Source organism: Velazquezella soli, assembly GCF_977018685.1.
Genome location: NZ_CDRNXF010000004.1, coordinates 1,738,004 through 2,195,030, shown reverse-complemented (window position 1 = coordinate 2,195,030; position 457,027 = coordinate 1,738,004). Strand labels below are relative to the sequence as shown.

General features: G+C 60.6%; 408 protein-coding genes, 4 tRNA genes, 2 other RNA genes and 1 pseudogene (2 of these 415 cut by a window edge). 177 read left to right on the top strand and 238 right to left on the bottom strand.

All coding sequences use genetic code 11. The annotated features are described in order from the left end of the window. From trpC to AC0JZ8_RS14040, 4 genes are all read right to left on the bottom strand, one after another. A protein-coding gene (gene trpC / locus AC0JZ8_RS14055) for an indole-3-glycerol phosphate synthase TrpC (RefSeq protein WP_092662348.1) crosses the window boundary here: on the bottom strand, window positions 1-698 show its 5' portion. The gene continues 118 nt to the left of window position 1, outside the view; only the first 698 of its 816 coding nucleotides appear in the window; it begins with the start codon at window positions 696-698; its stop codon lies off the left edge, out of view. Between the two features lie 4 nt (window positions 699-702). Further along, the gene (trpD, locus tag AC0JZ8_RS14050; protein ID WP_062456914.1) at window positions 703-1,719 is read right to left on the bottom strand and encodes an anthranilate phosphoribosyltransferase; all 1,017 of its coding nucleotides are present in this window, start codon (window positions 1,717-1,719) and stop codon (window positions 703-705) included. A 19-nt stretch (window positions 1,720-1,738) separates the two neighbouring features. Continuing rightward, a complete protein-coding gene (locus AC0JZ8_RS14045; protein ID WP_062456911.1) occupies window positions 1,739-3,631 on the bottom strand; it encodes a peptidylprolyl isomerase in 1,893 nt (630 codons plus the stop codon). A 325-nt stretch (window positions 3,632-3,956) separates the two neighbouring features. Beyond that, a complete protein-coding gene (locus AC0JZ8_RS14040) occupies window positions 3,957-4,118 on the bottom strand; it encodes a hypothetical protein (RefSeq protein WP_092662350.1) in 162 nt (53 codons plus the stop codon). Window positions 4,119-4,469: 351 nt separating this feature from the next. Here AC0JZ8_RS14040 and AC0JZ8_RS14035 point away from each other — a divergent pair, with 351 nt between their 5' ends. The 3 genes from AC0JZ8_RS14035 to AC0JZ8_RS14025 are packed head-to-tail and all read left to right on the top strand — an operon-like array spanning window position 4,470 to window position 8,128. Continuing rightward, window positions 4,470-6,665 (top strand): ATP-binding protein, encoded by a 2,196-nt coding sequence (locus AC0JZ8_RS14035; RefSeq protein WP_471892762.1) that lies wholly within the window; start codon window positions 4,470-4,472, stop codon window positions 6,663-6,665. Further along, window positions 6,658-7,116, top strand: coding sequence for a response regulator (locus tag AC0JZ8_RS14030; protein WP_471892761.1), 459 nt, complete (start codon window positions 6,658-6,660; stop codon window positions 7,114-7,116). The genes AC0JZ8_RS14035 and AC0JZ8_RS14030 overlap by 8 nt, the downstream gene beginning before the upstream one ends. 4 nt (window positions 7,117-7,120) lie before the next feature. Beyond that, a complete protein-coding gene (locus AC0JZ8_RS14025; protein ID WP_471892760.1) occupies window positions 7,121-8,128 on the top strand; it encodes a sensor histidine kinase in 1,008 nt (335 codons plus the stop codon). Window positions 8,129-8,210: 82 nt separating this feature from the next. Here AC0JZ8_RS14025 and AC0JZ8_RS14020 read toward each other — a convergent pair whose 3' ends face one another. Together AC0JZ8_RS14020 and AC0JZ8_RS14015 are read right to left on the bottom strand one after the other, a co-directional pair. Next, window positions 8,211-8,630, bottom strand: coding sequence for a response regulator (locus tag AC0JZ8_RS14020; RefSeq protein ID WP_082476293.1), 420 nt, complete (start codon window positions 8,628-8,630; stop codon window positions 8,211-8,213). A 133-nt stretch (window positions 8,631-8,763) separates the two neighbouring features. Next, a tRNA-Ser gene (locus AC0JZ8_RS14015) sits at window positions 8,764-8,853 on the bottom strand. 324 nt (window positions 8,854-9,177) lie between these two features. Here AC0JZ8_RS14015 and AC0JZ8_RS14010 point away from each other — a divergent pair. From AC0JZ8_RS14010 to AC0JZ8_RS13980, 7 genes are all read left to right on the top strand, one after another. Next, on the top strand, window positions 9,178-10,314 hold the full coding sequence (locus AC0JZ8_RS14010; protein ID WP_471892759.1) for a septal ring lytic transglycosylase RlpA family protein: 1,137 nt from the start codon (window positions 9,178-9,180) through the stop codon (window positions 10,312-10,314). A 155-nt stretch (window positions 10,315-10,469) separates the two neighbouring features. Further along, the gene (locus AC0JZ8_RS14005; RefSeq protein ID WP_471892758.1) at window positions 10,470-11,639 is read left to right on the top strand and encodes a D-alanyl-D-alanine carboxypeptidase family protein; all 1,170 of its coding nucleotides are present in this window, start codon (window positions 10,470-10,472) and stop codon (window positions 11,637-11,639) included. Window positions 11,640-11,702: 63 nt separating this feature from the next. Beyond that, window positions 11,703-12,383 carry a dTMP kinase gene (tmk, locus tag AC0JZ8_RS14000; protein ID WP_430243486.1) on the top strand — a complete coding sequence of 227 codons (681 nt, stop codon included), beginning with the start codon at window positions 11,703-11,705 and terminating at the stop codon, window positions 12,381-12,383. Then, on the top strand, window positions 12,380-13,411 hold the full coding sequence (locus AC0JZ8_RS13995) for a DNA polymerase III subunit delta' (protein WP_471892757.1): 1,032 nt from the start codon (window positions 12,380-12,382) through the stop codon (window positions 13,409-13,411). Before tmk ends, AC0JZ8_RS13995 begins: the two co-directional genes overlap by 4 nt. Before the next feature lie 94 nt (window positions 13,412-13,505). After that, on the top strand, window positions 13,506-15,062 hold the full coding sequence (metG, locus tag AC0JZ8_RS13990; RefSeq protein WP_471892756.1) for a methionine--tRNA ligase: 1,557 nt from the start codon (window positions 13,506-13,508) through the stop codon (window positions 15,060-15,062). 8 nt (window positions 15,063-15,070) lie between these two features. Further along, window positions 15,071-15,853, top strand: a complete 783-nt coding sequence (locus AC0JZ8_RS13985; protein WP_471892755.1) for a TatD family hydrolase — start codon at window positions 15,071-15,073, stop codon at window positions 15,851-15,853. A gap of 4 nt (window positions 15,854-15,857) precedes the next feature. Then, entirely contained in the window at window positions 15,858-16,715 is an 858-nt protein-coding gene (locus AC0JZ8_RS13980) for an MBL fold metallo-hydrolase (protein WP_471892754.1), read from the top strand. 301 nt (window positions 16,716-17,016) lie between these two features. Here the strand turns inward: AC0JZ8_RS13980 and AC0JZ8_RS13975 are convergent, their stop codons facing one another. Beyond that, window positions 17,017-17,397, bottom strand: a complete 381-nt coding sequence (locus AC0JZ8_RS13975; protein ID WP_471892753.1) for a VOC family protein — start codon at window positions 17,395-17,397, stop codon at window positions 17,017-17,019. A gap of 69 nt (window positions 17,398-17,466) precedes the next feature. Then, window positions 17,467-18,240: a DeoR/GlpR family DNA-binding transcription regulator gene (locus AC0JZ8_RS13970; RefSeq protein ID WP_113110515.1), complete on the bottom strand. Its 774-nt coding sequence runs from the start codon at window positions 18,238-18,240 to the stop codon at window positions 17,467-17,469. A gap of 127 nt (window positions 18,241-18,367) precedes the next feature. Between AC0JZ8_RS13970 and AC0JZ8_RS13965 the strand changes: the two genes are divergently transcribed. Further along, window positions 18,368-19,531 carry an MFS transporter gene (locus tag AC0JZ8_RS13965; RefSeq protein ID WP_209900900.1) on the top strand — a complete coding sequence of 388 codons (1,164 nt, stop codon included), beginning with the start codon at window positions 18,368-18,370 and terminating at the stop codon, window positions 19,529-19,531. A gap of 14 nt (window positions 19,532-19,545) precedes the next feature. Here AC0JZ8_RS13965 and AC0JZ8_RS13960 read toward each other — a convergent pair whose 3' ends face one another. The 3 genes from AC0JZ8_RS13960 to AC0JZ8_RS13950 form a co-directional block, all read right to left on the bottom strand. Further along, window positions 19,546-20,025 (bottom strand): GNAT family N-acetyltransferase, encoded by a 480-nt coding sequence (locus AC0JZ8_RS13960; RefSeq protein WP_471892752.1) that lies wholly within the window; start codon window positions 20,023-20,025, stop codon window positions 19,546-19,548. A gap of 67 nt (window positions 20,026-20,092) precedes the next feature. After that, on the bottom strand, window positions 20,093-20,677 hold the full coding sequence (locus AC0JZ8_RS13955) for a DnaJ domain-containing protein (RefSeq protein WP_113165235.1): 585 nt from the start codon (window positions 20,675-20,677) through the stop codon (window positions 20,093-20,095). Between the two features lie 165 nt (window positions 20,678-20,842). Next, window positions 20,843-21,988 carry an MFS transporter gene (locus AC0JZ8_RS13950; RefSeq protein WP_471892751.1) on the bottom strand — a complete coding sequence of 382 codons (1,146 nt, stop codon included), beginning with the start codon at window positions 21,986-21,988 and terminating at the stop codon, window positions 20,843-20,845. A gap of 206 nt (window positions 21,989-22,194) precedes the next feature. Here AC0JZ8_RS13950 and AC0JZ8_RS13945 point away from each other — a divergent pair, with 206 nt between their 5' ends. Beyond that, window positions 22,195-22,620, top strand: a complete 426-nt coding sequence (locus AC0JZ8_RS13945; protein ID WP_113165233.1) for a DUF4864 domain-containing protein — start codon at window positions 22,195-22,197, stop codon at window positions 22,618-22,620. 47 nt (window positions 22,621-22,667) lie between these two features. On the opposite strand, the gene tgt is transcribed toward AC0JZ8_RS13945, so the two are convergent. From tgt to coaD, 5 genes are all read right to left on the bottom strand, one after another. After that, the gene (gene tgt, locus AC0JZ8_RS13940) at window positions 22,668-23,801 is read right to left on the bottom strand and encodes a tRNA guanosine(34) transglycosylase Tgt (RefSeq protein WP_471892750.1); all 1,134 of its coding nucleotides are present in this window, start codon (window positions 23,799-23,801) and stop codon (window positions 22,668-22,670) included. Next, window positions 23,798-24,865, bottom strand: coding sequence for a tRNA preQ1(34) S-adenosylmethionine ribosyltransferase-isomerase QueA (gene queA / locus AC0JZ8_RS13935; RefSeq protein ID WP_471892749.1), 1,068 nt, complete (start codon window positions 24,863-24,865; stop codon window positions 23,798-23,800). The genes tgt and queA overlap by 4 nt, the downstream gene beginning before the upstream one ends. 70 nt (window positions 24,866-24,935) lie before the next feature. After that, complete coding sequence (locus tag AC0JZ8_RS13930) at window positions 24,936-25,445, bottom strand: peptidylprolyl isomerase (protein WP_062456851.1); 510 nt, start codon at window positions 25,443-25,445, stop codon at window positions 24,936-24,938. A 77-nt stretch (window positions 25,446-25,522) separates the two neighbouring features. Beyond that, entirely contained in the window at window positions 25,523-26,095 is a 573-nt protein-coding gene (locus AC0JZ8_RS13925; RefSeq protein ID WP_062456848.1) for a peptidylprolyl isomerase, read from the bottom strand. Between the two features lie 31 nt (window positions 26,096-26,126). After that, window positions 26,127-26,621: a pantetheine-phosphate adenylyltransferase gene (gene coaD, locus AC0JZ8_RS13920; protein ID WP_471892748.1), complete on the bottom strand. Its 495-nt coding sequence runs from the start codon at window positions 26,619-26,621 to the stop codon at window positions 26,127-26,129. Window positions 26,622-27,041: 420 nt separating this feature from the next. Between coaD and AC0JZ8_RS13915 the strand changes: the two genes are divergently transcribed. After that, complete coding sequence (locus tag AC0JZ8_RS13915) at window positions 27,042-27,224, top strand: hypothetical protein (protein ID WP_062456843.1); 183 nt, start codon at window positions 27,042-27,044, stop codon at window positions 27,222-27,224. Window positions 27,225-27,498: 274 nt separating this feature from the next. Here the strand turns inward: AC0JZ8_RS13915 and gyrA are convergent, their stop codons facing one another. Next, the gene (gene gyrA, locus AC0JZ8_RS13910; protein ID WP_471892747.1) at window positions 27,499-30,354 is read right to left on the bottom strand and encodes a DNA gyrase subunit A; all 2,856 of its coding nucleotides are present in this window, start codon (window positions 30,352-30,354) and stop codon (window positions 27,499-27,501) included. A gap of 228 nt (window positions 30,355-30,582) precedes the next feature. On the opposite strand from gyrA, the gene AC0JZ8_RS13905 reads away from it, so the two are divergent. Continuing rightward, window positions 30,583-31,215: a MarC family protein gene (locus AC0JZ8_RS13905; protein ID WP_062456837.1), complete on the top strand. Its 633-nt coding sequence runs from the start codon at window positions 30,583-30,585 to the stop codon at window positions 31,213-31,215. 34 nt (window positions 31,216-31,249) lie between these two features. Beyond that, window positions 31,250-32,425 (top strand): HPP family protein, encoded by a 1,176-nt coding sequence (locus AC0JZ8_RS13900; RefSeq protein WP_471892746.1) that lies wholly within the window; start codon window positions 31,250-31,252, stop codon window positions 32,423-32,425. Between the two features lie 16 nt (window positions 32,426-32,441). Here AC0JZ8_RS13900 and AC0JZ8_RS13895 read toward each other — a convergent pair whose 3' ends face one another. Further along, window positions 32,442-33,026: a single-stranded DNA-binding protein gene (locus tag AC0JZ8_RS13895; RefSeq protein WP_062456831.1), complete on the bottom strand. Its 585-nt coding sequence runs from the start codon at window positions 33,024-33,026 to the stop codon at window positions 32,442-32,444. Between the two features lie 245 nt (window positions 33,027-33,271). On the opposite strand from AC0JZ8_RS13895, the gene uvrA reads away from it, so the two are divergent. Then, window positions 33,272-36,193 carry an excinuclease ABC subunit UvrA gene (gene uvrA, locus AC0JZ8_RS13890; RefSeq protein WP_062580741.1) on the top strand — a complete coding sequence of 974 codons (2,922 nt, stop codon included), beginning with the start codon at window positions 33,272-33,274 and terminating at the stop codon, window positions 36,191-36,193. A 39-nt stretch (window positions 36,194-36,232) separates the two neighbouring features. Next, on the top strand, window positions 36,233-37,042 hold the full coding sequence (locus AC0JZ8_RS13885; RefSeq protein ID WP_471892745.1) for a DUF72 domain-containing protein: 810 nt from the start codon (window positions 36,233-36,235) through the stop codon (window positions 37,040-37,042). On the opposite strand, the gene AC0JZ8_RS13880 is transcribed toward AC0JZ8_RS13885, so the two are convergent. Continuing rightward, window positions 37,039-38,526: an NAD(P)H-hydrate dehydratase gene (locus tag AC0JZ8_RS13880; protein ID WP_471892744.1), complete on the bottom strand. Its 1,488-nt coding sequence runs from the start codon at window positions 38,524-38,526 to the stop codon at window positions 37,039-37,041. The two genes, AC0JZ8_RS13885 and AC0JZ8_RS13880, sit on opposite strands and share 4 nt — an antisense overlap. 331 nt (window positions 38,527-38,857) lie before the next feature. On the opposite strand from AC0JZ8_RS13880, the gene AC0JZ8_RS13875 reads away from it, so the two are divergent. From AC0JZ8_RS13875 to hspQ, 4 genes are all read left to right on the top strand, one after another. Then, window positions 38,858-39,196 (top strand): P-II family nitrogen regulator, encoded by a 339-nt coding sequence (locus AC0JZ8_RS13875; protein ID WP_007753933.1) that lies wholly within the window; start codon window positions 38,858-38,860, stop codon window positions 39,194-39,196. 71 nt (window positions 39,197-39,267) lie between these two features. Next, window positions 39,268-40,677: a type I glutamate--ammonia ligase gene (gene glnA / locus AC0JZ8_RS13870; RefSeq protein WP_062456819.1), complete on the top strand. Its 1,410-nt coding sequence runs from the start codon at window positions 39,268-39,270 to the stop codon at window positions 40,675-40,677. A 132-nt stretch (window positions 40,678-40,809) separates the two neighbouring features. Further along, entirely contained in the window at window positions 40,810-41,733 is a 924-nt protein-coding gene (locus tag AC0JZ8_RS13865) for a DMT family transporter (RefSeq protein ID WP_471892743.1), read from the top strand. 92 nt (window positions 41,734-41,825) lie between these two features. Then, window positions 41,826-42,155, top strand: coding sequence for a heat shock protein HspQ (gene hspQ, locus AC0JZ8_RS13860; protein ID WP_062456814.1), 330 nt, complete (start codon window positions 41,826-41,828; stop codon window positions 42,153-42,155). 87 nt (window positions 42,156-42,242) lie between these two features. Here the strand turns inward: hspQ and AC0JZ8_RS13855 are convergent, their stop codons facing one another. Then, window positions 42,243-42,899 carry an invasion associated locus B family protein gene (locus AC0JZ8_RS13855; protein WP_062456811.1) on the bottom strand — a complete coding sequence of 219 codons (657 nt, stop codon included), beginning with the start codon at window positions 42,897-42,899 and terminating at the stop codon, window positions 42,243-42,245. A gap of 333 nt (window positions 42,900-43,232) precedes the next feature. Here AC0JZ8_RS13855 and AC0JZ8_RS13850 point away from each other — a divergent pair, with 333 nt between their 5' ends. Genes AC0JZ8_RS13850 through AC0JZ8_RS13840 form a run of 3 tightly spaced genes read left to right on the top strand, consistent with a single transcriptional unit; the run spans window position 43,233 to window position 46,688 of the window. Beyond that, window positions 43,233-45,002, top strand: a complete 1,770-nt coding sequence (locus AC0JZ8_RS13850; protein WP_471893376.1) for an extracellular solute-binding protein — start codon at window positions 43,233-43,235, stop codon at window positions 45,000-45,002. 53 nt (window positions 45,003-45,055) lie between these two features. Beyond that, a complete protein-coding gene (locus tag AC0JZ8_RS13845) occupies window positions 45,056-45,727 on the top strand; it encodes a DsbA family oxidoreductase (protein ID WP_471892742.1) in 672 nt (223 codons plus the stop codon). Window positions 45,728-45,746: 19 nt separating this feature from the next. After that, window positions 45,747-46,688: a DMT family transporter gene (locus tag AC0JZ8_RS13840; RefSeq protein ID WP_471892741.1), complete on the top strand. Its 942-nt coding sequence runs from the start codon at window positions 45,747-45,749 to the stop codon at window positions 46,686-46,688. 82 nt (window positions 46,689-46,770) lie between these two features. Here AC0JZ8_RS13840 and mfd read toward each other — a convergent pair whose 3' ends face one another. After that, window positions 46,771-50,301: a transcription-repair coupling factor gene (gene mfd / locus AC0JZ8_RS13835; RefSeq protein WP_471892740.1), complete on the bottom strand. Its 3,531-nt coding sequence runs from the start codon at window positions 50,299-50,301 to the stop codon at window positions 46,771-46,773. After that, window positions 50,298-50,621: an FAD assembly factor SdhE gene (locus AC0JZ8_RS13830; protein WP_471893375.1), complete on the bottom strand. Its 324-nt coding sequence runs from the start codon at window positions 50,619-50,621 to the stop codon at window positions 50,298-50,300. The genes mfd and AC0JZ8_RS13830 overlap by 4 nt, the downstream gene beginning before the upstream one ends. Before the next feature lie 91 nt (window positions 50,622-50,712). Here AC0JZ8_RS13830 and recG point away from each other — a divergent pair, with 91 nt between their 5' ends. After that, a complete protein-coding gene (gene recG, locus AC0JZ8_RS13825) occupies window positions 50,713-52,818 on the top strand; it encodes an ATP-dependent DNA helicase RecG (protein ID WP_471892739.1) in 2,106 nt (701 codons plus the stop codon). Here the strand turns inward: recG and AC0JZ8_RS13820 are convergent. The 8 genes from AC0JZ8_RS13820 to pcsA form a co-directional block, all read right to left on the bottom strand. Then, window positions 52,815-53,534, bottom strand: coding sequence for a DUF502 domain-containing protein (locus AC0JZ8_RS13820; protein ID WP_062580765.1), 720 nt, complete (start codon window positions 53,532-53,534; stop codon window positions 52,815-52,817). The genes recG and AC0JZ8_RS13820 overlap by 4 nt on opposite strands. Window positions 53,535-53,630: 96 nt before the next feature. Further along, window positions 53,631-55,457: a glutamine--fructose-6-phosphate transaminase (isomerizing) gene (gene glmS, locus AC0JZ8_RS13815; RefSeq protein ID WP_471892738.1), complete on the bottom strand. Its 1,827-nt coding sequence runs from the start codon at window positions 55,455-55,457 to the stop codon at window positions 53,631-53,633. Between the two features lie 203 nt (window positions 55,458-55,660). Beyond that, a complete protein-coding gene (gene glmU / locus AC0JZ8_RS13810) occupies window positions 55,661-57,016 on the bottom strand; it encodes a bifunctional UDP-N-acetylglucosamine diphosphorylase/glucosamine-1-phosphate N-acetyltransferase GlmU (protein ID WP_471892737.1) in 1,356 nt (451 codons plus the stop codon). Between the two features lie 132 nt (window positions 57,017-57,148). Next, window positions 57,149-58,222: a BMP family ABC transporter substrate-binding protein gene (locus AC0JZ8_RS13805; RefSeq protein ID WP_092660893.1), complete on the bottom strand. Its 1,074-nt coding sequence runs from the start codon at window positions 58,220-58,222 to the stop codon at window positions 57,149-57,151. A gap of 45 nt (window positions 58,223-58,267) precedes the next feature. Continuing rightward, complete coding sequence (locus tag AC0JZ8_RS13800) at window positions 58,268-59,182, bottom strand: ABC transporter permease (RefSeq protein ID WP_062580772.1); 915 nt, start codon at window positions 59,180-59,182, stop codon at window positions 58,268-58,270. After that, window positions 59,182-60,267 (bottom strand): ABC transporter permease, encoded by a 1,086-nt coding sequence (locus tag AC0JZ8_RS13795; RefSeq protein ID WP_471892736.1) that lies wholly within the window; start codon window positions 60,265-60,267, stop codon window positions 59,182-59,184. Before AC0JZ8_RS13795 ends, AC0JZ8_RS13800 begins: the two co-directional genes overlap by 1 nt. Beyond that, window positions 60,257-61,852 carry an ABC transporter ATP-binding protein gene (locus AC0JZ8_RS13790; RefSeq protein ID WP_471892735.1) on the bottom strand — a complete coding sequence of 532 codons (1,596 nt, stop codon included), beginning with the start codon at window positions 61,850-61,852 and terminating at the stop codon, window positions 60,257-60,259. The genes AC0JZ8_RS13795 and AC0JZ8_RS13790 overlap by 11 nt, the downstream gene beginning before the upstream one ends. A 166-nt stretch (window positions 61,853-62,018) precedes the next feature. After that, a complete protein-coding gene (gene pcsA, locus AC0JZ8_RS13785; RefSeq protein ID WP_062456769.1) occupies window positions 62,019-62,747 on the bottom strand; it encodes a phosphatidylcholine synthase in 729 nt (242 codons plus the stop codon). A gap of 215 nt (window positions 62,748-62,962) precedes the next feature. Here pcsA and AC0JZ8_RS13780 point away from each other — a divergent pair, with 215 nt between their 5' ends. After that, window positions 62,963-64,165 (top strand): UbiH/UbiF family hydroxylase, encoded by a 1,203-nt coding sequence (locus tag AC0JZ8_RS13780; RefSeq protein ID WP_471892734.1) that lies wholly within the window; start codon window positions 62,963-62,965, stop codon window positions 64,163-64,165. On the opposite strand, the gene AC0JZ8_RS13775 is transcribed toward AC0JZ8_RS13780, so the two are convergent. Together AC0JZ8_RS13775 and AC0JZ8_RS13770 are read right to left on the bottom strand one after the other, a co-directional pair. Next, window positions 64,142-65,104, bottom strand: coding sequence for an AEC family transporter (locus AC0JZ8_RS13775; protein ID WP_062456763.1), 963 nt, complete (start codon window positions 65,102-65,104; stop codon window positions 64,142-64,144). The genes AC0JZ8_RS13780 and AC0JZ8_RS13775 overlap by 24 nt on opposite strands. Window positions 65,105-65,147: 43 nt before the next feature. Further along, window positions 65,148-65,900 (bottom strand): cytochrome c biogenesis CcdA family protein, encoded by a 753-nt coding sequence (locus AC0JZ8_RS13770; protein WP_062456760.1) that lies wholly within the window; start codon window positions 65,898-65,900, stop codon window positions 65,148-65,150. Between the two features lie 217 nt (window positions 65,901-66,117). On the opposite strand from AC0JZ8_RS13770, the gene AC0JZ8_RS13765 reads away from it, so the two are divergent. The 3 genes from AC0JZ8_RS13765 (at window position 66,118) to AC0JZ8_RS13755 (ending at window position 69,980) form a co-directional block, all read left to right on the top strand. Continuing rightward, window positions 66,118-66,193: transfer RNA gene (locus AC0JZ8_RS13765), tRNA-Lys, on the top strand. Between the two features lie 512 nt (window positions 66,194-66,705). After that, window positions 66,706-68,148, top strand: a complete 1,443-nt coding sequence (locus AC0JZ8_RS13760; RefSeq protein ID WP_471892733.1) for an efflux transporter outer membrane subunit — start codon at window positions 66,706-66,708, stop codon at window positions 68,146-68,148. Window positions 68,149-68,582: 434 nt separating this feature from the next. After that, window positions 68,583-69,980 carry a hypothetical protein gene (locus tag AC0JZ8_RS13755; protein WP_471892732.1) on the top strand — a complete coding sequence of 466 codons (1,398 nt, stop codon included), beginning with the start codon at window positions 68,583-68,585 and terminating at the stop codon, window positions 69,978-69,980. Window positions 69,981-70,017: 37 nt separating this feature from the next. Here AC0JZ8_RS13755 and AC0JZ8_RS13750 read toward each other — a convergent pair whose 3' ends face one another. Both AC0JZ8_RS13750 and AC0JZ8_RS13745 read right to left on the bottom strand, forming a co-directional pair. Next, complete coding sequence (locus AC0JZ8_RS13750; protein WP_430251614.1) at window positions 70,018-70,938, bottom strand: glycoside hydrolase family 16 protein; 921 nt, start codon at window positions 70,936-70,938, stop codon at window positions 70,018-70,020. A gap of 11 nt (window positions 70,939-70,949) precedes the next feature. Beyond that, a complete protein-coding gene (locus AC0JZ8_RS13745) occupies window positions 70,950-72,101 on the bottom strand; it encodes a glycosyltransferase (protein WP_471892731.1) in 1,152 nt (383 codons plus the stop codon). A 282-nt stretch (window positions 72,102-72,383) separates the two neighbouring features. Between AC0JZ8_RS13745 and AC0JZ8_RS13740 the strand changes: the two genes are divergently transcribed. After that, the gene (locus AC0JZ8_RS13740; RefSeq protein ID WP_471892730.1) at window positions 72,384-73,919 is read left to right on the top strand and encodes a GMC oxidoreductase; all 1,536 of its coding nucleotides are present in this window, start codon (window positions 72,384-72,386) and stop codon (window positions 73,917-73,919) included. 7 nt (window positions 73,920-73,926) lie between these two features. Beyond that, entirely contained in the window at window positions 73,927-74,952 is a 1,026-nt protein-coding gene (locus AC0JZ8_RS13735) for an NAD-dependent epimerase/dehydratase family protein (RefSeq protein WP_430251608.1), read from the top strand. A gap of 26 nt (window positions 74,953-74,978) precedes the next feature. On the opposite strand, the gene AC0JZ8_RS13730 is transcribed toward AC0JZ8_RS13735, so the two are convergent. The 3 genes from AC0JZ8_RS13730 to AC0JZ8_RS13720 all read right to left on the bottom strand — a co-directional run bounded on the left by AC0JZ8_RS13730 (window position 74,979) and on the right by AC0JZ8_RS13720 (window position 78,024). Further along, on the bottom strand, window positions 74,979-75,272 hold the full coding sequence (locus AC0JZ8_RS13730; protein WP_430251606.1) for a hypothetical protein: 294 nt from the start codon (window positions 75,270-75,272) through the stop codon (window positions 74,979-74,981). A 138-nt stretch (window positions 75,273-75,410) separates the two neighbouring features. Then, on the bottom strand, window positions 75,411-76,757 hold the full coding sequence (locus AC0JZ8_RS13725) for a polysaccharide biosynthesis/export family protein (protein ID WP_471892729.1): 1,347 nt from the start codon (window positions 76,755-76,757) through the stop codon (window positions 75,411-75,413). A gap of 112 nt (window positions 76,758-76,869) precedes the next feature. Then, window positions 76,870-78,024, bottom strand: coding sequence for a glycosyltransferase (locus AC0JZ8_RS13720; RefSeq protein ID WP_471892728.1), 1,155 nt, complete (start codon window positions 78,022-78,024; stop codon window positions 76,870-76,872). Between the two features lie 243 nt (window positions 78,025-78,267). Between AC0JZ8_RS13720 and AC0JZ8_RS13715 the strand changes: the two genes are divergently transcribed. The 3 genes from AC0JZ8_RS13715 to AC0JZ8_RS13705 all read left to right on the top strand — a co-directional run bounded on the left by AC0JZ8_RS13715 (window position 78,268) and on the right by AC0JZ8_RS13705 (window position 79,836). After that, complete coding sequence (locus AC0JZ8_RS13715; protein WP_471892727.1) at window positions 78,268-78,663, top strand: sugar transferase; 396 nt, start codon at window positions 78,268-78,270, stop codon at window positions 78,661-78,663. Beyond that, complete coding sequence (locus tag AC0JZ8_RS13710) at window positions 78,569-79,279, top strand: acyltransferase family protein (protein WP_471892726.1); 711 nt, start codon at window positions 78,569-78,571, stop codon at window positions 79,277-79,279. The genes AC0JZ8_RS13715 and AC0JZ8_RS13710 overlap by 95 nt, the downstream gene beginning before the upstream one ends. A gap of 311 nt (window positions 79,280-79,590) precedes the next feature. Beyond that, window positions 79,591-79,836 carry a DUF982 domain-containing protein gene (locus AC0JZ8_RS13705; RefSeq protein ID WP_471893374.1) on the top strand — a complete coding sequence of 82 codons (246 nt, stop codon included), beginning with the start codon at window positions 79,591-79,593 and terminating at the stop codon, window positions 79,834-79,836. A gap of 31 nt (window positions 79,837-79,867) precedes the next feature. Here the strand turns inward: AC0JZ8_RS13705 and AC0JZ8_RS13700 are convergent, their stop codons facing one another. Next, entirely contained in the window at window positions 79,868-81,163 is a 1,296-nt protein-coding gene (locus AC0JZ8_RS13700; RefSeq protein WP_062580782.1) for an HlyD family type I secretion periplasmic adaptor subunit, read from the bottom strand. An 8-nt stretch (window positions 81,164-81,171) separates the two neighbouring features. After that, window positions 81,172-82,899 (bottom strand): type I secretion system permease/ATPase, encoded by a 1,728-nt coding sequence (locus AC0JZ8_RS13695; protein ID WP_244508774.1) that lies wholly within the window; start codon window positions 82,897-82,899, stop codon window positions 81,172-81,174. Between the two features lie 285 nt (window positions 82,900-83,184). Here AC0JZ8_RS13695 and AC0JZ8_RS13690 point away from each other — a divergent pair, with 285 nt between their 5' ends. Both AC0JZ8_RS13690 and AC0JZ8_RS13685 read left to right on the top strand, forming a co-directional pair. Beyond that, entirely contained in the window at window positions 83,185-83,310 is a 126-nt protein-coding gene (locus AC0JZ8_RS13690; protein ID WP_256413796.1) for a hypothetical protein, read from the top strand. A gap of 77 nt (window positions 83,311-83,387) precedes the next feature. After that, window positions 83,388-83,567, top strand: a complete 180-nt coding sequence (locus AC0JZ8_RS13685; protein ID WP_174196627.1) for a hypothetical protein — start codon at window positions 83,388-83,390, stop codon at window positions 83,565-83,567. Between the two features lie 67 nt (window positions 83,568-83,634). Here AC0JZ8_RS13685 and AC0JZ8_RS13680 read toward each other — a convergent pair whose 3' ends face one another. Next, window positions 83,635-83,895: a DUF2171 domain-containing protein gene (locus AC0JZ8_RS13680; protein ID WP_062456750.1), complete on the bottom strand. Its 261-nt coding sequence runs from the start codon at window positions 83,893-83,895 to the stop codon at window positions 83,635-83,637. A gap of 203 nt (window positions 83,896-84,098) precedes the next feature. Here AC0JZ8_RS13680 and AC0JZ8_RS13675 point away from each other — a divergent pair, with 203 nt between their 5' ends. From AC0JZ8_RS13675 to AC0JZ8_RS13665, 3 genes are read left to right on the top strand one after another with little or no spacing between them, the layout of a single operon-like run. Then, a complete protein-coding gene (locus AC0JZ8_RS13675) occupies window positions 84,099-85,385 on the top strand; it encodes an efflux RND transporter periplasmic adaptor subunit (RefSeq protein ID WP_471892725.1) in 1,287 nt (428 codons plus the stop codon). Further along, window positions 85,385-86,122 (top strand): ABC transporter ATP-binding protein, encoded by a 738-nt coding sequence (locus AC0JZ8_RS13670; protein WP_471892724.1) that lies wholly within the window; start codon window positions 85,385-85,387, stop codon window positions 86,120-86,122. The genes AC0JZ8_RS13675 and AC0JZ8_RS13670 overlap by 1 nt, the downstream gene beginning before the upstream one ends. Then, on the top strand, window positions 86,103-87,308 hold the full coding sequence (locus AC0JZ8_RS13665) for an ABC transporter permease (RefSeq protein WP_430251581.1): 1,206 nt from the start codon (window positions 86,103-86,105) through the stop codon (window positions 87,306-87,308). The genes AC0JZ8_RS13670 and AC0JZ8_RS13665 overlap by 20 nt, the downstream gene beginning before the upstream one ends. Before the next feature lie 57 nt (window positions 87,309-87,365). Here the strand turns inward: AC0JZ8_RS13665 and sufA are convergent, their stop codons facing one another. The 7 genes from sufA to AC0JZ8_RS13630 form a co-directional block, all read right to left on the bottom strand. Further along, window positions 87,366-87,758: a Fe-S cluster assembly scaffold SufA gene (sufA, locus tag AC0JZ8_RS13660; RefSeq protein WP_113165610.1), complete on the bottom strand. Its 393-nt coding sequence runs from the start codon at window positions 87,756-87,758 to the stop codon at window positions 87,366-87,368. 104 nt (window positions 87,759-87,862) lie between these two features. Next, complete coding sequence (locus tag AC0JZ8_RS13655; protein ID WP_062456735.1) at window positions 87,863-88,237, bottom strand: SUF system Fe-S cluster assembly protein; 375 nt, start codon at window positions 88,235-88,237, stop codon at window positions 87,863-87,865. Between the two features lie 16 nt (window positions 88,238-88,253). After that, window positions 88,254-89,498: a cysteine desulfurase gene (locus AC0JZ8_RS13650; protein WP_471892723.1), complete on the bottom strand. Its 1,245-nt coding sequence runs from the start codon at window positions 89,496-89,498 to the stop codon at window positions 88,254-88,256. 33 nt (window positions 89,499-89,531) lie between these two features. Continuing rightward, window positions 89,532-90,815 (bottom strand): Fe-S cluster assembly protein SufD, encoded by a 1,284-nt coding sequence (gene sufD, locus AC0JZ8_RS13645; RefSeq protein WP_471892722.1) that lies wholly within the window; start codon window positions 90,813-90,815, stop codon window positions 89,532-89,534. A gap of 20 nt (window positions 90,816-90,835) precedes the next feature. Next, window positions 90,836-91,591, bottom strand: a complete 756-nt coding sequence (gene sufC / locus AC0JZ8_RS13640) for a Fe-S cluster assembly ATPase SufC (protein WP_113110547.1) — start codon at window positions 91,589-91,591, stop codon at window positions 90,836-90,838. A 63-nt stretch (window positions 91,592-91,654) separates the two neighbouring features. Continuing rightward, window positions 91,655-93,124 carry a Fe-S cluster assembly protein SufB gene (sufB, locus tag AC0JZ8_RS13635; RefSeq protein ID WP_113110548.1) on the bottom strand — a complete coding sequence of 490 codons (1,470 nt, stop codon included), beginning with the start codon at window positions 93,122-93,124 and terminating at the stop codon, window positions 91,655-91,657. Window positions 93,125-93,271: 147 nt separating this feature from the next. After that, complete coding sequence (locus AC0JZ8_RS13630) at window positions 93,272-94,438, bottom strand: cysteine desulfurase family protein (protein ID WP_471892721.1); 1,167 nt, start codon at window positions 94,436-94,438, stop codon at window positions 93,272-93,274. Window positions 94,439-94,693: 255 nt separating this feature from the next. Here AC0JZ8_RS13630 and AC0JZ8_RS13625 point away from each other — a divergent pair, with 255 nt between their 5' ends. Next, on the top strand, window positions 94,694-95,371 hold the full coding sequence (locus AC0JZ8_RS13625; RefSeq protein ID WP_062456717.1) for an alpha/beta hydrolase: 678 nt from the start codon (window positions 94,694-94,696) through the stop codon (window positions 95,369-95,371). Window positions 95,372-95,427: 56 nt separating this feature from the next. On the opposite strand, the gene AC0JZ8_RS13620 is transcribed toward AC0JZ8_RS13625, so the two are convergent. Then, entirely contained in the window at window positions 95,428-96,630 is a 1,203-nt protein-coding gene (locus AC0JZ8_RS13620; protein ID WP_062456714.1) for a GGDEF domain-containing protein, read from the bottom strand. A 207-nt stretch (window positions 96,631-96,837) separates the two neighbouring features. On the opposite strand from AC0JZ8_RS13620, the gene tyrS reads away from it, so the two are divergent. Continuing rightward, complete coding sequence (gene tyrS, locus AC0JZ8_RS13615) at window positions 96,838-98,091, top strand: tyrosine--tRNA ligase (RefSeq protein ID WP_062456711.1); 1,254 nt, start codon at window positions 96,838-96,840, stop codon at window positions 98,089-98,091. 52 nt (window positions 98,092-98,143) lie between these two features. On the opposite strand, the gene AC0JZ8_RS13610 is transcribed toward tyrS, so the two are convergent. Then, on the bottom strand, window positions 98,144-101,551 hold the full coding sequence (locus AC0JZ8_RS13610) for a YhdP family protein (protein WP_471892720.1): 3,408 nt from the start codon (window positions 101,549-101,551) through the stop codon (window positions 98,144-98,146). Between the two features lie 114 nt (window positions 101,552-101,665). On the opposite strand from AC0JZ8_RS13610, the gene bcp reads away from it, so the two are divergent. The 4 genes from bcp to AC0JZ8_RS13590 all read left to right on the top strand — a co-directional run bounded on the left by bcp (window position 101,666) and on the right by AC0JZ8_RS13590 (window position 105,803). Beyond that, entirely contained in the window at window positions 101,666-102,133 is a 468-nt protein-coding gene (gene bcp, locus AC0JZ8_RS13605; protein ID WP_471892719.1) for a thioredoxin-dependent thiol peroxidase, read from the top strand. A gap of 158 nt (window positions 102,134-102,291) precedes the next feature. Further along, complete coding sequence (locus tag AC0JZ8_RS13600; protein WP_192086438.1) at window positions 102,292-103,599, top strand: M23 family metallopeptidase; 1,308 nt, start codon at window positions 102,292-102,294, stop codon at window positions 103,597-103,599. A gap of 228 nt (window positions 103,600-103,827) precedes the next feature. After that, window positions 103,828-105,381: a DEAD/DEAH box helicase gene (locus AC0JZ8_RS13595; RefSeq protein WP_062456700.1), complete on the top strand. Its 1,554-nt coding sequence runs from the start codon at window positions 103,828-103,830 to the stop codon at window positions 105,379-105,381. Further along, on the top strand, window positions 105,378-105,803 hold the full coding sequence (locus tag AC0JZ8_RS13590) for an NUDIX domain-containing protein (protein ID WP_113110556.1): 426 nt from the start codon (window positions 105,378-105,380) through the stop codon (window positions 105,801-105,803). The genes AC0JZ8_RS13595 and AC0JZ8_RS13590 overlap by 4 nt, the downstream gene beginning before the upstream one ends. Before the next feature lie 223 nt (window positions 105,804-106,026). Here AC0JZ8_RS13590 and AC0JZ8_RS13585 read toward each other — a convergent pair whose 3' ends face one another. Genes AC0JZ8_RS13585 through AC0JZ8_RS13570 form a run of 4 tightly spaced genes read right to left on the bottom strand, consistent with a single transcriptional unit; the run spans window position 106,027 to window position 109,024 of the window. Next, window positions 106,027-106,353 (bottom strand): TfoX/Sxy family protein, encoded by a 327-nt coding sequence (locus tag AC0JZ8_RS13585; RefSeq protein ID WP_174196616.1) that lies wholly within the window; start codon window positions 106,351-106,353, stop codon window positions 106,027-106,029. Window positions 106,354-106,355: 2 nt separating this feature from the next. Then, the gene (locus tag AC0JZ8_RS13580) at window positions 106,356-107,999 is read right to left on the bottom strand and encodes an NTP transferase domain-containing protein (protein WP_192076940.1); all 1,644 of its coding nucleotides are present in this window, start codon (window positions 107,997-107,999) and stop codon (window positions 106,356-106,358) included. A gap of 3 nt (window positions 108,000-108,002) precedes the next feature. Continuing rightward, complete coding sequence (locus AC0JZ8_RS13575; protein WP_471892718.1) at window positions 108,003-108,698, bottom strand: XdhC family protein; 696 nt, start codon at window positions 108,696-108,698, stop codon at window positions 108,003-108,005. Next, entirely contained in the window at window positions 108,695-109,024 is a 330-nt protein-coding gene (locus AC0JZ8_RS13570) for an XdhC family protein (protein WP_062456684.1), read from the bottom strand. Before AC0JZ8_RS13570 ends, AC0JZ8_RS13575 begins: the two co-directional genes overlap by 4 nt. Window positions 109,025-109,221: 197 nt before the next feature. Here AC0JZ8_RS13570 and AC0JZ8_RS13565 point away from each other — a divergent pair, with 197 nt between their 5' ends. The 14 genes from AC0JZ8_RS13565 (at window position 109,222) to AC0JZ8_RS13500 (ending at window position 121,145) form a co-directional block, all read left to right on the top strand. Further along, a complete protein-coding gene (locus AC0JZ8_RS13565; protein ID WP_471893373.1) occupies window positions 109,222-110,283 on the top strand; it encodes a branched-chain amino acid ABC transporter substrate-binding protein in 1,062 nt (353 codons plus the stop codon). A gap of 69 nt (window positions 110,284-110,352) precedes the next feature. Beyond that, window positions 110,353-111,027 carry a ribulose-phosphate 3-epimerase gene (gene rpe, locus AC0JZ8_RS13560; RefSeq protein ID WP_062580820.1) on the top strand — a complete coding sequence of 225 codons (675 nt, stop codon included), beginning with the start codon at window positions 110,353-110,355 and terminating at the stop codon, window positions 111,025-111,027. A 102-nt stretch (window positions 111,028-111,129) separates the two neighbouring features. Then, on the top strand, window positions 111,130-112,437 hold the full coding sequence (gene purB / locus AC0JZ8_RS13555) for an adenylosuccinate lyase (protein ID WP_062456678.1): 1,308 nt from the start codon (window positions 111,130-111,132) through the stop codon (window positions 112,435-112,437). Window positions 112,438-112,482: 45 nt separating this feature from the next. Next, window positions 112,483-113,037, top strand: a complete 555-nt coding sequence (locus tag AC0JZ8_RS13550; RefSeq protein WP_471892717.1) for an RBBP9/YdeN family alpha/beta hydrolase — start codon at window positions 112,483-112,485, stop codon at window positions 113,035-113,037. A gap of 236 nt (window positions 113,038-113,273) precedes the next feature. Further along, window positions 113,274-114,038: a phosphoribosylaminoimidazolesuccinocarboxamide synthase gene (purC, locus tag AC0JZ8_RS13545; protein WP_062456672.1), complete on the top strand. Its 765-nt coding sequence runs from the start codon at window positions 113,274-113,276 to the stop codon at window positions 114,036-114,038. A gap of 15 nt (window positions 114,039-114,053) precedes the next feature. After that, on the top strand, window positions 114,054-114,296 hold the full coding sequence (gene purS / locus AC0JZ8_RS13540; protein WP_062456669.1) for a phosphoribosylformylglycinamidine synthase subunit PurS: 243 nt from the start codon (window positions 114,054-114,056) through the stop codon (window positions 114,294-114,296). A 17-nt stretch (window positions 114,297-114,313) separates the two neighbouring features. Then, the gene (locus tag AC0JZ8_RS13535) at window positions 114,314-114,571 is read left to right on the top strand and encodes a hypothetical protein (RefSeq protein ID WP_062456667.1); all 258 of its coding nucleotides are present in this window, start codon (window positions 114,314-114,316) and stop codon (window positions 114,569-114,571) included. Further along, window positions 114,568-115,242 carry a phosphoribosylformylglycinamidine synthase subunit PurQ gene (purQ, locus tag AC0JZ8_RS13530; protein WP_192076944.1) on the top strand — a complete coding sequence of 225 codons (675 nt, stop codon included), beginning with the start codon at window positions 114,568-114,570 and terminating at the stop codon, window positions 115,240-115,242. Before AC0JZ8_RS13535 ends, purQ begins: the two co-directional genes overlap by 4 nt. Before the next feature lie 71 nt (window positions 115,243-115,313). Next, on the top strand, window positions 115,314-115,691 hold the full coding sequence (locus AC0JZ8_RS13525; RefSeq protein WP_062456663.1) for a hypothetical protein: 378 nt from the start codon (window positions 115,314-115,316) through the stop codon (window positions 115,689-115,691). A 170-nt stretch (window positions 115,692-115,861) separates the two neighbouring features. Next, complete coding sequence (locus AC0JZ8_RS13520) at window positions 115,862-116,359, top strand: acyloxyacyl hydrolase (protein WP_092661132.1); 498 nt, start codon at window positions 115,862-115,864, stop codon at window positions 116,357-116,359. Window positions 116,360-116,461: 102 nt separating this feature from the next. Next, a complete protein-coding gene (purL, locus tag AC0JZ8_RS13515) occupies window positions 116,462-118,669 on the top strand; it encodes a phosphoribosylformylglycinamidine synthase subunit PurL (RefSeq protein ID WP_113165595.1) in 2,208 nt (735 codons plus the stop codon). A gap of 150 nt (window positions 118,670-118,819) precedes the next feature. Next, the gene (locus tag AC0JZ8_RS13510; RefSeq protein WP_062581431.1) at window positions 118,820-119,056 is read left to right on the top strand and encodes a BolA family protein; all 237 of its coding nucleotides are present in this window, start codon (window positions 118,820-118,822) and stop codon (window positions 119,054-119,056) included. A gap of 432 nt (window positions 119,057-119,488) precedes the next feature. Then, on the top strand, window positions 119,489-119,821 hold the full coding sequence (gene grxD / locus AC0JZ8_RS13505; protein WP_062456655.1) for a Grx4 family monothiol glutaredoxin: 333 nt from the start codon (window positions 119,489-119,491) through the stop codon (window positions 119,819-119,821). 118 nt (window positions 119,822-119,939) lie between these two features. Then, window positions 119,940-121,145: a multidrug effflux MFS transporter gene (locus AC0JZ8_RS13500; protein WP_062456653.1), complete on the top strand. Its 1,206-nt coding sequence runs from the start codon at window positions 119,940-119,942 to the stop codon at window positions 121,143-121,145. 733 nt (window positions 121,146-121,878) lie between these two features. Here the strand turns inward: AC0JZ8_RS13500 and AC0JZ8_RS13495 are convergent. From AC0JZ8_RS13495 to cckA, 9 genes and pseudogenes are all read right to left on the bottom strand, one after another. Continuing rightward, window positions 121,879-122,163 (bottom strand): hypothetical protein, encoded by a 285-nt coding sequence (locus AC0JZ8_RS13495; RefSeq protein ID WP_192076947.1) that lies wholly within the window; start codon window positions 122,161-122,163, stop codon window positions 121,879-121,881. A gap of 220 nt (window positions 122,164-122,383) precedes the next feature. Then, entirely contained in the window at window positions 122,384-122,767 is a 384-nt protein-coding gene (locus AC0JZ8_RS13490) for an ADP-ribosylation/crystallin J1 (protein WP_192076948.1), read from the bottom strand. A gap of 221 nt (window positions 122,768-122,988) precedes the next feature. Beyond that, window positions 122,989-123,474: an SRPBCC family protein gene (locus tag AC0JZ8_RS13485; protein ID WP_471892716.1), complete on the bottom strand. Its 486-nt coding sequence runs from the start codon at window positions 123,472-123,474 to the stop codon at window positions 122,989-122,991. Then, window positions 123,458-123,673, bottom strand: a pseudogene (locus AC0JZ8_RS13480) (ArsR family transcriptional regulator); the annotation flags it as partial. The pseudogene AC0JZ8_RS13480 and the gene AC0JZ8_RS13485, both read right to left, overlap by 17 nt. Window positions 123,674-123,769: 96 nt before the next feature. After that, window positions 123,770-124,594, bottom strand: coding sequence for an inositol monophosphatase family protein (locus AC0JZ8_RS13475; RefSeq protein ID WP_471892715.1), 825 nt, complete (start codon window positions 124,592-124,594; stop codon window positions 123,770-123,772). 40 nt (window positions 124,595-124,634) lie between these two features. Next, entirely contained in the window at window positions 124,635-125,501 is an 867-nt protein-coding gene (gene ttcA / locus AC0JZ8_RS13470) for a tRNA 2-thiocytidine(32) synthetase TtcA (protein WP_471892714.1), read from the bottom strand. Window positions 125,502-125,554: 53 nt separating this feature from the next. Continuing rightward, the gene (gene alaS, locus AC0JZ8_RS13465) at window positions 125,555-128,212 is read right to left on the bottom strand and encodes an alanine--tRNA ligase (protein ID WP_471892713.1); all 2,658 of its coding nucleotides are present in this window, start codon (window positions 128,210-128,212) and stop codon (window positions 125,555-125,557) included. A gap of 230 nt (window positions 128,213-128,442) precedes the next feature. Further along, the gene (recA, locus tag AC0JZ8_RS13460; protein WP_062456635.1) at window positions 128,443-129,531 is read right to left on the bottom strand and encodes a recombinase RecA; all 1,089 of its coding nucleotides are present in this window, start codon (window positions 129,529-129,531) and stop codon (window positions 128,443-128,445) included. A gap of 246 nt (window positions 129,532-129,777) precedes the next feature. Beyond that, the gene (cckA, locus tag AC0JZ8_RS13455; RefSeq protein ID WP_471892712.1) at window positions 129,778-132,399 is read right to left on the bottom strand and encodes a cell cycle histidine kinase CckA; all 2,622 of its coding nucleotides are present in this window, start codon (window positions 132,397-132,399) and stop codon (window positions 129,778-129,780) included. 275 nt (window positions 132,400-132,674) lie between these two features. On the opposite strand from cckA, the gene AC0JZ8_RS13450 reads away from it, so the two are divergent. After that, a complete protein-coding gene (locus AC0JZ8_RS13450; RefSeq protein ID WP_471892711.1) occupies window positions 132,675-133,763 on the top strand; it encodes a flagellar biosynthetic protein FliO in 1,089 nt (362 codons plus the stop codon). Window positions 133,764-133,869: 106 nt separating this feature from the next. Here AC0JZ8_RS13450 and dksA read toward each other — a convergent pair whose 3' ends face one another. Further along, window positions 133,870-134,289: an RNA polymerase-binding protein DksA gene (dksA, locus tag AC0JZ8_RS13445; RefSeq protein ID WP_062456626.1), complete on the bottom strand. Its 420-nt coding sequence runs from the start codon at window positions 134,287-134,289 to the stop codon at window positions 133,870-133,872. 265 nt (window positions 134,290-134,554) lie between these two features. On the opposite strand from dksA, the gene AC0JZ8_RS13440 reads away from it, so the two are divergent. The 4 genes from AC0JZ8_RS13440 (at window position 134,555) to AC0JZ8_RS13425 (ending at window position 138,340) form a co-directional block, all read left to right on the top strand. Continuing rightward, window positions 134,555-135,064, top strand: coding sequence for a SixA phosphatase family protein (locus tag AC0JZ8_RS13440; RefSeq protein WP_062458026.1), 510 nt, complete (start codon window positions 134,555-134,557; stop codon window positions 135,062-135,064). A gap of 81 nt (window positions 135,065-135,145) precedes the next feature. Further along, complete coding sequence (locus tag AC0JZ8_RS13435; protein WP_430243351.1) at window positions 135,146-136,612, top strand: YcjX family GTP-binding protein; 1,467 nt, start codon at window positions 135,146-135,148, stop codon at window positions 136,610-136,612. Then, window positions 136,609-137,682, top strand: a complete 1,074-nt coding sequence (locus AC0JZ8_RS13430; RefSeq protein WP_192086423.1) for a YcjF family protein — start codon at window positions 136,609-136,611, stop codon at window positions 137,680-137,682. Before AC0JZ8_RS13435 ends, AC0JZ8_RS13430 begins: the two co-directional genes overlap by 4 nt. Before the next feature lie 103 nt (window positions 137,683-137,785). Beyond that, window positions 137,786-138,340 carry a hypothetical protein gene (locus tag AC0JZ8_RS13425; protein ID WP_062456618.1) on the top strand — a complete coding sequence of 185 codons (555 nt, stop codon included), beginning with the start codon at window positions 137,786-137,788 and terminating at the stop codon, window positions 138,338-138,340. On the opposite strand, the gene folK is transcribed toward AC0JZ8_RS13425, so the two are convergent. The 3 genes from folK to folP are packed head-to-tail and all read right to left on the bottom strand — an operon-like array spanning window position 138,330 to window position 140,072. Further along, complete coding sequence (gene folK, locus AC0JZ8_RS13420; RefSeq protein ID WP_062456615.1) at window positions 138,330-138,851, bottom strand: 2-amino-4-hydroxy-6-hydroxymethyldihydropteridine diphosphokinase; 522 nt, start codon at window positions 138,849-138,851, stop codon at window positions 138,330-138,332. The genes AC0JZ8_RS13425 and folK overlap by 11 nt on opposite strands. Then, window positions 138,841-139,206 (bottom strand): dihydroneopterin aldolase, encoded by a 366-nt coding sequence (gene folB, locus AC0JZ8_RS13415; protein ID WP_062456612.1) that lies wholly within the window; start codon window positions 139,204-139,206, stop codon window positions 138,841-138,843. The genes folK and folB overlap by 11 nt, the downstream gene beginning before the upstream one ends. Further along, window positions 139,206-140,072: a dihydropteroate synthase gene (gene folP, locus AC0JZ8_RS13410; RefSeq protein ID WP_062456609.1), complete on the bottom strand. Its 867-nt coding sequence runs from the start codon at window positions 140,070-140,072 to the stop codon at window positions 139,206-139,208. Before folP ends, folB begins: the two co-directional genes overlap by 1 nt. 106 nt (window positions 140,073-140,178) lie before the next feature. Between folP and AC0JZ8_RS13405 the strand changes: the two genes are divergently transcribed. After that, complete coding sequence (locus AC0JZ8_RS13405; protein WP_082471927.1) at window positions 140,179-140,793, top strand: DUF922 domain-containing Zn-dependent protease; 615 nt, start codon at window positions 140,179-140,181, stop codon at window positions 140,791-140,793. A gap of 448 nt (window positions 140,794-141,241) precedes the next feature. Here the strand turns inward: AC0JZ8_RS13405 and AC0JZ8_RS13400 are convergent, their stop codons facing one another. Then, window positions 141,242-141,562 carry a 2Fe-2S iron-sulfur cluster-binding protein gene (locus AC0JZ8_RS13400; RefSeq protein WP_062456606.1) on the bottom strand — a complete coding sequence of 107 codons (321 nt, stop codon included), beginning with the start codon at window positions 141,560-141,562 and terminating at the stop codon, window positions 141,242-141,244. A gap of 119 nt (window positions 141,563-141,681) precedes the next feature. Further along, window positions 141,682-142,050, bottom strand: coding sequence for an Hpt domain-containing protein (locus AC0JZ8_RS13395; protein WP_325265104.1), 369 nt, complete (start codon window positions 142,048-142,050; stop codon window positions 141,682-141,684). A gap of 466 nt (window positions 142,051-142,516) precedes the next feature. On the opposite strand from AC0JZ8_RS13395, the gene AC0JZ8_RS13390 reads away from it, so the two are divergent. Next, the gene (locus AC0JZ8_RS13390; RefSeq protein ID WP_471892710.1) at window positions 142,517-149,872 is read left to right on the top strand and encodes an apolipoprotein A-IV repeat region-like domain-containing protein; all 7,356 of its coding nucleotides are present in this window, start codon (window positions 142,517-142,519) and stop codon (window positions 149,870-149,872) included. Between the two features lie 371 nt (window positions 149,873-150,243). Here AC0JZ8_RS13390 and AC0JZ8_RS13385 read toward each other — a convergent pair whose 3' ends face one another. From AC0JZ8_RS13385 to AC0JZ8_RS13365, 5 genes are all read right to left on the bottom strand, one after another. Further along, the gene (locus AC0JZ8_RS13385; RefSeq protein ID WP_471892709.1) at window positions 150,244-150,582 is read right to left on the bottom strand and encodes a hypothetical protein; all 339 of its coding nucleotides are present in this window, start codon (window positions 150,580-150,582) and stop codon (window positions 150,244-150,246) included. 366 nt (window positions 150,583-150,948) lie between these two features. Beyond that, window positions 150,949-151,542, bottom strand: a complete 594-nt coding sequence (locus tag AC0JZ8_RS13380) for an ABC-type transport auxiliary lipoprotein family protein (protein WP_113110840.1) — start codon at window positions 151,540-151,542, stop codon at window positions 150,949-150,951. A gap of 37 nt (window positions 151,543-151,579) precedes the next feature. After that, complete coding sequence (locus AC0JZ8_RS13375; protein ID WP_062456594.1) at window positions 151,580-152,950, bottom strand: MlaD family protein; 1,371 nt, start codon at window positions 152,948-152,950, stop codon at window positions 151,580-151,582. A gap of 8 nt (window positions 152,951-152,958) precedes the next feature. After that, window positions 152,959-153,816: an ABC transporter ATP-binding protein gene (locus tag AC0JZ8_RS13370; protein ID WP_062456591.1), complete on the bottom strand. Its 858-nt coding sequence runs from the start codon at window positions 153,814-153,816 to the stop codon at window positions 152,959-152,961. Further along, complete coding sequence (locus tag AC0JZ8_RS13365) at window positions 153,816-155,021, bottom strand: ABC transporter permease (RefSeq protein ID WP_371816186.1); 1,206 nt, start codon at window positions 155,019-155,021, stop codon at window positions 153,816-153,818. The genes AC0JZ8_RS13370 and AC0JZ8_RS13365 overlap by 1 nt, the downstream gene beginning before the upstream one ends. Before the next feature lie 58 nt (window positions 155,022-155,079). Between AC0JZ8_RS13365 and dgcA the strand changes: the two genes are divergently transcribed. Next, entirely contained in the window at window positions 155,080-156,060 is a 981-nt protein-coding gene (gene dgcA, locus AC0JZ8_RS13360; protein WP_471892708.1) for an N-acetyl-D-Glu racemase DgcA, read from the top strand. Between the two features lie 24 nt (window positions 156,061-156,084). On the opposite strand, the gene AC0JZ8_RS13355 is transcribed toward dgcA, so the two are convergent. Then, window positions 156,085-156,900: a UDP-2,3-diacylglucosamine diphosphatase gene (locus AC0JZ8_RS13355; RefSeq protein ID WP_062580869.1), complete on the bottom strand. Its 816-nt coding sequence runs from the start codon at window positions 156,898-156,900 to the stop codon at window positions 156,085-156,087. A gap of 218 nt (window positions 156,901-157,118) precedes the next feature. Here AC0JZ8_RS13355 and AC0JZ8_RS13350 point away from each other — a divergent pair, with 218 nt between their 5' ends. Further along, on the top strand, window positions 157,119-159,437 hold the full coding sequence (locus AC0JZ8_RS13350) for an NADP-dependent malic enzyme (RefSeq protein WP_062456577.1): 2,319 nt from the start codon (window positions 157,119-157,121) through the stop codon (window positions 159,435-159,437). 85 nt (window positions 159,438-159,522) lie between these two features. After that, entirely contained in the window at window positions 159,523-160,212 is a 690-nt protein-coding gene (locus AC0JZ8_RS13345; RefSeq protein ID WP_092660813.1) for a hypothetical protein, read from the top strand. On the opposite strand, the gene bluB is transcribed toward AC0JZ8_RS13345, so the two are convergent. Further along, window positions 160,213-160,914, bottom strand: a complete 702-nt coding sequence (gene bluB, locus AC0JZ8_RS13340; RefSeq protein WP_471892707.1) for a 5,6-dimethylbenzimidazole synthase — start codon at window positions 160,912-160,914, stop codon at window positions 160,213-160,215. It lies immediately after the preceding gene. Window positions 160,915-160,995: 81 nt separating this feature from the next. Continuing rightward, complete coding sequence (locus AC0JZ8_RS13335) at window positions 160,996-161,826, bottom strand: TolB family protein (RefSeq protein ID WP_113110583.1); 831 nt, start codon at window positions 161,824-161,826, stop codon at window positions 160,996-160,998. 187 nt (window positions 161,827-162,013) lie between these two features. Between AC0JZ8_RS13335 and AC0JZ8_RS13330 the strand changes: the two genes are divergently transcribed. Both AC0JZ8_RS13330 and AC0JZ8_RS13325 read left to right on the top strand, forming a co-directional pair. Beyond that, window positions 162,014-162,433 (top strand): TadE/TadG family type IV pilus assembly protein, encoded by a 420-nt coding sequence (locus AC0JZ8_RS13330; RefSeq protein WP_062456567.1) that lies wholly within the window; start codon window positions 162,014-162,016, stop codon window positions 162,431-162,433. A 1-nt stretch (window position 162,434) separates the two neighbouring features. Continuing rightward, window positions 162,435-164,171: a pilus assembly protein TadG-related protein gene (locus AC0JZ8_RS13325; protein ID WP_471892706.1), complete on the top strand. Its 1,737-nt coding sequence runs from the start codon at window positions 162,435-162,437 to the stop codon at window positions 164,169-164,171. 66 nt (window positions 164,172-164,237) lie between these two features. On the opposite strand, the gene AC0JZ8_RS13320 is transcribed toward AC0JZ8_RS13325, so the two are convergent. The 4 genes from AC0JZ8_RS13320 to rpiA all read right to left on the bottom strand — a co-directional run bounded on the left by AC0JZ8_RS13320 (window position 164,238) and on the right by rpiA (window position 168,625). Further along, the gene (locus AC0JZ8_RS13320; RefSeq protein ID WP_471892705.1) at window positions 164,238-165,611 is read right to left on the bottom strand and encodes a class II 3-deoxy-7-phosphoheptulonate synthase; all 1,374 of its coding nucleotides are present in this window, start codon (window positions 165,609-165,611) and stop codon (window positions 164,238-164,240) included. A gap of 187 nt (window positions 165,612-165,798) precedes the next feature. After that, window positions 165,799-167,187 (bottom strand): glutathione-disulfide reductase, encoded by a 1,389-nt coding sequence (gor, locus tag AC0JZ8_RS13315; protein ID WP_471892704.1) that lies wholly within the window; start codon window positions 167,185-167,187, stop codon window positions 165,799-165,801. 135 nt (window positions 167,188-167,322) lie between these two features. After that, window positions 167,323-167,910 carry a DUF2059 domain-containing protein gene (locus tag AC0JZ8_RS13310; protein WP_062580883.1) on the bottom strand — a complete coding sequence of 196 codons (588 nt, stop codon included), beginning with the start codon at window positions 167,908-167,910 and terminating at the stop codon, window positions 167,323-167,325. Between the two features lie 19 nt (window positions 167,911-167,929). Beyond that, on the bottom strand, window positions 167,930-168,625 hold the full coding sequence (rpiA, locus tag AC0JZ8_RS13305; protein ID WP_062456553.1) for a ribose-5-phosphate isomerase RpiA: 696 nt from the start codon (window positions 168,623-168,625) through the stop codon (window positions 167,930-167,932). Window positions 168,626-168,812: 187 nt separating this feature from the next. Here rpiA and AC0JZ8_RS13300 point away from each other — a divergent pair, with 187 nt between their 5' ends. Continuing rightward, a complete protein-coding gene (locus tag AC0JZ8_RS13300; protein WP_471892703.1) occupies window positions 168,813-169,481 on the top strand; it encodes an HAD family hydrolase in 669 nt (222 codons plus the stop codon). 67 nt (window positions 169,482-169,548) lie between these two features. Here AC0JZ8_RS13300 and AC0JZ8_RS13295 read toward each other — a convergent pair whose 3' ends face one another. Next, the gene (locus AC0JZ8_RS13295) at window positions 169,549-171,552 is read right to left on the bottom strand and encodes a L,D-transpeptidase family protein (RefSeq protein WP_471892702.1); all 2,004 of its coding nucleotides are present in this window, start codon (window positions 171,550-171,552) and stop codon (window positions 169,549-169,551) included. 390 nt (window positions 171,553-171,942) lie between these two features. Between AC0JZ8_RS13295 and fumC the strand changes: the two genes are divergently transcribed. Further along, window positions 171,943-173,334, top strand: a complete 1,392-nt coding sequence (fumC, locus tag AC0JZ8_RS13290) for a class II fumarate hydratase (protein ID WP_062456547.1) — start codon at window positions 171,943-171,945, stop codon at window positions 173,332-173,334. Between the two features lie 264 nt (window positions 173,335-173,598). Beyond that, window positions 173,599-174,669 carry a GGDEF domain-containing protein gene (locus AC0JZ8_RS13285; RefSeq protein WP_062456544.1) on the top strand — a complete coding sequence of 357 codons (1,071 nt, stop codon included), beginning with the start codon at window positions 173,599-173,601 and terminating at the stop codon, window positions 174,667-174,669. A 10-nt stretch (window positions 174,670-174,679) separates the two neighbouring features. Here AC0JZ8_RS13285 and AC0JZ8_RS13280 read toward each other — a convergent pair whose 3' ends face one another. Genes AC0JZ8_RS13280 through AC0JZ8_RS13270 form a run of 3 tightly spaced genes read right to left on the bottom strand, consistent with a single transcriptional unit; the run spans window position 174,680 to window position 177,526 of the window. Continuing rightward, window positions 174,680-175,288 (bottom strand): pyridoxamine 5'-phosphate oxidase family protein, encoded by a 609-nt coding sequence (locus tag AC0JZ8_RS13280; protein ID WP_092660801.1) that lies wholly within the window; start codon window positions 175,286-175,288, stop codon window positions 174,680-174,682. Then, window positions 175,285-177,108: a monovalent cation:proton antiporter-2 (CPA2) family protein gene (locus tag AC0JZ8_RS13275; RefSeq protein ID WP_062456538.1), complete on the bottom strand. Its 1,824-nt coding sequence runs from the start codon at window positions 177,106-177,108 to the stop codon at window positions 175,285-175,287. Before AC0JZ8_RS13275 ends, AC0JZ8_RS13280 begins: the two co-directional genes overlap by 4 nt. 31 nt (window positions 177,109-177,139) lie before the next feature. Further along, window positions 177,140-177,526 carry a gamma-butyrobetaine hydroxylase family protein gene (locus AC0JZ8_RS13270; RefSeq protein WP_113110589.1) on the bottom strand — a complete coding sequence of 129 codons (387 nt, stop codon included), beginning with the start codon at window positions 177,524-177,526 and terminating at the stop codon, window positions 177,140-177,142. A 210-nt stretch (window positions 177,527-177,736) separates the two neighbouring features. Between AC0JZ8_RS13270 and moaA the strand changes: the two genes are divergently transcribed. Continuing rightward, a complete protein-coding gene (gene moaA, locus AC0JZ8_RS13265) occupies window positions 177,737-178,723 on the top strand; it encodes a GTP 3',8-cyclase MoaA (protein ID WP_113110841.1) in 987 nt (328 codons plus the stop codon). 77 nt (window positions 178,724-178,800) lie between these two features. On the opposite strand, the gene AC0JZ8_RS13260 is transcribed toward moaA, so the two are convergent. Continuing rightward, entirely contained in the window at window positions 178,801-181,362 is a 2,562-nt protein-coding gene (locus AC0JZ8_RS13260) for a methyl-accepting chemotaxis protein (RefSeq protein WP_174196586.1), read from the bottom strand. Between the two features lie 228 nt (window positions 181,363-181,590). Here AC0JZ8_RS13260 and AC0JZ8_RS13255 point away from each other — a divergent pair, with 228 nt between their 5' ends. From AC0JZ8_RS13255 to mobB, 3 genes are read left to right on the top strand one after another with little or no spacing between them, the layout of a single operon-like run. Then, a complete protein-coding gene (locus tag AC0JZ8_RS13255) occupies window positions 181,591-182,523 on the top strand; it encodes a DMT family transporter (protein ID WP_113110591.1) in 933 nt (310 codons plus the stop codon). Next, window positions 182,520-183,146 carry a molybdenum cofactor guanylyltransferase MobA gene (mobA, locus tag AC0JZ8_RS13250; protein WP_197978030.1) on the top strand — a complete coding sequence of 209 codons (627 nt, stop codon included), beginning with the start codon at window positions 182,520-182,522 and terminating at the stop codon, window positions 183,144-183,146. The genes AC0JZ8_RS13255 and mobA overlap by 4 nt, the downstream gene beginning before the upstream one ends. Next, complete coding sequence (gene mobB, locus AC0JZ8_RS13245; protein ID WP_113110593.1) at window positions 183,143-183,661, top strand: molybdopterin-guanine dinucleotide biosynthesis protein B; 519 nt, start codon at window positions 183,143-183,145, stop codon at window positions 183,659-183,661. The genes mobA and mobB overlap by 4 nt, the downstream gene beginning before the upstream one ends. A gap of 49 nt (window positions 183,662-183,710) precedes the next feature. Here the strand turns inward: mobB and AC0JZ8_RS13240 are convergent, their stop codons facing one another. Continuing rightward, window positions 183,711-186,035 (bottom strand): OmpA family protein, encoded by a 2,325-nt coding sequence (locus AC0JZ8_RS13240; RefSeq protein WP_471892701.1) that lies wholly within the window; start codon window positions 186,033-186,035, stop codon window positions 183,711-183,713. A 327-nt stretch (window positions 186,036-186,362) separates the two neighbouring features. Between AC0JZ8_RS13240 and AC0JZ8_RS13235 the strand changes: the two genes are divergently transcribed. The 9 genes from AC0JZ8_RS13235 to AC0JZ8_RS13195 all read left to right on the top strand — a co-directional run bounded on the left by AC0JZ8_RS13235 (window position 186,363) and on the right by AC0JZ8_RS13195 (window position 194,910). Continuing rightward, window positions 186,363-187,136, top strand: coding sequence for an ABC transporter substrate-binding protein (locus AC0JZ8_RS13235; RefSeq protein WP_425503175.1), 774 nt, complete (start codon window positions 186,363-186,365; stop codon window positions 187,134-187,136). 122 nt (window positions 187,137-187,258) lie between these two features. After that, window positions 187,259-188,041 carry an ABC transporter permease gene (locus AC0JZ8_RS13230; protein ID WP_062580910.1) on the top strand — a complete coding sequence of 261 codons (783 nt, stop codon included), beginning with the start codon at window positions 187,259-187,261 and terminating at the stop codon, window positions 188,039-188,041. Next, window positions 188,038-188,868: an ABC transporter permease gene (locus AC0JZ8_RS13225; RefSeq protein ID WP_062456514.1), complete on the top strand. Its 831-nt coding sequence runs from the start codon at window positions 188,038-188,040 to the stop codon at window positions 188,866-188,868. The genes AC0JZ8_RS13230 and AC0JZ8_RS13225 overlap by 4 nt, the downstream gene beginning before the upstream one ends. A gap of 52 nt (window positions 188,869-188,920) precedes the next feature. Beyond that, window positions 188,921-189,739 carry a class I SAM-dependent DNA methyltransferase gene (locus AC0JZ8_RS13220; RefSeq protein WP_062580912.1) on the top strand — a complete coding sequence of 273 codons (819 nt, stop codon included), beginning with the start codon at window positions 188,921-188,923 and terminating at the stop codon, window positions 189,737-189,739. A gap of 173 nt (window positions 189,740-189,912) precedes the next feature. Next, a complete protein-coding gene (locus AC0JZ8_RS13215) occupies window positions 189,913-191,373 on the top strand; it encodes a hypothetical protein (protein ID WP_471892700.1) in 1,461 nt (486 codons plus the stop codon). Window positions 191,374-191,485: 112 nt separating this feature from the next. Continuing rightward, window positions 191,486-192,049, top strand: a complete 564-nt coding sequence (locus AC0JZ8_RS13210; protein WP_471893372.1) for a DinB family protein — start codon at window positions 191,486-191,488, stop codon at window positions 192,047-192,049. 3 nt (window positions 192,050-192,052) lie between these two features. Next, on the top strand, window positions 192,053-192,463 hold the full coding sequence (locus AC0JZ8_RS13205) for a CopD family protein (RefSeq protein WP_471892699.1): 411 nt from the start codon (window positions 192,053-192,055) through the stop codon (window positions 192,461-192,463). Between the two features lie 176 nt (window positions 192,464-192,639). Further along, window positions 192,640-193,512 (top strand): NAD(P)-dependent oxidoreductase, encoded by an 873-nt coding sequence (locus AC0JZ8_RS13200; RefSeq protein WP_471892698.1) that lies wholly within the window; start codon window positions 192,640-192,642, stop codon window positions 193,510-193,512. Between the two features lie 210 nt (window positions 193,513-193,722). Next, the gene (locus AC0JZ8_RS13195; RefSeq protein ID WP_113167581.1) at window positions 193,723-194,910 is read left to right on the top strand and encodes a GAF domain-containing sensor histidine kinase; all 1,188 of its coding nucleotides are present in this window, start codon (window positions 193,723-193,725) and stop codon (window positions 194,908-194,910) included. Between the two features lie 13 nt (window positions 194,911-194,923). Here AC0JZ8_RS13195 and AC0JZ8_RS13190 read toward each other — a convergent pair whose 3' ends face one another. The 4 genes from AC0JZ8_RS13190 to AC0JZ8_RS13175 all read right to left on the bottom strand — a co-directional run bounded on the left by AC0JZ8_RS13190 (window position 194,924) and on the right by AC0JZ8_RS13175 (window position 197,869). Further along, a complete protein-coding gene (locus AC0JZ8_RS13190) occupies window positions 194,924-195,979 on the bottom strand; it encodes an alpha/beta fold hydrolase (RefSeq protein ID WP_471892697.1) in 1,056 nt (351 codons plus the stop codon). Between the two features lie 116 nt (window positions 195,980-196,095). After that, window positions 196,096-196,587 carry an Lrp/AsnC family transcriptional regulator gene (locus tag AC0JZ8_RS13185; protein ID WP_062456489.1) on the bottom strand — a complete coding sequence of 164 codons (492 nt, stop codon included), beginning with the start codon at window positions 196,585-196,587 and terminating at the stop codon, window positions 196,096-196,098. A 50-nt stretch (window positions 196,588-196,637) separates the two neighbouring features. Beyond that, the gene (locus AC0JZ8_RS13180) at window positions 196,638-197,288 is read right to left on the bottom strand and encodes a uracil-DNA glycosylase family protein (RefSeq protein WP_430251922.1); all 651 of its coding nucleotides are present in this window, start codon (window positions 197,286-197,288) and stop codon (window positions 196,638-196,640) included. Further along, the gene (locus AC0JZ8_RS13175) at window positions 197,285-197,869 is read right to left on the bottom strand and encodes a thermonuclease family protein (RefSeq protein WP_471892696.1); all 585 of its coding nucleotides are present in this window, start codon (window positions 197,867-197,869) and stop codon (window positions 197,285-197,287) included. Before AC0JZ8_RS13175 ends, AC0JZ8_RS13180 begins: the two co-directional genes overlap by 4 nt. 136 nt (window positions 197,870-198,005) lie before the next feature. On the opposite strand from AC0JZ8_RS13175, the gene AC0JZ8_RS13170 reads away from it, so the two are divergent. Continuing rightward, window positions 198,006-199,541 (top strand): sensor histidine kinase, encoded by a 1,536-nt coding sequence (locus AC0JZ8_RS13170; RefSeq protein WP_430257183.1) that lies wholly within the window; start codon window positions 198,006-198,008, stop codon window positions 199,539-199,541. Between the two features lie 38 nt (window positions 199,542-199,579). Beyond that, window positions 199,580-201,100, top strand: coding sequence for an endo alpha-1,4 polygalactosaminidase (locus AC0JZ8_RS13165; protein ID WP_471892695.1), 1,521 nt, complete (start codon window positions 199,580-199,582; stop codon window positions 201,098-201,100). A 13-nt stretch (window positions 201,101-201,113) separates the two neighbouring features. Here the strand turns inward: AC0JZ8_RS13165 and AC0JZ8_RS13160 are convergent, their stop codons facing one another. Both AC0JZ8_RS13160 and cobT read right to left on the bottom strand, forming a co-directional pair. Then, a complete protein-coding gene (locus tag AC0JZ8_RS13160) occupies window positions 201,114-201,512 on the bottom strand; it encodes a diacylglycerol kinase (protein WP_471892694.1) in 399 nt (132 codons plus the stop codon). Window positions 201,513-201,519: 7 nt separating this feature from the next. Then, a complete protein-coding gene (cobT, locus tag AC0JZ8_RS13155) occupies window positions 201,520-202,536 on the bottom strand; it encodes a nicotinate-nucleotide--dimethylbenzimidazole phosphoribosyltransferase (protein ID WP_062456473.1) in 1,017 nt (338 codons plus the stop codon). Between the two features lie 209 nt (window positions 202,537-202,745). Between cobT and cobS the strand changes: the two genes are divergently transcribed. From cobS to AC0JZ8_RS13140, 3 genes are read left to right on the top strand one after another with little or no spacing between them, the layout of a single operon-like run. After that, window positions 202,746-203,537, top strand: coding sequence for an adenosylcobinamide-GDP ribazoletransferase (gene cobS / locus AC0JZ8_RS13150; protein WP_471893371.1), 792 nt, complete (start codon window positions 202,746-202,748; stop codon window positions 203,535-203,537). A 9-nt stretch (window positions 203,538-203,546) separates the two neighbouring features. Continuing rightward, window positions 203,547-203,792: a DUF1289 domain-containing protein gene (locus tag AC0JZ8_RS13145; protein ID WP_471892693.1), complete on the top strand. Its 246-nt coding sequence runs from the start codon at window positions 203,547-203,549 to the stop codon at window positions 203,790-203,792. Beyond that, window positions 203,789-204,493, top strand: a complete 705-nt coding sequence (locus AC0JZ8_RS13140; protein WP_471892692.1) for a TIGR02281 family clan AA aspartic protease — start codon at window positions 203,789-203,791, stop codon at window positions 204,491-204,493. The genes AC0JZ8_RS13145 and AC0JZ8_RS13140 overlap by 4 nt, the downstream gene beginning before the upstream one ends. On the opposite strand, the gene AC0JZ8_RS13135 is transcribed toward AC0JZ8_RS13140, so the two are convergent. The 3 genes from AC0JZ8_RS13135 to AC0JZ8_RS13125 all read right to left on the bottom strand — a co-directional run bounded on the left by AC0JZ8_RS13135 (window position 204,490) and on the right by AC0JZ8_RS13125 (window position 206,448). Then, a complete protein-coding gene (locus AC0JZ8_RS13135) occupies window positions 204,490-205,119 on the bottom strand; it encodes a hypothetical protein (RefSeq protein ID WP_471892691.1) in 630 nt (209 codons plus the stop codon). The two genes, AC0JZ8_RS13140 and AC0JZ8_RS13135, sit on opposite strands and share 4 nt — an antisense overlap. Window positions 205,120-205,200: 81 nt before the next feature. Further along, a complete protein-coding gene (locus AC0JZ8_RS13130; protein ID WP_192076979.1) occupies window positions 205,201-205,377 on the bottom strand; it encodes a hypothetical protein in 177 nt (58 codons plus the stop codon). A gap of 69 nt (window positions 205,378-205,446) precedes the next feature. Next, window positions 205,447-206,448: an AraC family transcriptional regulator gene (locus tag AC0JZ8_RS13125; protein ID WP_471892690.1), complete on the bottom strand. Its 1,002-nt coding sequence runs from the start codon at window positions 206,446-206,448 to the stop codon at window positions 205,447-205,449. Between the two features lie 76 nt (window positions 206,449-206,524). Between AC0JZ8_RS13125 and AC0JZ8_RS13120 the strand changes: the two genes are divergently transcribed. After that, window positions 206,525-207,727, top strand: a complete 1,203-nt coding sequence (locus AC0JZ8_RS13120) for an MFS transporter (protein ID WP_471892689.1) — start codon at window positions 206,525-206,527, stop codon at window positions 207,725-207,727. Between the two features lie 108 nt (window positions 207,728-207,835). Here the strand turns inward: AC0JZ8_RS13120 and AC0JZ8_RS13115 are convergent, their stop codons facing one another. The 5 genes from AC0JZ8_RS13115 to AC0JZ8_RS13095 form a co-directional block, all read right to left on the bottom strand. After that, on the bottom strand, window positions 207,836-208,597 hold the full coding sequence (locus tag AC0JZ8_RS13115; protein ID WP_062456458.1) for an ABC transporter permease: 762 nt from the start codon (window positions 208,595-208,597) through the stop codon (window positions 207,836-207,838). After that, window positions 208,594-209,532 carry an ABC transporter ATP-binding protein gene (locus AC0JZ8_RS13110; RefSeq protein WP_471892688.1) on the bottom strand — a complete coding sequence of 313 codons (939 nt, stop codon included), beginning with the start codon at window positions 209,530-209,532 and terminating at the stop codon, window positions 208,594-208,596. Before AC0JZ8_RS13110 ends, AC0JZ8_RS13115 begins: the two co-directional genes overlap by 4 nt. 126 nt (window positions 209,533-209,658) lie before the next feature. Continuing rightward, a complete protein-coding gene (locus AC0JZ8_RS13105; protein WP_471893370.1) occupies window positions 209,659-210,486 on the bottom strand; it encodes a sulfite exporter TauE/SafE family protein in 828 nt (275 codons plus the stop codon). Between the two features lie 350 nt (window positions 210,487-210,836). Further along, window positions 210,837-212,186, bottom strand: a complete 1,350-nt coding sequence (locus tag AC0JZ8_RS13100; protein ID WP_471892687.1) for an extensin-like domain-containing protein — start codon at window positions 212,184-212,186, stop codon at window positions 210,837-210,839. Window positions 212,187-212,442: 256 nt separating this feature from the next. Further along, window positions 212,443-214,272, bottom strand: coding sequence for a methyl-accepting chemotaxis protein (locus tag AC0JZ8_RS13095; protein ID WP_471892686.1), 1,830 nt, complete (start codon window positions 214,270-214,272; stop codon window positions 212,443-212,445). Between the two features lie 231 nt (window positions 214,273-214,503). Between AC0JZ8_RS13095 and AC0JZ8_RS13090 the strand changes: the two genes are divergently transcribed. Further along, window positions 214,504-214,899: an acyl-CoA thioesterase gene (locus AC0JZ8_RS13090; protein ID WP_062456448.1), complete on the top strand. Its 396-nt coding sequence runs from the start codon at window positions 214,504-214,506 to the stop codon at window positions 214,897-214,899. A gap of 65 nt (window positions 214,900-214,964) precedes the next feature. Here AC0JZ8_RS13090 and AC0JZ8_RS13085 read toward each other — a convergent pair whose 3' ends face one another. Both AC0JZ8_RS13085 and AC0JZ8_RS13080 read right to left on the bottom strand, forming a co-directional pair. Beyond that, on the bottom strand, window positions 214,965-216,137 hold the full coding sequence (locus tag AC0JZ8_RS13085; protein WP_471892685.1) for a DUF1501 domain-containing protein: 1,173 nt from the start codon (window positions 216,135-216,137) through the stop codon (window positions 214,965-214,967). Between the two features lie 2 nt (window positions 216,138-216,139). After that, window positions 216,140-217,618 (bottom strand): DUF1800 domain-containing protein, encoded by a 1,479-nt coding sequence (locus AC0JZ8_RS13080; RefSeq protein WP_471892684.1) that lies wholly within the window; start codon window positions 217,616-217,618, stop codon window positions 216,140-216,142. A gap of 430 nt (window positions 217,619-218,048) precedes the next feature. Between AC0JZ8_RS13080 and uvrB the strand changes: the two genes are divergently transcribed. Then, window positions 218,049-221,027 (top strand): excinuclease ABC subunit UvrB, encoded by a 2,979-nt coding sequence (uvrB, locus tag AC0JZ8_RS13075; RefSeq protein WP_471892683.1) that lies wholly within the window; start codon window positions 218,049-218,051, stop codon window positions 221,025-221,027. A gap of 470 nt (window positions 221,028-221,497) precedes the next feature. Here uvrB and AC0JZ8_RS13070 read toward each other — a convergent pair whose 3' ends face one another. From AC0JZ8_RS13070 to AC0JZ8_RS13060, 3 genes are read right to left on the bottom strand one after another with little or no spacing between them, the layout of a single operon-like run. Beyond that, the gene (locus AC0JZ8_RS13070) at window positions 221,498-222,376 is read right to left on the bottom strand and encodes an SIR2 family protein (RefSeq protein WP_471892682.1); all 879 of its coding nucleotides are present in this window, start codon (window positions 222,374-222,376) and stop codon (window positions 221,498-221,500) included. A 4-nt stretch (window positions 222,377-222,380) separates the two neighbouring features. Continuing rightward, the gene (locus tag AC0JZ8_RS13065; RefSeq protein ID WP_471892681.1) at window positions 222,381-222,881 is read right to left on the bottom strand and encodes a hypothetical protein; all 501 of its coding nucleotides are present in this window, start codon (window positions 222,879-222,881) and stop codon (window positions 222,381-222,383) included. Beyond that, window positions 222,844-223,563, bottom strand: a complete 720-nt coding sequence (locus tag AC0JZ8_RS13060; RefSeq protein WP_471892680.1) for a ParA family protein — start codon at window positions 223,561-223,563, stop codon at window positions 222,844-222,846. Before AC0JZ8_RS13060 ends, AC0JZ8_RS13065 begins: the two co-directional genes overlap by 38 nt. Before the next feature lie 49 nt (window positions 223,564-223,612). On the opposite strand from AC0JZ8_RS13060, the gene AC0JZ8_RS13055 reads away from it, so the two are divergent. The 3 genes from AC0JZ8_RS13055 to AC0JZ8_RS13045 all read left to right on the top strand — a co-directional run bounded on the left by AC0JZ8_RS13055 (window position 223,613) and on the right by AC0JZ8_RS13045 (window position 225,449). After that, on the top strand, window positions 223,613-224,071 hold the full coding sequence (locus AC0JZ8_RS13055; protein WP_471892679.1) for a DUF3828 domain-containing protein: 459 nt from the start codon (window positions 223,613-223,615) through the stop codon (window positions 224,069-224,071). 142 nt (window positions 224,072-224,213) lie between these two features. Then, window positions 224,214-224,411, top strand: a complete 198-nt coding sequence (locus AC0JZ8_RS13050; RefSeq protein ID WP_062456430.1) for a hypothetical protein — start codon at window positions 224,214-224,216, stop codon at window positions 224,409-224,411. A 651-nt stretch (window positions 224,412-225,062) separates the two neighbouring features. Further along, on the top strand, window positions 225,063-225,449 hold the full coding sequence (locus AC0JZ8_RS13045; RefSeq protein WP_471892678.1) for a hypothetical protein: 387 nt from the start codon (window positions 225,063-225,065) through the stop codon (window positions 225,447-225,449). A 61-nt stretch (window positions 225,450-225,510) separates the two neighbouring features. Here the strand turns inward: AC0JZ8_RS13045 and mazG are convergent, their stop codons facing one another. Beyond that, window positions 225,511-226,341 carry a nucleoside triphosphate pyrophosphohydrolase gene (gene mazG, locus AC0JZ8_RS13040; protein ID WP_471892677.1) on the bottom strand — a complete coding sequence of 277 codons (831 nt, stop codon included), beginning with the start codon at window positions 226,339-226,341 and terminating at the stop codon, window positions 225,511-225,513. A 17-nt stretch (window positions 226,342-226,358) separates the two neighbouring features. Beyond that, window positions 226,359-226,940 (bottom strand): nucleoside deaminase, encoded by a 582-nt coding sequence (locus AC0JZ8_RS13035; protein ID WP_471892676.1) that lies wholly within the window; start codon window positions 226,938-226,940, stop codon window positions 226,359-226,361. Between the two features lie 225 nt (window positions 226,941-227,165). Between AC0JZ8_RS13035 and cysG the strand changes: the two genes are divergently transcribed. From cysG to AC0JZ8_RS13010, 5 genes are all read left to right on the top strand, one after another. Then, window positions 227,166-228,608 (top strand): siroheme synthase CysG, encoded by a 1,443-nt coding sequence (gene cysG, locus AC0JZ8_RS13030; protein ID WP_471892675.1) that lies wholly within the window; start codon window positions 227,166-227,168, stop codon window positions 228,606-228,608. After that, window positions 228,608-228,922 carry a DUF2849 domain-containing protein gene (locus AC0JZ8_RS13025; RefSeq protein WP_471892674.1) on the top strand — a complete coding sequence of 105 codons (315 nt, stop codon included), beginning with the start codon at window positions 228,608-228,610 and terminating at the stop codon, window positions 228,920-228,922. Before cysG ends, AC0JZ8_RS13025 begins: the two co-directional genes overlap by 1 nt. 21 nt (window positions 228,923-228,943) lie before the next feature. Beyond that, on the top strand, window positions 228,944-230,617 hold the full coding sequence (locus AC0JZ8_RS13020) for a nitrite/sulfite reductase (RefSeq protein ID WP_062580966.1): 1,674 nt from the start codon (window positions 228,944-228,946) through the stop codon (window positions 230,615-230,617). Then, a complete protein-coding gene (locus AC0JZ8_RS13015) occupies window positions 230,617-231,126 on the top strand; it encodes a DUF934 domain-containing protein (RefSeq protein ID WP_471892673.1) in 510 nt (169 codons plus the stop codon). Before AC0JZ8_RS13020 ends, AC0JZ8_RS13015 begins: the two co-directional genes overlap by 1 nt. A 128-nt stretch (window positions 231,127-231,254) precedes the next feature. Then, window positions 231,255-232,070: a ferredoxin--NADP reductase gene (locus AC0JZ8_RS13010; protein ID WP_471892672.1), complete on the top strand. Its 816-nt coding sequence runs from the start codon at window positions 231,255-231,257 to the stop codon at window positions 232,068-232,070. A gap of 93 nt (window positions 232,071-232,163) precedes the next feature. Here AC0JZ8_RS13010 and AC0JZ8_RS13005 read toward each other — a convergent pair whose 3' ends face one another. The 9 genes from AC0JZ8_RS13005 to dusB all read right to left on the bottom strand — a co-directional run bounded on the left by AC0JZ8_RS13005 (window position 232,164) and on the right by dusB (window position 243,824). Further along, window positions 232,164-233,435: an MFS transporter gene (locus tag AC0JZ8_RS13005; RefSeq protein ID WP_062580972.1), complete on the bottom strand. Its 1,272-nt coding sequence runs from the start codon at window positions 233,433-233,435 to the stop codon at window positions 232,164-232,166. Between the two features lie 272 nt (window positions 233,436-233,707). Beyond that, entirely contained in the window at window positions 233,708-235,138 is a 1,431-nt protein-coding gene (gene hflX / locus AC0JZ8_RS13000; protein ID WP_092660719.1) for a GTPase HflX, read from the bottom strand. A gap of 2 nt (window positions 235,139-235,140) precedes the next feature. Then, a complete protein-coding gene (gene hfq, locus AC0JZ8_RS12995; protein WP_007757453.1) occupies window positions 235,141-235,383 on the bottom strand; it encodes an RNA chaperone Hfq in 243 nt (80 codons plus the stop codon). A 106-nt stretch (window positions 235,384-235,489) separates the two neighbouring features. Continuing rightward, window positions 235,490-236,350 carry a D-amino-acid transaminase gene (locus tag AC0JZ8_RS12990; protein WP_471892671.1) on the bottom strand — a complete coding sequence of 287 codons (861 nt, stop codon included), beginning with the start codon at window positions 236,348-236,350 and terminating at the stop codon, window positions 235,490-235,492. 9 nt (window positions 236,351-236,359) lie between these two features. Next, window positions 236,360-237,724 carry a nitrogen assimilation response regulator NtrX gene (gene ntrX / locus AC0JZ8_RS12985; RefSeq protein WP_113110622.1) on the bottom strand — a complete coding sequence of 455 codons (1,365 nt, stop codon included), beginning with the start codon at window positions 237,722-237,724 and terminating at the stop codon, window positions 236,360-236,362. Beyond that, complete coding sequence (locus AC0JZ8_RS12980; RefSeq protein ID WP_471892670.1) at window positions 237,714-239,990, bottom strand: sensor histidine kinase NtrY-like; 2,277 nt, start codon at window positions 239,988-239,990, stop codon at window positions 237,714-237,716. The genes ntrX and AC0JZ8_RS12980 overlap by 11 nt, the downstream gene beginning before the upstream one ends. A gap of 218 nt (window positions 239,991-240,208) precedes the next feature. After that, window positions 240,209-241,660 carry a nitrogen regulation protein NR(I) gene (gene ntrC / locus AC0JZ8_RS12975; protein ID WP_062456396.1) on the bottom strand — a complete coding sequence of 484 codons (1,452 nt, stop codon included), beginning with the start codon at window positions 241,658-241,660 and terminating at the stop codon, window positions 240,209-240,211. Beyond that, window positions 241,660-242,805, bottom strand: coding sequence for a two-component system sensor histidine kinase NtrB (locus AC0JZ8_RS12970; RefSeq protein ID WP_471892669.1), 1,146 nt, complete (start codon window positions 242,803-242,805; stop codon window positions 241,660-241,662). The genes ntrC and AC0JZ8_RS12970 overlap by 1 nt, the downstream gene beginning before the upstream one ends. After that, window positions 242,802-243,824 carry a tRNA dihydrouridine synthase DusB gene (gene dusB / locus AC0JZ8_RS12965; RefSeq protein ID WP_471893369.1) on the bottom strand — a complete coding sequence of 341 codons (1,023 nt, stop codon included), beginning with the start codon at window positions 243,822-243,824 and terminating at the stop codon, window positions 242,802-242,804. Before dusB ends, AC0JZ8_RS12970 begins: the two co-directional genes overlap by 4 nt. Before the next feature lie 147 nt (window positions 243,825-243,971). Between dusB and AC0JZ8_RS12960 the strand changes: the two genes are divergently transcribed. Beyond that, window positions 243,972-245,195 carry a bifunctional 2-C-methyl-D-erythritol 4-phosphate cytidylyltransferase/2-C-methyl-D-erythritol 2,4-cyclodiphosphate synthase gene (locus tag AC0JZ8_RS12960; RefSeq protein WP_471892668.1) on the top strand — a complete coding sequence of 408 codons (1,224 nt, stop codon included), beginning with the start codon at window positions 243,972-243,974 and terminating at the stop codon, window positions 245,193-245,195. Next, complete coding sequence (locus AC0JZ8_RS12955; protein WP_184653352.1) at window positions 245,192-245,689, top strand: CinA family protein; 498 nt, start codon at window positions 245,192-245,194, stop codon at window positions 245,687-245,689. The genes AC0JZ8_RS12960 and AC0JZ8_RS12955 overlap by 4 nt, the downstream gene beginning before the upstream one ends. 12 nt (window positions 245,690-245,701) lie before the next feature. Here AC0JZ8_RS12955 and AC0JZ8_RS12950 read toward each other — a convergent pair whose 3' ends face one another. Further along, window positions 245,702-246,154 carry a type II toxin-antitoxin system RatA family toxin gene (locus tag AC0JZ8_RS12950; RefSeq protein WP_062456381.1) on the bottom strand — a complete coding sequence of 151 codons (453 nt, stop codon included), beginning with the start codon at window positions 246,152-246,154 and terminating at the stop codon, window positions 245,702-245,704. Window positions 246,155-246,458: 304 nt separating this feature from the next. Here AC0JZ8_RS12950 and AC0JZ8_RS12945 point away from each other — a divergent pair, with 304 nt between their 5' ends. After that, window positions 246,459-246,656 carry a hypothetical protein gene (locus AC0JZ8_RS12945; RefSeq protein ID WP_062456378.1) on the top strand — a complete coding sequence of 66 codons (198 nt, stop codon included), beginning with the start codon at window positions 246,459-246,461 and terminating at the stop codon, window positions 246,654-246,656. A 27-nt stretch (window positions 246,657-246,683) separates the two neighbouring features. On the opposite strand, the gene lipA is transcribed toward AC0JZ8_RS12945, so the two are convergent. The 13 genes from lipA to AC0JZ8_RS12880 all read right to left on the bottom strand — a co-directional run bounded on the left by lipA (window position 246,684) and on the right by AC0JZ8_RS12880 (window position 258,329). Continuing rightward, on the bottom strand, window positions 246,684-247,673 hold the full coding sequence (lipA, locus tag AC0JZ8_RS12940) for a lipoyl synthase (protein ID WP_062580989.1): 990 nt from the start codon (window positions 247,671-247,673) through the stop codon (window positions 246,684-246,686). Window positions 247,674-247,710: 37 nt separating this feature from the next. Beyond that, window positions 247,711-247,956, bottom strand: a complete 246-nt coding sequence (locus tag AC0JZ8_RS12935) for a GlsB/YeaQ/YmgE family stress response membrane protein (protein WP_093000441.1) — start codon at window positions 247,954-247,956, stop codon at window positions 247,711-247,713. Window positions 247,957-248,026: 70 nt separating this feature from the next. After that, window positions 248,027-249,490, bottom strand: a complete 1,464-nt coding sequence (gene lpdA, locus AC0JZ8_RS12930) for a dihydrolipoyl dehydrogenase (protein ID WP_430254070.1) — start codon at window positions 249,488-249,490, stop codon at window positions 248,027-248,029. 77 nt (window positions 249,491-249,567) lie between these two features. After that, the gene (locus AC0JZ8_RS12925) at window positions 249,568-250,206 is read right to left on the bottom strand and encodes an SGNH/GDSL hydrolase family protein (protein ID WP_471893368.1); all 639 of its coding nucleotides are present in this window, start codon (window positions 250,204-250,206) and stop codon (window positions 249,568-249,570) included. Window positions 250,207-250,253: 47 nt separating this feature from the next. Continuing rightward, entirely contained in the window at window positions 250,254-250,496 is a 243-nt protein-coding gene (locus AC0JZ8_RS12920; RefSeq protein WP_062456364.1) for a hypothetical protein, read from the bottom strand. Between the two features lie 124 nt (window positions 250,497-250,620). Beyond that, window positions 250,621-252,018 carry a pyruvate dehydrogenase complex dihydrolipoamide acetyltransferase gene (locus AC0JZ8_RS12915; RefSeq protein ID WP_471892667.1) on the bottom strand — a complete coding sequence of 466 codons (1,398 nt, stop codon included), beginning with the start codon at window positions 252,016-252,018 and terminating at the stop codon, window positions 250,621-250,623. A gap of 1 nt (window position 252,019) precedes the next feature. Continuing rightward, a complete protein-coding gene (locus AC0JZ8_RS12910; RefSeq protein ID WP_162728313.1) occupies window positions 252,020-252,298 on the bottom strand; it encodes a hypothetical protein in 279 nt (92 codons plus the stop codon). 25 nt (window positions 252,299-252,323) lie between these two features. After that, window positions 252,324-253,763, bottom strand: a complete 1,440-nt coding sequence (locus AC0JZ8_RS12905) for a pyruvate dehydrogenase complex E1 component subunit beta (protein WP_471892666.1) — start codon at window positions 253,761-253,763, stop codon at window positions 252,324-252,326. 19 nt (window positions 253,764-253,782) lie between these two features. After that, complete coding sequence (gene pdhA, locus AC0JZ8_RS12900; RefSeq protein ID WP_062456352.1) at window positions 253,783-254,841, bottom strand: pyruvate dehydrogenase (acetyl-transferring) E1 component subunit alpha; 1,059 nt, start codon at window positions 254,839-254,841, stop codon at window positions 253,783-253,785. A 183-nt stretch (window positions 254,842-255,024) separates the two neighbouring features. Further along, window positions 255,025-255,342, bottom strand: coding sequence for an FtsB family cell division protein (locus AC0JZ8_RS12895; protein ID WP_062581006.1), 318 nt, complete (start codon window positions 255,340-255,342; stop codon window positions 255,025-255,027). Between the two features lie 196 nt (window positions 255,343-255,538). Beyond that, entirely contained in the window at window positions 255,539-256,558 is a 1,020-nt protein-coding gene (gene ilvC, locus AC0JZ8_RS12890; protein WP_062456348.1) for a ketol-acid reductoisomerase, read from the bottom strand. 39 nt (window positions 256,559-256,597) lie between these two features. Next, entirely contained in the window at window positions 256,598-257,248 is a 651-nt protein-coding gene (locus AC0JZ8_RS12885; protein ID WP_062581008.1) for a TetR/AcrR family transcriptional regulator, read from the bottom strand. Window positions 257,249-257,423: 175 nt separating this feature from the next. Then, window positions 257,424-258,329 carry an AraC family transcriptional regulator gene (locus AC0JZ8_RS12880; protein WP_471892665.1) on the bottom strand — a complete coding sequence of 302 codons (906 nt, stop codon included), beginning with the start codon at window positions 258,327-258,329 and terminating at the stop codon, window positions 257,424-257,426. Between the two features lie 189 nt (window positions 258,330-258,518). Between AC0JZ8_RS12880 and AC0JZ8_RS12875 the strand changes: the two genes are divergently transcribed. Further along, a complete protein-coding gene (locus AC0JZ8_RS12875; RefSeq protein ID WP_062457989.1) occupies window positions 258,519-259,568 on the top strand; it encodes an NAD(P)-dependent alcohol dehydrogenase in 1,050 nt (349 codons plus the stop codon). A 51-nt stretch (window positions 259,569-259,619) separates the two neighbouring features. Here the strand turns inward: AC0JZ8_RS12875 and AC0JZ8_RS12870 are convergent, their stop codons facing one another. After that, window positions 259,620-260,027 (bottom strand): winged helix-turn-helix transcriptional regulator, encoded by a 408-nt coding sequence (locus tag AC0JZ8_RS12870; protein ID WP_430254081.1) that lies wholly within the window; start codon window positions 260,025-260,027, stop codon window positions 259,620-259,622. Window positions 260,028-260,144: 117 nt separating this feature from the next. Here AC0JZ8_RS12870 and AC0JZ8_RS12865 point away from each other — a divergent pair, with 117 nt between their 5' ends. Then, window positions 260,145-261,029: an SDR family oxidoreductase gene (locus AC0JZ8_RS12865; protein ID WP_471892664.1), complete on the top strand. Its 885-nt coding sequence runs from the start codon at window positions 260,145-260,147 to the stop codon at window positions 261,027-261,029. 85 nt (window positions 261,030-261,114) lie between these two features. Beyond that, window positions 261,115-262,059 (top strand): bifunctional helix-turn-helix transcriptional regulator/GNAT family N-acetyltransferase, encoded by a 945-nt coding sequence (locus tag AC0JZ8_RS12860; protein WP_092660683.1) that lies wholly within the window; start codon window positions 261,115-261,117, stop codon window positions 262,057-262,059. A 53-nt stretch (window positions 262,060-262,112) separates the two neighbouring features. Here AC0JZ8_RS12860 and AC0JZ8_RS12855 read toward each other — a convergent pair whose 3' ends face one another. Both AC0JZ8_RS12855 and AC0JZ8_RS12850 read right to left on the bottom strand, forming a co-directional pair. Next, window positions 262,113-263,378 (bottom strand): NAD(P)/FAD-dependent oxidoreductase, encoded by a 1,266-nt coding sequence (locus tag AC0JZ8_RS12855; protein ID WP_471892663.1) that lies wholly within the window; start codon window positions 263,376-263,378, stop codon window positions 262,113-262,115. A 277-nt stretch (window positions 263,379-263,655) separates the two neighbouring features. Continuing rightward, window positions 263,656-264,408 (bottom strand): pyridoxine 5'-phosphate synthase, encoded by a 753-nt coding sequence (locus AC0JZ8_RS12850; protein WP_174196551.1) that lies wholly within the window; start codon window positions 264,406-264,408, stop codon window positions 263,656-263,658. Window positions 264,409-264,748: 340 nt separating this feature from the next. Between AC0JZ8_RS12850 and AC0JZ8_RS12845 the strand changes: the two genes are divergently transcribed. Then, complete coding sequence (locus tag AC0JZ8_RS12845; protein ID WP_325262627.1) at window positions 264,749-265,465, top strand: MerR family transcriptional regulator; 717 nt, start codon at window positions 264,749-264,751, stop codon at window positions 265,463-265,465. 6 nt (window positions 265,466-265,471) lie between these two features. Here the strand turns inward: AC0JZ8_RS12845 and AC0JZ8_RS12840 are convergent, their stop codons facing one another. The 6 genes from AC0JZ8_RS12840 to nthA all read right to left on the bottom strand — a co-directional run bounded on the left by AC0JZ8_RS12840 (window position 265,472) and on the right by nthA (window position 269,041). Beyond that, the gene (locus AC0JZ8_RS12840; RefSeq protein WP_471892662.1) at window positions 265,472-266,596 is read right to left on the bottom strand and encodes an ATP-dependent DNA helicase; all 1,125 of its coding nucleotides are present in this window, start codon (window positions 266,594-266,596) and stop codon (window positions 265,472-265,474) included. A gap of 84 nt (window positions 266,597-266,680) precedes the next feature. Then, window positions 266,681-267,112 (bottom strand): type II toxin-antitoxin system HicB family antitoxin, encoded by a 432-nt coding sequence (locus AC0JZ8_RS12835; protein WP_092660675.1) that lies wholly within the window; start codon window positions 267,110-267,112, stop codon window positions 266,681-266,683. Between the two features lie 3 nt (window positions 267,113-267,115). Continuing rightward, window positions 267,116-267,304, bottom strand: coding sequence for a type II toxin-antitoxin system HicA family toxin (locus tag AC0JZ8_RS12830; RefSeq protein ID WP_184653366.1), 189 nt, complete (start codon window positions 267,302-267,304; stop codon window positions 267,116-267,118). Between the two features lie 45 nt (window positions 267,305-267,349). Then, window positions 267,350-267,682, bottom strand: a complete 333-nt coding sequence (locus AC0JZ8_RS12825) for a nitrile hydratase accessory protein (RefSeq protein WP_471892661.1) — start codon at window positions 267,680-267,682, stop codon at window positions 267,350-267,352. A gap of 43 nt (window positions 267,683-267,725) precedes the next feature. After that, window positions 267,726-268,385, bottom strand: a complete 660-nt coding sequence (gene nthB / locus AC0JZ8_RS12820; RefSeq protein WP_471892660.1) for a nitrile hydratase subunit beta — start codon at window positions 268,383-268,385, stop codon at window positions 267,726-267,728. Then, the gene (gene nthA / locus AC0JZ8_RS12815; RefSeq protein WP_471892659.1) at window positions 268,382-269,041 is read right to left on the bottom strand and encodes a nitrile hydratase subunit alpha; all 660 of its coding nucleotides are present in this window, start codon (window positions 269,039-269,041) and stop codon (window positions 268,382-268,384) included. The genes nthB and nthA overlap by 4 nt, the downstream gene beginning before the upstream one ends. A 196-nt stretch (window positions 269,042-269,237) precedes the next feature. On the opposite strand from nthA, the gene AC0JZ8_RS12810 reads away from it, so the two are divergent. Further along, the gene (locus tag AC0JZ8_RS12810) at window positions 269,238-270,080 is read left to right on the top strand and encodes an aldo/keto reductase (RefSeq protein WP_471892658.1); all 843 of its coding nucleotides are present in this window, start codon (window positions 269,238-269,240) and stop codon (window positions 270,078-270,080) included. Here AC0JZ8_RS12810 and AC0JZ8_RS12805 read toward each other — a convergent pair. The 3 genes from AC0JZ8_RS12805 to AC0JZ8_RS12795 form a co-directional block, all read right to left on the bottom strand. Then, entirely contained in the window at window positions 270,077-271,087 is a 1,011-nt protein-coding gene (locus AC0JZ8_RS12805; protein ID WP_471892657.1) for a capsular polysaccharide export protein, LipB/KpsS family, read from the bottom strand. The genes AC0JZ8_RS12810 and AC0JZ8_RS12805 overlap by 4 nt on opposite strands. Window positions 271,088-271,117: 30 nt before the next feature. Further along, entirely contained in the window at window positions 271,118-271,690 is a 573-nt protein-coding gene (ilvN, locus tag AC0JZ8_RS12800) for an acetolactate synthase small subunit (RefSeq protein ID WP_062456299.1), read from the bottom strand. 70 nt (window positions 271,691-271,760) lie between these two features. After that, entirely contained in the window at window positions 271,761-273,539 is a 1,779-nt protein-coding gene (locus AC0JZ8_RS12795; RefSeq protein WP_082471955.1) for an acetolactate synthase 3 large subunit, read from the bottom strand. A 382-nt stretch (window positions 273,540-273,921) separates the two neighbouring features. Between AC0JZ8_RS12795 and AC0JZ8_RS12790 the strand changes: the two genes are divergently transcribed. After that, window positions 273,922-276,111, top strand: coding sequence for a helicase HerA domain-containing protein (locus tag AC0JZ8_RS12790; protein ID WP_471892656.1), 2,190 nt, complete (start codon window positions 273,922-273,924; stop codon window positions 276,109-276,111). Between the two features lie 16 nt (window positions 276,112-276,127). Here the strand turns inward: AC0JZ8_RS12790 and miaA are convergent, their stop codons facing one another. Continuing rightward, window positions 276,128-277,021 carry a tRNA (adenosine(37)-N6)-dimethylallyltransferase MiaA gene (gene miaA / locus AC0JZ8_RS12785; protein WP_471892655.1) on the bottom strand — a complete coding sequence of 298 codons (894 nt, stop codon included), beginning with the start codon at window positions 277,019-277,021 and terminating at the stop codon, window positions 276,128-276,130. Here miaA and serB point away from each other — a divergent pair, their 5' ends adjacent. Together serB and AC0JZ8_RS12775 are read left to right on the top strand one after the other, a co-directional pair. After that, complete coding sequence (gene serB, locus AC0JZ8_RS12780; RefSeq protein ID WP_471892654.1) at window positions 277,022-277,915, top strand: phosphoserine phosphatase SerB; 894 nt, start codon at window positions 277,022-277,024, stop codon at window positions 277,913-277,915. Between the two features lie 26 nt (window positions 277,916-277,941). Continuing rightward, window positions 277,942-278,544, top strand: a complete 603-nt coding sequence (locus AC0JZ8_RS12775; RefSeq protein WP_062457977.1) for a GNAT family N-acetyltransferase — start codon at window positions 277,942-277,944, stop codon at window positions 278,542-278,544. A 9-nt stretch (window positions 278,545-278,553) separates the two neighbouring features. On the opposite strand, the gene AC0JZ8_RS12770 is transcribed toward AC0JZ8_RS12775, so the two are convergent. The 5 genes from AC0JZ8_RS12770 to AC0JZ8_RS12750 form a co-directional block, all read right to left on the bottom strand. Further along, window positions 278,554-280,329, bottom strand: coding sequence for a Do family serine endopeptidase (locus tag AC0JZ8_RS12770; RefSeq protein WP_471892653.1), 1,776 nt, complete (start codon window positions 280,327-280,329; stop codon window positions 278,554-278,556). A gap of 236 nt (window positions 280,330-280,565) precedes the next feature. Beyond that, window positions 280,566-281,528: a protease modulator HflC gene (gene hflC / locus AC0JZ8_RS12765; protein ID WP_062581041.1), complete on the bottom strand. Its 963-nt coding sequence runs from the start codon at window positions 281,526-281,528 to the stop codon at window positions 280,566-280,568. Next, window positions 281,528-282,637 carry an FtsH protease activity modulator HflK gene (hflK, locus tag AC0JZ8_RS12760; protein ID WP_062456280.1) on the bottom strand — a complete coding sequence of 370 codons (1,110 nt, stop codon included), beginning with the start codon at window positions 282,635-282,637 and terminating at the stop codon, window positions 281,528-281,530. Before hflK ends, hflC begins: the two co-directional genes overlap by 1 nt. A 162-nt stretch (window positions 282,638-282,799) precedes the next feature. Beyond that, window positions 282,800-283,327, bottom strand: a complete 528-nt coding sequence (locus AC0JZ8_RS12755) for a dihydrofolate reductase (protein ID WP_430251440.1) — start codon at window positions 283,325-283,327, stop codon at window positions 282,800-282,802. Further along, on the bottom strand, window positions 283,327-284,121 hold the full coding sequence (locus tag AC0JZ8_RS12750) for a thymidylate synthase (protein WP_471892652.1): 795 nt from the start codon (window positions 284,119-284,121) through the stop codon (window positions 283,327-283,329). The genes AC0JZ8_RS12755 and AC0JZ8_RS12750 overlap by 1 nt, the downstream gene beginning before the upstream one ends. Window positions 284,122-284,245: 124 nt before the next feature. On the opposite strand from AC0JZ8_RS12750, the gene ssrA reads away from it, so the two are divergent. The 4 genes from ssrA (at window position 284,246) to AC0JZ8_RS12730 (ending at window position 285,789) form a co-directional block, all read left to right on the top strand. After that, window positions 284,246-284,614, top strand: a transfer-messenger RNA (tmRNA) gene (ssrA, locus tag AC0JZ8_RS12745). 111 nt (window positions 284,615-284,725) lie between these two features. Beyond that, a complete protein-coding gene (locus AC0JZ8_RS12740; protein WP_062456270.1) occupies window positions 284,726-285,229 on the top strand; it encodes an SspB family protein in 504 nt (167 codons plus the stop codon). Window positions 285,230-285,238: 9 nt separating this feature from the next. Then, window positions 285,239-285,445: a DUF4169 family protein gene (locus AC0JZ8_RS12735; RefSeq protein WP_113167506.1), complete on the top strand. Its 207-nt coding sequence runs from the start codon at window positions 285,239-285,241 to the stop codon at window positions 285,443-285,445. 98 nt (window positions 285,446-285,543) lie between these two features. After that, on the top strand, window positions 285,544-285,789 hold the full coding sequence (locus AC0JZ8_RS12730; RefSeq protein ID WP_062456265.1) for a ribbon-helix-helix domain-containing protein: 246 nt from the start codon (window positions 285,544-285,546) through the stop codon (window positions 285,787-285,789). 53 nt (window positions 285,790-285,842) lie between these two features. On the opposite strand, the gene AC0JZ8_RS12725 is transcribed toward AC0JZ8_RS12730, so the two are convergent. The 3 genes from AC0JZ8_RS12725 to AC0JZ8_RS12715 form a co-directional block, all read right to left on the bottom strand. Continuing rightward, window positions 285,843-289,565: an AsmA family protein gene (locus AC0JZ8_RS12725; protein WP_471892651.1), complete on the bottom strand. Its 3,723-nt coding sequence runs from the start codon at window positions 289,563-289,565 to the stop codon at window positions 285,843-285,845. Between the two features lie 87 nt (window positions 289,566-289,652). After that, a complete protein-coding gene (locus tag AC0JZ8_RS12720; protein ID WP_471892650.1) occupies window positions 289,653-291,068 on the bottom strand; it encodes an FAD-binding oxidoreductase in 1,416 nt (471 codons plus the stop codon). 86 nt (window positions 291,069-291,154) lie between these two features. After that, complete coding sequence (locus tag AC0JZ8_RS12715; RefSeq protein WP_471892649.1) at window positions 291,155-292,018, bottom strand: DMT family transporter; 864 nt, start codon at window positions 292,016-292,018, stop codon at window positions 291,155-291,157. Between the two features lie 95 nt (window positions 292,019-292,113). Here AC0JZ8_RS12715 and AC0JZ8_RS12710 point away from each other — a divergent pair, with 95 nt between their 5' ends. Beyond that, complete coding sequence (locus AC0JZ8_RS12710) at window positions 292,114-293,550, top strand: aminotransferase-like domain-containing protein (protein WP_471892648.1); 1,437 nt, start codon at window positions 292,114-292,116, stop codon at window positions 293,548-293,550. A gap of 10 nt (window positions 293,551-293,560) precedes the next feature. On the opposite strand, the gene AC0JZ8_RS12705 is transcribed toward AC0JZ8_RS12710, so the two are convergent. Both AC0JZ8_RS12705 and AC0JZ8_RS12700 read right to left on the bottom strand, forming a co-directional pair. Then, complete coding sequence (locus AC0JZ8_RS12705) at window positions 293,561-296,746, bottom strand: efflux RND transporter permease subunit (protein ID WP_471892647.1); 3,186 nt, start codon at window positions 296,744-296,746, stop codon at window positions 293,561-293,563. Further along, window positions 296,743-297,921 (bottom strand): efflux RND transporter periplasmic adaptor subunit, encoded by a 1,179-nt coding sequence (locus AC0JZ8_RS12700; RefSeq protein WP_471892646.1) that lies wholly within the window; start codon window positions 297,919-297,921, stop codon window positions 296,743-296,745. The genes AC0JZ8_RS12705 and AC0JZ8_RS12700 overlap by 4 nt, the downstream gene beginning before the upstream one ends. A gap of 218 nt (window positions 297,922-298,139) precedes the next feature. On the opposite strand from AC0JZ8_RS12700, the gene AC0JZ8_RS12695 reads away from it, so the two are divergent. Beyond that, window positions 298,140-300,716, top strand: a complete 2,577-nt coding sequence (locus AC0JZ8_RS12695; RefSeq protein ID WP_471892645.1) for an ATP-dependent helicase — start codon at window positions 298,140-298,142, stop codon at window positions 300,714-300,716. A 68-nt stretch (window positions 300,717-300,784) separates the two neighbouring features. Continuing rightward, a complete protein-coding gene (locus tag AC0JZ8_RS12690; protein WP_471893367.1) occupies window positions 300,785-301,930 on the top strand; it encodes an amidohydrolase in 1,146 nt (381 codons plus the stop codon). A 45-nt stretch (window positions 301,931-301,975) separates the two neighbouring features. Here AC0JZ8_RS12690 and AC0JZ8_RS12685 read toward each other — a convergent pair whose 3' ends face one another. Continuing rightward, on the bottom strand, window positions 301,976-303,424 hold the full coding sequence (locus AC0JZ8_RS12685) for a DUF2778 domain-containing protein (protein ID WP_471892644.1): 1,449 nt from the start codon (window positions 303,422-303,424) through the stop codon (window positions 301,976-301,978). 507 nt (window positions 303,425-303,931) lie between these two features. Further along, the gene (locus AC0JZ8_RS12680) at window positions 303,932-305,155 is read right to left on the bottom strand and encodes a YeeE/YedE family protein (protein WP_062581070.1); all 1,224 of its coding nucleotides are present in this window, start codon (window positions 305,153-305,155) and stop codon (window positions 303,932-303,934) included. Window positions 305,156-305,458: 303 nt separating this feature from the next. Between AC0JZ8_RS12680 and pncA the strand changes: the two genes are divergently transcribed. From pncA to AC0JZ8_RS12665, 3 genes are all read left to right on the top strand, one after another. After that, on the top strand, window positions 305,459-306,085 hold the full coding sequence (gene pncA / locus AC0JZ8_RS12675; protein ID WP_209901240.1) for a bifunctional nicotinamidase/pyrazinamidase: 627 nt from the start codon (window positions 305,459-305,461) through the stop codon (window positions 306,083-306,085). A gap of 117 nt (window positions 306,086-306,202) precedes the next feature. Next, window positions 306,203-306,949: an AzlC family ABC transporter permease gene (locus tag AC0JZ8_RS12670; protein WP_174196527.1), complete on the top strand. Its 747-nt coding sequence runs from the start codon at window positions 306,203-306,205 to the stop codon at window positions 306,947-306,949. An 11-nt stretch (window positions 306,950-306,960) separates the two neighbouring features. Continuing rightward, a complete protein-coding gene (locus AC0JZ8_RS12665) occupies window positions 306,961-307,284 on the top strand; it encodes an AzlD family protein (RefSeq protein WP_062457971.1) in 324 nt (107 codons plus the stop codon). 6 nt (window positions 307,285-307,290) lie between these two features. Here the strand turns inward: AC0JZ8_RS12665 and AC0JZ8_RS12660 are convergent, their stop codons facing one another. Next, window positions 307,291-309,126 carry an aminopeptidase P family protein gene (locus AC0JZ8_RS12660; protein WP_471892643.1) on the bottom strand — a complete coding sequence of 612 codons (1,836 nt, stop codon included), beginning with the start codon at window positions 309,124-309,126 and terminating at the stop codon, window positions 307,291-307,293. Window positions 309,127-309,364: 238 nt separating this feature from the next. On the opposite strand from AC0JZ8_RS12660, the gene AC0JZ8_RS12655 reads away from it, so the two are divergent. Next, window positions 309,365-309,538, top strand: coding sequence for a hypothetical protein (locus tag AC0JZ8_RS12655; protein WP_062456227.1), 174 nt, complete (start codon window positions 309,365-309,367; stop codon window positions 309,536-309,538). 80 nt (window positions 309,539-309,618) lie between these two features. On the opposite strand, the gene AC0JZ8_RS12650 is transcribed toward AC0JZ8_RS12655, so the two are convergent. The 3 genes from AC0JZ8_RS12650 to AC0JZ8_RS12640 all read right to left on the bottom strand — a co-directional run bounded on the left by AC0JZ8_RS12650 (window position 309,619) and on the right by AC0JZ8_RS12640 (window position 311,421). Further along, window positions 309,619-310,500 (bottom strand): 50S ribosomal protein L11 methyltransferase, encoded by an 882-nt coding sequence (locus tag AC0JZ8_RS12650; protein WP_471892642.1) that lies wholly within the window; start codon window positions 310,498-310,500, stop codon window positions 309,619-309,621. A gap of 66 nt (window positions 310,501-310,566) precedes the next feature. Next, complete coding sequence (locus AC0JZ8_RS12645; protein WP_471892641.1) at window positions 310,567-311,166, bottom strand: SCO family protein; 600 nt, start codon at window positions 311,164-311,166, stop codon at window positions 310,567-310,569. Window positions 311,167-311,265: 99 nt separating this feature from the next. Continuing rightward, complete coding sequence (locus AC0JZ8_RS12640; protein WP_165699872.1) at window positions 311,266-311,421, bottom strand: hypothetical protein; 156 nt, start codon at window positions 311,419-311,421, stop codon at window positions 311,266-311,268. Window positions 311,422-311,544: 123 nt separating this feature from the next. Between AC0JZ8_RS12640 and AC0JZ8_RS12635 the strand changes: the two genes are divergently transcribed. Next, window positions 311,545-312,012, top strand: coding sequence for a chemotaxis protein CheW (locus tag AC0JZ8_RS12635; protein ID WP_062457968.1), 468 nt, complete (start codon window positions 311,545-311,547; stop codon window positions 312,010-312,012). A gap of 79 nt (window positions 312,013-312,091) precedes the next feature. Here the strand turns inward: AC0JZ8_RS12635 and AC0JZ8_RS12630 are convergent, their stop codons facing one another. Continuing rightward, window positions 312,092-312,589, bottom strand: coding sequence for a CreA family protein (locus tag AC0JZ8_RS12630; protein WP_062581078.1), 498 nt, complete (start codon window positions 312,587-312,589; stop codon window positions 312,092-312,094). Between the two features lie 66 nt (window positions 312,590-312,655). Next, on the bottom strand, window positions 312,656-313,252 hold the full coding sequence (locus AC0JZ8_RS12625) for a 3'-5' exonuclease (protein WP_162734954.1): 597 nt from the start codon (window positions 313,250-313,252) through the stop codon (window positions 312,656-312,658). Between the two features lie 268 nt (window positions 313,253-313,520). Between AC0JZ8_RS12625 and AC0JZ8_RS12620 the strand changes: the two genes are divergently transcribed. After that, window positions 313,521-314,060, top strand: a complete 540-nt coding sequence (locus tag AC0JZ8_RS12620; protein ID WP_471892640.1) for a GNAT family N-acetyltransferase — start codon at window positions 313,521-313,523, stop codon at window positions 314,058-314,060. A 3-nt stretch (window positions 314,061-314,063) separates the two neighbouring features. Here the strand turns inward: AC0JZ8_RS12620 and ligA are convergent, their stop codons facing one another. From ligA to AC0JZ8_RS12580, 8 genes are all read right to left on the bottom strand, one after another. Beyond that, window positions 314,064-316,241, bottom strand: coding sequence for an NAD-dependent DNA ligase LigA (ligA, locus tag AC0JZ8_RS12615; protein ID WP_471892639.1), 2,178 nt, complete (start codon window positions 316,239-316,241; stop codon window positions 314,064-314,066). 179 nt (window positions 316,242-316,420) lie between these two features. Beyond that, window positions 316,421-318,094 carry a DNA repair protein RecN gene (recN, locus tag AC0JZ8_RS12610; protein ID WP_471892638.1) on the bottom strand — a complete coding sequence of 558 codons (1,674 nt, stop codon included), beginning with the start codon at window positions 318,092-318,094 and terminating at the stop codon, window positions 316,421-316,423. A 40-nt stretch (window positions 318,095-318,134) separates the two neighbouring features. Further along, on the bottom strand, window positions 318,135-319,001 hold the full coding sequence (locus AC0JZ8_RS12605) for an outer membrane protein assembly factor BamD (protein WP_062456202.1): 867 nt from the start codon (window positions 318,999-319,001) through the stop codon (window positions 318,135-318,137). Window positions 319,002-319,193: 192 nt separating this feature from the next. Then, window positions 319,194-320,150, bottom strand: a complete 957-nt coding sequence (lpxC, locus tag AC0JZ8_RS12600) for a UDP-3-O-acyl-N-acetylglucosamine deacetylase (protein WP_092660624.1) — start codon at window positions 320,148-320,150, stop codon at window positions 319,194-319,196. 366 nt (window positions 320,151-320,516) lie between these two features. Further along, window positions 320,517-322,277 carry a cell division protein FtsZ gene (gene ftsZ, locus AC0JZ8_RS12595; RefSeq protein ID WP_471892637.1) on the bottom strand — a complete coding sequence of 587 codons (1,761 nt, stop codon included), beginning with the start codon at window positions 322,275-322,277 and terminating at the stop codon, window positions 320,517-320,519. An 82-nt stretch (window positions 322,278-322,359) separates the two neighbouring features. After that, complete coding sequence (gene ftsA, locus AC0JZ8_RS12590; protein WP_062581091.1) at window positions 322,360-323,691, bottom strand: cell division protein FtsA; 1,332 nt, start codon at window positions 323,689-323,691, stop codon at window positions 322,360-322,362. Beyond that, window positions 323,688-324,608: a cell division protein FtsQ/DivIB gene (locus AC0JZ8_RS12585; RefSeq protein ID WP_062456190.1), complete on the bottom strand. Its 921-nt coding sequence runs from the start codon at window positions 324,606-324,608 to the stop codon at window positions 323,688-323,690. The genes ftsA and AC0JZ8_RS12585 overlap by 4 nt, the downstream gene beginning before the upstream one ends. After that, on the bottom strand, window positions 324,596-325,522 hold the full coding sequence (locus tag AC0JZ8_RS12580; RefSeq protein ID WP_471892636.1) for a D-alanine--D-alanine ligase: 927 nt from the start codon (window positions 325,520-325,522) through the stop codon (window positions 324,596-324,598). Before AC0JZ8_RS12580 ends, AC0JZ8_RS12585 begins: the two co-directional genes overlap by 13 nt. Window positions 325,523-325,916: 394 nt before the next feature. Between AC0JZ8_RS12580 and AC0JZ8_RS12575 the strand changes: the two genes are divergently transcribed. Continuing rightward, window positions 325,917-327,221, top strand: a complete 1,305-nt coding sequence (locus AC0JZ8_RS12575) for an MFS transporter (protein ID WP_062456185.1) — start codon at window positions 325,917-325,919, stop codon at window positions 327,219-327,221. A 454-nt stretch (window positions 327,222-327,675) separates the two neighbouring features. On the opposite strand, the gene murB is transcribed toward AC0JZ8_RS12575, so the two are convergent. The 17 genes from murB to AC0JZ8_RS12490 form a co-directional block, all read right to left on the bottom strand. Then, window positions 327,676-328,650, bottom strand: coding sequence for a UDP-N-acetylmuramate dehydrogenase (murB, locus tag AC0JZ8_RS12570; RefSeq protein ID WP_471892635.1), 975 nt, complete (start codon window positions 328,648-328,650; stop codon window positions 327,676-327,678). Between the two features lies 1 nt (window position 328,651). After that, window positions 328,652-330,061 (bottom strand): UDP-N-acetylmuramate--L-alanine ligase, encoded by a 1,410-nt coding sequence (murC, locus tag AC0JZ8_RS12565; protein ID WP_062581099.1) that lies wholly within the window; start codon window positions 330,059-330,061, stop codon window positions 328,652-328,654. Next, the gene (murG, locus tag AC0JZ8_RS12560) at window positions 330,058-331,182 is read right to left on the bottom strand and encodes an undecaprenyldiphospho-muramoylpentapeptide beta-N-acetylglucosaminyltransferase (RefSeq protein WP_062456176.1); all 1,125 of its coding nucleotides are present in this window, start codon (window positions 331,180-331,182) and stop codon (window positions 330,058-330,060) included. The genes murC and murG overlap by 4 nt, the downstream gene beginning before the upstream one ends. Window positions 331,183-331,186: 4 nt before the next feature. After that, window positions 331,187-332,341 (bottom strand): putative lipid II flippase FtsW, encoded by a 1,155-nt coding sequence (gene ftsW / locus AC0JZ8_RS12555; protein ID WP_062456173.1) that lies wholly within the window; start codon window positions 332,339-332,341, stop codon window positions 331,187-331,189. Between the two features lie 2 nt (window positions 332,342-332,343). Then, entirely contained in the window at window positions 332,344-333,750 is a 1,407-nt protein-coding gene (murD, locus tag AC0JZ8_RS12550; protein ID WP_471892634.1) for a UDP-N-acetylmuramoyl-L-alanine--D-glutamate ligase, read from the bottom strand. Between the two features lie 4 nt (window positions 333,751-333,754). Next, the gene (mraY, locus tag AC0JZ8_RS12545) at window positions 333,755-334,858 is read right to left on the bottom strand and encodes a phospho-N-acetylmuramoyl-pentapeptide-transferase (protein WP_062456167.1); all 1,104 of its coding nucleotides are present in this window, start codon (window positions 334,856-334,858) and stop codon (window positions 333,755-333,757) included. A 30-nt stretch (window positions 334,859-334,888) separates the two neighbouring features. Beyond that, a complete protein-coding gene (locus AC0JZ8_RS12540; RefSeq protein WP_113110665.1) occupies window positions 334,889-336,322 on the bottom strand; it encodes a UDP-N-acetylmuramoylalanyl-D-glutamyl-2,6-diaminopimelate--D-alanyl-D-alanine ligase in 1,434 nt (477 codons plus the stop codon). After that, a complete protein-coding gene (locus AC0JZ8_RS12535) occupies window positions 336,319-337,791 on the bottom strand; it encodes a UDP-N-acetylmuramoyl-L-alanyl-D-glutamate--2,6-diaminopimelate ligase (protein WP_062456161.1) in 1,473 nt (490 codons plus the stop codon). The genes AC0JZ8_RS12540 and AC0JZ8_RS12535 overlap by 4 nt, the downstream gene beginning before the upstream one ends. 59 nt (window positions 337,792-337,850) lie before the next feature. Beyond that, a complete protein-coding gene (locus AC0JZ8_RS12530) occupies window positions 337,851-339,599 on the bottom strand; it encodes a peptidoglycan D,D-transpeptidase FtsI family protein (RefSeq protein WP_062456158.1) in 1,749 nt (582 codons plus the stop codon). Next, on the bottom strand, window positions 339,599-340,066 hold the full coding sequence (ftsL, locus tag AC0JZ8_RS12525) for a cell division protein FtsL (protein ID WP_062581108.1): 468 nt from the start codon (window positions 340,064-340,066) through the stop codon (window positions 339,599-339,601). The genes AC0JZ8_RS12530 and ftsL overlap by 1 nt, the downstream gene beginning before the upstream one ends. A gap of 3 nt (window positions 340,067-340,069) precedes the next feature. After that, window positions 340,070-341,095, bottom strand: coding sequence for a 16S rRNA (cytosine(1402)-N(4))-methyltransferase RsmH (gene rsmH / locus AC0JZ8_RS12520; protein WP_062456153.1), 1,026 nt, complete (start codon window positions 341,093-341,095; stop codon window positions 340,070-340,072). Window positions 341,096-341,109: 14 nt separating this feature from the next. Beyond that, window positions 341,110-341,544: a division/cell wall cluster transcriptional repressor MraZ gene (mraZ, locus tag AC0JZ8_RS12515; protein ID WP_062457964.1), complete on the bottom strand. Its 435-nt coding sequence runs from the start codon at window positions 341,542-341,544 to the stop codon at window positions 341,110-341,112. 443 nt (window positions 341,545-341,987) lie between these two features. Beyond that, window positions 341,988-342,434, bottom strand: an RNA gene (gene rnpB, locus AC0JZ8_RS12510) — RNase P RNA component class A. A gap of 42 nt (window positions 342,435-342,476) precedes the next feature. After that, on the bottom strand, window positions 342,477-343,697 hold the full coding sequence (locus AC0JZ8_RS12505) for an NAD(P)/FAD-dependent oxidoreductase (protein ID WP_471892633.1): 1,221 nt from the start codon (window positions 343,695-343,697) through the stop codon (window positions 342,477-342,479). Window positions 343,698-343,764: 67 nt separating this feature from the next. Next, entirely contained in the window at window positions 343,765-344,391 is a 627-nt protein-coding gene (locus tag AC0JZ8_RS12500; protein WP_471893366.1) for a lytic transglycosylase domain-containing protein, read from the bottom strand. Window positions 344,392-344,633: 242 nt separating this feature from the next. Further along, the gene (locus AC0JZ8_RS12495) at window positions 344,634-345,404 is read right to left on the bottom strand and encodes an N-acetylmuramoyl-L-alanine amidase (protein WP_092660608.1); all 771 of its coding nucleotides are present in this window, start codon (window positions 345,402-345,404) and stop codon (window positions 344,634-344,636) included. Next, a complete protein-coding gene (locus tag AC0JZ8_RS12490; protein ID WP_471892632.1) occupies window positions 345,401-346,144 on the bottom strand; it encodes a TerB family tellurite resistance protein in 744 nt (247 codons plus the stop codon). The genes AC0JZ8_RS12495 and AC0JZ8_RS12490 overlap by 4 nt, the downstream gene beginning before the upstream one ends. Window positions 346,145-346,498: 354 nt before the next feature. Between AC0JZ8_RS12490 and AC0JZ8_RS12485 the strand changes: the two genes are divergently transcribed. The 3 genes from AC0JZ8_RS12485 (at window position 346,499) to AC0JZ8_RS12475 (ending at window position 349,650) form a co-directional block, all read left to right on the top strand. Beyond that, window positions 346,499-347,710, top strand: a complete 1,212-nt coding sequence (locus tag AC0JZ8_RS12485) for a pyrophosphate--fructose-6-phosphate 1-phosphotransferase (protein WP_471892631.1) — start codon at window positions 346,499-346,501, stop codon at window positions 347,708-347,710. 49 nt (window positions 347,711-347,759) lie between these two features. After that, window positions 347,760-348,395 carry a hypothetical protein gene (locus AC0JZ8_RS12480; protein WP_062456138.1) on the top strand — a complete coding sequence of 212 codons (636 nt, stop codon included), beginning with the start codon at window positions 347,760-347,762 and terminating at the stop codon, window positions 348,393-348,395. A 112-nt stretch (window positions 348,396-348,507) separates the two neighbouring features. After that, window positions 348,508-349,650 carry a transglycosylase SLT domain-containing protein gene (locus AC0JZ8_RS12475; protein WP_430254150.1) on the top strand — a complete coding sequence of 381 codons (1,143 nt, stop codon included), beginning with the start codon at window positions 348,508-348,510 and terminating at the stop codon, window positions 349,648-349,650. Here AC0JZ8_RS12475 and AC0JZ8_RS12470 read toward each other — a convergent pair. Beyond that, complete coding sequence (locus AC0JZ8_RS12470; RefSeq protein ID WP_471892630.1) at window positions 349,590-350,948, bottom strand: serine hydrolase domain-containing protein; 1,359 nt, start codon at window positions 350,946-350,948, stop codon at window positions 349,590-349,592. The two genes, AC0JZ8_RS12475 and AC0JZ8_RS12470, sit on opposite strands and share 61 nt — an antisense overlap. A gap of 108 nt (window positions 350,949-351,056) precedes the next feature. Between AC0JZ8_RS12470 and AC0JZ8_RS12465 the strand changes: the two genes are divergently transcribed. From AC0JZ8_RS12465 to AC0JZ8_RS12445, 5 genes are all read left to right on the top strand, one after another. Beyond that, window positions 351,057-352,316 (top strand): BtaA family protein, encoded by a 1,260-nt coding sequence (locus AC0JZ8_RS12465; RefSeq protein WP_471892629.1) that lies wholly within the window; start codon window positions 351,057-351,059, stop codon window positions 352,314-352,316. Continuing rightward, complete coding sequence (locus AC0JZ8_RS12460) at window positions 352,316-352,999, top strand: class I SAM-dependent methyltransferase (protein ID WP_113110672.1); 684 nt, start codon at window positions 352,316-352,318, stop codon at window positions 352,997-352,999. Before AC0JZ8_RS12465 ends, AC0JZ8_RS12460 begins: the two co-directional genes overlap by 1 nt. Window positions 353,000-353,132: 133 nt before the next feature. Continuing rightward, a complete protein-coding gene (locus AC0JZ8_RS12455; RefSeq protein WP_062456127.1) occupies window positions 353,133-353,927 on the top strand; it encodes a glycoside hydrolase family 25 protein in 795 nt (264 codons plus the stop codon). A 130-nt stretch (window positions 353,928-354,057) separates the two neighbouring features. Continuing rightward, window positions 354,058-355,287, top strand: a complete 1,230-nt coding sequence (locus AC0JZ8_RS12450) for a lytic murein transglycosylase (RefSeq protein WP_192086331.1) — start codon at window positions 354,058-354,060, stop codon at window positions 355,285-355,287. A gap of 89 nt (window positions 355,288-355,376) precedes the next feature. Beyond that, window positions 355,377-356,291: a DMT family transporter gene (locus tag AC0JZ8_RS12445; RefSeq protein ID WP_471892628.1), complete on the top strand. Its 915-nt coding sequence runs from the start codon at window positions 355,377-355,379 to the stop codon at window positions 356,289-356,291. Window positions 356,292-356,703: 412 nt separating this feature from the next. Here the strand turns inward: AC0JZ8_RS12445 and metF are convergent, their stop codons facing one another. The 4 genes from metF to AC0JZ8_RS12425 all read right to left on the bottom strand — a co-directional run bounded on the left by metF (window position 356,704) and on the right by AC0JZ8_RS12425 (window position 362,332). Then, window positions 356,704-357,600: a methylenetetrahydrofolate reductase [NAD(P)H] gene (gene metF / locus AC0JZ8_RS12440; protein WP_113167056.1), complete on the bottom strand. Its 897-nt coding sequence runs from the start codon at window positions 357,598-357,600 to the stop codon at window positions 356,704-356,706. Between the two features lie 10 nt (window positions 357,601-357,610). Then, window positions 357,611-358,609, bottom strand: coding sequence for an ArsR/SmtB family transcription factor (locus AC0JZ8_RS12435; RefSeq protein WP_471892627.1), 999 nt, complete (start codon window positions 358,607-358,609; stop codon window positions 357,611-357,613). Window positions 358,610-358,759: 150 nt separating this feature from the next. Continuing rightward, window positions 358,760-360,409 carry an energy-dependent translational throttle protein EttA gene (gene ettA, locus AC0JZ8_RS12430; RefSeq protein WP_062456108.1) on the bottom strand — a complete coding sequence of 550 codons (1,650 nt, stop codon included), beginning with the start codon at window positions 360,407-360,409 and terminating at the stop codon, window positions 358,760-358,762. A 120-nt stretch (window positions 360,410-360,529) separates the two neighbouring features. Further along, window positions 360,530-362,332 carry a hypothetical protein gene (locus AC0JZ8_RS12425; RefSeq protein ID WP_471892626.1) on the bottom strand — a complete coding sequence of 601 codons (1,803 nt, stop codon included), beginning with the start codon at window positions 362,330-362,332 and terminating at the stop codon, window positions 360,530-360,532. Between the two features lie 149 nt (window positions 362,333-362,481). Here AC0JZ8_RS12425 and AC0JZ8_RS12420 point away from each other — a divergent pair, with 149 nt between their 5' ends. The 5 genes from AC0JZ8_RS12420 to AC0JZ8_RS12400 all read left to right on the top strand — a co-directional run bounded on the left by AC0JZ8_RS12420 (window position 362,482) and on the right by AC0JZ8_RS12400 (window position 367,495). Then, window positions 362,482-363,444 (top strand): alpha/beta hydrolase, encoded by a 963-nt coding sequence (locus AC0JZ8_RS12420; protein ID WP_471892625.1) that lies wholly within the window; start codon window positions 362,482-362,484, stop codon window positions 363,442-363,444. 54 nt (window positions 363,445-363,498) lie between these two features. Beyond that, window positions 363,499-364,464, top strand: a complete 966-nt coding sequence (locus tag AC0JZ8_RS12415) for a DMT family transporter (RefSeq protein WP_471892624.1) — start codon at window positions 363,499-363,501, stop codon at window positions 364,462-364,464. 1 nt (window position 364,465) lies between these two features. Further along, the gene (gene caiB / locus AC0JZ8_RS12410) at window positions 364,466-365,665 is read left to right on the top strand and encodes a succinate--glutarate CoA-transferase (RefSeq protein WP_471892623.1); all 1,200 of its coding nucleotides are present in this window, start codon (window positions 364,466-364,468) and stop codon (window positions 365,663-365,665) included. Then, window positions 365,662-367,311: a thiamine pyrophosphate-binding protein gene (locus AC0JZ8_RS12405; protein ID WP_471892622.1), complete on the top strand. Its 1,650-nt coding sequence runs from the start codon at window positions 365,662-365,664 to the stop codon at window positions 367,309-367,311. Before caiB ends, AC0JZ8_RS12405 begins: the two co-directional genes overlap by 4 nt. 61 nt (window positions 367,312-367,372) lie before the next feature. Further along, window positions 367,373-367,495, top strand: a complete 123-nt coding sequence (locus tag AC0JZ8_RS12400) for a hypothetical protein (RefSeq protein ID WP_256413794.1) — start codon at window positions 367,373-367,375, stop codon at window positions 367,493-367,495. A 76-nt stretch (window positions 367,496-367,571) separates the two neighbouring features. Here AC0JZ8_RS12400 and AC0JZ8_RS12395 read toward each other — a convergent pair whose 3' ends face one another. The 3 genes from AC0JZ8_RS12395 to AC0JZ8_RS12385 all read right to left on the bottom strand — a co-directional run bounded on the left by AC0JZ8_RS12395 (window position 367,572) and on the right by AC0JZ8_RS12385 (window position 369,239). After that, the gene (locus AC0JZ8_RS12395) at window positions 367,572-367,913 is read right to left on the bottom strand and encodes a RidA family protein (RefSeq protein ID WP_062456089.1); all 342 of its coding nucleotides are present in this window, start codon (window positions 367,911-367,913) and stop codon (window positions 367,572-367,574) included. Between the two features lie 79 nt (window positions 367,914-367,992). Next, window positions 367,993-368,331 (bottom strand): protein tyrosine phosphatase family protein, encoded by a 339-nt coding sequence (locus tag AC0JZ8_RS12390; RefSeq protein WP_062456086.1) that lies wholly within the window; start codon window positions 368,329-368,331, stop codon window positions 367,993-367,995. Between the two features lie 74 nt (window positions 368,332-368,405). Next, entirely contained in the window at window positions 368,406-369,239 is an 834-nt protein-coding gene (locus tag AC0JZ8_RS12385) for a DUF4432 family protein (protein ID WP_471892621.1), read from the bottom strand. Window positions 369,240-369,421: 182 nt separating this feature from the next. On the opposite strand from AC0JZ8_RS12385, the gene AC0JZ8_RS12380 reads away from it, so the two are divergent. Next, complete coding sequence (locus AC0JZ8_RS12380; RefSeq protein WP_471892620.1) at window positions 369,422-370,840, top strand: L,D-transpeptidase; 1,419 nt, start codon at window positions 369,422-369,424, stop codon at window positions 370,838-370,840. Window positions 370,841-370,917: 77 nt separating this feature from the next. Here AC0JZ8_RS12380 and AC0JZ8_RS12375 read toward each other — a convergent pair whose 3' ends face one another. Together AC0JZ8_RS12375 and AC0JZ8_RS12370 are read right to left on the bottom strand one after the other, a co-directional pair. After that, window positions 370,918-371,634, bottom strand: coding sequence for a ParA family protein (locus AC0JZ8_RS12375; protein ID WP_062456077.1), 717 nt, complete (start codon window positions 371,632-371,634; stop codon window positions 370,918-370,920). Between the two features lie 213 nt (window positions 371,635-371,847). Beyond that, window positions 371,848-373,347, bottom strand: a complete 1,500-nt coding sequence (locus AC0JZ8_RS12370) for an amino acid permease (RefSeq protein ID WP_471892619.1) — start codon at window positions 373,345-373,347, stop codon at window positions 371,848-371,850. Window positions 373,348-374,014: 667 nt separating this feature from the next. On the opposite strand from AC0JZ8_RS12370, the gene AC0JZ8_RS12365 reads away from it, so the two are divergent. From AC0JZ8_RS12365 to AC0JZ8_RS12350, 4 genes are all read left to right on the top strand, one after another. Then, window positions 374,015-375,118, top strand: a complete 1,104-nt coding sequence (locus AC0JZ8_RS12365; RefSeq protein ID WP_062581155.1) for an ABC transporter substrate-binding protein — start codon at window positions 374,015-374,017, stop codon at window positions 375,116-375,118. An 80-nt stretch (window positions 375,119-375,198) separates the two neighbouring features. Next, the gene (locus tag AC0JZ8_RS12360) at window positions 375,199-376,074 is read left to right on the top strand and encodes an ABC transporter permease (protein ID WP_062456068.1); all 876 of its coding nucleotides are present in this window, start codon (window positions 375,199-375,201) and stop codon (window positions 376,072-376,074) included. Window positions 376,075-376,085: 11 nt separating this feature from the next. Next, entirely contained in the window at window positions 376,086-376,874 is a 789-nt protein-coding gene (locus tag AC0JZ8_RS12355; protein WP_062581461.1) for an ABC transporter permease, read from the top strand. A 27-nt stretch (window positions 376,875-376,901) separates the two neighbouring features. Beyond that, on the top strand, window positions 376,902-377,963 hold the full coding sequence (locus AC0JZ8_RS12350) for an ABC transporter ATP-binding protein (protein WP_471892618.1): 1,062 nt from the start codon (window positions 376,902-376,904) through the stop codon (window positions 377,961-377,963). Window positions 377,964-378,089: 126 nt separating this feature from the next. Here the strand turns inward: AC0JZ8_RS12350 and metH are convergent, their stop codons facing one another. Further along, window positions 378,090-381,860, bottom strand: coding sequence for a methionine synthase (gene metH / locus AC0JZ8_RS12345; protein ID WP_471892617.1), 3,771 nt, complete (start codon window positions 381,858-381,860; stop codon window positions 378,090-378,092). Between the two features lie 160 nt (window positions 381,861-382,020). On the opposite strand from metH, the gene AC0JZ8_RS12340 reads away from it, so the two are divergent. Then, window positions 382,021-383,277 carry an AGE family epimerase/isomerase gene (locus AC0JZ8_RS12340; RefSeq protein ID WP_471892616.1) on the top strand — a complete coding sequence of 419 codons (1,257 nt, stop codon included), beginning with the start codon at window positions 382,021-382,023 and terminating at the stop codon, window positions 383,275-383,277. Window positions 383,278-383,293: 16 nt separating this feature from the next. Here AC0JZ8_RS12340 and AC0JZ8_RS12335 read toward each other — a convergent pair whose 3' ends face one another. Continuing rightward, complete coding sequence (locus AC0JZ8_RS12335; protein WP_209901297.1) at window positions 383,294-383,689, bottom strand: response regulator; 396 nt, start codon at window positions 383,687-383,689, stop codon at window positions 383,294-383,296. Window positions 383,690-383,995: 306 nt separating this feature from the next. Here AC0JZ8_RS12335 and AC0JZ8_RS12330 point away from each other — a divergent pair, with 306 nt between their 5' ends. From AC0JZ8_RS12330 to AC0JZ8_RS12315, 4 genes are all read left to right on the top strand, one after another. Then, on the top strand, window positions 383,996-385,513 hold the full coding sequence (locus AC0JZ8_RS12330; RefSeq protein WP_274598251.1) for a PAS domain-containing sensor histidine kinase: 1,518 nt from the start codon (window positions 383,996-383,998) through the stop codon (window positions 385,511-385,513). Then, complete coding sequence (gene fixJ / locus AC0JZ8_RS12325; protein ID WP_471892615.1) at window positions 385,500-386,120, top strand: response regulator FixJ; 621 nt, start codon at window positions 385,500-385,502, stop codon at window positions 386,118-386,120. Before AC0JZ8_RS12330 ends, fixJ begins: the two co-directional genes overlap by 14 nt. A gap of 140 nt (window positions 386,121-386,260) precedes the next feature. Then, window positions 386,261-386,632, top strand: a complete 372-nt coding sequence (locus AC0JZ8_RS12320; RefSeq protein ID WP_139283807.1) for a response regulator transcription factor — start codon at window positions 386,261-386,263, stop codon at window positions 386,630-386,632. A gap of 78 nt (window positions 386,633-386,710) precedes the next feature. Continuing rightward, on the top strand, window positions 386,711-387,352 hold the full coding sequence (locus AC0JZ8_RS12315; protein ID WP_471892614.1) for a helix-turn-helix domain-containing protein: 642 nt from the start codon (window positions 386,711-386,713) through the stop codon (window positions 387,350-387,352). A gap of 14 nt (window positions 387,353-387,366) precedes the next feature. On the opposite strand, the gene AC0JZ8_RS12310 is transcribed toward AC0JZ8_RS12315, so the two are convergent. The 5 genes from AC0JZ8_RS12310 to AC0JZ8_RS12290 all read right to left on the bottom strand — a co-directional run bounded on the left by AC0JZ8_RS12310 (window position 387,367) and on the right by AC0JZ8_RS12290 (window position 392,485). Next, entirely contained in the window at window positions 387,367-388,095 is a 729-nt protein-coding gene (locus AC0JZ8_RS12310) for a copper homeostasis protein CutC (protein WP_113110857.1), read from the bottom strand. A 5-nt stretch (window positions 388,096-388,100) separates the two neighbouring features. Then, the gene (locus AC0JZ8_RS12305) at window positions 388,101-389,063 is read right to left on the bottom strand and encodes an ROK family protein (RefSeq protein ID WP_471892613.1); all 963 of its coding nucleotides are present in this window, start codon (window positions 389,061-389,063) and stop codon (window positions 388,101-388,103) included. Further along, on the bottom strand, window positions 389,060-390,616 hold the full coding sequence (locus tag AC0JZ8_RS12300; RefSeq protein ID WP_471892612.1) for a VOC family protein: 1,557 nt from the start codon (window positions 390,614-390,616) through the stop codon (window positions 389,060-389,062). The genes AC0JZ8_RS12305 and AC0JZ8_RS12300 overlap by 4 nt, the downstream gene beginning before the upstream one ends. 113 nt (window positions 390,617-390,729) lie before the next feature. Then, window positions 390,730-391,881, bottom strand: coding sequence for a M20 family metallopeptidase (locus tag AC0JZ8_RS12295; protein WP_471892611.1), 1,152 nt, complete (start codon window positions 391,879-391,881; stop codon window positions 390,730-390,732). Between the two features lie 31 nt (window positions 391,882-391,912). Then, window positions 391,913-392,485, bottom strand: a complete 573-nt coding sequence (locus tag AC0JZ8_RS12290; RefSeq protein WP_197978024.1) for a DUF922 domain-containing Zn-dependent protease — start codon at window positions 392,483-392,485, stop codon at window positions 391,913-391,915. A gap of 185 nt (window positions 392,486-392,670) precedes the next feature. Here AC0JZ8_RS12290 and AC0JZ8_RS12285 point away from each other — a divergent pair, with 185 nt between their 5' ends. From AC0JZ8_RS12285 to AC0JZ8_RS12245, 9 genes are all read left to right on the top strand, one after another. Next, the gene (locus AC0JZ8_RS12285; protein WP_471892610.1) at window positions 392,671-393,423 is read left to right on the top strand and encodes a FadR/GntR family transcriptional regulator; all 753 of its coding nucleotides are present in this window, start codon (window positions 392,671-392,673) and stop codon (window positions 393,421-393,423) included. A 71-nt stretch (window positions 393,424-393,494) separates the two neighbouring features. Then, window positions 393,495-394,400: a 5-dehydro-4-deoxyglucarate dehydratase gene (kdgD, locus tag AC0JZ8_RS12280; protein WP_062581182.1), complete on the top strand. Its 906-nt coding sequence runs from the start codon at window positions 393,495-393,497 to the stop codon at window positions 394,398-394,400. A 4-nt stretch (window positions 394,401-394,404) separates the two neighbouring features. Continuing rightward, the gene (locus AC0JZ8_RS12275; RefSeq protein ID WP_430251396.1) at window positions 394,405-395,556 is read left to right on the top strand and encodes a mandelate racemase/muconate lactonizing enzyme family protein; all 1,152 of its coding nucleotides are present in this window, start codon (window positions 394,405-394,407) and stop codon (window positions 395,554-395,556) included. Further along, a complete protein-coding gene (locus AC0JZ8_RS12270) occupies window positions 395,556-396,437 on the top strand; it encodes an amidohydrolase family protein (protein ID WP_471892609.1) in 882 nt (293 codons plus the stop codon). The genes AC0JZ8_RS12275 and AC0JZ8_RS12270 overlap by 1 nt, the downstream gene beginning before the upstream one ends. Window positions 396,438-396,488: 51 nt before the next feature. Then, a complete protein-coding gene (locus AC0JZ8_RS12265) occupies window positions 396,489-397,475 on the top strand; it encodes a TRAP transporter substrate-binding protein (RefSeq protein WP_062456018.1) in 987 nt (328 codons plus the stop codon). Between the two features lie 87 nt (window positions 397,476-397,562). Next, a complete protein-coding gene (locus AC0JZ8_RS12260) occupies window positions 397,563-398,084 on the top strand; it encodes a TRAP transporter small permease (protein WP_062456015.1) in 522 nt (173 codons plus the stop codon). Then, complete coding sequence (locus tag AC0JZ8_RS12255; protein ID WP_062456012.1) at window positions 398,084-399,364, top strand: TRAP transporter large permease; 1,281 nt, start codon at window positions 398,084-398,086, stop codon at window positions 399,362-399,364. Before AC0JZ8_RS12260 ends, AC0JZ8_RS12255 begins: the two co-directional genes overlap by 1 nt. Window positions 399,365-399,489: 125 nt before the next feature. Further along, entirely contained in the window at window positions 399,490-400,725 is a 1,236-nt protein-coding gene (pepT, locus tag AC0JZ8_RS12250) for a peptidase T (protein WP_471892608.1), read from the top strand. A gap of 99 nt (window positions 400,726-400,824) precedes the next feature. Continuing rightward, a complete protein-coding gene (locus AC0JZ8_RS12245) occupies window positions 400,825-401,055 on the top strand; it encodes a DUF6894 family protein (RefSeq protein ID WP_062456007.1) in 231 nt (76 codons plus the stop codon). 9 nt (window positions 401,056-401,064) lie between these two features. Here AC0JZ8_RS12245 and AC0JZ8_RS12240 read toward each other — a convergent pair whose 3' ends face one another. After that, the gene (locus AC0JZ8_RS12240) at window positions 401,065-401,778 is read right to left on the bottom strand and encodes a Crp/Fnr family transcriptional regulator (RefSeq protein WP_471892607.1); all 714 of its coding nucleotides are present in this window, start codon (window positions 401,776-401,778) and stop codon (window positions 401,065-401,067) included. A 203-nt stretch (window positions 401,779-401,981) separates the two neighbouring features. Here AC0JZ8_RS12240 and AC0JZ8_RS12235 point away from each other — a divergent pair, with 203 nt between their 5' ends. Continuing rightward, window positions 401,982-402,356 (top strand): response regulator, encoded by a 375-nt coding sequence (locus tag AC0JZ8_RS12235; protein WP_471892606.1) that lies wholly within the window; start codon window positions 401,982-401,984, stop codon window positions 402,354-402,356. On the opposite strand, the gene AC0JZ8_RS12230 is transcribed toward AC0JZ8_RS12235, so the two are convergent. From AC0JZ8_RS12230 to AC0JZ8_RS12220, 3 genes are all read right to left on the bottom strand, one after another. Continuing rightward, a complete protein-coding gene (locus AC0JZ8_RS12230) occupies window positions 402,353-403,057 on the bottom strand; it encodes a Crp/Fnr family transcriptional regulator (protein WP_062581192.1) in 705 nt (234 codons plus the stop codon). The genes AC0JZ8_RS12235 and AC0JZ8_RS12230 overlap by 4 nt on opposite strands. A gap of 80 nt (window positions 403,058-403,137) precedes the next feature. After that, window positions 403,138-403,785, bottom strand: coding sequence for a nucleoside triphosphate hydrolase (locus tag AC0JZ8_RS12225; RefSeq protein WP_471892605.1), 648 nt, complete (start codon window positions 403,783-403,785; stop codon window positions 403,138-403,140). A gap of 49 nt (window positions 403,786-403,834) precedes the next feature. Beyond that, entirely contained in the window at window positions 403,835-404,497 is a 663-nt protein-coding gene (locus AC0JZ8_RS12220) for a phosphatase PAP2 family protein (RefSeq protein ID WP_062457946.1), read from the bottom strand. Window positions 404,498-404,768: 271 nt separating this feature from the next. Here AC0JZ8_RS12220 and AC0JZ8_RS12215 point away from each other — a divergent pair, with 271 nt between their 5' ends. Beyond that, window positions 404,769-406,151, top strand: coding sequence for a sensor histidine kinase (locus tag AC0JZ8_RS12215; protein ID WP_246453680.1), 1,383 nt, complete (start codon window positions 404,769-404,771; stop codon window positions 406,149-406,151). Next, the gene (locus AC0JZ8_RS12210) at window positions 406,148-406,813 is read left to right on the top strand and encodes a response regulator (protein ID WP_062455995.1); all 666 of its coding nucleotides are present in this window, start codon (window positions 406,148-406,150) and stop codon (window positions 406,811-406,813) included. Before AC0JZ8_RS12215 ends, AC0JZ8_RS12210 begins: the two co-directional genes overlap by 4 nt. 11 nt (window positions 406,814-406,824) lie before the next feature. Here the strand turns inward: AC0JZ8_RS12210 and AC0JZ8_RS12205 are convergent, their stop codons facing one another. Then, entirely contained in the window at window positions 406,825-407,511 is a 687-nt protein-coding gene (locus AC0JZ8_RS12205; protein ID WP_471892604.1) for a hypothetical protein, read from the bottom strand. A 391-nt stretch (window positions 407,512-407,902) separates the two neighbouring features. On the opposite strand from AC0JZ8_RS12205, the gene AC0JZ8_RS12200 reads away from it, so the two are divergent. Both AC0JZ8_RS12200 and AC0JZ8_RS12195 read left to right on the top strand, forming a co-directional pair. After that, window positions 407,903-408,301: a DUF1236 domain-containing protein gene (locus AC0JZ8_RS12200; RefSeq protein WP_062455989.1), complete on the top strand. Its 399-nt coding sequence runs from the start codon at window positions 407,903-407,905 to the stop codon at window positions 408,299-408,301. Between the two features lie 281 nt (window positions 408,302-408,582). After that, entirely contained in the window at window positions 408,583-409,242 is a 660-nt protein-coding gene (locus tag AC0JZ8_RS12195) for a peroxiredoxin (protein ID WP_092660551.1), read from the top strand. 65 nt (window positions 409,243-409,307) lie between these two features. Here the strand turns inward: AC0JZ8_RS12195 and AC0JZ8_RS12190 are convergent, their stop codons facing one another. The 13 genes from AC0JZ8_RS12190 to AC0JZ8_RS12130 all read right to left on the bottom strand — a co-directional run bounded on the left by AC0JZ8_RS12190 (window position 409,308) and on the right by AC0JZ8_RS12130 (window position 422,506). Further along, window positions 409,308-409,586, bottom strand: a complete 279-nt coding sequence (locus tag AC0JZ8_RS12190) for a hypothetical protein (protein WP_062581198.1) — start codon at window positions 409,584-409,586, stop codon at window positions 409,308-409,310. Window positions 409,587-409,712: 126 nt separating this feature from the next. Next, a tRNA-Ser gene (locus AC0JZ8_RS12185) sits at window positions 409,713-409,802 on the bottom strand. A 112-nt stretch (window positions 409,803-409,914) separates the two neighbouring features. Then, window positions 409,915-410,970 (bottom strand): DUF2218 domain-containing protein, encoded by a 1,056-nt coding sequence (locus tag AC0JZ8_RS12180; RefSeq protein ID WP_471892603.1) that lies wholly within the window; start codon window positions 410,968-410,970, stop codon window positions 409,915-409,917. 113 nt (window positions 410,971-411,083) lie between these two features. Beyond that, entirely contained in the window at window positions 411,084-413,258 is a 2,175-nt protein-coding gene (locus AC0JZ8_RS12175) for a TonB-dependent siderophore receptor (protein ID WP_471892602.1), read from the bottom strand. Window positions 413,259-413,398: 140 nt separating this feature from the next. Then, window positions 413,399-414,286, bottom strand: coding sequence for a helix-turn-helix domain-containing protein (locus AC0JZ8_RS12170; protein WP_471892601.1), 888 nt, complete (start codon window positions 414,284-414,286; stop codon window positions 413,399-413,401). Between the two features lie 145 nt (window positions 414,287-414,431). Then, complete coding sequence (locus AC0JZ8_RS12165; RefSeq protein ID WP_471892600.1) at window positions 414,432-415,865, bottom strand: aldehyde dehydrogenase family protein; 1,434 nt, start codon at window positions 415,863-415,865, stop codon at window positions 414,432-414,434. A 15-nt stretch (window positions 415,866-415,880) separates the two neighbouring features. Further along, window positions 415,881-416,678 carry an NAD-dependent epimerase/dehydratase family protein gene (locus AC0JZ8_RS12160; RefSeq protein WP_471892599.1) on the bottom strand — a complete coding sequence of 266 codons (798 nt, stop codon included), beginning with the start codon at window positions 416,676-416,678 and terminating at the stop codon, window positions 415,881-415,883. Window positions 416,679-416,759: 81 nt separating this feature from the next. Then, window positions 416,760-418,250, bottom strand: coding sequence for an HAL/PAL/TAL family ammonia-lyase (locus tag AC0JZ8_RS12155; RefSeq protein ID WP_471892598.1), 1,491 nt, complete (start codon window positions 418,248-418,250; stop codon window positions 416,760-416,762). Window positions 418,251-418,342: 92 nt separating this feature from the next. Next, window positions 418,343-419,131: a phosphate/phosphite/phosphonate ABC transporter substrate-binding protein gene (locus AC0JZ8_RS12150; protein ID WP_471893365.1), complete on the bottom strand. Its 789-nt coding sequence runs from the start codon at window positions 419,129-419,131 to the stop codon at window positions 418,343-418,345. A 32-nt stretch (window positions 419,132-419,163) separates the two neighbouring features. Further along, a complete protein-coding gene (locus AC0JZ8_RS12145; protein ID WP_471892597.1) occupies window positions 419,164-419,880 on the bottom strand; it encodes an ABC transporter ATP-binding protein in 717 nt (238 codons plus the stop codon). Continuing rightward, window positions 419,861-420,640, bottom strand: a complete 780-nt coding sequence (locus AC0JZ8_RS12140) for an ABC transporter ATP-binding protein (protein ID WP_471892596.1) — start codon at window positions 420,638-420,640, stop codon at window positions 419,861-419,863. Before AC0JZ8_RS12140 ends, AC0JZ8_RS12145 begins: the two co-directional genes overlap by 20 nt. After that, window positions 420,637-421,641 (bottom strand): branched-chain amino acid ABC transporter permease, encoded by a 1,005-nt coding sequence (locus AC0JZ8_RS12135; protein WP_471892595.1) that lies wholly within the window; start codon window positions 421,639-421,641, stop codon window positions 420,637-420,639. The genes AC0JZ8_RS12140 and AC0JZ8_RS12135 overlap by 4 nt, the downstream gene beginning before the upstream one ends. Window position 421,642: 1 nt before the next feature. Continuing rightward, window positions 421,643-422,506, bottom strand: a complete 864-nt coding sequence (locus tag AC0JZ8_RS12130) for a branched-chain amino acid ABC transporter permease (RefSeq protein ID WP_274598248.1) — start codon at window positions 422,504-422,506, stop codon at window positions 421,643-421,645. A gap of 372 nt (window positions 422,507-422,878) precedes the next feature. On the opposite strand from AC0JZ8_RS12130, the gene AC0JZ8_RS12125 reads away from it, so the two are divergent. Continuing rightward, window positions 422,879-423,196, top strand: a complete 318-nt coding sequence (locus AC0JZ8_RS12125; protein WP_062455952.1) for a hypothetical protein — start codon at window positions 422,879-422,881, stop codon at window positions 423,194-423,196. 128 nt (window positions 423,197-423,324) lie between these two features. Here the strand turns inward: AC0JZ8_RS12125 and AC0JZ8_RS12120 are convergent, their stop codons facing one another. Further along, window positions 423,325-423,813 (bottom strand): hypothetical protein, encoded by a 489-nt coding sequence (locus AC0JZ8_RS12120; protein ID WP_471892594.1) that lies wholly within the window; start codon window positions 423,811-423,813, stop codon window positions 423,325-423,327. Window positions 423,814-424,018: 205 nt separating this feature from the next. Between AC0JZ8_RS12120 and AC0JZ8_RS12115 the strand changes: the two genes are divergently transcribed. Continuing rightward, window positions 424,019-424,426 carry a DUF6508 domain-containing protein gene (locus AC0JZ8_RS12115; protein WP_430243083.1) on the top strand — a complete coding sequence of 136 codons (408 nt, stop codon included), beginning with the start codon at window positions 424,019-424,021 and terminating at the stop codon, window positions 424,424-424,426. 741 nt (window positions 424,427-425,167) lie between these two features. Further along, a complete protein-coding gene (locus AC0JZ8_RS12110) occupies window positions 425,168-426,451 on the top strand; it encodes a GSCFA domain-containing protein (protein ID WP_471892593.1) in 1,284 nt (427 codons plus the stop codon). Between the two features lie 785 nt (window positions 426,452-427,236). Here the strand turns inward: AC0JZ8_RS12110 and AC0JZ8_RS12105 are convergent. After that, window positions 427,237-427,312: transfer RNA gene (locus AC0JZ8_RS12105), tRNA-Ile, on the bottom strand. Between the two features lie 194 nt (window positions 427,313-427,506). Here AC0JZ8_RS12105 and AC0JZ8_RS12100 point away from each other — a divergent pair. Then, window positions 427,507-428,274, top strand: a complete 768-nt coding sequence (locus AC0JZ8_RS12100; RefSeq protein WP_471892592.1) for an SIMPL domain-containing protein — start codon at window positions 427,507-427,509, stop codon at window positions 428,272-428,274. A 78-nt stretch (window positions 428,275-428,352) separates the two neighbouring features. Here the strand turns inward: AC0JZ8_RS12100 and AC0JZ8_RS12095 are convergent, their stop codons facing one another. The 6 genes from AC0JZ8_RS12095 to AC0JZ8_RS12070 form a co-directional block, all read right to left on the bottom strand. Further along, the gene (locus AC0JZ8_RS12095) at window positions 428,353-428,694 is read right to left on the bottom strand and encodes a hypothetical protein (RefSeq protein WP_092661070.1); all 342 of its coding nucleotides are present in this window, start codon (window positions 428,692-428,694) and stop codon (window positions 428,353-428,355) included. A 155-nt stretch (window positions 428,695-428,849) separates the two neighbouring features. Next, window positions 428,850-429,272, bottom strand: coding sequence for a secondary thiamine-phosphate synthase enzyme YjbQ (locus AC0JZ8_RS12090; protein WP_471892591.1), 423 nt, complete (start codon window positions 429,270-429,272; stop codon window positions 428,850-428,852). 25 nt (window positions 429,273-429,297) lie between these two features. After that, window positions 429,298-430,623, bottom strand: coding sequence for a DUF930 domain-containing protein (locus AC0JZ8_RS12085; protein ID WP_471892590.1), 1,326 nt, complete (start codon window positions 430,621-430,623; stop codon window positions 429,298-429,300). A gap of 114 nt (window positions 430,624-430,737) precedes the next feature. Next, window positions 430,738-432,789, bottom strand: a complete 2,052-nt coding sequence (rpoD, locus tag AC0JZ8_RS12080; protein ID WP_062455900.1) for an RNA polymerase sigma factor RpoD — start codon at window positions 432,787-432,789, stop codon at window positions 430,738-430,740. Window positions 432,790-433,346: 557 nt separating this feature from the next. Then, a complete protein-coding gene (dnaG, locus tag AC0JZ8_RS12075; RefSeq protein ID WP_471892589.1) occupies window positions 433,347-435,362 on the bottom strand; it encodes a DNA primase in 2,016 nt (671 codons plus the stop codon). A gap of 384 nt (window positions 435,363-435,746) precedes the next feature. Continuing rightward, window positions 435,747-436,199, bottom strand: coding sequence for a GatB/YqeY domain-containing protein (locus tag AC0JZ8_RS12070; protein WP_062455897.1), 453 nt, complete (start codon window positions 436,197-436,199; stop codon window positions 435,747-435,749). 307 nt (window positions 436,200-436,506) lie between these two features. Here AC0JZ8_RS12070 and carA point away from each other — a divergent pair, with 307 nt between their 5' ends. Continuing rightward, window positions 436,507-437,712, top strand: coding sequence for a glutamine-hydrolyzing carbamoyl-phosphate synthase small subunit (carA, locus tag AC0JZ8_RS12065; protein ID WP_092661069.1), 1,206 nt, complete (start codon window positions 436,507-436,509; stop codon window positions 437,710-437,712). Window positions 437,713-437,754: 42 nt separating this feature from the next. Here carA and AC0JZ8_RS12060 read toward each other — a convergent pair whose 3' ends face one another. The 3 genes from AC0JZ8_RS12060 to AC0JZ8_RS12050 form a co-directional block, all read right to left on the bottom strand. Next, window positions 437,755-439,170, bottom strand: coding sequence for an MATE family efflux transporter (locus AC0JZ8_RS12060; protein WP_471892588.1), 1,416 nt, complete (start codon window positions 439,168-439,170; stop codon window positions 437,755-437,757). A gap of 381 nt (window positions 439,171-439,551) precedes the next feature. Continuing rightward, a complete protein-coding gene (gene ypfJ / locus AC0JZ8_RS12055) occupies window positions 439,552-440,448 on the bottom strand; it encodes a KPN_02809 family neutral zinc metallopeptidase (protein WP_062576881.1) in 897 nt (298 codons plus the stop codon). A 100-nt stretch (window positions 440,449-440,548) separates the two neighbouring features. Beyond that, a complete protein-coding gene (locus AC0JZ8_RS12050) occupies window positions 440,549-441,772 on the bottom strand; it encodes an MFS transporter (protein ID WP_471892587.1) in 1,224 nt (407 codons plus the stop codon). Window positions 441,773-442,080: 308 nt separating this feature from the next. Between AC0JZ8_RS12050 and carB the strand changes: the two genes are divergently transcribed. Next, on the top strand, window positions 442,081-445,569 hold the full coding sequence (gene carB / locus AC0JZ8_RS12045) for a carbamoyl-phosphate synthase large subunit (RefSeq protein WP_062576875.1): 3,489 nt from the start codon (window positions 442,081-442,083) through the stop codon (window positions 445,567-445,569). A 107-nt stretch (window positions 445,570-445,676) separates the two neighbouring features. Then, window positions 445,677-447,245 carry an MFS transporter gene (locus AC0JZ8_RS12040; protein ID WP_471892586.1) on the top strand — a complete coding sequence of 523 codons (1,569 nt, stop codon included), beginning with the start codon at window positions 445,677-445,679 and terminating at the stop codon, window positions 447,243-447,245. Between the two features lie 6 nt (window positions 447,246-447,251). Here the strand turns inward: AC0JZ8_RS12040 and AC0JZ8_RS12035 are convergent, their stop codons facing one another. From AC0JZ8_RS12035 to AC0JZ8_RS12025, 3 genes are all read right to left on the bottom strand, one after another. Then, window positions 447,252-447,629, bottom strand: coding sequence for a DUF6693 family protein (locus AC0JZ8_RS12035; protein ID WP_471892585.1), 378 nt, complete (start codon window positions 447,627-447,629; stop codon window positions 447,252-447,254). Between the two features lie 100 nt (window positions 447,630-447,729). Continuing rightward, window positions 447,730-449,181: a UdgX family uracil-DNA binding protein gene (locus AC0JZ8_RS12030; protein ID WP_471893364.1), complete on the bottom strand. Its 1,452-nt coding sequence runs from the start codon at window positions 449,179-449,181 to the stop codon at window positions 447,730-447,732. Beyond that, window positions 449,181-450,413 (bottom strand): putative DNA modification/repair radical SAM protein, encoded by a 1,233-nt coding sequence (locus tag AC0JZ8_RS12025; protein WP_062455876.1) that lies wholly within the window; start codon window positions 450,411-450,413, stop codon window positions 449,181-449,183. The genes AC0JZ8_RS12030 and AC0JZ8_RS12025 overlap by 1 nt, the downstream gene beginning before the upstream one ends. Before the next feature lie 242 nt (window positions 450,414-450,655). On the opposite strand from AC0JZ8_RS12025, the gene greA reads away from it, so the two are divergent. The 3 genes from greA to AC0JZ8_RS12010 all read left to right on the top strand — a co-directional run bounded on the left by greA (window position 450,656) and on the right by AC0JZ8_RS12010 (window position 453,209). After that, window positions 450,656-451,132, top strand: a complete 477-nt coding sequence (gene greA, locus AC0JZ8_RS12020) for a transcription elongation factor GreA (RefSeq protein WP_062457929.1) — start codon at window positions 450,656-450,658, stop codon at window positions 451,130-451,132. Between the two features lie 63 nt (window positions 451,133-451,195). After that, window positions 451,196-452,248: a glycosyltransferase family 4 protein gene (locus AC0JZ8_RS12015; RefSeq protein ID WP_209903472.1), complete on the top strand. Its 1,053-nt coding sequence runs from the start codon at window positions 451,196-451,198 to the stop codon at window positions 452,246-452,248. A gap of 70 nt (window positions 452,249-452,318) precedes the next feature. Then, complete coding sequence (locus AC0JZ8_RS12010; protein ID WP_184653523.1) at window positions 452,319-453,209, top strand: 3-deoxy-manno-octulosonate cytidylyltransferase; 891 nt, start codon at window positions 452,319-452,321, stop codon at window positions 453,207-453,209. Between the two features lie 22 nt (window positions 453,210-453,231). Here the strand turns inward: AC0JZ8_RS12010 and AC0JZ8_RS12005 are convergent, their stop codons facing one another. The 3 genes from AC0JZ8_RS12005 to AC0JZ8_RS11995 are packed head-to-tail and all read right to left on the bottom strand — an operon-like array spanning window position 453,232 to window position 455,557. Beyond that, window positions 453,232-453,963 carry a hypothetical protein gene (locus AC0JZ8_RS12005; RefSeq protein WP_471892584.1) on the bottom strand — a complete coding sequence of 244 codons (732 nt, stop codon included), beginning with the start codon at window positions 453,961-453,963 and terminating at the stop codon, window positions 453,232-453,234. 60 nt (window positions 453,964-454,023) lie between these two features. Then, on the bottom strand, window positions 454,024-455,037 hold the full coding sequence (locus AC0JZ8_RS12000) for a Stealth CR1 domain-containing protein (RefSeq protein ID WP_471892583.1): 1,014 nt from the start codon (window positions 455,035-455,037) through the stop codon (window positions 454,024-454,026). A gap of 49 nt (window positions 455,038-455,086) precedes the next feature. After that, complete coding sequence (locus tag AC0JZ8_RS11995; RefSeq protein WP_062455864.1) at window positions 455,087-455,557, bottom strand: Lrp/AsnC family transcriptional regulator; 471 nt, start codon at window positions 455,555-455,557, stop codon at window positions 455,087-455,089. 341 nt (window positions 455,558-455,898) lie between these two features. Here AC0JZ8_RS11995 and trxB point away from each other — a divergent pair, with 341 nt between their 5' ends. Then, a complete protein-coding gene (trxB, locus tag AC0JZ8_RS11990) occupies window positions 455,899-456,873 on the top strand; it encodes a thioredoxin-disulfide reductase (protein ID WP_062455861.1) in 975 nt (324 codons plus the stop codon). 2 nt (window positions 456,874-456,875) lie between these two features. Beyond that, window positions 456,876-457,027, top strand: partial view of a LysR family transcriptional regulator VtlR gene (locus AC0JZ8_RS11985; protein WP_062455858.1) — the 5' portion only. It continues 751 nt past the right edge of the window; the window shows 152 of its 903 coding nt (coding positions 1-152); it begins with the start codon at window positions 456,876-456,878; its stop codon lies beyond the right edge, outside the window.

The following is a 457,027-nucleotide window of genomic DNA, read 5'->3' as shown; positions in this document are numbered from 1 at the left end:
AGCCGCTGGCAGTCGGCGTAGGTGAAGATGCCGCTTTCGCCGACGAGGAGTCGATCGGCTGGCACCATCGGTGCAAGTGTCTCACTGATGGCGAGATCGAGCTCGAACGTGCGCAGATTGCGGTTGTTGATCCCCACCAGCGGTGCCTCGAGCTTCAGCGCCCGCTCCATTTCAGGGGCGTCGTGCACTTCGATCAGCGCATCCATGCCAAGCTCGCCGGCGACCTCGTAGATCGCAAGCGCGTCGTCATCCGACAGCGCCGCCATGATGATCAGGATGCAGTCGGCTCCCCAGGCGCGCGCTTCGTGCACCTGGTAGGTCTCGAACATGAAATCCTTGCGCAGAACGGGCAGGGCGCAGGCAGCCTTTGCTGCGACCATGAATTCCGGCGCACCTTGAAAGCTCGGCGTATCTGTTAGAACAGACAGGCAGGCTGCACCGCCGGCCTCATAGGCTGCGGCGAGCGACGGCGGATCGAAATCTGGACGGATCAACCCTTTCGAAGGGCTCGCCTTCTTGATTTCGGCAATGAGACCAAAAATGCCGGCATCCTTCTTGGCCTGCAACGCACGCAGAAAACCGCGCGGAGCAGGCTGGTCGGCGGAACGAGCCTTTAGCTCAGTGAGCGGTACACTCGCCTTGGCCGCTGCGATTTCCTCGCGCTTATAGGCTTCGATCTTCTTGAGAATATCCGCCATTCGCTCAATCCTTCTCGTTCGATACGGCCACAAGCCGGTCAAGCGCTGCAGCGGCATTGCCGCTTTCGAGCGCGTTCGTGGCGATCGTCATGCCATCCTTCAGCGTTTCGGCCTTTCCGGCGACGACAAGCGCTGCCGCCGCGTTGCAGAGTGAAATGTCACGGTATGCATTCTTCGCCCCGCCGAGAACCGCACGCAACGCCTTCGCATTGTGGATGCCGTCACCACCCTTGAGGTCGGCAAGCGTTGCCTGCGGCACGCCAAAATCGGCTGGGGTCAGTTCAAAGGAGCGGATACTGCCGCCCTCCAGAGCGCAGACCTGCGTCACGCCTGTCGTGGTGATCTCGTCCAGACCCTGGCCATGTACGACCCAGACAGTCTCGGAGCCGAGACCGCGCAGCACCTCTGCGATCGGCTGCAGCCATTTCGGATCGAAAACGCCGAGCAACTGACGCTTGGCGCCTGCAGGGTTCGAGAGAGGACCCAGAATGTTGAAGATCGTCCGCGTGCCCAGTTCGACGCGGCTAGGCCCCACATGGCGCATCGCGGCGTGGTGCATCGAGGCGAACATGAAACCGATCCCGGCCTCGCGGATACAACGGGCAATGCGGTCCGGACCGATTTCCAGGTTGACGCCGAGAGCCGACAGAGCGTCCGCCGTCCCCGATTTGGAACTCAACGCCCGGTTGCCATGCTTGGCGACGGGAACGCCCGTACCAGCCACGATGATCGATGCCAGTGTCGAGATGTTGTAGGTGCCGGCACCATCGCCACCGGTACCGACGATATCAACGGCATCGGCTGGTGCGTCGACCCGCAGCATTTTCTCGCGCATGGTCGTTACGGCGCCGGAAATTTCCGCCACCGTTTCTCCTCGTACGCGCAGCGCAATCAGAAACCCGCCGATCTGCGAGGGCGTCGCCTCGCCGGACATCAGAATGTCGAACGCCTGACGCGCCTCATCCAGCGTGAGGCTCTCCCCGGCAGCAACTTTGGCAATGAAGGGTTTCAGCTCAGGCATTCTTTGGCTCTCAAGTCGCTTAGTATTGCGCGGGCGCAGCCGACTGATTGACGGCGGCCTGGTTGATCGAAACACCGTAGGTGTTCTTGAGGCTGTTGACCATCTGATCGAGCATGTCATCGCCGGCAGAATCGGCCATGCGCTGCAGCTGCTCGTCGCCGGCAAGCGCATCGCTCGTGGCCTGATCGACCGCCGTCACCTTCAGAAGAAGGCGGCTCTCGCCGTCGGATCCGAGCGCTGTTCCAGTCACGCCGACCGGACCGGCAAAGGCTGCCGCAATCGCCTCGTTGCCGAAGATGGCGTCCTCGCCGTTGCGGCGCAGGCCGGACTTCGTTTCGATGGCGACGCCGAGATCCTCAGCGATCACTGCCAGCGTCTCGCCCTTGTCGAGGCGACCCTTGAGGTCGGCCGTGCGTGCCGAGAGCGCCTGACGCTGCTGATCAGCCGTCCAGTCGGCAACGGCCCGGTCGCGGACTTCGCTAAGCGGACGTTCCCGTTCCGGCGTGACATTGCGGACCTCGAACCAGACGAAGCCGTCCGTGCCAACCGTCAGCGGCAGCGTATCGGCGCCGGGATCGGTGCGGAAGACGTCGGTCAAAAGCGTGGTGCCACTCGGGAGATCCGCAATGCGCTTGTCCTGCGGATCAAGACCGGATGCATTGGCCGTGACCGTGACGAGCTTGAGGTTCAGATCCTTTGCCGCGTCTTCAAGCGTCGTCCCGTTGCTGCGCAACTCCTCGAAGCGGTCATGTGCCGTGTTGAGTTCCTGCGAGGCAGCCGCGACCGCCATCTGCTGGCGCAACTCGCCCTTCACCTCGTCGAAGGCGCGGGTGGTTTCCGGGCGAACGTTGGAGACCCGTAAAATGACGGGACCGAATGTACCTTGAACGGCTGGCGTGATGCCGCCATTCGCGCCAAGCTTGAAGGCCGCTTCTGCAATTGCCTCGTCCGGAACAGCGTCGCGGGTAAAGTCGCCGAGGCGAACGTCGGCTGCGGTTTTGCCCTGGTCCGCCATGACCTGGTCGAACGTCGTCGTTCCGGCGCGCAACTGCGTCGCCGCAGCTTCTGCCATTTCCATGTTGGGGAAGGGCAGCTGCTCGATGGTGCGGGTCTCGCTCGTCTTGAAGCTGGCGATCCGCTTGTCGTATTCGGCCCGCGCCTGCTCGTCGGTGATCGAAGACGCATCCGCGATGTCGGATGGCTGCAGCTTCACATAGGCAAACGTGCGGTATTCCGGGGCACGATAGCGGCTCTTCGCACCTTCGAACCATTGCGCCAGAATATCATCCGTCGGTGCTTTTACGGGATCGATATTGGCGTTCGACAAAAGCAGATATTCGACCGTGCGGCTTTCGTCCCGATACTGCTTCAATGCATCGATCAGAACCTGCGGCGGTTTGAACCCGTCGGACACCGATTCGACGATCTGGCTGCGGACGGCAACCTTGCTGCGCTCCTTGATGTAATCGTCCTCGCGAAGGCCGGCATTGCGCAGGCGGGATGTGAACAAGGCACGGTCGAACTGACCGTTGACGCCCTGGAATGCAGGGTCTTCGCTGATCAGGATACCGAGCTTGTCTTCTGAAAGACCGAGATTCATGTCGTCGGAAAGCTGATCGAGTGCAGCGCCTGCGGCGAGCTGTGCGAACACCTCGTTCTCGACGCCGAATGCACGTGCCTGTTCCGCGGTCAGCGGTGCGCCGAACTGACGACCGATATTGGCGACCTGCCGCTGATAGGCCAGCCTGAACTCTTCAGACGAGATCTGCTGATCGCCCACCGTCAGGACGGTATTGCTGTTCGATCCGATCAGGGAGTGCGAAATGCCCCAGATGCCGAAGGATGCGGCAAGAACCAGGAGCAGGAGTTTTGCGACCCAGGAGCGGGCTGCGTTTCTGAGCGAATTGAGCATCGGCGATATTACCTATCAGTCGTAGTGCCGCCTTTCCGGCGGTTTGAGCGAATGTCTCTAGAACAATCTGCAACGGAAATGAAGGCGTTGACGCGCAAAAGCGCGCAGGCACCACCATTGTCCGCCCCACTGACCATTTCGTGAAGGTAATGGCAGGGATTATATGACGACGACAGTCACGACAGCCGGGCCCGGTGGGCACTCTATCCCCGCTATTGATCGAAACGACCCGTTTCGCCGAACGCTGCTCAGCATCTCCACGGGCGAGCCGTCTCAGGCCCGGCGTCGCGTCCGCTCATTCGCCGCCAGTGTACGTTTTAGCGCGTTAGTGGTAGGTTTCGGTGGAGACGTCGTCGTCCATGATGCGAAATGCTTCGTAAAGCGCTTCGACGAGCACGTCGGTAAGGCTGTCGCCATCGCCGTCCTGCAGGAAAAGGCCAATGGCCTGTTCGGATGGCTGGCTCGTGTGTTCGGTTTCTTTAGACATTCATTGTCCCCTAACTGTCGCGATTGATTCCGACAAGGGCAGGCTAGATAATCGCGCTTGCGTGGAACTGGAGTTCTTCTGGCGCGAAGAGACGCGGCGCCGACAATCGTAAAGGTGAGCAATCACTGTTTGAGGACCATTGGCATTCATCCGAATCTTGCTCGTGTTTGTCAGCGAATAATGAAGTTGGGACGGCGAAGTTCCCTCGATTCCGAGCCGATGGGTAGCGGCTCGGTTTACATGAATCGTCCAGTTTGTATTTTGGCTTGTGAAACGACAGGACTAATTTAGAAGCCTGTTTGGCTCTGAACCGCGGTGGAATGCGGGCGGAGATGAGGGAGAAAAAGCATTTTGGATCGATCGGAAATCAACCTGGAATCCTGCGCGCAGGAGCCGATCCATATACCGGGTGCGATCCAGCCGCATGGTGCGCTGATCGTTCTGCGGCCGGCTGATCTCACTGTCCTGCAGGCAAGCCGCAATGCCGGCGCGTTTTTTGGTGCCGATCTGCGCCTCGGCGGTCCGGCGCCGGCGATCCTTGATTCACTGAATGACGACATTAGAAATTGGCATGAGTCGAGCGAAGCCGTTTTCCAGACAGATATCTCCGATGCAACACTGACGGCGCATCGATCTGGTGGACTTGTCATCCTGGAAGTCGAACGTTCGGGAACGCAGACACTCGGCAGCCTGTTTGCGCGCTTGCGCGGTTTTGCGCAGGTTCTGTCGACGCAGGCGGATGTGGCGGGTTCGCTTGCGGCGGCCGCTCGCTTTGTTCACGACCTGACAGGGTTCGATCGCGTCCTCGTCTACAAGTTCGACGACGACTGGAACGGACACGTTGTCGCGGAAGCAGGCAATGGCAGGTTGCCATCGTATCTCGACCTGCGTTTCCCGGCGGGCGACATACCGGCACAGGCGCGTGCGCTCTACGCCGCCAATCGCTTGCGGGTCATTCCCGACGCATCCTATGAACCTGTGCCGATAGACGCTGGTCGCGAATCCGGGACCGCAGGCAGTCCGCTTGATCTGAGCTTCTCGCAGCTGCGCAGCGTTTCGCCGGTGCATCTCGAATACATGCACAACATGGGCACGGCCGCATCCATGTCCATGTCTATCATAATCGACGGACGCCTTTGGGGGCTTGTCGCTTGCCATAGCGCCCAGCCTCACATGGTTCCGGTCAGGGTGCGCGATGCCTGCGACTTTATCGTCCAGTCGCTCGCCATGCGGATCGCAGCGCAAGTTCACTCCCAGGACGCCACCCGCCGCGTCGAGCTGGCGCGCATCTCCGGTGATCTTCTGCGGGCAATGACATCTGCCTCATCCTGGAGCGAGGGATTGGAGACCTTGCCGAAGGATCTGGTCGCGCAGGTCGGTGCCTCGGGAGCCGCCATTATTGCACAGGGAGAGTGCCACAAGGTGGGGATCACCCCGACGGACGACGAAGTTCGCTCCATCGTCGGCTGGCTTTCCGGCAGAGCGGACGACGACATCTTCGCCACCACATCGCTTGCTGCGGACTTTCCATCGGCTGAAGCGTTTGCCGGCGAGGCAAGCGGCATCATCGCCATTCGTTTGTCCGAGCTTTACGAAAACTGGCTGATCTGGTTCCGGCCCGAGGTGATCCGCACGGTCCAGTGGGCTGGAGACCCGCATAAGATTGTCCAGGAAAAAGGACGTATCCATCCGCGGAAATCCTTTCAGTCCTGGAGCGAAAATGTCCGGCTCCATTCTCAGGCCTGGAGCGAAGCAGAACTTTCTGCTGCACGCGATCTTCGCAACGCGATCGTCGGGATCGTCTTGCGAAAGGCTGAAGAGCTGGGTGAACTCACCAGCGAACTGCAGCGCTCCAACAAGGAGCTTGAAGCTTTCTCCTATTCGGTGTCGCACGATCTGAGGGCGCCGTTCCGGCACATCGTCGGCTTCGCTCAGTTGCTGACAGACCGGGAAAACAGTCTCGACGAAAAATCGCGCCACTACCTTCGGACCATCTCCGATTCGGCGCTGGCAGCGGGCAGGCTCGTGGATGGCCTGCTCAATTTTTCGCAGCTGGGGCGTGCCTCGATCACCCATAAGCATGTCGACATGAACAAGCTTGTCGCCGAGGTTGTGAAGGGCGTGATTCTGAACCAGGACGACCGAGCCATCTCGTGGTCGATCGAGCCGTTGCCGACCGCCTGGGGCGATGCCACGCTGTTGCGGCAGGTCTGGTTCAACATTATCGAAAACGCGGTAAAGTACAGCAGGCACCGCAACCCCGCAGAAATCCGCGTCCGGGGCTCCGTCAAAGGCGATGTGACCACCTACAGCGTCAGCGACAACGGCGTCGGGTTCGACATGGCTTATGTCGGCAAACTGTTCGGGGTCTTCCAGCGGCTCCAGCGCGCCGAAGACTTCGAGGGGACCGGTATCGGCCTTGCTCTTGTGCGCAGGATCGTCGAACGCCATAACGGAAGCATTACCGCCCATGGGGAAGTGGACAAGGGCGCAACCTTTGTCTTTGCCCTGCCAGGCCATGAGAAGAAAGGCCGCGCCCATGCCTGAACTACGCCCGATACTGCTCGTCGAAGACAGCCCACGCGACCTGGAACTCACGCTCGCGGCGTTGGAAAAGTGCCAGCTTGCCAACGAGATTGTCGTTGCTCGCGATGGCGCCGAGGCGATCGATTATCTCTTCGGAACCGGGATTCATGAAGGTCGCCCGTCCGGCGATCCGACCGTCGTGCTGCTTGATCTGAAACTGCCCAAGATCGATGGTCTCGAAGTCCTCGAGCGTGTCAAGAAAGACGAGAGACTGCACCACATTCCGATCGTCATGCTGACGTCGTCGAGGGAAGAGCAGGATCTGGTGCGAAGCTACGACCTCGGCGTCAACGCCTTCGTCGTGAAGCCTGTCGAGTTCAAGCAGTTCTTCAAGGCCATTCAGGATCTCGGGGTATTTTGGGCTCTCTTGAATGAACCACCTCCTGGATACCGCGCCAAAGACGGAGGCTAACAGAGTGCAGCACAATCCACGCCTACTCATGCTGGAGGACAGCCCGCTCGATGCCGAATTGATCCGCGAGCAGCTTGAACTGTTGACGAAAAAGCCGGAGATCCGTCTCGTCAGCAACCGCGGTGAATTTGTGAAAGCGCTGGAAGCGCGCGATTTCGACCTCATCCTTTCGGATTTTTCGCTGCCCGATTTCGACGGTATGGCGGCGCTGGACATGGCAAGCCGCGAGGTGCCGGAGATACCATTCATCTTTGTCTCCGGTATCCTCGGGGAGGAGGCCGCAATCGAATCGTTTCGGCGTGGCGCGACGGACTACGTTCTGAAGCAACGGTTGATACGCTTGCCCGCTGCCGTCGAGCGGGCACTGGCGGAGGCTCACGAGAAAGCCGAGCACCGGCGTGCGCAGAACCAGAAGGAACTGCTCGTCCGCGAACTCAGCCATCGGGTGAAAAATACCATGGCCATGGTCATGTCGCTCGTACGCCGGACGGCAAAGAGCAGTCACACGGTCGACGACTACGCGTCGAACCTGCTTGGCAGGCTTCGGGCGATGGCTGACGCACATGCGCTCCTGTTCGAAACGAACTGGAGCAAGGCGGAGCTTGCCGACGTCGTACGTCGAACCCTGGCACCGTATATGGAGGGCCGCGGCAACCGGTTCGTGATCGATCCCGGTCCGACCGTTCATCTCGACCCGAAGTCCGCACTGGCGCTCAGCCTGGTCTTCAACGAACTGACGACCAATGCGGTGAAATACGGCGGACTGTCACAGGATGGCGGTCATATCGCGATCAGCTGGGTGCGCGACGTCGTGAAGGAGGGAAAGGCAACCATGACCCTCACCTGGCAGGAGATTGGCGGCCCGACCGTCACACCACCCGAGCAACAGGGTTTTGGTACGACGCTGGTGGAGCGGAGCATCCAGTATGAACTCCGAGGGAACGTCGAAATAGACTATGCCGCGACAGGCCTCGTCTGCCGGATCACGTTCCCGATACCGTCATTCGACTGAAGTTCGGAACTCCGGCGCAGCTGCCCCTTTAGGCGCCGCGTCGAAACTGTGTCAGAACGAACTTTGATGAGAGCCGTAGCGCCTAGTTCCGGATCTTCGACGAAGGCGCGTCACGTGGTTCCTGAGTGGCCCCGAATGTCTCTTCCATCAGCGAGGAAAGCTTGTGGGCCGTCCAGGGCTTGGGAAGCAGCGGCAATCCCTTCAGCCTCGTCTTGACTTCCGGCAGCTCGGCGTAACCGGTGCAGACGATGATGGGGACAGAACGTGCCTGCAGTTCCTCGATCACCGGAAAGGACAACTCGCCGTGCAGGTTGAGATCGACCACCGCGCCGGCAAGCTCGTTGCGAGGGATGGCATCGAGCGCATCGACCAGACGTCCAAACGGTCCGACGACTTCGTGTCCACGGTCGAGGAGGTAATCCTCCATGTCCATGGCAAGAAGGAGGTCATCCTCCAACAGGAGAATTTTCGCGGATTCGGTATAGGCTGTGCTATCGGACATCATTTCACGCATGGTTAAAACAGGAAGTTGCGAAATGGCGAGCGGTACGCTTTTTTCAAGGGCAAAAAGCCCGCAGGCATTACAGACATGACGTGTATGGAACGCTGCCACTCTTTTCGATGCGATCGGCTGATGGCGGAAGAGGTGGGATTCGAACCCACGGTACGGTCTCCCGCACGCCGGTTTTCAAGACCGGTTCCTTAAACCACTCGGACACTCTTCCTCGCTGTCAGGCTTTATAATCGCAGAACTGCCGTCGTCAACTGGAGATGCGCTTCGATTGCTGCACTGGTACCCTAGTCTTTGCGGGGGAAGGCGGCAATCAAAGTATTAATAGAATATTACTTTAAGTATCCGTTAACCATACTGGATACAATTTTAATTACTCAACAGTTTTCGTTCGCATTTTAGCCACGAAAAAAGCAAATCTAGGCATCCATCAAAGACGGGGCCGAACGGGTCTCGCTTGGTTCATTGATCGGAACGACGAATCGATCTTCGAGGCTCAAGCGCTCGTTGTGGCAAGAAATTATGGGGCGGACAGGTTTTGCGTTTGAGTGGCGGTATTGTTTCGCTAAGTGCGAAGTGGCTTGGCATGACGGTGGTTTTCGCGGCGATGGCATCCTGTGCCACGACAAAGCCGACGCCTGAACCTGCGCAGAAGCAGGTGCGCAGCAAGGAATACTTCTCCGAGAAGGAGTATGGCGTCAAAGCCAGTCCGCGCGTCGTCAAGGACGGACAGCCGGTGCCGAAGGGCGGCGGTCGCTTTATGGTCGGCCAGCCTTACCAGGTGAGGGGCAAGACCTACGTTCCCAAGGAAGATCCGCAGTATAACAAGAGTGGTCTCGCATCCTGGTATGGTTCGGCCTTCCACGGCCGTTATACCGCCAATGGCGAGGTCTATGATTCGGCCAGCCTCACGGCAGCCCATCCGACGTTTCCGCTGCCGAGCTATGCCCGCGTCACCAATGTCGAAAACGGCTCGTCGGTCATCGTGCGCGTCAACGACCGCGGCCCGTATCACGCCGGCCGCATCCTCGACGTGTCCAGCAAGACGGCCGAGCTTCTCGATATGAAGCGTTCGGGGACTGCCAAGGTCAATGTCCAGTATGTCGGCCGCGCTCGTATGGATGGTGAGGATACACCATTCCTGATGGCGTCCTACATCCGCAAGGGCGATCGACTGCCGTCCTTCAATCCGGGTGGCGGTCAGAGTTCAAGCGGCGTGATGGTCGCGTCGAACCAGCCATTGCGTGACCAGATGCAGAGCTTCGGTTCGTCCGTACCGACGCCTGCCGCCTATCCGAGCCGTGCGCAGAGCAACGCATCCTCGAAGAGGGGCTTCCAACAGGCCGAGCAGTATGCGGCGTCGCCGCGCCCGGTCGAGCGTTCGACGGCTGAGACTGTTCGTGCCCAAGCACCGCAGCGACAGGTCGCGGCAGTTGCGCCAAAGCCGGCACCAGTTCAGGCTTCGACCCAGAAGGCGATCGCAGCCCCGGCTCAGCAGCAGGTTGCAAGCCAGCAGCGTTACGTTCAGCCAGTCGCTCCGGCGCGGGCAGAACAGCAGATCCGCCCGGTCGCAAACCGGGCAAAGCAGGCCTGGACCTCCGAAACTGCCTATGTCGAGCCGCCTAAGGGTCACAAGCAGCAGGTCATGTTCGGCAACGTCCTGCTGCAGGACTAAGCGGCCCGGCACGGCCCGACCCTGAGGCGCCGCGTCTGACGTCCCGATCGGCAGCGCGTTTTTCGCGCTGTCTTCCACAAAGCATCCTATCTCCGAAAATTGATTCCGGTTCGCGGATCGATGCTGTAGGCATAGGTCGAAACGTTTCTGGGGGCATGATGCGACGCTTTCTGTTTTCGGCCTGCCTGTGCGTCACGGCAGCCTTTTCCGCGACACAGACCGTGTCTGCGCAGGACGCCGCACCAGCCTTCGCGACCAAGGCCAGACAGGTCTATATGGTCGAGGAAAAGACCGGCACGGTTCTGCTTTCGGCAAACGAAAACCAGTCTCTTCCGGCAGCCTCACTCGCCAAGCTGATGACCATGGAAGTGGTGTTCAGCGCGCTCCAGCGCGGCGAGATCACACCCGAGACAAGCTATCCCGTAACCGAGTTCGCCTGGCGCACCGGTGGCGCGCCATCGGGCACCACGACGATGTTTGCGGCGCTGAAATCGCAGATGAAGGTCGACGACCTGATCCGGGGCGTGATCATCCAGAATGCCAACGACGCCTGCATCATTCTGGCAGAAGGACTGTCTCGCTCGGAGGCCGAATTCGCGACGCGCATGAACGCGCGCGCCAAGGATCTGGGGCTTACGCGCTCTGCATTCGGCAATTCCACGGGCCTTCCGTCTGCCGAAAGCCGGACCACCACCCGCGACATGGTGGAACTCGCGCGGCACCTTCAAAGGACATATCCGCAATACTACCCGCTCTATGCCCAGCCGGACTTCACCTGGAACAAGATCTTTCAGCGCAACAAGAACCCGCTGCTCGCGCTCAATCTCGGCATAGACGGGCTTGGAGCCGGCTATGCGGAAGGAGCAGGTTTCTCGTTCGTCGCTTCCGCACAGCGCGAAGGAACGCGGCTTTTCCTTGCCATGGGGGGACTTGCCAGTGACAAGGAACGGGTAGAAGAGGCGCGCCGGGCGATGGAGTGGGGGCTCTCCTCGTTTCAAACAAAGGTGATCTTCGCGCAAGGCGAAGTGATCGGCCAGGCAAGCGTCTATGGCGGCACCAGCCGCCACGTCGATCTCGTCGCGCAGGAGCCGGTCGATCTCTACCTTCCGACCAACAGCCCCGATCGCCTTTCGGGTCGGATCGTCTACCGCTGGCCGCTCCGTGCACCCGTCACGAAAGGGCAGGAAATCGGCGTTCTGCAGATCTCATCCGGAGACCGTCTGGTCCGGGAAGTGCCACTGATGACGGCGGATGCCATCGAAGGTGGTACACTCTTCAACAAGGCGACCGATGCGGCTCTGGAACTGATGTTCTTCTGGCTTTGACATGTTCCGTGACGCGTGGATATCGGCTATGAACCGTCCGACAGGCGCAATACGGAACTAGGTGTGACACAACAATCCGGGCTATTCGTGACATTCGAAGGCGGGGAAGGGGCGGGGAAATCCACCCAGATCCGCAGGCTTGCCGATCTCCTGCGCAGGCGGGGATACGACGTTCTGATGACGCGGGAGCCGGGCGGTTCGCCGGGCGCCGAAGCGGTCCGCCACGTCCTGCTTTCGGGTGCAGCGCAGGAGTTCGGGACTAGGCTCGAAGCGATCCTGTTTGCGGCGGCCCGCAACGACCACGTCGAGGAGGTCATCCGGCCGGCGCTCGCAAGCGGCGCAATCGTTCTCTGCGACCGCTTCATCGATTCCTCCCGCGTCTACCAGGGCGCCACCGGCAATCTGGAGTCCGATCTCATCGAGGCATTGCAGCGTGTCGCGATCGACGGCGTCAAACCGGATTGTACCGTGATCCTCGATCTGCCCGCCGAAATCGGCCTTGGCCGTGCCCGCAAACGCGCGCCGGACGAAGCCCCCGACCGTTTCGAGCGGGAAGAGATCGAGACCCACGAAACGCGCCGCCAGGCTTATCTCGCGATTGCCACCGCCGATCACGGCCGCTGTCACGTTATCGATGCCGACCGCGATGAGGACGTGATTGCCAAGGAGATTGCAGCGCTGATCGAGCCCATGGCTTTAAGCCTCGGCGCTGATCAGGCCGGCGTCACGGGTTCATCGGAATGAGCGACCAGGATCCGCATATTCTGGACGGCGCCATTTCGCCCGCCAGAAATCCGCACCTGTTCGGCCATCGTGCCGCGGAGGATTTTCTCAGTGCCAGCTACAAGACCGGGAAGGGCCATCACGCCATCCTGGTCGAAGGTCCGGAAGGGATCGGCAAGGCGACACTCGCATTTCGTTTTGCCAATCATGTTCTCTCCCATCCGGAGCCCGAAAACGCGCCTGATCACATCGCCGATCCGGATCCAGACAGCGCCGTCAGCCGCCAGATCGCCTCGGGCGCCTCGCACAATCTTCTGCATCTGTCTCGCCCGGTGGACGAGAAGACGGGAAAGATGAAGACTGCCATCACCGTCGATGAAGTTCGGAAAGCCGGTCACTTCTTTTCCCAGACATCCGGAACCGGCAACTGGCGCATCGTCATCATCGATGCGGCAGACGACCTCAACCGCAACGCAGCCAACGCGATCCTGAAGATCCTCGAAGAACCGCCGCGGCGTGCGCTTTTCCTTGTACTGTCGCATGCCCCCGGACGGCTCTTGCCGACCATCCGGTCCAGATGCCAGCCGCTCAGGCTGTCACCGCTCAGTGATGCCGATCTTGCAAGCGCGCTCGCAGCCCTCGGCAGCCCACTCGATGGCGGCAAGACCGAGGAAATGGTGCTGACGCAATCCAAGGGAAGCGTCGCGCAGGCACTGAAACTTTTGAACTACGGCGGCGCCGATATCATCTCGGCATTCGACGATGCCGTCTCGGCGGATGGACCGGCCGCACGCAAGGCCATGCACCGCTTGGCCGACGTTCTCTCCGGCAAGGACAGCGACGTCATCTTCGGCTTCTTTCTGGAGCATCTGTCGGACCATCTCGTCAAACGGGCGAGGGAGGCCGCATTGTCAGGCGATCTCGCGACGGCGGACCGCAGGGCGAAGCTGGTTTCCGATATGACCGAGAAGTTGAAGATCGCCCAGGCCTATAACCTCGATCGAAAGCAGACGCTGATGTCCATTCTCGAGACCGCCAGGCTCGCCTGATCGCCGATCCGGACCATGGCGGGAAGTTTGGGTTTCGCTTGTCTGCAACATGCGCTAAGAGCGGCGTGACTTAACATCTGTCCGAGTACAGCCCATGCCGAACAAGACACCTTTCTATATCACCACAGCGATCTCCTATCCGAACGGCAAGCCGCATATCGGCCATGCCTACGAACTGATCGCGACGGATGCGATGGCGCGCTTCCAGCGCCTCGATGGCAAGGATGTCTTCTTCCTGACGGGCACGGACGAGCACGGCCAGAAGATGCAGCAGACGGCCCGCAACGAAGGCATTTCGCCGGAAGAGCTGGCCGAGCGCAATACCGAACAGTTCCGCGAGATGGGCAAGCTGCTCAATGCCTCGAACGATGATTTCATCCGCACGACAGAACCGCGCCACCATCAGGCGAGCAAGGACATCTGGAACCGGATGTCGGCTGCCGGCGATATCTACAAGGACACCTATGCCGGCTGGTATTCGGTGCGCGACGAGGCCTACTACGCCGAGGACGAAACGCAGCTGCGTGACGGCACCCGTTATGGTCCGCAGGGCACGCCGGTCGAGTGGGTCGAAGAGTCGAGCTACTTCTTCAAGCTGTCCGAATACGGCGACAAGCTGCTGAAGCATTACGAGGATCATCCGGACTTCATCGGCCCGGCCGAGCGCCGCAACGAAGTGATCTCCTTCGTGAAATCCGGCCTGCGCGATCTCTCCGTATCCCGCACCACGTTCGACTGGGGCATCAAGGTTCCCGATGATCCGGCGCACGTCATGTATGTCTGGGTCGACGCGCTCACGAACTACCTGACAGCGACCGGCTACCTTCACGACCCAAATGGGCCGCGCGCCAAATACTGGCCGGCGGATGCGCATATCATCGGCAAGGACATTATCCGCTTCCACGCCGTCTACTGGCCAGCCTTCCTGATGTCGGCAGGCCTGCCGCTGCCCAAGCGCGTCTATGCCCACGGCTTCGTTCTGGCGAAGGGCGGCGAGAAGATGTCGAAGTCGCTCGGCAACGTGCTCGATCCGTTCGAACTGATCGGCCATTTCGGCCTCGACGCGATCCGCTATTACCTGCTGCGGGAGATCTCCTTCGGCCAGGACGGCACCTGCAGCGAGGATGCGATCGGCACGCGTATCAATGCCGATCTCGCAAACGGCATCGGCAATCTTGCCAGCCGCTCGCTGTCGATGATCGTCAAGAACTGCGATGCCAAGATCCCCGCACCCGGCGAACTCACCGACGCAGACCGGCAAATGCTGGCATCCGTCGATGCGCTCCTGCCGATCTGCCGCGACGACATGGAAAAGCAGCTGGTTAACCGTGCACTAGCGGCAATCATAGCCGTCGTGTCCGAAACCGACCGCTATTTCGCAGCCCAGGCGCCGTGGGTTCTGAAGAAAACTGATCCCGCCCGGATGGAGACGGTCCTTTACGTGGCCGCCGAAGTGGTTCGCCAGATCGCCATCCTGCTGCAGCCGTTCATGCCGGACTCGTCGTCAAAGCTTCTCGATCTGGTGGCTGCACCTGCCGGATCGCGTGATTTCGCAGCACTCGGCAAAGTTGGCCGCCTGACACCCGGCACGGTGCTGGAAGCGCCAAGCCCGGTCTTTCCGCGCTACGTTGCACCGCAGCCGGCGGCATAGGGCAAGTCATGCTGATAGATACCCACTGCCACCTGGATTTTGCAGATTTCGACTCCGAACGCGACGAACTGATCGAGCGCGCCCACGAAGCCGGTGTCCGGCAGATGGTGACGATTTCGACACGCGTCAGGAAACTCGACAGCCTGCTGGCGATCACGGACAAATATCCGTCGGTGTTCTGCTCGGTCGGCACGCATCCCAACAATGCCAGCGAAGAGCTGGATATCCAGGCGGAAGACCTCATTCGTCTCGCCAATTCGCATGACAAGATCGTCGCGATCGGCGAAGCGGGTCTCGATTATTTCTACGACACGCAGACGCCGGCCGACCAGAAGACCGGTCTGATCAGACATATCGAAGCTGCGCGCGAAACCGGGCTGCCGCTGGTGATCCATAGTCGCAGTGCCGACGAAGACATGATCGAGATCCTGACGGCAGAAAGCGGGAAGGGGGCTTTCCCCTTCATTCTGCATTGCTTTTCGGCCGGACCCGACCTCGCCCGTGCCGGTATCGAGCTTGGTGGCTACGTCTCCTTCTCGGGCATCCTGACATTCCCGAAATCCGAGGACATCCGGGCCATCGCGAAAACGCTGCCGACGGACCGACTGCTGGTCGAGACCGACGCACCTTATCTGGCGCCGAAGCGCTGGCGTGGAAAGCGCAACGAACCGTCCTACGTGGTCAACACTGCGGAGGTGCTGGCAGACGTTCACGGCCTGACTTACGCGGACATGGCTGCGATCACGACGGATAACGCGGTCCGCTGCTTTTCCAAGATGCCGAGGCTTTGAGGTGATGGGGGCCCGGGTCGGAACGAGCACCGGATATCGGCGGCGCTTTACCGTTCTCGGCTGCGCGTCTTCGCCGGGCGTTCCGCGGCTGAATGGCGACTGGGGCGATTGCGACCCACAAAACCCGAAGAACCGGCGCACGCGCGCCTCGTTCATGGTGGAGCAGATCGCGCCGGATGGCGGCAAGACCACCGTCGTGATCGATACCGGCCCGGACTTTCGCGAGCAGATGATTGCCGCAAGCGTCCAGCGCGTCGATGCCGTCCTGTACACACATCCACACGCCGATCATCTGCACGGGATCGACGATCTGCGCGGCTATTTCATTCTGCAGAAGCACCGCATTCCGATCCATGCCGATCCGCCGACGATGGACCGCATCCGCCATGGCTTCGGCTATTGCCTGGAAACACCGGCCGGCGGCAGCTATCCGCCGATCGTCAAGCCGGTGCTGATCGAGACGATGGACGCGCCGATCGTCATAGACGGTCCGGGCGGTGCCATCCGGTTCCAGCCGCTCAGGCAGATCCACGGCGATATCAATTCACTAGGCTTCCGGATCGGCAACGTCGCTTACTGCAGCGATGTCAGCGACTTTCCGCCGGAAACCGTGCCGAAGCTCACAGGACTGGATACGCTCATCATCGACGCGCTCCAGTACCGCACGCATCCGAGCCATCTTTCACTTCAGCAGGCACTCGACTGGATCAGCCATCTGGCGCCAAAGCGCGCGTTGCTGACCCACATGCATATTCCACTGGACTACGATCGCGTCATGGCTGAAACGCCGGGCCATGTCGAACCGGCCTATGACGGTTTGGCGTTCGAAGTCGATGTGACGGCGGATGATCTGCATCTCTAAGGGAGAAGGCCAAGGTATTGCGCTTCCAGCCCCATCCTTTAGTTCCATAATCTATCTTATCTGATCGTTGGATGTTGCTGCAAAGCTGGACTGTCACACTCCCCGCATGTGAGTAGCGAGCGCGATCTGCGGCGGATCGAAGTTTCGTCCAAGGCCGGATCTTGCTTGATGATAATAGTGTCACTGGCGCATGGTCTTGACCTGAGCGAGCGCCGGATCCGCCGGATCACATCCCATACGTTTCAGTACCCAGAACATTGATCATCGAACGCAACAACTTTGCGCGCCGTCGGCATCGCGTTCAAACGGTGATCTCGACGGCGCTACCATCCGGCATCACGATGACGGCCTCGTAGAACCCGTCACCGGTCCATCTGGGTCCTGATCGCAGGCAGCCGGCAAGCCGGCAGCGTTCCGCCAAAGCATCGACTGCACTCTCGCTCCCCAGGGCAATGGCGATATGGTCCCAGCCAACGCTTTCTCCTCTGGCGTCCGTCACCCATGGCACGGACATGAGCTCGATCTGGTCCTCTGCACCGGGCAGGTTGGCGAACCTCGATGTGAACCCTACCCTGTTCTTGCTGTGGTAAGGTTCTCCCACCATTGCGCCGAAATAGGTCTCGAAAAATCCGGCAGCGGCGTCGAGGTCGCGGGTCCAAAGTGCTGTGTGGGCGATGCGCATGGGTCGTTGAATTCCTCGTTTGACGAACGTGCGAAGCTACGAAAGATGCGGACGTTGCCGCCACATGCTTCACGTCGACGGAGAACCGCCATCTAGTGCGACATGCACCTGGACATCGCACCGCGCGAAGTCTCCGCGGTCGAATTCGCCATCCTCCACGATGAGATGATCGATCATCGACGTGTCCGCGACCTTGAACGGCGCGACTGTGCCGAGCTTCTCGGCCGTCGCGGCGACAACGAGAATGCTGCTCTGGTTCACCATGGTCCGCTTGAGTTCGGCTTCGCTCGGATCGAGCGCAGTGACGCCGGCGATGCTGTCCACGCCGCATACGCCGATGATGAACATGTCCGCATAGACCTGCATGGCTTCACGTATCGCCTGCGGCCCGAGGCACGCGCCTTTCGCCTGATCGTACAGACCGCCGAGTACAATGACCGTGAAGTTCGGTCGGTCTGATAGCGCCGTCGCAATCACCGGCGCGTTCGTGATGATCGTCAGCGTCTGGCTCGGATCGAGCGCGTTCGCGACCGCAAGATTGGTGGATCCGGCGTCGATGAACACGGTCTGGCCGTCCTCGACAAGCCGCGCCGCTGCCCGTGCAAGGCTCGACTTTCGATCCTTATCCAATGCAGTTCTGGTGGCCAGCGTGCCGAAATCCGGCGTCGGCAGCAGCGCGCCGCCATAGACACGACGGCAGAAGCCCAGCTTGGCGAGTTCGCGCAGGTCTCTGCGAACCGTGTCTTCGGAAACGTCGAACTGCGTCGCCAGCTCGCTCGCCACGACCTTGCCGCGGATGGTCAACTGCTCGCGGATGCGGTCGAGCCTCTCTTCTGTCAGCACGTGCCGGGTCCCTCATCAAAGTTTCTGCACGATCTTGCACATTCTTACGCATTCTGTAAACAGGGCACCATCAAGGACGGCGACGATCTCTGCCGAGGTCCAACGCTGTAATCCAGGAGCTACCGAGATGCCGAACGCCCAGATCCTCACAGGACGCCCCCGCACCGGAGGCCGACACCAATGGGCCACGCGATCCAGCTTTCTCATTGCCGGCTCGGCCATGGCGGCCTGGGCGCCGCTGGTTCCTGTCGCCAAGGCTCGAATCGGCGTAGATGACGGCACGCTTGGCCTGTTGCTCCTGTGCCTTGGCCTGGGCTCTATCGTGACCATGCCAATGGTCGGCATTCTCGCGAGCCGATTCGGATGCCGGGCCGTCATCGTGGCAAGCACCCTGGCGCTGGCCCTCGTGCTCCCGATGTTGGCGGTCGCCGATTCGCTTCCCGGCATGGCGATCTCGCTGGCGCTGTTCGGGGCAAGTGTTGGCGCGGTTGACGTCGCGATCAATATTCAGGCCGTCATGGTCGAGAAGGATAGTGACCGCAACATGATGTCCGGCTTCCATGGGCTGTTCAGCGTTGGCGGCATTGTCGGCGCGGGCGGCATGAGCCTTTTGCTCGGCGCCGGCGTTTCACCCCTGACCGCGACCTTGATGTTCAGTGCGCTGCTGCTTGGCCTGCTGGCGCAATCCTTTCGGGGCCTCCTGCCCTACGGAAACCAGGAGACCGGGGATGCGCCGTTGTTCACCATTCCGCGCGGCATCGTGGCCTTCATCGGCTTGCTGTGCTTTCTGGTTTTTCTTGGCGAGGGCGCGGTGCTCGACTGGAGCGCTCTGTTCCTCATCGGCGCACACCTGGTCGATCCGACTCAGGCAGGCTTTGGCTACACGATGTTCGCCATCGCGATGACCGTCGGTCGGCTGACGGGCGACTGGATCGTCAAAACGCTCGGCGGCATGAAAGTCGTGGTCGGTGGCGGCACGCTCGCAGCACTGGGTTTCCTGCTGACAGTCCTGGCTCCCAACCAGCCCCTGGCGTTTGCGGGCTTCCTTCTGGTAGGGCTCGGCGCTTCCAATATCGTGCCGGTTCTGTTCACAGCCGCCGGCAAGCAGACCCAAATGCCACCCAGCCATGCGATCGCTGCCATCACGACGATGGGCTACGCCGGAATTCTCATGGGTCCGGCAGCCATCGGTTTCGTCGCCCATCACTATAGTCTGGGTGTGGCCTTCGTTCTGGTTGCTGGCGGCATGGCGTTCGTCGCGCTCACCTGGCCTTTGACCGCGCGACGGTAACGCGCTGACCCGGCCTAGCCGTCAGCAAAGTCCCTGAGCTTGTCACCCGCCATCCGGTAGCGGATCCACTCCTTCTGCGGTTCGGCACCGATCGCATCGTAGACACCGATCGCCGGTTCGTTCCAGTCGAGCACGCTCCACTCGAACCGTCCGCACCCGCTCTCGACAGCGATCTTCGCGAGATGCCGCAACAGCGCCTTCCCGGCCCCGAGCCCGCGAGCGTTCGGCGTCACGTAGAGATCCTCGAGATAAAGTCCGTTCCGTGCCTGCCATGTCGAATAATTGAAGAACCAGATGGCCATGCCGACCGGTTTGCCATCGCTTTCGCAGATCAGGCCGCGCGTGACAGATGTCTGGCCGAACATCGATGTCTCAATCGTCTCGACGGTCGCCGCAACCTCATGCTCGGCCTTTTCGAAGATCGCGAGTTCGCGGATGAAAGACAGGAGCGTTCCGGCATCGGCACGGGTGGCGTCTCGGATGGCAAGTGTCATGAAATGATCCGTGAAGTTTCGGCAACGCCAAATGTGATCGCCCGATGGCCGAGTGAGGGTCCGCGGCCTATTCGGCCGCGTCCTTTACCTCGGCGATTTCGATCTCGTAACTGTATCCGTCCAGCATGCCATAGGCCTGCTCGATGGTCTGGATCTCGGAATCGGCCTTGCTGATCGCATCGGCAATCGTTTCGCAGCGGGATTTCAGCATGCGACCCAGAACATCCGTTTCCGGCTTGCGGCCGATCCGGTTGATGTGATTGCGGATCCGGGCGCGGTGGCGCTCCATCTCGAGAATATGGAAGCGCGCATTGACGATCCGGTCCGTGAGCTTGCGCCGCATCGAGGAAACCGGATCAAAGCTGCCAGGCTCTCGCTCATCGAGGATCATCTCGTTGACGAGCATCTCCAAAATGACGAGACCCTGCAGGTCCTTCTTGTCGGCAAGCTCGGGATCGTAACCGGTGTCGTCATAGACTTTTCGGCGGATCGGGTCGTTCAGGAGCTCGAAGGATGCCTTCAGCTGTCCGAACGTTTCCGCATCGCCGCCGGTATCGGGATGGGCGGATTTCACCCGTTTGCGGTAGGCAAGCTTGATCGCCGTCACATCCGCCTCGCGCGAAACACCAAGAATTTCATAGGGATCGATCACAGTGCCACCTGTTTTCGGAAAGTCATATCAGAAAACGCCAATCCAGTCGTAGCGACGAAGTCCAGTCGGCTCAAGCCATTATCCATTCATGTGGCCAATTAGGGGCCATCAGCCGGCAAGTCTTGCCCCTGCCCCAAAACCGACCGGTTTTCCACATGCAAGCGATCAACGCCTGAGTCGAAACGGCCGGCGCCCATCGGCCACCGGCGCCATCAGGAAGCTGATGAGAACGGTCGGAAGCAAAACGACGAAGGTGGCAACCAGGCTCACATGCTCTGCAATGAAGCCCAGAAGCGGCGGCACCCCGATCGTGGAAAGCATCAGGGTCAGCGCGAGGGCTGCAAGATTGTCGGAGGGCTGTCCCTTGCCACGGGCAATCGTGGTCGAGACTGCCAGGGGAAAGGCCAGCGCGATCCCGCAGCCGATCAGAAACAGCGCCACGCCGGCAACGACGAGGTTTGCGGCGGTCACCAGCAGCACGATACCGAACGCGACGGCGATAGCGGATCCCCGGATCAGCGAGATCGGTCCTGCGACTTCCCGCAGCTTGTCGCCCGACAGCCGCGTCAGTCCCATGCCGACGGTGAAGACGGCGTAGAGGACGCCGGCCATCGCCGGATCCGCCCCCATTTCCTCGCGCAGAAAGAAGATCGCCCAGTCGTAGACCGCGCCTTCCACGATGCAGAGCCCGAACACCATGATGCAGATGAGGATGATGGTCTTGTCCGGCATGACGTATGCGGATTTTCTTTTCGTCGTCGGCGCAGCTGGCGCCAGGTCGGCGGCCGTCACCCGGAAGACGGCAAAGCAGGCTACGAGGACAAGTAGCGCCGCCACGCTCTGCTGCACAAAGGGCGATACGCCCTGCGCTGCGAGGAAACCGGACGCAAGCGATCCGAACAGAAGCCCGACCGACCAGAACCCGTGGCTTCTCGCCAGAACCTTTGTGCCGGTCCGCTGCTCGATACCGGCGGAGATCATGTTGGCGGACACATCGAAGATCGTGCGAAAAAAGCCGAACAGGAAGAAACCGAGGACAAATAAAGGGAGCGGCGCGGCCGCCAGGATCGGGCTCAGAAGCGCGACAATGGGCAGCGTGATGACCGCGGTCAGCCGTGGCGTAAGCCTATCGGTGATCCGTCCGGCCAGAGGTAGCGCCAGAAACGTGCCAACCGGGGCGCTCAAGAGCGCCATCCCGAGCACCGCCTTGTCGATGCCCATCGATTCCTGAATGGCCGGAAGCCGCGTGAACAGGGAAACGAACAGAAGAGCATTGCTGAAATAGAGCAGAGCCGGCGCAAGTAGGGTCATTACGGAATTCCGAAGCAATCACATCAGACACACTGGTGCACCGCGACTTTGACGACGACAAGACATGAACGTGGGACCCTGCCCTGCGTTAAGGTTTGCCGTCCGACTGGGCAGATCGCGGTGATGCTGAAAATATCCGCAACGCCACCTTTCCCTTTGGTGAGTATGCGCTAAACTTTAAGGAAGCCGATGCTGGAGAATGTCAGATGCGCTTTCGAATAGCCTCTCTTGCCGCATTCCTCTTCCTGTCACCTGCAGGTGTCGTCCACGCCGAAGACCCGGTCGCCGATGCCCGCGCCGTCATCTCCGCCCAGATCTCCGCCTTGATCAACGACGATGCGGACAAGGCTTACTCTCTGGCCTCTCCGGGGATCCGCAGTCTCTATCCCGACAAGACAGTTTTCTTCGCCATGGTCCGCGACAACTATGAGGCTGTCTATCAGGCCGGAACCTATGCCTTCGGCCGCTCCAAACTGGTGGGCGGCGGCGAAGTCGTGCTGCAGGAGGTGATGATCAGTGCCAAGCAGGGCAAGGACTGGACCGCCATCTACGACATGCGGCTGATGGACGACGGATCCTACAAGGTCAACGGCGTCCGGATGATCCGCAACACGGCCAGCCAGGGCATCTAGCCAAAATATGGTCGGCAGGGGCACCGCCCCTGCCCGCTCGAATATTGTCAGACCGGGTCGATATCGCCCTTGGCCCATTCCGCCTGGGTCTCAGCACAGAAATCCTCGAAACGACCGTTGGCAATCGCCTCGCGAATGCCCTTCATCAGATCCTGATAGTAATTGAGGTTGTTCCACGAGAGCAGCATCCCGCCCAGCGATTCGTCTGCGCGAATGAGATGGTGCAGATAGGCGCGGGAGTAGTCGCGTGTGGCCGGGCAGCTGGACTCGTCGTCGAGCGGTCGCATATCCTCGGCATGGCGTGCATTGCGAAGGTTCACCTTGCCTCGACGGGTGAAGGCGAGACCGTGACGGCCGGCTCGTGTCGGCATCACGCAGTCGAACATGTCGATACCGCGCGCCACCGATTTCAGGATATCGTCAGGCGTGCCGACGCCCATCAGATAGCGCGGCTTTTCGGACGGCAGAACCGGAAGCGTCTCCTCCAGCATGCGCAGCATCACGTCCTGCGGCTCACCGACCGCAAGCCCGCCCACCGCATATCCCTTGAGGTCGAGCTGTTTCAGCCCTTCCGCGGACCGGACGCGGAGAGCCGGAATGTCGCCACCCTGCACGATGCCGAACATGGCCTTGCCCGGCTGTTCCCCGAAGGCTACGCGGCAGCGCTCCGCCCAGCGCAGCGACAATTCCATCGCGCGCTCGATTTCCTTGGGCTCGGCCGGAAGCGCCACGCATTCGTCGAGCTGCATCTGGATATCGGAGCCAAGCAGACCCTGGATCTCGATCGAACGCTCCGGCGACATATGGTGCTTGGAGCCGTCGATATGGCTCTTGAAGGTCACGCCCTTCTCGTCGAGCTTTCTGAGCGCCGAAAGCGACATTACCTGAAAGCCACCCGAATCGGTGAGGATCGGATGATCCCAGCGGATCAGCTTGTGCAGCCCGCCGAGCCGCGCGACCCGTTCGGCGCCCGGCCGCAGCATCAGGTGATAGGTATTGCCGAGAATGATATCGGCGCCCGTTTCGCGCACCTGATCCAGATACATCGCCTTGACGGTCCCGACGGTGCCGACCGGCATGAACGCCGGCGTGCGGATCGTTCCGCGCGGCATGGAGACTTCGCCGAGACGGGCACCGCCGTCCGTTGCCTTCAGGGTAAACTGGAAATTTTCGGTGGTCATTGGTCGTTCCTGAAAAGCAGGCTTGAGTCGCCATAGGAATAGAAGCGGTAGCCGGAAGAGATGGCATGGTCGTAGGCTGAGCGCATCGTCTCCAGCCCGCAAAAAGCCGAGACCAGCATGAACAGCGTCGATTTCGGCAGGTGAAAATTCGTCATCAGCATATCGACTGCCTTGAACCGATAGCCAGGCGTGATGAAGATGCCGGTCGCACCGCTCCAGGGCAGTATCGTGCCATCTTCAGCCGCTGCACTTTCGATCAGTCGCAGCGAGGTCGTGCCGACACAGACGATTCGCCCGCCCCTCGCCCTGATGGCGTTGAGATGCTGCGCGGTCTCGGCACTCACGTAACCGATTTCCTGATGCATCTTGTGGTCTTCCGTATCGTCCACCTTCATCGGCAGAAACGTTCCGGCGCCCACATGCAGCGTCACGAAATGCCGCTCGACGCCTGCCGCGTCCAGTCTGGCGAACAGGTCGGGCGTGAAATGCAGACCCGCTGTGGGTGCTGCAACGGCACCCTGCTCGCGGGCGTAGATCGTCTGGTAATCCTTGGCATCCTGCGCGTCCTCAGGCCTCTTGGCGGCGATATAGGGAGGCAGCGGAATATGGCCGACCGACAGGATCGCTTCGTCCAGTGCCGGACCGGAAAGATCGAACCGCAGCGTTACCTCTCCGCCCTCGCCTTTTTCCTCGACTGTCGCGGTCAGCGATCCCGAATGGCCGAACTCGATCCTGTCGCCGACCTTGATCCGCTTGCCGGGCCTGGCAAACGCCTTCCAGACATCCGGCTCGGTGCGCATATGCAGCGTCGCCGAAACCTGCTGACCGCCTGCGCCTTCACGATGACGGATGCCTTCGAGCTGGGCGGGAATGACTTTCGTGTCGTTGAAGACCAGCGCGTCGCCCGGCTTCAGGAATGCCACCAGATCGCTGACCCGCTGGTCGGAGAGGACAGGATCGGCGCCTGCGTCAACGACAAGCAGCCGGGCGCTGTCGCGCGGGTTTGCCGGCCGCAGCGCAATGTTTTCCTCGGGCAGATCGAAATCGAAAAGATCGACACGCATGATGAGCTTCCAGAATAGGCAAGGCCCGCCCCGTCGAGAAGACGGAGCGGGCCAGAAATTGCGGATCAGATCACACGTCTGCGGCGACGCGGACGGAGACGATCGAGTCCGGATCCTTAACGGGCTCGCCCTTCTTGATCAGGTCGATAATGTCCATGCCTTCGATGACCTGGCCCCAGACCGTGTACTGCTTGTTCAGCCACGGTGCATCGGTAAAGCAGATGAAGAACTGCGAGTTTGCGGAGTTCGGGCTCTGCGAACGGGCCATCGAGCATGTGCCGCGGATATGCGATACAGCTGAGAATTCAGCCTTCAGGTCAGGCTTGTCGGAGCCGCCCATGCCGGCGCGCGAAGGGTTGAAGTCCGCTCCGCCCTGCTTGCCGAACTTGACGTCGCCGGTCTGCGCCATGAAATCCGGAATGACGCGGTGGAAAACCACGCCGTCATAGGCCGTCTCGCGGGCAAGTTCCTTGATGCGCGCAACGTGCTCAGGTGCCAGATCCGGCAGGAGCGAGATGACGACCTTGCCCTTGGTGGTTTCCATGATGAGGGTGTTTTCGGGATCCTTGATCTCGGCCATGGTATTTCTCCTTGATTATCTCTGTCTCAGGACATCAGCCCGGTGGGCCGTTGCCGTTTCAATCGACTGTAAGTCGATCATTTCTTGCCGACGGTCACCTTGACCATCTTGTCGGGATTGGTGACTTCGCCATTGCTGCCATCGCCGCGCTTGATCTTGTCCACGGCTTCCATGCCGGACACGACCTTGCCGATTACGGTGTACTGACCGTTCAGGAACGGGCCTTCATCGAACATGATGAAGAACTGCGAGTTGGCAGAATTCGGGCTCTGCGAACGGGCCATGCCGACAGTGCCGCGCTCGAACGGCGTCTTGGAAAACTCTGCGGGAAGATCGGCAAGATCCGAGCCGCCGGTGCCGGCGCGCGAAGCATTGAAGCTCGGGCCGCCCTGCTTGCCGAACTTGACGTCGCCGGTCTGGGCCATGAAGCCATCGATGACGCGGTGGAATATGACGTTGTCATAGGCACCCTTGGCAGCCAGCGCCTTCACCTGCGCAACGTGCTTCGGTGCCGACTCCGGCATCAGCTGGATCACGACCGGGCCATCCTTCAACTGGATGGTCAGAAAATCGTCTGCCGCCGCAACGGCTGTTCCGACCGTGGCAGCGAGCGCGAGGGCGCCGGCTATGGCGAGGCGAAGCAGTTTCATCAGAAAACTCCTGTTATCTTTTGTCGCAGAATCAGCGTTTGTGCTTTTCGTTCAGGGCGCGCAGTACCACAGCCGGCACGAATTCACCGACATTGCCGCCCATGGCAGCGATCTGGCGGACCAATGTGGCCGTTATGGGCCGGGAGGCGGCCGCAGAGGGCAGGAATACCGTCTGAAGGTCTGGCGCCATTGTCCGGTTCATGCTGGCCATCTGAACCTCATAGTCGAAATCGGTCCCGTCGCGCAGGCCCCGCACCAGGATTGTCGCCCCCTGCTCCCGGGCCGCGTCGATCACCAATCCTTGGAAGGAAACCACCGAAAGACTGTCCTCGCGCTCGGGCAGAGCCTCCGAAAGTGCTGCTGCGATCAATGCCGCGCGCTCCTCGAAGCTGAATACCGGCACCTTGCCCGGATGAACGCCGATTGCCACGACGACCCGTTCGGCAATGTTCAGCGCCTGCACGAGAATATCGAGATGGCCATTTGTCATCGGGTCGAATGAGCCGGGATAAAGAGCGATCGTCATACTGAAGTCGGAGCCTGTTCCAGCTGAATTTCAACGGCCTTTTGTCACGGAAGGCCGCCCGCTGCAAGGCTTTCCCAAAAACTGAACGAAAGATGAATGCGTCGTTCAAGGCCGTTTCAGCCGGCTCATGTTTAACTGACAAACATGACGGGGCGAGATCATCGTCCCGCTGAGTTGAGAGATACGGAAATGCTGGCTTTGATGATTTTCGCTGCAATCGCTGCAGCGCTTTTATTGGACGCCGCGATTTACGTATTCGGATCGCCAGACCTCTGAGAAGTGGAAACGCGATCCGGAACCTGAACGCCAGATGAACGCGCCATTCAAGCATGCTTCAGAGCCGTTCAGATAGGTCACTCTCATAATGTGGTGTCGCTGCGCGCAGTTCACGCGCTCAGGCAATTAAAAGGATAATCGGATATGATGATCGCAAACAAAAAGATGGCTATGCCCGACAAGATCACCATGATTAACCTCGTATGGAGCGCCATGATTGCTGTCATGTTGACGGCGACGGTCACTCTCTACCAGGACCGCTCGGATGTCGACGGCTCCAACTACCCGCAGGTTACCGGTCGTTACAGCGACATCTCCTACTATTGATCGCCTGCCGCGAGGAGCTGGACTGGGACCTCATCCCTTTGGCCGCTCCTCTGAAACATCCGCGATCACAGAAACCGCAATCGTGCCCCCTGCTCTTTGGGCACGTTGTCGGGAAGATCTAGAGCGACAAGCCACACCATTATTTTCGTGAACGGTAGCGAACAGGGCGCGATGCCCTTTCCGCGCCAAGCGGCTCAAACAAAGCCGGAGGATGGTTTCCCATCCTCCGGCTTTTTTCGTTTTTCTCGTCTTTTGCCGTCCGGGTGGACGCGACCTATTCGGTCGCATCCCCGTCAGCATCAGGCGTATCGGCTTCGGGCGCGTCGGTATCGGGAGCAATCCCGAGGTCACCGGTTTCGGCCGAGATCTCACCCGGCAACTCGCCGTTCTCGTCTTCGTTCTCAGGCTCGCTGATGCGCTCGACGGAGACCACCTTCTCATCCTTGTGGGTCGAGAAGATCGTGACGCCCTTCGTCGCACGGCTGGCAATGCGAATGCCGCCAACCGGAACACGGATCAGAACGCCGCCATTCGAAACGAGCATGATCTGGTCACCCTCGTCGATCGGGAAGGCGGCAACGAGTTCGCCGATTTCCGCAGTCTTCGAGGTATCGGTGGCACGGATACCCTTGCCGCCACGGCCCGAGGTGCGGAAGTCATAGGAAGACGAGCGCTTGCCGTAGCCTTTTTCCGAAACCGTCAGCACGAACTGTTCGTGTTGCTTCAGGTATTCGTAGCGCTCATCGGAGAGCTGTCCCTCTTCGGTGACTTCCTCACCAACCAGAGCGATATCCTCTTCGTCCACTCCGGCAGCACGGCGCTCGATCGCCGAGCGCTTGAGGTAAGCTGCACGTTCCCACGGCTCGGCATCGACATGCCCGACAATCGTCATCGAGATGATGCGGTCGCCTTCGGCCAGATTGATACCGCGGACACCGATGGAATTACGGCCGGCAAAGACGCGGACCTCTTCGACCGGGAAGCGGATCGCCTGTCCAAGCGCGGTTGTTAGCAACACGTCATCGCCGGGCTCGTTGAGGTCGAGGTTCGGACCGCTGCAGGTCTCGACGGAGAGGATTTCGTCACCCTCTTCCTCGAGCTTCATGGCGATCTTGCCGTTGCGGTTGACCTGCACGAAGTCCGACAGCTTGTTGCGGCGAACCGTGCCGCGTGTCGTCGAGAACATCACGTCGAGGTTATCCCAGGACGTTTCGTCTTCGGGCAACGGCATGATTGTGGTGATGCGCTCGCCAGCTTCCAGCGGCAGCATGTTGATCAGGGCCTTGCCGCGCGATTGCGGCGTGCCGATCGGCAGGCGCCAGACCTTTTCCTTGTAGACGATGCCACGCGAGGAGAAGAACAGCACCGGCGTATGAGTATTGACCACGAATAGCCGGGTAACGAAGTCCTCGTCACGTGTGGCCATGCCGGAGCGACCCTTGCCGCCACGACGCTGCGCGCGGTAGGTCGCCAGCGGAACACGCTTGATATAGCCGAGATGCGAAACGGTAACGACCATGTCCTCGCGGGCAATCAGGTCCTCGTCGTCCATCTCGAGACCGCCTTCGAGGATCTCGGTGCGGCGTGGTGTACCGAATTCGTCGCGAACGGCGATGAGTTCGTCCTTGACGATCTGCTGGATGCGAACCCGTGACGACAGGATGTCGAGATAGTCGGAGATCTCGGCGCCGATCTTGTTCAGCTCGTCGCCAATTTCATCGCGGCCGAGCGCCGTCAGGCGGGCAAGACGCAGTTCGAGGATCGCGCGGGCCTGTTCCTCGGAGAGGTTGTAGGTCAGATCCTCGTTGATCTTGTGACGCGGATCGTCGATGAGCCGGATAAGAGCCTCGACGTCATGGGCAGGCCAGCGGCGCGTCATCAACTGCTCGCGCGCCGTCGCAGGATCCGGTGCACGGCGAATGAGCGCAATGACTTCATCGATATTGGCAACGGCGATCGCCAGACCCACCAACACGTGAGCGCGCTCGCGCGCCTTGCGCAACAGGTACTTCGTGCGGCGGCTGACGACTTCCTCGCGGAAGGACACAAAGGCCTTCAGCATGTCGATCAGCGCCAGCTGCTCCGGCTTGCCGCCATTGAGCGCCACCATGTTGCAGCCGAACGACGTCTGTAGCGGCGTGTAGCGGTAGAGCTGGTTCAAAATGACGTCGGCATTCGCATCGCGCTTCAGCTCGACGACGACGCGGTAACCCTGTCTGTCGGACTCGTCGCGCAGATCGGAAATCCCTTCGATCCGCTTTTCGCGGACGAGTTCGCCAATCTTTTCGACCATCGAGGCCTTGTTCACCTGGTAGGGAACTTCGGTGATGATGATCTGCTCACGGTCGCCGCGCAGAGGTTCGATCGTCGCACGACCGCGCATCATGACGGAGCCGCGGCCCGTCTCGTAAGCCAGCCGAATGCCGGCACGGCCAAGGATCATTGCACCTGTCGGAAAGTCCGGACCGGGAATGATCTGCATCAGCTCGGGCAGTTCGATCGCCGGATTGTCCATCATCGCGATGCAGCCGTCGATCACTTCCGACAGATTGTGCGGCGGGATGTTGGTCGCCATGCCGACGGCGATGCCGCCTGCGCCATTGACGAGCAGGTTCGGGAATTTCGCCGGCAGAACCACCGGTTCCGACAGCGTGCCGTCATAGTTGTCGCGGAAGTCGACGGTTTCCTTGTCGAGATCATCGAGCAGCGCATGGGCCGACTTTTCAAGCCTGCACTCTGTATAGCGCTCGGCCGCCGGCGGATCCCCGTCGATCGATCCGAAATTGCCCTGTCCGTCGATCAGCGGCAATCGCAGCGACCAATCCTGCGCCATACGTGCCAGCGCATCATAGATCGCGGAGTTGCCGTGCGGATGGAATTTACCCATCACGTCACCGGTTACGCGGGCGCACTTGACGTATTTCTTGTTCCAGTCGATCCCGAGCTCGGACATGCCGAACATGATGCGCCGGTGAACCGGCTTCAGTCCGTCACGAACGTCGGGAAGTGCGCGGCTGACGATCACGCTCATCGCATAATCGAGATAGGACCGCTGCATCTCTTCCATAATGGAAATGGGTTCAATGCCTGGAGGCAGCTTTCCGCCGCCGGGTGTGCTTTGCTCAGTCAAATCGGATCACGATCTCTGTTCGGAATCATTTGAATTTTTATAGCGGAAAGCGGCTCCGGGCGCCAATTTCCACTGAATTTGCTTTGTAGTTGTGAACAGGTTTTGCGGCATTTGGAAGGTGTTTGCCACGATCGTTGGATACATTCGTTGCAAGACTTCCCTAAAGCGCCCGGCTGTCCTAACAATCTTATCATTGAACGGCAAGCCGAGCGTCCTCTAGGAGTATCCATGGCCTCACCCGATGCTCTCATCAACGCGTTGACCACTTTGTTGGTCACGCTCGACCCGCCGGGTCTGGCGCCGGTCTTTCTGGGCCTGACGGTCGGCATGACGACGGCGCAACGGCGCTTTGTCGCCTTCCGCGGTGCGCTGATCGCCTTCGGTATCCTCGCGGTGTTTGCGCTGTTCGGATCGAGCGTCCTTGGCCTGCTCGGTATCTCGATCGGCGCCTTCCGCATCGCGGGCGGCCTGCTGCTGTTCTGGATCTCATTCGAGATGGTTTTCGAGAAGCGCCAGGAGCGAAAGGAAAAGACGTCGCAAAAGGCGATCACGATCGACCATATCCACGATATCGCCGTGTTTCCGCTCGCCCTGCCGCTGATCGCCGGCCCCGGAGCGATTTCCGCGACCGTCCTTTTGTCCGGAACATTCACCAGCGCTCTCGACCGCGCCCTTCTTATCGGGGTCCTCGCGCTGATCATGGTGGTGCTCTACGCAACGCTTCTGATCGCGGAAAAGCTCGACCGTTTCTTGGGTGTGACAGGGCGCGCGATCCTCACCCGGCTTCTCGGGGTCATCCTCGCTGCCTTGTCCGTTCAGTTCGTGGTCGATGGCATCCGGTCGGCATTCGCGATACCCTGATCCTTCCTGGGACGGACGGCCGAAAGCTCAATCCATGCACATTCTAAACCGTCTCATCGGACAGGCACCGAACCCGATCAGCATGAGGGAACGGCTTCGCTCTGCGGGCGGCGCCTTGCTCGGCATTTCCCTGACGGGACTGGGCGGCAGTCTCGTCGTCGGCTTCGAACCGTCATTGCCGGCACTGATCGCCCCGATGGGTGCCTCGGCCGTGCTGCTCTTTGCCGTCCCGTCGAGCCCGCTCGCACAACCCTGGTCCATCTTGGGCGGCAATATTCTCTCGGCCACTGTCGGCGTCACAGTCGCTGCACTCGTGCCAGACCCTGCCCTCGCCTCAGGCCTCGCCATTGGCATAGCGATCGCGGCGATGATGGCGCTGCGCTGCCTGCACCCGCCAAGCGGTGCGATTGCCCTGACCGCAGTGCTTGGCGGCCCGTCCATTCACGCGATGGGATACGGATTCATCCTCTGGCCGGTTCTGGGCAACTCGCTGGCTTTGCTGCTGCTTGCGATCATTCTCAACAATCTCGCAGGCCGGCGCTATCCGCATGCGCCCGCTACGCCTGCCCCTTCGCACGGCACCAAGGATCCGCCGCCGAGCGGCCGTATCGGGTTCCGCCGGGAGGATCTCGACGCCGTCCTCAGGGACTATGATCAGGTCCTCGATATCGATCGCAGCGACCTCGAAACAATTATTCGCCTGACCGAACTGCGCTCCTACCGCCAGCGCGCCAGCCACCTCACCTGCGCCGACGTCATGTCCCGCGACGTGATCGCGGTGTCACCGGATGATCCCCTGGGAAAGGCGCATCAGTCCATGCGCAACCACCGTCTGAAGGCCCTGCCCGTCACCAACGAAAAGGCTGAGGTGGTTGGCATCGTTACGCAGACGGATTTTCTGGACAAGCCAATCTGGACCGGCGGTCGCCCGACGATCGGCCCGCGCCAGCGTTTGCGCCTGATGATGCAAGGCGCAACAGCGCCAAACCATATCGTAAGGGATATCATGACTGCGCCGGTCCGGACGATCGAGCCGTCGGCACCGCTCAACGACGCGGTCGTCATGTTTGCGGAGGAAGGCCTGCACTACCTGCCGATCGTCGGCGAGAACGGCAAACTCGCCGGGATACTCTCGCAGTCCGACGTGCTTGTAGCGATGCTTTCGGACCGTGCCACTCATGCTCCAACCGAACATGAAAAAGGCGCCTGAGCGGCGCCTTTTTTGATCAGAATGGGATGTCGTCGTCGAGGTCGCGGGAGAAGTTCCCGCCGCCACCACCGGAGGACTGGCCACCCTGGCTGCCCTGAGCACCGCGCCCTGCCGGTGCTCCACCCCCGGAACGCGGACGATCATAGTCATCGCCGCCGCCACCGTAGTTGCCGCCGAAATCACCGCCGCCACCGCCGCCGAAGTCGCTTGCGCCACCACGTGCGCCGCCGCGCTCACCGCCGCCTTCGCCACGACCGTCGAGCATTGTCAGGGTCGAGTTGAAGCCCTGCAGCACGATTTCGGTTGAATAACGATCGTTGCCGGTCTGGTCCTGCCATTTGCGGGTCTGCAGTGCGCCTTCGATATAAAGCTTGGCGCCCTTTTTGACATACTGCTCGACGACCTTGCAGAGGCCTTCGTTGAACACGACGACCGTATGCCATTCTGTCTTTTCGCGACGCTCGCCCGACGTACGATCGCGCCAGCTTTCCGACGTGGCGATGCGCAGGTTTGCGATCGGGCGGCCATCCTGCGTCCGGCGGATTTCCGGGTCGGCGCCGACATTGCCCACCAGAATGACTTTGTTCACGCTGCCCGCCATCGTATTCACCTCGTTTGCCGCCAAGCGCGGCTTTGAAAACCAATTACCCCACCTTAAACCATCGATCGTCCGGATTGGGCAATGCCGAGGTTTAATCCACAGTGAATTTTGTTCTTTCTTTGTTCTATTTTCTCCGTATAGTTCTGTCAAGCATTCGGAACCGGGTTGCGTTGCAACAGTTTCGTCTCGACAGGCGGCTTTCGATAACTACATAAGGACCTTCGATCCTCCCCGAAGGCATAACGATGAGCGAACTCAAAACCATTTCCATCCGTGGTGCGCGCGAGCACAATCTGAAGGGTATCGATCTCGATCTGCCCCGCAACTCGCTGATCGTGATGACCGGCCTGTCCGGCTCCGGCAAGTCGTCGCTTGCGTTCGACACGATCTATGCCGAGGGACAGCGACGCTATGTCGAAAGTCTTTCGGCCTATGCTCGCCAGTTTCTTGAGATGATGCAGAAGCCTGACGTCGACCAGATTGAAGGCTTGTCTCCGGCGATCTCGATCGAGCAGAAGACGACCTCGCGAAATCCCCGCTCGACGGTCGGCACAGTCACGGAAATCTACGACTACATGCGCCTTTTGTTCGCGCGCGTTGGCGTTCCATATTCGCCAGCGACCGGGCTTCCGATCGAAAGCCAGACCGTCAGCCAAATGGTCGACAGGGTCCTTGCTTTCGAAGAAGGCACCCGTCTTTATATTCTCGCACCAATGATCCGCGGGCGCAAAGGCGAGTACAAGAAGGAACTCGCCGAGCTGATGAAAAAGGGTTTTCAGCGCGTCAAGGTGGATGGCCAGTTCTATGAGATCGCCGACGTTCCAGCGCTAGACAAGAAGTACAAGCACGACATCGACGTGGTCGTGGACCGCCTTGTGGTGCGTTCCGACATTGCCGCGCGCCTGGCCGACAGCCTTGAGACGTCGCTGAAACTGGCGGATGGCCTGGCCGTTGCGGAGTTCGCCGACAAGCCTCTGCCGGAGAAGGAAACCTCCGCAGGCGGATCTGCCAACAAGTCGCTCAACGAAACCCATGAACGGGTTCTGTTTTCGGAAAAATTCGCCTGCCCTGTGTCCGGATTCACCATTCCGGAGATCGAGCCGCGGCTGTTCTCCTTCAACAATCCCTTCGGTGCCTGCCCCACCTGCGATGGTCTTGGATCACAGCAGAAGGTGGACCGGAACATGATTGTGCCGGAACCCGGCCGGACACTGAAGGATGGCGCGATCGCGCCCTGGGCGAAGTCCACCTCGCCCTATTACAACCAGACGCTCGAGGGTCTCGGCAAGGTCTTTGGTTTCAAGCTGACGGACCGCTGGGACAAGCTGTCGGATAGCGCCCGCTCGGCGATCCTCGAGGGCACCGAGGAAAAGATCGAGTTCAACTACGCCGATGGCGCCAGGTCCTACAAGACGACCAAGACGTTCGAAGGCATCGTTCCCAATCTCGAACGGCGCTGGAAGGAAACCGACAGTGCCTGGGCGCGCGAGGAGATCGAGCGCTACATGTCGGCCGCTCCATGCCCGTCCTGTGCAGGCTACCGCCTGAAGCCGGAAGCGCTGGCGGTCAAGATCAATAAGCTGCATATCGGCCAGACGACAGAAATGTCGATCCGGCTGGCACGCGACTGGTTTGCGGCGCTCCCCGAGCACCTGAACGCGAAGCAGAACGAGATCGCTGTCCGTATCCTCAAGGAGATCCGCGAGCGCCTTCAGTTCCTGAACGACGTCGGGCTCGACTATCTCAGCCTGTCGCGAAACTCCGGCACGCTCTCCGGTGGCGAGAGCCAGCGCATCCGTCTGGCATCGCAAATCGGTTCCGGCCTCACGGGCGTGCTCTACGTGCTGGACGAGCCATCTATCGGCCTCCACCAGCGCGACAATGCCCGCCTGCTCGAAACGCTGAAGCATCTGCGTGACATCGGCAATACTGTCATCGTCGTGGAACATGACGAAGACGCCATTATGACCGCCGATTACGTCGTCGATATCGGCCCTGCCGCCGGCATCCACGGCGGCACGGTCGTCGCCGAAGGCACGCCGCAGCAGGTCATGGCAAACCCCAAGTCACTGACCGGTAAATACCTGTCGGGCGAACTCGGGGTCGCAGTTCCCACTGAGCGGCGCAAGGTCAAAAAAGGCAAGGAACTCAAGGTTTTCGGAGCCCGCGGCAACAACCTCAAGAACGTTACCGCGGCGGTACCGCTCGGCGTTTTTACCGCCGTGACCGGCGTATCGGGTGGCGGCAAGTCGACCTTCCTGATCGAAACGCTCTACAAGTCGGCCGCACGCCGCGTCATGGGCGCGAGAGAAATCCCGGCCGAGCACGATCGGATCGACGGGTTCGAGCATATCGACAAGGTGATCGATATCGACCAGTCGCCGATCGGTCGCACACCGCGCTCCAACCCGGCCACCTATACCGGTGCCTTCACCCCCATCCGCGACTGGTTTGCCGGCCTGCCGGAAGCCAAGGCCCGCGGTTACGCACCCGGCCGCTTCTCCTTCAACGTCAAGGGCGGCCGTTGCGAGGCCTGCCAGGGCGATGGCGTCATCAAGATCGAGATGCACTTCCTGCCGGATGTCTATGTCACCTGCGACGTCTGCCACGGCAAGCGCTACAACCGCGAGACGCTCGACGTACACTTCAAGGGCAAGTCGATCGCCGATGTCCTGGACATGACCGTCGAGGAAGGCGTCGAGTTCTTTGCCGCGGTTCCGGCCGTGCGCGACAAGCTGCAATCGCTGTTCGATGTCGGTCTGGGCTATATCAAGGTCGGCCAGCAGGCAAACACGCTCTCAGGCGGCGAGGCGCAGCGCGTCAAGCTTGCCAAGGAGCTGTCGAAGCGTGCCACCGGCCGCACCCTCTATATTCTCGACGAGCCAACCACCGGCCTGCATTTCCACGACGTCGCGAAACTTCTGGAAATGCTGCACGAGTTGGTCAACCAAGGCAATTCGGTCGTGGTCATCGAGCACAATCTCGAAGTCATCAAGACCGCGGATTGGGTTATCGACATTGGCCCCGAAGGCGGCACGGGGGGTGGGGAGATTGTTGCCTGCGGCACGCCGGAACAGGTCGTCAAGGAGAAGCGCTCCTATACCGGCCAGTTCCTTAAGGAGCTTCTGGAACGGCGTCCCGTCAAGAAAGTCCAAGCGGCAGAATAGTTTTTACCGCCGCCAATACCTGTTTCGGGGAGAAGAGTGATGACACCAGGCATAGTTCGAACAGGTATCGGCGGCTGGACCTTCGCGCCTTGGGAGGGCACGTTCTATCCGGACAAGCTGGCGAAGAAACGCCAGCTTGAATATGCGGCGTCCAAGCTCAAGGTCATCGAGGTCAACGGCACCTATTACGGGTCGCAAAAGCCCGAGACTTTTGCGAAATGGGCCTCCGAAGTGCCTGACGGATTCATCTTCTCGCTCAAAGCCAGCCGCTACACCACCAACCGTAAGGTCCTGGCCGAGGCGGGCGAATCGATCGAACGTTTTCTGCAGCAGGGGCTCGTCGAACTCGGCGACCATCTTGGGCCGTTGCTGTGGCAGTTCGCGCCCACCAAGAAATTCGAGCCTGACGATTTCGAAGCGTTTCTGAAACTGCTACCGGACGTGCTGGAAGGGCTGCCTTTGCGCCACGTCGTCGAGGTCAGGCACGACAGCTTCAAGGTTCCGGAATTCGTCGAGCTTCTCGCGAAATACAATGTCGCGCCCGTCTGCGCCGATCATTTCGACTATCCGATGATCGCCGACGTTACCGCTGATTTCGTCTATGCGCGGCTGCAAGAAGGGTCGGACGAGATCGAAACCTGTTACACGAAGCCGGATATGAAAGATTGGGCGAAAAGGTTGAAAACCTGGTCTGCCGGCAGCGTCCCCGACGATCTGCCTTTGATCGACGAAACGCGTAAGCCCGCCAAGACGGCGCGCGACGTCTACGCCTTCTTCATTCACGAGGGAAAGGTCAACGCCCCCGGCGGCGCAATGGCCATGCAGGAGATGCTAGACGCCAAGAGCTAGGGCTCTCTGTTCGGCATGATCCCTGCCCTTTTGGCCAGCTCTTCCGCGGTCATGTCTGGGGTCAGGCTATTGGCCGCTTCGCCGTGTAGGTAGACGCCTGCCGCCGCGGCCTCGAAGGCGGGCATGTCCTGAGCGAGCAGCGCTCCGATCATTCCGGCGAGCACATCTCCGGAGCCTGCGGTGGCAAGCCAGGGCGGCGCATTCATGTTGATCAGGGCGCGGCCATCGGGTGAAGCGATCACCGTGTCTGCGCCCTTGTAGACGATGACGGCGTTGGCCAGGGCCGAGGCTTTCAGCGCCTTCTCGGGCTTGCTGAGTTCTTTGTCCTTAGCCAAATCCGGAAACAGCCGGGCAAACTCCCCCTCATGTGGGGTCAGTACCAAGCGCGTCTCGCCCTCCGAGAAGGCTGAAAACAGCGTATCAGGATCGTCCTTGAACGAGGAAATGCCGTCCGCGTCCAGCACTAGCCGCTTGCCCTTCAGTGCCAGCACGAACGCGCGGGCTTTCTCCCCGACGCCGAACCCCGGGCCGAGCACGAAGGCGGATAGTTTTGCCGAACCCAGCCAGTCGGCAAGGTCTGCGACATCGTCGATTGCATGAAGCATGATTGCTGTCAGCGAGGCGGCATTGACGGGAAGTGCGTCCGTCGGGCTTGCAACGGTAACGAGTCCTGCCCCGCGCTTTAGACCCGCCGTCGCCGAAAGCCGGGTTGCGCCCGTCTTGTCCGCGGGACCGCTGAACACGACCAGATGGCCGCGCGTATACTTGTGGCTGTCACTCAACGGTGACGGCACAGCTGAGCTCCAGATCGACGGCGCGTTCTCGGCAAGACTGCCGGCCTTGCTCAAAACGATTCGCTTGGGGATGCCGATATCGAAAACCTCAAGTTCACCGCAGAGCTCGCGTCCCGGCATGAGGACGTGGCCGGGCTTGCGCGCAACGAATGTCACCGTCCGGTCTGCACGCAACGCCGCGCCAAGCGCCACGCCGCGCCGGCCGCATAGTCCAGACGGCAGATCGACGGCAAGCACGGGTGTATTGGTGGCTACCAGACGATCAGCGAGTGCCGCCACGCTATCGGGTACGTTTCTGGAGAGCCCTGCCCCGAAGAGCGCATCGATGACGACATCACCTGGCGATGGCACATAACTGTCCAACGGCTGGGTATCGAGGGGGCAGCTTGAACGGGCCTCAAGGGCATCGCCGCGCAATTGTGCGGGATCCCCCAGACTGTAGACCACGCAGCGTGTGCCGGCCTCGTTCAAGGCCGCCGCCGCGACATAGCCGTCACCGCCATTGTTGCCGGGTCCACACAGGACGACAAAGCGCAACGCGCCGGGAAAGTGTCGAAGAGCCGACGCCGCGATAGCCCGGCCCGCGCGGTCCATCAGCCCTATCGAGGACATGCCTGATGCTGCCGCGGCCGTGTCGATGGCTGCCATATCGTTGGGCGTCAGGAGCAAATGAGCGAATGAATTGGTCATTTGTCTATTCAAAGGCAAAACAGGGGAAATACAAGCGCGATCTTAGTGATCAAAACATCATCAAATGCACAAAAAAAATGCTTATTTAGTAGGTGGACAGGCATGCGCTCGGTGCGGCGGGCGGAAGCGATTTCGGCAAGGATACGGCGTCAGGCGCACAAACCCGGACGTGGCCGACCGCGTTCAGCAGGCAATCCACCGAAAAATGGAAAGTTTTGACGCAAACCCGTGTTATTTTCTGAAAAACGTGAAAGAGTTTGGCACGAATAGTGCATCGGCCTGTTTGGCGGGCATGGGCCTGCGACTGGGAGAAGCGGAGAGTTGGTTTCTCATGAAGAAGATCGAAGCGATCATTAAACCGTTCAAGCTGGATGAAGTGAAGGAAGCCCTTCAGGAAGTCGGCTTGCAAGGGATTACGGTGACCGAGGCCAAGGGCTTTGGACGCCAAAAAGGACATACCGAGCTTTATCGTGGCGCGGAATACGTCGTCGACTTTCTCCCGAAGGTGAAGGTTGAAGTTGTGCTGGCTGACGAGAATGCAGACGCGGTCATTGAGGCCATCCGCAACGCGGCACAGACTGGACGAATTGGAGACGGCAAGATATTCGTTTCCAACGTGGAGGAAGTCATTCGTATTCGCACCGGCGAAACGGGTGTGGACGCTATCTGACCGCACTTTGAAGGCTGATAAGAAGCCGCGCGGACAGTTCATAACAATCATACAGGCGAGGAAAAGGTCATATGACGAGCGCAAGCGAAATCATGAAACAGATCAAGGAAAACGACGTCAAGTTCGTGGACCTGCGCTTTACGGACCCGCGCGGCAAGCTGCAGCACGTGACGATGGACGTCTCGGCCGTCGATGAGGATATGTTCGCCGATGGCGTCATGTTCGACGGCTCCTCGATCGGCGGATGGAAGGCCATCAACGAGTCGGACATGGTGCTGATGCCCGATCCGCAGACCGTGCACATGGACCCGTTTTTCGCGCAATCCACCATGGTCATCGTTTGCGATATTCTCGATCCGATTTCCGGTGAAGCCTACAACCGCGATCCGCGCGGCACGGCCAAGAAGGCCGAGGCCTATCTCAAGGCATCGGGCATCGGCGATACGATTTTCGTCGGCCCCGAGCCTGAATTCTTCGTCTTCGACGACGTCAAGTACAAGGCCGATCCCTACAATACGGGCTTCAAGCTGGACAGTTCGGAACTGCCGTCCAACGACGACACCGATTACGAGACCGGCAACCTTGGCCACCGTCCGCGCGTCAAGGGCGGCTACTTCCCGGTTCCGCCGGTCGATAGCCTTCAGGACATGCGCTCGGAAATGCTCACCGTCCTCACCGAGATGGGCGTGGTCGTCGAAAAGCATCACCATGAAGTGGCCGCTGCCCAGCACGAACTCGGTGTGAAGTTCGATACGCTGGTGCGCAACGCCGACAAGATGCAGATCTACAAATACGTCGTGCATCAGGTCGCCAATGCCTATGGCAAGACGGCCACCTTCATGCCGAAGCCGATCTTCGGCGACAACGGCTCGGGCATGCACGTTCACCAGTCGATCTGGAAGGACGGCAAGCCGACCTTTGCTGGTGACGAGTATGCAGGCCTGTCGGAAAGCTGCCTTTACTACATCGGCGGCATAATCAAGCACGCCAAGGCGATCAACGCCTTCACGAACCCGACGACGAATTCCTACAAGCGTCTCGTCCCGGGTTACGAAGCACCGGTTCTGCTTGCCTACTCGGCCCGCAACCGTTCCGCCTCCTGCCGCATTCCGTTCGGGTCGAACCCGAAGGCAAAGCGCGTCGAAGTCCGCTTCCCCGATCCGGCCCAGAACCCCTATCTCGGTTTTGCCGCCATGCTGATGGCCGGCCTCGACGGCATCAAGAACAAGATTCATCCCGGCAAGGCCATGGACAAGGATCTCTACGACCTGCCGCCGAAGGAACTGCGCAAGATCCCGACGGTCTGCGGTAGCTTGCGCGAAGCGCTCGACAGCCTCGACAAGGATCGCAAGTTCCTCACCGCCGGCGGCGTTTTCGACGACGATCAGATCGACGCCTATATCGAACTGAAGATGGTGGAAGTCATGCGCTTCGAGATGACGCCGCATCCAGTCGAATTCGACATGTACTATTCCGCCTGATCCGCGTACCAACCTGAAAACCAGAAACGGCGGGGCTTACCCGCCGTTTTTCATTCGTGCTTCATCGGAGCAGCAGGCTCCTAACCTGCGGTCACAGGCCCGTGCCTGCTTCACCGCCCCCTGGATTGCCTCATGCGCACCGATACCGGCAGCACGCCCCGTCCCCTCGACTGGCTGGTCTTCCTTCTTGTCCCGGTCTTCTTTTCCAGCAATCTCGTTTTCGGCCGCGGCATTGTCGGCGAAATCGGTCCCTATATGACCGCGTTTATCCGCTGGGCAGGCTCGACGCTTATTATGCTGCCGCTGCTCTATATGGATCGTCGCGCTGCTGCGGCCTTTGTGCGGGCCCATACGTGGTTGTGGCTCTGGCTCGGCTTCCTCGGCATGGGCATTTGCGGCGGCTTCGTCTACTGGGCGCTCACCATGACGACGGCCTCGAATGCCACGCTGATCTACAGCACGTCGTCGCTCTTCATCATTCTGCTGGAATGGCTGTTCGCCAGCCGACGCATCAGCATCAAGGAGATCTGCGGCATGGCGCTCGCCTTCGCGGGCGTCGCGGTCATCGTGTTGCGCGGAGATCTGGCTGCCGTTCTTCACATGCGGTTCAATCTCGGCGATCTCGGCATTCTGATCGCTGCGATCGCGTTTGCCTTTTATTCAATTCTGTTACGGCGCCCGGCAGCTCAAGCCGTTCGTCCGCTCACGCTGTTCGGACTGATTGCCTTCTCCGGCTCGCTCATCCTGATCGTGCCGGCGATCTGGGAACTGTTTCATGGCGGTCTTCTTCCCACCAGCCAGTCCGCCTGGATGAAGCTTGCCGGCATCATTCTCTTCGCCTCGCTCGCCGCCTTCTTCTGCTTCCAGCAGGTGGTGCGGATCTTCGGTTCGGTCACGGCCGGGACCACGCTCTACCTCATGCCCCCGGTTTCGATCGTCATGGCCGTGGCGTTTCTCGGCGAAACCTTCGAGGCCTACCATGCTGTCGGCATCGTGTGCGTCCTCGGAGGCGTCATTCTTGCAACGTTGAAGGGAAGACGAGCAGGAACGGGATGAGAACAAAGTGGAACTATCCTTACCACACCGCATTTGCCACTTGAGCAACAACGGATTTACACCCACATTATGTTGCGAAAGGATGTCGCACCATGAAACAGCGAAATGCCAAGTTTACGATCGGGGAAGTCGTTCGCCACAAGGTGTTCCCGTTCCGCGGCGTCGTGTTCGATGTGGACCCCGAATATGACAATACCGAGGAATGGTGGAACGCGATTCCGGCCGAGATCCGCCCAAGCAAGGATCAGCCCTTCTACCACCTTCTGGCCGAGAACGACGAAACCGAATACGTCGCTTATGTCTCGGAACAGAACCTGGTCCATGACGAGAGCGACCAACCCCTGCGCAACCCGCAGGTCTACCAGATCTTCGACGCCGGCCCCTCCGGCAATCTAAAGCCGAAGGTCATCCTCGCCCATTGATGGGGGCCAGCCTTGTCGAGATAAATCGTCAAAACGAAAAAAGCCCAGTCTTTCGACCGGGCTTTTTTGTTGCTTTGAGATTTGAACTTACTGGCCCTGCTTGGCAGCGTTCTGAGCTTCTTCAAGCTTCTTGCGCGCTTCCTCAGCCTTCTTCTGCATGCCTTCTTCCAGGCTACGCTGGCTTTCCGCAAGCTGCGACTGGGTGATAGCGGCACCGTCATAAGCGCCGGTGAAGCCGGTCAGCGAAACCTTGATCGGGTTTGGCGCGCGACGGAAGTTCATCGACGTGAACACGACGTCGGTGCCCTTCTTGAGGCTGGCGATCATCGCATCCGTCAGGGGCACTTCAGCTGTGCACTTGTCGGGAAGGCAGACGGCGTAGTCGAGCTTCTGACCCTTGGCACCGTCGATCTGCATGATGATGCCAGGCTGCACCATACGTGCGGTCGGAACCGAAACCTGAAGGATCTTGCGGTTGACCTTGCCTTCGACGCTGATGAGGCCGATTGCCGTGATCAGCTGGCCGTTCTGAGCCAGAATGATGTTCTGCACAACGCAGAGATCAGCATCGTCCTGCTTGGTGCAGGTCTTGAACCAGCCAAGCGGCGGACCGCCGGCACCGGCGCCGCCCTGTGCGGGAGCTGCCTGCTGGGCGAAGGCTGCAACCGGCAGCGCAGCTACGCCGACCGAAACAGCAAGAGCAGACATGGCCGTCCGCATAACTTTGGTTGCCTTGAGCATCATAACGAAATCCGTCTCCTGAAATCCGCGGGCGCAGCATGCGCCGTCCACCCCGTCGAGATGTCCTACTGCCTGTCACCTGTCGCTCAAATGAGGCAATTGAATGACTCGGCGGGTGTTGCCAATCTGTTACATCGACGCGACGGCGATATCCAGCCTTTCTTTTGCTATTTTGACAAACCTCACCGTTGCAACGCAAGTTTGAAGAGCCTGTGCTTGGTGCATTGTCACCTATCCGCTATTTTCCGCCCGAATCAGCAGTATTGAGAGAAACGGAATGCTTTCATGAAGCGCAGTATATCCTTCTTGATCGCAGCGACGCTGTTTGTGCCTGTCATGGCATCCGGGGCGCGGGCGCAGCCTGTGCACGCGATCTCCATGCATGGCGAACCTGCCCTGCCCGCCGATTACCAGCATCTGAGCTACGTCAATCCGCAAGTGAAGAAGGGGGGCAGCGTCCGCTACGGCGTCGTCGGCACGTTCGACAGCCTCAACCCGTTCAACCTCAAGAGCATCCGCACCACCGCCCGCGGCGTCTGGGATCCGGCCTTCGGCAACCTGATATATGAAACGCTGATGACCCGCTCCGCCGACGAGCCCTTCACGCTCTATGGTCTTCTGGCCGAAAGCGTCGAGTGGAATGATGAGCGCACGTTCATCCAGTTCAACATCAATCCCAAGGCAAAATGGTCCGACGGCCAGCCGGTGACACCTGAGGACGTGATCTTTTCCTTCGAGGTGCTGCGCGACAAGGGTCGGGTGCCGTTCTCCAGGCGTCTCGCCCCTGTGGAGAAGATGGAAAAGGTCGGCGAGCGCAGTGTCCGCTTTACCTTCAACGACACGGTCGACCGGGAATTCCCGCTGATCATCGCCGCCTCCACCCCGATCCTGCCGAAACACGCGATCGATGCCGAGACATTCGATCAGTCGACCCTGAAGGTGCCGCTGGGCTCGGGACCCTATCTTATCAAATCCGTCTCGCCCGGCCAGCGCATCGTCTACGAGCGCGATGAGAAGTACTGGGGCAAGGATATTCCGGCCAAAGTCGGTTTCGACAATTACGACCGAATCAGCGTCGAATACTTTTTGGAAGACAACACCCTGTTCGAAGCCTTCAAGAAGGGCGAGATCGACATCTATCCCGATGGCAGCCCGACCCACTGGGCGCGCGCGTATAATTTCCCGGCCATCCGGACTGGAGACGCGGTCAAGGAAGCCTTCACGCCGCAACTGCCGACAGGCATGCTGGGCTTCGTGTTCAACACGCGCCGGTCGATCTTTGCAGACGTCAATGTGCGCGCCGGCCTTTCGCTGGCCTTCGATTTCGAGTGGGCCAACCGGAACCTGTTCGAGAACGCCTATACCCGCACAGAAAGCTTCTGGCAGGGCTCGCCGCTGACTTCTCTCGGCAAACCGGCGGACCAGCGCGAGCTAGAAATCCTCGGTGACACCAAGAACCGAATCGAGCCCGACGTACTCGATGGTACCTACCGTATCGAAAAGACCAACGCGTCCGGTGCCGACCGCAGAGTGTTGCGAAAGGCCGTCGACCTTCTGAACAAGGGCGGCTACACGATCAAGAACGGCCGCATGACAAATGCCAGCGGGCGCCAGTTGTCGTTCGAGGTCATGACCCAGACCGTCGATCAGGAAAAGCTCGCCATCGCCTACCAGCGAGCCCTTCGGATGATCGGCGTCGACATGGCGATCCGCACAGTCGACGATTCGCAGTACCAGGCGCGGTCGGGCAGCTTCGACTACGACATGATCGTCAAATCCTACCCGTCGTCGCTGTCTCCCGGGATCGAACAGATGGGACGCTGGGGCTCCACCTCCCGCGACACGCCCGGCAGCTTCAATTTTGCAGGAACAGCGGATCCCGATATCGACCGGTTGATCGGGACCATGACAGCCGTCCGTAGCAAGGAAGATTTCGAAGCAACGGTTCGCGCCTATGACCGCCTGCTGATTTCAGGCCATTACATGGTGCCGCTCTACCATATTGCCGACCAGTGGGTGGCGCGGCGCAAGCAGATACGCTATCCGGAAACCTTGCCGCTATACGGCTATCAGCTCAACACCTGGTGGGATGAGCGGGCGCAGTAGACAGCTCGCCACCTGCCGATCGCAAGCCAAACCTGATTGGAAAGAGAACGCCGATGGAGCGCATCACCGTAGATATTGTCTCCGACGTCGTGTGCCCCTGGTGCTACCTGGGCAAGGCGCGGCTCGAGCTCGCCATTGCCGAGGTCCAGGACGAGATCGGTGTCGACCTGAACTGGCGTCCCTATCGCCTCAACCCGGACATTCCGCCTGAAGGTGTGGACCACAAAGCGTTTCTTGAAGCAAAGCTCGGCGGCAGCGAAACGGTCGCCCGCGCGCATGGCGCGTTGACCCAGCTCGGCCAGGAAGTCGGCATCGCGTTCAATTTCGACGCGATCACGGTCGGCTCGAACACACTCGATGCCCACCGTCTGCTGCAGTGGGCTATGGTGGAAGGACGCGAGGTTCAGGATCGCGTTGCGACCGCGCTGTTCAAGGCGAATTTTGAGCAGGGGCGCGTTGTTGGGGACCACGCGGTTCTCGCAGACATCGCCGTCGAAGCCGGCATGGATCGAACTGTCGTCGAGAACCTGCTGGCAGGTGACGCCGATAAGGACACGGTCCTGGCCGAGATCGATGCTGCGCAGAAGATGGGCGTCAACGGCGTGCCGTTCTTCATCATCGACGGACAGTATGCGGTGAGCGGTGCCCAGATGCCGGATGTTCTCGCCAACGCTTTCCGCGAAATCGCCCAGCTCAAAGCCGAAGCTCGCAAGGGCATGATCTAGCTCTCTGAAAGTCATCTTTGTGCAGAAAGACCAGACCCTCAAGGGTGTCCTCATCGCCTTTGCGGCCTTCGCCGCCTATGCGTGGAGCGATGCCAGCGTCAAATTGATCGAGGGCCAGTTGAGCCCGTATCAATCGTCGTTCCTTGGCGCGGTCTTCTGCCTCGTCGGTCTGCCCTTCCTGATGAAGAAGGGCGACCGCTGGACGGATATCTTCAACACCACCAACCGACCTCTCTGGATCCTGCGGTTCGTGGCGCAGGCCGGCGGCACGATCGGCAGCGTCACTGCCTTTACCCATTTGTCGATGGCCGAAGCATTCGCCCTGATCTTCCTTCTTCCGTCCTTCGTCACCATCATGTCCGTCCTCTTCCTGAAGGAGCAGGTCGGATACAAGCGCTGGGCAGCCGTCGTCATCGGCTTTGTCGGCGTCATGATCGTGCTCCGCCCCGGATTTCGCGAACTCTCGATCGGCCATCTCGGCGCCGTCTTCGGTGGCTTGAGCGGCGCGATCTCGATTGTCGTGTTCCGGGCCATGGGACCGTCGGAAAAGAACATATCGCTCTACGGCGCCGGCGTGCTCGGAACGCTCGTCGTGTGCGGCGCGCTTGCCCTGCCCGGCTTCCAGGCGCCAACGGCAATCCAGTGGCTCTGGCTGGCCGGCTACGGGCTTCTGGCAGCGCTCGGCGCGATCCTGGTCATGTACGCTGCCGCCTATGCACCCGCGACCCTGATCGGCCCGACGCAATATAGCCAAATGATCTGGGCGGTGCTGTTCGGCTACTTGGTCTTCGGCGACCATATCGACCTGCCGATGGTGATCGGCATCATCCTGATCATCGGCTCGGGCATGCTGACCCTCATTCGCGAACGCGTTCGCGGCACGCCGCTTCCGCCGGCCCTTGGCTCGGATACGCAGGCCGCCGCGGTGATGGCGCCGGAAGCGCCAGACACGAAGCCCTGAAAGCCACAGTATCGATTGAACGAAAAAGGCCGGCGAGCTCTGCTCACCGGCCTTTTGTTTGTTGTCGAAGCGACGAGACGCTTCAGGTCTTCGCCAGTTCCGCAAACTGCGTCATCACCTGGGCTGCAGCCGTCAGCCGCTTTGTCGGCGTCGGCAGGTCGCGGTTGAGGAAGATGCTCTGGTCCGGCCTGATCTTCGCAAGCGAACCCTGCTTGGCGATATAGCCGACCAGCGCCGCCGGGTTGGGGAACTGCTTGTCACGGAAGACGATGACCACGCCCTTCGGACCGGCATCGACCTTCTCGACATTCGCCTTGCGGCAGAGCGTCTTGATATAGACGACCTTGAGCAGGTTCTGCACCTCGGGCGGCATCGGCCCGAAGCGATCGATCATTTCCGCACCGAAGCCATCGATCTCCGACAGTTCCTGCACTTCGCCAAGGCGGCGATAGAGACCCATGCGCAGATGCAGATCCGGCACGTAGTTCTCCGGGATCATCGTGGTGATGCCGACGGAGATCTGTGGCGACCAGCCCGTATCGACGACGTCGTCCTCACCCTTCACCTCCGCAACCGCCTCTTCCAGCATCTGCTGGTAAAGCTCGAAACCGACTTCCTTGATGTGACCAGACTGCTCCTCGCCGAGAAGATTGCCGGCGCCGCGGATGTCGAGGTCGTGGCTTGCCAGCTGGAAACCGGCGCCCAACGTATCGAGCGACTGCAGCACCTTGAGGCGACGGTCCGCCATCTGGGTGAGCGTCTTGTTGACTGGCAGCGTGAACAGCGCAAATGCCCGAACCTTCGAGCGACCAACGCGGCCACGCAGCTGATAGAGCTGCGCCAACCCGAACATGTCGGCCCGGTGCACGATCAGCGTGTTGGCGGTCGGCACGTCGAGACCGGATTCGACGATCGTGGTCGAGAGAAGCACGTCATACTTGCCGTCGTAGAAGGCATTCATGATGTCTTCCAGCTCTCCCGCAGCCATCTGTCCATGCGCAACGGCTACCTTGAGTTCCGGCACGTCCGACTGCAGAAACGCCTGGATATCGGCAAGATCGGCCAGCCGCGGGCAGACGTAGAAGCTCTGACCGCCGCGGTAGTGCTCGCGCATCAGCGTCTCGCGAATGACCAGCGGATCAAACGGCGAGATAAAGGTCCGCACAGCCATCCGGTCGACCGGCGGCGTGGTGATCAGCGACAGTTCGCGAACGCCCGTCATGGCCAACTGCAGCGTCCGCGGGATCGGCGTCGCAGACAGCGTCAGCACATGCACGTCGGTCTTCATGTCCTTAAGCCGTTCCTTGTGCTTGACCCCGAAATGCTGCTCCTCGTCGATGATCAGCAGGCTCAAGTTCGCGAACTGGATGCTGTTGCCCAGCAGCGCATGGGTGCCGACGACGATATCGACCTTGCCCTCGGACAGTTCCTTCTTCGTCAGCGCCAGTTCCTTAGCCGGCACGAGACGCGAGGCCTGGGCGATCCGGATCGGTAGCCCGCGAAAACGGTTGGTAAACGTCTTGAAATGTTGGCGTGCGAGCAGGGTCGTCGGAACGACAACCGCAACCTGGGCGCCGTTCATCGCGGCAAAGAAGGCTGCGCGCAACGCGACTTCGGTTTTGCCGAAACCAACGTCGCCGCAGACGAGGCGGTCCATCGGCCGTCCCGCGGCCAGATCGTCACGCACGGCCTCGATCGCAGTTGCCTGGTCTTCCGTCTCGTCATAGGGGAAACGCGCCGCGAACTCGTCGTAGAGCCCTTCCGGCGTTGCCAGAACCGGTGCACGGCGCACCATACGTGTCGCAGCGATGCGGATGAGATCGCCGGCCATATCGAGCAGGCGCTTCTTGAGCTTGGCCTTGCGGGCCTGCCAGGCGCCGCCACCAAGCTTGTCGAGATTGGCTTCCGCTGCATCCGACCCATAGCGGGAGAGAAGGTCGATGTTTTCGACGGGCAGGAAGAGCTTCGCCTGATCCGCATAATGCAGTTCCAAACAGGCCCGCGGCGCGCCGGCGGCCTCGATCGTGATCAGGCCGACGAACTTGCCGATACCATGTTCGGCGTGGACGACGAGCGACCCTTCGTCGAGACCCGCAACTTCGGTCAGGAAATCGGCACCGCGCTTGCGACGCTTGCCGCGCCGAACCATGCGGTCGCCGAGAATATCCTGCTCGCCGATCACAGCGATATCGCCCGTCTCGAAACCCGCCTCCAGGCTCATCACGGCGGACGCCGCCTCGCCTTTTTCAAGCTTCTGCAGGTCCGACAGCTTCTCGATCGGCTTGATACGCTTCAGGCCGCGTTCGTCCAGCACCTGCAGCAGGCGGTCGAGCGAGCCGGCGGACCAGCCGGTGATCAGAACCTTCGTGCCTTCGGCTCGCTTGTCGGCGATGTGCTTGACGACAAGATCGAAAATATTGACGCGAACGTCGCTATCGGAATCGTGCTCCTGGGTCTCCGACCCGGTCTCCGCCTGACTTTTCGCCCAACGCGGCCCCGTATGGGCATCCAGCGTCAAGACCGGACGACCGGCCGAATCCATCTCGTTGAAGGGCGTGAGCCTGATGGCCGCGACCTCATCGAGCGTTTCCGCAAACGACTTGCCGTCGAGATAGAGCTGGCCCGGCGATACCGGCTTGTAGGGCGTCGCCTGCGCCGCCGCTCCCTTGCCCAGGCTCGCTTGATCGCGGCGTGCCTCGAAATAGTCGGTGACCAGCTTCGAGCGCTCTAGTGCCGCTTCGCGCGCATTGTGATCCGTGACGATCCGGAAACCGCTCAGATAGTCGAACGCGGTCTCGAGCTTTTCGTAAAACAGCGGCAGCCAGTGTTCCATGCCCGCATAGCGACGCCCTTCGGACACGGCCTGATAAAGCGCGTCGTCACGGTTGGCAGCCCCGAACAGCGACAGATAGTTCGTGCGGAAGCGGCTGATCGTATCGGGCGTCAGCGTCACTTCGCTCATCGGGTTGAGGTCGAGCGAGCGGGCCTGACCTGTCGTGCGCTGGCTTGCCGGATCGAAGGACCGGATCGTTTCCAGCGTATCGCCGAAGAAATCGAGCCGCACCGGCTCTTCCGTTCCGGGCACAAACACGTCGAGAATACCGCCGCGCACCGCGAATTCGCCGACTTCACGAACCGTCGAGACGCGGTCGAAGCCGTTGCGCTCAAGCCGCGCGGCAATATCGTCCATCCGGATCACGTTGCCGGGCTTGGCCGAAAACGCGAGGCTTTCGATGACCGAGGCGGGCGCGATCTTCTGCAACATCGCATTGACCGTGACGAGCACGATTGCCGGATGCGGCTTCTTGGCATGCGCGATCAGCCCCGACAGGGCGGCCAGTCTCCTCGCGGAGACATCGGCACTCGGCGACACACGGTCATAGGGCAGACAGTCCCAGGCCGGCAGCGACAGAACCGGGATTTCCGGCGCGACGAAGGACAGCATCTGCTCGAGATCCGGCATCCTCTGGCCGTCGGAGAGAACGTAGGCAACCGACTGTCCGGCCCGCGCCAGTTCCGCCAAAACAAGCGCTTCGGTGCCGGGCGGCACGCTGCCGATGGTCAGCGGCGTCGAGGAGGCCGCGATCTTCTTCGCGTTGAATCCGGAAATCATTGGCCGAGTTTCTCTTGCAACGACTCTTTCGTTACCGGATCGAAATCCGGCTTGTAGGCGGCGATACGCGCAAACAGCGGCGTCTTGCGCTCCTCGGGCAGCGCCATAGCGCCGGTGATCCAGGCGTGCAAGTCGTGGTCCTGCTCATCCATGATCACTTCAAACTCGTCCAGTTCCGTATCGGAGAGGTTGGAAATCTCCGCCTCGGCGAAGCTGCCGAACACGAGATCCATCTCGCGAATACCGCGATGCCAGCAGCGATAGAGAATACGTCGGCGACGGGGGTCGAGATCCGCGCTGGTGCGTGCCAATCCAGTCATAAGCCAAGTCCCTGTTTTGCGGTTCATATAGGATTGTTTTCGGCTCGCGTCACCTTGCCAAATGGGCAAAACTTGCGCCATTTAGCCAACCATGCGCCCTGCCATACTCGATCCGCTGTTTGCCTCCGTCTCATCGCTGCCCGGCGTCGGCCCGAAGATCGCCGACCTGATCGCGCGTGTCACCAGTCGTGAGGATGCGGAAGACTGCCGGGTCGTCGATCTCCTGTTCCATGCGCCCTATTCGCTGATCGATCGCCGCAACCGTCCGGGCATTGCGCTCGCGCCGCAAGGAGCGATCGTCACCATCGAGGGACGCGTCGACCGGCATCAACCTCCACCGGCCAGAACCAACCAGCCCTACCGGGTTTTTCTGCACGACGAGACCGGCGAACTCGCCCTCACCTTCTTCCGCGCAAAGGGAGACTGGCTGCACAAGACGCTTCCGGTCGACGAACAGGTGATGGTCAGCGGCAAGGTCGACTGGTTCAACGGCCGCGCCTCGATGATCCATCCGGATTTCATGGTAAAGGTATCGGAAGCCGAAAACCTGCCGCTTGTGGAACCCGTCTATCCCATGACTGCGGGCCTCTCTTCGAAGACATTCCGCCGGACGATTGAAGCTGCAATCGCGCGCCTGCCCCAGTTCCCGGAATGGGCGGATTTGAGCCTCACGCAGCGTGAGGGCTTTCCTACCGTAACGGAAGCCTTTCAGGAACTGCACGATCCGCGGGACGAAACGGATATCGATCCCCAGTCCAAGGCACGCCGCCGCTTGGCCTATGACGAATTTCTCGCAGGCCAGGTGTCGCTGGCACTGGTGCGCCAGAAGATCCGCAAAGTGCCGGGACAGCCGATCCGGGTAAAGGGCGAGCTTGCCGCCCGGCTCGTCGCCGCACTGCCCTTTTCGCTGACGCCGAGCCAGAAATCCTCCATCGAGGATATCACCAAGGACATGGCAGGCGAAGACCGCATGCTGCGGCTGCTGCAGGGCGATGTCGGCGCCGGCAAGACGCTGGTGGCCCTTCTGGCGATGGCCGCCGCTGTCGAAGCGGGTGGCCAGGCCGTTCTGATGGCACCGACTGAAATCCTCGCCCGCCAGCATTTCTCGACCATCTCGAAACTGGCCGGTGCCGCAGGTGTCACGGTCGAATTGCTGACCGGCCGCACCAAGGGCCGTGAACGCGAAGCCATCGTCGAACGGATCGCCTCGGGCGAGGCCCAGATCGTCATCGGCACCCACGCGCTGTTCCAAGACACCGTCAGCTATCACAGCCTGATGCTGGCAGTCGTCGACGAGCAGCACCGCTTCGGCGTGCATCAGCGTCTGCGTCTGACCGCCAAGGGCATATCCCCGCATATGCTGGTCATGACCGCGACGCCGATCCCGCGCACGCTGGTGTTGGCAGCCTTCGGCGACATGGACGTGTCCAAGCTGACCGAGAAACCGGCCGGCAGAAAGCCGATCCAGACCGTAACGATCCCGACCGAACGGATCGGCGACGTCGTCGGGCGCCTGCGCAGCGCCGTCGCTGAGGGCAAGAAGGCTTACTGGATCTGCCCGCTGGTCGAGGAATCGGACGTCTCCGAACTGATGTCGGCCGAGGAGCGCTACGCGGTACTGGCCCGCGAACTCGGTGCCGACAATGTCGGCCTCGTGCATGGCCGAATGGCCGGACCGGAAAAAGACGCCGTCATGAGCGCTTTCAAGAACGGCGAGATCCGCCTGCTTGTCGCAACCACCGTCGTCGAGGTCGGCGTCGATGTGCCCGATGCAACGATCATGGTGATCGAACATGCAGAGCGGTTTGGTCTGGCACAGCTCCACCAGCTGCGTGGGCGCGTGGGTCGCGGAGACGAAGCCTCTACCTGCATTCTTCTCTACAAAGGACCGCTCAGCGAGACCGGCCACGCGCGCCTGTCGATTCTCCGCGAAAGCGAGGACGGATTTCTAATCGCCGAGGAAGACCTGAAACTGCGTGGCGAAGGAGAGCTCCTCGGTACACGCCAGTCAGGCACGCCCGGGTTCAAGATCGCGAGCCTCGAGGCGCACGCGGATCTTCTCGAGATCGCCCGCAAGGACGCGACCTATCTCCTCGATCGAGATCCGGACCTCACAAGCGAACGCGGCGAGGCCGTGCGCGCCCTGCTCTATCTGCATCGACGCGACGAAGCGATACGCTTCCTGCGCGCAGGCTAAAGGGCAGTCGGCGGAGTGGTAGTGGCCGGCATGTCCTGCGGTGCCGGCAGGATCGGGACCTCGCCCGGCTTCGGCGTATAGGTCGGAGAAATGAGGCCACCCGAGATCAACAGCTTGGCGCCTTCTTCCGGCGTCATGTCGAGCATGATGATCTGGCTTTTGCGCACGAACATCAGGAAACCTGCCGTCGGAACAGGCGTCGGTGGCATGAAGACTGCCACCATTTCCTCGCCATCTGCGTTGAGCTTCTCCGCAATTTCGCCCTGTGCGTCGCCGGCAATAAACACCAGCACCCAGGTGCCGGGTGTCGGAAACTCCACCATGCCGCACTTCTTGAAGGACGTGGACTGTTCCTTCAGGACCGTCTCGAGGATCTGCTTGACGCTCTTGTAGATCGTCCGGATAAGCGGCATCTGGTTGAGGATCGACTCACCGAAACTGACGATCGAGCGACCGATCAGGTTCCTGCCGAGAAAGCCGATGATGGTGATCATCACCATGGCCAGCAGCAGACCCGTGCCGGGAATCGTTACGTCGAAGTAGTACTGGGGGTCGTAACGCTGCGGAATGTAGGGCGTTACCCAGCTATCGGCCCAGTCGATGAAGGTAAAGGTCAGCCATATCGTGATCGCCAAAGGCGCGCATATGATGAGGCCTGTCAGGAAGTTGTTTCTGAGCCGACCGGCCAGCGATAAGCGCTCTGGGCTGTCGCTCATGAAAATTCCTTACCTGTGACTTGCATTGTCGCACTCATCGAATGCGACAATGCAAGATGCAATGCTGCGATGCAAGGGAAAGCAACCCTTTCCCGATCACTCCACGGTGACGGATTTCGCAAGGTTGCGCGGCTGATCGACATCGGTGCCCATAAACACGGCCGTGTGGTAGGCGAGCAGCTGGATCGGCAGCGAAAAGATCATCGGTGAAATGATCTCGTCCACATTCGGCAGCACGATTGTCGCCATCGTCGGAAGTTTCGAGGCAGCGGCCCCCTTCTCGTCGGTGATGAAGATGATCTTGCCGCCGCGCGCCGCCACTTCCTGCATGTTCGAGACCGTCTTTTCGAAGAACCTGTCATGCGGCGCAATGACGATGACCGGCATGTGCTCGTCAATCAGGGCAATCGGTCCGTGCTTCAGTTCACCGGCTGCGTAGCCTTCCGCGTGGATGTAGGAGATTTCCTTGAGTTTCAACGCACCTTCCAGTGCTAGCGGATAGCTCGTGCCGCGACCAAGATAGAGCACATCCTTGAAGCGGGAAAGCTCACGCGAGAGCGCCTCGATCTGGGGCTGGATGTCGTTCAATACCCGGCTCATGATTCGCGGCATCTCGGCTAAGTGCTTTACCATCGCCTTCTCGTCGCTCTCCGTCACTGTCCCGCGGACGCGACCGGCGCCGATCGAAAGAGCCGCCAGAACCGCGAGCTGGCAGGTGAACGCCTTGGTCGAGGCGACACCGATCTCCGGTCCTGCGAGAATTGGAAACACTGCATCCGATTCGCGCGCGATCGTCGATTCGCGGACGTTGACGATGGCGCCGATCTTCAGGCCCTGTTCCTTGCAATAGCGCAGGGATGCGAGCGTATCGGCTGTCTCGCCGGACTGCGAGATGAACAGCGCCGCCTGGCTGGGCGACAGCGGCAGTTCGCGGTAGCGGAATTCCGAGGCGACGTCGATCTCGACGGGCAGGCGAGCGTACCGCTCGAACCAGTATTTGCCGATCAGACCGGACAGATAGGCCGTACCGCAGGCGGAGATCGCGAGACCGGACACCGTCGAGAAATCAATCGCCGTATCCGTCGGCTTCACCGTGTTGGTGGCAAAGTCGATGTAATGGGCAAGCGCGTGAGAAATGATCTCCGGCTGCTCGTAGATCTCCTTTTCCATGAAGTGGCGGTGGTTGCCCTTGTCGACCATGAAGGTCGCGGCCTGCGAAATCTGGCTCCTGCGGGTAACCGGCCTGCCTTCGTAGTCGATGACCTCGAGACGATCATGGGTGATGATGGCGCAGTCGCCATCGACCAGATAGGTGATCTCGTTGGTGAAGGGCGACAGCGCAATCGCATCCGATCCTAAGAACATCTCTCCCCGACCATGACCGACGGCAAGCGGCGGTCCGAATCGCGCCGAAAAGATCGTGCCGGGCTCGTCCTCGAACATCACGACCAGCGCATAGGCGCCGGAAACGCGGTTGAGCATGGCAAGCATCGCTTCGCGGTGCCCCAGGCCTTCGCGCGTGTAATGCGCCAGAAGATGCGCCACGACTTCCGTATCCGTCTGGCTGGTGAACACAGCCCCGTCGGCGATCAGGGCGTCCTTAAGTTCGGAGAAATTCTCGATGATGCCGTTATGAACAACCGCGACTCCGTCGACGAAATGCGGATGCGCGTTCGTCTCGTTCGGAACGCCATGCGTCGCCCAGCGGGTATGGGCAATGCCGATCATGCCCGGCAGGGGCTCTCCATCGAGCTTCTTCTCGAGGTTGAACAGCTTGCCCTCGGCGCGGCGGCGATCGAGCTTGCCCTCGTGGATCGTCGCGACGCCGGCGGAATCATAGCCGCGGTATTCCAGCCGCCGCAACGCCTCGACCAGACGCGTCGCTACCGGCTCCTGGCCCACGATCCCGACAATCCCGCACATATAGGCCTCTCCAATTCTTCTCGTTCGATCGCGAAGTCCTAGCCGATTGCCCTCGCCGTGCAATCACCGGCGCGGTCACTTTCGATGTCGAACAGTAACGCGAAATCCTTAATGGGTCGGACCTGCCGCTGCGGCCTGTTCGAAGCAGTTCTTGCCCCTCCCGCAGCGACGGATCCTTCCGTCTTCAATGTAGCCCCGGACGGCTACTTCGCCTTGGATGCCTTGATCGCCAGCGCGCGCTCGCGGATCACCTTTGCGCGGTCCGGCTTCACGTCCTGCCGGGCGCGACCAAGGGCCAGCGCATCGTCAGGCACATCCTCGGTAATCACACTGCCTGACGCGACATAAGCCCCGTCGCCGATCGACACCGGCGCAACCAATGACGAATTCGACCCGATGAAGCTGTTCGCGCCGATCCGGGTCTCATGCTTGTTGACGCCGTCATAGTTGCAGGTGATCGTGCCGGCGCCGATATTGGCATGCGCGCCGATGACCGCATCGCCGATATAGGTGAGGTGGTTCACCTTGGCGCCCTCGCCGACCTTGCCGTTCTTCACCTCGCAGAAATTGCCGACCTTCGAGCCCTCGGCGAGATCAGCACCCGGGCGAAGACGCGCGAATGGCCCGACTGTCGCACCCGAACTGACATGCGCACCTTCGATATGGGAAAACGCGTGGATGACCGCACCGCTATCGATCGTCACGCCCGGCCCGAACACCACATTCGGCTCGATCAGCGCGTCCTGTCCGATCTGCGTATCATAGGCCAGGAAAACGGTTTCCGGCGCAATCATGGTGACACCGGACACCATCAGTTCATGTCGGCGACGCTCCTGCCACAGGCGCTCGATGTAAGCCAGTTCCGCCCGGTTGTTGCAGCCGGTCAGTTCCGTTTCGGGCGCATCCACGGCAACGACCTTGCCGCCGTTCGCCCGGGCGATCTCCACGAGATCCGTCAGGTAGTACTCGCCCTTGGTATTGGCATTGCCGATCTGTTCGAGCAGGGCCAAAGCCTTGGCACCGTTGATTGCCATCAGGCCGCTATTGCACCAGGTGACCTTGCGCTCCTCCTCAGTCGCATCCTTCTCCTCGCGGATGGCAACAAGTTCGCCATTATCCACGAGAAGACGGCCATAGCCGGTCGGCTTGTCCGTATGAAACCCGATGACCACAACATCGGCGCCCTTCTCAAGCTCGGCCCGGGCGGCCATGAAGGGAGCGGCAGTGATCAGCGGCACGTCGCCATAGGCCACCAGAACGTCGTCGAAGCCTTCGGCGATGGCGTCACGGGCCGCGAGAACTGCATGTCCGGTACCGAGCCGCTCCGTCTGCAGAAAAGCTTTGACCGATATCCCGTCGATAGCACCTGCCTTGGCGACCTTGTCCGAATCGCGGCCGACCACAAGTGCTGCGTCCGTCATCCCAGCCGAAGCGACCGCTGCCATCACATGCGCAATCATCGGCCGACCAGCGACCGGATGCAGCACTTTCGACATGGACGATTTCATCCTCGTGCTGTCGCCAGCAGCAAGAATGACGGCAAGGCAGGAACGGCTCATGACAGAATCTCCTTCGGCAATCGCCGCCTGTGTAGCAGCAAGTGTCTTGAAGGGCGATAAACGGCATATGTCCATCGGAAACAAAAAGGGCGCCGATGAGGGCGCCCTTTCAAACTCAGACTGGAGACGAGCTCACTTCGGAAGCTTGTCGTCCACGCCCTGGATGTAGAAGTTCATGCCGAGCAGAACGCCGTCCTCGGCCTTTTCGCCAGCCTTCAGCCACTCGGAACCGTCCTGCTTGTTGATAGGACCGGTGAACGGATGCAGTTCGCCGGACTTGATCTTGGCTTCGGTTTCTTCGGCCATCGCCTTCACGTCGTCAGGCATGTTGGTGTAGGGCGCCATCGTGAGAATGCCGTCCTTCAGGCCGTCCCAGATCTGCTCCGACTTCCAGGAACCGTCGAGAAGCGCCTTGGTGCGCTTGATGTAATAGGCGCCCCAGGTATCGACGATCGCGGTCAGCTGCGTCTTCGGGCCGGCGGCGATCATGTCGGAGGCCTGACCGAATGCGAAAATGCCGCGCTCGGCTGCAACCTGCATCGGTGCCGTCGTGTCGGTGTGCTGGGTCAGGATATCGACGCCCTGGTCAACCAGTGCCTTAGCAGCATCGGCTTCCTTGCCCGGGTCGAACCAGGTGTTGGCCCACACGACCTTGAGCTTGAAGTCAGGATTGACCGACTTCGCGCCGAGTTCGAAGGCGTTGATGCCCATCACCACTTCCGGGATCGGGAAGGATGCGATGTAGCCGGCAACGCCCTTCTTCGACATTTTCGCAGCAATCTGGCCCTGGATGTAGCGGCCTTCGTAGAAGCGCGAATTGTAGGTCGCGAGGTTAGGACCAGCCTTGAAGCCAGTTGCGTGTTCGAACTTCACGTTCGGGAATTTCGCGGCAACCTTCACGGTCGCATCCATGAAGCCGAACGATGTCGTGTAGACGATCGCGCAACCGGAGCGGGCCATGCGCTCGATCGCACGTTCGGCATCCGGACCTTCCGGCACGCTTTCGAGGAACGGCGTCTCGATCTTGTCGCCAAGTGCCTTTTCCAGCTCGATACGGCCGCGATCATGCGCCTGGGTCCAGCCGCCGTCGGTCTTGGAACCGACATAGATGAAGCAGACCTTCTTCTTTTCCTGGGCCTGCGCGCCGGTCGAGAAACCACCCAGAAGGGCGGCCGACGCGGCTAGGGCGATAATCAGTTTCTTCATTTCCTAAACCTCTATTGGCTTGAAGACGGGGTGTGCTTACCGCGGTCACCGATCGGGGACGAATGCCTTTCCGAGCGAAGCCGGCGTATTGATGAGCGTCGTGCGACGATTATGCGAGATGATGATGAGGACGACAATAGTCGCCACGTAAGGAAGTGCGGACAGAACCTGCGAGGGAATGCCGATGCCGAACGCCTGCGCATGCAGCTGCCCGATCGTCACGGCACCGAAAAGATAGCCGCCGGCGAGAACCCGCCACGGCCGCCACGAGGCAAAGACGACGAGCGCCAGCGCAATCCAGCCGCGTCCGGCCGACATGTTTTCCACCCATTGCGGCGTATAGACAAGCGACAGCTGCGCACCGGCAAGACCCGCACAGGCGCCACCGAACAGCACTGCCAAATAGCGCGTGCGGATGACGTTGATGCCGAGCGCATGCGCCGATCCGTGGTTGTCGCCGATCGCGCGAAGCTTCAGGCCGCGACGGCTCTTGAACAGGAACCAGTTGATGCCGATGACAAGCGCGATCGACAGATAGAAGGTCAGATCCTGGGCGAAGAGAACCCGGCCGACGAAGGGAATGTCGGACAGAAGCGGAATGACGATCGGCTGCAGCTTGATGCCCGGCTGACCGACAAAGCTCTCGCCGAGCTGGCCGGAAATGCCGAGACCGAGGATGGTGAGTGCCAGTCCCGTCGCCACCTGGTTTGCCACCAGCGTCAGCGTCAGGAACCCGAACAGCAGCGAAAACAGACCGCCGCCGACAATGCCGGCGACGATGCCGATATAGGGCGAACCGGTCATCTGCGTCGCCGCAAAGGCGCAGACGGCGCCCATGATCATCATGCCTTCGACGCCGAGGTTAAGCACACCGGCACGTTCAGTGACGAGTTCGCCGAGCGCTGCGATGACGAGCGGCGTTGCGGCAGTGATGACGGTCAGAAGGATCGCCTCGAACATCAGCCCTTCGCCTCCGCCTGGCTTCCGGCAAAGATCAGCCGGATGCGGTAATGGATCAGCGTATCGCAGGACAGAACGAAGAACAGCAGCAGGCCCTGGAAGACGCGGCTGACTTTATCGGAAATCCCGATCGAAAGCTGGGCTGCCTCACCGCCGAGATAGGTGAGCGCCAGAACGAGGCCCGACGCGATGATTCCGAGCGGATTGAGACGCCCCAGAAACGCAACGATGATCGCGGTGAAACCGTATCCGGGCGAAATCGACGGCTGTACGTGGCCGATCGAACCCGACACTTCCGAGATCCCCGCAAGCCCGGAAAGACCGCCGGAGACGAGCATCGAGAACCACACCATCCGACGCGCCGAAAAGCCGGCGAAACGCCCCGCCCGTTCCGACTGGCCGAGCACCTGAACCTCGAAACCCTTCAGCATGAAGCGCATCATAAACCAGAGCGCGACAGCGGCAATGATAGCGAACGCAAAGCCCCAATGGGCCCGGCCGGAGGCCAGCATTTCCGGCAGCACCGCTTCTATCTGGAAGCTCTTGGTCTGTGGAAAATTGTAACCCTGCGGGTCACGCCAAGGGCCGCGGACCAGCCAGTCGAGAAACAGCTGCGCGATATAGACCAGCATCAGGCTGGTCAGGATTTCGTTGGTGTTGAAACGCGTCTTCAAAAGTGCGGGAATGCCCGCGTAGAGCGCGCCGCCGGCAATGCCCATCAGAAGCATCAGCGGCAGGATCATCGGCGAATGCCACTCGGGATAGAGAACCGGCAGGATCGAGCCCGTGATCGCCCCGATCGTGAACTGACCCTCGGCGCCGATATTCCAGTTGTTGGAGCGGTAACAGATCGAAAGCCCGACCGCGATCAGGATCAGCGGCGCAGCCTTGACGGCCAGTTCATGCAGCGACCAGACCTCCAGCAGCGGCTCGATAAAGAAACTGTAGAGCGCCGAGCCCGGGTTCTTGCCGAGCGCCCAGAACAGGATCGCCCCGCCGATCAGTGTCAGCACCAGCGCCAGAAGCGGCGAAAGAACCGAAAACAGCGTCGAGACGCGGGCACGCTTTTGCAGTTCAATGCGCATGCGTTGCCTCCGGCGAGGACGGCATGGCGTCAGGGATGGAATGGCTCTCATGGATGCCACCCATCATCAGCCCGATCCGCTCCAGCGACAGGCTGCCGACCTGATGCGGCTCCGACAATTTGCCCTCCGAGATAACAGCGATATTGGTTGCCACCTCGAAAATCTCATCAAGGTCCTGGCTGATCACGACGACGGCGGAGCCGGATTTCGCCAGATCGATCAGCGCCTGCCGGATGCGGCTCGCAGCCCCGGCATCGACGCCCCAGGTCGGCTGGTTGACGATCATGATCGAAGGCTGCCGATCGAGTTCGCGCCCGACAACGAATTTCTGCAGGTTGCCACCCGAAAGCGATCCCGCCAGCGGATCCTCGCCACTCTTGCGCACATCCATCTGCTGGCAGATGCGCTTGGTGGCCGAGCGGATCGCACCGGAACGCACGATCGACGCCAGACCACCCGACAGAAATGCCTTCCGGTCCGGCTGGCTGCGCGCCAGCAGCAGATTGTCGGTCAGCGACATGCCGGGCACGGCAGCATGACCATGCCGCTCCTCGGGCACGAAACTCGCACCGAGCAACCGCCGGCCATTGATGCCGGTGCGACCCACCGCCTTGCCGCGGATCTTGATCCGGTCGTCATCGGCAACCGGATACTCGCCAGACAGCGCATCGAAAAGCTCGCTCTGACCATTGCCAGCAATGCCCGCAATCGCGAGGATTTCGCCCGCCCTAACGCGCATAGAAATGTTCTTGAGACTGACCGCGAATGGCGAGCGCGCCCTCACTGTCAAATCGGTGACATCGAGCTGAATGTCGCCAAGCGCCACCGTCTCGTCCCGATGCACCGCGGCAACTTCCGTCCCCACCATCACCCGGGCAAGTGACGCTGGCGTCTCCTGCCTCGGATCGCAGGCGCCGGTCACCTTGCCGTGGCGAAGCACGGTGGCGCGGTCGCAGATGCGACGCACTTCTTCCAGCCGGTGGCTGATATAAAGCACCGAGCGGCCCTCGGCCTTCAGCTTGAAGAGCGTCTCGAACAACCGGTCCGCTTCCTGCGGCGTGAGCACGGAGGTCGGCTCGTCGAGAATGATCAGCTTCGGGTTCTGGAGGAGAGCCCGCACGATCTCGATCCGCTGGCGTTCACCGACCGAAAGGTCGGCCACATGCGCATAAGGATCAAGCGGTAGTCCGTACGCCTTGGAAAGCGAGGCAGCCTCTTCGGCGATCTTGGCAAGTGGTGTCTTCGGATCGAGCGAGAGCGCAATGTTTTCGGCAACCGTCAGCGCTTCGAACAGCGAGAAGTGCTGAAACACCATGCCGATTCCAAGCTGTCGCGCCTCGCCCGGCGAACCAATCGTCACCGGGTTCCCCTGCCAGACAATCTGCCCGCCCGATGGCTGAAGCACGCCGAACAGCATCTTTACGAGAGTGGATTTGCCGGCACCGTTTTCGCCGAGCAGCGCATGGATTTCACCCGGCGCGATATCGAGATCGATACCACTGCACGCAGCAAAATCGCCGAACAGCTTCGTCAGTCCACGGACCGACAAAAGCGAAGCAGCCTGCTCGCTCTCGGAAAAAGTCACGACGTCCCCTCGTTCACCCGCGCGCCCGGTCTTGAGTGCCGGTATTTCCGCGTCGCAGTTATTTCAAATGCTGAACCCGTCCGGTCTGACCGGATACTGGGTTGATATTGATACCGTTTTTGTTGCCTTGCACAACAGCAAAGAGACGCGTTGCGAAAAAACGCAGCTATTTTCCAAGTCCTGGAAAAAGCTGCATGATGCCGCCGATGCAATAGAGATAAAGACTGCTGATCACGACGCCCCAGACGAGCCAGTCCGGTGACTGGAAATGCAGGAGCAGCGAGTAGCCGGCGAGCGCGCACCAGAGCAGGCAGATCCCGAGATTGAGCGGCCGAAGGCGCTTGACGCGCACGGGATGGAGGAAATTGATCGGCAGGAAAGTGGCAACCACGGATACGGAGACCACGATCATGGCCGTCGTCGCACTGGCATCGATGACGAACAGCGTCAGTACCACCATGTTCCAGACGACCGGGAAACCGGAGAAGAAATACTCGTCGGTCTTCATGCCCATGTCGGCATAGTAGATCGCACTCGAAACGACGATGGCGCCGGCCGCAACGAATGACCAGGGTTCGCCGATCATTCCACTTTGATAAAGCGCAAAGGCCGGCAGGAGAACGTAAGTCACGTAATCAATGATATTGTCGAGCGTATCGCCCGACCAGTTCGGCAGGACTTCCTTCACATGCACCTTGCGCGCGATCGGCCCGTCGATCCCGTCAACCAGAAGTGCCAGCCCGAGCCACCAGAACATGTCGACAAATCGATGTTCTGCCGCAGCGACGACACCGAGGAATGCCAGGAAGGAGCCTGACGCCGTCAGGAGATGCACGGAGAAAGCCCGGATTTCCGCGTAAGGGACGTTCCGATAATTGAATAGTCGCCTGAACACGCGTCCCCCGCCTTTCCGTGAAGCCTGCGAGATATGCGGCCAATTGTCCCCGTTTGCAACTGCGCATGCCGGCGCACACCTGATTATGACCGGGAAAACCAGGATTTCTCTCGATCCCTCGTGGGCAGCGCGTGCCGAATCTGACGCTGCTACGGCTGGAATTACGGCCAGCGCTCTATAAATACGGTGAGAGCGAATGGCTCCGGAGGTGACAGATGCACGAGTTCGAAATTGCCGTCGTTGGCGGCGGCCTGACAGGATCGGTAGCGGCGCTGGCTTTTGGTCGAGCCGGCCGCAAAGTCGCGCTCATTTCGCCGGCATCCGAGCGAGACGATGGGCGCACGACCGCGCTGATGGATCAATCCATCCGCCTGCTGGATCGACTGGGCCTATGGGATATCATCGCACCCTCGGCAGCACCGCTGTCGATCATGCAGATCGTCGACGGCACGACGCGGCTGCTGCGCGCGCCCACCACCCAGTTTCGCGCACAGGATGTCGGCCTTTACGCATTCGGCTACAACATTCCCAACAACGCTCTGTCTCCGGCGCTGGAAAAGGCGATCGACCTTGAGCCGAACGTGACCCGGTTCACCCATCAGGTCGACGCGTTTGATTTCTACGGTGATCGCGCCAGCCTCACCTTGTCGGACGGCTCGTCGATGTCCGTTGATCTGGTCATCGGCTCGGATGGGCGAAAGTCGAGCACGCGCGAGGCCGCCGGAATAGACGTCCGCCGCTGGTCCTACCCGCAGTCCGCCCTGGTGATGAACTTTGCCCATACGGTGCCGCATCACAACGTTTCGACGGAGTTCCATACAGAAACCGGACCGTTCACCCAGGTTCCCCTGCCCGGTTCCCGCTCCAGCCTCGTCTGGGTGGTTCGGCCTGACGAAGCCGAGCGATTGATGGCGACCGATCTCGACCAGCTGTCGCAGCTCGTCGAAGACCGCATGCAGTCGATGCTTGGAAAGGTGACCGTCGAAGCCGCCCCGCAGGCCTGGCCGCTTTCGAGCCTGATGGCAGACCGGTTCGGCAAGGGTCGTGTCGCACTTGTCGGCGAAGCCGCGCATGCCTTCCCCCCGATCGGCGCTCAGGGCCTCAACCTCTCGCTGCGTGATATCATCACGCTGAGCGATCTGGTGACGGACGAACCGGACAGACCGATTGGCGCGGATATCGGCGATCGTTTTAACCGGAGCCGCCGCCCCGATATCATGACCCGCACCTTCGGTGTCGATCTGCTCAACCGCTCACTTCTGTCGGACTTCCTGCCCGTCCAGATGCTGCGGGCGGGCGGTCTGCAGGTCTTGAAAAACGCCCCGCCGTTACGCAATCTGATGATGCGGGAGGGGATCGAACCGGGCCGCGGACTGCGCGAAATTTTTTCGGGCCTAAGGAAGCAAGCCCGCAGATAGAAAACCGGAATGGATGAGATAGAGGATCGCTGGCAGGGTGAAGACAGACGCCAGCGTTATAATCAGGATGCTCGCCGACGCGCGCTCCTGCCAGACGCCATATTGCTGGCTGATGACGAAGACATTGGTGGCCGTCGGCAGGGCTGACAGCAACGTCGCCGAGTAGATCCAGACCGGTTCGAACCCGCCGATCAGCGACAGAACCGAAAACGTCGTCAGTGGCAGTACGATCAGCTTGAAGACGGCAATATAGCCGATCTCGGCCGGAACACGCCGCACCGGCCGCAGCGCCAGTGTCACACCCATTGCAAAGAGCGCGCAGGGCGCCGCCGCTTGCGCCAGATAATCGACAAGCCGCTGCACCGGCTCGGCCGGCTGCCACGCCATCGCGGCGAATGCAAAGCCGACAGCTGTCGAGATGATGAACGGGTGCAGCAGAACCTTGCGGGCGATATCGCCCGCCACCGCCAGCGGTGATCGACCGTCGCCGCCGGCTGCCGCCATCATGGCGGGTGCCACGATGAAATGGGCGGCGTTCTCGAAGCAGACGATCAGCGCCACCGGAACGGCAGCCGCTTCGCCGAAAGCGAGCAGTGCAAGCCCCGGCCCCATATATCCGATGTTGCCGTAAGCGCCGGCAAACGCCTGGATCGTGCAGTCCTCGAATGACGTCTTGCGGATCAGGAACCCGATCAGGAACACCACCGTGAAGATCAAATAGGTCGCGAAGATCTCGCCAAGAATGAAGTCGACCCGCGCCAGTTGCTCCATTGGCGTGCGCGAGACGAGCTTGAAGAACAGCGCCGGAAGTGCCGCATAGATGATGAACGTGTTCATCCATCCAAGCGCCTCGGCCGGTTGTTTGGTGACCTTTGCGGCCACGTAGCCGATCAGGATCAATCCGAAAAACGGTAGCAGCAAGCCGATAATGTCGCCCATGCCGCCTTTAATCCTTACCGCGGTTGACCTTATGGCCGTTCCGTTAGCCGATTTGCATCAGGATTGGAAAGGTCTGCTGGAACCAGATCGCGGCTGACGTCACGAAACCGAAGATGAAAGCAAGACCCGTCAGGATCAGCAACACGCCCATCGCCTTCTCGACGTGACCGAGATGCCGTCGAAAGCGGGTGAGGAACCGCATGAAGGCACCGGAGAACCCGGCAGCGATCCAGAACGGCACGGCGAGACCGAGCGAATAGATCGCCAGAAGCATGGCGCCCTCGCCCACCGTATCGCGCGACGCGGCAACACCGAGGATCGCGCCGAGAACTGGACCGATGCACGGCGTCCAGCCGAACGCGAAAGCCAGCCCCATCACGTAGGCGCCAGACAGCGTCGCCGGCTGTCCACCGCCATGAAACCGCGCCTCGCGCGCAAGCAGGCCAATGCGGAACACGCCGAGGAAATTCAGGCCCATGATGATGATGATCACGCCGCCGATCTTGGAGAGCAGGTCGAGATGCTGCCGGAGAAGAACACCGATCGTCGACGCACCGGCGCCAAGCGCAACGAACACGGTCGCAAAGCCGAGGGTGAAGAAGAACGCGGCCAAAAGAACCGCGCGGCGCGTATCCTTTGACCGCGACACGGCCGCATGCCCGTCGCGAAACTGGTCGACGGAAATCCCGGCCATGTAGCACAGGTAGGGCGGCACCAGCGGCAGGACGCACGGGGAAAGAAACGATAGAGCGCCGGCAATCAAGGCACTCAGAAGAGAGATATCAGCAATCGACACGTTTTGGTCCGCAGGTTTTGATCGGCATTGTCCGACCGTGGGATCGATTTCACCTAAGCATGCCGCGCGCGGAAAGCCAGTCACCTTTTTGCGCGCAGGCGAAGCGGCCGGGGAAAAGCGTTAGGAACGCAATTTTGCACAGCTAGCGGGGTTGACCGCAAAGAGTGACCTGCATATGTTCCGCGCACTTTCAAAGGATGCCTCGGCAGTCTTTAGGGAGAGCGTAGCTCAGCTGGTAGAGCAACTGACTTTTAATCAGTAGGTCCAGGGTTCGAACCCCTGCGCTCTCACCATTCAAAAACGCCATGAACCCCTGCGCTACAGGGGTTTTGGACGACCCCGAGAAGACCAGCCTTCTCAACTGAATAATCCCATGAAGATCATTGTGGTGTCAGTTCGCTGACGGCTTCGTAGGCGTCACCGTACTGTTGCGAAGTTCTGACAAGCGTGAGGTTTATTGCGAACCCCGGTGACAACGCGCGATTATTGGCGTCATCGAAGTCGAACCATTGGACGACGGCGAGCGGAACGAATTTGCCATATCCGCATACAGCTCAAGGGCAGTATCCCGCAACCTCTGCAAGAGCAATTTCCCGTAGTGATGCACGGACCAGCGATCCGATTTCAATGAATTTAGAGAAATCTGCTTTTTCGCAAATACGCGTACAGTTGACACGCTACTTGAATAATAAGATTGGCCTATATTTACTGTTATTTAACTATCTTTTACTATCGTCTTAATTAATGTAATTAGCGGCAATTTAGTCGTTGCCAAGCGGGTTGAATAATGGATTTCGGATCGCATATGACATCCATCCGCGTAGCGGCCCCTCTCGTCATACTCCTCCTTTCCGGCTGCGTGGTCGGACCGAACCATCAGGCACCGGAAGTGTCCCTTCCTTCGAAGTTTGCCGAGGGTGCGCAGACGAGCAATGGCGACGTTTCCATGAAGGCTTGGTGGACGGCGTTTTCCGACACGCGCCTGAACGGCTACATGCAGACGGGCCTGTCGCAGAACCTCAGCGTTCTTCAGGCCCTGGAACGCATCAATCAGGCCCAGGCGTCCGTCGTCAGTGCCGGCGCCGGCGGTCTTCCGTCGCTCGATATTGATGCGCAGGGCGAGCGCAGCGGCACGAAGGACATCGGCGGGCGGCTCGGTCCAACATCGACCGCACCGCAATCATCCGCCGTCGGTGGAGCCAGCGCGTCCTGGTTCCTGGATCTCTTCGGCCTTTACCGCCGCAGCAAGGAATCGGCTCTTGCCAGTCTCGACGCCGCCTATGCAAGCGTCGACGTTGCGCGCCTGAGCCTGCTTTCGCAGGTTGCCGCAGCCTATATCGATGTTCGCTACTATCAGGAGCGTATCGCGATCACCAAAAAGAACCTCGGTTCTCGCCGTGAAACGCTTGATCTCACCAAGCTTCAGCTGGAAGCCGGTGCTGCCTCCAGACTGGATGTTGTTCAGGCTGAAGGTCTTGTGAACTCGACACTGTCAGAGCTGCCAGGTCTCGAGACCCAGTATCGCACCGCGGCGCATCGCATCGCGACGCTTCTCGGCATGCCGGCGTCCACACTGCTTCCTGAACTGCAGCGAGGTGCCCGCCAGCCGGTCGCCCGCTACAGCACCAAGACCGGCATTCCCGCCGACCTGATCCGCAATCGACCTGACATCCGTGCGTCCGAACGGCAGCTCGCCGCAGCCGTTGCGCAGATCGGCGTTGCCGAAGCACAGCTCTATCCGGCGATTACGCTCGGTGGCTCCATTTCGCCATCCTACACCCGCGTTGCAGGAAGCGGCGAAAGTGGCATCCTGTCCTGGTCCTTCGGTCCGGCCTTGTCTCTTCCGATCTTCGACGGCGGCGCCCTGCGTGCCAACGTCAAGTCGTCCGAATCGTCAGCCCGCGAAGCCTATCTGTCGTGGAAGCAGACGGTTCTCGATGCCGTCGAGGAAGTCGAGAACGCGCTTGCCGCCGTTGCCCGCGATGGCCGCACCGTGGCAGCGCTCCGTGCGACCGTGAAATCCTATGAGGAAGCGCTGCAGCTCGCGACCGCCAGCTATCGTGATGGCGCCTCCTCGCTGCTCGACGTTCTCGACGCACAGCGCGAAGTCTCCACCGCCCAGGCAAGCCTGGCCCAGGCCGTACAGCAGATGGCGCAGGACTATGTCTCGCTCAACGTCGCACTCGGCGGCGGTTATGCGGTTTCGAACGAGAACCCAAGCAACGAAGCCGTTCAGTCCGATAAGTAAGCGTGCTGACGCAGGCCGGGACACGGCACGTAAAAGGCCCCCGACTGAATCTCGAACGAATGCAAATGAGCCGTAACCGAGCGGGCACACCGGAGTTCACGACTGCGGCGCGCACAGATGATCTGCCTCGCGTTCCACCCAAAATACATTTCAAATAAGATATGTACAAATTTTGGAGATTATGTATCCAATCAAAAGATATAGAATTATAAGGCGGAATTGAAGTCTAATTAAATGACGATGTAATATATTTTCGGATATTACAATCCGCCCCGCTGAAACTGGCAAGACACGTTCGTTGGTATGAAGGGACAGAGTTCTATGAAACGTGGAGCTAGCGTAGTGGGCGATATGCGGCTCGCCGTCGTATTGGATTTTGGACACTCTGCACACGTTGTCTCGCAACCGAGAACGGCTAAGGGAGGAGTTCGCCAATGGGCATAGAGCCGCTCGGCATTTTCGTTGCTGCGATCGGAATTGTCAGCGTTTTTCTGGGATATCGCTCCGCCGCAATCATCTTCATGACGCTGGCAGTACTCGGTGCCGCAGCAACGTTAATCGTCGGCTCCTCGAGTATTCCACCCGCTCATCTTTTCATTCTATTCCTGGCTGCAGCGACTTTGTCGCACCGGCGTGAAGCTGGCTTGGCATTGCGCGCCATGGCATTTCCCCGTCCAGCCTTCTGGCTGGCTGGATTGCTTTTATACGGGGCTGCCACAGGTCTGTTCGCGCCTCGGCTGCTGGCAGGGGTCACACAGATAGTCCCGCTGGGTATCTCCGAGTATAACGCCGACGGCGGGACAGTTCCTCTGGGTCCCGTATCGAGCAACCTGACGCAGGCAGTCTACCTGACGGCGGACCTCATCTCATTTTGTCTGTTGGTCGCGATCGGCTCCACCCCCAAGGGCTTCGTTGCACTCGTCATCGGGCTGATTTCCTATGCGGCTGCCAATATCGTTTTCGGATTAATGGATCTGCTGGGCGGCCCTGTTGGGCAGGACCTGCTCGGCCTCATTCGAAACGCCCAGTATACGATGCGTGAGAACGACACCGTGGCTGGCGTCAAACGTGTCGTCGGATCTTGGCCGGAGGCATCAGCGTTTGCCGGAACGACGCTCGGCTCTCTTGGCTTCTGTGGCACGATGTGGCTGTGCGGAAGGTTCAGCCGCTGGACCGGCATCGCTTTCGTCATTTCCCTCTTCCTGATCATCAGATCGACCTCGTCGACAGGCCTGTTTGCAGCGCCGCTGTGCCTTGCTCTGCTCTATATGACTGCCGTTGTGCGCAGCGGCGCGAATTGGGGGAGTTTCAACAGTTCGGCAACCTTACTGCTTGCCCCTCCCATTGCCGCTATTTGCCTGATGATGATTGCGCTGGATGAGACACTGACCCGCCAGATCACCGACTACGTCGATCTCTTGATCTTCAGCAAGGCGAACTCGTCATCCGGTTCCGAACGCGGTGCATGGAATGCCTATGCCCTCGCGAACTTCGTGGACTCATCCGGACTTGGCGTCGGACTGGGGACCGCGCGAACCTCGAGCTTCGTTATGGCGCTGCTATCCAATGTTGGATGGCCTGGGACTTTCCTCTTCGTCTGCTTCATGATCGCGGCGTTCGGACCTGCAAAGCATACACCACGATCGTTTTTCTCCGACAGCCGGATGGCCGCACGAAACGGCTGCTTTTGTCTCCTGATCGGGTCCTTGGTAGCAGGCCCGACCGTCGATCTGGGTTTGCCCTTCTTCATTCTGGCTGCCTTGGCCAGTTGCCGACCTGAAACCGCTGTCGACGAGGCATCCGCAAGAGTGCCAAGCGCGCAAGGGGCATAGATGATGGGGCATGAATGCTGGGCGCCTGCCGGCAGCCCTATTGATAGACGTGGAAGTAGTCGATCCGCATATGGGTCAGCAGTTCCTCAGGGCGCAACTGCGCGGGATAGGGAACATCGGATCGTAGCGCCAGGGTAAGCAATGGCCAGAAGGTGTCGCCCTGCATATCGAGCTCTCGCGCGCGCGTGATCTTCCATTTCGCTGGCAGTTTCGTCGCCATGTCGATGACCGGCACGCGTTCGAAATAGGGCGTGCAGAACTCGTCGGTCACCAAAATCCCGTAGCGGCAATACTGCCGGGTCATGTCAACCGGCGTTGGAACACCGGTAGAATCGTGGTTCTGTCCAGGCTCGCCCCATTCATGCAGATACGCGCCATAGAGATTAGGCTCCCAGCCCTTGTGCTCCACGACGTCGAGTTCGATGCTCGTTTTCGGAAAGAGGATACTGCGACCGTTCATCATCCAGAATGCCGGCCAGGTCAGAGGATGCCTGGGAAACAACATCCGGGCCTCGAAATAGCCTTTCCGCCAGGACTTCGAAATCTCGCCGCTGCGCTTGGCGGTTTTCAGATTTCCGGAGATCCATTGGAATTCGCGGAAAGAGTTTCCATAATAGTGCGGAACGCTCATGGTCCGACCAATATACTTTGCCGAAATCTGCAGCGCTTTGCCATCCGTCGCTGCCGCGTCGTCAACGATTGCATAGGGATTGAACCCCTCCTCGCCGTCGCGCCTTGCGAAAGCCGAGCGCCCGTAAAAACCGGGATCTGACTTTGTCGGTTTCGGCCCCGCATCCCAGACAGTCCAGTCGATATGGCCAAAGTTGTCGGCGAAGGTCAGCGTCCGCCCCGATACCGGATCAGCCTCGGTCGCCATCGCCCTGGAGGACGCTGCAAGTCCTAGCCCAAACTGAGCGCTGGAAAGCAGGAACGAACGGCGAGATATGTCCAAAGCCATGCAAACCTCTCTCAGGTCGGGAGCGCGCGATCGAACCCGGAGGCATACCGGATTGCGTTGGCATGTTGACTGACGACCCGCTCGGGACTGAACTGATCGACATAGTCCCTGCGGTACTGCGCGTGGGAACGCTCCTGCACCAGATTATCGCAGTAGTAATTCATGGCTTCCAGGAGACCATCGATACCGTCCATCGGCACCAGGCGGCCGAGCCGGTTGTCGACGAGGATATCGCTTGGACCGAACTCGCAGTTGGTCGATACCACCGGCAACCCGAAGCGCAAGGCCTCGCAGATCGCCAGGGACCACCCCTCCCAGCGTGACGATGAGACATAAATGTCGCTTGAGGCGAGTGCCGGGCTTGGATCCTCCGGATGGTGTTCGATGCTCACCAGATCAGCGAGTCCCAGCTCCTGAATGCTCTTGCGGAGCGCGGCTTCGCCACTGCCGTAGCCAACGATTTTCAGTCGCACGTTGCCACGTGACATGCGCAGCTTGTCGAACGCCGCCAGAAGGACATCCTGTCCTTTCTGGAAACTGAACCGTCCGACATTGACGAATGTGATCACATCGGGCGCGTCGCGGTCAGCCTGCATCGCGCTCGCAGCAAAGTGTCGAACGGGATTGGGCACCCAGTAGTGAGGCAGGCTGCTTTTGAACATGGCGCGAAAGGACTCAAGCTGCCTGGGAGAGGTGCCGAAGACGGAACTCAACCTCTTCAGGAAGAGGGCTTTCATCAGGAAGAAAAGAAGCTTTGCCTTGGTGTGGCTGCGCTCAAGTTCCGGGTTTCCATGCAGATGAACGGCAAACTTTCGCTTCAGGCCCAAGCAGGATGCCATGCAGATGACAGCCGGCTCGACCTGCGGCACGACGATCAGGTCATACTCCTTGCTGGCAATAACACGGCGAAACTGCCGCATCAGATCGAAACGGTTGCGCGCTATGGCATCGATCACCCGATAGGGCCTCGGATCCGTGGGACGATTATGATGGATGGTGGTATAGAGAACGTCGATGCTGAGATCGTCTCCATGCAGTTCGGATAGCTTCGAGCAAATCGTGTCGATGACGCGTTCCATACCAGCAAACGCGCACGTCCCGGGCTGGATATACAAAATTTGAAGCTTCCGCTCCCTGCCCATCAGCACAGGCTTGTCAGCCATCGTAAGCCTCCTCAATGAATAAAAATGCTTAAGCCAAAACTACATTATTATTTCTAGATACCAATATTTTTGTTGTTGCAAAACGCATTTTATTCACTGAATGTATTTCAGTAAAGACAATCATTAGTTTCTTCATAAAACTTATTATTATAACGCGAGAGGATCATAGAGATGTCACTGGCGGAAATCAGGTCATCTGTGGGGGACAGCACGCTGCCGCCTCTCCGTTGCGATATCTGTATCGTCGGATCAGGTCCCGCCGGCGTAACGCTTGCGGAGTCATTGTCAGGTACCAAGCTCCGCGTGATCCTGCTGGAAAGCGGAACGGGTGAGAGAAGCAATTTCGCCGACAGCCTGAACCAGATCGAGAATGTCGGTCGCCCCCGAGCCGAGCAATGGGCGGTACGCAACCGGATACTCGGGGGCAGTTCCCACACCTGGGGTGGGCGCTGCGGCGATTTCGACGACATTGACTTCGAAATGCGTGATTGGGTGCCGCATTCCGGTTGGCCATTCGATCGAGCCCATATGGAACCCTATCTCGATCGAAGCGCACGCTATCTGGGCCTGGCCCAAGGCAGCGGTTACAGCGACGAACGTTTCTGGCAGTTTGCCGGACGGCACCCACCCGATAACGACCTCGACAAGGAGGTGCTGATCCCCTTCTTCTGGCAGTTCAGCCGCGATCCCGAGGAAAGCTATCCCTACGAATATAGAAGATTTGGTCGGAACCTCGACAGGAAGTTAGGGTCGAACATCACCCTCGTGACAGGCGCGACCGTTTTGAAAGTCCATATCGAGGACACATCAAACTCGGTGAAATCCGTTGAATTCGCAACCCAGGACGGGCACAGCAAGCTGATCGCAGCGCCGGTTGTGATCCTGTGCTGCGGCGGAGTGGAAAACGCCCGCATACTGCTGAATTCCGACAGCCAAAACCCTCGGGGCCTCGGTAACGACTACGACCAGGTCGGCCGATATCTGATGGATCACCTACGCGGTCCAATCGGTTCTTTCGATGTCTCCACCACTGCGGCATTGCAGAAACGCTACGGCCGCTACAATGTCGACGGCAGGTTCTTCAGGGCCGGATTCCGTCTCAGCCCCACTGTTCAAAGACGAGAGCGCTTGCTGAACTGCGCAAGCTGGCTTGGCGAAATCCGAGCTCCAGACGATCCCTGGGATGCCTTGCGGAGGATCGTCGGCGGTGCTGGTCGACTTCCGAGCGACGTGTTCAGCGTGGTCTCGAACAGCAATCTTCTCGTTCGCGGGATCAAGGATCACTTTGCCGAAAAGAATGGGGTCCCACGGAAACTGTCTGCTCTGACACTGGAATGCATGATTGAACAGGTGCCCAACCCGGACAGCCGCGTCACGCTGTCGGAGAAGAGAGACCATCTTGGAATGCGCTTGCCCAAGGTCGACTGGAGAAGCAGTGTCAACGAGGCACGGAGCATGCATGCGATGGCGCACCTGACCGCAGGTGAGTTTGCGCGACTTGGACTTCCGATCCCCCAACTGGAACAGTGGGTGCTTGACAAGGCAGACTTGCCGGACAGTTTCGTCGATGTCGCTCACCCGACCGGAACCACGAGGATGTCGGCAGAGCCATCGTCTGGTGTCGTTGACGAAAACTGCCAAGTCCATGGCGTCCCGGGCCTCTATGTGTCTGGAAGTTCCGTGTTTCCGACCGCCGGACACTGCAACCCGACGCAGATGATCGTGGCCATGGCGGTACGCTTGTCGGATCATCTCGTTTCCAACGCGAGCGCCGGTTCCGACGAGCTGAGCGCAAGGGTGTTGGTCGATGCCGTCTGAAATGGGGATGAAGACGATACTTGTAACCGGTGCCACCGGGCGAATAGGCAAGGTCGTTGTCGACGACCTGCTCGAGCGAGGATATTCGATCAGGGCGGTGACTTCGAACCCCCGGACACTAGCCGAAATCCACGGCAGCGAACGGGTCCAGTGGCGACATTTCGACCTTTTGCGGGACACCGATTTCGACAGTCTCGTCGCCGGGTGCGTTGGCGTGATCCATCTGGCCGCCGTACTTGGCGACATGACTAAAATGAAAGCGGTCAATGTCGATGCCACGCGCATGCTTGCTGAAGCGAGCGAGAGACACAACGTTTCTGCCTTTTGCTATACCAGCTCCGTCTCGGTCTACGGGAGCGGGCGTCGACGGCATGTGGATGAAAAATCTCCGACCCTGACTGTTCAGCGCGACGACGGCTCCGAATATTTGGCGCTCGACTATGTCCGAATGTATGGACGGACGAAGCTTGAGGGAGAGATGGTCCTGAAAGATACCGCCAGGGCCGTTCGATATGTCATATTGCGACCGACAGTCGTTGTGAGCGTTGACGATCTGATTTCCATAAGGGCCTGGCCGCTCTCAAAGCGCCTTTTCGGCGCTCACCGACATGCCCATCATCTCTACGTCAAGGACCTTTCGGATGCACTCGTGTGGTTTCTGGAGCGAGGTCTCTCAGGCAAGCTAAAGCAGGGCTTGGTAGACACATTCAATATCGCGGAGGACGATTATGCACGACCTCGACATATTGATTTCATGCGCCGCGCATATGCTGCCAGTCATGATCGGCGGTTCCGCAGCATAGCGTTGCCCGGCGTGTTCGACTGGGCGCGCGATATCATGCGCCTGCGCCGCTTGTCTTTGCGCAACCCGCTCTGGCGGATGCGTTTCTCGACGGCCAAACTCGCCGCAACCGGCTACAGGTTCAGGTTCGGAATGGCATATGTAGAGCAGCAGGCAATTGATCAGTTGTCGGTAGAAAGCAGGGCCAGCAATACGCCGTCCGCATCACTTAAGAACCCGACTGCCGCGTAAGTACGATCGGCCCTTGCAAGGCTGTGTTAATCCTGCACGTGGTTGGAGCCCGTATCAAGCTTTCTGGCTTCATTCGCACGACGTGCGCATCGTATCCGGATACCATGCAGCACACCGTAGACGGAGACATAGCCGGCTTCCAGCGCGATGGCATACATTGCAGCCCATACAAACGATCCGACTAGCCCGTATCCCGCAACGACGCTCGCACAAACCGACCCCGCAATGAGAACGAACAGAACGACGCTGAATACGGCGACATGCAAACGTACCGCACAAACCGCACCGATGATCACTGCAAGGATCAGGGCGATGTACATATTTTAGTCAACCCTCGATTGCCGCAATAGAAAAGACGCGGAATCGAATATCACGGAAGGCGATCGGTACGCAAGGCAAAAGAAAACAGTGAATATACTTACTTAGTATACCCCTCTACAGTGCCGTTGTTTAAACCACTATTGGATGGCCTTCTCGGCCAGTTGGCTTGATAGGGGCGCATCTGCCCGCTCGACACGCAATATGTCGCCGGGAGCGATGGCGTCGTTGTCAGTAACCTTGAGGTTGCGCAGGACACCGCCAACATGCCTGTCTATCGAGATTGCGAATGTCGGGGAGCCATCGTTGTCGATGGCGGCAAGCGCGGCAGGCGAACGGTTTGCTATGTTTCTGAGGACCGCTCGCGTCGTCTGTGCCTTCTCGGTATTCAGTGCCAGCCGACCGCGGAGTTCCGACGCCTCCGTCAAGGCGTCGACGCGATACTTGTCCCGGACCTCGGAGGCGTCATGATCGAACTTCGCGAGATCCTGCTTGGTTTTCACGAGCGCGAGCGAAGTATCGAGGCTCCGGGCCTCGAGGTCTGCAAGGTTCTGGCTGGCGCCGATCTGCCTTGCCGACACCGTCAGCCCCTGCGAGACCAGCTTGTTGACGGAGTTCAGATCTTTCGTTGCCATATCGATCTGCTTCTCAAGCGAGATACTCTTCGCGGTCAGAACCTTGATCTGGTTAGCAGCCAGGATTTTCGACTGGCTGAGCGACTCGAGTTCGCTATCCATCGAACGGCGGCGGGTCTCGAACAAGGAGTTCTCTTCCTCCATCATTTTCGCAACCAGGGGATTTTCCGAGCGAGCGAGGAGATCAGTCGGGAAGGTAATCGTCTCGCTATCGCTCAGGATGGCATCGACCCTAGCCTTCCTTGCCGCAAGAGCCATCCTTTCGGCGTCCAGGCTGCGCAGATCGCCCTGGCTCAGCAATGCGTCCCGCTGGATACCCAGCGTATTGGGATCGGAAGGCCCCAGCCCCCCGGCCATGCTCAGCGCCTGGAGCACCGTCAACCCCGGGCTATAGCTATATTTCCCGGGGGTGGCGACGAGTCCGCTGATGAAGAAAGGTCGATAAGCCGCAACTTCGAGCGAGGCATTCGGCTTTTTCTGAAGGCCGACCTGCTTCTGCAGCCGCTCCCCGATTGCATCCGCGACCGCTTCAACGGTCCGACCAGCCGCTGGGATCGTTCCGACGATCGGAAGCGAGAGGTTTCCGCCAGCGGAGACCACGAATTCGCCCGACAGAGGCGTCCATTCGTAGGTCGTCCCCGTGCTCGGACGCCACTCGAAAACTCGAACCTTCAGCGTATCGAGAGGGCCGAGGACATACTCGTCCGCACGGGAACTGGTTACGAACCCGGCCACGATCATACTCGCGATGGCGATGACTGCCCCGACCTTCGCCGAGACATGCCTCGGTGCAACAATATGAGCGGAGGCGATTTTGCGGTTTCGGGAGGCTTTCGATATCCAGAATTTCATTGTCAGTTCAGCTCCAGCTCATTGACTTGCATTTCCGTCGAGCGGACCAATCGGGGACCGGAGTGTTCGCGATCTGGCCACTTTTTCGGAACCGTAAACGCCGTTTTCGCTCTCAGGCCCCTTCGAGAGTACGAACCAGCACCGGCGCCGGTCGGGGGCGCTCGGCAGGGCCTGAAATGCTTCTGGCAAGCGAACAAGCGGCAAAATCCGAGAACTTGTCGATGAACGCCTGGGTCTTGAATTCCCCTGCCCGCGCGACAGCATGAGCCGGATCGAAATCCATCGCCTCAAAACGCTCGATTGCATTGGTGACGGCATCGATCGACTGCTCGTCGAAGAACGTGCCAGTTCGGCCTTCGATCACTGTCTCGGTCGCACCTCCCTGCCCGAAGGCAATGACGGGTCGGCCGCTTGCCATCGCCTCGAGGGGAACGATCCCAAAATCCTCCTCCCCGGGGAATAGGAGGGCCCTGCAGCGGGCGTAATGGTATTTGAGGACATCGAAGGGCTGAGGGCCGAGAATTTTGACGGTAGGACCAGCGATTTTGCGCAGGTGTCCAAGCATCTCCCCTCCGCCGATAACGACGAGTTCGGCCTGCATCCGATTGCAGGCTTCGACTGCCAGATCGGGTCGTTTGTAGGCGACGAGTTCGCCGACCATCAAGTACTTGCTGCCAACCTCATCGGCTCCCACCGGCTGGAAGGCATCTGTGTCAACCGGCGGATGGATGATCTGGGCGTCCCTGCGGTAATAACGCTCGATCCGTTGCGCAACGGTGGCGGAATTCGCAACAAAACTATCAACCCGGCTGGATGTACCGACGTCCCATGCTCTCAGATAATGCGCAAAGGGCGGCATCAGCATTCGGGATAAGTATCCAGATCCGGAATAGTACTGGTTATACATGTTCCAGATGTATCGCATAGGCGAGTGGCAATAGCAGATGTGATGGGCCGATGAATTCGGAACAATCCCCTTGGATGGCCCGGATTCGCTGCTGATGACCAAGTCGTACTTGCTCAGATCCAGCTGCTCCAAAGCCATTGGCATGAGCGGGAGGTACTTTTTGTACAATCTCTTCGCATAGGGAAGATCATTGATAAAAGTCGTTTTAATTGTGCGAGCATTGAGAGCGACGGAGACAGCAGAGCTATCATACACGTGCGTGTAGATGTCCGCCTCGGGATAGATCTTGCAAAGGGCCTCAAGGACCTTTTCTCCCCCACGCATCCCAACAAGCCAATAGTGAATGATCGCAACGCGCATACTATGAAACCTTCCATTCTATTGAGCACTTCAAATACGATTACGAATCTCACTAGCAGTGATATATTTTATAATACTTATAGATACATATTATTACGCGAAATAGAATACAGATTTGCTATTTACATTTTTTATATTGGCTCATAACAAAAGTGTTGTCAAACAGTATACTAATTGTTAACTTTAATATGTATTCCGCAGTTGGGTTAGGTCACTATTAGTAGAGTCGATAAGGAGATACATATGGATGACGCCCAGATCGGCGCGGGGATGAGCCGGGGTCTTTCTTCTCCCTCGCGCCTCGGCAACATGGCTGCAACTTCGGAAGACGAAGCAACGCATCCAATGTCCTCGGGTTTGAAATACGCCCTCGACGTCCTGATCGCATCGATCGCCTTGATAGGCTTTGCCCCGCTTCTCGTGATGGTGGCGATCATCCTCCTCGTTCTGCAGGGGCGACCGATTTTCATCGCGCATCGACGAATTGGCCAAAACGGAGTCATGTTTCCGTGCCTGAAGTTTCGTTCCATGGTGAACAACGGCGATGAGGTTCTGGCGCGCCATCTGGCCGAAAACGCTCAGGCCCGGCTCGCTCGGATCGGTTGCGATCATAGCGATCTATGCTTTCGTTTCCGGTAAAGCGAGAATTACGCTGCTCATTCTGCTCGCGGTAGCGGCCTGCGCCTTGGGTCGGCCCGAGTATTCAGCTTTCATGGCTGGCGCTCTCCTGCGTGAGTGTCACGCAGCCGGACGGCTCACCGGATCGGGCTCTCTTGCAATCTTCCTATTCGCTATTGTCGTCGGAAGCTGGACAAAGGGGTTCGGAGATCGGATTGGGCTCAGCTTGCCCATGACATTCGCTTTGGGCGAGCCGCACAAATTCTGGCATACGCTCGCAGCTGTCGGGATGGTTTATTGCGCCATCGCCAGCGTCCCGATAAGCCGCTTTCTTTCAATCCGCCCGCTTATGTTTCTCGGGAGGATCTCGTTTGGCCTCTACCTGGTTCACGTTCCTCTCCTATACAGCCTCGGGGCGATTGGTTATCTCCAGTTCGGTCACGAAGGCCCCCTGGAATTGATGACGCTTGCAGTCTTGGCAATCTCAGTCTCGATCATTGCAGGTTACCTATTCACTGTAATCGTCGATGAACCCACAATTTCCGGACTGGCTAAACTCGATCGCCTCCTGCACGGGCTTGGTCCCGATGGACGCCACACACGAGGTCGAACCGGCAATCTGAAAACTCCCGGTTAAGCTTCCTTGACGTGAATATGACTGCCGCGGATGGTTGGCAGCGGCACGGAAAGTAGAGCGTCTGTCTCCTAAGGATGAACCAAATCAATTATTTAACAGACATCCTTCCCGGATTGACGGGGGTGGCGTCGTCGACTAAGTTCAGGAAAATGGTAAGGCGACCGACCTTTAATCAGTAGGTCGAGGGTTCGAACACCCTGCACTCTCACCATTTATCCAGATATTTTGGTGAAACTTGACGCTGGCGAAGATGGACGTTTGATGTTCCCCGGTCTTCCACCCGCATCCAATAATGTGAAATTCCTGCGATGATGAACAACCCCTGGGCAAAACCTGTCGTAGTCCTGATTGGCGAGCCGCCGGTCGAAACGACAGTCGAAACGACCCAAGCTGCGGCCTGGGCGATGATCGAGGACTGGCCTGTCGAAGACGGTCCGCTGATCGACCGTGCGCTGATCGTGTGCGCCGAAGTGGATGGTGGAAAACGCAAGCCGGAAGACGCCCGTGCGGCCTTCGTCGCTGCTGCCGAGGAAGCGGGCATCCTCGTCAGCGCCTGAGACCAATAGCTGCCTATTGGTCGCTTTCCGCTTACTCGTCACGGAACGTGTGGTTGATCTGATCCATCATCGGCTTGGTCAGATAGGAGATGACCGACCGGTCGGCGACCTTGATAAACACCTCCGCAGGCATTCCTGGATAGAGCGACAGGCCCTGTAACCGCGCGATATCGCCTGCATCAGGCGCAATCCGCACGATATAGGAGGCAGCGCCGCTACGCTGATCGACAACTGAATCGGGCGAGATCGACGAAATCTTGCCCTGGACTTCAGGCGTGGTCTTCTGGTCGAAAGCGCTGAAGCGGATGTCGACGCTTTGTCCCACGCTCAATTGGTCGATGCTGCGCAAAGCGACCTTCGCCTCGACCGTCAGGCTGCGCGTCTCCGGCGACAGAAGCATCAGCGCCTCGCCCGGATTGGCAACGCCGCCCACCGTGTGCAGCGCCAGCTGATAAATGTAACCGTCAAGCGGTGCGCGAACGTCGAGACGGTCGAGCTGGTCCTGTATGGCGATACGGCGTTCTTCTGATTCGGCGATCTTTGCCTCGACATCGGTCAGGTCACGCGCGTTTTCCGTCTGTCTGTCTTCGTCGAGCTGCAGGATCTGCAGGTTGATCTCGTTGATGCGGCCATGCGCCTGCGCCCGCGTCGCGATCATCCGTCCGCGATTGCCGTCAAGCTCGGCGCGCTGGCGCTTCAGCGTGTTGACACGCTGCATCGTCACGAGCTGCTTTTCGTAGAGCGAGCTGATTGCCGTGTGTTCCTCATCGATCAGCACGATCGAATCGTCGATCGACTTGATCTGCAGCGTGGCACCCTCAATTTCTTCGGCCAGTTGGCTCTTCCGCTCGGCGAGCTGCTTCTTCATACCCTCGAGCGAGGCGCGACGGCTGAGGAAGAACTGCTGTTCGCCTTCGATCAGGATGCGGTTCGTCTGGGAATTGATACCCGCGGCCTCGGCTTCCTTGACCGTGAAGTTCTCCTCACCTCGGCGTTCCGCCTGCAACCGCGCGCGCCGCGCGTAAAGCTGTGCCAGCGTGCTGTTGGTAATGCCGAGATTGGACTTGAGCGACGTACCATCCAGCCGCAGCAGGACGTCCCCCGCTTTGACATGCGCGCCTTCCTTCACGAGCAGCTCGGAGACAATACCGCCGGTCAGGTGCTGCACCTTCTTGGCATTGTCCTCGATCACGACACTGCCTTCGGCCACCACCGCATTCGACAATGTCGTGCTGAGTGCCCAGCCGCCGATGCCGCCGACAAGCAACACGCTTAACGTCGATACGAGCAGGATATGGCGCTTCAGCGAACGCTCGGCTGTTGTCATCTTGAGACCTATTGCCTTATCTGTTCCGGGCTTTCCCCGACGACCTTGAGCGGCGAACTTCTCTCGTTCGGCTGGTTCTCGCGCCGAAGCACCTTCGAGAGCACCTCGTCCTTCGGTCCGAAGGCCGCAAGACCACCGTCCTTCATCATCAGCACGAAATCCACGGCCGCGAGTGCACTCGGGCGGTGCGCGACCACAATCACGATGCCCCCGCGTTTGCGGATGCCGATGATCGCGTCCGTCAGCGCGACCTCGCCTTCCGAATCGAGATTGGAATTGGGCTCGTCCAGAACAACCAGAAACGGCTTGCCGAACAACGCACGCGCAAGCCCGATGCGTTGGCGCTGACCGGCCGAAAGCATGGAACCACTCAAGCCAATATCGGTATCATAGCCGTTCGGCAGGCGCAGGATGAGGTCGTGGACGCCCGCAGCCTTTGCCGCCTCAATGACATCGGCCGCATCAGGGTTTTCACGAAACCGCGCAATGTTGTCCGAAACGCTGCCCGCAAAAAGTTCGATCTCCTGCGGAAGATATCCGAGATGGCGACCACGGTCCTCGTCGCTCCACTGGTCGAGCGCTGCGCCATCCAGCCTGACACTGCCGCGATAGATCGGCCAGACGGCCGTCAGAGCCCGCACGAGCGATGATTTGCCGGATGCACTCGGTCCGATCACGCCGAGAGCGCTGCCGGCCTGAAGCGTAAACGATACATTGGAAATCACCAGTTTCTGCAGCCCAGCCGGGCCGCTCGAAAGGCTCTCCACCGCCAGACTTTGCTTCGGTGCGGGCAGCGACAGAGGCATATCGGCCTCCGGCAGCGCGTTCAGCATATGCCGCAACCGTTTCCAGGCCTGCTGGGCCGAAACGAAGCCGCGCCAGTTTGCAATCGCCTGCTCGACCGGGGCAAGCGCGCGGGAGGTAAGGATGGACGACGCGATGATGATGCCGCCGGATGCCTGGTTTTCGATGACGAGCACCGCGCCGACGGCAAGGACTGCCGATTGCAGCGCTATGCGAAAAATCTTGGTAACGGACAGGTATCCGTTCGAGGTATCGGAATTGGTCTGATAGCTGCTGCGATAGTTGGCGTTTGTCGCAGTCCATTGCCGTGAGAAGTCGTTTGCCATGCCCATGGCCTCAATGACTTCGGCATTGCGTTGTGCCGCCGAAAGAAAGGCGCTGCGCTGGCCGGTCAGTTCGTGCACTTTCTTGGCGGAAACCTGCGTGCTGCGGTTGGTGAGGTAGGTGAGCACCATCAGGATGAGCGCCCCACCGACTGCCATATAGCCGATGACCGGATGAAACAGAAAACAGATGGCGACATAGAACGGCAGCCACGGCAGGTCGAAAAAGGCCGGCGGCCCCGCGCTCGAGACAAACGAACGGACCTGGTCGAAATCCTTCATGATCGAAAGACCGTCGATCGACGCCTTCGTCTTGACCGGCGCCTTGAGCATCATCTTGAAAACCCGCGACCCCATCGTATCATCGATGATGCCGGCAATCCTTGTCAGCATGCGGCTGCGGGTAAGCTCGAATGCGCCTTGAAATAGATACAGCATCAATGCCAGCAAGCTGAGCGCGATCAGCGACGGGATGCTGCGGCTTGGGATGACGCGATCATAGACCTGCAGCATGAAGAATGAGCTGGTGAGATAGAGCACGTTGACCAGTCCGCTCGCGACCGCGACCGCAACGAGACCGGTTCTGCTCCGCGCAATGGCTTCGCTCATCGGATCTTTGGAGGCTTGCCGTGGGGATCCCGAAGCGGTTTCGGCCATAATGCGCAATCCTGATGCAGGGATCACACCTATTACCCGTAACGGGTTTAAAGTTCAATAAAGCCGCGCGGCAGACAGATCGCTCCGGCACAAGTGCCCCGCTCTCGTCCAAGGACGTGCCGGGCCAAACCATTTGTCAATCAACAATCCGCAAAGTTCTCAAATCGGCGGCTATCACGAATTGGTTTACGGAACCTTACTTCAGGACCGCCGTTCTGAGGGCAAAGGAGTCTCAGCATGAGAATAGTCTTCGTCGCTCTTATCGGTTCGGTCCTCAGTATTCTGGTGTTCAAGTATTCTGATCACTCGCTTGGCGATACGGAAATACTCGCGTCTCCGACACAGCTGTCGGCTGCCAACTAGGATCATCCCAAGGAGGACAAGGACCGGCTTACTTCATCGCGATCTCAAGCGATCGCATCACGAGAGGAAGTGCAAGCATGACCATGCGTAATATTTTGCTGGTGTGTTGTTCAGCTGCTGTTGGTGCCGTCTTTGTAATTCTTGTTGGCATTCCAAGCACGCCTGTTGCGCACGAGAAATCCGCTCGCTTGAGTGGCGCCGCGACTGAAACGGCTTTTCTTCCCGAGCGCTTCGGGGTCCCCCATCCAACCCGTTAAAATTTTTGATGCGTAAACAAAAAAGGCCGGCGTCAGAAACGCCGGCCTTTTTGCATGCTGAATTGCTTCAGTGGATCGGCTTGCCGCCGTCTTCTTCTTCGAACGTCACTGCGACGTCACCATCTGCAGAGAGACGAACCTTGTCGCCTTCGACATCGGCAACGAGTTCAAGCGAAATGAAATGGTGATGGCCTTTATGGCTCCCCTCACCGCTATCCTTCTTGGTCAGCTTGATACGGTTTCCTTCAACGCGGTCGACCGTTCCGATGTGGACGCCGTCCGCACCGATCACTTCCGCATGTTCCTTGATAAGGGCGACATCGATCATCTGAGTTCTCCTTTGTGTGTTCAGCCATAACGCACAACCGAGAAGTTCGATGCAGTGCCCCCGATACATTACCGACATTTAAGTTGGCCACCGGCTGCTTTCATGCGAATGCCTCGTTCCAGAGTTGCAAAGCCGCGGTTTCGACGCGATCCCTCGCTAGACCGGAACGGCTCGCGCTATTTCCACCGCATCGAGGATAGCCATTGAACGTCCAGTCCACTCCCCCAGCCAGCCGTAAACAGGATGCGCCTGATCTCGCCGCGATCCTTGCGTCTTCGGGCAAGCGGAAAAAGCGTGGACGTTGGTTTGTCTGGCCTCTCCTCATCCTCATCGCCGCCGCAGCCCTGCTGGCTTATTCTTATTTCGGCAGCAGCGGCCCACGATACGATTACACGACGCAGGCCGCAAAGCGCGGAGACCTTGCGGTAGTTGTCACGGCAACCGGTTCCGTCCAGCCGACCGATCAGGTGGACATATCGAGCGAGCTTTCCGGCACGGTCCGAAAAGTCAACGTGACCTATAACAGCGCGGTCAAGGCTGGCGATGTGCTGCTTGAACTGGATACCAGCAAGCAGGAGGCGGACGTGCAAAGCGCGCGCGCGCAACTTGCGTCCGCGAAGGCCAATGTCCTGAAGGCAGAGGCAGAAGCGGCTTCCGCGAAGATTTCATTCGACCGCCTGACGGCACTCGTCGCCAATCGCATTTCCAGCCAGCAGGATCTGGATGCGGCGCGCTATGCCTACGAATCGGCGGTTGCGACGAAGGACATCAATCAGGCCGCGATTCTGTCTGCCGAAGCAAGCCTGAGGCTCGCCGAGGTTAACCTCGGCAAACTGACGATCGTATCTCCGATCGACGGGATCGTGCTGACCCGCGAAGTCGATCCCGGTGCAACGGTCGCCTCGTCGCTCAATGCACCGGTCCTCTTCACAATCGCCGGCGACCTCAAGCGCATGGAACTCCAGGTCTCCGTCGACGAGGCGGATGTCGGCCAGGTCAAGGACGGGCAGCCTGCGCGCTTCTCGGTAGACGCCTATCCGGAGCGGAGCTTTCCGGCCACAATCGAAACCGTCCGGTTCGCCTCCGAAACCGTGTCCAACGTCGTGACCTATAAGGCGATCCTGACCGTCGACAATGCCGATCTGCTGCTGCGGCCGGGCATGACCGCCACGTCAGACATCACGGTCCAGTCGGTCAAGGATGCGCTGCTTGTCCCGAACGCAGCGCTTCGCTACTCGCCGGCCGCCACCGCACGGCAGCACGGCAATGTCCTCTCCCGGCTGTTCTCGCCGCCGCGCCCGCCCCGCAACCGCAATCGTGGCGAACAGGCAGCGAATAACACCCGCGCCGTTTGGGTGCTGCGCAACGGCGAAGCCCAGCGGGTGCCCGTTGAAACCGGACCGACCGATGGCCAGTTCACGGTTCTGAAATCCGGCGAAATCCGCGACGGCGATGAACTGGTGACGGATGCCGTCGCAAGGGCGCAGTGATGGACCTCGCCGTCACGCCTGCCCCCCTCATCGCATTCGACAAGGTCTCGAAGTTCTACGGGCGCGGCGAAGCGACGATCCGGGCGCTGGACCAGATCGACCTTGCCATATCGGCCGGGGAATTCGTGTCGATCATGGGACCCTCCGGTTCGGGCAAGTCGACAGCGATGAACATTATCGGCGGGCTCGATATCCCCTCATCCGGCGAGTTTCTATTTCAAGGCGTTCCGACATCAGATTTCAGCCGCGAGCAGCGGACACTTCTGAGACGCCACATGCTGGGCTTCGTGTTCCAGGGGTTCAATCTTCTGGCTCGCACATCGGCCGTCGAAAACGTCGAGCTCCCGCTCGTCTATCGCGGCATGGCGCACAAGGAGCGGCGTGAGCGCGCAACTGCGGCGCTGGCGCAGGTCGGCCTCGACGGACGCGAAGGCCATACCACCCAGGAACTGTCAGGTGGTCAGCAGCAGCGCGTCGCGATCGCCAGAGCCATTGTCACCGATCCGGCCGTCCTTCTCGCCGACGAGCCGACCGGCAATCTCGACACCAAGACCAGCATGGAGATCATGGATCTGATCACCCGGCTCAACCGCGACAACGGCATTACCGTCATCATGGTCACCCATGAGGAAGACATCGCAGCCTACGGGTCGCGTCTCTTGCGCTTTACCGATGGTCACCTCGTCTCCGACGAACCCAATCTCGAAAGGGCAAGCCATGCTGCTGGAAGCCGCTAAGCTCGCCTGGCGGGCAATCAGCCGCAATCTGCTGCGCTCCTTTCTCACCGTCCTTGGCGTCGTGATCGGCGTCGCAGCCGTGATCGCCATGGTGACGATCGGCAACGGGACCACGGCCAAGGTGCGCGATGAACTCTCCCGTCTCGGCACAAACACGCTGTTCATTCGCCCCGGTCAGTGGGGACCGGGCCGCGCGAGCACGGAAGCCAAGCGCTTCTCCGACAAGGATGTGCTGGCGATCAAGGAACAGATCTCCGGCCTTCGGGGCGTCGCACCGATCAATCGCGGGACAGCCACGGTCATTGCCGGCGGCGCCAACCATTCGTCGAGCGCTGTCGGCACCACCAACGACTATTTCATCGTGCAGGATTGGGATATGGCGCTCGGCCGCAATTTCAATCCGAACGAAGATCGGGGCAGCCATGCCGCCTGCATCATCGGAGAGACCGTCCGCAAGCAATTGTTCGGCGCCGCTAACCCGGTGGGACAGCTGATCCGTGTCAGCAACATCGCCTGCCCCGTCGTCGGCGTGCTCGCGGTCAAAGGTCAGTCCGGCATGGGCGACGACCAGGACGATACCGTCATCATGCCGCTGAAACTGCACCAGCGGCGGATCGGTGGAACGACGACGATCTCCAGCATCGTTATCTCTGCCCAGGACGGCGTCTCGACCGCCAAGGTCCAGTCGGACGTCGAAGGCCTCTTGCGCGAGCGGCGGCGCATCGCGATCGGACGCGATGACGACTTCTCCGTCAACGACATGTCGCAGATCGCGGCGGCGATGACGGGCACGACGGTCCTGCTGACGGGCCTTCTCGGCGCCGTTGCTGCCGTCAGCCTCTTGGTCGGCGGTATCGGCATCATGAATATCATGCTGGTCTCGGTCACCGAGCGCACCCGTGAGATCGGCATCCGGCTGGCGATCGGCGCGCTCGAAAGCCAGGTTCTCCGGCAGTTCCTCGTGGAGGCCGTGATGCTGTCGATCTTCGGCGGCGTGACGGGCATCATAACAGGCCTTGCACTCGCCTACGGCGTCGTCAGCTTTCTTCAGGTGCCGTTCGTTGCCAGCCCGACGATCATCCTGATGGCCTTCGCCTTTTCGGCCGCGATCGGCATGATCTTCGGCTACTTCCCGGCCCGACGGGCAGCCCAGCTCAACCCCATCGAGGCGCTACGCCACGAATAGACAGCGCAATAAAAAAGGGCCTCGCGGCCCTTCTTCTTGAAGTCTAAAAAGTTGACGTCAGGCAGCCGGAGATTGCGCGGTGCGCTGCTGCGCAAGCGCCGCCAGATCGGCAGGCTTCAGTTCGACCGATTCGCCGCAACCGCAGGCCGAAGTCTGGTTCGGGTTCACGAAGGTGAAGCCGGACCGCATCTTGGTCGTCTCGAAATCCATCTGGGTGCCGAGCAGGTAAAGAACGGCCGAAGGCTCGATCCACACCTTGGCGCCGTCCCGCTCGATCAGGTCGTCCTTGGCATTCGGCACAGTCACGAGATCGATCGTGTACTCCATGCCGGCGCAACCGCCCTTCTTGATACCGACGCGCAAGCCGAGCGCATCAGGACCGGAGTTCGAGGTGATCTGGTTGACGCGCTGTGCAGCAGCGTCGGTGATCGTCATGACAGCAAAGCCCATGGCATTCTTTCCTTCCACGACCGGGTTCAAGGCCCGGTGTTTCTAGACCTGGTGTTTCGAGAGTAAGTCTCGTGAGTCCAACTTAGTACCGGTGCCTTAACCGATCAATACCACCCGACAGCAACCTGCGCCTCTTCGGACATCCGCTCCGGCGTCCACGGCGGATCGAAGGTCATCTCGACCTCGACGCCGGACACGCCTTCGACGGCGCCGACGGCATTTTCCACCCAGCCTGGCATTTCTCCGGCAACCGGGCAACCGGGCGCTGTCAGCGTCATCATGATCTTCACCATCCGGTCGTCTTCAATATCGACCTTGTAGATCAATCCGAGTTCGAAGATATCGGCCGGAATTTCCGGATCATAGACGGTTTTCAAAGCCGCGACGATGTCGTCGGAAAGCCGCGCTACCTCGTCTTCGGGAATGGCGGACTGGATGATCCCCTCGCGGGCATCCCATTTCGGTATCTGGTCGTCCATAGCCTTCAAAAGTCCTTCAGGAAAAGAAATCGCGGGCGTAGTCGAGTGCATCTGCCAACGCATCCACTTCGGCCCGGGTATTGTACATGCCGAAGGATGCACGGCATGTGGAGGTAACGCCGAAGCGTTTCAAGAGCGGCATGGCGCAATGGGTTCCGGCTCTCACCGCCACACCGCGCCGGTCGATGACCATCGAGATGTCATGCGCATGAATGCCGGCAAGCTCGAACGAGAAGATGGCCCCCTTGCCGGGCGCGTTGCCGATGATCCTCAGCGAATTGATCGCACTCAGACGCTGGGTGGCATAGGCGGTCAGATCCGACTCGTGCTTTGCAATCGCATCACGGCCCACCCTGTCCATATAGTCGAGCGCATGACCGAGACCGATCGCCTGAACGATCGGCGGAGTGCCGGCCTCAAACCGGTGCGGCGGCTCGTTGTAGGTGACGAAATCTTCGGCCACGTCGATGATCATCTCGCCACCGCCCATGAACGGCCGCATCTCTTTCAGACGGTCCGCCTTGCCGTAGAGAACGCCGATACCCGAGGGACCGTAGAGCTTGTGGCCGGTCATCACGAACCAGTCGCAGTCGATATCGCGAACATCGATCGGCATATGGACGGCGCTCTGGCTGCCGTCGACGAGAACGGGAATGCCGCGCTCGTGCGCGATACGGCAGACTTCCTTCACAGGAACCACCGTACCAAGCGCATTCGACATATGGGTGATGGCGACCAGCTTGGTCTTGTCCGTCAGCGCCTTTTCGAAGTCGTCGAGATGAAAGGCACCGTCGTCATCGACCGGGATCCAGACGATCTTCGCACCCTGGCGTTCGCGAATGAAGTGCCACGGCACGATGTTGGAATGGTGCTCCATGATGGTGATGACGATCTCGTCGCCTTCACCGATATGCGGCATTCCATAACCGTAGGCGACGGTGTTGATTGCCGCCGTGGAATTGCTGGTGAAAATGATTTCGTCGACGGAACCGGCGTTGAGGAAACGGCGCACCTTTTCGCGCGCCGCCTCGTAGGCATCCGTTGCAGCATTGGAGAGGTAGTGAAGGCCGCGATGCACATTCGCATACTCGTTCGAGTAGGAATGCGCGATCGCGTCGATCACGGCCTGCGGCTTCTGGGCAGACGCCCCGTTGTCCAGATACACCAGCGGCTTGTTGCCATGCACCATGGTCGAAAGGATCGGGAAATCCGTTCGGATCGCTTCGACGTCGTAAGCTGTCGCAGGTGTGATCTGGTCCATGTCATGCCTCATTTGCGGACGCGCGCCTGATAATCAGGCGTGCTTTTCGAGCCAGTCGGAGATGACGCCTTCCAGCGCTTCGACGAGCTTTTCTTCTTCCAGTTCCTCGACAATCTCCGCCACGAAGGCGTTGACCAGCATGGCCCGTGCCCTGTTTTCCGGAACGCCGCGCGCCATCAGATAGAAGAGATGGTTGCGGTCGATATCGGAGACCGTGGCGCCATGGCCGCAGATCACGTCGTCGGCGAAGATTTCCAGCTCCGGCTTCACCGAGAAATCGGCGTCGTCGGACATCAGAAGCGTATTGCACGCCATCTTCGCATCGGTCTTCTGCGCGTCCGGGGCAACCTTGATCATGCCCTGGAACACACCGCTCGCCTTGTCGAACAGGACGTTGCGGATGATTTCCGTGGAGCTCGTATGCGGAACGTTATGGCCGAGAACCATGGTCACGTCCGTATGGGTATCGCCACCGAGCAGGTTGACGGCACGCAGCGTGAACTCCGATCCCTCGCCCTGAACCTCGACGCGAAGCTCCTGGCGCACCAGCTTGCCGCCGGCGTTGACGATGAACAGTCGCAGCTTGGTATCGGTACCGAGCGATATGCGGATCTGACCGAGATGAGTGTCGTCAGCCCCTTGCGTCTGGAGGATGATCCAGGTGATCTCAGCGCCGTCCTGCAGCGTCAGGTCACTGATCGAGGACACGAGTGCCGCATCATCAGTCACCGCGCAGTGACGCTCGATGATCGTTGCCTTGGACCGCGCTCCGAACACCGCCGGAAACCGCGTATGGACCTGACCGGCACCGTGAACCGCCTGCAGCTCGATCGGCTGCTCGACCGAGACGTCTGCCGGTACGGAGAGCGCGAAGCCGTCCCGCACGAAGCTGCCGTTGATGCGAGCGATCGCGTCGTCCTTGTCGAACGCCGCAAGCCCAGCCACGGCCGAACCATCGGCAAGCTGGTCCCTAAAGACCGAAAGCTCGACGCCATCGATCGTCGCGCGGTTGTCCGCTACGCCCTGAACGATCGACAGGACTTTCGCCCCTTCGACCAACGGCGCGACCGGTTGAACCGATACGCCGCCGACGACACGCTCTGGAACAGAGCGCAGCAGGTTCTTCAGATCCGTGTAGTGCCAGGACTCGATGCGTCGCGTCGGCAGGCCCGATCGCTTCAGATCATCGAGAAGACGATCGCGGGTTCCCGTGACGGCACCGTTACCCGGCAGTTCGCCAACCTGGGCCGCAAAAGCCTCGACGAGCGCCGTTTCGGCGGCCGTCAGCCGGACGGGCTGATTGATTTGCATGTTCATGCCAAATTCCTTCCCGCGTCTCAGGCTGCTCTGCCGATGATGTCCGCGTAGCCATTGGCCTCGAGTTCGAGCGCCAGCGCCTTGTCACCGGTGCGGATGATCTGGCCCTTGTAGAGAACGTGGACCGTATCAGGCACGATGTAGTCGAGCAGGCGCTGGTAGTGGGTGATGACGATCGTCGCACGATCCGGCGACTTCAGCGCGTTCACACCGTCAGCCACGATCTTGAGCGCATCGATATCGAGGCCGGAATCGGTCTCATCGAGCACGCAGAGCAAAGGCTCAAGCAGCGCCATCTGCAGGATTTCTGCACGCTTCTTCTCGCCGCCGGAAAAACCGACATTGAGCGGACGCTTCAGCATGTCCATGTCGATCTTCAGCTCGGCAGCTGCTTCCTTGACGCGTCGGATAAAGTCCGGCGTCGTCAGTTCGGCTTCGCCGCGCGCCTTGCGCTGCTCGTTCATGGCCACCTTGAGAAACTGCATGGTAGCGACGCCCGGGATTTCGACCGGATACTGGAAGGCGAGGAAAATGCCCTTGGAGGCACGCTCCGCCGGATCGAGCTCCAGAATGCTTTCACCGTTCAGAAGAACTTCTCCCTCGGTGACTTCATAATCCGGACGGCCCGACAGGATGTAGGACAGCGTCGACTTGCCGGAACCGTTCGGCCCCATGATGGCAGCAACTTCGCCAGCCTTCACGGTCAGGTTCAGGCCACGGATGATTTCGGTGCCGTCTTCGGCAATGCGGGCATGCAGGTTTTTGATCTCAAGCATAGGTCTATCTTTCCGGATACTCTTTAGTGACGCGCCAGGCGCGCTATTCAAATGACAGGCCGATCAGCCGACGGAGCCTTCGAGCGAAATCCCGATCAGCTTCTGCGCTTCGACCGCAAATTCCATCGGCAGCTGCTGGATGACATCCTTGACGAAGCCGTTGACGATCAGGGCGATCGCTTCTTCTTCGGGAATGCCGCGCTGCATGACGTAGAACTTCTGGTCGTCGGAAATCTTCGAGGTCGTCGCTTCGTGCTCGATCTGGCCCGACGAGTTCTTCACGTCGATATAAGGCACGGTATGCGCACCGCACTTGTCGCCGATCAGAAGCGAATCGCAGTTGGTAAAGTTGCGGGCGTTCTCAGCCTTGCGATGGATCGAAACCTGACCGCGATAGGTGTTCTGCGAAACGCCGGCAGAAATACCCTTCGAGATGATGCGGCTCGACGTGTTCTTGCCGAGGTGGATCATCTTGGTGCCACTGTCGATCTGCTGGTGACCGTTCGAAACGGCGATCGAGTAGAACTCGCCGCGGCTGTCGTCGCCACGCAGGATGCAGGACGGATATTTCCAGGTGATCGCCGAACCGGTCTCGACCTGGGTCCAGGAAATCTTCGAACGGTGGCCGCGGCAATCGCCACGCTTGGTGACGAAGTTGTAAATGCCGCCCTTGCCCTGGGCATCGCCCGGGTACCAGTTCTGAACCGTCGAATACTTGATCTCGGCATCGTCGAGAGCAACGAGCTCAACCACTGCGGCATGCAGCTGGTTCTCGTCGCGCTGCGGCGCCGTGCAGCCTTCGAGATAGGACACGTAAGCGCCTTCCTCGGCAATGATCAGCGTGCGTTCGAACTGGCCGGTGTTCTTCTCGTTGATACGGAAGTAGGTCGACAGCTCCATCGGGCAGCGAACGCCCTTCGGTACGAACACGAACGAACCATCGGTAAACACCGCGGCATTCAGCGTGGCGTAATAGTTGTCGGTGGCCGAAACGACGGTGCCCAGATACTGCTTGATCAGGTCCGGATGCTCGCGGATGGCTTCCGAGATCGACATGAAGATCACGCCGGCCTTCTGAAGTTCCTTCTTGAAGGTCGTGACAACAGACACGGAATCGAACACCGCATCGACGGCAACCCGCGGCTTGTCGACGCCCGCAAGGATTTCCTGCTCGCGCAGCGGAATGCCAAGCTTTTCATAGACGCGCAGCAGCTCGGGATCGACTTCCTCAAGCGACTTCGGACCGGACGTGGTCTTCGGCGCGGCGTAGTAATAGAGATCGTTGAAGTCGATCTTGGGATAATCGACGCGCGCCCAGGTCGGCTCTTCCATCGTCAGCCAGCGCTTGTAGGCGTCGAGACGCCATTCAAGCATCCATTCGGGCTCCTGCTTCTTGGCGGAAATGAAGCGGATGATGTCTTCCGAAAGGCCCTTGGGCGCCTTGTCCACTTCGATGATGGTTTCGAAGCCGTATTTGTACTGATCGATATCGATCCCACGGACCTGATCGATTGTTTCCTGGACAGCTGGCATGTTCATTCTCCAAATCTTGCCGGCTCAAATTCCGGCAATTCTGTCATGTCTCCGGAAGGCTTTGTTCCCCCCGTATGTAGGCGCCAAAAGGCGGTTTTCACACCTTTAGGCAAGTAGAAAGTTCCGCTCTCTCAAATTAGAGCGCTGTTACGCCGCAACGCCTTGGGCCTTGCGACGGGATGCGATTTTGGCAAATGCCGCAACCGCACGCGTAATGTCTTCGTCTGTCGTGTCGGGGCCGAGCGAGATGCGCAGGGCACCCAGCTGTGGATCCCGGCCCATCGCCGTCAGCACATGACTCTCGCCGACCTTGCCCGAAGAGCAGGCCGAACCGGCCGAAAGCGCGATGCCCTCGATATCGAAGGCGATCTGACCCGTTTCCGCCTTCAGCCCAGGCAGGGTGAAGAAGCAGGTATTGCCGACGCGGGAAACATCCGCCCCGTGGATCATCACATCGGCAGCAGCCTTGCGCATCTCGCCTTCGAGCCGATCCCGCAACGCGCCGATACCGGTATTGCGCGCATCGAGGTCTTCGCTCATCGCCGCAGCCGCCGCGCCGAAGCCGACGATCGCGTGAAAATTCTCGGTCCCCGAACGGTGACCCTTCTCCTGCCCGCCGCCGCGTATCAGCGGCTTCGGCATCAACACTTCGCCGCGCGAAATCAGGGCGCCGACACCTTTCGGTCCGCCGATCTTGTGCGACGAGATCACGATGAAGTCGGCATCAAGCCTGACGATGTCGACCGGGATGCGACCGACGGCTTGCACCGCATCCACAACCAGAAGCCCGCGATGCCTGTGGACGATCTCTGCAGCCTCCGCCACCGGCTGGATCACGCCCGTCTCGTTATTGACCAGCATCAGCCCGACCATCGGAAGACCGAGTGAATGGTCATGCGCCGCCAACAGAGTTTCCAGCGCCGAAAGATCCGCGATGCCTGTGGGCGTCACCGGTATATCGATCACCTGGGCAGGATCAAACCTGCCACCTTCCCGGATCGCCGGATGCTCGATCGCCGAAATATAGAGAGCGCCGATCGCGACCGGCGAACGGCCCATCCTGTAGTCAGGCGTCAGAACGTGGTTCGATGCCTCCGTCGCACCGCTGGTAAAGGTAACATGCGCGGGATCTGCGCCGACCAAGGCCGCAACCTGGCGCCGCGCCTTGTCGACGGCCGCGCGCGACAACCGGCCCTCACCATGCACCGACGATGCGTTGCCGGGAAGCTGAAGTGCCTCCAGCATCGCAGCACGCGCCGGCGCACTCAAAGGTGCCGTCGCGTTCCAGTCAAGATAGGTGCGGTTCAACGCCATTGCCTGATCAGATTCCGTCCCTAATTACCGTTGGGTCTCATCTAGGGTTGCCGCAGGCCGCATTTTTCTTGAAATTCCGGCCACGCTTGCCTTAAGAGACATCGCATCGGGCGCTGCCAAGGCGGCCCCAATTTCGAATGGTTCTAAACTGGGTTTTAGAAAAGCTGAGCGGCTTCGTCAAGTCAAACTCGACGGAAGAACCGTGGATAGCAACCCAGTCTGGCATCAGATCACGTTTGACCGACCGGAGTACCGATGCCCGAAGTGATTTTCAACGGCCCTGCAGGCCGCCTGGAGGGCCGTTATCAGCCTTCCAAGGAAAAGAGCGCGCCGATCGCCATCATCCTGCATCCGCATCCGCAGTTCGGCGGCACGATGAACAACCAGATCGTATACCAGCTCTTCTACATGTTCCAGAAGCGCGGTTTCACGACGCTCCGCTTCAACTTCCGTTCGATCGGACGCAGCCAGGGCGAATTCGACCACGGCGCCGGCGAACTGTCCGACGCAGCCTCGGCACTAGACTGGGTGCAGAGCCTGCATCCGGATTCGAAAAGCTGCTGGGTCGGCGGTTATTCCTTCGGCGCCTGGATCGGCATGCAGCTTCTGATGCGCCGCCCGGAAATCGAAGGCTTCATCTCCGTTGCGCCGCAGCCGAACATCTACGACTTCTCGTTCCTGGCGCCCTGCCCCTCCTCCGGCCTGATCATCAACGGCGATGCCGATAGAGTTGCGCCTGAAAAGGACGTCAACGGCCTGGTCGAGAAGCTGAAGACCCAGAAGGGCATCCTCATCACGCACAAGATCATCGAGGGCGCGAACCACTTCTTCAACGGCCAGACCGAGACGCTGATGGGCGAATGCGAGGATTACCTCGATCGCCGCCTCAATGGCGAACTCGTCCCCGAGCCGGCTGCCAAGCGCATCCGATAAGACGACTGTGCATCGAAGAAACAAAAATGGCCGCGTTTGCGGCCATTTTCGTATCTTCAGTTGACCGGTCGCACATGTGCCGCACGCGGACGCCCATCGTCTGACGTCGCTTCATGAACCCGGTTACGGCCGGCCCGCTTCGCGGCATAGAGCGCCACATCCGCCTGCCGGAACATTTCGTCGAGCGCGTCGGGGCTGGTGAGATTGGCGACGCCGAAACTCGCCGTGATCCTTGAGGTGGGTGGCAGACCCGCCACCGACATCGCCATCGTGCCGCCCCTCAGAGCCTGAGCCACCATCAGCGCCACGTCCATCGGCGTGTTGGGAAGGAACACGGAGAACTCTTCGCCGCCCATCCGGCCGACGATTGCTTCTTTTGGCGCGCAGGAGGAAAGCAAGGTCCCAAAACTCTGGATCACCATATCTCCGGCATGATGCCCATAGGTGTCATTGATGGTCTTGAACCTGTCGAGATCGCATAAAACCACCGCATGCGGTCCGTTTGGAAACGTCGCGATTGCGGATCTCACCCGGCGCTCGAAGCCGCGCCGGTTTGCAAGGCCCGACAGAGCGTCGCTTTCCGACACGCTGCGTTCATCCGCCATGATTTCGAGCACCAGCACCGACAGCAGTGTCAGGCCGACCGCGACCATCAGAACAGCCGTCAGGCTCTGGGAGATCAGCGCATAGTCGGTGCGGATATAGTCTGTCGCGACGGACCCGGCACCAACGGCGATCGCAAGTACGGCCTTCGCGATGAAGTGTACCCCTGTGACCGCAAGGAGCGCGCACACGACCTTGTCGATCAGCAGTTGCCGGTTCGAGCGCAACAAAGCCTGCAGAACCACGCCGGCGCTTGCGAGGATAACCAGGGCAAACGGAGTCTGGTAGGAAAATGCGTGAAGCGGCGTGCCGGGCCGCAGATCATAGACGAAGACGTTTCCGAAGGAGCTGACGGCGAACATCAATCCGGCAAGTCGACGGTTGATGCGAACGTCATAGAGACTGCCAATGCCGAAAAGCAGGAAAATCATGCCACCGAGAACGGTTGCAAAAGCTCCGATCGCCCAGGGACGCGGAAAGGGCAGATAGGCGACGGCAATCTCGCAAACAGCGGCCAGTGAAGCGACGCCGAAACCGGCCCCGAACCAAAGCGCGGCAACGCGCGACCGACTGCGGGTGGAAACAACCGCAAACACGATACAGAAACATATCGCGACGACGAAATTCACCCCCAGGAAAAAAACTGCCCCGTTCATCAACCCAACAATGCATTTAGAAAATAAGGAATGCCGCAGTCCTGCCTTCACCTTAGTGGCTTGGCAGAAAACAAAAGATTAATGAACCATGACGGCGAGTCACAGATAAGTGCAAGCGCATTTCGCTGCATTTTTGGAGTGATAAACCACCAAAACAGTGCTAGACGCCGGCTCTCAAGACAAAAAACGCATCCACAGAGAAGTAAGATGTCCAGGTTCAAGTCCGATTTCCTCCACACGCTCGATGAGCGTGGCTTCATTCACCAGATTTCCGACGAATCGGGTCTCGACGAACTGTTCGCCAAGGAAACCGTGACGGCCTATATTGGCTTTGACCCGACGGCACCAAGCCTTCACGCAGGCGGCCTCATCCAGATCATGATGCTGCACTGGATGCAGCAGACCGGCCACCGGCCGATCTCCCTGATGGGCGGCGGCACCGGCATGGTCGGCGATCCATCCTTCAAGGATGACGCGCGCCAGTTGATGACGATCGACACGATCGAAAGCAATATAGCTTCCATCAAGCGCGTCTTTTCCAACTACCTGAGCTACGGCGAAGGTCAGAAGGATGCGCTGATGATCAATAACGGCGACTGGCTGCGCGATCTCAACTACCTCGAATTTCTGCGCGATGTGGGCCGTCACTTCTCGGTCAACCGCATGCTGTCCTTCGACAGCGTCAAGACGCGCCTCGACCGCGAGCAGTCGCTGTCCTTCCTCGAATTCAACTACATGATCCTTCAGGCCTATGATTTCGTGGAGCTCAACCAGCGCTACGGTTGCCGCCTGCAGATGGGCGGCTCGGACCAGTGGGGCAATATTGTCAACGGGATCGACCTTGGTCACCGCATGGGGACACCGCAGCTCTACGCCCTCACCTCGCCGCTTCTGACGACATCGTCGGGTGCGAAGATGGGCAAGTCCATGAACGGCGCGGTCTGGCTCAACCCGGACATGCTGTCGGCCTATGACTTCTGGCAGTACTGGCGCAACACCGAGGACGCAGACGTCTCGCGCTTCCTGAAGCTCTACACCACTCTGCCCATGGACGAGATTGCCCGCCTCTCAGCACTTGCCGGTTCGGAAATCAACGAGGTCAAGAAGATCCTCGCGACGGAAGTCACCGCCATGCTGCACGGCCGCGACAATGCCGAGCAAGCGGCTGAAACCGCCCGCAAGACGTTCGAGGAAGGTGCGCTTGCCGACAACCTGCCGTCGATCGACGTCGCATCGTCGGAACTGGAGGCTGGTCTTGGCCTCTTGGCACTGATCGTCAAGGCAGGCCTTGCAGCCTCCAACGGCGAAGCTCGCCGGCATATCCAGGGTGGTGCCGTGCGCATCAACGATACGGCGGTCTCGGACGAACGCGCCGTCATCGGCACCGGCGACGTCACGGCCGACGGCGTGATCAAGCTGTCTCTCGGCAAGAAGAAGCATATCCTCGTCCGCCCGGCCTGAGTGCCAGCGGTCTGCAGAACAATGAAAAGGCCTCGTTCGCGGGGCCTTTTTTTTATTGGAACTCGAAGATCTGTCGGAACACGCCGGGTGCGATGATCGACAGCGGATTGATCGTCAGTTTCGGCTTGTCGAAGACGCCTTCGAGCTTGAAGGTGATGCCGATCAGTCCACGGTCTCGTCCGTTGCCGAGGATGGCACCGATCAGCGGAAGCTCGCCGAAAAGCCGGTTGATTCCATAGGCCGGCATGAAGGTGCCGGTCATGTCCATGCTGCCGCGGGCGTCGCGCAGCATGCCCTGGAATGTCGCGCCAATCTGCTCGCCACGTACGATGCCGTTGGCAACAGAGAGCGCTCCGTTCCGGTAGACGAGCGAGGCAAAACCGCGCTGGAAGCGCGCGGCGTTGAGATCGATTTCCTTCTTGACCGCCTTGCTGAGGCTTTCCCCATCCCGGCCCACAGGGGTCGACACCAGCGATTGCAAACGCTGCTCGTCTACCAAAGCGAAGCTTCGGATGTCGACATTGCCGGCCCAGTCGGACCCTTGCGATCGCAGCCGCAAATTGAGAAGACCGCCCCGCATGTTGTTGTAGATATTGGCAAACCGCACGACGGCGCCGGCGTCGCCGCTGGTCATCGAGATCGTGTTGCCCTTCGTTATGTCGCTGACAACGGCCTGCCCGCTTTCCGTTACGGCGGAAAGGTCGGCCGAGGCAATGTCGCCATCGCGTATCGCAAACAACAGAGTGACGTTCGACAAGGCCTCGTCGTTGAAGCCGACCATACGATCGAGCTTGGCACGGATCGTCGCGCCACCGCTGCTTTTGGCAGAGGAACCCGACCCACTTGCACTAGGCGTAGCCGAGCGAAGTTTGGTGATGATAGGCCTTATATCGGCAGAGGATCCGCCGATCGACACATCGAAGACACCCTTCGACTGCTTCACCGCAACGCTGAAATTATCGGACGGCGACAGGCGGGCGCTCGAAAACTCCGCCGACGAGAGGCTACCATTGGTGAGGACGATATTGCCCTGCGCGCCAAACCCGTCGCCCACCAGTTCGAAGTTCTTGAGCTCTGTCCGCTGGAGTCCCTCCCCGGCAATCTCGAACTGCGCCTTGGCACCGACGCCGTTGCCCTTCGTCCAGCCGATGCCCGGGATCGAGAGCGCAGAGCGCGTCAGATCGAGGCTGACGCCTTGCCTGGTATCATCGAGCCTGGTCAGTTCCACGCTGATCGTACCCTGGACGATCTCCGAGAGACCGGGCACCAGTTTGTCCCGCTGGCTGTCGCTGAGGACTGCCTTGATGACCTGTTCACGCTTGACAGTCGACGCGCTGTCGATCGGCTGCACGAGGGTGACGTCTGCCGGCACCTCGTCGATCGCAGCCTTCGCACTCAGTCTGGCGGCCTGCGGATCGATATCAAGCGTGCCGTCGATATTGGAAATCTTGCGCCCGGACACCGGCGTCGCCAGCGCCACGTCGCGCAGGTCCGCATGCGCATTCCAGACCGGCTTCGGCGGATTCTGGTCATTGACCAGACCAAACTGCGCCTTCACATCCACCTTGGCAGTGCCGGAAAAATCCGATGGCTTGAACTCTGTGTTTTTTAGACCGTTGATGGGCTTGAAACTCGTGAGTTCCGCGATGGCATCCGCCGGCCCGCTCAGTTTCAGCGCGATATCGGCCATCAGCGGCTTCGCGTAGGTCGATGGGATCGAGAAACGCCCTCCCTCAACCTTGACCGCGCGCCCCGACGGAAAAAACGAACCCGCTTGCGTGATGTCGACCTGCATCGCTTCACCCTTCAGGTCGAAACGGCCGTAGATGTCGCGAAGCGGCGGGATGTCGGCGGGCAGGTTGACGCGCCCGTCGGCAAGGTCGAAACTGATCTGCAGTTCGTTGCGGTTGAGATCGAGCGGAACGCCCGGTCCCTTCATCCGTCCTGCCGGAATGAAGACGGCGATGGAGCCGTTGCTCAGCGTTCCCCCGAACATGTTTCCCATCACCCAGTCGCGTGCCTTGCGGGCCATCCAGAACGGCCAGAGCTGCTTGATTGCAGTCACCTGCATCTGTGGCAACTGACCGCCGAAGCTGATTTCCGGAGACTGCGTGCCGAAGCGCACTTTCAGTGCAGCGGCCATCCGCCCAAGCGGACTGGACATCGCCATCTCGTCGAACTGCAACTCGCGATCGGCCGAGAGATAGCGTCCGACGGCTTTCAGATCGAACTGTGCCGGTTCTTCGGCGTTCGACGCGCCGGCTGCTGTTCCGCCGCTGACGAGGAGATCGAGGCCGAACCCCGGCCGGTGGTCTGCCGGATCGACCCTGTTGAGATCGACGACCGCGCCGGTGAACGGAAGGACAGTCGGGCCAAAACGCGCTTCCGATCTCTGGATTTCGATCGCGTCCTTGGTGAAATCATAGGCAACGTCGATATCCGCGCCGCTGAAGGGCTGCTCGATACTGTCGAAATAGAACCGTCCTGGCGACTGTTTGAGCTTTGCGGTGATGACCGGAACAGTGGTCTCGCGCGAACGGGTTGCAGCAAGTTCAAGATCGACGGCACTGTCCAGCCCTTCGCGCGGCATCCCGGCTGCATCCCGATGCAACAGGAAGGACGTCACGTCCAGCCCCATGAGCTTTGCGGAAAGTCCGGTCGTCACGCCTTCGATAGTCTGGGATCCTGCCACCAGCGTTGCCTGGCGGTCGTTAAGGCTGACGATCCCCCTGATATCGATCTCGCCCTCGATGTTGCGCTGCATATTGAGCTCGTTGACGACGAACATCAGCGGCTTCTGGCCAGGGGCAGACGGCAGCACGATTTCGATGCCGGCAATCCGGACGAAAGCGGTGCCGGTACGCTCGATCAGGCCGCGCACTTCATCAAGGCGCTGGAACGCCTGCTCGAGCAGCTTCGGCATCGCATCGACGCGAACCTGCGACAGCGCCATAGGATCGCCTGCCGGCAACTGCGCCGTCTCCAGCCGAATGCCTTGCGCGGAAATGTTGTTGATGGAAACGCGACCACCGAGAAGCTTCATCGGATCGATCGCCATCCGCAGCGCTTCGGCACGGCTCAGCCGCTGACCGCTCGCTTGCTCGACGATATCCACGTCGCGCGCCTCGATCGCGATCCGCATCACCGAATCAAACCGGATCGCCGTCGAACCGACCGAAGCGACATAACGGGGCCCGATCGCGTTGTTGAGGGCCGACTGGGCCCGCGCCGTCAGCGCGCCGTCGACGACGCCGCTCTCGATGGCGACAATCGCAGTTCCGGCAGCAGCCAGAATCAGCATTGTAAACAGCAAAAAGGTCTTGCCCACGCGGCGCATGCGCGATCGGCGCGGTGGGCAGTGTACGATAATGGGATCTTCCGCCTGTGCAGAGGGAAGTTCGTGCAGCGGAACCATATCCTTGCGGTTGAAGCTGACCTTTTCGCCGCGAATTTCCGCCATCAGGCTGACATTACCTTCTCAAGACCCGCTGCAGCCTGACTAGACGCAACGGGCACCAATAGACTACCGATGGGCCGACAATTGCTCAAGATCCCGGCGAAAGAAAGGAAATTCATGTCTGAATTGGCCATTGGCGACATCGCCCCACAGTTCGATATTCCCCGCGACGGCGGTGGTACCGTCTCGCTGCAGACGTTCGCCGGCAAGCCGGTCGTTCTCTACTTCTATCCAAAGGACGATACCAGCGGCTGCACAACCGAAGCGCTGGCGTTCACCGCCCTCCTCCCCGAGTTCGAAAAAGCCGGCGCCGCCGTCATCGGCGTGTCCCCGGACACGGTGAAGAAGCACGACAAGTTCGTCGAGAAACATGCGCTCGCAGTGATCCTCGGATCGGACGAGGATACCGCCGTCGCAAACCTCTACGGCGTCTGGAAGGAAAAGAGCATGTACGGGCGCAAGTACATGGGAATCGACCGCACGACGTTCCTGATCGATGCCCATGGCCGGATCGCAAATGTCTGGCCGAAGGTAAAGGTTGCCGGTCACGCCGGAGAGGTGCTGAAAGCCGTACAGGCCCTGTAAGACAGCCACCTCTCTGTCGCATGTTGATGCGAAATTACGGTGTCACGCCTCCTGCCCTGCGGCACGAAAAACAACGGTTTGTTAACTATAAAGCGGTCTAGTGCGGAGGAAGGATCACCGCGCACGACTCGTCTCATGCGCATCTTCAGGAGCAGAAGGTGGCAAACGGAACTCAAAGCCGCGTTTTTGGAAATCGTGCTCCCGAGCACGTTCTCATTCTCGCAAGCGGCGAAAAGATCCGCCACATGACGATCCGCCCCTGGATGGCGGCAGTGTCCGTCTGCGTCGTCGGCGCGTTGGCGATCGGATATCTCGGCGCCACCAGCTATCTCGTAATCCGCGACGATCTGATCGGCGCAACGATGGCGCGCCAGGCGCGCATGCAGCATGATTACGAAGACCGGATCTCTGCCCTGCGCGCCCAGCTCGACCGCATCACATCCCGTCAGTTGCTCGATCAGCAGGTCGTGGAGCAAAAGGTCGAGAAACTGCTTGAACAGCAAAACGCCCTCTTTTCGCGGCACGGCAAACTTGGTTCGCTTCTAGACCGCGCGGAAGAATCGGGCATCGTCCCGTCCGCCGGCACCTCGTCGTCACCAGCTTCAGCCTATCAGGCAGAAGGCAAGGACAAGCAGGCATCCGTCAGTCATGGACTGGACGCGATCGAAGGCCTGTTGTCGAACCATTCCGCTCCGGCGGATCTCGGCGTCGCCAATCCATTGGCCTACACCCCGCTTCGCGAAAATCTCGCGGATCGAGCCGACCGCATCTTTTCCAAGGTGACTCTGTCCTTGAAGGACATCGAGAAGCGCCAGATCGTCAAGATCGCCGATCTCACCACTGGCGCATCGCAGACGGCAGACGCCATCACGTCCATCCTCCGGCGTACGGGCGTGCAGGTCGCGGCCGCTCCTCCGACCGAACCGGACCCGGGTATCGGTGGCCCCTACGTCCAGCCTCAGCTGTTCTCGGACACGTTCGACACATCGCTCGATGATCTCGATTCCGCGCTTAACCGGCTCGAAAGCGTCCGCGACGTGGCGCGCGAGCTGCCATTCGGAAACCCGGCTCCAGGCCGTTCCGTCACCAGCCGGTTTGGTAACCGGATGGACCCGTTTGTCGGACGCCTCGCGCTGCATGCAGGCATCGATTTTCAAGCCGAGACCGGTGACGACGTGAAAAGTACGGGCGCCGGCAAAGTCGTTGTCGCCGGTCCCTCAGCAGGCTATGGCAATCTGGTCGAGATCGATCATGGCCAAGGCATAACCACGCGCTATGGCCACATGTCGCGCATCCTTGTCAGAGCCGGAGAAACCGTGGCTCCCGGCGAGGTGATCGGACGTGCAGGCTCCACCGGACGGTCCACGGGACCGCATGTTCATTACGAAGTGCGACGCGACGGTTCGCCGGTCGACCCCGTGCATTTCCTGAACGCCGGTATGAAGCTCGATAATTATCTCAATTAGGCCGCAAAGATGCGCGAGAGGTCCGGAATGGGTCATGCGTTGCGAAACTGAGCGCGTTCGACAACACATTGGAAGCCTTGCCGCCTCTATTCACCACATCCGGCAGCAATATTCCGGGATTTCTTGACTTTCCGGCATTTTGGTCCTATGTCGCGGGCCAGTTGTCGTACGCCAGTTACCGTCGGCACCGGATCACTTCCCCGAATTGCAACGGAAACAGATTTCCCTTTGACCACATTCGCTGATCTTGGCCTGAGCCAGAAAGTCCTCTCTGCAGTCACCGACTCGGGCTACACCATCCCGACACCGATCCAGGCTGGTGCCATCCCCTTTGCCCTGCAGCGCCGCGATATCTGCGGCATCGCGCAGACGGGAACAGGCAAGACGGCATCCTTCGTGCTGCCGATGCTGACACTTCTGGAAAAAGGCCGTGCCCGCGCCCGGATGCCACGGACGCTGATCCTCGAGCCGACCCGCGAACTCGCGGCACAGGTCGCCGAGAACTTCGAGAAATACGGCAAGAATCACAAGCTGAACGTCGCTCTTCTGATCGGCGGCGTGTCGTTCGACGAACAGGATCGCAAGCTTGAGCGCGGCGCCGATGTGCTGATCTGCACGCCAGGCCGCCTGCTCGACCATTGCGAGCGCGGCAAGTTGCTGATGACCGGCGTAGAGATCCTGGTGATCGACGAAGCCGACCGCATGCTGGACATGGGCTTCATCCCGGATATCGAAAAGATCGCCAAGATGATCCCGTTCACGCGTCAGACGCTGTTTTTCTCGGCAACCATGCCGCCGGAAATCCAGAAGCTGGCCGACCGCTTCCTGCAGAACCCGGAACGCATCGAGGTGGCAAAGCCTTCTTCGACAGCAACGACGGTGACGCAGCGCCTGGTCGCCGCTCACAACAAGGATTACGAGAAGCGGGCAACCCTTCGCGACCTGATCCGCGCGCAGGACGACCTGAAGAACGCGATCATCTTCTGCAACCGCAAGAAGGATGTCGCCGACCTGTTCCGCTCGCTCGAGCGCCACGGCTTCTCGGTCGGCGCGCTCCATGGCGACATGGATCAGCGCTCGCGTACCAACATGCTGGCAGGCTTCAAGGACAACCAGATCACGCTACTGGTCGCCTCCGACGTCGCAGCGCGCGGTCTCGATATTCCCGACGTCAGCCACGTCTTCAACTTCGACGTTCCAATCCATGCGGAAGACTATGTCCACCGCATCGGCCGTACCGGCCGTGCAGGACGGTCCGGTCGTGCATTCACGCTTGTGACAAAATCCGATGCTAAGTATCTCGATGCGATCGAAAAGCTGATCACTCAAAAGATCGAATGGCTGAACGGTGACATCGCTGCCCTGCCGGCACCGATGGAAAGCAGCGACAAGGGTCAGGAACGCGGCCAGGGTCGCGATCGTGGCGGCAAGCGTGGCGAGCGCGACAAGGATCGCGGTCGCGGCAAGCGCGCCGAGCAGACCAGGAGCGTAGAAGCTCCGGTCAAGATTGCAGAACCGACGAGCCAGGATGATCGGAGCCAGACGGAAAATATGATTGAAGCCAGGGTAGAAGACGTAAAGCGCGAACGTAGCGCCGACAGGAAGCCGCAGAACAATGGCGCACAACGCGCTCCTCGCCCGGCCCCTGCTCCGAATCCTGCCAATGACGACAACCGCGAGCGTCGCCGTCACTACCGCGACCACGATGACGGCCCGACACCAGTCGGTTTCGGCGACGACATTCCGGCATTCATGCTGATCGTCGCCAACGCCAAGGTCTGAATTTGTCCTTGAGACCCGGCATAGACTTTCCCGGCGTCGGCGCCGGGTTGGTCATTTTGCGCGACGATGGGAGGGTTCTCCTCTGCCGTCGCCTGAAGGCGCCGGAAGCCGGTTACTGGAACATCGTCGGCGGCAAGGTCGATAAGATGGAGCCGTCCGCGGATGCGGCACGTCGTGAGGCCGAGGAAGAAACCGGCCTGTCGATCGGCAAAGTTGAGTTTCTCTGCACGACTGAACAGATCCTCCCGGAAGACGCACAACACTGGATCTCCATGATCTACGTCACACGCGATTTCTCCGGCGAGCCACGCTTGACCGAACCGGACAAGCTTTCGGATCTGGGATGGTTTGACCCTGCAGATCCGCCAATGCCACTCTCGGTCTTCTCGATCCGCGCATTTGAACATCTCTCCAAAATTTGAACACACAACTTCCAGCCCGCGGCGGACGTCGATAAAACAGCAACGCAAAAAGCCGTCCCGGTTTCCCGGAACGGCTGCCCGTGATGAAATAGCGTTGTATTTTACGTCAGATGGAAACGCACCGATTGCTCGGTAAGCCTGCATCCCCCATTAAGATGCCTATTTTAGCGCGAAACCTATTGCCTATTCAATACGCGAAATCTTGCCGTGCCAAAAATATAGGTTACTTGTCGATTTCACTCCGGATTGCGGCCTCGTAGGCCAGTCTTGTCCACTTTGACATGAGGTCGGGGTCCTCGAACGCATCTTCCGGTACCGTCCAGTAAGGCATCATCACGGACTTGCCCTTCTTGCCTTCGTAGCTCCACTGCCGCGCGCCGGCAGAAGCGAACTCAGGCGCGCTCACGGCATCGGCTTTCAGCATCAGTTCGTCGCGCAGCTCGATCGCGACGATGAGGCCCTGATGGTAGATGCCCTTGCCGCCGAACATCCGACGGATGCTGACGGGCCCGAGACCTTCGAACATCTCTTCGATCGCAATATTATCCATCGTTACGTCCTCAGAACGCCACCTGCAGCCATGACCGCTTCGGGCGTATCCACATCAAGATGGGCTGCCGGACCGATATCGACATCGATCACCGGAAGACCGGAAGTTTCGATAATCGCCCTTGCGCCGACATCGCCCTGCAGGTTCCGTACAGCATCATAGGTGGCGCGCGGCAGAATAACCGGATTGCCGCGCTTGCCGTTGGAGACTGCGCGCACGATCGCCTCGCCACCGGCGTCCCCAAAGGCACCGAGCAAGGCATCGATATGGCTGACGGTCACGCCCGGCATATCTGCCAGCATGACGAGGACCCCATCCGCTGCCGCGACATCCGGCCGCGTGAATCCGGCAATCAACGAACTTGCCATCCCGGCTTCATGGGAGGGGTTGTCTTGGAGACGGACGTCGAGCGAAGATAGCTCGGCAGCAATATCCTGCTGTCGGTGACCGGTGACAACGACCACGGGTGTGGCCTTCGAGGCCAACAGCATCTCGGCGGAGCGGCGCACGAGCGGCACACCGTCAAACTCAGCAAGCAGCTTGTGAAGGCCACTTTCTCCCATGCGCCTGGCCTGACCGGCGGCCAACAGGACAGCCGCAACCGAAAGCGAGACATCGTCCTTGCTCTCGCTGCGGTCCCGCGGCGCAGGCCTTGTCGGGATCTCCATCAAAAGTCCTCCCACACCCAGTGCGGCAATATCGTCCGATGTCGGTCTTTCACCGGCAAGCAGCCGGTGGAGCATCCAGTCAAAACCGTTTTCCTTCGGAGACCGTGCACAACCGGGTGCTCCCAGCACCGTGACACCACCAATATCGCCGTAAACAAGAAGATTGCCGGGATCGACCGGCATGCCGACGCGGATCACCTCACCGCCAGCGGCTCGGATCGCAGCCGGAATGACGTCCTCTTCATCGGCAACGGCGGACGCACCAAACACGATCACCAGCGAAGGCTCGCGACAGTTCCCGAGATCAAGCGCCTGCAGTGCGGCGGTCAGGGCGTCGTGCGTATGCGGAATACGGATCTCGCGCACCAGTGTGCTGCCCGAAAGTGCAAGCCGCTGCTCGATGAGCTTCGCCGTTCGATCCATCACCGACGTCTTCAGCGTCGGAAGCTCCGTTGCAATCAACGTGACAGCATGAGCCTCGAACGGTTTGACCTCAAACGGTGTAGAAGCCCCAAGCAGCGCCACAGCCTTCCCGAGACAATCGCCATCGACAGCGAGCGGAATGATCTTGAACGTTGCGACCATGTCGCCTGCCTTGACCGATACGCGATCCTTGAGACAGGCAAGCGTGATCGACGGGTCCACGCCGTTGAGCGCGTTGACGACGTGCGTGTTGGCGACGAACAGACCGGCCGTTGCCGCATAAACGTTGACACGTCCCGTTGCTGGCTCCGAAAACGTGAGGTGATCAGGTGCGATTGCGGCGGCCAGCATTCCCGCCGCTTTGTCTTCAAGAACGTCTCCTGCATCTAGCCGCACGCCTATGACGGAAGCGATACCCTCTTCGCGAAGACGCTCGATGTCATCAGGCGCTAGCCGGTGACCCTTGTGCAGTCGTCCGCGCTGACCTTCAAACCGGATTGAATGGGCAAGCACTATGTTTTCGGCCTCACGCAACGGGAAGCTGGCGTATTTCATTCCCTAACCCTGCGTAAGGAGGTCGCGCCGGCGCAACGACCTGACGATGTCGGCAAGTGTGGCAAGCGCAATCTCGGCCGGGTTCGCAGCACCGATGTCGAGACCGATCGGCGCTGAAATCCGGGCAATCTCCTCCTCGGAATGTCCCATATCCTTCAGTCGATCAGCGCGCTTCGCATGAGTTTTGCGGCTACCGAGCGCCCCGACGTAAAAACAGCCCGCCTTCAGCGCCTGCGACAAGGGAAAATCATCGATCTTCGGATCATGCGTCAGGGCCGCGACAGCCGTATAGCTATCGAACGGTCGCTCTCTCAGCACGTCTTCGGGCCACTCCGCGATGACATCGACATCACCAAACCGTTCTTCGGTGGCAAAGGCTGTCCGAGGATCGATGATCGTGAGGTCGTAGCCCGCCACCGGCGCCAGACGGGCGAGCGCCTGGCTGATATGAACAGCGCCAATCACAACGATCCTTGGCGGCGGCAGATAGACATTGATAAACAGAATGCGGTTGTCGATTTCGACGCTCGTGGCCTTGCCGCTGCGCATCGCGTCCGCGATGCCGGCACCAAGCGGACCCTCCGGAACCGTTTCCTCGGAAACAAGAGAAATTTCGCCCGACGCAAGGTCGGTTATTGTCGCCGAGGCGCGTCTTTCCTGACGGGCGCCGTTGAGACGCGCCAGATCATCGAACTTCATCGGCCGAGCCTTTCCACATAGACGCGGATCTTGCCGCCGCAGGAAAGCCCGACTTGCCATGCCGTCTCATCGGCAACGCCGAATTCCAGCATCTTCGGAGTGCCTGACGAAATCACCTCTATCGCCTCCGTAATCACGGCGCCCTCGACGCAGCCACCCGAAACGGAGCCGACGAAATTTCCCTCGCCATCGATCGCGAGATGGCTTCCGATCGGACGTGGTGCAGATCCCCAGGTCTCGACGACGGTTGCGATCGCCACGTCGCGGCCGCTTTCGGCCCAATTCTGGGCGGTGACGAGTGGATCAAGACTGGATGTGACGGTCATCGGTGCCTTTCAGACGGCAATTTTCGAAACACGCATCGGCGCGTTGTGACGATATGGAAGCCTCACCCGCGCTTTTCCACGTCTGCGCGCAGTTTTTATCGTCGTGACGCGATTCTCTTTGACCGGTCGGATGGGAAAGCTAAATGTGCTGGAACGCAAGCCGCAATGAGTTAAGGGAAGGCATGGACATTCGCACTTTGATATCAGCCGGCCTGTTTGCCTCATTCCTCGCTGCTCCGTCTGCATCGGCTGCGATCATCGGCGTGGTCGCACCGAAATCGGGTCCATACGCCCTCCTCGGAGCCCAGATCTACCAAGGCGCCCGTGCGGCCGCCGAGGCCAATGGCGATACGCTGGTGGAGCTGGACGAGAGCTGTGACGAGAATGGCGGGCTCGCGGTATCGAAGTCTCTGACGGATGCAAAGGCCAGCGCGGCCATCGGCTTCCTCTGCGTGGAAACGCTGACGACGGCGATGCCCGCTCTGAAGGCCGCCGCTATTCCAGCCGTTTCGGTCTCGGTGCGGTCGAAGATCCTGATGGAGGATGCACTTCGCAACGACTGGCCGTTTTTCCGTCTGGCACCGACCGAAACCGCCGAAGCGGATGCTGTTGCAGCTGCGATCCTATCCCGCTGGAAAGCCGAGCCGATCGCATTCATCGACGACGGCACGATCTATGGCCGCGAGCTCTCAAGCGCCGTGCGCCAGAAGCTGGAACCGTCAGGCATCCGCCCCGCGTTCACCGACGTGTTCAGGCCAGGCCAGGAGCAACAGATCGCTCTCGTCCGCCGCCTGGCAAAGGCCGGCGCGACCCATGTCTTTATCGGTGGCGACCGAAACGATACCGCCATCATCGTTCGTGATGCTGCGGCAGAACGCGTTTCCCTGACAGTCATGGGCGGAGATGCGCTGCGTGCCGCAAACCGTCCTGTTGGCCTTGCCAACGGCGTGCTCGCGGCAGCCCTTCCGGATTACGCAGTTGCGCCTGAAGCTTCCACCGCCGTCACGCAACTACGCGCAGGCAATGTCGAGCCGGAAGGCTACGTTCTGCCCGCTTATGCGGCAACAGAACTTGTTCACCGGGCGGTGACCGAGACGTCCAATGGTCGTTCCCTGACCGACACTCTTGCGGCAGGCTCCTTCACGACTGCGATCGGTCCCGTCGCCTTCGGCCCGGACCACGAGTTGAAGCAGAACCCGTTCCGTCTGGTGGAGTGGCAAGGTAAGGACTTTGTGGAGATCGGGCCGGCCACCGACTGATGGTCTGGCCAGCGATTGTTCCCGTCGCAACGGGATGTTAAAGCCTTCCGAAAACCGGAGACCAATCCCATGACCCTGCCGATCCGAATCGCACCGTCCATTCTTGCCGCCGATTTCTCCAAGCTTGGCCAGGAAGTCATCGACGTCGTGCAGGCCGGTGCCGACTGGGTGCATCTCGACGTCATGGATGGTCATTTCGTACCCAACATCTCATTCGGACCTGACGTCATCAAGTCGCTGCGACCGCATACGGATGCGTTCTTCGACTGCCATCTGATGATTGCACCGGCCGACCCCTTTCTTGAGGCCTTCGCCAAGGCCGGCTGCGACAGCATTACCGTCCACGCTGAATCGGGCCCTCACCTGCATCGCTCCCTGCAGACGATCCGCAGCCTCGGCAAGAAGGTCGGTGTGACGCTCAACCCGGCAACGTCGCTGTCCTCGCTCGAAAACGTGCTCGATGACGTCGATCTGATCCTGATCATGAGCGTCAACCCAGGCTTCGGCGGCCAGAAATTCATCCCCGCCATGCTCGACAAGATTCGCGCGACGAAGTCCCTGATCGGTGACCGCGAGATCGAGATCGAAGTCGACGGCGGCATTACAGCAGACACGATCGGCGCTGCGAGCGCTGCCGGCGCCAACGTCTTCGTTGCTGGCTCCGCCATCTACAAGGGTGACGGCATCGACGCCTATCGCACCAATATCGAAGCACTGAGAACAGCGGCAAGCGGCGCGCGCTAACCATCCGGCGCCCTCTTTCCTGCAAACAAACCCGAAGTTATTGAGCTTTGGCCCGCTTGTTGCTACAGGCTGGGCAACACTTGACAGGAAAGCCGCACGCTCATGATCCCTCGCTATTCCCGGCCCGAGATGGTCGCCATCTGGTCGCCAGAGACGAAGTTCCGCATCTGGTTCGAAATCGAGGCGCATGCCTGCGACGCGCTTGCCGCGATCGGCGTGATCCCGAAGTCGGCGGCCGAGACGATCTGGGAAAAAGGCGGCAGCGCAACATTCGATGTCGCGCGCATCGACGAGATCGAAGCCGTCACCAAGCATGACGTCATCGCCTTCCTCACCCACCTCGCGGAATTCGTCGGCCCCGACAGCCGGTTCATCCACCAGGGCATGACATCCTCGGACGTCCTCGACACCTGCTTCAACATCCAGCTCGTGCGGGCGACCGACATCCTGATCGCCGGCATTGATCGTGTTCTTGAAGCCCTCAAGACCCGTGCCTTCGAGCACAAGGATACGGTCCGTATCGGCCGCAGCCACGGCATCCATGCCGAGCCGACCACGATGGGCCTCACCTTTGCGCGCTTTTATGCGGAAATGTATCGCAACAAGACCCGTCTGCTCGAAGCCCGCGAAGAAGTTGCCACCTGCGCGATCTCAGGCGCCGTCGGCACGTTTGCCAACATCGATCCCCGCGTCGAAGAACATGTCGCAGCAGCGCTTGGCCTGAAGGCCGAACCGGTTTCCACGCAGGTCATCCCGCGTGACCGTCATGCGATGTATTTCGCCGTCCTCGGCGTTATCGCCTCGTCGATCGAAAACGTCGCGATCGAAATTCGCCACATGCAGCGCACGGAAGTTCTGGAAGCGGAAGAATTCTTCTCGCCCGGCCAGAAGGGCTCGTCGGCCATGCCGCACAAGCGCAATCCTGTTCTGACCGAGAACCTGACCGGTCTTGCTCGCCTCGTGCGCATGTCGGTGGTTCCGGCGATGGAAAACGTTGCTCTATGGCACGAGCGTGACATCAGTCACTCGAGCGTCGAACGCGCCATCGGCCCGGATACGACCGTCACCCTCGACTTCGCCCTCAACCGTCTCGCCGGCGTCATCGAAAAGCTGGTGATCTACCCAGAGAACATGTTGAAGAACATGAACAAGTTCAAGGGTCTGGTCATGAGCCAGCGCGTTCTTCTGGCGCTCACGCAGGCTGGCACCTCGCGCGAGGATGCCTACCGTCTGGTGCAGCGCAATGCCATGAAGGTCTGGGAAGAAGGCAAGGACTTCCTCGAAGAGCTGCTGGCCGATCAGGAAGTCCGGGCCGCCCTTTCCGAGGAAGAGATCCGCGAGAAGTTCGACCTCGGCTACCACACCAAGCATGTCGACACGATCTTCACCCGCGTCTTTGGCGAAGCGTGATACAGGCAGCTTGATATTGAAATCACGCAAACACAGATTAGCGGCATGAAAGCATCCGAAGCCGATATCCTGATCATTCCGGGTTACACCAATTCCGGCCCTACACATTGGCAGACGCGGTGGGAGAATAAACTCGCCACCGCGCGCCGGGTCGAGCAAGCGGAATGGGCAAAACCGGTCAAGGACGACTGGGTCCAAAGGCTCGTGGAAGAGGTGAACGCCTCGACGCGACCGGTGGTGCTCGTCGCCCACTCGCTGGGCGTGGCAACCGCCATCCATGCGATCCCTCTTTTCAAGAAGAAGATCGCCGGTGCGTTTCTCGTTGCGCCGCCCGAGGTCGAGAACCCGAAGATCAGGCCAAAACACCTGATGACCTTCGGCCCCTACCCGCGCGATCCGCTACCGTTCCCGACGCTTACCGTGGCCAGCCGAAACGATCCGTTCGGATCCTACGAGCACGCCGACGATATCGCCGCGTCCTGGGGATCGGTCTTGGTCGATGCGGGGGAGTCCGGGCATATCAACGAAGAATCGGGGCATGGTCCATGGCCGGAGGGTACGATGGTGTTTGCCCAGTTCCTCGGCAAACTGAAGCCCTGAACTCGGCGGTCACGCCGGAATCATGACGCATTTTTCCTGCTAGGCTGGAGCTCTGCCGCATAGCGCGACTGAGTCGCCTGCGGCCTATCCGGTAGAGGGAGCCGGCATAGCTTTTTTCATCGGGATGAAAACCTGACGGATGGCCCCCGCATTGTGAAATGCGATCTTTTCCGATATGGACCCCTCAAACACGATCCATTGCGCCTGCCCCGGGTGCCAACAACGAGAAAACAATCATGAACCGTCGCCGCCGTATTTACGAAGGCAAGGCAAAGATCCTTTACGAAGGCCCGGAGCCAGGCACGCTGATCCAGTTCTTCAAGGATGATGCCACCGCTTTCAACAAGAAGAAGCACGGTGTGATCGACGGCAAGGGCGTTTTGAACAACCGCATTTCCGAATATCTCTTCACGCACCTGAACAAGATCGGCATTCCCACGCACTTCATCCGCCGGCTGAACATGCGCGAGCAGCTGATCAAGGAAGTGGAGATGATCCCGCTCGAGATCGTCGTGCGCAACGTCGCCGCCGGCTCGCTTTCGGAACGTCTGGGCATCGAGGAAGGCACCGTTCTTCCCCGCTCGATCATCGAATTCTACTACAAGTCCGATCAGCTTGCCGATCCGATGGTGTCCGAGGAGCACATCACCGCCTTCGGTTGGGCGAACCCGGCAGAGCTCGATGATGTCATGGCGCTCGCCATCCGCGTCAACGACTTCCTGTCCGGCCTTTTTCTCGGTGTCGGCATCCAGCTCGTCGATTTCAAGATCGAATGCGGCCGCCTTTTCGAAGGCGACATGATGCGCATCATCCTGGCTGACGAGATCTCGCCCGACAGCTGCCGTCTCTGGGATATTGAGACGAAGGAAAAGATGGACAAGGATCGGTTCCGCCGCGATCTCGGCGGTCTGGTCGAAGCCTATTCCGAGGTGGCGCGCCGTCTCGGCATCATCAACGAAAACGAGCCGCTCCGCGGGACCGGCCCGGTTCTTGTCAAGTAATTCGGGGGATATTCAGTGATCAAGGCACGCGTGACCGTTACGCTCAAGAACGGCGTTCTAGACCCGCAGGGCAAGGCCATCGAAGGCGCGCTCGGAAGCTTGGGCTTCGAAGGCGTCGGCCATGTTCGTCAGGGCAAGGTGTTCGACCTTTCCCTTGAGGGCACCGATAAGGTAAAAGCCGAAGCAGACCTGAAGTCGATGTGCGAAAAGCTTCTGGCTAACACGGTAATCGAGAACTATACTATCGCAATCGACTAACGGTTGCGGGGTGTGTCATGGCCGACGTCACGAATGAACTCATGTACGAACTGATGAAGCGCGTGCAAGCAGACATATCTGACATCAAAATCGGCCAACGGGATCTGAAGGCAGAAGTGAATGCCATGCGTGGTGCGATGATATCGCTCCATCAGGACATGCATAATATCCACACGGCACTGGCGCGCCACGACCTGCGTCTCGACCGTATCGAAACCCGCCTCGAGCTGCGCGAGCTGTCTGAGGCACAGGCAAGGTTTGAACCGCACCCATGAAGTCCGCCGTCGTCCAGCTTCCCGGCCTCAATCGCGACCGCGACATGATCGCCGCCCTCACCAAGATCTCCGGCCAGGCGCCCGTCACCATCTGGCAGACGGAAACCGAGATCCCTGATGATATCGACCTGATCGTCATTCCGGGCGGGTTCTCCTACGGCGACTATCTGCGCTGTGGCGCAATTGCTGCCCGCATGCCGGTCATGCAGGCCATCAAGCAGAAGGCCGAACAGGGCGTGAAGGTCATGGGCGTCTGCAATGGCTTCCAGATCCTGGTCGAAGCGGGCATGCTGCCGGGTGCACTGATGCGCAATACGTCGCTGAAGTTCGTGTGCAAGGACGTGAAGCTCGAAGTGGTGAATGCCGAAACGGACTTTACCCGCGCCTATGGCAAGGGCCAGATCATCCGCTGCCCGGTCGCCCACCATGACGGCAACTACTTCGTTGACGCAGAAACGCTCGCGTCCATGGAAGACAAGGGCCAGGTCGTGTTCCGCTATGCGGAAGGCACCAACCCTAACGGTTCGTTGAGCGATATCGCTGGCGTCATCAACGCGCGCGGCAACGTTCTCGGCATGATGCCGCACCCGGAAAACCTGATCGAAGCCGCGCATGGCGGCAGTGACGGTCGCGGCCTTTTTGCCTCGGCGCTCGACGTGATCGCTGCCTGACCGGTCTCAGGTCTCCGTAGAAGACAATACCATAACCCTCCGGGAACGACATGCAGATCTCTTACCGTACTATGACTGCCATTTCTCTTGTCGCTCTCGGGACCGCGCTCGCGTCCTGCCAGTCGAAACCACCCGTCAAAGCGGTCAGCAACGCATCGGCGCTCGACGTGATGGAAAAGGTTGCCGTTGGCGCCAATCGCTGCTGGTTCCGGTCGGGCGACCCGGCCTTCAAGTCCTACGCGTTCGCGCCGGAACTGACGTCCTTCTCCGGTCGTCCACGCTTTCTTCTGACACGCAAGGGCTCGTCCGATATCCGTCCGCTTCTCGTGGTGCAGGCGGAGGGCAGACCTGCCAAGCTTTCCACCTTCGGCCCGCTGATGAGCGAGCCTGTGTCGGGCCGCGTCAACGCCGATGTGCAACGCTGGGCCGCTGGCAACACCAACTGCTGATCTCGACCGTCAGAAGCCTTCTGTCGATAGCGTAAGCTCCGTACGAGTTTCGCAGACCACTCTCTCCTCAAACGGCAACATAATGCCGATTCGAGGAGAGTAGTTTGCCGCCGATTTCCCTGACACTGCCGGCGCGGATCGCCCTCGCTGCACCCTTGGCATTCCTGTCCATGGTCGCGACACCGATCGTTGCTGCCGAACAACTGTTCGACGACGCGCGTTTTGGAGTCCTCACCTCCCTGGACAGCGGTCGCAAGGAAAACGGCGTCTTCCTGACGGGAATGCTCCTCACCGATCCGTTCGGTCGTGAACAGGCGACGGGCGTTGAGAAGGTCCTGCGGCCCCGTCTTCACGTCGGCGGCGAACTCAGCACCACGGGCGAAACGAGCCAGGTCTATGCAGGCTTCTCGTGGACAATGCCGGTCACGCGCAATGTCTTCGTGGAAGCAGGCTTCGGCGGCGCGCTGCATGACGGCAACCTGGACAGCGGCGACGACCCTCAGCTTGGCTGCCGCGCACTCTTCCACGAATATGTGGCCGCAGGCGTCAAACTTCTCGGAAACTGGCAGCTCCTGGCGCAGGCGGGCCATTCGTCTCACGCCAATCTCTGCGACGGACCAAACGATGGTCTGACCCGCGCGGGTCTGACGGTAGGTTACCGGTTCTGATCTCGGCTTTTGCCTGTGGCGCGCCGGCATTTTCTTGTCGCGCCTCGTCAAGACATAGGCTAAAGAGCGGCGCATATCTCGCTCCGCAACATAGAGAAGATCATGACCATTCCGAACAGCTTCCCGATCACGCCAGAACTCGTCGCTTCCCACGGCCTCAAGCCCGACGAATATCAGCGGATCCTGGATCTGATCGGCCGCGAGCCGACCTATACGGAACTCGGTATCTTCTCGGCCATGTGGAACGAGCACTGCTCCTACAAGTCGTCCAAGCGCTGGCTGCGCACGCTGCCCACCAAGGGCCCGCGCGTCATCCAGGGGCCTGGCGAGAACGCCGGCGTGGTCGACATCGATGATGGCGATGTCGTTGTCTTCAAGATGGAGAGCCACAATCATCCGTCCTATATCGAGCCCTACCAGGGTGCGGCGACGGGCGTCGGCGGCATCCTGCGCGACGTCTTCACCATGGGTGCACGGCCGATTGCGGCCATGAACGCCCTGCGTTTCGGCGCTCCTGACCACGCGAAGACAAAACACCTCGTCTCCGGCGTCGTTGCCGGCGTCGGCGGTTACGGCAACTCGTTCGGCGTGCCCACGGTCGGAGGCGAAGTCGAGTTCGACGAACGCTACAATGGCAACATTCTGGTCAACGCCTTCGCAGCCGGTCTTGCTAAGTCCGACGGCATCTTCCTGTCGGAAGCCAAGGGCGTCGGTCTGCCTGTCGTCTATCTCGGCGCGAAGACCGGCCGCGACGGTGTCGGCGGCGCCACGATGGCATCGGCCGAATTCGACGCCGATATCGAGGAGAAGCGCCCAACCGTTCAGGTCGGCGACCCCTTTACCGAAAAGTGCCTGCTCGAAGCCTGCCTCGAGCTGATGAAGACCGGAGCCGTCATCGCCATCCAGGATATGGGTGCCGCCGGCCTCACCTGCTCGGCCGTCGAAATGGGCGCCAAGGGCGGCCTCGGCATCGAACTGCAGCTCGATCAGGTCCCGGTGCGCGAAGAGCGCATGACGGCTTATGAAATGATGCTCTCGGAAAGCCAGGAGCGGATGCTCATGGTGCTGGAGCCTTCGAAGGAAGAAGTCGCCAAGGCGATCTTCGTCAAATGGGGCCTCGATTTCGCAATCGTCGGCAAGACCACGGATGACCTGCGTTTCCGCGTCATCCATCAGGGCGAGGAAGTCGCCAACCTGCCGATCAAGGAACTGGGCGACGAAGCACCGGAATACGACCGTCCCTGGATCCAGCACAACCCGCGCCCTGACATGCCCGCGGCAGACGTTGCAGCCCCGACAGATTACAACGATGCCATTTTGAAGCTGGTCGGCTCTGCCAACCAGTCCAGCCGTCGCTGGGTCTGGGAACAGTATGACACGCTGATCCAGGGCAATTCGCTGCAGCGCCCCGGCGGCGATGCCGGCGTCGTGCGCATCGAGACCCATCCCACCAAGGCGCTGGCCTTCTCGTCTGATGTCACGCCGCGTTATGTCGAGGCGGACCCGTATGAAGGTGGCAAGCAGGCTGTGGCCGAATGCTGGCGCAACATCGTCGCAACCGGCGCCGAGCCGCTCGCGGCCACCGACAACCTCAATTTCGGCAATCCCGAAAAGCCTGAAATCATGGGCCAGCTCGTCGGCGCCATCAAGGGCATCGGCGAAGCCTGCCTCGCCCTCGATTTCCCGATCGTCTCCGGCAACGTGTCGCTCTATAACGAGACCAACGGCGTCGCCATCCTGCCGACCCCGACGATCGCCGGCGTCGGCCTGCTGCCCGACTGGCAGAAGATGGCAAGGATCGGCTCCGCTGGCGACGGCGACGTGCTGATCATGATCGGCACCGATGGTAGCCATCTCGGCTCCTCGATCTACCTGCGCGACATCCTCGGCTCGACAGAAGGTCCAGCACCGACCGTCGATCTTTCCGCCGAACGCCGCAATGGCGACTTCGTGCGCTCGGCGATCCGCAACGGCCATGTCAGCGCCTGCCACGACATCTCCTCCGGTGGCCTCGGTCTCGCACTTGTCGAAATGGCGATGGCGTCGGAAAAGGGCATGACCGTCAGCCTGTCGGAACAGCGCGGACCGGCGCATGCGCTCCTGTTCGGGGAAGATCAGGCGCGTTACGTGATCGCCGTTCCGGCTGACATCGCCAATTTCCTGCAGGCCAATGCCGAAGGTTCAGCCGTGCCCTTCCGCCGCCTCGGCAAGGTCGCCGGCGAACGCGTCGTCATCGATGACATCGTCGACATCACTGTCGAGGATCTCACCATCGCTCACGAGAGCTGGTTCCCCTCGTTCATGGCATGAGGCACGGGTCGGTTGACTTCAACCGATCCAAATCCTCTAGCAATCTGTATTTGAGGTTGTTACCTCTTTGACCGGGAGACTGCTTTCAGGCAGTCTTTCGGTCAAAGCATGCCGCGATATGAGTCTGCGGCCGAAGAAGAGGAAGACACCATGCCCATGCGTCCCGGCGATATCGAAGACATGATCAAAGCCGGAATTCCCGGCGCCAAGGTCACGATCCGCGATCTGGCGGGTGACGGTGACCACTACGCAGCCGAGGTCGTCGCGGACGCGTTCCGCGGCAAGAGCCGCGTCCAGCAGCACCAGATGGTCTACGAAGCGCTGAAGGGCAACATGGGCGGCGTTCTGCACGCCCTGGCACTTCAGACCTCCGCCCCCGCCGAGTAACGAGGCTGCCGGTGCGATGTCCGACCTGATAAAGCAGATCGTTACCAGCGTTGTCGACGATGTCGTCAAGCAGCTTCTGGGCAAGTCGCACGGCCGCACGCCTTCCAAGCGCAAAAAGCGTCAGACGCGCGCCGCTGCATCGGGAAGCACGCGGTCCGCGACCACGGGTAGGTTCACCGGCAAAAAGCCCAGAACGCGATCAAAACTTGCGAAGCCAGCGAAAAAGCAGACGAGCCGCCGGCGCACTGCCACCAGCCGCAGCAAGCAACGCAGCCGATAGCCCTAAGGGGCACGTCATTGGTGGCGTTGCGCGAAGGCAAAAAACAGTTTGACACTTCAAGCGGAATTGCGCTGGAATTAGTAAGGTCACCTTGCTATTTAAGGGGCAAGACACCGCAGCGGTCCTTGAAACCGCGTGTGAAAGGAAAGATCATGAGCGGCATTCACGACTTCATCGCAAACGAAATCAAGACGAACGATGTCGTTCTCTTCCTCAAGGGCACGCCCCAGTTCCCGCAATGCGGCTTCTCCGGCCAGGTCGTCCAGATCCTCGATTACCTCGGGCTCGACTACAAGGGCGTGAATGTTCTTGCCGACGCGGAAATCCGCCAGGGCATCAAGGACTATTCCAACTGGCCGACGATCCCCCAGCTCTACATCAAGGGTGAGTTCGTTGGCGGATGCGATATCGTCCGCGAAATGTTCCAGTCGGGCGAGCTCAAAACCCATATCGAGGAACAGGGCATTACCGTCCGCGCAGCCTGATCCGGCTTGATATACTCTCCAAAATTTTGAAGGCGCCGCTCCCACGGCGCCTTTCCCATTCTTTAGGAAATCCCCCGTGACAAATCCTTCACATCCCGTTGTCCCAAAGCTGCAAGGCATGGGAAGGGCACAATTCATTGCCATGATGGCGGCTCTGATGGCACTCAACGCCCTCGCCATCGATATCATGCTTCCCGGACTACAGCAGATCGGCGCAGCACTCGGCGTCGAGAACGAGAACCATCGACAGTATGTCGTCTCGGCCTATCTGTTCGGCTTCGGCATCGCCCAGCTCTTCTATGGCCCGATCTCCGACCGTTTCGGTCGCCGCACGCCGCTGCTGATCGGTCTTGGCATCTACATTGTCTCAGCGATCGCCGTCGTTTTCGTCCCCTCGTTTGCGGGCCTGCTCATCCTGCGCTTTATCCAGGGCATCGGATCGGCCGCGACACGCGTCATCTCGGTCTCGATCGTCCGCGACGTGTTCGGCGGTCGCGCCATGGCGGAAGTCATGTCTCTGATCATGATGGTGTTCATGATCGTCCCGATCATCGCGCCCGGAACGGGACAGCTCGTGCTGCTGTTTGGTGACTGGCACCTGATCTTCGTCTTCATCGCCGTCGTCGCAATCATTGTCACGATCTGGGTTGCCCGCAAGCTGCCCGAAACGCTGGATCAGGCCGATGTCCGCCCGTTCACGGTAAAGTCCATCGTCGCCGGCTTCCTGATCGTTCTCACCAACCGCATGGCGCTCTGCTACACGCTTGCGAGCACGTTCATCTTCGGCGCCCTGTTCGGCTTCATCAACTCGGCCCAGCAGGTCTATGTCGGCATCTACCAGCTCGGCGTCTGGTTTCCGGTGGCGTTTGCTGCGGTCGCTCTGTTCATGTCGATCTCGGCCTTCCTCAACTCCCGCTGGGTCGGCCGGCTCGGCATGCGTAAGCTGTCGCACGCCGCCATCATCGGCTTCGTCGTGGTCACCTTCCTGTGGCTGAGCGTCCAGTTGCTGTCATCCGAACCGATGCCCTTCCTGCTGTTCCTGGCCTTCTTCGCCATGGCCATGTTCCTGTTCGGCCTGATCGCCTCGAATTTCAATTCGCTGGCAATGGAGCCCCTCGGCCACGTGGCGGGCACCGCGTCCTCGGTCCTCGGCTTCATGGGCACGGTCGGCGGCGCAATCATCGGCGCATCCATCGGCCAGGCCTTCGACGGCACGGCAACCCCGATGGTGGCGGGCTTCTTTACCGTCTCGGTCATCGGCCTGATCTTCGTGCTGATCGGCGAAAAGGGAAAGCTCTTCCGGCCCCATAACCACAAGGCCTGACGGTCCATCACGTCAGCGCGAAAAAAGGCCGGAGCGATCCGGCCTTTTTCGGTTCCGCTTTGTCTCGAAGGGTCGGTCAGGTAGAGGGCGAATTGACACTCTAACGGAGAGAGTCAGCTTTCGGCCGATAACGGACATTGCGACAACAATCAGATCGCATAGTATTCAGTTACGTCTGTGACTGACTGGGAAGAAACTATGCCTTTAGGGTTGATAGCTTTGCTGCCTTGTATCGCAATCATCACATTCACCTTGATCGTTCGCCAAGGTTTCCCGACATGGATGTCTCTGCTGGTTGTTGGAGCAGCACTAGGCCTCGCTCTGTCACCTCTTCGCCTTGGAGTAGCTCAGTCCTGTCGGATCGATGAAAGTGAGTGTGTCGGGGCGACCGCAGTCTACTATTTAGTCCTCGCACTATGGACACCCTTTGTTATCGTATTTCTGGGCCGCATAATCGTTGTAAATCGAGCGAAGCAATAGTGCTGCACATCGCAAGCGGCCGGCGCCGTTCTATGTCCGCAACCGGCCGGCAGCAGTCATTCGGGTTGTTGAAATTTATGCTTCCTTGCGCTGATACTTGATCAAGCTTGAATACGTTCTACCTCCGCAATTGGCGCAAAGCTGCCGAGGTCGGCTGTCGGCCCAATGCGGCCCAAGCAGTCAATTGAGTTGGTGAAATTTATACATCCCTTACTTTCTCCATCGAGTATGGAGAAGACCGAGGCTGCTCAAGTCAACCTGTCTCTCTGTGATAGAGCGGCGTGCCTTCAAGATCGGCGTTAAGGAGCCGCTGGAGTTCTGTTAGGCTTTCTCGCACGTGCGAGGTTGCCACAGGGTCCAATCGCAGTTGGTTCTCGTATCCAGACTTCAGCATCAATTGCACAAGATCGCGCAATTCAGCCTTGTCGGCGTCGGCGACTTCGGTGAGGTCACCATGGTTGTATCCATAATCATAGCTCTGCTTGAACTTGATGAGAAAGGGCCGAGAACCGGCGCTCTCGATCCACCAGTCGATCATATCTAGGACGATGCTACGCCTTAAGCTCCAAACTTCGTCTGTCTTTCTGAACCTGAAAACGCTCAAAACACGAGACCCTTATAGCAGCGCTGCCAACAACGTCCATGGCACTAGATGCATCGATCCCAATCCGCAAGTCATCACTATGGGGGCAGCCTAGAATACTTACCATTTAACGAATACCTTCTATTGGCGCAAAGCTGCCGAGGTCGGCTTCGGCTCAGAGCTGACTTTCATCAGGGCGTTCGATGTCTTTCCCTTCGTGTCCAAACGCCCTTATCACAGCTATCTCTCCCACGATGGCTTGGTTGAAGCTCTCAACGTCTTCAGCCGGTATCCAGTATTCTCTCAACGCTTGGCCCCCGGCCTCTTGAGGCGCGTAGGAAGCCAGAAACGTTTTGAGAACTTCGAAGCGGGTGACATAGCCTGCGCCGTCGCGACTGACATTCCAATCCCTTGCGATCCGAATGGCGTAGTCTTCGGAAAGGACCGGATAGAAGATGGGTTGGTCGGGTAGTCGGGGCGGAAATGCCTTCATGCCACTCTGCTTTATCAACTCCAACTCGACCGGACCTACAGATCGCCAAAGGGTTACTTTTTCCATCGCTATCTCCGCAAGAACGCTTGATCTCGTAGCTCTACACGAGGCTTCAGGTATTACGAAAGTCCGCTTCTGGCGCAACGCTGCCGAAGACGCCTTTCGGCCCGTTGCGGACATAAAACGGCGCCGCGAGATTGGTTTGCTTTGCCTTCACCACCCGCGAAAAGCTCGGGGGGTTAGCGCGCCTAAGGCATACGTTGCCCCGATGCGTTTCCGCAACAGCGCTACTCAGCTTTGCTGGTCAGCAATTCGTCGAGCTGGTCCAACTGCTCGGGCAATGCGACCGCCGAGCCCTGCAGGGCCTCCTCAAGCACCTCCTTGGACGGATAGACCTCGTGGAAACGCAACAGCGTCATTCCGCCCTGGTCCTCGAGGCTCACGGTCGTGACCGCGCCCTCTTCGCCCTCGTCGTTGGTCCAGACAATGCGCTCGTTCGGTACGACCTCGAGATACTTGCCATAAAAGGCCATGGTATCGGAATCGCCGCCAGCACCGAATTCCAGCCGATACTTGCCGCCGGTACGCACGTCCATGTCGCACGATACGAGCGATAGGCCGGGGACCGATTTTGGCACCCACCAAGCCCGGAAGATCTCGGGCTCACTCCACGCCCTGAAAACGGCAATCGGCGGCGCATTGAATGTCCGCGTGACGACCAATTCGCGATCGCCCCTGCGCTCCAATGATGTCACGTCAACTTGCTGATTCATCGGTTACCTCCCGTTGCATGGTACTGATGAGTTCATTCAATGGTTCGAAGCGGGCCTCGAAAAGCTTTCGATGCGCCTCTACGCACTCGGCCTCCGCCTCAAGTCCGTGTCTCGCAAGCCTGCAGGTTCTCACCCGTCGGATCTACTCGGTGACAACGAGCCCCGCTCGTTCGAGAACCTGGATATGCTTCCGCATGCCGCCTTCCGGCACCAAAATACACGAGGGTTCAACGAGGACAACGGAGTTGGCTTACGGTGTCGTTTCGCCCTCTACTGGGACCGACCCCTTGAAGGCTCAGTCGCCGATGAGTTCGCGGCGCAGCATCTGCCAGCTGTCCTTGCAGGTCGCGACCAGCAGCCCGCCATCCACGTGGTTCGGCAGGTAAGCGGATCCGTCGAAGCGCGCCGCATAACCGCCGGCCTCCGTGGCAATCAGGGTGCCCGCCAGATGATCCCAAGGCATGAGCTTGTTGTAGAGAAGGTATTGCACGTGCCCGCCGGCAAAGGTGCGATACTCGTGCGCGGCACATCGATAGTTGGCAAAGAAACGCACCTTCGCCAGGTTGGCCAGCAGCCGCTCTCTTTCCTCGCCGAAGAAATACCCGGGTGACGCCATTCCGACCATGTCGCCGATCGGTGTCGCTTCCGCGACCGCAAGGCGCACCGCGTCGCCGTCAGGACGGCGCAGGAAGGCGCCTGCGCCCTTTTCCGCCATCACCCAGTCGTCACCCATCGGATCGTAGATGATGCCGGCCACCGTTTCGCCTTTCCAGACGACAGAGGCCATGACACCGAAGGCAGGAATGCCGGAGGCGAAGTTGAACGTGCCATCGACAGGATCGACGACGATCGCGAAATCCGAACCTGCGAGCTTGCCAAGCAGCGACGGATCGGCGGCCACCGATTCTTCGCCGACAAACAGAGCATCAGGCGCCAGCGCTTCGAGCTCGCGGCGGATCAGACGCTCGGCAGCCTCGTCCGCTTCGGTCACAAGATCCGACGGCTCGCTTTTGGAACGCACGTCGCCGCTTCCAAGCCGCCGGAACCGCGGCAGGATCTCTTCCTTCGCCGCAAGGCGCAGGATGTCGGCAAGCTTGGCTATATCGAGCGGCATGGTCATCGTGTGAGATCCTGCGGTGGCGGGAGCAGCTTGTTGGGGATCAGGCGGCGGGGTTGGCGCTGAGGCCGGAGAAGTCGAACATTTTCGGGTCAAGCAGGTGCGATGGGTTCACATGCGCCAGTGCCCGCAGCATCGTGTCCTTGCGCCCCGGCATGCGCGTCTCGATATCGGCAAGCATGGCTTTCATCGCATTGCGCTGCAGCCCGTCCTGCGAGCCACAGAGGTCGCACGGGATGATCGGGAATTCCATGGCGGCAGAAAATTTCGCCAGATCGTCCTCGGCGCAATAGGCGAGCGGCCGCAGCACCATCACGTCGCCTTCGTCGTTCAGAAGCTTTGCCGGCATGCCGGCAAGCCGTCCACCGTGAAAGAAGTTCATGAAGAAGGTTTCGAGAATATCCTCCCGGTGATGCCCGAGAACCAGCGCGTCGCAACCCTCTTCACGGGCGACCCGGTAGAGATTACCGCGCCGCAGCCGTGAACAGAGCGCGCAGTAGGTTCCGCCCGCAGGCACCTTTTCCTTCACGATCGAATAGGTATCGCGATACTCGATCCGGTGCTTGACGCCGATCGAGGTGAGATAGTCCGGCAGGATGTGTTTGGGGAAATTCGGCTGTCCCTGATCGAGATTGCAGGCAAGCAGCTCGACCGGAAGCAGGCCGCGCCACTGCAGATCGAGCAGAATGGCGAGAAGCGAATAGCTGTCCTTGCCGCCGGACAGGCCGACCAGCCAGCGTTTCTGATCTTTCAGCATGCCGAAATCGTCGAATGCCTGACGAACCTGCCGCAGCAGCCGCTTGCGCAACTTGTTGAACGAGACCGAACTCGGCGCATCCCTGAATAGGGACGGCACGAGGCCATCCACGACCTCGTCGATCTCATCCGGTATTGTTGCGTTCAATCCCATGTCCAAACCTCATGTGAAACGGGCGGCCAGTGGCCGCCCGATCATTCCAACTCTCAGGCGCCGAGCGCGGCCGCCACGGCTTCCAGCGCTTCATTGGCCTTGGCACCGTCAGGGCCACCGGCCTGCGCCATATCCGGCCGTCCGCCGCCGCCCTTGCCGCCGAGCGCTGCAGAGGCGATCCGCACCAGATCGACAGCACTGAAGCGACCGATAAGATCAGGCGTCACCGCCACGACCGCACTTGCCTTGCCGTCTTCAGAAACGCCAATCAGGGTCACGACGCCGGAACCGAGCGTGGCCTTGCCTTCGTCCGCGAGCCCCTTCAGGTCCTTCGCGTCGATGCCGGCCAGTGCCTTGCCCATGAACTTGATGCCCGCGATATCACGAATGTCGTCCGCAGAACCACCCTGCTGTCCGCCACCCATGGCGAGCCGGCGCTTGGCGTCTGCCAGTTCCTTCTCGAGCTTGCGACGCTCGTCGATCAGCGCCTCGACACGGGAAACGAGCTCACCGGGCTGAACCTTCAGCGCACCCGACAGCGTCTTCACGCGCTCATCCTGCTCAGCGAGATAGGCACGCGCTGCATCCCCCGTCACCGCTTCGACGCGGCGAACACCGGCGCCGACGGCGCTTTCGGAGAGAATGCGCACGAGGCCGATATCGCCCGTCGCGTTGACATGCGTCCCGCCGCAGAGTTCGATCGAATAAGGCTTGCCGGCCTTCGGCCCATCGACAGCCTTGCCCATCGAGACGACACGAACTTCATCGCCGTATTTCTCGCCGAACAATGCCATTGCACCCTCGGCAATCGCATCGTCGACGCTCATCAGGCGCGTCGTGACCTGCGCGTTCTGCAGGATGATGGCGTTGGCCATATCCTCGACGACCTGCAATTCCTCTGACGACATCGGCTTCGGATGCGACACGTCGAACCGCAGACGCTCAGGAGCGACCAGCGAGCCCTTCTGCGCCACGTGTGTGCCGAGCACTTCCCGCAGGGCTTCATGCAGCAGATGCGTCGCGGAATGGTTCGAGCGCAAGCGCGAACGGCGGGCGTGATCGACGGCGAGGATGACCGCGTCGCCAGCCTTCAACGTGCCCTCGGTCACGGTTGCGATATGGACAAACAGCCCCTCGCCCCGCTTCTGGACGTCGGTCACTTCAAGCTTGGCGTGGTCGGTCGAGATCAAACCGGCATCGCCCATCTGGCCGCCGGATTCACCGTAGAACGGCGTCTGGCTCACGACGATTTGGACGGCATCGCCGCTCGAGGCACTGTCGATGGCCTTGCCATCCTTGACAATCGCCTGGACGACGCCTTCGGCAGTCTCGGTGTCATAGCCGAGGAATTCGGTGGCGCCGAACTTTTCCTTGATTTCGAACCAGACGGTTTCGGTCGCCTTGTCGCCGGAGCCTGCCCAATGCGAGCGGGCTTCCGCCTTCTGGCGTTCCATCGCATCGGTAAAGCCGGAGAGATCGACGCCGATTTCGCGGGCGCGGAGCGCGTCCTGCGTCAGGTCGAGCGGGAAACCGTAGGTGTCGTAAAGCTTGAACGCCGTCTCGCCGTCGAGCATGTCGCCCTTGTCGAGCGTGCTGGTCGCGTCCGAAAGCAGCGACAAACCACGTTCGAGCGTCTTGAGGAAGCGGGTTTCCTCGAGCTTCAGCGTTTCCGCGGTCAGCGCCTCGGCGCGCACCAGTTCCGGATAGGCGCGGCCCATTTCCTGCACCAGCGTCGGCAGCAGCTTGTACATGACCGGTTCTTTGGCACCGAGCAGCTGCGCATGGCGCATGGCGCGGCGCATGATGCGGCGAAGCACGTAACCACGGCCTTCGTTGGATGGCAGCACGCCGTCGGCAATCAGGAACGCGGACGAACGCAGATGGTCGGCGATGACGCGGTGGCTGGCACTGCCCTGGGCCTTCACGCTCAGGACATCCTCGATCGTTCCGATCAGCGTCTGGAACAGGTCGGTGTCGAACACACTCTGCTTGCCCTGCAGGACACAGGCCATGCGCTCGAGACCCATGCCGGTATCGATCGACGGGCGCGGCAGCAGCGTACGCTCGCCAAGAGCGGTCTGCTCGTACTGCATAAACACGAGGTTCCAGAATTCGAGAAAGCGGTCGCCGTCTTCTTCAGGCGAGCCCGGAGGTCCACCCCAGACATTTTCGCCCTGGTCGATAAAGATTTCCGAGCACGGACCGCAGGGGCCGGTATCGCCCATCTGCCAGAAATTGTCGGAGGTGGGAATGCGGATGATCTTGTCGTCGGAAATGCCGGCGATCTTCTTCCACAGCGTCGCAGCTTCCTCGTCTTCCGAATAGACGGTGACCAGCAACCGGTGCTTGGGCAGATCGAACCCTTCGGTAACCAGCTTCCAGGCAAGCTCTATCGCGTTTTCCTTGAAGTAGTCGCCAAACGAGAAGTTGCCGAGCATTTCGAAGAAGGTGAGATGGCGGGCGGTGTAACCGACATTGTCGAGGTCGTTGTGCTTGCCACCGGCGCGCACGCATTTCTGGGAGGTGGTGGCCGTGGTGTAGGGGCGCTTTTCAAGACCGGTAAAGACGTTCTTGAACTGCACCATACCGGCATTGGTAAACATCAGCGTCGGGTCATTGCGCGGCACAAGCGGGGACGAGGACACAACCTCGTGGCCGTTCATTTGGAAATAGTCGAGAAACGTCGACCGGATTTCATTCACGCCGCTCATGCTAAGCCCTTTTTATCGCCGGGTGCGATGCTGTTATTCGAAGACGAAAGGCTTGTATCGTCCGCGTTCCCGACTGTCCAGCCACAGCACCCCTAATCATCCCAAACCCGCCCGAAACGCAGACCGGCCGCGCATCTCGTAGATGGCGGCCGGCAAGATTTGAAAACCGGAAAACACCGGTGAATATCAGCGTCAGGATGCCCTAGATCGACATCCCAACCCAGGTCCGATCAAGGGTCCGGGGCCTGGTCGCCGTCATTGGCATCAGGACCGCCATTCTGCAGGAACTTGTCCGCGATCAGACCGGCGTTCTGGCGCAGCGACGTCTCGATTTCACGCGCCACTTCCGGGTTGTCTCGCAGGAACGACTTCGCGTTCTCGCGGCCCTGACCGAGACGCTGGCTGTTGTAGGAGAACCAGGCACCCGACTTCTCGACGATCCCTGCCTTGACGCCGAGATCAACGAGCTCGCCGGTCTTGGAAACGCCCTCGCCATACATGATGTCGAATTCGACCTGCTTGAAGGGAGGCGCCATCTTGTTCTTGACGACCTTGACGCGTGTCTGGTTGCCGACGACTTCTTCGCGTTCCTTGACCTGGCCGATGCGGCGAATGTCGAGACGAACGGACGCGTAGAATTTTAGCGCGTTACCGCCTGTCGTCGTTTCCGGCGAACCGAACATCACGCCGATCTTCATGCGGATCTGGTTGATGAAGATCACCATCGTCTTCGACTTGGAGATCGACGCTGTCAGCTTGCGCAGTGCCTGGCTCATCAGACGGGCCTGAAGACCCGGCAGGCTGTCGCCCATTTCGCCTTCGATTTCGGCACGCGGCGTCAATGCCGCAACCGAGTCGATGACGAGAACGTCGACAGCACCGGAACGCACCAGCGTATCGGTGATCTCAAGCGCCTGCTCACCGGTGTCCGGCTGCGAGATCAGGAGGTTATGCAGATCGACGCCGAGCTTGCGGGCATAAACCGGATCGAGTGCGTGTTCCGCGTCAACGAAGGCGCAAACACCGCCACCCTTCTGAGCCTCGGCAATGGTCTGCAGGGCAAGCGTTGTCTTGCCCGAGCTTTCCGGACCATAGATTTCGACGATACGGCCCTTCGGCAGACCGCCGATGCCGAGCGCAATATCGAGGCTCAGGGAACCGGTGGAAACTGTCTCGATCTCGACGATGCTATCGTTCGAGCCAAGCTTCATGATCGATCCCTTACCGAAGGATCGTTCGATCTGTGAGAGTGCTGCTTCGAGCGCCTTGCTCTTGTCCACGCCTTTATCCTCTACGAGCCGCAATGAATTCTGTGCCATGAGGTCCCACCTTTAGGTTATTGCCGCCACGCAAGCAATGAAGCAGCCGATGGACATCGTGTACTCTTTTTGTTCTCATCAATCAAGAGGCTTTTATCAGCTTGATTGAACTGCGTTATCGCGATTTCGTTCCCGGAGCGTTCTCGCGCGCATAATCTGTGGAAAATCAGGCGTTAAAGCAAGAAGCCTCGCGGTTCGACGGACGAATCGCGAGGCTCCATAAAGGTTGACAAGCGGATCAGAAAATCAGTCCGAGTCGAGCATCTCGCGAACCGCAACGGCAAGCTGCTTCAGCGAAAACGGCTTGGGCAGAAAACCGAACTTCGCATCGGCCGGCAGGTTGCGCGCAAACGCGTCCTCCGCGTATCCGGAGACGAAGATGAACTTCAGATCCGGATAGGATTTCCGCAGTTCCGTCAGAAGCGTCGGCCCGTCCATCTCAGGCATGACAACGTCGGAAACGACGATATCAACCTTGCCTTCGAGCTCGTCCATGATGTCGAGTGCTTCGACGCCGGATCCCGCTTCGTGCACGGTATAACCGCGCGTTTCCAGCATCCGCTTGCCGCCCCGGCGAACCGCTTCTTCATCTTCCACCAGCAGCACGACCGCGGACTTGCCGGTGAGATCCATGTCCTCCGCCGGCGCTTTCAAAGCCACAGGCTGTGCGGCTGCTCGAGCTGCAGCCTCTGCGGCCTCCGGCGTGATAACAGGTATTTCCGGAATGTGGCGAGGCAGGAACAGCCGGAAACTCGTTCCGCGACCGACTTCCGATTCCGGATAGATATAGCCGCCGGACTGTTTGATGATGCCGTAGACCATCGAAAGGCCGAGACCTGTCCCCTTGCCCACTTCCTTGGTGGTGAAGAACGGCTCGAAGATCTTGTCCATGATCTCGGGCGGAATGCCGGTACCGCTGTCGGCAACCTCGACCATGACGAGATCTTCCGCCGGCAGATCGGCCTGATGGAAGGCGGCGGTTTCCTCGGCCGTCACATTGCGGGTCTTGATCAGGATCGTGCCGCCCTGCGGCATCGCATCGCGCGCGTTGACGCAGAGGTTGATGAGAACCTGCTCGAACTGCGACAGGTCGGTACGCACCGGCCACAGGTCACGCCCATAGTCGACGTCGAGCTTGACGTTGGTGCCGGAGATCAGCCGGTCGACCAGCATGCGCAGGTCGCCCACCACGTCGGTCAGGTTCAACACCGCCGGCCGCATCGTCTGCTTGCGCGAGAAGGCAAGCAACTGGCGAACCAGAACGGCGGCCCGGTTGGCGTTGCGCTTGATTTCCATCAGGTCGGCAAAGCTCGCGTCGGATGGCCGCGCCTGCAGAAGCAGGTGATCGGAGGATAGAAGGATTGCCGTCAGCACGTTGTTGAAATCGTGCGCAATGCCGCCTGCAAGCGTTCCCACCGCGTTCAGCTTCTGGGTCTGCGCCATCTGCGTCTCGAGCGCCTTTTGCTCGGTCGTCTCGACGGAATAGATGATGGCCGCCTCTTCCGGCGCTTCGTCGCTCTCGTCGATCACCGCATTGACGTAGAAACGCAGATAGCGGGTCTCGTCGCCCGGATGCCGCGAATCGATTGGAGTGATGTCGCCCTGCCGGTCGCGTGCGGCAGCAAGCGCCGCCATCAGCTGATCGCGGGTCGTCTCGTGCGCGATACGCTCCAGCGACGCACCGCTTTCCACGTCGTCGCGGGTCAGAACCCCGGCGAACAGTCGCAGGAACGGCGCATTGATGCGCAGGATCCGGCCTTCGCCATCAACGGACGCAATGGCCATCGGCGTGTTGTTGAAAAAGCGCGTGAAACGCATTGCCGACGCGGATTGATCGGTGTCCTCACCATGCGGCCGGTTGATTACGACACTGCGGCTTTCGCCGGGCGCACCGTCGCGCATGGAGCTGACGCTGTGAACAAGTCGCACCGGCAGGCTCTGGCCGTTGGCACGGCGCAGGTCGAGATCGAGCGTTTCCGTACGCTTCAGACCTGGCGCCGGCTGAACCGATTGGATCAGCGCCATGCCCTCGCCCGCCACGAGATCGTCGATCGTCATCGATCCAGGAGAAAACTTGGTCAGATCGAGACCCAGCCATTCAGCCAGCGTGGCGTTGAGATAGAAGATCTCGCCCTTCTTGCCCGCGGAAAAGAACCCGACCGGCGCATGGTCGAGGTAGTCGATGGCGTTTTGCAGTTCGCGAAAGAAACGCTCCTGGTCCGACCGTTCCGAGGTCGTGTCGGTAATCTGCCAGATGTCGAGCTGCGCCTTGTTGTTTCCCGAACCCGCCAGAAGGCCGGCCTTCAGCCTGTACCAGAAGGCGCCCGCACCATTCTCTCCAACGACGGCAGTGCCCGTGCTGCGGCCAAGCGGCTGCAGCAGGCGGAATTCTTCATGACCCTCGCGGCCGTCCCGCAGCGCGGATGTCAGCCTGTAAAGCGCCTCGTTGGATTCGCGCGACTTGGACAGAAGCGTTTCAAGGGATTGGATATCGCTCTTTTTCGTCGCACCGGTCATCCGACCATAGGCAGCGTTCGCGTAGACGATGCGACCCTTGATGTCCGTGATCAGGATACCGTCCGGATGGCCGGCCAAGAAAGCGCGGGCGAGATCGTCGGACCGCGATTGCGGCATGACTTCCACGAGGCCTATCATCGAAGAGACGAGGAAAAATATGCCGACCATGGCAAGGATGCCCAGCAGGCCGAGCACAATCTCATTGTCGAGTGCCTGCTGAAAAACCACAAAAGCGACTGCAACGCCCAGCAGCACCAGCGCCAGAAGCACGATCCGAAGAATGGTTCCACCCCGCGTCTTACGCTCGACCAGTGGGGTCTCGTAGTTGCCGCCCTGCTGCAACTTCGTCATCAATCCCTCGCATTTCGCAACGGCCGACTGCCGAAGCCATCCTACTGCGGCCGTCATGCTCCACGGAGCCGAAAACCCTATGATTCCTTCTTAGCAAGTTGTCGGCGACGCAAAAAGCTCCGTTGTGCCAGAAAACCCGGGACAGTGAAGACTTGTGCCCTATCTTTCCTCTCCGAAGTGATGTTTTCCATCAAGACAGCATCGCAGCACCCCTTGATCGAAGCGAAAATTGTCGTCTTTTCAAATGTGACGATTGGCATGAGGAGTATCAGCATATGGCCGAAGAACTGATGGGCGCCTATGGCAGCCGGATGGTTATCGCGGTCCTCGGTGTCGGCATTGGGCTTCTTTTCCTGTTCGGCATCTTGTGGATGCTGCGCGGTCGCAATGGACCGTCGCCGTTCGTCCGCGGGGGACGCAACCGCAATCCGCGGCTGCAGGTGCTGGATGCGGCAGCCGTCGATGCACGTCGCCGCCTCGTGCTGATCCGCCGCGACGGCGTGGAGCACCTCGTCATGATCGGCGGGCCGACCGATATCGTGATCGAAACCGGCATCGCGACGAACTCGCCCTCACAGCCATCCGTCCTTGAAAGCGCGCCTTCTGAACCACGTCCCGCACTTGCCCAGAGGCAGCGTCCGGACCCTCGCCCGGCAGCTCTGCCGGAGGCCGAACGGCCTGAGCCCATGCGGGAGATTTCTGTGCGCGACGACACCCCGCGTGCGAAGCCACCACTCGCGACCCAGCCATCTCCCATTCCCGCTCGCCCTGTGAGCCCGGTATCCCGGTCGGAGCCGACGCCGACTGCGTCCGTATCGCCACCCGCCCCGCAGCGACTGGATCCGCCGGCAAGACAATCCGCCCCCGAGCCACAGCGTCCGGCACCGACCGTCGTCATCCCGGCAACGGTTTCGACAGCCGCTGGCGTTGCCGCAGCGCCGATCGCCGCGGCAGCGATCACGGCGATCCCGCAGCCTGCACCATCCAGGGTCGACGATGCGGCAAACGCGCTTGAAGCCGCGCGCAGTCGGGTTCTTGCTCACGCCGAGCCCGACCAGCCGACAGAACCGTCGCGCGTTGTCCCGATCAATCCTGAGGACCTCTCGACCGGCGGACAGCCGGCCCTCGAAAAGCCGAAGATGCTCGGGAGCGATTTCGAGAAAATTCTGGAAGAGGAAATGGCACAAAACCTTGCGGCGCGGGAAAACGCCGGCCGCGAGACGATCGCGGTACCAGCACCAAGCCGCCAGTTGCCGCAGCGCGATCCTGCTGTCGCACCGATTACCGGCGCGACTGCCGAGCCATCACTTCAGGACGAAGTCGCCCGTATATTTGGGGAAATGTCCGCCACGCGCGATAAATGACATGCAGGGCCGCGGGCTTTGCACGTATCCATGACATCAAACGACAAAAGGCACGGTTTCCCGTGCCTTTTGTCGTTTCTGCCGTAGACCATGCGTCAAGCAGAAATCATTCGTCGCGATAGACCTTTTCGCGACGCTCGTGCCGCTCCTGGGCCTCGATCGACAGGGTTGCGATCGGCCGGGCGTCAAGACGCTTCAGTCCGATTGGCTCGCCGGTTTCTTCGCAATAGCCATAGGTCCCGTCGTCGATGCGCTGCATCGCCGCGTCGATCTTGGAGATCAACTTGCGCTGCCGGTCACGGGCACGAAGCTCGATGGCTCTATCGGTTTCCGAAGATGCGCGATCGGCCAGATCGGGATGGTTGGCACTTTCCTCTGCCAGATGATCCAGAGTCTCCCGCGCCTCCCGCAGGATATCGTTTCTCCAGGCCGTCAGTTTTGCCCGGAAATACGCCTTCTGGTTTGCATTCATGAACTCGTCGGTTTCCGAGAGTACATAATTGCTAAGATCGATCTTCTCACTCAACGCGATTCTCCTGAAGAACATCTCGTGGCCGCTCTATATCGCTTTGGTTGTTCCGGTTCAAGCCTTCCGCTCGTTATTGAGGCAATTTTAAAATTGTCACAAAAATCAGCTAAATGACTATTTTCTATGCTTTAATCGACTTCGGTTGAAACCGGTTCCTGGGCAGCGCAACTGGCAATCATGGCGCAGGCGTGGTTGAAGTTCCGAAGTCACGGAATTACCGTCCAGGCGGTCAAAGGAGAATGAAATGGCGTCTTTCACCGATATGCCGACACTCGCGCCGCCGCCGTCACGCATCTACCTTCTCCGGCACGGCCGGGCGGCCAACCCGGAACAGGGTCAGAGAGATTTCGATCGAACACTGACGACGGACGGTTTCGCCGAAGCGGAAATCGTTGCCGACAAGGCGGCGGACCGTCGCTACCGCCCCGACGCTGTTATCAGTTCGACGGCTATGCGTTGCCGCCAGACTGCGGAGGCGGTGCGCCGCGCAATCAGCGAAACCATCGAGCCCGAATTCATCGACGAGGTCTACAACGGATCGGTCGGCACCTATCTCGCGCTGATTTTTACCAGCGACCGCAGCGGATCGGTGATGCTCGTCGGGCATAACCCGACGATCGAGGACGTGTTCGGGGAACTGATCGGAAAAGAGCATGCAGCCCGCGCCCTGCCCTCAGGGTATCCGACGGCAGGCCTTGCTGTCATCGATCACGCAGGCCGAAGCGACGGCTCGCGACCCGCATGGAACCTGACAGATTTCATCACGCCGTGACCACAGATTCCAAGGCATCCCATCCCTTTGCGCATTGCCTGACGGTCCCTATATAGCGACAAACAGTTTTGGGACGACACCTTGCCGCCAGCGCTCACCAGTATCACCGACGACGCGAAGATTGCTCTCGATAATCTCGCCGATCGCGCATCGAACTTGGTCAATCCGTCGATGCGGCTTGGCGTTACCGGCTTGTCGCGTGCCGGCAAGACGGTGTTCATCTCGTCGCTTGTCCACAATCTCCTGAACGGCGGCCGACTGCCGCTGTTCGAGGCAATGCGCTCCGGCCGGGTCTCGCAGGCGCGGCTCGAGCAGCAGCCGGACGACGCGATACCGCGCTTCCAGTATGAGGATCACATCGACGCACTGGTGCGCGAACGGATCTGGCCGGACTCGACGCGCGCGATCTCGGAACTCCGCGTCACGCTGGAATACCAGAGCGCGAGTGGATGGAACCGGATGTTTTCCCGCGGCCGGCTGTCGATCGACATTGTCGACTATCCCGGCGAATGGCTGCTCGATCTGCCGCTGCTGGCACAGGATTACGAGACCTTCAGCCGCAACACGGTAGCCCTTGCCCGTACCGGCATTCGCGCCGAGTTGTCGAAGGACTGGCTTTCGTTCGCCTCCGGCATAGACATGGACGCACCGGCGGACGAAGGAACCGCGCGTCGGCTGGCCGAGAGTTTTGCGGCCTACCTGAAAGCCTGCAAATCCGATGAGCGCTCGCTCTCCACCCTGCCGCCCGGGCGATTTCTGATGCCCGGCGACCTGGAAGGTTCGCCCGCCCTCACCTTTGCGCCCCTCGCCGATCTTCCGGATACGCCGGCCCCGAAGGGGTCGTTCCGGGCGATGATGGAGCGCCGCTACGACGCCTACAAGACAATCGTCGTCAAACCCTTCTTCCGCGAGCATTTCGCGCGTCTCGACCGGCAGATCGTGCTGATCGACGCGCTCCAGGCGATCAACCGTGGCCCTGAGGCCGTGCAGGATCTGGAACGCGCACTGACCGACGTACTCGCCTGCTTCCGTCCCGGCCACAACAGCTTCTTCTCGTCGCTGGTCGGCCGGCGCATCGACAAGGTGCTGGTCGCAGCCACCAAGGCCGACCATCTGCATCACGAAAGCCACGACCGGCTGGAACGCCTGACCGGCCGCCTCGTCGACCGCGCCATCGAGCGGATCGGCATGGCCGGCGCCGGCATCGACGTGATGGCAATCGCCTCCGTGCGCGCCACGCGTGAAGCTTCCGTGAAGGACGGCAGTCACCAACTGCCGGTCATCGTCGGCACACCGATGGCAGGCGAAACCATCAATGGCGAAGTCTTCGACGGCACGCGGCAGACGGCGATCTTCCCTGGCGACCTTCCGGCCGACCCGGAAGCCTTGTTTCGGCAGCTCGGTCAGCCGGGCTCCGAGCTTCCGGATGTCAACGTGGTGCGCTTCCGTCCCCCGGCTCTCGACGAAAAGGGCGGCATTACCCTATCGGTCCCGCATATCAGGCTCGACCGCGCCATGCAGTTTCTGCTGGGAGATCGCCTCGCATGACCGACCGCAAGATCACCGATGACCGCCGCCGCCCAACTTCCTTCGTCGTAGACGACGACATTCCGACTAAAGAAGAGCCGCAGACCCACCCGAACCGCGCACCCCGCCGGTTTGACGATGGCATCGCCATCACGCCGGACGAGCTCGATCCGTTCATCAGCCCGCAGGAACTTTCACCAGACGCGCTGGCCGTCGCCGTGCCGGTGAAGCGGAAGCGTTTCTCCTTCGCCAACCTCGCGGCCGCGGCCTTCGGCACGTTCCTGTCGCTTGCGTTCGGCCTCTGGGCGGATCGGATCATCCGGGATCTCTTTGCACGGTCCGACTGGCTCGGTTACGCCGCAGCGGCAGCGTTGGGCGTCGGCATCGTCGCGCTTCTGGTCATGGTCGGTCGCGAAATCATCGGGATGATGCGGCTTGCTGCGGTCCAGACGCTGAAGACGCAAGCGGAAGACGCCCTGAAATCGCCAAGGCCGACGGCAGCCAGAACCGTCGTCGCCGCGCTCACGAAACTGACAGGTCACCGGGCGGAGACCGCCCGCGGACGTGCCGCGCTCGATGCGACGAAAGACGACATCATCGACGGGCCACAACTCATCGATCTCGCCGAGCGAGAACTCCTGTCGCCGCTCGACCGGCAGGCACGCGTCCTCATTCTTGGCGCCTCGAAACGGGTCTCGGTCGTCACCGCTGTCAGCCCCCGCGCGGTCGTTGATCTCGTCTATGTCCTGTTCGAGGTGACACGACTGATCCGCGCGATGGCGGACCTCTACGGCGGGCGCCCAGGCACGCTCGGACTGTTGAAGCTCATGCGGGACGTGATGGCGCATCTGGCGGTAACAGGTTCGATCGCGGTTGGAGACGGAATCGCGCAGCAGGTTCTGGGCCATGGTTTGGCATCGAGGCTTTCAAGCAAACTCGGCGAAGGTGTCATCAACGGCCTACTGACGGCGCGTATAGGCATTGCCGCGATGGATCTTTGCCGCCCACTTCCCTTCCGCGCTGTGAAGCGCCCGGGGATCGGCGATTTCATGTCCGACATCTCTCCCGTCGGCCCGCGCAAGACCGATTGATCGCGCCTCTGTGACCCTTAATGACCCGAAAAGATACCAGTCATTAACCATTCCAAGCTAATTTGCGAGGCACTTGAAGTTTCTGGTTTCCAAGGGAAAGCACATGTATTCGCGCTTCTTTTCGCTTTTCGGTGGCATCGTTGCACTGACCATCGCAACTGCTCCCGCCCTGGCACCGGAGGCCTCCGCGGCTTCGCGTGACAAATCCTTTTTCCAGCAGGTCGGTGGCGTCTGGAAGGGTCCGGGCGAAATCGTCGCGGGCAAGTACAAGGGTACGAAGTTCAGCTGCAACCTGATTGGCGCTGCACAGCCGGATGGCACTGTCGGCATCAAGCTCGATGGCACCTGCCGCGTCGGCGTTTTCCAGCAGCCGATGTCCGCGGTCATCAGCCAGAGCAGCACCGGCTATTCCGGCAAGTTCCTGGACGGCGCCCAGGGCAAGGGCCTCGACATCGTCTCCGGCTCCGTCAATGGCGACAAGGTCGTGATGGGCATCAACCGTGCCCAGCTGAACGGCGCCATGGTCGCCAGCCTGCGCGGCGAGAACAAGATGAACATCACCATTTCGGTGAAGGTCGAAGACCAGATGGTGCCCGTGATCGGCCTGTCGCTGGATCGCGATCTGGATTCGATCGCCGTCGGTTCGATCAAGCCCTAATCCACCAATCCCTGTCTGCGTCAGCGATCCTAATGCCTTCGATGTCCGCCTCTGCCAGCCAGTCGCGGACATTTTTCTGTCCGAGGACCATTTCGGGCGCGACATCGGCAAGCGGCATCATCACAAAGCCCCTCGCCGTCATGCGCGGATGGGGAAGCTCCAGCGTCTCGGAGTGATACGCGCTGTCGCCGTAGGTCAGGATGTCGATATCGATGGTTCTCGGGCCCCAGCGCTCGACGCGCTCACGCTTGCGCCGCCTTTCCATATCAAGACAGACATCGAGAAGCGACTCGGGATGAAGCGAGGTCTCGATCAGGGCGCAGCAGTTCAGGAACTCGGCCTGATCCGTCTTTCCCCATGGCGGCGTGGCATAAAGCCGGGATACGGCGAGCACCCGACAGTCCGATCGGGCATCGAGTTCCCTCAACGCATCTGCCATCGCAGCCCGCGGATCACCGACGTTACCGCCGAGCCCAAGGGCTACCAATTTCATCGAGCCGTCACGCGACATGCTCGATCCTCACTTCGGCATGATCAAGAATTCCCGGGATCGGCACGCTCGGCTTGCGCACCGTCACCTCGACCCTTCGGATCTGCGACGACCAGGCGCAAAGCGCCCTAGCAATGTCCTTGGCCAGCGTCTCGATCAGGTTGCGGCGCGTGCCGGTCACGATCCTCTCGACGATTTCATAGGCTTTGCCATAGTGCACGGTGCTCTCGACGTTGTCGTCCTCCAGCGCTTCTTCGGCATCCACATGCATGACGAGATCGACATAGAATCGCTGACCGAGCCTCTCTTCTTCCGCAAAGGCTCCATGACGAGCGAAGAAGGCGCAGTTTTTCAAGGCGATGCTGTAGGTCCCCATCAGCTCTCCTCCCGTTGCGCCGCACGGGACGCCAGAACCGCATCTGCCATCAGCAGGGCATCGCGGTTGGCCGCGACATTATGAACCCGGAAGATCGCCGCACCAGCGAGTCGGAGGATCGCAGTCGTTGCAGCCGTGCCGATATCCCGCTGATCGGCCGGATCCCGCATCGTGACTGAACCGACAAACCGCTTCCGCGACGTCCCGGCGAGCAAGGGAAATCCGAGTGACTGCAACTCGCGAAAGCGGGCGATCAGTTCCATGTCGTCGTCCCGGTTCTTGGCAAATCCGAACCCGGGATCGAGCACGATCGCCGCATCCTTGATCCCGGCAGCATGCGCGATCTTGAGAGACCGCGTGAGGAAATACTGCTGGTCTTCGATCATGTCCGCACGTCGATCCGTCCGGTCGCGTCCCGTATGCATGATGCAGATACCGGCACCTGTCTCGGCCGCGACGTCAGCCATATCGGGTTCGCGCTGAAGTCCATGTACGTCATTGATGACGTGGGCGCCGGCAGCCATCGCCAGCCGCGCCGTTACCGCACGATAGGTATCGACCGAGATGATAGCGTCGGTTTCGCCGACAAGCTTCTCGATCACCGGCAGGATGCGATCCTGTTCTTCGGCAGGCGTCACCGCCGCCGCGCCGGGCCGTGTCGATTCGCCACCGATATCGAGGATGGCAGCACCTTCGGCGACGCAGCTCAGCGCATGCCGCACGGCGCCATCCGTTTGCGCATGCCGACCGCCGTCGGAAAACGAGTCTGGGGTCACGTTGACGATCGCCATGATATGGCCTTGCGCGCCGAGTTCCAGCACGCGTCCGCGCGCCAATTGCCAGTGCGTGTTGCGCCGCGATATCACCGGCCAATCATCTTTGGAGAGTTGACGCAAAATTCAGGGACCTCGTGTTGCGCTTGGTCTCGCTATGCCCCAAGCTCTTTTAAAGTTCAACGTTGCAGGCCACAGAATGTTTTCAATGCGCGCGGTTCGCCGTCTCATCGGTACCGTACTTCTTGCAGGCGTCTTCGCCTCTCCCGCATCGGCCGCACCGATCATCACCAAGACTTACTCGTATTTTCAGATCGGCGGCAAAACTGCCGAAGACCTCGACAAGGAGCTGGAAAAACGCGGTCCGCTGACCCGCACGACCGGCCACCGTCATCCCGGTGCAACCGAAATCAAATTCGGCGGGGAAGTGACCTATGTCGAGCGCGCCAATCGCTGCACGGTCGGCGCCGCAAGGGTCACACTGCGTACCCATATCGTTCTGCCACGCTGGATCAATCGACGTCGTGCAGACGCGGATCTTGGCATGATATGGGACACGCTTTCGGCAGACATCAAGCGCCACGAAGAACGCCATGCCGAGATTGCCCGCACTCATGCCCGCATTCTCGAGAGACAGCTTCTGGACCTATCGACGCCCAGCAGTTGCGATAGTCTCGAGAAGAAGGTCGCCGATGCGACTCGCGATCTTCTGGAAGCACACGACCGGGAACAGATGCGGTTCGACCAGGTCGAGTCGAAGAACTTCGACGAGCGGATGACCCGTCTTCTGAAATACCGGATGAAGCGCGACTGATCGGGCAGCGAAAGACGACATCGATCGGCACAGCCAATCCACCGACCCGTAGCCCGAACTTTCCCGAGACTTGCGCGGAGCTTTCGCACCACCCTGTCATTCATCGGTGACTTATAACAATATACTAATGTGTGTGTCTGGGCTAAAACCGTAGCAACAGAACGGCGCTGCCAACGACCCATATCAAGGGTCATCCAGCCGCCCGCGATCCCGGCCACGGTGCCCGGATCCACCCGTTCAGGCGCCGCAAATGTTCGCGGCCGCGATCAGGCACTTGGACCGAGAGAGGTCCCGCGTTGTTGCCTTGTACAAGCTTCACAGGTCTCCCCGGCGCAATTGCGGCCGCAGGCGTTTTCCTCCCTCGCCTTGCGGCTATGCGCCTGCCTTGCCTCGCTTGCGCTAACTGCGCAGCGAGGCATTTTTTTGGAAGAGGGTCGTCTGGTTTGGTTCAGGCCTGACGTTCTGGAACGTGCACGATCAGACCGTCGAGATCGGCCTTGATCTTGATCTGACAGGACAGCCGCGAGGTCGGCTTCACCTCGAAGGCGAAGTCGAGCATGTCTTCTTCCATCGCTGCCGGAGGACCGACCTTTTCGGTCCAGCCATCGTCGACATAGACATGACAGGTGGCACAGGCACAGGCGCCGCCGCATTCGGCCTCTATGCCTGGCACGGAATTGCGCACGGCGTTCTCCATTACCGTGGAGCCGTTGTCAGCTTCGATATCGAAGCGCGTACCGTCGAAGGCAACGAGGGTCAGTTTCGTCATGATCAGGAAATCCGCATTGAGTGGCAGTCTTGGCCGGTTGTCTTCCGATAAATCACCGGTCCAGTCAACACGAACGGACGACGCGCCGTTGTCTTGCGGCGCCCTCCAACTGTCACGGATCAGCGGCAGAGTTTCAGGATGAAGTTCTCGGCTTCCACGACACACGCGGCAAGCGCGGCCAAATGCGCGGCGTCGGCACCGTCTGCTTCGAGTTTTTCTGCAGCTTTGGAAACGCCGAACGCGCCGACCGCAGATGCAGCACCCCTCAGGCGATGCGCCGTCATCGCAACCCCGGCAGCGTCTGCGCCCGTCATCTCCTGCAGCGCCCGGCGGGCGTTGCGGGCAAACATCATCAGCACTTCGTTTTCCAGTGTCTTGTCGCCCATCGTCTGGCGGGCAAGATGCACGAGATCGATCGGGCGCGACTGCGAAGGACATGCCCCGCGCGGGCTAGTGGGCGTTGAAAAAGCAGTATTCGCCGCTGACATGAAACTCTGTTCCTCTTTGGGGCTCAATCATGCGTCCCAGTGATGCGGGACAGCGGCTGCCTATCCCGTTAAATTTCGGCACAATCACGGCGCAAATTTCGGGACATGGTTAATTTCCATCAACCTCACGGAATGTCAGGGGTTTCGACATTTTTCGTGGTTTAAATTCTGTTAACAACAAATCTGCTTTCCGGGCCGATCCCGGCCGAGCAATTGTGTGGAAGACACGAATGTGTCACTACAGGACGGTTGAGATGGGTGTGTAAACCATCCTGCGTCTGACGGCGGAACGGTGGTAAGCTTTCATTATCATCCGTTTGCAACAACGGCCGTTCGAATTGTGAGTAAAGTGGAATTGCGGCCAGCATGACGCACGGGCCGGGTTCCGGTCGGCGACCCGACTTCCAGCCTGCAGGCGGCAGAGCTGGAACGAAAGCGCCGGGTGAGTGTAACGAGGCGTAACCGCATGGCGAAGAAAACGAGCAGCGAGTCGGTCGATGAGACGGCTTTCCAGGCACTGGAAGAAGCGCTGAAGATCGACTTCAACGGCGAGCAGCCTCGCGCCCGACCAACTCAGACCGCTTCGGAGACCAGAGTGTCGGATACGCCAAGGCAGCGCTCCCCATCGTCCTCACAAAATCCGCAATCCGCTCCGCCTCGTCAGGCCGGTCCCGAAACGACAGCCCGACAGCCCGCTTTCGAGCCGGCCAATGATGCCGGTCGCCGCACCCCGAATGCGATTCTTCGCTCGCTCGAAGGCGGCTCGATCAAGAGCGCCGTCCGCAACGCCGCCATTATCTCGTTCTTCTGGGTTGTTGCGGGTATCGGTCTCGGCCAGCTGATCTACGGCAGCCAGCTGTGGGAATTCACCTCGGTCGCCGGCGTCCTCGCTGCACCGGGAATCGTCGCCCTCGTCGTCGGCATCCTGCTACCGATCATGCTGTTCTTCGCCTTCGCGATCATGATGGCGAGAGCTGCTGATCTGCGCAATGCGGCCCGCTCGATGGCGGAAGTGGCCCTGCGTCTCTCCGAACCGGAAACCATTGCCTCCGAGCGCATCATGTCGGTCGGCCAGGCTGTCCGCCGCGAAGTGTCTGCGATGAACGAAGGCATCGAGCGCACCATCGCACGTGCCTCCGAGCTGGAAACGCTGGTTCATTCCGAAGTCAACGCGCTGGAACGCAGTTATACAGACAACGAGCTGCGCGTCCGCGGCCTGGTTCACGAACTCGGCGCCGAGCGCGACGCGATCGTCAACCATGCGGAACGTATCCGCTCCTCGATCGTCGGCGTGCACGAGCAGCTGAAGGAAGACCTGTCGCTCTCGACAGAAGAGATCTCCGTTCGCCTTGCCACGTCAGGCGAGGCCTTTGCCTCGATGATCGACACCCGCGCCGCGTCTCTCATCGAAAAATCCGACGCTGCCGGTGAAGCGCTCAGCTCCCTGATGGCGGCCCGTGCCGAAAACCTCGTCTCGAGCCTGACATCGTCCGGTATCGCTCTGGCGACCGAGTTCGATATCCGCCTCGACACGCTCACATCGACCATGTCCGAACGCGGTCAGGAATTGCTCGGCCAGTTCGAAACCCGTGCGTCGACCATCGATGCCAACACCGAAAAGCTGAACGCCGCCCTCGCCGACCGCACCCGTCAGCTCAACGAGACGCTGCTTGCCCGCACCCGCGAAATCACCGAGGGTCTGAATGACAGCGAGAAGACGCTCGGCGGCACGCTGGACACGGCAATCGCCGCGCTCAACCGCTCGCTCGACCAGAAGAGCGCCACCTTCCGTCAGAGCCTGCAGACCGCTTCCGACGACGCGATCATGGATCTCGACCTGCGCTCCGGCCTGTTCGAAGACCGTCTCCAGGCAACCGTTGGCCAGCTTTCGGCAACCTTCGACGACGGCCTGTCGCATTTTACCACGGCATTCGACCAGCGCGCCGGCACGCTCGACAGCAAGCTGATGGACAGCCTCGCCCGCATCAACGAAACCGTCGCAGGCGGTTCGGATGCAATTGAAGGCATCCTGTCGTCCAGCATCGACCGGATCGGCAATGCACTAACCGACCAGTCGCTGGCGCTCGCAACGACGCTTGGAACCGGCCAGGAAGTGCTGGACTCCATGCTCGAAAACCGCGCCCGCGAATTTTCCGATGCGCTTGCTGCCCGCAGCAACGAAATCAGCCACAGCTTCGGCGACGCCCACAACAAGGTCGATGCCGTCATGGCTGAACGCGGCACGGCACTTGCCGCCGCACTCTCCGATAGCCAGGCCCGTTTCGAGGACGCCGTCGGTTCGCGTGCGGATGCCATCATCGATGCGGTCACCGGCAGCCACGATCGTCTTGCAGAAGTCCTCGACAGCCGCACCTCGGCAATCAGCGAGCTGATGTCGGGAACACCCGAGCGCCTGTCCTCGATGTTCGACGACAAGACTGAAGTCCTGTCGAAGGCGCTGTCCGACAGCGAGATCCGGCTCGGCAGCGAACTGGAGCGCAAGGTGACGAGCCTCGACACGACGCTTGCCGCCAACCGCGACCGCCTCGCTGAGATCTTCGATGACCGATCGATGGACATCGCGACTTCGCTTGCCCTGCACGAAGATCGCCTCACAGGCGCACTCGAAGAAAAGACGGCAGCTCTGATCGGCGCCGTATCGGATGCAGACAGCCGTATCGAACACACGTTCGCCGCTCGCGCCGAAGCAATCCGCACGGCCTATACGGACGGCCAGCTCGGTCTCGATCTCTCGCTCGAAAGCCACGTCTCCGAGCTTTCCCGCATCATCGACAGCGGCAGCGAACGGCTCGATAAGTCTGTCGGGGGTGCAGCCGAACGGATCGAAGCCACGTTGGCCGAACGCACCGAAGCAATCCGCAGCGTCTATCAGGACGGCCAGATTGGTCTCGACATCACGCTTGCGACCCAGACCTCGGAACTGGCGCGCATTCTCGACGGCGGCAGCGAACGCCTCGAGAATTCCGTAGAAGGGGTTGCCGGCCGCATTGAAGCTGCCTTTGCCGATCGCACCGACGCGATCCGCAACGCCTATCAGGAAGGTCAGCTCGGTCTCGACATTACACTCGAAACGCATGCCTCGGAACTCACCCGCATCATCGAAGGCGGCAGCGAGAAGCTTGAGACATCCGTCGGCGGCGCAGCCCAGCGCATCGAGAGCGCCTTCGCCGATCGTACCGAAGCGATCCGCAACGCCTATCAGGAAGGTCAGCTCGGTCTCGACATCTCGCTCGAAACCCACGCCTCGGAACTCACCCGCATCATCGAAGGCGGCAGCGAGAAGCTTGAGACATCCGTCGGCGGCGCAGCCCAGCGTATCGAAACGGCGTTCGCAGATCGTACCGACGCAATCCGCACGGCCTATCAGGAAGGTCAGCTCGGCCTCGACATCACACTCGAAACGCACGCTTCGGAACTTACCCGCATCATCGAAGGCGGCAGCGAGAAGCTTGAGACATCCGTCGGCGGCGCAGCCCAGCGGATCGAAAGCGCCTTCGCCGATCGCACCGATGCGATCCGCACCGCCTATCAGGAAGGTCAGCTCGGCCTCGACATCACACTCGAAACGCACGCTTCGGAACTCACCCGCATCATCCAGGGCGGTAGCGAGAAGCTTGAGACGTCCGTCGGCGGTGCAGCCCAGCGCATCGAAAGCGCCTTTGCCGATCGTACCGATGCCATCCGCAGCGCCTATCAGGAAGGCCAGCTCGGCCTCGACATAGCGCTCGAGACCCACGCCTCGGAACTGTCGCGCATCATCCAGTCCGGCAGCGCGCAGCTTGAGACATCCGTCGGCGGTGCAGCGGAACGCATCGAAAGCGCGTTTGCAGATCGCACGGATGCAATCCGCAGTGCCTACCAGGACGGCCAGCTCGGCCTCGACATCACGCTCGAAACCCAGGCTGCGGAACTGTCCCGCATCCTCGACGGTGGCAGCGCTCGTCTCGAAAACTCGGTCGGTGGCGCAGCCACACGTATTGAATCCGCCCTCACCGATGGCACCAGCCGCTTCGAAACCGGCATGGCCGATGGCCTGCAGCGGATGGACGAAACCTTCGACGCCACCCAGCAGCGGATTGCTGCAACGATCGGCCTCGGTCACCAGCAGCTCGCCGATACGCTTGCCACAGCCGGACAGGACATCGCGCAGACGCTCGGCGCCGCCAACTACGAGATTTCCTCGACGGTCGGTTCGGGCGCCCAGAACATCTCCCAGTCCGTCGGCGACGCAACGCGCAACATCGCCTCGACCTTGGATGGAGCAACCCGCACCATCAGCGACACGGTCGGCACCGCTGCCGTACAGATCTCAGGCGTCGTCGATACCGCAAGCCGCGACATATCCGAAAAGGTCACGACGGCACACGGTCAGATGGCCGAGACGCTCGACACCGCAAACCGCCAGCTCTCGTCTACACTCGATGGCGGCTACGAGCGCATTCGCTCGACACTCGAGGATCGCGGCGGCCTGATTGCCAGCACGCTCACCAATGCGCAAAACCATCTGGCCGACCTGATGCTGGATCAGGCAACATCGATCGGCGCCACCATCGCAACCAGCGCCGGCATGCTGGAAATGTCCCTCGAAGCCCAGCAGGAATCGCTGCGCGCCACGATCGACGGCGCCGGTGAAAACCTGGAAACGCGTCTGCGCGAAAACGTCGGCGCGATTGCAGGCCAGCTCAACGAAGCCGCCCGCGAAATCACAGCCTCCGCAGAGGGATTCTCGAGCCGCGTCGAAGAAACTGTCGGCGGCGTTTCTACCGCCCTCGATGGCGCCGGCACCCGGATAGAGACGACTTTCGGTGGTCTGGAAGAACGCATCCGCTCGGAACTGGGCAATGCGACCAGCCTGGTCGACACGGCCGGCAACAGTATCGCCGATGCACTCGGCGCCCGCACCGCGGAACTGGAGCGCGTTACCAGCCTTGCGACCGATCGCGTTTCTACCGTGATGAGTGATCGCACGGCCGAACTGGAGCGCTTGTCGGGAGAAACTGCAGACCGCATCAATCAGGCGCTCGCATCCCGCACGCAGGAATTTGAGCGCATCGGATCCGAAACGTCGGATCGGATCGCCGAAACGCTGGATACACGCACCGCCCGCATCGAAGAACGCCTCGGCACCATGGACCGGGCGCTCACCGTCGGCCTAGACGCCGTGTCGCGCACCATCGAAGGCAAGGCTGTCGGCCTCGCTTCCAGCCTCCGCGACGCCGTCAGCGCCGCAGCGCAGGGCATGGATAGCGAAGCCAGCCGTTCGGCAGAGCTTCTTGCCCGCGCCGGCGCAGACTTCACGGAAGAACTCAGTACCCGCAACGATGAGTTTGCCCGCTCGATCGAACAGCGCTCCAACGATATCGTCGACCGCATTTCGGAAACCCAGAACCGGCTTGCCGGTCAGGCGGCAACCGTGGCGCAGGCCTTCTCGGAAGCCGGCAACGCGATCGTCCACAAGGTCGCCGAAGCAGACAGCCTGGTGAAGAAGCAGGTCAACGCGATTTCGGAAGCCCTCGGCGATGCCGAAAAGGCGCTTGATGCCCGCGGCACGTCTCTGCGCGACACGCTTGCCGAAACCGCAGGCGAACTCGACAGCGCTCTTTCGGCCGTCGACAAGGCGCTCGCTGCCCGTGGCGAATCGATCCGCTCGTCGCTCGACAGCCGCACCCGCGACCTGAACTCGATGCTCTCAAGCCGTTCGGCCGAACTCTCCAAGCTGATCGACGAAAAAGCACGGCCACTGGTCGAGGAATATGCCGAGACCGGCCGGTCCGCCGCCGAGCGCATCAGCCAGGCTGCACAGGAAAGCGCCGAGCGCCTTTCCACGGCCGCCCGCGATACGACCGACCGCATCCGCAACGAGAACGACGCACTGGTGGAGGCGATTTCCGCCCGTACCAACGAGACGCTCGCTGCCATCAGCCAGCGGACAGAGAATGCCACCGGTGCCATGCGCGCCGTCGAGCAGAGCCTGTCGGCAAACGTCAACAGCCTGATCGAGCGCCTTGCCGAAAGCAATTCCGGCATCGCATCGCTGGTCGAACAGGCCGCCCGCAATCTCGGCCAGGCCGCAGACCGCGTCAGCGAACAGCTGTCCGACGCCGATCAGAAGCTCGATGCGACCGCCAACCGCTTTGCCGAGTCGGCCAACAGCGCGGCCGACCTCGTGCACGGTTCGAGCCGCCTGCTAGAAAACAACATCGATCGCCTGGTCAGCATTTCCGGCCAGACGCTCAGCCAGGTCGGCGGCATCGTCGGTCGCTTCGACGATCACTCCAAGGTTCTGGCCCAGGCATCCGAGCTGCTCGGCGCTGCCCAGTCGAACCTTGCCAGCACGCTCGACGAACGCCAGACGGCGCTCCGCACCCTCTCTGCCGGTCTCGTCAAGCGTTCGGAGGAAATCGAAGGCACGCTCAATGGTCTGACCTCGCTCGTCGATGGCGCCTTTACCCGCGCCGAAGATCGCACCTCGCAGATCGGCGCATCGCTGCGCGAAAGCCTGCACGCTTCCTTCGCCGATATCGGCCGCGGCCTGGGCGAAACCCAGCAGCGTGCCAACCTCACGGCCCAGGCTATGCGCGAGACGCTGAGCGAGGCTGGCAACGAGGCAAGCCGCGCCATCGAGACGACACTGTCGGATGCCGAGACACGCGCCCGCGATCTATCCGAACGCCTGCGCGGCAGCATCACCGGTTCGATGGGCGACATTGAGCGCCTGCTGGCCGACGCCGCAAACCGCACCGATGGCGCAGCCCAGCAGTTGCGCGATACGCTGCGGGTTTCGGTTGAAGAGGCGATCGGCCGCTTTACCGGCGCAACCGACGAGATCCGCCGCTCGGCCCAGGACATTCGCCAGGAACTCGATGCGACTCGCACCGAACTGAAGCGCGGCGCGTTCGATCTGCCCGAAGAAGCCAAGGAAAGCGCAGCCGCCATGCGCCGTGCCGTGGCTGAACAGATCAAGGCCCTGCAGGACATCTCGCAGCTAGTCGGCCGCTCCGCCCAGAGCCTCGACGTGTCCGAGCCGGTTGCAGTGTCGCGCCCTGCTCCGGTCGCCCAGCCGGCTCCGCAGCCGGCGGCCCCGCGCCCTGCAGCCCCGACGGCACCAGCCGCCGCGACAAGCGCACCGTTTGGCTCGTCTGTCCTTCGTGACAGTCTGCCACTCGATCGTCCGACGCCGAGCATCGCACAGGGCGTCAGCAAGCCGGTTTCCCAGGCGCCTTCACAGACGCCACCGGTAACGCAGGTTCTCGCACAACCTCAGGCCCCGGTCTCCCGCGCACCTGAAGCAACGCAGCGTCCAGGTGAAGGCGGCTGGATCAGCGATCTCCTTCGCGGTGCGTCTCGTGACGATACAGCCGGCACAGTTGCTCGCCAGCCGCAGCAGCCTGCACGCCCGGCAGCAGCCGAACCGGCCCAGCCGGTTCGCACCAACGGAGACAACCGCAACCCGCGCCACATGGTGGAATCGCTCAACTCTCTGTCGGTCGACATCGCCCGCGCGATCGATCACGACGCCTCGGTCGACCTCTGGCGCCGTTACCAGCGCGGCGAGCGCGACGTGTTCACACGCCGCCTCTACACGCTGAAGGGTCAGCAGACGTTCGACGACATCAAGCGGAAATACGAACGCGAGCCGGAATTCCGCACCGCCGTCGATCGCTACATCGCCGATTTCGAAAAGCTGCTCGCCGATGTCGCCCGCACAGATCGCGACAAGACGGTCACCCAGAGCTACCTGACCTCGGATACGGGCAAGGTCTACACCATGCTCGCCCACGCGGCCGGACGTTTCAGCTGATCGATCCATTCCGCAGGGAATGCCAAAAACAAGAAAAGCCGCCTTTCGGGGCGGCTTTTTCGTTGGCGGATAAACCCTGAAGAAGCTGTTGGCGAGAGGGGTACCCCGACTTCTCTCTTCCCAGCCCTTGTGCCGAAATTCCAGCGGCACGAGGTCTGTCGGGTCACAGACTCCTTCACTTCATGGACACGTACGGACTGGATCCCCGCCACAAGGGCGAGGATTAGAGGAGTTTGGTGACAGGCTCAGTTTCCAAAGCGACCTGCGGAGTTTTTCGCCAGTACTTCACAGAACACTCAGTCGCCCATCAAGCCGGCTTTCGATGGGCTGCACTGCATGGGAGCGAACCTGACGTCTGGCCCTCTTTCTACTCAGTTCCTCAACGGCCGCTCTTTTGCCGCGCCCCAGAAACTGAGCCGCGCATCGGGCGCGTGCCTGAGGAGAATGATCTCCATCCGTGCACGAAGGTCGCTGCTAAAGCGTGACGCGTTCCGGGCGCCCCAGACGCCGATATAGCACGCGTCCGAGGCATCGTTGCGAAACACCACGCCGCCGCCAATGGCAGAAGCCAGACCACCTTCGCCCACCACGCCGCCTGCGCCATAAACCGCCACGACACTTTGCAACGGTGCAACGCTGACCACGGTGTCACCGGAGGGAGCAAAACCGGATTGCCTGAAAAAATAGACGGGGATCGGAGGCTCAGTCATTCGCTTGGCTCTCAGGAGAAGCAACCGAGATCGGAGCGCTGTTTAAAGCGCAGGTCAACTCCATAACGGCCAGGCTATTAGTTCGGATTGCAAAGCCAGCTGTCACAGACGCATGTCAGATCTCGTGAGGATCGCAGTGCTGGAACCAGTATCGTATCGCTCCGCTGGCAGAGCGGGTCCGGAAGCCGGGTGGGCATCCTATCGCGATGCTTGGGACCATCGCCAAGCTTCACCGCCAGCGCCCTTGGGTAGCGCTCGCTCAGCTCACATGACGTACTGCAGGAGAGTGCTTCTCTGCTGCGAATTGTTCGGCAGAGAAGTCTCCCCCAGGCCGATATCGCGCGGGTCGTCCCCGCGCGAAAAGGATCACATGGCCTTGAGAGCCCAGTCGACAATATTCGCGCCGACCTGTGCAAATGCCTTGTCCAGCGCTTCGATGAAGCGGCGGTTCTCGGTTCCGGCGACCGGCACCGTTGCCTTGAAGACGGTCTGTGCACGAACGCTGCCGTTGCGGTCGTTCAAGAGCTTTGCCGAGATCTCCACCGTGGCGAGCCTGTTGCCCTCAGTGACCACTTCGAAGCTGCGTATATCGGTTACGACCTGATAGTCGATCGCCAGACCCTGCCCCGGCTTGCCGACGCCGCCAACCCGTCCGGAGTTTTCGAACGCTTCGACCAGCTTCGACTGGACCAGCGCCGGAAGCCTGTCACCCCAGCGGGAATTGGCCAGATACTGAACCTCGGAGGGTGAAATACGCACAACGACCTGGTCGCTGTTGAGCATCTTGACCGCAGTCGGTTCAGGCACCAGGATTTGCCGGCTCTTCGCGGTTGCTCCGCTCGCCATCGGCGTGATCGACAGGTCGAACGTGTCGTTGTTCGCCTTGCTGCCACAACCGGCCAGAAGTGCTGCCATCAAAGGGGCTGCGATGATGATCGGATGGCGCATGACGCGAAGCATCGCAGATCCTTGCATAAAACCCTGAACTCCCCGCATGTTAGCGCCGTGTCCTGCCATCGTACTCTTTCACCGTTTCGCCGCCGAAGATCAGGCGCTGGGGGTTCTGGTCAAAATTGCTGATTGCCTGATTGAGCGACTGCACGGTTCCGCGCGTGTCGTTGATCAGCGTTTGGATGTCTCTCAAGCCACCGGACGAAAAGCGCGACAGGTTGTCGGCAATCGGTCCAACGCGCGAATTGATATTGTCGGCGACGGTGCGGAAGGATTCGAGCGTCTTGCGCGCCTCGGCAAACAGACCCTGCGAGTCGTCGCTGGAGACCAGCCCGTCCACCTTCGCCAGAATTCCGTCGACGCGGTTCGATGCGTTGTTCAGCTTGGTCGACATGTCCGTGAAGTTGGAGATCGCACCGTTGATGTCGTCGCGGCGGCGCGACACGTCGTCGATCACGTCGCGCGCCGAGCTGAGCGTCTGGCGTGCGTCTTCGGATGCCGACGAGATGTTGCGGATCGTTGCGCCGACCTGATTGACGTCGACGGCCGCCATCAGCGTATCGGCGCGTTTCAGGGCGCTCTGCGCATCGACGCCTGCCTGCTGGAAGCTCGCAGCCGCCTGGGTCACGTTCTGCACCAGAGGGCCGAAGTTGTCCGAGGCATTGGCAATGTTGCGAGTCACCCGTTCGGCGTTCGTGACAACCTGATTGACGCGCTCCGCATCGATTGCCCGTACCAGCTGGTCGGCTGCTTCGAGCGTCGAGTTCAACGTGCCGGAGACGCGATCGACCGTCGCCGACAGCGTCGAGAGGCTGTTCAGGAATTTGTCGATGCTGTCCGAATTGTTGCTGAGCGCAGCCGTAAACGTCTCGACGTTGCGGATAGTCTGCGTCAGCGGACCGCGTGCGTCTCCGACAAATCCCTGGATGTCGCCAATTGCCTGGTCTGCCCGGTCGAGGATCTTGTCGGCCGTCGCAAGAAGGTTGGTCACGCTCGACTGGTCGGCGATCAGCACCGCAGGACGGCCACTCTCGATCGCCTTCTGCAGGATGTTTTCTTCACCCTTGGCACCACCCGACATTTCCACATAGGCAGCGCCCGTCAGGCCCTGAACTTCCAGAACGGCCTTGGTCGACTGGTAGACAGGTGCGTCGGCGCGCACTTCGGTGAACGCGATCGAGTAGCGCGGATCATCCGGGTCGATGCTGAGGCTGCGCACGGAGCCGACTGGGATGCCGTTGAAGCGCACCGCCGAACCAACGGAAAGACCGTTTGCGGAGCCCGGAATGCGAATCGCCAGCTCAGCCGTGGGGCCTCCCCGGCCGGACGAAGCCATCCAGTAGACGAACCCGAAAGCGGCAGCCATTACCAGCAAGGTAAAAAAGCCAACGAGGGCGTAATTTGCTTTAGTTTCCATAGGTTACATCACTTCTCAGATTCGCCGTCGGGCCTGGTCTCATCGGTCACGACGGAACGCGCGCGCTTGCCCTTGAAATAGGACTGAACCCACGGATCGTCGAAGGCGAACATATCCTCAAGCGTGCCTTCCACCAAGACCCGTTTCTGCCCAAGCACGGCAATGCGATCACAAACGGAAAACAGGCTGTCGAGGTCGTGGGTCACCATGTACACGGTGAGGCCAAGCGTATCGCGCAGCCTTGCAATCAAGGCATCGAAATCGGCAGCGCCGATGGGATCGAGCCCGGATGTCGGCTCGTCGAGGAAAACCAGATCGGGGTCGAGCGCCAGAGCGCGCGCAAGGGCTGCACGCTTGATCATGCCGCCGGATAGTTCGGACGGATACTTGTCGGCCGCATCGGGCGGCAGGCCCACCATCTCAAGCTTCACATAGGCGAGTTCGTCCATCAGCGACTGCGGCAGATCGAGATACTCGCGCATCGGCAGCTGGATGTTTTCTTTCACCGTCAGTGCCGAAAACAGCGCACCGTGCTGGAACAGCACGCCGAGCCGCGTATCGAGCGCCACGCGCTGCTGTTCGTCGGCCGTGGCATAATCAACTCCGAGGATCTCGATCGTACCTGAGCGCTGCGGCAGCAATCTGAGAACCGTGCGCATCAGCACCGACTTACCGGTGCCCGACGCTCCGACGAAGCCGAGGATCTCGCCCCGGTAGATATCGAGGTTCAGATTGTCCAGCACGAGCTTCGAGCCGAAGCCGACCGTCAGATCCTTGACCGACAGCACGACCTTGCGCTCGTCGCTCTTCGTCTCCGCGGGTTTGGTATTGTCAAAGGTTTGAACGTCTTCCACGCCGGTCCCCATCAAAAATCGATCGCGGAATAGAAAATCGCAAACATCGCGTCGATCAGGATCACCGCGAAGATCGATTTCACCACCGACGAGGTGACGTGCTGGCCAAGCGATTCTGCGCTGCCGCCGACTTTCATTCCCTCGACAGCCGCCACGATGCCGATTGCCAGCGCCATGAACGGCGCCTTGATCATGCCTGATGCCACCGACGAGAAGTCGACCGCCTCCTTGAGGCGCGACAGGAACGTATCGAAAGTAATGCCGGAGTAGACCAGCGTGATCACCGCAGCGCCGTAGAGGGCCGACAGGTTCGCCACGATGGTCAGGAGCGGCAGTGCGATCGTCAGGGCGACAAGTCGCGGGAACACGAGCACACCGACGGGATTGAGGCCGATGACGGTCAGCGCGTCGATTTCCTCGCGCATCTTCATGGAGCCGATTTCGGCGGTGATCGCGCTTCCCGAACGGCCGGCGATCATGATCGCCGTGATCAGAACGCCGATTTCGCGAAGCTGCAGAATGCCGACCAAGTCGACGACGAAGATTTCTGCCCCGAAATACCGGAGCTGGAAAGCGCCCTGCTGGGCAATGATCGCGCCGATCAGAAACGACATCAGCAGGATGATCGGAACCGCACGCACGCCCATCCGGTCGATATGCGTCACGACGGATGCAGGAGAGACGCCGGATCCGCGGCCGAATTTCAGCTGTGCGCCACGGACCGCCGAGCCGAGAATGTGCATGGCGGCGACGAAGTCACCGGCAAATTCCGTCATCGTCTTGCCGACCGGGCTGAACACGCGATCAAACAGCGACCGCTTGTCCTGATCGTTGGGCGGCGGTGCCGGGGTCTTTTCCGGCAGGGCGCCAACCAGTTCCTCGATCGTCCCTTCCGCCCCGACCAACTTCGCGTCGCGACCCTGCTCGGCTTTTGCCGACAGAAGACGGCGAATCAGCCAGGCGCCGGATGTATCGATTCCGTCGATCCCCGAGACGTCGATCTCGAGGGATCCAGACCCGCTGCTCTTTTCAAGATCGCCAAACGCCTTGAGGACCGGCGAAATCGAATGATTGCGCCATTCTCCGGCCAGAATGTAGCGCTCGCCATCGCCGCCGGGCAGGTCTTCGGCTTTGATTTCGGCAGGTTGTGACGGCACAGGTTTCTTTCGGCTTAGGTTAAGCAGCACGCGGCTGCGATCTGCTGTTGATCGCAGCACTGAGAGCGGCAATATAGCGACCCTGAACGGATTTGCCACAACGCCCAGGTGGAAAACCATGACGCGTCACTTCGAAGCAACAATCGAGAAATTCCCGATCGCCGGGGTGTTTACGATTTCCCGCGGCTCCAAGACCGAAGCCGAGGTCGTGACCTGTACGATCACCCGGGATGGCATCACCGGCCGGGGCGAATGCGTTCCTTACAGACGCTACGGCGAAACGACGGACGGCGTGCTGGCCGAGATCAACTCCCTCGCGTCGATGATGCACGATGGCATGGATCGCCACATACTGCAGACCCGATTGCGGCCGGGAGCCGCGCGCAACGCGGTGGACTGCGCCTTGTGGGATCTGGAAGCCAAGACCCTCGGCCGATCGGTCGCATCGATGATTGAAGCTGCCGAAAAGCCGCTCATCACCGCATTTACGCTGTCACTCGGCGAACCCGAGGCAATGGCGGAGGATGCGCGCAGGAATGCCGAACGTCCGCTGCTCAAGATCAAGCTCGGCACTGAAGACGACGAAAGCCGGATGCGAGCCGTGCGGCAGGCAGCGCCCGATTCGCGCCTGATCGTCGATGCCAACGAGGGTTGGACCGAGGACAATCTGGCCCGCCATCTGGAAGTCGCGGATGCCCTTGGCGTTTCGCTGATCGAACAGCCGCTTCCAGCAGGCAAGGATGCGATTCTCGCCACCATCCGCCGCACGGTGATGATCTGCGCCGACGAAAGCGTACACGCAACGGGCGATCTGGCGAGTTTGAGAAACCGCTATGATGCCGTCAATATCAAGCTCGACAAGACCGGCGGGCTGACCGAGGCGCTGATCATGAAAGAGGAAGCAGAACGGCTCGGCTTTGCTGTCATGATCGGCTGCATGGTCGGAACGTCGCTGGCCATGGCACCGGCCGTACTTCTGGCGCAAGGTGCCGATTACGCGGATCTCGACGGTCCCTTGCTTTTGGCGCACGACCGTCCGGACGGGCTGCAATACGAAGGGTCCCTCGTCTACCCGCCCCGGCCGAACCTCTGGGGTTGAGTCTCAAGCGGAAAGTCGTGGCCGTTACGCGGCCTGCATGCCCCTGATCGTCTCCGGTGCCGGCAGCGTCGTGATTTCCGCGGTCTTCGCGATCTTCTGCCAGGAGATCAGCTCCAGCGTCCCGTCACGATGCTCGGCAATCGCCGTGCAGCTTTCGACCCAGTCGCCCGTGTTGACGTAGTGGATCCCGTCGATGTCTTCCATGACCGCATGATGGATATGGCCGCAGATGATGCCATCGACATTGTTGCGACGAGCCTCGTCGACGACAACCTTCTGGAACTCGCCGATGAAATTCACGGCGTGCTTCACCTGCAGCTTGGCCCAGGCAGAGAATGACCAGTATGGCAGGCCGATGCGGCGGCGCACCGCTGCAAGACCGACATTGATGGCGATTGCCGCATCATAGGCCCAGTCACCGAGATAGGCGAGCAGACGCGCATTGCGCACCACGACGTCGAACTCGTCACCGTGCAGCACCAGGTATTTCCGCCCGTCTGCCATCTCGTAGATCATCCGGTCTGCGACCTCGATACCGCCGAAATGCATGCCGGGGAAATCCCGCAGGAATTCGTCGTGGTTTCCCGGAATGTAGACGATCCGCGTGCCCTTTCGTGCCTTGCGCAGAAGCTTCTGAACCACGTCGTTACAGCCCTGCGGCCAGTTCCAGCTGCGCTTCAACCGCCAGCCGTCGACGATATCGCCGACCAGCACGATCGTTTCCGCCTCGTGGTAGCGCAGGAAATCGAGGAGAAAGTCCGTGCGGGCGGCCTTGGAGCCGAGATGCACGTCCGAAATGAACAGGGTTCTGAAATGCCTTGTCTCGATTGCATCGGCCACGGAAACGTCCCTTCGTTACCTACCTTGTCCTACCCTTCGAAAATCAGACTCGTGTTTCAGGATGATGACAGGGGCGCGATCGCCGCAGTCGGCGACCACCCGAAACCGGCGGCAAAATCCGACAGCATCGCAAATATTGTAGTTTCTCGATGGATCGATTGATGTAAGGAGGGGACTCGCATGTCAGGACGGAAATCGTTACGAGGAGCCATAAGAGCATGGATGGGCACGACAATCCGAAACCATCGCCGGTAACCGGAGATCTCGACGAACAGGCTCTCTTCTTCCACCGCTATCCCCGCCCCGGCAAACTGGAAATCCAGGCCACCAAGCCGCTCGGCAACCAGCGCGACCTGGCACTTGCCTATTCGCCGGGTGTGGCCGCTCCTTGCCTTGCGATCCGCGACAATCCGGAAATGGCCGCGGAATTTACCGCGCGTGCCAATCTGGTCGCCGTGGTCTCCAACGGCACTGCCGTGCTCGGTCTCGGCAATATCGGCCCGCTTGCCTCCAAGCCGGTAATGGAAGGCAAGGCCGTCCTCTTCAAGAAATTCGCCGGCATCGATGTGTTCGACATCGAAATCGACGCGCCGGGCATCGAAGCCATGGTCTCGACGATCTCGGCACTCGAGCCGACCTTCGGCGGCATCAACCTCGAAGACATCAAGTCTCCGGAATGTTTCGAAGTCGAGCGTCGTCTTCGCGAAAAGATGAATATCCCGGTCTTCCATGACGATCAGCACGGAACGGCGATCATTGTCGCCGCCGCGATCCTCAACGGCCTGGAGCTTGCCGGCAAGACGATCGATAACGTCAAGATCGTCACGTCGGGCGCCGGTGCAGCGGCGCTTGCCTGCCTGCATCTTCTCGTGTCGCTTGGTGCGAAGAAGGAAAACATCTGGGTCCACGATATCGAAGGGCTGGTCTATGAGGGCCGCGTCGAGCTGATGGACGAGTGGAAGGCGATCTACGCCCAGAAAAGCGACAACCGCGTTCTGGCCGACAATATCGCCGGCGCAGACGTCTTCCTCGGCCTGTCGGCCGCAGGCGTGTTGAAGCCCGAACTTCTGGTGCAGATGGCCGAAAAGCCGCTGATCATGGCGCTCGCCAACCCGACGCCGGAAATCATGCCGGAACTCGCCCGCGCCGAGCGTCCCGACGCGATGATCTGCACCGGCCGCTCGGATTTCGCCAACCAGGTCAACAACGTCCTCTGCTTCCCCTACATCTTCCGTGGTGCACTCGATTGCGGCGCCCGCACGATCAACGAAGAAATGAAGATGGCGGCGGTCAAGGCGATCGCGGCACTTGCCCGCGAGGAAGTCTCCGACGTCGCCGCGAAAGCCTATTCCGGTGAAACGCCGATCTTTGGCCCCGACTACCTGATCCCATCGCCATTTGATCCGCGGCTGATCCTGCGCATCGCGCCGGCCGTCGCAAGGGCTGCGGCCGAAAGCGGCGTCGCCGCTCGTCCGATCCAGGATTTTGAAGCCTATCTCGACCAGCTTAGCCGATTCGTCTGGCGCTCCGGCTTCGTGATGAAGCCGATCTTCACGGCGGCCAAGACTGCCGAGAGAAATCGCGTCATCTTCGCCGAAGGCGAGGACGAACGCGTTCTGAGGGCCGCACAGATCCTGCTCGAAGAGCAGATCGCAAGGCCCATCCTGATCGGCCGTCCCTCGGTCATCGAAGCGCGTCTCCAGCGTTTCGGCATCCGCATCCGCCCGAATGTCGATTTCGCCGTCGTCAACCCGGAAGACGATCCGCGTTACCGCGGCTATGTCGACGACTATTTTGCGCTTGTCGGCCGCCAGGGCGTCAATCCGGAAGCAGCACGAACCATCGTGCGCACCAGCAACACGGTCATCGGCGCGCTATCGGTCCAGCGCGGCGAGGCCGATGCGCTGATCTGCGGCATCGAAGGCCGCTACGACCGGCATCTGCGCGACGTCAACCAGATCATCGGCAAACGCGAAGGCACGAAGACGCTCGCCGGCCTCAGCCTGCTGATTTCGCAGCGCGGTGCGATCTTCTTCACAGACACGTTCGTCAACTACAATCCGACCGCCGAAGAGATTGCCGAGATCACCATTCTCTCGGCCCAGGAAGTGCGCCGCTTCGGCATCAAGCCGAAGGCGGCCCTCATCTGCCACTCCAATTTCGGCTCGCGCAATTCCGAAAGCGCCGCGAAGATGCGCGACGCACTCGCCATCATTCGCGAACGGGCGCCGGATCTGGAAGTCGACGGTGAAATGCAGGGTGGCTCGGCGCTTTCCGAGGAACTGCGCAAGCGTGCCATGCCGAGCACCACATTGTCCGGTGAAGCCAATCTGCTGGTCTTCCCGAACCTCGATGCGGCCAGCATCTCGCTTGGCCTGGTGCGCACCATGATGGACGCGCTGCATGTCGGCCCGATCCTGCTTGGCACGGCAAAACCCGCCCATGTTCTCGGCCAGTCCGTCACATCCCGCGGCGTCGTCAATATGGCGGCTCTGGCCGTCGTCGAAGCCTCGCAGCCAGAGTCGCTGTTCGGCTAGGTCTCACAGAAGCCGGGGCGGTTTAGGATATCTTCATCCGCCCCGGCCTATGTTTGATGGGTTTTAACGAATTGCCGGAAAAGCGATGCGATTTCGCGGCCTGATCTTCATTCCGCTCGTCTTCGTCCCCGCCTCCGTCCTGGCGCGGGATGCGCAGCTTTGCGCAGATCTGTACCGCAAGCTTCACAGCACACCCGTTGTGATCGGCAATACCGCTGAGATGCGCCGATATGCGCAGGACCTCAGCCAGGCAAACTCCGACATCCGCAAACTTCGCGTCGACATGCGCCGCGCCGGATGCGGTGGCGGCAGCATTGTTTCCTTTGGCGCGGCCAAGGCCGACCAGTGCGAACCCCTTCTCGAGCAGTTGCAAGCCCTGGAGGAAAACCGCGAAGTGCTTGTTGACGAGCGCAACAAAGCCCGCAACCTGTCCGTCACCGGGGAAGAGCGCGGCGCAACCATCGTTGCCATCCGTCAGAATGCCTGCATTCCGTCCGATTTCCAGGATGTCGCGAAGGAGGAGGAAAAGGAACGGATCCGGGTGAAGGGGATCGCGCTACCGAAGGATGAGGAGGCCTATTCCGGCAGCATCACCGACCTGCGGACCCGCAAGCCTGCCACCGTCCAGAAGGTTGCGATCGATCCCACGCCGCCGGTACCGGAGCGGAATTACGAAACCTCCGCAAAGGTCCGCACGGTGGGTCCGATTTTTCTCCCTGAAGCCAGTATTGATCTGCGCCACCCCCGCGAAAATGGTCCGCAGCAACAGCAGTAGTCAGTCTCCCTGCCAGCGCTCGGAAAACACCAGGTCTTCCAGTGCAAGGCGCTGGCGCCAGCCGCGCACGGCCAGTTCCGGCTCGCTGTAGAGCTTGTCCACATGGCCGAGACAGAGCCAGGCGACGATCGCCACGCGCTCTGGGATACCCAGCAGCCTGCGCACGTCCTCATCGCGGAAAATGCTGACCCAGCCGACACCGACGCCTTCGGCGCGCGCGGCAAGCCACAGGTTCTGCACGGCGCAGACGGTGGAGTAGACATCCATGCGCGGATTGTGGGTGCGACCGAGCACGACCGGTCCCGCCCTGTCCGGATCACAGGTAACGCAGATCGATAGCGGCGCCTTGCGAATGCCTTCAAGCTTGAGGCTGCGATAAAGCTCGCGCTCGCCGCCGGAAAACATCTCGGCCGCCTCGTCATTGGCCTTGGAAAAGGCCTCCCAGGCCGCCTGCCGCATCGCCTGGTCACGGACGAGGATGAAGTTCCACGGCTGCATGAACCCGACTGACGGTGCGGCATGCGCGGCCGCCAGAAGACGGGTGACAAGCTCGTCGCTCAAGGGGTCGGCAAGGAACTGATCGCGAACGTCGCGTCGCGTTTCGATCACCCGGTAGATCGCTGCCCGCTCCGTCGCGGAAAAGGCGCCGGCCGGAGCAAGGCCTGCTTGCGTATCGTCGGACGGTTCTGGAATTGGCGGCATCGTCTATCCCCAACAGTGCTTGCGACGGCTGAAGCAAAACTGCCGAGGCTATGCCCGACCATACCAGATATCGCAAGCCCATCACGAAACAGGAAAATACCTGACATAGGCGAATTCGTCACCGTCCGGTGACCAGTTTGGCGAATTCATCGTGCCCTGCCCGCCGAACAGTTCGAACAGCGTTTCGACATTGCTGCCATCCATATCCATCAGCCGAACCCGGACATCGAGATCGCGCGGATGATCGAACACGTCGCCGTCATAGGATACGAAAACGATCTTGTCTCCCTTCGGTGACGGATGCGGAAACCAGTCGCCATAGGGGCTGTCGGTGATGCGCTCCGCCGAGCCGCCCAAAGCCGGCACGCGCCAGATCTGCATGGTGCCCGTGCGGCTCGAATTGAAATAGATCCAGTTCCCGTCCGGGGAGTAGTCAGGCCCGTCGTTGCGGCCTTCGCCATGGGTGAGCCGCATCTCCTCGCCGCCTTCGACCGCAATCGTATAGATATCGAAAACGTCGTCGCGGATGCCGCAATAGGCGAAGCGCTGTCCGTCCGGAGACCAGCCGTGCCAGTAGGAGGGAAGGTTCCGTGTTACCAACCTTGGCTTGCCCCCGGTCGCGGCAAGCACATAGATCGCGGACTTGCCGAATTCGACCTTATCGGAAATCGCAACCAGCGTGCCGTCGGGCGAGATGCCATGGTCGTTGTTGCAGGCAACCGCGAACTCGGTGTCAACGATCATCGGAGGCGTGTCGCCGGCCACGGGCAGCCGATAGATCAGCCCGTCGCTGTTGAGCATGAGGAAACGTCCGTCCGGCGCCCAGTTCGGCGCTTCGAAAAGCGCGCTCGTTTGCCAGACAATCCGGCTCTGTCGCGTCCGGATATTATAGATTTCGACCGAACTGCGCATTGCATCCTCTCACGGCTATTTGCTGGCAGCTCGAGGTTACGACGCCTGAACACAAGGTGGCAAGTCACGCGAATTTACCCAGCGCAGCTCTAAAAACACATCATTAAAAACTGACGGACGCGATTCATGGATTCTTTATAACCGCATAACATTATATTCGAATATACTCATACAATGGGAGTTGGTGATGAGAATCCGATCCTTGCTGCGATGCCGTTCGGGCAGTTCCGCCGTCGAATTCGCGATCATCGCACCGGTCCTGCTTCTGATGCTCTTCAGCCTGATCGGCTATGGCGTCTACCTCGCTGCGGCCCACGCCGTGCAGCAGATTGCCGCGGATGCGGCACGCACGGCTGTCGCCGGCCTCGATGCCAGCGAACGCCAGAAGCTGGTGCAGGAGTATCTCACCAAGTCGACGATGGACTATGCGCTTCTCGACAAGAAGAACTTCACGACGAAGGTGCAAAGCGACCCGAGCAACCCCAACCAGTTCACCGTATCGATCGAATACGACGCAAGTACCCTGCCGATTTTCAGTCTCTACAGCTACGCCATGCCGGACAAGCACATAAGGCGCTATTCGACCATGCGGATCGGAGGCATTTGAGATGCTTTTCCGCCTGAAGCGTCGTCAGACTATCGCCGGTGACCGAGCCGGCAACATTGCCATTACTGCTGCACTTGCCATGCCGCTTGCCATCGGAGCGCTGGCTCTCGGCGTCGACTATGGCAGCCTGACGCTGCAGCAGCGGCAGTTGCAGGCAAGCGCCGACCTTGCCGCGATTGCAGCGGCGGCCAACATTTCGACTGCGGAAAAATCCGCTTTCGACTTTTTCGCGATGAACGGTCAAAGCATTGGCGTCGTCAGGGCCGGCGGCCTGCTGACGACCAAGGGGGTTGTCCCATTCAACCCCAAGACGGCGCTCGAAGCCTATGGCAGCTATGCCGAGATCACCAGGGGCCGCTATGTACCCGATCCCGCGCAGCCTGCCGCGAACCGTTTTGTCGCCGGCGCAACACCGCCCGATGCGGTCCGCTTGACGCTCCGCAGCAAGAGCAACCTGATGTTCGGGGCAAGTCTCACCACCCCGCCGGCGCTTGCCGCATCCGGCACAGCAGCAACGGATAAGCTTGTGTCCTTCTCGATCGGCAGTCGTTTGGCAAGCGTCAACGAGGGTGTCCTCAATGCTCTGCTTGGCCAGATGCTCGGAACGACGATTTCCCTGAAGGCGATGGATTATCGGGCCCTCGCCGATGCCCAGGTCAATGCCTTGAAAACGATCGACCAGCTTGCTCTTGATCTTGGTCTCCAGTCAGGGACTTACGCGGATGTTCTCACAACCGACATCAACTATGGCAAGTTTGTCGGTGCCCTCGGCAAGACGACCGGAGTTACCCCCTCGGTCTCGACGGTCCTCTCCAATCTCGAAAAGACGCTCAACAAGACGAAGGTCATGGTCAAGCTCGAGGATACGCTGAAGCTGGGACCCGTATCTCAAAAGCTGATCGGCCAATCGAGTGGACTATCTGTCAACACCAGCGTCTTCGATCTGCTGTCGGCGGCCGCAACCGCTGCCAGCGGCGGCAAGCAGCTCTCTGTCGACCTTGGGACATCCATTCCCGGTGTCGCATCGTCCAAGGTGACCGTTGCGATCGGGGAGCCGCCGGTCGGGTCGTCCTACCTCGCAGTGGGTGCGCCGGGCACGATCGTCCGCACCGCTCAGACACGCGTGGCGGTCGAGGTCGTAGTTGATGGCCTTCAGGCGATCCTCGGGCTCAAGGTCCGCGTCCCCCTCTACCTGGAAGTTGCCTATGCCGAAGGACGGCTTGCCGGCATCACCTGTACGGGCGCGGCCAACAGCGCCACCGTCGATGTCGACGCCGTCCCGGGCATCGCGTCGATCGCGTTGGGCGACGTCGATACGACGGCATTCACGAACTTCGGCAAAGATCCGCGTGTCACGCGAGCCGACATCATCTCGACCCTTCTTCTCAAGGTCTCCGCCATGGCGGACACCACGTCGACCAATCTCAAGACAGAGCGATTGACGTTCTCGCCGGCGGATATCACCGCGAACAGGGTAAAGTCGACGTCGGTCAAGAACGTACTTGAGTCGCTGACGACGAGCCTGCTTTCCAAGCTCGTTGTGCGGGTAGACCTTCTCGGCCTTGGGCTCGGGCTGCCGCAACCCATTATCTCTGCCGTCGGCGCCACGCTCGGTGCGGCCATGACCCCGGTCGACACCGTCCTCTACAACGTCCTGCTGACCCTCGGCGTGCGCGTTGGTGAAGCGGATGTCCAGGTCGGTGGCGCGTCCTGCCGCAACCCCGTTCTCGTCCAGTAGGCGGCCCTTGCAACGCAAAAGGCCGGCGCTTTCACGCCGGCCTTTTGCGTTGCGTCGAACCGGGGTTCAGCCGTTGACAACCAGTCGCTTCTCGTCGCGACCGCTCTTCATCCGCTCGGCCAGCAGGAACGCAAGTTCCAGCGCCTGGTCGGCATTGAGCCGCGGATCGCAATGGGTGTGGTAGCGGTCCTGCAGATCGCCGGCCGTCACCGCCCGGGCGCCACCGGTGCATTCGGTCACATCCTTGCCGGTCATCTCGATATGGATGCCGCCCGGATGGGTCCCTTCCGACCGGTGGATCTGGAAGAAGCTTTCCACTTCCGACAGGATCCGCTCGAAAGGACGGGTCTTGTAGTTGTTGAGCGTGATCGTGTTGCCATGCATCGGATCGCAGGACCAGACGACCTTGCGGCCTTCACGCTCGACGGCACGGATCAGCTTCGGCAGGCCATCAGCAACCTTGTCGTGACCGAAACGCGCAATCAGCGTCAACCGGCCCGGCTCGTTGGCTGGGTTCAGTGCGTCGATCAGCTGGATCAGATTGTCCGGCTGCAGCGACGGACCGCATTTGAGGCCGATCGGGTTCTTGATGCCGCGGAAGTATTCCACATGCGCGTGGTCGAGCTGGCGTGTGCGGTCGCCGATCCACAGCATGTGGCCCGACGTCGCGTACCAGTCGCCCGATGTCGAGTCGACGCGCGTGAAAGCTTCCTCATAGCCGAGAAGCAGGGCTTCATGGCTGGTGAAGAAATCTGTTTCGCGCAGGCTCGGCTGGTTGTCGGCCGTGATGCCGATCGCCCGCATGAACTCCATCGTTTCGCTGATCCGGCCGGCCAGCATGCGATAGCGCTCGCCCTGCGGACTGTCCTTCACGAAGCCCAGCATCCACTTGTGGACGTTTTCGAGGTTGGCATAGCCACCCATCGCGAAGGCCCGCAGAAGGTTCAGCGTTGCCGCCGACTGGCGATAGGCATCCAGTTGGCGCTCCGGGTTCGGAATGCGTGAGGCCTCGGTGAAATCGATGCCGTTGATGATATCGCCGCGGTAGGACGGCAGCTCGATATCGCCCTGCTTCTCTATATTGGACGAGCGCGGCTTGGCGAACTGACCGGCGATGCGGCCGACCTTCACGACAGGAAGCTGCGCACCGTAGGTCAGCACGACAGCCATCTGCAGGAACGAGCGGAAGAAGTCGCGGATGTTGTCGGCGCCATGCTCGGCAAAGCTTTCGGCGCAGTCTCCGCCCTGCAGAAGGAAGGCATCGCCTTCCGCCACCTTGGCCAGCTGGGATTTCAGGCGGCGCGCCTCACCCGCAAACACGAGCGGCGGGAATGTGGAAAGCTGCGCCTCGGTTGCTTCCAATGCAGCCATGTTCGGATAGTCCGGAACCTGCTGGATCGGCTTGTTCCGCCACGTGCTCGGGGTCCAGTTCTGCGCCATGATACTCACCTGTTTCCACCCCGGCTCCCCCGCCGGGCAAAGCTTCAAATTTTGCGGGGCTTATAGACCGAACGGCCTCGTTTGCATAGCGGGTAGATAAGCGCCCGGCCGGGCTTCCACCAGTGCAACAAACGACGTCGAACCATCTCACATTGCTAAATTATAGTCGTCCCGGTCCAAGCAGACCTCAGACCCGCTCGCCATTCTTGATGCGGTAGCTCGGAGTGTACATGGTCACCAGTTCCTCCGAAGCCGTCGGATGCACCGCCATCGTGCGGTCGAAATCGTCCTTCGTCACCCCGGCCTTGAGGCAGATACCGATCAGCTGCGCCATTTCTCCGGCCTCGTGGCCGAGGATGTGGGATCCGATCACCTTGCGGCTCTCGGCATCGACGATCAGTTTCATGATCGTCTTTTCCTGCCGGCCGGAGAGCGTTGCCTTCATCGGCCGGAATTCCGCGCGGTAGACTTCGAGCTCGGCATAGCGCTTGGCCGCTTCCTCTTCCGAAAGACCGACCGTGCCGATTTCCGGCTGCGAGAACACCGCCGTCGCAATCAGCTCGTGATCCGGCTTGGTCGGGTTGTTCCTGAACGCGGTCTCGATAAAGCACATCGCCTCATGGATCGCGACCGGCGTCAGCTGTACCCGGTTGGTGACATCGCCGAGCGCATAGATGTTTTCGATATTGGTGCGCGAATACTCGTCAACGACGATGGCTCCGAGATCATCCACCTCGACACCGGCAGCCTCAAGCCCCAATCCATCGGTGTTCGGATCACGACCGAGCGCCAGCATCACCGTATCAACGGCAAGCGTTTCGCCGCCCATTGTCGACGCGATGAGATGACCGGCCGGAGATTTCGTCACCTCGGCGATCACGTCGGTCAGAATGACCCGCATCCCCTTGTCTTCCATCGCCTTGCGGAGTCCGTGGCGCATGTCCTGGTCGAACCGCGACAGGATCTCCTGGCCGCGATAGATCAGCGTCACCTCGACGCCGAGGCCATGAAAGATGTTGGCGAATTCCACCGCGATATAACCGCCGCCGGCGATCAGGATCGATTTCGGCAGTTCCGGCAGATCGAAAGCCTCGTTGGACGAGATGCAGAGCTCGTAGCCGGGAAGGGCCACATGCGGGTTGGGCGTGCCGCCCGTGGCAATCACGATCTTGTCCGCCGTCACGGTTCTTCCGGATTTCACCACGCGCACCGTATGGGCATCGACAAGCTCGGCCCGATCCTCGATCGCCTCGGCGCCGCTATTGGAGAGGTTGCGCTTATAGATCGCCTCGAGCCTCGCGATTTCGGCATCCTTGGCCGCGATCAGCTTCTTCCAGTCGAAGCTGGTTTCGCCGACCGTCCAGCCGAAGCCGACAGCATCTTCGAAATGCTCCGAGAACTGCGAAGCGTAGACAAGCAGCTTCTTCGGCACGCAGCCGCGGATGACGCAGGTGCCGCCGAACCGATATTCCTCGGCCACGGCAACCGTCTTGCCGAGCGACGCGGCAACGCGCCCTGCCCTGACGCCACCGGAGCCTGCACCGATCACGAACAGGTCATAGTCATAGGCGGTCATGGCAGGCTCCTGAAGAAAGAACATGGGTGGGATGCTTGGGGCATAGATAGGTGCCAGCCACATATAATGCTGCAGCCGCCATAAACAAAAGCCCGGATTTCTCCGGGCTTTTCAGAAGTCTTTTGAATCAGTCGATCAGGGCTTGGCAGCAGGCGTCGGAGCCGGCTTGGCGCCAGCCGCCGCAGGTGCCGGCGTATCGACGACAGGTGCCTTGATCGGGTTGGCATCGATAACGCCGCGCAGCTTGGCGGTCGCCTGGGTGTTGAGGTCGCGCGAAATGCCGTTGGCCCAGATTTCAGCCGCACGTCCGAGTTCGCGGGCAACCAGCGGCTGGTTGTTCAAAAGCTTCTTGCCGGCTTCGGTCGTGAAGAAGGTCGAGATCGTCTTCAGCTCATCCACGGAAAAGCTTTTGGCGTAGATCGTCGCGGCTTCCTTTTCGAGATCCGCACGACGCGGAGCAAGCGCCAGCGCCTCTTCGTCGACGATGGCGTTGATCTGTTCCTGGAAGTTCGGCGAAGACTGGATAAACTGACCCTTCAACGCTTCGGCCATGTTGGGCAGAATGTTGTCGAACCGATCGGTGACGTTGAGCGAAGCGATAGCATCGCGCGCAGCCGCCATATGGGCCTCAGGAATTTCCTGGGCCTGAGCAGAAACGGAAACGGCGCCGGACATCACAATTGCGAGGGCGGCAGCACGGCCAAGAACCGCGAATTTGATCATGGGTTGATTGCTCCTAAGGTTATTTCGCCTTCAACGTCCGCGCACCAGCCTCGCCGGCGATGATCGCAAAGGACGCGATGTGAATGAACAGCCCGTGCTCGACGACGCCGGGAATGAGATGAAGTTGAGCTGACAAGGCCTCTGCATCAGGAATGCGGCCAAAAGATGCGTCAAGAATATAGTGCCCGCCGTCGGTGCGAAACACATCTTCGCCACCGCGGCGCAGCTTCAGTTCGCCGGAAAGACCAAGCCTGGAGGCCGCCTTTTCGATGGCAATGCGTGTCGAGGCCATCCCGAACGGATTGATCTCGATCGGCAGCGGAAACGCGCCGAGGGTTTCCACGACCTTGCTTTCGTCGGCAATCACGATCACCTGAGCAGACGCCGCCGCAACGATCTTTTCACGCAGCAAAGCCCCGCCGCCGCCCTTGATCAGGGTCAGGTTCCCGTCCACCTCGTCGGTACCGTCAATCGTCAGATCGAGCTCCGGCAGTTCGTCGAGCGATTTGAGGGGAACGCCGAGTTCGACGCAAAGGCGGGCGGTCCGCTCCGAGGTCGGCACGCCGAGAACCTTCAAGCCGCCATGCACCTTTTCGGCCAGGAGACGAACGAACTCTTCGGCAGTCGAGCCTGTGCCGATGCCAAGACGCATTCCGTCTTCGACATATCCCAGCGCAGCCTCAGCCGCCTTGACCTTCATTTCTCGGGCGTCCATCCGCCAAAAGCTCCAGAATGTTCCTGCGGTCGCTGTTTACACGGCTCTTTTGACAAACGAAAGAGCCTAACGTCTTGCACACAGGCTTGCTGAGGTTTTGCGGCGTCGCCGGATCCGTGTTAGTCGCTGCCTTGCTTTTTTCTGTGTTGATATTCCAGCCGGCATTCATCGAAACCAAGAGGCACCCGTGAAAACTCCCCTCGTCATCTTCGATCTGGATGGTACCCTCGTTGATACCGCGCCCGATCTCATCGATAGCCTCAATCACACGATTGCCGCGGCCGATCTGCAGCCTGTCGCCTATGAGGACATCACCCATCTCGTCGGCCAGGGCGTGCGGATGATGATCGCCCGCGCCTTCCACCTGCGCAACACGCCGCTCGACGACGAACTGGCCGCGCGGCTTTTCGATCGCTTCATGGCGCATTACAAGGCGAATATGCCGGGCAAGAGCAAGGTCTATCCGGGTGTCATCGACTGTCTTGATCGCCTCGCATGTGCAGGCGTCCGGCTTGCCGTCTGCACCAACAAGCTGGAAGAACTGGCGCTGCCGCTGATGCACGGCCTTGGCATTGCCTCGCGTTTCGACGTCATCACCGGCGGAGACACGTTTGCGGTCCGCAAACCCGATGCCGGGCATATTCTCGGCACGATCGAGAAGGCAGGCGCCGACCCGGCATGCAGCATCATGATCGGCGACAGCATCAACGACATCCTCGCCGCGCAAAATGCAAGGATTGGTTCGATCGCCGTCAGCTTCGGCTATTCCGACGTCCCGGTCGTGGACCTCAACGCTGACATCGTCATTGATCACTTCGACGATCTGACCGTCCAGGTCATCCGGCAGATGATCTGAAGTCGATACGAACGAAAACGGCGGCTCGAAGGCCGCCGTTTCCAATTGGACGTCAAGATTTTCAGCTTTAAGCCGAACGTGCCTTCGTGGTTGCCTCGAATGCCTTTCTCACGGCCGCGTCGCGATCGTAGACGTCGTCGAAATACTCGACCTTTCCGTCCTTGTTCGGCCATGCGGTAAAGTAGGAAACGTAGACCGGGATCTTTGCGGTCACCTTGGCCGCAACGTTTTCACCACCGGCGATCCGAGCATCGACCTCCTGCTCGGAAATGCCGAGGACGGCCGCAGCCATCTTGCGCGGCTCTGCAAGTCTCACGCAGCCATGGCTGAGCGCACGCATGTCACGCTGGAAGAAGCTCTTCGAAGGCGTGTCATGCATGTAGATCGCATGGGCGTTCGGAAACAGGATCTTCAGGTCGCCGAGAGCATTGTCGCTCGACGGAGGCTGACGAACCGAGACGTTCTGGGTCGAAGTGTACCAGTTGACGCTGCGCGACGGCACAGCCTTGCCATTGACCGCGACTTCATAGCCGAGACGATCGAGATAGGACGGGTCCGCGCGAAGCTTCGGCAGCATCTCGTTGACGATGATCGACTGCGGCACGCCCCAGTATGGGTTGAACTCGACAGTCTCGATCTCGTCCTGGAAGAAGAACGTCTGATGCGCCTTCGATCCCACAACTGTGCGCATCGAGAACTGCTCGACGCCGTTCTCGTTGTAGTAAACGCGGAATGCAGGCTGGTTGATGAACACGTAGCGCTGACCGAGATCGCTCGGCAGCCAGCGCGCCTGTTCCATGGCGACCACAAGCTTTTCGATCTTGTCCTGCGACGTATGGCCGACCATCTTGCGAACGGTCGCCGCACCGATGACGCCATCGGCCTTCAGGCCTGCTTCGCTCTGGAACGTCTTGACCAGATCGACCAGCTCGGGCGTGTATTCCGGCGTCTGCTGGTAGCTCGCAAGCGTCGCTTCGTGCTTGGTCTTCAGCGCATCGGACCCCGAATGCTGGATCGCCGCAACAACAGCTGACAGATCAGGGCTGCTGTTGCCCGGCTTCAGGAGCAGATTGTCCGGGAGCTTCACGGCGGTCGCTTCACTCGCAGCTTCAGCACGCAGCCTGACAAGCTCGGCTTTCAAAGCCGTGAAATGCCGATCCTGCGGAGCAAGGCCTGCAAGATAGGCGCCGGGTTCCTGACCTGTCGCCAGGAAAGCCATGACGCCATTCAGATCGACGGTCTTCAGCTTGAAGTCGTGGAATCCGGAGATCTTGTTCGGATCGATACGCCCGCGCGTCATATCCTGCGCAAACAGCAATGCCTTGGCAGACAGAGCAAGCTCGAACTGCATCAGATCGCGGTCGTGACCCTCGGCCGGACCGGCGGCAGGTGATGCTACGGCAGGCGTTTCAGCCGTGGTGGTAGCTGTGTCCGGCGTGGCAGCGACGGGTGTGGCGGTTGCCGCTTCCGGCGCCGCGGCGGAGGGGGTTGCGGGGTCGACACTGGCCTCGGCTTCAGCCGACGCAACCGGCGCTTCGGCCGGCGCGACGCTGGCGGTCGTCAGGTTCGGAACCTTCAACGCGTAGTCGGCGGGATCCAGACCGAAGTCGGCGGCCTTTTCCAGCACGCTGATCAGCGCCCGCGCATGGTCGTTGGCATCGCCGCCGGAGACCCAGAGCGGAGCTGCGTTCTTGCTGTAATAGGCTTCGAGTGCGGACGCGATCGCAGACGGGGCCGATACCTTTGCCTGCGCGATCAGCCGGGTCGCATCGGTCGCTGAAGCCGCGGCAAAGCCTGCGGTCTGCACAGCCCGGCTGGCATCGGCTTTATACGTATAGTAGCGGGGTCCGGACACCTTCGGCAGCGGCTCGGGATCGGCCAGCGCCTTTTCGGTAGGAGCAACAGTCGTCACACCCGGAACGCCGTTGTCGGCGGCGCGGCTCTTGCCAGGGCCGCCTTTCAGGAAATCCATCAGAGTCAGGGCGTTGGCGGGGCCGGCCAGGACGGCAAAGGCCGAAATTCCGGAAACCAAAGCCAGAGCGAGCGAAGTCTTTTTGGTATCTTGCGGCAATTTTGTCCCCGTCATTTCCACCCGCTTGCAAATCTGCGGGATCAATTCATGCAGCCCGCCATCTATCCGATCGCGTGGCCTGTGGAAAGAAACGCCCGAGCACACACAAAGCCGGATCTGAGCGGCAAAGCATACGCGAACGCCGGCGAAGATTAAGAAATTATTCGTTAAATTTTCACCAATGGGTAACCTAGTTTATTTGGCCGACCATTGTTCCATCGGGCACAATTCCACGCGGCGTGACCGAAATGGCACGCGGACACGGTCACAAATCGACCCCGGCTGCGCTTGAAGTCACCCGGTAATGGTATAGTAATGCCGGCGCCGGTTTCGTGCCCGGCACGCGATAGTTCGCCCGCGTTCGCGGGCATGGGAGACAGAGGCGACACGATGACCACAACGCGCACCGAAACCGATACTTTTGGCCCGATCGACGTGGCCGCAGACCGCTACTGGGGCGCTCAGGCGCAACGTTCGCTTGGAAACTTCAAGATCGGCTGGGAAAAGCAGCCGCTGGCCGTGGTCCGTGCGCTCGGCATCGTCAAGCAGGCCGCAGCCGTTGCGAATATGGAACTTGCGGGTCTCGACCGGACCGTCGGCAAGGCGATCGTCGATGCCGCTCAGGAAGTGATCGACGGCAAACTCAACGATCATTTTCCGCTGGTGGTCTGGCAGACTGGTTCCGGCACCCAGTCGAACATGAACGCCAACGAAGTGATCTCCAACCGGGCGATCGAAGTCCTCGGTGGCGTCATGGGCTCCAAGAAGCCTGTGCACCCGAACGACCACGTCAACATGAGCCAGTCGTCGAACGATACGTATCCGACGGCCATGCACATTGCCTGCGTCGAAACCATCGTCCGCCATCTCCTGCCGGCGCTCAGGCATCTGCATGAGGCTCTGGAAGCCAAGGTGAAGGCGTTTGCCCACATCATCAAGATCGGCCGTACCCACACGCAGGACGCGACGCCGTTGACGCTCGGCCAGGAATTTTCCGGCTATGCGGCGCAGGTCGCGTCCGCGATTGCCAATATCGAGCTGACGCTCCCGGCACTCTCCAAGCTTGCTCAGGGCGGCACTGCCGTCGGCACAGGCCTCAACGCCCCGGTCGGCTTTGCCGAAAAGGTCGCCGACGAAATCTCGAAGATCACCGGCCTGCCCTTCGTGACGGCGCCGAACAAGTTCGAGGCGCTCGCCTCACACGACTCGATGGTGTTTTCGCACGGCGCGATCAATGCGGCAGCAGCCGCCCTGTTCAAGATCGCCAACGACATCCGCTTCCTGGGCTCCGGTCCGCGTGCCGGCCTTGGCGAACTGTCGCTGCCGGAAAACGAGCCGGGCTCGTCGATCATGCCGGGCAAGGTCAACCCCACGCAGTCGGAAGCGCTCACACAGGTCTGCGCCCACATCTTCGGCAACCATGCTGCCCTCACCTTCGCCGGCAGCCAGGGGCATTTCGAGCTGAACGTCTACAATCCGATGATGGCCTACAACTTCCTTCAGTCGGTTCAGCTGCTCGGTGATGCTGCCGTTTCCTTTACCGACAACTGTGTCGTCGGCATCGAAGCGCGTGAAGACAATATCCGCAAGGGCGTCGAAAACTCCCTGATGCTGGTCACCGCGCTGAATTCCAGGCTCGGCTACGACACCTGCGCGAAGATCGCCAAGACCGCGCACAAGAATGGCACCACCCTGCGTGAGGAAGCCGTTGGCGGTGGCTATCTGACGAACGAGGAGTTCGATCAGTATGTCCGTCCGGAAAACATGATCGGCCCCAAGTAAATCGGTCGCTAGAGCGATGACGGGGTCGGTCAACCGATAGGCCCCGTCGTCAAGATTACATCCGGAATGAGCTAGATCGAACCATATGTTTTGCTCGCATGGCAAGCTCAGCCAAGATTTGCACTTTCACGCAATATAACATAGAATCATAATTAAAATAACGCGTACAAAATTGCGCAAATACAAACTGCTCTTAATTGTTTTCCAATATTCGTCACATATAAATTTATCCACACAGTGGATGAGGTCTAGTGGGGGTCGTCGATGACGACGGGTGTGGCGCCGAAGGCGCAATCCAGTGATTTGATCAGTCAAGTCATATACGCAATTCGGGCGATGGGGGTCGCTTCGATACCGCGTAATTATCAGCTATTCTATGAAGCTTACATCGGCTCCAACCCCGAGCTGGCACAGGATCTTGCGGCGCTGGGCTCACGCGCGACGCAAGAGGAACTCGACGACCTTTCTGCCCGGCACCTGGGAACGGGTCAGGTCGATGTCATCGAGAAGGCGCATGACCGCATCTTGACGGAGCTGGACTCTGTCTTGAAGCTGTTGCGTCAGGAACAGGCGTCGCTCGAAAGCTACAGCCGTCTTCTTGGCGAGACCGCCGTCCGTATCAATGCCAAAAGCAGCTTTTCGAGCGAGCTGATCCGCAACGCCGTCAGCCTCCTCAACGATGCCACCGGTGACAAGATCGCGCAGGGCGAAAAGACCGCCGGCGACATGGAGCAACGCTCGCAGGAAATGGATCAGGTTCGCCGCGAACTCGACGAGTACAAGCGGATCGCCAATACCGATTCCCTGACGCGGCTTTCCAACCGACGCGCCTTCGACGAGCGCCTAGCAACGATCTTCGACCATGCGCCAAGCCTGCCCGTGACGGCGCTGGTCCTTGCCGACATCGACAATTTCAAGAAGATCAACGACAGCTACGGCCATCCGGTCGGCGACAAGATCCTGTCGACCGTCGCCTCGGTCATCCGTTCGAACGTCCGCAAGGAAGTCTTCGTCGCACGCACAGGCGGCGAGGAGTTTGCGATCATCGTTCAGGGCAACACACCCGACGAGGTCATGATCATCTGCGAGCGGGTGCGTCGTGCTCTCGAAACGCGCGCCTTCCGCAATTCCCGCTCAGGCATCAACTATGGGCCAGTCACCATCTCGCTCGGATACTCGATGGCCTCGCAGGCAGCCGATCCGGGCGATCTCTACGCCCGCGCAGACACGGCGCTCTATCATGCCAAGAACTCCGGACGAAACCGGACCGTCTTCTACGAAGACAGCATGACCAAGGATTACGTCAGCAAGAGCTGGCTGATCTACAAGAAGTGACCGCCTGCCCTCACCACATCGTCTTGGCGGCACGGTCCGCCCAGTCGCGGTCATAGGTCTCCTTGTCGAAGTCGGCCTTTGCCGCCTTCAGCAAGGTGCCGGGCGTCGGAAGGGTCTTCGGGTCAACAAACCGAGCTGGGTTCCACAGTTCCGACCGCATCAGCGCCCGCGCGCATTGGAAATAGACCTCGTCGATAGCAATCACCGTTACGCTGCGCGGGTGCTTGCCGTCCATCTCGAAGCTTTGAAGCAGTCCGGGTTCCACCGACACCACCGCGCGACCATTGATCCGCATCGTCATCGTCGAGCCCGGCACGAGAAACATCAGGGCGACCCGCGGATCTCGAACGATGTTGATCAGCGAATCGATGCGGTTGTTACCACGCCAGTCCGGAAGCGCCAGCGTCCGCTCGTCCTCGATCCGCACCACCCCGCCGAGATCGCCGCGCGGCGAGCAGTCGATCCCTTCCGGCCCGACGGTTGCCAGCGCCACGAACGGTGATGCCTCGATCATCTGCCGATATTCAGCCGTCAGGAAGCGGGTCACCTTGGCAAGCGATGCCTCGCTGCTGTCGCCATAGATCGCCTTCAGTTCGTCGACCGTCGTGATAACCGTCATCTTGCTGCCCCTTGCGCCGCGTCCTGTGCGGCCGCCCGTCGTTCCCGTTCGCGCGCCGTTTTGGCGGCGATGATGTCTGCGGGTTGCGCATTGCCCTTGATTAGCGAACGGCCGGCATAGATGCCGCCGACCTGTTCCAGCGCGAACCGTTCGCGATCGATCTCGCGGAACTCCTCGACCATCTGAAGCGCGGTCTCGTCGGCCTCACCCAGAGCGCGCAGAACCTCGCCTCCGAAGCTCAGCGCCGAATCGTAGGTTTCGCGGATCTGGTAATCGACGCCGGCCTTCAGAAGATCGATCGCATGACCGCGGTCATAGGCGCGGGCGAGAACCGGAACGAGCGGGAACTCTTCCTTGACGATCTCGGCGATCTTCAGCGCCGCTTCCTTGTCGTCCACACAGATCAGGATCGCCCTTGCCGTCGCCGCACCGGCTGCATGCAGGATCTCGGGTCGGACACCGTCACCGTAATAGACCTTGAAGCCGAAATCGCCGATGTCGCGGATAAACTCCGCATTGCTGTCGATGATCGACAGCGTATAGCCTCGCGCCAGAACCGGCTGGCTGACGATCTGTCCAAAACGCCCGAAGCCGATCAACAGCACCGTATTTTCGATATTCTCTGGCTCGGCCAGACCGCTCGTATCCACTTCCGGCTTCGGCGCGGTGCGCACGTAGATCGCCACGACCAGCGGCGTCACTGCCATCGAGATGACGATCGTCGCCGTCAGCACGGCATTCGTATCGGAATCCAAGATGCCGACGGAGGCCGCCGCCGCGTAGAGCACGAACGCGAATTCGCCGCCCTGCGCCATCAGGATCGCACGGCCGAGACCTTCGGCGTGGGACGTGCCGAGCAGCCTTGCGACCCCGTAGATCACCAGCCCCTTGACGATCATGTAGGCGATCACGGCAAGGAGAACGTGCTGCCAGTTGGCGGCAATCACCGACAGATCGACCGCCATGCCGACGCCGAGAAAGAACAGACCCAGCAGAATGCCGCGAAACGGTTCGATATCGGCCTCGAGCTGATGCCGGAAGGATGATTCGGACAGGAGAACGCCCGCAAGAAACGCGCCCATCGCCATCGACAGTCCCGCAAACTGCATCAGCAGCGCCGATCCGAGCACGACGAGCAGAGCCGCGGCGGTCATCACCTCCCGCGCACCGGAATTGGCAAGCAGCCGGAAGAACGGGTTGAGCAGGTATCGCCCGGCAAGAACGAGTGCGGCAAGCGCTGCAAACCCGATGCCGACCGATTGCAGCCGCTCGGTCAAGGATACGGCCTCGCCCTGCGCCGCGAGGAGCGCGACGATAGCCAGCAGCGGCACGATGGCGAGATCCTCAAACAGCAGGATCGCAACGATATGCTGGCCCTTCGGCGTGTGCAGATGGTTGCGCTCCTGAAGCATCTGCATGACGATTGCCGTCGAGGTCAGGACGAAGCCGGTGCCGGCGACGAAGGCGACAGGCGCCGGATAACCGAAGCCGATCCCGACAGCCATCAGCAAAACAATACAGGCGCACACCTGAAGTGCGCCAAGCCCGAAAATATCCTTTCGCATGCTCCAAAGCCGCGATGGCTGCATTTCCAGGCCGATGACGAACAGGAACATGACGACGCCGAGTTCGGCAATGTGCAGGATCGCCTGCGGATCCGAGACAAGCTTCAGTCCAAAAGGCCCGATCGCCAAACCAGCGGCGAGGTAGCCGAGCACGGATCCGAGACCGATCTTCTTGAAGAGGGGTGCCGCAATAACCGCTGCCCCGAGAAGCGCGACGACCTGAACCAGATCGCCCGCATTTGATTCCGCTGCCACCCCGACAATCCCCTTTGTTTTCGAAATCGCTTTAGCGCGTCTGCGTGACACTATCGCGGCTCAGTCCCTTGGCCGCCAGATCATTTTCGTAACCCTGGAAAAGCGCGTCGCCCTCGGTCCCTAGCTCGCGCAGATAGCGCCAGGTAAAGATACCGCTGTCATGGCCGTCGTCGAACGCGATGCGGACCGCATAATTGCCGGTCGCGACGACGTTGCGTATGCCCACAAGGCGCTTTCCCGGTACCGTCACCTTCTGGTCCGGGCTGTGGCCCTGAACTTCTGCGGAAGGCGAGAGCACGCGCATCATCTCGGCGGACAGGGCGTAAGACGCACCGTCTTCAAAGCGCACGGTCAGTGTTCTCTTGTCCGGCGAAACCCGCAATTCCGTCGGCCAGCTGTCGTTGGGAACGTCAGTCATGTTTCTCTTCCAATTTGAATGTCTCACGATTATGGACTTCGCTCATGCCTCGCAAGCCCGTTCGCCGTGAACGGTCCATCATCACGTTAAGGAGTACAAACCTTGACGTTGCCCCGGATCGGACCCAAGTTCTGGCGTCAGGAGTATTTACCCGTGAATTCATTTGTCATACCGCCACTGACTGCCGGCCCTGCCGCGACCAACGCACCGATGATCGACAAGTTTGGTCGCGCGGTGACCTATCTGCGTGTCTCGGTCACGGATCGCTGCGACTTTCGCTGTACCTATTGCATGGCGGAAAACATGACGTTCCTGCCGAAAAAGGACCTGCTGACGCTGGAAGAGCTCGACAGGCTCTGTTCGGCCTTCGTCGCAAAGGGCGTCCGCAAGCTTCGGCTAACCGGCGGCGAACCTTTGGTGCGCAAGAACATCATGTATCTGGTCCGCTCGATCGGTCGCCACATCGAAGAGGGCAATCTCGACGAGCTGACGCTGACGACGAACGGCTCCCAGCTCGCCCGCCATGCACAGGAACTCTACGATTGCGGCGTGCGTCGCATCAACGTCTCGCTCGATACGCTCGATCCCGACAAGTTCAAGACCATCACACGCTGGGGTGACTTCTCCAAGGTCATGGAAGGCATCGATGCGGCGCAAAAGGCGGGCTTGAAGATCAAGCTGAATGCGGTCGCGCTCAAGGATTTCAACGAATTCGAGATCGCCGACATGCTGCGCTTTGCGCATGGCCGCGGAATGGACCTGACGGTCATCGAGACCATGCCGATGGGCGAGATCGAGGAAGACCGCACGGACCGCTATCTGCCGCTGTCGAAGCTGCGCGCCGATCTCGAACAGCAGTTCACGTTCACCGACATCCCCTACAAGACCGGTGGCCCTGCCCGCTATGTCGAGGTCGCCGAAACCGGTGGCCGCGTCGGCTTCATCACGCCGATGACGCATAACTTCTGCGAAGGCTGCAACCGCGTCCGCCTGACCTGCACCGGCACGCTCTACATGTGCCTCGGCCAGAACGACGCTGCCGATCTTCGGGCAGCGCTGCGCGCATCGGACGATCCGGCCGTTCTCTCGGCGGCGATCGACGAGGCGATCTCGCGCAAGCCGAAAGGCCACGACTTCATTATCGACCGCAACAACCGCCCGGCGGTGTCGCGGCACATGAGCGTCACCGGCGGGTGATGTAAACGAAGCAAAGTCAGATGTGAAAAGAGCCGGCTTGAGCCGGCTCTTTGCATTTTGGGACTGCAGCGATCGCCTCAGGCGACGTCGCGTCGCTGCTGATCGCGCCGGTCATAACTGCCCATGCCGAACTGTGCATGCGGTTCGCGGGTCTTGAACCGCTCGATCTTTTCGGAGAGAACGCCGACCCGTTGGCGCAGGCCGTGGATCTCGGCATTGTTTTCTTCCACCATCGCGGCGTTCCGCTGGGTGATGTGTTCCACTTCCTGAACCGCGCGGGTGACTTGGCTGATCCCCGTCGACTGTTCCTCGGCAGCATCGGAGATCTGCGTCACCAGTTTGCGCACGTCGGTCACATGGGCGATGATCTGCGAGAGCGCGCCACCTGTCTCTTCAACCAGGTGCACGCCATTGGTCACCTGAGCGGAACTTGCCGAGATCAGCCCCTTGATTTCGCGGGCAGCGCCTGCGCAGCGTTGCGCCAATTCGCGGACTTCCTGCGCGACCACGGCAAAACCGCGACCCGCCTCACCTGCGCGTGCGGCTTCGACACCGGCATTGAGCGCAAGCAGGTTGGTCTGGAAGGCGATCTCATCGATGACGCCGATGATGGTTGCAATCTTCTCCGACGACCGGCTGATCTCGCCCATGGCGCCGACAGCGCGTGCCACGACCTCGCCCGAACGCACCGCAAAAGCTTCAGTCTCGTTGACGGATGTCGAGGTTTCGCGAGCGCTCTGCGCCGTTGCGCGGACGATGTCGCCGAGATGGCGGAGCGCACGCGAACTCTGCTCGAGTGCCGCCGCCTGCTGCTCGGTGCGCCGGGCAAGGTCGTCGGCGGACGCCGCAAGATTGCCGGTGCCGCCTTCGATCTCGTCGGCCGTGGAACGAACGTCGGCAAGCGTGCCGCGCAACTCTTCGACGGCGCGGTTGTATGTGCGGGCCATCTCGATGAAATCCTCGGGCAGGTTTTCATCCATGGTCTGCTCCAGGTCGCCTTCGGCAAGCTGGCCGAGAACGCTCGAGAGAGCGGTCAGCGCCTGACGCTGTTCGGCGGCAATCCGGGCACGTTCGCTTGTGCGGCGGTCCGATTCGGCGCTCGAAAGCTCACGTGCCGACGTCGCCTCTTTTTCCAGCCGAATGTTCTCCAGCGCCGAATCGCGGAACACGCTGACCGAGCGCACCATGTCGCCGATCTCGTCGCCCCGCTCGCGGCCTTCGATCTTCACATCGAGATCGCCATCGGCCAGACGCTTCATGATCTCGGTGACGCGGCGCAAAGGTCCGCGCAGCGTCTCGACCAGCATGAGGCCGCCGGCGATGGCAAGCAGCGTGCCCGCCACCATGGCGATCACGGAAACGGTGGCCGAACGCTCGCTGTCCGCCTTGCCGACCTCCTGCGCCTGCGCCACGAAGTTCTTGAGGCCGGCCATGCCCGCCGTCAGCGTTTCTGTCGCCTTCGTGCGTGCCGCAGTCCATTCACCAGCGTTGACAATCGTCGTCGCCGTGCTCTTGTCCAGCGCGCTCAGCAGTGTCGCAAGGGTCGGTCCAAAGTCGCGGGTGGCGGCATTGCGTGAATTGAGTTCGGAGACTTTTGCGCTTGTTGCCCTCAGCGCCACGATGTCGGCAATGATATGCGAACGTGCTTCATCGGTCGGCACCGTCATGAAACGCTCGGCATGCAGCTGCATCGCGTTCGAAATCTGGAGCGACTGGTCGATCTGGTCGAGAACGCTCTTCAGCACTTCCACCTCGCCTTCGAGATCGACGAAACGCTCGGCTGCGTCACCGGATTTCTTCGTCACTTCGGCGGCAAGTTCCCCCTGCGGTCTCATGAAGGCACTTGTCGCAATGCGCAGAGCCTGGGCCTTGTCGGCAACCGGCTTGTCGCTGGCGATGACGGCCAGAAGCTGATCGGCCGACTGCTCGATCGGCGCCATGGCCGCCTTGCCGTTGGACGACAGCATCGGAGCGACGATCGCGAATTCCTTTTTCAGAGTGTGGCCGTAAAGCTCCGCGCCCTTGACGGTGGCTTCGTCGGTTTCGGAGGCCCGCACGGCATTGCGCAGATTTTCCAGCCGACGCGCGACGGATCGATACGCGTAGGCTTCAAACAGCTGCCGCTTGGCGAATTTCTCTTTGCCGTCAAACTGTTTCTGGATGATCTCGACCTGCTTGTCGACGCCGTTGGAAGCATCGCGCACGCCTTTGAGGATCTGATTGATCTCCTCGACATTGCGCTTGCGCATCTGTTCGATCGCCCACAGCCCATCCGTGTCGGCTGAGAGCTTAGCCGCAAGCTCGCGGACAACGGCTATCCGGTTACGGTCACCCTCGGTCTGCAACAGCCCTTGCAACCGGCCGACGCCGTCAGCCTGACGCGCGATACTGGACCGCAGGGTCGCGACGGTCTGATCCGACGGAGCCTCGGTGAATGCCTGAAGCGATGACTGGAGATCTTCGAAATCGCCGATATTTTCGATCGTGGCACGCGTCACGGTCATATGACCGTTCAGCGTTTCGGCCGTATAGAAGCCAGCCATTCCCACGCCTGCAATCAGAAGCACCAGTGGCACGACGAAGAGAAGAACCTTGGTGACAATTTTGCGTCTTTGAAGCAGACGATCGACGAATGACATGGAACCCCCGGGTTGTTGAGTAGCCCCCGGCTCCGCTGTTCATTCGCGGGTTATCCAGCAAGCGCCCCCACGTCATGCGGGTAACATTGCTGCACACAATCTGCAAATTCGGTTGAACAAGCGTTAACTCAAGGACGTCCGAGTTGCGATTTCGCAAGAACGGGGACATGTGGCTGCTGGCGGACCGTTTGAAGCTGCGTTAAGACGGCGCGGTCCCGAGGAGACATCATGAGTCTGTCCGAAAACGCACGCGGCGCCCTGGTTATGGCGTTCGCCATGGCGGCATTTACCTTCAACGACGCTTTGGTCAAATCCGTTACGTCAGAGCTCAGCATTGCACAGATCATTGCCGTGCGCGGGGTCATGACCACAACCCTCGTCTATTTCATCGCGCGCCACCTTCGCGCGTCGATTTCGCTAAAAACGCTGAGCCATCCCCTCGTCCTTTTGCGAGGATTTTGCGAACTCGGCGCCACCCTTGCGTATTTCACCGCGCTCGCCCGGCTCGAATTTGCCACCGCTGCCTCCATCATGCAGTCGCTGCCACTGGTCGTCACGCTCGGCGCAGCACTCATTTTTCGTGAACCGGTTGGCTGGCGGCGCTGGAGCGCGATCGGGGTCGGGCTCGTTGGCGTCCTTCTCATTCTGCGCCCCGGCGCGGAAGGATTTTCGGCGGACGCTGTCTATCCGCTCATCGCTTTATGCTTCACCGCCTGCCGCGACCTGACGACCCGGCGGATCAGCGCCGAGATTCCGACCATCAGCATCACCTTCTTCACCAGCTTTGCCAACACGCTTCTCGGCATTATCCTGATCGTGCCGATGGGCGGCTGGCAACCGGTGAGCGCCGGCACCTTCTCCATTCTCGTCCTGACATCGCTCCTCGTTTTTGCGGGTTATCAGACCGTGATCATGGCGATGCGCACGGGAGAGGTCTCGTTTGTGACGCCGTTCCGCTACACGAGCCTGATCTGGGCTCTGGCGATCGGGATCCTGTTCTTCGGCGAGGAGCCGAGCGGCAGCATGCTTGCGGGAGCGGCAATCGTGATCGGCTCCGGTCTCTACACGTTCGCGCGCGAGAAAAAGAGGAAGCAGCAGGTCGCGACCGCCGCCGACGTCGCCCCGCCCGGCTCCACGCAGACGAGAGAAACGGGCCGATGATAACTGCCTTAAACAATCTCCCGGCTCTCATTCTCGCCGGCGGCCGATCCAGCCGCATGGGGCAAAACAAGGCTGATCTGCCGCTCGCCGGAAAGACGATCCTCGGCCATGTCGTCGATCGGCTCGCGCCTCAGGTGATATCGATCGTTCTGAATGCGCCCGAAGCCCCAGAGAATATTCGCGGGCTACGTCTCGTTCCCGACTTGAGACCGGGCCAGGCCGGCCCGCTCGAAGGCGTCCTGGCCGGTCTTTTCGACCTGCAGGCGCAGGACACCGATGCGTCCCATATGGTGACGGTCCCCTGCGACAGTCCGTTCCTGCCGCTCGATCTGGTGGCACATCTCAAAGCCGACGCTGGCCCTGAAACCATTGCCGTCGCTACGTCGGATGGTCGCACGCATCCCGTTTTCGCGCTCTGGCCGAAGTCGATCGCCGACGACCTCGAAAAATGGCTTGTTGATCCCGACAACCGTCGCCTCAGGGCATTTCTGGATCGCCATTCGACGGTCTATGTGGATTTCCCAATTCTCGACATCGGCGGCGACATGCTCGATCCTTTTCTCAATATCAACACTCCGGAGGATCTGGCCTTGGCCAAGCGCTTCACCGAGGCTCTGAGATGACAGTGCCGCCCCGTGTCTTTGGAATTGCAGGCTGGAAGAACTCCGGCAAGACCGGCCTTGCCGTGCGACTGGTGACGGAGTTCACCCGCCGCGGCTACAAGATCTCGACGATCAAGCACGCCCACCACGATTTCGACATCGACAAGGTCGGCGCCGACTCGTTCCGGCACCGTCAGGCCGGCGCGCATGAAGTCACGATCGTCTCCGGCACCCGGTTTGCCATCATGCACGAGCTGCGCGGCGATCCGGAACCCAGTCTGCAGGACGTTCTCGATCGTATCGCGCCCTGCGATCTGGTGCTGATAGAGGGCTACAAGCGCGAGCCTGTGCCCAAGATCGAGGCCCGAAGGCTCGAATCGAAAAGCCGCGAGCCACTGGCTCCGACCGATCCGCACATTGTTGCCATCGCTGCCGATCATGCGGTGGAGGGTACGTCCCTGCCCGTCTTCGATCTCGACGACACGGTCGCCATCGCGGATTTCATCGCGAACGTCGTTTCTCTCCCGCAGAAATGAAAACGCCCGGATAAACCGGGCGCTCTCTGATCAACTCTGGTGAACCAGACTATTTCGACGCAACCGGCTTTACCAGCGCCGTGATGCGGCGGATGGTGACGCGGCGGTTTTCCTGGTTCGGTCCGTCGGTGCGAACCTTCAGGTAGCGTTCGCCGTAGCCCTGGGTCGCCAGGTTTTCGGGCGGGATGCCGTAAGCGTCGGTCAGAACGCGGGCAACGCTTTCCGCACGCTCGTCGGACAGGACGAGGTTGGCATCATCCGCGCCGACGGCGTCGGTATGGCCTTCGATCAGGAAGGTTTCAGCCGGGTCCTTCTTCAGCACCTGGTTGATCGCATCCGCAACCTTGCGCAGCGAGCTTGCCTGATTCATCGGAATTTCGGCACTGCCTGTGGCGAAGGTCACCGTATCCAGGTCGATACGACGAACCTTGTCGCGGATACGGGCCGAGTAGCGAACCTCATCCAGCGAATAGACGCGCTCGACCTGTTCGACCGGCGGCTGTTCGAGGAACTCGTAGTAGTTCCGGTCAGGTTCCGACGACGTGTCGATAATGTAGTCGTCGAGCGGAACGTCGAGACGCATCGGCGGCAGATCGTCACCCGGATCGCGCCAGGTATAATCTGCACCGCGGTTCTGTTCCGACAGTTCCGGAGCATAGTAGAGAACGTATTCCTCGCCCCCGCGCACGATACGCGACCGCTGGACGATCTCGCCGTAACGGTTGCGCACGGTGACGATCCGGGTGCCGTCGTCGCGCTCGATCACTTCACGTACACGACCATCGCGCAGACGCTCGTATTCCGGCTGGCGACCGTCTTCTTCATAGAAGCGGCGGCTGTCATCGTGGCGCACGACCGACTGGTTGTCGATCGAGATGATTACGCGGCCACGATCCCTGCCGCGATCGTTACGACCGACGTCCTGGCCGTCCTGACCGCGATAATCCCAGCCACGCGGGCGATCGAACTGCGGACGACGGTCGAGCCGTTCGCCGCGCTCTTCGGACAGTTCGCGGAAATTGCGCCTCTGGTCGGCTGTCTCCCGGGTGTTGGACTGGGAATCAGCGTCGGAACGTGGCGGTGCACGATCCGCCTGCTGGGCATCGCGGTCGCGGTCGCGGCGCGGACGCTCACCATCGCGGTCCGGACGACGCGGACGTGCATCTTCCTTGGCGCTGTCGAGCACCGCTGCACCGTTTTCGACCGGCAGGGTCGGCTGTTCGCCGCGCTGCGCAGACTTCGGATCCTTCGCCAGTTCCTTGGCGCGCTCCACCTTGTCAGGCGTATCGGCAACCTGCGGCGGCCGCGGACGGCCGTTTGCGGGCTGATCGGTCTCCGGCTGATTGCGATCGGCCTGGTTGCGATCGGGACGATCACGGCCGGGCTCGTTCGGATTGGCCTGATCGGCATCACCAGGACGACGGTTGTTCTGGTCGCGATCGGCTGGGTTACGGTCAGCCTGATTACGGTCTGGGCGAGCCGCGTCTGGCTGCGTTGCGGTATCCGGACGGGTCTGGTCGCGCTGGTTGCGATCCTTGGCGTCGCGCGGTGGCGTAGCCCCGTTCTCAGCGTCGGTGTCGCGAGCATTGCGTTCCGCAGCCTTCGGATCAACCTTGGGGTCGGCCTTCGGATCTACCTTGTTACGATCGCCCTGCGCGCGCGGACGCTCAGGCGACTGTTCATCGCCGGCCTTTTCGCGCTGCGGACGAGCCTGATCCGGATCGGCCTGGTCTGGCTTTGCACGATCGGCCTGTGCCTTTTCAGGCTTGGCCGGCTTTGCATCGTCCGGCTTTGCCCTGTCGGCAGCATCGGCCTTGGACGGATCGGCGCGGTCACGGGATGGCTTCGGGCGCTCACTTTCGGCATTGGAACGGTCCGCTGCAGGCGGACGCTCCTTGGCATCGCTTCCCTGCGCTTCACGGCGCGGGCGTTCGCCTGCTGCAGGTGCATCCTGCTGACGCTCGGCATCGCGGCGCGCTGGCTTCTTCTGCTCGGGCTCGCCCTGTTCAGCCTGCGCGCGGCGTGCTGGACGCTCGCTTGCGCCGCCGTTGTCTTCAGCCCGCTGGCGACGCTGCGGGCGCTCGCTGGCACCGCCACCGTCTTCCGCGGCCTGGCGACGCTGCGGCCGCTCTGGCTTGTCTTCGCCCTGGCCCGCTTCGCTCTTTTCGCGGCGCGGACGCTGCGGCTTTTCGCCACCACCATCTTCAGGCGCGATGACTTCCTGCTGCACCTGGATGAGACCTGGTACCGAGGCCGGAGCCTGGTTGACTTCAATGGCAGCCTTCAGCGGCATGGCACCAACCGGCTGCAGCATCAGCGGCAGCGACAGCACCGGCGCAGCCACGCTGGCAAACAGTCTGAATTTTTTAGACATGCAATCTTCCTCTTCTCAAGCGTCTCTTCCCTTGGCGCATCCCGTATTATGCATCGTTCGAAAGAATGACCTCGGGCTGACGCGCCGGCTGAACGGGTATTCAACCGATATGGTTCCGCAAAGACTGTTCCCAACCACATGAATGACAACTGAATGCCGCGTTCACCTCCCGCGACGTGTCATCGGGCAGGAAAATGCCGTTGCAATTTCCCGTTGGCCGGTATCTATAAAACGTCAGACGGGGCGAGCTGGCCTTAAGCCCCGCAACCCGGATGGCGTATGAATTCAACGCCGCCGGTCTTGCCAACAGAGAGGATCATTATGACCATGTCCCGCCTTTTCGCAGCTGCATCCATCGCGGCTGTATCGCTTTTCGCCGGATCCGCGCTTGCCCAGGAAAAGCTCACGATCGGCACCGAGGGCGCTTACCCGCCCTTCAACGTTCTCGAATCCAACGGCAATCTGACCGGTTTCGACATCGACATCGCCAAGGCGCTGTGTGACGAAATGAAGGTCACCTGCACCTTCGTCACCAACGACTGGGATGGCATCATCCCGGCGCTGCAGTCGAAGAAGTTCGATGCTATCATCGCCTCCATGTCGATCACGCCGGAGCGCATGCAGCAGGTTGCGTTCTCGAAGAAATATTACAACACGCCGCCGGCAGTCGCCGTGCCGAAGGATTCGCCGCTGAAGGATGCGACCGCGGCCTCGCTCAAGGGCAAGACGCTCGGCGCCCAGGGTTCGACCACCCACTCGAACTACACCGAGAAGCATTTCCCCGATTCCGAACTGAAGCTCTACCCGACGTCTGACGAGTACAAGCTCGACCTCACCAACGGCCGCATCGACGGCGTTGTGGACGACATCGTTGTCCTGTCGGAATGGGTGAAGTCCGAAGCCGGCAACTGCTGTAAGATCCTTGCACCGCTCCCGGTCGATGCTGAGATCAACGGCGAAGGCGCCGGCATCGCCGTGCGCAAGGACGAAACGGCACTGGCCGACAAGTTCACCGCCGCGATCGCCGCGATCCGCGCCAACGGCAAATACGCCGAAATCAACAAGAAGTATTTCGACTTCGACGTGTACGGCGACAAGTAATCGTCTATACGCCGGAATATGAACGGCGGAAGGCTTGCCCTTCCGCCGTTTTCCTTTTTAATGACACCTATGACTGAAGCGGCATCTTAAAAGCCGCATGGGGAACGAACCGGAATGACCCTATGAGCGGATGGCTCTCCGCCCTCTTCGATACGCTCGACCCGTTTTGCGGCCCGGCCGGCATCTTTACCTGGCTCGGCCAAGGTTCCCTGATCGCCTGCGGCGACGCCGGATGGGGCGACGAGATCGCCTTTGGCGTCAAGGTCACGATCACGCTGGCCTTAGCGACCCTGCCGGTCGGCCTCATCATCGGCTTCCTGATCGCGCTCGCTGCGCAGTCGGAAGAACGGCTGCTGCGGCTGGCTGCCGGCATCTACACCACGATCTTTCGCGGCCTTCCCGAGCTGCTGACGCTGTTCATCGTCTATTACGGTGCCCAGATCCTTCTTCAGACAGTGCTGTCGACCTTAGGCTATGACGGGCGCGTCGAGATCAACGCCTTCGTGGCTGGGATGGTAGCTCTCGCTGTCGTCTTCTCCTCCTACTCGTCGGAAGTGCTTCTCTCTGCCTTTCGCGCCATCCCGCGCGGCCAGTATGAGGCCGGCGATGCGCTTGGCCTTCGGCGCTGGCGCACGATGTTCCTGATCGTCCTGCCGCAGCTCATCCGCATCGCGCTGCCGGGCCTCACCAATCTCTGGCTGATCCTGCTGAAGGATACGTCCTACGTCTCGGTCATCGGCCTTGCCGATATCATCCGCCAGACAGGCATTGCCGCGCGCGTCAGCCGTGAGGCGTTCTTCTTCTATACCATCGCCTGCCTTCTCTATCTCGTGCTTGCGATGATCTCCTCGTTCGGACTGGGCTTCATCGAACGCTGGGCCAAACGCTCGGGAGTATCGCGATGAGCTTTGTGAAAGAGCTGATAGCGCCACGCCCTGCGCCCGCCGTCGTCGCGAGGCCGCTGACCGCTGCCAAGGTTGCGGGCATCGTCGTTCTGGTACTCTGGGGCCTGCTCGCAGCAGCGTTGGTGATGATGGTCATCAACGGCTGGGATACGGCGAAGTTTGAGCGCTATGGGCCGCGCTACCTCAACGGCCTGTGGACGACCATCTCGATTGTCGGCATCTCCATCGTTCTCGGCGCGCTGCTTTCGCTGCCGATCGCGTTCGCCCGCATGTCGAAGAACCGCGTGCTCAACACGATCGCCTACGCCTACGTCTATCTGTTCCGCTCGACGCCGCTGCTCGCACAGCTCTTCCTCATCTATTACGGTCTCGGCAGCTTCCGGGCTGAACTGGAATCCGTCGGTCTATGGTGGTTCTTCCGCGAAGCCTGGTATTGCGGGCTGTTTTCGCTGACGATCAACACGGCCGCCTACCAGGCGGAAATCCTGCGCGGTGCCATCGAAAGCGTGCCGCGCGGCCAGCACGAGGGTGCCGCAGCTCTCGGCATTTCCAAGCGCATCACGCTGCGCAAGGTCATCCTGCCGCAGGCACTGATCGTCGCACTTCGCCCTTACGGCAACGAAGTGATCCTGATGATCAAGGGCTCCGCTGTGGTAGCCATCGTCACCGTTTTTGATCTGATGGGCGAGACGCGCTATGCCTTCTCGCGCACCTTCGACTACCAGACCTATCTCTGGGCGGCGATCTTCTACCTGACGATGGTCGAAGCGCTGAGGCACCTCTGGGCATTCATGGAAGCCCGCCTGACCCGTCACCTGAAACGCTAGTCCAGATTGCCAAACGGCGCTTCGACGATTAAAGCGCTTCGCAACGAAAAGGATGATGGCGATGACGAAGATCGACGAGGAAGCTCTGGCCGAGGCCTATAACCGCGCATTGGCGCTGGAAAAGGCCGGCGATATCGACGCGGCGGTAAAAGCCTACGAAGACGTGCTGGCAATCGACCCCGAGGATCACGGCGGCGCAGCAGTCCGCATCGCCTCCATGGGTCGCGGCGAAACGCCGCCGCGAGCGCCGGACGCCTATGTCGAAACACTGTTCGATCAGCATGCCGAAAGCTTCGAGGACATCCTTGTGGAACAGCTCGGCTACGCCGTGCCCGTCATCCTGCGCCAGCGTCTGCAGGAACTGAACCTTGGCCCGTTCAAGCGCATGCTCGATCTCGGCTGCGGCACCGGTCTGACAGGCGGTACGCTGCGCGACATGGTGGACGACATCACCGGTATCGATCTCTCCGAAAACATGGTCGAGATCGCCCATGAGAAGGATCTCTACGAAACGCTCTACGTCGCTGAGGTCGAGGACTTCCTTGACGACAACGACGACGAGCCTTTCGACCTCGTCACCGCAACCGATGTACTGCCCTATCTCGGCGCGCTTGAGCCCCTGTTCTTCGGCGCTGCCGAAAACATGGTGCCGGGTGGCCTGTTCGCTTTCTCGTCCGAAACGCTCCCCGCATCCGACACCACCCCCTACCGGGTCGGCCCCCACCAGCGCTTCGTCCACTCGGAATCCTACATCCGCTCGCGGCTTGAAGAGACCGGCTTTACGGTCGTGGAAATGACCGAAATCAATGTGCGGATGCAGGACGGCAACCCGAGCCCGGGCCATCTGGTGATTGCGAAGTTGAAGGGCTGAGCCCCTAAACTGGACGGTTCGCCGAGTCATATTGACATTACGTATAAGTTGCGCAAAGCTCCTCTAATCAACCGATAATAGCATTCGGATTGATTGGGGGGATTGCTATGGATGCCACGTCTTGGACTGGGCTGCTGGATAGCCCCTTCTCAAAACTATCGTTTTTGGGCGGCTTGTTTTCGAGCATTGACTGGATAGCTCTCGTCATCGCCCTGCTTGGCCCGCTTCTCATCTTCGCAGCTCGAAACGAAGTGCGCTTGCGCCGGCTGCGACAGATCCAGGATTTCTACGTCAACTTCAGCAGTGAAAAAGGCAGTGCCTCAAACACCGTAGCTTCGCGACTCGGGACCAATCCATCCTTCGAATTCGTCCGCTCGAAATACACGGCCGATCTGGTTTTTCCGGAGAAGGACAAATTCGATGCTCTCCCGGAAGCGGACAAGCTGCGGCAGTTTATCAGTCTCGCGGCAAAGGGCCGCGTGACATTCGCGTATCGTCTGTTCCTGTCGTCGCTGGGGTTTGTCCTTCTCAGTTATATCGGCTTCCACATCTTCATTTCCGCGATCTGCTGCGGGCTGCAAATCTCCGTTCAGTGCCCTGTGCCCGGTCTCGTCGGCGGTGACACCTCCTCGAAGCTTATCGTGATCGGTTCGCTCGCCTTTATCGGCGCCTACATTTCTTCGGCCCGGACCCTTCTTGCCCGCCTCGCTGTGTTCGATCTTTCGTCGACCACATTCTTGAGAATCACCATCGAAAGCCTGGCATCAGTTCTCTTTGCGGCCATCCTGTTTGCAGCCTTTCCGGACCCGCTCGGCGGCATCGGACGTGTTCTGACTGGCGGGGCAACCTCAAGTGCCGAAACCACGGGCCAATCCTTGCCGCTCACATGGATAGCACTCGCGCCGATGCTCGGGCTGCTCCCGCAGAGCTCGACCAAGTTCCTCTTCGTCAAGCTCCAGCAGATCTTCACCTGGGTCAAGGTGAGCGACGACCGCTTCGTGTCCATCACCCCGATCGTGTCGCTCGATGTGATCAACGGCATCGATTACGAAATCCGCTTCCGTCTTGAAGACTGCGGCATCTACGACATCCAGAACCTTGCCACCTACAATCCCATCCTCCTTCACGTCGAAACGCCGTTCGGGATCTATCAGTGCATCGACTGGGTCGCCCAGGCGCAGCTCTGTCATATCGTCGGCCTCGAGCGGTTCCTGGCTTTGCGGGAGTTAAACATCCGGACGATCTTCGACCTCGAACGCGCCATCGACAGCGTCGATTCTCCGGAAGAATTCGACGACATCTACATGAGCATCCTCATGTCGCCGACCAGCAACCTGCGCAGGCTGGCTGACATCGCGAAAATGAATTTCATGATCATGGACGGTACGAATGCCCGCCCGGTCTCGGTGGACGAATACGCCAAGTGGGCCCGGGAGCGGGTCAGCAGCGAGCCGAAACTGATCACGAAAGCCGCCGAACATCTGATGACATGGATTTCGGACGATCTGCACGTCCGTCGCCTGCGTCGGTTGTGGAACGACATTGCTGACAGCCTCGAGCCAGGATCCTCCTACTTCCGGGACTCCAAGCGCAATCCCCAGAACAAAAAGCAGGAAACGTCAGATCCAGCATAGGATACTGTCTAGGCATTGAGCTCCCCCCGTTCATCATCGGAGCAGCCACATCAACTTCCATCTTCTCATCTCCGTGCCGAACGGCTAAACCAACTTCGAAATGGAGGTGGCGATGGGGCCGCAGCGCTATATTCTCACTCAGGCCTATAACAATGCCTGGGCCAATCACCGGCTGCTCAAAGCCTGTGCCCTGCTGTCGGCTGAGGACGTTGGCGCGCCGCGGCAAAGCTTCTTCCCGTCGATCATCCACACGCTCAACCACATTCTCACGGTGGACTGGCTTTACGTCGGTGCGCTCGAAGGACACTGTCCCGGCGCTTCGGCGTTCGAGCCGCAGATACCCTTCCCCGCTATCGCCGATCTCGATCGGGAACAACGGGCCGTCGACCGTCGCATGATCGATCACTGTCGTCGCATGAGCGAGGCCGACCTCGCCGGGGAAATCCGGATCCCGCGACAAAACCATGTCCAGGTCGAGCGTGCCGATCGAATTCTGCTGCACCTCTTCCAGCACCAGATCCATCATCGCGGCCAGGTGCATGCGATGCTGTCTTCCACCCCTGTTTCCCCACCGCAGCTCGACGAGTTCTTTCCGTTGGACCCGCAGGAACAGGCATTGCGCGCAAAAGACTTCGCCGAACTCGGCTTTACCGAATCCATGATCTGGAGTGACTGACCCATGCTGTATTTCGTTCTAAAAACCCTGCACCTCATCTCCGACTTCCTGCTGATCGGCGGCATGCTGGTGAACGCCTTCGTCATCTCCATGGTGCCCCCGACGATCCGGGTCGGCGTCATCCAGTCGCTGCGCAAATACGACCGCACCGTCACGACCGCAGCCCTTGCCGGCGCGTGGATCTTCGGCCTCTGGCTGGCGATCGGTTACGTCGGCTTTACCGGCGGCTGGCTTCACGCCAAGTTCGTGCTGGTGATCCTGCTTTCCGCGCTGCACGGCATGCAGGGGGCGGCCATGCGCAAGATGGCGGCCGATCCGAAACGCCATCCGAACGCCTTCGTGCGTCTCGGCATGCCCATCATCATGATCTGTCTCGTGCTGATCGTGGCGCTCGCCGTGATCAAGCCGTTCTGATCAGAAGAGAGACCCTGCTCTGCACGACGGTATCACCGAACCAATTTCCAACGCGCCGCAGCCGGCGGGTGGAGCGTCGTGACAGGTCAGCTAGTTAGGCTTGCGAGCGCTTTGCCCTTCCCGTCGGCCTTGCTTTGTTCTAATCCTCGCATCACAGCAATTCAGGGAGTTCCGGCATGGCGAAAGTGGCATTCATCGGTCTTGGCGTTATGGGTTTCCCCATGGCAGGCCACCTGAAGGAAAAGGGCGGCCATGACGTCACGGTCTATAACCGCACCGCGTCCAAAGCTGCCGAGTGGGCAAAGAAGTTCGGCGGAGCCACCGGTGCAACGCCAGCCGAAGCCGCAAAAGATGCCGATTTCGTCTTCATCTGCGTCGGCAACGACGACGATCTGCGCCAGGTGACCACAGGTGAGAACGGCGTTCTCTCTGGCATGAAATCCGGTGCGATCCTGATCGACAACACGACGGCCAGCGCCGAAGTCGCCCGTGAACTGGAGACAGCCGCCAGCGAAAAAGGCATCGGCTTTATCGATGCACCGGTTTCCGGGGGCCAGGCGGGCGCCGAAGGCGGCGTGCTGACTGTCATGTGCGGCGGCGATGAGGAGACATTCGATAAGGCAAAGCCTGTGATCGAGGCCTATGCCCGCATGGTCGGCCTGATGGGTCCGGTCGGCAGCGGCCAGCTGACCAAGATGATGAACCAGATCTGCATTGCCGGCGTCGTCCAGGGCCTGGCGGAAGCCGTGCATTTCGGCAAGCAGGCAGGCCTCGACATCGAGACCGTCGTCGGCGTCATCTCCAAGGGAGCTGCCGGATCCTGGCAGATGGAAAACCGCCACAAGACGATGGACCAGGGCAAATACGACTTCGGCTTTGCCGTCGACTGGATGCGCAAAGATCTCGATATCGTCCTCACCGAAGCCCGTCGCAACGGCGCAAACCTGCCAATGACCGCGCTGGTCGACCAGTTCTATGCTGAAGTGCAGGCGATGGGCGGCAAGCGTTGGGACACGTCGTCGCTGCTGGCACGGTTGGAGCGGAAGTAATTTATCGATACGACAGTAGTCGTGGCGACGGCCCGTTGACATTGGCCGTTGCTCTATCCTTAGCTACAGCAGACTGGTGCAAACCCGGACTCGCGGTTACATCGGCATTATGCGACGACGGTGAACCTGACGCGTGGTGGACGTCCTTGCGACGCCCCATGGGTAGAGGGTATTTTGGAGGACCAAGGTCAGCCGGATTGGTGAATATTGATGGCGCATGACTTTCAGGACGACATAGACGCAGTCCAGCGTATCGGTGCCGTACCAACGATCCTTGATGTTGTCTGTCGCGCGACCGGGATGGGATATGCGGCAGTGGTTCGCGTCACGGAGGATCGGTGGGTTGCCTGCCAGGTTCTGGACAACATCCATTTCGGACTCCCGGCCGGAGGAGAACTGCCGGTCGAAACGACGCTCTGCCACGAAGTCCGGCAATCGCGCGACGTTATCGTCATCGACAACGTCGCCGAAGACCCTGTCTACTTCCAGCATCAAACCCCGAAGCTCTACGGACTGAAGAGCTACATCTCCATGCCGATCATCCTGCCGGATGGCCGTTATTTCGGAACCCTGTGCGCCATAGATCCCAAGCCGGCAGCGCTTAACAATCCGCAGGTGATTGGAACATTCAAGCTGTTTGCCGAACTGATTGCCTACCATCTGGAAGCCGACGAGAAGCTCGATCGGGCCAATGCAAGCCTGCTCGATGCGGAAGCGACGGCTCGGTTGCGGGAACAGTTCATCGCAGTCCTCGGCCACGATCTTCGAAATCCCCTTGCGTCGCTCGACGGCGGCATCAACATCCTGCAGCGCGAAGCGCAAAGCGAGCGGTCCACCAGGGTGCTCAACATGATGCGCGGCAGTATCCTGCGCATGTCCGGCCTGATCGATAACGTCATGGATTTCGCCCGCGGAAGGCTTGGTGGCGGTCTGGGTCTACGCAGGGAAGCAGATCGTCCGCTTGGCCCCACACTGATACAGGTCGTCTCGGAAATCTGCTCTGCCCATCCAGAGCGGCAGATTGACGTCGAGATAGAGCTGCCGGGCCTGTTCGATGTCGACCATGACCGCCTTGCGCAGATGTTCTCCAACCTTCTGGGCAACGCGATCACCCACGGCTCTACAGAACATCCGATCCGCATTCTGGGAACGGTCGAAGGGGACGAACTGAAATTGGAAATCGCCAATGCAGGAACCGCGATTACCGGCAAGGCAATCGAAAAACTGTTTCAGCCCTTCAGCCGCAGCGATGCGGGCACCCATGATCAGGGTCTAGGCCTTGGCCTCTACATCGCGTCGCAGATCGCCAAGGCCCATGGTGGCCATATCGATGTCACCTCTGATGATACCCAGACGGTGTTCACCTTCCGCATGCCGGCAATCGTGCCGGAAAGCTGATCAGGAACCAGTATCACGAGCGATCATTCAGCCCGTCGAGCAGCGCCTTGTGGAACCGGTCCGGATCCTGAATCTGCGGCGAATGGCCGAGGTCTTCGAACTCCACCAGCTTCCCACCGGGGATCGATTCCGCCGCCTGCTTGCCGAGCTTGGTATAATCGCCGAGCGATGCGGCGATCGCCTTGCTGGCGCGGTTAGCGCCCGGAGCCGTCTTGTCCGTCGTGCCGATGATGAGCAGGGTCGGCGTTTTCACCTGCCCGAACTCGTGGACAACAGGCTGGGTAAAGACCATGTCGGAGGTCAGCGCCTGGTTCCAGGCCACCTGATCTCCTCCCTCGCCCGCAGACATGCCGGCGCTCATCTCCACCCACTTGTCATAGTCCGGCTTCCACTGGCCGGAATAATAGAACTTCTGCTGGTAGGCCTTGATGCTCTCGAAGCTGGTCTTCTGCTCACCTTCGAAGGCCGTCGAGATCGACTGGTAGGGCACGCCCTTCGCCTTCCAGTCTTCGAGACCGATCGGGTTCACCAGAACCAGCTGCTCGGTAAAGTCCGGATACATCAGCGCAAACCGCGTCGCCAGCATGCCGCCCATCGAATGACCAACCACCGTCGCCTTGTCGATACCGCGCGCGTCGAGCAGCGCCTTGGTGTTTTGCGCCAGTTGCTGGAAGCTGAATTGATACGCGGCCGGCTTGCTCGACTTGCAGAAACCGATCTGGTCGGGTGCGATCACCCTGTAACCGGCGCCCGTCAGCCGACCGATCGTCGCCTCCCAGGTTGCCGCACAGAAATTCTTGCCGTGCAGAAGCACAACGGTGCGCCCGTTCGGCGTCTCAGGGGCGATATCCATGAAGACCATTTCCAGCGGCTGGCTGTCGCCTGCGGCCGCGGCATCCGGCCTCTGCCCCGCCACGCTGAAGACTTCAGTCTTGAACGGATACTCGAAGCCTTCAAGCCTCGGACCATAGGTCGGGTGCTCCGAGGACACGCCTTGCGCGGCGCCGAGGCCCGGCAGGGCTAAGGCAGCAGCAACGACAACGATAGAACGTAGGAATGGCGTGGGCATCAGGTCTCCTTGAGGCTCGCGCCCGGCACATGGCATGCACCGGGTCACACGCTCAAGGTAGGTCCGGCCTCATTAAGGGCAATCGAAAATAACAGCCCTGTGAAGCGCCTTGACCATCAGTCGCTGTCGCCGGACTTCTGATTGTCGAGCAACATATAGTCGAGCGGCAGTTCAGTCGTGTACTTGATCTGCTCCATCGCGAAGACGGACGACACGTCACGGATCTCGATCTTGGCGATGAGGCGCTTGTAGAACGCGTCATAGGCAGCAATGTCGGGCACGACCACGCGCAGGAGGTAATCGACGTCGCCGCTCATGCGGTAGAATTCAACCACTTCGGGGAAATCCACCACCACTTCGGAAAACCGCTTTAGCCATTCGATCGAGTGGCTTGCGGTGCGGATGGAGACAAACACCGTGACCTTGGTATTGACCTTGACCGGATCGAGAAGCGCCACGCGACGGCGGATCACGCCGTCCTCTTCCATCTTCTGGATGCGCCGCCAGCACGGAGTCGTCGACAGTCCGACCTTCTTTGCGAGATCTGCAACGGCGAGCGTGGAGTCTTCTTGCAGTATGCGCAGAATCTTGCGGTCCAGGCGGTCCATCAAACGTCCTTTCGAAATGATTTTCCGTTATATACCCCATTATCGCACAGTTAAGCGAAATTTGTTCCCCGCACCAAGCTATCCACATGATGCCGAAGCGCTGGAATAACCTCTGCCTCGAACCACGGATTCTTGCGCAGCCAACCGCTATTGCGCCAGCTCGGATGCGGAAGCGGAAGAACGCGCGGGCCCTCATTGGCGAGGAAATACTGCCGCCAGTTCATGACCGTTTCCGTCATGCTCGGCTTGCGCTGCGACCCGAGATGCCATGCACTCGCATACTGCCCGATCACGAGGATCGTATCGATCTGCGGCATCGCCGCCATCACCTGGCTGCGCCAGGCCGGCGCACATTCCTTGCGCGGAGGCAGGTCGCTGCCCTTCGCGTCATAGCCCGGAAAACAGAACCCCATCGGCACGATCGCAAGTCGCCGCGCATCGTAGAACTCCTCGCGCGTCACGTCCATCCAGTCCCGCAGGCGGTTGCCTGATGCATCGTTGAACGGCAGACCGCTCTCGTGAACCCTCAAGCCTGGCGCCTGCCCGGCGATCAGCAACCGGGCGGTGGCAGACAGCACCGCAACCGGCCGCGGCTCGTGCGGCAGCCGGTCCGCTTCGCCCTTCAGCGGATGATCGCGACAGATGCGACACTGCGCGATCGAGGCCGCGAGAGACGCGATGCCAGCCGGATCGCCATTCACCACGAAACCGCAGCCTTCAGCCGGTCGAACAGCTCGCCTACGCGATCGACAATCGCCGTTGTGCCCTCGTCGTCATCCATCGCCCCCTTCGCCGCCCGGTACGCTTTCGGCCTCTCGAACGGTCCGGCCCAGATCCCCTCGCCTGCACCCTTCGCGGCCGCCTCCTCGAGTCCGTAACCACCGGATGCCACAGCCATTCCCTGGCGCACCATCTCGCCGTTAATGTCGAGGTCGCCGCGGCGGCAGGAGACCAGAACACGCCGGTAGCGATCGCGCGCGTCGCCGCGGCACTCGGTCATGGAACTCGCTGCAAGCTTCGACAAGGCTTCGCGAGCCGCATCGCCGCAGGCCCACTCTGCGCCCTTGCCATCGCCACAGGTCTGGCCAGCCTCCGGCGCATCGATATCGACAAGCCGAAGCCGCTCAGCACCGGCGGCCAGCGTGTCGCCATCGATCGCAAAAAACGGACCGTTGATCGCGCTTCCCTGGCCGATATCGAGCTTGGCGATGATCAGCGAGCCCAGGAAGATGAACGCCGCCAGGAACACGGCGTCGCGGCCTATTTTAACGATACGGGTCACATTTGAGCCTTACAACAAAACGGAAGCTTCACGGAAATGGCAAACAAATCCTTTCCCGGCAGCATCTTCTTAAGGTTTGCGGATTAGCCTCTCAAGTACCCCGGGGATATCAGTTTACAGGCCCAGTACACAGCCTATGAGTAGCGGCGTCAGCACATCAACCGACAAGAATATCGTCGATCGCACGCGCAGCCACCGCAACAAGGCTGTCTCGAAGGCTGTCCGTGCGACCCGTGATCGACTGCAGTCGTCGTCCAATGGCAATTTTGCGTTTGATCGCGATATGCTCTCCATCCATATCGGCTCCGGTTTGCAGGCGGCACTGATGACGCCGCTCGTTGTTGCTGTCGTCACCGCCATCGGCTTCTATCTCAATCCGGATATCCACATCTTCGCCTGGGCGCTGCTGATGCTGTGCCTGCACGCGATCAACGTGCTTCTGGCACGCCGTGCGAGCAAGGTGGAGATAACGGCTGCCGACACCAGGAAATGGCGTAGACGCCTTCTGACGGGACATATCCTGCTCGGCTGCGGCTGGGGCGCCTTCGCGCTTCAGGGCTGCTCCACCTGCGCTGGCGACAGCTTCTATTTCTACAAGGGTGCGGTGCTTCTGTTTGCGGTGTCCTACACCGCCATGAGCACGTTCATGCTGCGCCAGAGCGTTCTCTACGGCTTCGTGCCGATGATTGCGGCGCTTCTCAGCATCGCCATCCTGTCGGGTCAGGTCCTCGATATCGGCCTTACCGCCATGTGCGCGACGGCTGTCGTGTTTTTCCATTACGTCGCCGAGCGCCTCTACCGCTCCAACCTGACGCTGATGTCCTATCAGTCGGAAAAGGACGATCTGATCGCCGAGCTCGAAGTGGCGAAGTCCATGTCTGACGAGGCTCGCCGCCGTGCAGAAGAAGCCAATCTGGCAAAATCCCGCTTTCTTGCCTCGATGTCGCACGAGCTTCGCACCCCGCTCAACGCTATCCTCGGCTTCTCGGAGGTGATGAGTTCCGAGGTCCTGGGCCCCCTCGCCAACCCGACATACCGGGAATATTCCGGCGACATCCACCGCTCCGGCCAGCACCTCCTGAACCTCATCAACGAGATCCTCGACCTGTCGCGCATCGAAGCGGGCCGCTACGATCTGACGGAGGATTCCCTGTCGCTTCTCGAAGTGGCGGAAGATTGCATCGGCATGGTCCAGCTGCGCGCCCGGGCGAAAAGCATCACCATTCGCGACCAGTTCGAAAAGCACATGCCGCAGGTCTGGGCCGACGAGAAGTCGATGCGCCAGGTCATGCTCAATCTTCTCTCCAACGCCGTCAAGTTCACGCCCCAGGGTGGCGAAATCACTGTCAAGGTGGGCTGGACCGCCGGCGGCGGCCAGTATGTGGCGATCAAGGATAACGGACCGGGCATTCCGGAAGAGGAAATCCCGATCGTGCTCTCCGCCTTCGGTCAGGGATCGATTGCCATCAAGAACGCCGAACAGGGAACGGGCCTCGGCCTGCCGATCGTCCAGGCGATCCTCGCCAAGCACGACGGCCAGTTCATCCTGCGCTCGAAGCTGCGTGAAGGCACCGAAGCCATCGCCATCCTGCCCTCGACCCGCATCCTCCAGAGCGTCCCCGCCATCGCCGACGCCCCCCCCATCGAGCGCCGCCGCAAAAGCTTCGCTTAACATTACTCCGCGACTTCAGTCGCGAGCCAGGTCACCAATTGGTCAGTTTCACAACGTCGTCCGGCAAAGTCACAGTCGACAACTGGGGCTATGAGCTGCAGGGCACGAACGGCAATCCGCTCGATGCCGGTCTGCTGGCGTCCGCGACGCATGATTTTCTTGTCATCGATTCAACACGCGACGGCAGCAATGCGGAGCGGTTTACCGCCGACGAGATCACCCGGATGAAGGACGGCATGGGCGGTCGCTCGGTGGTCGCGTCCTATATCTCGATCGGCGAGGCCGCGGAGTTTCGCGACTACTGGAAGACGACATGGACATCGGGCGGCGAAGCCCGCGACAAGCTGACGTCGAATGCCCCCGACTGGCTCGGTCCCGTCAACGCCGACTGGCCGGAATCGCGCAAGGTTCGCTACTGGGACAAGGACTGGCAGGACCTGATCTTCAACGACAAGAAGACCGGTGACTTCGATGCCATCGTCAAGGCAGGCTTCGACGCCGCCTATCTCGACATCGTCGATGCCTACTATTTCTGGGGCGCCGAGGCCTCGGCCAAGGACAGGCAGCCGGGCGATCCGGCCAACACCAAGCAGGCTGCACAGCGCATGGTGGATTTCATCGTCGCGCTGACCGAGCATGCCCGCAAAACCAATCCCGACTTTTTCGTCATTCCGCAAAATGGCGCCTTCATCATGGAGGATCTCGGCTCCGACAGCGCCCGCAAAAAGGCCTATCTCGGCGCAATCGGCGGCATCGCAGTCGAGGACGTCTATTATGGCGGCGATGCGGATGAGAACAACAAGCTCAACCCGGACCGCGAAACGATCGATGTCCTCAAAAAGGACTTTCTGGCGAACGGCAAGCCGGTCTTTGCCGTCGATTATATCAATGGCACGGCGCGGATCGACGAATTCAATAAGCTTGCTCTGAAAGACGGGTTCATCCCATACGCCGCACCAGACCGCGATCTCGACCGCCTGGCCGCACCCCATGACGGCGACCCGGCCTTCATCAGACCGACCGACAAGAACGATAGCCTGCGCGGCTCGCAGCTTGCCGATACGATCGACGGTCTTTCCGGCAACGACCGGATCGATGGACGCAACGGCAATGATCGGCTCGATGGCGGCAAAGGCAACGACACCCTGATCGGCGGATCCGGCAACGACAAGCTTTCCGGCGGGGCCGGAAACGACAAACTCTACGGCGGCGCCGGCAAGGACGTCCTGTCCGGCAGCAGCGGCGCGGATATCTTCGTGTTCGATACGAAGCTCGGAGCGTCAAACATCGACACGATCAGCGCTTTCAGTGCGAAGGACGACACCATCTGGCTGGACGACGACGTGTTCGCCAAGGGGGGCAAGGTCGGCGATCTCCTGTCGAGCGCATTCCACACCGGCACCAAGGCGCATGATGCCAGCGACCGGATCATCTACGACAAGCTGACCGGCAAACTGTTCTACGACGCCGACGGCACCGGCAAGACCGCCGCCGTGCAATTTGCCCAACTGGACAAGAACCTCAGCCTCACCGCCTCCGATTTCGACATCATCGGTTGATGCCAGAGCGCGGTCAGGTCGACATCCAGATCTGCCTCACCACCACATACAGCGCAAACAGGCCGTTGGCGCAGAGCAGACAGAACACGGCGAAGGAGCCGAGATCCTTCGCGTGCCGCCCGACGACGGAAATCTCCGGCGACACCCGGTCGACCAGTTCCTCGATTGCCGTGTTCAGCGCTTCCACGCAAAACAGCACCAGCATCAGGATGACGTAGATGAAATAGTCGGCAAAGCCGGCGCCGGCGACCGCGAAGATGACGATCCCGATCAGGAACGCATAGACTTCCTGCCGGAACGCCGCCTCAAGCCACAGCCGTGAAAACCCCTGCATCGAATACCGGAAGGAAGCGACGATCCTGCGAAAGGTCGCCGCCTTCTCGATATTGCTGTCCAGCGGCGTCTTTTCCATGCAGGGACTAGTCCTTGTTGCTGACGCCAGCCTGCTCGAAGGTCGCCATGCCGGTGTGGCACGCAGCCGCTGCTTTGACGATACCGGCTGCAAGGGCGGCACCGGTACCCTCGCCCAGCCGCATGCCGAGCGCCAGAAGCGGCGTCTTGCCAAGCTTCTCGATGGCTTTCAAATGCCCCGGCTCACCGGAGACATGGCCGATCAGGCAGTGATCGATCGCCGATGGATTGGCAGCTTTGAGAATAGCAGCCGCAGCCGTCACCACATAACCGTCGAGCAGAACTGGGATCTTCTCCATCCGCGCCGCGAGAATAGCGCCAGCAATCGCCGCGAGCTCACGTCCGCCGAGGCGACGCAGCACTTCCAGCGGATCCGACAGATGCTCCTTATGGAACTCCACCGCCTGCTTCACCACGGCCACCTTGCGGGCCAGAAGCTCGCCATGCGAACCGGTCCCGGGACCAACCCAGTCTTCCGCTTCGCCGCCGTAGAGCGCGAGATTGATCGCGGCCGCAACCGTAGTGTTGCCAATCCCCATTTCGCCGATGCACAGAAGATCGGTACCGCCGGCAATCGCCTCCATACCGAACGCCATGGTCGCCGCACAGTCGCGCTCGGAAAGTGCCGCTTCGGTGGCGATGTCCCCGGTCGGATAATCGAGCGCCAGGTCGAAGATCTTGAGGCCGAGATCATGCGTCACGCAGATCTGGTTGATCGCCGCACCGCCAGCCGCAAAATTCTCGACCATCTGCTGCGTCACGGACGAGGGAAACGGCGTGATTCCGTGTCTGGTGACACCGTGATTGCCGGCAAAGATCGCCACCAGCGGCCGCGTGACGCTCGGCGCCCGCCCCGACCAGGCCGCCAGCCAATAGGCGATCTCTTCAAGACGTCCGAGCGAGCCCGCCGGCTTGGTCAGTTGCGCGTCGCGTTCGCGGGCCGCCACCAATGCCCTTGCATCGGGACCGGGGAGGTTCTGCATCAGGGTGCGGAAATCGTCGAACGGCAGGCCGGTCATGCTCATGGAAAACTCTCTTCGGTCTTTTCGGGCGGTATCGTCTTCTGACGCTGGATCAGGTAGGGATTGATCATTCAGCAAATCATACTTTATGCGCCATCTCATAATCGGCTATCAGCGACGCGACAAGGTCAGGTCGGACGGGACAAGGTCAAAAAGGCTGCGGCCGAAAAACCCATTCTAAAAACAGGCCTCGCAAAGGCAGGAGAGACAAACTGCTACACGCAAACCACTTCGTTGCAGATCTCGCCCGCTCGGTAGGGTTCCTCAGCCGCCTGCCCGTGCCGGATCGCTTCTTTGCCGGCTATGACGGCACGGTGTCACGTGCCGTGCGCGCATTTCCGGTCGCCGGATTGCTGATCGCGTTTCTTCCAGCTCTCATTCTGCTCGCCCTCTGCAGCATCCAGTCAACCGCTGGAGATACGCTCCTGCCGGTTCTGATCGCGCTCGCACTGATCACCCTCTTGACCGGCGCGCTGCACGAAGATGGCCTTGCCGATGCCGCTGACGGTCTCGGCGGCGGACGCGATGCGGATCATGCGCTCCTCATCATGAAGGACAGCCGCATCGGCTCCTACGGCGTCGTCGCGCTGATCCTCTCCTTCGGCCTGCGTGCCGCAGCACTGGCCGGCATTGCGCAACTTTCGCCAGAGGCGGCGGCTCTTGCCCTTCTCTCCAGCGCCGCCGTCAGCCGCGCACTCCTGGTCGCCCACTGGCGCGCCCTGCCGCCTGCGCGAAGCAACGGTGTCGCAGCCGGGGCCGGCGTTCCGGACGACCATGCCCGCAATCTCGCGCTCGCCATCGGCGCCTTCTCCGGCCTTGTTTTGCTCATACCCGGTTTCGGCCTGCCGCATGCGCTGATCGCGCTTGGCCTGTCTGCCGCCGCCGCCTGGGGTTTTAGCCGCTACGTGGCGAAGAAACTCGGCGGACATACCGGCGATACGATCGGCGCCACGCAACAACTCTGCGAGATCGCCCTGTTATCGGCCCTTGCTCTCGGCCTCTGAACCCACGATATGGACGCGATGATTTCGCCTTGCACACTGATATGTTCGATCGACATGAAAACAGGCTTCTGCGTCGGCTGCGGCCGCACTGGCAACGAGATAGCCGGATGGACCGGTTTCACCGATGACGAGCGCATTCAGCTGCTGGACCTGCTGCCGACACGGCTCGATACCGTCGACCCCGGCAAGCTCCTGGAAGTCAGTCGCAAGAGAACCGCAGACGCCAAGATCAGGAAGGAAACAACAACCGCATGAACGGCTTTACCGTTGTCCTCCTCATCCTCGGTGCCGGTCTGGCGCTGCTTGTCTACAACCACGACAGCGGCCGCACATTCGGCATGGCCAACGAGGATTTCGGCAGCCTCGTCTATCTGATCCCGATCGCCGCACTTTTATCCGCCGGCGTCCTGCAGGGCCGCCGCGGCAATCTCGGAACGGTGGCCCGCCAGATCGCCATCTGGCTCGTCATCATCATGGCGCTGGTCGCGGCCTATCTCTACCGAAACGATTTCAGCAGCTTTGGTGCCCGCATGACGGCAGGCCTGATGCCGGGCACCGCGGTCGTCACCACAGCCAGCGACGGCAGCAACGAAGTGGTCATCCACAAGACGCTCGGAAACCATTTCCAGGCCAATGTCGGCGTCGACGGCAAGGTCCTGCCAATGCTGGTCGACACCGGCGCAAGCAGCATCGTCCTCACCTATGAAGATGCCCGCCGGATCGGCCTCGATCCTTCGGCACTTAGCTATTCGGTGACTGTCATGACCGCCAACGGCCGCGCCCAGGCAGCGCCGGTGCGTTTGAGCGAAGTCTCCATCGGCCCGATCGTTAGACGCGATGTCCGCGCCATGGTGGCGGAAGAAGGAAGGCTCGACGAAAGCCTTCTCGGCATGACCTTCCTCTCCACACTCCGCTCGATGCAGATGCAGTCCGACGAGCTGAGGCTAAAGGATTAGTCCAAGGCCGCCTCGGCTTGACGAATGAAGGCTTTTATTTCCAGCCGCAACCTTTCAAGGTCGCTGATATTCACGTCATCCTTGATGCCGTCTACCCTCGCGAGGATTGTCTTGGCACCCTCGATGAAGCTCCTCTCGGCGGAGAGGAGGAAGCCTTTGTTGCATCGCTCTAAAGCGATCGCACAGTCGATCGATCTCGCCTCGAGCGCCAAGCTCAGAAGATCCCTCTCAAAATGCTCGAAAGTCGAAAGTTCCTGCAACGCCTTGCCGAAGTTCTCTTCAAAAGAGGCTACGTCGTAGGGATCGTATTCTACCCAGTCCGTTCGTTTGAGATCGGAGGGAGCCGTTCCATTCTTTGATTTTACGATGATAAGAGGTTTGCCGCTCATCGCCGCAAACCCAAGCTCCAAGGCAATATTTGCCATCGCTGTCGAGCGGGTATCTTCCGAGAAAATTGCGATGGTAAATCCGGTGGACCGGATCAGCCCCAGTATTCTCTCCAGGTAGTCCTTCCCGCCGGTTGTGCTACTCGCATCGACCGCCTTGTAGCCGGCGTCTGCAAGCTTTTGCTCGACCGCGTCCTTGATCGCGATATCGATATCCGGAGGATCCCCCAACTGACGCATCACGAAGGCACCTTTCGGAATCAACCTTCTGGGAGGCTCCCCGAGAACAGCTTCAGACAGAGGGGAAAATAACAGGGGCACCTATCGGTTAACGCCTCTCAAAATCACGCCCTTGTAAGGGCCTGGCGTCTTCTTCTCGTCGATTATTCGGCCAGTGGCGGTGTCGATCTTCACCCAGCGTCCGGTGACAGGATTTTGGATTTGGACACGCTCCTTCACGGCGCCTCTTGTGGAAACTTCAGCGGTATTTTTTGCCATATCGGGATCCTAGAATGCCTCTGGAAAATCGCATGATTTCGATGCCCTGACAATCGATCCCCTCGGAAATCAAGATGCCAGAGACGTAATCGGGCCAGCAGACGTAACTGATGGGAGATCCTTTCTCCGAAACAAACTCGGCGGATCGCCGATCACGCGTTTGAAGGCGCGGCTGAACGAGGCCTCGGCGTCATAGCCCAGCCGCTCGGCAACCATCGCCACGCGCATCCCGTCCTTCAGCCACAGCCGGGCCTGGTGCATCCGCACCCTCGCCACATACCGCGCAGGCGTTTCGCCGACGACGCGTGCGAACCGTTCCGCAAAGCCCGAGCGGGAGATGCCCATCAGCCGCGCCAGCTCCACATTGTTCCAGTCGCGTTCCGGCTGAAGATGGATGGCCGCAAGCACGCGGCCGACATCGGGGCTCCGAACGGCTGCGATCCAGCCGCGCGTCTCGCCGCAGCCGTGTTCAACCCAGGTGCGGATCATCGTTGCCATCAGCACGTCAGCCAATCGCGCCAGAATGCCACCGGCACCGACTCGGTCCATATCCACTTCGCGCGTCATCGCCTCGAGGAGATGCGGAATGGCCGGGTCATCCTTGGCAAGATCGCTGGTCAGCATCGTCTCCGGCATCATCTGCAAAAGCGGATGCAGCCGGTCGACGTTGAAGCGAAGGGAGCCGCTGAACACCAGCGTACCGCCGCTCTCGGAAGTATTGCGGCACTTCAGATCGTAGATGCCGGTGCAGACTTCCTTGCGGCCGTAGTGTTCGAACGGCAGGGTGGGTGCATCGGCAGCGCTCGCCAGAACATGCGCCTCGCCCCGCGGGATCAGCACCGCATCGCCGGTTTTCAACTCCTGCCAGTTGCCGGTTTCGGTCTTGATGATCGCCCGGCCGCATTTGATGAAATGAAACCGCGCGGCATCCTGCGCCGGAAACGCCGTTCCCCACGGCTCGGCCAGACGGCAGCGACCGTAGTCGACCCCATCAAGGCGAAGCCCCCGCAACATTTCGGTCAGCGGATCGGACGTAAGGTCAGATGTCAGTTTGGACGAATGATCAAGCATATCGGATTATCTAGCATGGAACATCCGGCGAGTGAAGCCTATCCAGGGCGCATCATTCAGTCAGGAGTCTACACCAATGGATATGAGCGTCCAACGAGCCACGTCGCCGCAGGCCGACGACACACCCGCACGCTGGGGAGCTGTCATATCGTTGACGCTTGGCGTCTTCGGCCTTGTTACCGCGGAATTCCTGCCCGTCAGCCTGCTGACGCCGCTGTCGGCAGATCTTGGCGTCGGCACCGGCGTTGCCGGCCAGTCGATCACCACGACCGCCGTCATTGCAGCCATCGCCGGCCCCGGCGTCATCATCGGCACCCGCAATATCGACCGGCGCTGGACGGTTCTCGCCCTGACCACGCTTCTGATCATCTCGAGCCTGCTGGCGGCGGTCGCCAACCACATCGTCATGCTGCTGGCCGCCCGTGTCCTGCTCGGCATCGGTCTTGGCGGCTTCTGGGCCATGTCGGCAGCACTTGCCATGCGCCTCGTGCCGCCGGCCCGCATGCCGCGCGCCATGGCCATCATCATGGCCGGCGTCTCGCTCGCCACCGTCTGCGCTGCTCCGCTCGGCGCATGGCTGGGTTCGACGCTTGGCTGGCGCTCGGCATTCTACCTCTCCGCAGCCGTTGGCGTGGTCGCGCTGGCCGTTCAGGCCTTCACCCTGCCCGCCCTGCCACCGACCGGCCATGCAGGTCTTGGAACGCTCGCTGCCCTGATGCGCCGTCCGGCCATCCGCACCGCACTGTTCACCATCCTCCTCTTCGTCGCAGGCCATTTCGCCGGCTTCACCTATATCCGCCCGTTCCTGGAGCGCGTGCCGAAGCTCGACGTCGAAACGATCTCGCTGATTCTGCTCGGCTACGGCATCGCAGGCTTCGTCGGCAACATCCTCGGCGGCATTGTCTCGGAACGCAATGCACGTCTGTCGGTGACGATCTTCGGCAGCCTTGTCGCCGTATCGGCCCTGATACTGGCGATCGGCGGCGCATCGCTTGTCGTCTCAGCTGTCGCAATCGCCCTCTGGGGCCTCGCCTTCGGTGCATTCCCGGTCAGCATCCAGAGTTTCGTCGTGCGTCACGCCCCTGACGAGGCCGAAAGCGCCGGTGCGCTCGTGATCCCCGCCTTCCAGATCGCGATCTCCAGCGGTGCGGTCCTCGGCGGCATCCTGATCGAAACACAGGGACCGATCGCGGTGATCTCCTTCCTCGGTCTCGCCGCCCTCGCCGGCACCTCGGTCATGGCCGCCCGCGGCGAACGTCGGCGACTGTCACTGGGCTAGACAGGCCCGAACCAACGCGCAAAAGAAACGCCCGCAACAGCAATGTTGCGGGCGTTTCTGTGAGGGTCTCTTGAGTGGAGGCTGCCAGGTGCGGACCGGCTGAGCCGGTTAGTTCCGCAACCGATACCCGGTCTTGAACATCCAGCCCAACACCGACAGGCAGATCACCAGGAACAGCGCGATCATGCCGACCGAGATCATCGGATTGACGTCGGCGATTTCGTAAAAGCTCCAGCGGAAGCCACTGACCAGATACAGAACCGGGTTGAGGTGGCTGACCGCCTGCCAGAAGGGCGGCAGCATGTCGATCGAGTAGAAGCTGCCCCCGAGAAACGTCAGAGGCGGGACGACCAGCATCGGCACCACGTTCAACTGCTCGAAATTCTTCGCCCATATGCCGATGATGAAGCCGAACAGACTGAAGGTGATCGCCGTCAGCACCAGGAATAAGATCATCATGAATGGATGGGCGATGCGGATCTCCACGAAGAAGGACGCGGTCGCCAGAATGATCAGGCCGATGATCAGCCCTTTGCTCGCCGCTGCTCCCACATAGCCGAGCAACACCTCGGTCATCGCCACCGGCGCAGACAGGATCTCGTAGATCGTGCCTGTAAACTTCGGGAAGTAGATGCCGATCGAGCCGTTGGAAACGCATTGCGTCAGCAATGTCAGCATGATCAGGCCCGGCGTGATGAACGACCCGTAGGACACGCCTTCGATGGTCTGGATACGCGAGCCGATCGCCGTGCCGAACACGATGAAATAGAGCGACGTGGTGATGACCGGCGACAGCACGCTTTGCAGCAGCGTACGGCGCATGCGGGCCATCTCGAAATAGTAGATCGATTTGACGGCTTCGAAATTCATGCCCGTTCTCCCGCTTTTTCAGCCACCAGCGCCACAAAAATATCCTCCAGCGAGCTTTGCCGCGTGGAGAGATCGCGGAAATGGATGTTTTCCCGCGCAAGCGTCGCCAGAAGCGAGGCGATACTGTCCTGCGCTTCCTCGCCCTGATAGTCGTGGATCAGCGTCGTGCGATCGTCGGACAGCGTTAGATTGTAGGAGGCTAAGCTGTCCGGCAGCGCTGCAAGCGGTGCTGCAAGCTCCAGCCGCAGCTGCTTGCGGCCAAGCTTCGTCATCAGCTTTGCCTTTTCCTCCAGGAGCAGAAGGCTGCCGCCATCGATGACGCCGACCCGGTCGGCAATCTCCTCGGCTTCTTCAATATAGTGGGTGGTGAGAATGATCGTGACGCCGCTTTCGCGCAGCTTTTCCACCACCAGCCACATGTCGCGGCGAAGGTTGACATCGACGCCCGCGGTCGGCTCGTCGAGGAACAGCACTTTCGGCTCATGCGACAGCGCCTTGGCAATCAGCACGCGACGCTTCATGCCGCCTGACAGCTCGCGCAGCATGCTGTCCTTTTTCGTCCAGAGCGAGAGGTCCTTCAGGATCCTCTCGATCAGCGCCGGGTCCGGCTTGCACCCGTAGACGCCACGCGAAAAGCAGACGGTGTTCCACACGGTCTCGAACTGGTCCGTGGTGAGTTCCTGCGGCACCAGACCGATCAGCGAACGGGTCTTGCGAAAGTCCTTCACGACGTCGTAGCCGCCGACTTTGACAGTTCCGGAACTCGGGTTGACGATCCCGCAGATGATCGAGATCAGCGTCGTCTTGCCGGCGCCGTTGGGGCCGAGAAGCGCTAGGATTTCGCCCTCCTCGATATCGAGATCGACGCCCTTCAGCGCCTGAAAACCATTACCGTAGGTCTTGGTCAGCTGGCGGATGGAAACGATAGAAGTCATTGTTACTCGCTGGGAGACTTGAATGGGGAACTGAATTTCTGAATTGGCATCAGATATAGGCACAAGGCATCGTGCAACCATCCCCAGGCAGTCGAATATTGCGTTCGGATTTCGCGACCAATGGTGTCAGGCAAACACGCTCAGGAAGAACTGGATCGATATTCCCACCAGAAACAGCGCGAAACCGAATTCCAGCTGCCGCTTAGACAGCGCGTGCGCCAGCCTTGCGCCGCAAGGTGCCATCAGCAGCGTCACCGGGATCAGCAGCGCCACCGCCATCCAGTTGATGTAGCCGGTGGAAAACGGCGGCAGGCCGGGTTCACCCCATCCGCCCCAGACGTAACCGATCAGGCCCGGCAGCGAAATCAGCACGCCGACGCCGGATGATGTCGCGACGGCCTGATGGATGGAGCGGCCATAGAGCGTCATGAAAGTGTTGTTCATCACGCCGCCGCCAATGCCCATAAGCCCCGAGAGAATACCGATCCCCGTACCGACAAGGAATTTGACCGGGTTCTTGGGCAGATCGTCGCCCAGCTGCCAGCTTGCCCGGTTGAATATCATCCGCAGCGCCAGAAGCAGCGAGATGACGGCAAAGATGATCCTGAGCTCGGTGCTGGACGACCATGCCGCGACGACGGCGGCGATCATCGTGCCGAGCGGCACGGCAATGATCCAGCCCTTCAGGAGATCGATGTCGACAGCATCGGCGTTTTTCTTTCGATGCGCCATGAAGGAGCGGATCGACGTCGGCACGATGATCGCAAGAGAGGTGCCGAGCGCCAGATGCATACGCACCGCGTCGGAAATGCCCAGCAGGCCGAACACGTGAAAGAAGATCGGCACCAGGATCGCGCCGCCACCGATCCCGAACAGCCCGGCAAGAAGTCCCGCCAGCACGCCCGCTGCCAGAAGTGCTGCGATGAAAGGCAAAAGGTCTGCCAGCGGCGGCATGAGAGGCTGCATCGATCGTCTCCGAAGTCAGCGCTCAAAAACTGGATTCTGCATGCCGCTGTCATTTTCCCGTGACGTTCTGACAGCATGATTGCGCAGAGGCAAGCAATGGGCGCCCGGTTCCAGGTTTCTGGAGTGCCGCAACACCAAACCGGTCGGCCGTTATCACCAGATCCTTTTCAGCATTTTCTTTCGCTTGCCGCATCACCCCGCCTCAGCCAAAGGCGGGTCTCCTACCGGGAGACAGGCTTCCCCCCGCGAGCCGTCTCCACTTTCGCCGGCCTCCGGGTGAAAACCCAGAGCCGGCTTTTTCTTGTGCTGCGTGAGCTTGGGCAACCGTAGCGTGGACGTCAGCTACAGTAGCGCCGACCGCCCTTGCGCGGGCGCAGGTCGAAGTGGAAGTGGTTCCAGTGCTCGGCATTGCTACCGGGTCCGAGCACCGTGTTGAAATACTTGCAGCTGTCGGTCCGCACGGATTTGAGCAGCGCGCCCTCGCGGAAGGAAAACAGCCCCTTCTTGCGCACGTTGATATCGTGACCGTTCTTCAGCACGATGGCACCGATATCGATCGCATTGCCCTTGGCATGTTCCGACATCGGGTTGTAGCGCTGCCGCGAATTGTTCATGCGGCGGCAGGAATAGCCACCCATCGGCTGGATCTTCTGGATGCCCGAGAGGTAGCGCAGACGTGCCGATGGTGCGAGTTCGCTCTTCACCCACTTGGCGAAGGCAAGCGTCACCTGACAGTTCAGCGTCACCGCCGGCTTGACATCGATGCCGCCGGAAAGACCGGAAAGCTTCACGGGGTAGTCGACGCCGCAGCTCGGACCGTTGGAGATGCGCGGCTGATCCCGGAACTCGACGCCCATCCGGCGCAGTTCCGCCCGGCAGCTCACTTCCGATTGCGGCATGACGTTGCGCAGAAACGGCTTGTCCGGCTCGCTCATCGGACCCGACTGGATCGTTGGATTGTTCGGACGCAGCATCGCCACCTGCTGGCTGCGAACCGGCGCACGGCTCGGCGGCGTCACGGGTGAACGGTCGCCCCAGACCTGGCTTCCGCCGGCCAATCCGTCATTCATCATTTCATCGCGCGCGCCCGCGCCGGAACGCTTCGGCGGCACGATGACACGATCATCTTCGACGTTGGAAATCGGCTGTCGTCTCGCCCTCAGTGCACGGGGATTGTCCGTGCCGATGCCATCGACCACCGGCTGGTCGCCGACGCCTTCGGCGATATCGCTGTCCTGCTCCTCCGCAAGGCCCGTCACACCGCTCTCGTCCGGATCGAAGCCGAGCTCGCTATCCATGTTGACGCCCTCTTCAGGCGCAGCCGTGGGCATTCCGCCCTGCCCGAGCGGCGAGGAGGATACGGGTGGCGCCAGCGAGGCTGACTGCATCGGTTGCGGCGCGCGCAGATAATGTCCCCCGTCACCGGGAGGGCTGTTCGAGGCGACCGGAGCGTTCATCATGCCAACCGAAGCGGCTGGCGAAGGACCAGCCTGATAACCGGCGTTTGTCTGGTAGGGCGACTGGGCTATCGTGTCGGGCGGCAGCGGCGCGACAGGCTGGATCGCGCCGACGCGCGTCCCGCTATCGATCGACGCAGGCGGAACAAGGTCGCTGGAAGAACAGGCGGCAAGCATGGTGGAGACCATCAGCAGCGCCAAAGCTTTGCGCATAAAAGTCTTCGGGGCCATCCGTTGGGCCTGCTTCTCGAGAAGCGCATACGCCATACCAGTTGCCACCCTCTGGTGCCGAAATCACACAAGCGCAAATTGTAGGAAGATTCGGTAAACGAAGCCTTGCCCAATCGAGGCCGTTTCATGGTCATTTCATGCAGGCAGCGCGAGCGGCCACACACTACAACTGCACCTTTGTGAAGACCATCGCATGTCCGCCGCGCGTAAAAACGCCCGCCCGCAAGCTGCGGACGGGCACATCGACGTCAGTCACTCAGGCCGCGCGAACCCGGTCCGGTTGACGAGTGTCCCTTACGGCCTCGCCATTCAGTCGGAAGGTCGAAAGCAGATGCTGCAGATGATGGCTCTGTTCGGCCAGGGTCTGGCTGGCAGCCGTCGTATCCTCGACCATGGCGGCATTCTGCTGGGTCATCTGGTCCATGTGGTTGACGGACGCGTTGATCTCCCGAAGCCCACCCGACTGTTCGTGCGCGGTCGTTGCGATCGTCTCGACATGGGCGTTGACCTTTTCGACCAGCACGGCAATCTCCACCAGCGCATCACCGGTTGACCGCACCAGCGCGACGCCGGTCTCGACTTCGTGCACCGAGGTGCTGATCAGCGTCTTGATCTCCTTGGCGGCGTTGGCCGAGCGCTGCGCCAGTTCGCGCACTTCCTGCGCAACGACTGCAAAGCCGCGACCCGCCTCACCTGCCCGTGCCGCCTCGACGCCGGCATTGAGCGCCAGAAGATTGGTCTGGAAGGCGATCTCGTCGATGACCCCGATGATCTGGCTGATGCGGCTGGACGACGCCTCGATACGGCCCATCGCATCCACCGCGCTGCGGACGATCTCTCCGGAACGGCCGGCACTTGCCTTGGTCTCGGCGACCATGACGCGTGCCTCGCGAGCCCGCTCTGCCGCAGTCCCGACAGTCGCGGTGATCTCGTCGAGTGCGGCTGCCGTCTCTTCCAGTGCCGCAGCCTGCTGCTCGGTCCGCTTGGCAAGGTTGCCGGTAGCGCCGGAAATGTCGGAAGCGCTGTCGCGCACCACATGGCCGGTTTCCGAAATTGCAGCGATGGCATTGTGAAGCGCTTCGACCGCCGCATTAAAATCGCGCCGCATCTTCGCATAATCAGCGCCAATGTCACCGAGCGAAACGGAGAGGTTGCCGGCGGCAAGTGCCTCCAGCGCCCATCCCAGCTCGCCGATCGCCCGCGCCTGTCTCTCGGCCGCAGCACCGCTGCTGCGCTCGCTTTCAAAACGTTCAGTCGCCATGGCACGCTGCTGATCGGCCTCGCGTGCCCGAAGTGCCGCGCTTTCTTCAACGCTGTTGCGCAGCACTTCGACGGCACGTGCCATCTCGCCCACCTCGTTCGGATAAGCCGTGCACGGAACCGCCATGCCGGTCTCGCCGGCCGCAATCGCGGTCAGCACGCCCTTTACCTGACGGATCGGTCGGGTCACGCTTCTGACCACAAACCAGGCGCCGGCAAGCAGCAGCACCGCACCACCCGCAAACATGGCGGCAAACTTCATCGCGTCCTGGCGGAACATCGCCTGAAGGTCGTCCGTATAAACGCCGGTACCGACGATCCAGCCCCAGGGCGAAAAGCCGATGACATGCGAGTATTTCTCGACCGGTTCGGCGGCACCGGGCTTTGGCCAGTAATAGTCGACAAAGCCCTGACCGCCAGCCTTCACCACATTGGTGAATTCCACAAACAGGAATTTCCCGTTGGGGTCCTTGTTCTGGGTCAGGTCGGACCCGTTCAGTTCCGGCTTGATCGGATGCATCACCATGGTCGGGTGCATGTCGTTGATCCAGAAATACCCCGATCCGCCGCCATAGCGCATGGCGCTGACGATGGCCTTGGCGGCTGCCTGCGCCTCATCACGGCTCATCGTGCCGGCAGCTTCGAGACCCTGGTACTTCTTCAGGATGGCAACAGCGTTGTCGTTCATCTGGGCAAGACCCGCCTTGCGCTCCTGCTCCGACGAACGATAGCTTTGAAACAGGCTGAACACCATCGCGCCACCGAGAATGACGAGCGACAGGACGACAAGGCTGTAGAGACGCCAAGAAATAGCGATACGCTGCATAGTTTCCCCCTCCAGTAAAACTGCGCGGAGCTTAAGTGAAGAGGGTTAGCAGGTCGTAAAGCATGTAAGCGGCGGAAACACTTACTCGGATTGGGTGCGCACGCACCCAAGCGGCATGTATCCAAGCCATGTTGCTGGAGCATTGCTCCAATCCAAAACAAGGGTGGGCCGGACCTGTCTTTCGCTCTAGTCTGGTCTCAACAGATACGAGACTCAGCAAGGACGTGACGAATGACCGAACAGCCGCAACCTGCCTCTCCGACCGGCGAACTGACACTGCGCACACTTGCGATGCCGGCCGACGCCAATCCAGCCGGGGATATCTTCGGCGGCTGGGTGATGGCCCAGATGGACCTTGCCAGCGGCATCCGCGCCACCGAGCGGGCCCATGGCCGCACGGTGACCGCAGCCGTAAAAGAGATGGCGTTCCAGCTTCCCGTCAAGATCGGTGACACGTTGAACGTCTACACCGAGATCACCCGCGTCGGCACGAGTTCGATCACCTTGAATGTCGAAGCCTGGGCCCAGCGCGCCCGCTACCGGATGCTGGAAAAGGTAACGGCCGGGACCTTCGTCATGGTGGCGCTGGGAGACGACGGCAAGCCAAGACCCGTCCCGGCAGAATAACGGTCGGCTCGGACCGGCCCTAGTCTATCCCTTTAGCTAGCCGGTCTATCGCTGTAGATAGCCAGTTACCCCTGAAGATAGATGGAGGACCTGTCGAAGGACAGCCCGGGAAAGACGCGCGACGTCAGCTTGTCCGGCGCAATGCCGAACTGCTTGTGCAGCATGGCCGCGGCGATCTCGCGCACATCACCGGTCGGCATCAGATCCTGGCCATCCAGAAGCCTGTCCTCGGCAAGACCGGGCCAGGTCCCCATCACCTTCCCACCCGACACCGCACCGCCGGCGAGAACGGCAACGCCGCCGGTGCCGTGATCGGTTCCGCCGGTGCCGTTCTCGCGCACGGAACGTCCGAATTCCGTGACGGCCAGCACCACCGTGCGGGCCCAGGCGTCAGCACCCAATGCGTCCTTGAGCGCGACGATGGCAGCGGCAAGCTCGCCAGCCACCGATCCGAACTGGCTAGCCTGCTCCACATGCGTATCCCAGCCGTTGATCGAAAAGCTGGCAATCCGGTAGTCTTCCCGCAGCATGCCACCGGCAAGCCGCGCCATGTCGACGACGCTGCGGTTCCGCTTCTGGCGGTACCCGCCAGCCGAAAACCCCGTCCGCTTGACCTCCTCCATCGCCGCGGCAAACGGCGCGTCGGCTGCGTAGAGCCGATCGAGAAAGCCGATCTCGTCCTGCGCCATCTCCACGTCGCCCGTTCCCGGACGGATGTCGGCCTTGTTCGGCCCGCTCAGGATCAGTTCCATCGACGTATGGATGTCGAGCGCCTTGCGGCCGTCGGTGCGCGGAATGACCGCCAGCGTCCGGTTGAGCCAGCCACTCTTCTGCGATGCGTCGGTACCACCGTTTTCCAGCATTGTCTGGCCGTCGAAATGACGGCGCCCGTCGCGGTAGGGCGTCGCGACCGCGTGCACGAAGGACAGCGCATTCTCCTGCCAGAGCGGCATCAATGCCGACGCCGCCGGGTTGAGACCGAAAAATCCGTCGAGATTAACAAGTCCGGTCCCGGGCGTCAGACCGAGCGTCGGTCGCAATGCGGCGAAAGCCGCATCGCCATAGGGCTGCACCAGATCCAGGCCGTCCATTCCTCCGCGCAATATGATCGTCACGAACCGGCTTTCGCCAGGAGCAGCCGCAACGCTGAACGGTGTCAGCACGGGTGCGGCCGCGGCACAGCAGGCGCCGGCCAGAAAGCCGCGGCGGGAGAGCGAAAAGCTTGGCTTGATCGTCATCGCTATCTCCTGTTGAACTCGGGCGACGCCAGAACCATCGCGATGGCGTGGTTGGTGTTGGGTGCCTGAGCAATCACGTCCCTGGTATTCTGGCCCGCCGCGTCCCCGAGCGCCGCATCGAGAAACGTGCCGGGATCGCGCCTCTGGCCGAAACGGCCGGCCATCAGCCGCGCCCAGGCGATCCGCTCGCTCAGCTGGCCCGGCGACAGCCAGACACTCGCCAGGTCGGCATAGCCGGCCGGGCTCGGTGGCTGCCAGATCGGCTGGTCCATCCGCTGGAGCGCGGCAAGCGTCAGGTCGTTGGCGCGCGCGGCACGCTGCTTGGCATCCGCGCGGGCAGCCGTGCTGCTGGCCATCTTCAGCGCCTTTCGCATCGGTCCGTCGTCTTCCTGCTCATCGTCGTCCATCTCGTCCAGCAACCGGGAGAGGTCCTTGTCGGAAATGTCGACGGCTCGGAATCCGGACACGACGAATTCGAACGGACGCTTGATCTTCTGTCCAGGATCGCTCCAGGCACGGGGATGATTTAGCATGGCACGATAGACGGCCTTCAGATCACCCTCGGTTTCAGCCCAGGCTGCCGTCATCGCGGCAACCACATCCGCCGGGGGTTCGTCGGCAACGAAGTGGATCACCAGTTTTCGGCAGACATGTTCCGCCGTCATCGGGTTCAGCGCCAGATCCTCAAGCATCCGTAGATGGTCCTGGCTCCCCGCCTCGTCGTCCTCATAAACCTCTCCGAGCAAGCTGATCGAGCCGCCTTCGGAAATGCGTGGCCGGTAGACGACTTCGAGAGCGCGGCGATCGACCGACAGTCCCGTCAGGATCAGCGCGGCGGCCCGGACATCCTCCTGGGTATACCCGCTCCCAGCTCCCAGCGTGTGCAGTTCCAGCAGTTCGCGGCCAAGGCTTTCGTTGACGGCACGCCCGCCCGGCCGCCCCGCGGGGGCGTCCATGCCGGCACCATCACTCTGGTCGAGATAGATCAGCATCGCGGGATGCAGCATGGCGGCTTTCAGCAGGTTCGCGAACGACCCGGCCAGATTGGGACGGATCGCCTCCGCCTCGTACAAAGGCACGACCATCCGCATCGGCAGCGACTTGAGCGCGCTGGTGGAAAAATGGTCCGTCCAGAACGATGCCAGCCGTTCGTGAAACCCGAAGGGCGACAGGATCGCCTGCGCCAGCCGCGCCATCGCATCCTGCCGATAGATCTGCAGCGCTTCCTTCTGGGTTTCCTTGCGAATGCTTTCGTTCGGCTTGCCGTCCTTCGCCGCCTTCGCTTCGGCCGCCCGCAACGACATCACCCGAGAGGCCGTCTCGCGGCGGCCACCCGCTCCCTCGCGGGGAAACCGCAGTTTCCGCTTGGCAGCCTGATCAAGCTGGGCCAGCAGAGCCTCGGCATCGCGCGGCGGCTCTTCTCCGGGACGCAATCCGTACCCGTAGCGAATCGCTGCCAATGTCGGTCTCGAAATCGCCATCCGGCCACTCCTGTTTCAGTCCCCCAGAGTCGGAGACGAATGTGTCCGAAACGAAAGACAATTACGGCCATTTCGCGACCCGGACGATTTGCCGCCAGCCAACCGCGGTCTGGGACCGAAGAACCTCGGAAGTGGCCCCTCTAAACGATTTCGACATGCCTCGGCAAGAATGCCATCAGCTGCGATATCGCCAACGACGGCTCGCCTGTCCAGCCACGGTCGATACAACATTCTGTCATCCGGTTACTTTACGGCGTGGGGATGTGAGAGACGCAGCCCACGCTATGCATCGTAGAACTGTGGACAATGGTAGCCTTCGGGATCTGCTGGAGACCGCGCCAAAAGCACAAACTACCCCGTTGCCCTTTTGTACTCATTTTCCCACCATCCCCCTCTTCACTTTCCGCCGTGCCGCCTCCATATTCGCGGCATGGCCAGATCTCCGAAAAAATCCCCCTCCTCCAAGCCCAGCGGTTTCGAGGAATCCCCGCAATCGTCATTTGAAGGCGCGCCGCTGGAGGGGAATGTTTCGGACTGGGTGAGGCAGCTGGAAGCCGAGGCGGAAATGTCCGGCGTCGAGACCCAGCGCGAGATCGCCTCCAAGGCCGGCAAGCATCGCAAGAAGATCGAGATCGCCGCCCGCGAGGAGGCCATCAAGGCCGCCGCGAAAGAGACGCCGAAAACCGCCAAGCACACGACCTCGTCGAAATCGTCCCGCGGCACGTCGATGGGCGGCTCTTCCGATCCCAAAACCCGCGCCGCCGCCGGCCTCAATCCGGTCGCCGGCATGGACGTGTCGCTGGAAGAGGCCGAACACCTCGCCACCGGCGCCGTCACCGCGACGGTGGAGGCCCTGTCGGCGCTGATCGAAAGCGGCAACCCGCTGTTCAAGGACGGCAAGATGTGGACGCCGCACCGTCCTCACCGTCCGGAAAAGTCCGAAGGCGGCGTCACCATCCGCATGGCCTCGGACTATCAGCCTGCCGGCGACCAGCCGACTGCCATCAAGGACCTCGTCGAGGGCATCAACAACAACGAACGCTCGCAGGTCCTGCTCGGCGTCACCGGCTCCGGCAAGACGTTCACGATGGCCAAGGTCATCGAGGCCACGCAGCGCCCGGCCGTCATCCTTGCGCCCAACAAGACGCTTGCGGCGCAGCTCTATTCCGAATTCAAGAACTTCTTCCCCGACAACGCGGTAGAATATTTCGTCTCCTACTACGACTATTACCAGCCGGAAGCCTATGTGCCGCGCTCCGACACGTTCATCGAGAAGGAATCCTCGATCAACGAACAGATCGACCGCATGCGCCACTCCGCCACCCGCTCGCTGCTGGAACGCGATGACTGCATCATCGTCGCCTCGGTCTCCTGCATCTATGGTATCGGCTCCGTCGAAACCTACACCGCCATGACCTTCCAGATGGCCGTGGGCGACAAGCTCGACCAGCGCCAGCTTCTGGCCGATCTCGTGGCCCAGCAATACAAGCGCCAGGACATCAATTTCATCCGCGGATCGTTTCGCGTGCGCGGCGATACGATCGAGATCTTCCCCGCCCACCTTGAAGATGCCGCCTGGCGCATCTCCATGTTCGGCGACGAGATCGATAGCATCACCGAATTCGACCCGCTCACCGGCCACAAGACCGGCGACCTGAAATCGGTCAAGATCTACGCCAACTCCCACTATGTGACGCCGCGCCCGACGCTCAACGGCGCCATCAAGTCGATCAAGGAAGAGCTGAAACTCCGCCTCAACGAGCTCGAAAAGGGCGGCCGCCTCCTGGAAGCGCAGCGTCTGGAACAGCGCACCCGCTACGATATCGAAATGCTCGAGGCGACCGGCTCCTGCGCCGGCATCGAGAACTATTCGCGCTATCTCACCGGCCGCACGCCCGGCGAGCCGCCACCGACGCTGTTCGAATATATCCCCGATAACGCGCTGCTGTTCATCGATGAGAGCCACGTCTCCGTCAGCCAGATCGGCGGCATGTACCGGGGCGACTTCCGCCGAAAAGCGACGCTGGCCGAATACGGTTTCCGCCTGCCGTCGTGCATGGACAACCGGCCGCTGCGCTTCGAGGAATGGGATGCCATGCGCCCCCTCACCGTCGCCGTGTCGGCCACGCCCGGCAACTGGGAAATGGAACAGGCCGGCGGCGTGTTTGCCGAACAGGTCATCCGCCCGACCGGCCTGATCGACCCGCCGGTCGAAGTCCGCTCCGCCCGCAGCCAGGTCGACGACGTGCTCGGCGAGATCCGCGAGACCGCCGAAAAGGGCTACCGCACCCTGGTCACCGTGCTCACCAAGCGCATGGCCGAAGACCTCACCGAATACCTGCACGAACAGGGCGTGCGCGTCCGCTACATGCACTCGGACATCGACACGCTGGAACGCATCGAGATCATCCGCGACCTGCGCCTCGGCGCCTTCGACGTGCTGATCGGCATCAACTTGCTTCGCGAAGGTCTCGACATTCCCGAATGCGGCTTCGTCGCCATTCTCGATGCCGACAAGGAAGGTTTCCTGCGCTCGGAAACCTCGCTCGTGCAGACCATCGGCCGCGCCGCCCGTAACGTCGATGGCAAGGTCATCCTCTACGCCGACAAGATCACCGGCTCGATGCAGCGCGCCATGGACGAAACCGCCCGCCGCCGCGAAAAGCAGGTCGCCTACAACACGGAACACGGCATCACGCCTGAATCGGTAAAAGCCCGCATTTCCGACATTCTCGACAGCGTCTACGAACGCGACCACGTCCGCGCCGATATCTCCGGCGCCTCGGGCAAGGGTTTTGCAGACGGCGGCCACCTCGTCGGCAACAACCTGCAAAGCCATCTCAACGCCATGGAAAAATCCATGCGCGACGCCGCAGCCGATCTCGACTTCGAAAAGGCCGCCCGCCTGCGCGACGAGATCAAACGCCTCAAGGCCTCAGAACTCGCCACCATGGACGATCCGATCGCCCGCGAGGAATCCAAAGCCCAGGAAGGCGTCCGCCGCAGCGCCGAAGCCACCCGCACCTCGCTGGGCGGCAGCAAAGGCAAAAGCGCCAAGGCCGGAGACGAGGCCTCTCCCTCCTACTTCGCCAAACCCTCGCTCGACGACATGGGCCCGGGCACAGACACGGCCACCCCACTCTTCCGCCGCAACTCCCTCGACGAGATGACCGTCGGCCGCACCGAAAAACCCGCCCCCGGCACCCTGCCGGAACGCCCACCGGAAACGATCAGCACCAAGAAACGCTTTTCGCCACTGCTGGAAGGCCAGCCGGAACGCGGCGAAGGCAAGGACGACCCCCGCCCCATCGTCCGCGGCAAGGTCGGCGCCGGGAGTTACGAGGATGCTGGCGATGCCAAGCAGCAGAAGCGCAGAACGAAGGGCAAGACGGGGCGGCCCGGTCGGTAGAGACCGACACGACGGCTCCGAACAGGCAGCGGTCACTCACCCTCAGGCATCCCGGAAACCACCTCCCCCTTGAGGGGGGAGGTCGTCGCAAAGCGGCGGGTGGGGGTGAACAGCCAAAACCTCAAACCACCACCCCACCCCGGACCTCCGGTCCGACCCTCCCCCTCAAGGGGCGGGTAAGGAAACTCGGCGCCGGGAGTTACGAGGATTCTGGCGATGCCAAGCAGCAGAAGCGTCGGACCAAGGGGAAAAACGTGGCGGCCGGGGCGTAGGCACCGACATGACAGCTCCGAAGAGGCAGCGGTCACTCACCCTCAGGCATCCCGGAAAACACCTCCCCCTTGAGGGGGGAGGTCGCCGCAACGCGGCGGGTGGGGGTGTGCATTGCACTGCTTGCACTTATCTGACTACGATGACTACCATCGTTTAATCTGTATACTAAATAGCCGAACCGAGCTTAGGTGACCTAGTCATAACGCAGTCGCAACCCTCATATCCGTGAATATCTCATTCCTACGAGTGACCATAAGCCTCGCTAACTGATTGATAAGTCCGGGTAATTCTTTGTGGTCATCAGAAGTATCATAGCGGATCGATACAAGTTTTCGTAGCCGCCGGTTGATTTCACTGAAACGCTCCGGCGTCTCATTACCCACAAATATATAGTGCGATCTCGATCTACTATACTTAAACGAGTAAGATTCCATAAGAGATGTTATTGCAGGATCATCCATCGAAAATCCGACAAACAGAAATGTGTAGTTTAAAAGCAAACTATCTAAGAATTCCGAATACAAAGGATTGGCGAAAGCTGATTTTATATATTGAGACCTCGAGAAGACAACATTCTCGGCATCGTCTGTGCTTCCATGTATCTTTATCACATATTTTCGCGAGTAGTCTTTCAAAGCAGAAAAAGCTCTGTCCGGTATCCCTGCGACGACAATTGGGAAGTGGCTTGAACTTCCTAACTTGTTTTCCCAAGCGGCCTCGATCAACTTATCGAAGTTAGTAGTCAGAACAATTCGCTGATCTAAAGATATGAGGGCCCGGTGAAGCTCCGATGGCTCCGCTGATTGTCCATACTCAGCTACGATCAATCCAGGCCAGTTGTCTGCGTGAAAACTCTGGAGTATTTCGCAAGCCAGAAGATAGTCTTTCGAATCAATTAACGCAGCTATTTCATCTGACTGTGCAGCATCCATGTCACGACAAGCAGCTTTCAGGAAAGCAGCCCACCCCATCATACGTCGGCCGGCACGAGTAGGCGCACTTGATGAAACTCCTGCCCCCAAAAAAAGGACAACCTTCTGCCGAGCGAGATCATCGACTAGATCTTGATTAAGCATGAGACTAAGCCATCGTTATATTGCGAAGAAATTTTGTTGCGATATCTCGGTAGAGCTCACGCGCTTGCTTCCTCAGCTGGATATAGCTTCCACCTGCGGCGACATTAAATAACGGAGTATTTTGACTTTGGGACATCGGCGCCAAGCTACCCAGATGGCGTATCTCACCAAGGTGGGGATCCAGTTTGGTCGCATCGTAAAAGGACGCCAAGCTCTTACTGATCTCTGCGGGAATGTTTTTATTGATTTCTTGATAAGCTAGAACGATTTTTTTCGTAGAAGCACTTCCATCTTCAGCAAGATTCGTGTTTTGCGCTACTGCTCCACGTTCTTTATGCTGCTGAGTAACGTACCCTAGAAATTTGAGCTGATCGCGCTTGTCCAAATCCGGGAGTTCCGACGGATCTTCCGCAATGCTCATTCCCGCTTTAAGCTCGCGCTGCCAAACCGCGACCGTCTGTCCGATATTACGAATGGCCCAGATAGAGAAAATGTCGATTGCCATAGGGACAACAAAAAAAATCAACCGCAAGTAGAATTGATCGATTTATAGCTCCTAGTGACGGGCCCATATCGAACAGTACAAAATCATACTGGAGTTTCGATGCTTTCTTTAAAAGATCAAGAAATACAAACGTAGTTTGAAGGCCCCGCATACCTCCAGCTTTAGCATCTCTCCAATCCTGCGCCAACAGATCCTCTTGTAGGGCAAGCCTTGGATCTCCAATTACCAAATCAAAGCCAAACTTTTCGGGCTTTACGAGTGGCAGCTCGGAACTATATCCTTTTCCCAGCGCCAAAGGCCGAATAATGCTAAATACTGTTTTTGGATCGCTTTCAGAGTATACTTCTAAGGCTTTTTCTTCACCTAAGGCGTATTGCGTTAGATTACACTGAGGATCACAGTCAACAAGCAATACTTTTGCGCCAAAATCTAACGAAAGCTGCGCACCTAAATTGGCGACTAGAGTTGTTTTACCAACCCCTCCTTTGTTATTGAAGAAGCATACTGCCTTCGCGCCTCCTCCTTGAGCGTCTGCAAACACAGAACGCTGCTCCTCAGTCAGAGGAAAGCCTAAGCTTGATCGTCTTTGGCCTTTTACCATCATACTTCCTCTACGCTTGTTCGTGTATGGTGCATTTCGCTCAAGAGCAATCAAGAGTAGACGTCGTGTATCCACAGTCATGTGGCCAGATCCTCAACTCTCACCCCCCAAGCTACAACTAGACCTCCCCATGCGCACCCTCATCGCCCTCACCCTGCTCGTCCTCTCCGCACTCACCACGCTCGCGGCCGAGACCTACAAAACCCCCGAAGCGCTGATCAAGGCGCTCTATGCCTATGATCTCGACAAGACGCCGGCGGATGCGCCCTCGCCTTACCAGCCGTTCTTCTCGCGCGGCCTGGCCAAGCTGTTTGTCGCCGATCGCGCCCGGACGTCCGATGACGAGATCGGCACGATCGATTTCGATCCGGTGATATCAGGGCAGGATGGCGAGGCGACGAATGTGCGTCTCGGGCCGCTCAAGGGAAGCGGGGACCGCGTCGAACTCGATGTGTTTTTCCGCAATTTTGGGCCGGTCACGCTGCATTACACGCTCGTGCACGAAAACGGCGGCTGGAAGGTGGATGACATCGAAAACCGCAAGGGCGAGGTCAAATGGGGCCTGCGCGACCTGCTCGGCGGCCGCTAGATCCGTCCGGGATCGCGGCGCCAGCCTTGGCCGCCAGCCAAAGCGCCTCCACACGCCCATACACCATCACCACCCGCATTCACCCTCCATCAACCCCTTCCATGCGATACCTTCTTCACAACGAAGATGGAGCACAGCCACGATGATTGGCTTCAAGAACACCCACAATCAGCCCGTTTACGTCAATCAGGCTCAGGTCCTTTACGTCACCACCTATGAGGAAGACGTCTCGGTGATTGCGCTGGCGGTCACGGGTGCCGGTGGCAAACCGGTGACGATCCATGTTCGCGGCAGCGTCGATCTCGTGCAGTCGAAACTGGCCGGCACCGCGCCGCGCTGAGCGGACGCTTTATGCGGACCCTACCGGAGCGCGGGCGCAACGCCCACATTTCCGTTCTGCGCACGCGCCTCGAAATTTGAGCTTTCCTGAGCGCATCGGCGACTTTTGACGCACCGACCCACTAAATTTCAATGACTTAACGCATGTTACATCCTCACGGATTTTTTCCGTGCCTATAATGCTGCGTTCCGTCGCGGATACACCGGGAGGCGTCCCGGCGAGGCGGAACCGGCGCGGATCATGGGGAAAGGACGCAAAACCCCATGCTCCGGGTCCGCGGAAAATGGTCTCCCTCCGGCGACACGGGGGAAACAGGCGGGTCACGGACCGACCGCCGGTTTCCGATGCCCGAAAGAGCGCGCCGGATGTGCCTGTGCGGCACACAAGGTGGCCCGCCGGGTGGTTTCGCCGGATTCCTGATCCGTCGGAAACACCGGGAAGCTGGCGGCGAACAACCGCCCGGCCGGGTCATTGCAGAGAGACCGGAGTCGCGGGCAAAAACCGCCGAACGGGGTGCCGAAAGGTGTCACCCACTACTTTCTATATCGAGGCAGCTTCCGGCGCCCCGTCCGAATTTTCCATCCCTCGATCGCCAAGGCACACGTCTGCCCTGCGCAGGCGGACCATCCGAAACCGGACAGGAGAAGCACCATGTCTCTCGAAATCACGGAAATCGAGACCCACCTGGCATGCTGCACGGCAGAGATACTGGCCTTTCCGCAGGCCTGCCTCCGGCGCGAATGCCGTCGCGCCAACCGATGCTTGCATGTCAATATAGACACCGGCGCCCCTGCCTGTCTGATCAATTTCGGCCCCGACTACCCCGAAAGCTTTACCCTGATCTACCTCATCGCGCTTGCCGCCCGCGCCGATCTCGGCCGGCAGGGCATGATGTTCGCGTCGCCCTCCGCCATCGAGCGTGAATTGCAGGATGCCTGTGTCGAGGTCGCCCGAAACGCGCTACCGGAAGAGGATGCCAAGCGATGGATGGCGGCCTACCGGGCCCGCGAAAAACTGCCCCCGCCATCCCTGCCGTAACGCGGACCGCGGATGGAAACAGCTCCGCCGGGCCGAGATGGGCGGCAGGAAGCTGAGCGGCTTACAGCGCCCGCTCAATCGCCTTCGCCGCCTGCCACAGCCCCTCCATTCGCTCAAGCGTCGCCGCCTCCAACGTCTCACCCGATCTCTCAAGTTCCGTCTCGATATGGCTGAAACGTCTGCGGAATTTCGCATTCGTCCCACGCAGCGCCGTTTCCGGATCGGCATCCACATGGCGGCCGATATTGACGAGGGCGAAGATGAGGTCGCCGAGTTCGTCGGAGACTTTTTCGGGTTGCCCGGCCGCCAGGGCCTCGCGCAGTTCGGCCACTTCCTCCTCGATCTTGTCGAGGATCGGGCCGGGTTCCGACCAGTCGAACCCGACGCGGGCGGCCTGCTGCTGCAACTTCACGGCCTCGCTCAAGGCCGGCTGGGCCCGGTGCACGCCGCCGAGAAAGCCGGATTTGGCAGTGTCGGTCGTCCCGCGCAGCGCCCGCCGCTCGGCCCGCTCGCGCTTCTCCTCGGCCTTGATCGCATCCCACTGCAGCTTCACGGCGCCCGGCGTATCCGCGTCGGAGCGCGCAAACACATGCGGATGCCGGCGGATCATTTTGGTGGTGACGGCCTCGACCACGTCGCCGAAGGCAAACGCACCGGCCTCCTCCGCCATCCGCGCATGGAATACGACCTGCAAAAGAAGGTCGCCCAGTTCCTCGCGCAGATCGTCCATGTCATGCCGCTCGACCGCATCGGCCACTTCGTAGGCCTCCTCGATCGTATAGGGAATGATCGTCTCGAAACTCTGTTCGAGATCCCACGGGCAACCGGTCACCGGCGTGCGCAACGCCGCCATGATCTCGATCAGGCGGGAAATTTCCTTCGAAGCATGCATGCCGAAATCCTTGGCCTTCAATTGAGCGGTATCGTGTTGTCAGCCTTGCCGGCCTGATAGCTTTGAGACAGCAGCTGGTAGCGCTCCCTGATCCGCTCCGCCCGGGCCTTCAGATCCTGCCTGATGGCGTCGTCCTCTTCGGCCTCGATCAGGTTGCTGATGAAGTAGGAATTCCAGAAGGCGTTGGCGCGCCGGTAGCCGCCGGGCTCCAGCCCGAACACCTCCTTCAGGATCTTCAGGTCGTGCGGAATGGCAAACGCATCGCGGCTGTCCTCGTGGCTGAAGAACGAGTAGAAATTGTCAAACCCGGCCCAGGTAATCGCCGACATGCACATCGTGCACGGTTCGTGAGTCGAGAGGAAAATCAGGTCCTTGGCGGAAAGTCCGGAATCAATCTCGTAGAAGCGCTTCAGCGTATGCACCTCGCCATGCCACAGCGGATTTTCCAGCTCGTTATTGGTCTCGGCAATCACCAGCGACAGATCGGACTTGCGCAGGATCGCCGCTCCGAACACCTTGTTGCCGGCGGAAACGCCCGTTTGTGTTAGCGGCAGGATATCGTGCTCGATGACATCGAGAAGGCGGGAAGCAATGGTCATGGGGCACTCTTGATCTGGGTCGGCTGCGGGGGGGTGGCGAACTTGTGTCGGGTTACGGTCGCGTCATGCTCAGGACAATAAACGGAAGGTTGGCGGTGGCTTTTGCTCAAGAAGCGAGCGAACGGGAAACAGAAATACCGGGCGCCCCGGCCTTTTGCACATCCATTTCTTCAATTATGCCACCGCATTGTGGATATTCAGGTTCATATGATGCAGGATAATCGCATGTCTCAGAGCCTTCAACGCCTGTCGGTCTTCCCGGCGTTTTTTCGCGTGCGCGGAAAAAACGTTGCCGTGTTCGGCAACGGCGACGAGGCCTATGCCAAGGCGCGGCTGATCGCCAATACGGACGCGCTGATCATCGCCTATGCGGATGATCCGCAGGCCGATTATGCCGCATGGCTAGCCCAGCACGGAATAGAACCGATCCGCAAGACCTTCGCCGCCGGTCAAGTGGCTGGCGCCACGCTCGTGTTTGCCGCCACCGGCGATCAGGCTCTCGACCAGACCATCGTCACCGCGGCCCGCGCGCACGGAATTCCGTCCAACGCCGTGGACCAGCCGGATCACTGCGATTTCTTCACGCCGGCACTGGTCAACCGCGCTCCACTCGCCATCGCCATCGGCACGGAAGGTGCAGGTCCTGTTCTCGCCCAGATGATCCGCGCCCGCATCGATCAGATGCTGTCGCCATCGCTTGGCAAACTTGCCTCGCTTGCGACCGATTACCGCGATGCCGTCGAACGCGCCGTCCCGCGCGGCGTCTCCCGTCGCATCTTCTGGCGCCGGTTCTTCTCCGGCGATGTTGCCGATGCCGTCGACGCCAACGATCATACCGCGGCCCGCCGTGCCGCAGACGCTCTTCTCTCCCTCACCGGCAAGGCCGAAGGCAAGATCTGGCTGGTCGGCGCCGGTCCAGGCGCCGAGGATCTCCTGACACTGCGGGCCCAGCGCGTGCTGATGGAAGCGGACGCGATCGTCTACGATGCGCTTGTTCCCCAGGCGATCGTCGATATGGGCCGCCGCGATGCGGAACGCCTTTCGGTCGGCAAGCGCAAGAATTGCCATTCCAAGAGCCAGGACGAAATCAACCGCCTGCTGGTCGATCTCGGTCGTCAGGGCAAGCGCGTCGTGCGCCTGAAAAGCGGCGATCCGCTGGTCTACGGCCGCGCCGGCGAAGAGATGGCTGCCTTGCGCGAAGCCGGCATCGCATATGAGATCGTGCCCGGCATCACCTCGGCCTTTGCCGCGGCTGCCGATTTCGAACTGCCGCTGACCCTTCGCGGTGTCGCCTCGTCGCTGATCTTCACCACCGGCCATGACCTCACCGGCAAAGCCCTGCCCGATTGGGCAAGCCTTGCGATCTCGGGCGCCACCATCGCCGTCTATATGGGCCGCACGGTTGCAGCATCGGTCGCCGAACGGCTGATGCAGGCCGGTGTCTCCCCGCTCACCACCGTCGCCGTCATCGAGAATGCCAGCCGCACCGACCGCAAGCTGTTCCATGGCGTCCTCCAGGAACTCCCGGCGCTCGAGGCCCGCGACGATCTCGATGGCCCGGTCATGGTGATTATCGGCGAAGCCGTCGCCGGCGCGAATTTCGACAAGTCCGAACCGCTTTCCGCCTTTGCAAGGACGGAAGAGCGGGCAAGCATTGGAGTGGAATAATGGCCGACAAGGTTCTGACTGCCAACCGCCTGTCCGATGGCATTGCCGTCTGGCTCGATGCCGCCGGCCGCTGGACGGAAAACCTGCAGGAAGCGCTTGTGGCACGCCACGCGGAAGCCGTCTCCTCGCTGGAAGCAATCGGCAAGCGTGATTTCGCCGAAAACAAGGTTGTCGACGTCAATGTCATCGATGTCGAGGAAACCGAAGGCAGGCTGTGGCCCACGCGTCTTCGCGAGCGCATCCGTGCACAGGGCCCCACAATGGATTACGCCGCCGGCTACAGCCACGCCGATCCGGCATTCATCGCAGTCTGATACCGAGAGTTCAGGAACATCATGTATCGTTACGACGAATTCGACCACGCATTTGTATCAGGCCGCGTGGAGCAGTTCCGCGATCAGGTGGAGCGTCGCCTCTCCGGCGCGCTTGCCGAGGATGCGTTCAAGCCGCTGCGCCTGATGAACGGCGTCTATCTCCAGCTGCATGCCTATATGCTGCGCGTCGCGATCCCCTATGGCACGCTGAATGCAAAGCAGATGCGGATGCTTGCCCATATCGCCCGCAAGTACGACCGCGGCTACGGCCATTTCACCACCAGGCAGAACATCCAGTACAACTGGCCGAAACTGTCGGATACCCCGGATATCCTGGCCGAACTCGCAACCGTCGAAATGCATGCGCTGCAGACGTCCGGCAACTGTATCCGCAACGTCACGGCCGATCATTTCGCAGGCGCTGCAGCCGACGAAGTCGCCGATCCGCGACCTTACGCGGAAATCCTGCGCCAGTGGTCGTCGGTCCATCCCGAATTCTCGTTCCTGCCCCGCAAGTTCAAGATCGCCGTGACTGGCGCTGAGCGCGACCGTGCCGCGATCCAGGTGCATGATATCGGCCTGCACCTGAAGAAGAACGACAAGGGCGAGATCGGCTTTGCCGTCTATGTCGGCGGCGGACAGGGCCGCACGCCGCTGATCGCCAAGAAGATCCGCGACTTCCTGCCGGAAGAGGATCTCCTCTCCTACACGACCGCGATCATGCGCGTGTACAATCTAAACGGTCGCCGCGACAACAAGTACAAGGCCCGCATCAAGATCCTCGTGCACGAAACCGGCGTCGAGGAACTGACCCGTCAGGTGGAAGAAGAATTCCAGCATCTGCAGGGCACCGAGCTGAAACTGCCGGAACAGGATATCGAGGCGATCACCGCCTATTTCGCACCGCCCGCGTTGGCGAACCGCGCCGAGGGCTGGAAGGAACTCGCGAGCTGGAAGCGGCAGGACGAGAACTTTGCCCGCTGGGTGGACCAGAACGTCCAGCCGCACAAGCATCCGGACTACGGCATGGTTACCATCTCGCTGAAGCCCATCGGCGGCATTCCGGGCGATGCGTCCGATGTGCAGATGGATGCGATGGCCGATCTCGCGGAAGAGTTCGGCCATGACGAGATCCGCATCAGCCACGAGCAGAACGTCATCCTGCCGCATGTGGCGCTGGCCGATCTCGAGCCGCTTTATCGCGCCCTCGCCGCCCACAATCTGGCAACGGCAAACTCCAACCTGATCACGGACATGATCGTCTGTCCCGGCTTGGACTATTGTGCTCTGGCGAACGCCCGTTCGATCCCGGTCGCGCAGGAAATCTCAACACGCTTCGGCTCCCCGGAGCGGCAGGCGGAAATCGGCGAGCTGAAGATCAAGATCTCCGGCTGCATCAACGCCTGCGGCCACCACCATGTCGGCCATATCGGGCTACTGGGGGTCGAAAAGAAGGGCACCGAGCTCTATCAGATCACGCTTGGCGGTTCTGCCGACGAGAATACGTCGATCGGCGAAATCATCGGCCGTGGCTTCGAGCCGTCGAAGGTGACGGACGCAATCGAAACCATCGTCAACACCTATCTCGGGCTTCGGCAGGGCCAGGAGGAAACCTTCCTCGCCGCCTATCGCCGGGTTGGACCGCAGCCCTTCAAGGATGCGCTCTACGGTGACGCGAAGGCGGAGGCGGCGTGATGGCGAAGATCTGGAGAGAGACCGGCTTCGTCGCCAACGACCCCTGGGTGATCGAGACGGAAGAGATAAAGGCCGAAGGCGAGCAAAAGCCTCTGCTTCCGCTGGCCGAGTTCATCGAGAAAGCGGAAGCCAGCAACGATGTCGGTCTCGGTGTGCTGATCAAGCCCGCCGACGACGTCAGCAAGCTTGAGCCCTATCTCTACCGCATCGAGCTGGTAGCGGTGGAATTTCCGGCCTTCAGCGATGGCCGCGCCTTCAGCCACGCGTCGCTTTTGCGCGATCGGCTGGCCTACAAGAACGAGTTGCGCGCCGTGGGCGATGTCCTGATCGACCAGGTCCCGCTGATGCTGCGCTGTGGCATCGACAGCTTCGCGGTCACGAACGCGACTGCGCTGCAGCGTCTGGAGGAAGGCCGCCTGCCCGGCATTGACGTCCACTACCAGCCAACGGCGCGTCCTGCGGAACCGGGCGAAGGCTATAGCTGGCGCCGCCGCTCTGTGCCGGCTTGAAAAGCTGACCTCAGAAGACATATTTTCTAAGTGATCGGCCAGAAAGCGCGGCCGATTGCTTCATAAGCGCGGCTCGATAGTGTATTTCGCTGCTGCGAGACCAATCTGACCGAGTAACGGACGAGACTATGAACGCACCTGCCAAGACCGAAGAGTTTGCCGTGAAGATCCCGGATGGAGTCTACGCCGAAACAGTGCTTTCGGTGGAGCATTTCACGGATCATCTGTTCCGCTTCCGCATGACACGTCCGGCAGGCTTCCGCTTCCGGTCCGGCGAGTTTGCCATGATTGGCCTGATGGTCGGCGACAAGCCGATCTACCGCGCCTATTCGATTGCCAGCCCCTCCTGGGACGAAGAGATCGAGATCTTCTCGATCAAGGTTCCGGATGGCCCGCTGACATCGCATCTACAGGCGATCAAGCCGGGCGATACGGTTCTGATGCGCAAGAAGCCGACAGGAACGCTGGTGCTCGACGCGCTGACGCCCGGCAAGCGTCTCTACATGTTCTCGACCGGCACGGGCATCGCGCCGTTCGCAAGCCTGATCCGCGATCCGGAAACCTACGAGAAGTTCGACGAGGTGATCCTCACCCATACCTGCCGCGAAGTGGCGGAGCTGAAATACGGGTTCGACCTGATGGAAGAGATCCGCAATCACGAGTTTCTCTCCGAAGTCGTCGGCACCAAGCTGAAACACTATCCGACCGTCACCCGCGACGCGGCATTCCCCTATCAGGGCCGCATCACGGACCTGATCGACAATGGCAAGCTGTTCACCGATCTTGGCGTGCCGCCGCTCGATCCCGTTGTCGACCGAGGCATGATCTGCGGCTCTGCTGCGATGCTGAAAGACACCAAGGAACGCCTGGAAGATGCCGGCCTGACCGAAGGTGCCAACAACAAGCCGAGCGAGTTCGTTATCGAACGCGCATTTGTTGGGTAAGCTTCTGAGATATCGGTTTAAAAGACCGGTCTAATGATCTGATTATAAATGCCGCGATCCTCGATTACATTTGGGGATCGCGGCATCTCTGTTTCAGCCGATCGACTTTTGCGAAGGCGCGATTTCCTTGTGGTAGATCGCGAAGACGGCCACGGCGATCAGCGCGACGCCGCCCCCGACGAGATGAGAGACCGCATAGCCTCCCTGGCTGACCACATAGCCGGCAACGACGTTGCTGAGCGATGCGCCAAGGCCCTGGACCGTCATCAAGCTCGCAAAGCCGACATTGAAACGGCCTGTACCCTTCAGGATGCGTTCCACCGCAACCGGTGTGACGATGCCAAGCAGCCCGGCACCGACGCCGTCGAGGATCTGGACGGGCCATACCACCCAGAAACCGTCAAAGCTGCCGGCGATCAACCCGCGGATCGGCAGCGCTGCAAGCCCGATCGCAAGCGTCGCGGCAAGGCCAAGCCTTCGGATCAGGAACGGCGTCACGACCGCGACAGCCACCATCGAAAGCTGGGCGATGCCTGTGATGATCGCCGTGGTCCGGAATGGTGTTCCGAGTTCGATGGCGAACTGCTGGGCGATCAACCGGCTCATCGGCGCGTTGCCGAAATGGAAGATCATCAGGATCAGTGCGAGCAGAATAAGTCCCCGGCTTTTCAGAAGCACACTGAAACCGGATGGCGCCTCCGCCGCGCTAGCGTCTGCTCCGCTGCCGTCGTCCGCCGCAAGGCCGCGGGCGACCTTGTGATCGATGCGATCAGGATCGATCATTGCGACTGCCGCAAGAGCACCGAACGCCGTCGCGATCATCAGCCAGATCATGCCACCCTGGCCGAACAGCGAGATGATGACGTAGACGGCAAACAGCGAGGCGAAATTGCCTGTGTGGTTCCAGAACTCGTTGCGAGCGATCTGTTGCGAAAACAGCTTCTCGCCGACGAGACCCAGCGTCAGGCCGGCCAGTGCCGGACCGATCACGGCGCCGACGACGGCGGTCCCGATCTGACCGATCCAGACAATTGCCGGATTGGGGGAAAGAAGCGTCACCAGCGCTGCAGCGGTGACCACCACGACCGGAATGGCAACGAGCGCCCGTTTCCACGACGTTCCATCGACCAGCGCCCCGCAAAGCGGCGTGGCCGCCAGTCCGATCAAGCCACCGACCGTGGCGATCAGGCCGAGTGACATCGATGACCAGCCTTGCGTCGCAAGGAAAGCATCAAGAAACGGCCCGAGCCCATCACGCGCATCGGCTAGAAAGAAATTGAGGAGGCAGAGCGCCGCCAGAGATCGGTCGGAGAAGATGCGCGGTGGATTGCCACCCGCAGATTTGTGAAGAACGGATGATGTCATCAGGAGCGAACCTTAGCTGGAGAGCGCAGCCTTAATGCATCCGCCAAGCTTTGGTTGCTTCCGCCGCCCGTGAATTACCCGTAAATCCTATTTAATACTCAAATATTGTCAGTGTGTTAGCTTCGCACCACGAAGATGAATACGTATCACAATAGAGCATTACTGGACTGGTGTTTTCCGACATAGGTTCACAAAGCGAATTACCATCCATTGGAGGGAAATACGCTCACGCGAACCTTCGCAGCAGCTACAGGGAATGAAGAAGGAGCGTCTTACCGCTCCCACTCTTCCTTGTCCGGCTTTGCGCCGTTCCCGAGCCTGCGCTCCAGTTCAGAAGCCTGCCGATCCGTGAGTTTGACGACCAGCGTCACCGAGCCGTCCTCATTGTCCTCACGCTCGCTCACCACGGCATTGCCGTAGACCCAGGAGACGAGTGCCAGCTTATCGGCCGGGATCACGATCTCGGCCTCGGTCAGCACGCCGGACAGCCTGTTCGAGACTTCATCGAGCAGCGCGTCGACGCCTTCGCCCGTAATCGCCGAGACGGCCATGATATTGGCGCGGCCCTGGGCACGCTCGAACAGCGCGTCGTGGCTTTCCGGGTCGAGCCGGTCGATCTTGTTCCAGACCTCGATGATGCGCTTCTCGCTCTCCTTCTCGTCGATCCCGAGATCGGCGAGGATGCGCAGCACGTCAGCCGACTGGGCGGCGTTATCAGGATCGGACATATCGCGCACATGGAGCACGAGATCGGCTTCCAGCACCTCTTCCAACGTCGCGCGGAAGGCGGCCACAAGGTGGGTCGGAAGATCGGAGATGAAACCGACCGTATCGGACATGATGACGGTGCGGCCATGCGGCAGCTTCATCCGGCGCAGCGTCGGATCGAGCGTCGCAAACAGCATGTCCTCGGCGAGAACGCCGGCGCCGGTAATGCGGTTAAACAGCGTCGACTTGCCGGCATTGGTATAGCCGACCAGTGCCACGATCGGATGCGGCACCTTGCGCCGTTTGGCGCGGTGCAGCTGGCGGGTCCGGACGACCTGTTCAAGCTCCCTCTCGAGCTTGATGATCTTGTCCTGCAACTGCCGTCTGTCGGCCTCGATCTGCGTTTCACCGGGACCACCCATGAAGCCCGCACCACCGCGCTGGCGTTCAAGGTGGGTCCAGGACCGAACGAGGCGGCCCTTCTGGTAGTTCAGGTGGGCGAGATCGACCTGCAGCGTGCCTTCCTTGGTGGACGCACGGCGGCCGAAGATTTCCAGAATGAGGCCGGTGCGGTCAATGACCTTGGCGCCCCATTCCTTCTCGAGATTGCGTTGCTGGACAGGTGTCAGCGGATGATCGACGATGACGAGCCCGGCATCCTTCTCGTCGAGAAGTGCCTTGATCTCTTCGATCTTGCCGGTGCCCATCAGCGTGGCAGGCCGCGGCTGACCGACGGTTACGATCATGCCTTCGGCGATCTCGAGATCGATCGCACGGGCAAGGCCGGTCGCTTCTTCAAGACGGGCTTCGTTGGATCGCTGCGGTGCTGCCGGTCTTGAGGGCGCAGGCGTGGCTGTCGCCTCACCCTGCCCGCTGCGTGCCCGGCTCTGTTTCAGCACAGGCACGATGACGACAGCGCGCATGTCGTCCCGGTGCTTTTCGGCTTCCGGGACTATTGATTCGTTCGAGGTATCGCGATTGGAGATTCTATCGATCCTTAAGCAGCGTTTTCTTCTGTCTCGAACATCTGCATCGGCTGGCCCGGCATGATGGTGGAGATAGCGTGCTTATACACGAGCTGCGAGTGTCCGTCACGGCGTAGAAGCACACAGAAATTGTCGAACGAGGTCACGACGCCCGTGAGCTTCACCCCGTTGATCAGGAATATCGTCAGGGAAATCTTCTGTTTGCGGACTGTGTTGAGAAACAAATCCTGCAGGTTCTGAGAACGTTCCGCCATAGCGTCGCTTCTTTCTTTCTTGCCGGTCATTGCCGGAAGCTGATCAAAATTTCTAGAGTTGAGCGGGAAACGCCCTCGTGTTTCCCTTCCCCTGACAGTCTGGTTATCAAATCGCCGTCTTCTCCGCAATCGCGAAAAAAGCGTCCCTTATATCGCTTGAGACGGTGCCTGGATGGCCGTTCGCGACGGGCTTACCATCCACCTCGACGACCGGAACGCAAATGCCGGTTGCGGATGTCATGAAGGCCTCGCGGGCGCCATGCATTTCGTCCACGGAGAACTCGCGCTCGACAAAAACCAGGCCGAGCTTTGCCGCAACGTCGATCGCCGTCGTGCGGGTAATGCCCTTCAGGATCCCGTGCTCGGCCGGCCGCGTGACAAGCTCGCCATCCGGCGTGACGATCCAGGCATTGGCCGACGCACCTTCCAGCACCATGCCGTCGCGCGTCACGAAGATCGCGTCATGGGCCCCCGCATCACGGGCCTGCTGCTTGGCCAGAACGTTGGGCAACAGACCGACGGTCTTGATGTCGACGCGATCCCAGCGGTTTTCGAGAAGCGTGATCACCTTGATGCCGGTCGCATACTTCTTGGCAAGCAGCGACGGATCGGTGCTTTTGGCAGTGATCGTGATGGTCGGAGCCGTCCCCTCCGGCGGGAAGAAATGGTCGCGCTTTGCCGCCCCGCGTGTCACCTGCATGTAGAAGATGCCGTTGCGAACCCGGTTTCGGCGCAGCACCTCACGGATGACGAGGGTGAGTGCCGCGCGGCTCATCGGCTGGGTGATACGCAGCTCACTCAGCGACCGGTCGAGCCGGTTCAGATGCCGCGTCAGATCAACGATCAATCCGTCCCGGACCTCGCAGACTTCGTAGACACCATCGGCGAACTGGAAACCCCGATCCTCGATATGGATAGTAGCCTCGGAGTGCCTGACATACTGGCCGTTGACGTAAGCGATACGCATGGTGATCCCTTAAACGCCCAGCGACTTCAGTTTCCGGTGCAGCGCCGAGCGCTCCATGCCGACGAATTCCGCTGTCCGCGAAATGTTGCCGCCGAAGCGGTTGATCTGCGCGACGAGATAGTCGCGTTCGAACATTTCGCGTGCCTCACGCAGGGGCAGCGTCATGATATGCACATCGCCCTTCGCCGAGACTTTCGGCAGCATGTCGCCGAGATCCGGCGGCAGCATGTCCGCTGATATCGCGGTGTCCGGACCGTCGGTGCGGGCAAGGATCATCAGCCGTTCGATATTGTTGCGCAGCTGGCGGATATTGCCCGGCCAGTCGTGCGCCTGCAGCACCGCCATGGCATCGTCACCGATCTTGCGTGCGCGGATGCCCGCCTGCTCGGAGATCTGGCGCATGAACATGTCGACGAGGAACGGAATATCCTCCCGCCGTTCGGCAAGCGCCGGCACCTTGACCGGCACGACCGCGAGACGGTGATAGAGATCCTCGCGAAACGCGCCTTCGGCAATCAGGCTCTCGAGGTTGAGGGCGGTCGACGAGATGATGCGCACATCCACCTTCACCCGCTTGGAACCGCCGACGCGTTCGAACTGCTGATCAACAAGCACGCGCAGGATCTTGTTCTGCGTCTCGCGCGGCATTTCACCGATTTCGTCGAGATAGAGAATGCCGCGATGCGCCTCTTCCAGCGCGCCAATCTTGCGGGGCTGGCCAGGCCCGCCTTCGGTCCCGAACAGCGCGATTTCCATGCGATCGGGCGTGATCGTTGCGGCGTTCAGCGCCACGAATGGCCCCGTCACGCGCGAGGACTTCTTGTGGATCATCCGTGCCACCAGCTCCTTGCCGGAGCCGGAAGGGCCAAGGATCATGATGCGGCTGTTGGTGGGCGAGACCTTCTCGATCGTCTGGCGAAGCTGCGACACGGCAACCGACGTGCCAACCAGTTCGGCGGCGTCCCCGGTACGGCGTTTCAGCTCTGTCACTTCGCGCTTCAGCTTGGAGTTTTCGAGCGCCCGCTCGGCGATCAGGATCAGCCGATCGGCCTTGAACGGCTTCTCGATAAAGTCGAAGGCACCGCGCTTGATGGCTGATACCGCTGTCTCGACATTGCCGTGACCGGAAATCATGACGACGGGAAGGTCCGGATGACGGGACTTGATCTCCTCGAGGAGAGCCAGACCATCGAGCCGTGATCCCTGCATCCAGATATCGAGAAAGACGAGCCGTGGCACACGGTCGGATATCGTCGCAAGCGCGCTGTCCGCATCGTGGGCCGTTCGCGTTTCATGGCCCTCGTCGGACAGGATCCCGGAAACGATGTCACGAATGTCGGCCTCGTCATCGACGACAAGAATATCAGATGCCATATGCCAGTTCCTTATCGTTATTATCTGTGTTGGGCTTTGCCACCCGCTCGACATGCGGCAGCAGCACCCGGATCATGGCGCCCTTGCCATGATCGAAATCGTTGGGAGCATCGTGCAGCTCCAGCTGTCCGCCGTGCTCCTCGATGATCTTCTTGACGATCGCGAGGCCAAGGCCCGTGCCCTTCTCGCGCATCGTCATGTAAGGCTCCAGAATGCGGTGCCGGTTTTCGGTCGGCAGTCCGTTGCCGTTGTCGATGATATCGACGACGAACGTATCCCGGCCTTTTTCGAGAGCCGCGCGAACCATGATCTTGCGGCCGTCGCGCTGCTGATCGCTCGGCACCGCCTCGATCGCCTCGACAGCATTCTTGACGAGGTTTCCGAAAGCCTGGCCCAGCATGCGGGCATCGAACAGGCCTTTCAGCGGTTGATCTCCGAGCTCGCGAATGAAGTCCACATGTGTCTCACCCATTTCGCGCAGGAAGATGGCATCGCGCAGGATATCGCGCAGGTCCGCATCTTCCTTGGCCGGCTTCGGCATGCGGGCAAACGAGGAGAATTCGTCGACCATGCGGCCGATATCACCCACCTGGCGCACGATCGTATCGGTGCACTGGTCGAACACAGCCCGGTCGCTGGCGTCGATCTGCTTGCCATAGCGGCGCTTCAGGCGCTCGGCTGAAAGCTGGATCGGGGTGAGCGGGTTCTTGATCTCGTGCGCGATACGCCGCGCCACATCCGCCCAGGCGGTGGAACGCTGAGCGATCACGAGGTCGGTAATGTCATCCAGAGTGATGACATAGGCATCCTGCGGCGAACGCTGCTCTTCACGGGTGACCTGCACGGACAGCGTCCGCTCGGTGCCGTTGCGCATCAGGTTGACCTGCTTGCGGAAATCACCGCGCGAGCGGGCGGTCGCCTCGGTCAGTACATGATCGATCTCAGGCGCCACGTCATCCAACGTCTTGCCCATCAGCTCCTCGGCAGGCGCACCGAGAAAGTCTTCCGCTGTCGGATTGACGATGGTGATGCGGCGGTCGGCCTCGACGCCGATGACGGCAGCGGTCACGCCCGACAGCACCGCCTCGATAAACCGGCGGCGATCGTCGACCTCGTCTTTGGCCTCGAGAATTTCATCGCGCTGGCTGCGGATCTCGGAAATCATCTTGTTGAAGGTGCGCGAAAGGCTGCCCACATCGCCGTCAACAGTGCGAACCGGGACGACGACGTTGAGATTGCCGGTGGCGACGCTGTCTGCCGCACTGATCAGAAGCCGGATCGGCCGTACGATACGGTCGGCGACAGCGATGGCGGCCCAGATGGCGGCCAGAAGCACGATCAGCGCAAAGCCGAGATAGAGCACGGCGAAGGCGACCTGAAGCGACATGCGGCCGGCTTCCATCGCCTTGTATTCGGCGGTGTTCTCCTCCATCAGCCGCATCGCGTTCATCACGCGCGGATCGACGGCCCGGATCGTGTAGAGAAAGGCGCCCGGGATCGTGTCGATCTTGATGACGGCGCCGACCAGGTTGGTAATGCCGGGCGGGATCAGCGTCGGTTGGCCGGACGCGGCGCTTTTGAGGGCATCCTGCGGAATGGCCGGGAGCGGCTTTTCTGTCTTGATGTCGGCCTGTGCGACTGCCTGGCCATCCTCCTGCACCAGGAAGGCGCCGAGCAGACCACGGCCCCGTGCCTGACGGGTCAGAAGATCGATGAAACCGGTGCGGTCGAGATAATACATCGCCCGGTTCCGCTCGAGATCGTTCGACATCGAGACGGTCTGGCCCTGAAGGTAACTTGCGTTCTCCATCATATAGGCCCGCGCAACGTCCTGAGACGACTGCACGATCGACTGGGTGCGAAGCGAAAACCAGCGGTCTAAGCCGACGCTCAGCGTCAGGCTGGCGAAGATCGCAACCAGCACAGCGGGCGTGATCGCCACAAACGAGAACAGGACGACGATGCGCACATGCAGACGGGCCGCGGCACGCCCGCGACGCCTGGCCTTTACCAGTCGTCCGACCTCTCTGCCGATCAGGTAGACAAGGCCGAGAATGAACAGCGAGTTGATCGCGGCGGACGCGATCACGACATTGGTCGTCGGTGCGACCGGCGTCACGCCCAGCAGCACGAATAGTGTCAGTGTGGCGCAGATCAGTGCGCCACCGGCAAGAAGCAGGCCCGGCAGCGCGAACGATGCACGCCGATCGTGAACCACAGCTGCCGGCTCCGTTTCGGCCGACTGCGTTGCAGCGCCATCCGTCATCGTTAAAACCCCGGCCTTCGTGGCGTGGCCGGTGCGGATATCTCATCCGGACGCAGACGCCAGTCATTCATTTGCAACGAAAACTCGCGCCGCTCGGGCCAAGCCTGGAGGCTCAGTCCGAAGCGTAAATCTGCGTGATGTTTAAGCAACGCTTTGTGGCGAAAATGCAACGATGAAGCAGAAGTGTCAAGCGATTGTGGCGACCGGAAATGACAGGACTATGCGCCGCGCGAGCTGCGATAGACGGAAACGCCCAGTTCCCGGATCTTCTTGCGCAGCGTATTGCGGTTGAGGCCGAGAAGATCTGCTGCCTTTATCTGGTTGCCACGGGTGGCCGTCAGCGCGGCAAGGATCAGCGGATACTCCATTTCCGTCAAAACCCGATCGTAAAGACCTGGAGGCGGCAGGTTTTCGCCGAAACCGGCAAAGTATGACCGCATGTTCTCTTCGACCGCCTGAGCGATGGTGAGCGACCCCGAACGGGCCGTCATCTTGTCGATCGGGCTATCCGGCACGTCGGAGCGCAGTTCCGTTTCGATGATCTCGCGGGTGATCACATCCTGTGGATAAAGCGCCATCAGGCGGCGCACGAGGTTTTCCAGCTCGCGGACGTTGCCCGGCCAGGCATAGGCCTTCATCGCATCCAGCGCTTCCGTTTCGAAACGCTTGCCGTCGAGACCTTCCTTCTCCGCCATCTGCATGAAATGACGGACGAGATCGGGAATATCCTCGGCGCGGTCTCTCAGCGGCGGAAGGCGCAAGGGAACGACGTTGAGGCGATAGTAAAGGTCTTCGCGGAACAGGCCCTGGTTGATGAGCTGCTTCAGATCCTTGTTGGTCGCGGCAACGATGCGCACGTCGGTGCGGATCGGCGTGCGACCGCCGACCGTCGTATATTCGCCCTGCTGCAGAACGCGAAGAAGCCGCGTCTGGGCATCCATCGGCATGTCGCCGATCTCGTCGAGAAACAGCGTGCCGCCTTCTGCCTGTTCGAAACGGCCGGTGGAACGGTTCTGGGCGCCGGTGAAGGCTCCCTTTTCGTGGCCGAACAGTTCCGACTCGATCAGATCGCGCGGAATTGCCGCCATGTTGATCGCGACGAAGGGGCCGTTGCGGCGCTTGCCGTAGTCATGCAGCGCGCGGGCGACCAGCTCCTTGCCGGTGCCCGACTCGCCGGTAATCATCAGCGTCAGGTCGGTCTGCATCAGACGAGCCAGAACGCGGTAGATTTCCTGCATCGCCGTCGAACGGCCCACCAGCGGCATGCCGTCCTGCGTATCGTCGTCGAGGCGAGCCGGCTTGCGCTTCGGTTCAGCCAGGGCCCGCCCGATGATCGCGATCAGCTCGGTAAGGTCGAACGGCTTCGGCAGATAGTCGTAAGCCCCCTTCTCCGAGGCCTTGATGGCGGTCATGAACGTGTTCTGGGCGCTCATGACCAGTACCGGAAGATCCGGCCTCGCCTTCTTGATGCGCGGCAGGAGATCGAACGCATTCTCATCCGGCATGATCACGTCGGTGACGACCAGATCGCCCTCGCCGGCGGATATCCAGCGCCACAGCGTTGCGGCATTCGATGTGATGCGGACGTCATAACCGGCGCGGGTCAGCGCCTGGTTGAGAACCGTGCGGATGGCTGCGTCGTCGTCTGCGACAAGGATCGTGGCAGTCATTAATCGCTTCCTGTGAAGTTCAAGGCGCGGCCATCGCCGCCTTCTTCCTTGTGCATGGGCATAAGAACGCGGAATATCGTCCGGCGCGGCTGGCTGTCGCATTCGATGATGCCGCCATGGGCACCGATGATTTTGGCGACCAGCGCCAGACCAAGGCCGGAACCGTTCGTCTTGGTGGTGATGAAGGGGTCAAACAGGTGCGGCAGGATATCGGCAGGCACGCCCGGACCGTTGTCGATGACGCAAAATTCCAGAGGTAGCGAGATCTTCTCCCGCGTGCCGGCAACCGAAAGGCGGATGCCCGGACGGTAGGCAGTCGTCAGCATGATCTCCGCATCCGGCTGATCACCCACCGCTTCGGCGGCATTCTTGATGAGGTTCAAAAATACCTGCACCAGCTGATCGCGGTTGGCATAGACCGGCGGCAGCGACGGATCGTACATTTCCGCGATTTTGATGTCGCGTCCGAACCCCGCCTTGGCGATGGCCTTCACGTGATCGAGCACGGAGTGGATGTTGAGCGCCATACGGTCGATCGGACGCTCGTCGGAAAACACTTCCATGCGGTCGACCAGCGACACGATCCGGTCGGTCTCGTCGCAGATCAGCCGGGTCAGCGAGCGGTCTTCGTCCGGCACGACCGACTCAAGCAGCTGGGCTGCCCCGCGGATGCCGGACAGCGGGTTCTTGATCTCATGCGCCAGCATTGACGCAAGACCGGTGACCGATCGCGCCGCAGCCCTGTGGGTCAGCTGGCGGTCGATCTTGTCGGCCATCGAGCGTTCCTGGAACACCACGACGACAGAACCCGGTTCGCTGACGACAGGCGCGACATAGAGGTCGACCAGCTTTTCCTGGCCGAGGCGCGGCGACGACAGGTCGACCCGGTACTCGTTGACGGGCGCCTTGCGCTCGCGAACCTGATCGATCAGCGCGAGAAGTGGGCTTCCGAACGGAATGAAACTTGAGATCGTGTTCTTGGCCAGATGCGAGGCGCTGGAGCCGAAGAAAGACTCGGCTTCCCAGTTGGCAAATGCGACCCTGCCATCGGCATCGACAAGAATGACCGGGTTCTGAACGGAATTGAGAACCGCCATGGCCAGCGCTTGTCCCTGCGCGGCATCGGGTGCGGGAGACTTGGTCATGCTGCCTTCCTTGCCGACTCATCGAACGCACCGTCGAGCAGTGCCGACGACATTCTTTTCGAAACGTCGGTCGTGTCCTTCGAGATCATGATTGCGCCCTTCTGATCTGCCAGCAGGTTCGGCGCGAACCGGTCGAGATACCAGCCGAGATGTTTCCTTGCGTGCCGAAGCCCGGCCTCGCGGCCATAAAGCTCCAGCATCGCTTCGTAATGTTCAACGACGATGACAGCCATCTCCTCACGGCCCGGTGCAGCCGCGCCGGCAAGCCATCCGATATGCCAGGGACGACCCTGCGCACCACGCCCGACCATGACCGCGTCGGCGCCCGAGCGCCGGATGATCTCGGCCGCATCTTCCGGTGTCTCGACATCGCCATTGGCAATCAGCGGGATCTTGATCTCATCGCGCACGGCACGAATGGCATCCCAGTCCGCCTTGCCCTCATAGAACTGCATGCGGGTGCGGCCATGGATGGTGATCATCCGGGCACCGGCCTGTTCGGCACGGCGTGAGATTTCGGGTGCGTTGATGGTATTCTCGTCCCAGCCGAGCCGCATCTTGACGGTGACCGGCACGTTGACCGCCTTGACGGTCGCCTCGATCATAGACAGTGCGTGATCAGGATCCCGCATAAGCGCCGAACCGGAATAGCCACCCGTCACCTTTTTGGCCGGACAGCCCATGTTGATGTCGATGATATCGGCACCATTGGCTTCGGCGATCTTTGCCGCCTCCGCCATCCAGTGCGCTTCGCGACCGGCGAGCTGCACCATATGCGGCGTGATCCCCGTTCCCTGCAGACGCGACCAGGATTCCTCCCGGTTCATCACCAATTCGCGGCTCGCCACCATCTCGGTCACGACCAGACCCGCACCGTGACGCCAGGCAAGCGTGCGGAACGGGAGATCGGTGACGCCGGACATCGGCGCTAGGACGACCCGATTACGGATGGCGACTGGCCCGATATGAAAAGATGAGGATAGATCAGGGAGCGACAAATGATGATCTTTCGGGCAGATAATTCTTCTGCACTATTTTTATTCAGGAGTCATGCGTTTGCCAAGGGCAATTCACGAGCTGCGTTATTTTTAAGCGACGTGCTGGAATTAAGGCTTTTGGTCCTATAGTTCTGCGGCTGTCAACCTCCCACCAATTTCCGAGGGCTCATGGACGGCGAGATCTTCAAGATAGCCATCGTCATCGTGGCCGCTGGCCGCGGAGAGCGTGCGGGTGCGCCGGGAGACGGGCCAAAACAATATCGCCGTATCGGTGGCTTGCCAGTCATTCATCATACGCTGCAGAAATTTCTGACCTGGTCAAAGAGCGGCCCGATCGTCGTGGTCATCCACCCGGAAGACGAGGCGCTCTACGCCGCCTCGACGGACGGACTTGGCGGAGCCGAGAACATCATTGTCACCTTCGGCGGCGATACAAGGCAGCGCTCCGTCTACGAGGGCCTGCGGGCGATTGCGGCAACGGAGGCGACCCACGTGATGATCCATGACGCGGCCCGCCCTTTCGTCGACCACGCACTGCTGGATCGCATTGCAGAGGGCTTTGCCGCGGGCAATGACGGAATCTTGCCGGCGATGGCGGTGACCGATACGCTGAAGCGTGGCGGATCGGACGGGCTGGTGCACGAAACGGTTTCGCGGGCGGGGCTCTATGCGGCCCAGACACCGCAGAGCTTCCGTCTCTCGGAAATCCGCACCGCGCATGAAAAGGCCGCAGCCCTTCGCCACGACGACTTCACCGACGATGCCTCGATCGCCGAATGGGCGGGCCTTGCCGTGACGATTGTGGAAGGCTCCGTCGACAATATCAAACTGACGCTGAAGCGGGATATCGATATGGCTGACGAAAAACTCACGCAGGGCAACCCTGCCCCACACTATCTGCCGGATGTTCGCACCGGCAATGGCTACGACGTCCACCAGCTCGTGTCCGGCGACGGCGTGACGCTGTGCGGGATCTTCATTCCGCACGATCAGAAGCTGAGCGGCCATTCGGATGCCGACGTGGCGCTGCATGCCCTCACCGACGCGCTGCTCGCCACCTGCGGCGCCGGCGACATCGGCGACCACTTTCCGCCGTCCGACATGCAGTGGAAGGGCGCGGCCTCGAGGATCTTTCTTGAGCACGCTGCGAAGATCGTGCGCGAACACGGCGGCACCATCATGAATGCCGATGTCTCGCTGATCGCGGAAGCCCCCAAAGTCGGACCGCATCGTCAGGACATGCGCGAAAAGCTCGCCGAAATTCTCGGCATCTCGCTCGACCGCTGCTCGGTGAAGGCGACGACCAACGAGAAGATCGGCTTTGTCGGCCGTGGCGAGGGGATCGCGGCGATTGCCACAGCCACCGTCGTGTTCGGCTCGGTGAAGGCATGAGCCTGTTTCCGGACGATATCGAGGCACAGGCCCGGCGCATCATCGAGACGTTTTCGGCGCGCAAGCTGATGGTCTCGACGGCGGAGTCCTGCACCGGCGGCCTGATCGCCGGAGCGCTGACCGAGATCGCCGGGTCGTCGGCGGTCGTTGATCGCGGCTTTGTCACTTATACCAATGACGCGAAGACAGACATGCTGGGAGTGCCCTCGTCGGTGCTTGCAACACACGGCGCCGTCTCAAGGGAAACTGCCCTGCTGATGGCAACTGGCGCCCTGTTCCGCTCTCGCGCCGGTCTCGCGGTTGCCGTAACAGGCATAGCAGGCCCCGGCGGCGGCTCGTCCGAAAAGCCAGTCGGGCTGGTCCATCTCGCAGCGCGCGGCCGGAACGGAAAGATCCTGCACCGGGAGATGCGCTATGGCGACATCGGCCGAACCGAGATCCGGATTGCGACCATCATGACAGCGTTGGACATGCTGCTCGAGGCGGCGGCCTGAACCTGACCCTAATCAGGCGTAGATCTTGTCCGCGCGCGCTTCGAACGCTTCAGCAAACATGCGGAAAGCGCGGTCGAACATCGAACCCATCAGCGCGCCGAGAATCATGCTCTTGAATTCATAGTCGATGAAGAAGGCAACGGTGCAACCGTCGGAACCGTCCGTCGCCGGCTCGAACCGCCAGCGGTTATCGAGATACTTGAACGGACCTTCGATATATTTGACATCGATCGCCTGCTCCGCCGGATGCAGCAGGACCTGGGTCGTAAAAGTCTCACGGATCGCCTTGTAGCCGACGGTCATGTCGGCAAGCAGCAACTCCTTGCCGTCGCGTTCCTTGCGGGAACGGATCGACAGCGCTTCACAAAGCGGCAGGAATTCCGGATATTTCTCGATGTCGGCGACGAGCGCGTACATCTTCTCGGGACTATGCTTGACGGGGCGGCGTATTTCGAACTTGGGCATGTCGTGGAGTTAATCGCGCACAGGCAGAAGATCAAGAAGCTGACGCATGTGTCGGTGCGATTTCAACATCAGGCGGGCCCAAATCCTGCGCTCTCGCTGTCGTCCAAAAAATGGCCCTGCCCTCTGGCGGGTTGTTGCTTCAAGGCATATCTGGGACGTCGCCGCTCGGCTCGATAACGTGACGCCGAAAGATTAAGTAATTTTAATGTCTCAGCAATGAAGTTGTAATGATCCGCGGGATCAATCCTGCGTATAACGCTTCACGGGAGATGACTGGCTTTTACCTGTCGGAAAGACGCATTCCATGGATGACTTCACGCAAATGATCAAGCTGCTCGAATCCGCCAAGCAACTGGCCGATATGAACCAGCTCCCCATGCTCGCCTATTTTGTGGAAATGGCGAAAGCCGAGACACGCGGACATCGCACGACGCTGCGCGAGCGCCGCCGCGGGCAGGACAAGAACCAGGATAAGATCGAGAAGGTTCAAGCGGCCGAGTGATCGGCCGCCAGACCGCAGAAGTGCGGATTACACCGCTGCTGCGAGCAGCTTGCGGGCGCGATTGGCGCGCAGACGGGCGAAATCATCGCCTGCGTGATGCGACGACCGCGTCAGCGGGCTGGACGCCACCATCAGGAAGCCCTTCGTATAGGCCACGGTCTCGTAGGACTTGAACTCTTCCGGCGTCACGAAACTCATCACCGCGTGATGCTTGCGGGTCGGCTGCAGATACTGGCCGATCGTCAGGAAGTCGACGTCGGCGGTCCGCAGGTCGTCCATCAGCTGCAGCACTTCGTTGCGCTCTTCGCCGAGGCCGACCATGATGCCCGACTTGGTAAACATCGTCGGATCCAGTTCCTTCACCCGCTGCAGCAGGCGAACCGAGTGGAAATACCGCGCACCGGGGCGAACCGTCAGGTAGTTGCCAGGAACCGTCTCCATATTGTGGTTGAAGACGTCGGGCTTTGCCGCAACGACGCGCTCGAGAGCGCCCGGCTTCTTGAGGAAGTCCGGCGTCAGGATCTCGATCGTCGTCAACGGTGACGCTGCACGGATTGCCCAGATCACCTTTTCGAAATGCTCCGCACCGCCATCGGCCAGATCGTCACGATCGACCGAGGTGATGACGACGTGGCTTAGGCCCATCTCCTTGACGGCCTTTGCGACGTTTTCAGGCTCTGACAGGTCGAGCGCGTTCGGCTTTCCTGTCGAGACGTTGCAGAACGCGCAGGCGCGCGTGCAGATCTCGCCCATGATCATGAACGTGGCGTGCTTCTTGTCCCAGCACTCGCCGATATTAGGGCAACCCGCTTCTTCACAAACAGTGACGAGCTTGTGCTCCTTCACGATCGAGCGGGTTTCCTGATACCCCTTAGAAACCGGAGCCTTGACACGGATCCATTCGGGCTTGCGCAGCACTTCGGTATCGGGCCGATGCGCCTTTTCCGGATGGCGGACACGCTTCTCATCGCCCGTTGCAGGGGTGATGAGGTTTATCCTGTCGAGAATGGTGACCATAAATTACTGTCCTCAACCGCCTTGAATGCGGGTAACGTCAACGCCTGACGAGTTTTGCGACAAATAGCAAAATGCACGAGCCGACGAAACCCTGCACGAGGTAACCCAGCCAACCGCTGGCGACATGGATGTTGGCAGAATCGAAGATCGCATTGGCGAGCACCGCGCCGACAATGCCGATCACGATATTCATGAAGATGCCGAAGCGCATATCCATCAGTTTGCCAGCAAGCCAGCCTGCCAGGCCTCCGATGATGATTGCTGCAAACCAGCCCACGCCCATGTCTTACTCCGTTCAAACCTCTTCAGCTGATATGGGCGGCGAGCCGCCCATATGCAATCGGCGCTGAGACCTAAGCGTTCAGGACGCGGCCATAGGCATCAAGCACGCTTTCCTTCATCGATTCCGAAATCGTCGGATGCGGGAAGATGGTGTGCATCAGGTCTTCTTCCGTCGTCTCGAGGTTCATGGCGACGACGAAGCCCTGGATCAGTTCGGTCACTTCCGCCCCGACCATATGCGCACCGATCAGCTCGCCGGTCTTCTTGTCGAAGATCGTCTTGACCATGCCCTGGTCCTCGCCGAGCGCAACGGCCTTGCCATTGGCTGCAAACGAGAAACGGCCGACGCGGATCTCGCGGCCCTGCTCCTTGGCCTTGGCTTCGGTCAGACCAACCGAGGCGACCTGCGGATTGCAATAGGTGCAGCCCGGGATCTTGCTCTTGTCCATGGCGTGCACGTTCGGCAGGCCGGCGATCTTCTCGATGCAGACGACGGCTTCATGCTCGGCCTTGTGCGCAAGCAGCGGACCGCCGGCGACATCGCCGATCGCGTAGATACCCTCGACATTGGTCTTGCCGTAACCGTCGATGACGATAAAGCCGCGGTCGGTCTTCACGCCGACGGCCTCAAGGCCGATATTCTCGATATTGGCCTGCACGCCGACAGCCGAGATCATCCGGTCTGCGGTGATCTTCTCGGACGAACCGTCCTTCTTCTCGATCGTGGCCGTGATCGAGTTTGCACCCTTCTCGACCTTCGCGACCTTGGCTTCGAGGTGGATCTTGATGCCCTGCTTGTCGAACTGCTTCTTGGCGAAGGCCGAAATTTCGGCATCCTCGACCGGCATGACCTGGCTCATGATTTCGACCACGGTCACGTCGACGCCCATGGTGCGGTAGAACGACGCGAACTCGATGCCGATCGCGCCAGACCCCATGACGAGCAGCGACTTCGGCAGCTCTTCGGGCTTCATCGCTTCGAAATAGGTCCAGATCAGCTTGCCATCGGGCTCGATGCCCGGCAGCGCACGCGGACGGGCGCCCGTGGCGACGATGACGTGCTTGGCGTTGTATGTGCCCTCGCCCAGCGTGTTCTTGGGCACCGGACCCTGCGGCTGGACGATCTCCTTGGTGATCTTGCCGACGACGATCTCGGCCATCTGCGAACCGGATGCCGGCTTGGTGACCTTGGCTTCACCCCAGATGATATCGATCTTGTTCTTCTTGAAGAGGAAGCCGACGCCGCTGTTCATGCGGTTGGCAATGCCGCGCGACCGCGCAACGACCGCCTTGACGTCGGGCGTGATCGTGCCTTCCAGCGTCAGGCCGTAATCCTTGGCATGCTGCGCGGTATGCAGCACGTCGGCTGTCCGAAGCAGCGCCTTGGTCGGGATGCAGCCCCAGTTGGAGCAGATGCCGGCCAGATGCTCGCGCTCGACGACGGCAACCTTCATGCCCAGCTGGGATGCACGGATCGCGGCGATATAACCGCCCGGACCGGCGCCGATAACGATGAGATCGTAGGACTGAGCCATTGTTTCCTGCCTTTGTCTTTTCAAGTCTGTGTCTGCGGCGACCATCGATACGCGGCCTGCCGATGTGAATTCTTGGGTCAGATACCGAGCATCATCCGGACGATCGGCTCAAGGCCGCGGCCGATGGCGCGGGTGTCTTCAGCGGTCAGATGCACACCGTCGAGCGGGCTGGTCTTTGAGACCGAACCTGCATCGAAAAAGCCGCACCCGAGCTCGTCGGCAAGATCGCGGTACAGCGAGGCCAGCATCGACGACTGCTCGATCCCGCCCTGGAACATCGCCGAAAAGATCGGGTCCCCGGTCTCGCAAAGCGGTGGCGGCGAAACGATCAGTACGTCCGGTGCATCATAGTCGAACGACCATTCGTGGTGACGGATCAGTGCGACCAGCCGCTGGATCCCGGCCCGCGCCGCATGCGCCGTCCCGGCGATGACCGGCTTCATGTCGTTGGTGCCAAGCATGATGACGACCAGATCAAGCGGCATATGGGTATGCAGAACGGTCGGGAAATTCTTGACCCCGTTGCGATCGCAATCGGCGAGATGGTCGTCGTAGCCGGTCGTGCGCCCGTTCAGGCCGTCGGCAATGACCGTGACCTCGTCTCCGAGTGCGGCGCCGAGCACGCTCGTCCAGCGATCCTCGAACGCGTGACGACCGGGACCAACGGGGTCATACCCCCAGGTGAGACTGTCGCCGAAGCAGAGAACGGTTTTCATAGTGTCCATACGCCCAGTCATTCCCTGCCGACCTGTCTCTGTCGAGGTCAGGTCCCTTTCATCAGCGTCTCGACCTTGCTTTCAAGCTCGGATATCCGCTCCTCGAAATCACCGGTCATGAACTTCGAGAGCATTGTATCCGCGGTCAGCGCATTGCGAATACTCTTCTGGCCGATCTCAAGCTTGTGCAATTGCTGTTTTACGGCACCGAGTTCACCGCGTATTTCATGCATTTCGCCGCGTATTTCACGCAGCATGGGCATGATCATATCTACCGGTTCATTCGCCATCGACGTGCTCCTGAGCGGACCGTATTCCGCTCCATCAAATATGGTGGAGCAGCTTACAAATGTCACGCATCAAGCGCATTCGCGGATGGGAACGGCCGCGATATAGGCCGCGGCCGAGAGTTTTTTAAACCAGCATGCCCATCGGGCTTTCGATGTAGCGCTTGAAGGCCGAGGCAAGCTCTGCGCCGAGCGCGCCGTCGATGACGCGGTGGTCGAAGGCGAAGGTTGCCGTCATCACCGTGCCGACTTCGAGCTTGCCGCCACGAACGACCGGCTTTTCGACACCGGCGCCAATGGAAACGATCGAGGCCTGCGGCAGGTTGATGATCGACGTGAAGTTGGACACGCCGAACATGCCGAGGTTGGACACCGACGTGGTGCCACCCTGGTATTCTTCCGGCTTCAGCTTCTTGTCGCGGGCCCGCTTGGCGAGATCCTTGACCTCGTTGGAGATGACCGAAAGCGTCTTCGTCTCGGCCTTGCGGACGATCGGAGTGATCAGACCATCCGGGATCGAGACCGCGACGCCGACATCCGCATGCTTGTGCAGGACGCGGGCAGAAGACGTCCAGGAGGCGTTCGCCATCGGAACATCCCGAAGCGCCAGCGCCATCGCCTTGATGATGAAGTCGTTAACGGAAAGCTTGAAGGCCGGAACCTCACCCTTTTCCGTCTTCTTCACCGGCGCGGACGCATTGATCTCGGCGCGCAGCTTGAGCATGGCATCGAGTTCGCAATCCATCGAAACGAAATAGGACGGAACCGTCTGGGTCGACTCGGTCAGGCGCGAGGCGATCGTCTTGCGCATGCCGTCATGCGGCAGAAGCTCGTATGAGCCTTCCGCAAACAGCTTCATGATGTTGTCGTCCGACGGACCCTTTGCCATCGGCGCAGCTGCAGCCTGAGCGGAACCAGCCGTTGCCGAAGTCGCAGCAGAAGGAGCGGCCTTTGCACCGCCCGAAGCGGCAGCCTTCTCGATATCGGCCTTTACGACACGACCATGCGGGCCGGTACCGGTAACGCCGGTGAGATCGAGACCGGCTTCCTTGGCCATACGACGGGCGAGCGGCGACGAAAACACACGCTTGCCGTCTTCTGCCTTCGGAGCAGGCGTCGACGGTGCCGGAGCGGCATCCGTCAGCGGCTTGTCGGAACTGGCTTCGGACTTCGGCGCTTCGGACGCCTTCTCCGCAGGAGCTGCTTCAGCCTTCGGAGCATCTGCCTTCGGGGCTTCAGCCTTCGGAGCCTCGCCGCCGGAAGCGGCAGCCGAAACATCTTCGCCGTCGACCGCAAGGATGGCGATCAGGGCGTTGACCTTGACGCCTTCGGTGCCGGCCGGAACCACCAGCTTGGCGACAACGCCTTCGTCGACGGCTTCGACTTCCATCGTCGCCTTGTCGGTCTCGATTTCGGCGATCACGTCGCCGGACTTGACCGTATCGCCTTCCTTGACCAGCCACTTGGCGAGGTTGCCCTCCTCCATGGTCGGCGACAGGGCAGGCATGGTGATGTTGATAGGCATGTTAATCCTCCGCCCACACAAGTTCAAACTGGGCAAGTTCGTCAGGATGTTCCGTCAGCCGGGTGACGTCCTCAGGCGTCACTTCGATGTAACCGGCAACGTCTTCAAGCCAGCCGTCTACGGCACCAATCACGCCAATCTCTTCGCGCGGGACACCGACGATCACCTCGGTGTCTTCAGTCTTGACCAAGGCCCAGAACACAATTCTTTCAAAGACCGGGTTGTTCTTGGTGCCGATCACTCGGAACCAAGAACCGGAAACCGGCAGAATCTGCTTCACAGAAGATTTCGGCATGACCGGTCCCTTACTTGTAGCAGACGGTCTTCACCGCCTGAACGACTTCACCGACATTCGGCAGCGCCAGCTTTTCGAGGTTGGCGGCGTAAGGCATCGGCACGTCCTTGCCGGCGATCGTCAGGATCGGCGCATCGAGATAGTCGAAGGCCTGCTGCATCACGCGGGTGGCAATTTCGGTACCGACCGACGACTGCGGATAGCCTTCCTCGACGGTGACCAGACGACCGGTCTTCTTCACCGATTCGATCACAGTCGGCAGGTCCATTGGACGGATGGTGCGAAGATCGATCAGTTCGACATCGATGCCGTCCTTCTCGAGTTCGGCAACCGCCTTCGTGGCATAGGCCATGCCGATACCGAAGGAGACGACTGTCACGTCCTTGCCGGTCTTGTGGATACGCGCCTTGCCGATCGGCAGAACGAAATCGTCCAGCTTCGGCACTTCGAACTGCTGTCCGTAGAGGATCTCGTTTTCCAGGAAGATGACCGGGTTCGGATCGCGGATCGCAGCCTTCAGAAGACCCTTCGCGTCGGCAGCAGTATACGGCATGACGACCTTGAGGCCCGGGATCTGGCTGTACCAGGCGGCATAGTCCTGGCTGTGCTGCGCGCCGACGCGGGCAGCGGCACCATTCGGACCACGGAACACGATCGGCGCACCCATCTGGCCGCCGGACATGTAGAGCGTCTTGGCAGCCGAGTTGATGATGTGGTCGATCGCCTGCATGGCGAAGTTGAACGTCATGAACTCGACGATCGGCTTCAGGCCAGCCATCGCAGCACCGACGCCGACGCCGGCAAAGCCGTGTTCGGTAATCGGCGTATCGACGACGCGACGCGCGCCGAATTCCTGCAGCAGGCCTTGCGTGATCTTGTAGGCGCCCTGGTATTCGGCGACTTCCTCACCCATCACGAACACATCGCCATCGCGACGCATTTCTTCGGCCATGGCATCGCGAAGTGCTTCGCGAACCGTGGTCATCACCATTTCGGTGCCGGCTGGAATGTCCGGATCGGCGGCAATGTCGATCTTCGGCTGGGCCGGGACCTTGGCGTCAGCAGGTGTCTCGTCCTTGGCTTCGCGGGCCTTGCCGCCGGCAGCATCCGAAGTTGCAGCCGGAGTGTCGGCATCGGCCTTCGGAGCATCTGCCTGGGGCGCACTTTCCTGTGCAGGCTTGTCAGCCTTCATGTCGTCGGCGGTTTCGCCTTCGGCAAGCAGGATTGCGATCTTGGTGTTGACCTTGACGTTTTCGGTGCCGGCCTCGATCAGCAACTTGCCGATCACGCCTTCATCCACAGCTTCCACTTCCATGGTCGCCTTGTCGGTCTCGATTTCGGCGATCACGTCGCCGGAGGTGACCTTGTCACCCTCTTTTTTCAGCCACTTGCTGAGCGTGCCTTCTTCCATCGTGGGAGAAAGCGCGGGCATCAGGATATCGATTGGCATTGAGGTTCCCTCCCCGCGATCAGAGCAGAATGTCGGTGTAGAGCTCGGATACATCCGGCTCCGGATCGTTCTGGGCAAAATCTGCAGAATCCGAGACCACGTCACGGATATCCTTGTCGATCGCCTTCAGTTCGTCCTCGGTCGCCCAGCCACCGTCGAGGATGCGCAGACGCACCTGTTCGATCGGATCCTGCTCGGAGCGCATCTTCTGCACTTCTTCCTTGGAACGATACTTCGCCGGGTCGGACATCGAGTGACCACGGTAGCGGTAGGTCAGCATTTCGAGAATGATCGGACCCTTGCCGGAACGGCAGTGAGCGAGCGCCTCGTCGCCGGCGGCCTTGACGGCGCGCACATCCATGCCATCCACCTGGATGCCGGGGATGCCGAAGCCGGAGCCACGCAGCGAATAGTTCGACTGCGCCGTCGCGCGGGCGGTCGATGTGCCCATCGCATAACGGTTGTTCTCGACGATGTAGACGATCGGGAGCTTCCAGAGAGCAGCCATGTTGAAGCTCTCGTACACCTGGCCCTGGTTGGCGGCGCCATCGCCGAAATAGGCGACCGATACGCTGTCATTGCCGCGATAGGCATTGGCGAAGGCAAGACCGGTGCCGAGAGACACCTGTGCGCCGACGATGCCGTGGCCGCCGTAGAACTGCTTTTCCTTGGAGAACATGTGCATCGAGCCGCCCTTCCCCTTGGAATAGCCGCCGCGACGCCCCGTCAGTTCCGCCATCACACCACGGGCACTCATGCCGGTTGCCAGCATATGGCCGTGGTCACGATAGGCGGTGATGACCTGATCGCCCTCTTTCTGCGCCATCTGCATGCCGACGACGACAGCTTCCTGGCCGATATAGAGGTGACAGAAACCACCGATGAAGCCCATGCCGTAAAGCTGGCCGGCCTTTTCCTCGAAGCGGCGGATGAGCAGCATTTCGCGATACGCGTGCAGCTCGTCATCCTTGCCGAAGTCCGACATATTCTTGCCGGTAAAATCCTTTGAAACGTTCTGGGTTGCAGACTTTGCCGCCGTTTTGCGGCCGGACGTAGACGCGGTTTTAGCTTGCGCCATCGATCCCTCCCTGTGTGCTGCTCTTTATAAAGGGGACATCATGTCAAAATGACGCACCCTGGTTTCGGAGCGTAACATAGGGAAGAAAGCACGGACCAGCAATGCCATAATTGCATGGCTCACATCCAAATTAAATCACTGATATCGTTGCTGAATTGTGAAATTAACCAGCTTGTGGTTAATTTAGAAGTAGTTGTTGAAGATGACGATCTCGTCGCGCTTGGAGACGTTGAGCTGGTAGCGAGCGATCTCGTCGAGCATGTCCTTCTCGAGAGACCCGTCGCTCATCAGCTGGACCTGACGCTCCAACGCCTTGCGACCGTCGGTCAGCCTTGTCAGTTCGGCAACCCGCTCGATCCGCCGCTTCTCGAATTTCTCCGTCGCGATCAGCCCGAGTTCGCCATGCACGGAATGATATCCGAAATAGGAAACGAATGCGATCGTGATGGCCGGCAGGACGAAACGACCGAATTTTCTTTTCTTGTGATGCTTGGTCCACATGCTCACGAGACGCCCACCCAATACGCTAAACTGGATCAGGATCGATCCGAACTGCGAAAGAGAATCGCAGAACTTGCTTAAGCAATGGTTGACCGCGAGCCGCGAATGGCGATCGCGCCCGCTCGACCGCCTCCAGAAATGCGAAAGGCCGGAGCTTTTGGGCTCCGGCCTTTCACTTGATCGATGTCGGGGTCGCTTAGTTGACGGCCTTGTCAACCAGCTTGTTCTTGCCGATCCAGGGCATCATGGCGCGAAGCTTGGTGCCGACTTCCTCGATCTGGTGCTTGTCGTTCATGCGGCGAATGCCCTTGAAGCGGGCGCCACCGGCACGGTATTCCTGCATCCAGTCGGACGTGAACTTGCCAGTCTGGATATCGGTCAGAACCCGCTTCATCTCGGCCTTTGTCTCGGCGGTGATGATGCGCGGACCGGTGACGTATTCGCCCCACTCGGCCGTGTTGGAGATCGAGTAGTTCATGTTGGCGATACCGCCTTCATAGATCAGGTCGACGATCAGCTTCACTTCGTGCAGGCATTCGAAATAGGCCATTTCAGGCGCATAACCGCCTTCGACCAGCGTTTCGAAACCGGCGCGGATCAGCTCGACGAGGCCGCCGCAGAGAACAGCCTGTTCGCCGAACAGATCGGTTTCGCACTCTTCCTTGAACGTGGTCTCGATAATGCCGGACCGGCCGCCGCCAACGCCACAAGCGTAGGAGAGAGCGATCTCAAGCGCATTGCCGGACGCGTTCTGGTCGATGGCAACGAGGCAAGGAACGCCGCCGCCCTTTTGGTATTCGCCACGAACCGTATGGCCCGGGCCCTTTGGTGCGATCATGACGACGTCGACCGAAGCCTTCGGCTCGATCAGGCCGAAATGGACGTTGAGGCCGTGTGCGAAAGCGATGGCAGCGCCGTCGCGAATGTTGCCGGCGATGTCGGCCTTGTAGATGTCTGCCTGCAGCTCGTCGGGAGCCGCCATCATCATCAGATCTGCCCAAGCGGCAGCTTCGGCAACGGTCATGACCTTAAAGCCATCGGCTTCGGCCTTCTTGACGGTCGGCGAATCGGCACGCAGGGCGATGACGACATTGCTGGCACCACTGTCCTTCAGGTTCAGCGCGTGGGCGCGACCCTGCGAACCGTAACCGATGATGGCAACCTTCTTGGACTTGATGAGATTGAGATCAGCATCCCGATCGTAATAAACGCGCATCGTATGTTCCTTCCCTATGAACGTAACTGTTGTTGATGATTAGCGGGCCGCAGAGGTGCGTGACACCTCCAGCGGCTGTTTCTCGGTGCGATACAGCGACAGAAAGGCATCGATGGCTCTTTCCGCCTGACGTGCAGTATCCTTCAGCCCGGGTTCGCCGAGCAGCATGCGGACATGCAGGTCGGAGACGATCAGGCCGTAAAGCGTATGATAGGCGGCATCCGCGTTGTCGAACCGCAGGAGCCCTACCCGTTTGCCCGCATCGATCAGCGCCATTGCGCGACGATCGATCTGGCGGCGGCCATGCTCGACCAGCAGCTTGCCGAGCTTGGATCCGTTCGGTCCGGCACCCGGTCCCGACTGGCCGATCGCCAGCCGGTTGAGCGCCAGCGACACATCGCCGGATAAAACCTCCAGCAGATCGCGTGCAAAAAGTTCGAGATGATCCCGCAGAAGCTCGGCACTCAACCGCTCGCCGGAGCGCTCGAACGTGCGGACCTTGGCGGCCTGATGGGCGATCATCGCCGCCAGCAGGCCTTCGCGGTCACCGAACCACTTGTAGAGGCTTTCCTTCGAGCAGCTTGCAGCGCGTGCAAGGCCGGATGTGGTGAGTGCTTTCTCACCGCCTTCGACGAGCAGACGCAGCGCCTGCTCCAGAACCTCGTTCTGGCGCGGCGAAAAGTCGGGCATGTCTGCGGTTTCGGTTCTCACGGCTCACCTCTGAAGTACCGTACGGTACGGTTCTGCCGGTATAAATGATTTCACATGTCCGTCAAGTGCTTCTGGCGGGTCCTGTGAATAAGATGCGGAAGGAACTGGCTTTGCAAAGCAAGAGAGAAGTCGCGCTCACCCGCCTCAACCGCGATCAGCCGGCAGACGGCTCACGCACTGCGCTGATGTCACGGCTCGGCGACATGCCGTAGAGACGGCCATATTCGCGGCTGAACTGGGACGGGCTCTGGTAACCGACGCGGTGGCCGGCATTGCCTGCATCCAGCCCGTCGACCAGCATCAACCGGCGCGCCTCATGAAGGCGGAGATGCTTCTGGAACTGGACAGGCGTGAGAGCCGTCACGGCCTTAAAGTGATGGTGGAACGAGGACGGGCTCATTCCCACATGATCCGACAGATCCTCGATCTTGAGCGGACGATGGAAATTTGATCGCAACCAGCTGACGGCGCGTGCGATTCTGGAACTCTGCGTTTCCGACATGGCCATATGGACAAGCCTTGGCCCATCGGGCGAGGTCAGCAGGCGGTAGAAGATCTCCTGTTCGATAAGCGGCACCATCGCAGCGATATCGGATGGCGTATCAAGCAACCGCACCAGTCTGGTTGTCGCATCGATCAGATCAGGCGACGCATGGTTGACCGTCAGCCCGCGGTATCCCTCGCTTGCCAGAGAGTCTGGCTGGAAGTTGATACGGTCGAACAATTCGTGCAGCCGCTCCATCTTCAGATCGAGACAGAGGCAGTAGTAGGGAATATCGCCGCTGGCCTCCACCACCCAGGACGCGACGGGCAGATCGAGTGATGTCAGAAGATACTGACCAACGCCATAGCGATACGTCTCACGGCCAAGCGTCAGGCTCTTGGAGCCCTGTAGGACCAGCGTGTAACTGGGAGAATAGGCCGTATGAAGCGGCGCTGTTGGAGCCGAACATCGGTGCAGCCGCAACCCTTCGATCGCAGTCGTGCCCTCATTGCCTTCGACCGCATGCCGGGCAGCGAGTGCCGTCAGTTCCTGATAAGGCATGAAGGAAATTGTCATGAAGTCTCACCACCGTCGCGCGTTCCGGCACTGACATGGCAAATCCATATCAGGCACAAGACAGAGGTAGTATCCGAAAACGGAATTTGTAGGATCGTGCAAGAAGCTTGCAGGATCGATCTAACGCTTGTGACGACGGATCGGCATAGTCCGGCAGTTGATTTCAACTGAAAATGAATGGAGTTTTCCATGGCTATTGCACGAGGCTATGCCGCGACCGACGCCACCAAGCCGCTCACACCGTTTACCTTCGAGCGCCGCGAGCCGAACGAAGATGACGTGGTGATCGATATCAAATTCGCCGGCATCTGCCATTCCGACATCCATACCGTCCGCAACGAATGGAAGAACGCCGTCTACCCGATCGTTCCCGGTCACGAGATCGCCGGCATCGTTACCGCCGTCGGTTCGGCCGTCACCAAATTCAAGGTCGGCGACCGCGTCGGCGTCGGCTGCTTCGTCGATAGCTGCGTCGGCTGCGCAGCGCGCGATGTCGACAACGAGCAGTACATGCCGGGCCTTGTCCAGACCTATAACGACGTGGATACGCTGAACGGCAATGCGGCCACCCAGGGCGGCTATTCCGATCACATCGTCGTCAAGGAAGGCTATGTCCTGTCCATCCCGGACAATCTTCCGCTCGACGCTGCCGCTCCGCTGCTGTGCGCCGGTATCACGCTCTATTCGCCGCTCCACCACTGGCAGGCTGGCCCTGGCAAGAAGGTCGCGATCGTCGGCATGGGCGGTCTCGGCCATATGGGCGTCAAGATCGGTTCCGCGATGGGCGCTGATATCACCGTCCTCTCGCAGGGCCTTTCCAAGAAGGAAGACGGCCTGAAGCTCGGCGCCAAGGAATATTACGCGACGAGCGACGCGGAAACCTTCACCAAGCTTGCCGGCACATTCGATCTGATCATCTGCACGGCAGGCGTGGCGATCGACTGGAACGCCTATCTTGGCCTGCTCAAGGTCAACGGCTCGATGGTCATTGTCGGTGCACCGGAGCATGCGATCCCGGTTCATGCCTTCTCGCTGATCCCGGGCCGCAAGAGCCTGTCGGGTTCGATGATCGGCTCGATCAAGGAAACCCAGGACATGCTGGATTTCTGCGGCAAGCACGACATCGTTTCGGAAATCGAGATGATCAAGATCCAGGACGTCAACGAAGCCTATGAGCGCGTGCTGAAGAGCGACGTGCGCTACCGCTTCGTCATCGACATGGCATCGCTCGACGCCTGATCCGTTTGGTAGAGTGGAATGACAAGGGCGGTCTTCGGGCCGCCCTTTGTGTTAGCGAAGATCGCTCGCGTCGAACTTCGACCGTGCCGCCCTGACGTTGGCGTGGTTGCTTGCCGCCCACGCAAGCACTGCCGAGAGTGGTTCAAACAGCGAGTAGCCTAGCGGCGTCATCCGGTATTCGACGCTTGGCGGCTTGGTCGGAAACACCTGCCGATCGATGTAACCGTCGCGCTGCAGATCCCGCAGCGTCTGCGTCAGCATCCGCTGGGAAATATCGGGCACAAGCCGCCGCAGCTCGCCGAACCGGTACGGCTTTTCCGAAAGCGCCTGAAGAATGAGCGTCGACCACTTGCCTGCGATCTGGTTCATCACGTCCCGGACCGGACAGTTCCCGGCATCCCAGGTCGACGTGTCACAGGGCTGCTCAGCCAGCGTCGGCTTGCGTGCGGTAACGGCCATTGCGGTGGTTCCCTTTTGGTAACGATCTCCCTCAAAACTGCCTCCTTTACAGGAGGTCGTCAATTCCTATTCTAGTGTTAGTCTCTTTTTGAGACTTACAAAGATAGGAAACGCAGGATGACCAAACTTCTCGTCACCGGTGCCGCCGGTCAGCTCGGCCGCGCCGTTCTTCATCACCTCCTGGAGACATCGAAGGTTTCCGCAGGCGATATCGTTGCCGCAAGTCGCGATCCGTCCAAACTGTCGGAGTTCGCAGCCAAGGGCATCGAAACCCGCAAGGCTGACTTCACCGACGAGGCCGGGCTTTTGGGCGCCTTCGCCGGGATTGATCGCTTACTGATCATCTCGACCGATGATCTCGCCACGCCGGGTGGTCGCCTCAAGCAGCACAAGGCTGCCGTTGCCGCTGCTGAAAAGGCCGGCGTCAAGCACATCCTCTACACATCTATGCCGAACCCGGACAGATCGCTGGTGAGCTTCGCGCCGGATCATCTCGGGACCGAGGAGGCCATCAAGGCGACGGGGCTGTCCTACACGATCCTGCGCAACGCCTGGTACGGCGACAATTACCTGATGTCGATGCCGCATAACCTCGCGACCGGCACCTGGTACACGGCCATGGGCGACGGCAAGCTTTCCAACATCGCGCGCGATGACTGCGCCCGCGCCGCCGCAGCAGCGCTCGCCAATCCCCCAGCCGACAACAAGACGGTGACATTGACGGGCTCGGAAAGCCTCGGCGCGGACGAGATCGCAGCACTGGTTTCGAAGGTCACAGGCAAGCCGCTTGCGGTCGTCAAGGTCACCGAGGAGCAACTTGCGGGCGGAATGGCCAATGCGGGGCTTCCCGACTTCCTGATCAAGATGCTCGTATCCGCCGACGCCAATATCAAGGCGGGCAACTTCGATCTGGTGACCGGCGATTACGAGACGCTGACGGGTGCAAAGCCCCAATCGCTTGCGTCCTATTTCGACAGCCGCAAGGCCGACCTCACCGCGTAGGACAACAGGCGACCTAGTTCAGGTATTTAGTTGACTCAGTCAACTAAATACCGGAACATCTATCCTCCTGGATGGGAGGATCATCATGTCTAGAGCAGAGACCTTCGAGGCAATCCGCGCCTTCAACCGCTTCTACACCAACAAGCTCGGCGTGCTGTCGAAGGGATATCTCGATACCGACCACACGCTGACGGAAGCGCGTATCCTCTACGAGATCGGCGCGAGCCAAAGAATTTCGGCCACCGAGCTCAACCGTGAACTCGGGCTCGATCCTGCCTATCTCAGCCGCATCCTGAAGAAATTCCGCGAAGCAGGCTTTCTCGGGAGCGAACCCGACCCGTTGGACCGGCGCAGTCAAATCCTGACGATTACCGCGCCGGGGAAAGCGGAATACGAAATGCTCGGCACGCGATCGAGAGCGCAGATCGCCCGCGAGCTTTCCGGCATCAGCGACGCTGATCGAGACAGAGTGGTCACCGCGATGGCTACCATCCACGGTATTCTGGCAGCCACGGAGCGCTCCACGGCACCGGTCGTGATCCGTGAACACCGAACCGGCGACATGGGTTGGCTGATTGAGGCGCAGTCGGTCGCCTATACGCGGGAATACGGGTGGAACGACCGGTTCGAAGGTCTCGTCGCCGAGGTGGCGGGACGGTTCATCCAGAACTTCAATCCGGACAGGGAGCGGTGCTGGATTGCCGAAAGAGACGGACAGCGCATAGGCTCGGTTCTGGTCGCTGACGCTGGCGAAAACATCGCCAAGCTGCGCGTCCTTTATGTCGATCCCGCAGGCCGTGGCCTCGGCCTTGGCAGGACCCTTGTCGAGCAAGCAATCGCCTTCGCGAAGGCGGCAGGCTATGCCAAGCTGTCGCTGTGGACCAATGACGTGCTGAAGGCTGCCCTCCACATCTACGAGGCCACCGGCTTCACGCTTGTCGCCGAGGAGAGACATGCGATGTTCGGCCCGGAATGCATTGGCCAGACCTGGGAACTCGATCTGACGAACGCTCAACGCGCCGATGTCTGAGATCGCGCTTGGATCCCTGGATCACGCCCGAGGATCCATACCCCGCCAGACGATCAGGACTCGTCCTTCAGCGTTTCCTTCTGGGTGATCAGCCGCGCGCTATGCTGGCCGGACAGATAAATCCACAGCCAGCTCCAGGCAACGGCGGCGCGTGATCTGGTGCCGATCAGGAAGTAGATATGGGCAAGCCCCCAGATCCACCAGGCAAGTCCGCCGGTCAGCTTGAACTTGCCGAAATCGATCACCGCCGCACGCTTGCCGATGGTTGCGAGACTGCCCTGGTGGCGATAGTGGAACGCCGCGGGCACAGGCTTGCCGGCGAGCCGCGTCTTGATCACCTTCGAGACGTACTCGCCCTGCTGCTTGGCGGCCGGCGCGATGCCGGGCACCGGCTTGCCGTCGTCCTGCGAGACCAGCGCGGTATCGCCGATGACAAAGATCTCGGGCTGCTCTGGGACTGACAGATCCGGACCGACGACGGCGCGCCCTGCCCGGTCCGCCGACGCACCGATCCAGCGCGCTGCTGGCGATGCCTGAACACCGGCTGCCCAGATCACCGTCTTGCAGGGAATGAACGCGTCGCCAACGGTGACGCCTTCCTCGGTGATCGCGGTGACGGGCTTGCCGGTATGAACCTCGACGCCGAGCTTTTCGAGCGCCGTCTTCGTGTAAGCCGACAGATCCTCGGTGAAAGCCGGCAGCACGCGTGGACCTGCCTCGATCAGCATCACCCGTGTTCGGGTCGTGTCGATCTTGCGGAATTCCTTCGGCAGCACCTTGTTCGCGAGTTCCGCGATCATGCCGGCCATTTCCACGCCTGTTGGACCGGCGCCGATGATCGCGAATGTCAGCTCGGAATCCAGCTCCGACATCTTTTCCGCCATCTCTGCCCGCTCGAATGCGAGCAGGATGCGGCGGCGCAATGTCGTCGCATCCTCCAACGTCTTCAGGCCGGGCGCGACACTTTCCCATTCGTCGCGGCCGAAATAGGCGTGGCGTGCGCCGGTTGCGAGAACCAGCGTATCATAGGGCACCATACGGCCGGACGCGAGCTTCACCGTCTTCGCACCCTTGTCGATCCCGAGAACTTCATCGAGCACCGTCGTGACATCGCGCCGATCGCGGAACAGCCTGCGGATCGGCCATGCGATTTCCGACGTGGCGAGCACCGTCGTCGCGACCTGATAGAGGAGCGGCTGGAACAGATGATGGTTGCGACGATCGATGAGCGTAATGTCGGCATCGGCACCTTTCAGCCCATGCACCGTCTGCAATCCCCCGAAACCTCCCCCGACGACGACAACTCTATGCTTGCTCACGATGGATGCTTCCCCGAATGACGAATGACAATGAAATGCTGCAGCGCAATATGACGCAGGTCTTAATCAAGTTCTCAGTCAACGGAACTGCGGCACTTTGTCCATCTGCCTTTTGTGCAAGGCAGGGAGCCGCCTGATGCAAGGCATTCAGGCGCTCGATAGCGCCGCGTGGGGTCAGCATCCGACCCGTCGCCTTTACGCGGTGACAAGCCTGCCGTGACGGCACCAGACGCTGACAGCCTCATGGTCGAAGAGAGAACCGCGGCTGCGGGTTCAGTTAGATCGTCTGACCGCAGGCGCGGCAGAAACGACGCACCGTCTCGGCCATTCCGTATTCCAGCGCATCGGCCGTCAGCCCGTGGCCGATCGAGACTTCGGCAAGCGCCGGAATGCGCTTCACCAGCGCGGGGAGATTGTCGACCGTCAGGTCGTGCCCGGCATTGACGCCAAGGCCGTGCGCCAATGCAGCATCCGCAGTCCTTCCCAACAGCTCGAGAAATTCGATGCCGCGTTCCGGATTGTCGAAACAGCCGCCATAGGGACCGGTGTAAAGTTCGATCCGGTCGGCACCGGTCGCCTTGGCAAGCGCCACCGCTTCGACATCGCCGTCACCATCGGCAAACAGCGAAACCCGCATGCCGCCCTTTTTCAAGCGCGCCACGATCGGCTTCAACATTTCGCCTGTCGCACGGAAATCGAAACCGTGGTCGGACGTCGCCTGGGCCGGATCGTCAGGCACCAATGTCACCTGCTCCGGCTGGATACGTTCGCACAGCGCCAGAAAATCCTCGCTCGGATAGCCTTCGATGTTGAATTCTGCATCCGGGAATTCGTCGTCGATCAGGGCGCGCAAAACCGGCAGATCGGAAAAACGGATATGGCGCTGGTCGGGACGCGGATGAACCGTCAGTCCGGATGCCCCGGCCTGCAACGCAATCCGCCCCAAAGCTTCAACGCTTGGCCACGGAAGATCGCGGCGATTGCGGAGCATGGCGACAGCATTGAGATTGACGGAGAGCGTAGTGGTCATGGCAGCGTCCGAAGCGAGAAATGTCAGCCTGCTTTTAGGACATGCGCAGCGTGTTGACCACCTTTTGGGAACATTACGTAGAAAATAGATCTTTCCGATACGTAAGCATATTATAATCTACAAAAATCCGGAGTAGTAATCGTTAAAACTTTACGTACGTTGTCTTCATGCAGAATTCGCCAAGTCGGCAAGATGCGGCACATGAGGCCGGCGAGGCGAATTCTGCTGTCACGATCAATCGGGTCCGCATTCCTTTTACCGAAGATCATCCGCTCATCATGACGCATAAAGCGGCCTGTGGATGCAATCGAGCAGGACCAGCTAGCGACCGAAGGATCCGATGCGAAGCGACCTGTTTGATGCAACGAGCCAGAGTTCCCAGCCCTCCTGCCTGTTGTCGCCGGAATTCCTGGCGATCAGATTTTTCCCGCAAATCCAGTTGCCGTTCGAGCTGCCGGATCAGCCTGTGCCGATTGCCGACGTGGCGGACCTGTTCGGCGTAACGCACCGGACACTGCATTTCTACGAGGAAAAAGGGCTGCTGGTCGCAGGCCGTGCAACGGGACGCGGAACGGCCCCGATGCGGGTTTACGCATCAGATCAGATCCGTCGCATGGCAGTTATCACGGCCTGCCGCGAGGTCGGCATCGGCATCGTGATGATCCAGGACCTCCTGTCGGAGCTGGCAGGAGCTGCCAGCCAGGCCAAGGCCGACGACATCTTCAGTACCGCACTTCAACAACGCAAACGGGAGATGACCGCAGAGATCTCCCAGATCCGGCGGCAGATGCAGCAGATCGAGACCCTGGTGTCGCAGGACACCGACGACCGTGCCGAGACCAGCCGGCGTGCAGCCTGTCCGCCGCTTGCCGATATCGAACGCCGATGCCTGTCGTTGATGAGCGATGGATATTCCGCATCAAGGATAGCCCGCGAGCTTGAGATTGATCTCGACGAAATGCGCCGAATCGAAATCGCGCTGATCGACAAGTTCGAGGCGAGCAACCGTTTTCAGGCAATCGCCAAGGCACTGGTGGCCGGTGTCGTCCTCAACTGAACCGCTCTAGCGGACGATCGTCAGCGTTTCGGCAGCACGGGTGATCGCCGTGTAGAGCCAGCGCTCCCGCGTATCGCGAAAGGCAAAACTCTCGTCGAACAGAACGACGTTCTGCCACTGTGAACCCTGCGCCTTGTGGACGGTCAGCGCATAGCCGTAATCGAACTCGTCATAGCGTTTGCGTGTCGACCACGGAATTTCCTCGTCGCTCTCAAACGCAGTCTTCAGCAGCTTGATCTTGGCTGCACCGCGATCCATGTCGTCGTCTTCCGGGCGGATCATCAGGTTGATACCGGGCTTGACGGTTTCTCGCGACGAACTCATCACCTGCCACAGAGACCCGTTCAAAAGGCCCTTGACCTGATCGTTGCGAAGGCAGACCAGCTTGTCGCCGGACTGTGGGTAATCGGCGGTAAAGCCCTTCAGTTCGCGAAGGCGCTGGTTGTAGCGCTTGCGGGTCCGGTTGGTTCCGACCAGAACCTGATCGGCCTCTATCACCAGTTCCTGCGTCACCTCGTTGCGGGAAATTACCTTCGCCTTGCCGTAGTCGCCATGCATGATCTCCTTGCCTTCGCGCACGGTCATGGCGAGCTGGATGATCGGGTTGTCCTGCGCCTGGCGATGGATATCGGTCAGCAGATAATCCGGTTCCTGTTCGGTAAAGAACCCGCCGCCTGTGACCGGCGGCAGCTGGCCGGGATCACCCAGAACCAGAACAGGCGTGCCGAAGCTTAAGAGGTCACGCCCCAGCTGTTCGTCTACCATCGAGCATTCGTCGATGACGATCAAAGCGGCCTTGGTGAGCGGGCTCTGGCGGTTGATCGAAAACATCGGCGACACGGAGGTCTTGCCGGTTTCCTCGTTTTCAACCTCTTCCTCGCCCCGGGGGCGATAGATCAGCGAGTGAATGGTTTTGGCGTTGCGCGCGCCGCGCGACCGCAGCACCTGCGCCGCCTTGCCGGTAAAAGCGGCAAACAGCACGTCGCCATCGACGTGCTCAGCGAAATGCTTGGCAAGCGTCGTCTTGCCCGTGCCCGCATACCCGAACAAACGGAAAACCTGGCTACGGCCTTCCTTCAGCCATTTCGAAACGGCCTTCAAGGCCTCGTCTTGTTGCGGCGCAAATTGCATGGCCGCGACTTGGCAGGATTCTGCCTGCCAGCGCAACTGAAAAGAACGAAAGATGAATGGAAGCCGGGGATGAAGGAAGCTGGTTCAGACGGCCAGCGCTCGCTTCCGGCCATTGCCCGAATGAGCTGACTCCATCTCATGCTTGGCCGCACGGGCGAGAAAGCCGGATCGGGTAAATCCATTCGCCTCGGCGAAAGCGTCGATCGAGGCGAGCATGTCTTCGGGAAGCGTGATGTTGATGCGAACAGCCTTTTTGCCCTCGGTCTTTAGAGAAACAAGAATCGCAACACCGTCCCTGTTGTCCTGGTTTTCCATCACTGCATCAAGCGAAGCCGGTTCAGGAATGGCATCGCCATCTTCCAGCAATCCTTCGACATGCAACGCCAGCGCTTCCTCAGCCATGCGCCGCGCCTCATCCAGATCCCGACCAGCAGTGACAACACCGGGGAAATCCGGGAAGGAAACGCCGAAATCGCTGTCGGCATCCTTATGAATCAGTGCGATATAATTGCGCATGGCTTACCTCAAATTTAGTCCGGCTTGCTTCTCGATGCTCTTGAGCGTTCCGACTGGAATATCTCGGTTCGGGTGAGGAACAGTTACCCGACCAAGCTTCCTTGGATGCTTGAACTGGACATGACTGCCCTTCCTGGCGACCTCGTACCAGCCATCAGCCTTCAACGCAGAGATGATGTCGCCACTCTTCATGGATTATCTATACACACTTGATGTGTATTTTCAAGGTGCCTGTTGTCAACTCTGTCGGTGCGGATCGTTCCTCAGCTCGATCGGCATGCCATGTGGCGTGGCTTCCGCCGCGCGCTGCCAACTCTGCTGCAGGCCAAGGATCGTCGCTTCGTCGGCGACACGTTTCTCTCCGAGGAGGTCGCATAGCGCGGCCACCCAGCAGTCGAAATAGTCGCTTCCATCGTCTGCCCTGCCGGGCTGATGGACCTGGCGCGACAATGCCGCTGCCCATTCCGGCCAAGTAAACACGCCGCGCTCGTGCAGGTGCACGGTCATCGCGAAGGCTTCGGCCGCCCAGGGCTCGGGAAATACCGGATCACCCTCCGGTGACACCGGCAAGCCCGGCGAATCCGCAAGGTCGGTTTTGCTATCGCATCTATGTTCAGAAGCGCTCAAGATAGCTCTCCCAGGCGTCGACGGAAACCGTCAGCGTCGGATCGGCGCCCTCGCCCCAGATTTCTGACGCATCGAAAACGACGGTATAGACCCATTGCGGGTTTTCGCCCTTGCCATGGGCATTGTCATCCGGGAACACGAAAGCGCCCTGCACCGCCTCGACCACGCCGGTCTTGGCGCGTGCGTAACGCGGCAATCGCGTGTGGGTCTCCGGGTTGAAGTTTTTGGTGCGGACACGATCGCCCGCGGCAAAGGCTGGCCTTGTCTCCAGCGGCCGGTCGCACGGCCCGCCTTTGGAAAGCACGCCCGCAACCATCTCGGCTTTCAAGATGCGTTTGGGCACCGCCGGTTCGACCTGTTTTGTGCCCGAGGCAATTTCCGCGCTGGTCGCAAAACCGTGCCGTTCCAGAAGCACTTCCAGTGCCCGGGTCCAGATCTCGTAATAGCTGGCCGAGAGATAGCTTGCCGGTGGAATATTCTCGCGAGCATGCCGGCTTTCATCGATAGTCCACGCACCGAATGCTCCGCAGGACAGCGTCAGGCCCAGCGCGCGGCGCTCCCAGTCCGCATGGAAATAGGGTTCGTTGCTGTCAGGCGCCACCGGGCCGAAACCCATCTGGCCGCCAAGGTCGTGCGGGCCGTTCATGATGGCACCCCTGCGACCGCCGTGCCGATCATCGCGTCTCGGCTGACCAGTGCGGCAAGCGCTTGCTCGTCCAGCCCGTCCGTCCCGTCAGGTCGTTCCGGAATGACGAGGTAGCGCAGTTCGGCCGTCGAATCCCAAACGCGGATCTTCGTCTCCTCGGGAAGATCCAGACCGAATTCGGCCAGCACGCCGCGTGGATCGATCACCGCACGGGAGCGATAGGCCGGCGCCTTGTACCAGGTCGGCGGCAGGCCAAGCACGGCCCACGGGTAACAGGAGCAGAGCGTGCAGACGATGAGGTTATGGGTATCCACGGTGTTGAACACGGCGCGCATATGCTCGCCCTGACGACCGGCATAGCCGAGGCTGGCGATCGCCGCCGTCGCATCTGCCTTCAGCCAGTCTGCAAATGCCGGATCGCTCCACGCTTTCGCTACCACGCGGGCGCCGTTCTTCGGCCCGATCTTCGTCTCGTAGGTCTCGACGATCGCATCGACCGCTTTCGGGTCAATCAGGCCCTTTTCGACCAGCACCGTTTCAAGCGCCCTTACCCGCGCCTGCATGTCGGTGTAGCGGTTGTCGTGGTCGTGAAAGTGACCGTGACCGTGAGCGTGGCCATGGTGGTCGTGGTGATCGGTCTCGTGATCTTCGTTCATGGCGGGACCTCATGATCGCTGCGGGATACCTTTGCCAACGTCCGCATCGAGGAGATGCAAACGTTGTCGTCGTCGGTTCAGCGTATGCGCCTTCCTCATGCCCGGCAAGCCTTTGCCGCCACCGGACGAACCGGAGGCTTGGCATCACGGCAGAGCGCCTTATCTGACATCAGATCACTCATCAGCGAGGTCGAAGATGCCCGATATTCCAACCGTCACCCTGCCTTCCGGCATCTCGGTTCCAGCGCTTGGCCTTGGAACCTGGAAGATGGGCGAGTCCCCGAACGACGCGAAGGCCGAGATCGAAAGTCTGCGCCGCGGCCTCGACCTTGGCATGACGCTGATCGACACGGCGGAAATGTATGGCGAAGGCGCTTCGGAAGAGCTGACAGGAAAAGCCATCGAAGGCCGACGCGACGAGGTGTTTCTGGTCAGCAAGGTCTATCCCTGGAATGCCAGCCGCCGCGGTGTGATCGAGGCGTGCGAGGCCAGTCTCGAACGGTTGAAAACGGATCGGCTCGACCTTTACCTTCTGCACTGGCGCGGCGAGCATCCGCTCGAAGAAACCGTCGCCGGGTTCGAGGCTCTGCGCCGCGACGGCAAGATCGGCGCCTGGGGCGTCTCCAATTTCGACACCGCCGACATGGAGGAACTGATGGCGGCGCCGGATGGACGCAACTGCGCGACCAATCAAGTACTCTACAATCTGTCGCGCCGCGGCATCGAATACGATCTCTTGCCCTGGTGCCAGGAGCACGAGATTCCGGTCATGGCCTATTCCCCGATCGAACAGGGACGGATCCTGCGCAATGCAGAACTGATCCGCATCGCCAAAGCCTACCAGGCAACGCCAGCGCAGGTGGCGCTCGCTTTCCTGCTGGAGCGGGACAAGGTGATCGCGATTCCGAAATCCTCGACCGCGTCGCGCGTCGAGGAGAATGCCGTTGCTGTCGACCTCGACATCAGCGACGAGGACTGGGAGGCTCTCGACGCCGCCTTCTCGCCGCCGGAACGCAAGCAGCCGCTGGAAATGCTCTAGTCGAGATTCAGCCGTCGGCGCTCGTCCGCGAGCGTCTCGATCGCGGTAAACACGTCGATTTCGGCAAAGCTCTTCGTGTCGCGATAGACCGGGTAGAGGCCGAAGGCTGCCGCTGCCAGCTGATCGATGGTGGGACGGGCGGTCCGACGAGACAGCGTGGCCTGCGCGCCCTCACCGAGGTGATCTTCGGTCAGGTCCCAGCCCGCATAGAACGGACAGGCATAACACCGCACCGGCTTTTCGCGCAGGAGCGCGTCCAGCCCGAACTGGCTGGAGACCGTCCAGACTTCATCCACCACATCGAGAATGGAGGCAACCGAGACTGCATCCGACAAGAAAATCACGCCGGACGCTTTCGTTGCCTTTTCGGTCAGATAGCCCTTGCGGAAACCGGCCATCACATCCGGATGGGTGCGCACCACGCATTGAGCACCGCTCGCGATCGCATCCTTGAGCATCCGCGAAAAGCTGTCCGGCGAGCCGCCCGCCATCGGCACCGAAACATCGCCGAACACCTGGTCAACCAGAAGGATGCGCTTTCGCAGCGATCTCTCGAGTTTTAGCTCCCGATGCGGCAGGTTGTTGTATTTCGACAGCTTTTCAGAAACCAGCGCAGTGCGGATATCACTGCCCAGGGATGCAGCATCCCAATCGTCGGCAGCTCCCGCGATCACTTTTTCCAGGCGCGAGGGAACGGCGGCCCTCACCGGCATGCCGAGGTCGTCGATCTGGATCGAAATCGGCAGCGTGTTCTGCTTGCCGAGCCCGACCGAGCGCAAGAACCCGTCTTCCAGATACCAGGACGGCAAACCGCGCAGCGCAGCAATCAGTCGGGCCGCCTTTGCGGGAATGCGACCGCCCCACAGAACGATCCCGCCGATCCCCGGCCGAAGCGTCGGTTCAAGCGCCTCGACGCCGAGATAATGCCGCAGGAAGGGCTGCGACTGCCGGACATAGAAGGTCGCACCGATGCGCGTTCCAGGTTTCGGCAGCCAGTCCTTTTGCAATGGAATATCCCCGGCGCCACGGCCCGACACTTACATGCCCTGCGAGCCGCGGTTCATCGCGGCGATGCCCGTGCGGCAGATCTCGATCAGGCCGAGAGGTCTGATGACCGCCACGAACTGATCGATCTTCGACGACTTGCCGGTGATCTCGAAGATGAAGTGCTCGATCGTCGCGTCCACGACCTTCGCCTGGAACGCGTCGGCGAGACGCAAGGCCTCGGCGCGCTGGTCGCCGTGGCCGACGACCTTGAGCAATGCCACTTCCCGCTCGATCGGCCGGTCCTGGCCGAGATCACGCGCCCGGACAGTCAGGTCCAGGACACGGTGGACGGGCACGATGCGCTCGAGCTGCGCTTTGATCTGCTCGAGCACGGTCGGCGTTCCGTTGGTCACGATCGTGATGCGCGATAGGTGCGCTTCGTGCTCGGTTTCCGAAACCGTCAGGCTTTCGATATTGTAGCCGCGGCCGGAGAAAAGCCCGATGACGCGGGCAAGAACGCCCGGCTCGTTGCTGACGAGAACCGAAAGCGTGTGGCTCTCGACCTTGGCCGTCTCCGGCTGGAAGAAGTAGGCAGAACCGGTCGGCTGCTGATGTGCATTCATGGTCTCAGGTCCGTTTCCTCAGAGATAGGTTCAGGACGCCAGCGTTCCGCTGACGCCCCAGATGCGCCGATCAAACCAGCTGACGACCCTTGGCGTCGATCGCGGTTGCAACAACTTCGTCTGTCGCCTCGTCCGGCAGGAGCATCTCGTTATGGGCCTTGCCTGACGGGATCATCGGGAAGCAGTTGGCAAGGTTTGCGACACGGCAGTCGAAGATGACTGGCTGCCGGATTGCGATCATCTCGGCGATCTTGTCGTCCAGCTCCTTCGGATCGTCGCAATACATGCCGACCGCGCCATAGGCTTCCGCGAGCTTGACGAAGTCAGGCATCGCTTCCGTGTAGGAGTTCGACAGACGGTTGCCGTGAAGCAACTGCTGCCACTGGCGCACCATGCCCATATACTGGTTGTTCAGGATAAAGATCTTGACCGGCAGATCGTGCTGGATCGCGCAGGACATTTCCTGGATGCACATCTGGATCGACGCGTCGCCGGCAATGTCGATGACGAGCGCATCGGGATGGGCGACCTGAACGCCGAGAGCTGCCGGCAGGCCGTAACCCATCGTGCCGAGACCACCCGATGTCATCCAGCGGTTCGGCTCTTCGAAACCGAAGAACTGTGCCGCCCACATCTGGTGCTGGCCGACCTCGGTCGTGATGAAGGTCTTGTGACCCTTCGTCGCCTCATAGAGACGCTCGACCGCGTATTGCGGCATGATGACGTCGGTCGAGTTCTTGTAGGAAAACGACTTGCGACCCCGCCAGCTCTGGATTTCGCTCCACCAGTCGGAGATCTGCGCCTTGTCCTGCTTTTGCGGCAGGGCGCGCCACAGGCGGACCATCTCCTCCAGAACATGGCCGACATCACCGATGATCGGGATCTCGACACGAACGTTCTTGTTGATCGACGACGGGTCGATATCGATATGGATCTTGCGCGAATTCGGCGCAAACGCATTCAGCCGCCCGGTGATGCGGTCGTCGAAACGTGCACCGACGCAGACCATGACGTCGCAGTCATGCATCGCCATGTTGGCTTCATAGGAACCGTGCATGCCGAGCATGCCGAGCCAGTTCTTGCCCGATGCCGGATAGGCGCCGAGCCCCATCAGCGTCGAGGTGATCGGGAAATCCGTCAGCTCGATCAGCTCGCGCAGCAAACGCGATGCTTCCGGACCGGAATTGATGACGCCGCCGCCTGTGTAGAGGATCGGCCGACGGGCCGAAGCCATCAGCTGGACGGCTGCCTCGATTGCCTGCATATCGCCGGCAAGCTTGGGCGCGTAGCTCTTGTTGGCAGGCGTCGCGCCCGGTGGCGTGTAGGTTCCGGTCGCAAACTGGATATCCTTTGGGATATCGACGACAACAGGTCCCGGACGGCCCGACTGGGCGATACGGAACGCCTCGTGGATGACGCCAGCCAGCTGGTCGACGTCCTTGACGAGCCAGTTGTGCTTGGTGCAGGGGCGCGTGATGCCGACCGTATCGGCTTCCTGGAAGGCATCCGAGCCGATCAGGTTGGTCGGAACCTGGCCAGTCAGACACACGAGCGGGATCGAATCCATCAGCGCGTCCTGCAGCGGCGTAACCGCGTTGGTGGCGCCTGGACCTGACGTGACGAGCATGACACCGACCTTACCGGTCGAACGGGCATAGCCTTCGGCAGCATGGCCGGCGCCCTGTTCGTGGCGGACGAGGATGTGCTTGATGTCATCCTGCTGGAAGATTTCGTCATAGATCGGCAGGATCGCGCCGCCGGGATAGCCGAAAATATGCTCGACGCCGTTGTCCTTGAGCGCCTTCAGGACGATCTCTGCGCCCGTCATCCTGTTATTCGTATCCGTCATCATCGTCATCCGTTCACTTCTGGATTTACCGGCGGCTCCTCCGAGCCGGTTTGAAGACATAAAAAAAGGCCCCTTGAGGAGCCTGTCTTTCCGCGCATGGGTGGCTATCGCCGGACGGTTACACCGTCCTGCCCATGCGCGTTCCCACCACGATAAGTGCGTTCGAAATCTTCATGGCCGTGAGTGTTAGCCGGATATGCCCCATTCGTCAACGCAGACCGTCAGCAAAAACGTCATCTCATTGAGATCGCTCGCAGTTCGCGCCGAAAGTCACGAGGTCCTACACAAGTTGTTAAGCCGGCAAGGCTACAGTCGCGAGATTGGAGGAACCTGATCTCCATATCACCTTTCGATTGCCACCCCATTTGCAGGGCCGTTACTGTTGTTGAACAACGACCTTCACCGTTCGATCTCTGCCGGGGAGCAAGAGCGTCGCGATGCCCAGAAAATCGGTAACCGGATGCTGGGCCGTGTCGTCGCCTGCAACGGCTCGCATGCGACGATCGCAGCTGTCGCCGAGCATGGCGACACCGATCTCACCGAACTCTGGTCCGTCGGCCGGCTGATCTCCATTTCCGTCGGCAGCAACCGCGTCGTCGCGCTTGCCTATTCGATGCAATCTGGCGAACGCCAGTGGGCGGAAGGTGAAGACACGAAATTCCACATCGAAGTCGAGCTGCTCGGCGAGGTCCGTGTCGGGCATGATGGCCGCGAAGAGTTTTCGAGCGGCATTTCCGCCTACCCCTATCTCGGCGCCATTGCCCATCGTATCCGCTCGGCCGACCTTCTGCGCATCTACGATGCCGGCAAGAACGATACGTGCACGATCGGCAAGCTCAGCCAGGATGAAAGCATCGATGCGGCGATCCATGTGCCTTCAATGCTGTCGAAGCATTTCGCCATCGTCGGCTCCACCGGCGTCGGCAAGTCGACAGCCGTTTCGCTTCTCCTGCACAAAGCGATCGAAGCCGACCATCGGCTCCGCGTTCTGATCCTCGATCCGCACAACGAATTTGCGGCAGCCTTTCCCGATCATGCGGTCGTCATCGATACCGACACGCTCGATCTGCCTTTCTGGCTGATGCGCCTTGAGGAATTCTCGGAGGTTATTTTCCGTGGCCGCCCGGCTATCCCCGAAGAGCTCGACATCATGCGCGACCTCATTCCGGAAGCAAAACGCGCTTTCAAGGGCAGCGATTCGGGCCTGATGCGCCGCTCGGCTTCGGAAAAAAGTTCGCTGACAGCTGATACGCCCGTCCCTTACCGCATGGCCGATCTGCTGGCCCTGATCGACGAACGGCTCGGCAGGCTGGAGGGTCGCTCCGACAAGCCGTTCCTGCGCGCACTGAAAATGCGCATCACGTCGGCGATCAACGATCCGCGCTACCATTTCATGTTCTCCAACAACACGATCCAAGACACGATCATGGAGACGATCGCGCATATCTTCCGCATTCCCGGCGACGACCGGCCGATCTCGACGTTCCAGCTTGCCGGCATCCCATCGGAAGTCGTGAACTCTGTCGCCTCTATCCTCTGCCGCATGGCGTTCGAGCTTGCGCTCTGGAGCAATGGCGCAATTCACATGCTCGTTGTCTGCGAGGAAGCGCACCGCTACGTACCGGCAGACCGGGAGCTCGGGTTTGCGCCGACCGTGCAGGCCATCTCCCGCATCGCAAAGGAAGGCCGGAAATACGGCGTTTCCCTTGGCATCATCACGCAGCGCCCCGGCGAGCTTGACCAGACGATCCTGTCCCAGTGTTCGACGCTGTTTGCCATGCGCCTGTCGAATGAGCGGGATCAGGTCATCATCAAGTCGGCGATCCCGAATTCGTCGATCTCAACGACGAGCTTCCTGTCGTCGATCGGCAATGGCGAGGCAATCGCGTTTGGCGAGGCCATCTCGGTTCCCATGCGCATGCGCTTCTCACGCGTCGAGAAACGCTATCTTCCAAAGACCAACAGTCTTGCAAACAAGGGCAGCGAAGAAACGCCCGACACGGTTGATCTGCGTTCGATCGTGTCCCGCATGCGCTCGGTCACAGCGCCGGAAATATCATCGTTCCAGCAGAGCTATTCCGCCAATCCACCCGCCCCGGAGGCAGGTCTGCCGATCCCGCCCGAAGACAGGCAGGCTGCGCCGTCCGCCGATGACGCGGAACTGAATGACTGGCGGCGTGAAATCGGCAGCGGTATACCACCGCTCGATGCGCCTGCCCCGCGCTCGCCGGAACCGCCCTCGTTGGCACCCTACAGATCCGACATGCTGCCGACCCCGCGTGCAGCGGAGCGGCTTGCACCGCGCTTCCCGGAACGCGACAGGCCGGTTGAGCGCTTTGCCGAGCGTCCCGTGGAGCGTCAGACCGACCGGCTCACGGATCGCCCGCCCGCCATTCACGACCGTTTCGCCGATCTTCGTCGGCAGGTTTCGTCCGAGACCCCTCGACCAGGCTCGCCGTCACTGGAACCGCGTCCGAACGCATTCCTGCGGCGCGAAGCTCCGCCAAGGGAAGGTTCGTTGCGCGATGGTCTTCTCAAGAAGCCGCTGAGCAGTCTCTACGACAAGGACTGATCCCGAGCGAGCGCCCTCACGTTGCGAGGCGCTCCCAGCTTTCGTCCATCTGGTTGCGGAACCAGGTCATCTGACGCTTGGCGTATTGCCGCGTCAGCGCGGAGCCACGCTCGATGACCGCGTCGCGGGTCATCCGTCCCGCGAGCATTTCGCCGATCTCCCGCACGCCGATCGCCTTCATGATCGGCAGGTCCGGGGCCGGATCGCAGGCGAGAAGCGATTCGACCTCCTCGACTGCGCCCCCATCCAGCATCTTGACGAAGCGGGCATTGATACGATCGTGCAGGATCTTCCGATCCGGCAGAACGACGATTTTGCGCGCTCGCAACGGATCGATGATGACCGGGCCTGCCTTGCCCTGAAACTCGGTGATGGATCGGCCTGTCTCTTCCAGCACCTCCAGGGCCCGCAGGATCCGCTGTCCGTCCATCGGCTTCAGATTGGCGGCAACCGCCGCGTCACGTGCCGATAACTCCGAGTGAAGCGCCTGCGGTCCCTCCTCCTTGAGTCGCAAGCGCACACGGCACCGAATATCCTGAGAAATCTCCGGCATGTCCGAAAGACCGCCCGTGAGCGCCTTGAAGTACAGCCCCGTGCCGCCGACGAAGACCGGGATCCGCCCCTGTTCTTTCAGGACCGGCAGGAGTGCGGATACGTCCCGCTGCCATTCGCCCGTCGAATAGGCGTGCGTCGCCGGCACATGACCATAGAGGTAATGGGCGATGTCCGCGGTCTCCTCCTCTGACGGACGCGCGGTGATGATCCTGAGCGTGTCGTAAACCTGCATGCTATCGGCATTGACGACGACGCCGCCGCATTCGCGTGCCATGCGAACGGCAAGCGCCGACTTGCCGCTGGCAGTTGGCCCGGTTATCAGGATCGCATCAGTATTTTGCATAAGGTCGGTCATATGGCTTTCGTTGCCACGCTCATTGCCCATCCGTCAAACCCCGTTCTCACTCCGGCCATCGCCGAACGGGCCGCCAAGGCGGTCAATGCCTCCGGTCTCTACTGGCTGGCAGACGGGATCGCCTGCGATATCGCCCTTCGCGACGGCACCGATCTCTCGGCTGCGGAAGAAACACTTCGCGGCTTGATCGGCGAGGAGCGGATCGATGTTGTGGTGCAGCAGGCGGAAACCCGGCGCAAGTCGTTCCTCATCGCAGACATGGATTCCACCATGATCGGCCAGGAATGCATCGATGAACTCGCCGACGTCGTCGGTTTGAAGGACAAGGTGGCGACGATAACGGCACGTGCCATGAACGGCGAGATCGCATTCGAGCCGGCGTTGAGAGAACGGGTGGCGCTCTTAAAAGGCCTGCCGATCGGCGTCGTCGACGAGGTCATCGAGAAGCGGATCACGCTGACATCGGGTGGACCGGAACTGATCACGACGATGAAGGCGAAGGGTGGGTACACGGCACTCGTGTCCGGTGGCTTTACCGTTTTTACGAGCCGCATCGCCGCAATGCTCGACTTCGACATCAACCGCGCCAACATCCTTCTCGAAGAAAACGGCATCCTGACCGGCGAAGTCGCCGAACCCATCCTCGGCAAACAGGCCAAGGTGGATGCACTGGAAGAGATCGCCCGCGAACTCGGCATCACCCCTGATGATACGATTGCTGTCGGCGATGGCGCAAACGACCTTGGCATGCTCGGCATCGCAGGCTCCGGCGTGGCCCTCCACGCCAAGCCCACTGTTGCGGCCCAGGCCAAGATCCGAATCGACCACGGCGACCTGACCGCGCTCCTCTATATCCAGGGCTACCGGAAGACGGATTTCGTCATTCCCGGCTGAGGCTCCACAGAGGGATGAGCAACACCATGCAGCCGCAGCCTATCGCAACCACGCTCCTTGAAACTTCACGCCTCGTCCTGCGCCGCTGGCTCCCCACGGACCGGGACCTGTTCCGCGAAATCAACGCGGATCCTGACGTGATGGCGTTCTTTCCGTTCCGTCGCAGCCACGACGAATCGGATGCGTTCCTCGGGAAACTGAACGACATGTTTTCCGAAAACGGGCTTGGCTTTTACGCGCTCGAACTCAGGGAAACCGGCGAGCCACTCGGGTTTTGCGGGCTGACCTATGCCAATATGCCGGGGATTTTTCCGGCCGAAACGGTGGAGATCGGCTGGCGTCTGGCTGCCCGTTACTGGGGCAATGGCTATGTGACGGAAGCGGCAGAAGCGCTTCTCGATTTCGCCTTCGTGGAGAAGGACATCAAGGCCGTCGTCTCGTTCGCCGTAGCGGACAATAACCGCTCGACGGCTGTCATGAAGCGCCTTGGAATGCATCGGGCGGCCGGCATGGATTTCGACCATCCGCGCGTGCCGGAGACGCATCCCCACCTCAAGCGCCATGTCGTCTATGCAATGACACCGGAGGAATGGACAAGGCGGAACGCCCGCCTTGTCGAGAAAGCCTGAACTCTCAGGCTATTCCAGCGGAAGTGCCACGAACCGCAGGTTTCCGGTCTTGTCGGCCACCATGACATGCGCGTTGCGGCGGCCTTCCTTCTTCAGCACGTCGAAGCGCTTGGCGACCTCACCCGGGTTCTCGACGAAGTCCTGGGCGATTTCGACCACCACGTCGCCGGCCTTGAAGCCCTTGGCAGCGGCAACCGAACCAGCCTTCACCTCGGACACCACCACGCCCTCGACGCTTTCCGCGATCCCGAACGTCTTGCGGTGCGCCTCATCCAGCACGCTCAGCGTCATGCCGTAAACCGTGACGGGCTCGCTGCTTTTCTCGCCGGCGTCCGGGGAGCCGCTGTCATTCTTGCCCTGGTCATCCGGGGACTGATCGTCAGGGCTTTGTGCGTCTGGCGACTGTCCATCGGGTGCTGCCGGCTCATCGCCATCTGCGGCATCGGCCGTATCATCGAGTTGCCCGAGCGTGATGCGAACGGTCTGCTCCTTGCCGTCGCGCAGCAACCGCACCTCGACATTCTTGCCCACAGGGCTTTCGGCAACAATCCGCGGCAGATCGCGCATCGAACTGACCGACTGTCCGTCGAAGGCGAGCACGACATCGCCCGACTTGATTTCACCGTTCTTGATCGGACCGTTTTCAACGACGCCGGAAACCAGGGCTCCACGGGCCTTGTCGAGCCCCAGGCTCGCTGCAATATCGTCGGTGACCGGCTGGATGCGGACACCGAGCCAGCCGCGGCGGGTCTCGCCGAACTCGATCAGCTGATGGACGATGTTTTCCGCAAGTTCTGTCGGGACGGCAAAGCCGATCCCGATCGAGCCGCCGGAGGGCGAAATGATCGCCGTGTTGATCCCGATGACCTCGCCGCGCATGTTGAACAGCGGTCCGCCGGAATTGCCCTTGTTGATCGCCGCATCCGTCTGAATGAAGTTGTCGTAGGGCCCTGCATTGATGTTTCTGCCGCGTGCGGACACGATGCCGAGCGTCACCGAGCCGCCAAGACCGAACGGATTGCCGATCGCCATGACCCAGTCGCCGATCCGGATCTTCTTGGAGTCACCGAAGGGAACGGCCTTGAGCGGCGTCTTGGACTCGACCTTCAGCACGGAGAGGTCGGTTTTTGTGTCGGTGCCGACCAGGCGAGCCTTCAGCTTGCGGCCATCCGGGAAGATCACCTCGATATCGTCGGCGCCTTCGATAACGTGGTTGTTCGTCACCACGTAGCCGGAGGAATCAATCACGAAGCCGGAGCCGAGCGAAGACACCTTCTGGTTTCCGCCCTGATTGTCCTTGTCGTCGAAAAAGTCGTCGAAGAATTCCTGGAAGGGTGAACCCTCCTGGATCTGCGGCTGCGGGCCGGCACCCTGGTCCTTGACGCTCTGCGACGTCGAGATGTTGACGACGGCGTCGAGCAGACCTTCCGCCAGATCGGAGATCGGCGCTGGACCGGCGGGCACTGCGGACTGGCTGACCGGAGGTGGCGGATTGAACTTGTTGCCGACTGGCGCTGGTGGCGCGGGCAGCATGCCGCCGGGCTGAGTGGCCGGCTGGCTGTTAGCCTGTGGAGCCGGCGCCTGTCCCGGAGGTGCCGGGGCTTCCCCCTGCGGAGCGGGCGCCTGTCCCTGAGGCGCTGGCGCCTGTGGCCGAGGGGCCGGGGCCTGGACCTGCTGCGGCTGGGCCGGGCTTTGCGCCAGTGCCTGAAGCGGACTGACCATGACGGCAACCACTAGACCGAGGCTCACGGAACCCTTCAAGGACGATAGTTTCGAATGGCCCATTGGCATCCTCGTTTTCTGTCACGGTGTCTGCCGCGGCAGAAAAGCATCCGTGCAACCCACAACGTTACGCATTGATAACTCGCGCCCCGTTCTGAAGAAAGCATAGGGCGGAATAACGGCCGGGAAAATTACCTTTTCGTGAAACCGCGACCATCAGCGAACATGGATGTGGATGACGGGTGAAAAGGGCAGTTGCGAAAAGGGCGGCCATGACAGGCCGCCCTTTTCTTGAGTGCTTAGTTCGTCGGTTGCGCCGGTGCCGGCTGGGCTGGCGTCGGCTGGGCCGGTGCAGGCCGTCCCGCTGCAGGCGGCGTTACCACGCCGTCCGACGAGTTGAAGAACCGGAAGAACTGTGAATCAGGCGAAAGCACCAGGGTCGTATCCTTCCCGGCCATCGAGGCGACATAGGCGCGCATCGACCGGTAGAACTGGAAGAACGACGGATCACGCTGGAACGCTTCACCGAAGATGCGGTTACGCTCGGCATCGCCCTGACCTCGGATGATCTCCGAATCGCGCTGCGCTTCCGAGACGAACTCGACAACCTGGCGGTCGGCGATAGCACGGCGACGCTGGCCTTCTTCGCTACCACGGGCGCGGATGAGTTCCGCTTCCGCCAGACGCTCGGCACGCATGCGCGCAAACGTCTGCTGCGAGACTTCCTGCGTCAGATCCGTACGGCGGATGCGAACATCCTGGATCTTGACGCCAAGCGTTTCGGCGGCAACGTCGAGATCACGCTTGACCTCGGTCATCATCGACGCACGCTCTTCGGACAGCGCCTCGGTAAAGCTGCGCAGACCGTAGACGCGGCGCAGACCGGCGTCGAGACGCGTGCTGATACGCGATTCGGCAGACACGCGATCGCCCGAAACCGCTTCCCGGAAACGCTGCGGGTTTTCGATCCGGTAGATCACGAATGCGTCGACTTCATAGAAGGCACCGCCGCGGACCTGAACGCGGATATTGTCGAGATCCAGGCGAAGTGCGCGGTCCTCGATATACTGAACGCGATCAGCGTCGGCAAAGGCGAAGGGAAGCTTGAAATAGATCCCCGGCTCGTTCTTCACGCTCTGGATTTCACCGAAGCGAAGCACGAGCGCCTGCTGCCGTTCGTTGACGACGAAGACCGACGAGTAGACGAGGAAAAGGAGAACGGCGAGACCGATCAGGAAAGCGGGCAATTTGTTCGAGATCATCAGTTGCCCCCCTGTGCGGCTGCCGGCCGGTTGATTTCATTGAGCGGCAGATAAGGGACGACGTTCTGACCCTGCTCGATGATGACCTTGTTGGAGTTCTTCAGAACGTTCTCCATGGTCTCGATGAAGATGCGTTCGCGCGTCACGTCCGGTGCGTTCACATATTGGTCGTAGATCGACACGAAGCGCTGCGCTTCACCCTGAGCTTCGTTGACCGTCTGGTCACGATAGGCGGACGCTTCTTCGCGGACCTGCGCGGCCTGACCGCGGGCGCCACCAAGCTTCTGGTTGGCGTAGCGATTGGCTTCCTCGACGATACGGTCTTCGTCCTGCTCGGCGCGCTGAACCTCTTCGAACGCGTCTGCCACTTCACGCGGCGGCGCTGCATCTTCGATCGGCACGGCGTTGATGGCAATGCCTGCGCCGTAACGGTCCATCGTGCCCTGAATGATGTCGCGCACCTGCGTCGACATGCCTTCACGAGCGTCGCGGAAAATATCCTGAGCCGGACGGCGTCCGACGACTTCGCGCATGGCGCTGTCTGCAACCTGCTGCAGCGTCTGGGCCGGGGCTTCGACGTTGAAGAGATAGGCGCGTGGATCGGTGACGGTGAAGAGGACCGAAAACTGGACGTTGACGATATTCTGGTCGCCGGTCAGCATCCATCCGGCATTCGAATTGGTGGCACTGCTGCGCGCACCGATATTCTGCTGCTGCTCGGTGACCTTGACGATCTCCACCGTTTCGAACGGCCAGAGATGGAAGTGAAGGCCCGGCATGGACAGTTCTTCCTTGGGCTTTCCAAACCGAAGTTCGACGCCCCGCTCGTCCGGCTGAACCGTATAGATCGATTCGAATGCCAGGAATGCGAGAACGGCCAGAAAGACGACCGCGACTGCTCCGCCGTTGAAACCACCAGGCATAAAACCCTTCAGCCGGTCTTGGCTGCGCCGCAGGATGTCTTCGAGGTCAGGCGGTCCGCCATTTCCCCCTCCGCCACCACCGCCGCCGCGCGGACGGTTCGGGCCTTGTCCCCAAGGTCCTTGATTGTTACCGCCGCCGCCGCCGCCCCATGGGCCGCCGCCGCCATTCTGATTGCTCCAGGGCATCAAAACCTCTTTGTTAGTGCTACTCCCTAACCGGTCGCCTGTCCGAGCCGCCTGAAATGCAGCAGCTCGCGGTCCGTGCCCCCGGTCATGCCGTTATAAGTATCGGAAGAGCCGCTTTCAACGCAGCTTCAATAACTTCCCGGTGTTCGGTAACGAATTATGTCACTTTGGCATCGATCGGCGGCTGTAGACAGCAAAACGGGTGGCAAAGCTGTCGCGCTCGCCGGCCGGGACGAAGATCTCCTCGATCTTTTCGTACACGGTTGGATCGATTGCTGGAAACATCGTATCACCGTCTGCAATATCCGCTTCCACATGGGTCACGTAAAGTCGGTCTGCCAGATCGATTGCTTTCGCGTAGATTTCGCCGCCTCCGAGAATGCCGACCTCTCCGGCACCGGTCGCTGCAGCGATCTCCCTCGCCCTAGATATCGCCTGCTCGAGGGACGCCGCCGTCTCCACACCCTCGACCGAGAGATCGCGATTGCGGGTGACCACGACATGCGGGCGGCCGGGCAGCGGCTTGCCGCCGAAGCTGTCGAGCGTCTTTCGCCCTACCACCATCGGCTTGCCGAGCGTCATCGCCTTGAAACGTTTGAGGTCGGTCGACAATCGCCACGGCATGTCGCCATCTCTGCCGATGACATTGTTGCGCGACACCGCGACGAAGATTGCGACCGGAACCGCCATCAGACTGCAATCGGTGCTTTGATGCTGGGATCAGCGACGTAATTCTCCAGCGCAAAATCCTCAAAGCGGAAGGAGAAGATGTCCTTCACATCAAGATTGATGCGCAGTGTCGGCAGCGGCTTCGGCTCGCGCGTCATCTGCAGCCGCGCCTGTTCGAAATGATCCGAATAGATATGCGCGTCGCCAAGCGTATGCACGAAATCGCCAAGCTTCAGCCCGGTCACCTGCGCCACCATCATGGTCAGGAGCGCGTAAGAGGCGATGTTGAACGGAACCCCCAAAAATATGTCCGCCGACCGCTGGTAGAGCTGACACGACAGCCGCCCCTCCGACACGTAGAACTGGAACAGGCAATGGCAGGGCGGCAGCGCCATGTCGTCAACCTGTGCAGGATTCCAGGCTGTGACGATGTGCCGGCGCGAGTTCGGGTTGACCTTCAGGTTCTCGATCAGGTTGGCGATCTGATCCACATGACCGCCATCAGGCGTCGGCCATGAGCGCCACTGATATCCGTAAACCGGACCGAGATCGCCTTTTTCGTCCGCCCATTCATCCCAGATGGAGACACCATTCTCCTTGAGATAGGCAATGTTCGTGTCGCCCTTCAGAAACCACAAGAGCTCATGGATGATCGAGCGCAGATGCAGCTTCTTGGTGGTGAGGACCGGAAAACCCTCGTTCAGATCGAATCGCATCTGATAGCCGAAGACCGAGCGGGTACCGGTCCCGGTGCGGTCGCCGCGGTCGGCGCCAGTCTCCATCACGTGCCGGAGAAGGTCGAGATACTGCTTCATAGGTCTTCCGCCGATTGGTCGAGATCGTCCTACATAATAGCACGAAGCCTACTCACCAATCACCTCCCCGTCACCGGCGCGGCTTTTCCAAGCTTTTCACGTTGATGATAGGAATATGACGAGACCTCTTTTCATCCGGTTCGCAAACCCCTATATCACTCGTGCCGGACTTCGGTTCGGATATGGCGATAAACGGTCGATGAAATAAGCCTATTGGACCCGGGGGCGGTACCCGGCGCCTCCACCACAAACCGGTCGGTCAATCTGGACCGGCTTGTGATGGGGGCGAAATAGGATCGACAAGGGTGTAAAGATCGAACTTTTGCTCGGCATGATACCGCCGTTATCGGGTCACAAGTGTAGTTGCAAATGACAACAACGCTAAGGGTTACGCTCTCGCTGCCTAATGGCGGTGCGGGAAACCCGAACTAAGTCCTTACGGTTAGCCCCGTAAGGCGGGGTCCGGAGGCACCTGGCAACAGAAGCCTTCACCTTCGCTCCCCGGTGGAATATCATGACATGACTCGACGCCGAAGCGGACTTCCCCGCGGGCGCGTCTCGTGACATAAGCGGCGTTTGAAGAGCAATAGAAAGACAGGATCGCATGGGGCAGGATCACATCCGCTACGATATTCTGGCACAGGACGCACTCCGCGGCGTTATCCGCAAGGTTTTGTCCGAGGTCGCGGCAACCGGCAGACTGCCGGGTGACCACCACTTCTTCATCACATTCCTGACCGGCGCACCCGGGGTACGAATCTCTCCGGCGCTGAAGTCGAAATATCCGGAACAGATGACGATCGTCGTCCAGCACCAGTTCTGGGACCTCAAGATCACCGATACGCTTTTTGAAATCGGCCTGTCGTTTAACGATACGCCGGAACGCCTGGTCATCCCGTTCAACACGATCCGCGGCTTCTACGACCCGTCCGTGAATTTCGAACTCGAGTTCGAAGTGCCGATGGTCGAGGAAGGCGAAGTTTCCGCCGAGATCACCGCGATCCCGGTCGATACCACGCCAAAGGTTGTGGATGCGGATGCCGCCACCGGCGAGGACAAGAAGGAAGGCTCCGTCGTCTCCCTCGATTCGTTCCGCAAGAAGCAGTAGGCAGACACGATGTGCGCCGAGATCGTCAACCTTCGGCAGTTTCGCAAAGGCAAGGCGCGTTCGCAAAAGGACGCGGCTGCCGAACAGAACCGCATCAGCTTTGGCCGCACCAAGAGTGAAAAGCAGCTGACGACGGCCCTCAACGAAAAAGCGGGGAAAACCCTCGATCAGGGTAAGCTCGAAAAGCCTTCTCCGGAAACGGACGAACGGCGTTAAGGCTTCGTTAGGCTGACTCATGGCAACGGCTTGACCGTGCGCATGCGACATCCTCAATTGCGCTCCATCAATCACCATGAGGGTGACGGGGCCTACACTTGATCCGAAAACATTCTGCGACCCTGCACGGTCATCGAACGAGTTTTTCGCTGGAAGATGAATTCTGGCATGAACTGAAATCCATTGCTGCCAAACGCGGCATCAGTCTGGCCGCCTTGATCGCCGAGGTCGACGACGGTCGTTCGGAAGACAACAATCTTTCCTCTGCACTCCGCCTGCATGTGCTGCGCTGGTTCAAAACCTCGCTGGCAGACTGTCTTGCCGGGCTGCCAGCCAGGCGCTGACGGTCAGCGTCCTCCCGCCCCCCACATTTGCTCTGATCAGCGTGCCGCCGCACTCACGGCTGCACGCCCGGCAAACTGGGGTTTGAGGAGCGACCCGTACCCGAAGGCTGCTCCTGGAAAAGGTCGCCGGCGGGTGGCATCGTGAACGGCGCCGATGGCTGCTGGTTCTGCCTTTGGATTTCCCGTTGCCGCTCCTGCTGGAGCCGGGCTGCTTCAGCGCGCCTTGCTGCCTCCTGCCGTTCGGCTTCCTGGCTTCTGCGTTCTGCCTCCGCCGCCTCCTGGCGTGCCCGCTCCTCGGCCTCTGCCTTCACGCGTGCCGCCTCCCGTTCCACGCCACGGAACGTGTAGAGCGCGACTTCGCGGCGCAGCCGCTGTTTCTCGAGCACGCTTGCCTGCAGCGTCTCGACGCGGCGGCGTTCCTGTTCGAAGGCCCGCAGTGACAGGAAGTTTGCCATTGCGGCCATATCGATGCGCTGTTCCGGCTGCTCGAGCGATCCGGAATAACCGAGCGTGACAGTCGGTTCTCCGCCCGCCACAGCCTCTTCACCCGCATCGTAACGGACCGACAGCCCGGCATCGATGCGGCCATCGACAAAGTCGAGCACGCCCTCAGCCGAGACCTGTGCGGGGCCGGCCGTTGCCGTAAAATTCTGAACCCGTGCCGCGCCGCCGGTAATCGTCATCGGAATGGTGACGGACCCGAGCCGGGTCGTCCCTTTCAGGACCTCAGTTGTCACGATCGGGCGAACCACTGCCTCGTTGACCTCGCCCTGCAGCTTGTCGGCACCGGCAAGTATCGGCGCGAGCGCATCCGGATTGATCCCGGCAATCTCGAAATCCTTGAGGCGCATCTCGCCGGAGCCGCTGACGCCATGCATGAGTTCGTCCATGCTCTTGCCAGTCGCCTCGATGCTGACAGTGCTGTCCAGCTTGCCCGTCGCGACCGGTGTGCCGCCCTTTTGCCAGACGAGCGGTGCGAGATCGGCGTTTTCGACCTGCAGCTTTGCCTGGACGATGCCGGTCGCATCGCCGTTCGACATCATCAGCCGTCCGGACAGATTTCCGCCCTGCCAGGTACCGGAGGCGTTGTCGATCGTCAGCCCACCGGCTTTGCCGTTCACCCTGCCCGAAAAACCGGTAATTGTTCCAAGCGCATCCGCCCGGAGCGTTTTTGCCGACAGATTGATGCCGACATCCGTCGATCCAATCAGCGGCGTGGCGAACGGCGTCTTTGATGGGGCGCCTGTCACGCCATTCTCCATCGGCCCGAATACCGCCTCGCCCATCCAGGCAAGATCGATCGTGTCGACAGACATGTCGCCGGTAACAGGCAGGCCGGGAGCGCGGCGATCGGCGGATAGCGATCCACCGACAGTGTTTCCGGCAAGATCGCCACTGAGGCCAGAGACTTTCACGGCATCTGCCGAAAGCTCGACATCGGCTGCGAGATTGACAGGCAGTCCGCTGCCGAACTGCGGCAGGCTGACACCGGTGACCAGCAGATAGGGCTCGATATCGGCGCTCTTGAGCGACACCCGCGCCCGCCCTTCGCCAAATCCGGCATTCTGGATATTCACGTCGCCGGCCATCAGCAGCGACGTCTTGGGCGTCGTGAAGCTCAGTTCGGTGGTGGCCGCGTGCTGTTCCTTTTGCTGCAATGTCAGCGCCAACCGTCCCGCGCCGTCACCATCGAAAGGCAAGGGATCGAGACCGGCTTGACCCAGCAGGACCGTCGCCTTCGGGTTGGCAAGCGATGCAGACAGCGTCATCGCGTTGCCTGCCGTGAGATCGAAGATGCCGGGCAGCTTCAGATCCGCATCGACCGTGCTGCCATTCGCCTTGCCGCGCAGCTTGATATTGGCACCGCCAAGACCGCTGCCGCCGAGCGAAATATCGGCGATCAGGTCCGAATCCGCATACCAGCTGCCGTTGCGGGCCAACCGGTCGAGCAACGGATGATGCGGCAGCCGATCCCGCAGCATGGTGATGAAAGACGTGGGGTCCGGTGAACGGAAGCTGACCGACCCGGTCCCGGCGTAGGAAACCAGCGAGCCCTCGACCCTGCCTTTGGCGGACAGGGTGGCGCCCTCGATATCTCCGACAGTCAGCCGCTCCAGCGACAACACGCCCTCGGCCACGCTGAACGCGGTATCGACCTTGGTTGCGACGACGCCTAGAGCCGTCAGCCGGTCGGCCTTGAGGCTTGCTGCGACCCGGTGGTCGAGCACATCCTGACCGGCATCGTCGTCGGTGACCAGCGAAGCGAGCGCGCGCATCGCGTCGATATCGATCTCGTTGCCGGCAAGCGCCATGGAAAGGCTTGGTGGCTGGCCGTTCGGCGACTGGCGCTCCAGCCTTCCTTTTAGCGTTGCAGGCCCTATCCCAAGTTCCAGAGCTTCGAACCGCTGAAGTTCCGGCGTGAGGTTCACCTTGGCCGAGAAGCCGGCGTTTTTCAGCTGCCTTATCGCAGGATCAACGCTGCCGGACAGCCAGTCGGCAAGCCCGGAGGGCTGTGTCGATGCAACCAGCATGTCGCCGACAAACGCGGTTCGGTTTGCAAGGTTGAGATTTCCCTTGGCCTCCAGCTGGGTGCGGCCCGGCAGGGTGGCAGTCACGTTGTCGACGGCCCAGCCGCGCCCGGCCGGTCTAACGTCGAGATGGATGTCGCGGATCGTTGTGTCGTTGAAGACGATTGCCGGCAGCTTGAGGTTGACCCTTCCTGGCACCTGCGGGATCGGGATCGATGCCACCATCTGCACGAAGGCATTCAGGCGGCGCTGCGCGGACGCGGCCGGATTGCGACCGGTCTTAGCCTGGGGACCGTCGCTCAGCCGGTTGACGTCGATCTGCTGGCCATCGGCCGTCAGCAGGAATTCCGGCTTCGGCCCGGTATCAAGCGTTGCCTCGCCGGTGACGATGTAAGGGTTTTCCTTCGGACCGACTTCGACCCGGTATTGCGGAATGCGGGCGCGCTCGCCGGTCAGCTCGAAATCGCCCGAGACACGCGGACCGGGCGGCGGCGCCTTGACCGGCTCGGACTCGTCTTCTTCCTGCAGGAAGGCAAGGTTGAACTTGCCGTTGTAGCTGGGCTTGTTGTCCACTGCGGCAAGTTCGCCATCGAAATCGACCACGACCGGATGGGCATCCGGCCAGACGCGAAGCCGCAATGGAATCTGCCGTCCCTCGGCGGCGGCTTCACCGCTTGTCAGGCTGAAGCGGGCCTCCTGGCCATCCAGCACCGCATTGCCCTCGCCCCGCCATGGCCCGGCAAGTGTCCCCGCCGACAGGTCGGTGGACAGTCCGGTCATGTGGCGGACCTGGCCGTTGCGATCGTCGATGATCTCGATTTCGCCACCCATGATATGGACGTCTTCGAGAATGACGCTGCGGGCCGCAATCGTCGGGCGACTGCCGCGCAGCCATTCGAACGTGCCGTCCTTCAGGATGCGGAAACGCACCTTCGGCTTGTCGATGCGCATATCGAAAATGCGTGCCTCGCCGGAGAGAAACGGCGCGAGTTCCATATCCATCGAGAATTGCGCCACCTGCACGAGCGGCTGGCCATCGACGTCCTGGCCGACGCGCACGTCATGCAGTGTAACCGACGGAAATGGGAGGATCCGCGCATCGACGGAGCCGTGGACGGCGACCTTCTTGCCGAGCAGACGGCTGGCCTGATCCTCGAAAGCGACGCGGAAGCTCGACCAGTCGACAAAGAACGGCACCAGCAGCGCCGCAAACAGCGCCGCCACGACCAATCCGCCCAAAGCCAACATGATGCGTCCGAGCACCGGCCTATCTCCCTGTTTCTACGGCAAGAGTAGTTCCACGCGCCGGACTGGCAAGTCAATCATTGGGGAGTGTTATTCCGCGATGCGGAAGATCTTTCCCGGATTGAAGAGGTTTTGCGGATCAAAGCCTTTCTTGATCGACCGCATCAGCTCGACGGCACCGCCCAGTTCCTCGTCGAGATAGGACATCTTGCCCTGCCCGACGCCGTGTTCGCCGGTGCAGGTTCCATCCATCGCGAGAGCACGACGGCTCAGGCGTCCCGTAAACGCCTCGACATTGGCAACGGAAGCCGGATCCTTGTCGTCGAAAAGCACGAGGACATGGAAATTGCCATCGCCCGCATGGCCGACGATCGGTGCCAGAAGCCCCGCATCGCGAATATCGGCCTGGGTCTCGGCCACGCATTCCGCCAGCCGCGAAATCGGCACGCAGACATCGGTGGAGAGCCCATTCAGCGACGGATCGAGCGCGCGGCCGGCCCAGTAGGCATTGTGGCGGGCGTTCCACAGCTTGGTGCGCTCTTCGGCATTGGCAGTCCAATGGAACTCGTCACCACCACAGTCGGACGCGATCTCGGCGAACTGTTCCGACTGGATGCGAACCGTCTCCTCGGTACCATGGAATTCGAGAAACAATGTCGGCTTTTCCGGGTAGGATAGGCCCGAATAGGCATTGCAGGCGCGGATCTGCACGTCGTCGAGAAGCTCGATACGCGCAACCGGAATGCCCATCTGAATGGTCATGATGACGGCATCGCAGGCTGCCTCGACGCTCGGGAAGGCGCAGACGCCGCCGCCGATCTTTTCCGGAATGCCCTGAAGCTTCAGCGTCACCGACGTGATCACGCCGAGCGTACCCTCTGAGCCCACGAAAAGCCGGGTCAGATCGTAGCCGGCCGAGGATTTGCGGGCGCGACGCGCGGTGCGGATCTCTTCGCCATCGGCGGTCACGACGGTCAGTGCCAGGACATTGTCCTTCATCGTGCCGTAACGCACCGCGTTGGTACCGGACGCACGGGTCGACGCCATGCCGCCGATCGTTGCGTTGGCACCGGGATCGATCGGAAAGAACAGGCCGGTATCGCGCAGTTCGCGGTTCAGCTCCTCACGCGTCATCCCCGGCTCGACGGTGACGTCGAGATCTTCAGGGCTGATGCGAAGGACCTTGTTCATGCGGCTGAAATCGATCGAAATGCCGCCGGACGGCGCATTGATCTGTCCTTCAAGCGAGGAACCGACGCCAAACGGGATCATCGGAACCCGATGCTCGCCGCACACCTTCACCACGGTCTTCACGTCGTCGCTCGTCTCGACGAACACGACGCCATCGGGAAGCTGGCCCGGAAGATAGGTGGTCGTGTGGGCATGCTGTTCGCGGAACGACTGGCCGGTCTGGAACCGCTCGCCGAAAGCCTGTTTCAAGATACCGAGGACCGCGGCAATGCCCTCCTCGTTCCGTTGGCCTGCCTTCACGTCGCGAATTGCCATGCTACGTCTCCTCAAGATGCTAGGGCTTGGTTAGGAGACACGGCAAGGTTTGTCCAGAACGAACAATCCCGCATCGGTACGGTAGCTTATCGCGCGAAGCGGCGAGCCCCGGCGACACAGAGGATGACGGCAAATGTCACGACGATCATCATCGGGCTGATGCTTTCACCGAGCAGCAGGGCGGCAAGCACGAGGCCGAAGAATGGCTGCGTCAGCTGCAACTGGCCGACTGCCGCAATGCCACCCTGCGCCAGCCCGCGATACCAGAAGATGAAGCCGATCAGCATGCTGAAAAGCGAGACATAGCCGAGGCCAAGCCATGCCGGCATGCGGATTGCGGAGAAATCCGGCGGCAGTTGCGTAACCGTGATGACGATCATGACAGGCAGCGACAGAACAAGCGCCCAGCAGATCACCTGCCATCCCCCGAGCGTCCGCGACAGGCGGCCACCTTCCGCATAACCGAGGCCGCAGACGAGAACCGCGGCAAGCATCATGCCGTCGCCATAGGGTGACGCCATCACACCTTGCGACAGCGCAAAACCGGCAACGCACGAGCTTCCGGCAATCGCGAAGATCCAGAATGCCCGCCTCGGTCTCTCGCCACCGCGAAGAACCGCAAAGCATGCCGTCGCCAAAGGAAGCAGACCGATGAAGACGATCGAATGGGCCGATGTCACGTGCTGGAGTGCCAGCGCAGTGAGAAGCGGAAAGCCCACCACGACGCCGAGAGCGATGACGACAAGAGACACGAGGTCGCGGCGCGACGGCCATTTTTCCCGAAAGACAAGGAGAATGCAGAGTGCGAGGATGCCGGCAATCGCGGCGCGGGCAACGGTTAGAAAAACCGGATCAAACTGCATGACGGCAATACGGGTCGCGGGCAGCGATCCGCTGAAGATGATCACACCGATCATGCCGTTGATCCAACCTGAAAGCGAACGATCCATACCCTTGCATACCCCTCACCGAAATCCTTTGACGCTTATGCGCGCAAGCCTCTGGCAGCGACAGCTACACTCAGGTACGATTTGACAAAACTGTAATGGTGCATGAGGCAGTACGGATGGACTTTGGAACGCAAGGTGGGCAGAAGGTCGCAATGGTCGTTGCGACCATCCGGCAACGGATTTCCGGGCGGAGCCTCGTGCCCGGGGCAAAGCTTCCCTCCGTGCGAAGCCTCGCGGCAACTTTGAAAGTGTCCACCTCCACGATCGTCGATGCGTATGACCGGCTGGCGGCGGAGGGCGTGATCACCTCCCGCCCCGGCTCGGGCTTTTACGTTGCCAACCAGACGGCACCGTTGTCGCTCGCGCAGATCGGCCCGAAGCTCGACCGCGCCGTTGATCCCTTGTGGGTGTCACGGCAATCGCTCGATGTCCGGCGCGATGGCCTCACGCCTGGTTGTGGCTGGCTACCGCCATCCTGGTTACCGGACGAGACCCTGCGGCGATCGCTTCGCACGCTTTCCCGCGGCGATACGGCAGCACTTACGGACTACGGTTCTCCGCTCGGCCTGACACCGCTTCGAAGCCTGATTGCGCGCAGAATGGGAGAGCGCGGCATCGAGGCTTCGCCCGACCAGATCGTGCTGACCGATTCCGGCACCCAGGCGATCGACCTTCTCTGCCGGTTCCTGATCGAGCCCGGAGACACCGTGCTTGTGGACGACCCGTGCTACTTCAATTTCCAGGCGATCCTGCGCGCCCATCGCGCCCGGATCGTCGGCGTGCCCTATACGCCAAGCGGGCCCGATCTCGACGCTTTCGCAAACGTCCTCGCCGAACACCGCCCTCGCCTCTACATCACCAATTCGGCGGTCCACAATCCGACCGGGGCGACGCTTAGTCCCGTCACCGCGCATCGCGTCCTGAAACTAGCCGAACAGTTCGGCCTGACGATCGTCGAGGACGATATCTTTGCGGATTTCGAGCACACCCCGGCACCGAGGCTGGCCGCCTTCGACGGTCTGGACCGGGTCATTCATATCGGCAGCTTTTCAAAAACGCTGTCCGCTTCGGTCCGCTGCGGCTTCATCGCCACCAAGCGGGACTGGATCGAAGGTCTGACGGACCTCAAGATCGCGACCTCGTTCGGCGGACCGTCGCTTGCGTCCGAACTGGTCTACCAGGCGCTGAGCGATGCCAGCTACCGAAAGCATCTGGACACGATAAGGGGGCGGCTCGCCGGCGCAAGGGTCGAGGTATCGGGACGGCTGAAGGCGATCGGGATCGTGCCGTGGATCGAGCCGCAGGCAGGCATGTTTCTGTGGTGCCGGCTGCCCGATGGTCTCGATTCCGCCGACGTCGCGCGGGCGGCATTGAAGCACAACATCGTCCTCGCCCCGGGCAATGTCTTCAGCCCGTCGCAATCAGCGACGTGCTCCATGCGCTTCAACGTGTCGCAATCGCTCGATGGCCGGATCTACGACGTCCTGAAGCAGATTTTCGCCGACATGCGAAACCCCGAAACCGTTGCCTGAAGGCAAGCCCTTACTCGGCTGCCATCAGCTGCTGCTCTTTCGTATCGTTGGCGCGTCCCTTGCGGGCGCTTTCCAGCTCGTCCTGCAGACGCTGTTCCTCGTGCACCTGTGGCTTGGAGAAACGGGCGATCAACAAGTATGCGACGGGGGTGATGTAGAGCGTCACCATGGTTGCCATGCCGAGGCCACCGACGATCACCCAGCCGAGCGCGATACGGGCTTCGGCACCGGCGCCCTTGGCAAGAACCAGAGGCACGCCGCCGATCACGGTGGCGATCATCGTCATCATCACCGGTCGAAGACGGATAGCGCACGCCCGTTCGATCGCCTCGCGGCAGGACGCGCCCTCGTTGCGCAGATGGTTGGCGAACTCGACGATCAGAATGCCGTTTTTCGCCATGACCCCGACAAGCAGCACAAGCCCGATCTGGCTATAGACGTTGAGACTGGAGCCGGTCAGAACCAAGGCGAAGGCAGCGCAGGCAAGTCCCAGCGGCACCGTGGACATGATGATGATCGAGGACAGGACACTTTCGAACTGCGCCGCAAGCACCAGGAAGATGATGGCGATCGCAAAGCCGAATGTCAGCGCCATGCCGCTCGAGTTTTCCTTGAGTGTCGCAGCCTCTGCCAACGGTATCAGACGTGATCCAGCTGGCAGGAGCGGCTGCGCAAGCTCGGTCGCCGCCTGCACCGCTTGACCGAGCGAGACACCGTCCTTGAGGCTGGCCGAGAAGGAGACTGCCGCAAGCCGCTGTTCGCGGTTGAGCCTCGGCGCCACGGCCCGTTCCTCGAGCGTCGCGACGGTGGAGAGCGGCACCATGCGGCCATCCTTGGCCTTCAGAAAAATGTTCTCGAGATCCGTCGGGTCATCGATCGGACGCGTCGTCGATGTCAGCTTGACCGGCGTCGCCTCGCCGTCGACAAACACGTCCACCACAGATCGGCCTTCGAGAAGAGACTGCAGCGACGTGCCGAGATTGGTGATGTCGATTCCGAGATCCGATGCCCGCTCACGGTTCACCGACACGAAGATCTGGGCCTGTGTCGGCTCGTTGTTGAGACGCGGCGTATCGAACAATCCGCTCGCACGAAGCTGGTCGACCAGTTTCAGCGCGGCGGCCGTCAGCTCTTCATGATTGGTGCCGACCATCGCCATCTGCAACCCGTTGCCGGCACCGCGGATACGCAGACTGTTCTGCTGCGTCGCGAAGGCGCGAAGCGAGGGCACGGTCGCGGTGGCCGCGTTGATATCCCGGACGATATCGGCCTGGCTACGCTCCCGCTCGGACCAAGGCGCGAGGGTCAGAACCATGAAGCCGTTATTGGTGGCGCCACCCTGCCCCGAGATCGAATAGATGTTCTGGATCTCGCCGGACGCCACGAGCGGCTGCAGTTTCTCTTCGATCTGCTGCAGCTTGTCGCGCATATATTGCAGGCTGATGCCTTCGGGCGCCGTCGCCCGCAGCATGACCATGGCCCGGTCTTCCGGTGGGGTGAGTTCGCTCTTGACCGTCTTGAAGGCCATATAGCCGGCACCGCCGAACAGCAGCGCAAAGACGATGACGATCGCCGGCGCGCCAAGGCAGGCATGCAGTGTCACCCGGTAGAAATTGGCAAACAGCGTTCCGAACCGGCCGAGCAGGCCGTCGTTCTTTTCCTGTATCGGCTTGGTCAGCATGCGCGAGGCAAGCATCGGGCAAAGCGTCAGCGCCGTGACCGAAGACAGCGCGACGGCAAATGCCAGAACGAAACCGAACTCGCGGAACAGGCCGCCCATCTGGCCGGGCAGAAACGACAGCGGAATGAATACGGCGGCAAGCGTCGCAGTCGTCGCCAGCACCGCGAAGAAAACCTCCTGCGTGCCGAGAACCGCGGCAGCGCGCGGACCCATCCCTTCCGATCGTCGTCGCACGATGTTTTCGAGAACGACGATCGCGTCATCCACCACAAGGCCGGTCGCGAGCACGATCGCCAGCAGCGTCAGGATGTTGATCGAAAACCCGACGGCATAGATTGCGACCAGCGTACCGATCAGCGCCACCGGCATGGTCAGCGCCGGGATCAGCGTCGCCTTCCAGTCGCGCAGGAAGAGATAGATGACCGCAATGACGATTGTGCCCGACAGCGCCAGCGCGATCTCGACCTCGTGCAGCGCGCCTTCGATGAAGACCGCATCGTCACTGGTGATGGCAATGCGCGTGCCCTCGGGCAACGTCTTCTGGAGATCGGCGACGGCGGCCCGCACACCTTCCGAAATGCTGAGCGTGTTCGATTGCGCCTGGCGCAGCACGCCGAGACCGACGCCCGGAACGCCGTTCGATCGCAGCGCAGTCGTGCCGTCGTCCGGCCCAAGCATCACTGTCGCGACATCGCGCAGCCGGACATTGTTGCCCAGCATGACGTTTTCGAAGTCTTCGGGCTTGGTCAGGCTCGCCGTCGCGCGCACGACAATGTCCTGCGTCGAGGATTCCAGCGAACCGGCGGGCACGTCGAGCGCAGCCGTCGATAGCGCCTCGGAGAGATCTGCAATCGTCAGCCCACGACTGGCAAGCGCCGTCTGGTTCACGTCGACGCGGAAGACCTTTTCCTGATCGCCGTAGAGTTCCACGTCAGCGACGCCGTCAACCGACGCAAGCCGGTCGGACACCTCGTTATCGACGAGAAGCGTCAGGTCTTCCATGGAGAGCGTGTTCGAGGTGACCGCAAGCCGCATGATCGGCTGACTGTCGGAATCGGCCTTGATGATGCGCGGCTCGTCCACGTCGTCAGGCAACTGGCCGGTGACACGACCAAGCGCATCGCGCACGTCGTTGGCGGCCACCGCAAGATCGGCGGTGTCGTTGAATTCCAGCGTGACACGGCTCTGACCGAACTGCGATTCCGACGAAACGGCCTTGAGGCCGGCGACCCGGGCAACCGCGCCCTCGATGATATCGGTCACCTCCTGGTCCATCGTCTGGGCAGAAGCGCCGTCATAGGTGGTGCGGATGGTGATGACCGGCTGGTCCACATCCGGCAACTCGCGCACCTCGACGCCGGCAAGAGCGGCAAGGCCTGCGACGACAAGAAGCGTGTTGAGAACCGCGGCAAGGACCGGCCGCCGCACAAAAAGCGCGGTAAAGCTGTTCTGCTTTCCGGAAGACTGGCCGGACGACCCGTTGTTATTGGCGTTACCGCTGTGGCTGCTGCTCATCGGCTGGCGACCTCCGGCGGCTTTTCACCGGCGATGCGGACGGCACCATTTTCCCGGACCCGTTGCAACCCTTCGGTTGCCACGACATCGCCATCCTTCAGATTGGCCGAGACGAGGATCGCATCGGGATTGCGCTGGATGACCCTCACCCGCTCCTTGACCGATTTGTGATCGACGATATGCCAGACGAACGAGCCTTTCGCATCCCACTGGACTGCAAGCGGATCGACGCTTGGAAAGGTCTCGCCCGGAAACCGCATCGTCACGCCGAAAGACATGCCGGCGCGGAGTTCGTCATCAACATTGGGAATTCTGGCACGAATGCGGATCGTACGGCTTGCAGGATCGACCCTGTTGTCGACGGCCTCGACCGAACCCTCGAAGGTGCGGCCTGGACGCGAGACGGAGGCGGCCTCGACCGGCATGCCAGGCTTGACCTGAACCGCGAAACGCTCCGGCGCCCAGAAATCCACCAGCAGCTCGGTACGGTTGTCGATCGTCACGATATTGCTCGCGGTCGTGACGTTGTCACCGATATTGACCGCGACGATGCCGACGATCCCGTCGATCGGCGCAACGACCGAGCGACGCTTCAGCGCCAGTTCGGCGTTGGTGACCGTCAGCTGCGCCGTTTCGGACGCAATCTGCGCGTCGAGCACGTCGAGGCGGGAGAAGCTCTTGAGGTTCCGGTAAGTATCGGATTTCTCACGCGCACTGCGCAACACCACCTGCGCCTGATCGCGCAGGATGATCTGCTCGTCGTCATCGAGCTGCGCAAGAATCTGGCCCTTTTTGACCATGTCGCCGGATTTGATGAGGATCTCGTTTACGGTGCCCGTCGCCTGCGGCATCACGATAACCGACTGGATCGCCTCGCCGTCACCGATCGCCGACAGTCTGTCGTTGACCACACCGGTTCCGACGGGTCTGGTTGCAACCAACACCACCTGGCTCTCACCGCCGCCCCGCTGCCCGCCGCGCGATGACGAAGCCGGTGCGCCCGCAACCGTTGCGGCCGCCGGCTCGGCGACATCAGGATTGATGGAAATCACCACTCCTGCGGGAACGCCCATCGAAATCAGTGACCGCCCGGCATCTGCCGACAGGTAGACCCAGAGACAGAGCCCTCCGAGCAGTACCGCAACCGACATCAGAAGCTGGTTCCAGATCCGCATTCATTCCTCGCAAGTCTATCGATAAGTGGTGCAAGTATCCCCGTTTCGCGCCCAACTGGCAAGGTCGAGGAACCTACCTTACTGTTTTGTAACATCACGCGATTTCACGGATGTGTCAGAGCTTCAACGACACGGATCCGGACGATTCCTAGGGGAAACATAGGAATGAAAAGAGAACATCGGCTGGTCTTTCGAGCCCGAATCACTACATTGGCCCGATGAGTAACAGTTACGACGACATCCCCTTCTTCGATGAGGAGCTGGAGCCCGCCCCCCGCAAGGCGCGAGGCGAAGACCAATCGGATCAGCGCCCGGTGCCGGCATCGGCTGGCAACCATGGTTCGGCTCCCGTTCCTGCTGGTGGTTCCGGTGGTGCCTCTGGTGGTTTGGGGATCGCGGCACGGGCCATGGCGGCGCGCGGCGGCAACCGGCCGTCGCCTGACTATATGACCGGCCTCAACCCGGAGCAGCGCGAAGCGGTCGAGACTTTGGATGGTCCCGTATTGGTGCTTGCCGGCGCTGGAACCGGCAAGACGCGGGTGCTCACCACCCGCATCGCCCATCTGTTGGAAACCGGCCGCGCCTATCCGAGCCAGATCCTGGCCGTGACCTTCACCAACAAGGCGGCGCGCGAGATGAAGGAGCGCATCGGCGTTCTCGTCGGCGGCGCCGTCGAAGGCATGCCGTGGCTCGGCACGTTTCACTCGATCGGCGTCAAACTGCTGCGGCGCCATTCGGAGCTGGTCGGCCTCCGATCCGATTTCACCATCTTAGACACCGACGACGTCGTGCGCCTGATCAAGCAGCTCATCCAGGCGGAAGGTCTGGACGACAAGCGCTGGCCGGCCAAGCAGTTCGCCGGCATGATCGATGGCTGGAAGAACAAGGGCCTGTTGCCGCCCGACATTCCGGAAGGCGACGCCCGAGCTTTTGCCAACGGCAAGGGCCGCGAACTCTATGCCGCCTATCAGGCCCGCCTGCGCACGCTCAACGCCTGCGATTTCGGCGACCTTTTACTGCACCCGATCGCCCTGTTCCGCAAGGCACCGGATCTGCTCAAGGAGTATCACCAGCGGTTCCGCTATATCCTCGTCGACGAGTATCAGGACACCAATACGGCCCAGTATATGTGGCTGCGTCTGCTCGCTCAGCGTCCGAAGGACGTGCCGCAAAACGTCTGCTGCGTCGGCGACGACGACCAGTCGATCTATGGTTGGCGCGGTGCCGAAGTGGAAAACATCCTTCGCTTCGACAAGGATTTCCCGGGCGCCAAGGTCATCAAGCTTGAGCGCAACTACCGCTCGACAGAGCACATCCTCGGCGCTGCCGGCCATCTGATCGCCCATAACGAAGGACGCCTCGGCAAGACGCTGTTCACCGACCGGGTCGATCCCGAAGATGAAAAGGTCATCGTCCACGCCGCCTGGGATAGCGAAGAGGAAGCCCGTGCCGTCGGTGAGGAGATCGAGCGGCTGCAGCGCGGCGATGGTCGCAGCGATGCCAAGAAACACGCGCTGAACGACATGGCGATCCTGGTGCGCGCCTCGTTTCAGATGCGCGAGTTCGAAGACCGGTTCGTGACGCTCGGCCTCAACTACCGCGTCATCGGCGGCCCGCGCTTTTACGAGCGGCTCGAGATCCGCGATGCGATGGCCTATTTCCGCATGGTCTGCCAGCCGGCCGACGACCTTGCCTTTGAGCGCATCGTCAACACACCAAAGCGCGGCCTCGGCGACACGACGATCCGCTACCTGCATGACAGCGCCCGCGCCCGCGATGTGCCCATGCTTCAGGCCGCAAGCGAAATGATCGAGACCGACGAGCTGAAGCCGAAGGCCCGCAAGGCCCTGTTCGATGTCGTGCAGAATTTCCGCAACTGGCAGGGACGTCTCGAAACCGTGCCGCATACGGAACTGGCCGAGCAGATCCTCGAAGAGTCGGGCTATACCGACATGTGGAAGAACGACAAGACCGCCGAAGCGCCGGGTCGACTGGAGAACCTCAAGGAACTAATCCGCTCGATGGAACAGTTCGAGAGCATGCGCGGCTTCCTCGAACACGTCTCGCTCGTCATGGATGCCGAGACCAACGAGAACCTCGACGCCGTGTCGATCATGACGCTGCACTCGGCCAAGGGGCTGGAATTCGAGACCGTATTCCTGCCCGGCTGGGAGGAAGGCCTGTTCCCGCACCAGCGCGCACTGGACGAAGGCGGCCGCTCGGGGCTGGAGGAGGAACGCCGCCTCGCCTATGTCGGCATCACCCGCGCAAAACGGCGCTGCCACATCTGGTTCGTCTCCAACCGGCGCATCCACGGCCTGTGGCAATCGACCATGCCATCGCGATTTCTCGATGAACTGCCGCCGAGCCATGTCGATGTCGCGTCATCGGAATCCTCGAGCTTCGGTGGCTATGGCGGCCGCGGCGGTTATGGCCAGTCACGCTTCGACAAGGCGGATGCCTTCGCCGGCAATTCCTACTCGACGCCCGGCTGGAAACGCGCCCAGGCCAACAAGACAGACGCCACCCGCGACAACTGGGGCAGCCGCTCAGGCCACGCGGTGGAACGGATCGGCTACGGCGAAAGCGGCCCCCGCGGCCGCACCATCGACGGCGAACTGGTCGCCAAATCGACAACCGAAACGCCCTCAAAATTCACCACCGGCGACCGCGTCTTCCACATCAAGTTCGGCAACGGCAATGTTACCGCGATCGAAGGCAACAAGCTGACGATCGAGTTCGACAAGGCCGGCCAGAAGCGGGTGCTGGACGGGTTCGTGGAGAAGGCGGGCTGACTGGACGTCTATCCACTCGCAAACGAGGGTCGTGACCATGATGAGGGCTTTAGAATTTGATGAATGACATCTCCCTCACCAACAGCGACGTCGTCGAACTCACCGCATGGCGCCGCCGGCTTCATACCATGCCTGATGTCTCCGGTGAGGAAGCGGAGACGGCGCGCGAGGTGGTGCGGTTCCTGTCGGAGACCGGTCCGGACGCGGTGGTCGAAGGTATTGGCGGCACCGGCGTCGCGGTCGTCTACGACAGTGGCGTGCCCGGAATGACGGTGATGCTGCGCGCGGAACTCGATGCTCTTCCGATCGAGGAACTGGGCGACCCCGAGCACAAGTCGAAGGTATCGGGAAAGAGCCATATGTGCGGCCATGACGGGCATACGGCAACGCTTGCGGCGGTCGGCCGCGCGCTCGGACGTCGGCGGCCAGCGAAGGGTCGTGTCGTTCTCCTGTTCCAGCCGGCGGAGGAAACCGGCGCCGGGGCGGCAGCGGTCCTTGCCGACGACAAGTTTCGGGACCTGACACCCGATATCAGCCTGTCCCTGCACAACATGCCGGGCATCCCGCTCGGCCACGTTCATCTGAAGGACGGCCCGACCAATTGCGCGTCGCGCGGCATGAAAATCATCCTGACCGGCAAGACTGCCCACGCGGCATGGCCAGAGACCGGGATCTCGCCGGTTTCGGCCGTGGCCAAGCTGCTGCCAGCCCTGAGCGGTATTTCGGCAGGCTCTGTCGAAAACGACGACCTCGTGCGAGCGACCGTGACCCACGTGACGATCGGTGAACCCGCGGCGGGCATTTCACCGGCGCATGGCGAGATCTGGGTGACGTTGCGCACCTCGACGGATGATCAAATGTCCGCTCTTGTCGAACAGGCGGAGACAATGGCGAGAGACGCGGCTGCGGCGGATGGGCTGGCCCTGGCCTTGTCCTATCAGGATGTGTTCGGCCACTGCATCAACCACCCCGCTGCAGCCGACATCCTGAGGGCCGCGATGGATGCCGAGAGCGTGCCGCATGTCGCTGGAGAAGCCTACCGCGCCTCGGAGGATTTCGGTCGCTTCGCTAAGGTCTCGAAATCGGCCATGCTGTTTCTCGGCGCCGGCGAAAGCCACCCTGCCCTGCACAACCCGACTTATGATTATCCCGACGATCTGATTGCGATCGGCGCGCGCATCTTCCTGGCCGCAACGCGGCAGGTGCTGGGCTGACAACGAAAAACGGAGCCTAAAAGGCTCCGTTTGTTTTGAGTTTGATCAGGCGTCCTTGTTGCCGAACAGCTTTGCCATGATGCCGCCGCCGCTTGGGCCGGCGCCGGGGCGCTTGCCATCCCACTTCGGCACGATGATCATGTGGGTGATCTCGCCGCGCTGGAAGGCCTTGAGGAACTTGTCGTAGTCGGCGAAGGCCACGCAACCGTGGCTGTCGCCGCGAACGCGAAGCAGGAAGCTGTGGGCGAGAAGACCCGTGCGGCCCTGAGGCGCCTTGCCGTCGGTCGGCGTCAGGCGGATTGCCGCAACACCGTGGAACAGCGATTCGCGCATCGAGAGCTTGTAGGTGCCCGGAGGTGTCGGGCCGCGCATCTTCACATGCGTGAACTTCGGGTTGTCGCGCATGCTGCCGATGCCGGAATGGGCTTCGAGCTTGCTGCCATTCGGCATGATGACCACGCCGTTGGTGATGTCGTAGATCGCAACCTTGGTCCCGATACCAGGCCACTTCGGCGAACCCTGCGACGGCGCGAGAGGCTCTTCGCGCATCGGGTTGTTCGGCTTGGCAAAGGCAAGCACGGTTGGCTTGTCGTTATCGTTGTCGCCACGGCCAGGCTTTTGCGGTGCGACGGCTGCGATTGCGGCAAGTGCATTCGGCTTCTCAGGCTTGACGGAAGCGACGGCCATGGAAGCGCTGGTGGTGGCCGCACCGGGACGCAGGACCGGCAGTGGTCCGGCTTTCGGCAGCGCCTGGGCGAGAGATGTCGGCGCAGGTGAAGGCAGCGGCGTCGCCTGTTCGGCAATCGCCACCGTATCCTCCGACATGCTTTCCGGCAGATCGCTGTCGAGCGACGCGAGTTCCACCGGCTTCATCGTGTCGAGTTCCGCCACCTCTGTCGCCGGCTGAACTTCCTGGAGAATGTCGGGCATTGCGCCCAGAGCTTCGCTACCGCGTGGCGCTACGACCACAAGACTTTCCATGGCAGAACCGAGGGCGGACTTGATCTGGTCGGAGCCGGGCCGAAGCTTGCCAAGGGCCGCAAACTGCTGTTCGGTTTCGGCGTGACGGGCAGCCTTTGCCATCGCGAGATGCATCGACTGACGAACGCTTGCGTCATCCGGACGCTGGGAAGAGAGAGCAGCAAGCTGCGCTCCTTCCAGACGACCGCGCTTCGGCTCGGCCGGCGCGCTGCCTGGAAGGCGAGAGAATTTCGAGATATCGAGATTGCGGTCCGCAGTGCGCGCCGATGCAGCCACGAGATGCTCGCGCGCCGTTGGTGGCGCAAGCAGGGCCGTTTCGAACCTGATGCTGGGGGCAGACTTGACCGAGGTCGCGACCGTGACCATCGAGGCACCAACCAGCGCCGCCACGGTAAAGCCGACGCCAAGCGCCATATTCGTCATGAGTGAGCGGGACTTCTTGCGGCGCGCCTGCGCCGAGGATGCTTTCGATGCCGCTTTGCGACCGTTCTGCTTCGAAGCTTTGGATTCCAACTGACGCGCCATTACTCGTTACCCGAACCGTTACTCACACCGGCAAGGCCTGCTTTCGCAGTCTTGCCCGCAAGATCAAAGCGGACTGAGAAAGCAGACAGGATCTGCTCATCGCCGCCAATCGACTGCATATGAGAATGAACGATTATGGTAACCAATGTCTTTACGCCGCCCCGATTTGGTTTCGGTGGTGCACTTAAAAGCGCATACCGCCGGAAGTTAAGCAGAAATGCGGCAAAGGGGTGTTCGACCCTGCCCGCAAGTCCGGTGTCTAGCTCGTCGACTGTTGCTGTTTAGCGACAAAAGTTAACAAACTCAAGGCTTACACCGGTTTTTAACTGTTGCGACATTTGAGGTACGAAATCGCACCCGCAATTTTGAGGGGGTAAGATGCGGCAAGCCCGAGCCAAAGTGTGGCGACACTCTGTCTGAACCCACATGCGAAAATGGGCGCCTCTGTGGAGGCGCCCATGGATCGTGGAGTTTTGAAGGGATGCGGTGAACGGCTCAACCGTCGGCCCGGCGAATGGACCGACCTTCCATGAAGAAGAAGGGCCGCAATTTCACACCCAGCACATTTCCGGCAAACGCCGCGACTGCCCAGAGATAACCATGCAGGCTGCCGGACGCGATGCCGGAGAAATAGGCTCCGATATTGCAGCCATAGGCGATTCGCGCACCGTAGCCGAGCAGCAGGCCGCCAACGACGGCCGCAAGGATCGAACGCAGCGGGATGTCGAGGCTGGGAGCAAACTTTCCAGCCAGCGCCGCCGCCAGCATGGCGCCCGCGATGAGGCCGAAATCCATGACGGATGTGACATCGGCAAACACGCTTCCGGCCAGAGCCTTGGCATTCCCCGGCTGCTGCCAATAGGCCCAGGCTGTCGGATCAAAGCCGATCGCCTGCGCGCCCTTCGCACCCCAGAGCGCGAAGGCGGACGTGATCCCCCAGGGACGGCCGGCGATTGCGAGCGTCGCGAAATTGAGGATGACGAGTGCAATCGCGCCAGCCACCAGCGGCCACGGACCACGCAGATAGCGGGCAAGACCATGCCGTGGCGAAGGTGGTGCCTGTTCAAGTGCGCCGTTGCGCCGCTTCTCGACGACCACAGTGATCGCGGCGATCGCCGCAAAGATGGCAAGCGATACCGCAATGCCGCCAAATGCACCGAAGGTCTGGAACAGAGACGTCGGCGGCAGCGAAGGAAGACTGACCCACCAGTCGAAGTGGATGGTGGCGAGAACCGAACCGACGATGAAGAAGAACAGGGTCACCAGCATGCGCGCATTGCCACCACCGGCGGTAAACAGCGTGCCGGATGCACAACCGCCGCCAAGCTGCATCCCGATGCCGAACATGAAGGCGCCGACGATCACGCCGATACCGGCCGGCGAAATATTGCCACGCACCTCGGTGCCGAACAGCACGCCGTTGGATAGAGCCGGGAAAAACAGGATGACGGCAAGCGCCAGAAGAATCATCTGAACGCGAAGACCCCGGCCCCGGCCCTCCGCAATGAAGACACGCCAGGCAGACGTGAACCCGAAGGCCGCGTGATAGAGCGCGATGCCAAGCCCGCCTCCGATGAGGAAGAGCGCACCTTGGGCTGGACCATAAGCGAGGCCGAGCGCAACGGTGCCGACAACAAGCACGATGAGAGCGCCGAGACCGGGAAAACCGATCGGCGGCAGGCCTTCAGCCCGCGTTTCTAGCGAAGACGACAGTGACATGGGAGGAACTCCGTGAAGATGACCTCTAGATAGGGTCGTGGTCCGCATCCGACGAGGAATCACGTTTCAACATTGGGCTCGAAACCGGATTGAGATTTCAGATCGGTCAGCAAAAGCGATCGAGATATCTTTCGAAATTCTAGAAAACGCGGAGATCAAACGACCGCAGAACCTGCCACCGAGGCCGACCGTTTCGTCACAAGTGATTTGGAGCGACGATCGTGTGCGCAGAAGAGGCTTGATCGATGCCGCCATGCTTGGCATCTTCGTGTGACAAGGAAGAACCACTCGTGAGGACGATCTATGAAAGCGCTGCTCCTGATCGACATCCAGAATGGCTTCTGCCCGGGCGGAAACCTTGCCGTTGCCCACGGTGACGATATCGTGCCGATCGCAAACAGCCTCATTTCCGACGGCGGTTACGACGTGATCGTCGCCTCGCAGGACTGGCATCCCGCCAATCACGGCAGCTTCGCCTCCCAGCATCCGGGCAAGAAACCATTCGACATGGGCGAGCTCTCCGGCCAGCCGCAGGTCATGTGGCCGGATCACTGCGTACAGGAAACAGCGGATGCGGAATTCCACCCGGATCTCGATATCGGCGCAGTCGATTATATCCAGCAAAAGGGCGAAAACCCTGCGGTCGACAGCTATTCCGCCTTTCGCGACAACGACCAGGCCGCCCTTACCGGCCTTGCCGGTTACCTCCGGGCGCAGCAGATTACGGAGCTTGACGTTTGCGGTCTCGCCACGGACTACTGCGTGAAGTTTTCAGCCTTGGACGCTGTCGAAATGCTGCCGGACGTTAAAGTGCGCTTCATCGAGGATGCGAGCCGCGGCATAACACCCGAGGGCGTCAGGGCTGCCATCGAGGAGATGCGCGCCAACGGCGTCGGCATTATCAAGAGCAGCGAGATTCTCGCGGACTGACGCACTCCGCGCCGCCGATCGTTCAGCAAAATCGATACACGCATCAACGCAATTCGATTGTCACCGGGCGCTCACGTGCATAAACGAAGCATTGCACGCGCACGCATCGGAAGACTCATGAGTTTCAGCGAACCGATCACCACAAGCGGCCAGATCAGGAACGGATTGAAGAAGGGCTTCGTCATCGTCCTCTCCTCAGCCCCGTTCGGCATCCTGTTCGGAGCGATCGCCATCGACAACGGTTTCAGCATGGCGGAAGCGGCGCTGATGAGCGCGTTTGTCTTTGGCGGTGCGAGTCAGTTGGTCGGGATCGAACTGTTCGGCCACCATGTCGCGGCCTGGATGATCGTGCTCTCGGTGCTCGCCGTCAATTTCCGCCACGTTCTCTATTCCGCGGCAGTATCGCCGATCCTCGGGCGCTTCCCGCTCCTCAAGCGCTGTCTTTCGTTTTTCCTGCTGACCGATCCGCAATTTGCAGAGACGGAGAAACGTGAAGAACAGACCCCCGTAACCTTCGCCTGGTACATCGCCATGGGCGGCGTGGTCTGGATTGGATGGGTCGGTAATACCATTGTCGGCGCGCTGTTCGGCAGCCTGATCGGCGACCCGAAGGCGATCGGCATCGATGTCCTCCTGCCCGTCTACTTTCTCGGTCTGGTGATGGGCTTTCGCAAACGGCACAATTTTCTACCCGTCCTCGTCGCCGGAGCAGTCGGATCGGTTGTCGCCTACTGGGTCGTCGGGTCACCCTGGCATATCAGTGTGGGGGCAGCGCTCGGGATCGTCGTCGCGGCCATCCTGCCTCCTCCCGGAGCCTCGGATCACGACGTGAAAGACCCGGCCCTTGAAACGGAGGCTGCGTAGTGGAAACCGGCATGAGCGCCTTCTCCGTCGATAGCCAGACCGTCACCCTGATCCTGATGGCCGCAATTGCGACATACGCCACGCGGCTCGGCGGCTACATCCTTGTCAACAGCCTGAAACGCATACCGCCACGGGTGGAATCGGCCCTCAACGCCGTGCCGGCCGCCGTTCTGGTGACACTCGTCGCTCCACCCTTCGTCAACAGCGGCTGGGACGTGCGCATTGCGATGATCGCGGCGCTGGTGTTCGGCTTGCGTTTTCCGGGCCTCATGGTCCTCGTCGTCGGCTGGGCGGCAGTCATGGCCGCCCGGCACGGTTTCGGTATCGGCATGTAATCCGGTTCAGCCGGAGATCGGCGCCGTCGCAGCAGTGAGCCAGGTCTTGACCGAATCCTTGTCGATCAGCGGCATCAGTTTTTCGCGCACCTCTGCGTGATAGTCGTTCAGCCACTGCAGTTCTTCCGAGGTCATCAGCGAGGCGACGACGAGGCGGCGATCGATCGGGCACCAGGTCAGCGTCTCGAACGACAGAACCGGCATGTCCCCACCCTCGACAGGCGCGGCATCGTTCACGAAGATCAGGTTCTCGATCCGGATCCCGAAGGCGCCGGGGCGGTAATAGCCGGGCTCGTTCGAAAGGATCATGCCGGGCAGAAGCTCCTGCGTCGACATCCGCGAGATACGCTGCGGCCCCTCATGCACGGAGAGATAGGACCCGACGCCGTGTCCCGTGCCATGCGCGAAATCCGCCCCCGCCTTCCACAGCGCGATCCGAGCGAGCGGATCGAGATCGCAGCCGCGCGTTCCCTTCGGAAACTTCGCCGTGCTGATGGCGATCATGCCCTTCAGAACCAGCGTGAAGAAGCGCTTGCGATCCTCGGAAACCGAGCCGACCGCAACCGTGCGGGTGATATCCGTCGTGCCGTTCACATACTGCGCACCCGAATCGATCAGGAACAGTTCGCCGGGTAGGATCTGCCGGTTGCTTTCGGACGTCACCCGGTAATGCATGATCGCAGCATGCTCTCCGGCACCGGAAATCGTATCGAAGGAAACGTCCTTCAGCGGGTTCTGCATGCTCTGGCCGACGCGGGCCCGGGTCGCTTCCAGCGTCTTTACCGCATCGATCTCGGTGATTGGGCCCGGCGTCTGGCCATCCAACCAGCACAGAAACTCGACGACAGCCGCGCCATCCTGCAGATGCGCCTTGGCAGATCCATCGAGTTCCGCCGAATTCTTGCAGGCGCGCGGCAGCTTCGCCGGATCGATCCCCTCGACCACCTCGCCGCCGGCTGCGACGATTGCAGCCGTCAGCGCGAGCGGTGTCAAATCCGGATCGATCAGGATGCGGGCGCCGTTTTTGGAGACCTCGGCAAGACGGCCGAGGAACTCGGAGGGATCCCGCCGGAGGGCGAGAGCGTCCAGGTAGGCCGCCTCTTCGCTCCCGAGCTTCGCCGCATCGATGAAGAGTTCTGCCTTGCCGTTTGAAAAGACGATCGCGCGCGCGAGCGGGTGTGGCGTGTGCGGCACGTCAGCCCCGCGAACATTGAAGATCCAGGCGACGGAGGACGGATCCGTGATCAGTACCGCAGACAGTCCCTTCGCTTCGGTCTGGCGCGCGATCTCGCTCAGCTTGTCGCAGGCCGGCTTTCCGGCGAACTCTTCTCTCTGGATGGTCAACGCGCCAACCGGTTCCGCAGGGCGATCGCTCCAGATCGCATCGAGCGGATTGTGGGCCAGCGAAACCAGCGTGCCGCCGATCTCCGCAAGCGCCTTTTCCAGCCTGCGCACTTCCGCACCGGCATGCAGCCAAGGGTCGATGCCGAGGCGGAACCCTTTCGGCGCATGTTTCGCAATCCAGGCATGCGGCGGCTCGCCGACCAGATCGCCGCCGGAAAACACAGTTCCGTCAACCTGTTCGGCCAGTTGCGTCACGTAACGTCCATCGACGAACACGATCGCCTCACGCTGCGTGATGAGCGCCATGCCGGCAGATCCGGTAAAGCCGGTCAACCATGACAGGCGCTCGGCCGACTCAGGCACATACTCGCCCTGATACTCGTCGGCGCGGGGCACGAGAAACCCGTCGATGCCGAGTTCGGCAAAGCCGTCGCGCAGGGCAGTCACCCTTTCGCGGCCGAACTGCGGGGCGGACTTGGTCTCGAACGATTGAAACATGAGTGAATTCCGGCTGGTTTGATTCCGACTGATGGCCGCCATGTTAGAACATTTCCCCGCGCCGCCGCCAGTATCCTATGCAGATACGTGACAGGGCAGTCAGTGTCAGGAACCTATCCATGCAGCCGACGCATGCCACACATGATGCAGACCCACTGCCTGCCTCATTTTTTATCATCTAAGGTGTCGTCAATGTTCGATGACTTCTGGGGTCATCACTTTGAAAAGGACGAACACGATGGCCAACTCATTTCTCCGCAATGCAATGAACCGCGTGGTCGAAGCCCGTCAGCGTCAGGTCTCCCGTTACGTCAACGGCGCAATGCTTGGCCTTGATGATGCGACGCTGAAGAGCCTCGGCACGACGCGCGAAGAACTTCAGCGCCAGGGTGCGACCCGTTACATCTTCTGATCTGAGGACGACGCGATACCCGGCACGCAACTCGGTGTGCCGGCAAGCCTACAGAACCTGACAGGCCAGCCCATGGCCCGTCACATGCCTCGCACGAAATGCATGGTCACCCAGCCGTTTCGCCAGATCGTGCGCACATGCCGGCAGCGGGCGCCTGCATAAGCGGAAATCACCTTCCAGCGCTGCTCGGCTAGAATACCGGACAGGATCACCGATCCGCCCGGTGTCAGATGCGTCACCAGCTGCGGCGCCATCTTGATCAACGGCCGCGCCAGAATATTGGCGATGATGAGGTCGAACGGACCGTCCTGGCGAAAGGCCGAGGAGTGGAAACCAGGTGCCGTCTCCAGCCGCAGTCCGCTGGCAATGCCGTTGCGGCGAACATTCTCCTTGGCAACCCGAACGGCGACCGGATCGATGTCCGTTGCAAGAACCGGGATGTTGCGCAACTTGCGCACCGCAATCGCCAGAACGCCGCTGCCCGTTCCCAGATCGAGCGCATTTCTCGGCTCGGTCGCTCGAACGACCGTGTCGATCACCTCGAGGCACCCCGCCGTTGTGCCATGATGGCCGGTCCCGAATGCCTGTCCAGCATCGATCTCGATGGCAATGTCGTTGATCTTGACCTTGTCGCGGTCATGCGAGCCATGAACCAGAAACCGCCCTGCCCTGACAGGCTTGAGCCCTTCGAGCGATTTGGCAATCCAGTCGACATCCGGGATAACCTCCATCGCAATCGAAAGATCGGGGAAATCCTCGCTGATCGCCTTTGCGATGCGTTCTCTGAAGACCTCCTCGTCGTCCGCCATCATGTAGACGGAGGCTTCCCAGATATTCTTCTTCTCGTCCACCTCGGTCGTGGCAATCGCCACGTCCTCTTCGCCGAACTCCAGCGACAGGAGGTCGAGGATCTCGGCCGAACCGATTTCGGTGGATGTCACGTAAAGCCGGATTTCACTCAAAGGAAGTCGCCTTTCATAATCTTCGCGGCAAGCTTTGCCACAGATAAGGCATCCGCCTCAAGCGACTTATCCCTTGGTCAGGTTCTCGAGCTTCTTCGCCGCCGCTGCAGGATCCTCGCCGTAAGCGATCGTTCCGGCAAAACGGCCGCCGTCCTTCAGGAGGAAAATCGATGCCGTATGGTCCATCGTGTAATCGCCGCCAGGGTTTTTCTCATCCACCGGCACCTTGCGGGCAAGCACGCGAAACCCTTTGACCATCTCCATCACCTTGGCAGGCGGGCCTGAGATACCGCGAATACGGTCGGAGACATTCGAGACATACTGTCCCATCAGCTCCGGCGTGTCGCGCTCCGGGTCGACGCTCACAAAGTAAGCGTTGAGCTTGGTGCCATCGGGATCGACCTGATGCAGCCAGGTGTTCAGCTCGAACAGCGTTGTCGGGCAGACTTCCGGGCAATGGGTAAAGCCGAAGAACACGGCAGTCGGTTTGTCGCGGAACGCTGCTTCGGTGATCGGGCTGCCGTCCTGCGCCACAAGTTCGAACGGGACACCGAACGGCCCTTCGGCCACCTGCTGCTTCGAGCGCGTGACCTCCAGGGTCAGCCAGGCCAGAACAACGGCCAGAATGACGACGGCGAGCCAAAGTACAATTCGGAAAGTCTTCATCGTAGTTTGCCTGCTGCGTCATCAGTTGCGATCGTGACCGCTGATAGCCGCAGACGACGATTGTTGCAAATCACCACCGCGTTTTCACAGACGTAGCCATCACATGCACCAGGAGAGCGTCCCCTCGGCCATCGCGAGGAAGATGGAAGAACCGTGCTGCGCCCAACCAACAAAAGCGAGGACGCCGATCAGCATCGCGGCAAGCGCGGCGATCAGAAAAACCGGAAGTCGAAGCGATGGAGCGATCGGTTGCATGACCCACTATAGCATCGTCGACCGGCCGGGAAATAGAACAAAAAGCGCGTTGAGGCGGCAAAGATTAGGGGAAGTTTAACGGGGACGTGAGACTTTCAAAAAAACGACATCAGGATGATCGACATGAGTAACGCCATCAAGCAGTCGGGAGCCTATCTCGAAATCGTCTCCTTCCACCTGGGAGACCAGGAATTCTGCATCGACATCATGGCGATCCGCGAAATTCGCGGTTGGGCACCGGTCACTCCGATGCCGCATACTCCGCCTTACGTGCTTGGCCTCATCAACCTGCGCGGCGCGGTGATCCCGGTCATCGACATGGCCTGCCGCCTCGGCATGAAGATGACCGAACCATCAGAGCGTTCGGCGATCATCGTCACCGACATCGCCGGCAAGCTGGTCGGCCTTCTGGTCGAACAGGTCTCCGACATGATGACGATCAGAAGCGAAGATCTGCAGCCGGCACCGGAAATCATTCCGGAAGCCCAGCGCGATTTCTGCCGCGGCATCGTTGCCCTGGAAAAGACCATGGTCTGCTTCCTGAACCTCGACACCGTCATTGCAGACGAACTGTCGCGCGAAGCCGCCTGATCGTAAGCCTTAGAGCTGTCCTAGTTAAAACCGGGTTCCGAAAGGAGCCCGGTTTTCTTACGTCAGGACGTAGAGCGGATCAGGGTTTGCCCTTTTCCCACGTCACCGGCTGGTTGAACAGCGGCACGCTGGAGATCGCCATCTTCGCCGATCCTTCGACAACCTGTCGCGAATGGGCAAGGTAGATCAGCGTATCGTTCGGCTTGTCGTAGATCCGCTTGACCAGAAGGTCTTTCCAGATCAGCGACCGACCCTGGCGAAACACTTCCTCGCCACCGTCGTCGAGCTCGATGTCACCAATCTCGATCGGCCCGGTCTGGCGGCAGGAGATAGAATTGTTGGACGGGTCCTCGAACCACTTGCCGTTCTTCAGCCTGTCGATGACGCTGCGATCAAAATACGTGACGTGGCAGGTGACACCCTTCACCTTCGGGTCCTGCACCGCCTCGACGATGATGTCGTTGCCGATCCAGTCGACGCCGACCTTGCCGACCACCTGGGCAAGAGCGGGAACGGCAAGACCGCCGAGGATAGCGGCGGTCGCGAGAACGGCAAGGCGGCGGCTCGAACGAGTCATAGTGGCAAAATCTCCAGTCAACGATACGTGATCAGAGATAAGCTTCGGCAGCGGGGTTACAAGTGATCACTGCTTGCGCAATGTGCAGGCATCATAGCCACCGGAAAACAACCGCCCTGCCCGCATGCCGATCGCGGTCGGAATATCGTGGATATGCATGACCTCAAGCGACCGTGCAATCGCGATCGAGGCTTCGGCACAGACCGCCGCATCCTCTGCCGCATTGTGATGCAGAAAGCTCAGCCCCAGGTGCTGCGCGAGGATATTGAGCTTGTGCGAGATCAGGTGCGGCCAGACTTTTTGCGCCATCTTGACGCTGCAGAGATAAGACAGTTCCGGATAGGACTGCCGGTACTGGTCGAGACAGGCCCGCCAGACGCTGAAATCGAAGGCGGCATTATGGGCGATCATCGTCGCGCCACGAAAATCGTCGATGAACTCGTCCATCACTTCGGGAAACTCGCCGGCATCCTCGACATGGTCGGGCCGGATCCCATGGATGGCGATGTTGAAGGACGAAAACCGCATATCCCGCGGCCGGATCAGCCGTTCCTCGACCCGCACCACGCGACCATCCTCGATCCACGCAAGACCCACCGAGCAGGCGCTGCCGCGCTGTTCGTTGGCGGTTTCGAAATCGATCGCAATGGTCTTCAAGGTCATACCCTAATCTTCGGTCATCGGACTTTTATGCCGGATGGAGCGATTCGGCAAAGCGCATCCCCGCCTGCATCTTGACCTCCACATCATTGTCAGGCCCAATGTGACCATGATGAACGCTATCGCCCTTACCCGTCTTACCATGACCATCCGCCTTGCAGGGCGTGTGGCGGGTTTGGCGCGTTAGTCGAACATCCGTCCACCACCCTGCCGGAGATGGCAGGGATCGGCTGGTCCGCTCTGCCTCGGTCATACCTGAAGGAGAGCAAAGATGTCTTCAAGCGACGAAATCCAGGAAAAGCCACCCCGAGCCGAACGGCTGGGAGGTTACGTCATCAGGTCGTCGACACCTGACGATGCGGCGGCCATCACGGCCCTCGCCAATCTTCCCGGATATCGCTACGGCACGCTGAGGCTGCCATATCAGGCCGTGGCTGAGACGCGCCAATACCTGGAAAACCCGGCGCCCGGCGCAAAGAAGCTCGTGGCTGACATGGACGGCGTCATCATCGGCGACATCTTCCTCGGTCCGCTACAGGGCCGCCGCCGGCATGTCGGGACGATCGGCATGGGCGTTCACGACGACTTTGTCGGCCGCGGTGTCGGCTCGGCCTTGATGAAGGCCGCGATCGACCTTGCCGACAACTGGCTGAACCTGCACCGCCTGGAGCTCGACGTCTTCACCGACAACCAAGACGCCATCAGGCTCTACGAGCGCTACGGCTTTGTTATCGAAGGGCATCTCAGGGACGACGCCTTTCGCGACGGGCACTATGTCGACGCCTATGCAATGGCGCGGCTGAAAACCTGATGCTCAGCCACCGATAAACGTCAGCCACTCGTCTTCCGTCATCACCTCGACGCCGAGTTCCCTTGCCTTGTCGAGCTTGGAACCGGCGCCGGGGCCGGCAACGACATAGTCGGTCTTCTTGGAAACGGAACCGGCCACCTTGGCACCAAGCCCCTCGGCACGGGCCTTTGCCTCGTCGCGGGTAAAGCGCTCCAGAGAGCCGGTGAAGACGACCGTCTTGCCGGCAACCGGGCTGTTCGAGGCCGCGATCTGTTCCACCGCCTGCGGCGTCACCTCGGTGAGGAGACGCGTCACGACGTCGAGGTTACGCGGCTCCTTGAAGAACTCGACGATGGCGCGGGCGACGATCTCGCCGATGCCTTCGATATTGTTGAGGTCAGCCCAGGCATCCCCGGAGAGACTGGCCGCTTCCTTCATGGCCTCGGCAAACGCCTCGTAGGTGCCGTAGTGGCGCGCCAGAAGCTTCGCCGTCGTCTCGCCCACATGGCGGATGCCGAGGGCGTAGATGAAGCGGTTGAGCGCGATCGAGCGCCGCTCGTCAATCGCGTCGAACAGCTTCCTGACGCTGATTCTCCCGAACCCGTCGATGTTTTCGAGCTTCAGCAGTTGCGATGTTTCCTGACGTTTCTTCAGCGTGAAAATGTCGGGCGCAGTGCGGATCTGCAGCGCCGGGTCTTCCGCCTCAAAGAAGAAGTCGACCTGTTTTGCGCCCAGCCCTTCGATGTCATAGGCATTGCGCGACACGAAATGCTTGAGGTGTTCGGTCGCCTGCGCGCGGCAGACGAAGCCGCCGGTGCAGCGGGTGACCGAATCGAGCTTGCCGGTCTTCTCGTTCTTCTCGCGCACCGCATGGCTGCCACAGACCGGACATTTCCTGGGAAACTCATAGGCCTTGGCATCCGCCGGCCGCTTTTCCATGACCACGTCGAGAACCTGCGGGATGACGTCGCCGGCACGCTGCACGATCACGGTGTCGCCGATGCGGATGTCGTGATCGTCCTCGCGGATCCGCTCGCCGGAATTGCCGATACCCTTGATATAGTCCTCGTTATGCAGCGTCGCATTGGTGACGACGACACCGCCGACGGTGATCGGGGTCAGTCGCGCCACCGGTGTCAACGCACCGGTACGGCCCACCTGGATGTCGATATTCTCGACCGTCGTGAACGCCTGCTCGGCGGGGAATTTATGCGCCGTCGCCCAGCGTGGCGAGCGCGAGCGGAAACCAAGGCGCGCCTGCAGATCGAGCCGGTCGACCTTGTAGACGACACCGTCGATATCGTAGTCGAGTTCGGGACGCTCAAGGCCGATCTCGCGGTAATGGCCGAGAATATCCTCGAGCGAATTCAGCCGCTTCATCAGCGGATTGACCGGGAAACCCCAGTCCTTGAAGGTCTGCACCATCTCGTATTGCGTGCTCGGCAGATCGTTCGGCTCGGACATCTCGCCCCAGGCATAGGCGAAGAATTTCAGCTTGCGGCTGGCCGTCACCTTGGCATCGAGCTGGCGCAGTGAGCCTGCCGCCGTGTTGCGCGGATTGACGTAGAGCTGCTTGCCCTTCGCTTCCATCTCAGCATTGAGCGCCAGGAAATCGCTCTTGCCCATATAGACTTCGCCGCGAACCTCGACGACCGCGGGAACGCCTTTCGGAAGCTTGCTGGGGATTTCCTTGATCGTCTTGATATTGGCCGTGACGTTTTCACCCGTCGTGCCATCGCCACGGGTCGCGGCATTGACGAGAATCCCGTTCTCGTAGCGGATCGACATCGACAACCCGTCAATCTTCGGCTCGGCCGTGAACGCAATCGAACCATCCGGCATCTGGCCGAGAAAGCGGTAGACGGAGTTCACGAAGTCGCGGACGTCGTCATCGGCAAAAGCGTTGTCGAGCGACAGCATCGGTCGCGAATGGGTGATCTGCGCAAACGTCGGCAGAGGTGCCGCACCAACCCTGATGGACGGCGAATCGGCCCGGATCAGCTGCGGGAAACGCTCTTCGATCGCCGCATTGCGCTTCTTCAGCGCGTCGTAATCGGCATCGGAAATGTCAGGCGCGTCCTTGGCGTGGTAGAGCTCGTCGTGATGGGAAAGTTCACGCGCCAGTCGCTCCAGCTCGTCGGCCGCTGCCTGTTCGGTCAAGTCATCAACAGGGGTCTCGGTCGGGGTCTGGTCGGCGGCCATGCGGGAATCTCCATCTTCAACGGCATTTCTAGTGCAATTTGAGAAGATTGGAAGAAGCAGCGCCCATCTCGCCTGTGACTGGACACCACGAGATGCAGCATCGTTCCGGGATACGGGATTGCGTTACGCCCTGTCCGGGTGAGCCTGCCCGCACGCTCCCGCGACTGCCGGATAACCGTTTAGCCGTTGCCCGCAAGCAGGCTTCTGGCGGCCGCCCTCGCCTCGTCCGTTACCGAAGCGCCGGCCAGCATGCGGGCAATTTCCTCAGTGCGGTTTTCAGGCGCCATAGTCGCCACCCGTGTGGCAATCTTGTCGGAACCGTCGCCGGCCGGACCCTTGGAGATCAGAAGATGCGTTGCGGCGCGCGCCGCCACCTGCGGCGCATGGGTGACCGACAGCACCTGCACGGTGCCCGACAGACGCTTCAGCCGCTGGCCGATCGCATCCGCCACCGCACCACCGACACCGGTGTCGATTTCGTCGAAGACGAGCGTCGGTGCCGAGCCGCGATCGGCAAGCGCGACCTTAAGCGCCAGCAGGAAGCGCGACAGCTCGCCGCCGGACGCGACCTTCATGATCGGCCCGGGGCGCGTGCCCGGATTGGTCTGGACGTGGAATTCGACCGTATCGATACCCTCGGCTGCCGCAGCCTCCGGATTGGCGGTCACCTCCACCATGAAGCGAGCCCGTTCCAGCTTCAGCGCTGGCAATTCCTGCATCACCGCTTCCGCCAGCGTCTCCGCGCCCGCTTTACGTTTGTCCGAGAGAACGAGTGCCGCCCGATCGAATTCCTCTTTCGCGGCGGCCGCGATCTTTTCCAGCTCACCCAGCCGTTCCTCGCCGGCATCGAGATCGGCAAGGTCAGCCACCATCTTCTCGGCAAGCGCTGGAAGATCGACGACGGCGACCGAATATTTGCGGCCGGCGGCACGCAGGGCAAACAGCCGTTCCTCGACCCGTTCCAATTCACGCGGATCGAACTCGGTCCGGCGAAGCGCCGTTTCGACTTCCATTTGCGCGTTCGAAAGATGGTTCAGCGCCTGATCCAGCAGCTCGACGGTCTCTTCCAGCAGGCCAGGCGCCTCGTGGCTCTTGCGCTCGAGGCGCCGCACCATGGAGGCGATCAGCGGCACGGGCGAACCGTTGCCGTTGAGAAATTCCGACGCTTCCGAAATATCACCGGCAATGCGCTCAGACTTCTGCATCTTCGAGCGCTGCTCGGCCAGTTCGTCCTCCTCGCCGTCGCGGGGCGAGAGGGCTTCCAGTTCCTCGACCGAGGCCCTGATATAATCGGCCTCGCGTGCAGCGGCCTCCACCTTGGCGCGATGCGTCTTCAGGGTCCGGTCGGCATCCCGCCAGGATTTGTAGAGGTGGGAAACCGAGAGAACCTCATCGTTGAGGTTTGCAAACGCATCGACAAGCGTCCGGTGGGCGCCGGTATCGATCAGAGCGCGATCGTCGTGCTGGCCGTGGATCTCGACCAGAACCTGCCCCGCCTGGCGCATCATCTGCACACTGACCGGCTGGTCGTTGATCGAAGCGCGGGTGCGCCCGTCGGCCGACTGGATACGCCGGAAGATCAGATCGCCGTCGTCGTCTATGCCGTTGTCGCGCAGAAGCTTGCGGGCGGCATGGTTCATCGGCACGTCGAAGACCGCCGTCACCTGCCCCTTGTCCTCGCCATGGCGCACAAGGCCACCGTCGCCGCGGCCGCCAAGCGCCAGAGAAAGACTGTCGAGAAGGATGGATTTGCCTGCACCGGTCTCGCCGGTCAGCACGGAAAGGCCCGCTTCGAAGGCAAGGTCCAGCTTCTCGATCAGAACGATGTCGCGGATCGAAAGCTGGATCAGCATGCGGCCTCGCCTATCCTGTCAGGCACTTGGTTGAAAGGTCTCAGGCGCCGACGAGCTTTGCGCCGGCACGCGCAATCCACGAGCCCTTGTTCTCGCGCGGCTGAACACCGCCGGACTGAAGCAGCTTGTAGGAGTCTGCGTACCACTGGCTGTCCGGATAGTTGCGGCCAAGCACGGCTGCGGCGGTCTGCGCCTCTTCGACGATGCCCATCGCGTAATAGGTTTCCGTCAGACGCGCGAGGGCTTCTTCAACCTGGTTGGTATTGGAAAAGGTCTCGACGACCCTGCGGAAGCGCGAGATGGCGGCAAGATATTCCTTGCGCTCGAGATAGTATCGCCCGACCTGCATTTCCTTGCCGGCAAGCTGGTCACGCGCAAAGCGGATCTTCGCCTGCGCGTCCTCGACATATTCCGAATCGGGATAATCACGGACGACCTTGGTCATCGCATCGATCGTGTTGTTGGCGGCCTTCTGGTCCTGCGTGACGTCGGCGACCTGCTTGGAATAGGCAAGGCCGACCAGATACTGCACGTAGGCCGAATCTGCGGAGCGCGGGTACTGGTTGAGATAGCGGTTACCGACGGTGATGGCCTCGTCGTTGCGGCCCATGCGATACTTGCTGAACGTGCTCATGACGAGCGCCTTGCGGCCCCACTCGGTGAACGGGTTCTGCTTCTCGATGGCGTCGAACTTGCGGCTCGCTTCGACGATATTGCCCGCCTTCATGTTGGCAAGGCCCTGATTGTAGAGGGCCTCGGGCGACTCGCTTTCGAAACCGAGCTTGGTGATGTCGATGTCTTTGTCCGACTGGCATGCGGTAAGGCCGAGACCGGCACCCGCAAACACCAACGATACAAGTGCGATCCTTGCCGCTCTACGCATTTCTACAGCCTTCGCATACGCCATTCGACAATTCCCGATGTCCCGCCCGTTTTGCCCTGCTGCCCGAAAGCAGGTCGTTCTAGCCATAAAAGTATTGGCAGAGCAACGCAATGCTCACCCATTAACGCATTTTTGTGGCACCGACCGCAGCACACATGGCTATTCAAAAGAAAAGCCGCTTCCAACGGAAGCGGCCAAGTCGACTGGAGTTGTTATTCAAGCAAAAGACGGCGCCAGTTCACTGACGCTGACCGGAACGAAATCTCCGGCCCTCACGCGCGCAACCCGCGACGATGGCGCTTCGACGATTTCATAAGCCGTCGGATCGTTGAGCAGAGCTTTCAGCGCATTGGCGTTCATCTTGTGGCCGCCGCGATAGGAGCGGTAGCAGCCGATGAACTGAGCGCCGGCAAGCGCAAGATCGCCAACCGCGTCCAGCGTCTTGTGGCGCACGAATTCGTCCTGATAGCGAAGACCCTCGACATTCACGACCGTTTCGTCATCGGAAATGACGACGGAATTCTCAAGCGACGAACCGAGAGCGTAGCCAGCAGCCCAAAGGCGCTCGACGTCACGCATGAAGCCGAATGTACGAGCCCGTGAAAGATCCTGCTTGAACCGCGCTGCGGTCAGTTCACCGTTCCAGCTCTGACGGCCGATCAGCGGAGATGCGAAATCGATCTCGACTTCAAAGCGGGTACCATCATGCGGCCGGAACTCGGACCAGGACGCGCCCGATTCGATTCGGACCGGCTTGATGACACGGATGTAGCGACGCTTCACATTGAGATTGACGATGCCGACCTGTTCGATCGCATCAATGAAAGGATAGGAGCTGCCGTCCATGATCGGCATTTCGGCGCCATCGACATCGACAGTCACGTTGTCGATCCCGAGCGCGTAGAGTGCTGCCATCACGTGTTCGATCGTGGCAACCCAGGTGGCCGGCGACGAACCGAGGATCGTGCAGAGATCGGTCGGTCCAACCTGAGAGGAGACGGCGCGGTATTCGGCAGAAGATCCGTCATCAAACTGACGCGCGAAGATGATACCGGAATTGGCTTCAGCAGGCTGGAATGTGATGCTGACCGGAGACCCCGAATGCACGCCAATACCGGTCAAAGAAACCGGGGCCGCGATGGTGGTCTGGAAACCGAGCAATCCGATGGTCATTCTAATGCCTTCTCTCAAGACCCCTGGTCTGGGATCGAGCTTGGTTAGATACCGGCGACAACGCCTCTCAAACGTTCATGTCAGCATCACTTATCGTCTTACATACGCAGGCGTCTTTAACATTCCAAATCACTGTTCGTATCGGATTGTTACGCCACCAACCCGCAGAATGACGCGGTGTTAGGACTCAAGGCACAAACGCGGACGTCTACCGGTAACAACCTGAATTAAGGCAACTTTTCCGGAGGTCCAGGACAAAATCCTTAACGCCTCAGGCGTCCGGATACACAAAGCCCGGGTGCAACGACCCGGGCTCTGCAGACATTTGTTGAACGCCGCGCGCTGACGCTGCGACGCTCCCACAAATCAGTTCGACTGACGGCGAAGGAACGCCGGAATTTCGAGCTGATCGTCGTCATGCTGCGAGCTCTGCGGAACCGTACGACCGTGATCGTCGAGGTTGCCGCGGCGCGGTGCGTAGAGGCTTGCCTCAGGCGACAGCGGACGGCGCTGCTGCTGAACAGGAGCCGGAGCGGCTGCCGGTTCGACATGCTCTTCTTCATCACGACGGCCAAGCGAGTTGGTGATTCGCTTCAGAAGACCCATCGGGCCGCGCTCTTCCTGCACATGGCTGGCAGGCTGCGTGCGGTGATCCATCTCGGCCTTAACGACCGGCGGGAAATCCTCGACCTTCGGCATGCGGACCGGTTCCATGACAGGTTCGCGGTAGACAGGTTCCTGCTGAACCGGCTGTGTCATGCGCGGTGCTGGCTGCTGCGTCATCTGCGGAGCCGGGCGCGAAACCTGCGGAGCGGCTTCAACCGGTGCAGACTGTGCGAACAGACGGCTCTGCGGACGGAAAGCCTCTTCGGCCGGCGGCTGCTGCTGCATGACAGGCTGCGGCGCGGGCGCTGCAGGCTGCTGCAAGACCGGCTGTGGGATAGCCAGTTCGCGTTCCATGTCGGCTTCGGCCTGGCGGATGGTCTCGGCGATCGGATCGACTGCCTTGGGAGCCATTGGCGCAGGCGCTGCGGCCTGAACCGGTGCCTGCATCATGACAGGCTGCTGTGCGGCCGGAGCCGGAGCAACGGCCGCCGAAGGACGGATAATCGGCTTCTGGGCTGCGCGCATTTCAGCGGCACGCAGGTCGATTTCGCCATGGGCGCGGTCGATGCCGGTGGCAACGACGGAGACGCGGATGATGCCTTCCAGCGCTTCGTCGAAGGTTGCGCCGAGGATGATGTTGGCGTCCGGATCGACTTCTTCGCGGATGCGGGTTGCCGCTTCGTCGACTTCGAACAGTGTGAGGTCGCGACCACCGGTGATGGAGATCAGCAGGCCCTGTGCACCCTTCATCGAAGTCTCGTCGAGCAGCGGGTTGGCGATAGCAGCTTCCGCTGCCTGCATCGCACGGCCCGAACCCGAAGCTTCGCCGGTGCCCATCATCGCACGGCCCATTTCGCGCATCACGGAACGAACGTCCGCGAAGTCGAGGTTGATGAGGCCTTCCTTGACCATCAGGTCGGTGATGCAGGCAACGCCCGAATAGAGAACCTGGTCGGCCATGGCGAAGGCGTCGGCAAACGTCGTCTTGTCGTTGGCGATGCGGAACAGGTTCTGGTTCGGAATGACGATCAGCGTGTCGACCGACTTCTGCAGTTCCTGGATGCCCTGTTCGGCAAGCCGCATGCGGCGACCGCCTTCGAAGTGGAACGGCTTGGTAACAACGCCAACCGTGAGGATACCCTTGTTGCGGGCAGCCTGTGCAACGACTGGAGCAGCACCGGTGCCGGTGCCGCCACCCATGCCGGCGGTGACGAAGCACATATGCGTTCCGTTAAGATGATCGATGATCTCGTCGAGGCATTCCTCAGCGGCAGCGCGACCGACTTCCGGCTGCGAACCTGCGCCGAGACCTTCGGTGACCTGCACACCCATCTGGATGATCCGCTCGGCCTTGGTCATGGTCAGCGCCTGGGCATCGGTATTGGCAACGACGAAATCGACGCCTTCCAGCCCTGCGGTGATCATGTTGTTGACGGCATTGCCGCCGCCGCCGCCGACGCCGAAAACGGTGATCCGAGGCTTCAGCTCGGTAATATCAGGCTTTTGAAGCTTGATCGTCATTGTACCTGTCCTTCTTCTCGTGGCCGCATTGCCGAGCTGGCCAATTCATTGCAACTTCTCTGATCCGGGAGCAGAGCCCGGGTCAAAAACTTTCCTTGAGCCATTGCCCGACGCGGGCGAGACGGCCGTTTCCATTTCCGAGCGAGCCGATCAGGCCGCTCTGGGATGCATGTGTTTCGAGGTCCGCGACCTGCGGGTAGATCATCAGTCCGACGGCCGTCGAAAAGGCCGGGCCCTTGGCGGCAGCCGGCAAGCCGGAAATGCCCATCGGACGACCAATACGAACATTGCGGGCCAGAATGTGACGGGCCGTCTCCGACAGGCCGGTCAACTGGCTGGCACCGCCCGTCAGAACCACGCGCTTGCCGACGATCGGGCTGAAACCCGATTTCTGGATCCGGTCACGAATCAGTTCCAGCGTTTCTTCGATGCGGGCCTTGACGATTCGGGTGACGAGCGAGCGTGGAACCTGGGTCGGCTGGTCGCGGTCGTCCTCGCCGATCGGTGGAACCGAAATCATGTCGCGGTCGTCTGCGCCGTTGGAGACGGCCGAGCCATGCACGACCTTCATCCGCTCGGCATCCTCGATCCGGGTCGAAAGACCGCGGGCAAGGTCCGTGGTGACGTGATGGCCACCGAGACCGATCGCATCCGTATGAACGAGCTTGCCTTCGGCAAACACCGAAATTGTTGTCGTGCCGCCGCCCATGTCGATCGCTGCACAGCCCAGTTCGACTTCGTCGTCGACAAGGGCTGCAAGGCCGCTGGCATAAGGCGTTGCCACCATACCCTCGACGGACAGATGCGCCCGGTTGATGCAGAGCTCGAGGTTACGCAGCATCACGCGCTCGGCGGTGACGACATGCATATCGACGCCCAGCATATCGCCGTACATCGCCAGCGGATCGCGGATCCCGACTTCGCCATCCAGCGTGAAGCCGGTCGGCAGCGAGTGAAGGATTGCGCGGTCCTGGCGAGCCGACTTCTGGCTGGCGGCGACGAGAACACGCTTCAGATCGGCCGATTCGACTTCCTGTCCACCGAGGTCGATCGATGCCGTATAGACGTCGCTGGTCAGACGACCGGCAGAAACATTGACGATGAGGCTGTCGACCGTGAGGCCGGCCATGCGCTCTGCAGCGTCAACCGCAAGACGGACGACGCTTTCCGCCGCATCGAGATCGCCGATGACGCCGGACTTGACGCCGCGCGAACGCTGGTGGCCGATGCCGATGATCTCGACATGATGGGTCCGACCCGGCAGGATCTGGCTTTCCTGCTTTGGCGTCAGCCGCGCAATCATGCACACGACCTTGGTCGAGCCGATGTCGAGCACCGAAACGATGTGGCTGCGCTTGGAAGACAGTGGCTTCATGTGCGGAAGCCCGTAATTGGAAGAACCGAATACACTCACGTCTCTCCTGCCTTCTTCAACGCCTTCGTGCGTGCCTCGACTGCCTCGTTGCGGCGTTCGGTGGCGGCAGAAGTAAGTTCAACGGTTGTGCGGTCGTGCAGGCGAAGATCGACGGCAGCGATGTCACGCTCCAGGATCCGTTCTTCCTTTTCCAGACGAGCCAGCACGCTGAGCGCGGTCTCGACCTGGGTTTCCGGCAGCTTCAGGACAACGCCGTTGTCGATATGCAAATCCCAGCGACGACCGGCGACGCGGACGTACGCCTTTACCCGCGAGCGAAGCTCCGGCCACGCAGCCATCTGATCGACGAAAGCGGATGCGGCCTTGTCTGCTTCACGACCCACGAACAGCGGCAGGGAAGCGAACTTGCTGTCCCGCAGCGGCGCGATGATGGAACCGTTCTTTTCGATCAGAGCGAGATCCGACCCGTTCTGCCAGATGCCGAAAGCCTCGCGCTCCTTGAGCATCACTTCGATCGTGCGCGGATAGACTTTGCGGACTTCGGCATAGCGAACCCAGGGAAGCTCGGACAGCTTGCGGCGCGCCTGATCGACATCGAGAGCGACCAGCGAGGTCGTGCCATCGAGACCGAGAAGCTGAAGGATATCGATCTCCGACGTCTGGTCATTGCCCGAGACGCGAACGTCCTCGATGGCGAAACCGACGGCCGCTGTCGTCGCCTGAGCAACCGTCTGGGCATGACCGCCAAGCGACATTCCGTAGAGGCCGACAACCGCGAAGAAACCGAAAGTCGCGAACGTGCCGGTATGATCAGGGATATGGATGCGGCCCGTCGCAAGGCTCAAGCCGAAGCGGACGACGCGGCGCAGTGGACGCGGCAGTACACGACGCTCTTCAGCGCCGAGATAGTTTGCCCGGCCGTGATCGTCAGCTTTTTTGCTATTCAACGCAAACACGACGCGTCCTCCACCATCCAACGGACGAGACCACCAAAAGTATGACCAGCATGAACAGCCATCTCAGGCACAAGCGAGGTCGGCGTCATCCCGGGCTGGGTGTTGATTTCGAGCCAGATGACTTCGCCGTCTTCGGAAAACCGGTCGTCGAAGCGAAAGTCCGAACGACTGACGCCACGGCACCCCATTGCCCGATGCGCCTCAAGCGCCAAGGATTGAATTTTTTGGTAAATATTTGGTGAAATTTGTGCGGGAATGACGTGGCTCGAACCACCGACGGCATATTTCGCATCGTAGTCGTAGAACGCATCACCGTTCGGGATGACTTCCGTCACACCCAGCGCCACGTCGCCCATGACGCCGCAGGTCAGCTCGCGGCCATAGACATAACGCTCGACCATCACCTGGCTGCCGTATTTCCATTCCGGCGAGGTAATGATCTGCGGCGGGTGAGACTGGCCTTCCTTGACGATGACGACGCCGAAGGACGAGCCTTCGCGCACCGGCTTGACGACGTAAGGCGTGGCGATCGGATGGTCATTGGTAAACTCATGGCGATCCATGACCTTGGCTTCAGCAACAGGAATACCGGCAGCCTTAGCCACGTGCTTTGCCTGCTGCTTGTCCATCGCGAGAGCGGAGGCCAGAACGCCGGAATGCGTATAGGGGATCTCGAGATATTCGAGCACGCCCTGGATGGTGCCATCTTCACCGAAGGGACCATGCAGCGCATTGAAGGCGACATCCGGGCGCAGGCTAGCAAGAACCGCTGCGACATCACGATCGACATCAACCCGCGTCACCTTGTAACCCTCGCCTTCCAAAGCCTCAGCACAGGCGTTGCCGGAAGACAGGCTGACCGGCCGCTCGGAGGAAAACCCTCCCATCAATACAGCCACATGCATGTCGTTCATCAACCACTCCCGGAAAAGGGCTTTAGGCTTAAGCGACATCGCTTGCGCCAAACTTGTACGACCAACGATTCTTTCTCAGATCTGATCGCCAGGCTATTGGTGCACCAAAATGGTTAACAAATCGTTTACTTTCCTTAATGGGAGAACCCAACAGGCTGAAATTGAAGCACAAATTAGATTTTGAAATGGTTAATGCAGGACTTGAGGTCGCATGGTACCGCACGGGACATGGAGCTCGAACAGCTGCTCGAGCGCGGTAAGATCGCAATGGATCCAGGGGTGAAAACGTGCCGTTTATTGCGCGTTTTTTGTTTTACTCGTCAGAAAACTGCTGTATGTCGCAGCCGGTACTCCTAGAGAGCCGCATATTTAAATCTCCTGAATTGGAATCAGTATGACAAACGCGACGCCTCCCGCTTCGCCGTCAGCTGAGCCGTTAGCGCATGTTGCAATGAATTCTCCTGCACGCGTCCTGACGGCCAGCCTGGTCGGCACGACGATCGAGTTCTTCGATTTCTACGTTTACGCGACGGCTGCGGTCCTCGTCTTCCCGGCGCTGTTCTTCCCCAACAGCGATCCGACGACCGCACTGCTTGCCTCGTTCGCAACCTTCTCGATCGCATTTTTTGCCCGCCCGCTCGGTGCCGTCGTGTTCGGCCATTTCGGTGACCGGATCGGACGCAAGACAACGCTGGTTGCCGCACTTTTGACCATGGGCATTTCCACCGTGATCATCGGCCTGCTGCCGACCTATGAGACGATCGGCGTGGCAGCACCGCTGCTTCTGGCGCTTTGCCGTTTCGGCCAGGGCTTTGGCCTCGGCGGCGAATGGGGCGGTGCTGTTCTGCTCGCGACCGAAAACGCACCTCCGGGTAAGCGCACCTGGTACGGCATGTTCCCGCAGCTTGGCGCTCCTGTCGGCCTGTTCCTGTCTTCGGGCGTGTTCTGGATCCTGCTGCACTTCATGTCGCAGGAAGCGCTTCTATCCTGGGGCTGGCGCATTCCGTTCATTGCATCGATCCTGCTGATTGCCGTTGGCCTTTGGGTACGCCTCTCGATCACCGAGACGCCAGCCTTCCAGAAGACGATCGACAAGCAGGAGCGGGTCGAGATCCCGGTCGTGGAACTGTTCCGCACGCACAAGCGCAGCCTGGCGCTTGGCACTTTCGTGGCGCTTGCAACCTTCGTGCTGTTCTACATCGGCTCGGCCTATCTTCTGTCCTACAACGTCAAGATCCTGAAGATGCCGTTCCTCGATGCGCTCGAGGTGCAGTTGCTCGGCTCGATCGTGTTCGGCATTTTCATTCCGATCGTTGGCAAGCTGGGTGACCGCTACGGACGCCGCGAGATGCTGATCGTGACGACGGTGCTGATCGGGCTGTTCTCGTTTGTCCTGCCGGCACTGATGACCAATGGCGAAGGCATGATCTTCCTGTTCGTCGTACTGGCGATGGTGCTGATGGGCATGACCTATGGCCTTATCGGAACGGCACTGGCCGCTCCCTTCCCGACCGCGGTCCGCTATACGGGCTCGTCGATCACCTTCAACCTCGCCGGCATCTTCGGCGCGTCGCTCGCGCCCTATATCGCAACCTACCTCCAGGCCAATTACGGCATGGCCTATGTCGGCTACTATCTCGGCATCGCTGCCGTGATCACGCTGGTCTGCATCCTCCTGTCGGGCAAGGACGAGGTCTAAGCTAAACCGGAATCAAAATGACAAAAAAGCCCGCGAAGTCTCTGACTTCGCGGGCTTTTTTTTGTGTGAACTGTCACTCTCCTGGATGTAGCCGGTGCTTGCGACGGCTGCTTCGCTCCGCAAGCAAGACGGCAACCCAACCCGCTCCAGCGATCACAAAGGGCAGGACATACAGGAAGAAGAAAGTGGGTGCGTTCATGAGATCAACTCTCCAAGAGCACGTCTTGCACCCCAATGTAGTAGCAAACCGCCGGAAATCCAAGCCAGCGTCGAAAGGGCGATAGACAGCGAGATACCAGCCGACGCTGCTCCGTTGGAAAGCGAGACAGCCGGAGCTATGAAACCCGCGGCCACACAGGCCGTCGAAAGCCTGTCCAGCGAATTCGCCAGAAGTTTGGTTCGCTCGTTGTGTATCAGCGTCATTCGCCCATCCTTGAAGAAGGACTAGTTATAGCTACTCCGTCGTCGCACCCTGGAAGGGCCGCACTTCCCGGCCCGGCATGAAGATACCGAGGCGCTTGATCTCCCACTCCAGCTTGATGCCCGATTTGTCGAACACGCGCTGGCGCACCATCTCGCCGAGATATTCGAGATCATAGCCGGTGGCATGGCCGATATTGATCATGAAATTGCAATGCAGCGACGACATCTGGGCGCCGCCGTTCATCAGGCCGCGGCCGCCGGCCTCGTCGATAAGGCTCCAGGCGGAATGGCCTTCCGGGTTCTTGAAGGTAGAGCCGCCGGTCTTTTCCTTGACCGGCTGCACGGTCTCGCGGTGCTGGCGCACAGCGTCCATGTCGGCGCGGATCTTGGCACGGTCCTCCGGGTACCCTTCGAACACCGCTTGGGTGAAGATCAGGTCCTTGGAAGCCGATGAATGGCGGTAGCTGTATCCCATGTCCTCGTTGGAAAGCACATGCTCGTTGCCCTCGCGATCGACGGCATGGACTTCGACCAGCCGCTCGGCAGTCTCCCCGCCATTGGCGCCGGCGTTCATCCGCAGCGCCCCGCCAATCGAACCCGGTATGCCGTAGTAGAAGGCAAACCCGCCGATACCATTGTCCATCGCCATCGCAGCGAGGTGCTTGTCCGGGCAGATCGCACCGGCCTTGATCCGGTTGTCACCCATGAGATCGAGCTGGCCGAACCCCTTGGCAGAGAGACGGACCACAACGCCCGGAATACCACCATCGCGCACCAACAGATTGGAGCCGACGCCGACAACGGTCAACGGGACCTCTTGCGGTAGCATCTTGAGGAAAGTCGCGAGATCCTCGGCGTCATGCGGCTGGAACATCAGCTCGGCAAGTCCGCCCGCCTGAAACCACGTGACCCGATCCATCGGTGCATTCGGCGTCAGACGACCACGAAGGTTCTTGACGCCGTCCCCGAGTGACGTCAGCAGCTTTTCCCCATTTACTTGTTTCATTCTACTGTCCCGAAAATCTCTCAAGTTCCTTCGGCAACGACGCAGCCCATTGCGTGATGTTGCCTGCCCCCAGAAGCACCACGAAATCCCCCGGCTTCGCAATGCCGGAGACGATCGAAGCCAGCTCGCTCGGAGAGGTCATGTAACGCGCGTCGCGGTGGCCGCTCGATTTGATCCGCGACACCAGCGATTCTGAATTGACCCCTTCGATCGGATCTTCCCCCGCGGCATACACCGGCGCAAGGATGATACTGTCGGCATCGTTAAAACAATTCGCAAAATCGTCAAACAGGCTCGACAACCGGGAGAACCGGTGCGGCTGGTGGACGGCGATGACACGCCCCTGGCATGCCTCGCGCGCTGCCTTCAGCACGGCCTTGATCTCGACCGGATGGTGACCGTAATCGTCGAAGATGGAAACGCCGTCGACAGTGCCGGTCAGCGTGAAGCGGCGCTTGACGCCCGAGAAATTCGCAAGACCCTTGCGGATATTTTCTTCCGATATCCCGAGCCGGTTGGCGACGGCAATCGCAGCCGTTGCGTTGGAGATGTTGTGGCGGCCCGGCATCGGCAACACCAGATCCTTGAAGGTGAAGATCCGGCCGGTGCGACGGCGACGGATTTCCACGTCGAAGATCGACTTGGTACCCTCCATGCGGATGTTCGAAAACCGCGCATCGGCCTGCGGGTTCTCCCCGTAGGTCACGACCTTGCGGTCCTCGATCTTGCCGACCAGCGCCTGCACTTCCGGGTGATCGAGGCAGAGAACGCCGAAGCCGTAGAAGGGCACGTTCTCGACGAATTGCCGGAAGGCCGCCCGCACCGCGTCGAAATTGCCGTAGTGGTCGAGATGCTCCGGATCGATATTGGTCACAACCGCGACGTCAGCGGGCAGTTTTAGGAAGGTACCGTCCGATTCGTCGGCTTCCACCACCATCCACTCGCCCTCGCCCATGCGGGCGTTGGTGCCGTAGGCATTGATGATGCCGCCGTTGATGACCGTCGGATCGAGATTGCCGGCTTCGAGCAATGCCGCGACCATCGAGGTCGTGGTGGTCTTGCCATGCGTGCCGCCGATCGCGATCGCATTGCGGAAGCGCATCAGTTCCGCCAGCATTTCCGCGCGCCGGACGATCGGCAGCGATTTTTCGCGCGCAGCAACCAGTTCCGGGTTGTTCTTCTTGATCGCTGTCGAAACGACCACGACTTCCGCATCGCCGAGGTTTTCGGCGGTATGGCCAACGAAAACCGGGATACCCTTGTCGCGCAGGCGCTGCACGTTGGCGCTATCGGCCTGGTCGGAGCCCTGAACGTTGTGGCCGAGATTGTGCAGCACTTCGGCGATACCGCTCATGCCGATCCCGCCGATGCCGATGAAATGAACGAGGCCAATAGCCTTCGGCATCTTCATGCCCGTACTCCCTTGAATTCTGCAATATTTTTACGTTCAGCAACCGCGGTGACGAGGTCTGCGAGTGCGATCGCCGCATTGGGCCGACCTGCCCGCTTGGCGGCTGCCGCCGTCTGTTCCAGCCGCTCCGGCTCATTCATGGCAGACGATATCATCGCCGAGAGGCGTTCCGGCGAAAGCTCGGACTGCGCCACGACCTCGGCGCCGCCGGTCGCAACGAGCGCCGCCGCATTGGCCGCCTGGTCGTGATCCAGAGCATAGGGATAGGGCACCAGAATGGCCGGTCTGCCGATCACCGAGATCTCCGATACCGTCGATGCACCCGAGCGGCACACCACGAGATGCGCCGCCGCAAGACGCTCGGCCATATCGGGGAAGAACGGCGAGATTTCTACCTTTGAATTCAGCTTGCCGAAGCACGAGCCGACACGGCCCTGATCCTCGGGGCGTGCCTGCTGTGTAACAACCAGCCTGTCCCGCTCGGATTGATCGAGAAGGCTCAAGGCTGTGGGCACGGCAGACGAGAAGAACTGAGCGCCCTGGCTACCACCGAACACGACGAGCCGGAACGGATCAGTTCCCCGCGACGCGACGTAGGGCACGTTTGCGGCTTCCAGAACCGCGGGACGCACCGGATTGCCGGTCGTTACGGTCTTTGCCGCGTATGTCCCGGTCGTTTCGGGAAGAAACCCGCCAGCGATCGCCTGCACCCTCGAAGCCAGCGCCTTGTTGGCGCGGCCCATCACCGCATTTTGCTCGTGGATGATCGTCGGCACACCCATGCCGGTCGAGGCCATCAGTGGCGGGACTGTTGGATAGCCACCGAAGCCGACGACCGCGATCGGCCGCAAACGCGATATAAGCTTGCGCGCGGCGCGAAGACCGGTCCAGAGCTTCCAGGCAGTCCGCGCCATCGCGATCGGATTTTTCGAACCGAACGTCGCCGACGGTACGACATGAATCTCATCCGCCGGAAACTTGCCCGCAAAACGCTCGGCGCGGCTGTCGGTCACCAGATGCACGGAAAAGCCACGTGCTTTCAGCTCGTGACCCAATGCTTCCGCAGGAAAAAGATGACCGCCGGTTCCCCCGGCGGCTAACAGAATAATGCCCTTGCTCATATACCTACTCCGCGGGAACTCCGGACGCGACGCGGAACAAGCTACGTTCCTGCGCGCGCCGTTCCGGCCGGTGACGTGTGAGTGCCAGAATAAAACCAGCTGTCACACATATGGCGATCATCGACGATCCGCCATAGGAGATCAACGGAAGCGTCATTCCCTTGGCCGGCATCAACTCGAGATTGACGCCGATGTTGATCATCGACTGTATACCGATCTGCAGCACCAGACCGGCGACGGCAAAGCGGTTGAAGTCGTTGCGCTCGTTGAAGGCATGCTTGAGGCCGCGCAGCACGATGAAGGCGAAGATTGCAACGAGCGCCATGCAGAAGATGATGCCGAATTCCTCGGCCGCGACGGAGAACACGAAGTCGGTGTGACTGTCGGGCAGGATTCGCTTGACGATGCCCTCGCCCGGCCCCTGGCCAAACCAGTTGCCGCGCACGATCGCCTCATGCGCTGTCTCCACCTGGAAGCGGTCGCCTTCGCCGGTCAGGAACTTGTCGAAACGGGCCGTCACGTGCGGCAGCATGTAATAGGCCGCAAGAAGACCGCCGACACCGACACCGCCAAGCAGAACGATCCAGAGCCACGGCATGCCGGCCATGAAAAACATGCCGCCCCACACGATGCTGGTCAGGATCGTCTGCCCAAGGTCGGGCTGCGCGACAAGAAGGGCCGCGACGATGCCGAACAGGATGATGGCGAAGAGATTGCCCGGAATTTCAGGCTGCCGTGCGTGCTCTGAAAACAGCCAGGCGCAGACCACCACGAAGGCGGGCTTCATGAATTCGGACGGCTGGATGGACAGCGCGCCAACACCGATCCAGCGCCGCGCCCCCTTGACCTCGACGCCGAAGAACAACGCCAGAACCATCGCGGCCAGCGAAAGAGCAAGAAGCACGATTGCGGTCCTTCGTACCTGACGCGGGGTCAGGAACGACAGGCCGATCATGATGGCGAGTGACGGAATGAGGAAAACCGCATGGCGTTCGACGAAGTGGAAGTCTGAGAGGCCGATGCGCTGGGCAACGGCTGGCGATGCCGCAAACGACAACATGAACCCGATGCCCATCAGCATGATAAAGGCCGCCAGGAAAAAACGGTCGATCGTCCAGAACCAGTCTGCGAGCGGTCCACGGTCTGCGCGGCTTACCATATTCAGTTTCCTTTTCCGGTATCGACCAGCATGTCCACACTGTCGAGAGCTGCGACGAGTGCGACAAACGCATCGCCGCGCACTTCGAAATTCTTAAACTGATCAAAGCTGGCGCATGCCGGCGACAACATCACTGCCGACGAAACAGTGTCGGCTGCCGCATCTGCGGCTGCATGGGTAACGGCCCGTTCGAGCGTGCCCGAAATCTCGTAAGGGACCGTGTCTCCAAGAGTTGCTGCGAATGCCGGTGCTGCTTCTCCGATCAAATAGACTTTTGTTATATTCTGGAAGAGTGGTGCGAGGCTTGCGATACCGCCTTCCTTGGGAAGACCGCCCGCAATCCAGTAGATCCGCTCATAGCTGGAAAGCGCAGGGGCCGCGGCTTCGGCGTTCGTTGCCTTCGAATCATTGACGAAAACAACATGGTCCCGTCTCCCGACCGGCTGCATGCGGTGCTTGAGGCCCGGGAATGACCGCAGACCGGCGCGGATGTCATCGGCAGAGACGCCGACAGCCAGGCAGGCTGCAATTGCGGCTGCCGCGTTCTGAGCGTTGTGGCTGCCCTTCAACGTCGGGATGCCATCGAGGTCGACGAGCGCAGACGAAACGCCGCCATTCATCTCGATGAGCCGGGTTGTCTCGGCATAGATACCATCGGCGACCGTATTGCGCTTGGAAATGCGCCGAACCTTGACGCCTGTGCGCTCGACCCGGTCGGCGATCAGCGTCGTATAGCTGTCGTCGACGCCGATGACGGCGGTCTTCGCCCCAGCAACCAATCGCTCCTTGATGTCGGCATAATGCTGCATCGTGCCGTGACGGTCGAGATGATCGGGCGTGAGGTTAAGCAATATGCCGGCCGTGGGATTGAGCGTCGGGGCCAGATCGATCTGGTAGGACGAGCATTCGACGACGTAATAGCGTTCGGCCTTCGGCGGATCGAGCGTCAGGATCGCCGTCCCGATATTGCCGCCCAGCTGCGTGTCGCGCCCGCTTGAGCGCAGGATATGCGCAATCAGCGCAGTCGTGGTCGACTTGCCGTTGGTGCCGGTGATGGCGATGAACGGGCAATCCGGCGCATGCGCCCGGCGCTCGCGCACGAAAAGCTCCACATCGCCGATGATCTCGACGCCGGCAGCACGCGCCAGATCCGCACTCCAGTGCGGCTTTGGATGGGTCAGCGGAACACCAGGCGACAACACGAACGCCGCCTGCGCCGTCCAGTCGATGGTTCTCAAGTCCGCCGTTTCGATGCCGGCAGCGTTTGCCTTGGCGACGCTGTCAGGGTTGTCGTCCCAGGCCAGAACCGTAGCACCGCCGGCAACCAGCGCCTGCGCGGTCGCCAGTCCCGAACCACCGAGACCGAATAGTGCGACACGTTTTCCGCTGAACGTCGTGACCGGGATCATCGGATCACCGCAGCTTGAGGGTCGAGAGGCCGAGCATCGCGAGGCCGACGGCGATGATCCAGAACCGGATCACGACCTGGCTTTCGGTCCAGCCAAGCTTTTCGAAATGGTGATGGATCGGCGCCATCAGGAACACACGCCGGCCGGTCATCTTGAAGAAGCCGACCTGAATGATCACGGACATCGTTTCCATCACGAACAGGCCGCCGATGATCGCCATGACGATCTCGTGCTTGGTGGCGACGGCAACCGAACCGATCAGGCCGCCGAGTGCCAGCGAACCGGTATCGCCCATGAAGATCGCAGCCGGCGGGGCGTTGAACCAGAGAAAGCCGAGGCCAGCCCCGATCACCGCGCCCATGATGACGGCGAGCTCACCGGTTCCGGGGACAAAATTGATCTGCAGATAGCCTGCAAAGACGGCGTTACCGACCAGATAGGCAATCACCCCGAACGACGCGGCGGCAATCATGACCGGCACGATCGCCAACCCGTCGAGACCGTCAGTCAGGTTGACCGCATTGCCGGCGCCGACGATGACGAAGCCACCGAACAGGATGAAGAAATAGCCGATATTGATCAGGAAATCCTTGGCGAAGGGAAAGGCGACCGAGGTTGCCAGATGCGGGTTTCCCGCAGGCTCCGTCACCATCGCTAGTCGCATCATGAAGAACACGGCGATGCCGGCGATCAGGAACTCGATGCCGAGGCGCGCCTTGCCGGAAAAGCCCTTGTCGGTCTGCTTGGTGACCTTAAGATAGTCGTCATAAAAACCGATCGCGCCGAATCCGAGCGTCACGAGCAGCGTGGCGACCACGTAGATGTTGGAAAGATCGGCCCAGAGCAGCGATCCGCCGACGATGCCGGCGAGAATCATCAGCCCGCCCATGGTCGGCGTACCGGCCTTCTTGAAGTGGGTCTGCGGTCCGTCGGCGCGGATCGGCTGACCCTTGCCCTGACGGATTCGGAGTGAATTGATCATCCGTGGCCCGAACATGAAGACGATGAACGCCGAGGTGAAGAGCGCTGCTCCCGTCCTGAACGTGATGTATCGGAACAGGTTGAAGAACTGAATCTTGTCTGCCAGTTCCACGAGCCAGATCAGCATAAAGGGCCCTTTCAAAAAAGCCGCGTCGTCTTAAGGTTGGCGGTCCGTGTCGGAAAAAGCCGGGTAGTTGTCAAGCAGCGCGGCAACGATCTTGCCGAAACCAAGCCCAAGTGACGACTTCACCATCAGCACGTCGCCGGGAATGACGGAGCGCACGACGTATTCAGTCAGTGCGTCCGTCGTTTCGAAATACTGTACGTCGACACTATCAGGCAGCGCATCCCGCAGAGCGGCCATTTCCTTGCCGGCGAGCCAGACGTGCTCGATCCCGGAGGCGAGCAATGGCCCGCCCAGCTCTTCGTGCACCTGGGCCGAGAACTCGCCCATTTCCAGCATGTCGCCGAGGACGGCAATGCGGCGACCGGTGAGTTCCGGTGCTGTCGCTGCGAGCAGGGAGATCGCGGCCCGAACGGAGGCAGGATTAGCGTTGTAGCTCTCGTCGATCAGCGTCAAATGGCCTTCGCCAATACCGAGACGATGGCGCTGTCCCCTGCCCTTGACGGCCTTGAGTTCGGCCAGCGCCTGCCCCACCGAGCCCATGTCGGCACCGAGGAGGAGCGCCGCTCCTAAAACTGCCATGGCATTTTCGGCGATGTGGCGGCCAGGTGCGCCGATTACGAACTCCTTCGTCTCGCCATTGAGAACGGCCCAGATAACGGAGCTCTCGGCATTGCCCTCGAAATCGGCAAGGCGATAGTCGGCCTTCGCATGCTGGCCAAACGTCATGACGTGGCTGACGCCCAACTCGTGGGCTTTCTGTTCCAGCAGCGCAAACTGTGCATTGTCGTGGTTGAGGATGGCAGCTCCGCCGGGCTCGATACCCTCAAGGATCTCGGCTTTGGCAGCCGCGATCTCTTCGAGACTGTTGAAATGCCCGAGATGGGCGGCCGCAATCGTCGTGATGATCGCCACATGCGGGCGCACCATCTTGACCAGCGGCCGGATCTCGTCGGCATGGTTCATGCCGATCTCGAACACGCCGAAATCCGTATCGGACGGCATGCGCGCAAGCGTCAGCGGGACGCCCCAGTGATTGTTGAACGAGGCGACGGCCGCATGCACCTTGCCGGACGGGGCAAGCGCATGCCGCAGCATTTCCTTGGTCGTCGTCTTGCCGACCGAACCGGTCACGGCAACGATACGGGCGCGGCTGCGGTCACGCGCCGCGATCCCGAGCTTGACGAGTGCGGCCAGCACGTCCTCGACGACGATCATCGGGATCGTCAGACGGCCCATTGCCGGCAGCTTCGCTTCTGAAACGACGATCAGCGATGCACCGTTGGCAATCGCCATGCTGGCATAGTCATGCCCGTCGACCCGGTCACCCTTGATGGCGAAAAACGCTTCACCCTCGGTGATTCCGCGGCTGTCGATCGAAAGACCGGTGACGCCTTCCGGCATCTGCCCGATCGGCCGGCCGTCCATGACGGTGGCCATTTCCTGCGAGGTCCAAAGAAAGCTCACGATGCTACGCCCTCCGCCAGGTCCTGCAATGCCTTGCGCACTTCGACATGATCGGAGAACGGCAATGTCGTTGCCCCAACCGTCTGTCCTTCCTCATGCCCCTTGCCGGCAACGATCAGCGTATCGCCAGTTTTGAGCAGTCCGACCGCGTGACGGATTGCCTTTGCCCTGTCGGCGATCTCTTCCGCGCCCGGCGCTGCCGCCATGATCTCGGAGCGGATCGTGGCCGGCTCCTCGGAGCGAGGATTGTCGTCGGTGACGATCACCACGTCCGCAAGGCGGGTGGCAATCTCTCCCATGATCGGACGCTTGCCCTTGTCGCGATCTCCGCCGCAGCCGAACACAACGACCACGCGGCCGGTGGTGAACGGACGCACGGAGCTCAGAACGTTCTCGAGCGCATCGGGCTTGTGGGCGTAATCCACATAGGCAAGCGCGCCATCCTTCGTCTGGCCGACAAGCTCGAGCCGGCCGGATGCGCCGACGAGCTTTTCTAGCGCTGCCATGGCAACAGCGGCCGGAACGCCGGTCGACATCGCAAGTCCTGCGGCAACCAGCGCATTGGCCACCTGGAAGTCGCCCGCGAGCGGGATATCGACCTCATAGATCTTGCCGTCCGCATGGATCTCCGCGGTCTGCTTGTGACGGAAGTGTTCGACACGCTTCAGGCAGAGATAGCCGCCCTTGCGCCCGACGGTCCGGATGCTGAGGCCTGAAGCAAGTGCCACCTCGATCGCAGTTTCAGTCCAGCGGTCGTCGGCAAAGATCACGGCCGGAGCGCCCGCAGGTGCCAGCGTATCGAACAGCCGCATCTTGGCGGCCATGTAGCTCTCGACGGTCGGATGGTAGTCCATATGGTCGCGGCCAAGATTGGTGAAACCGACAGCCGACAGCTTGACGCCATCGAGACGGCTCTGGTCGAGACCGTGGCTGGACGCTTCCATCGCCGCGTGGGTGACGCCTTCGGACGCGAGTTCCGCCAGTAGCTTCTGAAGCTCGACGGGATCAGGCGTGGTCAGCGAACCGTAGTCGTTGCGATCAGGCGAGACGACGCCCGTCGTGCCGATCTGTGCAGCCGCATGGCCGGCATAGGCCCAGATCTGCCGGGTGAAGGAGGCAACCGAAGTCTTGCCCGCAGTGCCTGTTACCGCAACCATCGTCTCCGGCTGAGCGCCATACAGCCGAGCGGCAGCGATTGCCAGAAAGCGGCGTGGATTGTCCACGACCACAACCGGGATGCTGCTGTCTGCCGGATGGGACGCGATGGCGACAACCGCGCCCTTGGCGGCGGCATCGTCGACAAAGCGCGACCCGTCTGCCTTGGATCCAGCAAGAGCTGCAAACAGCATGCCCTCGGCGATTTGCCGACTGTCCGAGGAAAGACCGAGAATATCCACATCACCGGCTGGTCCAGCCAGGATATCGGCCGCTTCCGGAAAATCGTCTCCGGCAAGATCGCGCAGTTTCATCGGTAATCTTTCCATCTAACAGCAGGCTCCCTCACGAATCGAGGGCCCGTTCTTGATCCTCAATAAGACACAAGCAGGGCAGAACCGTCATTGCCGAATTTTGGCTTTACACCGAGAATGGGAGCAGACCGCGCGATAATCTCCTTGACCATGGGTGCTGCGGACATCGCAGCGAGCGCGGCGCCATTGCCTTTGTCGGTCTTCGGCTCGTCGCTGAAGGACAGGACGACATAGCGTGGATTGTCCATCGGGAAGGCAGACAGAAACGCGTTGAAGTTCTTGTCGTGGGCGTAGCGGCCGTTGACGACCTTGTCCGCCGTTCCGGTCTTGCCGCCCACATTGAAGCCGGCCACGCGCGCATTGCGGCCCGATCCGTTGATGCCGTTCCATTCGAACAGAAAGCGCATGTCCTTGCTGGTCGTGGGCTTCATGACCTGGGTGGCGATCTCGTCGGCCTGCGCCTGGGTGCGGGGCAGGAATGTCGGCGGAACGAGCTTGCCGCCGTTGACCAGTGCCGCACCGGCAACAGCCGTCTGTAGCGGCGTTGTCGACACGCCGTGACCGAACGAGATGGTGATGGAGTTGATCTTCTTCCATTCACGCGGCTGACTTGGCATCGCGATTTCAGGCAGTTCGGTCTTCATCCGGCTAAGAAGTCCAAGCCGCGTCAGGAAGTCCTTGTGTCCCGCAATGCCGACCATGTCGGCGATCTTCGCCGTGCCGATGTTCGAAGAATACTGGAAGATTTCCGGAACGCTCAACACGCGCCCCTTGCCATGGAAGTCCTTGATAGTGAAACCGCCGATGCGGATCGGGAAGCGCGCATCGAACGAGCTCTGCAGGTTCATCTTGCCGTCATCGAGACCCATGGCGAGCGTGAAGGATTTGAAGGTGGAGCCCATTTCGAACGTGCTGTTCGACATGCGGTTCATCCAGCCCTTTTCAGCGTCCACGCCGTTCGGGTCGTTCGGATCGAAGTCCGGTGCGGATGCCATGCCGAGGATCTCACCGGTGTGAACGTCGATGACGACGGCGCCAGCACCGATCGCCGAGTATTTGCCGATTGATTCGGCAACGACCTGCTGAACGATTGCCTGGACGCGCAGATCGATCGACAACTTGACCGGCTCAAGCGGCTGATCGGAGGTCATGCCGACGGCCGCAAGGTCCGCGAGACCCTGGGAATCGATGTAGCGTTCCATTCCGGCGACGCCGCGGTTGTCGATATTGACGTAACCGACGAGATGCGCAGCAGTTCTGCCACCGGGATAGAAACGGCGCTTCTCAGGCCGGAAACCGATGCCCGGGATGCCGAGTGCCAGGATCTGGCTCTGCTGCTTCGGGGTCAGCTGGCGACGCAGCCACTGGAAATGCGAATTGGAGCGAAGCTTCGTATAGGTGCCCTTCACGTCGAGATCGTTCAGCACGGTCGCGAGCTTTTCGATCACCTCGTCGGCGTCGACGATCTTGTGCGGCTCGGCAAACAGCGAGACGGTGCGGATGTCGGTGGCCAGCACCTCGCCGTTGCGGTCGACAATATCCGGGCGCGACGCCATGAACCGGTCTGCCGGCAGAATGCTCGACGTTACCTCCGGCATCGCAAAGCCGTATTGCACGAGACGTCCGCCGATGACGCCGTAGAACGCGACAAAGCCGGCGATCAGGAGGCCGACGCGGTTTTTCGCCTGGGCGGACTTGCGCTTGCGCGTACCTTCAAAGGACGCGCCGCGCATCGTTGGGCGGCCACGGCCACCGGCCGAAAAATGCGCCCTGCTCTTCAAAACCATGATTCGTGACAGGAAGGACATCAGCGTCTCACCGATCCGGTTGAATGAACATCAAGAGAAGAAGCACCACGGTTTTTGGGTACCGGTATTTTGGACGGAGGCCTGGACTTTGCAGCCTCGACGCCCTTCAGCGCCGCTGCGACTTCACTGTCCTTGCCGGAAATGATGTCCTCGATGGTGGTCTCGGGCTGCGGCAGACGCGACTTCATCATCGGCAATTCCTTGGGCATGGCGAGTTGCGTCGTATCGGTCGCGCCAAGGCCGAGCTCGGTGCCATAGACGCCGATCAGCCGGTGAAGACGGTTTGGCTGAGTCAAAAGCGCCCAGTCAGCCCTCAAGAGATCGATCGTATCTTTCTCGAGCCTGATCTCGGTTTCGAGACGCCGGACCTCTTCAAGTTTCTCGTCGGCGCGATGCTTGATCGAATAGGTCACAACAGCCGTTGCCGTCATGACGCCGATCAGCACGAGATCGAAGCTTCTCAACATCCGTCAGACCCCCAATGTCGAAAGGCTTGCGAGGCTCGGCAGGTCGAAGATCGACATGTCGGAACCGCGCGATTTTGCTTCGGTGCGGATACCGGCGCGCAGCTTGGCGGAACGGGCGCGCGGATTGATCTCCGCCTCCTCCTCGCTTGCCGCCACCATCGCCTTGCCGAGCGGATCGAAGATCGCTTCCTTCACCGCAACCATCGGCAGATGTCTGGAGCCGGAGGTCTTGGACGAGCGATCGGCGAAGAACTGCTTGACGATCCGGTCTTCCAGCGAATGGAAGGTGACGACCACGAGCCGACCACCGGGCTTCAAGGCCTGCTCGGCGGCAAACAGCGCCTGTGCCAGCTCGCCGAGTTCGTCGTTCACGAAAATGCGCAGCGCCTGGAAAACACGCGTCGACGGATGGATCTTGTCCTTGGCTTTACGCGGATTGACGCTCTCGATGAGATTGACGAGATCGCGCGTCGTGCGGAAGGGCTCGGTCACGCGGCGCTTTTCGATGGCACGTGCGATACGACCGGAATGCTTTTCTTCGCCGAGAAAGCCGAAGATGCGGATGAGATCGCCGACCTTGGCGCGATTGACGACATCAGCCGCCGATACGCCATTGCTCGACATGCGCATGTCGAGGGGACCGTTGCGCTGGAACGAGAAGCCGCGCTCGGCCTCATCGATCTGCATCGAGGACACGCCGATATCGAGCACGACGCCATCGAGCCCGCCTTCCGGCGCATGATCGGCAAGCTGCGAGAACTGTGAATGAATGAGAGAGAGGCGACCGGCATGCGCGGCGACGAGCGCCTGTCCATTGGCGATTGCGGAAGGATCGCGATCAAGGCCAATGACGTCAGCACCGGCAGCCAGCAGGGCGGACGAATAACCGCCCGCCCCGAAGGTGCCATCAAGGATGACCTTACCAGGAAGAGGCTGAAGCGCCTCCACCACTTGGTGCAGAAGAACTGGAATATGGCGAACCGGTCCGCCTTCGGGCTCAGTTTGACCTTCGCCTGGATTCGCCGACATCCCGCTCTCCTGTACTATGCGGGACGTGAACTCAAACGTCCCTCCCGTGCTGCCGCCTGCGCCTCGTGAAATGCTTGCGGCTGCCAAAGCTGAAAATGATCCGAACGCCCGACGAAAGTGACTTCCGAGCTGATACCCGTGAAATCCCGGATGAAATCCGAGACCATCAGCCGGCCTTCCGCATCGAGCCTCATGAAGACACCGCCGCCGTGAATCAGCAGCGACATCCTGTTGGCGTCCGGTGAAAACGGATCGACGGACGCAATCTGCCGCTCGTAGCGATCGAGCAGATCCGGACCGCCGACGCTGATCGCCGGATAGATGAAATCCTGGAGGCAGTAGAGCTCCTGAATTCCGCGCTCGGAAAGAACCGCGCGAAAGCCGGCAGGCACAGAGACCCGCCCCTTCGTATCGATCCTGTTCGTCGCATTCGACAGGAAGCGGCTCATCGCAACAAACACCCGCCCCGTTCGCAAAAGACACGGGAAACTTCCCGCCAGACTGCTTGGATTCAAACAAGGAAGATCCGTGCGGATAAGCAGATGCTTGCCCGATTGTGAGATCGAAACTCTTGATTTGATGGGCAAAATGCCCTTGTGCAGTGCGAATTTGGGATACCATGGGACCATATGGGCGTCAATGGGAGAGGCCCTGCAAGCTCCTCCATGTTCGGATTTATTTATAAGCTGTTAAGTTTAACAAAGGGTTATTGAGCGCTTTGGAGAAACTGCCTTTGCGACCCTTCGCAAGTGATATTTTGACAGTTGCTAAGAGCCGGAAACGCAAGGCGCTTTCCGGCCTGCTCATATAAAAAGCGGTACCGAAATCGGGCAATTTGCATGTCAGATTGCCCCGCCGGGGACGGGCACAATTGACGAATCAGAAGAGAGTAGTGACCAGTTGGCCTGTAAGCCGGGTTCTGTATGGCCCCGGTGCGAACACCGGAACGTGGCAGCCATTCATCTGGGACGCCGTTTACACGTCGCCTCGCGCAACCCACCCGGATGACTGGCCCGGAAACAGGCTGTAGACGTACTGTCGCACGTCCCGCGTCATCCCTATTCGGTCTTGCTCCCGGTGGGGTTTACCATGCCGCTTCCGTTACCGGTCGCGCGGTGGGCTCTTACCCCACCCTTTCACCCTTACCCCGCTATCTCATCGACCCTTGACGCATTGCGTCATCCGGTCGATCAGAAAGCGGGGCGGTTTCCTTTCTGTGGCACTGTCCCTAGGGTCGCCCCCGCCGGACGTTATCCGGCACCGTGTTTCCGTGGAGCCCGGACTTTCCTCACCCTACCGCCTTTCGGCATTGGTAAAGTGCGGCTGCCCGGCCAACTGGTCGCGCGGCTCATAGCCGAGATGCGCAGATAAGGCCATAGGCCTACCGGTATTCCGCATGGAAATCGACCGGATAGCCATCGTCGATGATCGACCCGTTAAAGATCAGTTCGGCGCCGAGCCGGCCTATCTCGTCGGAACTCTTGGCGGCAGCGCCACAACCGCCGGTCAGAACACCGATCCGGTCGAACGCCGTCATGGCGATGGCCGGATAGTTGTTCGGCGTGAAAGACGTGACGCAGGCTGCCATGGAAGATCGCGACAGATCGAGCCTCGGCATCAGCCGTTCCATGACGTCCGTCAGGTGGCGCCGGGTCGTCTCGCGTCCGCCGCTCTTGAACCAGTCCCGGATCTCTGGCTCTGACGGCAGCAGGAGATCATCCGGATCGCCGCCGATCTTCACATAGGTCTTCCCGTCAGGATAACGGACCGGCGGCAGAAGGTAGATCCCGTCATCCTCCTCGTTCCATTTCCAGATCAGCGATGGCATGGCCTTCAGCTCCTCCATCGCCCCCTCGCCGACCTCGTAGAACGCGATGGTCCTTGCATAGACTGAGAGATCGAGACGAGCGCCGACAAGTGCCTCGTTGATGGAAAAGCCGCCTGCCGCCACAAGAACCTTGTCGGCCGTGTAACTGCGCCCTTCCGCCGTCGTCACGGTCACGATCGCGCCGTCCTGGCGAACAGCCGAAACGGTCTCGGCAATCAGCGTGGCACCCTGGCGCTCCGCAAGCAGGCATTGCGCCTTCACCAGCCGGCGCGGATTGATGTGCCCCGCCCGCTTCTCCTCCCAGACGCCTTCGGCGCCATCCTGAAAGGCGAAATACGAAAACCGCTTCGAAAGCGCATCATGCCCCAGCGTTTCGGTCTCGACCCCGAGCCGCCCGGCGGCATCGAGCACGCGACCGACATAGGATGGCTGCCCGGTACGCCCGGGCGCATAGGACTGCAGTCCGGCGCGCCCAGGCCCGACCATCAGACAGCCCACTTCCGAGTAGAAATCGATACCGCTTTCGGACGAGATCTCGCCGTAGCGCTCGATCGAACGATTGGCGAGGCGGGCCCAGACTGGATCCTGATCGATCGTCCGGGTGATGCGCGCCTCGTCGTAATGGCTTGCGAACACGCCGTCATGCCGCTGGTAATCGTCAGGTTCGCCCGGCCCGATCAACGCCACACCATCGGTCCATTTGGAAAGATGCCGGGCCGCTGCCGCCCCCATCATGCCGCTTCCGATGATGATGTATTTGAACCGCGCCGCCATGCCCTGTCCTTTCGATTCCCTAGCTCGAATTGCCGCTCTTTTCAGGCAGTTCTAACCGTTTCCGGAATCAGAATACCAGAGGCGCCAGAACGGCATACCCCTTCGGCGGAAAATCGAACGCGAAGGTCTTTTCGATCATATCGTCCTTGTTGTCTTCAAGAACCGCTTCGACCCGCTGACAGTAGCGCTTGGACGTCGGGTTCATACGCTTGGCGGCGTGGCCCGCATTGTATTTGAGGATCGTGCCGCAAATCTTGCCGCCGCCCAGATCATGGGCGCCCGCCAGATACTTCATGCCGTAGCGAATGTTGGTTTCCGGATCGTAGAGGCCATAATCAGGGCCCTTGTAGCCCATCAGCCTTGCGGTCGCCGGCTTCACCTGCATCAGGCCGATCTCGCCGGCACTGCCCTTCACAGTCGGGCGAAAATTGCTTTCGATCTGCACGACAGCCTCAGCAAGGTCGAATGGCACATCGTATTGATCGGCATATTTGGCGATCAGCGTCGTATAATGCATCCGGCGAACCATCTGCCTCTCGGTGGCCGTCGGGGCAGCAAACCCGGTTTCGCGTGTCTCCCAGGGAATGGTCAGCGGTTTGACATAAACCCGAACCACGTCTCCGCCGTCTTCGGCACGCACAGATCCACATCCCGCGAAAAGCATGGCAATGCCTGCCGCGACCGCACAAGTCATCTTAGTCAATTCTAAAGTATCTCCGGAACAACAGGCTCGCGGGATATCGTGATACGCAAACATCCCTCGTCGCGACGCCGGACGACGGCGCGAGGTTTACAGAACCTGTAGGTTTATCTTGGCAGCCCCCGTCTGGGGACGCTGCGTTAGCAACTCTTTAGAAAGCCGCAATAAGGAGATCATGTGGCAATGCAAAAAAGCCCTGTCCGCAAACGCTTCCGACAGTTTCGCGAAGCTTGCGCCTAGCTGTATTTCGGCAGTGCCTTGAGCAGCCGATGCAGCGTGTCGATCGTCGAAAAATCGGCAATCCCATCGACCAGCGCGGGCCTGAAATGCCGTTGGAAAGCCTCGACGACGCCCTTCGTGCGATCACAGAATGTGCCCGTGATTTCAATCTCGTATCCGTAGAGCGACAGCATCGACTGCAGGGCCTCGATCGGCTGACCACTTTCGCCGTGCTGGAAAAACCGGCCGCCGCTGATCTGACCTGGCTCGACCCAGTGACCGATCCCCGCCAAATACAATTTCTGCCAGGGGAAATTTTCGCCCGGGTCGAGCTTGCGGATGGGGGCGACATCCGAGTGTCCGACGACCCGTTCCCGAGATATTCCCCAGCGATTGCCGCAGTCTCGACACAATTCGACGACCGCATCGATCTGGATATCCGGAAAATGGGGAAGTCCGCCGGGATGTCCGGGATTGGCGATTTCTATCCCGATGGAGCAGGAATTGATGTCCGTTTCGCCGGCCCAGCTGCTTTTGCCCGCATGCCAAGCGCGCCGCGCCTCGGGAACAAGCTGCACGATCCGGCCGTCTTCATGGATGAAATAGTGACTGGAGACCTGGCTCGCCTCGTTGCGAAGCCATGCCAGCGCCTGATCGGCATCAGGCATGCCGGTATAATGCAGGAGGATCATGTCCGGCTGGCGCCCGCCTGCCCTTTCCCCATGATTTGGCGAAGGCTCGACCGTGGCGCGGGCATGATCGGCGGCAAAGGAAGCCGGAATTGTCATGCCGCGCGGCGCTCTTTCTCGATCGCTTCATAGGCCGCGTTGAGCGCGGCCATCCGTTCGGTCGCAGCCGCATGCAGTGTTGCCGGCACGCCGCGTGCGATCAGCCGGTCGGGATGATGCTCCGAAACCAGCAGACGGTACTGTTTGCGGATTGCCGAGAAATCGTCGTCACGCGAAACGCCGAGCACCAGATACGGGTCACGACCGTCGAGATGCACGTGGCGGGCCATGATGCGGCGGAAATGTTCCTCGTCGATCCGGAAGATTTCGGCGATGCGCGCCAGAAACGCCAGCTCGCTCTCATGCACGAGACCATCCGCCTTGGCGATATGAAACAGACCATCGACGACGCTCTCAAGCATCGGGCAGTTTTCCATGTCGCCGCTGCTGCACAGCCCCGAAAGCTTCATGGCATACGCCTCGTAGCCGGCAATATCCTGGCGTGCGAGGTTATAGAGACGTGCAACGTTGCGCGCTTCCTCGGCCGGGAAATCGAAAATCTGCTGGAAGGCACTCACTTCGGCTTCGGTGACCACGCCATCGGCCTTCGCCATCTTTGCAGACAGGGCAATGATCGCCACCGAGAAGGAAACCTGGCGCCGGGTTTCCGGATCGCCCTCGAACATGGTGCGGATCGCATCGACGACTCGGTTGAGCACACCGCCCGCGGCATCGCCGACGGCACCGAGCAACCTTTCCCACAGGGAGGACAATTGGAGGCAATTGAAATCGAAAATCATCCCTTAAATGACCAGATAACCGACGTTTTGGCAAGCTGAGGACGGTCCGCTAAAGATTAAACTCTGTTCATGTTTTTCGAACAATCATGGTGAAAGCCCGGTCTGTCCGGCAACGGTACAAAGTCGTTGACGGCCAATGGGTCGAAACGCTGACAAAAACGACCTGCCCTGTCGTGCCACGGCAGCCCGCGAGGCTGGTGATTTCTTTGAAACGATTAGATCGGGGAACGGACAGGAAAAACCTCGAAGCGACGGAATTTTCTTGAGAAATTCACTTTACAGGCTCTAGCTGGTGTCGCATCCATTCATCCCGTTTTGTCAGTTTCTTGCGCCTGAGCGCATCAAGGAGGATCGATGTCCAAACAGAAAGTCGCACTGCTGACCGCCGGCGGCCTTGCGCCCTGCCTCTCGTCTGCCGTCGGCGGACTGATCGAGCGCTACTCGGATGTTGCCCCTGATCTGGACATCATTGCCTACCGCTCCGGCTACCAGGGCGTGCTCTTGGGCGACAGCATCGCGATCACATCCGAGATGCGTGAAAAGGCTCCTCTCCTTCATCGTTACGGCGGCTCGCCGATCGGCAACAGCCGCGTCAAGCTCACCAACGCCGCCGATTGCGTCAAGCGTGGCCTCGTCAAGGAAGGCGACAACCCACTGCAGGTCGCAGCCGAACGACTCGCCAAGGACGGCGTTACGATCCTTCACACGATCGGCGGCGACGACACCAACACGACGGCAGCCGATCTCGCAGCCTACCTCGGCGCAAATGGCTATGATCTCACCGTCGTCGGTCTTCCGAAGACCGTCGATAACGACGTCGTGCCAATCCGCCAGTCGCTCGGCGCATGGACGGCCGCCGAAGTCGGCGCGCGTTTCTTCGACAATGTCAGCAACGAGCAGACCGCCGCCCCCCGCACTTTCGTGATCCACGAAGTCATGGGTCGCCACTGCGGCTGGCTGACGGCCGCAACGGCGCGCGCCTATATCGAGCAGAGCCGCGGCAACGAGTATGTCGACGGCCTCATGATGAACGCCGAGCTGAAAAGCATCGATGGCCTCTATTTGCCGGAACTGGAGTTCGACCTCGAACAAGAGTCGGCACGCCTGAAGCGCGTGATGGAAGAACGCGGCACCGTGACGATCTTCGTCTCGGAAGGTGCCGGCATGAATACGATCATCGCGGAACGGGAAGCCGCCGGCGACACCGTCAAGCGCGATGCGTTCGGCCATGTGAAGCTCGACACGATCAATGTCGGTGGCTGGTTCCAGAACCAGTTTGCGGGCCTCATCGGTGCCGAACGCTCGGTGGTCCAGAAGTCGGGCTATTTCGCCCGCTCGGCCCCGGCCAATGGTGATGATCTTCGCCTCATCCAGGGCATGGTCGATCTTGCGGTCGAAAGCGCTCTCAACAAGGTGTCCGGCGTCACCGGCCATGATGAAGACCAGGGCGGAAAACTGAGAACCATCGAATTTCCCCGAATCAAGGGTGGAAAACATTTCGATCTGACGGCAAAATGGTTCGGCGAGGTGATGGACCATATCGGCCAGCCCTACGAAACCGTATAACGCGTCGCGCTGAGCGACAAACGAGAGCCGTGGGCTCCGGAGGAATGTGATGACGATCGAAACATGGTTCGCATTTGCCGCGACCGCTGTGGCCCTCGTCATCCTTCCCAACCCGCTGACGAGGACAGTCGCGCTCTATTCCAAGCAGCGCGGCCGTCTAAGCGCAGTCGTGACGGTCCCCGCATTGGCCTTGGGACTGGGTCTCGCCTTCACCGCGGGCCTCGCGCCGCTACTGCTTGTCTGTTTTTACGCGCCATCGGCCATGACCGCGATCGGCTGGGTCGGCATCGCCTACGCCATGGTCTATGTACTCTGGTGCTTCCAGGACCCACAGGTCCGCGCGCCGCTCGCCGACAATGACAATCTGCCGACGCGGCGGTTTGACCGGATCTTCGCAGACGTCTTCGTTCGATGCGTTCGCACCCCCAGATACGCGATCATTCTTGCCGCGCTGACTGCACAGTTTCTGCGCCCTTCGCTGTCGCTCTCGCTCCAGGCCGAAGTGCTGACGGCGATTTTTCTCGCCTCCATCGCTGGCAGTGCGTTGGCACAGGCACTCATCCCCAGCCTTGCGCTGCGGGGCACAAAGCGATTTTCGAGGCGCAATCCAGCCTTGAACAAGCCCGGCACGGTATTCATCGCCAGGCGTGCCGTGACGGCTGGTTTCCGGCGAATCGCTGCTTGAGGAAACAGAAAGCGTCCTTCGACTTGCCGGGCGCCGCCTTATACGTTAATGGAAATCCACAATCGGTGACTTTTTGGCGGGTACGGTAACCATTTCAAATGAGAGCAACCTGATGACGGTGGTCAGATTCGTCAGCCGTAGAGCTGCTGTGGCGCTTGCGATGTCTTCCGTTCTGGCTGGATGCTCCAGCGTTGAGCGCGATACAAAAGTCGCGTCCGGTCAGCCGTCTCAGACCACGTCAGCTGACGGTCAGCTCGTCATCCAGTACAATTCTTCCGCCGCCGATCAATCTCAACAAATGGCGCCCGGCCAGACAATGGCGCAGATCGCCAAGAGCGGTCGCATTGCCGTTCCGGTTCCGCCGACCGTAGAAACCGTATCGGCTCAGAATGCCGCCATGGCGTCTCCGACCATGGCGCCGATCGTTGCCTTCACGCCGCCGCCGATCGCAACCGCGGTCCAGCCCGTGAGCCTTGCTTCGGCGCAGCCGCTCAAGCCGGCAGCCGGTTCGGTCATGACCCAGAAGTCGAGCCGTCTCGTGTCGCCGCCGGTCGCGACCGCCGTTGCGTCTGGCCAGATCCAGCCGGCAGCGGCGCAGGCCATCGCGCTCGACGAGGAAGAACTGACGCCGGATATGGTGGCGCTGCAATCGGTCGTGCCGACACCGCGTCCAGCCACGCTTACATCGAGCGCTATTGCTGGTGCTGCAACGCCGGCTGCCGCAAGCTCCACGCTTGCCTATGCAGCCGCTCCCCGCGCTGTGGCTGCGGTCTCGGCCATGGGCAATATCAAGGACTTTCCGCCGGCTCCCGGCGAGCCGATGCCGGATACCGCGTCGAACGCGCCTGCAGACCTCAAGAAGCTCATCAAGCGCTATGCCGGTCTCTACGGCGTGCCGGAATCGCTGGTGCACCGCGTCGTCCATCGCGAAAGCAAATACAATCCCAAGGCCTATCACAAGAACGGCTACTGGGGCCTGATGCAGATCAAGTACTCGACCGCGAAGTCGATGGGCTACCAGGGCAAGCCGGAAGGCCTGCTGGACGCCGAGACCAATCTTAAATACGCGATCCGATATCTCCGCGGCGCCTGGCTCGTTGCCGACAACAAGAACGACAACGCCATCCGCCTCTATGCCCGCGGTTATTACTACGACGCCAAGCGTCGCGACATGCTGCATGTGCTGAAGGCCGATCAGAGCCCTGCGACACCTGTCGCCTTCGCAACGGCGCCGAACAGCAAGCCCGGTTCGTAACCCAGCGACCTGGGCGTCAGCCCAAGCCGAACCACCACGAGATCAGCCGACGGCATGACAGCAATTGTCTGCCCGTCGTGGCCCTGCAGGTAGAAAGTATCTGCCGGTAGCGGCATACCATCGGCCTTCGGCAGCCACGTCTGCATCTTCGAAAACCGTCCGCCCGAATGTGCATTCGGCTCCTGCATCAGGTGCACAAAGCCCTCGGGGAGCAGTCGCATCCCTTTCCACACCCCGTCGCGCGCCAGAAACAGGCCGAACCGTGCCCAGTCGCGCCCGGTCGCATAGAGATAGGAACTGCCGGCAAACGTCCCCGCCGCATCCGGCTCCATGACGGCGCTTGTCATGCCGAGCGGATCGAACAAGGCCCTGGATGGATAGCCAAGAGCCGTCGCGCGATCACCGATCCTGTCCATCCATATCTTCGACAGAAGTATGCTGGTGCCCGACGAATATCGGAAACGCGCGCCCGGATCTGCCTCGAGCGGGATCGTGGCCGCGAACGCGGCCATGTCGGGTTCGAGGTAGAGCATCCGCGTGACATCGGCGACGGCACCGTAATCCTCGTTGAAACCAAGCCCGCTTTCCATGGCGAGAAGGTTGGCAAGCGTGATTTCGCGTCGTTTGTCGTTGCTCCACGCGGGCAGAAGATCACGATCTCCGAGCGACATCCGGCCGCTCTCCATCATCGTACCGATCAACGCCGCATTGACGGTTTTCGTCATTGACCAGCCGAGCAACGGCGTATCCTTCGAGAAGCCGTCTCCATACCCCTCGCCGATGATGCGCCCGTTCTTGACGACCACCACAGCCCGCATGCCAGGCCCCGTCAGCGACTTATCCTCTAGAACCTCCATCACACGCGGATCGCGTTCGACCCCCTGCCCCACCGGCCAGGGCGAAGCCTGATCGACCGAGGGCGATGATCGCGGCGGCAGCGCGACTTGCGGCAACGCCGAACCATCCGGCGAAACGGTGCAGCCGAGGCCAGGCCTGTAGGTTGCCTGATTGGTTCCGATGAAGCCAAGCAGCCCGGCGTCGACCCGGCCGGAATCGCGGTCAACGGTCACCCGCATCATCAGGAGCAGCGGGTTGCCCGGCGCCTGCACGTCGATCGCCAGCACCTCCTGCGGATCGCGTCCGGCCAGAAACACGTTGGAGCAGACGATCTTGGCCGCATAGCCGCTTCCGACCCGAAGCAGTTGCGGCGGCGCAATGGTGATCCACGCCAGTCCCCCGACGATTCCAAGTACCAATGCCGCGGCAGTTCCCGTCACGATCCGCTTCATCAGGCGCATATGTCAAATGTCCTTGTTCACCAACAGCCCGCGTCATCCAGCTGTAGCATGCCGGGTTTAGGCCTGCGTTCTACAGATCGCGAAATAATTCACGCAGCGAGAGACGCAATGGCCGACGTCGTCAGGGAAACCGGTTTCACCAGCAATCAGAAGCTCAAGGATGCGCTGCTCCAGCACAAACTATTTTCGCGCGAAGGGCTGTCGGAACGGCTGTTCGGGCTCCTGTTTTCCGGTCTCGTCTATCCTCAGATCTGGGAAGATCCAGACGTCGACATGGAAGCAATGGAGCTCTCATCGGAGCATGCGATCGTCACCATCGGCTCCGGTGGCTGCAATATGCTGGCCTACCTCTCCCGCAATCCGCGCAGCATCGATGTCGTGGATCTCAACCCCCACCATGTCGCGCTGAATCGGCTGAAGCTCGCGGCATTCCGTCATCTGCCGAGCCATATGGATGTCGTCAGGTTTCTCTCGGCGCAGGGTACACGATCGAACAGCGTCACCTTCGACAGACTGATCGCGTCGCATCTGGATCGCGCAACCCGCAGTTACTGGCAGAAGCGGTCTATCACCGGCCGTCGCCGCGTCTCCGTGTTCGACCGCAACATCTACCGCACCGGGCTTCTCGGCCGGTTCATCGGCGCGGGACACCTTCTGGCGCGCCTGCATGGCGTCGATCTGACGAAGATGGCGCAGACCAAATCGGTCCGAGATCAGCGCCGCTTCTTCGACGAAGAGATCGCGCCCCTGTTCGACAGAAAACTGGTCCGCTGGATTACCTCGAACAAGAGCTCGCTGTTCGGACTTGGCATTCCGCCGCAGCAATATGACGAGCTGGCCGGCATGGCGACCGGCGGCAGCGATAACGGCTCAATCGCGACCGTGCTGCGGGAGCGTCTCGAAAAGCTCGCGTGTCATTTTCCTCTGAAGGACAATTATTTCGCCTGGCAGGCGTTCGTCCGCCGCTATCCCGCCGCCCACGAAGGCACGCTGCCCACCTATCTCAAGGCCGGCAACTACAAGGCGATCCGTGCCGCCACAGACCGGGTCGCCGTTCACCACGAGAGTTTCACGGCTCTCCTCAAGCGCAAGACGGCAGGCTCAATCGATCGCTACGTCTTGCTGGACGCCCAAGACTGGATGAACGACCAGCAGATCAACGACCTCTGGTCGGAGATCGACCGGACGGCCGCTGTCGGCGCCCGGGTGATCTTCCGGACGGCCGCCGAGCGCAGCGTCATCGAAGGGCGCCTCTCGCCCTCGCTTGCCGCGCGCTGGACCTATCTCGACGAGCGCTCGCAGGCCCTCAACCTGCAGGACCGCTCCGCCATCTACGGCGGCTTCCATGTCTACGCAAAGGCCGACTGATGGCAGAGACCGACGCAGGCAACCTCGAACCGGCCAATCGCGAAGAGATCGGCCATGCCGGCAGGATGGATCGGATGTACCGCTACCAGCGGCATATCTACGACCTCACCCGCAAATACTATCTCCTGGGACGCGATGGCACGATCGCAGGCCTTGCCCCGCCAGTCGGAGGAAGCGTGCTGGAAGTCGGCTGCGGAACCGGCCGCAACCTTCTCCTCTCCCACAAGCTTTTCCCGAACGCGAAACTTTACGGCCTCGATATCTCCGCGCAGATGCTCCAGACGGCAGACGCGAATTTCCGCGGCACAGGAATAAAGCCTATTCTGAAGGTCGCAGATGCCACGACATTCACGGCGGAGGAGTTCGGCGTCAACGGTTTCGACCGGATCCTCATTTCCTACGCCCTGTCGATGATCCCAGACTGGGAGAAGGCGATCGACGCCGCCCTTGCGGCGCTGTCGCCTCAAGGGTCGCTGCATATCATCGACTTCGGACAGCAGGAAAACCTGCCGAACGTCATGGGATCTGCGCTCAAATCCTGGCTCGCCCGCTTTCATGTGACCCCGCGCGCCACTCTCGAACAGGCGCTGGAAAAGCGTCTCGCACCGGCAAAGGCCGACATGATGTTCGAGGTGATCGGTAGCGGCTATGCCTGGCGGGCGATCCTTCGCCGCCGGGGATAATCACTAAGCGTATTCCAGATCTTGCTTTCTAACTGAATTTTTACGAGCTTATGGTAAACGGGACGCTACGCCTCCCTTTTGCCCACTCGATCGCGGACAAGGCTCTTTGTCTCTGCCCTAACACGGAACCTTCATGCCCCGGCTTCCAACCGTTCTTTCTGCTGCCGTCCTGTCTGCCGCGCTTCTGATGTCCGGTTGTACGTCCACAAGCTACGATCTGGTCGATACTGGCTCTGTCCGGCAGATGAAGTTCAAGGACACGGATCCGCAGGATTTCGGCGCCAACCATCCGGGCCGCCACGAGGTTCACGGCATCGACCTGTCGAAATGGAACGGCACCGACATCGACTGGCAGACGGTGAAGAAATCCGGCGTCGCCTTCGTCTTCATCAAGGGCACCGAGGGCAAGGACCGCATCGATTCCGCCTTCACCACCCATTGGCGCAACGCGGCCAATGCCGGCATTCCGCACGCGGCCTATCATTTCTACTATTTCTGCTCGACACCGGAAGATCAGGCAGACTGGTTCATCGCCAATGTTCCCAAGGAAGCAAACATGCTGCCGCCGGTGCTGGACATGGAATGGAACCACGCCTCGCCCACCTGCAAGCTGAAGCCGGATCCGCAGACCGTGCGGGCCAGCATGAAACGCTTCATGGACAGGATCGAGGCCCACTACGGCAAGCGGCCGATCATCTACACGTCGGTCGATTTCCACCGCGACAACCTCGTCGGCGCCTTCCCCAACTACCATTTCTGGGTTCGCTCGGTCGCCGCCCATCCGACCAAGATCTATACGGACCGCAAGTGGGCGTTCTGGCAATACACCGCAACAGGCGTTGTCCCGGGCGTCAAGGGCGCAACCGATATCAATGTCTTTGCCGGAAACAGCAAAGCGTGGAAGACGTTTATTGCGTCGGCCGACTGATGTGCTAACCCGCACAAGCTCTCTGGCAATGTATCTGACGTTACGCTAAAACCGGCGCGACCTGAGGGTCTGCGCCCATGTCCACCAGTGACCATGTCGCGCGGAAGAAATCGATTTTAGGAAACCGCTGATGTCTTCGACACTTGTCCGCCGCGCAGCTTTGGCTTGTGCTCTCGCCGCCTGCCTCTCTTCCACCGCCCTTGCCCAGACAGCCACTCAGCCGACCGCTCCGCCAATTCCGGCAGCACCTTGCGGCGGCGATCTTGCGACCTTCCTCGACGGCGTCAAGGCTGACGCGATCAAAGCCGGCGCTACCGCTGCCGCCGCGGATCAGGCATTTGCAGGCGCCGAGATCGACCAGAAGGTTCTGTCACGCGACCGCGCGCAGGGCGTCTTCCGCCAGACCTTCCTCGAATTCTCGCAGCGCACCGTCAGCCAGGGCCGCCTCGATATCGGTCGTCAGAAGATGAAGCAGCTTTCGGACGTGTTCGGCCGCGCCCAGAGCGAATTCGGTGTTGCGCCTGGAGTCATCACCGCATTCTGGGCGATGGAAACCGATTTCGGTGCCGTTCAGGGCGATTTCAACACCCGCAACGCGCTTGTCACGCTGTCGCATGACTGCCGCCGTCCTGGCCTGTTCCGGCCGCAGCTGATCGCGCTGATCGAGATGGTCCAGCACGGCGATCTCGACCCGGCCACCAACACCGGCGCATGGGCCGGCGAAATCGGCCAGGTGCAGATGCTGCCGGAAGACATCATCGCGCACGGCGTCGATGGCGACAACAGCGGCCATATCAACGTCAAGACGAGCGGTCCCGACGCCATCCTGACGGCGGCCAAATTCATTCAGAGCATGGGCTTCACGCCCGGCCAGCCCTGGATCCAGGAAGTGACGCTACCGGAAAGCCTGCCCTTCGAAAAGAGCGGCCTCGGCAACGAGATCCCGGCCAGCGAATGGTTTTCCTATGGCGTCACGCCGCGCGACGGCGTCACGTCCTTCGGCAATCTGCCGGCAGCACTCGTTCTGCCGCAGGGCCGCAAGGGACCCGCGTTCCTGACCTATCCGAACTTTGGCATCTACCTGCAGTGGAACCAGTCGTTCATCTACACGACGTCTGCCGCCTATTTCGCCACCCGCCTCTCCGGCGCCCCGCCTTACCTGAAGGGCAACCCGGAACCGGGTCTCGACGATACGGGCATGAAGGCACTGCAGACCAAGCTTCAGGCGCATGGCTATGACGTCGGCAAGATCGATGGCATTCTGGGCTCCGGCACGCGCGTTGCCGTCCAGAAGGAACAGGCACGCCTCGGCATGCCGGCCGACGGCTGGCCGACCCAGGCTTTGCTGTCCGCGCTTTGATCAGCGGGCCTTGCATCACATGACATGAAACGGGTGGCGGGCTGACCGCCGCCCGTTTTATCTTCGAGCAGCATCAATAAAGGCATTCCATGTCATCCGCCGCAGCCAGACTGACCCCCGTCGCCTGGGCATTGCTGTTCGTGCTCGGCCTTCTCTGGGGCGGCTCGTTCTTCTTCGCCCGCATCGCCGTCCAGGAAGTACCGCCCTTCACGCTGGTGTTTCTGCGCCTCGGTCTTGCGGCGCTCGCTCTCCACATCTACCTGCACGGCCGCAACGGAACCTACTCCATCCTTGCCACCCACTGGCGCGCCTTTGTCGCAATGGGCTTCCTCAACAACGCTCTGCCGCACACGCTGATCTTCTTCGGCCAGACGGAGATCGGCGCAGGCCTTGCCTCGATCCTCAACGCGACGACGCCGATCTGGACCGTCATCATCGCCAACCAGTGGACGTCGGACGAAAAGCTGACCGGGGCAAAGCTCGCAGGATGCGCTGCAGGCCTTGTCGGCACCTGCATCCTGATCGGCCCGAGCACGATTACAGATACGGCAGCACCGCTCTGGGCGCTGCTCCTGCCGATCGCCGCCGCGATCTCCTATGGTATCGCCGGCACCTACGGAAAACGCTTCCGCGGCATTCCGGCCCCGGTGACAGCCACGGGACAGCTCACGGCGTCGAGCCTGATGATACTGCCGGTCTCGCTGGTCGCGGACCAACCCTGGACGCTTGCTGCACCGTCTCCTCACGTCGTCATGGCTATCGTAGCGTTGGCGTTACTCTCGACCGCGCTCGCCTACCTGATCTTCTTCAGGGTCCTGGCACTGGCCGGCGCAACCAACGCTTCCCTCGTCACGCTGCTCATCCCTCCGAGCGCCATTCTTCTGGGAGTATTCTTCCTCGGCGAACGACTGGAATGGAATGATATTGCCGGCATGGCGGTCATCTGTGCAGGGCTCCTTCTGCTGGATGGGCGAATCCTTCGCACCCGCACAACAGCGACGTAGTCCTCGCTGGAAACGGTACTGTTAACCGTCTGATCGCGATATTTAACACTTTGAAAACTTCCGTTAACGGGGCTTTCCGTTGTCAAATCAATAAGATGGAAAATGATCGGTCGGTTTCGGCCGCATCTTGATGCGCCGCAGCACAGTTTCCCTCTTTCCATTTGCCATGAAACAGACATAAACTCTGTCAGTCAACGCAAGGAGGCAGACATGGGAAGAACCTACCCTCTCAATGTCCTGGTGGTTGGTATTGCGTTTGTGTTCGTCGCTTCGATGTTATTCATCTAGACGCATTCCAAAACAACGCATGCAACCGGTGACCGGTGATACCTCGGACTGACCGTTTGATAATCGGCAGCATTACAAAAGCGCATGTTCCCGCATGGGACATGCGCTTTTTCCATTGTCGGCGCTACGCAGCGTTACCGACGTTTGCATTCTTGTCAGGATGCCGGCCAAGCCGTTCCAGCACACCTGAGACCAGCGGGACGCGGTTCATCGTGTAGAGATGGAAGTGATCGTGACCGCGGCGCATCAGGTCTGCGATCTGCTCGGCCGCGACATCGGCCGCCACCTTGGCACGATCATCAGGCTTGTCGTCCAGACCTTCGAAGCGGGCATCGAGAAACGCCGGAACGGTGGCGCCGCAGCGGCCCGCAAAACGCTTCAGCTGAGTCAGGTTCTGGATCGGCATGATACCGGGCACGATCGGGATGGTGATGCCCGCCGCATGAACGGCCTCGAGATAGCGCTCGAACACTTCGTTGTCGAAGAAGAACTGCGTCAGGGCACGGTTGGCACCTGCATCTGCCTTGCGCTTGAGCGTATCGATATCGGCGGCCATGCTCGGGCTTTCCGGATGCATTTCCGGATAGGCAGAGACGGAAATATCCATGTCGCCATACTCGACCAGCATGCGAACGAGATCGGCCGTGTCGGAGAACCCGTCCGGATGCGGCGTATAGGCCGCGCCGACGCCTGCGCTCGAATCTCCGCGCAGCGCGACGATGCGACGAACGCCCGCTGCCCGGTACTCCTCGACAACAGACTTGACCTCCTCGCGCGCGGCATCGACGCAGGTCAGATGCGCAGCGGTCTGGAGTTTGGCATCGTTGATCATACGCTGAACCGCTGCGAGCGTCGGCTCGCGCGTGGAGCCTCCGGCGCCATAGGTCATCGTGACGAATTCCGGCTTGAAGGCTGCAAGCGCATCGACCGTTTCCCAGAGCTGCGTCTGCATCTCCTCGGACTTCGGCGGAAAGAACTCGTAGGAGAGCTTGAACGGGGCCTTGGCTGCGGGTGTATCCATGATCAGGCTCCTAGATAACGGTTTCGGCGAGAGCGGGTGTGTCGGCTTTCGCCATCAGCAGGCGACGGTCGCCGGCAAGCCACACGGTCACCGTGAGTGCGCCTTCGCGGCCGGGGCTGAGGTCGATCACCTTTTGAACGTCCAGGCCCACTCTGTTCAGCCACTCGTTCATCGCCTGATGGGAGAAACCGAGGCGCAGATGCGCGTGCTCGTCACGCAGATGCTCCAGCGCATGCGGCGCAAAATCGACGATCAGCAATCGCCCGCCGGGCCGCAGCATGCGGGCGGCTTCGGCGATCGCAAGATCAGGCCGGTCGAGAAAATGCAGTACCTGGTGAATGGTGATGAGATCGAAATCCTGGCCTTCAACAGGCGGATTGAGAATGTCGCCGTGCCGGACGGATGCCTTGACGATGCCTGCATCGTCGAGATTGGATCGGGCGACAGCCAGCATGTCGCGGCTGGCATCGACACCGATCGCGCGGCGATAGCGGCTTGCCAGCAACTGCAGGATCCAGCCCGTTCCCGTGCCGAGATCGAGCAGCGAATCAACCGGCGAAGGACCGATCAGCCGTAGCAGCGCCTCTTCGACCGTCTCGTCGCTCGCATGCAGACGACGAAGCTCGTCCCACTGCGAAGCGTTGCGGCTGAAATACTCCTGCGCCTTCGCCGAGCGCTGGTTTTTCACAGTTGTCAGACGCTCGCGGTCACGCACAAGCACCGGATCATCCTGCGAAGCGGAGGCGAGCAAAGTCTGGACCAGTGCAGCGCCGTTCCCTTCCTGGCGCAGCCGAAAGTAAGCCCAGGCGCCTTCCTGGTATCGCTCGATCAGCGCTTCTTCGGTCAACAGCTTGAGATGACGCGAGATCCGAGGCTGAGATTGGCCAAGAATCTCGGTCAGATCCGTGACGGTCAGATCGCCTGCGGCCAAAAGCACCAGCAAACGAAACCGTGTGGGCTCCCCTGCCGTCTTCAGCACATCTACCAGTTCATCGAGGACCAACCCCATACAACACGCCTTCACAATCAACATATAAAGATATGTTTATGTGATTTCAAATTGTCATGCAAGACGCAACGGGATTTCAGCCTGCATTCCTACAAAAAAACCCGGGGACGACCCCGGGTTTTTGTAAGCTTCAAACTGCGTCTGTCGCAGTTAGCGTGTCAGGCGCTTGTGGGCCTGGCTGCCGGGATTGAGAGCATCAGGGCCGAGACGACGGATCTTGTCCTCTTCGTAATCCTCGAAGTTGCCTTCGAACCATTCCACATGGCCATCGCCTTCGAACGCGAGGATATGCGTCGCCAACCGGTCAAGGAACATGCGATCATGGCTGATGATGATCGCGCAGCCGGCAAACGCTTCGAGCGCGCTTTCGAGAGCGCCCAGTGTTTCCGTATCAAGGTCGTTGGTCGGTTCGTCGAGCAGCAGAACGTTGCCGCCGGCCTTCAGCATCTTGGCAAGGTGGACGCGGTTACGCTGACCACCCGACAGGTTGCCGACCTTCTGCTGCTGATCGCCGCCCTTGAAGTTGAAGGCGCCGCAATAGGCGCGGGAGTTCATGTCGAACTTGCCGAGCTTGATGACTTCGGCACCGCCCGAGATTTCTTCCCACACGGTCTTGTTGCCGTCGAGAGCATCGCGGCTCTGGTCGACGTAACCGAGATGGACGGTTTCACCGATGCGGACAGAGCCGGCATCCGGCTTTTCCTGTCCCGTGATCATCTTGAACAGGGTCGTCTTGCCGGCGCCGTTCGGGCCGATAATGCCGACGATGCCGCCTGGCGGCAGCTTGATCGACAGGTCGTTGATCAGCGTGCGGCCTTCGAAGCCCTTGTTGATGCCTTCCATCTCGATCACCACCTGGCCGAGACGCTCGGACACGGGGATGATGATCTGCGCATCGCCGGGACGGATGCCGTCGGCAGCATCGACCAGCTGTTCGTAGGCCTTGATACGGGCCTTCGACTTGGCCTGACGGGCCTTCGGGCTGGAGGCGATCCATTCCTGTTCACGGCTGATCGCCTTCTGGCGGCCGGCATCTTCGCGGGACTCCTGCTGCATGCGCTTGGCCTTCGCCAGCAGGTAAGCCGAGTAGTTGCCTTCGTATGGAATCCCGCGGCCGCGGTCGAGCTCGAGGATCCAGCCGGTGACGTTGTCGAGGAAGTAGCGATCGTGGGTGATCATCATCACGGCGCCGGGATAGTCGCGCAGGTGCTTTTCGAGCCACGCGATGGTCTCGGCGTCAAGGTGGTTGGTCGGTTCGTCAAGGAGCAGCAGGTCCGGCTGCGACAGCAGCAGACGGCAGAGCGCGATACGGCGACGCTCACCACCCGAAAGCAGCGTGACGTCCGAATCCTTCGGCGGGCAGCGTAGCGCTTCCATCGCCATTTCGACCTGCTTGTCGAGATCCCAGAGGTTCTGTGCGTCGATGACGTCCTGGAGCTTGGCGCCTTCGTCGGCGGTCTCGTCGGAATAGTTCATCATCAGTTCGTTGTAGCGCTCGAGCACCGCGGTCTTGGCAGCAACGCCGACCATGACGTTCTCGAACGCCGTCTTTGTCGGGTCGAGATGCGGTTCCTGCTCGAGATAGCCGACGGTCGCACCTTCGGCGAGCCAGGCCTCACCGGTGAACTCCTTGTCCTGTCCGGCGATGATGCGCAGAACGGTCGACTTACCCGCACCGTTCGGACCGAGGATACCGATCTTGGCATCCGGATAGAAGGACAGGTTGACGTTCTCGAGGATCTTCTTGGCGCCGTAGGACTTGTTCAGCCCCGACATGTGATAGATGAACTGACGTGCCATGGATAAATGTGCTCCGGGGAATTTGTTTGCCCGCTATGTAGGCGAAGACGGGCTTGGGAGCAACGCATACGAGGCGCAAACAGTGCGCTTTCCATCCGGAATCGCGGCACGGGAGGCAATCTAGTGCAGGTTTGCGTGGTCGATCCGGAAAAGCTGAAACGGATTTGCGGGACCTGTATCGAGCCGTACGAGGCCCGGCCAGCTCTGCCCTGCCGACAATGCATCGTAGAGTGGCGCCGATCCTTGCTCGGACGGTGCGGGGAGACCGCAGACGGCCACATAATCGAACGGTGCAAGGGTCTGGCGACGGGTCTCCGGATCGGGTGAGATGAAGGCTGTATAGGCGTTTGCCATCCCGCGTGAGGCCCGGTGAAACGGGATCGGCCCGACCGTCAGCCCCGAAGGCACCTTGGTCATCAGCACGGACATCGCAAGTGCCGGCGGTGCCAGAAGATGTCCCTCTCCGAGCTTTGAGATCACCGACAGGTCACTGGTCTTGCAGTCGCCTATGGTCATCGCCTGCACGGCATCGCCGTGTATCTCTCGTGGCCGCGAGAGCATCCACAGACCGAACGTGAGCATGAAGACGCCAGCCACGACGACCAGCAAGCTCCTTACCGCCCGGCCGGGTTGGCTTGATGTCTCATCGAGATGGCGGAGCGCCAGCGGCACGAAAAGTGCACAAAGGACGAATGGGAAACGGATGTAGCGAAGCAGGCAGATCGCCAGCACCACACTGACAATCGCGGTGACGAACACAACCGCGACGCCCGGGTTACCGGCGCGAACCTCGTTCAAAACCCGTGGCGCCGCGAGCGCCAATATGGTGACGAAAATGCCGATCAGCACGATGCCCGCCAACGGCGAGTCGCCTGCGTAGTGAAGCAGTCCCTGCTCCTGCGGCACACGGTCGAACCATAGCTGCTTGGCAAGCGGATCCATCCCGGCATAGGGCCCCGCAAGGCATTCAGGAAAACCGATGCCAGTTGCGACGAGGACGCCGATCGAGGCAACGGCGATGACGGACAGTTTCACCCAGCCGGATGCACCTGCCAAAAATCTGCAGGCCAGCCAGGACGCGCCGGAGAAACCGGAAAGAAGACCGATATAGGGTCCGGAGAACGCATCGCACTGCATCGACATCGCACCCGATGGACCGAGCAGCGCCAGAGCTATTGGAACAGTGGCGATACATATTGTGGCCGAGGCCGCCGAAAGCGTTTCGGCCGCCCTGGTCGTGCCTGTGAGGAATGCCAGAAGAAGTCCGCCGAACATGATGGACAGGAACGGAAGACCTTCGAGTGCGATAGCGACCGAAATGACGGTCCCGAGACCCACAACGATACCGCCGATACGATCGAAGCGGACAAGACCGTAGGCAACGGCCATCAACGCAACGATCTGGAGATTGTGATGGTCGATCCGACCGGGCACAAATTCGAATACCGCATACAGCATCGCGAACGTCCCAGCCGCCAGCCTGAGATAATGGATACCCTCGGTGATCGGAGCAATGCGTCTCCAGATCATGGCCACGAACAGCCCATAGACCGAAAGCAGCATCGGCGGCCAGATCAGCAGGGACGCGGAAATGGCTTCGTCGCGGCCAAGCAGCGGTGTCAGCAGGAGGGAAAGGCCGACATAGGGAAGATCGACAAGACGGGACCAGGGCGAGACATAGATCCCCGGGCTGTAGATCATCGGCAATGTCAGGTCCCAGAAGGACCCGGATGCGGATAACAAATGGCGAATCTGAACGCCCCGAAGAACATCATCCACATCGGCAAAGAACGGTTCCCCGTCGGAAAGGTCGATTACCACCAACAGGATGGCCGTCAGATAGACAACGGAAAAGATCCGCAGGAGTGATCCCCCCTGCCGCGTCAATGACGCACCTGCCTCGCCTCTCCTCGCGCCAGCCATCCTCGAAGCCACCTGCGTTTTGCCCTTCAGCACCGGCTTACCTAGCTTGAATTAACATTGCGCTACCGGATTGCCTCTGCGAAAGATCGAACGGGAGAGGCGGCCGGGCAGGACAAGCGACTGACAGCGTCGGTGCCGCAGGAATAGCGATGTTTGACACAACCAACTGGCTCGATAGTTCGACGGGCGCACGCATAGCATTTCATCATCAACCCGCGACATCGGACGGCCGTGGCGTCATCCTCGTCTTGCACGGTCTCGCCGACCATTCCCGCCGTTACCGGCGGTTTGCCGAGGCGATGGCGACGCACGGTTTCCATGTCTATGCGCCCGACCATCGCGGCCATGGCGAGACCACGGCACCCGGCTTACCGATCGGCCGATTTGCCTTGCGGGACGGTGCAAGCATCGTGACCCCGGATGTGAAAGCGGTTCGCGATCTCGCCGCCAAGGGGCATCCGGGCCTGCCGATCATTCTCTTGGGGCATTCGATGGGCGGCCTCATCGCCCTCAATGCCGCGATCGATTATCCGCAGGCCTTCGACGGGATTGCCGTCTGGAACTCCAACTTCAATCCAGGCCTCGCCGGGCGCGGTGCCCAAGCAATTCTGCTTGTCGAGCGCGCGCTAAAAGGGTCTGATGTTCCAAGCACGCATCTGCCGAAACTGACTTTCGGCGCATGGGGAAAATCGATCCCCGGCCATCGCACGGATTTCGACTGGCTGAGCCACGACCAAACCGAAGTCGATGCCTATGTTGCCGACCCGCTCTGCGGTTTCGATGCCAGCGTCTCGCTCTGGCTCGACATCTTCGAGATGTCCTACCGGGGCCCCGCGCTTCTGGACCGCCTGCCCGCCGACTTGCCGGTCAATCTGGTCGGTGGCACGGACGATCCGGCGACGGATGGAGGGCGCGCCATCCGCTGGCTCGCGGACAGGTTCCAGAAACGCGGCATGAACAATGTCGAGACGATCATCTACCCGCAAACCCGCCACGAGACCCTGAACGATCGCGTCCGGGACCGCGCGACCAACGCCTTCGCCGAATGGGCGAAAACGCTCACCTCGCGTCGCTCAGATCCGTCGCGCGATACCCGCACGCAAACGGAATGAGTTCATGACATTTCCTCAAGTGCGCTCGGAGAATGCCGAAGGTATAGCTTTGCCATGACGTCACCGCATGCGCATACGAGACCTGCTCTGCAAGCGTCCGGCATTTCCGCCGGCATGGGCCTGATGCTGCTTGCCATGCTGATCACGCCGCTGATCGACGTGTTTTCCAAGCTTGCAACTGCCAACGCCTCCCCGACGCTCATCACGATGGTGCGCTTCATCGTCCAGGGCCTTTGCATGCTGCCGATCGTGCTGTGGACCGGGTCATGGCGCAATTTCTCCTGGGAGCTCAGTTTCTATCACGCCATCCGCGCGGCCGTGATCACGCTCTCGATGATCTGCTTCGTCGCAACGCTCGCCGTCATGGAAGTTGCCGATGCCGTCGCGATCTTCTTCGTCGAGCCGATTATCCTCACCGTCATGTCGTCGATCTTCCTCAAGGAGATCATCGGCTGGCGGCGCTACACGGCTTGCGGCGTCGGCTTCCTGGGCGCGATGATCGTCATCCGCCCGAGCTTCCAGGAAATTGGCTATATCGCGGTATTGCCCGTGGTCACAGCTTTCGGCGTCGCCGTCTTCGCCCTGATGACGCGGGCGCTCGCCCATCGCGAAAACCCATGGTCGATGCAGTTTCAGATGTCGCTCTGGGGCATTCCGATCTCAGGTGCCCTCCTCCTGATCGGTCATGTCAGCGGCATCGAATTCATGGCGCCGTCGATCCCCGACTTGACGACGATCACGTGGATGGTCGGGGTCGGCGCGGTCGCCGCCCTCTCCGGCCTGCTCGCCGTCTATGCCTATCGCGCAGCACCCGCCTCGGTCATTGCGCCGCTTCAGTATTTCGAGATCGTCTCGGCCACCTTGCTGGGCTGGCTGGTCTTCGGCGATTTTCCGGATCCGGTAAAATGGCTCGGCATCTCCATCATCATCGGGTCAGGCCTCTACATCATCTGGCGCGAACGCCGCGCCGCCTCGCTCAAGCCCGTCACCAACAGCGAAAACACAGTGGTAAGCCCCTGATATGGATGAGCCGAAGAAAAAGCCGCCGCTCGCCGGCATTCGCGTTCTCGAACTGGCCCGCGTGCTCGCAGGTCCCTGGGCCGGACAGATGCTGGCCGATATGGGCGCCGATGTGGTCAAGGTGGAAAACCCTGACGGCGGCGACGATACCCGCGCCTGGGGACCTCCCTTCGTCGAAAGCATCGACGGTGAAAACCTCTCGGCCGCCTATTACCATTCGACCAACCGTGGAAAGCGGTCGATCGCAGTCGATCTGAAGACCGAAGAAGGCCAGGACATCGTCCGCCGCCTCGCTGCGCAATCGGACGTCCTAATCGAGAACTTCAAGGTCGGCGGTCTCAACAAATACGGGCTCGACTACGCGAGCCTGAAGACGATCAATCCGAAGCTGATCTACTGCTCGATTACCGGCTTCGGCCAGGACGGGCCCTATGCGAGCCTTGCCGGATACGACTATATCGTCCAGGGCATGTCCGGCTTCATGTCGATCACTGGCGAACCCGACGGCCAGCCGATGAAGTCGGGCGTCGCCATCGCCGACATCTTTACCGGCATCTATTCCGTCACCGCCATCCAGAGCGCGCTGATCCACGTCATGAGGACGGGCGAAGGCCAGCATATCGACATGGCGCTGCTCGATGTCATGTCGGCGGTCCTTGCCAACCAGAACATGAACTACCTGATATCAGGCATCTCGCCGGTCCGCCTCGGCAACGCCCATCCGAACATCTCTCCTTATGAGGTGATCAACGTCCAGGACGGCTACATCATTCTCGCCGTTGGCAATGACGGCCAGTTCCGCCGCTTCTGCCGAATTCTCGGCATCGAGCATGTGGCAGACGACGAGCGGTTTTCCACCAACAAGGCGCGTGTCGCGCACCGGATCGAGGTCCGCAGTCTGCTGATCGCCGAGACGATCAAGTGGACCAAGGCTGATCTCCTGTCCGCCTGCGGCGACAATGCCGTGCCTGTCGGACCGATCAATTCGATCGGTGAAATGTTCGAGGATCCCCAGGTCAAGGCGCGCGGTCTGCGTGTGGATCTCGAGGCAGCCGACGGCACTGTCATCCCCGGCGTCCGCAGCCCGATCGTGCTATCGGAGACGCCGCTTGCCTATCACCGGCCGAGCCCGAACGTGGGCGAGCACACGGCCGAAATTCTTGCCGAACTGAACATGATCGAAAAGGAGCGCAATCGATGAAAACGGGTGGAGAACTGATCGTCGAGGCACTGAAGGCAAACGGGGTGAGCAGAGTGTCCTGCGTCCCGGGCGAGAGCTATCTTGCCGTGCTCGACGCGCTCTATGAAAGCGGTATCGAGGTTCTCGTCTGCCGCCAGGAAGGCGGCGCGGCGATGATGGCGGACAGCTGGGGGCGGCTGACGGGCCAACCCGGCATCTGCATGGTCACCCGTGGCCCCGGCGCCACCAACGCGTCTGCCGGTCTCCACATCGCCAAACAGGATTCGATCCCGATGATCCTGTTCATCGGCCAGATCGGCCGCGACATGAAGGAACGCGAAGCGTTTCAGGAAGTCGAATACCGCCGCGCCTTTACCGAGTTCGCCAAATGGGTCGGCGAAATCGACGATGCCCGCCGTATTCCGGAATTCGTCACCCGCGCCTTTGCCGTCGCCACTTCCGGCCGCCCCGGCCCAGTCGTGCTGACGCTGCCCGAGGATATGCTGACGGAAGCGGTCGAGGCGGTTCAGGCCCGCCCCTATACCCCGGTCGAAAGCCATCCCGGCAAGAGCCAGATCGCGACCTTCGACGAGATGCTGCGCAATGCAAGGCGGCCGATGGTAATCCTCGGCGGCACCCGCTGGGACGAGAAAACGGTTTCGGATTTCCAGGATTTCGCCAGCCGCTTCAAGCTGCCGGTCGGCTGCTCATTCCGTCGCCAGATGCTGTTTGATCACCTCCATCCATCCTATGCCGGCGATGTCGGCATCGGCATCAACCCGGCGCTTGCGCATGAAATAAAGGACAGCGATCTCCTGATCCTCATCGGCGCCCGCATGTCGGAAATGCCGTCCTCCTCCTATACCCTGCTCGACATTCCCTACCCCAAGCAGACCCTGGTCCATGTCTACCCGGATCCGGAAGAGCTTGGGCGGATGTACCGTCCGGATCTGGCGATCTGCGCGGCACCGGCAGAATTCGTTGCGGCCATCAAGGAACTGCAGCCACCGGCACTGCCGCTCTGGACCGAGCGCAAATCGTCGATGCACGATTCCTATCTGAAGTGGTCGACGCCCCCGAAAAGCGGCCCCGGCGACGTCCACATGGGACCGATCATGGCCTGGATCGAGGAAAACGTTCCGACCGACGCGATCTTTACCAATGGTGCTGGCAACTATGCCACCTGGGTGCACCGCTACCACCGGTTCCGGAAATACAACACCCAGTCGGCACCGACATCAGGATCGATGGGCTACGGCCTTCCGGCAGCAGTCGCGGCCAAACAGCTGTTTCCGGAACGCGAAGTCGTCTGCTTTGCGGGCGATGGCTGCTTCATGATGCACGGCCAGGAATTCATCACCGCGGTCCGCTACGGATTGCCGATCATCACAGTGCTCGTCAACAACGGCATCTACGGCACGATCCGCATGCATCAGGAGCGAGAATACCCCGGCCGCGTCTCGGCGACGGATCTCGTCAATCCGGATTTCGTCGCCTATGCGCAAGCCTTCGGCGGGCATGGCGAACTGGTAGAGAAGACGGAGGATTTCGGTCCCGCTTACCTGCGTGCCCGCGAAAGCGGAAAGCCGGCCATCATCGAAGTCAGGCTCGATCCGGAAGCGATCACGCCGGCCAAAACGCTGACGCAGATCCGCAACAGGAACTGAAACGGCGGCATCTGCGCAATCACTCGGCGGAACATTCCGCCGGCCATGCCGTTGATGGCGCATGGCAAATGACACAAAACGCAAAGCACTGGGTGGCATGACGACCTTCGTCGCCGTCATCTTTTTTATCGGTCTCGCACTCGCGGCTTACTACTTCATCGGCATGACGCCGGGCGAGCCGTGATCCCAAGGGATCGTCGATACAAAAAGGGGGCCGGTTTTCACCGGCCCCCTTTTTCATGTCCGTATGAGCCGAGCGATCAGATCGCCGCAGTCACGATGAACTCTACCTTGTACTTTGGCGCAGCGAGCTTGGCTTCGCTGGTGGCGCGGGCCGGTGTATTGGCCGGATCGACCCATGCTTCCCAGGCTGCGTTCATTTCGGCGAAATCAGCAATGTCGGAGAGATAGATCAGGGTCTGCAGGATCTTCGACTTGTCGGAGCCGGCAGCGGCCAGCAGACGATCGACTTCGGCAAGCGCGTCCTTGCACTGGTCGGTGACGCTGTCGCCTTCGCCAACCTGGCCGGCCAGATAGACGGTGTTGCCATGGACGACGGCGCCGCTCATGCGGGCGCCGGGCTCGATACGCTGAATGCTCATAAAATGCTCCTGAATGCTGAGCTTCGGAAATTAAGGGCGTGGCATACCGCGCCCTTGCGTGGAAAGGCTTTCGAACCGATCAGCCGCGCAGGCGCAGGCTCTGTTCGTAGATCGCCGTGGAGCGTGCGCCCGAGCGGCAATAGCCAAGCAGCGGCTTGGGAAAATCTTCGAGCACGTCGACCATCTCGGTCACGCCTTCCGGTGTCAGGCCCATGCGGCCGACCGGGATATGGCGGATGTCGAGACCGAGCTCCTTGGCGCGTGCCTCGATCGCGGCGAAATCCGGCTGGCCGGGCTCTTCCTCGTCGGGGCGGTTGCAGACGATGGACTTGAAGCCGAGCGCCTTGATCTGGTCGAGGTCTTCGACCGTGATCTGGCCTGAGACCGAGTATTCGTCGTTGATCTCGCGGATATCCATGGCAGAGCCTCCATTCTCGATAGGGGGCAAGCTTTACGATGCACCCCGGGGAGCGTCAATCGCCAAGCGGCCTTTTACGCAAACACGAAGCGCAGGCCGTAGTCGACGCTTTCGCCGGGTTGAAGCCATTTCAGCTCGCCTGACGCCTCCAGTTCGCCGCGGGTGGCCAGCCGGTGCGAGACCGGCTCGATCCCCAGCACATGCGCCGGCTGCTTCTGGTTGCGCCACATCTGCAGGTATGGAAGCGTGTCGGTCTTGAAACGCACTTTGAGCGTGAGACCACCGAGCGCCGCGATCGGTCCCAAGGCCAGTTCCGCCCAGGGATCGCCGCCCGCTGCCGGCACGCAGAACACGCTCCCTGGCTCGGGCCCGAAATTCCAGGGCATCTCTTTTTGCTCTAACATCGCGCTCGAAAGACGGACGTTGTCGTCCAGCAGCCAGGCCCCGATATTCATATGGTACATATGCACCCGGGCGATGGCTTTCGTTCCAGTGTTCGTCACCCTGTCGGACAGGCAGACTTCTCCGGTCACTCCATCAATCCGCCAGCGGCGTTCCAGAAGCGCGGATCCCCCCTCGGCTGTCGTGACCGGAACGCGCGCCCGGCATTCGGCATCCTCCTGCATATCCCAGAACACGATCTCGGCCGGGTGCGACGAGTAGGAGCCGTGCAGCGGAAACTTCGCGCCATCGGGACGACCGGGTATGGGTTCGGGATGACGGATGTGGTCGGGACCGCAGGTAAACAAAAACCCTTCCAGCGAATGGTCGATTCGCGGATCGCCATCGTCAGGAATGGCCCGGCCGGGCGCGATGTCGATGCCGCCGACGAAACACGCGCCGATATCCAGCACAGACGCCTCGTCCAGTGTGAGCTTCGGCCCGTTTCCTGCTGAAAACGCTTTCATAAAACCTCCCTCACGGCGCCTCTCGCCGGATCGTGATCGAATTTAACCATCGGTTCATAACGAATTCACTTTTCTCACGGTAAAGTCGAAATTACGTTGTCTATGGCACCAGATACGGAGTCGGGAACCATATGCGCATTTCCCCGCTTACCGTAGACGGAATAATTTCTTTCGGTGGAAACGTGAAGCGTCTCATTCTCGCAAGTATCGGCCTAATGGCAATATCAGCAGCCTTCGGGCCATCGTCGGCGCAGGCTCAGAGCGGATATCGCTATCAGCAGCAGACGACCCTCGTGGCACCTGACGGCGCCATACTCGACTACATGCCGGATCCGCGCGACGTGGTGATCAGCCGCGACGGTATGGGCCGCCGCGTCTATCTCGATCGCCGCGGAAACATCGTTGCGACCGAAACGCGCCAGGATGCCTACCGTCCCCAGGAGGCGGAATATCCGCCGGCACCGAGTGGCTACCGCAACCGTCGCGACACTGTCTATCAGCAGCAGGATAAGTATCCGCAAGACCAGGGCGGATATCAGGATTACCGCCAGTATCGTCCCGGTGAAGAACCGGGTGCCGTGACCGGGTCGATTGCCGGCCCCGGTTCGATTACCCGCGAGCCACTTACCAACGATGCACTTCCCGGCATCGACGAGAACTATTCCGAGCCCGAAGAAGCCTCGATCGACCCGAATGCGGGCTCGCAGCTTCCGGCACCGCAGCATGATGCCAAACCGGTCATCACCGTCACTAAGAAGCCGCAGGCCGAGATCGCCGCACTCCAGGTGTTTCTTGACCGCGAGGGCATTTCGCCGGGTGTGATCGACGGCCATCTTGGCGACAACGTCAACAAGGCGATCGCCGCCTGGCAGGAAATGACCGGCGAGACGCTTGATCCGAATAATTCCGAAGACATCATGCAGCGCCTGACCTATTCGGGCGGCCTGCCGATCATCGATTATACGATCACGGCCGCGGACGCTGCCGGACCATATGTTGCGTCTATCCCGGAAGACTACGCTCACAAGGCCACTCTGCCGGCGATGTCCTACACATCCGTAACCGAAAAGCTCGCCGAGCAGTTCCACATGGATGAGAACTACCTGAAGTCGCTCAACCCGAACGTCGACTTCACCATTCCCGGCATGACCATCAAGGTGATCAACCCCGGCACGCCGAAGACCGGACAGGTGACGCGGATCGTTGCCGACAAGTATCGCAAGCAGGTCTTCGCCTACGGTGAAGACGGTGTGCTGATTTCGGCTTATCCGGCCACGATCGGTTCGAGCGATACGCCATCGCCGTCGGGCAACCATACGGTCCAGCGCATCGCGCTCGATCCGGGCTACACCTACAATCCGAAGATCAACTTCACACAGGGCAACAACACCCAGATCCTGCAGATCCCTCCGGGTCCGAACGGCCCGGTTGGCACGGTCTGGATCGCCTTGTCGAAACCCACCTACGGCATTCACGGCACGCCGGAGCCTTCCAAGATCGGCAAGACCAACAGCCACGGCTGCGTGCGCCTCACCAATTGGGATGCGACGGAACTTGCCAAGATGGTCAAACCCGGCACGACCGTCGAATTCCTCGAGTAGGTTTTGCCAGACTTAACAACGCAAAAAGCCTCTCCGGCAAACCGGAGAGGCTTTTTTTTGGCTACGTTAAATTGGCTTCAGGCGGCGTTGCGGCGAAACGGAAACAGTTTCGATCCCATCGAGCGCACGACGCGGACAGGCATCATGCGCATCACTTCCTGAGCGAAACTGCGCGCATTGTCTTTTGCCTTGTCGACATTGCTGACCTTTGTCGCGTCGAGCGTGTGCAGGGTTCCGCCGGTCTCGAACAATTCCTTGAACGCGACCCGTTCGCCGATCGACGTCTCCAGCACATTGACGCCCTTGGCCGCCAGCAACCCCTTGATCGCCAGCATGGCTCGCGTCGTTACCATCGAGGTGACACGGGTAAGGACGACGGAATGGGGAATGTCGAGCTTGGCCTTGTCCTTCATCTGCGCGAGCAGATCGAGAATCTGTGCTGCGCCCTTCGCATCCATCGCCGAGCCCTGGACCGGGATGATGACGTGGTTGGAAAGCCCGATTGCAGTGGTTACCAGCGCGTCTCGCGCGCCGGCAAGATCGATGATGAAGTAGTCGGTCGAAGATGCCATCTCGCGCAGGTGGCATGGAAGCGACGCCGTCGTGACTTCTGAAATCACCGAGAGGTTGGGCACGGGGCCGGAGATCTCGCACCACTGGCTGATCCACTTCTGCGGATCGGCATCGATGATCGTGATGCGAAATCCCTGGTGGGCGAGTTCCGTGGCAAGCAGCAGGGCTGCAGTCGTCTTGCCGGCACCGCCCTTGGCATTGGCAAATGAAATTACGGGCATTCTCGGTCCTTGATGAAATAGAGCCGCATCGCTCACCACCACGCCGCTTCATGCGCAGTTAACGTATTCTTCATGAACTTGGTTAACGAGACGTAAATTAAGGGTTAACGCATATTGCCTGTCACATTTCAGCATGCCGACCTAAAAAGGCTGAGAATGCAATGTGGCCCGCGAAGCGATCGCGGGCCACATGTTGATCACGGATGTCTGGGATCAGACCAGCGCTGCCGCCTGCTTGTGCTCCATCGCGAACTCTTCTTCCGGCGAAAGGATCAGACGATGGCGGCCAACAAGCGCGAAATAGGCGATCGCGACAGCAAACCAGATCACCACCCAGACGACGCCCTTGAAGAAGTTGGGATCCTGAACCTGATAGAGAAGCGTCACCACGGCGATGACGATCGTCAGGACGGCACCCGTGATGCCCAGTGGAGACCGGAACGGCCGCTCGATATTGGGCAGTTTCTTGCGCAGGATGATGAACGAGATCGCCTGCATGATGTAGGAGAACATCGCGCCGAACACCGCCATGTTGAGCAACACGCTGCCGATGGCGCTGCCGCCTGCTTCTGCACCGAGCGAAAACCAGATGACCAGCATCACGGCAAGACCGACCAGCGCTCCAGCCAGCATCGCAACGTAGGGCGTCTTGTAGGTCGGATGCGTGACCGAGAGCGCCGTCGGGAAATAGCCGGCCCGTGAGAGCGAGTAGATCTGGCGACCCTGTGCATAGAGGATCGTATGGAAGCTGGCGATCAGACCCGTCAGCGCCACCAGACCGAGGATAACGACGCCGCCGTCGCCATAAACGGACTTGAACCCGTCGAGAAGCGGCTCCAGCGCCGTACTCAGATGAAAGGCGCCGACACCCGGCAGAGAGGGATTGAGGAGCACAATCATGAAGGCCGACAGCATCAGCGTCATCATGCCGAGGATGATGCCCTTCGGCATGTCACGCTTCGGATCGACCGATTCTTCTGCCGCCAGCGGCAACTGTTCGATGGCAAGGAACAGCCAGACCGCAAAGGGAAGCGTTGCAAGCACGCCTGTGATCCCGAACGGGAACCAGTCGCCATTGCCTTCAGGCAGTTCGATCGCTGCACCATCAGGTCCGACGCCGATGTTCAGCGCCCAGCGGGAAAAGTCCATGTTGGGGATGGCGCTGACCCAGAAGAACACCAGCACCGCCAGCGAAACGATCGTGATGACCAGCGTCACCTTGAACGACAGTTCGAGGCCGAACACGTTGAGCGCTAGGAAGATGATGTAGAACAGCATCCACAGGATCGGCGAGTAGACGGGATCGAGGCCGAGGATCGAATTCACATAGGCCGTAATGAAGGTAACGATGACGGCGGGCGTGAGCACGTATTCGACGTTCTCGCAGAGCCCTGTAATGAAGCCGCCCCAGGGTCCCATCGCCGTTCGCGCAAAGGAATAGGCAGCACCCGTGTGCGGCAGCGCCGGGCTCATCTCGGCGATCGAGAACGTCAGGCCGAGATACATGACGGCGATGATGATGCCGGCAACCAGCATCCCTCCCCATCCGCCGGTCGCGAAACCGAAATTCCAGCCCGAGAAATGCCCTGAGATAACGGCGCCGACGCCGAGCGCCCAAAGCGACCAGACCCCTGCATAGCGCGAAAGCCCGCGCTTTTCGAAATAGGCAGCATCCGCCTTCTTGTAGCTGACGCCCCCTGATGAACTTTCCATGCCTTCTCTCCTGATCAAAGAAATAGGCAGCAAGGCCGTCCGGCCCGCCGTCCCCGTCCATTCCGGATCCGCCCGCTTTTGTCGGTGTCGGTATCCCGCAGCTCTGGCTGTTCCCCTGGTCTCTCAGTAAACCGGCTGGAGAGTTCCCACACCGGCCCGTCGAAAGCCTGCCTCGACCGTAGGCGGCTTCGTTTCGAATAAACTCGTTCATAGTCTAGGTCGTGAAGTCAGTGCCGGACGCGATGACTGTCCTTTGATCCCGCCGACATCGGTCTTGAAGCGATTTCGTGAAGTATGAACACGCATTAACCACGACGAGAATTCTTCACTTCCGCCGCGTCGTCAACGGTAATCTCAAATCTCCTCCATAGGCCCCGTTGACTCGGTCCTGGAAACGAATGTTAATCCTGTCACAAACCGGCGCAGACCGGAGGGAACGGCTTTCGTATGACCGGCAGGATTGACCAGTGATGACAGGGCAAACACGATTGCCGTGTCCGAGCGCAGTTCCCTCCGGACAAACGGATTCAATTGGTGAGGGATATCTTCTAAATTCCTGAAATACAGGCCTGATTTCTAGCATGCGCTTGGAATGCGCGCTGTCACATACGATACACACAATGGCTCTACGAGTCGCGCCGAGACGCTCAACCCCAGGAGGACACCCGTGCTCAAGAACGCCCATCGTCTGCTGTCTCTGACGACAGCAGTCCTCATCGCTTCCACCAGCCTTGCAGCAGCCGAGCCGAGCGCGGAACTGATCGCCGCCGCCAAGAAGGAAGGCGCGCTGACCACCATCGCCCTGCCCCACAGCTGGTGCGGCTACGGCGACGTGATCGCCGGCTTCAAGGCCAAGTACGGAATCGAAGTCAACGAACTGAACCCGGACGCGAGCTCGGGCGACGAAATCGAAGCCATCAAGGCCAACAAGGGCAACAAGGGCCCGCAGGCTCCTGACGTGATCGACGTTGGTCTGTCCTTCGGCCCGTCCGCCAAGGCCGAAGGCCTGATCCAGCCTTACAAGGTTTCCACCTGGGACTCGATCCCGGCCGAAGCCAAGGATGCTGAAGGCTACTGGTACGGCGACTATTACGGCGTTCTCGCGTTCATGGTGAACAAGGATCTCGTCAAGGAATCGCCGAAGGACTGGAAGGATCTTCTGAAGTCCGACTACGCGAACGCCGTCGCACTCGCCGGCGACCCGCGCTCTGCCAACCAGGCTGTCCAGGGCGTCTATGCTGCCGGTCTCTCCGCCGCTAAGGGCGATGCCGCCAAGGCTGGCGAAGAAGGCCTGAAGTTCTTCGCAGAACTCAACAAGGCCGGCAACTTCGTTCCCGTCATCGGCAAGGCTGCCCCGTTCGCACAGGGCTCCACCCCGATCATCATCGCCTGGGATTACAACGCTCTGTCCTGGGGCGAAAGCCTGAAGGGCAACCCGCCTTACGAAGTCGTCGTTCCGCAGTCGGGCGTCGTCGCCGGCGTCTACGTGCAGGCGATCTCCGCTTTCGCACCGCATCCGAACGCTGCCAAGCTGTGGATGGAATACCTCTATTCCGACGAAGGTCAGCTCGGTTGGCTGAAGGGCTATTGCCACCCGATCCGGTTCAACGATCTTGCCAAGAACAACAAGATCCCGAAGGCACTGCTCGACGCCCTGCCGCCGGCCGCGTCCTATGAGAAGGCCGTATTCCCGACACTCGAAGAGCAGGCTGCCGGCAAGACCGCGATCACCACGAAGTGGGATTCCGTGGTCGGCGCCAACGTCAAGTAATCTAGTCTAGACGGCCTTCCCGCTCCGCTTTTATGGGCGCGGGGAGGCCTTTTTCCTCCTCCGACAGAAACACTGGATTCATGTCCACCGCATCATCGTCCTTCATCGACCGCCGTACCGTCGTCGATTGGCTCGGCGTCGCGCCGTTCATGATCTTCGCGTTGATGTTTCTGATCGTCCCGACCTTCTATCTCGTCGTCGGCGCCTTCTTCACGCCCGAGGGAACACTCACCTTCAAGAATATCGCAGACTTGTTCACGCCGACAATCCTTTCGGCCTACTGGATCTCGATCAAGGTCTCCTTCGCCTCATCGCTCGGTGGCGCGATCATCGGCTTTGCGCTCGCTTGGGCAATCGTTCTTGGTGGCCTGCCGTCCTGGATCCGATCGAGCCTCCTGACTTTCTCCGGTGTCGCCTCGAACTTTGCCGGCGTGCCCCTCGCCTTCGCCTTTATCGCCACGCTCGGCCGCACAGGGCTCGTGACCGTCTTCATGCGCGACTGGTTCGGCTTCAATCTCTATTCGACCGGCTTCAATCTCCTGTCCTTCGTCGGTCTCACCCTCACCTACATGTTCTTCCAGATCCCGCTGATGGTGCTGATCCTGACCCCGGCGCTCGACGGTCTGAAGAAGGAATGGCGTGAAGCCTCCGAGATCCTTGGCGCCTCCACCTGGCAGTACTGGCGCATGGTGGCGATGCCGATCCTGTGGCCAAGCCTGCTCGGCACCAGCCTGCTTCTGTTCGCCAACGCCTTCGGCGCGATCGCGACGGCCTATGCGCTGACCGGCTCCTCGCTCAACATCGTACCGATCCTGCTTTATGCGCAAATCCGCGGCGACGTGCTGCACAATCCAAACCTCGGCTATGCGCTGGCACTCGGCATGATCGTCATCACCGGCGCCTCCAACGTCTTGTACATCTGGCTGCGCATGCGCGCCGAACGCTGGCAGAAGTGAGGATGCGCGAGATGAAGATGACCAAGTTCTTCGCCTGGCTCGCCATAGCCATCGGCGTCATCTACTTTTTCGTGCCGCTGCTCGGCACGTTCGAATTCTCGCTGCGCATGCGGCGCGGCGAATACTCGTTCGATGCCTATGACTCGGTCTTTTCGGATGCCGCTTTCCGGGCGACCTTCGGCTTCTCCATGCTGATGGCGCTGCTCACCATAATCTTCGGCATGCTGCTGATCGTGCCAACGGCCTACTGGGTCAGGCTCCGCGTCCCGCAGATGCGCCCGGTGATGGAGTTCATCACCTTGATGCCGCTGGTCATCCCGGCAATCGTCATCGTCTTTGGCTATCTTCGGCTCTACAATTCGTCGTCCTACATCCCCTTCACCGGCTCTACCTTCGGCACCAACGTGCTTCTGGTGATGTCCTACATCACCTTGTCGCTGCCCTACATGTATCGCTCGGTCGACACGGCGATGCGCACCATCGACGTTCGAACCCTCACGGAAGCGGCGGAAATCCTTGGCGCCAAATGGCCGACGATCCTGTTTCGCTGCATCTTCCCGAACGTGATGTCGGGCGTGCTGTCGGGCGCCTTCATCACCTTTGCGATCGTGATGGGCGAGTTCACCATGGCCGCCCTCCTAAACCGACCCGCATTCGGTCCCTATCTCCAGCTCGTGGGCGCAAACAAGGCCTATGAGCCTTCGGCGCTCGCCGTGATCGCCTTTGCAATCACCTGGCTTTCGATGGGCCTGCTCCAGCTCGTTTCCCGTTTCAGCAAGATGGCACCCTCCCGGGCTTAGGGACTGCGCTTCAAGGATTTTCACCTCATGTCGTTTCTCGTTCTCGACGGTATCAAGAAAAGCTTCGGCCAGACGCAGGTCGTCAAGGACTTCCATATGGCGATCGAGAAAGGGGAATTTGTCTCCTTTCTCGGACCGTCCGGTTGCGGCAAGACCACGGTTCTGAGGATGATCGCCGGGTTCGAGAACCCGAGCGACGGCACGATCTTCATCAACGGCCGCAACCAGTCGGGCCTGAAAACCAGCCAGCGCAATATCGGCATGGTGTTCCAGGCCTATGCCCTGTTTCCCAACATGAGCGTGTTCGACAACGTCGCCTTCGGCCTCAAGGTCGCTGGCATGTCGAAGGCGGATATCGACGCCCGCGTAAAGGAAATGCTGAAGCTGATCGGCCTCGAACATTTGGCCGACCGCTACCCGTACCAGATGTCCGGCGGCCAGCAGCAGCGCGTCGCGCTGGCGCGTGCGCTCGCCCCAAAACCGCAGGTCCTGCTGCTGGATGAACCGCTGTCGGCGCTTGACGCAAAGATCCGCGTATCCTTGCGTGAGGAAATCCGCCAGATCCAGATGAAGCTCGGCATCACCACCGTCTTCGTCACGCACGATCAGGAGGAGGCGCTGTCCATCTCGGATCGGATCGTCGTCATGAACGCCGGTCGCGCCGACCAGATCGGCACGCCGTCGGAGATCTACAACCGCCCGGCCACCCGCTTCGTCGCCTCGTTTGTCGGCACGCTCAACATCATCGATGCGATCGTCGTCGATCCGGCCGCCAACACCATCCGCATCGGCGACAACATCATCACGCTGCGCGAACCGATCGGCGCGTTTGCACAAGGCGACACCGTATCGATCGCGCTGCGTCCGGAAGCTGGTTCGCTTTCCGAGAGCGCCACGGGCGATACGGCTTTGACCGGCACCGTTGTCTCGACGCATTTCCTTGGCTCCGTCGTGCGCACCAAGGTCACGGTCGGCGGCAACCAGATATCCTTCGACATGTTCAACGCGCCGGACAAGGTGCTGCCGCAGCCAGGCGAAACAGTGACCCTGCGTTTCGCCGCAAGCGACCTGCTGGTGGTCAAGGAATAGGCGCAGCGCGCCGCGAGTGGCGAATGCTTGATCGCTAACAAGACCGCAATATCAAACGGAAGAAGCCGGCAAGTGATTCAACTTGCCGGCTTCTTGATTCAATCTGTGAACATGGCGGCAGACCGCCTAAGCGGCATCCTCGACCGCTGCCACATTGGTCGGGATGTAGTTGAGCACAGGTCCGAGCCAGCGCTCGACCTCCTCGATCGCCATGCCCTTGCGCGACGCATAATCCTCGACCTGGTCCCGCTCCACCTTGGCAACGCCGAAATAGTAGCTGGCGGGATGGCCGATATAGAAGCCGGAGACGGATGATCCCGGCCACATTGCGTAGCTCTCGGTCAGCGTCACGCCCGTCGCCTTGGTGGCGTCAAGCAACCGGAACAGCGTTTCCTTTTCCGTATGGTCGGGTTGCGCCGGATAGCCCGGTGCCGGACGGATGCCGGCATACTGCTCGTGGATCAACTCGTCGCTCGTGAGCGTCTCATCCGGCGCGTAGCCCCAGTACTCCTGGCGCACGCGCTGGTGCATGCGTTCGGCAAACGCTTCCGCAAACCGGTCGGCGAGCGCCTTGACCAGGATCGACGAGTAATCGTCGTTCGCCCGCTCGAACCGTTCGGCAATCGCCACTTCCTCGATACCGGCTGTCACCACGAAGCCGCCGACATAATCGGCCTTGCCGCTCGAAACCGGCGCGACGAAATCTGACAGCGCCACATTCGGCCGGCCGTCACGCTTGGAAAGCTGCTGGCGCAGCGTGAAAAGCGTCTCGAGCTCCGTGCTGCGCGTCTCGTCGGTATACAGCTTGATGTCGTCGCCAACAGCGTTGGCCGGCCAGAAGCCGATCACCGCCTGAGGCCGGAACCACTTCTCCGCAATGATTTTCTCCAGCATCGCCTGCGCATCCGCAAACAGATGACGCGCGGCCTCGCCCTGCTTTTCGTCCTCGAGAATGGCCGGAAAGCGCCCCTTCAATTCCCAGGTCTGGAAGAAAGGCGTCCAGTCGATATAGGTCGCAAGCTCCGCCAGATCATAGCCTTCGAACACTTTCGTGCCGAAGAACTTCGGCTTCTTGGGCTCATAGGATGTCCAGTCGACCGTCTCGGCATTGGCCCGGGCGCGCTCGATCGGCAGCCGCTTCTTGTCCGCTTCCGAGCGGGCATGGGCGGCTGCGACCTTCGCATATTCGCCGCGAATCGTCTCGACATAGCCATCCTTCGCGTCCGGCGACAAAAGCGCCGAGACGACGCCGACGGCGCGCGAAGCATCCGTGACATAGACGGCCTGGCCCCGCTCATAGCGCGGATGGATCTTGACGGCCGTGTGCACCCGGCTGGTCGTGGCACCGCCGATGAGCAGCGGCACGTTGAAACCCTGCCTCTCCATTTCGGCTGCCACATGCACCATTTCATCGAGCGACGGCGTGATCAGGCCCGACAGGCCAATGATATCGACCTGCTCGGCAATTGCCGTTTCGAGGATCTTCGTCGCCGGCACCATCACGCCGAGATCGACGATCTCGTAATTGTTGCAGGCGAGCACGACGCCGACGATGTTCTTGCCGATATCGTGGACGTCGCCCTTGACGGTCGCCATCAGGATCTTGCCGGCAGTCTTGCGCTGGTCGCCGCCGTTGAGGCGCTTTTCCTCTTCCATGTAGGGCAGCAGCACCGCAACCGCCTGCTTCATCACGCGGGCGGACTTCACCACCTGCGGCAGGAACATCTTGCCGGAACCGAAGAGATCGCCGACGACATTCATCCCGGCCATCAGCGGCCCCTCGATGACGTGCAGCGGACGCGCAGCCTGTTGGCGTGCCTCTTCCGTATCGGCGTCGATGAATTCGGTAATGCCGTTGACCAGCGCATGCGACAGCCGCTCTTCGACCGAGCGCTCGCGCCAGGCCAGATCCTGGACCCTTGCTTCCTTGCCGGGGCCGCCACGATATTTTTCGGCCACTTCCAGAAGCCGCTCAGTCCCGTCGGCGCGGCGGTTCAGCACCACATCCTCGCAGGCCTCGCGCAGTTCCGGATCGATGTTCTCGTAGATCGCCAGCTGGCCGGCATTGACGATGCCCATGTCCATGCCCGCCTGGATGGCGTGGTACAGGAACACAGCATGCATCGCCTCGCGCACCGGCTCGTTGCCGCGGAACGAGAAGGACAGGTTCGAAACGCCGCCGGAAATATGCACAAGCGGCATGCGCGCGCGGATCGTCCGCGTCGCCTCGATGAAATCGACGCCGTAATTGTTGTGTTCCTCGATCCCGGTCGCCACCGCAAACACGTTCGGATCGAAGATGATATCCTCGGGCGGAAAGCCTGCCTGCTCGGTCAGGATCTTGTAGGCGCGGCTGCAGATCTCGACCTTGCGGTCATAGGTATCCGCCTGCCCCGTCTCGTCGAACGCCATGACCACGACAGCTGCGCCGTAATTGCGGATCAGCTTGGCCTGCGCCAGGAACTTTTCCTCGCCTTCCTTGAGCGAGATCGAGTTGACGATCGGCTTGCCCTGAACGCATTTCAGTCCGCCTTCGATGATCTCGAACTTCGAGCTGTCGATCATGACGGGCACGCGAGCAATATCCGGCTCGGCGGCGATCAGGTTGAGAAACTCGATCATCGCCTGGCCCGAATCGATCAGGCCCTCGTCCATGTTGATGTCGATGACCTGCGCGCCGTTCTCGACCTGGTCGCGGGCAACGACCAGCGCTGCCGCATAATCGCCGGCAGTGATCAGCTTACGGAATTTGGCCGAACCGGTGACGTTGGTGCGTTCGCCGACATTCACGAAGGGAATGTCCTTGGTCAGCGTGAAGGGCTCGAGGCCCGACAGCGACATGAACGGCGAGTGCTCCGGGATTTCGCGCGGCTTGTGCTTGGAGACGGCATCGGCAATTGCGCGAATATGCTCCGGCGTCGAGCCGCAGCAGCCGCCGACGACATTGACCAGACCTTCGCGGGCGAACTCCTCGACCTGCTTTGCCATCATCTCAGGCGTTTCGTCATACTGGCCAAACTCGTTGGGCAGGCCCGCATTCGGGTAGGCGCAGATGAACGTGTCGGAAACGCCCGACAATTCCTGCAGGTGCGGCCGCATCGCATCTGCGCCAAGCGCGCAGTTGAGGCCGATCGTGAACGGGTTGGAGTGGCGCACAGAGTTCCAGAACGCAGACGGCGTCTGGCCGGACAGCGTGCGTCCGGAAAGGTCGGTGATCGTGCCCGATATCATCACCGGCAGGCGAATACCCTTCGCCTCGAAGCGCTCCTCGCAGGCAAAGATCGCAGCCTTGGCGTTGAGCGTGTCGAAGATCGTTTCGATCAGAATGATATCTGCACCGCCGTCGATAAGACCGTCGATCTGCTCGCCATAGGCAATCCGCAGGTCGTCGAAGGAGACGGCGCGGTAGCCCGGATTGTTGACATCGGGAGAAATCGAGGCCGTCCGGTTGGTCGGCCCGATGGCGCCGGCCACGAAACGGCGGCGGCCGTCTTCCTTTTCGGCGCGGATCGCGGCCCGGCGGGCAAGGCGTGCCCCGTCGCGGTTGAGATCGTAGACAGCGCCTTCCATCTCGTAATCCGCCTGGGCGATACGGGTGGAGGAAAACGTGTTGGTCTCGAGAATATCGGCGCCGGCCTTGGCGTAACGATAGTGGATATCCTCGATCGCCTGGGGCTGCGAGAGAATCAGAAGGTCGTTGTTGCCCTGCTGGTGACAGGCGCAACCGATGAAGCGTTCGCCACGAAAATGCTCTTCGTTGAAGCCGAGCCCCTGGATCTGGGTGCCCATGGCGCCATCTATCACGAGAATTCGTTCGCGTGCGGCCGCCTTTAGAGCTGCAAGGATTTCCGCACCGTCGCGGCGATCGCCTTCGGGACCGAAGAGTTCATCAAACAAGGGACACACTCCTGAACAGCATCAAACGGTATTCATAATCATATAAAGATGCGTTTATATGATGTCCAGCCGTCGTGCCGTGAGTAATAAACGAATTGTCGATGACAGGCCATACTCCTGACGGTATAGCCTTGAAGCAGAATGCAAAAGGGAGAGAAGCATGAGCGACGCGGGCCAGGTATCGAAATTCTGGAGCGATCTGCCCTACCACCGGCGCTGGCTGCTGCAACAGGCTGACGGCCTGTTCGATTTCTTCCAGCACAGGGCCATCAACCCCAAGGGCGGCTTCTTCGATCTCGATCCTACCGGCAACCCGCTCCCCGGCGACAATCCCGTTCGCGGCATTCACGCGTCCGCCCGCATGGTGCACTGCTATTCTATCGGCTATCTCTTGGGACGTCCGGGTACGGGCGACCTGGTCGACCACGGCATGAATTTTCTCTGGAACGGTCACCGCGACCAACAAAACGGTGGCTATGCCTGGTCGATGAACGACGATGGCCCGGCCGACAGCAACAAGCAGGGTTACGGCCACGCTTTCGTGCTTCTCGCCGCCTCCTCCGCCAAGGTCGTCGGCCATCCGCTGGCCGACGCGATGCTCGCCGACGTTACCGACGTGCTGGAAACGCGGTTCTGGGATCGCGAACACGGCGCCATCGCCGAAGAATTCGCGGCCGACTGGTCGCCGATCGACGGTGGCAGCTATCGTGGCCAGAACTCGAACATGCACCTGACCGAAGCGCTGATGGCGGCCTTTGAGGCAACCGGCGAACGGCATTATCTGGACAAGGCCGAAAGCATTGCGGACCTCGTGATCCGGCGCCTTGCCGGTAGCGTCGGCTTCCGCGTCGCCGAGCATTTCGATACCGACTGGCAGATCGACAAGGATTACTACCACAAAGACGAGATGTTCCGCCCGGCCGGCACGACACCTGGCCACTGGCTTGAATGGGCCCGCCTGACGCTGCAACTGTGGACGCTTGGCGACAAGAAGCACGCCTGGATGCCGGATGCGGCCAAGAACCTGTTCGTGCAGGCCATGTCACTCGGCTGGGACAAGGAAAAAGGCGGGTTCTTCTACACGCTGGATTGGGACGACAAGCCCGCCAAGACCAACAAGCTCTGGTGGCCGATGTGCGAGGGCGCTGGCGCTGCGCATTTCATCAACCAGCATCTGCCGGCAGACAGCTTCTACGAAGACAGCTACAGGCTGATCTGGGGCACCATCGCCAACAAGTTCGTCGACCACAAGAACGGCGGCTGGCACGAGGAACTGACGGAAGATCTGGTCCCGGCTCACACCCTGTTTCCCGGCAAGGGCGACATCTATCACGCGCTGCAGGCATGCCTCATCCCGCTGTTTCCCGCGGATGGCAGCCTGACGAAGATGATCGTGGAGGCGGACGGCCGAATCTGACGGCCGGTTCCGCCGGTCAGCCACCCGAGACCATGGAGCGGATTAGCGAGACAAGGCTGTCGTAGTCATAGGGCTTGGTCACCAGGCCCGAACGCGACAGGCCTTCGGCGCCTTCGACATTGCGATCGCCGGTCGCGAAGATGACCGGGAGATCCGGAAATTGCGCGCGGAGTTTGATGGTCAGTTGCAGGCCTGTCATGTCGGGCAGATGCACGTCGGTAACCAGGATATCGACCGGCTGCTCGGAGGCAAGGCCTAGCGCCTCACCCGCTGTGCCGGCTTCGACGACGCCCATGCCGGCGTCCTGCAGGAAATCGGCTGTAGAGATGCGGATCAGGGCTTCGTCTTCTACGAACAAAACCTTGATCGGTGCGGCGCGCCCTTCATTTGCTTCGGCGGCTACGGTCGACATATCAAATTCTCCGGCAGCAGCCATGGCTGCGTGTGTGTTACCAGTCTGATTCTGGTTGATAACCTAGCGGAATGTTTAGGCCAAGGCCCAGCCTTATCGGGTTTGCCGACCAATTGCACGCCGGGATGAACAGGGTTCCGGAGCGAATGCGCGGTTTCTCTGACATATGGTGAAAAGCATGTGTATGAAGACCCCTCCCCGATTTGCCCGTTGGACGCTGCATTTAAGCCTGTGCTACAACGCGTTCAAGACATCCGCGCCCGTCTCTCCGCGCGCCTGTCGATCGCCTTTTCAGTAGGATGAGCGATGATCCTAAGCGAAATGACCGGGCGCACCGAACGCTTCGTACAGTTCATTCAGAAACGTGATTTCACCCGCGGTGAGGTCTATCTCCTTGCTGTGGTCGGCTTCCTGGTCGGCTTTGCAATTCGTCTGGCTCTGTCCGTTCCCATGAACGGCAAGGGAATCTACTTCTTTTTCGTGCCGTCGATCATCTTCGCCTCCGTCATCGGAGGCTTGAGACCGGGTGTGGTCGCTGCAGTCCTCTCCGTAATCGGTGTCTGGGCGTTGAAGGAACTGTCACCCGTCAGCGCGACCTCGGCGGAACTGAGAGTGGTCGCTCTGACCAGCCTGGCAATCGCCGTCACCGGCAAGGTCCTGCATATCGCACGGATCATCATCGCAAAGACCCAGGCCAAGGCCGAGGTTCGCGAGGCGCATCTGCGATCGATCCTCGACACCGTGCTCGATGCCACCATCGTCATTACCAAGGAGGGCATCATCGTCTCCTTCAATTCCGCGGCCGTTCGCCAGTTCGGATATACGGAAGACGAGGTCGTCGGACGCAACCTGCGTATCCTCATGCCGGAGCCCTACCACAGGGAGCATGACGGCTATCTCGAGCGCTACGCGCGCACCGGCGAGAAGCGGATTATCGGACGGGATCGCGTCGTGGTCGGCCGTCGCAAGGATGGCTCCACCTTCCCGATGAAGCTTGCCGTTGGCGAAACCCGGTCGGGTGGCGAGACCTTCTATACCGGCTTCGTGCGAGATCTTACCGAACGCGCCGAATCGGCGGCACGATTGCAGGAAATGCAGGGTGAAGTCGCCCGTCTCGCGCGACTGAACGAGATGGGTGAAATGGCCTCGACCCTTGCCCATGAACTGAACCAACCGCTTTCGGCCATAGCGAACTATGTCCACGGCTGCGCAAGACTCCTGCGGGACATGGACGACGACATGGCGTCGCGATTGCGAGACGCGCTGAAGGAAGCCGGCAACCAATCGCTCCGCGCCGGGCAGATCATCAAGCACCTGCGCGAATTCGTGACGAAGGGTGAAACGGAAAAAGCACCCCACAACATCCGCCGGCTGATTGAAGAAGCCGCCGCTCTGGCCTTGGTCGGTTCTCGGGAAAATGGCGTGCGGACGATGTTCGAATTCAACGACGGCCCGGAAATCGTCGTCGCTGACAAGATTCAGATCCAGCAGGTCCTGACCAATCTGATGCGCAACGCAATCGAAGCGATGCGCGACAGTGAGCGGAGAGAGCTCACGATCCGTACGCTGGTCCAGGACGACGAGCACGTGGCCGTGGTCGTCGAAGACACAGGCCCCGGGATTGCGGAGGAGATCGAGGCCCAATTGTTCAAGCCATTCGTGACGACCAAGGCGGGTGGTATGGGAATCGGACTTTCGATATGCAAACGTATCATCGAAGCCCATGACGGTGAGATGGTGGTCACCCGAAATGTCGCCGGAGGTGCCACGTTCCGGTTCACGCTGCCGTTGTACAAGGAGGACGAAGAGAATGCCGACCGCTGACTACGTGGTGCATATCGTCGACGATGAGGAGCCGGTGCGCAAGTCCCTCGCCTTCATGCTGACGATGAACGGATTTGCCGTGCGCGTGCATGAAAGCGCGACGGCCTTCCTGAAATTTGCGCCCGGAACTCGCAACGCACTGCTCATCAGTGACCTCAGGATGCCCGATATAGGGGGTCTCGAGCTGATCAGGTCACTCGCCGCCCAGAAGATCCGGATGCCTTTGATCTTCATAACCGGCCACGGCGATGTGGCGATGGCAGTGGAAGCAATGAAGGCTGGCGCTGTCGATTTCATCGAAAAACCGTTCGACGATACGACCATCATCGAAGCAATCGAGCGGGCTGCCAAGCTTCTCGTCGAAAAGCCGACGGAAGTGACCGAGGTGCAGGAAGTGTTGAGCCGCCTCCAGTCGCTTAGCGATCGCGAGCGCCAGGTCCTTTTGGCAGTCGTTGCCGGCTTGCCGAACAAGTCGATCGCCTACGATCTCGACATCAGCCCCCGGACGGTTGAAGTCCACCGCGCCAACGTGATGGCCAAGATGCGGGCGCGCAGCCTGCCGCAGCTGGTTCGGATGACCATGGCGGCCGGCTTCGACCAGGAGTGACGCCGAACCTGAACAAACGGACAATCCGCGATTTAATTGCAACTTCTTGATCTAACGCAAAGTCCGCTTGGGGCGTGGCGCGCATATTACAATCGGCGTCCAATGTCGCCCTAGCGCCCCCCGGATCCTGGATAGTCCACGTGTTGTCACCCTCGACCACTATTGCAGTGATCGCTCCGGATGCCGGGCTTAGACAGTCGCTGGCGTTCGCGCTGGAGGTCGAAGGTTTTCAGGTCCTCTCCTATGAAAGCTGGTGCGCGGGCCACGCTTCGGCAGCCTCGTCAGCGTGCACGATCATCGACTCCCACGAAGTCCACGGCAACCTCGACGCCCAGCACAAGCTTCTCGACTCTCCCAGCCGTTTCATCATGCTGGCAGACGGAATGACGCCGATCCCATCCAAAAACACGGCGCGCATCCTGATAAAGCCGTTCGATGGTGCCGAACTCCTGCGGATGGTGAGGGATTTCGCCCATCTGAGCCACGCCACGCCAGCACCGGTTGCTACGTAGAACTCCGTAGGGAGACACCTCAATATCGCCGACGAGTGGCTTGCGGCATCCTAGCTCTGATCACTTGGAGGAAGAGCCGTGAACGCTCCGGTCGCGAACGCCCAGGCAAAGATGCTAAACGCAACGCCGATCGCGTTTCCGTGTTCCTCCGCACCAGTCACCCGGGTTACCCAGGTCCAGACCTATGCCGGCGGCAAGGAAATCTACACGCCCGGCGAGAAATCCGGCACGTTCTACGAGGTCGAATTCGGCGCCGTCCGCCTCCATCGGCTGCTGTCCGATGGCCGCCGTCAGGTCATCGGCTTCTACCTTGCCGGCGAGACCTTTGGGTTTGAAGCCGACCGCACGCATGCCTTTTTCGCGGAAGCGATCGTTCCGACGGGACTGCGCAGCTTTTCCCAGCCCGGCAGTGGCGACGACATTCTGAAGCTCGCCTTGCGCGGCATGCTGCGCGCCCAGGAGCACCTGGCGGTCATCGGCCGCCAGACCGCGGTGGAGCGCATCGCCGGCTTCCTGCTGGACATGGCTAACCGCCAGGGCAATCTCGACCATTTCGACCTGCCGATGTCGAGGCTCGACATCGCGGATTATTTCGGCCTGACGATTGAAACCGTTTCGCGTGTGTTCGCAAAGCTGCGCGCATCCAACCTGATCAAACTGCAAAGCGTCCGCTGCGTGCAGATCCAGGACTTCAAGGCCCTCGCCAGCCTCTGCGCCTGAGGCTGAGCGAACCCTCAGCTGCCGACACCATCCAAGATCGTCCGCATCTCGCGCACGATGACTTCGCTTGTCCGGTATGATTGGTTAGCTTGAAAACCGAACTCGACAGCCCTGCCGTCACCGCGCTTGAGAACAGCGCGGCAGGAGCCGTGGACCTCGCGGGCACCGGTGCAGTTCAACAATTCGACAACGTTTGCCGGCGTGACCCCGCTGCCCGGCATGATCGACAACCGTGTCCCGGCTTGATCGACCAGTTGCTTCAACAGGTTCACGCCGTCTATGGCGCGCGGAACCAGCCCGGACGTCAGGATGCGCTCAACGCCGAGCGTCATCGCCACGTCGAGGGCCTCAACCGGATCCGGCACCAGATCGAAGGCACGGTGCAGCGTCACACCGAGACCGTCAGCATGTCGCATCAGGCGTTCGAGCAGCGCCACATCGAGACGGCCGTCGGCCAGATTCGCACCGATCACCACACCCGCCAACCCGGCGGACCGCACAGCGTCGATATCGCCGAGCATGGCGGCCTCGTCACCGAGACCGAAGACGAAATCCCCTGCCCTCGGTCGGATCATCGCATAGACCGGGGTCGACGCTTTCGCCGCCAGTGCCATCAGCCCCGGCGACGGCGTCAGTCCGCCCAGATCGAGCGCCGCGCAGAGTTCGATCCGGTCGGCCCCGCCTGCCACAGCCGCCTCGAACCCCTCAGGCGTATCGACACAGACTTCGAGCGTGATCCGCATCGCCATCAGCCCTCCTGCCGGCCGAGCACCGCTGCCCCGACCAGCCCACCATCCGCCTGCCGAAGCGCCGGGATCACCAATGGGTGACTTATCCGGTTGAGGATGCGTTTGCGCACTGCTCCGTCCAGCAGGTCGATCAGTGCCGGAACGGAGGCCAGTCCCCCTCCGACGGGCACGACCGACGCCCCTGTCGTGTTGACCGCAAGCGCCAGGGGATCGGCAATCAGTTCCAGCCAGACGGCGATCGTCTTTTCCGCCAACGCATCGCCGGCCTGCCAGTCTTCAATGATCGTGTGACTGGTCTCGGCTCTCTCATGGAGCAGGCCGTCGATACGCTCTATCCCGCGTGCGCCGCCGACCGTATCGGCACAGCCGGACTGGCCGCAACCGCAGGCCAGGCGCGGAATGTGGATCGTCTCGCCGGCGATCTCGACGGTCGTATTGACGATCGGCCCGTGGCCCCATTCGCCGGTCACGCCGCCCGCACCGCGCACCAGCTTGCCACCAATCGCCAGACCACCGCCGATCCCGGTGCCGATGATGGCGCAGAACACGACGTCATGGCCCTTGCCGGCACCTTCACTGGCTTCGGCAAGCGTCAGGCAATCGGCGTCGTTGGCCGCAACGACCGGCCTTCCGAGCCGCGCGGAAAGTTCCGCCGCCACGGGACGTCCTGTGATGCAGGGAATGTTGGCGGCAATCGAAACACCGGTCTTGGGATCGACGATCCCGGTGATCGACAACGCCAGCGGCGTCGAGTCATTGTCTTTAACCAGATGGGCATGCCGCGCGATCAGGTCAGACAGCGCTGCCACGAACGCATCCCAGTCGGACGCGGGTGTTGGAACCCGCTCCAGAGGCTCGATGACACCATGCGTCGGCGACACCGCGAACTTGATGAACGAACCGCCGATATCGGCACAGAATACCGGCTTGTCGTTTCCGGTCGTGAACACGTTACCTGTCAACCAATCCGCTCCTTGAGCCATTCGTGCACGATGACCTCGTCTTCCGCGTCGAGGCCATGATTGGCATCGAGTACCCGGGCCGTCACGTCGGCCCCGGCCGTCCGTAGCCTGTCCTCGATCTCGCCGGCAAGTGGGCCGTAAAAATCGTTGGTGGCGCTGATTGACAGGACCTCTGTCCCGGAAAGATCAACGACGGGGCGCTCTTCCAGCACGTTCATCGAGCGCAGCAGCACTGCCTTGCGGATCAGCTCAGGGTAAAGCTGCATCGTCGCTCCGATCATGTTGCCGCCGTTGGAATAACCGAGGAACGCGGTGCGCGCCGGATCCGCGCCATACGCCGGACCGATATCCTCGATGAACCCGACGAAAGCCTCCACTTCCGAGGCGATCTCCTTCTGGTCGAACGTCGTCTGGCTGAGCCTGCGGAAAAACCGCGGATAGCCCTCGTCCACGGAGCGGCCGCGCAAACCGATCAGCATCGCATTGGGTGCCGCCTTTCGGCCGAGCGGCAGCAGCGCCGTTTCGTTGGCGCCGGTGCCGTGCATCAGCACCAGCGTCGTGCCGTCCCAGTTGTCAGGCATGTGGACCCGATGCACGAACGGCAGGTCGCGGTAGATGACGCGTTCCTCGCCCGGCAGACCGAACTGCGGCAGCATCACCTTCAGCGCCTCGCGATCCCCCTTGAAATGGTTCGGAATGAACAGCTGGCTTCCGAGCGTCTCGACCGGTTCATCGGTGGCAAAACCCGGCCCGTCCGAGGCGAGTTCGATCAGCGTGCCGCCCGGCTCGCGCACGTAAAGCGAATGGAAATACTGCCGGTCGTGGATGTTCATCTCGCCCGAATCGGCAGCAACAAGATCTCCATACACCGCCTCGACCGCCACGCGATCCAAGGCCCGGAACGCGATATGATCGATTGCGCCCGTCCCCGGTGCTGCAGTCCAAAAGCCTGAAGCGTCGCGGACATCGACGATATCATGCGCATCCGAAACCAGCCGCTGGATGTTGCCTTCCCGGCTTCCGACAGCCAACCCCATATGCCTCACAAGGAATTCAGCAGTCTCCTCGGGCTTCTCGGAAAGAATCGTCGCGCCGTAAAGCCTGCGGACTGCGTTTTCTTCGGCGATACCGCCATCCGGCCACCAGACCCAGGGTCCCGTCTCCTCGACGCCGACGAGCTTGACGATGATACCGTCCGGATCCGTCAGCCGCAGCACGGGCTGGCCGAATTCCTGCGCAGGCCCGGATAGCTTGATGTTATATTGGAGGGCCCTCGTCAGCCAGAAGCCGATCGCTTCCGGCGAAATCTCCAGGCTGATCTCGCTCGGCGCCCCATGCCCGACCCGACCGAGCGATCCGTCTTCCCAGGCGAGAAACGTCACGATCGATCCGGGCGATGCGGCACCGTCGCCGTAAAACAGATGCAACTGCTGCGCATCCTCGAAACCGGCGGTGCGTTTCACCAGCCGCAATCCGAGGAAGCCGACATAGAAGTCGACATTCGCCTGTATCTTGCGGGTGATGGCGGTGATGTGGTGCAGGCCGCTGGTCATGTCGGAATTCCCGATTGGTCTTCGATATCAGCCATATGGACGCAATTTCTGGACGATGAAAAGATGCCGTGATGGGTGCGGCCGGTGCCGCACCGTTCACAAAGCGGCACCCGTCAGGCTTCGGGCTCGAGCGACATCATCAGGTTGGCCAAGAGGGCCGTCCGCGGCGCAACGCTCGACAGCAAGATATACTCTTCGAACGTATGCGCGCCTGCGCCATCAGCGCCGAGACCATCGAGCGTGGGCACGCCAAGCGCTGCGGTGAAATTGCCGTCGGAACCGCCGCCGGTCGTGACGCCCTCCAGCGCGATGCCCAGATCCGTTGCGACCTTCGCTGCGCTATCGAACAGTCTCCGCCCCGCATCCGACTGCGCAAACGGCGGCCGGTTCATCTGACCCTTGATCTCGAACGTGATATCCGGATCGACCGGCTGCATGGCGGCGATCTTCGCCGTGACTTCCGTGGCTGTCGCATCGTCGGGCACGCGAACATCCACCTGCATGCGGCATTCCGCCGGCACCGTATTGCGACCGGTGCCGCCGCTGATTGTGCCGACCGTCACGGTAATGCCGCGTCCTGAGTCGTTCAGCGCCTCCAGATCGAGCACCAGCCTTGCTGCCGCCCGCACGGCGCTTCGTCCGTCCTGTGGCCGTGTGCCCGCATGCGAGGCCCGGCCACGCACGACGATATCGTACATCGCCACACCCTTGCGGGCGATGACGATCTTGCCGCCGTCGCGCGCGGGTTCCACCACCAGCGTATAACCGGCGCTGCGCGCGCATTCCTCCATGAAGGCCCGCGACGAAAAGCTTCCGACCTCTTCGTCCGGCACGAAAACGAGATCGACCGGCACTCTGCTGCCCTTTGCAACCGCGATCTTCAACGCATCCAGCGCCATCAGCGCACCGGACTTCATGTCGTAGATGCCGGGTCCGTAGAGCTTGTCGCCGTCCTGGCGAAGAGGGAGCTGGTTATCGATCACGCCGATCGCATGGACCGTATCCAGATGAGCGAGCACCAGAACCGATCTCTCGTTGCTCCCTGCCTGCCGGGGTGATCGGACTGAGAGAATATCGCCGTAACCGAGCGTGCCCGGCAGCCGTTCGACGGAAAGCCCGGCCTTTTCCGCGATTGCTTCGACGCGATCAACCAGACGGTTCACCGCCGCCGGATTGCCGGAGGGTGTCTCGATCCGCACCCACTCCTTCAGCTCTTCGATCAGAGCCTCGGCATCGACATCACCAGCGGAAATAACCTGCGTCATTGAAAGCTTCCTTTGAAAAATTCGCCTGTCTCTAGCGCTCGTTGACGAGCTGGAGGATCAGCTGCTGCACATTGCCGCCATCGCCGAGTTCTACCTTGTCGAAATCCCGGTTGCGTTGCTGATGGGCGGGAAAGATGACGGCGATCTTGCTCTGGAGTTCAGCCCGTACCTTGGTGCATTTCGGATCGTTAGGCACCGAAAGCCCGATACTGGCCGCCTCGATCTGGCGCACGAGATCCTCGATCATCGCGCCGTGGACCCGCTCATGCCGGCGCACGCCGTCAGTAAACGCGTCCCATTTCTGTTGAAGCGCGGGCGACAGCTTCGAGACAAGCTTTGGCAGTGTGTAGATGATGATGATGTTGGGGCGTGCCGAAACCAGCGTGCAGGCGCCGTCGGGCTGCGGTTCGTATTTGCGCGACCAGGTCAGCTTGAAATCCGTATGAGCAATCGCCCGAACCTGGCTGCCGACCTTGGGGCCGTTTTCGCCGATCGAGGAGTAGAGCTCGATGCCGGACGTGCCTTTGACCGGATAGGTCTTCACCTGCTCCACCGGCTTCCACTGCGCCTGCGTCGCCGCCGGCCAGAGACTAAGAGCACACAACAGACCGATACACCGAACTCTCTCGCGCACTCATCACCCGACATCTTAAATCAATGCCGCAACCTAGAGACAAGTGCGGCCGCTTTCAACTGCCGCAAAGGCTCCATAAGCAAAAGCCGTGACAACGAAGCCGACTTATCATACAGGTTAACGGGAGCAGATAACGAGAGCGCAAGGAGAGACGCATGGCTGGAGAGACGAGGCTGGAGCCGGCAAAGGGTGCAGGAACGCTAGTGTCTCAGCTGACGGATACATTGCGCCAGGCGATCGCCGCCGGTCAGTTCACGGCCGGTGCGCGGTTGCCAAGCGAAGCGCAGCTGACGGAGACCCACGGCGTCAGCCGCACCGTTGTGCGCGAGGCGATCGCCGCACTCCGCGCCGACCGTCTTGTGGAAGCGCGCCAGGGTGCCGGCGTCTTCGTGCTGGAACCACGGCAAAACACCCAGCCCACGATGCTCTCGCTCAACAATATCGATCTTGCTCAGGTGTCCTCGATGATCGAGCTCCTGGAGCTCAGAACCGCCGTCGAAGTGGAGGCTGCAGGCCTTGCAGCGGTGCGTCGCTCGCCGGCACAGGAAGAAAGTATCTTCGAGCACCACCATGCCGTCCGCGCCTGTCTCGAGGCAGACAAGCCGACCAGCGAGGCGGACTTCGCACTGCATCTCGCTATTGCCGAAGCGACCAACAACCCTCGCTTCCGCGAATTCCTGACCATGATCGGCAAGCGGCTGATCCCCCGCGCGGCGCTGCGTCCGGACGATTCCGAATCCGACCAGGCGGCCTATATCGCCCTTCTCGACAAGGAACATGACGCGATCGTCGTGGCGATTTCCGAAGGCGACGAGGACGGTGCGCGCCAGGCCATGCGCAGCCATCTGCGCGGTGCGCAACTGCGCTATCGAACGCTGCTGCGCGAAGTTCGCCAATCTGTCAGATGACGTGTTGACACAAATTCATCATACATGTACGACAACATTGTCTGGAGGAGACACTGAGAGGATAACACTACATGACGCCTGAAGAGATCAAGGCGGCGCTTGGCGCCGGCCTGCTGTCGTTCCCTGTGACCCATTTCGATGCTGAGGGCCAGTTTCAGCCTGAAAGTTATCAGCGTCATATCGAGTGGCTTTCCGGCTTCGAGGCGCCCGTTCTCTTTGCCGCCGGCGGCACCGGAGAATTCTTCTCGCTGGCCCCCGACGAAATTCCCGCCATCGTGAAATCCGCCAAGGAAGCGTCCGGCAAGACCGCGATCGTGTCGGGCTGCGGCTTCGGCACGCATGTGGGCGTCGATCTTGCAAAGAAGGTCGAAAAGGCTGGCGCGGACGGCATTCTGCTTCTGCCCCACTATATGATCGATGCGCCGCAGGAAGGCCTGTACAAGCATGTGAAGGCGATCTGCCAGTCGGTCGGCATCGGCGTCATGGTCTATAACCGCGACAATTCCGTGCTTCAGGTCGACACGCTGCAGCGTCTCTGCGACGAATGCCCCAACCTGATCGGCTTCAAGGACGGCACCGGCGATATCGGCCTCGTGCGCCAGATCACGGCCACGATGGGCGACCGGCTGATGTATCTCGGCGGTATGCCGACGGCGGAACTGTTCGCCGAAGCCTATCTCGGCGCCGGCTTCACCACCTATTCGTCGGCCGTCTTCAACTTCGTGCCGGGTCTTGCTGTCGAGTTCTACAAGGCACTGCGTGCCGGCAATCGCACCCGCTGCGAACAGATCCTCACCGAATTCTTCTACCCCTTCATGGCGCTTCGCGGCCGCCGCAAGGGTTATGCCGTCTCGGCCATCAAGGCCGGCGTGCGCCTGCAGGGCTTTGATGCAGGCAAGGTCCGCCCGCCGCTCGATGACCTGACGGAAGAAGAAGAGCAGATCCTGCTGAAGCTCATCGGCGATCAGAAGCGGTGAACCCATGAAGATCGCTGCGGTCCGCACTCACCTTCTCGAACACCGGCTGGATGTCGCCTTCGAAAGCGCCTCGATGCGCTTCGACCGCCGCGCCCATATCCTGGTCGAGATCGAGTGCGACGACGGAACCATCGGCTGGGGAGAATGCCTCGGCCCGGCCCGACCCAACGCGGCCGTGGTGGCGGCCTATGCGAACTGGCTGATCGGCGAAAATCCGCTGGAAACCGAAAAGATCTGGGCGAAGCTCTATAACGCCCTGCGTGACCAGGGCCAGCGCGGCCTTGCGGTCACGGCTCTCTCAGGCATCGACATCGCGCTCTGGGACATCAAGGGCAAGCATTTCGGCGTGCCGGTCTCGATCCTGCTCGGCGGCCGGTTTCGCGAGAGCGTCAAGGCCTATGCCACCGGCAGCTTCAAGCGCGATGGCGTCGACCGCGTCGAAGACAATGCCCGCGATGTCGCCCGCTACCGCGACGAAGGTTTCCACGCGACGAAGATCAAGATCGGCTTCGGCGTCGAGGAAGACCTTCGCGTCATCCGCGCCGTGCGGGAAGCAGCCGGTCCCGACATGCGCCTGATGATCGACGCCAACCACGGCTATGACACGGTGGAAGCCGTCAAACTCGGCAACGCGGCGGCACAATACGACATCGACTGGTTCGAGGAGCCTGTCGTGCCGGAACAGCTGGCCGCCTATCGCGAAGTCCGTGCCCGCCAGCCGATACCGGTTGCCGGCGGCGAAACCTGGCACAGCCGATGGGGCATGCGCGAGCCGGTGGAAACCCGCGCCGTCGACATTCTCCAGCCCGATCTTGCAGGCGTCGGCGGGTTTACCGAGGCCAAGCGCGTCGCCGATCTCGCGGCGCTTCATGGTATCCGCGTTGTGCCCCATGTCTGGGGCACGGCCGTCCATATCGCCGCCGCCCTGCAGTTCATGGCCGCGATGATCCCGAGCCCGGTTCGAGTCAATCCGATCGAACCCATTCTCGAATTCGATCGCACCGACAACCCTTTCCGCCAGGCGGTGATCAAAACGCCGATCGAACATCGGCAAGGCGTGGTGCAGATCCCCGATGGCCCAGGCCTCGGGATCGAGATCAACCGCGACGCGCTGAAGGAGTTCAAAATGCCTGAACCGAAGTCGGGAGAGGTCTGATGCTTGTTCGTCCGCTCTCCGGAGACGCGCCCAAGACGAAACTGCCAAAAGGCGCGGTCGACTCGCAGATGCATATGTATCTGCCGGGTTTCCCATCGCAGCCCGGCGGCCCCGGCCTGCCGGTCGGCACACTTCCCGATGCGGAGCAGTATCGCCAGTTCATGGCATGGCTCGGCATCGATCGTGTCGTGATCACGCAGGGCAATGCCCACCAGCGCGACAACACCAACCTGGTCGCCTGCCTGAAGGAAATGGGCGATGTTGCCCGTGGCGTCGCTGCAGTCGCGGGTGATGTCTCCGATGGCGAACTCGACCAACTCGCCGAAGCCGGTATCGTCGGCCTGCGCATCATGGATCTGCCCGGCGGTGCAGTGGACCTTTCGGCGCTCGAAGCACTCGACGCCAAGGCTGCCGCCCGCGGCTGGATGCTCGCAGTCCAGTTCGACGGCAGCAATATCCTTGAGCATGAGCCACGCCTTGCCAAACTCAAGAGCCGCTGGGTGTTCGACCATCACGGCAAGTTCTTCTCAGGCGCAACGCCTGACGGCCCGGAAATCGCAGCGCTGAAGCGACTGATGGATATCGGCAGATGCTGGTTCAAGTTTGCAGGCGTCTACGAGTCCTCGAAGTCCGGCGCACCTGATTATGCCGATGTCGCGGCCTTCTCGCGCGACATCGCAGCCTATGCGCCTGAACGCATCGTCTGGGGCAGCAACTGGCCGCACAACCTTGCACGCGAGCAGAAGGACTATCCGGACGACGTCGCGTTGACCGACACGGTTCTAAGCTGGCTGGCGGACGAAGGAGCGCTTGAGCTGGCGCTCGTGAAGAACCCGGAACAGCTGTTTGGCCTTCCGGACTGGAGTGCATCGACCAAATAAATTTAATCACCGCCGGCGCGTGGAGGCGACGGCTTTTTGGAGGAGGAAGACATGAAACTGACGAAAGCCCTCGGGCTCGCATTTTGCCTGGCGCTGGCCACCACCACGGCCCATACCAGCGTCCGCGCGCAGGAGATCACCCTGCGCTCTGCCGATATCCATCCTGATGGCTATCCGACTGTCGAAGCAGTCAAATACATGGGCGACCTCGTCAAGGAACGCACCAGCGGCCGCATCGGCGTGCAGGTGATGAACAACTCGGTTCTCGGCGGCGAGAAGGACACGATCGAGCAGACCCGTTTCGGCGTCATCGACATGAACCGCGTCAATGCCGCGCCGTTCAACAACCTCATCCCCGAGACGGTCGTTCTTGGCCTGCCCTTCCTGTTCCGCTCGACCGACCACATGCACAAGGTCGTCGACGGCCCGATCGGCGACAAGATCCTTGCCGCCTTCGAACCGCACGGCCTGATCGGTCTGGCCTACTACGACAGCGGCGCGCGCTCCTTCTACACCACCAAGAAGCCGGTCGAAAAACTGGCCGACCTCAAGGGCATGAAGATCCGCGTCCAGCAGTCCGACCTCTGGATCGCGATGATGCAGGCCTTCGGTGCCAACCCGACGCCGATGCCGATGGGCGAAGTCTACTCGTCGCTGGAAACCGGCGTTGTCGACGGCGCTGAAAACAACTGGCCTTCCTACGAATCGGCCCGTCACTACGAGGTCGCCAAGAACTATTCGCTGACCCAGCATTCGATGAACCCGGAAATTCTGGTCATGTCGAAAGTCTCCTGGGACAAGCTGACGCCCGATGACCAGAAGGTCATCCGCCAGGCCGCGAAGGACAGCGTCGTCAAGATGCGCGAACTGTGGGCTGCCCGCGAAAAGTCTTCGGAAGAAAAGGTCCGCGCTGGCGGCGTAAAGGTCATTACCGTCAACAAGGACGAGTTCTCGGCCGCGATGAAGCCAGTCTACGACAAGTTCGTGACCGACGCGAAGATGAAGAGCCTGTTGGAAGAAATCCAGGCCGTCAACTGACAGCCCTGATCGGCCGGCCCCGCCACACCGGGGTCGGCTGTGCTTTTCCGACATCGGGGAACGTGTCGGGCTTTGGAGGACGGGACAATGCGAAATTTCATGCAGGCGATAAGACCTGTTCTTAGCATGATCAGCCGATCATCATTGTGGATCGCTGGTATCGGCATGGTCTCGATGACCCTGATCGTCGGCTGGCAGGTTTTCAGCCGTTATATTCTCAACGATAGTCCCAGCTGGTCGGAGCCGTTGTCGCTCTATCTGATGTCCTGGTTCATCATGCTGGGCGCTGCGGTCGGTGTTCGCGAAAGCGTCCATCTCGGGCTCGACGTTGTTCGCTACATCATGCCGCCGGCCATCCAGCGGGCCATGGACCTGCTCAGCCTCGGACTGATCGTGCTGTTTGGCATCGGCATGGCCTATTACTCATCGCTTCTGGCGATCGGGACCTGGACGGCGCGCATCCCCGTACTCGGATGGCCCGGCGGTACGGATTTCTTTCCGATGATCGTCGGTGGCGCAATGATATCGATCTTTTCACTCGAACGTTTCATCGACGTCGCGATCGGCGAGGAAATCGCAGCGGACGTACTTGTGCAGGAGGCCGCATAATGGCCTATACCATTCTTTTCGGCGCCTTCACCTTTCTGATGATCATCGGCATGCCGATCGCATTCTGCCTCGGCATCGCATCCTTCGCGACAGTGCTCTATATCGGCCTGCCCCCGATCGTCGTCTTCCAGCAGATGAATTCCGGCATGAACGTGTTTGCCATGATGGCGATCCCGTTCTTCATCTTCGCAGGCGACCTGATGGTACGCGGCGGTATCGCCACTCGGCTGATCCGCTTTGCGGCCGGCCTGGTCGGCCATATGCGGGGTGGCCTCGGCCAGGTCAACGTGGTCGCTTCGACCCTGTTCGGTGGCATTTCCGGTTCTGCGGTGGCCGACGCTTCGGCGGTCGGCGGCCTGATGATCCCGCAGATGGCAGCTCGCGGCTATGACCGGGATTATGCTGTCAACGTGACGGCAAATGCTGCGATCATCGCGCTGATGATCCCGCCGTCGCACAACATGATCCTTTATTCGATCGCAGCTGGCGGCAATGTCTCCGTCGCCGATCTCTTCACCGCGGGCATCATTCCCGGACTGCTTCTCGCCGCCGCATTGATGGTCACGGCCTGGTGGGTTGCCGTCAAGCGCGGTTACCCGGCGGACCCGTTCCCCGGCTTCAGGCGTGTGGGTTACTACTTCCTGGCGTCGCTCCCGGGCATTCTCCTGATCGCCATCATTTTCGGCGGTGTCCGCTCGGGCGTGTTCACGGCAACGGAAAGCTCCTGCATCGCGGTACTCTACGCCTTCCTTGTCGCGATGATCGTCTATCGCGAACTGAACTGGGATGGTTTCGTCGAAGCGGTTATGGGTGCTGTCCGCACCACGGCAATGGTCTTGCTGGTGATCGGCATGGCTGCCTCGTTCGGCTGGCTGATGGCTTTCCTGCAGGTGCAGACGCTGATCATCGCCGCGATCTCCGCCATCTCGGACAATCCGATCATCGTGCTCTTGATGATCAATATCATCCTGCTGGTGCTCGGCACGTTCATGGACATGGCGCCGATGGTGATCATCGCAACGCCGATCCTGCTGCCGGTCGTCAAGGCGTTCGGCATCGATCCCGTCCATTTCGGCGTGGTAATGATCCTCAACGCCGGTATCGGACTGAACACGCCTCCGGTCGGAACCGTGCTCTTCGTCAGCTGCGCGGTGGGCGGCATCACCATCCGCGAAGCCATGAAGACCATCTGGCCGTTCTTCGGCGCCAGCATCTTCGTGCTGCTGCTGGTCACCTATATCCCCGGCCTCTCGCTCTGGCTGCCGGCTCTGTTCAAGTAGGCCGAGGCTGTTCAAGTCGGATAGTCATCGCTCCTGAAATCAAAGGTCCCGTCCAGCACGGGACCTTTTGCATTTTGGAGATGTCAGGCTACAGTCCGGCTTTGATTTGATCCGGATATTTGCTCATGACCGATACCGTTACCGACCGCTTCCTCCGATACGTCGTCATCGATACCCAGTCGGATGCCTCCTCACCCACCCAGCCATCGACCTCGAAACAGCTGACGCTCGGCCGTCTTCTGGTCGAAGAACTGCTGGAGATCGGCCTCTCAGACGCGCATCTCGACGAACACGGCTATGTCTATGCAACGGTGCCGTCCAATACGGGCAAGAACAACGTGCCCGTCGTCTGCTTCTGCGCGCATATGGATACGGCACCAGACTTCAGCGGCACCGATGTCAAGCCGCAGGTAATCCGTAACTACCAGGGCGGCGATATCGCGCTTCCCGGCCATGAGACCCGTGTGATCCGCGAGAGCGAGCACAGGGAACTGAAGAACCAGATCGGCCACGACATCATCACCTCCGACGGCACGACGCTTCTCGGGGCCGACGACAAGGCGGGCCTTGCCGAAATCGTCACGGCCGCGAAATACCTGATCGACAACCCCGACATCAAGCACGGCGCGATCCGCCTCCTCTTCACGCCCGACGAAGAGATCGCCCGCGGTGTGGAAAAGGTGGATATTCAAAAGCTCGGCGCCGATTTTGGCTATACGCTGGATGGCGAAACAGTCGGCACGATCGAGGATGAGACGTTTTCTGCCGACGCGGTCGAGATCGCCATCACCGGCGTCGCGATCCACCCCGGTTTCGCCTACGGAAAGATGGAAAACGCGATCCGCATCGCCGGCGCCATCGTCGATCGCCTGCCAAAACACATGGCGCCGGAAACGACGAAAGGCCGGGACGGCTTCATCCATCCGACGGATCTGAGCGGCAGCATGGAAAAGGCAAAGATCAGCCTGATCATCAGGGACTTCGCCGACGAGGGTTTGAAGACCAAGGAGAGGTTGCTCGAGGATATCGTCAAGGACGTCATGCACGACTATCCCGGTTCGACCTACACGTTCACCGTCATCGAGCAGTATCGCAACATGAAGCTGGTGCTCGACCGTCATCCTGAGATCGTCGAGAATGCGATCGAAGCGATCAAGCGGGCCGGTCTGACGCCGAAGCGCGGCAGCATCCGCGGCGGCACTGACGGTTCAAGGCTGTCCTTCATGGGCCTGCCCTGCCCCAACATCTTTGCCGGCGGCCATGCATTCCACTCCCCGCTGGAATGGGTCAGCAGCCAGGATATGGAAAAGGCGGTAGACACGATCGTTGAACTGGCCAAGCTCTGGGAAGAGCGCGCCTGAGCCTATGTACGCAACCGTACAGTCTTTGCCGACATGAACACGGATCTGGAACCTAAGCGAGCCTCGCGGGTATGAATAAAAAGCTCGCTAGGTACCCACATGCCCCGATTTTATTTCCACGTTCGTGACGGCAAAGATTTGATCGAAGACGAAGAAGGCAACGATCTTCCGGATCTTCCAAGCGCCCTGGCCGAGGCCGAGGCGTCTGCGCGCGAAATCATGGCCGACCGGTTGCGACAGGGTCGTCCTTCCGTCTCTCCAATGATTGAAGTTCGCGACTACAAGGGAACGAAGGTTGGGGAGTTCTCCCTGCCCGCGGCGACAAACTGAGGTCGACTTCTACCTCAAGGGTCCGATCAGACGCTCGTATTCCCGCTCGCATTCCCCGTAGGCATCTTTGGCGAAATCCTCGAGTGCGCTACGGTCTCTGACGATGATCATGCCACGCTCGGAGTAGATCAGCTTGCGACCTTCGAGCAGATGCAGTGCCGTCGTCACGCTCGGTCGGCGGACAGCCAACATGATCGAGAGGAATTCGTGGGTAAGGCTGATCTCGTCGCCGTCGGTCCGATCGTGACACATCAGGATCCACCGGGCCAGACGTTCGTCGATGTGATGGACGGCGTTGGACAGTGACGTGTAGGCCCCCTGGACCGACAGGGCCTGGCTGTAGCGCGTCAGAAGGTTGAGACAGGCGCGATCCTTCAAAGCCAGCTTCAACTGATCTGAGGCCAGACGGTAACCACGGCCCTCCACTTGCATAAAGATCGAATAGGGGTCCGATTCCGCGTCAAGGACCATCGCCGTGGGGGTCATTCCGTCGCGACCAAAAATTCCGATCTCAGCATGCTGCCCTTTCGGAGACCTCGCCACAATCGAGGCGATACCGGATTCCGGGAAATAGGCGTGCAGGGGCGTTTCGTTCGGAGCCGATAGCTCGGTTCCGCGCGGAAGATCGACATGTTCGAGATGCGGCGCAATTGCTTCGAAGCTTTCTCGGGGCATCAGCCGGAGAAGCGAATTCCGGACCGTATCTTTCTGAATGTCACCCATCGCCAACCCTTGAAGGCAGAGACCAGCCTGCTCGGCCTATGGAGATATCTCCGCCTGAATAGAAAGATTCCATCTATGTCCATAAAATAAGCGAGACAACCCGCTTCCCAACGTCGGTACGCTATCAGACCAACGGACAAAGTCCGAAGCAAATTGATTAGAACGAATCCGCGCTTTCAACACAGTGACCCTTTGGAACTGGTTTGTCGAAACATATGATTTTATTGCTTGAAGATCAGCCGCTCATTTCGTTGGATATCGAGGACGCGCTCGGGGCTGCTGGGCTGAATAACGTCATCAATCTGCGCTCGAAACAAGCTGCGCTGGAATGGCTGCGGAAGAATGTTCCGAGCATTGTCATTCTCGATCTTCATCTGACCGATGGTGATTGCTACGCGGTCATCCAGGTGTTGCATGACGCTCGCATCCCATTCGTGGTCTACTCGGGCAGTGAAAAGCCGCAGGACTGGGAAAACGAGCTCTTCAGCGATGGCCTCTGGATTGACAAGCCGGCCGATCCAGCGTTCATCGTTTCCGTCGTCAAGCAGAAGCTCGCCGCGGTTTCAGCCAGAGCTTAGACTGACGCTGACATCTCCATCACGCGCTGATATTCAACCTCACCTCCGCCATAGCAGTCGGCTGCGAGTTTCTCCAGCGCCGGACGGTCTCGCACGACAATCGTTCCCCGATACGAATGGATCATTTGCCGACCTTCGAGTACATGCAGCGATGTCGTTACACTCGGACGCCGGACGGCAAGCATGATTGCCAGGAATTCGTGCGTGAGGTTGACTTCGTCGCTTCCAGTGCGGTCGTGACACATCAGGATCCATCGGGCCAGACGCTGCTCAATCGTCTGGGTGGCATTGGTCAGCGCAGTCAGGGCAACTTGCACCGAAGAAACATGCGCCCACCGGAAAAAGACCCGGCGTATCTCCGGCCTGCTCCAGATGAGGTCAACCAGCTGCCCGACCTCGATGCGTGCGCCGTGTCCCGGAACCTGCATGATGACCTTGTACGGGTTGCGATCGGATCCCAGTATCGCCGACGCGGGAGACATGCCTTCCCGCCCGAACAGTCCGATCTCGGACTGCTTGCCGCGCGCAGAGATCGCGACGGTCGACCCGATCCCGGAATAGGGGAAATAGCAGTATCGGTCGACTTCGTCCGGCCCGGAAAGGAGCATGCCCTGCGGCAATTCGAGCTCCTCCATGCAGCGTTCCGCGTGCGAGTAGTCGTCCTCGGACAACAGGGATAGCAGCGTGTTGGGTGATCGCATTGGTTTTCACCCGTCCTCTGTGATCGTTACCCTGTTATATTTGGATCACGAAGTCGATCTGTGTAGCCCCCCGGGAGCACTTATCGTGCGGCTTCGAGATCCAGTCTTTCGAGAACCAGATCGGCGCCCTTCGATTTTTCCAGCACCAACCGAACATTCGGCATGTCGTTTCCGTGGATCTTGTCTTCGAACGCCTGGCCGGACAGACCGTAGAACGTCCATCGCGCCTCCAGACGCCGCTGCAACTCCTCGATCGGCGGGGCAAGCAGGATCCGGTAGTCGAACAGCGGTGCAAGACGCTCCCAGCCACCCTCGCCCAGGAGAAGATAGTTGCCCTCGATCACGATGAACCGATGGCGTGGCGAGACGACCCGTGCCGCAGCGATCGCCAGTTCGCGCGACCTGTCGAACACGGGCACGAGCACTTCATCTTCGGCCGCTTTCACGGCCTGGACGACATCGATAAAACCGCGCAGGTCGAACGTATTGGGCGCGCCCTTGCGGGCGAGCAATTCGCGCTCCTTGAGAATGCCGTTGTCCATGTGGAAACCATCCATTGGCAGGACTTCGGCTGTCTCCCCGCGTCCGGAGAGCTTGGATGCCAGAATGTCGGCCAGTGTCGACTTCCCCGCTCCGGGCGGTCCTGCGACCGCGATGAGCGAGCGAGACTTTCCCTCCTCCGTCTTCAGGATAAGGTCGCACAGTTCGTCGAGTTGCATGTCCGCCATCACTATTGCCTTTTCGTTTGCCCACTCATTCCCGACGCGGTAGCTTCATTCAAGATGCGCGTGACGAAATATACCGTCGTGCGACAATCCAGCAGCCGGCAGCCCAGGCTGCACCCGCACACCACCCCGCCATCACGTCTGTTGGATAGTGAACGCCGAGATAGAGGCGGCTGAGACCGACAAGCAGGGTCAGCAGGATGCCGGTCGCGAGGAAAAAGATGCGGGTCGAGCGATATTGTTCGGCACGTGACAGCAGCGCCGCAAGGGTGAGATAGGTCACCGCCGAAAGCATCGCATGCCCGCTCGGGAAGCTCAGGTCGTGGACATTGACGAGATGCGGTACGATGTCCGGCCTAGGCCGCGCCACGCCGAGCTTGAGAAGGTTGCTGAGCAGCCAACCGCCGAGAATGGATAGAAACATGAAGACGGCGATCGAGCGGCGGCCCGCGAGCAGAAGATAGATCGTGGCAAGCACGGTCATAAGCGATAGCACGGTAATGCCGCCAAGCGCGGTGATGTCACCGACGGCATGGGTCAGCCAATAGGGCCCGATGGGCACCGAAGGGTCGCCTGCCTGGCGCAGAGCAAGCAGTATCCGTTCGTCGAATTCGTGCGTTTCGCCATCGATCACGATACCGGTCAGGCTGATGAACAGGAAGAGGCTACCGGCCAGGAGTGAGAACATGATCAGGCCAAGAGGCTCAAACGTCATGAACCGCTCGGCAATGATCGTTCTCAGGCGTTGCAGCACGGCATCGTCTCCGGGTTTGCATCATCAGCCGCGATGGCGACGACGTCGTTGTCGGTTTCATTGCTGCAACAGATAGGCAGGAGAGACGTGAAGGCAAAGAAGGTGCATGAAGAATGTGTTGTGGAGGCATCATCGCTCCTTTCACGACACGGCCACAATTGATCCGGCTTTCGGCTGCCATAGGTATGGCTCAATCAATCGAGGCCCCGGGGCATTGCTGAAGACAGGAATTTTGGAACGCTGGAACCAACAGACGCTGGCGCGGCAATTTCTGTTTGCCGGCGGCATCGTGTCCATCGTTGCAATGCTGCTGGTCGGCGCCTTCGTGACGAACCTCATCGAGGATGCGGTCACACGCAATTCTGCGGCCACCACCGCACTCTATGTCGATAGCATCATTGCGCCGATCCTGCCGGATCTCAAGACAACGGACACGCTCGACGACGTGACCAACCGCGTTCTCGACGAAACCTTCGGTCAGGGCGCTCTCGGGAAGCAGGTCGTCTCCTTCAGGCTATGGCGCGCAGACGGCACCGTTCTCTATGCGACGGACAAAACGATCCAGGGCAAACGTTTCCCGCCGGGCAAGGATCTGACCGCAGCCTTTTCCGGCAAGATGGTCGCACAGTTCGACTATGTCGATGATGCCGAAAGTTTCGATCAGCGCAGTTTCGGAAAGCCGCTTCTCGAAATCTACAATCCGATTCTGCAGCCGTGGTCCGGCGAGGTGATCGCGGTCACGGAATTCTACGAGATCGCCGATGATTTCCAGCAAAGCCTGTCGCAGGCGCGCCTTCAGAGCTGGCTGGCCGTCGCCGGGGTCACGACGACGTTCTTCCTGCTTTTGTCGGCGATCGTCTTCAAGGGCAGCCGGATGATCGAGGCGCAGCAGCGCAGCCTCACGGAGCGGGTGGTGGACCTGCAGAGCCTGCTGACCCAGAACAGGACCTTGCACAGCCGTGCACAGCGCGCGTCGCAACGCGCAACAGCGTTGAACGAAGGCTACCTCCGGCGGCTGGGCGCCGACCTGCATGACGGCCCCGCCCAGCTTGTCGCCTATGCGGCGCTGCGCGTCGACAGCGCGCTCCTGGTCGATCCGGAAGCTCCCCGCGATGTCCGGGAAGCGGAGATTACTGCAATCAAGGCGCGCTTGCAGGAAGCGATGGATGAGATCCGCAGCATCTGCAGCGGGCTTGTCCTGCCGCAGATCGAGACGGCAGCTGTGCCGGAAATCCTCGAAAAGGTCGTTGGCGCTCACCGCGAGCGGACTGCGGCGACCGTTGACCTCAAGATCGCATCGCCCGCCAGACCGCTTCTTCCTTCCGCCAAGATCTGTATCTACCGCTTTGTCCAGGAAGCGTTGAACAACGGATACAGGCACGCCGCTGGCGCAAACCAGACAGTCACCCAAACCTACGAAGGCAACATGATCATTGTCGAGGTAAGCGACGATGGACCCGGCTTCGACAAATCCACTATGAGGCCGGAAGGATTAGGGATCGCTGGTCTCAGGGAGCGGATTGAAAGCCTCGGGGGAACCTTTGATCTCGCGACGTCTTCTCGTGGAACAACGGTCAGAATGTCGCTGAACGTTCATGAATCGGAGCATGTATGAAAGCCCCAACCAGAATAGCCGTCATCGACGACCATCCGCTGTTTCGCGAGGGAGTGATCCGCAGCCTCTCTGAAATGGAGGGTTTCGAGATCGTGGCGGAAGGTGGCTCTAAGGACGAGGCGCTTCATATCGTCGAGCATATACGCCCCGACGTGATGCTGATGGACATCTCGATGCCCGGAAACGGACTGCAGGCTGTCGCCGGCGCCGTCGAGGCCTGGCCCCCTATCAAGATCGTCATGCTGACCGTATCGGAAGCCAACGAGGACATTGCAGGTGCCCTGAAGCTTGGAGCCAAAGGCTATGTTCTGAAAGGCATCGGATCCCGCGAACTGGCCGATGTCGTCCGCACCGTTGCCTCTGGAGAACCCTACCTGGCCCCTAGCCTCTCCGCCCGGCTTCTCGCCGGCATGGCAAAGGAACGGGAAAATGCCGCCAAGCAGGATCTGATGGCGGAATTGACGGATCGCGAACAGGAAGTCCTCAACCTCGTGGCATCGGGTCTCAGCAACAAGCGGGTGGCGCAACTGCTCGATCTGCATGAGAAGACGGTCAAGCACCACATGACGCGCATTCTGTCGAAACTCAAAGTCTCCAACCGCACCGAAGCAGCGCTGGCCCTTAGGGATGCGACCGAAAGTCGGACGGGCGGAGCAGCCTAGCGCGTTATCCGTTAGCGGCTCAGCGTCTCAAGTCTCTTTCGGTCCGATCGTGTGGCCTCGCGGTTCACGATCGGTCTTTGCCGTGAATCCCGCATCTCGTACCGATCGCCTGAGATCCGCTCTGTGGTTCCGTTCGCATGACGAACAGACAGCGAGCGCGAATTCTTAGAGGTCTTCTTCCGTCCTTCGGCCGAGACGTCCGGTGTCTCGGGTGTCGTCCCGATCGCATTGTCCTTTTGGGTGCCGGTGTTCTGCGGTCCATCAGTCACGGTTCCATTCGCCGGAGCATCCGAGGGTGTCCCCGACGTACCGGCATTTTGCGCGTCCCCGCGATTGCCCTCTCCCGGCGCACCGCTACCAGAGCCGCCCTTGCCCCCGTCACCCTTCGATCCGCCATCCGAGCCGTCACCCGCTGAGCCGCCGCCCTGCCCTGACCCGCCTTGGCCTGAACCACCTGGGCCAGAGCCACCCGAGCCAGAACCACCTTGCCCCGAGCCACCCTGACCCGAGCCTCCCTTGCCACCATTACCGCCGGCTCCGCCACCAGACCCTGCACCGCCATTGCCTTGCGCCTGTGCCTGGGCGATCCCGATTAGCATTCCATCCGACGCCACATCGAAACGAAGCTGCGCAGGCAGAAACACCGTGACGAATGCTGCGGTGGTGACGGCGGTGAGTATGTCTCGGCGTGTGATCATCTGTTGGCTCTTCAAATATGCCGTGACAACCGGCGCAATGCCCGTCGTATCGGCCTCTTGCCACATGAGGTGTCAGCATCCCGCCTGCGCAGGTGCACTGAATATTTGAAATCCACCGGCCGCCGGAATTGTTCCGTCTTTTCCGTCTCTTCGGCAAGATCCGGCATGTCTCAGCCTTTGGTCCCATACCGCACAGGACTGAAGCCCAATGGCTGGAACGAACCATCCGTTCGGCCATTGTCAGGTCGTATCAAGGCGCTGAACACATTATCCTTTTGGGTATCAGGACATCGCTATACTCATCCAGAACGGGGTCGAAAACGACCGTTGCATCTGGCGGAACATAAAACTGCCGGGCCGGTCCCGTCGCAGGCATCGAAAGGTAAACGTTATGAAAACGAAGATCCTCGTTCTTTCTACCCTTCTTAGCATCGGCATTGCGCCGGTCGCTATGGCGCAGCAGGGCACGGTTAATGGTGCAGCAGGCGGCGCGGTTACCGGCGCAATCGTCGGCGGACCAGTCGGCGCAGCCGTTGGTGGCGTCGCTGGCGCGATCGTCGGCAGCGCAATCGATCCGCCGCCGCAGCGCGTCGTCACCTATGTCGAGCAGCAGCCGATGCCAACCGAACGCGTCGTCGTCAAGGAGCGCATCGTGGTCGGCCAGGCGGTTCCTGAAACCGTCGTTCTCTCGCAGATCCCAGAAGCGCCGGAATATTCCTACACGGTCGTCAACGAGGAACGCGTGATCGTCGATCCGCAGACCCGTAAGGTCGTCCAGATCATCCGCTAATTGCGGACGAAGGATTTCCCGTCAGCCTCGCCTTCCGAAAGGAATGCGGGGCTGATTTGCATTCAGATGCCGGTCATCGGCGACGAACTCAGACCGCGCAATGCGACTTCGATATCGTTACTCGATGCGCAACTTTTCGCCCCATCTCGCTCGCAATTTGGAACAAACGTGGTGGTATTCAGTGGGCCGACCGCTAATATCCAACGTGACCCAAAGGCGGTGCCCGACCGGGTATGTCGCCGTCACCGATCACAATGCGAAAAGCACTGGAGGACTTCACCATGAGCCTGCGTATCAACGACATCGCCCCGGACTTTACTGCCGAAACAACCCAAGGCACGATTGAATTCCACAACTGGATCGGCGACGGCTGGGCGGTTCTGTTTTCCCACCCCAAGAACTTCACGCCCGTCTGCACCACCGAACTCGGCACGATGGCGGGGCTCGAAGGCGAATTCACGAAACGCGGCGTCAAGATTGTCGGCATCTCGGTCGATCCCGTCGAAAGCCACGGCAAGTGGAAGGACGATATTCGCACGGCAACCGGCTACGATGTCGATTATCCGTTGATCGGCGACAAGGATCTGAACGTCGCGAAACTCTACGACATGCTGCCGGCAAGCGCCGGGTCATCGTCTGAGGGCCGCACACCTGCAGACAACGCGACGGTACGTTCCGTCTACGTCATCGGTCCAGACAAGAAGATCAAACTGATCCTCACTTACCCGATGACAACAGGTCGCAATTTCAATGAAATCTTGAGGGCGATCGATTCGATCCAGCTGACGTCAAAGCATCAGGTCGCAACGCCCGCCAACTGGCAGCAGGGCGACGATGTGATCATTACGGCAGGGGTTTCGAATGAGGATGCGCTTGCGCGTTTTGGATCGTTCGACACAGTTCTTCCGTATCTGCGCAAGACGAAGCAGCCGTCGGCCTGAGCCCTACGGTCCCCAATGTGCAAACAGGCGCATGGAAGAAATCCATGCGCCTGTTTCAGGTCTTATTAGTCGCGCTCAGCGGCACTATACAGAAGGAAGCCGATCGCGGCTCCAATCGCAAGCGCGCCGACGAGTGCACCGGTTGCGGTACCCGGGTTGCGGCGTACGACCTCCGAAATGTCATGGCTGCCGTGCTGCAACTGCCGCGCCACCTGACGGGCACGCGGCGCGAGATAGCTGGATGCCTCGCTTGCCGAAGAGCTGGCCTGTTTCATGAGAGCCGAACGCAGGTCGGCGAGCTGATCGGACAGACGATCGATGTCGGAGGAAATATCGCGAGCCATGGGGTATCCTTCTTGATAGGTGAATGACTATCAACGGGTACGTCGCGAGGTGGTTCCTGACTTATCTTTCTGAAGGTACAAAAGTTCCCAGAAAAGATGTCGAGACGAAACGATCTGGGAAAATAGTGGCGGAGAAGATGGGATTCGAACCCACGATACCCTTCCGGGTATACTCCCTTAGCAGGGGAGCGCCTTCGACCACTCGGCCACCTCTCCGCACCGTTCCCTAAAAGGGAACGATGGCGTCCTATCTGCTTCGCCATGCCGGCGTCAACCATGTTGCCGCTCACACCCGACGATTCGGGCCTTTGCCCCACGGCAATCGCTCTCAGTGCTTGTTCTCGCCCCAGTATCCGATCACGCACATGCGCTTCTTGTCGTGGCCGCGGGACTTGAGATGATTGCGGATCGGCCGAGCTTCGGACTTCTCGCATCCGATCCAGATAAAGGTGTCGGGCCCCGCCTGCTCGATGACAGGAAGAACGACGGGACCGAGGATCCCGGCTTTGCCAGGCGCAATCCCCTTGCGATGCAGCCACGTGATCTCGACCGACGCCCTGGAGCAGAGCGGCAACTGATCGGCAACGTCGTCGACTTCGATAAACACCTGCAGCCGCGCATCGGCAGGCGCTTCGGCCAGAATGCGGGAAATCGCCGGCAAGGCCGTATCGTCGCCGGCAAGGATCATGTGCCGGGCATCCGGCAAACCGCCGCCGCCGGGTCCGAGCAGACCTGCGACATCGCCCGGTTCGGCATGGCGGCCGAACTCGGCACCGGGCATCGGTCGGCCGTCGCTTTCGTGTAGAACGAAGTCGATATCCATCTCGCCGCGGACCACATCGACGCTGCGGATCGTGTAGATGCGGATCACCATTTCGTCTTCGCCGTTCAGCCAGCCGAGGCGACCATCCGCACGGGTAACCGGCCAGACGGGCTTGCGGCCCTTCTTCGGGATCAGCAGGCGAATGTGGTAGTCGGCGCCGACGAACCGGGCAATGTCGTCGCAGGCAAGCGTCAGGCGGCGCATATGCGGCGTTACATGCCGTGCGGCAACGACGCGAATTTCGGTAAGGCCCGGGATCGGCGTCAGGACCGCTTCGTCATGCCAGTTCAGCTCAAGCGGCTCTTCGCCGGCAAACATGAAAAGATGCTCGGCAATCGAGCTGCGCACGAGCTGCAGCAACTGCGCCGACGGGCAGGAAATATCGATCGAAAGGCAGCCGCCCTGCTTGCGGATATTGGCTTCGCCAACCTCGCTTGCGAGATTGACGTGGTCGCCGTCGCGCTTGACCTCGCTATGCTCGACGAAATGTTCGCAGATTTCGCACAGCATGCGCTCCGGGTCGACCGGAATTGCCTGGCCGGAAAGCGTAAACCTGTCCATCAACATTCCCGCCGCGCTCCTCTGCGCTCACCCGTTCGTCAACAGTCTCATGAGCCGGTCAGTGTGAAAGGCCCCGTAGGGCCTTCCTGCTAAAGTTTACTCAGTTTGTCAAGTTACCAAACCTTACTGACTTTCAAGGTCAGCGTACGGGCTTCGCCGTAGCCGCAGAAATACATCGTGTTGCAGCCTGCGACGTATTCCTTGTCGAACAGGTTGGTCACGTTGAGAGCAGCTTTCCAGTCGTTCTTTTCATAGCGGATACCCGCATCGAACACGGTCGCATCCTTCACGCGAAGCGTATTGGCGTCGTCAGCCCAAGACTCGCCGCGGTAGCGCACGCCGGCCCCGAGACCCAGGCCTGCGAGCGGTCCGTCCGTGACCGTGTAGTCCAGCCAGAGCGAAGTCTGCGCGTTCGGCACCACCGCCGGCGTATTGCCCTCCAGCGAGGAATCGCCAGGGTTTTCGGTGAACTCGAGATCGGTGTAGGAGGCGGCAGCGATGAGCTTCCAGTTGCGATCGAGATTGAACTTGCCTTCGAGTTCAACACCGCGTGAGCGGACTTCGCCGAGCTGACGGTCACCGATGGCCGGGACACTGACCGTGTAGTTCTGCTTGTCGATCTGGAATACAGACGCCGTCAGACTTCCGTCGAGCCAGGTCGGCTCGTACTTGACGCCGGCCTCGTACTGCTCGCCTTCTTCGGGCTTCAGCGCGCCATCCGCACCGGTGCCGACAAGCGGGCTGAAGAAGGTGGCGACGCTGGCATAGGGCGTCACACCGTTTTCGAATTCGTAGGCGATGCCCGCACGGCCGCTCCAGGCGGTATCGTTCAGTTCGGCATCACCGGTGCCGAGGCGGTCGTCAACCTCGCTTTCGAGATAGTCGAAGCGACCGTTGAGTGTGGCGACCCAACCTCCGCCGAACTTGATCTGATCCTGAACATAAGCACCGACCTGATTGATCGTATAGACCTGATGCGTCGACGGCACGAGCGTCGGGTTTGGCAGGTCATTGCTCGGGTTGAGCGGATCGTATTGCGGCGGATAGGCTCCGAACGCTGTCGCCAGCTGATCGTTATCGAGACGATAATAGCGGTAATCCACGCCGACCATGACCTTGTGGCTGGCGCCGCCAAGCTCGAACTCGTTCTCCAACCGGTTATCGACATTGAAGGAGTCGGCCGAAGACCGCACATCATCGGCGTAGGTCAGCACCAGGCCATCGGTCTGGGACAGGAAGTCGAATGCGTAGATCTGGCGTTCGCGCTTGTCGAGATGCGCGTAGCGCAGGTTCTGCGTGAACTTCCAGCCGCTGTCGAATTCGTGCTCGAACTCGTAGCCGACCATTGCCTGGGTTGAGCGACCGATATCGAAATCGGGGTCGCCGACAAACACGTCTCGGTCAAGCTTGCCGAACACGGGATTGTTTTCCACCGTGCCGGTATAGGGCAGCAGACCGTTGGACGTATGGGTCTGATCGAGCTTGCTGACGGAGCCCCAGACATTGAGGCTGGTCGTGTCGGTCGGCTGGAATGTGATCTGCGGCATGAACACGCCGCGGATATCATCCTGCTCATCCGAATAGCCCTGGCCGCCGGAAAGCTTGCCCGTGAAGCGGTAGCTGACGACATCGCTGCCGAGCGCCTTGTCCGAGAAGTCGAAGCCTGCATAACCGCTGCCGTTGCTGTCCACTCCGAGCTCGGTGTAGAAATAGGGCTCGTCCGTGGGGCGCTTGCGCACCAGGTTCACGACACCGCCGGCATTGGCGCCCCCGAGCAGAACCGATGCCGGGCCTTTAAGAACTTCCACGCGCTCCAGCAGGAACGGATCGATCTGGAAATTGCCGAAAGCGTGACTGGTCAGAGCCAGATTGTCGTAGAAGAGACCCGTCTGCGAAGCGTTGAAGCCGCGCACAAAAATCCAGTCGGTATCGGGATCCGAACCGTAAGGCTGCGCAAAGACGCCGGGCGTATAGAGAAGCGCCTGATCGACCTTATCGACGACGCCTCGATCCTCCAGTTCCTCGCGCCCGACGACGGATACGGACTGCGGAATTTCATTGATCGGCGTATCGGTCTTGGACCCCGTCGTGGTCTGCTTGGCGACGTAACCCTCAACAGGGCCGGTACCGCCGCCTTCCGTTCCTTGGCCCTCGATCACGATCGGTGCAAGCGTTGTCCCCTCGCTCTGCACCTGCGCCCGCGCGCTAAAGGATGCGCTGAGCGCCATCAGGGCAACCCCTGCCCCAAGCGCCGCCTTCACCTTGTTCTTCCCCACAATTCCACTCATATTCGCCCCACTCACGCCGCCACACTACCTGGCACAATAGATGAGTGTTTAACTCAAATTAAAAGCCGTCGCTTGCCCGCATCCGCGATATTTGAACGATCTTGGGCAAAGTTCGCCGACGGGACCTCGCCACCGCCGATTCAAATCGAGTGTGACTTTTTCCATTTCGACGGCGTGGTGCCCACATGCTTGCGGAACACGCGGCTGAAATGGGCGTGATCGGCAAAGCCGCTCTCGACCGCGATTTCGGTCAGCGGCCGGGCGCCGGAAATCAGCATCTGCTTGGCACGGTCGAGACGCGCATTCATCTGCCACTCGTGCGGTGCAAACCCGGTGGATGCCTTGAACGAGTGGCTGAAATGCGATTGCGACAACCCCGTCAGGGTCGCGATCTCCTGCAGCCGAATGCTGCGAAGGCAATTGGCCTCGATGAATTCCACGGCGCGCCGCAACTGCCACGGGGCAAGCGTGCTGCGCTTGCGAGCGTCCGACAGCTTGGCGATCTTCAGCACATCGACGAGCAGCGCGACCGTCAGGCCATCGCCGTAGAGATCATGGAGCGGGTCCGGACTGGCAACTTCCGTCGCGATCAGCTGCGCCAGCGACATCACGCGCGGATCGGCAAACAGAAGATGCGGCTCGGTCAGACGCCGCGGATCGAGTTCGTCCATCAGCCTGCGCCGCAAACCATCCGCATCGAAATGAATGTCGAGGTGCCGCACATACTGGACGTCTTCGATGTCGACCCAGAGATCCATTTCGGCCGGGATATAGGAGATCGGGCTCTCGCAGCTGTCCTGCGGCGAGCCACCCGCCCGCGGACTGCATTTCACCAACGGCCGTCCGCCACCCCGGTGCTCCAGCAGGATGAAAAGCCGCGGATCCTGCGCTACATAGTAGCCACCCGCATGCGGACCGCATTCCACATCCCACAGATCTGCAGTGATCCCATTCCAGTGCCGCCGACGCATGCCGCCGATGACCGAAAAACCTTCGATCTGGTTTCGCATCCGAGGCTGGAAGGTCATGAAGTCACCGTGGCACATTAAACTTGGCTTTGGTTATCAAGTTTAAGCGCGTGCATCAATCCCTGCCAATTGCGGCCGACTGCTGCAGAGGATCACGGTGATTGGACCCGGCGTAACATCCGCTACGCCGGGGCCAAAGTTTTGGTTACGGCAGCGTATAGGCCGTCTTCACGATCGTGAAGAATTCCGCTGCATACTTGCCTTGTTCGCGTGAACCGAACGACGAAGCCTTGCGGCCACCGAACGGAACGTGGAAGTCGACGCCCGCCGTCGGCAGGTTGACCATCACCATCCCGGCTTCGGAGTTCCGCTTGAAATGCGTCGCATGCTTCAGGCTGGTCGTCGCGATGCCGGCGGAAAGGCCGAACGGGGTATCGTTGGCAACGGAGAGCGCCTCGTCGTAATCCTTGACCCGGATGACCGACACGACCGGTCCGAAAATCTCTTCGTGGCTGATGCGCATCTGGTTGGTCGCTTCGGTAAACATCGTCGGCTGAAGATAGAAGCCGGGAGTATCGCGGGACACCACCTCACCGCCGAAGGCAAGCTTGGCGCCTTCGCTTTTGCCGATCTCGATATAGTCGGTATCCTGCTTGAGCTGCCGTTCGTCGACGACGGGACCGATATGCGTGCCGGCCTTCAGCGCGTTGTCAACGATCAGTGACTTCAGCTTGTCGGTCATGGCAGCCACGAACCTGTCGTGAATACCTTCCGTCACGATTAGCCGCGACGATGCCGTGCAGCGCTGGCCGGTGGAGAAGAAGCCGGAATTGGCAGCGGCTTCCACGGCGACCGAAAGATCGGCATCGTCAAGCACCACCATCGGGTTCTTGCCGCCCATTTCCAGCTGGAACTTGCGGTTATGCTCGATCGAGGCAAGCGCCACCCTCTTGCCGGTGCCGGTCGAGCCTGTGAACGTGATACCGCCGAGATCCCGGCTGTCGAGCATGGCCTGACCGACCACCGAGCCGCTTCCCATCACCAGGTTGAGCACGCCCTTCGGCAGGCCGGCGCGGTGGAGAATATCGACGATCGCCCAGGCGCAGCCCGGCACGAGTTCGGCTGGCTTGAACACGACCGTGTTGCCGTAGCAAAGCGCCGGCGCGATCTTCCACGCCGGAATGGCGATCGGAAAATTCCACGGCGTGATGATGCCGATGACGCCGAGCGGTTCGCGGGTAATCTCGACGGTGATGCCCGGCCGTGCCGACGGCACGATCTCGCCGGTCAGGCGCAGCGCTTCGCCCGCGAAGAAATCGAAGATCTGCGCCGCGCGCGTCACTTCGCCGATCGCCTCGGGAAGGATCTTTCCTTCTTCGCGCGCCAGCAGCTTGCCGAGCTCTTCCTTGCGGGCCAGGATCTCGTCCGCGGTCTTTTTCAGGATCGCGTGCCGCTCGAGAATGCCGGAACGCGACCATGCGGGAAACGCAGCCTTGGCGGCCGCGATCGCGGTCTTGGTATCCTCGGCACTCCCCCTTGCATAAAGCCCCACGACATCTTTCGTGTCGGACGGGCTGATATTCTCGGACGCATCCGAGCCGACCCATTCGCCGGCAATCAGGTTCTGGTAGATCGTCATTACAAAATTCCTATCTCAGATATCGTCCGGATGCCCGGCCGTGGTGAATGCACCGCCTTGATAAATGACCGCGGGATCGGCCGGATCGTCAACCGCCGCCGCCTCCACTTCCACGCGCCATTTGGCGGATGTGTCCTGCGGTCTCCAGCCAAGGAAGGACGCGTTGCCGTTGTCCCACCACTGTTCATCGTTTGCCGAAGCGCCGTAGACCACCGTATGGCCAAGCCTTGGAGCGGAGAAGGCCCGCCCGCAAAGCGATACGAAATCCTGGTAGCTCAGCCATGTTGCCAGCATACGACGGGTCAGCGGCTTGTCGAAGCAGGATCCGATCCGCATCGACAGCGTCTCCTGGGCGAACTTCTGCCAGTACATGCTGGCAACCGCCTCGCCGAACACTTTGGAAACACCATAGAGCGAGTCCGGCTTCGGTGCGACGCTGTTGTCGATGAATTCGTCGCGTCTGTAATAGCCGACGACATGGTTGGAACTGGCAAATACGATGCGCGGCTTGCCGCTGTGGCGGGCGGCTTCATACAGATTGTAGAGGCCGACGATATTGGCCTGCAGGATCATGTCGAACGGTTTTTCGATCGAAACACCGCCGAGATGGATGATACCGTCGACGCCTTCAACCAGTTTGGCGACGGCTGCGGCATCGGACAGATCGCAGCGCACGAAACTCTGGTTCGCACCGGGATCATCGATGTCGGTGAGATCCGACAGCACCACTTCTTCTGCAAGCTCGCTCAGCAGCGGACGAATTCCGCGCGCAAGCCCGCCGGCGGCGCCGGTCAGCAAAAGTCTCTTCAGCATTGATCCTCCCCAGGACAGCTTCCTATCACAATGTCATCATACATGATGACCTAACTCATACTATAAGATGCGCGAGGGAGGTCAAGCAGGCGGCGGCGGATTGCCGGCGATGAGTTGGCGCAGCAAGTCCATATCCTGACCCAGCGGGCGATCGTCCGCGTAGATGGCCACATGCTGCCGCACCAAATCATGCACGACGCGGGTGCCGTTTGCGGGAGAATTGGTTTCGGCGAGAATGTCCTGCGCCTGGACGCCCGCCATCAATTCGATCGCAAGCACCCGTTCGGCATTGTCGAGTATGGCGAGCAGCTTGTTGGCTGCCGCGGTCGGATGCGCCAGGAAATCCTCCTGAAGCCCCGAGGTCAGACCGCCATCCGTCGACGCGGGCGCGGCCAGCCGGCGGTTGTCGTTGACGAGTGCGGCAGCGGTATACTGCGCGATCATGAAACCGGAATGGCTTCCCGCATCGGTCGCGAGAAACGGCGGCAGGCCGCTCACCAGCGGATTGACCAGTCGGTCGATGCGACGCTCGCTCATGGCCGCAACCTGGGCAATCGCAGCTGCCAGAGCATCGGCGGCGTGACCGAGCGCCGGCGCCACCGCATGGGCTTCGGACCAGACCAGCGGCGCATCCGGCGTCCCGGCGATTGCGGGGTTGTCGGTGACGGAGGCAAGCTCCTGATCGACGATCCCGCAGGCATGGGCAAACACGTCGCGGGCCGCGCCATGCGCATGCGGTATCGCGCGAAGGCTCAGCGCATCCTGTGTTCGACGCCCGACCGCGGCCGCGATGATACCGCTTCCCTGAAGACGCGACCGCAATGCCGCTCCGACGCTGGCAATGCCGGCCGAAGGTCTCAGCGCCAGCACATCCTCGCCGAAAGCCGACATCTGGCACCCGGCAGCCTCCAACGTCACCGCGGCAATCGCATCGGCCCAGTTAAGCAGCCGTTCGGCCCGGACAAGTGCCACGCAGGCAAGCCCGGTCGAGCAGGCGGTGCCATTGACGAGGCTGAGCCCTTCCTTGGCGCCGAGCACCAGCGGCTCGAGCCCGATTGCGGCAAGCGCCGCGCGGCCGGTCATCCGCTCCCCCGCCACGGATGCATGCCCCTCGCCGATAAGCACCAGCGCCGTATGGGCGTTGTGGATGAGGTAACCAGCCGAGCCCTTGGACGGCATATCCGGAACGCAATCGGCCTCGAGAAACCGGCAGAGGTATTGAACGATATCAGGGCGTACCCCCGAATACCCATGCGCGAAATTGGCGATCTGCGCCGCGATCACCGCCCGCACCTCGCGGCGGCCAAGCAGTGGCCCGACACCACAGGCATGGCTCATGACGATATTGCGCGAAAGCCGGCTCTGCGACTCGCGATCGACGACCGTATCGGACAGCGCCCCGACACCCGTCGTGATGCCGTACGCCCTCGCGCCGTTTTCCACCAACGCCTCGACGATGCGTCGGGCATAGGCGACGCGGTCCCAAGCCCCTTGCGAAAGCGCGAGATCCTCGCCTTCCGCAACGTGAGCCACATCACGCCACGTCAGTGCCTTGTCGAGAAGGATCGTCACGGGCAGCGTCCCTTGAAAGGCCGGGGTCGGCGAAGGCGCTACGATAGGCGTCTCAAGGGATAAGGCAAAGTCCCGGCAGCGGCGTCGATGTGTCAGGCGACGGCAGGATAGCCAAGCGCTGCGGCCTGCCGCTCAAGCTCGAGCAGCCTCTCGTAACGGGAATCGTCGAGAACCGCGAAACTGGTCAGCGCCAGCACGTCACGCGCATCCGCAAGCGACGGATCGACAAGGGCGGCCTCAAGCGCGCATCGCAAAAGCGCCACCTCGTCATCGGATGCAGACGCCCGGGTGATAAGCGGCAGGCCGGGGCCGGACGGGGTCTCTGCCAGCACGACGATATCAGCCAGATCTTCATGCGAGAACCGCGCCATATGACCGTACGTGATGCAGTCTATCGCAGCGCAACCCGCCCTGCCCTCGGCAACCGCCGCGATGCTGGCCGCATGCCCGCCGGTTTCGATCACCCTTCCGAAGAAGCGTGGTCCGCGCGCAATCGGCGCGATCGCGGCGCGAAACAGATTGGCGCCCGAATTGCTGTCGCGACTGTTGATCGCCGCCGTCCGCCCGCGCAGATCTTCAAGCGAGGATATCCCCGCATCCTTGCGGACGATCACGAAGCTTCGCATATCCGGGCCGTAGCAACCCGGATAGGCATAGCAGGGCGTCGCCACCAGCCGCACGTTTGCGCGCAGACTGGTGACGTAAGGGTATCCGCAGGTCTGCGACAATAGCAGATCCGGCCGCAGCCAGGCATCGTCATGGGAGATCGAACGATCGAGCGTACCGGGAACCCCTTCCATGCCGGCATCGGTCAGCCTGCGGGCAACAAGCGCCCACAGCGCATCGGTCGCCTCCGCAACCGGTGGCGGCGCGAGATACATCGCGAGACTTGCGATCCGCCCCGAGCTCTCCGTCAATGCAGACCGCCGACACCGAGCAGTCGGTCCACGGTCTGCTGATCCTTCGAGAGAGCATCCGGCGTGCCGCTCCAGGCAATGCGCCCGCGCTCCAGAATGATGACATCTTCCGCGAAATCGAGCGCGCTCTGGATCCGCTGCTCCACCAGTAGGATGGTCATGTCGCCTGAGGTCGCAAGTGCCGCGAAGGCAATCATCAATTCCTCGCAGATGACGGGGGCGAGACCCTCCAGCGGTTCGTCAAGAAGCAGCACCGAGGGACGGCCGAGAATAGTGCGGGCCGTCGTCAGCATCTGCTGCTCGCCGCCGGAAAGCTGGTTGCCCAGATTGCTGCGCCGCTCCTTCAGCCGCGGAAACATGGCATAGGCCTCCTCGATCGCATCCTTCGGGCGCGCCTTGAGGCCGACGAACAAGTTTTCCTCCACTGTCAGGCTCGGGAAGACGCAGCGTTCCTGCGGCACGTAACCCAGTCCCGCACGGGCCCGGTCGGCGCTCGCGGCAGTGCTGATATCGGCACCGTCGAGGGAGATGCGGCCACCATAACGACGGGTCTGCCCGGCAAGGCTCGCAAGCAGCGTCGTCTTGCCCATTCCGTTGCGGCCGAGGACGGCGAGCCGCCGTCCGGCCGGAACCGTGATGGTAATGTCTTCCAGCACCTTGGTCGGGCCGTAGCCCGCCGACAGGTTTTCGATCTCAAGCGACGCGGCCGGCATCGGCATAGCTCCCCAGATAGGCTTCCCTGACGCGGGGATCGCGTGTGGCGTCGCCCGGCGCGCCGTCGAAGATGACGGCGCCGGCGGCAAGCACCACGACCTTTTTGGCAAACCGGAAGACGAGATCCATGTCATGCTCGATCATCAGCACCGCCAGATCGGCCGGCAGTTCGTTGAGAGCCTGCTCGATCAGCCCGACATCGCTCTGCGGCACGCCGGCCGCCGGTTCGTCGAGCAGCAGCACTTTCGGCTTCAACGCAAGCGCGATGGCGATTTCCAGAAGACGCTGCTGACCATAGGCGATCTCGCGGACCTTGCGGTGCATGAGCGCGGTCAGCCGCAACGTCTCGAGACGGTGCTCCACCTCCTGCATCACGTCAGGCATGGTCAGGAAATTGCCGAAGATGCGGCCGGACCGCCCTTCCCGCTGCAGGACCGCAAGGCCCAGATGCTCTGCCGCCGTCATATCCTGAAACAGCCGTGTCACCTGGAAGGACCGCACCAGCCCGCGTTTGACGCGAGCACTCGCGTCGAGCCCCGTGATCACCTCGCCACCCAGCCGCACCTCGCCGGAACTGGGGGCCAGCGTTCCCGTCACCAGATTGACGAAGGTCGTCTTGCCGGCACCGTTCGGGCCGATCAACGCCACCCGATCGCCCGCCGCCATGGACAGCGAAACATCGTCCGTGACCACCAGCCCGCCAAACGACTTTTTGAGGGAGACGACTTCGAACACGGGGTTTCCGACAGCTGCGGTCATGGCCGTCCCTCCCGTCGTTTTTCAAGAAGCGCCGCCACCGTTCCGTAGATGCCCTTCGGCGCAAACAGCACCACCGCAATCAGAAGCGCGCCGACCATGGTCAGCCAGTGGAACGGATTGACGGAGGACACATAGTCCTGGAACATCATGAACGCGACGGTGCCGGCAAGGGCCCCGAACAGCGAGCCGGTGCCGCCGAGTGCCAGCATGACCAGCGCCTCCGCCGACTGGGTAAACGACAGCGTATCGAGCCCGACCACCTGCGTGGAGATGGCGTTGAGCGCGCCGCCCAGCCCCGCGACCGCGCCGGAAATGCCATACATCTTGACGATAGCCCGCTTCGGCGAGGCGCCCATCGCCCGGATCCGCAGCGGATCCTCCTTCAGCCCGCGGCACAGCATGCCGAATGGAGACCGCACGAGAATGCGCAGGAGAACGAATACGACGAGCAGCATCACGACCGCAAAGACATAGGCCGTATTGCCGAACAGATCGAATTCGAAACGGCCGAAGATCGGATCCGGCGCGATCCCCGAAAGACCGTCGCTGCCACCGGTAAAGGACGACATCTTGTTGGCAAGCTCGTGAAACAGATGAATTAGCGCGATCGACAGAACCAGCTGCGGCAGGCCATGGGCACGCAGCATGACGAGCCCCGACAACAGCCCGGCAAGCGCTCCACCGATAAGACCCGCAAGCGTCATCAGCAGCGGATCGTTGATGCCGAAATGGGCAGACAGAATGCCGGCCGCATAGGCGCCGCTGCCAAACAGCGCCGCATGACCAAGCGTCGCCACGCCGCAATAGCCGGTGACCAGATCGAGCGACAGCACGAGCAGCGCCACCGCGATGATGCGCGTCAGAAGCGCTAGATTGTCCGGAAAGGCAAAATAGCCGATCGCCGCGGCAAGAACGATCACGCCGACCCCTACGACATCGCGCATCAGCGAACGGCGCCGGCGCATGGCGCCCATATCCCTTGAACTCACATCAACCGCCATTCTACTTGGCCCCCTTCATGAGGCCGTTCGGAAACACGCAGATGATGGCGATCACCGCAAGGTAGAAGAAGAACTCGCCGAACTCGGGCAGCAGATAGCGGCCAGTCGTATCGACCGCGCCGAGCAGCAGGCAAGCGAGCAGCGTGCCCCCGATCGAGCCTGCCCCGCCGACGGAAACGACGACCAGGAATGTCACGAGATAGCGCAGCGCATAATAGGGCTCGACCGGCAGCAATTCGGCCCCGACCACGCCGCCGAAGGCCGCAAGACCGACCGCGACCGCAAAGCTGACCGCATAGATGATTTCCGTGCGAACCCCGAGCGCTGAGGCCATCGCCGCATTGTCGACCGAGGCCCGCAACCTGATGCCGAAACCGGTCTTCTCGATTGCAAGCCACAGGCAAAGTGCCACGGCAAGACCGCAGAAGATTGCAAACAGACGATGCGCGGAAATGCTGCGGAAACCGAGATCGACCGGCTGCTGCAGCACATCCGAAAGCGGAATGGTCTTCAGCGTCGGCCCCATCAGGTAATTGGCAAGCCCGATGATGCAAAAGGTGATGCCGATCGTCATCAGCACCTGCGTCAATTCAGGCGCGCCATAGATGCGCCGATAGAGAAACCGCTCGATCGGCACCGCAATCACGATCGTCGCAACCACGGCGGCAAGGATAGCCGGCGCATAGCCAAGGCCGAGATCCCGCGAAACGTAGGAGGCGACGTAGCCGCCGATCATCGCGAAGGCACCATGGGCGAGATTGACTACCCGCATCAGCCCCATCGTCACCGAAAGCCCGATCGAAATCACGAACAGGATCATGCCATAGGCGAGCGCATCGATACCGATGCTCAAAATCGTCTGCAACCGTCTCGCCTCCCATGCGGTCCTGAACTGCAGGCTGCTTATAATTGAAGCCGAAGGTCAAGAAAATTGCTGGGGTGACAAAAGCCGGAATTCACCCGACATGGGGTTATCCACAGAGCGGGGCTACGGCATGGCGAACGAAGCGAACCGACCATGCACGAACGCCACCAGCTGCCTCGTGGCCGACCAGTCGCCAGCGAGTGGCCTAGAAGTTGCCGGCAACCGTGCTCCCGAATGACGCAACCGAACCGACGAAGCTGCCAATCATCAAAAACCCACGGCCCGCCCGCATGAAGATCTTTTGCTAATGTGAGGAAACCTTTTGCCCGCCATCGGGTTAAGTCACCGTAGGGAATACAAGGAAACACCATAATGATGAAGCTTCTCGCAGTAACGATCCTTTCCGCTGGTCTCGCAACGTCGGCTATGGCCCAGACGGCAACGTCCGGCACCGCCGCAGACCGCAGCAATGTACAGCAGAACACCGCAGGCGAAGGTGGCAACATCCCGCCGAAGCCAGCAGCTTCCGGCACCGTCGATTCGACAGCTACCAACAGCACCATGCCGAGCAGCAGCACGATGGGCGAAGGCAGCAAGAAGTGCAACAACGGCGGCCAGCCAGGTGACGCAGCCAACTCGGGCAACCTCCCGAACAACACCGGCACAACCGTCCAGGGCACCAACTGCTAATCAGCAGTTTTTCCCCAAAAGCGCTCTTCGCGATACCGCGGGGGGCGCTTTTTTTGTTTGGGGATAGGATCCGTTCGTAACGATTGATCCGCCACGGACGGCGCATAGGAAGAGGTCCGGATCAGCCTTCACCAACGGCTGCGGCTTCTCCGCAACGAAATCAGCTTTTCGCGCAACACAGCAAGTCCGGCAGCTTTTTCCCGTGGAGCGGGTACCTGTTCCAGGTAGCGCTCCGGTCGCTCGATAAAGGCCGAATAGATGAGCGTTTCTGTTTCGGGATAGACCCCGGCAAAGGTGATCAGCTTTTCCTGCCGCCCGGCGTGGAAGTGCAGCCGCAGCACGTTGTCATAGGGTAAAACGTAATAACCAAGGAACCATGCCTCTTCGCCGGCCTCCATCACGCCGCCGCCGTTGGCATGCAGCGTCTCGACGCAGCGGTAATATCCGCCGAACCGCAACGGGCTGTAATCCAGGCCGGCATTGCGCCCATCGGCAAAAATCCGCAAATGCCCGAACTCGTTGGCGAGATAGGCTGCCTCAATCGCATCAACCCAGGCCTGATCCGCAGCGCTGGTCGCTTCGCGCCTTCCCAGCAGCCGAATAAGAAAATGCATCATCTGTCGCTGCGGCCACTTATTGCGGATCGGCATGGAGTATTATCGACGGACAAGTCTGGCCAGATTGGTCTCGCCGGGAAAATCCCGACCCGCAGATCGAACTTCTATTGCCGTTGATCGGCCACCCGGTTTAACTCGCCAGCACGTTTGCAACCCAAATCGAAACGTCGACAAGACCCCTTTAGCCGCAAGGACGCATTCCACCATGCAGCCACCACCCGATATGGCCCCTCTCCTCGCGTACGGAGCCGTCTTCGCCGACCCGGACTTCACATTCGGCGCTTGGTCCGGCGGAGGGACGGAAGCCGGCGTCATGCAATCTCCCTACTACGCCTTCTCGGAAGGCGGACTTGGTTTTATCGAAGCCGTGGTTTCGGCCAATTGGGTGCGGCCGGAGATCGACTGGTCAAGCGACGGTCTTCGCCAGAGCTACCAGCATATGATCACGACGCCGATGGCGATCGAAACCGCTTCACAGGATGACATGGCCCACCTTTTGACAACGCTGGTGCGCGGTGATCGATTCAACGAGGGGATGCTGGCCCAGGCCTTCAACGACGGAACGCTCGCCCGTATCGTCGCGCGGGCCGTTGCCCTTGCCGAAAGGGGCTGAAAACGGATCCGAGGGCTCTCCAGTCACCTGCCGATGCTGAGGGGACGGATCGCTCGCTCGCACGATGTTAATAAGTACTGTTGATGTGGTGGACACGGAGAAATTCGATTAGCGCAGCAAAAGCAATGCTGTTAGTGCTAAATCGCCCCTCCGCCCTCCCCCTGATCTTGTTGCAATCTTTTGAACGACGACCTCGCAGGATCAGCTATGAACCAGACCTCTCGCTCAGTCGAAACGACTGCTGTCACAGGTCTCCCACGCACCAGCAAAAACTTTGCCGAAGCCGCTGCAACGTGCGTTAAGCATGGCGGCGACGCAAAGTATCTTGATGCGGTGCCAACTCACATGGGAATCCAAATACATGTATCGTGAGCTCTTATGCTCACGTCGCGTACAAGCACTAAGCTCAGGTGCTTCAATGATGCAACTTAAGATTCATCGAAATAAACTAAGCCTTGAGCACCATGAGTTGGGAGCTTTCATCGGAGAAGATATAGCGCCGTCAAAACCGGGATCGTCCGACAGGTTCATCTATTTCCAGGAAGCGATCAAGACGTGTGCTCGCACAGCCGGATGACATCAGGATTGAAGGCTCGGCCGGTCATATCGTACTCGCGCAGAGGGAGTTGCCTACACGCTTCTATCCGAGGGAACATGCGACGCGGTTAGGTTGCATCCACAACGAAAAATTGACAAGCTATCAGGAAGCATACGTTGTAAGAATTTCGAAGGGGATTGTAGATGTCGACATTTGTCTACGAGCAGGATGGCCAGAAGAAGACGACCTCCCAGAGCTTCTATCGTGGTGAGAACACGAATTTCTATCCCACGCCCGCTTCGCTGAAGGTGGCGGACGCGATCGACAAATACATCATCGCAGGCTGGAAGCCGACGGCGCCTTTTCTGGCGAAGGAAACCCCGGTCGTTGCTTTCGGTTCCTGTTTCGCGACCAATATCAGCACCTATCTGCACGATCGCGGCTACAATGTGCTGACCAAGAAAGACAACAAGGCCTATGTGACAAAAATGGGCGATGGCATGGTGAATACATTCGCCATCCTGCAGCAGTTCGAATGCGCCTGGCTGAACAAGGTGCCCGAGGGGGATCTCTGGCACGGCTACAAGGCCGAGGAATTTGGGTATGGCGAAGAAGTGCGGCTCGTCACCAAGCAACTGTTCGACGAGGCGGAGATGTTCATCATCACGCTCGGCCTGTCGGAGATCTGGTATGACGAGCCGACCAAGGAAGTGTTCTGGCGCGCCGTGCCGAAGGACAAGTTCGATGCTTCTCGCCACAAGTTCCGCGTCTCCACCTTCGAGGAGACACTGAGAAATATCAACGCCATCTACGAGATCATCCGCCGATTCCGGCCGGAGGCGAAGATCATGTTTTCAGTGTCGCCGATTCCGCTGACGGCTACATTCCGGTCGGTGAGTGCGATTGCGGCGAACTCCGTTTCCAAGGCTATTATCCGAGCCGCCTTTGACCAGTTCTATCGCGACCGTTCGCCGAATGATTCGTCACTCTATTATTTCCCCTCCTATGAGGCGGGGAGCCACGTTTATCGCAACCAGTGGGGGATGGACGGCCGGCACGTGGCGCAATCCGTGCTGCATTTCAACATGGCGATGTTCGAGCACTATTTCTGCACGCCAGGCATTCCCACCGAACAGCTTCAACAGATCTACCAGCAGTCGCTCGTTATCGATGAGCGGATCGGCCGGGAAGGACATCTCAACCAGGGTAAATCTTACGAAGAGATCCGCGAACGAACCAAGCAGGTGAAACGCCAGCAACGGATAGATGCACGTATCGCCGAGCGGGCGCAGGCCCGCCAGCAGGCCACCGAGATCCGCAAGGCGAATGCCGAAAAGATCCGCCAGTCTCAAAAGATCAAGCAGGCCGCGAGCTTCAGATGGGGTACCTTGAGTCCGCTTATGTCGCGGATCTATCTCCCCCTTGCAACGGCCGCCGCCGGCTTTGCCGCAAATGGCTTGATCGGGTTGAGCTTCTTCGGGGATTGATTGAAAGAAAAGCAGCAGGACTGACTGAGTCTGCTGCACGGCCAGCTTTGCGCGGCTCTGAATGGTAGTCCCAATTGGACCGCGAATAGTCCTGAATTTGCAGGCAAAGACGACGCAGTTGCGATTAGGTACGGGGTTTTGAAGAGCCCGCTATTCGGCACAATGACAAATTTGATCGGCGGCAACGATACCCAAATGGTCCCGAGGAGGTCTAGGTAGGTTGCAGTCATCGTCGATGACGACTTGATAGCTGGCGGGGCCTATGTTGAACCATTAGTCGGCGTGAGCGGAGTCTCTCTTCGTAGAGATCGGCAGAAGCGAATGGAGGTATCAACTACATCAATGGGGAGGTCCCAACCTCTTCCGGATCTTTCAGCGTGGTGAAATCGGAAATTAGCAGAGAAAGTAAACTGCACTACGAGGGAATTGGAAACGATTTGGCTCTCGTTTGGAAGGACTGCGTGCGTGGATATGCTGGCAACAAGCTGGACTGCTCCTCGCGCTACTAACCGCAGGCGCGGTGTTCCCTACGGCGGCCTTCAACAAGGTGACGAAGGCATCGATCGCATATTGCGTTGCGACCTCGTGACTACTCCATCGCAATCGCTGAGACGTGTGTCGAGCCGCAGAGACCTGATACGAACACATTTGTCCGAGGAGCATGGTGAGACTATCTAACGTTTCACAACCGGCACCACACAGATGTGGAGTTACTAAACCTCGTGACAAAATTCCGGAAATTCGCGTCCGGCTACAATGAGGCTACGAAGCAATAGATAAAACAATGGTGGGCCCGGAGAGACTCGAACTCCCAACCAAGCGGTTATGAGCCGCCGGCTCTAACCATTGAGCTACAGGCCCTGCCCTTTGAAGGCATGACGACTGGCGCAATGGTTCGCCGGTCGCAAGGGTCCGTCTAGCTCAAATTGTGAACGCTCACAAGGCCTCGCCGCAATAGGTTCACAATCACACGTCACCTAGAGGGTGTTCGGCTTTCAACTCAGGCATTTGGCCGGGATCGTCGAGGTCGAACAACCAGTATCAAAGGAGACACAATGCGCCGTTTGCCCACCGCCCCTTCTCTCGCGCCGGCTTTCCTAGCCCTTGCCCTCGGCACGGCCTTCCTCCCGCTGTCGCCGTTTCCGGCAACGGTCGCCTCTGCGCAGGAAGCCCGCACGCCGCGCGAACCGATCATCAGCGTGTCCGGTGAGGGCAAGGCCGCGGTCGCGCCCGATATGGCGATCCTGTCGCTTGCCGTCGTGAGGCAGGCAAAGACCGCCGATGCGGCCGTCTCCGCCAACAACACGGCAATGAGCGAAGTGCTCGCCGCCATCAAGGCTGAAGGCATTGCCGATCGCGACGTCCAGACCAGCAGCTTTGCGATCTACCCGCAATATCGCCAGGTAGCCCCGAAGGACGGCATCGAGCCGCCGCAGGAAATCATCGGCTACGAAGTGTCCAACACGCTGACGCTTAAGGTGCGCGATCTCGAAAAGCTCGGCGGTCTGATCGACAAGACGGTCAAGCTCGGTGTCAACCAGGGCGGACAGATCGAGTTCACCAATACCAATACCGACGAAGTGATGACGCAGGCGCGCAAGGCAGCCGTTGCCGAAGCGCTCGCCAAGGCAAAGACGCTGACGGAAGCTGCCGGCGTCAAGCTTGGCCGCATCATGGAGATCAGCGAGAATTCGGCACCGCCCATGGCCCCGCCGATGATGCGCATGACAATGGCAAAGGATTCCGGCAACGGCGTCCCGGTGGCGGCCGGCGAGACCAGCTACACGGTCAACGTCAACGTCGTGTTCTCCATCGATCCCTGATCGGATCGCTTCAACGACAAAACCCCGCCCGGCGAATGCCGGACGGGGCTGAAGATACACTCGGACGCTTGAGATCCCTTAGCGACGGATGAGCGGGCAGCCGCGCACGTTGGCAAACACGACCCGGTCGCGTCCGCGGCGATCGACGCCGACGACGGTCACGCTGCGGCGGGAGATGTCGACGACGCGGGTACGGCGCAGACCCATCGCTTCGGCGCGACGTTCAGCCAAGCGCGGCGAGCAGCCGACGGGACGCATGTGGCGCGGGCGCTCATAGCGCGGCGGGTGATGCGGACGCCAGTCGCGCTCACGGTACTGTACGAATTCCGGGCCGGCGGCGGCGGCGATTGGCGCGGACGCCGAAATCCCTGTCAGGGCGATCAAGGCTGCAAGGCCGGCCTTCGCCATCAGGCGTGTGATTGTAGTCATCTTTTGCTTCTCCTGAACCTGTCACCGGTTGTCCGGCTGTCTCGAGTCGGCCTTTCGGGCCAACGGTCGATGCAACTCTATCCAACCCAGCTGAATGCCTGCAAAACCGATCATTCAGTATGTGTTCATTTGGAAAACAACGATCATCACGACGAAAGATGCAGCACGATCTCGCGCCTGTGCGGGCTGTCGCGGTGCTCGAAGAGATAGATCCCCTGCCACGTGCCAAGCACCAGCCTGCCGCCGGATACGGGAATGCCGATCGAGACTGCCGTCAGTGCCGCCTTGATATGTGCCGGCATGTCATCTGGTCCTTCCATCGTATGGCTGACCCAGCCCATCGAAGGATCGTCCGAGGGTGGAACGAGGCGGGAAAAGAACGCCTTCAGATCTCGCTTCACGTCCGGATCGGCATTTTCCTGAATGATCAGCGAACAGGACGTGTGGCGAACAAAGACGGTCAGCAGGCCCTCGTCGCGCCCGGCCTGGCGCACGAAGCGTTCGGCTTCATCCGTGAACTCGTATAGCCCTTGGCCTCTGGTCGAAATCTGGATCGCGGTCTGCGGCATCGAAATTCTCTTCTCTGCTTGAAGATCAAAACTCGGGAAAACCGCGCTTGCGCCATTCCGAGCGCGGCACGAGGCCACCCACATTCATCGAAAACGAAACGATTTTCGTGGCATCGGCATCGACTTCGCAGCGGAAGCTGACATCATGCCACTGGCCTTTGGCGCGAAAGCCGATATTGCGCGCCTCGAGAACCGTCCCATTGGGCAGCTTCGGTGCGGGCAAGACATCGGGATTGTAGGCGGGCGAGCCGTTCTGCAATTGCGCGCTGAGTTCCGACGAGCAGAGCTGCCCTGCCCGAACGCCGCGCGGAATACCGGCCATCGCGACGGTCGCCTGCGCATCACCGGTACCGCGCGCGGAAAACAGCGTTCTCACGGGCTTGAGATCGCCGGCCGCATCGGATGGTTTCGGCGGCGCCGGCTTTTGCGTCGGCACGCGTGCGGAGGAAGGCGGCCCTGTAAAGAGCCCGGCCGTCATCGCATCAGGAGACGCACCGCCGGCAGGTCCGGGCATTCCCGACGGATCGGAGCCTGGAACACTGAGCTGCGGTGGCGTCATATTGGTCGGAACCGGCGCTTCTGCTGGCGCGCCCTCGCCCTGCACGTCGGGCCCCGCCGTCTGTGCAGGCTCCTCCGGCGCTGGCGGATCGGCATCGGTCGCAGCGGGCGCTGGCGTATCCTCCGCAGCAGTGCCGTCAAGCGCCTGGCGCGGACCGCTATCCTTTTCACCAAACTGGAACACAGGCCGCAGTGCGGACATCGGCGGAGCTGACGCCTGCTTCTCCTCCTCGGCCGGTGTCTGGCTTGCAGGCGGCGGCGGCGGTGCCGGCTGCTCGGCCTTCTGCGGTGCCTCGGGCTCTTTCGCTTCTTCCGGCGCCTTTTCTTCGGGCGGCTTTTCTTGAGGCTGCAGCTCTTCGGGCTTTGGTTCTTCAGGCTTGGGAGGCTGAGGTTCCGGCGGCTTCGTCTCCTCCGGCTTTTCGTCCTGCGCAGGGGAAGGCGGCGGAGCAGCCTCGGGTGCCGAAGCCTTGCTCGCCGAAATCACGGGGTCCTCGAGCGGATCTTCCTGAGGCTTCTGCTCGGGCGGCTTTTCCGGTGGCGGCTCTTCGGCCTTCGCCTCTACCTTGAGCTTCAACGCGTCGGGCTTCTTCGCCTCCTCGACCGGCTCCGGCTTTTCCTCTTCCGGTGGCGGCACGATCTCCACCTGAACAATCTCCTCCTCGGGAGCCGCTTCGCTCGGCACCGGCAATTTGACGAGAAGCGCACCGGCAACGATCAGATGCAGAGCCACGGACGCCCCGAGCGCCGTTGCGATCACCTTCTTATGCGACGGGGCGGGAGACAAATCCGGCATGGCTCCCATGTAGGATGGTTAACGGGCGGGATCGAGGCCGACCCGATCACAAGATCAATAAAAAAGCCCGGCGGGTCATTCCTGCCGGGCTTTTTAAAGGGTCTGTTCCAGGGATCAGCTGTCGAGGAACGAGCGCAGCTTGCGGCTCCGGCTCGGGTGCTTCAGCTTGCGCAGCGCCTTCGCTTCAATTTGGCGGATACGTTCGCGGGTGACCGAGAACTGCTGGCCGACTTCTTCGAGCGTGTGGTCGGTGTTCATGCCGATGCCGAAGCGCATGCGAAGAACACGTTCTTCACGCGGCGTCAGCGATGCGAGAACCCGCGTCGTCGTTTCACGAAGGTTCGCCTGAATGGCGGCATCGATCGGCAGCAGCGCGTTCTTGTCCTCGATGAAGTCACCCAGATGCGAATCCTCTTCGTCACCCACGGGGGTTTCGAGCGAAATCGGCTCCTTGGCGATCTTCAGGACCTTGCGGACCTTTTCGAGCGGCATGGCAAGCTTTTCGGCCAGCTCTTCCGGGGTCGGCTCGCGGCCGATCTCGTGCAGCATCTGGCGCGATGTGCGGACGATCTTGTTGATCGTCTCGATCATGTGCACCGGAATACGGATCGTGCGGGCCTGGTCGGCGATCGAGCGGGTGATCGCCTGCCTGATCCACCAGGTCGCATAGGTCGAGAACTTGTAGCCGCGACGGTATTCGAACTTATCGACGGCCTTCATCAGGCCGATATTGCCTTCCTGAATAAGATCCAGGAACTGCAGGCCGCGGTTGGTGTATTTCTTGGCGATGGAAATCACGAGACGAAGGTTCGCCTCGACCATTTCCTTCTTGGCGATCCGCGCTTCGCGCTCGCCCTTCTGCACCATCGACACGATCCGGCGGAATTCGGTGATCGAAATCCCGGTTTCGGTCGCGAGACTCTGGATCTCCTGACGGATATCCCGGATGGCGTTGAACTCCGCCTTGGCGAAATCCTTCCAGCCACGAGCCGACAGATTGGCAATCGACTTCATCCAGTTCGGATCAAGCTCGGCACCCTGATACTGTTCCAGGAACGAGTCGCGCTTGACGCCGTAGGATTCAGCCAGACGAAGAAGACGACCTTCGTTCTGCATCAGACGCTTGGAGATGTCGTAGAGCTGTTCGACAAGGCTTTCGACGCGGTTCTGGTTCAGTGACAGCGACTTCACTGCCGTGATCAGCTCGTCCTTCAGTTCCTTGTAGCGGCGCTCCTGAGCGGAAGACAGCGTGCCGGAGGCGGCAAGCCGCTGCTCGACCTGCTGGTCCTGAAGCTTGCGCAGCTTCTTGTAGGTATCCGCGATCGTGTCGAGCGTTTCCATGACCTGCGGGCGCAGTTCCGCTTCCATGGCGGCAAGCGAAAGGTTCGACTCGTCGTCGTCCTCTTCCTCTTCTTCCAAGCCCTGGTCACCGCCAACAGCGGTGATGTCGTCATCGTTGGCAGCAGAGAAACGAGCCTTGCGGGTCTTTTCCTTTTCCTCGGCAGCCTTGCGGTCCGCCTCGATCTTTTCCGGGCTCTGGAACTGTGGCGCAGCCTTCGCCTCGGGACCCGAATAGGTCGTCTCAAGATCGATGATCTCGCGCAGCAGCGTCGTGCCTTCGTTCAGTTCGTCGCGCCAGATGATCAGCGCCTGGAACGTCAGCGGGCTTTCGCACAGACCGGCGATCATCGTCTCGCGGCCAGCCTCGATGCGCTTGGCGATCGCAATTTCGCCTTCACGCGACAGAAGCTCGACCGAGCCCATTTCGCGCAGATACATGCGCACCGGATCGTCGGTACGATCGGTGGGTTCTTTCTTCTTCGCCGTGGCAAGAGCGGTGCTGGACGTCGGGGCAAGTTCGCCGCCTTCGCTCTCTTCGCTCTCGTTGGAGTCCTCCTCCTCGGTGGTGGCCTCCTCGGCTTCTTCATCTTCCACGACGTTGATGCCCATGTCGGACAACATCGCCATCGTGTCTTCGATCTGTTCGGAAGTGACCTCTTCGGACGGAAGAACCGAGTTAAGCTCGTCCATCGTCACGTAGCCGCGCTTCTTCGCGGCTTTGATCATCTTCTTGACCGCGTCGTCAGAAAGATCGAGAAGCGGACCGTCGACCGAGCCTTCGCGCTCGGTATCGGCTTCTTCGTTTTCTTTGACTTTAGTTGCCATGTATGTCGTCGCTTTCCCTGAACGCCACTGCGCAGCGCTTCGTGGCCTGCGGCGGAGGGCAAAAGCCACACCAGCCGCGAATCAATATCCAACTCGTAACGGAATGACCTTTAACTCCCGATTACCATCGGCGACCGCTACTCGCGGGGACCGCCAGAACGAAGATGCCGAACATCGCCGCGGCGCTAGACCCACTCCACCAATATTGCCCGAAATGGTGATTCCCACAAAATAACGCTTCGTCAAGTTCTTCCAAAGCTTGTGCCCAGGAAAAGTGGAAATTACCTTACGACCATGTCCCCGTTGGCGGTACTCCCGTCATATTGAAGCCATATGTAAGCGGTGCACAATGAAAGACAAGAGCCCGCCGCCCGGTAAAAACCCTTGGCTCTACCCGAAATGCGCGGGATTGACGCCATTTTCCGATGCGTTGCAACAATACAGTGATCAATCAAGAGCTGTATAGACCACTCCACTCGCGCTGTTAATCCATCAGGCGACCAATTCAACACGGTTTAGTATCTGCGCAGCTCTCCTTTATCCGTGACTGACGGCAGCTATCCGTGACTGACGGCAGCGCCCTTGACGCGTCCTGACAGAACACCGAAGCCGTCGATGATCGCTTCCTGGTTTTCAAGCCTGGAAATTTCATTCTGTACCTCCAGAAGTGCACGCAGCAGGATCTCGGCACGCTCGGCCTCGTCCTCGGTCATCTCCGCGAGTTCACGCTCCAGCTCGATCTTCTGCCAGCGGAGCTCCTTGTTTCTGGAATGCAGTGCCCGGGTCTGACGGTAGGCTTGCAGCGAATCCTGCGGATCGGCCTCTTCCGTCGCGGTCCACAGCCGCGCATTGCGGATCTGCTTGTTCATTGACTTCAACAGTTCCTCAAAGCCATTCTCGCCGAGTTCCCGTTTCAGGTCCTGCACCGTCAAACCGGCACCGGCCTGCCCGACAATAGTCAGCACGCAAGACCACATCCGTTTCAGATCGCGGTTCTCGAATTCGATCGAGGCGATCTCGTCATACTCGTTGAGCAGAAGCTGCGGATGATGGACGATGGTCAGCGCCAGCACGCTTTCGCGCAGGGCCGGAAGGTCGAGATGTCCCCGCACCAACCCCGATCGCGTCAGGCGGTCGGAAACACCCATTCCGCGCCCCTGCTGCTGGAAAGACGATCCACCCCTTCCGCCGGCTGCACCGCCTCTGCCAGACCCGCCGCCTTCGCGCTGCTGGTAGCTTTGACGACGATCGCCACCGCCGCCATTGCGCTGCGGCTGGAACAAGCCGTTGAGACGATCGCGCACATTCTGCTGGTAGTGACGGCGCACACTTTCGTCGGCAATCACGGAAACGATCTGCTTGAGCCTTGCCTCGAGTTCCGCCCGCTTTTCCGGGGTCTCGAAGGCGGCACCATTGGTTTCCCGCTGCCAGACCATCTCCGCAAGCGGACGCGCCTGCGCGATCACGCCATCGAACGGCGCTCTTCCCTCGTGCTTGACGAGATCGTCCGGATCCTTGCCGTCTGGAAGCAACGCGAACCGCACCGAGCGGCCGGGCTTGATGGAGGGAAGCGCGAGATCCGCAGCACGGTTTGCAGCACGGATACCGGCACCATCGCCATCGAAACACAGGATCGGTTCCGGCGTCATCCGCCAAAGCAGCTCCAGCTGGTTTTCGGTCAAGGCCGTACCGAGCGGCGCGACGGCATTCTCGACGCCCACCTGGCTGAGCGCGATCACATCCATATAGCCCTCGACGGCTATGATCGTGCCCAGCTCCTTGGATCCCGGCCCTGGCTGGGCCGCCCGCCTGGCGCGGGTAAAATTGTAGAGCACCTGACCCTTGTGGAAGAGTTCGGTATCCGGCGAGTTCATGTATTTGGCCGGCGCATCCGGCGCCATCGCGCGTCCACCAAAGGCAATCACCTTGTCGCGCGACGACAGGATCGGGAACATGATGCGGTCGCGGAAATAGTCGTAGGATACGGCAATCCCCTCGCCATGACGCACCAGCCCGCAGGCCTCGATCTGCTCCTTGGCCACACCCTTGCCGGCGAGGAACTCCTTGAGCGCATTGCGGCTGTCCAGCGCATAGCCGAGCCGGAAATTCTCGATCGTGCGAGCTGTCAGTCCGCGGTCGCGAAGATAGGCGCGTGCCTTGGCGCCGGTTGGGCTCTGCAACTGGTCCTGAAAGAAGCGCGTCGCCATTTCCATGACGTCGAGAAGCGACATCCGCTCCCGTTCACGCTTTTCCGCCTGCGGATCGGGTTGCGGCATGGCGATACCAGCCATATCGGCGACCTGCTGGACGGCTTCTGGAAAGTTCAGCCCTTCCAGATCGGTCATGAAGCGGAAATGATCGCCCGACACGCCACAGCCGAAGCAGTGATAGCGGCCCTTGCGGTCCTCGCAGTGAAAGCTCGGGCTTTTCTCGCCATGGAACGGGCAGCAGGCCCAGAAATCGCCGCGCGCAGCATTGGTCTTCCTGCGATCCCAGGTGACACGACGGCCGATCACCGTCGAAATCGGCACCCGATCCCGGATCTCATCAAGAAAACTGTTTGAAAAGCGCATGTCTACCTCGCGGGCCAGAGACCATATTAATGCTCAGTGCGCAGGAATGCCAGCCCGGCCGCAAATCATGCCCGCTATTCACAGGCCGCCGCTCCCGTGACCACCGACCCGATCAACCCACAGAAATTAACGAATTGTAACTTGCGATACGCAGGTTCCCTGCATAGCGTTGAATCCGACAAGACGTGCCGTCAGTCGCCTCGACAGGCGGGTACGGCATCTGAGATTGCTCTTCAGGACGGCTGCCTGCAATGACTGCGGTCGATCGTCCTCTCCTACCGGTGGCATGTCCGCGGTCGGCCGATGGGAGGCGTAGAAGAGCAAAAGGCGGGAACTCCATGAAGGACTTCCCGCCTTTCTCGTTTTATGCGTAGCGGCTAGACCTCAGCTCAGCTGCGCCTTGATCGTGCCGGACGCCTTGGCGAAATCCATCTGGCCGGCATAGCGTTCGCGCAGAATGGCCATCACCTTGCCCATGTCCTTCATTCCAGCAGCACCGATCTCGGCGATGACGGAAGCGACGATCTCGCTCGCCTTCTCGTCGGAAATCTGTTCCGGCATGAAGGATTTGATGACGGCGATCTCTTCGCGTTCCTGTGCTGCAAGTTCCGGGCGGGCGTTGTCTTCGTAGATCTTCGCCGACTCCTCGCGCTGCTTCACCATCTTCTGCAGGATCTGCAGGATTTCGTCGTCAGTGGCAGCGTCCTTGCCGGTGCCGCGATTGGCGATGTCACGGTCCTTGATGGCGGTCTGGATCAGCCGCACGGTCGAAAGCCTGCGGGTTTCCTTCGCCTTCATCGCTTCCTTCATCGCTTCGGAAAGCTTCTCGCGCAACATGGCCTGTCTCCTTGAACGTCACTCGATCCGCAGCGGACCGATCTTTTGCGACGTCATAGAACAAGCGTGAACGGCGATCAAACGTTTTGCCGACACGGCAAAACTCACCGATTGCCGGCCTTTGCGCCCAGCTTTCTCATAAACGGCAATTGACCCGCTGTTCTGCCTTGTTTATGTCGAGGACCTGCACAACAATTGGATAGTGGGCCGCAAGCGGGTTTCCGCGCGCCCTTTTCTGCGACGAGAGATGACCTCGACACCCTGTTTTCCGTTTCGGGAAACGGGCCGCTGGGGCAGAAGGATGGATATGACCGCGACCACCCCTTGGACCACGAAAAAACCCACCGCCGTTCTCGTGCTTGCCGACGGAACCGTGATTGAAGGAACAGGCATTGGCGCGACCGGCAAGGTCACCGCCGAAGTGGTGTTCAACACCGCCCTCACCGGCTACCAGGAAATTTTGACTGATCCGTCCTATCTCAGCCAGATCGTCACCTTCACCTTCCCGCATATCGGCAATATCGGCACCAATGACGAGGACATCGAGGACCTGACACCCGCCGCACGCCGCGGCGCCGTCGGCACGATCTTCAAGGCCGATATCACCGAACCGTCGAACTACCGCTCGGCAAAGGACCTCGACTCCTGGCTGAAGAGCCGCGGCGTCATCGGCCTGTCAGGCATCGACACACGCGCGCTGACCTCCTGGATCCGCCAGAACGGTGCACCGAACGCGGTGATCGCCCATGACCCGAACGGCAATTTCGACATCGAAGCGCTGAAGGCGGAAGCCAAGGCCTGGAGTGGTCTCGAAGGTCTCGACCTCGCCAAGGAAGCGACCTCCGGCCAGTCGTCGCAGTGGACCGAAAAGCCCTGGATCTGGAACGAAGGTTCCGAAGAGCTGAAGGCCGAGGATGCCAAGTATCACATCGTCTGCATCGACTACGGCGTGAAGCGCAACATCCTGCGCCTCTTCACCGGCCTCGACTGCAAGGTCACGGTCGTGCCGGCACAGACCTCGTCGGAAGACATTCTGGCGCTGAAGCCGGACGGCATCTTCCTGTCGAACGGCCCGGGCGATCCGGCAGCCACCGGCGCCTATGCTGTCCCAGTCATCCAGGACATCGTCAAGACCGACATCCCGACCTTCGGCATCTGCCTCGGTCACCAGATCCTCGGCCTCGCACTTGGTGCCACGACCGAAAAGATGCACCAGGGTCATCACGGGGCAAACCATCCGGTCAAGGATCACACGACCGGCAAGGTGGAGATCGTGTCGATGAACCACGGCTTCGCGGTCGACTCGAAGTCGCTGCCGCAGGGTGTTGAGGAGACGCACATTTCCCTGTTTGACGGCACCAATTGCGGTCTGCGTCTGTCCGGCAAGCCGGTCTTCTCCGTCCAGCATCACCCGGAAGCATCGCCCGGTCCGCAGGACAGCCACTACCTGTTCCGCCGCTTCATCAACATGGTGCGCGAGAACAAGGGAGAGGCAGCGCTCGCAGAGCGCTAAAACCTTCTCAAGTCACGGTTTCAATCAGATGGCCCGCTGCTCTCAGCGGGCCATTTGCTTATGACGCTGCAAAAGAATCCAGAACCGTCCGCACAGGAAGAGAGCTGCGGCGGCAAGGCCGATCACGAAACCGAACCAGACACCCTCGCCGCGATAGCCGAGTGGAAATGCGAACACCCAGGCGCAGACGAAGCCGATCGGCCAGTAGGCGATCAGCGCCAGAAGCATCGGCACTTTCGTATCCTTCAATCCGCGCAAAAGTCCGGCCCCCACGGCCTGCAGACCGTCGACCAGCTGGAAGATGCCGGCAATGACAATCAGCGGTGTGGCGAGCGCGAGCACCGCAGCGGCGTCCGGCTGGCTGGTGTCGAGGAAAAGCCCCGCCAGCGCGCCCGGCATCATGGCGTAAAGGACACCGCCGATCGCCGTGAAGATGATGCTGACGATCAGCACGGCCCCGCCGGCCCTTCGAACACCGACCATGTCGCCACGACCGTTGGCAAGACCGACCCGAACCGTTGCGACCTGCGCCAGACCCAGCGGCACCATGAAGGCGATCGAGGCAAGCTGCAGCGCAATCCCATGGGCGGCAAGCTCGAGCTTGCCGATACTGCCCATCATCAGCGAAGCCGCCGCAAACAGGCTCGTTTCGGCAAGGATCGTGAAGCTGATCGGCAGTCCGAGCAGGAAGACTTCCCGAACCATCGACCAGTCAGGCTTCCAGAAGCGCACGAAGAGTTCATAGGCGCGCATGGCGGGCTGCGCCTGCACATAGGCGATCGCGATCAGGAAGCCGACCAGGTTGGCGGAAACAGCAGCGATCGCCGCGCCATGAAGACCCAGCTGCGGCGCTCCGTAATGGCCGAAGATCAGCAGATAGGCGACGATCGCGTTCATGATGAACATGCCGATCGTGATGTAGAGAACGATCCCGCCCTTCTCCAGCCCGGTCACGAAGCTGCGCAATGCCATCAGGCCGAGCGCCGGGAACATGCCCCATTGCGCAATGCGCAGATAGCTCTGCGCATTGGCCGCGACATCGGGCGCCTGACCGAGGCCGAGCAGCATCGGTTCGCTAAACCAGAGCAGCGGCGCGACAACCGTGCAATAGGCAATCACCACCCACAGCCCCATGCGCACCGACCGGCGCACGCCGATCCGGTCGCCGTGGCCGAGCGCCTGCGCAACCAGCGGCACGACGGCGCTGGTGAACCCGGTGCCAAAGATGAACACGACGAAAAACAGCTGCGTCGCAATGACCACGGAGGCAAGTTCGGTCGTCCCAAGCCAGCCGACCAGAATGACGTCGGTCGTATGGATCGCCATCTGCGCAAGCTGGGCTCCCACCAGCGGGATGCCGAGCGCAAACGTGCCGCGCAGATGCGACGACCAGGAACGATCCGTAATGACGGCGTCATGCGGCGCAGATGCACCGGCAGTGTTCGGCAAGCCCGACATCGATAAATCCTACAAATGGAAAAAGCCGCTTCCAGAAACGGTCAGCGGCACGGTACCCTGCCTATAAAGAAGGCATCGGGGTTCATCAAGGCTCGGCACCGATCCAGCAAAAATTGTAGGGCGAAGTTCACCAACGTTGATGGGTGACGTGACAGGTCTGACGGACCGATCGATGGGAGGATGGTGCGGCAAGGATTCTCGGCCTTGTCCATAGCCGCGGGCTGGTGCCGAATGCAGCCCGGCATAGGTCCCGGCTTTGCGGAGTCTAGCACGCCCAAACCGAGAAAGTGCGGGCGATCGGTTTCGCCGCCCACACGATTTTTCGAAGATTGATCTCTAAGTCACGGCTCTGCTGCTCGCCGGAGCAGCAGAGATCACTGCTCAGACATTGCCTGAGAACGTGTCGCAGGCCTTCATGTCGCCGGTGTCGAAGCCCTGCTTGAACCAGCGCATCCGCTGCTGCGAGGTGCCATGGTTGAAGCTTTCCGGGACGACATAACCCTGACTGCGCTTCTGCAGCGTATCGTCGCCGATCTGCTGGGCGGCATTCAAAGCCTCCTCCAGATCGCCGCTTTCGAGAAAGCCCTTCTGCTGGGTCCGCTTGCCCCACACGCCTGCAAAGCAGTCGGCCTGAAGCTCGACGCGAACCGACATGCGGTTGGCCTCGGTCTCGCTCATATTCTGCCGCGCCTGGTTGAATTTCGGCAATACGCCGAGCAGGTTCTGGACGTGATGCCCGACTTCATGCGCGACCACATAGGCCTCGGCAAAATCGCCTCCAGCCCCAAGCCGCTGGCTGAGTTCCTTGAAGAACTCCGTATCCAGATAAACCTTGCGGTCACCCGGGCAGTAGAACGGGCCGCTTGCCGACGACGCAAAACCGCAGGCAGACCGGACCTGACCGCCGAAGAGAACCAGCGTCGGCTCTTCGTAGCGAGCGCCGTTGCTCTGGAAAATTTCGTTCCAGGTGTCTTCGGTATCAGCAAGGACGGTGCGGACGAAACCGGTCATCTCGTCTTCAGCCGGCGTACGCGGCGCCTGCTGCGTGGTGCTGGTGCCCGTATCCATGCCGGTATCGCCGCCCGAAAGAAGCGTCAGCGGATTGATGCCCGTGACCCAGCAGATGATCAGCACGACGACGATGCCGCCGATGCTCAATCCACCACCGCCACGTCCGCCGCCACCGATCGGGATGCGGAAACCGCCACCGCGGCCACCCATCGAGGCACCCCGTTGATCCTCGACATTGTCGGATTGCCGACGCCCTTTCCATTCCATATCGCACCCCAGGTTCTAATAAGTTCGGTCGGAAATGATCCTTGACGACGATATAGAACAGGCCCGCCAAATATCCATGTCGGGATGTCAGGCTGTTGGCTCAGGCGACCCTCAGCTGCGTCTTGCTGGGCAGGAACACGGTGAGAAGGCCAAGCGCCGGCAGGAAGGCGCAGATGGAATAGACAAAACTGATGCCCCTGTGGTCGGCGATGATCCCGAGCACGGCGGCGGCGATGCCACCCATGCCGAAAGCGAGCCCGAAGAAGATGCCGGCGATCATCCCGACCCGGCCAGGCACCAGCTCCTGCGCCATGACGATGATGGCCGGGAACGACGACGCCATCACCAGCCCAACGATACCCGACAGCACGATCGTCATCGGCAAATTCGCAAACGGCATCGCCAGCGTGAACGGCAGCACGCCGAGAATGGAGATCCAGATCACCACCTTGGAGCCGAACCGGTCGCCGATCGGACCGCCGATCAACGTGCCCAGCGCCGTCGCGCCCAGAAACACGAACAGCATGACCTGCGACGACTGCACGGTGACGCCAAAGCGCTCGATAACGAAGAACGTGTAATAGCTGCCGATCGCCGCCATGTAGATGTTCTTCGAAAACGTCAGGATCGCCAGCACGACCAGCGCAACCATCACCGTGCGACGCGGCAGGCTGTGGATGCCGAGGCTCTTCTTGCGCCCCTTGTTGGCCAGCATATGCGCCTTGTACCAGCGCGCGACCCAGGAGAGGATGAGGATGCCGAGCAGCGCGATTGCCGAAAACCAGGCGACGCTGCCCTGCCCCATCGGCACGATGATGAAGGCGGCCAGAAGCGGCCCGATCGCCTGACCGAAATTGCCGCCCACCTGAAAGGTCGCCTGCGCAAAACCATAGCGCCCGCCGGACGCAAGCCTCGCCACCCGCGACGATTCCGGATGAAACACCGCCGAGCCGATGCCGATCAGCGCAGCCGCCGCCACAAGCATCAGATAGACATGCGAACCGGCGAGCAGAAACAGCCCCACAAACGTCGCCCCCATGCCGATCGGCAGCGAGTACGGGAATGGCTTCTTGTCGGTGATGATGCCGATCACCGGCTGCAGCAGCGATGCGGTGCACTGGAAGGCCAGCGTCAGAATGCCGATCTGCCAGAAGTCGAGATTGTAGTCGGCCTTGAGCATCGGATAGATCGCCGAGATCATCGACTGCATGATGTCGTTGAGCATATGGCAGAAGCTGACCGCAAAAATGATCGGCATCACCGTCTTGTCCGCCTGGACGGCTGCCGCGGGTTCAATCGCGGCATTTGAAGTAGCATCGGCCATGGTTTCCTCCGCGCAAGCGGTCGTCGTCATGGAGGGCCGTTGCTGCTTATATTATTGTTTGCGCAATCTACTGGTGCGGTTGCAACCTGTCCATGTCACTAAACCCCGTTGCGGTACGCCTCGAAACTCGCGGGCAAATCTACCCGGCAGCCATGTCGATTCCTGTCGATATGCTCAATTATGGGGTTCCGTTCCCCGGCACATTTCCCTATAAGCCGCGTCTAGCCAGAAAAAACATGCGCACGCCACCCGACCGGAGCTTCACGCCCCGTGCCGGTTTTTCGCGCAGAAAAAAGTGGATAGAGATCATGCCGAAGCGCCAAGACATCAAATCGATCCTCATCATCGGGGCGGGCCCGATCGTCATCGGCCAGGCATGCGAATTCGACTATTCCGGCACCCAGGCCTGCAAGGCGCTGCGCGAAGAAGGTTACCGGGTCATTCTGGTCAACTCCAACCCGGCAACGATCATGACCGATCCGGGCCTGGCCGACGCCACCTATATCGAGCCGATCACCCCGGAAGTGGTCGCCAAGATCATCGCCAAGGAACGCCCTGACGCGCTTCTGCCGACCATGGGCGGCCAGACGGCCTTGAACACGGCGCTTTCGCTCAAGAGAATGGGCGTGCTCGACCGCTACAATGTCGAGATGATCGGCGCCAAGCCCGCCGCCATCGACATGGCCGAAGACCGCGCCCTCTTCCGCGAAGCCATGAGCCGCATCGGCCTCGAAACACCGAAGTCGATGCTGGCCAATGCCACCGACATCAAGGATGCCGACCGCAAGACGCACGAAGCCGAGCGCAACAAGGTCAAGGCCGAACTGTCCGGCGCCGAGCTCGACAAGGCGCTCGACGCGCTCGAAAACCAGTGGAACCTCGGCGAAACCGACCGCAAGCAGCGCTATATCAGCCACGCGATGGCGATTGCGGCACAGGCTATCGACGTCGTCGGCCTACCCGCCATCATCCGCCCGTCCTTTACCATGGGCGGCACCGGCGGCGGCATTGCCTACAATCGCTCGGAATTTTTCGAGATCATCGGCGGCGGCCTCGATGCCTCGCCGACCACCGAAGTGCTGATCGAGGAATCGGTTCTCGGCTGGAAGGAATACGAGATGGAAGTGGTCCGCGACACCGCGGATAACTGCATCATCATCTGCTCGATCGAAAACATCGACCCGATGGGCGTCCACACCGGCGACTCGATCACCGTCGCGCCGGCGCTGACGCTGACCGACAAGGAATACCAGATCATGCGCAACGCATCGATCGCGGTCCTGCGCGAGATCGGTGTCGAGACCGGTGGCTCCAACGTCCAGTTCGCGGTCAATCCGGCCGATGGCCGTCTTGTCGTCATCGAAATGAACCCGCGCGTATCGCGGTCTTCGGCGCTCGCCTCCAAGGCGACAGGCTTCCCGATCGCCAAGGTCGCGGCAAAGCTTGCGGTCGGCTACACGCTCGACGAACTCGACAACGACATCACCGGTGGTGCAACCCCTGCCTCGTTCGAACCGTCGATCGACTACGTCGTCACAAAAATCCCGCGCTTTGCCTTCGAGAAATTCCCGGGCGCCTCGCCGGTCCTGACCACTGCCATGAAGTCGGTTGGTGAAGTCATGGCGATCGGCCGTACCTTTGCCGAATCGCTGCAGAAGGCGCTCCGCGGTCTCGAAACCGGCCTGACCGGTCTCGACGAGATCGAGATCCCCGGCATGGAAGAGGGCGAAGGCTCCAAGAACGCCATCCGCGCCGCCATCGGCACGCCGACGCCGGATCGTCTGCGCCAGGTCGCCCAGGCTCTCCGTCTTGGTCTCTCCGAAGCCGAAGTGCATGAAGCCTGCAAGATCGATCCGTGGTTCATCGCCCAGTTCAAGGCGATCGTCGACATGGAAGCCCGCGTTCGCGAACACGGCCTGCCTGCCGATGCCGAGAACCTGCGCATGCTGAAGGCCATGGGCTTCTCCGACGCCCGCCTTGCCAGCCTGACCAAGAAGCGCCCGAAGGAAGTCGCGGAACTGCGCAACGCGCTCAACGTGCGGCCCGTCTTCAAGCGCATCGATACCTGCGCTGCCGAATTCGCCTCGCCGACCGCCTACATGTACTCGACCTACGAGACACCGTTCGTCGGTGAACTTCGCTCCGAAGCCGAAGTCTCGACCGCCAAGAAGGTCGTCATCCTCGGCGGCGGTCCGAACCGCATCGGCCAGGGCATCGAGTTCGACTATTGCTGCTGCCACGCCGCCTTCGCCCTGAAGGATGCCGGCTACGAAGCGATCATGATCAACTGCAACCCGGAAACCGTATCGACCGACTACGACACGTCCGACCGCCTCTATTTCGAGCCGCTGACGGCCGAAGACGTGATCGAGATCCTGCGGGCAGAGCAGGAAAAGGGAGAAGTGGTCGGCGTCATCGTGCAGTTCGGTGGCCAGACGCCGCTGAAACTTGCCGAAGCGCTCGAAAAGAACGGTATCCCGATCCTCGGCACCGCGCCCGACATGATCGACCTGGCCGAAGACCGCGACCGCTTCCAGAAGCTCCTGATGAAGCTCGACCTGACGCAGCCGAACAACGGCATCGCCTACTCGGTCGAACAGGCCCGCCTCGTGGCGTCGGAAATCGGCTTCCCGCTGGTCGTTCGCCCATCCTACGTTCTCGGCGGCCGCGCCATGCAGATCCTGCATTCGGAAAGCCAGCTGCAGAGCTACCTGCTCGATACGGTACCGGAACTGGTGCCTGAGGATATCAAGCAGCGCTATCCGAACGACAAGACCGGCCAGATCAACACCCTGCTCGGCAAGAACCCGCTTCTGTTCGACAGCTACCTGTCCAACGCCATCGAAGTCGATGTCGACTGCCTCTGCGACGGCACCGACGTCTATGTCGCCGGCATCATGGAGCATATCGAGGAAGCCGGCATCCACTCGGGTGACAGCGCCTGCTCGCTGCCACCGCGCACGCTGTCCAACGAGATGATCGACGAACTGGAACGCCAGGCAACGTCGATGGCCAAGGCGCTCAACGTCGTCGGCCTGATGAACGTCCAGTTCGCCATCAAGGACGGCACCGTCTACGTGCTCGAAGTCAATCCGCGTGCCTCGCGCACGGTGCCCTTCGTGGCCAAGACCATCGGCGCCCCGATCGCAAAGATCGCCGCCCGTGCCATGGCTGGCGAAAAGCTTGACGCGATCTTTGCGGCCTACGGGACCAAGCCCGATCCGCGCAACCTCAAGCACATCGCGGTCAAGGAAGCGGTCTTCCCGTTTGCCCGCTTCCCCGGCGTCGACATCCTGCTCGGACCGGAAATGCGTTCGACCGGCGAAGTGATGGGTCTCGATACGGACTTCGCACTTGCCTTTGCCAAGAGCCAGCTCGGTGCAAGCGTCGAACTGCCCCGCGACGGTGCGGTCTTCGTGTCGGTCCGCGACGACGACAAGCCACGCGTGCTGCCGGCCATCCGCATGCTGAAGGAAATAGGCTTCAAGGTCATCGCCACCGGCGGTACCGCCCGCTTCCTCGCCGAAAACGGCATCGAGTCGACCAAGATCAACAAGGTCCTGGAAGGACGCCCGCATATCGAGGATGCCATCCGCAACCGCCAGGTCCAGCTCGTCATCAACACGACGGATTCAAACAAGGCGATCTCGGACTCGAAATCGCTGCGCCGTGCAACGTTGATGCAGAAGGTGCCGTATTACACGACGATTTCAGGTGCCGAATCCGCTGCGATGGCGATCAAGGCGCTGAAGGCCGGCAATCTCGAAGTGCGGACGCTGCAAAGCTACTTCGCATAACACTCTCCGACGGGCGCTTCAGGCGCCCGTTTTCTTTGCTGGCCCCCGCGGTTGCCCGATCCTGAGACGTGCGGTAAATCCGCAAGCCGATATCTGGGAGAGGAACGATGCAGACGCCGTCGCAACATCCGGGCCACGAGCCTGCCGGTCGCCGGGAATGGATCGGTGCCTGCGTCCTGTCGATCGCCTGCCTGATCTACTCGATGGACTTGTCCATCCTGTTTCTCGCCGTCCCCGCGATCGTTGTGGATCTCGATCCGTCGGCGTCCGAACTGCTCTGGATCAACGATATCTACGGCTTCATGGTCGCCGGCTTTCTCGTCACCATGGGCACGCTCGGAGACCGGATCGGCCGCCGCCGCGTGCTGCTGATCGGCGCATTCGCCTTCGAGATCGCCTCGGCGCTTGCCGCCTTCTCCTCGACAGCACAGGAACTCATCGCCGCCCGTGCGCTTCTCGGCATCGCCGGTGCGACGATCGCGCCCTCGACCCTGTCGCTGATCGTCAACCTCTTCAAGAACGAAGCCGAGCGCAACCGGGCGATCGGCATCTGGGGCACAGCCTTCGCACTGGGCGGATTGATCGGTCCGCTCCTCGGCGGCTTTCTTCTGCAGTATTTTCACTGGGGCTCTGTGTTTCTCATCAACATTCCGATCATGCTGGTGCTTCTGGTCGTCGCCCCGTTCCTCCTGCCAGAATACAAAAGCCCGGACAGTGCCAAGCTCGACCTCTTCAGCGTCGTCCTGTCGCTCGCGACCGTGCTGCCGGTGATCTACGGCTTCAAGCACATGGCGGCAGATGGGTTCCAGAGCCAGCATCTGGTCCCGATCGCGGTCGGCGTTGCGTTCGGCTACCTGTTCATCCGCCGTCAGAAGCGCCTGACGCAGCCTCTGATCGACCTCAAACTGTTTGCCATCCCCGCCTTCACCGCCTCGCTTCTCGTCAATCTCGCGGGCATGTTCTTCGTCTTCGGGGTGTTTCTCTACCAGAACCTCTTCCTGCAGTTCGTTCTCGGCCTGTCGCCGCTCGAAGCCGCCCTCTGGTCGATCCCGTCATCCATCGTCTTTACCCTAATGTCGCTGCAGGCCTACCGTTTCACCAACCGGTTCGGCCCGGTCAACACCGTCCTCATCGGTCTCGTCATCAACGCGGCCGGCATGTTCTCCATGTCGATCGCTGCCTATTCCGAGAGCCTCTACGGCGTCCTCGGCTCGACCATGATCATCGCCATCGGCTTCGTGCCGGTCGTTCTGACGACAACCGGCCTGATCGTTGGCACCGCGCCGCCAGAACGCTCCGGGTCGGCCTCGGCGATTTCGGAAACCAGCGCCGAATTCGGCGGCGCTCTCGGCGTCGCCCTTCTCGGCAGCTTCGGCACTTTGGTTTACCGCATTCTGATGGATGGCGCCGATGTAACCGGCCTTAACCCGGCCCAGGCCGCGACGGTCAGGGCGACCATTGGCGGCGCCGTCGAGACGGCACGCGGGCTCAGTGGCACCGCTCTGCAGGCAGGCGAAGGTCCGGTCTGGCTGGAGGCCGCCCGGCAATCCTTCTCGACGGGTTTTGCCTGCTGCTGCCTCCTCGCCTCACTGCTCCTGCTTATCCTCGCAGCGACCGCCCGCACGATCTACGCCCGCGCCCATATCGACGAAAGCGCGATCGGCTCGGGACACTGAGCGCGCTCAGATATAGACGAGCCTCGTTTTGTTGAAGCAGAGGCGCAGCGTGCGGAAGACGTAGAACACGAGACCGATCCCAAGCGTCACGATGGAGATCAGGATCCAGATCAGGATGTGACCGATCATCTCCGCCAGATTGAGTTCGCATTCGAGCCGCGCGATCCGCTGGCCGTCCCGGCCGATCAGGTAGGTCTTGTTGATGATGCTCTTGTAGAAGTAGTAAACGGCGAAGAACGCACCGATCCCAAGTGTCAACACACTGATGATCACCCAGAGAATGATATACCCGACCGCCTCCATCAGCGAATATTCGCACCGAAGCGTGGATCCGAAAGGTTGCGTCTTGAATGGCGGTGTGGCCGCAACGTCTGTATTCGACATATTCCCCAGCTATAGTCTTGAGAGACCCCGCCGAATACAGCTTTCATTTCAAGACGAAGTCAATTGAAACCTGGGCCTACCAATGAACTTGATGCTTCGCTTACGAAGCCAGGCGTCCGATCGCCACGATATCCTCTTTGAACCGCGCCACCTCCTCCGCCTTTCGCCCCAGATCGGGAATGCGAAGCAGGTAGGACGGATGCACGGTGACAAACAGCGTCCGACCGTTCTGCATGGCAATCGGCCTGCCCCGGACGTCCTCCAGCTTGTGGCGCATCTCGGTGAGTGAAAACAGCGCGGTCGCACCCATCGCGACGACCAGCTTCGGCTGCACCAGATCGAGTTCTTGGACGAGCCACCAGCGACACTGCTGCACCTCGCCCATATTTGGCTTCTGGTGAATGCGCCGCTTGCCGCGTGGCTCGTATTTGAAATGCTTCACCGCATTGGTGATGTAGAATTGCGTCCGGTCGATCCCGGCCGCGCTCACCGCCTCGTTGAACACTTTGCCCGCCGGCCCGACGAAGGTGCGCCCGGCCAGATCCTCCTGATCGCCCGGCTGCTCGCCGACGATCATCACCTTGGCATTGACAGGCCCCTCGCCGAAAACCGTCTGGGTCGCCATGCAATGGAGGGCGCAGCGGGTGCAGCGACGTGCTTCCTCCCGCAAGGCCTCGATTGTACCGGCGGTCGGCCCTTCTGGCATTGGCACCCGTGCTGCGGCTTCCTGGATGCGATGGTGGAACGCCAGGGGTTCGCTCGCCGCCTTGCGTCCCATCTCGATCACACTTGCCTCGGCGCTGGCGATCATGCCCGGAATAAGCTCTGCCTCGGGCAGGTTCTTCCAGTACTTCTTCGGCATTTCCGACATCATCATCTTCACCTTCAGCCGCGCGGGGTTGAAGATATTGGCATAGTACGTCCGCCACAGATCGTCCGTGTCGTCGCGAAGGTCTGGCTTTTCGGCGGGCTCATCGCTGGTCCGCAGGGTCTCGCCATCCCAGGACGCCGAACCCTTGGGCGTCACGATCAGCCAGTCCATGTCGTTGAAACGACGCTGGAAAAACGGGGCCACACGGTCGATGATAAAATGATCAGGCTCGAACCAGGACACAAAGCGCCGGCGTCCGGCAACACCCTCCGGCAGTGGAATTTCCTTGAAACGGACGAAGGCGGTCATCTTGTGATAGTCGCGGCCGATCGACTTCGACATCCGGTTTGCCGCCACCACATCCGGATCGGTCGCCATACCCAGAAAATTGCGCCCGTGCGCCATGCGAAACAGCATCCGGTAGAGAAGCGAGAACCGCGTCGGATCGGAATGGCAGATGACCGAGGCGGCAAGCTTCAGAAAGGCTGGAGGAACACCCTGCGTCACCGGCTTGTCGACAGGCGCAGGCAACTGGTTGCCGTCCAGCCCGAACAATCCGTCCGTGTCGTCCATCGTGCGCCACTCGACGCGATCAGGTGCGATGCCGGCCGCCAGATAGGCACGCGCAGCATCGCGCCACTCGGTCAGATCGCCTCTCCCCCGCAACAAGACTCGGTACATCATAGAAGCGACAGCTGCTCCGGCTTTGGCTGGAACATGGATCGCAGATCGGCCCGGTCGGCAAGCTTGCGCGGTGTCCACCCTTCGCAGGTGATAAAGGGCTGTACCTTCTTCAGAGACACGCTCAGCCGCTTTAAATCCTCCAGACGCAGCTTGCGAAACCGCCGCGACGAAAGGATCGCTCCGACGGTCTTGGTCCCGAAACCCGGCACCCGCAGCAGCGTCTCCTTGTCCGCCCTGTTCACATCGACCGGAAACTTGTCGCGGTTGCCGAGCGCCCATGCAAGCTTCGGATCAAGGTCCAGATCCAGCATGCCGTTTTCCGTGGACGCCGTAATCTCGCCGATCTCGAACCCGTAGAACCGGTAAAGCCAGTCAGCCTGATAGAGCCGATGCTCGCGCATCAACGGCGGCTTGATCAGCGGCAGTGTCTTCGACGAGTCCGGGATCGGACTGAAGGCGGAGTAATAGACGCGTTTCAGGCTGTAGCTGCCATAAAGTCTGGCGCTCGTCCCAAGAATGGTCGCGTCGTTGGCGCCGTCTGCCCCGACGATCATCTGCGTGCTCTGGCCGGCAGGCGCGAACCGCTTGCGACGCTTGGTCTGCAGCGTCGGATCGCGCATTTCCTCGATCTTCAGGCGCAGATCGCCCATCGAGCGACGAATATTGGCGGGCCGCTTTTCCGGCGCAAACTGGCTGATCCCGGCATCGGTCGGCAGTTCGATGTTGATCGACAGACGGTCGGCATAAAGCCCCGCCTCCTCGATCAGCTGCTGCGACGCTTCCGGGATCGTCTTCAAATGGATGTAGCCGCGAAAATTATGAACGGTCCGCAATTCCCGCGCGATCCGTACCATGTCGCCCATCGTGTGATCGGACGAGCGGATAATGCCCGACGACAGGAACAGACCCTCGATATAATTGCGCCGATAGAATTCCAGCGTCAGCCAGATAACCTCTTCAGGCGTGAACCGGGCGCGCTCGACATTGCTGGAGGAACGATTGATGCAATAGGCACAATCGTAGATGCAGAAATTCGTCATAAGGATTTTCAGAAGGGAGATGCAGCGACCATCCGGGGCATAGGCATGGCAGATGCCGGACCCCTCGGTCGAACCCAATCCGCCGGATACCGACGAATCTCTCTTCGATGTCCCGCTGGAGGCGCAGGAGGCGTCGTACTTGGCAGCGTCCGACAGGATCGCCAACCGTTCTTTCAGCGACTTCTTCATTAGTGCGTTCTCTATATGTTCTTTATGACTGCGTCAACCCGTTGACAAATCGAGGGACGTTTGATTCATTCAACTCCAGCTGGCGCATCTGACACCATTTCGATTTTCCTAGCGGGAGCAGTCGAAATTCTGTTATGATGCCCTAAATTCAGATGCTGCAGATGGTTCCGAAGTTACCGCTCCGGAACCTGTTTCTTTTTGTGTCCGCGGCATCCGCGGACATGCGCCTTAAGGACAAGAAAATGGTTGAAAAGGTACCGATGACGCCGAAGGGGTTTACCCAGTTGCAGGAAGAACTGCGCTGGCGCCAGCAGGAGGAGCGTCCCCGCATCATCGAAGCGATTGCGGAAGCGCGCGCCCATGGTGACCTTTCGGAAAACGCCGAATACCACGCGGCCAAGGAAGCCCAGAGCCACAATGAAGGCCGCATCGGCGAGCTGGAAGATTTCACGGCCCGCGCCGAAGTGATCGACCTCTCCAAGATGTCCGGTTCCACGATCAAGTTCGGCGCAACCGTCAAGCTGATCGATGAAGATACCGAAGAGGAAAAGACCTATCAGATCGTCGGCGATCAGGAAGCCGACGTGAAGGCTGGCCGCATCTCGATCTCTTCACCCATCGCCCGTGCCATGATCGGCAAGGAGAAGGGTGACAGCATCGAAGTCGTCGCCCCTGGCGGCTCCAAGGCCTACGAGATCCTCGCCATCTCCTGGGGCTGATCGCTCGTGGAAACGTCTGGCGAAGTCGCCACGGAGATGGGCAGCGGTATCGCTCCCGGCTCCGTGGTCGATATATCCGATATCGAAGTGATCGCGCCGAACTTCAAGAAGCGGCTCTCCGGCGTGACGTCCACGATCGTCCAGCTGATTCCGGTGCAATGGGCAAAGGGTCAGAAGATCGCGGTCTTGGGACCTGGCCTGCCCTCCCACCTTCCCCACATCCGCTATGCCGACCTTGCCGCGCTGTGGTCACCGCCATCAGGGCGGCGCGCCCGTGTCTGGCATGCCCGCCGCAATATCGAGATGCTGCCCGGCCTCTTCATGCGCGATGTGCTGCGGATGCCGTTGAAGCTCTTGTTCACCTCCGCCGCGCAACGAACCCATTCCGCATGGACGGGTTTTCTGATCAGCAAGATGGATGCGGTCGTCGCGACGTCTGCACGATCGGGTTCATACCTGAAAGTGCCCTATAAGGTGGTGCACCACGGCGTCGATCTCGATCTCTTCCGTCCCTCCGGCCCATCCGACCCTTCCTCCCCGGCAGATGGTTTCGGCAAGCATCTGATCGGCTGCTTCGGGCGCGTTCGGCATCAGAAGGGCACAGACCTTTTCGTGCGCGCCCTGATCGAACTGTTGCCGTCCTATCCCGAATGGACGGGCGTCGTCTGCGGACGTGTCACGCCGGACAACAAGGTTTTCGGCGATGCGTTGAAAGCCGATGTCGCCATGAGCGGTCTGACAGATCGCATCCTGTTCATGGGCGAAGTGGACGACATCAAGCCTTGGTACCGTCGGCTGTCTCTGTATGTGGCACCGTCCCGCAATGAAGGCTTCGGACTGACGCCGCTCGAGGCGATGGCATCGGGAACCGCAGTCGTTGCAAGCGATGCCGGCGCCTATTCCGAAATGATCGTCGAGGGCGAGACCGGATCGGTTGTTCCGGCCGGCGATTACACGGCGCTTCGCGATGCGCTGCGCACCTATTTCGAAAACCCTGCACTGGCCCGCCAGCAGGGCTGGAGCGGTCGCGAGCATGTTCGCGTCGCCTTCGCTATCGAAAAGGAAGCCAACAGTCTGGCGGAAATCTACGAAACGCTTTTAGAGACTAGACCATGAAAACTTCAGAGGCATTCGGTGCCACGCAACCGGTCCGGCTCTGCCCGCATCTGCATGGAGGACGCTTCGAATGACGGAACTTTCTGCCGGGATGGCGCAGCACAGACCGACGACGAGCGGACTTTTGAGCGAGGGAGACTGGCAGCAGTTTTTCGCCGGCTATTCCCACATCGTCCTTGTCGCCAACAGTGACGAGCAGAACTTCAACGAGATCCACGCCGCCTATCCGGAAACGACGCTGTTCGTCTTTTTCAACTACGTCAGCAAGGTGCTGAAAGCGCCGTTCACGCGCAATTCGCTGCTGGTGGCACGCACCAGCCGCGTCGGGTCCGAACTGATCTACGACAACGCTCTCGACAAGGTGCTGGCCCTGCTGCCGGGCCCCGGCTTTACCGGCGTCATGAGCATGCGCGCCGCCACGATGGAACAGGTGACGGAACCGGCCGAGTTCGGCGGCGTCGCAGCAGGTGCCATCGACCTTTGCAGCTACCTCGAAGATTTCTATCCGCTCGATCACACCGCCAGTTCAGGCTTCGCCCTTTCGGTCTGGCTCTGCGAGAAGGTGCCGCAGGCCAAGGTCGTGCTTTGCGGTTTTTCGGGACGCCGCAGCCGCAAGTGGCAGATGTTCCACATCCACGACTGGACGTTCGAACAGTCGGTGCTGCAACTCCTCGCCAACAGCGACAAGCTCGAAATGGCAGGAAGAACAGCCTTCAATCCCTACAAGGCCCTGTCGCGCCACTTCCCCGATATCGACAACAGCAACTTCGTGTTCGCGGCGATCCAGGTCCTTTCCGAACGGCTGGAAAACAGCAACCGCAACCTCGGCAAGCTGATCACGATCACCATGCCGCTTCGCGTCATCTACAATCTCGCCAGAGGTCTGCGGATCAGGTCCAAGAAGGACAGGCTGGTCAAGCAGCGCAAAAAGCAGCGAGCGAAGAATGGCGAGCCATCCTGAACCGGGACAGCTTAAGCGCCTGCTACCACCACCCGCTGCGATCGCGGTGGTGGAGCGCTCGTAACCGGCTGAATGCCGTGTCGTTCTCCTGCAGGCGGTCGTAGATCGCCTTCGCGATCTCGCCGGCAATCCCCTGTTTGAAAAACGGATCGAGCCGCCAGCGCATGTTTCGCAGCGTGTCGTCGGTCCCCACCTTGAACAGATACATCCCGTTGAACCTGTGCATCGGCGCACCTTGCGTCTGTTCGATCGCATCTTGTGAGACAGGACGCTCGTCCCCGCCATGGATGAAGCGGTCGGTCTCGTAAACCTTGATCGTGTTGGCAAGCGACGAGCCGATCATGGCGATCGCCCTTGCCGTCAGGTCCTCGTCGAGATCGGCGATGCTGTCGCTCGCGGAGATCAGCCAACGCAGATCGAGATGCGCGGTGAGGAACGGCGCTTCATTCTGCCACAGCGTCTTGAACTGCTGGTACGTCTCCCGGACATTATATTCGCGCCGCATCAGGACGATAAGCTGTGCATGATAGAACAGCAGTTCCGGCTGGCCTTTGAACTCCAGTCTCAGGTTCGCCATGTGATCGTCGAGCGACTTCTGCTTGCCCGACCGGTGCTCGCGGTCCGAATCCTCGATCAACCGCTGCTTCATGCCCGCGTAATCCTGGTCGAGCTTGGCGTATTTCGCAGCTCCCCAGCGCTTGCGGTAGCGGTTGAAGGACAACAGTGCCTCAAGCTTACTCTTCTTGCGTACCACGCACGTTCTCCAAGTCTTCCTGCCGTAACCTCGGCAGTCCTGTCTACACCGGTAACCTCGTCAGCCTGCCGCCCGCAGGTGTTCGATAAGCCGGTGCGGCAGATGGGTGTGAAATTTCGTTATCATCACGTCAGTCAGCGCCTGGCGAAGCTTGATGCTGAGTTCGTCCTGGCTCTGGATACATCCGAACGGGGCGCTGCCCTGTTCGATCATGGCGAGCACAGGTGCGGCCGCCCGCTTCTGCCGCGGCTTGATATAGGCCGTGCGGTGTTCGGGTAACGGGGTCGCGCCAAAGCGCTCCATCTCGAGATGATTGGCAAGCGCAACCGGCGAATGCTGGGCGATGTTGCGAAAGCGATGGGAGAGCTGCTGGCGAAGCACGTCGGGATGCGCTGCATAGTAATCGGCAAGCGTTGAGCGTCTGACCGCGTGAAAGTAATGGCCGACCTGCAGAAACCGGTTCTTCGCACCCGCCAGCTCTGCCCCCTTCTCCTGCGCGACGGTAAAGCTCGGAACAGCGTTGGACGCTTCCGCCCGCTGCCGCTTGAACCACCGCAGGCACTGCTTGAGGCGGGATCGCAATCCGCTTTTCACGCGCCCGTAAATCATCGGCTTGCCGTCGCGAAAGAACGCGGAGGCAGATGTCGGAGCGTTCAGAAAGAAGTCGTCGTTGCTGTAGACGAAATTCTCGCAAAGTCCCGGAATATTCCAGACCGCAGCCTCGATCGACAGCGAATTGAACGTCGGCAGCACGGCCGGAAGCCCGTCGAAAACCACCTTGTGATCAACGATGGCGATGAAATCTTCCGTGCAGAAACCCGCCTGCGCAAAACTGTCGACGAATTCCGGCTTCTGCCCGTCCGTGACGATGTGAATTTTGGTGATGAACGGCGCGTATTTCAGCACGGAGGCGATGAGATAGTAGATCTCGCCGTTATCGGCAAACCGCGTCGGGCTGGACGCCACCGCGTGCGAGCTCGACGCAACGTCATCGTATTGCAGGCGCTTCGCGCGATGCTCCGGGTCCGAACCATCAACCCAGGTGATCACAAGCTCGATGTCGTGGCTGGACATGCTCTGGTTCCTGCTCCCTGCCCCTCGGAGGACCTCGATCTCAACGATCCTAGATCTGCACGACCGGTGCGTCCTTGACCTGCCGGATCGTCAGCATGGTGCGAACCGTATCGACATTGTCGACCGCGGTCAGATCCTCGATGACGAAATCCTGGAAGACGGTGAGGTTCTCGGCCACGCATTGCAGCAGGAAATCGGTCTCGCCGGAGACCATCCAGGCCTGACGCACCAAGGTCCGCGTTTCCATATCCGCCGCGAAGGCCTTCAGCTTGCTGTCCGACTGCTGCTTCAGTCCCACCATGCAGAAGGCGACAAGATCGTATCCGAGCAGCGACGCCTGCAGCATGGCGCGATAACCCTTGATGATGCCGTTCTCTTCCAGCTTGCGAACGCGCCGCAGACAGGGCGGCGCCGATATGCCGACCCGTTCGGACAGCTCGACATTGGTCATGCGTCCGTCCTTCTGCAATTCGCGAAGGATCTTCAGGTCGATGGTATCGAGTTCGACTTTCACGACCATGTGTAGTGCCTGCCTTCAAATTTGACGGGAGCACGCAGGCTCCCGGGTATCCATCTCGGTGTCGCGAAGACATACAATAACATCGTTCCGACGCAAGAAAATTTCGCGCGCCGGTCCAGTTGTTGTCAACCGAGGTGCACCTGGAGACACATCCAATCGCAGTTGACCTGCCGTTTCTGCCGGGCGGTTCCAACTGTCTTGTTGTTATCGCAAGGCTGCCCTTGCAATGTTGCATGGATGGCCCTTACATGACGTGTCAAAAGCGGCAGACCGAATAATGGCTTCCTATATGAGGAAGCGGCGCCAGGCGCCCGACACGGTCTTGGAAAGGAAACGTCATCATGTCCGCCCGTCATACAGAGGTTCTGATCATCGGTTCCGGCCCCGCCGGCTATACAGCTGCGGTGTACGCAGCGCGTGCGATGCTGAAGCCGGTCTTGATTGCAGGCATGGAACAGGGTGGTCAGCTGATGATCACCACCGACGTTGAAAACTATCCGGGCTTTGCCGATCCGATCCAGGGTCCCTGGCTGATGGAACAGATGCTGCAGCAGGCGGTCCATGTGGGCACCGAGATCGTCAACGATCTCGTGACCGAGGTCGAGATGAACCATCGCCCCTTCACGGTCCGCACCGATTCCGGCACCGTCTGGACCGCCGATACGATCATCATCGCCACCGGTGCGAAGGCCAAATGGCTCGGCATCGAAAGCGAGCAGCAGTTCCAGGGTTTTGGCGTTTCCGCCTGCGCCACATGCGACGGCTTCTTCTATCGCAACAAGGATGTGATCGTGGTCGGCGGCGGCAACTCCGCAGTCGAGGAAGCGCTCTATCTCTCCAATATCGCCAAGACCGTGACGGTCGTCCACCGGCGTGACTCGTTCCGTTCGGAAAAGATCCTGTCCGAGCGCCTGTTCCAGCGCCCCAACGTCAAGGTCATGTGGAACACCGAAATCGCCGAGGTCACCGGCAAGCCGGCCCGCGCGCCACTGCCGCCATCGGTCGAGGGTGTGCGCCTGCGTGATACCAGGACCGGCACGATCTCCGATCAGCCGATCGACGGCGTGTTCGTGGCGATTGGCCATGCGCCGGCGACCGAGCTCTTCAGGGACAAGCTGAAGATGAAGAACGGCGGCTATCTCTGGACGGCGCCTGATTCCACGATGACCGACGTTCCCGGTGTGTTTGCCGCGGGCGATGTCACCGACGACACCTTCCGACAGGCGATCACCGCCGCCGGCATGGGCTGCATGGCAGCGCTCGAAGCCGAACGTTACCTCGCCGGCATTCAGCCGGTTGCCATTGCTGCGGAGTAAGCATGGGCGTACCTCTCGACTGGGACAAGTTGCGCATCTTCCACGCTGCGGCGGAGGCGGGATCCTTCACCCATGCGGCAGACAAGCTGCATCTGTCCCAGTCGGCAATCAGCCGGCAGGTCAGCGCGCTGGAACAGGACGTCGGCGTCAAACT

What these genes read in the sequence shown, in the direction of transcription:
- trpD (WP_062456914.1), bottom strand. Translation starts at nt 1,719, where the DNA reads ATGCCTGAGCTGAAACCCTTCATTGCCAAAGTTGCTGCCGGGGAGAGC.
- AC0JZ8_RS14045 (WP_062456911.1), bottom strand. Translation starts at nt 3,631, where the DNA reads ATGCTCAATTCGCTCAGAAACGCAGCCCGCTCCTGGGTCGCAAAACTC.
- AC0JZ8_RS14040 (WP_092662350.1), bottom strand. Translation starts at nt 4,118, where the DNA reads ATGTCTAAAGAAACCGAACACACGAGCCAGCCATCCGAACAGGCCATT.
- AC0JZ8_RS14030 (WP_471892761.1), top strand. Translation starts at nt 6,658, where the DNA reads ATGCCTGAACTACGCCCGATACTGCTCGTCGAAGACAGCCCACGCGAC.
- AC0JZ8_RS14020 (WP_082476293.1), bottom strand. Translation starts at nt 8,630, where the DNA reads ATGTCCGATAGCACAGCCTATACCGAATCCGCGAAAATTCTCCTGTTG.
- AC0JZ8_RS14005 (WP_471892758.1), top strand. Translation starts at nt 10,470, where the DNA reads ATGATGCGACGCTTTCTGTTTTCGGCCTGCCTGTGCGTCACGGCAGCC.
- AC0JZ8_RS13995 (WP_471892757.1), top strand. Translation starts at nt 12,380, where the DNA reads ATGAGCGACCAGGATCCGCATATTCTGGACGGCGCCATTTCGCCCGCC.
- metG (WP_471892756.1), top strand. Translation starts at nt 13,506, where the DNA reads ATGCCGAACAAGACACCTTTCTATATCACCACAGCGATCTCCTATCCG.
- AC0JZ8_RS13985 (WP_471892755.1), top strand. Translation starts at nt 15,071, where the DNA reads ATGCTGATAGATACCCACTGCCACCTGGATTTTGCAGATTTCGACTCC.
- AC0JZ8_RS13980 (WP_471892754.1), top strand. Translation starts at nt 15,858, where the DNA reads ATGGGGGCCCGGGTCGGAACGAGCACCGGATATCGGCGGCGCTTTACC.
- AC0JZ8_RS13975 (WP_471892753.1), bottom strand. Translation starts at nt 17,397, where the DNA reads ATGCGCATCGCCCACACAGCACTTTGGACCCGCGACCTCGACGCCGCT.
- AC0JZ8_RS13965 (WP_209900900.1), top strand. Translation starts at nt 18,368, where the DNA reads ATGCCGAACGCCCAGATCCTCACAGGACGCCCCCGCACCGGAGGCCGA.
- AC0JZ8_RS13960 (WP_471892752.1), bottom strand. Translation starts at nt 20,025, where the DNA reads ATGACACTTGCCATCCGAGACGCCACCCGTGCCGATGCCGGAACGCTC.
- AC0JZ8_RS13950 (WP_471892751.1), bottom strand. Translation starts at nt 21,988, where the DNA reads ATGACCCTACTTGCGCCGGCTCTGCTCTATTTCAGCAATGCTCTTCTG.
- AC0JZ8_RS13945 (WP_113165233.1), top strand. Translation starts at nt 22,195, where the DNA reads ATGCGCTTTCGAATAGCCTCTCTTGCCGCATTCCTCTTCCTGTCACCT.
- tgt (WP_471892750.1), bottom strand. Translation starts at nt 23,801, where the DNA reads ATGACCACCGAAAATTTCCAGTTTACCCTGAAGGCAACGGACGGCGGT.
- queA (WP_471892749.1), bottom strand. Translation starts at nt 24,865, where the DNA reads ATGCGTGTCGATCTTTTCGATTTCGATCTGCCCGAGGAAAACATTGCG.
- AC0JZ8_RS13930 (WP_062456851.1), bottom strand. Translation starts at nt 25,445, where the DNA reads ATGGCCGAGATCAAGGATCCCGAAAACACCCTCATCATGGAAACCACC.
- AC0JZ8_RS13925 (WP_062456848.1), bottom strand. Translation starts at nt 26,095, where the DNA reads ATGAAACTGCTTCGCCTCGCCATAGCCGGCGCCCTCGCGCTCGCTGCC.
- coaD (WP_471892748.1), bottom strand. Translation starts at nt 26,621, where the DNA reads ATGACGATCGCTCTTTATCCCGGCTCATTCGACCCGATGACAAATGGC.
- AC0JZ8_RS13915 (WP_062456843.1), top strand. Translation starts at nt 27,042, where the DNA reads ATGATGATCGCAAACAAAAAGATGGCTATGCCCGACAAGATCACCATG.
- AC0JZ8_RS13905 (WP_062456837.1), top strand. Translation starts at nt 30,583, where the DNA reads ATGGCCTCACCCGATGCTCTCATCAACGCGTTGACCACTTTGTTGGTC.
- AC0JZ8_RS13900 (WP_471892746.1), top strand. Translation starts at nt 31,250, where the DNA reads ATGCACATTCTAAACCGTCTCATCGGACAGGCACCGAACCCGATCAGC.
- AC0JZ8_RS13895 (WP_062456831.1), bottom strand. Translation starts at nt 33,026, where the DNA reads ATGGCGGGCAGCGTGAACAAAGTCATTCTGGTGGGCAATGTCGGCGCC.
- uvrA (WP_062580741.1), top strand. Translation starts at nt 33,272, where the DNA reads ATGAGCGAACTCAAAACCATTTCCATCCGTGGTGCGCGCGAGCACAAT.
- AC0JZ8_RS13885 (WP_471892745.1), top strand. Translation starts at nt 36,233, where the DNA reads ATGACACCAGGCATAGTTCGAACAGGTATCGGCGGCTGGACCTTCGCG.
- AC0JZ8_RS13880 (WP_471892744.1), bottom strand. Translation starts at nt 38,526, where the DNA reads ATGACCAATTCATTCGCTCATTTGCTCCTGACGCCCAACGATATGGCA.
- AC0JZ8_RS13875 (WP_007753933.1), top strand. Translation starts at nt 38,858, where the DNA reads ATGAAGAAGATCGAAGCGATCATTAAACCGTTCAAGCTGGATGAAGTG.
- glnA (WP_062456819.1), top strand. Translation starts at nt 39,268, where the DNA reads ATGACGAGCGCAAGCGAAATCATGAAACAGATCAAGGAAAACGACGTC.
- AC0JZ8_RS13865 (WP_471892743.1), top strand. Translation starts at nt 40,810, where the DNA reads ATGCGCACCGATACCGGCAGCACGCCCCGTCCCCTCGACTGGCTGGTC.
- hspQ (WP_062456814.1), top strand. Translation starts at nt 41,826, where the DNA reads ATGAAACAGCGAAATGCCAAGTTTACGATCGGGGAAGTCGTTCGCCAC.
- AC0JZ8_RS13855 (WP_062456811.1), bottom strand. Translation starts at nt 42,899, where the DNA reads ATGATGCTCAAGGCAACCAAAGTTATGCGGACGGCCATGTCTGCTCTT.
- AC0JZ8_RS13850 (WP_471893376.1), top strand. Translation starts at nt 43,233, where the DNA reads ATGGCATCCGGGGCGCGGGCGCAGCCTGTGCACGCGATCTCCATGCAT.
- AC0JZ8_RS13845 (WP_471892742.1), top strand. Translation starts at nt 45,056, where the DNA reads ATGGAGCGCATCACCGTAGATATTGTCTCCGACGTCGTGTGCCCCTGG.
- mfd (WP_471892740.1), bottom strand. Translation starts at nt 50,301, where the DNA reads ATGATTTCCGGATTCAACGCGAAGAAGATCGCGGCCTCCTCGACGCCG.
- AC0JZ8_RS13830 (WP_471893375.1), bottom strand. Translation starts at nt 50,621, where the DNA reads ATGACTGGATTGGCACGCACCAGCGCGGATCTCGACCCCCGTCGCCGA.
- recG (WP_471892739.1), top strand. Translation starts at nt 50,713, where the DNA reads ATGCGCCCTGCCATACTCGATCCGCTGTTTGCCTCCGTCTCATCGCTG.
- AC0JZ8_RS13820 (WP_062580765.1), bottom strand. Translation starts at nt 53,534, where the DNA reads ATGAGCGACAGCCCAGAGCGCTTATCGCTGGCCGGTCGGCTCAGAAAC.
- glmS (WP_471892738.1), bottom strand. Translation starts at nt 55,457, where the DNA reads ATGTGCGGGATTGTCGGGATCGTGGGCCAGGAGCCGGTAGCGACGCGT.
- glmU (WP_471892737.1), bottom strand. Translation starts at nt 57,016, where the DNA reads ATGAGCCGTTCCTGCCTTGCCGTCATTCTTGCTGCTGGCGACAGCACG.
- AC0JZ8_RS13805 (WP_092660893.1), bottom strand. Translation starts at nt 58,222, where the DNA reads ATGAAGAAACTGATTATCGCCCTAGCCGCGTCGGCCGCCCTTCTGGGT.
- AC0JZ8_RS13800 (WP_062580772.1), bottom strand. Translation starts at nt 59,182, where the DNA reads ATGTTCGAGGCGATCCTTCTGACCGTCATCACTGCCGCAACGCCGCTC.
- AC0JZ8_RS13795 (WP_471892736.1), bottom strand. Translation starts at nt 60,267, where the DNA reads ATGCGCATTGAACTGCAAAAGCGTGCCCGCGTCTCGACGCTGTTTTCG.
- AC0JZ8_RS13780 (WP_471892734.1), top strand. Translation starts at nt 62,963, where the DNA reads ATGCACGAGTTCGAAATTGCCGTCGTTGGCGGCGGCCTGACAGGATCG.
- AC0JZ8_RS13775 (WP_062456763.1), bottom strand. Translation starts at nt 65,104, where the DNA reads ATGGGCGACATTATCGGCTTGCTGCTACCGTTTTTCGGATTGATCCTG.
- AC0JZ8_RS13760 (WP_471892733.1), top strand. Translation starts at nt 66,706, where the DNA reads ATGACATCCATCCGCGTAGCGGCCCCTCTCGTCATACTCCTCCTTTCC.
- AC0JZ8_RS13755 (WP_471892732.1), top strand. Translation starts at nt 68,583, where the DNA reads ATGGGCATAGAGCCGCTCGGCATTTTCGTTGCTGCGATCGGAATTGTC.
- AC0JZ8_RS13750 (WP_430251614.1), bottom strand. Translation starts at nt 70,938, where the DNA reads ATGGCTTTGGACATATCTCGCCGTTCGTTCCTGCTTTCCAGCGCTCAG.
- AC0JZ8_RS13745 (WP_471892731.1), bottom strand. Translation starts at nt 72,101, where the DNA reads ATGGCTGACAAGCCTGTGCTGATGGGCAGGGAGCGGAAGCTTCAAATT.
- AC0JZ8_RS13735 (WP_430251608.1), top strand. Translation starts at nt 73,927, where the DNA reads ATGAAGACGATACTTGTAACCGGTGCCACCGGGCGAATAGGCAAGGTC.
- AC0JZ8_RS13730 (WP_430251606.1), bottom strand. Translation starts at nt 75,272, where the DNA reads ATGTACATCGCCCTGATCCTTGCAGTGATCATCGGTGCGGTTTGTGCG.
- AC0JZ8_RS13725 (WP_471892729.1), bottom strand. Translation starts at nt 76,757, where the DNA reads ATGAAATTCTGGATATCGAAAGCCTCCCGAAACCGCAAAATCGCCTCC.
- AC0JZ8_RS13720 (WP_471892728.1), bottom strand. Translation starts at nt 78,024, where the DNA reads ATGCGCGTTGCGATCATTCACTATTGGCTTGTTGGGATGCGTGGGGGA.
- AC0JZ8_RS13715 (WP_471892727.1), top strand. Translation starts at nt 78,268, where the DNA reads ATGGATGACGCCCAGATCGGCGCGGGGATGAGCCGGGGTCTTTCTTCT.
- AC0JZ8_RS13710 (WP_471892726.1), top strand. Translation starts at nt 78,569, where the DNA reads ATGAGGTTCTGGCGCGCCATCTGGCCGAAAACGCTCAGGCCCGGCTCG.
- AC0JZ8_RS13705 (WP_471893374.1), top strand. Translation starts at nt 79,591, where the DNA reads ATGAACAACCCCTGGGCAAAACCTGTCGTAGTCCTGATTGGCGAGCCG.
- AC0JZ8_RS13700 (WP_062580782.1), bottom strand. Translation starts at nt 81,163, where the DNA reads ATGACAACAGCCGAGCGTTCGCTGAAGCGCCATATCCTGCTCGTATCG.
- AC0JZ8_RS13695 (WP_244508774.1), bottom strand. Translation starts at nt 82,899, where the DNA reads ATGAGCGAAGCCATTGCGCGGAGCAGAACCGGTCTCGTTGCGGTCGCG.
- AC0JZ8_RS13690 (WP_256413796.1), top strand. Translation starts at nt 83,185, where the DNA reads ATGAGAATAGTCTTCGTCGCTCTTATCGGTTCGGTCCTCAGTATTCTG.
- AC0JZ8_RS13685 (WP_174196627.1), top strand. Translation starts at nt 83,388, where the DNA reads ATGACCATGCGTAATATTTTGCTGGTGTGTTGTTCAGCTGCTGTTGGT.
- AC0JZ8_RS13680 (WP_062456750.1), bottom strand. Translation starts at nt 83,895, where the DNA reads ATGATCGATGTCGCCCTTATCAAGGAACATGCGGAAGTGATCGGTGCG.
- AC0JZ8_RS13670 (WP_471892724.1), top strand. Translation starts at nt 85,385, where the DNA reads ATGGACCTCGCCGTCACGCCTGCCCCCCTCATCGCATTCGACAAGGTC.
- AC0JZ8_RS13665 (WP_430251581.1), top strand. Translation starts at nt 86,103, where the DNA reads ATGCTGCTGGAAGCCGCTAAGCTCGCCTGGCGGGCAATCAGCCGCAAT.
- sufA (WP_113165610.1), bottom strand. Translation starts at nt 87,758, where the DNA reads ATGGGCTTTGCTGTCATGACGATCACCGACGCTGCTGCACAGCGCGTC.
- AC0JZ8_RS13655 (WP_062456735.1), bottom strand. Translation starts at nt 88,237, where the DNA reads ATGGACGACCAGATACCGAAATGGGATGCCCGCGAGGGGATCATCCAG.
- AC0JZ8_RS13650 (WP_471892723.1), bottom strand. Translation starts at nt 89,498, where the DNA reads ATGGACCAGATCACACCTGCGACAGCTTACGACGTCGAAGCGATCCGA.
- sufD (WP_471892722.1), bottom strand. Translation starts at nt 90,815, where the DNA reads ATGAACATGCAAATCAATCAGCCCGTCCGGCTGACGGCCGCCGAAACG.
- sufC (WP_113110547.1), bottom strand. Translation starts at nt 91,591, where the DNA reads ATGCTTGAGATCAAAAACCTGCATGCCCGCATTGCCGAAGACGGCACC.
- sufB (WP_113110548.1), bottom strand. Translation starts at nt 93,124, where the DNA reads ATGCCAGCTGTCCAGGAAACAATCGATCAGGTCCGTGGGATCGATATC.
- AC0JZ8_RS13630 (WP_471892721.1), bottom strand. Translation starts at nt 94,438, where the DNA reads ATGGCGTTGAACCGCACCTATCTTGACTGGAACGCGACGGCACCTTTG.
- AC0JZ8_RS13625 (WP_062456717.1), top strand. Translation starts at nt 94,694, where the DNA reads ATGCCCGAAGTGATTTTCAACGGCCCTGCAGGCCGCCTGGAGGGCCGT.
- AC0JZ8_RS13620 (WP_062456714.1), bottom strand. Translation starts at nt 96,630, where the DNA reads ATGAACGGGGCAGTTTTTTTCCTGGGGGTGAATTTCGTCGTCGCGATA.
- tyrS (WP_062456711.1), top strand. Translation starts at nt 96,838, where the DNA reads ATGTCCAGGTTCAAGTCCGATTTCCTCCACACGCTCGATGAGCGTGGC.
- AC0JZ8_RS13610 (WP_471892720.1), bottom strand. Translation starts at nt 101,551, where the DNA reads ATGGCGGAAATTCGCGGCGAAAAGGTCAGCTTCAACCGCAAGGATATG.
- bcp (WP_471892719.1), top strand. Translation starts at nt 101,666, where the DNA reads ATGTCTGAATTGGCCATTGGCGACATCGCCCCACAGTTCGATATTCCC.
- AC0JZ8_RS13585 (WP_174196616.1), bottom strand. Translation starts at nt 106,353, where the DNA reads ATGGATAATATTGCGATCGAAGAGATGTTCGAAGGTCTCGGGCCCGTC.
- AC0JZ8_RS13580 (WP_192076940.1), bottom strand. Translation starts at nt 107,999, where the DNA reads ATGAAATACGCCAGCTTCCCGTTGCGTGAGGCCGAAAACATAGTGCTT.
- AC0JZ8_RS13575 (WP_471892718.1), bottom strand. Translation starts at nt 108,698, where the DNA reads ATGAAGTTCGATGATCTGGCGCGTCTCAACGGCGCCCGTCAGGAAAGA.
- AC0JZ8_RS13570 (WP_062456684.1), bottom strand. Translation starts at nt 109,024, where the DNA reads ATGACCGTCACATCCAGTCTTGATCCACTCGTCACCGCCCAGAATTGG.
- rpe (WP_062580820.1), top strand. Translation starts at nt 110,353, where the DNA reads ATGACCCTGCCGATCCGAATCGCACCGTCCATTCTTGCCGCCGATTTC.
- purB (WP_062456678.1), top strand. Translation starts at nt 111,130, where the DNA reads ATGATCCCTCGCTATTCCCGGCCCGAGATGGTCGCCATCTGGTCGCCA.
- AC0JZ8_RS13550 (WP_471892717.1), top strand. Translation starts at nt 112,483, where the DNA reads ATGAAAGCATCCGAAGCCGATATCCTGATCATTCCGGGTTACACCAAT.
- purC (WP_062456672.1), top strand. Translation starts at nt 113,274, where the DNA reads ATGAACCGTCGCCGCCGTATTTACGAAGGCAAGGCAAAGATCCTTTAC.
- AC0JZ8_RS13535 (WP_062456667.1), top strand. Translation starts at nt 114,314, where the DNA reads ATGGCCGACGTCACGAATGAACTCATGTACGAACTGATGAAGCGCGTG.
- purQ (WP_192076944.1), top strand. Translation starts at nt 114,568, where the DNA reads ATGAAGTCCGCCGTCGTCCAGCTTCCCGGCCTCAATCGCGACCGCGAC.
- AC0JZ8_RS13525 (WP_062456663.1), top strand. Translation starts at nt 115,314, where the DNA reads ATGACTGCCATTTCTCTTGTCGCTCTCGGGACCGCGCTCGCGTCCTGC.
- AC0JZ8_RS13520 (WP_092661132.1), top strand. Translation starts at nt 115,862, where the DNA reads ATGGTCGCGACACCGATCGTTGCTGCCGAACAACTGTTCGACGACGCG.
- purL (WP_113165595.1), top strand. Translation starts at nt 116,462, where the DNA reads ATGACCATTCCGAACAGCTTCCCGATCACGCCAGAACTCGTCGCTTCC.
- AC0JZ8_RS13510 (WP_062581431.1), top strand. Translation starts at nt 118,820, where the DNA reads ATGCCCATGCGTCCCGGCGATATCGAAGACATGATCAAAGCCGGAATT.
- grxD (WP_062456655.1), top strand. Translation starts at nt 119,489, where the DNA reads ATGAGCGGCATTCACGACTTCATCGCAAACGAAATCAAGACGAACGAT.
- AC0JZ8_RS13500 (WP_062456653.1), top strand. Translation starts at nt 119,940, where the DNA reads ATGGGAAGGGCACAATTCATTGCCATGATGGCGGCTCTGATGGCACTC.
- AC0JZ8_RS13495 (WP_192076947.1), bottom strand. Translation starts at nt 122,163, where the DNA reads ATGATCGACTGGTGGATCGAGAGCGCCGGTTCTCGGCCCTTTCTCATC.
- AC0JZ8_RS13490 (WP_192076948.1), bottom strand. Translation starts at nt 122,767, where the DNA reads ATGGAAAAAGTAACCCTTTGGCGATCTGTAGGTCCGGTCGAGTTGGAG.
- AC0JZ8_RS13485 (WP_471892716.1), bottom strand. Translation starts at nt 123,474, where the DNA reads ATGAATCAGCAAGTTGACGTGACATCATTGGAGCGCAGGGGCGATCGC.
- AC0JZ8_RS13475 (WP_471892715.1), bottom strand. Translation starts at nt 124,594, where the DNA reads ATGACCATGCCGCTCGATATAGCCAAGCTTGCCGACATCCTGCGCCTT.
- ttcA (WP_471892714.1), bottom strand. Translation starts at nt 125,501, where the DNA reads ATGGGATTGAACGCAACAATACCGGATGAGATCGACGAGGTCGTGGAT.
- alaS (WP_471892713.1), bottom strand. Translation starts at nt 128,212, where the DNA reads ATGAGCGGCGTGAATGAAATCCGGTCGACGTTTCTCGACTATTTCCAA.
- recA (WP_062456635.1), bottom strand. Translation starts at nt 129,531, where the DNA reads ATGGCACAGAATTCATTGCGGCTCGTAGAGGATAAAGGCGTGGACAAG.
- cckA (WP_471892712.1), bottom strand. Translation starts at nt 132,399, where the DNA reads ATGACGAAGTTGCAGCAGGGCGGCAACTACGAGACCCCACTGGTCGAG.
- AC0JZ8_RS13450 (WP_471892711.1), top strand. Translation starts at nt 132,675, where the DNA reads ATGGCCGAAGAACTGATGGGCGCCTATGGCAGCCGGATGGTTATCGCG.
- AC0JZ8_RS13440 (WP_062458026.1), top strand. Translation starts at nt 134,555, where the DNA reads ATGCCGACACTCGCGCCGCCGCCGTCACGCATCTACCTTCTCCGGCAC.
- AC0JZ8_RS13430 (WP_192086423.1), top strand. Translation starts at nt 136,609, where the DNA reads ATGACCGACCGCAAGATCACCGATGACCGCCGCCGCCCAACTTCCTTC.
- AC0JZ8_RS13425 (WP_062456618.1), top strand. Translation starts at nt 137,786, where the DNA reads ATGTATTCGCGCTTCTTTTCGCTTTTCGGTGGCATCGTTGCACTGACC.
- folK (WP_062456615.1), bottom strand. Translation starts at nt 138,851, where the DNA reads ATGTCGCGTGACGGCTCGATGAAATTGGTAGCCCTTGGGCTCGGCGGT.
- folB (WP_062456612.1), bottom strand. Translation starts at nt 139,206, where the DNA reads ATGGGGACCTACAGCATCGCCTTGAAAAACTGCGCCTTCTTCGCTCGT.
- AC0JZ8_RS13405 (WP_082471927.1), top strand. Translation starts at nt 140,179, where the DNA reads ATGTTTTCAATGCGCGCGGTTCGCCGTCTCATCGGTACCGTACTTCTT.
- AC0JZ8_RS13400 (WP_062456606.1), bottom strand. Translation starts at nt 141,562, where the DNA reads ATGACGAAACTGACCCTCGTTGCCTTCGACGGTACGCGCTTCGATATC.
- AC0JZ8_RS13395 (WP_325265104.1), bottom strand. Translation starts at nt 142,050, where the DNA reads ATGTCAGCGGCGAATACTGCTTTTTCAACGCCCACTAGCCCGCGCGGG.
- AC0JZ8_RS13390 (WP_471892710.1), top strand. Translation starts at nt 142,517, where the DNA reads ATGGCGAAGAAAACGAGCAGCGAGTCGGTCGATGAGACGGCTTTCCAG.
- AC0JZ8_RS13385 (WP_471892709.1), bottom strand. Translation starts at nt 150,582, where the DNA reads ATGACTGAGCCTCCGATCCCCGTCTATTTTTTCAGGCAATCCGGTTTT.
- AC0JZ8_RS13380 (WP_113110840.1), bottom strand. Translation starts at nt 151,542, where the DNA reads ATGCTTCGCGTCATGCGCCATCCGATCATCATCGCAGCCCCTTTGATG.
- AC0JZ8_RS13375 (WP_062456594.1), bottom strand. Translation starts at nt 152,950, where the DNA reads ATGGAAACTAAAGCAAATTACGCCCTCGTTGGCTTTTTTACCTTGCTG.
- AC0JZ8_RS13370 (WP_062456591.1), bottom strand. Translation starts at nt 153,816, where the DNA reads ATGGGGACCGGCGTGGAAGACGTTCAAACCTTTGACAATACCAAACCC.
- dgcA (WP_471892708.1), top strand. Translation starts at nt 155,080, where the DNA reads ATGACGCGTCACTTCGAAGCAACAATCGAGAAATTCCCGATCGCCGGG.
- AC0JZ8_RS13350 (WP_062456577.1), top strand. Translation starts at nt 157,119, where the DNA reads ATGGATGGGCACGACAATCCGAAACCATCGCCGGTAACCGGAGATCTC.
- AC0JZ8_RS13345 (WP_092660813.1), top strand. Translation starts at nt 159,523, where the DNA reads ATGCGATTTCGCGGCCTGATCTTCATTCCGCTCGTCTTCGTCCCCGCC.
- bluB (WP_471892707.1), bottom strand. Translation starts at nt 160,914, where the DNA reads ATGCCGCCAATTCCAGAACCGTCCGACGATACGCAAGCAGGCCTTGCT.
- AC0JZ8_RS13335 (WP_113110583.1), bottom strand. Translation starts at nt 161,826, where the DNA reads ATGCGCAGTTCGGTCGAAATCTATAATATCCGGACGCGACAGAGCCGG.
- AC0JZ8_RS13330 (WP_062456567.1), top strand. Translation starts at nt 162,014, where the DNA reads ATGAGAATCCGATCCTTGCTGCGATGCCGTTCGGGCAGTTCCGCCGTC.
- AC0JZ8_RS13325 (WP_471892706.1), top strand. Translation starts at nt 162,435, where the DNA reads ATGCTTTTCCGCCTGAAGCGTCGTCAGACTATCGCCGGTGACCGAGCC.
- AC0JZ8_RS13320 (WP_471892705.1), bottom strand. Translation starts at nt 165,611, where the DNA reads ATGGCGCAGAACTGGACCCCGAGCACGTGGCGGAACAAGCCGATCCAG.
- gor (WP_471892704.1), bottom strand. Translation starts at nt 167,187, where the DNA reads ATGACCGCCTATGACTATGACCTGTTCGTGATCGGTGCAGGCTCCGGT.
- AC0JZ8_RS13310 (WP_062580883.1), bottom strand. Translation starts at nt 167,910, where the DNA reads ATGATCAAATTCGCGGTTCTTGGCCGTGCTGCCGCCCTCGCAATTGTG.
- rpiA (WP_062456553.1), bottom strand. Translation starts at nt 168,625, where the DNA reads ATGGACGCCCGAGAAATGAAGGTCAAGGCGGCTGAGGCTGCGCTGGGA.
- fumC (WP_062456547.1), top strand. Translation starts at nt 171,943, where the DNA reads ATGACCACAACGCGCACCGAAACCGATACTTTTGGCCCGATCGACGTG.
- AC0JZ8_RS13285 (WP_062456544.1), top strand. Translation starts at nt 173,599, where the DNA reads ATGACGACGGGTGTGGCGCCGAAGGCGCAATCCAGTGATTTGATCAGT.
- AC0JZ8_RS13280 (WP_092660801.1), bottom strand. Translation starts at nt 175,288, where the DNA reads ATGACGGTTATCACGACGGTCGACGAACTGAAGGCGATCTATGGCGAC.
- AC0JZ8_RS13270 (WP_113110589.1), bottom strand. Translation starts at nt 177,526, where the DNA reads ATGACTGACGTTCCCAACGACAGCTGGCCGACGGAATTGCGGGTTTCG.
- moaA (WP_113110841.1), top strand. Translation starts at nt 177,737, where the DNA reads ATGATCGACAAGTTTGGTCGCGCGGTGACCTATCTGCGTGTCTCGGTC.
- AC0JZ8_RS13260 (WP_174196586.1), bottom strand. Translation starts at nt 181,362, where the DNA reads ATGTCATTCGTCGATCGTCTGCTTCAAAGACGCAAAATTGTCACCAAG.
- AC0JZ8_RS13255 (WP_113110591.1), top strand. Translation starts at nt 181,591, where the DNA reads ATGAGTCTGTCCGAAAACGCACGCGGCGCCCTGGTTATGGCGTTCGCC.
- mobA (WP_197978030.1), top strand. Translation starts at nt 182,520, where the DNA reads ATGATAACTGCCTTAAACAATCTCCCGGCTCTCATTCTCGCCGGCGGC.
- mobB (WP_113110593.1), top strand. Translation starts at nt 183,143, where the DNA reads ATGACAGTGCCGCCCCGTGTCTTTGGAATTGCAGGCTGGAAGAACTCC.
- AC0JZ8_RS13240 (WP_471892701.1), bottom strand. Translation starts at nt 186,035, where the DNA reads ATGTCTAAAAAATTCAGACTGTTTGCCAGCGTGGCTGCGCCGGTGCTG.
- AC0JZ8_RS13235 (WP_425503175.1), top strand. Translation starts at nt 186,363, where the DNA reads ATGTCCCGCCTTTTCGCAGCTGCATCCATCGCGGCTGTATCGCTTTTC.
- AC0JZ8_RS13230 (WP_062580910.1), top strand. Translation starts at nt 187,259, where the DNA reads ATGAGCGGATGGCTCTCCGCCCTCTTCGATACGCTCGACCCGTTTTGC.
- AC0JZ8_RS13225 (WP_062456514.1), top strand. Translation starts at nt 188,038, where the DNA reads ATGAGCTTTGTGAAAGAGCTGATAGCGCCACGCCCTGCGCCCGCCGTC.
- AC0JZ8_RS13220 (WP_062580912.1), top strand. Translation starts at nt 188,921, where the DNA reads ATGATGGCGATGACGAAGATCGACGAGGAAGCTCTGGCCGAGGCCTAT.
- AC0JZ8_RS13210 (WP_471893372.1), top strand. Translation starts at nt 191,486, where the DNA reads ATGGGGCCGCAGCGCTATATTCTCACTCAGGCCTATAACAATGCCTGG.
- AC0JZ8_RS13205 (WP_471892699.1), top strand. Translation starts at nt 192,053, where the DNA reads ATGCTGTATTTCGTTCTAAAAACCCTGCACCTCATCTCCGACTTCCTG.
- AC0JZ8_RS13200 (WP_471892698.1), top strand. Translation starts at nt 192,640, where the DNA reads ATGGCGAAAGTGGCATTCATCGGTCTTGGCGTTATGGGTTTCCCCATG.
- AC0JZ8_RS13195 (WP_113167581.1), top strand. Translation starts at nt 193,723, where the DNA reads ATGGCGCATGACTTTCAGGACGACATAGACGCAGTCCAGCGTATCGGT.
- AC0JZ8_RS13190 (WP_471892697.1), bottom strand. Translation starts at nt 195,979, where the DNA reads ATGCCCACGCCATTCCTACGTTCTATCGTTGTCGTTGCTGCTGCCTTA.
- AC0JZ8_RS13185 (WP_062456489.1), bottom strand. Translation starts at nt 196,587, where the DNA reads ATGGACCGCCTGGACCGCAAGATTCTGCGCATACTGCAAGAAGACTCC.
- AC0JZ8_RS13170 (WP_430257183.1), top strand. Translation starts at nt 198,006, where the DNA reads ATGAGTAGCGGCGTCAGCACATCAACCGACAAGAATATCGTCGATCGC.
- AC0JZ8_RS13160 (WP_471892694.1), bottom strand. Translation starts at nt 201,512, where the DNA reads ATGGAAAAGACGCCGCTGGACAGCAATATCGAGAAGGCGGCGACCTTT.
- cobT (WP_062456473.1), bottom strand. Translation starts at nt 202,536, where the DNA reads ATGAGCATGACCGGCCTGCCGTTCGACGATTTCCGCACCCTGATGCAG.
- AC0JZ8_RS13145 (WP_471892693.1), top strand. Translation starts at nt 203,547, where the DNA reads ATGGACGCGATGATTTCGCCTTGCACACTGATATGTTCGATCGACATG.
- AC0JZ8_RS13140 (WP_471892692.1), top strand. Translation starts at nt 203,789, where the DNA reads ATGAACGGCTTTACCGTTGTCCTCCTCATCCTCGGTGCCGGTCTGGCG.
- AC0JZ8_RS13135 (WP_471892691.1), bottom strand. Translation starts at nt 205,119, where the DNA reads ATGCGTCAGTTGGGGGATCCTCCGGATATCGATATCGCGATCAAGGAC.
- AC0JZ8_RS13130 (WP_192076979.1), bottom strand. Translation starts at nt 205,377, where the DNA reads ATGGCAAAAAATACCGCTGAAGTTTCCACAAGAGGCGCCGTGAAGGAG.
- AC0JZ8_RS13125 (WP_471892690.1), bottom strand. Translation starts at nt 206,448, where the DNA reads ATGCTTGATCATTCGTCCAAACTGACATCTGACCTTACGTCCGATCCG.
- AC0JZ8_RS13120 (WP_471892689.1), top strand. Translation starts at nt 206,525, where the DNA reads ATGGATATGAGCGTCCAACGAGCCACGTCGCCGCAGGCCGACGACACA.
- AC0JZ8_RS13115 (WP_062456458.1), bottom strand. Translation starts at nt 208,597, where the DNA reads ATGAATTTCGAAGCCGTCAAATCGATCTACTATTTCGAGATGGCCCGC.
- AC0JZ8_RS13110 (WP_471892688.1), bottom strand. Translation starts at nt 209,532, where the DNA reads ATGACTTCTATCGTTTCCATCCGCCAGCTGACCAAGACCTACGGTAAT.
- AC0JZ8_RS13105 (WP_471893370.1), bottom strand. Translation starts at nt 210,486, where the DNA reads ATGCCGCCGCTGGCAGACCTTTTGCCTTTCATCGCAGCACTTCTGGCA.
- AC0JZ8_RS13100 (WP_471892687.1), bottom strand. Translation starts at nt 212,186, where the DNA reads ATGGCCCCGAAGACTTTTATGCGCAAAGCTTTGGCGCTGCTGATGGTC.
- AC0JZ8_RS13095 (WP_471892686.1), bottom strand. Translation starts at nt 214,272, where the DNA reads ATGCAGCGTATCGCTATTTCTTGGCGTCTCTACAGCCTTGTCGTCCTG.
- AC0JZ8_RS13090 (WP_062456448.1), top strand. Translation starts at nt 214,504, where the DNA reads ATGACCGAACAGCCGCAACCTGCCTCTCCGACCGGCGAACTGACACTG.
- AC0JZ8_RS13085 (WP_471892685.1), bottom strand. Translation starts at nt 216,137, where the DNA reads ATGACGATCAAGCCAAGCTTTTCGCTCTCCCGCCGCGGCTTTCTGGCC.
- AC0JZ8_RS13080 (WP_471892684.1), bottom strand. Translation starts at nt 217,618, where the DNA reads ATGGCGATTTCGAGACCGACATTGGCAGCGATTCGCTACGGGTACGGA.
- uvrB (WP_471892683.1), top strand. Translation starts at nt 218,049, where the DNA reads ATGGCCAGATCTCCGAAAAAATCCCCCTCCTCCAAGCCCAGCGGTTTC.
- AC0JZ8_RS13070 (WP_471892682.1), bottom strand. Translation starts at nt 222,376, where the DNA reads ATGCTTAATCAAGATCTAGTCGATGATCTCGCTCGGCAGAAGGTTGTC.
- AC0JZ8_RS13065 (WP_471892681.1), bottom strand. Translation starts at nt 222,881, where the DNA reads ATGGCAATCGACATTTTCTCTATCTGGGCCATTCGTAATATCGGACAG.
- AC0JZ8_RS13060 (WP_471892680.1), bottom strand. Translation starts at nt 223,563, where the DNA reads ATGACTGTGGATACACGACGTCTACTCTTGATTGCTCTTGAGCGAAAT.
- AC0JZ8_RS13055 (WP_471892679.1), top strand. Translation starts at nt 223,613, where the DNA reads ATGCGCACCCTCATCGCCCTCACCCTGCTCGTCCTCTCCGCACTCACC.
- AC0JZ8_RS13050 (WP_062456430.1), top strand. Translation starts at nt 224,214, where the DNA reads ATGATTGGCTTCAAGAACACCCACAATCAGCCCGTTTACGTCAATCAG.
- AC0JZ8_RS13045 (WP_471892678.1), top strand. Translation starts at nt 225,063, where the DNA reads ATGTCTCTCGAAATCACGGAAATCGAGACCCACCTGGCATGCTGCACG.
- mazG (WP_471892677.1), bottom strand. Translation starts at nt 226,341, where the DNA reads ATGCATGCTTCGAAGGAAATTTCCCGCCTGATCGAGATCATGGCGGCG.
- AC0JZ8_RS13035 (WP_471892676.1), bottom strand. Translation starts at nt 226,940, where the DNA reads ATGACCATTGCTTCCCGCCTTCTCGATGTCATCGAGCACGATATCCTG.
- cysG (WP_471892675.1), top strand. Translation starts at nt 227,166, where the DNA reads ATGTCTCAGAGCCTTCAACGCCTGTCGGTCTTCCCGGCGTTTTTTCGC.
- AC0JZ8_RS13025 (WP_471892674.1), top strand. Translation starts at nt 228,608, where the DNA reads ATGGCCGACAAGGTTCTGACTGCCAACCGCCTGTCCGATGGCATTGCC.
- AC0JZ8_RS13020 (WP_062580966.1), top strand. Translation starts at nt 228,944, where the DNA reads ATGTATCGTTACGACGAATTCGACCACGCATTTGTATCAGGCCGCGTG.
- AC0JZ8_RS13015 (WP_471892673.1), top strand. Translation starts at nt 230,617, where the DNA reads ATGGCGAAGATCTGGAGAGAGACCGGCTTCGTCGCCAACGACCCCTGG.
- AC0JZ8_RS13010 (WP_471892672.1), top strand. Translation starts at nt 231,255, where the DNA reads ATGAACGCACCTGCCAAGACCGAAGAGTTTGCCGTGAAGATCCCGGAT.
- AC0JZ8_RS13005 (WP_062580972.1), bottom strand. Translation starts at nt 233,435, where the DNA reads ATGACATCATCCGTTCTTCACAAATCTGCGGGTGGCAATCCACCGCGC.
- hfq (WP_007757453.1), bottom strand. Translation starts at nt 235,383, where the DNA reads ATGGCGGAACGTTCTCAGAACCTGCAGGATTTGTTTCTCAACACAGTC.
- AC0JZ8_RS12990 (WP_471892671.1), bottom strand. Translation starts at nt 236,350, where the DNA reads ATGCGTATCGCTTACGTCAACGGCCAGTATGTCAGGCACTCCGAGGCT.
- ntrX (WP_113110622.1), bottom strand. Translation starts at nt 237,724, where the DNA reads ATGGCATCTGATATTCTTGTCGTCGATGACGAGGCCGACATTCGTGAC.
- AC0JZ8_RS12980 (WP_471892670.1), bottom strand. Translation starts at nt 239,990, where the DNA reads ATGACGGATGGCGCTGCAACGCAGTCGGCCGAAACGGAGCCGGCAGCT.
- ntrC (WP_062456396.1), bottom strand. Translation starts at nt 241,660, where the DNA reads ATGACTGCCACGATCCTTGTCGCAGACGACGACGCAGCCATCCGCACG.
- AC0JZ8_RS12970 (WP_471892669.1), bottom strand. Translation starts at nt 242,805, where the DNA reads ATGACCAAGTCTCCCGCACCCGATGCCGCGCAGGGACAAGCGCTGGCC.
- AC0JZ8_RS12960 (WP_471892668.1), top strand. Translation starts at nt 243,972, where the DNA reads ATGGACGGCGAGATCTTCAAGATAGCCATCGTCATCGTGGCCGCTGGC.
- AC0JZ8_RS12955 (WP_184653352.1), top strand. Translation starts at nt 245,192, where the DNA reads ATGAGCCTGTTTCCGGACGATATCGAGGCACAGGCCCGGCGCATCATC.
- AC0JZ8_RS12950 (WP_062456381.1), bottom strand. Translation starts at nt 246,154, where the DNA reads ATGCCCAAGTTCGAAATACGCCGCCCCGTCAAGCATAGTCCCGAGAAG.
- AC0JZ8_RS12945 (WP_062456378.1), top strand. Translation starts at nt 246,459, where the DNA reads ATGGATGACTTCACGCAAATGATCAAGCTGCTCGAATCCGCCAAGCAA.
- lipA (WP_062580989.1), bottom strand. Translation starts at nt 247,673, where the DNA reads ATGGTCACCATTCTCGACAGGATAAACCTCATCACCCCTGCAACGGGC.
- AC0JZ8_RS12935 (WP_093000441.1), bottom strand. Translation starts at nt 247,956, where the DNA reads ATGGGCGTGGGCTGGTTTGCAGCAATCATCATCGGAGGCCTGGCAGGC.
- lpdA (WP_430254070.1), bottom strand. Translation starts at nt 249,490, where the DNA reads ATGGCTCAGTCCTACGATCTCATCGTTATCGGCGCCGGTCCGGGCGGT.
- AC0JZ8_RS12925 (WP_471893368.1), bottom strand. Translation starts at nt 250,206, where the DNA reads ATGAAAACCGTTCTCTGCTTCGGCGACAGTCTCACCTGGGGGTATGAC.
- AC0JZ8_RS12920 (WP_062456364.1), bottom strand. Translation starts at nt 250,496, where the DNA reads ATGGCGAATGAACCGGTAGATATGATCATGCCCATGCTGCGTGAAATA.
- AC0JZ8_RS12915 (WP_471892667.1), bottom strand. Translation starts at nt 252,018, where the DNA reads ATGCCTATCAACATCACCATGCCTGCCCTGTCGCCGACCATGGAGGAG.
- AC0JZ8_RS12905 (WP_471892666.1), bottom strand. Translation starts at nt 253,763, where the DNA reads ATGCCAATCGATATCCTGATGCCCGCGCTTTCTCCCACGATGGAAGAA.
- pdhA (WP_062456352.1), bottom strand. Translation starts at nt 254,841, where the DNA reads ATGGCGCAAGCTAAAACCGCGTCTACGTCCGGCCGCAAAACGGCGGCA.
- AC0JZ8_RS12895 (WP_062581006.1), bottom strand. Translation starts at nt 255,342, where the DNA reads ATGTGGACCAAGCATCACAAGAAAAGAAAATTCGGTCGTTTCGTCCTG.
- ilvC (WP_062456348.1), bottom strand. Translation starts at nt 256,558, where the DNA reads ATGCGCGTTTATTACGATCGGGATGCTGATCTCAATCTCATCAAGTCC.
- AC0JZ8_RS12885 (WP_062581008.1), bottom strand. Translation starts at nt 257,248, where the DNA reads ATGCCCGACTTTTCGCCGCGCCAGAACGAGGTTCTGGAGCAGGCGCTG.
- AC0JZ8_RS12880 (WP_471892665.1), bottom strand. Translation starts at nt 258,329, where the DNA reads ATGACAATTTCCTTCATGCCTTATCAGGAACTGACGGCACTCGCTGCC.
- AC0JZ8_RS12875 (WP_062457989.1), top strand. Translation starts at nt 258,519, where the DNA reads ATGGCTATTGCACGAGGCTATGCCGCGACCGACGCCACCAAGCCGCTC.
- AC0JZ8_RS12870 (WP_430254081.1), bottom strand. Translation starts at nt 260,027, where the DNA reads ATGGCCGTTACCGCACGCAAGCCGACGCTGGCTGAGCAGCCCTGTGAC.
- AC0JZ8_RS12865 (WP_471892664.1), top strand. Translation starts at nt 260,145, where the DNA reads ATGACCAAACTTCTCGTCACCGGTGCCGCCGGTCAGCTCGGCCGCGCC.
- AC0JZ8_RS12860 (WP_092660683.1), top strand. Translation starts at nt 261,115, where the DNA reads ATGTCTAGAGCAGAGACCTTCGAGGCAATCCGCGCCTTCAACCGCTTC.
- AC0JZ8_RS12850 (WP_174196551.1), bottom strand. Translation starts at nt 264,408, where the DNA reads ATGACCACTACGCTCTCCGTCAATCTCAATGCTGTCGCCATGCTCCGC.
- AC0JZ8_RS12845 (WP_325262627.1), top strand. Translation starts at nt 264,749, where the DNA reads ATGCGAAGCGACCTGTTTGATGCAACGAGCCAGAGTTCCCAGCCCTCC.
- AC0JZ8_RS12840 (WP_471892662.1), bottom strand. Translation starts at nt 266,596, where the DNA reads ATGCAATTTGCGCCGCAACAAGACGAGGCCTTGAAGGCCGTTTCGAAA.
- AC0JZ8_RS12835 (WP_092660675.1), bottom strand. Translation starts at nt 267,112, where the DNA reads ATGCGCAATTATATCGCACTGATTCATAAGGATGCCGACAGCGATTTC.
- AC0JZ8_RS12830 (WP_184653366.1), bottom strand. Translation starts at nt 267,304, where the DNA reads ATGAAGAGTGGCGACATCATCTCTGCGTTGAAGGCTGATGGCTGGTAC.
- nthB (WP_471892660.1), bottom strand. Translation starts at nt 268,385, where the DNA reads ATGAACGGCCCGCACGACCTTGGCGGCCAGATGGGTTTCGGCCCGGTG.
- nthA (WP_471892659.1), bottom strand. Translation starts at nt 269,041, where the DNA reads ATGAACGAAGATCACGAGACCGATCACCACGACCACCATGGCCACGCT.
- AC0JZ8_RS12810 (WP_471892658.1), top strand. Translation starts at nt 269,238, where the DNA reads ATGCCCGATATTCCAACCGTCACCCTGCCTTCCGGCATCTCGGTTCCA.
- ilvN (WP_062456299.1), bottom strand. Translation starts at nt 271,690, where the DNA reads ATGAATGCACATCAGCAGCCGACCGGTTCTGCCTACTTCTTCCAGCCG.
- AC0JZ8_RS12795 (WP_082471955.1), bottom strand. Translation starts at nt 273,539, where the DNA reads ATGACGGATACGAATAACAGGATGACGGGCGCAGAGATCGTCCTGAAG.
- miaA (WP_471892655.1), bottom strand. Translation starts at nt 277,021, where the DNA reads ATGACCGACCTTATGCAAAATACTGATGCGATCCTGATAACCGGGCCA.
- serB (WP_471892654.1), top strand. Translation starts at nt 277,022, where the DNA reads ATGGCTTTCGTTGCCACGCTCATTGCCCATCCGTCAAACCCCGTTCTC.
- AC0JZ8_RS12775 (WP_062457977.1), top strand. Translation starts at nt 277,942, where the DNA reads ATGCAGCCGCAGCCTATCGCAACCACGCTCCTTGAAACTTCACGCCTC.
- AC0JZ8_RS12770 (WP_471892653.1), bottom strand. Translation starts at nt 280,329, where the DNA reads ATGGGCCATTCGAAACTATCGTCCTTGAAGGGTTCCGTGAGCCTCGGT.
- hflC (WP_062581041.1), bottom strand. Translation starts at nt 281,528, where the DNA reads ATGATCTCGAACAAATTGCCCGCTTTCCTGATCGGTCTCGCCGTTCTC.
- hflK (WP_062456280.1), bottom strand. Translation starts at nt 282,637, where the DNA reads ATGCCCTGGAGCAATCAGAATGGCGGCGGCGGCCCATGGGGCGGCGGC.
- AC0JZ8_RS12755 (WP_430251440.1), bottom strand. Translation starts at nt 283,327, where the DNA reads ATGGCGGTTCCGGTCGCAATCTTCGTCGCGGTGTCGCGCAACAATGTC.
- AC0JZ8_RS12750 (WP_471892652.1), bottom strand. Translation starts at nt 284,121, where the DNA reads ATGAAGCAGTATCTCGACCTTCTCCGGCACGTGATGGAGACTGGCGCC.
- AC0JZ8_RS12740 (WP_062456270.1), top strand. Translation starts at nt 284,726, where the DNA reads ATGGGGCAGGATCACATCCGCTACGATATTCTGGCACAGGACGCACTC.
- AC0JZ8_RS12735 (WP_113167506.1), top strand. Translation starts at nt 285,239, where the DNA reads ATGTGCGCCGAGATCGTCAACCTTCGGCAGTTTCGCAAAGGCAAGGCG.
- AC0JZ8_RS12725 (WP_471892651.1), bottom strand. Translation starts at nt 289,565, where the DNA reads ATGTTGGCTTTGGGCGGATTGGTCGTGGCGGCGCTGTTTGCGGCGCTG.
- AC0JZ8_RS12720 (WP_471892650.1), bottom strand. Translation starts at nt 291,068, where the DNA reads ATGGCAATTCGCGACGTGAAGGCAGGCCAACGGAACGAGGAGGGCATT.
- AC0JZ8_RS12715 (WP_471892649.1), bottom strand. Translation starts at nt 292,018, where the DNA reads ATGGATCGTTCGCTTTCAGGTTGGATCAACGGCATGATCGGTGTGATC.
- AC0JZ8_RS12710 (WP_471892648.1), top strand. Translation starts at nt 292,114, where the DNA reads ATGGTGCATGAGGCAGTACGGATGGACTTTGGAACGCAAGGTGGGCAG.
- AC0JZ8_RS12705 (WP_471892647.1), bottom strand. Translation starts at nt 296,746, where the DNA reads ATGAGCAGCAGCCACAGCGGTAACGCCAATAACAACGGGTCGTCCGGC.
- AC0JZ8_RS12700 (WP_471892646.1), bottom strand. Translation starts at nt 297,921, where the DNA reads ATGCGGATCTGGAACCAGCTTCTGATGTCGGTTGCGGTACTGCTCGGA.
- AC0JZ8_RS12695 (WP_471892645.1), top strand. Translation starts at nt 298,140, where the DNA reads ATGAGTAACAGTTACGACGACATCCCCTTCTTCGATGAGGAGCTGGAG.
- AC0JZ8_RS12680 (WP_062581070.1), bottom strand. Translation starts at nt 305,155, where the DNA reads ATGTCACTGTCGTCTTCGCTAGAAACGCGGGCTGAAGGCCTGCCGCCG.
- pncA (WP_209901240.1), top strand. Translation starts at nt 305,459, where the DNA reads ATGAAAGCGCTGCTCCTGATCGACATCCAGAATGGCTTCTGCCCGGGC.
- AC0JZ8_RS12670 (WP_174196527.1), top strand. Translation starts at nt 306,203, where the DNA reads ATGAGTTTCAGCGAACCGATCACCACAAGCGGCCAGATCAGGAACGGA.
- AC0JZ8_RS12665 (WP_062457971.1), top strand. Translation starts at nt 306,961, where the DNA reads ATGAGCGCCTTCTCCGTCGATAGCCAGACCGTCACCCTGATCCTGATG.
- AC0JZ8_RS12660 (WP_471892643.1), bottom strand. Translation starts at nt 309,126, where the DNA reads ATGTTTCAATCGTTCGAGACCAAGTCCGCCCCGCAGTTCGGCCGCGAA.
- AC0JZ8_RS12655 (WP_062456227.1), top strand. Translation starts at nt 309,365, where the DNA reads ATGGCCAACTCATTTCTCCGCAATGCAATGAACCGCGTGGTCGAAGCC.
- AC0JZ8_RS12645 (WP_471892641.1), bottom strand. Translation starts at nt 311,166, where the DNA reads ATGAAGACTTTCCGAATTGTACTTTGGCTCGCCGTCGTCATTCTGGCC.
- AC0JZ8_RS12640 (WP_165699872.1), bottom strand. Translation starts at nt 311,421, where the DNA reads ATGCAACCGATCGCTCCATCGCTTCGACTTCCGGTTTTTCTGATCGCC.
- AC0JZ8_RS12635 (WP_062457968.1), top strand. Translation starts at nt 311,545, where the DNA reads ATGAGTAACGCCATCAAGCAGTCGGGAGCCTATCTCGAAATCGTCTCC.
- AC0JZ8_RS12630 (WP_062581078.1), bottom strand. Translation starts at nt 312,589, where the DNA reads ATGACTCGTTCGAGCCGCCGCCTTGCCGTTCTCGCGACCGCCGCTATC.
- AC0JZ8_RS12625 (WP_162734954.1), bottom strand. Translation starts at nt 313,252, where the DNA reads ATGACCTTGAAGACCATTGCGATCGATTTCGAAACCGCCAACGAACAG.
- AC0JZ8_RS12620 (WP_471892640.1), top strand. Translation starts at nt 313,521, where the DNA reads ATGTCTTCAAGCGACGAAATCCAGGAAAAGCCACCCCGAGCCGAACGG.
- ligA (WP_471892639.1), bottom strand. Translation starts at nt 316,241, where the DNA reads ATGGCCGCCGACCAGACCCCGACCGAGACCCCTGTTGATGACTTGACC.
- recN (WP_471892638.1), bottom strand. Translation starts at nt 318,094, where the DNA reads ATGCTGATCCAGCTTTCGATCCGCGACATCGTTCTGATCGAGAAGCTG.
- AC0JZ8_RS12605 (WP_062456202.1), bottom strand. Translation starts at nt 319,001, where the DNA reads ATGGCGTATGCGAAGGCTGTAGAAATGCGTAGAGCGGCAAGGATCGCA.
- lpxC (WP_092660624.1), bottom strand. Translation starts at nt 320,150, where the DNA reads ATGACCATCGGATTGCTCGGTTTCCAGACCACCATCGCGGCCCCGGTT.
- ftsZ (WP_471892637.1), bottom strand. Translation starts at nt 322,277, where the DNA reads ATGACGATCAAGCTTCAAAAGCCTGATATTACCGAGCTGAAGCCTCGG.
- AC0JZ8_RS12580 (WP_471892636.1), bottom strand. Translation starts at nt 325,522, where the DNA reads ATGAACGACATGCATGTGGCTGTATTGATGGGAGGGTTTTCCTCCGAG.
- AC0JZ8_RS12575 (WP_062456185.1), top strand. Translation starts at nt 325,917, where the DNA reads ATGACAAACGCGACGCCTCCCGCTTCGCCGTCAGCTGAGCCGTTAGCG.
- murB (WP_471892635.1), bottom strand. Translation starts at nt 328,650, where the DNA reads ATGAAACAAGTAAATGGGGAAAAGCTGCTGACGTCACTCGGGGACGGC.
- murC (WP_062581099.1), bottom strand. Translation starts at nt 330,061, where the DNA reads ATGAAGATGCCGAAGGCTATTGGCCTCGTTCATTTCATCGGCATCGGC.
- murG (WP_062456176.1), bottom strand. Translation starts at nt 331,182, where the DNA reads ATGAGCAAGGGCATTATTCTGTTAGCCGCCGGGGGAACCGGCGGTCAT.
- ftsW (WP_062456173.1), bottom strand. Translation starts at nt 332,341, where the DNA reads ATGGTAAGCCGCGCAGACCGTGGACCGCTCGCAGACTGGTTCTGGACG.
- murD (WP_471892634.1), bottom strand. Translation starts at nt 333,750, where the DNA reads ATGATCCCGGTCACGACGTTCAGCGGAAAACGTGTCGCACTATTCGGT.
- mraY (WP_062456167.1), bottom strand. Translation starts at nt 334,858, where the DNA reads ATGCTGATCTGGCTCGTGGAACTGGCAGACAAGATTCAGTTCTTCAAC.
- AC0JZ8_RS12535 (WP_062456161.1), bottom strand. Translation starts at nt 337,791, where the DNA reads ATGAAACTGCGCGATCTTGCCGGAGACGATTTTCCGGAAGCGGCCGAT.
- AC0JZ8_RS12530 (WP_062456158.1), bottom strand. Translation starts at nt 339,599, where the DNA reads ATGTCCTTCCTGTCACGAATCATGGTTTTGAAGAGCAGGGCGCATTTT.
- ftsL (WP_062581108.1), bottom strand. Translation starts at nt 340,066, where the DNA reads ATGTTGAGAAGCTTCGATCTCGTGCTGATCGGCGTCATGACGGCAACG.
- rsmH (WP_062456153.1), bottom strand. Translation starts at nt 341,095, where the DNA reads ATGTCGGCGAATCCAGGCGAAGGTCAAACTGAGCCCGAAGGCGGACCG.
- mraZ (WP_062457964.1), bottom strand. Translation starts at nt 341,544, where the DNA reads ATGAGCCGCTTCCTGTCGAATGCGACGAACAGGATCGATACGAAGGGG.
- AC0JZ8_RS12505 (WP_471892633.1), bottom strand. Translation starts at nt 343,697, where the DNA reads ATGGCGGCGCGGTTCAAATACATCATCATCGGAAGCGGCATGATGGGG.
- AC0JZ8_RS12500 (WP_471893366.1), bottom strand. Translation starts at nt 344,391, where the DNA reads ATGACTTGTGCGGTCGCGGCAGGCATTGCCATGCTTTTCGCGGGATGT.
- AC0JZ8_RS12495 (WP_092660608.1), bottom strand. Translation starts at nt 345,404, where the DNA reads ATGACAATTCCGGCTTCCTTTGCCGCCGATCATGCCCGCGCCACGGTC.
- AC0JZ8_RS12490 (WP_471892632.1), bottom strand. Translation starts at nt 346,144, where the DNA reads ATGATTTTCGATTTCAATTGCCTCCAATTGTCCTCCCTGTGGGAAAGG.
- AC0JZ8_RS12485 (WP_471892631.1), top strand. Translation starts at nt 346,499, where the DNA reads ATGTCCAAACAGAAAGTCGCACTGCTGACCGCCGGCGGCCTTGCGCCC.
- AC0JZ8_RS12480 (WP_062456138.1), top strand. Translation starts at nt 347,760, where the DNA reads ATGACGATCGAAACATGGTTCGCATTTGCCGCGACCGCTGTGGCCCTC.
- AC0JZ8_RS12475 (WP_430254150.1), top strand. Translation starts at nt 348,508, where the DNA reads ATGACGGTGGTCAGATTCGTCAGCCGTAGAGCTGCTGTGGCGCTTGCG.
- AC0JZ8_RS12470 (WP_471892630.1), bottom strand. Translation starts at nt 350,948, where the DNA reads ATGCGCCTGATGAAGCGGATCGTGACGGGAACTGCCGCGGCATTGGTA.
- AC0JZ8_RS12465 (WP_471892629.1), top strand. Translation starts at nt 351,057, where the DNA reads ATGGCCGACGTCGTCAGGGAAACCGGTTTCACCAGCAATCAGAAGCTC.
- AC0JZ8_RS12460 (WP_113110672.1), top strand. Translation starts at nt 352,316, where the DNA reads ATGGCAGAGACCGACGCAGGCAACCTCGAACCGGCCAATCGCGAAGAG.
- AC0JZ8_RS12455 (WP_062456127.1), top strand. Translation starts at nt 353,133, where the DNA reads ATGCCCCGGCTTCCAACCGTTCTTTCTGCTGCCGTCCTGTCTGCCGCG.
- AC0JZ8_RS12450 (WP_192086331.1), top strand. Translation starts at nt 354,058, where the DNA reads ATGTCTTCGACACTTGTCCGCCGCGCAGCTTTGGCTTGTGCTCTCGCC.
- AC0JZ8_RS12445 (WP_471892628.1), top strand. Translation starts at nt 355,377, where the DNA reads ATGTCATCCGCCGCAGCCAGACTGACCCCCGTCGCCTGGGCATTGCTG.
- metF (WP_113167056.1), bottom strand. Translation starts at nt 357,600, where the DNA reads ATGGATACACCCGCAGCCAAGGCCCCGTTCAAGCTCTCCTACGAGTTC.
- AC0JZ8_RS12435 (WP_471892627.1), bottom strand. Translation starts at nt 358,609, where the DNA reads ATGGGGTTGGTCCTCGATGAACTGGTAGATGTGCTGAAGACGGCAGGG.
- ettA (WP_062456108.1), bottom strand. Translation starts at nt 360,409, where the DNA reads ATGGCACGTCAGTTCATCTATCACATGTCGGGGCTGAACAAGTCCTAC.
- AC0JZ8_RS12425 (WP_471892626.1), bottom strand. Translation starts at nt 362,332, where the DNA reads ATGGCTGGCGCGAGGAGAGGCGAGGCAGGTGCGTCATTGACGCGGCAG.
- AC0JZ8_RS12420 (WP_471892625.1), top strand. Translation starts at nt 362,482, where the DNA reads ATGTTTGACACAACCAACTGGCTCGATAGTTCGACGGGCGCACGCATA.
- AC0JZ8_RS12415 (WP_471892624.1), top strand. Translation starts at nt 363,499, where the DNA reads ATGACGTCACCGCATGCGCATACGAGACCTGCTCTGCAAGCGTCCGGC.
- caiB (WP_471892623.1), top strand. Translation starts at nt 364,466, where the DNA reads ATGGATGAGCCGAAGAAAAAGCCGCCGCTCGCCGGCATTCGCGTTCTC.
- AC0JZ8_RS12405 (WP_471892622.1), top strand. Translation starts at nt 365,662, where the DNA reads ATGAAAACGGGTGGAGAACTGATCGTCGAGGCACTGAAGGCAAACGGG.
- AC0JZ8_RS12400 (WP_256413794.1), top strand. Translation starts at nt 367,373, where the DNA reads ATGGCAAATGACACAAAACGCAAAGCACTGGGTGGCATGACGACCTTC.
- AC0JZ8_RS12395 (WP_062456089.1), bottom strand. Translation starts at nt 367,913, where the DNA reads ATGAGCATTCAGCGTATCGAGCCCGGCGCCCGCATGAGCGGCGCCGTC.
- AC0JZ8_RS12390 (WP_062456086.1), bottom strand. Translation starts at nt 368,331, where the DNA reads ATGGATATCCGCGAGATCAACGACGAATACTCGGTCTCAGGCCAGATC.
- AC0JZ8_RS12385 (WP_471892621.1), bottom strand. Translation starts at nt 369,239, where the DNA reads ATGAAAGCGTTTTCAGCAGGAAACGGGCCGAAGCTCACACTGGACGAG.
- AC0JZ8_RS12375 (WP_062456077.1), bottom strand. Translation starts at nt 371,634, where the DNA reads ATGCCCGTAATTTCATTTGCCAATGCCAAGGGCGGTGCCGGCAAGACG.
- AC0JZ8_RS12370 (WP_471892619.1), bottom strand. Translation starts at nt 373,347, where the DNA reads ATGGAAAGTTCATCAGGGGGCGTCAGCTACAAGAAGGCGGATGCTGCC.
- AC0JZ8_RS12360 (WP_062456068.1), top strand. Translation starts at nt 375,199, where the DNA reads ATGTCCACCGCATCATCGTCCTTCATCGACCGCCGTACCGTCGTCGAT.
- AC0JZ8_RS12355 (WP_062581461.1), top strand. Translation starts at nt 376,086, where the DNA reads ATGAAGATGACCAAGTTCTTCGCCTGGCTCGCCATAGCCATCGGCGTC.
- AC0JZ8_RS12350 (WP_471892618.1), top strand. Translation starts at nt 376,902, where the DNA reads ATGTCGTTTCTCGTTCTCGACGGTATCAAGAAAAGCTTCGGCCAGACG.
- AC0JZ8_RS12340 (WP_471892616.1), top strand. Translation starts at nt 382,021, where the DNA reads ATGAGCGACGCGGGCCAGGTATCGAAATTCTGGAGCGATCTGCCCTAC.
- AC0JZ8_RS12335 (WP_209901297.1), bottom strand. Translation starts at nt 383,689, where the DNA reads ATGTCGACCGTAGCCGCCGAAGCAAATGAAGGGCGCGCCGCACCGATC.
- AC0JZ8_RS12330 (WP_274598251.1), top strand. Translation starts at nt 383,996, where the DNA reads ATGATCCTAAGCGAAATGACCGGGCGCACCGAACGCTTCGTACAGTTC.
- fixJ (WP_471892615.1), top strand. Translation starts at nt 385,500, where the DNA reads ATGCCGACCGCTGACTACGTGGTGCATATCGTCGACGATGAGGAGCCG.
- AC0JZ8_RS12310 (WP_113110857.1), bottom strand. Translation starts at nt 388,095, where the DNA reads ATGCGGATCACGCTCGAAGTCTGTGTCGATACGCCTGAGGGGTTCGAG.
- AC0JZ8_RS12300 (WP_471892612.1), bottom strand. Translation starts at nt 390,616, where the DNA reads ATGACCAGCGGCCTGCACCACATCACCGCCATCACCCGCAAGATACAG.
- AC0JZ8_RS12295 (WP_471892611.1), bottom strand. Translation starts at nt 391,881, where the DNA reads ATGACGCAGGTTATTTCCGCTGGTGATGTCGATGCCGAGGCTCTGATC.
- AC0JZ8_RS12285 (WP_471892610.1), top strand. Translation starts at nt 392,671, where the DNA reads ATGGCTGGAGAGACGAGGCTGGAGCCGGCAAAGGGTGCAGGAACGCTA.
- kdgD (WP_062581182.1), top strand. Translation starts at nt 393,495, where the DNA reads ATGACGCCTGAAGAGATCAAGGCGGCGCTTGGCGCCGGCCTGCTGTCG.
- AC0JZ8_RS12275 (WP_430251396.1), top strand. Translation starts at nt 394,405, where the DNA reads ATGAAGATCGCTGCGGTCCGCACTCACCTTCTCGAACACCGGCTGGAT.
- AC0JZ8_RS12270 (WP_471892609.1), top strand. Translation starts at nt 395,556, where the DNA reads ATGCTTGTTCGTCCGCTCTCCGGAGACGCGCCCAAGACGAAACTGCCA.
- AC0JZ8_RS12265 (WP_062456018.1), top strand. Translation starts at nt 396,489, where the DNA reads ATGAAACTGACGAAAGCCCTCGGGCTCGCATTTTGCCTGGCGCTGGCC.
- AC0JZ8_RS12260 (WP_062456015.1), top strand. Translation starts at nt 397,563, where the DNA reads ATGCGAAATTTCATGCAGGCGATAAGACCTGTTCTTAGCATGATCAGC.
- AC0JZ8_RS12255 (WP_062456012.1), top strand. Translation starts at nt 398,084, where the DNA reads ATGGCCTATACCATTCTTTTCGGCGCCTTCACCTTTCTGATGATCATC.
- pepT (WP_471892608.1), top strand. Translation starts at nt 399,490, where the DNA reads ATGACCGATACCGTTACCGACCGCTTCCTCCGATACGTCGTCATCGAT.
- AC0JZ8_RS12245 (WP_062456007.1), top strand. Translation starts at nt 400,825, where the DNA reads ATGCCCCGATTTTATTTCCACGTTCGTGACGGCAAAGATTTGATCGAA.
- AC0JZ8_RS12240 (WP_471892607.1), bottom strand. Translation starts at nt 401,778, where the DNA reads ATGGGTGACATTCAGAAAGATACGGTCCGGAATTCGCTTCTCCGGCTG.
- AC0JZ8_RS12230 (WP_062581192.1), bottom strand. Translation starts at nt 403,057, where the DNA reads ATGCGATCACCCAACACGCTGCTATCCCTGTTGTCCGAGGACGACTAC.
- AC0JZ8_RS12225 (WP_471892605.1), bottom strand. Translation starts at nt 403,785, where the DNA reads ATGGCGGACATGCAACTCGACGAACTGTGCGACCTTATCCTGAAGACG.
- AC0JZ8_RS12220 (WP_062457946.1), bottom strand. Translation starts at nt 404,497, where the DNA reads ATGACGTTTGAGCCTCTTGGCCTGATCATGTTCTCACTCCTGGCCGGT.
- AC0JZ8_RS12210 (WP_062455995.1), top strand. Translation starts at nt 406,148, where the DNA reads ATGAAAGCCCCAACCAGAATAGCCGTCATCGACGACCATCCGCTGTTT.
- AC0JZ8_RS12205 (WP_471892604.1), bottom strand. Translation starts at nt 407,511, where the DNA reads ATGATCACACGCCGAGACATACTCACCGCCGTCACCACCGCAGCATTC.
- AC0JZ8_RS12200 (WP_062455989.1), top strand. Translation starts at nt 407,903, where the DNA reads ATGAAAACGAAGATCCTCGTTCTTTCTACCCTTCTTAGCATCGGCATT.
- AC0JZ8_RS12195 (WP_092660551.1), top strand. Translation starts at nt 408,583, where the DNA reads ATGAGCCTGCGTATCAACGACATCGCCCCGGACTTTACTGCCGAAACA.
- AC0JZ8_RS12190 (WP_062581198.1), bottom strand. Translation starts at nt 409,586, where the DNA reads ATGGCTCGCGATATTTCCTCCGACATCGATCGTCTGTCCGATCAGCTC.
- AC0JZ8_RS12180 (WP_471892603.1), bottom strand. Translation starts at nt 410,970, where the DNA reads ATGGACAGGTTTACGCTTTCCGGCCAGGCAATTCCGGTCGACCCGGAG.
- AC0JZ8_RS12175 (WP_471892602.1), bottom strand. Translation starts at nt 413,258, where the DNA reads ATGAGTGGAATTGTGGGGAAGAACAAGGTGAAGGCGGCGCTTGGGGCA.
- AC0JZ8_RS12170 (WP_471892601.1), bottom strand. Translation starts at nt 414,286, where the DNA reads ATGACCTTCCAGCCTCGGATGCGAAACCAGATCGAAGGTTTTTCGGTC.
- AC0JZ8_RS12165 (WP_471892600.1), bottom strand. Translation starts at nt 415,865, where the DNA reads ATGACGATCTACCAGAACCTGATTGCCGGCGAATGGGTCGGCTCGGAT.
- AC0JZ8_RS12160 (WP_471892599.1), bottom strand. Translation starts at nt 416,678, where the DNA reads ATGCTGAAGAGACTTTTGCTGACCGGCGCCGCCGGCGGGCTTGCGCGC.
- AC0JZ8_RS12150 (WP_471893365.1), bottom strand. Translation starts at nt 419,131, where the DNA reads ATGTATCTCGCGCCGCCACCGGTTGCGGAGGCGACCGATGCGCTGTGG.
- AC0JZ8_RS12145 (WP_471892597.1), bottom strand. Translation starts at nt 419,880, where the DNA reads ATGCCGGCCGCGTCGCTTGAGATCGAAAACCTGTCGGCGGGCTACGGC.
- AC0JZ8_RS12140 (WP_471892596.1), bottom strand. Translation starts at nt 420,640, where the DNA reads ATGACCGCAGCTGTCGGAAACCCCGTGTTCGAAGTCGTCTCCCTCAAA.
- AC0JZ8_RS12135 (WP_471892595.1), bottom strand. Translation starts at nt 421,641, where the DNA reads ATGGCGGTTGATGTGAGTTCAAGGGATATGGGCGCCATGCGCCGGCGC.
- AC0JZ8_RS12125 (WP_062455952.1), top strand. Translation starts at nt 422,879, where the DNA reads ATGATGAAGCTTCTCGCAGTAACGATCCTTTCCGCTGGTCTCGCAACG.
- AC0JZ8_RS12120 (WP_471892594.1), bottom strand. Translation starts at nt 423,813, where the DNA reads ATGATGCATTTTCTTATTCGGCTGCTGGGAAGGCGCGAAGCGACCAGC.
- AC0JZ8_RS12115 (WP_430243083.1), top strand. Translation starts at nt 424,019, where the DNA reads ATGCAGCCACCACCCGATATGGCCCCTCTCCTCGCGTACGGAGCCGTC.
- AC0JZ8_RS12110 (WP_471892593.1), top strand. Translation starts at nt 425,168, where the DNA reads ATGTCGACATTTGTCTACGAGCAGGATGGCCAGAAGAAGACGACCTCC.
- AC0JZ8_RS12100 (WP_471892592.1), top strand. Translation starts at nt 427,507, where the DNA reads ATGCGCCGTTTGCCCACCGCCCCTTCTCTCGCGCCGGCTTTCCTAGCC.
- AC0JZ8_RS12090 (WP_471892591.1), bottom strand. Translation starts at nt 429,272, where the DNA reads ATGCCGCAGACCGCGATCCAGATTTCGACCAGAGGCCAAGGGCTATAC.
- AC0JZ8_RS12085 (WP_471892590.1), bottom strand. Translation starts at nt 430,623, where the DNA reads ATGCCGGATTTGTCTCCCGCCCCGTCGCATAAGAAGGTGATCGCAACG.
- rpoD (WP_062455900.1), bottom strand. Translation starts at nt 432,789, where the DNA reads ATGGCAACTAAAGTCAAAGAAAACGAAGAAGCCGATACCGAGCGCGAA.
- dnaG (WP_471892589.1), bottom strand. Translation starts at nt 435,362, where the DNA reads ATGCGCTTTTCAAACAGTTTTCTTGATGAGATCCGGGATCGGGTGCCG.
- AC0JZ8_RS12070 (WP_062455897.1), bottom strand. Translation starts at nt 436,199, where the DNA reads ATGTTGCGCGAGAAGCTTTCCGAAGCGATGAAGGAAGCGATGAAGGCG.
- carA (WP_092661069.1), top strand. Translation starts at nt 436,507, where the DNA reads ATGACCGCGACCACCCCTTGGACCACGAAAAAACCCACCGCCGTTCTC.
- AC0JZ8_RS12060 (WP_471892588.1), bottom strand. Translation starts at nt 439,170, where the DNA reads ATGTCGGGCTTGCCGAACACTGCCGGTGCATCTGCGCCGCATGACGCC.
- ypfJ (WP_062576881.1), bottom strand. Translation starts at nt 440,448, where the DNA reads ATGGAATGGAAAGGGCGTCGGCAATCCGACAATGTCGAGGATCAACGG.
- AC0JZ8_RS12050 (WP_471892587.1), bottom strand. Translation starts at nt 441,772, where the DNA reads ATGGCCGATGCTACTTCAAATGCCGCGATTGAACCCGCGGCAGCCGTC.
- carB (WP_062576875.1), top strand. Translation starts at nt 442,081, where the DNA reads ATGCCGAAGCGCCAAGACATCAAATCGATCCTCATCATCGGGGCGGGC.
- AC0JZ8_RS12040 (WP_471892586.1), top strand. Translation starts at nt 445,677, where the DNA reads ATGCAGACGCCGTCGCAACATCCGGGCCACGAGCCTGCCGGTCGCCGG.
- AC0JZ8_RS12035 (WP_471892585.1), bottom strand. Translation starts at nt 447,629, where the DNA reads ATGTCGAATACAGACGTTGCGGCCACACCGCCATTCAAGACGCAACCT.
- AC0JZ8_RS12030 (WP_471893364.1), bottom strand. Translation starts at nt 449,181, where the DNA reads ATGTACCGAGTCTTGTTGCGGGGGAGAGGCGATCTGACCGAGTGGCGC.
- AC0JZ8_RS12025 (WP_062455876.1), bottom strand. Translation starts at nt 450,413, where the DNA reads ATGAAGAAGTCGCTGAAAGAACGGTTGGCGATCCTGTCGGACGCTGCC.
- greA (WP_062457929.1), top strand. Translation starts at nt 450,656, where the DNA reads ATGGTTGAAAAGGTACCGATGACGCCGAAGGGGTTTACCCAGTTGCAG.
- AC0JZ8_RS12010 (WP_184653523.1), top strand. Translation starts at nt 452,319, where the DNA reads ATGACGGAACTTTCTGCCGGGATGGCGCAGCACAGACCGACGACGAGC.
- AC0JZ8_RS12000 (WP_471892583.1), bottom strand. Translation starts at nt 455,037, where the DNA reads ATGTCCAGCCACGACATCGAGCTTGTGATCACCTGGGTTGATGGTTCG.
- AC0JZ8_RS11995 (WP_062455864.1), bottom strand. Translation starts at nt 455,557, where the DNA reads ATGGTCGTGAAAGTCGAACTCGATACCATCGACCTGAAGATCCTTCGC.
- trxB (WP_062455861.1), top strand. Translation starts at nt 455,899, where the DNA reads ATGTCCGCCCGTCATACAGAGGTTCTGATCATCGGTTCCGGCCCCGCC.